The organism is Bacillus haynesii (genome assembly GCF_014042035.1).
GTDB classification, from domain to species: Bacteria; Bacillota; Bacilli; order Bacillales; family Bacillaceae; genus Bacillus; species Bacillus haynesii.
Genome location: NZ_CP059494.1, coordinates 2,154,468 through 2,615,840 on the forward strand (window position 1 = coordinate 2,154,468; position 461,373 = coordinate 2,615,840).

At 46.3% G+C, this 461,373-nt stretch carries 411 protein-coding genes, 11 tRNA genes, 3 rRNA genes, 11 pseudogenes, 3 riboswitches and 1 other annotated feature (1 of these 440 cut by a window edge); of the genes and pseudogenes, 131 read left to right on the top strand and 305 right to left on the bottom strand.

Features of this window, described 5'->3' with window-relative positions; all coding sequences use genetic code 11:
- Positions 1-5 precede the first annotated feature (5 nt).
- From H2R00_RS10780 to H2R00_RS10795, 4 genes are all read left to right on the top strand, one after another.
- Positions 6-380, top strand: a complete 375-nt coding sequence (locus H2R00_RS10780; protein WP_182068979.1) for a Na-translocating system protein MpsC family protein — start codon at positions 6-8, stop codon at positions 378-380.
- Between the two features lie 176 nt (positions 381-556).
- Complete coding sequence (locus tag H2R00_RS10785; RefSeq protein ID WP_182068980.1) at positions 557-2,089, top strand: NADH dehydrogenase subunit 5; 1,533 nt, start codon at positions 557-559, stop codon at positions 2,087-2,089.
- Complete coding sequence (locus tag H2R00_RS10790) at positions 2,086-4,707, top strand: DUF2309 domain-containing protein (protein ID WP_182068981.1); 2,622 nt, start codon at positions 2,086-2,088, stop codon at positions 4,705-4,707. Before H2R00_RS10785 ends, H2R00_RS10790 begins: the two co-directional genes overlap by 4 nt.
- An 11-nt stretch (positions 4,708-4,718) precedes the next feature.
- The gene (locus H2R00_RS10795) at positions 4,719-5,225 is read left to right on the top strand and encodes a carbonic anhydrase (protein ID WP_154996849.1); all 507 of its coding nucleotides are present in this window, start codon (positions 4,719-4,721) and stop codon (positions 5,223-5,225) included.
- 34 nt (positions 5,226-5,259) lie between these two features.
- On the opposite strand, the gene H2R00_RS10800 is transcribed toward H2R00_RS10795, so the two are convergent.
- The 6 genes from H2R00_RS10800 to H2R00_RS10825 form a co-directional block, all read right to left on the bottom strand.
- Positions 5,260-6,102, bottom strand: coding sequence for a PRD domain-containing protein (locus H2R00_RS10800; protein ID WP_154996847.1), 843 nt, complete (start codon positions 6,100-6,102; stop codon positions 5,260-5,262).
- A gap of 42 nt (positions 6,103-6,144) precedes the next feature.
- Positions 6,145-7,521 carry a sucrose-specific PTS transporter subunit IIBC gene (locus H2R00_RS10805; protein WP_154996845.1) on the bottom strand — a complete coding sequence of 459 codons (1,377 nt, stop codon included), beginning with the start codon at positions 7,519-7,521 and terminating at the stop codon, positions 6,145-6,147.
- A 313-nt stretch (positions 7,522-7,834) separates the two neighbouring features.
- Entirely contained in the window at positions 7,835-8,575 is a 741-nt protein-coding gene (locus H2R00_RS10810; protein ID WP_182068983.1) for a YfjL-like protein, read from the bottom strand.
- A complete protein-coding gene (locus H2R00_RS10815; protein ID WP_154996841.1) occupies positions 8,568-9,773 on the bottom strand; it encodes an MFS transporter in 1,206 nt (401 codons plus the stop codon). The genes H2R00_RS10810 and H2R00_RS10815 overlap by 8 nt, the downstream gene beginning before the upstream one ends.
- A 103-nt stretch (positions 9,774-9,876) precedes the next feature.
- A complete protein-coding gene (locus H2R00_RS10820) occupies positions 9,877-10,200 on the bottom strand; it encodes a YckD family protein (RefSeq protein ID WP_234112743.1) in 324 nt (107 codons plus the stop codon).
- Positions 10,201-10,295: 95 nt separating this feature from the next.
- A complete protein-coding gene (locus H2R00_RS10825) occupies positions 10,296-11,492 on the bottom strand; it encodes a macrolide family glycosyltransferase (RefSeq protein WP_182068985.1) in 1,197 nt (398 codons plus the stop codon).
- A 107-nt stretch (positions 11,493-11,599) separates the two neighbouring features.
- On the opposite strand from H2R00_RS10825, the gene H2R00_RS10830 reads away from it, so the two are divergent.
- A complete protein-coding gene (locus H2R00_RS10830; RefSeq protein ID WP_154996837.1) occupies positions 11,600-12,175 on the top strand; it encodes a TetR/AcrR family transcriptional regulator in 576 nt (191 codons plus the stop codon).
- Positions 12,176-12,204: 29 nt separating this feature from the next.
- Here the strand turns inward: H2R00_RS10830 and H2R00_RS10835 are convergent, their stop codons facing one another.
- The 6 genes from H2R00_RS10835 to H2R00_RS10860 form a co-directional block, all read right to left on the bottom strand.
- Entirely contained in the window at positions 12,205-12,930 is a 726-nt protein-coding gene (locus H2R00_RS10835; protein WP_154996835.1) for a YfjL-like protein, read from the bottom strand.
- A 1-nt stretch (position 12,931) separates the two neighbouring features.
- Positions 12,932-13,495, bottom strand: a complete 564-nt coding sequence (locus H2R00_RS10840; protein ID WP_182071060.1) for a hypothetical protein — start codon at positions 13,493-13,495, stop codon at positions 12,932-12,934.
- Positions 13,485-13,979 carry an RNA polymerase sigma factor gene (locus tag H2R00_RS10845; RefSeq protein ID WP_154996833.1) on the bottom strand — a complete coding sequence of 165 codons (495 nt, stop codon included), beginning with the start codon at positions 13,977-13,979 and terminating at the stop codon, positions 13,485-13,487. Before H2R00_RS10845 ends, H2R00_RS10840 begins: the two co-directional genes overlap by 11 nt.
- Before the next feature lie 226 nt (positions 13,980-14,205).
- The gene (locus tag H2R00_RS10850; RefSeq protein ID WP_244958330.1) at positions 14,206-14,676 is read right to left on the bottom strand and encodes a DUF6884 domain-containing protein; all 471 of its coding nucleotides are present in this window, start codon (positions 14,674-14,676) and stop codon (positions 14,206-14,208) included.
- A gap of 49 nt (positions 14,677-14,725) precedes the next feature.
- On the bottom strand, positions 14,726-16,132 hold the full coding sequence (rlmD, locus tag H2R00_RS10855) for a 23S rRNA (uracil(1939)-C(5))-methyltransferase RlmD (protein ID WP_254115798.1): 1,407 nt from the start codon (positions 16,130-16,132) through the stop codon (positions 14,726-14,728).
- 2 nt (positions 16,133-16,134) lie between these two features.
- Complete coding sequence (locus H2R00_RS10860; RefSeq protein ID WP_154996827.1) at positions 16,135-16,998, bottom strand: DNA-3-methyladenine glycosylase family protein; 864 nt, start codon at positions 16,996-16,998, stop codon at positions 16,135-16,137.
- A gap of 133 nt (positions 16,999-17,131) precedes the next feature.
- Between H2R00_RS10860 and corA the strand changes: the two genes are divergently transcribed.
- Together corA and H2R00_RS10870 are read left to right on the top strand one after the other, a co-directional pair.
- On the top strand, positions 17,132-18,091 hold the full coding sequence (gene corA / locus H2R00_RS10865; RefSeq protein ID WP_154996825.1) for a magnesium/cobalt transporter CorA: 960 nt from the start codon (positions 17,132-17,134) through the stop codon (positions 18,089-18,091).
- A gap of 57 nt (positions 18,092-18,148) precedes the next feature.
- On the top strand, positions 18,149-18,736 hold the full coding sequence (locus H2R00_RS10870; protein ID WP_182068991.1) for a hypothetical protein: 588 nt from the start codon (positions 18,149-18,151) through the stop codon (positions 18,734-18,736).
- 163 nt (positions 18,737-18,899) lie between these two features.
- Here the strand turns inward: H2R00_RS10870 and H2R00_RS10875 are convergent, their stop codons facing one another.
- The 3 genes from H2R00_RS10875 to H2R00_RS10885 all read right to left on the bottom strand — a co-directional run bounded on the left by H2R00_RS10875 (position 18,900) and on the right by H2R00_RS10885 (position 21,264).
- On the bottom strand, positions 18,900-20,003 hold the full coding sequence (locus H2R00_RS10875; protein ID WP_182068993.1) for a glycerol dehydrogenase: 1,104 nt from the start codon (positions 20,001-20,003) through the stop codon (positions 18,900-18,902).
- A 175-nt stretch (positions 20,004-20,178) separates the two neighbouring features.
- Positions 20,179-20,970 carry a delta-lactam-biosynthetic de-N-acetylase gene (pdaA, locus tag H2R00_RS10880; protein WP_154996819.1) on the bottom strand — a complete coding sequence of 264 codons (792 nt, stop codon included), beginning with the start codon at positions 20,968-20,970 and terminating at the stop codon, positions 20,179-20,181.
- A gap of 108 nt (positions 20,971-21,078) precedes the next feature.
- Positions 21,079-21,264, bottom strand: coding sequence for an SE1561 family protein (locus tag H2R00_RS10885; protein WP_003179806.1), 186 nt, complete (start codon positions 21,262-21,264; stop codon positions 21,079-21,081).
- A 143-nt stretch (positions 21,265-21,407) separates the two neighbouring features.
- Between H2R00_RS10885 and yfkAB the strand changes: the two genes are divergently transcribed.
- The gene (gene yfkAB, locus H2R00_RS10890) at positions 21,408-22,529 is read left to right on the top strand and encodes a radical SAM/CxCxxxxC motif protein YfkAB (RefSeq protein ID WP_182068995.1); all 1,122 of its coding nucleotides are present in this window, start codon (positions 21,408-21,410) and stop codon (positions 22,527-22,529) included.
- A 28-nt stretch (positions 22,530-22,557) separates the two neighbouring features.
- Here yfkAB and H2R00_RS10895 read toward each other — a convergent pair whose 3' ends face one another.
- The 3 genes from H2R00_RS10895 to H2R00_RS10905 all read right to left on the bottom strand — a co-directional run bounded on the left by H2R00_RS10895 (position 22,558) and on the right by H2R00_RS10905 (position 24,956).
- Positions 22,558-23,349 (bottom strand): YfkD famly protein, encoded by a 792-nt coding sequence (locus H2R00_RS10895; RefSeq protein WP_003179802.1) that lies wholly within the window; start codon positions 23,347-23,349, stop codon positions 22,558-22,560.
- Positions 23,350-23,415: 66 nt separating this feature from the next.
- A complete protein-coding gene (gene cax / locus H2R00_RS10900; RefSeq protein WP_182068997.1) occupies positions 23,416-24,471 on the bottom strand; it encodes a calcium/proton exchanger in 1,056 nt (351 codons plus the stop codon).
- 104 nt (positions 24,472-24,575) lie between these two features.
- Entirely contained in the window at positions 24,576-24,956 is a 381-nt protein-coding gene (locus H2R00_RS10905; protein ID WP_154998637.1) for an OsmC family protein, read from the bottom strand.
- 100 nt (positions 24,957-25,056) lie between these two features.
- On the opposite strand from H2R00_RS10905, the gene H2R00_RS10910 reads away from it, so the two are divergent.
- On the top strand, positions 25,057-26,235 hold the full coding sequence (locus H2R00_RS10910; protein ID WP_182068999.1) for an MFS transporter: 1,179 nt from the start codon (positions 25,057-25,059) through the stop codon (positions 26,233-26,235).
- Positions 26,236-26,445: 210 nt separating this feature from the next.
- Here the strand turns inward: H2R00_RS10910 and H2R00_RS10915 are convergent, their stop codons facing one another.
- From H2R00_RS10915 to H2R00_RS10925, 3 genes are read right to left on the bottom strand one after another with little or no spacing between them, the layout of a single operon-like run.
- A complete protein-coding gene (locus H2R00_RS10915) occupies positions 26,446-27,261 on the bottom strand; it encodes a YihY/virulence factor BrkB family protein (protein WP_154998633.1) in 816 nt (271 codons plus the stop codon).
- Positions 27,258-27,608 carry a hypothetical protein gene (locus H2R00_RS10920; RefSeq protein ID WP_154998631.1) on the bottom strand — a complete coding sequence of 117 codons (351 nt, stop codon included), beginning with the start codon at positions 27,606-27,608 and terminating at the stop codon, positions 27,258-27,260. Before H2R00_RS10920 ends, H2R00_RS10915 begins: the two co-directional genes overlap by 4 nt.
- 21 nt (positions 27,609-27,629) lie before the next feature.
- Complete coding sequence (locus H2R00_RS10925; protein ID WP_182069001.1) at positions 27,630-28,100, bottom strand: low molecular weight protein-tyrosine-phosphatase; 471 nt, start codon at positions 28,098-28,100, stop codon at positions 27,630-27,632.
- A gap of 183 nt (positions 28,101-28,283) precedes the next feature.
- Here H2R00_RS10925 and H2R00_RS10930 point away from each other — a divergent pair, with 183 nt between their 5' ends.
- Entirely contained in the window at positions 28,284-29,642 is a 1,359-nt protein-coding gene (locus H2R00_RS10930) for an alanine/glycine:cation symporter family protein (RefSeq protein ID WP_154998627.1), read from the top strand.
- 124 nt (positions 29,643-29,766) lie between these two features.
- Complete coding sequence (locus H2R00_RS10935; RefSeq protein ID WP_234113160.1) at positions 29,767-29,949, top strand: DUF1128 domain-containing protein; 183 nt, start codon at positions 29,767-29,769, stop codon at positions 29,947-29,949.
- Positions 29,950-30,256: 307 nt separating this feature from the next.
- On the opposite strand, the gene H2R00_RS10940 is transcribed toward H2R00_RS10935, so the two are convergent.
- Positions 30,257-30,772, bottom strand: a complete 516-nt coding sequence (locus H2R00_RS10940) for a type 1 glutamine amidotransferase domain-containing protein (protein ID WP_182069003.1) — start codon at positions 30,770-30,772, stop codon at positions 30,257-30,259.
- Between the two features lie 232 nt (positions 30,773-31,004).
- Here H2R00_RS10940 and H2R00_RS10945 point away from each other — a divergent pair, with 232 nt between their 5' ends.
- Entirely contained in the window at positions 31,005-35,306 is a 4,302-nt protein-coding gene (locus tag H2R00_RS10945; protein ID WP_483398309.1) for a multifunctional 2',3'-cyclic-nucleotide 2'-phosphodiesterase/3'-nucleotidase/5'-nucleotidase, read from the top strand.
- 43 nt (positions 35,307-35,349) lie between these two features.
- Here the strand turns inward: H2R00_RS10945 and H2R00_RS10950 are convergent, their stop codons facing one another.
- On the bottom strand, positions 35,350-36,033 hold the full coding sequence (locus H2R00_RS10950; protein WP_154998620.1) for an NAD(P)H-dependent oxidoreductase: 684 nt from the start codon (positions 36,031-36,033) through the stop codon (positions 35,350-35,352).
- Between the two features lie 130 nt (positions 36,034-36,163).
- On the opposite strand from H2R00_RS10950, the gene H2R00_RS10955 reads away from it, so the two are divergent.
- Positions 36,164-36,556, top strand: coding sequence for a winged helix-turn-helix transcriptional regulator (locus H2R00_RS10955; protein WP_154998618.1), 393 nt, complete (start codon positions 36,164-36,166; stop codon positions 36,554-36,556).
- Here H2R00_RS10955 and H2R00_RS10960 read toward each other — a convergent pair.
- The 5 genes from H2R00_RS10960 to H2R00_RS10980 form a co-directional block, all read right to left on the bottom strand.
- Positions 36,553-37,464 carry an alpha/beta hydrolase gene (locus H2R00_RS10960; protein ID WP_154998616.1) on the bottom strand — a complete coding sequence of 304 codons (912 nt, stop codon included), beginning with the start codon at positions 37,462-37,464 and terminating at the stop codon, positions 36,553-36,555. The genes H2R00_RS10955 and H2R00_RS10960 overlap by 4 nt on opposite strands.
- Before the next feature lie 81 nt (positions 37,465-37,545).
- Positions 37,546-38,841, bottom strand: coding sequence for a nucleotide sugar dehydrogenase (locus H2R00_RS10965; protein WP_154998614.1), 1,296 nt, complete (start codon positions 38,839-38,841; stop codon positions 37,546-37,548).
- 85 nt (positions 38,842-38,926) lie between these two features.
- Positions 38,927-39,991 carry a Gfo/Idh/MocA family protein gene (locus H2R00_RS10970; protein WP_154998613.1) on the bottom strand — a complete coding sequence of 355 codons (1,065 nt, stop codon included), beginning with the start codon at positions 39,989-39,991 and terminating at the stop codon, positions 38,927-38,929.
- Positions 39,988-41,097, bottom strand: a complete 1,110-nt coding sequence (locus H2R00_RS10975; protein WP_154998611.1) for a DegT/DnrJ/EryC1/StrS family aminotransferase — start codon at positions 41,095-41,097, stop codon at positions 39,988-39,990. The genes H2R00_RS10970 and H2R00_RS10975 overlap by 4 nt, the downstream gene beginning before the upstream one ends.
- A gap of 120 nt (positions 41,098-41,217) precedes the next feature.
- Positions 41,218-42,300, bottom strand: a complete 1,083-nt coding sequence (locus H2R00_RS10980; protein WP_154998609.1) for a glycosyltransferase — start codon at positions 42,298-42,300, stop codon at positions 41,218-41,220.
- A gap of 203 nt (positions 42,301-42,503) precedes the next feature.
- Between H2R00_RS10980 and H2R00_RS10985 the strand changes: the two genes are divergently transcribed.
- From H2R00_RS10985 to H2R00_RS11005, 5 genes are all read left to right on the top strand, one after another.
- Complete coding sequence (locus H2R00_RS10985; RefSeq protein WP_154998607.1) at positions 42,504-44,747, top strand: glycosyltransferase; 2,244 nt, start codon at positions 42,504-42,506, stop codon at positions 44,745-44,747.
- Positions 44,748-44,887: 140 nt separating this feature from the next.
- Positions 44,888-46,261 (top strand): glycosyltransferase, encoded by a 1,374-nt coding sequence (locus H2R00_RS10990; protein ID WP_182069007.1) that lies wholly within the window; start codon positions 44,888-44,890, stop codon positions 46,259-46,261.
- 67 nt (positions 46,262-46,328) lie between these two features.
- Positions 46,329-47,303, top strand: a complete 975-nt coding sequence (locus H2R00_RS10995) for an NAD-dependent epimerase/dehydratase family protein (RefSeq protein WP_154998603.1) — start codon at positions 46,329-46,331, stop codon at positions 47,301-47,303.
- A gap of 17 nt (positions 47,304-47,320) precedes the next feature.
- Entirely contained in the window at positions 47,321-47,863 is a 543-nt protein-coding gene (locus tag H2R00_RS11000) for an acyltransferase (RefSeq protein WP_154998601.1), read from the top strand.
- Positions 47,860-48,951, top strand: coding sequence for a DegT/DnrJ/EryC1/StrS family aminotransferase (locus tag H2R00_RS11005; RefSeq protein ID WP_154998599.1), 1,092 nt, complete (start codon positions 47,860-47,862; stop codon positions 48,949-48,951). The genes H2R00_RS11000 and H2R00_RS11005 overlap by 4 nt, the downstream gene beginning before the upstream one ends.
- A gap of 185 nt (positions 48,952-49,136) precedes the next feature.
- On the opposite strand, the gene H2R00_RS11010 is transcribed toward H2R00_RS11005, so the two are convergent.
- The 9 genes from H2R00_RS11010 to H2R00_RS11050 form a co-directional block, all read right to left on the bottom strand.
- The gene (locus tag H2R00_RS11010; protein ID WP_244958331.1) at positions 49,137-51,602 is read right to left on the bottom strand and encodes an NTTRR-F1 domain; all 2,466 of its coding nucleotides are present in this window, start codon (positions 51,600-51,602) and stop codon (positions 49,137-49,139) included.
- Positions 51,603-51,835: 233 nt separating this feature from the next.
- Positions 51,836-60,715, bottom strand: coding sequence for an NTTRR-F1 domain (locus H2R00_RS11015; protein WP_182071061.1), 8,880 nt, complete (start codon positions 60,713-60,715; stop codon positions 51,836-51,838).
- A gap of 251 nt (positions 60,716-60,966) precedes the next feature.
- A complete protein-coding gene (locus tag H2R00_RS11020; RefSeq protein ID WP_182069009.1) occupies positions 60,967-63,102 on the bottom strand; it encodes an NTTRR-F1 domain in 2,136 nt (711 codons plus the stop codon).
- Positions 63,103-63,228: 126 nt separating this feature from the next.
- Positions 63,229-63,921: an N-acetyltransferase gene (locus H2R00_RS11025; RefSeq protein WP_154998123.1), complete on the bottom strand. Its 693-nt coding sequence runs from the start codon at positions 63,919-63,921 to the stop codon at positions 63,229-63,231.
- A 106-nt stretch (positions 63,922-64,027) separates the two neighbouring features.
- Positions 64,028-64,744, bottom strand: coding sequence for a trehalose operon repressor (gene treR, locus H2R00_RS11030; protein ID WP_182069011.1), 717 nt, complete (start codon positions 64,742-64,744; stop codon positions 64,028-64,030).
- 21 nt (positions 64,745-64,765) lie between these two features.
- Entirely contained in the window at positions 64,766-66,454 is a 1,689-nt protein-coding gene (gene treC, locus H2R00_RS11035; RefSeq protein ID WP_182069013.1) for an alpha,alpha-phosphotrehalase, read from the bottom strand.
- Positions 66,455-66,528: 74 nt separating this feature from the next.
- A complete protein-coding gene (gene treP, locus H2R00_RS11040; RefSeq protein ID WP_182069015.1) occupies positions 66,529-67,941 on the bottom strand; it encodes a PTS system trehalose-specific EIIBC component in 1,413 nt (470 codons plus the stop codon).
- A 188-nt stretch (positions 67,942-68,129) separates the two neighbouring features.
- Positions 68,130-69,542 (bottom strand): alanine/glycine:cation symporter family protein, encoded by a 1,413-nt coding sequence (locus H2R00_RS11045; protein ID WP_182069017.1) that lies wholly within the window; start codon positions 69,540-69,542, stop codon positions 68,130-68,132.
- Positions 69,543-69,613: 71 nt separating this feature from the next.
- Positions 69,614-69,991: a DnaJ family domain-containing protein gene (locus H2R00_RS11050; RefSeq protein WP_182069019.1), complete on the bottom strand. Its 378-nt coding sequence runs from the start codon at positions 69,989-69,991 to the stop codon at positions 69,614-69,616.
- A 262-nt stretch (positions 69,992-70,253) separates the two neighbouring features.
- Here H2R00_RS11050 and ltaS point away from each other — a divergent pair, with 262 nt between their 5' ends.
- The 4 genes from ltaS to H2R00_RS11070 all read left to right on the top strand — a co-directional run bounded on the left by ltaS (position 70,254) and on the right by H2R00_RS11070 (position 73,593).
- Positions 70,254-72,215 carry a lipoteichoic acid synthase gene (ltaS, locus tag H2R00_RS11055; RefSeq protein ID WP_154998111.1) on the top strand — a complete coding sequence of 654 codons (1,962 nt, stop codon included), beginning with the start codon at positions 70,254-70,256 and terminating at the stop codon, positions 72,213-72,215.
- A 124-nt stretch (positions 72,216-72,339) separates the two neighbouring features.
- Positions 72,340-73,092 (top strand): type I methionyl aminopeptidase, encoded by a 753-nt coding sequence (map, locus tag H2R00_RS11060; RefSeq protein WP_182069021.1) that lies wholly within the window; start codon positions 72,340-72,342, stop codon positions 73,090-73,092.
- Between the two features lie 83 nt (positions 73,093-73,175).
- Positions 73,176-73,331: a hypothetical protein gene (locus tag H2R00_RS11065; protein ID WP_003179733.1), complete on the top strand. Its 156-nt coding sequence runs from the start codon at positions 73,176-73,178 to the stop codon at positions 73,329-73,331.
- Between the two features lie 130 nt (positions 73,332-73,461).
- Positions 73,462-73,593 (top strand): DUF2639 domain-containing protein, encoded by a 132-nt coding sequence (locus H2R00_RS11070; protein ID WP_003179731.1) that lies wholly within the window; start codon positions 73,462-73,464, stop codon positions 73,591-73,593.
- Between the two features lie 40 nt (positions 73,594-73,633).
- On the opposite strand, the gene H2R00_RS11075 is transcribed toward H2R00_RS11070, so the two are convergent.
- Entirely contained in the window at positions 73,634-74,284 is a 651-nt protein-coding gene (locus tag H2R00_RS11075) for an MOSC domain-containing protein (RefSeq protein ID WP_182069023.1), read from the bottom strand.
- Positions 74,285-74,395: 111 nt separating this feature from the next.
- Here H2R00_RS11075 and H2R00_RS11080 point away from each other — a divergent pair, with 111 nt between their 5' ends.
- The 3 genes from H2R00_RS11080 to H2R00_RS11090 all read left to right on the top strand — a co-directional run bounded on the left by H2R00_RS11080 (position 74,396) and on the right by H2R00_RS11090 (position 75,695).
- Complete coding sequence (locus H2R00_RS11080) at positions 74,396-74,668, top strand: acylphosphatase (RefSeq protein WP_154994202.1); 273 nt, start codon at positions 74,396-74,398, stop codon at positions 74,666-74,668.
- Between the two features lie 107 nt (positions 74,669-74,775).
- Complete coding sequence (locus tag H2R00_RS11085; protein WP_009329070.1) at positions 74,776-75,060, top strand: autorepressor SdpR family transcription factor; 285 nt, start codon at positions 74,776-74,778, stop codon at positions 75,058-75,060.
- On the top strand, positions 75,057-75,695 hold the full coding sequence (locus H2R00_RS11090) for an SdpI family protein (protein WP_154994200.1): 639 nt from the start codon (positions 75,057-75,059) through the stop codon (positions 75,693-75,695). Before H2R00_RS11085 ends, H2R00_RS11090 begins: the two co-directional genes overlap by 4 nt.
- A 43-nt stretch (positions 75,696-75,738) precedes the next feature.
- On the opposite strand, the gene H2R00_RS11095 is transcribed toward H2R00_RS11090, so the two are convergent.
- The 4 genes from H2R00_RS11095 to H2R00_RS11110 form a co-directional block, all read right to left on the bottom strand.
- The gene (locus H2R00_RS11095; protein WP_244958226.1) at positions 75,739-76,080 is read right to left on the bottom strand and encodes a glycosyl hydrolase family 18 protein; all 342 of its coding nucleotides are present in this window, start codon (positions 76,078-76,080) and stop codon (positions 75,739-75,741) included.
- Positions 76,081-76,150: 70 nt separating this feature from the next.
- Complete coding sequence (locus tag H2R00_RS11100) at positions 76,151-77,248, bottom strand: nitric oxide synthase oxygenase (RefSeq protein WP_182069025.1); 1,098 nt, start codon at positions 77,246-77,248, stop codon at positions 76,151-76,153.
- Between the two features lie 128 nt (positions 77,249-77,376).
- On the bottom strand, positions 77,377-79,020 hold the full coding sequence (locus tag H2R00_RS11105) for a M14 family metallopeptidase (RefSeq protein ID WP_154994196.1): 1,644 nt from the start codon (positions 79,018-79,020) through the stop codon (positions 77,377-77,379).
- A gap of 207 nt (positions 79,021-79,227) precedes the next feature.
- Positions 79,228-80,022: an MBL fold metallo-hydrolase gene (locus tag H2R00_RS11110; protein WP_182069027.1), complete on the bottom strand. Its 795-nt coding sequence runs from the start codon at positions 80,020-80,022 to the stop codon at positions 79,228-79,230.
- Between the two features lie 104 nt (positions 80,023-80,126).
- Here H2R00_RS11110 and H2R00_RS11115 point away from each other — a divergent pair, with 104 nt between their 5' ends.
- Positions 80,127-80,909 (top strand): MBL fold metallo-hydrolase, encoded by a 783-nt coding sequence (locus tag H2R00_RS11115; RefSeq protein WP_182069029.1) that lies wholly within the window; start codon positions 80,127-80,129, stop codon positions 80,907-80,909.
- Positions 80,910-80,955: 46 nt separating this feature from the next.
- On the opposite strand, the gene H2R00_RS11120 is transcribed toward H2R00_RS11115, so the two are convergent.
- The 6 genes from H2R00_RS11120 to H2R00_RS11145 all read right to left on the bottom strand — a co-directional run bounded on the left by H2R00_RS11120 (position 80,956) and on the right by H2R00_RS11145 (position 87,487).
- Positions 80,956-81,534, bottom strand: coding sequence for a VanZ family protein (locus H2R00_RS11120; RefSeq protein WP_182069031.1), 579 nt, complete (start codon positions 81,532-81,534; stop codon positions 80,956-80,958).
- An 83-nt stretch (positions 81,535-81,617) separates the two neighbouring features.
- Positions 81,618-84,176 carry an ABC transporter permease gene (locus H2R00_RS11125; protein ID WP_182069033.1) on the bottom strand — a complete coding sequence of 853 codons (2,559 nt, stop codon included), beginning with the start codon at positions 84,174-84,176 and terminating at the stop codon, positions 81,618-81,620.
- 12 nt (positions 84,177-84,188) lie between these two features.
- Positions 84,189-84,872 (bottom strand): ABC transporter ATP-binding protein, encoded by a 684-nt coding sequence (locus H2R00_RS11130; protein WP_182069035.1) that lies wholly within the window; start codon positions 84,870-84,872, stop codon positions 84,189-84,191.
- A 7-nt stretch (positions 84,873-84,879) separates the two neighbouring features.
- Complete coding sequence (locus tag H2R00_RS11135; protein WP_182069037.1) at positions 84,880-85,299, bottom strand: hypothetical protein; 420 nt, start codon at positions 85,297-85,299, stop codon at positions 84,880-84,882.
- A gap of 292 nt (positions 85,300-85,591) precedes the next feature.
- The gene (locus H2R00_RS11140; protein WP_182069039.1) at positions 85,592-87,028 is read right to left on the bottom strand and encodes an anion permease; all 1,437 of its coding nucleotides are present in this window, start codon (positions 87,026-87,028) and stop codon (positions 85,592-85,594) included.
- Between the two features lie 111 nt (positions 87,029-87,139).
- The gene (locus H2R00_RS11145) at positions 87,140-87,487 is read right to left on the bottom strand and encodes a YflT domain-containing protein (RefSeq protein ID WP_003179714.1); all 348 of its coding nucleotides are present in this window, start codon (positions 87,485-87,487) and stop codon (positions 87,140-87,142) included.
- A 197-nt stretch (positions 87,488-87,684) separates the two neighbouring features.
- On the opposite strand from H2R00_RS11145, the gene H2R00_RS11150 reads away from it, so the two are divergent.
- Positions 87,685-88,068 (top strand): YfmB family protein, encoded by a 384-nt coding sequence (locus H2R00_RS11150; RefSeq protein ID WP_182069040.1) that lies wholly within the window; start codon positions 87,685-87,687, stop codon positions 88,066-88,068.
- 56 nt (positions 88,069-88,124) lie between these two features.
- Positions 88,125-89,147: an NADP-dependent oxidoreductase gene (locus H2R00_RS11155; protein ID WP_154994181.1), complete on the top strand. Its 1,023-nt coding sequence runs from the start codon at positions 88,125-88,127 to the stop codon at positions 89,145-89,147.
- Between the two features lie 43 nt (positions 89,148-89,190).
- Here the strand turns inward: H2R00_RS11155 and H2R00_RS11160 are convergent, their stop codons facing one another.
- Positions 89,191-90,321, bottom strand: a complete 1,131-nt coding sequence (locus H2R00_RS11160; RefSeq protein WP_182069042.1) for a DEAD/DEAH box helicase — start codon at positions 90,319-90,321, stop codon at positions 89,191-89,193.
- A 135-nt stretch (positions 90,322-90,456) separates the two neighbouring features.
- Between H2R00_RS11160 and H2R00_RS11165 the strand changes: the two genes are divergently transcribed.
- On the top strand, positions 90,457-92,013 hold the full coding sequence (locus tag H2R00_RS11165) for an ABC-F family ATP-binding cassette domain-containing protein (RefSeq protein WP_020450520.1): 1,557 nt from the start codon (positions 90,457-90,459) through the stop codon (positions 92,011-92,013).
- A 42-nt stretch (positions 92,014-92,055) separates the two neighbouring features.
- Here H2R00_RS11165 and H2R00_RS11170 read toward each other — a convergent pair whose 3' ends face one another.
- Both H2R00_RS11170 and H2R00_RS11175 read right to left on the bottom strand, forming a co-directional pair.
- A complete protein-coding gene (locus H2R00_RS11170) occupies positions 92,056-93,240 on the bottom strand; it encodes an MFS transporter (protein ID WP_182069044.1) in 1,185 nt (394 codons plus the stop codon).
- Positions 93,241-93,299: 59 nt separating this feature from the next.
- Positions 93,300-93,722, bottom strand: a complete 423-nt coding sequence (locus tag H2R00_RS11175) for a MerR family transcriptional regulator (protein ID WP_003179703.1) — start codon at positions 93,720-93,722, stop codon at positions 93,300-93,302.
- Positions 93,723-93,888: 166 nt separating this feature from the next.
- Here H2R00_RS11175 and H2R00_RS11180 point away from each other — a divergent pair, with 166 nt between their 5' ends.
- A complete protein-coding gene (locus H2R00_RS11180; RefSeq protein WP_154994175.1) occupies positions 93,889-94,719 on the top strand; it encodes an ion transporter in 831 nt (276 codons plus the stop codon).
- Between the two features lie 39 nt (positions 94,720-94,758).
- On the opposite strand, the gene H2R00_RS11185 is transcribed toward H2R00_RS11180, so the two are convergent.
- The 9 genes from H2R00_RS11185 to H2R00_RS11225 form a co-directional block, all read right to left on the bottom strand.
- Complete coding sequence (locus H2R00_RS11185; RefSeq protein ID WP_182069046.1) at positions 94,759-95,955, bottom strand: cytochrome P450; 1,197 nt, start codon at positions 95,953-95,955, stop codon at positions 94,759-94,761.
- Between the two features lie 17 nt (positions 95,956-95,972).
- Positions 95,973-96,974, bottom strand: coding sequence for a biotin synthase BioB (gene bioB, locus H2R00_RS11190; protein ID WP_182069048.1), 1,002 nt, complete (start codon positions 96,972-96,974; stop codon positions 95,973-95,975).
- A complete protein-coding gene (bioD, locus tag H2R00_RS11195; RefSeq protein WP_182069050.1) occupies positions 96,971-97,678 on the bottom strand; it encodes a dethiobiotin synthase in 708 nt (235 codons plus the stop codon). Before bioD ends, bioB begins: the two co-directional genes overlap by 4 nt.
- Positions 97,675-98,814 (bottom strand): 8-amino-7-oxononanoate synthase, encoded by a 1,140-nt coding sequence (gene bioF, locus H2R00_RS11200; protein WP_182069052.1) that lies wholly within the window; start codon positions 98,812-98,814, stop codon positions 97,675-97,677. Before bioF ends, bioD begins: the two co-directional genes overlap by 4 nt.
- A complete protein-coding gene (gene bioA / locus H2R00_RS11205; RefSeq protein ID WP_154996436.1) occupies positions 98,804-100,150 on the bottom strand; it encodes an adenosylmethionine--8-amino-7-oxononanoate transaminase in 1,347 nt (448 codons plus the stop codon). Before bioA ends, bioF begins: the two co-directional genes overlap by 11 nt.
- Complete coding sequence (gene bioW, locus H2R00_RS11210; protein WP_182069054.1) at positions 100,147-100,917, bottom strand: 6-carboxyhexanoate--CoA ligase; 771 nt, start codon at positions 100,915-100,917, stop codon at positions 100,147-100,149. Before bioW ends, bioA begins: the two co-directional genes overlap by 4 nt.
- Positions 100,918-101,100: 183 nt before the next feature.
- A complete protein-coding gene (locus H2R00_RS11215) occupies positions 101,101-102,303 on the bottom strand; it encodes a GTP-binding protein (protein ID WP_182069056.1) in 1,203 nt (400 codons plus the stop codon).
- A 65-nt stretch (positions 102,304-102,368) separates the two neighbouring features.
- Positions 102,369-104,042, bottom strand: coding sequence for a nucleoside recognition domain-containing protein (locus H2R00_RS11220; protein ID WP_182069058.1), 1,674 nt, complete (start codon positions 104,040-104,042; stop codon positions 102,369-102,371).
- Positions 104,036-105,148, bottom strand: a complete 1,113-nt coding sequence (locus tag H2R00_RS11225; RefSeq protein ID WP_182069060.1) for an NAD(P)/FAD-dependent oxidoreductase — start codon at positions 105,146-105,148, stop codon at positions 104,036-104,038. The genes H2R00_RS11220 and H2R00_RS11225 overlap by 7 nt, the downstream gene beginning before the upstream one ends.
- Positions 105,149-105,280: 132 nt before the next feature.
- Here H2R00_RS11225 and folE2 point away from each other — a divergent pair, with 132 nt between their 5' ends.
- Positions 105,281-106,183 (top strand): GTP cyclohydrolase FolE2, encoded by a 903-nt coding sequence (folE2, locus tag H2R00_RS11230; protein WP_182069062.1) that lies wholly within the window; start codon positions 105,281-105,283, stop codon positions 106,181-106,183.
- A 229-nt stretch (positions 106,184-106,412) separates the two neighbouring features.
- On the opposite strand, the gene H2R00_RS11235 is transcribed toward folE2, so the two are convergent.
- A complete protein-coding gene (locus H2R00_RS11235; protein WP_154996448.1) occupies positions 106,413-107,078 on the bottom strand; it encodes a DJ-1/PfpI family protein in 666 nt (221 codons plus the stop codon).
- Positions 107,079-107,203: 125 nt separating this feature from the next.
- On the opposite strand from H2R00_RS11235, the gene H2R00_RS11240 reads away from it, so the two are divergent.
- Entirely contained in the window at positions 107,204-108,097 is an 894-nt protein-coding gene (locus H2R00_RS11240; protein ID WP_182069064.1) for a LysR family transcriptional regulator, read from the top strand.
- Positions 108,098-108,145: 48 nt separating this feature from the next.
- Here H2R00_RS11240 and H2R00_RS11245 read toward each other — a convergent pair whose 3' ends face one another.
- From H2R00_RS11245 to H2R00_RS11260, 4 genes are all read right to left on the bottom strand, one after another.
- The gene (locus H2R00_RS11245; RefSeq protein ID WP_182069066.1) at positions 108,146-110,035 is read right to left on the bottom strand and encodes an ABC-F family ATP-binding cassette domain-containing protein; all 1,890 of its coding nucleotides are present in this window, start codon (positions 110,033-110,035) and stop codon (positions 108,146-108,148) included.
- Between the two features lie 84 nt (positions 110,036-110,119).
- Positions 110,120-111,544 (bottom strand): SLC13 family permease, encoded by a 1,425-nt coding sequence (locus H2R00_RS11250; protein ID WP_182069067.1) that lies wholly within the window; start codon positions 111,542-111,544, stop codon positions 110,120-110,122.
- 376 nt (positions 111,545-111,920) lie between these two features.
- Positions 111,921-112,421: a PM0498 family protein gene (locus H2R00_RS11255; protein WP_182069068.1), complete on the bottom strand. Its 501-nt coding sequence runs from the start codon at positions 112,419-112,421 to the stop codon at positions 111,921-111,923.
- 215 nt (positions 112,422-112,636) lie between these two features.
- Positions 112,637-113,242, bottom strand: a complete 606-nt coding sequence (locus H2R00_RS11260; protein WP_182069069.1) for a TetR/AcrR family transcriptional regulator — start codon at positions 113,240-113,242, stop codon at positions 112,637-112,639.
- 146 nt (positions 113,243-113,388) lie between these two features.
- Between H2R00_RS11260 and cyoE the strand changes: the two genes are divergently transcribed.
- Positions 113,389-114,306 (top strand): heme o synthase, encoded by a 918-nt coding sequence (cyoE, locus tag H2R00_RS11265; RefSeq protein ID WP_182069070.1) that lies wholly within the window; start codon positions 113,389-113,391, stop codon positions 114,304-114,306.
- A gap of 152 nt (positions 114,307-114,458) precedes the next feature.
- Here cyoE and H2R00_RS11270 read toward each other — a convergent pair whose 3' ends face one another.
- The 15 genes and pseudogenes from H2R00_RS11270 to H2R00_RS11335 all read right to left on the bottom strand — a co-directional run bounded on the left by H2R00_RS11270 (position 114,459) and on the right by H2R00_RS11335 (position 129,638).
- Positions 114,459-115,310, bottom strand: a complete 852-nt coding sequence (locus H2R00_RS11270; protein ID WP_023855786.1) for a methyl-accepting chemotaxis protein — start codon at positions 115,308-115,310, stop codon at positions 114,459-114,461.
- A 16-nt stretch (positions 115,311-115,326) separates the two neighbouring features.
- Positions 115,327-116,784, bottom strand: a complete 1,458-nt coding sequence (gene yfmT / locus H2R00_RS11275) for a benzaldehyde dehydrogenase (protein WP_182069071.1) — start codon at positions 116,782-116,784, stop codon at positions 115,327-115,329.
- Between the two features lie 157 nt (positions 116,785-116,941).
- Complete coding sequence (locus H2R00_RS11280; protein WP_182069072.1) at positions 116,942-117,256, bottom strand: DUF2178 domain-containing protein; 315 nt, start codon at positions 117,254-117,256, stop codon at positions 116,942-116,944.
- Positions 117,249-117,458 carry a helix-turn-helix transcriptional regulator gene (locus H2R00_RS11285; RefSeq protein WP_020450493.1) on the bottom strand — a complete coding sequence of 70 codons (210 nt, stop codon included), beginning with the start codon at positions 117,456-117,458 and terminating at the stop codon, positions 117,249-117,251. Before H2R00_RS11285 ends, H2R00_RS11280 begins: the two co-directional genes overlap by 8 nt.
- A gap of 145 nt (positions 117,459-117,603) precedes the next feature.
- On the bottom strand, positions 117,604-118,323 hold the full coding sequence (locus H2R00_RS11290) for a YebC/PmpR family DNA-binding transcriptional regulator (RefSeq protein ID WP_003179658.1): 720 nt from the start codon (positions 118,321-118,323) through the stop codon (positions 117,604-117,606).
- Between the two features lie 425 nt (positions 118,324-118,748).
- On the bottom strand, positions 118,749-119,510 hold the full coding sequence (locus tag H2R00_RS11295) for a class I SAM-dependent methyltransferase (RefSeq protein WP_425321885.1): 762 nt from the start codon (positions 119,508-119,510) through the stop codon (positions 118,749-118,751).
- Between the two features lie 160 nt (positions 119,511-119,670).
- A complete protein-coding gene (locus H2R00_RS11300) occupies positions 119,671-119,793 on the bottom strand; it encodes a PhrK family phosphatase-inhibitory pheromone (protein ID WP_011197633.1) in 123 nt (40 codons plus the stop codon).
- On the bottom strand, positions 119,790-120,902 hold the full coding sequence (locus H2R00_RS11305; protein ID WP_003179651.1) for a Rap family tetratricopeptide repeat protein: 1,113 nt from the start codon (positions 120,900-120,902) through the stop codon (positions 119,790-119,792). Before H2R00_RS11305 ends, H2R00_RS11300 begins: the two co-directional genes overlap by 4 nt.
- Positions 120,903-121,150: 248 nt before the next feature.
- Positions 121,151-121,999 carry a PRD domain-containing protein gene (locus H2R00_RS11310; RefSeq protein WP_154999004.1) on the bottom strand — a complete coding sequence of 283 codons (849 nt, stop codon included), beginning with the start codon at positions 121,997-121,999 and terminating at the stop codon, positions 121,151-121,153.
- A 29-nt stretch (positions 122,000-122,028) separates the two neighbouring features.
- Complete coding sequence (locus H2R00_RS11315; RefSeq protein ID WP_276561374.1) at positions 122,029-123,495, bottom strand: glycoside hydrolase family 1 protein; 1,467 nt, start codon at positions 123,493-123,495, stop codon at positions 122,029-122,031.
- A gap of 5 nt (positions 123,496-123,500) precedes the next feature.
- Entirely contained in the window at positions 123,501-125,366 is a 1,866-nt protein-coding gene (locus H2R00_RS11320; protein ID WP_071583914.1) for a beta-glucoside-specific PTS transporter subunit IIABC, read from the bottom strand.
- 254 nt (positions 125,367-125,620) lie between these two features.
- Positions 125,621-125,722: pseudogene (locus H2R00_RS21530) on the bottom strand (hypothetical protein); the annotation flags it as partial.
- 306 nt (positions 125,723-126,028) lie between these two features.
- On the bottom strand, positions 126,029-127,147 hold the full coding sequence (locus tag H2R00_RS11325) for an MrcB family domain-containing protein (RefSeq protein ID WP_182069078.1): 1,119 nt from the start codon (positions 127,145-127,147) through the stop codon (positions 126,029-126,031).
- Between the two features lie 145 nt (positions 127,148-127,292).
- Positions 127,293-128,675 (bottom strand): 23S rRNA (uracil(1939)-C(5))-methyltransferase RlmD, encoded by a 1,383-nt coding sequence (gene rlmD / locus H2R00_RS11330; protein WP_182069080.1) that lies wholly within the window; start codon positions 128,673-128,675, stop codon positions 127,293-127,295.
- Positions 128,676-128,723: 48 nt separating this feature from the next.
- On the bottom strand, positions 128,724-129,638 hold the full coding sequence (locus tag H2R00_RS11335; protein ID WP_142782115.1) for a diacylglycerol kinase: 915 nt from the start codon (positions 129,636-129,638) through the stop codon (positions 128,724-128,726).
- A 198-nt stretch (positions 129,639-129,836) separates the two neighbouring features.
- Between H2R00_RS11335 and H2R00_RS11340 the strand changes: the two genes are divergently transcribed.
- Together H2R00_RS11340 and H2R00_RS11345 are read left to right on the top strand one after the other, a co-directional pair.
- A complete protein-coding gene (locus tag H2R00_RS11340) occupies positions 129,837-130,790 on the top strand; it encodes a nucleoside hydrolase (protein ID WP_182069082.1) in 954 nt (317 codons plus the stop codon).
- A 13-nt stretch (positions 130,791-130,803) separates the two neighbouring features.
- Positions 130,804-131,346 carry a GNAT family N-acetyltransferase gene (locus H2R00_RS11345; protein ID WP_182069084.1) on the top strand — a complete coding sequence of 181 codons (543 nt, stop codon included), beginning with the start codon at positions 130,804-130,806 and terminating at the stop codon, positions 131,344-131,346.
- Positions 131,347-131,443: 97 nt separating this feature from the next.
- On the opposite strand, the gene H2R00_RS11350 is transcribed toward H2R00_RS11345, so the two are convergent.
- Entirely contained in the window at positions 131,444-131,644 is a 201-nt protein-coding gene (locus H2R00_RS11350) for a hypothetical protein (protein ID WP_182069086.1), read from the bottom strand.
- 147 nt (positions 131,645-131,791) lie between these two features.
- The gene (locus tag H2R00_RS11355) at positions 131,792-134,950 is read right to left on the bottom strand and encodes an efflux RND transporter permease subunit (RefSeq protein ID WP_182069088.1); all 3,159 of its coding nucleotides are present in this window, start codon (positions 134,948-134,950) and stop codon (positions 131,792-131,794) included.
- A gap of 146 nt (positions 134,951-135,096) precedes the next feature.
- Here H2R00_RS11355 and H2R00_RS11360 point away from each other — a divergent pair, with 146 nt between their 5' ends.
- Positions 135,097-135,945, top strand: a complete 849-nt coding sequence (locus tag H2R00_RS11360) for a TetR/AcrR family transcriptional regulator (RefSeq protein WP_154999020.1) — start codon at positions 135,097-135,099, stop codon at positions 135,943-135,945.
- A gap of 124 nt (positions 135,946-136,069) precedes the next feature.
- Positions 136,070-137,152, top strand: a complete 1,083-nt coding sequence (locus H2R00_RS11365; RefSeq protein ID WP_182069090.1) for a mannan endo-1,4-beta-mannosidase — start codon at positions 136,070-136,072, stop codon at positions 137,150-137,152.
- Between the two features lie 72 nt (positions 137,153-137,224).
- On the opposite strand, the gene H2R00_RS11370 is transcribed toward H2R00_RS11365, so the two are convergent.
- The 5 genes from H2R00_RS11370 to gatC all read right to left on the bottom strand — a co-directional run bounded on the left by H2R00_RS11370 (position 137,225) and on the right by gatC (position 141,191).
- A complete protein-coding gene (locus tag H2R00_RS11370; protein ID WP_182069092.1) occupies positions 137,225-137,506 on the bottom strand; it encodes a hypothetical protein in 282 nt (93 codons plus the stop codon).
- Positions 137,503-137,805: a DUF2089 family protein gene (locus H2R00_RS11375; protein WP_182069094.1), complete on the bottom strand. Its 303-nt coding sequence runs from the start codon at positions 137,803-137,805 to the stop codon at positions 137,503-137,505. Before H2R00_RS11375 ends, H2R00_RS11370 begins: the two co-directional genes overlap by 4 nt.
- Before the next feature lie 171 nt (positions 137,806-137,976).
- Positions 137,977-139,407, bottom strand: coding sequence for an Asp-tRNA(Asn)/Glu-tRNA(Gln) amidotransferase subunit GatB (gene gatB / locus H2R00_RS11380; RefSeq protein WP_003179599.1), 1,431 nt, complete (start codon positions 139,405-139,407; stop codon positions 137,977-137,979).
- Positions 139,408-139,420: 13 nt separating this feature from the next.
- Positions 139,421-140,878: an Asp-tRNA(Asn)/Glu-tRNA(Gln) amidotransferase subunit GatA gene (gene gatA / locus H2R00_RS11385; RefSeq protein ID WP_023855604.1), complete on the bottom strand. Its 1,458-nt coding sequence runs from the start codon at positions 140,876-140,878 to the stop codon at positions 139,421-139,423.
- Between the two features lie 22 nt (positions 140,879-140,900).
- Positions 140,901-141,191, bottom strand: a complete 291-nt coding sequence (gene gatC / locus H2R00_RS11390; protein ID WP_003179590.1) for an Asp-tRNA(Asn)/Glu-tRNA(Gln) amidotransferase subunit GatC — start codon at positions 141,189-141,191, stop codon at positions 140,901-140,903.
- 440 nt (positions 141,192-141,631) lie between these two features.
- Between gatC and putP the strand changes: the two genes are divergently transcribed.
- Together putP and H2R00_RS11400 are read left to right on the top strand one after the other, a co-directional pair.
- Entirely contained in the window at positions 141,632-143,113 is a 1,482-nt protein-coding gene (gene putP, locus H2R00_RS11395; RefSeq protein ID WP_020450465.1) for a sodium/proline symporter PutP, read from the top strand.
- Positions 143,114-143,337: 224 nt separating this feature from the next.
- A complete protein-coding gene (locus tag H2R00_RS11400; RefSeq protein WP_003179588.1) occupies positions 143,338-144,030 on the top strand; it encodes an MgtC/SapB family protein in 693 nt (230 codons plus the stop codon).
- A gap of 321 nt (positions 144,031-144,351) precedes the next feature.
- Here H2R00_RS11400 and nagB read toward each other — a convergent pair whose 3' ends face one another.
- From nagB to H2R00_RS11480, 16 genes are all read right to left on the bottom strand, one after another.
- A complete protein-coding gene (gene nagB / locus H2R00_RS11405) occupies positions 144,352-145,080 on the bottom strand; it encodes a glucosamine-6-phosphate deaminase (protein ID WP_182071063.1) in 729 nt (242 codons plus the stop codon).
- A gap of 142 nt (positions 145,081-145,222) precedes the next feature.
- The gene (locus H2R00_RS11410; protein WP_182069096.1) at positions 145,223-146,374 is read right to left on the bottom strand and encodes a YhfX family PLP-dependent enzyme; all 1,152 of its coding nucleotides are present in this window, start codon (positions 146,372-146,374) and stop codon (positions 145,223-145,225) included.
- The gene (locus tag H2R00_RS11415) at positions 146,374-147,600 is read right to left on the bottom strand and encodes a phosphopentomutase (RefSeq protein WP_182069098.1); all 1,227 of its coding nucleotides are present in this window, start codon (positions 147,598-147,600) and stop codon (positions 146,374-146,376) included. Before H2R00_RS11415 ends, H2R00_RS11410 begins: the two co-directional genes overlap by 1 nt.
- Complete coding sequence (locus H2R00_RS11420) at positions 147,593-148,741, bottom strand: aminotransferase class V-fold PLP-dependent enzyme (RefSeq protein WP_182069100.1); 1,149 nt, start codon at positions 148,739-148,741, stop codon at positions 147,593-147,595. The genes H2R00_RS11415 and H2R00_RS11420 overlap by 8 nt, the downstream gene beginning before the upstream one ends.
- Positions 148,738-149,622 carry a phosphotriesterase family protein gene (locus tag H2R00_RS11425; RefSeq protein ID WP_182069102.1) on the bottom strand — a complete coding sequence of 295 codons (885 nt, stop codon included), beginning with the start codon at positions 149,620-149,622 and terminating at the stop codon, positions 148,738-148,740. Before H2R00_RS11425 ends, H2R00_RS11420 begins: the two co-directional genes overlap by 4 nt.
- 26 nt (positions 149,623-149,648) lie before the next feature.
- On the bottom strand, positions 149,649-150,980 hold the full coding sequence (locus tag H2R00_RS11430; RefSeq protein ID WP_244958227.1) for a YhfT family protein: 1,332 nt from the start codon (positions 150,978-150,980) through the stop codon (positions 149,649-149,651).
- Between the two features lie 115 nt (positions 150,981-151,095).
- Positions 151,096-151,455 carry a DUF2620 domain-containing protein gene (locus H2R00_RS11435; RefSeq protein ID WP_154999034.1) on the bottom strand — a complete coding sequence of 120 codons (360 nt, stop codon included), beginning with the start codon at positions 151,453-151,455 and terminating at the stop codon, positions 151,096-151,098.
- A 12-nt stretch (positions 151,456-151,467) separates the two neighbouring features.
- Positions 151,468-151,833: a PRD domain-containing protein gene (locus H2R00_RS11440; protein ID WP_154999036.1), complete on the bottom strand. Its 366-nt coding sequence runs from the start codon at positions 151,831-151,833 to the stop codon at positions 151,468-151,470.
- Between the two features lie 99 nt (positions 151,834-151,932).
- A complete protein-coding gene (yhfZ, locus tag H2R00_RS11445; protein WP_182069104.1) occupies positions 151,933-152,859 on the bottom strand; it encodes a GntR family transcriptional regulator YhfZ in 927 nt (308 codons plus the stop codon).
- A 190-nt stretch (positions 152,860-153,049) separates the two neighbouring features.
- Complete coding sequence (locus H2R00_RS11450) at positions 153,050-154,240, bottom strand: CamS family sex pheromone protein (RefSeq protein WP_182069106.1); 1,191 nt, start codon at positions 154,238-154,240, stop codon at positions 153,050-153,052.
- A gap of 15 nt (positions 154,241-154,255) precedes the next feature.
- Positions 154,256-156,259, bottom strand: a complete 2,004-nt coding sequence (ligA, locus tag H2R00_RS11455) for an NAD-dependent DNA ligase LigA (RefSeq protein WP_182069108.1) — start codon at positions 156,257-156,259, stop codon at positions 154,256-154,258.
- Positions 156,260-156,292: 33 nt separating this feature from the next.
- The gene (gene pcrA, locus H2R00_RS11460; RefSeq protein ID WP_182069110.1) at positions 156,293-158,512 is read right to left on the bottom strand and encodes a DNA helicase PcrA; all 2,220 of its coding nucleotides are present in this window, start codon (positions 158,510-158,512) and stop codon (positions 156,293-156,295) included.
- 59 nt (positions 158,513-158,571) lie between these two features.
- Entirely contained in the window at positions 158,572-159,258 is a 687-nt protein-coding gene (pcrB, locus tag H2R00_RS11465) for a heptaprenylglyceryl phosphate synthase (protein ID WP_182069112.1), read from the bottom strand.
- 150 nt (positions 159,259-159,408) lie between these two features.
- The gene (locus H2R00_RS11470) at positions 159,409-159,720 is read right to left on the bottom strand and encodes a YerC/YecD family TrpR-related protein (RefSeq protein WP_182069114.1); all 312 of its coding nucleotides are present in this window, start codon (positions 159,718-159,720) and stop codon (positions 159,409-159,411) included.
- A 2-nt stretch (positions 159,721-159,722) separates the two neighbouring features.
- On the bottom strand, positions 159,723-160,712 hold the full coding sequence (locus tag H2R00_RS11475) for a DUF3048 domain-containing protein (protein WP_182069115.1): 990 nt from the start codon (positions 160,710-160,712) through the stop codon (positions 159,723-159,725).
- A 25-nt stretch (positions 160,713-160,737) separates the two neighbouring features.
- Positions 160,738-162,477, bottom strand: coding sequence for an adenine deaminase C-terminal domain-containing protein (locus H2R00_RS11480; protein ID WP_182069117.1), 1,740 nt, complete (start codon positions 162,475-162,477; stop codon positions 160,738-160,740).
- A 125-nt stretch (positions 162,478-162,602) separates the two neighbouring features.
- On the opposite strand from H2R00_RS11480, the gene H2R00_RS11485 reads away from it, so the two are divergent.
- Positions 162,603-162,833 (top strand): YgaP family membrane protein, encoded by a 231-nt coding sequence (locus H2R00_RS11485; RefSeq protein ID WP_003179554.1) that lies wholly within the window; start codon positions 162,603-162,605, stop codon positions 162,831-162,833.
- A 22-nt stretch (positions 162,834-162,855) separates the two neighbouring features.
- Here the strand turns inward: H2R00_RS11485 and H2R00_RS21245 are convergent.
- The 4 genes and pseudogenes from H2R00_RS21245 to H2R00_RS11500 all read right to left on the bottom strand — a co-directional run.
- Positions 162,856-163,101, bottom strand: a pseudogene (locus H2R00_RS21245) (transposase); the annotation flags it as partial.
- 39 nt (positions 163,102-163,140) lie between these two features.
- Positions 163,141-163,239: pseudogene (locus H2R00_RS21535) on the bottom strand (transposase); the annotation flags it as partial.
- Positions 163,240-163,433: 194 nt separating this feature from the next.
- Positions 163,434-163,880, bottom strand: a complete 447-nt coding sequence (locus tag H2R00_RS11495) for a DUF6376 family protein (RefSeq protein WP_154999053.1) — start codon at positions 163,878-163,880, stop codon at positions 163,434-163,436.
- 930 nt (positions 163,881-164,810) lie between these two features.
- The gene (locus tag H2R00_RS11500) at positions 164,811-166,034 is read right to left on the bottom strand and encodes a cytochrome P450 (RefSeq protein WP_154999055.1); all 1,224 of its coding nucleotides are present in this window, start codon (positions 166,032-166,034) and stop codon (positions 164,811-164,813) included.
- A 139-nt stretch (positions 166,035-166,173) separates the two neighbouring features.
- On the opposite strand from H2R00_RS11500, the gene H2R00_RS11505 reads away from it, so the two are divergent.
- A complete protein-coding gene (locus H2R00_RS11505; RefSeq protein ID WP_182069119.1) occupies positions 166,174-166,752 on the top strand; it encodes a TetR/AcrR family transcriptional regulator in 579 nt (192 codons plus the stop codon).
- Positions 166,753-166,800: 48 nt separating this feature from the next.
- Here H2R00_RS11505 and purD read toward each other — a convergent pair whose 3' ends face one another.
- From purD to H2R00_RS11615, 22 genes are all read right to left on the bottom strand, one after another.
- Positions 166,801-168,069, bottom strand: a complete 1,269-nt coding sequence (purD, locus tag H2R00_RS11510) for a phosphoribosylamine--glycine ligase (protein WP_154999059.1) — start codon at positions 168,067-168,069, stop codon at positions 166,801-166,803.
- Positions 168,070-168,082: 13 nt separating this feature from the next.
- Positions 168,083-169,621 carry a bifunctional phosphoribosylaminoimidazolecarboxamide formyltransferase/IMP cyclohydrolase gene (gene purH / locus H2R00_RS11515; RefSeq protein ID WP_182069121.1) on the bottom strand — a complete coding sequence of 513 codons (1,539 nt, stop codon included), beginning with the start codon at positions 169,619-169,621 and terminating at the stop codon, positions 168,083-168,085.
- Positions 169,618-170,205 (bottom strand): phosphoribosylglycinamide formyltransferase, encoded by a 588-nt coding sequence (purN, locus tag H2R00_RS11520; RefSeq protein WP_154999063.1) that lies wholly within the window; start codon positions 170,203-170,205, stop codon positions 169,618-169,620. The genes purH and purN overlap by 4 nt, the downstream gene beginning before the upstream one ends.
- Positions 170,202-171,242, bottom strand: coding sequence for a phosphoribosylformylglycinamidine cyclo-ligase (gene purM, locus H2R00_RS11525; RefSeq protein ID WP_182069123.1), 1,041 nt, complete (start codon positions 171,240-171,242; stop codon positions 170,202-170,204). The genes purN and purM overlap by 4 nt, the downstream gene beginning before the upstream one ends.
- Before the next feature lie 123 nt (positions 171,243-171,365).
- Positions 171,366-172,796, bottom strand: coding sequence for an amidophosphoribosyltransferase (gene purF, locus H2R00_RS11530; RefSeq protein WP_154999066.1), 1,431 nt, complete (start codon positions 172,794-172,796; stop codon positions 171,366-171,368).
- Positions 172,772-175,000, bottom strand: coding sequence for a phosphoribosylformylglycinamidine synthase subunit PurL (purL, locus tag H2R00_RS11535; RefSeq protein ID WP_154999068.1), 2,229 nt, complete (start codon positions 174,998-175,000; stop codon positions 172,772-172,774). Before purL ends, purF begins: the two co-directional genes overlap by 25 nt.
- Positions 174,984-175,667 carry a phosphoribosylformylglycinamidine synthase subunit PurQ gene (purQ, locus tag H2R00_RS11540; RefSeq protein ID WP_076790002.1) on the bottom strand — a complete coding sequence of 228 codons (684 nt, stop codon included), beginning with the start codon at positions 175,665-175,667 and terminating at the stop codon, positions 174,984-174,986. Before purQ ends, purL begins: the two co-directional genes overlap by 17 nt.
- Complete coding sequence (purS, locus tag H2R00_RS11545; protein ID WP_003179532.1) at positions 175,664-175,918, bottom strand: phosphoribosylformylglycinamidine synthase subunit PurS; 255 nt, start codon at positions 175,916-175,918, stop codon at positions 175,664-175,666. The genes purQ and purS overlap by 4 nt, the downstream gene beginning before the upstream one ends.
- A 1-nt stretch (position 175,919) precedes the next feature.
- Positions 175,920-176,636: a phosphoribosylaminoimidazolesuccinocarboxamide synthase gene (gene purC, locus H2R00_RS11550; RefSeq protein WP_003179531.1), complete on the bottom strand. Its 717-nt coding sequence runs from the start codon at positions 176,634-176,636 to the stop codon at positions 175,920-175,922.
- Positions 176,637-176,710: 74 nt separating this feature from the next.
- The gene (gene purB, locus H2R00_RS11555) at positions 176,711-178,006 is read right to left on the bottom strand and encodes an adenylosuccinate lyase (RefSeq protein WP_020450435.1); all 1,296 of its coding nucleotides are present in this window, start codon (positions 178,004-178,006) and stop codon (positions 176,711-176,713) included.
- Positions 178,003-179,145 carry a 5-(carboxyamino)imidazole ribonucleotide synthase gene (gene purK / locus H2R00_RS11560; RefSeq protein WP_182069125.1) on the bottom strand — a complete coding sequence of 381 codons (1,143 nt, stop codon included), beginning with the start codon at positions 179,143-179,145 and terminating at the stop codon, positions 178,003-178,005. Before purK ends, purB begins: the two co-directional genes overlap by 4 nt.
- Positions 179,138-179,626, bottom strand: a complete 489-nt coding sequence (gene purE / locus H2R00_RS11565; protein ID WP_182069127.1) for a 5-(carboxyamino)imidazole ribonucleotide mutase — start codon at positions 179,624-179,626, stop codon at positions 179,138-179,140. The genes purK and purE overlap by 8 nt, the downstream gene beginning before the upstream one ends.
- Before the next feature lie 136 nt (positions 179,627-179,762).
- A riboswitch (purine riboswitch) is annotated at positions 179,763-179,865 on the bottom strand.
- Between the two features lie 78 nt (positions 179,866-179,943).
- The gene (locus H2R00_RS11570; protein WP_003179527.1) at positions 179,944-180,141 is read right to left on the bottom strand and encodes an NETI motif-containing protein; all 198 of its coding nucleotides are present in this window, start codon (positions 180,139-180,141) and stop codon (positions 179,944-179,946) included.
- Positions 180,141-180,662 carry a DUF2179 domain-containing protein gene (locus H2R00_RS11575; RefSeq protein ID WP_375846283.1) on the bottom strand — a complete coding sequence of 174 codons (522 nt, stop codon included), beginning with the start codon at positions 180,660-180,662 and terminating at the stop codon, positions 180,141-180,143. Before H2R00_RS11575 ends, H2R00_RS11570 begins: the two co-directional genes overlap by 1 nt.
- Positions 180,663-180,881: 219 nt before the next feature.
- The gene (locus tag H2R00_RS11580; RefSeq protein WP_182069129.1) at positions 180,882-181,070 is read right to left on the bottom strand and encodes a hypothetical protein; all 189 of its coding nucleotides are present in this window, start codon (positions 181,068-181,070) and stop codon (positions 180,882-180,884) included.
- Between the two features lie 119 nt (positions 181,071-181,189).
- Positions 181,190-181,945 (bottom strand): DUF6574 domain-containing protein, encoded by a 756-nt coding sequence (locus H2R00_RS11585; protein WP_154999074.1) that lies wholly within the window; start codon positions 181,943-181,945, stop codon positions 181,190-181,192.
- A 217-nt stretch (positions 181,946-182,162) separates the two neighbouring features.
- On the bottom strand, positions 182,163-183,485 hold the full coding sequence (locus H2R00_RS11590; protein ID WP_076790251.1) for an NCS2 family permease: 1,323 nt from the start codon (positions 183,483-183,485) through the stop codon (positions 182,163-182,165).
- A 132-nt stretch (positions 183,486-183,617) separates the two neighbouring features.
- Positions 183,618-183,719, bottom strand: a riboswitch (purine riboswitch).
- 377 nt (positions 183,720-184,096) lie between these two features.
- Positions 184,097-185,638, bottom strand: coding sequence for a glutamine-hydrolyzing GMP synthase (gene guaA, locus H2R00_RS11595; protein WP_154999076.1), 1,542 nt, complete (start codon positions 185,636-185,638; stop codon positions 184,097-184,099).
- Between the two features lie 188 nt (positions 185,639-185,826).
- Entirely contained in the window at positions 185,827-188,052 is a 2,226-nt protein-coding gene (locus H2R00_RS11600; RefSeq protein WP_182069130.1) for a DUF4129 domain-containing transglutaminase family protein, read from the bottom strand.
- Positions 188,053-188,056: 4 nt separating this feature from the next.
- Entirely contained in the window at positions 188,057-189,268 is a 1,212-nt protein-coding gene (locus tag H2R00_RS11605; RefSeq protein WP_154999080.1) for a DUF58 domain-containing protein, read from the bottom strand.
- The gene (locus tag H2R00_RS11610) at positions 189,268-190,230 is read right to left on the bottom strand and encodes an AAA family ATPase (protein WP_154999081.1); all 963 of its coding nucleotides are present in this window, start codon (positions 190,228-190,230) and stop codon (positions 189,268-189,270) included. Before H2R00_RS11610 ends, H2R00_RS11605 begins: the two co-directional genes overlap by 1 nt.
- A gap of 159 nt (positions 190,231-190,389) precedes the next feature.
- A complete protein-coding gene (locus tag H2R00_RS11615; protein WP_154999083.1) occupies positions 190,390-191,259 on the bottom strand; it encodes a cation diffusion facilitator family transporter in 870 nt (289 codons plus the stop codon).
- Positions 191,260-191,708: 449 nt separating this feature from the next.
- Between H2R00_RS11615 and H2R00_RS11620 the strand changes: the two are divergent.
- Positions 191,709-192,053, top strand: a pseudogene (locus H2R00_RS11620) (DUF4064 domain-containing protein); the annotation flags it as partial.
- On the top strand, positions 192,048-192,629 hold the full coding sequence (locus H2R00_RS11625) for a DUF4352 domain-containing protein (RefSeq protein ID WP_342355841.1): 582 nt from the start codon (positions 192,048-192,050) through the stop codon (positions 192,627-192,629). The pseudogene H2R00_RS11620 and the gene H2R00_RS11625, both read left to right, overlap by 6 nt.
- 36 nt (positions 192,630-192,665) lie before the next feature.
- On the opposite strand, the gene H2R00_RS11630 is transcribed toward H2R00_RS11625, so the two are convergent.
- A complete protein-coding gene (locus H2R00_RS11630) occupies positions 192,666-193,673 on the bottom strand; it encodes an acyltransferase family protein (RefSeq protein ID WP_182069132.1) in 1,008 nt (335 codons plus the stop codon).
- A gap of 274 nt (positions 193,674-193,947) precedes the next feature.
- Between H2R00_RS11630 and H2R00_RS11635 the strand changes: the two genes are divergently transcribed.
- Both H2R00_RS11635 and H2R00_RS11640 read left to right on the top strand, forming a co-directional pair.
- Entirely contained in the window at positions 193,948-195,489 is a 1,542-nt protein-coding gene (locus tag H2R00_RS11635) for a multicopper oxidase family protein (protein WP_182069134.1), read from the top strand.
- 108 nt (positions 195,490-195,597) lie between these two features.
- Positions 195,598-196,470, top strand: a complete 873-nt coding sequence (locus H2R00_RS11640) for an AraC family transcriptional regulator (protein ID WP_268299730.1) — start codon at positions 195,598-195,600, stop codon at positions 196,468-196,470.
- 43 nt (positions 196,471-196,513) lie between these two features.
- On the opposite strand, the gene H2R00_RS11645 is transcribed toward H2R00_RS11640, so the two are convergent.
- Together H2R00_RS11645 and lepB are read right to left on the bottom strand one after the other, a co-directional pair.
- Positions 196,514-197,158, bottom strand: a complete 645-nt coding sequence (locus H2R00_RS11645; RefSeq protein WP_154999089.1) for an SDR family oxidoreductase — start codon at positions 197,156-197,158, stop codon at positions 196,514-196,516.
- Positions 197,159-197,732: 574 nt separating this feature from the next.
- Positions 197,733-198,281: a signal peptidase I gene (gene lepB / locus H2R00_RS11650; protein ID WP_043928125.1), complete on the bottom strand. Its 549-nt coding sequence runs from the start codon at positions 198,279-198,281 to the stop codon at positions 197,733-197,735.
- A gap of 443 nt (positions 198,282-198,724) precedes the next feature.
- On the opposite strand from lepB, the gene H2R00_RS21385 reads away from it, so the two are divergent.
- From H2R00_RS21385 to H2R00_RS11660, 3 genes are all read left to right on the top strand, one after another.
- Complete coding sequence (locus H2R00_RS21385) at positions 198,725-198,853, top strand: hypothetical protein (protein WP_268314161.1); 129 nt, start codon at positions 198,725-198,727, stop codon at positions 198,851-198,853.
- A gap of 123 nt (positions 198,854-198,976) precedes the next feature.
- Positions 198,977-199,279 carry an LSm family protein gene (locus tag H2R00_RS11655; RefSeq protein WP_154999091.1) on the top strand — a complete coding sequence of 101 codons (303 nt, stop codon included), beginning with the start codon at positions 198,977-198,979 and terminating at the stop codon, positions 199,277-199,279.
- A gap of 93 nt (positions 199,280-199,372) precedes the next feature.
- Entirely contained in the window at positions 199,373-200,365 is a 993-nt protein-coding gene (locus H2R00_RS11660; protein WP_182069138.1) for a DUF4003 domain-containing protein, read from the top strand.
- 48 nt (positions 200,366-200,413) lie between these two features.
- Here the strand turns inward: H2R00_RS11660 and H2R00_RS11665 are convergent, their stop codons facing one another.
- Both H2R00_RS11665 and H2R00_RS11670 read right to left on the bottom strand, forming a co-directional pair.
- Positions 200,414-201,433 (bottom strand): TolB-like translocation protein, encoded by a 1,020-nt coding sequence (locus H2R00_RS11665; protein WP_182069140.1) that lies wholly within the window; start codon positions 201,431-201,433, stop codon positions 200,414-200,416.
- A 56-nt stretch (positions 201,434-201,489) separates the two neighbouring features.
- Entirely contained in the window at positions 201,490-201,870 is a 381-nt protein-coding gene (locus H2R00_RS11670; protein WP_182069141.1) for a cell wall metabolism protein WalM, read from the bottom strand.
- Between the two features lie 201 nt (positions 201,871-202,071).
- On the opposite strand from H2R00_RS11670, the gene H2R00_RS21255 reads away from it, so the two are divergent.
- The 5 genes from H2R00_RS21255 to tyrS all read left to right on the top strand — a co-directional run bounded on the left by H2R00_RS21255 (position 202,072) and on the right by tyrS (position 205,199).
- On the top strand, positions 202,072-202,224 hold the full coding sequence (locus H2R00_RS21255; RefSeq protein WP_244958228.1) for a hypothetical protein: 153 nt from the start codon (positions 202,072-202,074) through the stop codon (positions 202,222-202,224).
- Between the two features lie 86 nt (positions 202,225-202,310).
- Entirely contained in the window at positions 202,311-202,481 is a 171-nt protein-coding gene (locus tag H2R00_RS21260; RefSeq protein ID WP_244958229.1) for a hypothetical protein, read from the top strand.
- Positions 202,478-203,044, top strand: coding sequence for a hypothetical protein (locus tag H2R00_RS11680; RefSeq protein WP_182069142.1), 567 nt, complete (start codon positions 202,478-202,480; stop codon positions 203,042-203,044). Before H2R00_RS21260 ends, H2R00_RS11680 begins: the two co-directional genes overlap by 4 nt.
- A gap of 103 nt (positions 203,045-203,147) precedes the next feature.
- Complete coding sequence (locus H2R00_RS11685) at positions 203,148-203,687, top strand: MarR family transcriptional regulator (protein ID WP_182069143.1); 540 nt, start codon at positions 203,148-203,150, stop codon at positions 203,685-203,687.
- Positions 203,682-203,899: a binding site (T-box leader), on the top strand. Its footprint overlaps the gene before it by 6 nt.
- Positions 203,900-203,945: 46 nt before the next feature.
- Entirely contained in the window at positions 203,946-205,199 is a 1,254-nt protein-coding gene (gene tyrS / locus H2R00_RS11690) for a tyrosine--tRNA ligase (protein ID WP_182069144.1), read from the top strand.
- Between the two features lie 281 nt (positions 205,200-205,480).
- Here tyrS and pgmB read toward each other — a convergent pair whose 3' ends face one another.
- The 13 genes from pgmB to H2R00_RS11755 form a co-directional block, all read right to left on the bottom strand.
- Positions 205,481-206,161: a beta-phosphoglucomutase gene (gene pgmB, locus H2R00_RS11695; protein WP_154996290.1), complete on the bottom strand. Its 681-nt coding sequence runs from the start codon at positions 206,159-206,161 to the stop codon at positions 205,481-205,483.
- Positions 206,158-207,864, bottom strand: coding sequence for a glycoside hydrolase family 13 protein (locus tag H2R00_RS11700; protein ID WP_182069145.1), 1,707 nt, complete (start codon positions 207,862-207,864; stop codon positions 206,158-206,160). Before H2R00_RS11700 ends, pgmB begins: the two co-directional genes overlap by 4 nt.
- On the bottom strand, positions 207,806-210,142 hold the full coding sequence (locus H2R00_RS11705) for a glycoside hydrolase family 65 protein (RefSeq protein ID WP_182069146.1): 2,337 nt from the start codon (positions 210,140-210,142) through the stop codon (positions 207,806-207,808). Before H2R00_RS11705 ends, H2R00_RS11700 begins: the two co-directional genes overlap by 59 nt.
- A complete protein-coding gene (locus H2R00_RS11710; RefSeq protein WP_182069148.1) occupies positions 210,120-211,001 on the bottom strand; it encodes a DUF1189 domain-containing protein in 882 nt (293 codons plus the stop codon). Before H2R00_RS11710 ends, H2R00_RS11705 begins: the two co-directional genes overlap by 23 nt.
- A gap of 4 nt (positions 211,002-211,005) precedes the next feature.
- On the bottom strand, positions 211,006-211,857 hold the full coding sequence (locus tag H2R00_RS11715) for a sugar ABC transporter permease (protein ID WP_154996298.1): 852 nt from the start codon (positions 211,855-211,857) through the stop codon (positions 211,006-211,008).
- Positions 211,858-213,165 carry a carbohydrate ABC transporter permease gene (locus tag H2R00_RS11720; RefSeq protein ID WP_182069150.1) on the bottom strand — a complete coding sequence of 436 codons (1,308 nt, stop codon included), beginning with the start codon at positions 213,163-213,165 and terminating at the stop codon, positions 211,858-211,860.
- Between the two features lie 41 nt (positions 213,166-213,206).
- Positions 213,207-214,460, bottom strand: coding sequence for an extracellular solute-binding protein (locus H2R00_RS11725; RefSeq protein ID WP_154996302.1), 1,254 nt, complete (start codon positions 214,458-214,460; stop codon positions 213,207-213,209).
- A 94-nt stretch (positions 214,461-214,554) separates the two neighbouring features.
- Positions 214,555-216,318 carry a glycoside hydrolase family 13 protein gene (locus H2R00_RS11730; protein WP_182069152.1) on the bottom strand — a complete coding sequence of 588 codons (1,764 nt, stop codon included), beginning with the start codon at positions 216,316-216,318 and terminating at the stop codon, positions 214,555-214,557.
- Between the two features lie 116 nt (positions 216,319-216,434).
- Positions 216,435-217,385, bottom strand: coding sequence for a LacI family DNA-binding transcriptional regulator (locus tag H2R00_RS11735; protein ID WP_154996306.1), 951 nt, complete (start codon positions 217,383-217,385; stop codon positions 216,435-216,437).
- 166 nt (positions 217,386-217,551) lie between these two features.
- Positions 217,552-219,090, bottom strand: a complete 1,539-nt coding sequence (gene amyS / locus H2R00_RS11740; RefSeq protein WP_182069154.1) for an alpha-amylase — start codon at positions 219,088-219,090, stop codon at positions 217,552-217,554.
- 128 nt (positions 219,091-219,218) lie between these two features.
- Positions 219,219-220,598, bottom strand: a complete 1,380-nt coding sequence (locus H2R00_RS11745; RefSeq protein ID WP_182069156.1) for a polysaccharide deacetylase family protein — start codon at positions 220,596-220,598, stop codon at positions 219,219-219,221.
- 70 nt (positions 220,599-220,668) lie between these two features.
- Entirely contained in the window at positions 220,669-221,346 is a 678-nt protein-coding gene (locus H2R00_RS11750) for a DUF3298 and DUF4163 domain-containing protein (RefSeq protein WP_154996312.1), read from the bottom strand.
- Between the two features lie 521 nt (positions 221,347-221,867).
- On the bottom strand, positions 221,868-222,815 hold the full coding sequence (locus H2R00_RS11755; protein ID WP_182069158.1) for a helix-turn-helix transcriptional regulator: 948 nt from the start codon (positions 222,813-222,815) through the stop codon (positions 221,868-221,870).
- A 94-nt stretch (positions 222,816-222,909) separates the two neighbouring features.
- Between H2R00_RS11755 and H2R00_RS11760 the strand changes: the two genes are divergently transcribed.
- Both H2R00_RS11760 and H2R00_RS21540 read left to right on the top strand, forming a co-directional pair.
- The gene (locus H2R00_RS11760) at positions 222,910-223,335 is read left to right on the top strand and encodes a VOC family protein (RefSeq protein WP_154996316.1); all 426 of its coding nucleotides are present in this window, start codon (positions 222,910-222,912) and stop codon (positions 223,333-223,335) included.
- 354 nt (positions 223,336-223,689) lie between these two features.
- Complete coding sequence (locus H2R00_RS21540; protein WP_219192634.1) at positions 223,690-223,749, top strand: hypothetical protein; 60 nt, start codon at positions 223,690-223,692, stop codon at positions 223,747-223,749.
- Positions 223,750-224,089: 340 nt separating this feature from the next.
- On the opposite strand, the gene ftsW is transcribed toward H2R00_RS21540, so the two are convergent.
- The 4 genes from ftsW to H2R00_RS11780 all read right to left on the bottom strand — a co-directional run bounded on the left by ftsW (position 224,090) and on the right by H2R00_RS11780 (position 227,878).
- A complete protein-coding gene (gene ftsW / locus H2R00_RS11765; protein ID WP_182069160.1) occupies positions 224,090-225,238 on the bottom strand; it encodes a putative lipid II flippase FtsW in 1,149 nt (382 codons plus the stop codon).
- Complete coding sequence (rodA, locus tag H2R00_RS11770; RefSeq protein ID WP_182069162.1) at positions 225,235-226,392, bottom strand: rod shape-determining protein RodA; 1,158 nt, start codon at positions 226,390-226,392, stop codon at positions 225,235-225,237. Before rodA ends, ftsW begins: the two co-directional genes overlap by 4 nt.
- Before the next feature lie 15 nt (positions 226,393-226,407).
- Positions 226,408-227,052, bottom strand: coding sequence for a helix-turn-helix domain-containing protein (locus H2R00_RS11775; protein ID WP_182069164.1), 645 nt, complete (start codon positions 227,050-227,052; stop codon positions 226,408-226,410).
- Between the two features lie 193 nt (positions 227,053-227,245).
- A complete protein-coding gene (locus H2R00_RS11780) occupies positions 227,246-227,878 on the bottom strand; it encodes a homoserine/threonine efflux transporter (protein ID WP_154996324.1) in 633 nt (210 codons plus the stop codon).
- 147 nt (positions 227,879-228,025) lie between these two features.
- Between H2R00_RS11780 and H2R00_RS11785 the strand changes: the two genes are divergently transcribed.
- Positions 228,026-228,853, top strand: a complete 828-nt coding sequence (locus H2R00_RS11785) for a TrmB family transcriptional regulator (RefSeq protein WP_182069166.1) — start codon at positions 228,026-228,028, stop codon at positions 228,851-228,853.
- 31 nt (positions 228,854-228,884) lie between these two features.
- Here the strand turns inward: H2R00_RS11785 and H2R00_RS11790 are convergent, their stop codons facing one another.
- The 5 genes from H2R00_RS11790 to H2R00_RS11810 form a co-directional block, all read right to left on the bottom strand.
- Positions 228,885-229,940: an LLM class flavin-dependent oxidoreductase gene (locus H2R00_RS11790; RefSeq protein ID WP_182069167.1), complete on the bottom strand. Its 1,056-nt coding sequence runs from the start codon at positions 229,938-229,940 to the stop codon at positions 228,885-228,887.
- A gap of 274 nt (positions 229,941-230,214) precedes the next feature.
- Complete coding sequence (locus H2R00_RS11795) at positions 230,215-231,189, bottom strand: SPFH domain-containing protein (RefSeq protein ID WP_182069168.1); 975 nt, start codon at positions 231,187-231,189, stop codon at positions 230,215-230,217.
- A 21-nt stretch (positions 231,190-231,210) separates the two neighbouring features.
- On the bottom strand, positions 231,211-231,978 hold the full coding sequence (locus H2R00_RS11800; RefSeq protein WP_182069169.1) for a TPM domain-containing protein: 768 nt from the start codon (positions 231,976-231,978) through the stop codon (positions 231,211-231,213).
- Entirely contained in the window at positions 231,978-233,003 is a 1,026-nt protein-coding gene (locus tag H2R00_RS11805; protein WP_182069170.1) for a TFIIB-type zinc ribbon-containing protein, read from the bottom strand. The genes H2R00_RS11800 and H2R00_RS11805 overlap by 1 nt, the downstream gene beginning before the upstream one ends.
- Before the next feature lie 35 nt (positions 233,004-233,038).
- Positions 233,039-233,719, bottom strand: coding sequence for a PspA/IM30 family protein (locus H2R00_RS11810; protein ID WP_182069171.1), 681 nt, complete (start codon positions 233,717-233,719; stop codon positions 233,039-233,041).
- Between the two features lie 370 nt (positions 233,720-234,089).
- Between H2R00_RS11810 and H2R00_RS11815 the strand changes: the two genes are divergently transcribed.
- Positions 234,090-235,367 (top strand): MFS transporter, encoded by a 1,278-nt coding sequence (locus H2R00_RS11815; RefSeq protein WP_154996337.1) that lies wholly within the window; start codon positions 234,090-234,092, stop codon positions 235,365-235,367.
- 20 nt (positions 235,368-235,387) lie between these two features.
- Here H2R00_RS11815 and H2R00_RS11820 read toward each other — a convergent pair whose 3' ends face one another.
- Complete coding sequence (locus H2R00_RS11820) at positions 235,388-236,860, bottom strand: carboxylesterase/lipase family protein (protein WP_154996339.1); 1,473 nt, start codon at positions 236,858-236,860, stop codon at positions 235,388-235,390.
- Between the two features lie 152 nt (positions 236,861-237,012).
- Between H2R00_RS11820 and H2R00_RS11825 the strand changes: the two genes are divergently transcribed.
- The 3 genes and pseudogenes from H2R00_RS11825 to H2R00_RS11835 all read left to right on the top strand — a co-directional run bounded on the left by H2R00_RS11825 (position 237,013) and on the right by H2R00_RS11835 (position 238,573).
- A complete protein-coding gene (locus H2R00_RS11825) occupies positions 237,013-237,777 on the top strand; it encodes an SDR family oxidoreductase (RefSeq protein ID WP_154996341.1) in 765 nt (254 codons plus the stop codon).
- A gap of 83 nt (positions 237,778-237,860) precedes the next feature.
- Positions 237,861-238,223: a DUF488 domain-containing protein gene (locus H2R00_RS11830; RefSeq protein ID WP_154996343.1), complete on the top strand. Its 363-nt coding sequence runs from the start codon at positions 237,861-237,863 to the stop codon at positions 238,221-238,223.
- Between the two features lie 66 nt (positions 238,224-238,289).
- Positions 238,290-238,573: pseudogene (locus tag H2R00_RS11835) on the top strand (DNA-binding protein).
- A 23-nt stretch (positions 238,574-238,596) separates the two neighbouring features.
- On the opposite strand, the gene ppsA reads toward H2R00_RS11835, so the two are convergent.
- Together ppsA and H2R00_RS11845 are read right to left on the bottom strand one after the other, a co-directional pair.
- Positions 238,597-241,218 carry a phosphoenolpyruvate synthase gene (gene ppsA, locus H2R00_RS11840; RefSeq protein ID WP_182069172.1) on the bottom strand — a complete coding sequence of 874 codons (2,622 nt, stop codon included), beginning with the start codon at positions 241,216-241,218 and terminating at the stop codon, positions 238,597-238,599.
- A gap of 16 nt (positions 241,219-241,234) precedes the next feature.
- On the bottom strand, positions 241,235-241,849 hold the full coding sequence (locus tag H2R00_RS11845) for a TetR/AcrR family transcriptional regulator (RefSeq protein WP_182069173.1): 615 nt from the start codon (positions 241,847-241,849) through the stop codon (positions 241,235-241,237).
- 160 nt (positions 241,850-242,009) lie between these two features.
- Here H2R00_RS11845 and H2R00_RS11850 point away from each other — a divergent pair, with 160 nt between their 5' ends.
- The gene (locus tag H2R00_RS11850; protein ID WP_020450373.1) at positions 242,010-242,240 is read left to right on the top strand and encodes a hypothetical protein; all 231 of its coding nucleotides are present in this window, start codon (positions 242,010-242,012) and stop codon (positions 242,238-242,240) included.
- 71 nt (positions 242,241-242,311) lie between these two features.
- On the top strand, positions 242,312-242,992 hold the full coding sequence (locus H2R00_RS11855; protein WP_182069174.1) for an SOS response-associated peptidase: 681 nt from the start codon (positions 242,312-242,314) through the stop codon (positions 242,990-242,992).
- Positions 242,993-243,059: 67 nt separating this feature from the next.
- Here H2R00_RS11855 and H2R00_RS11860 read toward each other — a convergent pair whose 3' ends face one another.
- On the bottom strand, positions 243,060-243,521 hold the full coding sequence (locus tag H2R00_RS11860) for a GNAT family N-acetyltransferase (RefSeq protein WP_182069176.1): 462 nt from the start codon (positions 243,519-243,521) through the stop codon (positions 243,060-243,062).
- Positions 243,522-243,626: 105 nt separating this feature from the next.
- Between H2R00_RS11860 and H2R00_RS11865 the strand changes: the two genes are divergently transcribed.
- Positions 243,627-243,887: a hypothetical protein gene (locus H2R00_RS11865; RefSeq protein ID WP_182069178.1), complete on the top strand. Its 261-nt coding sequence runs from the start codon at positions 243,627-243,629 to the stop codon at positions 243,885-243,887.
- 26 nt (positions 243,888-243,913) lie between these two features.
- Here H2R00_RS11865 and H2R00_RS11870 read toward each other — a convergent pair whose 3' ends face one another.
- The 8 genes and pseudogenes from H2R00_RS11870 to groES all read right to left on the bottom strand — a co-directional run bounded on the left by H2R00_RS11870 (position 243,914) and on the right by groES (position 254,345).
- Positions 243,914-244,363: a YfmQ family protein gene (locus tag H2R00_RS11870; RefSeq protein ID WP_154996357.1), complete on the bottom strand. Its 450-nt coding sequence runs from the start codon at positions 244,361-244,363 to the stop codon at positions 243,914-243,916.
- A gap of 138 nt (positions 244,364-244,501) precedes the next feature.
- Positions 244,502-245,419 carry a VanW family protein gene (locus H2R00_RS11875; RefSeq protein ID WP_182069180.1) on the bottom strand — a complete coding sequence of 306 codons (918 nt, stop codon included), beginning with the start codon at positions 245,417-245,419 and terminating at the stop codon, positions 244,502-244,504.
- Between the two features lie 903 nt (positions 245,420-246,322).
- Positions 246,323-246,424 (bottom strand): annotated as a pseudogene (locus H2R00_RS21545) (hypothetical protein); the annotation flags it as partial.
- A 397-nt stretch (positions 246,425-246,821) separates the two neighbouring features.
- Complete coding sequence (locus tag H2R00_RS11880; protein ID WP_182069182.1) at positions 246,822-248,723, bottom strand: hypothetical protein; 1,902 nt, start codon at positions 248,721-248,723, stop codon at positions 246,822-246,824.
- Positions 248,724-248,981: 258 nt separating this feature from the next.
- A complete protein-coding gene (locus H2R00_RS11885) occupies positions 248,982-250,286 on the bottom strand; it encodes a hypothetical protein (protein ID WP_182069184.1) in 1,305 nt (434 codons plus the stop codon).
- Positions 250,287-251,883: 1,597 nt separating this feature from the next.
- Positions 251,884-252,243, bottom strand: coding sequence for a tyrosine-type recombinase/integrase (locus tag H2R00_RS11890; protein WP_244958230.1), 360 nt, complete (start codon positions 252,241-252,243; stop codon positions 251,884-251,886).
- Between the two features lie 138 nt (positions 252,244-252,381).
- Entirely contained in the window at positions 252,382-254,016 is a 1,635-nt protein-coding gene (gene groL / locus H2R00_RS11895; protein ID WP_020450334.1) for a chaperonin GroEL, read from the bottom strand.
- Positions 254,017-254,060: 44 nt separating this feature from the next.
- Positions 254,061-254,345: a co-chaperone GroES gene (gene groES, locus H2R00_RS11900; protein ID WP_003179248.1), complete on the bottom strand. Its 285-nt coding sequence runs from the start codon at positions 254,343-254,345 to the stop codon at positions 254,061-254,063.
- Positions 254,346-254,570: 225 nt separating this feature from the next.
- On the opposite strand from groES, the gene H2R00_RS11905 reads away from it, so the two are divergent.
- The gene (locus tag H2R00_RS11905) at positions 254,571-255,305 is read left to right on the top strand and encodes a CPBP family intramembrane glutamic endopeptidase (protein ID WP_182069186.1); all 735 of its coding nucleotides are present in this window, start codon (positions 254,571-254,573) and stop codon (positions 255,303-255,305) included.
- Complete coding sequence (locus H2R00_RS11910) at positions 255,305-255,496, top strand: YdiK family protein (RefSeq protein WP_234113148.1); 192 nt, start codon at positions 255,305-255,307, stop codon at positions 255,494-255,496. The genes H2R00_RS11905 and H2R00_RS11910 overlap by 1 nt, the downstream gene beginning before the upstream one ends.
- A gap of 45 nt (positions 255,497-255,541) precedes the next feature.
- Here the strand turns inward: H2R00_RS11910 and tatC are convergent, their stop codons facing one another.
- The 4 genes from tatC to moaC are packed head-to-tail and all read right to left on the bottom strand — an operon-like array spanning position 255,542 to position 257,694.
- On the bottom strand, positions 255,542-256,318 hold the full coding sequence (gene tatC / locus H2R00_RS11915; protein ID WP_154996367.1) for a twin-arginine translocase subunit TatC: 777 nt from the start codon (positions 256,316-256,318) through the stop codon (positions 255,542-255,544).
- Between the two features lie 6 nt (positions 256,319-256,324).
- Entirely contained in the window at positions 256,325-256,498 is a 174-nt protein-coding gene (locus tag H2R00_RS11920) for a twin-arginine translocase TatA/TatE family subunit (protein ID WP_020450330.1), read from the bottom strand.
- 38 nt (positions 256,499-256,536) lie between these two features.
- A complete protein-coding gene (locus H2R00_RS11925; RefSeq protein ID WP_003179237.1) occupies positions 256,537-257,184 on the bottom strand; it encodes a redox-sensing transcriptional repressor Rex in 648 nt (215 codons plus the stop codon).
- Between the two features lie 3 nt (positions 257,185-257,187).
- The gene (gene moaC, locus H2R00_RS11930; protein WP_182069188.1) at positions 257,188-257,694 is read right to left on the bottom strand and encodes a cyclic pyranopterin monophosphate synthase MoaC; all 507 of its coding nucleotides are present in this window, start codon (positions 257,692-257,694) and stop codon (positions 257,188-257,190) included.
- 146 nt (positions 257,695-257,840) lie between these two features.
- Between moaC and H2R00_RS11935 the strand changes: the two genes are divergently transcribed.
- On the top strand, positions 257,841-259,766 hold the full coding sequence (locus H2R00_RS11935) for an ABC-F family ATP-binding cassette domain-containing protein (protein WP_182069190.1): 1,926 nt from the start codon (positions 257,841-257,843) through the stop codon (positions 259,764-259,766).
- 240 nt (positions 259,767-260,006) lie between these two features.
- Here the strand turns inward: H2R00_RS11935 and tsaD are convergent, their stop codons facing one another.
- The 16 genes from tsaD to H2R00_RS12015 all read right to left on the bottom strand — a co-directional run bounded on the left by tsaD (position 260,007) and on the right by H2R00_RS12015 (position 279,989).
- Complete coding sequence (gene tsaD, locus H2R00_RS11940; RefSeq protein ID WP_154996375.1) at positions 260,007-261,032, bottom strand: tRNA (adenosine(37)-N6)-threonylcarbamoyltransferase complex transferase subunit TsaD; 1,026 nt, start codon at positions 261,030-261,032, stop codon at positions 260,007-260,009.
- The gene (gene rimI / locus H2R00_RS11945) at positions 261,022-261,480 is read right to left on the bottom strand and encodes a ribosomal protein S18-alanine N-acetyltransferase (RefSeq protein ID WP_003179229.1); all 459 of its coding nucleotides are present in this window, start codon (positions 261,478-261,480) and stop codon (positions 261,022-261,024) included. The genes tsaD and rimI overlap by 11 nt, the downstream gene beginning before the upstream one ends.
- Positions 261,481-261,492: 12 nt before the next feature.
- Complete coding sequence (gene tsaB, locus H2R00_RS11950; protein ID WP_154996377.1) at positions 261,493-262,182, bottom strand: tRNA (adenosine(37)-N6)-threonylcarbamoyltransferase complex dimerization subunit type 1 TsaB; 690 nt, start codon at positions 262,180-262,182, stop codon at positions 261,493-261,495.
- Entirely contained in the window at positions 262,163-262,639 is a 477-nt protein-coding gene (gene tsaE / locus H2R00_RS11955; RefSeq protein ID WP_154996379.1) for a tRNA (adenosine(37)-N6)-threonylcarbamoyltransferase complex ATPase subunit type 1 TsaE, read from the bottom strand. The genes tsaB and tsaE overlap by 20 nt, the downstream gene beginning before the upstream one ends.
- Before the next feature lie 8 nt (positions 262,640-262,647).
- Positions 262,648-263,631 carry a thiamine-phosphate kinase gene (thiL, locus tag H2R00_RS11960; RefSeq protein WP_182069192.1) on the bottom strand — a complete coding sequence of 328 codons (984 nt, stop codon included), beginning with the start codon at positions 263,629-263,631 and terminating at the stop codon, positions 262,648-262,650.
- A 237-nt stretch (positions 263,632-263,868) separates the two neighbouring features.
- Positions 263,869-263,945, bottom strand: a tRNA-Asp gene (locus H2R00_RS11965).
- Positions 263,946-263,976: 31 nt separating this feature from the next.
- Positions 263,977-264,053, bottom strand: a tRNA-Met gene (locus tag H2R00_RS11970).
- Between the two features lie 12 nt (positions 264,054-264,065).
- Positions 264,066-264,181 (bottom strand): 5S ribosomal RNA (rrf, locus tag H2R00_RS11975).
- 196 nt (positions 264,182-264,377) lie between these two features.
- Positions 264,378-267,306: ribosomal RNA gene (locus H2R00_RS11980) — 23S ribosomal RNA — on the bottom strand.
- 174 nt (positions 267,307-267,480) lie between these two features.
- Positions 267,481-269,028 (bottom strand): 16S ribosomal RNA (locus H2R00_RS11985).
- Together the 16S, 23S and 5S rRNA genes with 4 tRNA genes alongside form the textbook arrangement of a ribosomal RNA operon.
- A 156-nt stretch (positions 269,029-269,184) precedes the next feature.
- Positions 269,185-269,258 (bottom strand) — tRNA-Gly (locus H2R00_RS11990).
- A 12-nt stretch (positions 269,259-269,270) separates the two neighbouring features.
- Positions 269,271-269,347 (bottom strand) — tRNA-Arg (locus tag H2R00_RS11995).
- Between the two features lie 597 nt (positions 269,348-269,944).
- Positions 269,945-271,366: a sugar porter family MFS transporter gene (locus H2R00_RS12000; RefSeq protein WP_154995541.1), complete on the bottom strand. Its 1,422-nt coding sequence runs from the start codon at positions 271,364-271,366 to the stop codon at positions 269,945-269,947.
- A gap of 573 nt (positions 271,367-271,939) precedes the next feature.
- Entirely contained in the window at positions 271,940-272,572 is a 633-nt protein-coding gene (locus H2R00_RS12005) for a class A sortase (protein WP_182069194.1), read from the bottom strand.
- A gap of 100 nt (positions 272,573-272,672) precedes the next feature.
- On the bottom strand, positions 272,673-278,612 hold the full coding sequence (locus H2R00_RS12010) for a SpaA isopeptide-forming pilin-related protein (protein WP_182069196.1): 5,940 nt from the start codon (positions 278,610-278,612) through the stop codon (positions 272,673-272,675).
- A 300-nt stretch (positions 278,613-278,912) separates the two neighbouring features.
- Positions 278,913-279,989, bottom strand: coding sequence for a response regulator (locus H2R00_RS12015; protein ID WP_182069198.1), 1,077 nt, complete (start codon positions 279,987-279,989; stop codon positions 278,913-278,915).
- An 803-nt stretch (positions 279,990-280,792) separates the two neighbouring features.
- Between H2R00_RS12015 and H2R00_RS21265 the strand changes: the two are divergent.
- The 3 genes and pseudogenes from H2R00_RS21265 to H2R00_RS12025 all read left to right on the top strand — a co-directional run.
- Positions 280,793-282,058 (top strand): annotated as a pseudogene (locus tag H2R00_RS21265) (sensor histidine kinase); the annotation flags it as partial.
- Between the two features lie 225 nt (positions 282,059-282,283).
- Positions 282,284-283,231 carry a histidine kinase gene (locus tag H2R00_RS21270; protein ID WP_244958332.1) on the top strand — a complete coding sequence of 316 codons (948 nt, stop codon included), beginning with the start codon at positions 282,284-282,286 and terminating at the stop codon, positions 283,229-283,231.
- A gap of 206 nt (positions 283,232-283,437) precedes the next feature.
- On the top strand, positions 283,438-284,610 hold the full coding sequence (locus H2R00_RS12025; RefSeq protein WP_182069200.1) for an iron-containing alcohol dehydrogenase: 1,173 nt from the start codon (positions 283,438-283,440) through the stop codon (positions 284,608-284,610).
- Between the two features lie 40 nt (positions 284,611-284,650).
- Here H2R00_RS12025 and H2R00_RS12030 read toward each other — a convergent pair whose 3' ends face one another.
- The 6 genes from H2R00_RS12030 to H2R00_RS12055 form a co-directional block, all read right to left on the bottom strand.
- Positions 284,651-285,856, bottom strand: coding sequence for a Bcr/CflA family efflux MFS transporter (locus H2R00_RS12030; protein ID WP_182071066.1), 1,206 nt, complete (start codon positions 285,854-285,856; stop codon positions 284,651-284,653).
- A gap of 189 nt (positions 285,857-286,045) precedes the next feature.
- A complete protein-coding gene (locus H2R00_RS12035) occupies positions 286,046-287,926 on the bottom strand; it encodes an acyltransferase family protein (protein ID WP_182069202.1) in 1,881 nt (626 codons plus the stop codon).
- Positions 287,927-288,155: 229 nt separating this feature from the next.
- On the bottom strand, positions 288,156-289,016 hold the full coding sequence (rsiV, locus tag H2R00_RS12040; RefSeq protein WP_182069204.1) for an anti-sigma-V factor RsiV: 861 nt from the start codon (positions 289,014-289,016) through the stop codon (positions 288,156-288,158).
- Positions 289,016-289,513, bottom strand: coding sequence for an RNA polymerase sigma factor SigV (locus H2R00_RS12045; RefSeq protein ID WP_154995525.1), 498 nt, complete (start codon positions 289,511-289,513; stop codon positions 289,016-289,018). Before H2R00_RS12045 ends, rsiV begins: the two co-directional genes overlap by 1 nt.
- 247 nt (positions 289,514-289,760) lie before the next feature.
- Positions 289,761-290,393, bottom strand: coding sequence for a YknW family membrane protein (gene yknW, locus H2R00_RS12050; protein ID WP_182069206.1), 633 nt, complete (start codon positions 290,391-290,393; stop codon positions 289,761-289,763).
- 434 nt (positions 290,394-290,827) lie between these two features.
- The gene (locus H2R00_RS12055; RefSeq protein WP_154995521.1) at positions 290,828-291,466 is read right to left on the bottom strand and encodes a DUF2306 domain-containing protein; all 639 of its coding nucleotides are present in this window, start codon (positions 291,464-291,466) and stop codon (positions 290,828-290,830) included.
- A 403-nt stretch (positions 291,467-291,869) separates the two neighbouring features.
- Between H2R00_RS12055 and H2R00_RS12060 the strand changes: the two genes are divergently transcribed.
- Together H2R00_RS12060 and H2R00_RS12065 are read left to right on the top strand one after the other, a co-directional pair.
- Complete coding sequence (locus H2R00_RS12060; protein ID WP_182069208.1) at positions 291,870-293,252, top strand: amino acid permease; 1,383 nt, start codon at positions 291,870-291,872, stop codon at positions 293,250-293,252.
- 132 nt (positions 293,253-293,384) lie between these two features.
- The gene (locus H2R00_RS12065; protein ID WP_182069210.1) at positions 293,385-294,173 is read left to right on the top strand and encodes a cyclase family protein; all 789 of its coding nucleotides are present in this window, start codon (positions 293,385-293,387) and stop codon (positions 294,171-294,173) included.
- Positions 294,174-294,275: 102 nt separating this feature from the next.
- On the opposite strand, the gene H2R00_RS12070 is transcribed toward H2R00_RS12065, so the two are convergent.
- Positions 294,276-294,548, bottom strand: coding sequence for a hypothetical protein (locus H2R00_RS12070; RefSeq protein ID WP_244958231.1), 273 nt, complete (start codon positions 294,546-294,548; stop codon positions 294,276-294,278).
- A gap of 112 nt (positions 294,549-294,660) precedes the next feature.
- Between H2R00_RS12070 and H2R00_RS12075 the strand changes: the two genes are divergently transcribed.
- Both H2R00_RS12075 and H2R00_RS12080 read left to right on the top strand, forming a co-directional pair.
- Complete coding sequence (locus H2R00_RS12075) at positions 294,661-294,990, top strand: winged helix-turn-helix transcriptional regulator (protein WP_154995515.1); 330 nt, start codon at positions 294,661-294,663, stop codon at positions 294,988-294,990.
- Positions 294,991-295,073: 83 nt separating this feature from the next.
- Entirely contained in the window at positions 295,074-295,646 is a 573-nt protein-coding gene (locus H2R00_RS12080; RefSeq protein WP_154995513.1) for an alpha/beta hydrolase, read from the top strand.
- A 99-nt stretch (positions 295,647-295,745) separates the two neighbouring features.
- On the opposite strand, the gene H2R00_RS12085 is transcribed toward H2R00_RS12080, so the two are convergent.
- On the bottom strand, positions 295,746-296,624 hold the full coding sequence (locus H2R00_RS12085) for an alpha/beta fold hydrolase (protein ID WP_182069212.1): 879 nt from the start codon (positions 296,622-296,624) through the stop codon (positions 295,746-295,748).
- Between the two features lie 152 nt (positions 296,625-296,776).
- Between H2R00_RS12085 and H2R00_RS12090 the strand changes: the two genes are divergently transcribed.
- Entirely contained in the window at positions 296,777-297,487 is a 711-nt protein-coding gene (locus tag H2R00_RS12090) for a MerR family transcriptional regulator (protein ID WP_182069214.1), read from the top strand.
- A 155-nt stretch (positions 297,488-297,642) separates the two neighbouring features.
- Here the strand turns inward: H2R00_RS12090 and H2R00_RS12095 are convergent, their stop codons facing one another.
- Complete coding sequence (locus H2R00_RS12095) at positions 297,643-298,509, bottom strand: LysR family transcriptional regulator (protein ID WP_182069216.1); 867 nt, start codon at positions 298,507-298,509, stop codon at positions 297,643-297,645.
- A 121-nt stretch (positions 298,510-298,630) separates the two neighbouring features.
- Between H2R00_RS12095 and H2R00_RS12100 the strand changes: the two genes are divergently transcribed.
- A complete protein-coding gene (locus tag H2R00_RS12100; RefSeq protein WP_182069218.1) occupies positions 298,631-299,740 on the top strand; it encodes a Gfo/Idh/MocA family protein in 1,110 nt (369 codons plus the stop codon).
- A 259-nt stretch (positions 299,741-299,999) separates the two neighbouring features.
- Here H2R00_RS12100 and H2R00_RS12105 read toward each other — a convergent pair whose 3' ends face one another.
- The 4 genes from H2R00_RS12105 to H2R00_RS12120 all read right to left on the bottom strand — a co-directional run bounded on the left by H2R00_RS12105 (position 300,000) and on the right by H2R00_RS12120 (position 302,831).
- Positions 300,000-300,872 (bottom strand): YitT family protein, encoded by an 873-nt coding sequence (locus H2R00_RS12105; protein ID WP_182069220.1) that lies wholly within the window; start codon positions 300,870-300,872, stop codon positions 300,000-300,002.
- Between the two features lie 322 nt (positions 300,873-301,194).
- Complete coding sequence (locus H2R00_RS12110) at positions 301,195-301,812, bottom strand: FMN-binding negative transcriptional regulator (RefSeq protein ID WP_182069222.1); 618 nt, start codon at positions 301,810-301,812, stop codon at positions 301,195-301,197.
- 22 nt (positions 301,813-301,834) lie between these two features.
- A complete protein-coding gene (gene paiA / locus H2R00_RS12115; RefSeq protein ID WP_182069224.1) occupies positions 301,835-302,353 on the bottom strand; it encodes a spermidine/spermine N(1)-acetyltransferase in 519 nt (172 codons plus the stop codon).
- A gap of 25 nt (positions 302,354-302,378) precedes the next feature.
- A complete protein-coding gene (locus tag H2R00_RS12120; RefSeq protein WP_182071068.1) occupies positions 302,379-302,831 on the bottom strand; it encodes a MarR family winged helix-turn-helix transcriptional regulator in 453 nt (150 codons plus the stop codon).
- Between the two features lie 107 nt (positions 302,832-302,938).
- On the opposite strand from H2R00_RS12120, the pseudogene H2R00_RS12125 reads away from it, so the two are divergent.
- The 3 genes and pseudogenes from H2R00_RS12125 to H2R00_RS12135 all read left to right on the top strand — a co-directional run bounded on the left by H2R00_RS12125 (position 302,939) and on the right by H2R00_RS12135 (position 306,222).
- Positions 302,939-303,551 (top strand): annotated as a pseudogene (locus H2R00_RS12125) (YczE/YyaS/YitT family protein).
- 571 nt (positions 303,552-304,122) lie between these two features.
- Positions 304,123-305,133 carry a zinc-dependent alcohol dehydrogenase family protein gene (locus H2R00_RS12130; RefSeq protein ID WP_182069226.1) on the top strand — a complete coding sequence of 337 codons (1,011 nt, stop codon included), beginning with the start codon at positions 304,123-304,125 and terminating at the stop codon, positions 305,131-305,133.
- A gap of 627 nt (positions 305,134-305,760) precedes the next feature.
- Entirely contained in the window at positions 305,761-306,222 is a 462-nt protein-coding gene (locus H2R00_RS12135; protein WP_182071069.1) for a CarD family transcriptional regulator, read from the top strand.
- 944 nt (positions 306,223-307,166) lie between these two features.
- On the opposite strand, the gene cspC is transcribed toward H2R00_RS12135, so the two are convergent.
- Positions 307,167-307,370 (bottom strand): cold shock protein CspC, encoded by a 204-nt coding sequence (gene cspC / locus H2R00_RS12140; protein ID WP_003179166.1) that lies wholly within the window; start codon positions 307,368-307,370, stop codon positions 307,167-307,169.
- Between the two features lie 559 nt (positions 307,371-307,929).
- Here cspC and desA point away from each other — a divergent pair.
- A complete protein-coding gene (desA, locus tag H2R00_RS12145; RefSeq protein WP_182069228.1) occupies positions 307,930-308,958 on the top strand; it encodes a Delta(5) desaturase DesA in 1,029 nt (342 codons plus the stop codon).
- A 197-nt stretch (positions 308,959-309,155) separates the two neighbouring features.
- On the opposite strand, the gene H2R00_RS12150 is transcribed toward desA, so the two are convergent.
- From H2R00_RS12150 to H2R00_RS12185, 8 genes are all read right to left on the bottom strand, one after another.
- A tRNA-Leu gene (locus H2R00_RS12150) sits at positions 309,156-309,238 on the bottom strand.
- A 20-nt stretch (positions 309,239-309,258) separates the two neighbouring features.
- A tRNA-Leu gene (locus H2R00_RS12155) sits at positions 309,259-309,341 on the bottom strand.
- A gap of 12 nt (positions 309,342-309,353) precedes the next feature.
- A tRNA-Lys gene (locus H2R00_RS12160) sits at positions 309,354-309,429 on the bottom strand.
- Between the two features lie 8 nt (positions 309,430-309,437).
- Positions 309,438-309,512, bottom strand: a tRNA-Gln gene (locus H2R00_RS12165).
- A 12-nt stretch (positions 309,513-309,524) separates the two neighbouring features.
- Positions 309,525-309,596: transfer RNA gene (locus H2R00_RS12170), tRNA-Glu, on the bottom strand.
- A gap of 28 nt (positions 309,597-309,624) precedes the next feature.
- Positions 309,625-309,715, bottom strand: a tRNA-Ser gene (locus H2R00_RS12175).
- Positions 309,716-309,717: 2 nt separating this feature from the next.
- A tRNA-Asn gene (locus tag H2R00_RS12180) sits at positions 309,718-309,792 on the bottom strand.
- Between the two features lie 116 nt (positions 309,793-309,908).
- Complete coding sequence (locus H2R00_RS12185) at positions 309,909-310,370, bottom strand: SprT family protein (RefSeq protein WP_182069230.1); 462 nt, start codon at positions 310,368-310,370, stop codon at positions 309,909-309,911.
- 111 nt (positions 310,371-310,481) lie between these two features.
- Between H2R00_RS12185 and cmpA the strand changes: the two genes are divergently transcribed.
- The gene (gene cmpA, locus H2R00_RS12190; RefSeq protein WP_023857852.1) at positions 310,482-310,592 is read left to right on the top strand and encodes a cortex morphogenetic protein CmpA; all 111 of its coding nucleotides are present in this window, start codon (positions 310,482-310,484) and stop codon (positions 310,590-310,592) included.
- A gap of 166 nt (positions 310,593-310,758) precedes the next feature.
- Here the strand turns inward: cmpA and H2R00_RS12195 are convergent, their stop codons facing one another.
- Positions 310,759-313,878: an MMPL family transporter gene (locus H2R00_RS12195; RefSeq protein WP_182069232.1), complete on the bottom strand. Its 3,120-nt coding sequence runs from the start codon at positions 313,876-313,878 to the stop codon at positions 310,759-310,761.
- Between the two features lie 355 nt (positions 313,879-314,233).
- On the opposite strand from H2R00_RS12195, the gene H2R00_RS12200 reads away from it, so the two are divergent.
- Positions 314,234-314,797, top strand: a complete 564-nt coding sequence (locus tag H2R00_RS12200; protein WP_154999307.1) for a TetR/AcrR family transcriptional regulator — start codon at positions 314,234-314,236, stop codon at positions 314,795-314,797.
- Between the two features lie 27 nt (positions 314,798-314,824).
- On the opposite strand, the gene H2R00_RS12205 is transcribed toward H2R00_RS12200, so the two are convergent.
- From H2R00_RS12205 to H2R00_RS12265, 13 genes are all read right to left on the bottom strand, one after another.
- Complete coding sequence (locus H2R00_RS12205; RefSeq protein ID WP_182069234.1) at positions 314,825-316,987, bottom strand: Tex family protein; 2,163 nt, start codon at positions 316,985-316,987, stop codon at positions 314,825-314,827.
- A 77-nt stretch (positions 316,988-317,064) separates the two neighbouring features.
- Positions 317,065-317,664 carry a PP2C family serine/threonine-protein phosphatase gene (locus H2R00_RS12210; RefSeq protein ID WP_182069236.1) on the bottom strand — a complete coding sequence of 200 codons (600 nt, stop codon included), beginning with the start codon at positions 317,662-317,664 and terminating at the stop codon, positions 317,065-317,067.
- Positions 317,661-318,452 carry an RNA polymerase sigma factor SigB gene (gene sigB, locus H2R00_RS12215; protein ID WP_176277431.1) on the bottom strand — a complete coding sequence of 264 codons (792 nt, stop codon included), beginning with the start codon at positions 318,450-318,452 and terminating at the stop codon, positions 317,661-317,663. Before sigB ends, H2R00_RS12210 begins: the two co-directional genes overlap by 4 nt.
- Entirely contained in the window at positions 318,418-318,900 is a 483-nt protein-coding gene (rsbW, locus tag H2R00_RS12220) for an anti-sigma B factor RsbW (protein ID WP_154999310.1), read from the bottom strand. Before rsbW ends, sigB begins: the two co-directional genes overlap by 35 nt.
- The gene (locus H2R00_RS12225; protein WP_154999311.1) at positions 318,900-319,226 is read right to left on the bottom strand and encodes an anti-sigma factor antagonist; all 327 of its coding nucleotides are present in this window, start codon (positions 319,224-319,226) and stop codon (positions 318,900-318,902) included. Before H2R00_RS12225 ends, rsbW begins: the two co-directional genes overlap by 1 nt.
- A gap of 58 nt (positions 319,227-319,284) precedes the next feature.
- Positions 319,285-320,292: a PP2C family protein-serine/threonine phosphatase gene (locus H2R00_RS12230; protein WP_154999312.1), complete on the bottom strand. Its 1,008-nt coding sequence runs from the start codon at positions 320,290-320,292 to the stop codon at positions 319,285-319,287.
- Between the two features lie 10 nt (positions 320,293-320,302).
- Positions 320,303-320,704: an anti-sigma regulatory factor gene (locus H2R00_RS12235; RefSeq protein ID WP_023857861.1), complete on the bottom strand. Its 402-nt coding sequence runs from the start codon at positions 320,702-320,704 to the stop codon at positions 320,303-320,305.
- A gap of 2 nt (positions 320,705-320,706) precedes the next feature.
- Complete coding sequence (locus H2R00_RS12240; RefSeq protein ID WP_043926799.1) at positions 320,707-321,072, bottom strand: STAS domain-containing protein; 366 nt, start codon at positions 321,070-321,072, stop codon at positions 320,707-320,709.
- 3 nt (positions 321,073-321,075) lie between these two features.
- Positions 321,076-321,903: an RsbT co-antagonist protein RsbRA gene (locus tag H2R00_RS12245; protein ID WP_182069238.1), complete on the bottom strand. Its 828-nt coding sequence runs from the start codon at positions 321,901-321,903 to the stop codon at positions 321,076-321,078.
- A gap of 117 nt (positions 321,904-322,020) precedes the next feature.
- Positions 322,021-322,371 carry a type II toxin-antitoxin system endoribonuclease NdoA gene (gene ndoA, locus H2R00_RS12250; protein ID WP_003179128.1) on the bottom strand — a complete coding sequence of 117 codons (351 nt, stop codon included), beginning with the start codon at positions 322,369-322,371 and terminating at the stop codon, positions 322,021-322,023.
- 4 nt (positions 322,372-322,375) lie between these two features.
- Entirely contained in the window at positions 322,376-322,657 is a 282-nt protein-coding gene (locus H2R00_RS12255; protein WP_006638778.1) for a CopG family ribbon-helix-helix protein, read from the bottom strand.
- 111 nt (positions 322,658-322,768) lie between these two features.
- Positions 322,769-323,938 (bottom strand): alanine racemase, encoded by a 1,170-nt coding sequence (gene alr, locus H2R00_RS12260; protein WP_182071070.1) that lies wholly within the window; start codon positions 323,936-323,938, stop codon positions 322,769-322,771.
- Between the two features lie 225 nt (positions 323,939-324,163).
- On the bottom strand, positions 324,164-325,123 hold the full coding sequence (locus H2R00_RS12265) for a LolA family protein (protein ID WP_182071071.1): 960 nt from the start codon (positions 325,121-325,123) through the stop codon (positions 324,164-324,166).
- 343 nt (positions 325,124-325,466) lie between these two features.
- Between H2R00_RS12265 and H2R00_RS12270 the strand changes: the two genes are divergently transcribed.
- Complete coding sequence (locus H2R00_RS12270) at positions 325,467-326,066, top strand: rhomboid family intramembrane serine protease (RefSeq protein ID WP_043926794.1); 600 nt, start codon at positions 325,467-325,469, stop codon at positions 326,064-326,066.
- On the opposite strand, the gene H2R00_RS12275 is transcribed toward H2R00_RS12270, so the two are convergent.
- The 6 genes from H2R00_RS12275 to H2R00_RS12300 all read right to left on the bottom strand — a co-directional run bounded on the left by H2R00_RS12275 (position 326,063) and on the right by H2R00_RS12300 (position 333,317).
- Entirely contained in the window at positions 326,063-327,547 is a 1,485-nt protein-coding gene (locus H2R00_RS12275; RefSeq protein ID WP_182069240.1) for a PH domain-containing protein, read from the bottom strand. The two genes, H2R00_RS12270 and H2R00_RS12275, sit on opposite strands and share 4 nt — an antisense overlap.
- The gene (locus H2R00_RS12280; RefSeq protein ID WP_154999317.1) at positions 327,537-328,016 is read right to left on the bottom strand and encodes a PH domain-containing protein; all 480 of its coding nucleotides are present in this window, start codon (positions 328,014-328,016) and stop codon (positions 327,537-327,539) included. The genes H2R00_RS12275 and H2R00_RS12280 overlap by 11 nt, the downstream gene beginning before the upstream one ends.
- A 113-nt stretch (positions 328,017-328,129) precedes the next feature.
- A complete protein-coding gene (cshA, locus tag H2R00_RS12285) occupies positions 328,130-329,593 on the bottom strand; it encodes a degradosome RNA helicase CshA (protein WP_154999318.1) in 1,464 nt (487 codons plus the stop codon).
- A gap of 352 nt (positions 329,594-329,945) precedes the next feature.
- Positions 329,946-330,656, bottom strand: coding sequence for an alpha/beta hydrolase (locus H2R00_RS12290; RefSeq protein WP_182069242.1), 711 nt, complete (start codon positions 330,654-330,656; stop codon positions 329,946-329,948).
- Positions 330,657-330,722: 66 nt separating this feature from the next.
- On the bottom strand, positions 330,723-332,093 hold the full coding sequence (locus H2R00_RS12295) for a UDP-N-acetylmuramoyl-tripeptide--D-alanyl-D-alanine ligase (RefSeq protein ID WP_182069244.1): 1,371 nt from the start codon (positions 332,091-332,093) through the stop codon (positions 330,723-330,725).
- 138 nt (positions 332,094-332,231) lie between these two features.
- Positions 332,232-333,317, bottom strand: a complete 1,086-nt coding sequence (locus tag H2R00_RS12300; protein ID WP_154996621.1) for a D-alanine--D-alanine ligase — start codon at positions 333,315-333,317, stop codon at positions 332,232-332,234.
- 160 nt (positions 333,318-333,477) lie between these two features.
- On the opposite strand from H2R00_RS12300, the gene H2R00_RS12305 reads away from it, so the two are divergent.
- From H2R00_RS12305 to fbpB, 3 genes are all read left to right on the top strand, one after another.
- On the top strand, positions 333,478-333,798 hold the full coding sequence (locus tag H2R00_RS12305) for a thioredoxin family protein (RefSeq protein WP_003179104.1): 321 nt from the start codon (positions 333,478-333,480) through the stop codon (positions 333,796-333,798).
- Between the two features lie 415 nt (positions 333,799-334,213).
- Complete coding sequence (fbpA, locus tag H2R00_RS12310; protein WP_154996619.1) at positions 334,214-334,372, top strand: Fur-regulated basic protein FbpA; 159 nt, start codon at positions 334,214-334,216, stop codon at positions 334,370-334,372.
- A gap of 2 nt (positions 334,373-334,374) precedes the next feature.
- Positions 334,375-334,530, top strand: coding sequence for a Fur-regulated basic protein FbpB (gene fbpB / locus H2R00_RS12315; RefSeq protein WP_003179099.1), 156 nt, complete (start codon positions 334,375-334,377; stop codon positions 334,528-334,530).
- Positions 334,531-334,575: 45 nt separating this feature from the next.
- Here the strand turns inward: fbpB and H2R00_RS12320 are convergent, their stop codons facing one another.
- From H2R00_RS12320 to H2R00_RS21420, 9 genes and pseudogenes are all read right to left on the bottom strand, one after another.
- Entirely contained in the window at positions 334,576-335,724 is a 1,149-nt protein-coding gene (locus H2R00_RS12320; RefSeq protein ID WP_182069246.1) for an acyl-CoA dehydrogenase family protein, read from the bottom strand.
- A gap of 124 nt (positions 335,725-335,848) precedes the next feature.
- Positions 335,849-336,187: a hypothetical protein gene (locus tag H2R00_RS12325; protein ID WP_154995731.1), complete on the bottom strand. Its 339-nt coding sequence runs from the start codon at positions 336,185-336,187 to the stop codon at positions 335,849-335,851.
- Positions 336,188-336,308: 121 nt separating this feature from the next.
- Positions 336,309-337,076 carry an ABC transporter permease gene (locus H2R00_RS12330; RefSeq protein WP_182069248.1) on the bottom strand — a complete coding sequence of 256 codons (768 nt, stop codon included), beginning with the start codon at positions 337,074-337,076 and terminating at the stop codon, positions 336,309-336,311.
- Entirely contained in the window at positions 337,069-337,995 is a 927-nt protein-coding gene (locus tag H2R00_RS12335) for an ABC transporter ATP-binding protein (RefSeq protein WP_154995728.1), read from the bottom strand. The genes H2R00_RS12330 and H2R00_RS12335 overlap by 8 nt, the downstream gene beginning before the upstream one ends.
- 69 nt (positions 337,996-338,064) lie before the next feature.
- Positions 338,065-339,309 (bottom strand): dicarboxylate/amino acid:cation symporter, encoded by a 1,245-nt coding sequence (locus H2R00_RS12340; protein ID WP_043926727.1) that lies wholly within the window; start codon positions 339,307-339,309, stop codon positions 338,065-338,067.
- A 74-nt stretch (positions 339,310-339,383) separates the two neighbouring features.
- Positions 339,384-339,525, bottom strand: a riboswitch (cyclic di-AMP (ydaO/yuaA leader).
- 71 nt (positions 339,526-339,596) lie between these two features.
- A complete protein-coding gene (locus H2R00_RS12345; RefSeq protein WP_043926728.1) occupies positions 339,597-340,637 on the bottom strand; it encodes an AI-2E family transporter in 1,041 nt (346 codons plus the stop codon).
- Between the two features lie 222 nt (positions 340,638-340,859).
- Positions 340,860-341,300: a glucose starvation-inducible protein GsiB gene (gene gsiB / locus H2R00_RS12350; RefSeq protein ID WP_154995724.1), complete on the bottom strand. Its 441-nt coding sequence runs from the start codon at positions 341,298-341,300 to the stop codon at positions 340,860-340,862.
- Between the two features lie 74 nt (positions 341,301-341,374).
- Positions 341,375-341,755 (bottom strand): YdbC family protein, encoded by a 381-nt coding sequence (locus tag H2R00_RS21415; RefSeq protein ID WP_315941037.1) that lies wholly within the window; start codon positions 341,753-341,755, stop codon positions 341,375-341,377.
- 6 nt (positions 341,756-341,761) lie between these two features.
- A pseudogene (locus H2R00_RS21420) lies at positions 341,762-342,082 on the bottom strand (cupin domain-containing protein); the annotation flags it as partial.
- A gap of 128 nt (positions 342,083-342,210) precedes the next feature.
- Here H2R00_RS21420 and H2R00_RS12360 point away from each other — a divergent pair.
- On the top strand, positions 342,211-343,500 hold the full coding sequence (locus H2R00_RS12360; protein ID WP_154995721.1) for a Na+/H+ antiporter NhaC family protein: 1,290 nt from the start codon (positions 342,211-342,213) through the stop codon (positions 343,498-343,500).
- A gap of 43 nt (positions 343,501-343,543) precedes the next feature.
- Here H2R00_RS12360 and H2R00_RS12365 read toward each other — a convergent pair whose 3' ends face one another.
- A complete protein-coding gene (locus tag H2R00_RS12365) occupies positions 343,544-344,365 on the bottom strand; it encodes an EcsC family protein (protein ID WP_182069250.1) in 822 nt (273 codons plus the stop codon).
- Between the two features lie 117 nt (positions 344,366-344,482).
- Here H2R00_RS12365 and H2R00_RS12370 point away from each other — a divergent pair, with 117 nt between their 5' ends.
- Positions 344,483-344,929, top strand: coding sequence for a DUF2188 domain-containing protein (locus tag H2R00_RS12370; RefSeq protein ID WP_182069251.1), 447 nt, complete (start codon positions 344,483-344,485; stop codon positions 344,927-344,929).
- Between the two features lie 25 nt (positions 344,930-344,954).
- Here H2R00_RS12370 and H2R00_RS12375 read toward each other — a convergent pair whose 3' ends face one another.
- Positions 344,955-346,139 (bottom strand): macrolide family glycosyltransferase, encoded by a 1,185-nt coding sequence (locus tag H2R00_RS12375; RefSeq protein ID WP_244958232.1) that lies wholly within the window; start codon positions 346,137-346,139, stop codon positions 344,955-344,957.
- Positions 346,140-346,446: 307 nt separating this feature from the next.
- Here H2R00_RS12375 and aspA point away from each other — a divergent pair, with 307 nt between their 5' ends.
- From aspA to H2R00_RS12400, 5 genes are all read left to right on the top strand, one after another.
- Positions 346,447-347,868: an aspartate ammonia-lyase gene (gene aspA / locus H2R00_RS12380; RefSeq protein ID WP_154995716.1), complete on the top strand. Its 1,422-nt coding sequence runs from the start codon at positions 346,447-346,449 to the stop codon at positions 347,866-347,868.
- Positions 347,869-347,962: 94 nt separating this feature from the next.
- Positions 347,963-348,223, top strand: a complete 261-nt coding sequence (locus H2R00_RS12385) for a GlsB/YeaQ/YmgE family stress response membrane protein (RefSeq protein ID WP_020450235.1) — start codon at positions 347,963-347,965, stop codon at positions 348,221-348,223.
- A 181-nt stretch (positions 348,224-348,404) separates the two neighbouring features.
- The gene (locus tag H2R00_RS12390; RefSeq protein ID WP_182069254.1) at positions 348,405-349,685 is read left to right on the top strand and encodes an Nramp family divalent metal transporter; all 1,281 of its coding nucleotides are present in this window, start codon (positions 348,405-348,407) and stop codon (positions 349,683-349,685) included.
- A gap of 54 nt (positions 349,686-349,739) precedes the next feature.
- Entirely contained in the window at positions 349,740-350,291 is a 552-nt protein-coding gene (locus H2R00_RS12395; protein WP_182069256.1) for a GNAT family N-acetyltransferase, read from the top strand.
- Positions 350,292-350,362: 71 nt separating this feature from the next.
- A complete protein-coding gene (locus tag H2R00_RS12400; RefSeq protein WP_176277339.1) occupies positions 350,363-350,614 on the top strand; it encodes a hypothetical protein in 252 nt (83 codons plus the stop codon).
- A 117-nt stretch (positions 350,615-350,731) separates the two neighbouring features.
- Here H2R00_RS12400 and H2R00_RS12405 read toward each other — a convergent pair.
- The 4 genes and pseudogenes from H2R00_RS12405 to lrpC all read right to left on the bottom strand — a co-directional run.
- Positions 350,732-351,298: pseudogene (locus tag H2R00_RS12405) on the bottom strand (lytic polysaccharide monooxygenase auxiliary activity family 9 protein); the annotation flags it as partial.
- A gap of 181 nt (positions 351,299-351,479) precedes the next feature.
- Complete coding sequence (locus H2R00_RS12410; protein WP_182069260.1) at positions 351,480-353,201, bottom strand: pyruvate oxidase; 1,722 nt, start codon at positions 353,199-353,201, stop codon at positions 351,480-351,482.
- Between the two features lie 140 nt (positions 353,202-353,341).
- Positions 353,342-355,525 carry a DNA topoisomerase III gene (locus H2R00_RS12415; RefSeq protein ID WP_182071072.1) on the bottom strand — a complete coding sequence of 728 codons (2,184 nt, stop codon included), beginning with the start codon at positions 355,523-355,525 and terminating at the stop codon, positions 353,342-353,344.
- Positions 355,526-355,595: 70 nt separating this feature from the next.
- Positions 355,596-356,024: a transcriptional regulator LrpC gene (gene lrpC, locus H2R00_RS12420; RefSeq protein WP_076791758.1), complete on the bottom strand. Its 429-nt coding sequence runs from the start codon at positions 356,022-356,024 to the stop codon at positions 355,596-355,598.
- Positions 356,025-356,141: 117 nt separating this feature from the next.
- Between lrpC and H2R00_RS12425 the strand changes: the two genes are divergently transcribed.
- Together H2R00_RS12425 and H2R00_RS12430 are read left to right on the top strand one after the other, a co-directional pair.
- Positions 356,142-356,552, top strand: coding sequence for a carboxymuconolactone decarboxylase family protein (locus tag H2R00_RS12425; protein ID WP_182069262.1), 411 nt, complete (start codon positions 356,142-356,144; stop codon positions 356,550-356,552).
- 83 nt (positions 356,553-356,635) lie between these two features.
- Entirely contained in the window at positions 356,636-356,929 is a 294-nt protein-coding gene (locus H2R00_RS12430; protein ID WP_003179046.1) for a DUF3817 domain-containing protein, read from the top strand.
- A 31-nt stretch (positions 356,930-356,960) separates the two neighbouring features.
- Here H2R00_RS12430 and H2R00_RS12435 read toward each other — a convergent pair whose 3' ends face one another.
- From H2R00_RS12435 to H2R00_RS12445, 3 genes are all read right to left on the bottom strand, one after another.
- On the bottom strand, positions 356,961-357,902 hold the full coding sequence (locus H2R00_RS12435; RefSeq protein WP_154995704.1) for an LCP family protein: 942 nt from the start codon (positions 357,900-357,902) through the stop codon (positions 356,961-356,963).
- A 164-nt stretch (positions 357,903-358,066) separates the two neighbouring features.
- Positions 358,067-358,876: a lipid II flippase Amj gene (locus H2R00_RS12440; RefSeq protein ID WP_154995703.1), complete on the bottom strand. Its 810-nt coding sequence runs from the start codon at positions 358,874-358,876 to the stop codon at positions 358,067-358,069.
- 454 nt (positions 358,877-359,330) lie between these two features.
- Positions 359,331-359,753 (bottom strand): pyridoxamine 5'-phosphate oxidase family protein, encoded by a 423-nt coding sequence (locus H2R00_RS12445; protein ID WP_043926753.1) that lies wholly within the window; start codon positions 359,751-359,753, stop codon positions 359,331-359,333.
- An 84-nt stretch (positions 359,754-359,837) separates the two neighbouring features.
- Between H2R00_RS12445 and H2R00_RS12450 the strand changes: the two genes are divergently transcribed.
- On the top strand, positions 359,838-360,221 hold the full coding sequence (locus H2R00_RS12450) for a DUF2283 domain-containing protein (protein WP_182069264.1): 384 nt from the start codon (positions 359,838-359,840) through the stop codon (positions 360,219-360,221).
- A gap of 16 nt (positions 360,222-360,237) precedes the next feature.
- On the opposite strand, the gene H2R00_RS12455 is transcribed toward H2R00_RS12450, so the two are convergent.
- The 22 genes from H2R00_RS12455 to H2R00_RS12560 form a co-directional block, all read right to left on the bottom strand.
- Complete coding sequence (locus H2R00_RS12455) at positions 360,238-360,741, bottom strand: D-lyxose/D-mannose family sugar isomerase (RefSeq protein ID WP_154995697.1); 504 nt, start codon at positions 360,739-360,741, stop codon at positions 360,238-360,240.
- Between the two features lie 15 nt (positions 360,742-360,756).
- Positions 360,757-361,626 carry an SDR family oxidoreductase gene (locus H2R00_RS12460; protein WP_154995695.1) on the bottom strand — a complete coding sequence of 290 codons (870 nt, stop codon included), beginning with the start codon at positions 361,624-361,626 and terminating at the stop codon, positions 360,757-360,759.
- A gap of 113 nt (positions 361,627-361,739) precedes the next feature.
- Positions 361,740-363,818 (bottom strand): BglG family transcription antiterminator, encoded by a 2,079-nt coding sequence (locus tag H2R00_RS12465; protein ID WP_182069266.1) that lies wholly within the window; start codon positions 363,816-363,818, stop codon positions 361,740-361,742.
- A gap of 478 nt (positions 363,819-364,296) precedes the next feature.
- The gene (locus H2R00_RS12470) at positions 364,297-365,436 is read right to left on the bottom strand and encodes a mannitol-1-phosphate 5-dehydrogenase (protein ID WP_182069268.1); all 1,140 of its coding nucleotides are present in this window, start codon (positions 365,434-365,436) and stop codon (positions 364,297-364,299) included.
- Entirely contained in the window at positions 365,433-365,873 is a 441-nt protein-coding gene (locus tag H2R00_RS12475; RefSeq protein WP_154995689.1) for a PTS mannitol transporter subunit IIA, read from the bottom strand. The genes H2R00_RS12470 and H2R00_RS12475 overlap by 4 nt, the downstream gene beginning before the upstream one ends.
- A 66-nt stretch (positions 365,874-365,939) precedes the next feature.
- The gene (locus tag H2R00_RS12480; protein WP_154995687.1) at positions 365,940-367,364 is read right to left on the bottom strand and encodes a PTS mannitol transporter subunit IIBC; all 1,425 of its coding nucleotides are present in this window, start codon (positions 367,362-367,364) and stop codon (positions 365,940-365,942) included.
- A gap of 269 nt (positions 367,365-367,633) precedes the next feature.
- The gene (locus H2R00_RS12485; RefSeq protein ID WP_182069270.1) at positions 367,634-368,272 is read right to left on the bottom strand and encodes a GDSL-type esterase/lipase family protein; all 639 of its coding nucleotides are present in this window, start codon (positions 368,270-368,272) and stop codon (positions 367,634-367,636) included.
- 88 nt (positions 368,273-368,360) lie between these two features.
- Positions 368,361-369,110, bottom strand: coding sequence for an IclR family transcriptional regulator (locus H2R00_RS12490; RefSeq protein ID WP_154995683.1), 750 nt, complete (start codon positions 369,108-369,110; stop codon positions 368,361-368,363).
- A 31-nt stretch (positions 369,111-369,141) separates the two neighbouring features.
- Positions 369,142-370,155, bottom strand: a complete 1,014-nt coding sequence (locus H2R00_RS12495; RefSeq protein ID WP_154995680.1) for a 5-oxoprolinase subunit C family protein — start codon at positions 370,153-370,155, stop codon at positions 369,142-369,144.
- A complete protein-coding gene (pxpB, locus tag H2R00_RS12500; protein WP_182071073.1) occupies positions 370,152-370,862 on the bottom strand; it encodes a 5-oxoprolinase subunit PxpB in 711 nt (236 codons plus the stop codon). Before pxpB ends, H2R00_RS12495 begins: the two co-directional genes overlap by 4 nt.
- A 101-nt stretch (positions 370,863-370,963) precedes the next feature.
- Positions 370,964-371,737, bottom strand: a complete 774-nt coding sequence (locus H2R00_RS12505; RefSeq protein ID WP_182071074.1) for a putative hydro-lyase — start codon at positions 371,735-371,737, stop codon at positions 370,964-370,966.
- 23 nt (positions 371,738-371,760) lie between these two features.
- Complete coding sequence (locus tag H2R00_RS12510; protein ID WP_182069272.1) at positions 371,761-372,972, bottom strand: NRAMP family divalent metal transporter; 1,212 nt, start codon at positions 372,970-372,972, stop codon at positions 371,761-371,763.
- A 24-nt stretch (positions 372,973-372,996) separates the two neighbouring features.
- The gene (gene pxpA / locus H2R00_RS12515; RefSeq protein WP_154995674.1) at positions 372,997-373,758 is read right to left on the bottom strand and encodes a 5-oxoprolinase subunit PpxA; all 762 of its coding nucleotides are present in this window, start codon (positions 373,756-373,758) and stop codon (positions 372,997-372,999) included.
- A gap of 287 nt (positions 373,759-374,045) precedes the next feature.
- Entirely contained in the window at positions 374,046-374,801 is a 756-nt protein-coding gene (locus H2R00_RS12520; RefSeq protein WP_154995672.1) for a Cof-type HAD-IIB family hydrolase, read from the bottom strand.
- Between the two features lie 73 nt (positions 374,802-374,874).
- Complete coding sequence (locus H2R00_RS12525) at positions 374,875-375,828, bottom strand: transketolase family protein (protein WP_182069274.1); 954 nt, start codon at positions 375,826-375,828, stop codon at positions 374,875-374,877.
- Complete coding sequence (locus H2R00_RS12530) at positions 375,825-376,667, bottom strand: transketolase (RefSeq protein ID WP_182071075.1); 843 nt, start codon at positions 376,665-376,667, stop codon at positions 375,825-375,827. Before H2R00_RS12530 ends, H2R00_RS12525 begins: the two co-directional genes overlap by 4 nt.
- Positions 376,668-376,681: 14 nt before the next feature.
- Positions 376,682-378,055 (bottom strand): PTS ascorbate transporter subunit IIC, encoded by a 1,374-nt coding sequence (locus H2R00_RS12535; RefSeq protein ID WP_154995668.1) that lies wholly within the window; start codon positions 378,053-378,055, stop codon positions 376,682-376,684.
- 23 nt (positions 378,056-378,078) lie between these two features.
- Positions 378,079-378,360 (bottom strand): PTS sugar transporter subunit IIB, encoded by a 282-nt coding sequence (locus H2R00_RS12540; RefSeq protein ID WP_154995666.1) that lies wholly within the window; start codon positions 378,358-378,360, stop codon positions 378,079-378,081.
- 16 nt (positions 378,361-378,376) lie between these two features.
- Positions 378,377-380,428, bottom strand: a complete 2,052-nt coding sequence (locus tag H2R00_RS12545; protein ID WP_182069276.1) for a BglG family transcription antiterminator — start codon at positions 380,426-380,428, stop codon at positions 378,377-378,379.
- A gap of 169 nt (positions 380,429-380,597) precedes the next feature.
- Complete coding sequence (tsaA, locus tag H2R00_RS12550) at positions 380,598-381,062, bottom strand: tRNA (N6-threonylcarbamoyladenosine(37)-N6)-methyltransferase TrmO (RefSeq protein WP_154995662.1); 465 nt, start codon at positions 381,060-381,062, stop codon at positions 380,598-380,600.
- Positions 381,063-381,077: 15 nt separating this feature from the next.
- The gene (locus tag H2R00_RS12555; protein ID WP_182069278.1) at positions 381,078-381,473 is read right to left on the bottom strand and encodes a 3-hydroxyacyl-ACP dehydratase FabZ family protein; all 396 of its coding nucleotides are present in this window, start codon (positions 381,471-381,473) and stop codon (positions 381,078-381,080) included.
- A gap of 146 nt (positions 381,474-381,619) precedes the next feature.
- Positions 381,620-383,260: an SLC13 family permease gene (locus H2R00_RS12560; protein WP_154995658.1), complete on the bottom strand. Its 1,641-nt coding sequence runs from the start codon at positions 383,258-383,260 to the stop codon at positions 381,620-381,622.
- Between the two features lie 227 nt (positions 383,261-383,487).
- Between H2R00_RS12560 and H2R00_RS12565 the strand changes: the two genes are divergently transcribed.
- A complete protein-coding gene (locus H2R00_RS12565) occupies positions 383,488-384,168 on the top strand; it encodes a GntR family transcriptional regulator (protein ID WP_182069280.1) in 681 nt (226 codons plus the stop codon).
- Between the two features lie 25 nt (positions 384,169-384,193).
- Here the strand turns inward: H2R00_RS12565 and cobA are convergent, their stop codons facing one another.
- From cobA to nirB (H2R00_RS12590), 5 genes are all read right to left on the bottom strand, one after another.
- Entirely contained in the window at positions 384,194-385,654 is a 1,461-nt protein-coding gene (cobA, locus tag H2R00_RS12570; protein ID WP_182069282.1) for a uroporphyrinogen-III C-methyltransferase, read from the bottom strand.
- Between the two features lie 111 nt (positions 385,655-385,765).
- Positions 385,766-386,086: a nitrite reductase small subunit NirD gene (gene nirD / locus H2R00_RS12575; RefSeq protein WP_154995651.1), complete on the bottom strand. Its 321-nt coding sequence runs from the start codon at positions 386,084-386,086 to the stop codon at positions 385,766-385,768.
- Positions 386,087-386,116: 30 nt separating this feature from the next.
- Entirely contained in the window at positions 386,117-388,537 is a 2,421-nt protein-coding gene (gene nirB / locus H2R00_RS12580; RefSeq protein ID WP_182069284.1) for a nitrite reductase large subunit NirB, read from the bottom strand.
- 114 nt (positions 388,538-388,651) lie between these two features.
- Entirely contained in the window at positions 388,652-390,811 is a 2,160-nt protein-coding gene (nasC, locus tag H2R00_RS12585; protein ID WP_182069286.1) for an assimilatory nitrate reductase catalytic subunit NasC, read from the bottom strand.
- Position 390,812: 1 nt separating this feature from the next.
- Positions 390,813-393,107, bottom strand: coding sequence for a nitrite reductase large subunit NirB (gene nirB, locus H2R00_RS12590; RefSeq protein ID WP_182069287.1), 2,295 nt, complete (start codon positions 393,105-393,107; stop codon positions 390,813-390,815).
- Positions 393,108-393,367: 260 nt separating this feature from the next.
- On the opposite strand from nirB (H2R00_RS12590), the gene H2R00_RS12595 reads away from it, so the two are divergent.
- From H2R00_RS12595 to H2R00_RS12605, 3 genes are read left to right on the top strand one after another with little or no spacing between them, the layout of a single operon-like run.
- On the top strand, positions 393,368-393,940 hold the full coding sequence (locus tag H2R00_RS12595; RefSeq protein ID WP_145871964.1) for a DeoR family transcriptional regulator: 573 nt from the start codon (positions 393,368-393,370) through the stop codon (positions 393,938-393,940).
- A 19-nt stretch (positions 393,941-393,959) separates the two neighbouring features.
- Positions 393,960-395,606 (top strand): copper resistance protein CopC, encoded by a 1,647-nt coding sequence (locus H2R00_RS12600; protein WP_280527949.1) that lies wholly within the window; start codon positions 393,960-393,962, stop codon positions 395,604-395,606.
- A 2-nt stretch (positions 395,607-395,608) separates the two neighbouring features.
- Positions 395,609-396,253, top strand: a complete 645-nt coding sequence (locus tag H2R00_RS12605; protein ID WP_176277305.1) for a YcnI family copper-binding membrane protein — start codon at positions 395,609-395,611, stop codon at positions 396,251-396,253.
- 46 nt (positions 396,254-396,299) lie between these two features.
- Here the strand turns inward: H2R00_RS12605 and H2R00_RS12610 are convergent, their stop codons facing one another.
- A complete protein-coding gene (locus H2R00_RS12610) occupies positions 396,300-396,791 on the bottom strand; it encodes a hypothetical protein (RefSeq protein ID WP_182069289.1) in 492 nt (163 codons plus the stop codon).
- Between the two features lie 163 nt (positions 396,792-396,954).
- On the opposite strand from H2R00_RS12610, the gene H2R00_RS12615 reads away from it, so the two are divergent.
- Entirely contained in the window at positions 396,955-397,839 is an 885-nt protein-coding gene (locus H2R00_RS12615; protein WP_182069290.1) for a DMT family transporter, read from the top strand.
- Positions 397,840-397,881: 42 nt separating this feature from the next.
- Here H2R00_RS12615 and gabD read toward each other — a convergent pair whose 3' ends face one another.
- The 3 genes from gabD to gabT are packed head-to-tail and all read right to left on the bottom strand — an operon-like array spanning position 397,882 to position 401,992.
- Complete coding sequence (gene gabD / locus H2R00_RS12620) at positions 397,882-399,279, bottom strand: succinate-semialdehyde dehydrogenase (protein WP_182069291.1); 1,398 nt, start codon at positions 399,277-399,279, stop codon at positions 397,882-397,884.
- Positions 399,254-400,645 (bottom strand): APC family permease, encoded by a 1,392-nt coding sequence (locus H2R00_RS12625; protein WP_182069292.1) that lies wholly within the window; start codon positions 400,643-400,645, stop codon positions 399,254-399,256. The genes gabD and H2R00_RS12625 overlap by 26 nt, the downstream gene beginning before the upstream one ends.
- A gap of 33 nt (positions 400,646-400,678) precedes the next feature.
- Positions 400,679-401,992, bottom strand: coding sequence for a 4-aminobutyrate--2-oxoglutarate transaminase (gabT, locus tag H2R00_RS12630; protein WP_182069293.1), 1,314 nt, complete (start codon positions 401,990-401,992; stop codon positions 400,679-400,681).
- Between the two features lie 102 nt (positions 401,993-402,094).
- Between gabT and gabR the strand changes: the two genes are divergently transcribed.
- Positions 402,095-403,525 (top strand): MocR-like transcriptional regulator GabR, encoded by a 1,431-nt coding sequence (gabR, locus tag H2R00_RS12635; RefSeq protein ID WP_182069295.1) that lies wholly within the window; start codon positions 402,095-402,097, stop codon positions 403,523-403,525.
- Positions 403,526-403,589: 64 nt separating this feature from the next.
- Here the strand turns inward: gabR and H2R00_RS12640 are convergent, their stop codons facing one another.
- Positions 403,590-403,886, bottom strand: a complete 297-nt coding sequence (locus tag H2R00_RS12640; protein ID WP_154995629.1) for an ArsR/SmtB family transcription factor — start codon at positions 403,884-403,886, stop codon at positions 403,590-403,592.
- 177 nt (positions 403,887-404,063) lie between these two features.
- Here H2R00_RS12640 and H2R00_RS12645 point away from each other — a divergent pair, with 177 nt between their 5' ends.
- From H2R00_RS12645 to H2R00_RS12665, 5 genes are all read left to right on the top strand, one after another.
- Positions 404,064-404,351, top strand: coding sequence for a putative quinol monooxygenase (locus H2R00_RS12645; RefSeq protein ID WP_154995627.1), 288 nt, complete (start codon positions 404,064-404,066; stop codon positions 404,349-404,351).
- A gap of 19 nt (positions 404,352-404,370) precedes the next feature.
- Positions 404,371-405,108, top strand: coding sequence for an NADPH-dependent oxidoreductase (locus tag H2R00_RS12650; protein ID WP_154995625.1), 738 nt, complete (start codon positions 404,371-404,373; stop codon positions 405,106-405,108).
- Positions 405,109-405,218: 110 nt separating this feature from the next.
- Positions 405,219-406,061 carry an isocitrate lyase/PEP mutase family protein gene (locus tag H2R00_RS12655; protein WP_154995623.1) on the top strand — a complete coding sequence of 281 codons (843 nt, stop codon included), beginning with the start codon at positions 405,219-405,221 and terminating at the stop codon, positions 406,059-406,061.
- A 94-nt stretch (positions 406,062-406,155) separates the two neighbouring features.
- The gene (locus H2R00_RS12660) at positions 406,156-407,043 is read left to right on the top strand and encodes a TetR/AcrR family transcriptional regulator (RefSeq protein WP_234112630.1); all 888 of its coding nucleotides are present in this window, start codon (positions 406,156-406,158) and stop codon (positions 407,041-407,043) included.
- Positions 407,044-407,054: 11 nt separating this feature from the next.
- Positions 407,055-408,476, top strand: coding sequence for an MDR family MFS transporter (locus tag H2R00_RS12665; RefSeq protein WP_154995619.1), 1,422 nt, complete (start codon positions 407,055-407,057; stop codon positions 408,474-408,476).
- Between the two features lie 189 nt (positions 408,477-408,665).
- Here the strand turns inward: H2R00_RS12665 and H2R00_RS12670 are convergent, their stop codons facing one another.
- From H2R00_RS12670 to H2R00_RS12685, 4 genes are read right to left on the bottom strand one after another with little or no spacing between them, the layout of a single operon-like run.
- A complete protein-coding gene (locus tag H2R00_RS12670; RefSeq protein WP_154995617.1) occupies positions 408,666-409,613 on the bottom strand; it encodes a siderophore ABC transporter substrate-binding protein in 948 nt (315 codons plus the stop codon).
- Between the two features lie 14 nt (positions 409,614-409,627).
- Complete coding sequence (locus H2R00_RS12675) at positions 409,628-410,386, bottom strand: iron ABC transporter ATP-binding protein (RefSeq protein WP_182071076.1); 759 nt, start codon at positions 410,384-410,386, stop codon at positions 409,628-409,630.
- A complete protein-coding gene (locus H2R00_RS12680) occupies positions 410,386-411,330 on the bottom strand; it encodes an iron chelate uptake ABC transporter family permease subunit (RefSeq protein WP_154995613.1) in 945 nt (314 codons plus the stop codon). Before H2R00_RS12680 ends, H2R00_RS12675 begins: the two co-directional genes overlap by 1 nt.
- Entirely contained in the window at positions 411,320-412,273 is a 954-nt protein-coding gene (locus H2R00_RS12685) for an ABC transporter permease (RefSeq protein WP_154995611.1), read from the bottom strand. Before H2R00_RS12685 ends, H2R00_RS12680 begins: the two co-directional genes overlap by 11 nt.
- A gap of 276 nt (positions 412,274-412,549) precedes the next feature.
- Here H2R00_RS12685 and H2R00_RS12690 point away from each other — a divergent pair, with 276 nt between their 5' ends.
- Both H2R00_RS12690 and H2R00_RS12695 read left to right on the top strand, forming a co-directional pair.
- Positions 412,550-413,911 carry an aspartate kinase gene (locus H2R00_RS12690; RefSeq protein WP_182069297.1) on the top strand — a complete coding sequence of 454 codons (1,362 nt, stop codon included), beginning with the start codon at positions 412,550-412,552 and terminating at the stop codon, positions 413,909-413,911.
- A 136-nt stretch (positions 413,912-414,047) separates the two neighbouring features.
- Complete coding sequence (locus H2R00_RS12695; protein WP_154995607.1) at positions 414,048-415,766, top strand: methyl-accepting chemotaxis protein; 1,719 nt, start codon at positions 414,048-414,050, stop codon at positions 415,764-415,766.
- 32 nt (positions 415,767-415,798) lie between these two features.
- Here H2R00_RS12695 and H2R00_RS12700 read toward each other — a convergent pair whose 3' ends face one another.
- Positions 415,799-417,226, bottom strand: a complete 1,428-nt coding sequence (locus H2R00_RS12700; RefSeq protein ID WP_182069299.1) for an ATP-binding protein — start codon at positions 417,224-417,226, stop codon at positions 415,799-415,801.
- Positions 417,216-417,902 carry a response regulator transcription factor gene (locus H2R00_RS12705; RefSeq protein ID WP_182069301.1) on the bottom strand — a complete coding sequence of 229 codons (687 nt, stop codon included), beginning with the start codon at positions 417,900-417,902 and terminating at the stop codon, positions 417,216-417,218. The genes H2R00_RS12700 and H2R00_RS12705 overlap by 11 nt, the downstream gene beginning before the upstream one ends.
- A gap of 217 nt (positions 417,903-418,119) precedes the next feature.
- On the opposite strand from H2R00_RS12705, the gene H2R00_RS12710 reads away from it, so the two are divergent.
- The gene (locus H2R00_RS12710; RefSeq protein ID WP_182069303.1) at positions 418,120-419,559 is read left to right on the top strand and encodes an ABC transporter permease; all 1,440 of its coding nucleotides are present in this window, start codon (positions 418,120-418,122) and stop codon (positions 419,557-419,559) included.
- Between the two features lie 15 nt (positions 419,560-419,574).
- Positions 419,575-420,258: an ABC transporter ATP-binding protein gene (locus H2R00_RS12715; protein WP_154995735.1), complete on the top strand. Its 684-nt coding sequence runs from the start codon at positions 419,575-419,577 to the stop codon at positions 420,256-420,258.
- A 30-nt stretch (positions 420,259-420,288) separates the two neighbouring features.
- Here H2R00_RS12715 and H2R00_RS12720 read toward each other — a convergent pair whose 3' ends face one another.
- The 4 genes from H2R00_RS12720 to H2R00_RS12735 are packed head-to-tail and all read right to left on the bottom strand — an operon-like array spanning position 420,289 to position 425,054.
- Entirely contained in the window at positions 420,289-421,017 is a 729-nt protein-coding gene (locus tag H2R00_RS12720; RefSeq protein WP_154995599.1) for a MerR family transcriptional regulator, read from the bottom strand.
- Positions 421,018-421,072: 55 nt separating this feature from the next.
- Positions 421,073-422,179: a GerAB/ArcD/ProY family transporter gene (locus H2R00_RS12725; RefSeq protein ID WP_154995597.1), complete on the bottom strand. Its 1,107-nt coding sequence runs from the start codon at positions 422,177-422,179 to the stop codon at positions 421,073-421,075.
- Positions 422,180-422,203: 24 nt separating this feature from the next.
- Complete coding sequence (locus tag H2R00_RS12730) at positions 422,204-423,427, bottom strand: Ger(x)C family spore germination protein (protein WP_154995595.1); 1,224 nt, start codon at positions 423,425-423,427, stop codon at positions 422,204-422,206.
- Positions 423,411-425,054, bottom strand: coding sequence for a spore germination protein (locus tag H2R00_RS12735; protein WP_182071077.1), 1,644 nt, complete (start codon positions 425,052-425,054; stop codon positions 423,411-423,413). The genes H2R00_RS12730 and H2R00_RS12735 overlap by 17 nt, the downstream gene beginning before the upstream one ends.
- A gap of 124 nt (positions 425,055-425,178) precedes the next feature.
- Between H2R00_RS12735 and H2R00_RS12740 the strand changes: the two genes are divergently transcribed.
- Complete coding sequence (locus H2R00_RS12740; protein ID WP_154995591.1) at positions 425,179-425,397, top strand: YczF family membrane protein; 219 nt, start codon at positions 425,179-425,181, stop codon at positions 425,395-425,397.
- 31 nt (positions 425,398-425,428) lie between these two features.
- Here the strand turns inward: H2R00_RS12740 and H2R00_RS12745 are convergent, their stop codons facing one another.
- Positions 425,429-427,165 (bottom strand): right-handed parallel beta-helix repeat-containing protein, encoded by a 1,737-nt coding sequence (locus tag H2R00_RS12745; RefSeq protein WP_244958333.1) that lies wholly within the window; start codon positions 427,163-427,165, stop codon positions 425,429-425,431.
- Between the two features lie 291 nt (positions 427,166-427,456).
- On the opposite strand from H2R00_RS12745, the gene H2R00_RS12750 reads away from it, so the two are divergent.
- Complete coding sequence (locus H2R00_RS12750) at positions 427,457-428,947, top strand: peptide MFS transporter (protein WP_154995587.1); 1,491 nt, start codon at positions 427,457-427,459, stop codon at positions 428,945-428,947.
- Between the two features lie 249 nt (positions 428,948-429,196).
- Complete coding sequence (locus tag H2R00_RS12755) at positions 429,197-430,342, top strand: phytase (RefSeq protein ID WP_154995585.1); 1,146 nt, start codon at positions 429,197-429,199, stop codon at positions 430,340-430,342.
- Between the two features lie 241 nt (positions 430,343-430,583).
- Here H2R00_RS12755 and H2R00_RS12760 read toward each other — a convergent pair whose 3' ends face one another.
- Entirely contained in the window at positions 430,584-432,656 is a 2,073-nt protein-coding gene (locus H2R00_RS12760) for a beta-galactosidase (RefSeq protein ID WP_182069305.1), read from the bottom strand.
- A gap of 271 nt (positions 432,657-432,927) precedes the next feature.
- Between H2R00_RS12760 and H2R00_RS12765 the strand changes: the two genes are divergently transcribed.
- The 4 genes and pseudogenes from H2R00_RS12765 (at position 432,928) to H2R00_RS12780 (ending at position 436,105) form a co-directional block, all read left to right on the top strand.
- Complete coding sequence (locus H2R00_RS12765; protein ID WP_182069307.1) at positions 432,928-433,845, top strand: bifunctional helix-turn-helix transcriptional regulator/GNAT family N-acetyltransferase; 918 nt, start codon at positions 432,928-432,930, stop codon at positions 433,843-433,845.
- 15 nt (positions 433,846-433,860) lie between these two features.
- On the top strand, positions 433,861-435,123 hold the full coding sequence (locus tag H2R00_RS12770) for an MFS transporter (RefSeq protein ID WP_154995579.1): 1,263 nt from the start codon (positions 433,861-433,863) through the stop codon (positions 435,121-435,123).
- Positions 435,124-435,268: 145 nt separating this feature from the next.
- Positions 435,269-435,429, top strand: a pseudogene (locus H2R00_RS12775) (IS1595 family transposase); the annotation flags it as partial.
- A gap of 169 nt (positions 435,430-435,598) precedes the next feature.
- Positions 435,599-436,105 (top strand): MepB family protein, encoded by a 507-nt coding sequence (locus H2R00_RS12780; RefSeq protein ID WP_154995577.1) that lies wholly within the window; start codon positions 435,599-435,601, stop codon positions 436,103-436,105.
- Between the two features lie 141 nt (positions 436,106-436,246).
- Here H2R00_RS12780 and mmsB read toward each other — a convergent pair whose 3' ends face one another.
- The 6 genes from mmsB to H2R00_RS12810 form a co-directional block, all read right to left on the bottom strand.
- Positions 436,247-437,458 carry a multiple monosaccharide ABC transporter permease gene (gene mmsB / locus H2R00_RS12785; RefSeq protein WP_043925985.1) on the bottom strand — a complete coding sequence of 404 codons (1,212 nt, stop codon included), beginning with the start codon at positions 437,456-437,458 and terminating at the stop codon, positions 436,247-436,249.
- Positions 437,433-439,001, bottom strand: a complete 1,569-nt coding sequence (mmsA, locus tag H2R00_RS12790; RefSeq protein WP_182069309.1) for a multiple monosaccharide ABC transporter ATP-binding protein — start codon at positions 438,999-439,001, stop codon at positions 437,433-437,435. The genes mmsB and mmsA overlap by 26 nt, the downstream gene beginning before the upstream one ends.
- 4 nt (positions 439,002-439,005) lie before the next feature.
- Positions 439,006-440,085 (bottom strand): multiple monosaccharide ABC transporter substrate-binding protein, encoded by a 1,080-nt coding sequence (gene chvE / locus H2R00_RS12795; RefSeq protein ID WP_154995573.1) that lies wholly within the window; start codon positions 440,083-440,085, stop codon positions 439,006-439,008.
- Between the two features lie 126 nt (positions 440,086-440,211).
- Positions 440,212-441,414 carry a response regulator transcription factor gene (locus H2R00_RS12800; RefSeq protein WP_182069311.1) on the bottom strand — a complete coding sequence of 401 codons (1,203 nt, stop codon included), beginning with the start codon at positions 441,412-441,414 and terminating at the stop codon, positions 440,212-440,214.
- Positions 441,407-443,170, bottom strand: coding sequence for a cache domain-containing sensor histidine kinase (locus H2R00_RS12805; RefSeq protein WP_342355842.1), 1,764 nt, complete (start codon positions 443,168-443,170; stop codon positions 441,407-441,409). Before H2R00_RS12805 ends, H2R00_RS12800 begins: the two co-directional genes overlap by 8 nt.
- Positions 443,163-444,152 (bottom strand): substrate-binding domain-containing protein, encoded by a 990-nt coding sequence (locus tag H2R00_RS12810; RefSeq protein WP_182069315.1) that lies wholly within the window; start codon positions 444,150-444,152, stop codon positions 443,163-443,165. The genes H2R00_RS12805 and H2R00_RS12810 overlap by 8 nt, the downstream gene beginning before the upstream one ends.
- Positions 444,153-444,660: 508 nt before the next feature.
- On the opposite strand from H2R00_RS12810, the gene H2R00_RS12815 reads away from it, so the two are divergent.
- The 10 genes from H2R00_RS12815 (at position 444,661) to H2R00_RS12860 (ending at position 451,162) form a co-directional block, all read left to right on the top strand.
- Positions 444,661-445,044, top strand: a complete 384-nt coding sequence (locus tag H2R00_RS12815) for a YwqH-like family protein (RefSeq protein WP_003178893.1) — start codon at positions 444,661-444,663, stop codon at positions 445,042-445,044.
- Positions 445,045-445,057: 13 nt separating this feature from the next.
- Positions 445,058-445,336, top strand: a complete 279-nt coding sequence (locus H2R00_RS12820; RefSeq protein WP_020450144.1) for a YwqI/YxiC family protein — start codon at positions 445,058-445,060, stop codon at positions 445,334-445,336.
- A gap of 17 nt (positions 445,337-445,353) precedes the next feature.
- Positions 445,354-446,784 (top strand): T7SS effector LXG polymorphic toxin, encoded by a 1,431-nt coding sequence (locus H2R00_RS21275; protein ID WP_234112620.1) that lies wholly within the window; start codon positions 445,354-445,356, stop codon positions 446,782-446,784.
- Between the two features lie 23 nt (positions 446,785-446,807).
- Positions 446,808-447,482, top strand: coding sequence for a hypothetical protein (locus H2R00_RS12830; RefSeq protein ID WP_154998483.1), 675 nt, complete (start codon positions 446,808-446,810; stop codon positions 447,480-447,482).
- Between the two features lie 18 nt (positions 447,483-447,500).
- Complete coding sequence (locus H2R00_RS12835; RefSeq protein WP_035337240.1) at positions 447,501-447,773, top strand: DUF4176 domain-containing protein; 273 nt, start codon at positions 447,501-447,503, stop codon at positions 447,771-447,773.
- 363 nt (positions 447,774-448,136) lie between these two features.
- Positions 448,137-448,811 carry a hypothetical protein gene (locus tag H2R00_RS12840; RefSeq protein WP_182069317.1) on the top strand — a complete coding sequence of 225 codons (675 nt, stop codon included), beginning with the start codon at positions 448,137-448,139 and terminating at the stop codon, positions 448,809-448,811.
- 319 nt (positions 448,812-449,130) lie between these two features.
- Entirely contained in the window at positions 449,131-449,811 is a 681-nt protein-coding gene (locus tag H2R00_RS12845) for a hypothetical protein (RefSeq protein ID WP_182069319.1), read from the top strand.
- Between the two features lie 20 nt (positions 449,812-449,831).
- Positions 449,832-450,278 (top strand): hypothetical protein, encoded by a 447-nt coding sequence (locus H2R00_RS12850; RefSeq protein WP_182069321.1) that lies wholly within the window; start codon positions 449,832-449,834, stop codon positions 450,276-450,278.
- 67 nt (positions 450,279-450,345) lie between these two features.
- Positions 450,346-450,690: a hypothetical protein gene (locus H2R00_RS12855; protein WP_244958234.1), complete on the top strand. Its 345-nt coding sequence runs from the start codon at positions 450,346-450,348 to the stop codon at positions 450,688-450,690.
- 25 nt (positions 450,691-450,715) lie between these two features.
- On the top strand, positions 450,716-451,162 hold the full coding sequence (locus H2R00_RS12860; protein ID WP_154998493.1) for a hypothetical protein: 447 nt from the start codon (positions 450,716-450,718) through the stop codon (positions 451,160-451,162).
- A gap of 34 nt (positions 451,163-451,196) precedes the next feature.
- Here H2R00_RS12860 and H2R00_RS12865 read toward each other — a convergent pair whose 3' ends face one another.
- Genes H2R00_RS12865 through H2R00_RS12880 form a run of 4 tightly spaced genes read right to left on the bottom strand, consistent with a single transcriptional unit; the run spans position 451,197 to position 453,919 of the window.
- The gene (locus tag H2R00_RS12865; protein WP_182069323.1) at positions 451,197-451,652 is read right to left on the bottom strand and encodes a pyridoxamine 5'-phosphate oxidase family protein; all 456 of its coding nucleotides are present in this window, start codon (positions 451,650-451,652) and stop codon (positions 451,197-451,199) included.
- 15 nt (positions 451,653-451,667) lie between these two features.
- Complete coding sequence (locus tag H2R00_RS12870; protein WP_154998496.1) at positions 451,668-451,895, bottom strand: non-oxidative hydroxyarylic acid decarboxylases subunit D; 228 nt, start codon at positions 451,893-451,895, stop codon at positions 451,668-451,670.
- 19 nt (positions 451,896-451,914) lie between these two features.
- Positions 451,915-453,336 carry a non-oxidative hydroxyarylic acid decarboxylases subunit C gene (locus H2R00_RS12875; protein ID WP_182069325.1) on the bottom strand — a complete coding sequence of 474 codons (1,422 nt, stop codon included), beginning with the start codon at positions 453,334-453,336 and terminating at the stop codon, positions 451,915-451,917.
- A 13-nt stretch (positions 453,337-453,349) separates the two neighbouring features.
- A complete protein-coding gene (locus tag H2R00_RS12880) occupies positions 453,350-453,919 on the bottom strand; it encodes a non-oxidative hydroxyarylic acid decarboxylases subunit B (protein WP_020450128.1) in 570 nt (189 codons plus the stop codon).
- 121 nt (positions 453,920-454,040) lie between these two features.
- Between H2R00_RS12880 and H2R00_RS12885 the strand changes: the two genes are divergently transcribed.
- On the top strand, positions 454,041-454,913 hold the full coding sequence (locus H2R00_RS12885; protein ID WP_154998500.1) for a LysR family transcriptional regulator: 873 nt from the start codon (positions 454,041-454,043) through the stop codon (positions 454,911-454,913).
- A gap of 48 nt (positions 454,914-454,961) precedes the next feature.
- On the opposite strand, the gene rocF is transcribed toward H2R00_RS12885, so the two are convergent.
- From rocF to H2R00_RS12900, 3 genes are all read right to left on the bottom strand, one after another.
- Positions 454,962-455,855 (bottom strand): arginase, encoded by an 894-nt coding sequence (gene rocF, locus H2R00_RS12890; RefSeq protein WP_154998502.1) that lies wholly within the window; start codon positions 455,853-455,855, stop codon positions 454,962-454,964.
- The gene (locus H2R00_RS12895) at positions 455,848-457,251 is read right to left on the bottom strand and encodes an amino acid permease (protein WP_234113136.1); all 1,404 of its coding nucleotides are present in this window, start codon (positions 457,249-457,251) and stop codon (positions 455,848-455,850) included. Before H2R00_RS12895 ends, rocF begins: the two co-directional genes overlap by 8 nt.
- A 212-nt stretch (positions 457,252-457,463) precedes the next feature.
- Positions 457,464-458,666 (bottom strand): ornithine--oxo-acid transaminase, encoded by a 1,203-nt coding sequence (locus H2R00_RS12900; RefSeq protein WP_182069327.1) that lies wholly within the window; start codon positions 458,664-458,666, stop codon positions 457,464-457,466.
- A gap of 241 nt (positions 458,667-458,907) precedes the next feature.
- Here H2R00_RS12900 and H2R00_RS12905 point away from each other — a divergent pair, with 241 nt between their 5' ends.
- From H2R00_RS12905 to H2R00_RS12915, 3 genes are all read left to right on the top strand, one after another.
- Positions 458,908-460,320 carry a sigma-54 interaction domain-containing protein gene (locus H2R00_RS12905; protein ID WP_154998508.1) on the top strand — a complete coding sequence of 471 codons (1,413 nt, stop codon included), beginning with the start codon at positions 458,908-458,910 and terminating at the stop codon, positions 460,318-460,320.
- Positions 460,321-460,448: 128 nt separating this feature from the next.
- Positions 460,449-461,255: a cystine ABC transporter substrate-binding lipoprotein TcyA gene (gene tcyA / locus H2R00_RS12910; protein WP_154998510.1), complete on the top strand. Its 807-nt coding sequence runs from the start codon at positions 460,449-460,451 to the stop codon at positions 461,253-461,255.
- Positions 461,242-461,373, top strand: the start of a protein-coding gene (locus tag H2R00_RS12915) for an amino acid ABC transporter permease (RefSeq protein WP_043926244.1). It continues 573 nt past the right edge of the window; only the first 132 of its 705 coding nucleotides appear in the window; the start codon lies at positions 461,242-461,244; its stop codon lies off the right edge, out of view. The genes tcyA and H2R00_RS12915 overlap by 14 nt, the downstream gene beginning before the upstream one ends.

Below are 461,373 nucleotides of genomic sequence, written 5' to 3' on the forward strand. Positions count from 1 at the left end.
TAACATTGGAAAAACAGAAAGTGACGAAGGGGTCTTTGGAGGCGGAGATAAGCAAAGCCTTAACCCAGTGGGAAAAAGACTATTTAGGCCGCGGGTCCGTGTCTGTTAAAACAGATATTCTCAGAAATATGGTCATCATTTCCCTGAACGGTATTTTGACGCCCGCCGAATACGAACTTTGCAGTACAAAAGAAGGCCTGCTGTCAATTAAAAGAACCCGCTCCGGTTTGGTGGAATCGGGTATAGAACAACTGAGCCGCATAATGAAGGAGTTGACCGGTGAAGAGACGATCAGCTTTCACACCGATATTAGCACGCGTACAGGCGAGCGGATCATGGTGTTTAAATTGGCTAACGACCTGCAAAAAAAATTGTCATAGAAAAAACGGAAGATCTTTAAAGCATGAACATGAGTTAAAGATAAGCCGGTATCATTCAGAAAGATTGGCTGAAATGGGCCAATCCTGAATATACCGGCTTTTTTTACGTTTTCAGAAAGGAAGGCAAGACATGAAACAATATATTCTTTTCCATTATCCCGACGGAGTGATGTCGGGTGTTTGATCTGCTGGATTCTTTATTTTGGCTGAAAATATTTTTCGCGTCGCTTGCGCTTTGTTTGTTCAGTGCACTGCTCGTCCTGAATCGAAAGGTTCCATTGACATATGTACGGATTCACGCCAAGATCATCGCCCTGCCGCCGCTTGCCGCGCTGGCAGCATTGATAACGGCAAATCCCGGGCAGGCTGGAGCTCCTTGGCGGTTGGATTCGCTGGCTTGGCTGATCGCCTTGTTTGTCTTGACCATCGGCTTCATCGTCCAGCGCTACTCTGTCCGGTATTTGTTCGGCGACCGCTCCTACCGTAAATTTTTTGTGCTGCTGACGCTTACGACCGGAGGAGCTTCATGCGCCTGGCTGAACGATGATCTTCGCTGGCTCCTCTTATGCTGGGGTATCACGCTGTTCGGCTTGACTGCGCTAATCGGCTTAAACAGCGCGTGGCAGGCGGCGAAAAATGCCGCTTTGTATGCGGGCCGGATCTTTGCGCTCAGCTGGCTGGCGATAGCAGCAGCCGCTCTTTGGCTGTCTCTCGCGACGGGACACTGGCAATTATCATCTGCCTTAGCGGAAGAAAGCCTTGTACAGCTCAGCTCATGGGAGAAAACCGGGATCGGTCTCCTCATCATTTTAACGGTGATGATTCCTGCAGCACAGTGGCCGTTTCATCGCTGGCTGCTCGATTCTGCAATCGCCCCGACTCCCGTTTCCGCGGTCATGCACGCCGGACTCGTAAATGTAGGCGGCGTCATGCTGACCCGTTTCGCACCGATGTTCAGCGGTGATGGGCTGCAGCTTATTCTGCTTGTTCCCGCCGTCCTTTCCGTCTTGCTCGGAACAGGCATGATGATCGTCCAAACGGACTACAAGCGGCAACTCGCAGCTTCAACTGTCGCGCAGATGGGTTTTATGCTCGTCCAATGCGCATTAGGGGCCTATATTGCGGCTGTTATTCATCTCATTTTGCACGGCCTGTTCAAAGCCGCCCTTTTCCTGCAAGCCGGATCAGCGGTACGCCGTTATGAATCATCTGCATCTAAACGAGGCAAACCGGCTCTTTTTTGGGACATGATAGGCGGCGTCTTTGCTCTTACTCTCGTCATCGGAATCTGGCTCTCCGCTGCAGACGATGGCTATCAATTGATCAGCGCCCTTGTTTTAGGCTGGGCACTGTTCATTGCTTGGAGACAGCTTGTCACAGCCAATTACGGACGCGTCACACGAATTGCCGGACTTTTCATTTTAACGGGGGCTTCACTCGCGTTTGCCATCATTCATTCCGTTTTACACGGGCTCCTGAAGGAAGCTGTTGTACAGGGGGCGCAGCCGCCTGCAATGGCGGCCGTTTTAACGGCAGTCGTTTTGTTAGCCGGCAGTGCGGCCGGCGCCTTGATCGTTCGGCAGCGCTTTGCATGGTCCGGCGCACTTTATCTGCGTCTTGTAAAAGCGGGTGAGCCTCATTCCGAATCGGTCGAAGAAAGGCCGAATTATCTTGACCAATATCTTACTCAAGGAGGTCGTCAATCATGAAAGCAGCACCCACATTGTCTAAACAATTGATCTTCAAATATGAACATCAGAACGCGGACTTTAATATTGACGAATTGGTTCAATCAGCAGCACGGGTCATTGCGCCGCTATGGCCGATTGAAACCTTTGCCGCGCGCCATCCGTGGATGGGTCTTGAAGAACAAACATTTGAACAGACGGCCCGGCAGCTTAAACAGCAGCTTCATGTTGATATCTACCCAAAGTCCTCCATGTTCCGCTCCGCAAAACAACGGGGAGAAATCGATGAGTCGATTCTTGAAAAAAAGCTGATGAATTGGCTCGATTCACATCAGCCCGGCATGCAGAGGGAAACAGCGGAAGCATTTTGCAAAGCCGCGCTCAAGCTGGACGAAATACCTGAACAGCTCTTGAGCTCCCGACAAGTTAAAAAGCTTGCCAAACAAGCGGCCCGCGGGACAATCGATGACCGGAAAACACGCTTGATCAAACCGCTTAGCGTTTTTGCCGGACAACAAACCGCTCACCTCCTTGATCATCATGTGATTAAATGGTGCAAGCTGTTCCTTGATGAATCACAATCGGCATGGCGGCTTCCGCATCGTGAGAAAGGGTTTTACAGCGCATGGCGGCAGCTTGTTGAACATGATCCCGCCCTGTCGCGCGCGGAACGCCAACGAATGAATGGGTGGCCGGAAGAGCCGCGGGACGCTATGAAAAGAGCACTCCGAGCGCTTGATATTTCTGATGGAGACGTTCAGGCGTACCTTGAAGCTCATTTGCTTTCTCTGCCGGGATGGGCCGGAATGATGCTTTGGCGTTCCCAGCAATCGCAGGATGAAGAACGGCTGTTGCTTGAGTATTTGGCTGTCCGGCTTTCAATGGAATGGATGCTTATTGAACCTTATTTGCCGCTGTCTAAGCCAAAGCCTGAAAAAGAGATGCTTCTCGTTCCTTTGATTGCGGCCTGGCTGCATTGGGGCGGCCTTACGCCTGACGAATGGCTCGAACTTTCAGCAGCAGAGCAAAAAGCGAGATTAACACTCGCCCGCCGCTTTGATGATATAACGCGCAGGCGTATCTGGCTGGAAGCGTGGGAACAAACATACGCCGCTGAGGTAAGGAAGCTCATCGCGGCAAACAGACCTGCCGCTCCCGCCAAAAGTGAACCGGTGCTGGCCCAGCTCGCATTTTGTATTGATGTCCGTTCAGAGCCGTTCCGCCGGGCATTGGAAAAGTCAGGCCCTTTTGAAACGTATGGAACAGCGGGCTTTTTCAATCTGGCAATCGAAACGTGCGAACTTGGCACTAAGCACAGCCACAGCTCTCTGCCGGTCATCCTTAAACCGCAGCATCGAGTAAAAGAAACGGCCGAAGAATCAAGTTTTAAATCGTATCAAGAACATAAAAAAGCGGCAGCTTCACTGAGCTCCGCCTTTAAAACGATGAAACAGAATCTATTGGCGGGTATGCTGCTTCCCGAAGTGAGCGGGCCTTGGCTGAGCCTGCAAATGGCCGCGCGCAGCCTAGTCCCCCGCGCAGCCGGGCAAGCTTTCCGGAATGCGCGGAAAACATGGCTGAAGAAGCCTCAGGCAAAACTCTCGCTAGATCGCATGGAAACATCTGAAGCCGGCATTCCGGTCGGATTTACGGAAGAAGAAAAAGCCGCCTATGCCAGACAGGCATTAAAGATGATGGGGATCACAGACCGGTTCGCTCCGCTGGTTGTCATTTGCGGGCACGGCAGCAGAAGCACGAATAACCCTTATGCATCGGCACTGGACTGCGGCGCCTGCGGAGGCGCATCTGGCGCTTTCAACGCACGCGTCCTAGCAGCTTTATGCAACCTTCCAAGCGTCAGAGAGAGGCTCCGCTCCGACGGCATTTTCATTCCGGATGATACGGTATTCGCTGCCGCAGAGCATATTACAACATTGGATGAACTGCAGTGGCTCTATGTACCTGAGCTTCCGGCTAAAGCTCAAAAAGCGTTTGACCGCATCAACTCGGTGCTTCCCGATGTCAGCCAAACTGTCGGAGCCGAGCGCTTAGAAGAACTGCCGCAGCTCGGCTATCAAAATCCGCGGAATGAAGTTGAGCGCTTCGCCGAAGATTGGAGCGAAATCCGTCCCGAATGGGGGCTGGCCCGAAATGCTTCATTCATCATCGGCACACGCCGGCTTACACGGGGAGCCGATCTTGAGGGAAGGGCTTTTCTGCACAGCTATGACTGGCAGAATGATGAAGACGGCTCCATCCTTAGCGGCATCATTTCAGGGCCTGGGACAGTAGCCCAATGGATCAATCTTCAGTATTACGCCTCAACCGTTGCACCGCATTATTATGGAAGCGGAAATAAAGCAACTCAAACCGTCACTTCCGGCCTCGGCGTCATGCAAGGAAATGCAAGCGACCTTTTGGCCGGTCTCCCGTGGCAGTCTGTCATGCGGTCAGATGACGAAATATATCATGCGCCTCTCAGGCTGCTGATCGTGATTGAAGCGCCGGATGATGAGATCGAACGGCTCCTTGACCGCGATCACAGCTTCAGACAAAAGGCAGAGAACGGATGGATTCATCTGGCATCTATTAACCCGGAGGGAAAATGGAAGAACTGGACAAACACGATAAATGAATGAGGTGAAATGTCATGGAAGAAAACAAAAAAATACTGATGATTATCGGAATGGAGAAACAGCTTGAACAGACCATCTGCCGGGCAGCAAATATTCAGCCTGAGAACGCCCTCGTTTTAAAAAGCGTCTTCCCTGATATTTCACAGCCCTACGGTGATTTGATGAGGGATATCATCACCCTTGTCCACCGGAACAGAGCGGAAGAAATCTGGATTGTCCGCGATAAATACGAACAAATGGCAGATGAAGATATTTCTGACCTTTTAAATAGAGACAAAGATTTAAACGATAGAATGCAAACTTTAGAGTACCTTTTCCAAAACTGCAGTCCGGAATTTACGCAGAGCAGCATTGATGAATGGCTGTCACCGAGCGAAAACGTGGCCGAAGGCGTACAAAAAAGCGTCGCCGCCATCCGCCGGCACCCGTTAATCCCTTTGCACGTCAAAGTGAAAGGATTTCTAATCGAAAATTCGATTTTAACGGAAATTGAAACCTTAAACAAAAACGGAGCCCGATAACAGGGCTCCGTTTTGTCTTAAACACAGGCATTCTTTACACGACAGCAGACCGCTGATAAAATCTCTGAATATGCATGGTAATGTAGCACAGCTCTTTTTCCGGAAATTCAAAGCCATACTCCCGCTTCACAAATGCCCCGATTTCTTCTGCGCACATAAACGCTTGTCCAAACTTCTTTTTAATGAGGCTGATCATCTCACTGTCCATTTCGTAAAATGTCTCTCCCGACTCGATATGCTGAATGGCGAAACGAAGATGGTTGATAAGCCGCTCATACGAAATCGTCTCATCCTTTATTTTAATGTTGAGTTTATTTTCGATGATCTCGATAATATCCTTGATCATCGTTGTGAGATCGAGCGTTTTTGTCATATCTCCCGCGTTTGTTTTGGCTGTGTGGATATGCAGCGCAATATTGGCGACTTCATCCTCCGGAATATCGATCTTCAGCTTTTCTTTAATGAGGGCCTTTGCCCAGCGGCCGATTTGAAATTCTTTCGTGTAGAGGACTTTGACTTCTTGAAGCAGCGGATTTTTAATGACCATTCCCTTGCTTAACCGTTCTATCGCGAATGATAAATGATCTGAAAAGGCGACATGGATTCGCTCATTGATTTTGATCCCGAGTTCTTTTTCCGCATGAGAAATAATATCCTCCGCCACCTGAATATGATCTTCCGGCAACGTTTTTAAGATCTCCTCGAATTGGCGGTATTCTGATGAATCTTTCATCACGAATATTTTTTCAATTTTAGATCTGTCGACAATATCATTCTTCTTTTTTTGAAATGCGATTCCGGACCCTAATACGATCTTTTCCTCGTCGCGATCCTTTACGACGAGCGCATTGTTATTTAAGATTTTTTTTACTTTCATAGCTGCCTTCCTTTCATCCTGTTTTAATGAATGAAAACGGAATTATTCTTTTTCATCTTTAAAGCCAAGACACAAAGTCGCAATGAATGCTGAAATCACCGCAATCGCAAAAGCGATTAAATAATGAATGAGATTGGCGGTGCCAAGAGGGAGAATGATTGAAATCATCGGGATGCCGGACAATCCGTAAGAATTTGCCGCCACGTGTGTGAAGACGGCGTATGCACCTCCGAGGGCGCCTCCGATCGATGCGCCGATAAACGGCCTGACGAGTTTCAGGTTGACGCCAAACATGACAGGTTCGACGATTCCCAAAAAGGCGGTGAGAGAAGCCGGAATCGCAATCTTTCTGATGCCGGCATTCTTTGTTTTCAAAAACACGGCGAGTCCCGCTCCTCCCTGTGCGACATTGGCCATCGACCATATTGGAAGCAGAAAATTGACCCCATATTCGGGATCTGCGAGCAGCGACGCTTCAATCACATAAAAACTGTGGTGCAGGCCGCTCAAAACGAGTAAGGAGTAAAGCCCGCCAAATAAAAATCCGGCGAAAGCCCCCGCAAAATGATAAACAAACCCGAGACAGTCGCTTACGAAATGGGCGATGATCAGTGAGAGCGGCCCCATGATAAACAGCGCGGCAAATCCGGAAGCCATGACTGTAATAAACGGTGCGACAAGCAAATCTAAAGAACGGGGGACGATTCTTTTTAAGAATTTTTCGATTTTGCTCATTATGTAGACAGATAAGAGAATCGGAATGACGGTCCCCTGGTATCCGATCAAAGGGACTTCAAGACCGAATACTTCGACGGATTCCGGCTTTTGGCTGCCGAGCAATGAAGGATCGAGCAAATCGGGATGGGTCAGAATTCCGCCGATGACAGCGCCTAAAAACGGATTCGCCCCAAACTGTTTAGCCGCACTGAACCCGATTAGCACAGGCAAAATGACAAACGCTGAGCTTGAAAAAATGTCGAGCATTTTCATCAGCGGGCCGCCATAAGCGCCGAGGCTGAATTCTTTAAGCACACTGATGAGGCCCATGAGCAATCCGCTCGCAACGATTGCAGGAATGATCGGCACAAAGATGTCTGACAGCGTTTTGGCAAATCGCGTCAATACGTTCATGTTTGGCCGCGCCTCCCGGCGGGCTTCTTCAAGAGGAGCCTGATCGCTGTATTGGATCATTTCCTTATAAATCTTATTGACTACACCTGTACCGAAAATGATCTGGAACAAACCGTATCTGAAAAAAGTCCCCTGCACAGACTCCATCTTTTCAATAGCAGCTATATCGATTTTTTCTTCATCTCTGACATTGAAGCGCAGCCTTGTCGTACAATGGCTGATGCTGATGATATTCTCCACGCCTCCAATGAGGGGCAAGAGAACTCTTGCAATCTCTTTTTGCAGCACCCGGATCTACCTCCTCCAATTTTTCTATCCTATCAAATCAACAGAAGACGATCAAAATGAAAAATGTGCCATTACATCTAAAGACCCCCGGCGAAAGGAATAAAAAAAGACCTAAAACATGCGAAAGCATCAGCCGATAGGCGCAAAAAAGCACACTAAGGTCTGCGGTTCCTTTAGCACATTTTAGGTCTTGCCTGCCTTACCAGTAACAATCCCGGCGATATTTGTTCTTAATATGATTCTATTCTCTTCGGCCATGGACATCAATAGTGCAAACCGCCTATATATCCTGCATATAAAAAAAGAGAAGGCGTTACAGCGCCTTCTCTACATCTTCAATGACTATCGCGCGGTCCTTTGAAACATGCACATTGTACTTCACATAGCCGGGCCGGTCTTCCCCGTCTAAGCCCATACTGTCAATCTCAATGTTTTCATAATGGTAGCCGCTCAATATTTTTTTCACCGCTTTTGCCTGGTCATAGACCTGCCTCTGGCCGTCCCGGCCTGAATTCAAGGTAACTGTAACAGCGATCGGTTCTGTTTGCTTCAGTTTTTTCCAATCTGTATTGACATCATAGCTTCCAGATAGAGAAACTTGGACGTCGATCACGTTTTTCAGCTCTTTTTCAAGCTCTGCCTTGATCTCATCTGAGGCTTCTTTGCTTAGTCTGGTTCTCGTCTTTTCCTGTCTGGCTTCTTTGATGCCATCGTTTGTGACAGCCGGGTGCAATCCACCTTTTACGCTGAAAATGTACTCATCATTCCGCTCATCTGACATGCGAAAAAGGTATTCAGCGAACTTGAAATTATAGGAGCTTCCTTTCATATTTAAGGTTTCACCGGCGTGGGCTTCCTGCAAGTATGCCGAAAGCTTTTGTTCAGCCAGCGCGCGGCTGACCGGATTTCCGTAAAAGGCGTTATACACATAACAGCCTGTCACAAGAATCAACAATGAGAGACCTGTAATGATGGCTTTCTTTTTCAATTCAATCAACTCTTTCCAAATTCTCGCATCCCGTCTATTATGAAACAGAATTCGGACATTAGACAAGCTCTTTCTGCTTCGTCTCCGTTCCCAAAAAGAAGATGGCCGCGACGGCCGCAACAACAGCGACGCAGAAGATGAAAAAGATCATTGAAATCTCTGTTCCCCGGGCGACGAGATAGCCGACAAGAAGCGGGCCCAGGATGCCGCCGATTCGGCCAAAGCCGGCTGCCATTCCTGCGCCGGTCCCCCTGATTGATGTCGGGTATTGTTCCGGCGTATAAGCATAAAGCGCGCCCCAGGCACCAAGGTTGAAAAACGATAAAAACATGCCTGACGCAAGCAGAAGCGCCAGCGATTCAGCCGATCCGAAGAAATAAGCGCTGACAGCCGTCCCTAACAAGTAGACGGTAAGCACCATTTTCCGACCGGCTTTTTCAATCAGCCATGCCGCGGAGAAATAGCCTGGCAGCTGAGCCAGCGTCATGATCAAGACGTATTCAAAGCTCTTGATCATGCTGAATCCTTTCATCACCATGACGCTCGGCAGCCAAAGAAACATGCCGTAGTAGGAAAAGACGACGCAAAACCAAACGATCCACAGCATAGCCGTAGGCCGGGCATACTTGCGGGACCAGACGCTTTTCACATTTTCCATGATGGTCGGCTTCCTTTCCTGTGCAAGTTTCTCATATTTCGGAGAATCCGGCAGGGCAATCCGCAAATATAAGGCGTAAAAAGCCGGTATCGCAGTTATCAATAAAGCAATCTGCCAGCCGTAGGCCGGAATAATAAAATACGAAATGAGCGCCGCAGCCAGCCAGCCGAATGCCCAGAAACTTTCGAGCAGGACGACGATTCTTCCCCTCCGCTCAGGCGCAACCGTTTCGGATACAAGCGTAGATGCAACTGGAAGCTCTCCCCCGAGCCCCATTCCGACGAAAAAGCGCAAGACTAAAAATGCCCACAATGTCGTCGTCAAAGCGGACAACCCGCTGCCGATCGAGAAAAACAGCAGCGTAATAATAAAAACGTATTTTCTTCCGACACGGTCAGCCAAAAGGCCAAAGACAAATGCCCCGACAGCCATGCCGATTGAGTTGACGCTGCCGATCCAGCTCATTTCCTGCGGCGTCAACTTCCATTCCGCGTGCAAAGCGGCGATAATAAACGATAATATGCCAACGTCCATGGCATCAAAAAGCCAGCCGAGGCCAGCGATGCCAAGCAGTCTGCGCTCTGAAACAGGACGGTTCTTCTTCATACTCACAACTCCTCTTTACTCTCTTAGCAGTTTACATGAGTATTAGTTTACACCTGTCTTTACACATTTGTCACGAAGAAAATGAGACGCCGTCTTTTTCAGTTTAATGGATATGATGCTGGTGAAGTTTTTCTTTATGGTGCTTCCACTTTGGCAAAAACCCGTTTTCCCGCTCTTTTTCATAGCGCTTTTCAATATGAGACTTGATTTCTTTTCCCCTTTCCTGATCAAGTATTCCGTACTCCACATACTTATTGATCAGCTGTTTTTTCTTTTCCATAATGTCCTTTTGCAAAGAAGCCAGTTCATTTTTTTGCTTGTCCGTCAACTCTTGATAAACGCGTGTTTCTCCGTAGGCAGAAGACATGAGAGCCGTACATGACAGCGGAATGACAAGAAGCAGGCAAACGCACAGTTTGCGCATCATGCAACATCCTTTCTGATCTATGATTCATTCTATTTTTTTCTTTTTTGCGGTGTTTATGCATAAAAAAAAGCCGCTTAGTAAAAAGCGGCTTTCTGTTATGGCTGCAGCGACTTTTTCTGCACTATATATTCATCAATGCGCGCCAATGCATCTTTCATGTCTATGCAGTTGCTAAAGCTTTCATCAATTTTTTGAATACCTTCCTGATATTTTTCGTCAGTGAGTACTTGTTCTGCTGCATCTCTTAATCTTTCAGCATTGACCTCTTCTGCAAACAGCGGATATCCCGCATTCAGCTCTTTGAGGCGCTGGGCGATCATCGGCTGATCTTTATCATGCGGGAGCACGACCATCGGGACACGGTAATGGATGCCTTCATTGACGCTGTTCATGCCGCCGTGTGTGATGAACACATCGGCTTCTTTAAGCACTTCTAATTGCGGCACATACGGTGCAATGATAAAATGCTCCGGCACTTCTTTTACATCCGCGTAGTCCGATTTTTCGCCGGCAGCGATGACAACCTTGCCGTCGAAATCACGGAAAGCATTGATGCACATATTGAAAAAGTCAGCAGTTTTACCAAGGACGGTTCCCATTGAAATATAAATGACTTTCTCATTCTTCAACGATTCTACCGGAAAATCGGTCTTGTCCAGGCGCTTCGGAAAACGAGGGCCGATAAACAGCACATCATCCCCAAAACGGCCGCTGTCAGGCTGAAAATACCGGCTTGTATACACAACGGTTAACTCCGCCTGATTGCTCATAAACTGTCCTGTATGCCGCGGTGAGACGCCGTACTTTTCTTTCAGTTCCCCAAGCAGGTCTTCGCATTCTTTGTCCAAGTGCAGCTCCGAACCTGAATCCGGATGCAACGGCAGAATCTTCATATGTTCTTGTCCGAAGAGAAATGAAGCCGACGAAGCGATTCCCGGAATGTTCAAATAATCCCTGACCAATTCACCCGCACCGAATGTGTCATAATACACGACATCGAACGAAATGCTTTTGGACAGCTCTTTTACAATGTCTAGAATATACAGCGAGGTTTTGAGATGAATTTTTAAAAACTCAAGAAGGCCGGACGGTGAATTCGGATCAATATGCGCGTTTCTCACCAGATCTTTGTATAAATGGACGGTAGCCCCGACGCCCTCCAGCCTGTCTTTATACTTTTCTGTTGAAAGATAGTGCACATTGTCGCCTCTGTCAGCAAATGCTTTGGTGATCCCTAATGTAGGATTGACATGCCCTTCCGCCGGAAAATTGACGATTAAAATATTTTTCATGATCAAAACTCCTTTTTATCCTTTTTGAAACGGGTTGACATCAATTGAGCGCCTGATTAGACTGATGTTAGTTACTACTAACTATCATAAAATGGGGGTAAGCACCTTTGCAAGAGACGAACGAACGGATCATAACTGCTGCTTTAGACTTAATGCAAAAATACGGATTCAAGTCGGTTACAATAAAGGATATCGCGCTTCATTCAGGCGTCAGCGAGATGACGGTCTACCGCCACTTCAAAACAAAGCTCGGACTTTTGGAAGCGGCCGTTCAACAATTTTCTTATATACCAGCCTTTCAGCGCGTATTTGAAAACGATATCACTTGGAACCTGGAAAAAGATTTAACATTGATTGCAGAATCGTATTTGCTCCATATGGAAAATAACAAACCGCTCTACCTCATCGCTGTTCAAGACGGCGGAAGGATGACTGATCTTTTCGGTTCTCTGTTAAAGCATATGGAAGAGCTCCTCAGTTATTTAACAGACTACTTTCAGACAATGCAGGACAAAAGCCTGATGAAAAAGGGAGATCCAGGTTCACAGGCCTTCACCTTTCTGTCATCTTTATACGGATACTTCTCGTCTGGCGCATTGGCTGGCGGCCGGTTTCAAAAAACCGCTAAAGACACTTATATTAAACAGATAACCGCCGCTTTCTGCGGCGGCTTGCATGTATGATATCATCCTTCAAACTGAAGGATGGATCGTTAATCATTTAGCTCTTCAACATCCTTCAGCTTGATTTCCGTATTTTTTTCAAAGGAGGTGCTGTATTTAAGATAGCCGATCTCCTCGTCTTTAATATCTTCCCCATCAAAAATGTTCGCATTAATCGTCACGCCTTCGTAGTCATATCCTTCCTCATTCAACAGGCGCTGAATCTTTTGCGCCGTTTTGTATACGTCTTTTCTGTCGGCATTTGCGGCATCAAGTAAAATATGAATCTCCATCGGCTTGTCTAAGCGGAGGCTTTTCTCCCATTTTGCGTCATTTTTCAGCTTTCCTTTTAATACCTCCACATACACATGAACGTCTTTCAGATCGTTTATGCTTTTCGATAAAAACGTTTTGATTTCTTTTCCGGCTTCTTCTCCAAGCCGCTCCATCAGCGGTTCGTTGAGGTTCTCTTCATAGATCCCGTCCGTGTGCACTTCAGGTTGAATAAATCCTCTCAAAGAAAACAGATAAGGATCTTTGCGCTTTTGATCGCCGGTATCAGTGACTTCAAATACATATTCGGCGAACTTGAAATTATAGATAGCGCTGTCGATCCGCAAGTCTTTTTCAGGATAGCGGTCATTCAAATAATGCTCAAGCTTCGTTTGAGACAGCCTCTTGCTTACGGGATTTCCGTTGAAGGCGTTGTATGCGGCAAGCACAAAGGAAACGAGCAGCACAATCAATACGCTATACAAGATTTTCTTTTTCATCATATCAGCTACTTTCTTTCAGCTTTAAGAACAGCCATCCGATCATCATCCCGGCCGCGGCGAAAAAACAGTGAATAGCAGCAAGCATGAAAGCGCCAAAGACGGCATACAGCAGGTGCTCCACAACCCCTGTACCGTCAGCTGTGTCCCATCCGGCCAGAATATCCCCCATCCCCCAAATGAAAATCGGCGCAAAGGAGAGGAGTATCACGAGTTTCATATCCCGGTAAAACAAGTACACCGCAAGCCCAAGCACGGCGTACCACAAAATAAAGCCGAAACTCTCATTTAACAGGGATGTGTGAATCGCGAGAAAAAACGAAATGGCTGTAAACATCAATTGGTACAAGGAAAGCTTCCGATTGATTTTTTTAAACATTTGACTTTCATGAACAGACGATTCAATATGTTCCTTCGGAAGCTCGGCTTCCGTCATCTTCAAAAGCCTATGAAGCTCTTCATCGTTTTCGGCCGCTTCCTCAATCCATTCAGCCGTCTCTTTGCTTAACAGCCCCTCATGGTACAAAGGAAGCAAATCTTTGAATATACTGCGTTCCTTATCCTTCATCATACCCCTCCATTTCTTGCTGTAGCTTGAGCTTCGCTCTGTGAAACCCGACCCTGGCATAGTTTTCTGTTTTGCCTGTGAGCATGCCGATTTCTTTAAATGACAATTCTCCGTAGATGCGGAGGGTGACAATTTCCTTTGAAGTCTCATCAAGCCGGTTGATTTCCTCGAGAAGCCGCCGCTCTTTCTCGGTTTTCAGGAGGTGTTCTTCAGGAGATAAGCAAGCAGCTTCATCGTGCTGAATGATCATGTTTGCCCCGGCTTTCGACGATCCAGAACGAAAGTGTTTTTTCAACACGTTTTTAGCAATCGCAAACACCCATGTTTTGATTGTCGACTTTCCCGAAAATGTATGATGGCCTTTCACAGCCTGATAAAATACTTCCTGTGTTAAATCTTCCGCCGTTTCTTTATGGAGTGTCTTGATGTAGAAAAAGGCATAAACGGAAGGCTGAATACTCTTGTAGACTTCCTCAAGCTTCATAAAGCCCCTCCCCGGCTGGGCATGCCGCTATTTTTCCATTCACTTATTAGTACCGCTGAACTTCTTTTTGTTACAAAAAATCACATAAAAAAAGAGGCAAAAATGAATATTTCATTTTGCCTCTTGATATCCCAATCGCCAAACAAATGTCTTCCAGTCTCTCGGATGATACCCTGTCCTTATTTGGACGAGCCCGCCAGCGATTTAAAAAAAATCACTTTCTTCTTCAACTGTTTTCACGTTCACTAAGTTCCCGACCTTCATCGACAGCCCGCTTCAGTGCCTGCAGCATGTAGCCGATCCCTCGATATCCCGCCAACGGGTAAGTGATCTGCTGTCCGCTGCCAAACACGTTCCTCAGAACAGGCCTGTATTTTTTTCCGCCGAGCATGACGATTTCGTCATAATCCATCAGGTTTTTCCGTTCACCTTGGGTCTTCATCTCGACATCCGGCATAATCTCCGGGTGGCGCATCCCGAATGTGATGTCATAGTTTTCAGGAACGATATCTTCAGGTTTTAAAAAGCCGTGTTTTGCCGAAAGAATCACCCAATCCGAAAAAAACGTCTGGGCATATGCGCGGCACGCCCGGTGAAACGTGCTCAGATAGACATCCTTTGCGGCGGACGGGCCGATGCCCGGATCGACATCCCAGATTTTCTTCGCCCCGCACGGGATGATGCAGAGTCTTTTCATCATTTATCCCCCTTTTGGTTCCGCTAAAAAACGCCTTTGAAAAGGCGTTTTATTTCAGCTTCAGCGATACGACCGATTCGACGTGCGCCGTCTGCGGAAACATATCGACAGGCTGAATGTATTCGACATGGTAATCCTTGGCCAAGTATTGCAAATCTTTCGCAAGTGTTGACGGATTGCATGAGACATAAACGAACCGCTTCGGTTTAACCTGCCTGATCGTATCAAGGAAGGTGCGGTCACAGCCTGTTCTTGGCGGATCGACGATGACGACGTCCGGCCTGAAGCCTTCTTTTGTCCATTTCGGCAGCCAGTGCTCAGCCGTTCCTGTGACATAGTGCGCATTTTCGATTCCGTGCTTTTTGGCGTTTTGGTTGGCGTCATCGATCGATTCTTTGATGACGTCCATGCCGCGGATTTCTTTTGCACCATCGGCGATCCACATTCCGATCGTGCCGACGCCGCAATAGGCGTCGACGACTTTTTCGCGCCCGGTCAGTTTTGCCGCTTTTTTCACTTCGTCATACAGCTTGACCGTCTGGATCGGATTGAGCTGAAAAAAAGCGCGGGCGCTCAGCTCAAATGAAACCTCTCCGAGAAATTCCTGAATGACCATATTGCCGGCTAAGAGCCTTGTATCATCGCCAAAAACAACCGATGTCTTGGCTTTGTTGACGTTTTGAATCACGGATGTCACTTCAGGCAGACGCTTTTTGATTTCCTCAGCAATGAGCTCCTTGCGCGGCAGGTCTTCTTTTGACGTGACAATGACAACCTGCACTTCCCCCGTCTCAAAGCCGACCCTCGTCACGATCGTGCGGACGTCACCCGTGCGCTTCCGTTCGTTGTAGACGGAAATGCCGAAGTCTTCAAGAATCTGCTTGACGGTTTGCGTCGTTTTGTTCGTCGCCGGATGCTGAACGATGCATTCGCTAATCGGGACAAGCCGGTGCGAGTCAAGGCCGTACAGCCCGGCTACCATCTTTCCGTTTTTCGAAAGCCCGAGTTGAAACTGGCTTTTATTCCGGTAGTGCCACGGGTTGTCCATGCCGATCGTCGGCCTGATGTCCATTTTGCCGATGTCAAAACGGGTGTGCCGTTCGAGCGATTGAATGACGATGTCCCGTTTTCCTTTCAGCTGCTCTTCATAAGCCAGATGCTGAAGCTGGCAGCCCCCGCATTGCTCATAGATGATGCAAGGCGGCTTGACGCGGTGCTCTGAACGTTTGCGCACCTTTTTGACGCGCCCTTCGGAAAATTTCGGATGAACCTTTGTCGCCTCGACGACGACTTCTTCACCCGGCAGTGCGCCGGGGACGAAGACGACTTTTTTCTTGAAGTAGCCGACGCCTTCGCCATTGATGCCGAGGCGCTTGATCGTCAGCGGAAATTGCTGTCCGACTTTTAATTCTGCTGATGATCCTTTTTTGTCACGTTTCACTGATGTTCTCTCCATTTCTACTCAATGCTCCTCCATAAATACAAGGAAGCATAGCTTAAATAAGGGTGCCATTCTTTGCTCATTTCAAGCATTTGTTCTTTTGTCGGTTTATCGTTTAAGCCAAAATGGCGTTTGATGGCATTTTGGATGCCGATATCGGCGGCCGGAAACAGATTGGGGCGGCCGAGCCCGAACAGCAGAACGTTTTGGACGGTCCACGGGCCGATGCCTCTGATTTTCACCAGCTTTTCCATAATGTCTTCATCTGATAATTGGTCAAGCTCATCAAGATGTAAACGGCCGTCTGCGATCATCCTCGATGTATCGATGACATATTCGGCTTTCCGCATGCTGAATTGAAGTTCGCGCAGGTCGTTGTAATCGAGCTGTGCAATCGTTTCGGGAAGCGGATAAAACCAGACCCCGTCCTTTTGCTCTCCAAAAGTGTGAACGAACCGCTCCGTGAGCGTATAAGCAAAAGACAGATTGAGCTGCTGGTGGATAATGCATTTCATCAGGCAATAATACAAATGAAAATCGAGCACCAGCGGCGTTCCGGCATGCTCTTCAAAAATTGATGACAAGCTTGATTGTGAAAAGTGATCCAGTACAGGCTGAAGACTTTCCTCCCATCTGAAGATCCGTTTCACTTCTTTCATCATGGCGTCTCGATCGTCTGTACCGCTGACGGCAAACGCCGGGGCTTCGACAGTTCCCGTCGCCTGCACAGCGACAATCCGAGGCTCTTTGTTTTGATTGCGGAGCGGCAGCTTGACCTCCCTTTTGTCGAGGTTGACCGCATTGAGCGGATCAAGCGAAAGCCTGTCCAACACGCGGTCAAAATGATAAGGCGGTGATACGCTTACAGTTTCCTTCCACATCGCTTCCCATCCCTTTTTCTTCTTTGTCCACAGTATACCATGTTTCAAATTCTCTTAAAAAAGAACAACATTTTATTTTTCATCGAATGAATCACAGTACAGCGCAGCATCCTATGGAAGCGGAGGGGTGCCGATGATTAAACATTTTGCGATGACAAAGGACGGACGGCTTTTATCCGACAACAAAACGGAAAGGCTGACAGATCAAGATATTGAGTGGTTTTGGACCGATTTCGATCAGCCTTCGGATGAAGAAGTCTCATTACTCAAAAGCCATTTTCACTTTCACCCTTTATCGGTCGAAGACTGCGTACATCGCTTGCAGCGTCCCAAGCTCGATCAATATGAAGATTATCTGTTTTTCGTCATACATGCGTTGAATCATAAGACTTTGGCGTCTGAAGAAGTTGATTTATTCGTTGGAAAAAATTTCATCGTCACATTTCATTTTCATCATTCAGACGGCATTGAAAAAGTAAGAAGACAGCTTTCGGAAAACAGCGAGTTGTGGAAAAACGGACCTGGCCACATCGCCTATATGGTCATGGATACGCTTGTGGACGAATATTTCCCGATTCTTTACAAAATAGAAGACCGCCTCAATGAAATTGCCGAAAGCGACAGCAGGAAAACGTATGGAACGCTGATGAACGAGGTGTTTGATATCCGGAGCGACCTTTTAAAGCTGAGGAAAACAATCATTCCGATGCGGGATTTGCTTTACCGGATTTTAAACATTGAAATTTCAAAAGAAAACCGCGAACGAAAAGCGTATTACAGCGACATTTACGACCATCTCTTGAAGCTGGCCGAAATCGTCGAAAACAACCGTGACATGACAGCCGATTTGAGGGACAGCTACCAGACGCTCAACTCCAACCGGATGAACGCCATTATGATGACGCTGACGATCGTCTCAACAATTTTTATTCCGCTCACCTTCATTGCCGGAGTGTACGGCATGAACTTTGACAACATGCCTGAACTGCATTGGCGCTACGGCTATTTTTTCATCCTCGGAATAATGGCAGCCGTTGTCGCCGGCATGATCTTCTGGTTCCGGCATAAAGGATGGTTTGACATTTTCAAGTAAAACCGGAAACCTTTTTCCTCTCTGTTCGACTATTTCTATAACTGAGGAGGGAAAGAAATGAAGCTACATACAGGGCTTGTCGGCATCATCCTGATCGTTCTCGGTTTGTTGGTTAGCGCCGAGAATCATCAAAGCGTGTCTGTGGCAGACGCGCTTTTAAGTCAGTCTGCCAGAAGCATTGTGGTTCTGTTCTGCATGTTGATGCTCATCGCCGGCTTCATTATGGCGTGGCGCAATTATTATGGAGTACCTTGGATCCGCTTTAAGCTTTTTTTGTTTATCATCGGCATTTCAGTATTTTACCCGCTGGTCACAGAACAGCTGATGCTCTTTCAAAAATGGAATGCACAAGGCGATGATGCCGTGGAATATATGACAAGGGGAAGCACTTGCAGCTATCAGGGCAATATGGAGGAAGGGAGCATGGACTGTGAGGTCAAAGTGAACAACTACGGGAAAAATACCGAACGCGTCCAGCTCACCCCTGATATGGTAAATGAATTTGACTTTCAGCCGGAAGAGCTGGAACTGTCTCCGCATTCACAGGAAACGTACAGCGTCACCTTTAAGGCTCCGGGAAATGAGGATGCATTTGCATCCGGAATTGAAGAAGAGCCGAAGTTGCAGATTGAAGTGGTGAAATGATAACTTTCACTCGAGTCAAACAAATCGTTTTCGGGAAACAGCTTACTACTCATTTATTACACAGAAAAAACGAACTGACAACAAGCCCTATTCAAACAGCCGATTCACAAACTACAAATCTCAAAGAAAAAAGCCGCTCCTTCACGGAACGGCTTTTCGTCTATTAATCGTGATAAGATTCTGCAATCGCGTTGGCGGCGACGATCGCATTGTAGACGTCGTCAGGGGTGACTGGGAACGGCATGTTGCCCATTGTGTCGCCTTCAGCGCAAGCGCTTTGAGCGACTTGGCGCCATTCATCTTCGACAAATTCGTCGACTCCGAGGTCTTTTAATGTCAACGGAAGACCGACGCCTTTGATAAAGTCAATAACGGTCTCCAGCTCTTCGGCCGGCGCGTTTTCGAGAACAAGCTGAGCCAAAAGGCCGAACGTAACTTTTTCGCCGTGCTGAGCTCTGTGCAGAGAAGGAACGGCTGTCATTCCGTTGTGGATCGCATGTGCGGCTGCAAGACCGCCTGATTCGGCGCCGACTCCGCTTAAATAGATGGTCGCTTCGATTGTATCTTCGACGGCTCGTGTGGAAACGCCGTGCTTGACCGCCTGCATCGCTTTTACGCCGTTTTCCAATAGCGTATCATAGCAAAGCCGGGCAAGTCCCAATCCAGTTGTTGAAGGCTTCATCAGCACGAGGTTATCGCCGTTTGCTTTAAAGCAGGCGCGCGCTTCAAAATACGTCGCCAAGGCGTCTCCGATACCGGCTGCGAAAAAGCGCGGCGGCGCGGATGCTAAAATGTCAGAGTCCGCGAGAACAACATCGGGGTTCGTCGGCAAAAACAGATAGCGGTCAAACGATCCGTCGTGTTTATAAATGACGGCAAGGGCCGTACATGGAGCATCTGTGGAAGCAATTGTCGGGAAAATCACAACCGGCAGCTTCTCGTAATAAGCGGTAGCTTTTGCGGTATCAAGCGTTTTTCCGCCTCCGATCCCAACGATGATATTAGCGCCTGCATTGCGTGCAAGCTCCCGGTTGCGATCGATTTCTTCCTGTGTGCATTCGTAATTGAATTTTTCAAAAACGGCTTGATTGCCGGCTTTCTGAATCGAATTCCCCGCTTCTTTTTGAGCGCGTTCCAAAATGAATTCGTCGCAAATGATATATGCGTTATCGCCAAAATCTTCAATGTAGTCGTTCAAGTTCTCCAGCAGTCGTTTTCCTGTAATAAATTTTTTAGGTGATGTGACTGATTTTACTGATTTTGACATGGTAATTCCCCCTTCACTATCAATGATATACCTATTTTCTTTTTAAATCTAGTAATATATGTATATAAAATGGATTTTTATTCTATGGAATTGACTAGGGAAAATAAAAGAGCCTGCAGCATCAATTTTTTAGCCCAAAGCAAAAACCCCGGCACAGCGACCGGGGCATTGTCTTTCATAGGGTCTTTAGCATCATAGATTTTTCAAACATCAGGTCATCAAGGCTTTTAAATGTATATCCTTCTTTTTTCAAGTCAGTGATCGCCTGATCAAGCGCTTCTGCATTGTCTTTCGAGACGGTGTGAAGCAGATAGATGGCGCCGGGATGGGCCTGTTTCATCATATTGTCGTACGCATAGCGCCACCCTTTTTGGGCATTGATTTTCCAATCGACAAAAGCAACAGACCAGAATACCGTTTGGTAACCGAGCTTTTTCGCTTCTTCGAGCACCCGCTCGCTGAAAACGCCCCGAGGCGGCCTCAGGTAGAGATTGTCTTTTTCGCCTGTGATTTTGTAAACCTCCTCATCGACCGATTCCAATTCCTCTTGAATCACTCGGCTTGTTTTCGTCGTGAGATCCGGATGGTGATATGAATGATTCCCGATGATATGCCCCTCCTTGGCCATTCGCTTGATCAGCTCCGGCTGATCTTTGACAAAATGGCCCGTCACAAAAAAGGCCGCTTTGACGTTTTGTTTTTTCAGAACATCGAGCACGTGAGGGGTGTAGCCGTTTTCATAGCCGTTATCAAAGGTCAGATAGATCGTTTTTTCCTTTGTGTTGCCTAAATAAAAGGCGTCGTACTGCTGTAAAAGGTTGTTCAGCTCTTGTCCAGCATCTGCCGGCTGATGGTTTTTGCTTTTTGAAAAACCCCAATGGATCGCCTTGTTGGAAATCGCTTCAGCATTGCCGCTGAAGGCCAGCATTAGCAGGAATCCGCAGCATATGGCACAGATTCGTTTCATTATCTTCTCGCTCCCAGTTTTATTTTTTCTTATTGTGCAGAAGGACTGAGCATTTCATACTAAGCAACACTTGGAAAACAAAAAAACCGCGGCAGAGAATGCGCGGTTTTATTTCCAGTCTTTTTTAAAGCGCTCGTATTTGGCTTCCAAATCGTCGAGCATGCTGATCAGTCTGTCAATATCTTCAAGGTCGGTCGATTCCGGGTCTAAAGAATCGATGACTGACATAAACATATCCAATCTGTTTTTCAAATAATTGACTTGCTGTTCTTTGTCATGTACTGCGTTACCCATGATTCTCCTCCTTTTGTTCCTTTATCGTAGCCTATAAACGGCCTTTTTTCAATCATCCATGACTTGCATGCCTCAAGGATCAGGTCTAAAATGAATAGTTGGGCTATATTAGTATGTCCTATCATAAAGGAGTTAGATATGTCATGACAGAAAAAACGCAGGTTCGTCCGATCACCCCGGAATATGATCCGTGGGAAGCCTACATGGACGTTGACCAATTTGGAGATATACAGCTGACGAACGTTGAATTTACGACGACGACTCTTTGCAATATGCGCTGCGAGCACTGCGCCGTCGGGTATACGCTCCAGACGAAGGACCCGGACGCGCTGCCCGTCAGCCTTCTGTTGAAACGACTTGATGAGATTCCCCGCCTTCGTTCTTTAAGCATTACGGGCGGCGAGCCGATGCTCTCATTAAAATCTGTAAAGGAATATGTCGTTCCTTTATTAAAATACGCTCATGAACGCGGCGTGCGGACGCAGATCAACTCAAATTTGACGCTCGACATCGGCCGCTACGAACTGATCATTCCCTACCTGGATGTGCTTCATATTTCCCACAACTGGGGAACGGTCGAAGACTTTGCAGAAATCGGCTTCGCCATGATGGATAAAAAGCCGACCTTTGCCCAACGGGCGCGCTATTTCGAAAAAATGATCGAAAACAGCCGGACGCTAGTTGATGAAGGAGTCATGGTATCCGCCGAGACGATGCTCAACAAACGGACGCTCCCTCATATCGAGCATATTCACCGGCAAATTGTCGAAGACATGAAATGCCAGCGCCATGAGGTCCATCCGATGTATCCGAGCGACTTTGCAAGCGCGCTTGAATCTTTAAGCTTACAAGACATGAGGAAAGCGATCCATCGCCTTCTTGACATTCGCGACGAAAATACGTGGATGCTGTTCGGCACCCTGCCGTTTTACGCGTGCAGCCCTGATCCTGAAGATCACGCTCTTTTACAGCGGCTGCGCGAAGCGAAAAATGTCACCGTCAGAAACGATCCTGACGGCAGATCGCGCTTGAACGTCAATATTTTTGACGGCAATATCATCGTGACCGATTTCGGAGACACTCCGCCGCTTGGCAACATTCAAACAGACAGCCTGCCAAGCGCCTATGCGAAGTGGAAAAAAACAGAGCTTGCCAAGGAGCTTAATTGCCACTGCCCGCACGTCCGATGCCTCGGGCCGAATGTGCTCGTCAAAAACAGCTATTATCAAGATGTTGATTTTACTTCCAGAACAGCAAGAGTATGAAAAAAGCAAGCCGCAAAGGCTTGCTTTTTTATTTCGGCTGATGACTGAGCTGAAAGCCGAATGTGAGGTGATCCTGTACAGGAATCCAGGCGCCGATTCCTTGTGAGGTGATGTTTTTGACGACAAGCTTTCTTTTGTTGCCTTTTAATACGATGTACACTTCGCCGTAGGTGACTTTTCCTTTTTCATTGACGGCAGGTGCATAGGCGTGTAAATTTCCCAGTTTTTTCGGCTGCACTTTATAAATCTGATCGCGTTTTGTACCGGAGCCGACCACTGTTTCAAAGGCGAGCGGCAGCTTTGTTTTTTCCATGGCTTTAAGCATCATCATGTTTTTGACATCTTCCGCTTTCGGGACTTTAGCCGTTAAGCCGCCTTTGATTTTGCTCGTCTGTTCTTGGGAATACGTGAGTTCGGCAGGTGCTTTCCCGCCCCGGTTGTCAAAGCGGTTTGTGTTGATTTTGCGGTATTCCCAGTTCGCAACGGTTTCATTCGAGGTATACCCAAGCGCCCATCTGCCCAAATAAATCGTCGCCCGATAGCCGATTGCCAGCGGTGTGCCGGAAATGCTTGACTCATTCAGCATTTTGATCAGATGCGGATTTTCAATCGCAATATCGGTTGTTTTCAGCAGCTCTTCGGCTAGTTCGCTCGGCTGCAGCCTCGGCTGATCTTGAGAGGCGTTAGGGTATGTGTTCTCTTTGGAAATATTCGTGACAGAGCTTGGAATCTTGATCGGCTTGGCTGCATCAGCTTCCTGTACAGCGAAAAAACTAAAGGATAAAAACGCAGTCAGCGTAAAACACAAAAGCTTTTTCATACTATCACTCTTTCTGTTTCTTTTTCCTTATTGTTTTCCGGATGCTCTCTGTTTATCCCGATTTTTTTAAAGAAGGAAAAAACCGATTCCCATGATGATATAAGCGGCCAGCAATGTCGCGCCTTCAAACCAGTTCGTGTCCCCGTCGTTGGAAATGATGATCATCAAAAGAACGGCGGAAGCCATGGCAACCAGCTCCGGCAAGGTAAAGACGAGCGGCATGCTCGTTGGAAAAAACAAAGAGCTGATGACAAGAACAGGGGCGACAAACATCGCGATCTGAAGCGTTGATCCGATCGCAATTTCAACCGCGACATCCATTTTGTCCTTATAGGCCATAATGACGGCGGAAGCATGCTCTGCCGCGTTTCCGACGATCGCGACAATGATGACTCCGATGAAAAGCTCCGACCAGCCGAATTGTTCGGCCACCGTATCAAACGTATGGACGAGGTGCTCGGAAATGTAGGCGACGGCAACGGTTGCCAAAAATAAAACCAATGTTGCCCTCTTTCCCGACCATTCCGGCTCTTCATGCGATTCTTCCCGCTCATTTTGATTCGTCTGGTAAACCCCGCGGTGGCTGACAAGCTTGAAATAAAGCGCAGCCAGGTAAAGCAAAATCATGATGATGCTGATACCGACGCTCATCGACAGCTTCCTCGGCTCTGTCATTTCGGCTGAAAATACTTCAGGGATGACGAAAGCGACAATCACTGCGAACATGAGCAGACCTGAATTGTGTCTCGCATCATACACGTTGAATTCCTGGCGCTTATATTTCAGGCCCCCGATGAAAAATGACAGTCCGGCGACTAGGAGAAGGTTGCCGAGGACAGAGCCTGTCAGCGATGCGAGCACAATGCCGATCAGTCCTTCCCGCAACGCGAAAATCGAAATGATCAGCTCAACGGCGTTTCCGAACGTTGCATTTAAAAGGCCTCCGATCCTCGGTCCCGCAATGATCGCAAGGCTTTCGGTGGCTCTTCCCATATAGCTTGCAAGCGCGATGATGGTCAGGCAGTATATGATGAACAATAAAACCTGCGGCCAATGCAGAAGGCTCCCTGCGACAGAAAGGGGAACACCTGCAGCCATCATCCAAAAGAAAAAACGGCTCATTTTTCATTCCTCTTTTCTTTTTTGGTGTAGGTTATTTTTGTGCGAACTTTTCAGTTTATATACGGCATACTGATCTATTCCGCATTGGCGCAGGTTTTTAAACATCAGCGAATCTCAAATGTTTCGATGATGTCTATGCTGTTTTCAACAGACCTCACCATGGCGCAGTTTTTCAGCGCTATTTTCAGCGCCTTTTTGATTTGTTCTGTACCGAGGTTTTCTCCCTTCAATATGAAGTGGAGATGGATACTTTTGATGCGGCCCGCCTCTTCGGAAATACGTTCTTCTTTTGTCTCGATGGTCATATCTTTCAGCTGTATCCTTTTCTTTTCCAATATTTTATGAAGAACGGTTCCGCTGCATGCCGCAATCGAAGCGGCCAGCAATTGATAAGGCCTGAATCCCGCTTCTTCATTGCCTGATATCTTAAGCTTTCCATATTCCAGATCAGCCTCAAAGCCGTTCTGATTCCACACGATTTCCATGAATCACACCTCTTATGAAAGAAAAAGAAAAATCGCCTTGCCTAAAAACTTCTGAAAGTTGTACGATCAAAGAAGGATTACGGATAAGGAGAATCGGCCGATGACTAGATTTCACTTTTTCATTCTCGTTTTGATTGTCAGTATATCAGGTTTTTCGCAAGGGATGCTCCTTCCGGTCATCTCTGTTATTTTCGAACAGGAAGGCCATTCGGCCGCACTGAACGGGCTTCATGCGACAGGCCTCTACATCGGCGTCTTGATCGCTTCGCCGTTCATGGAAGCGCCGCTTCGCAGGCTCGGTTTTAAACCGCTGATTGTCATCGGCGGGGTGATGGTGTGCGCGAGTTTGTTCGCCTTTGTTTTTATTCAGTCGTTTATCGTTTGGTTCTTTTTGCGACTCTTGATCGGCATCGGGGATCATATGCTGCACTTTTCAACGCAAACTTGGGTGACCACATTATCGTCTAAAAAAAACCGCGGCCGCAATATCTCTTTGTACGGCCTTTCATTTGGTTTGGGATTTGCAGCGGGGCCATTTTTAACGCCGCTTGTCAACATCGCCCCGTCATTGCCGTTTATCGTCTCAGGTGCGTTCAGCCTGCTGGCGTGGCTGTTTATTTTTTGCCTTCAAAACGATTTTCCTGAGCAAAGCAGCTCTGAAAGCCACAGCGATAACAGCTTAAAGCGCTTCGTTCAAGCCTTTCTGCTTGGATGGGTCGCGTTTTTGCCGACGTTCGGCTACGGCTTTTTGGAAACCGCTCTGAACGGCAATTTTCCCGTCTATGCGCTCCGGTCGGGTATTTCCGTCGAAGGCGTATCGATCATTCTTCCGGCTTTTGCGATCGGCAGCATCGTCTTTCAGTATCCGCTCGGCGTGTTGAGCGACAAGTACGGAAGGCGAAATGTGCTTCTTGTCATATTGGCTGTCGGGGCAGGCTGCTTCTTTGCGGCGGGCTTTTCCGATTCCGTTCCCCTGCTTGCGGCATGTTTTTTCATAGCTGGAATGGCTGTGGGATCAACTTTTTCACTCGGCATCAGCTTTATGGCCGACCTTCTTCCAAAACGCCTTCTCCCGGCCGGAAACTTGATGTGCGGAATTACCTTCAGCTTCGGAAGCATTTTCGGCCCGGTTGCCGGCGGCTGGTATATGCAGACATTTCACAACAGCAACCTGTTTTATTTGATTACATGCGTGATGGTGTTGATCTGGATCGGGGTGCTCTTTGGCAAAACGAAGAAAAAAAGCGCTCTCGAACAATCTGAGGCGGCGCCAATGTAAAAAAAGCCGACTGCTTACAATAGGCAGCCGGCCTTTTAGAAACGTCAGGCAGTTTTAATGATATCCGTTTTGTCCGTTGGCGCTTCCGCTCGTTTTGTTTTTCGGACTTTGCTTTGAATTTTGTTTATTATGGCTGCCGCCTTTTTTCGTGTGTTTTGTCATGATGATCCCTCCGCTTTTGAACTCATGAATTGTTCTATTATAGATTGCTCATTTCCGCGGATTTTCTTCAGGAATGATTTTACGTTTATGTAAAAGGGCATTGATTTCCCCCCCCAGAATAATCATCATTCCGCTTAAATAAAACCAGATCATCAAGACGATGATGCCGCCGAGGCTTCCGTATGTCGCGCTGTAGTTTGCAAATTCGCTGACATAGTATGAGAACAGCACGCTGACGAGGATCCAGCCGGCGGTCGCTGCAACGGCTCCCGGAAGCACGAATTTAAATGACAGCCGCTTATTCGGGGCAAAAAAGTATAAAGCCGTAAAGACGATAAGCAGCACAATCGGGCTGATTCCCCAGCGGAGCGCTGACCATGCTGTTAGAAACATCTCCGGCGTACCGTCCAGATTGGCGATGAAATGGCCGATGGCCCTCCCGAATACGGGCAGAAGAAGTGCGACCAATATTGTGAAAACCATCGCGGCGGTCAGAAGGAGCGATGTCAGCCGAACCATAATGAAAGAGCGGTTTTCCTCGACTTCATAAGCATGGTTAAAAGCCCTGACAATCGCGTTCAATCCGTTTGATGCAGACCAGAGCGCCGCGATGATCCCGAAAGAAAGCAAGCCCCTGTTTCCTGTATTGAGCGTCTCTTCAATGACGGACATCGTGTCTTCTGGGGCATACTGTTCGATCAGTCCGATGACATCGCCCGTTTTGACAGGCAGGTAGCCGATCAAGGTCAATAGGAAAATCATAAACGGAAACAGGGACAGTAGGAAAAAGTAGGCAAGTTCCGCCGATTTGCTCGGCCCTTCATGAAGGAAAAAACGCCAAGCCAGCTCTTTCAAAAAACTCATTCTTTTTCCGGCTCCGTATGTCCTTTGGATCTGGCTGTGAAGTGATCCCTCGTTTCCTCGATCAAGCCGATCACTTTTGGCGTCGTCTCCTTCAGCTCTTTCACCTGTTGATTTAAGAAGTTCAAATCATCCGATATGGAAGCTGTCAGCTTTTTGGCTTCGTCCATTTTTTCTTTCACGCATTCGGTGAGCATGCCAGGATTTGCGCGGTAAAGGCGGACTTTGTTTTTGCACGCGGTAAGCTTTGCACCGCACGCTTCTCTAGTCGGTTTGTGCAGCAGTGACATAACCGCCCCGACCGAAGCGCCGAGGAGGATATTTCTGATGAAAACGCGGTCGTTTTTCATAAAAAATCTCTCCCTTCGTTTTTATAGATTGTGTTCTTTTCGAATGTCCTTCAGCAATTCGCTGCACCCTTTCGCGACGAGTTCGTATACCTCTTCAAAGTTCCCGGTGTAGTATGGATCAGGAACATCTGCCGTCTCACAGTCTTCAACATAGTCGAGCAGCCTCCGGATGACGGCTTTGCTCCCGTAGCCGGCAAGGCTTCGGACATGCCCTGCGTTTTCGGCATCCATTGCGATGATATAATCGAACGCTTCCGGGTCTTTGTCGGTAATTTGCCTCGCGTAAAGGCCTTCGCAGCTTATCTTTTTGTCAGACAGCAGCGACCGTGTGCCTTCATGAGGCGGTTTGCCAACATGCCAGCTTCCTGTGCCAGCCGAATCGGCTTCGATCCGGTCCTCCAGTCCGCTTTTTTTGAGCATGTCGTTAAATACGGCTTCTGCCATCGGAGATCGGCAAATATTGCCGAGGCAGACAAATAGCACTTTGATCATCAATCAGGAGCCTCCTCTATTCTTTCCCCACTTTTCAGAAAGAAAAAACACTTTTGCTTTTATACTAAAGATTTTTCTGTTTTTTTCAACTTTGGGAAGAAAAGATGACAATACTATTGACAAATCTAACAAACTTTCAGAATATTCTAGTTAGACACAAAATTAAAGGGGGATATTTCGCCTATGGATTTTATTTCACATATTGTAGATACAATGAACGGTTTTTTATGGGGACCTCCGCTTTTGATCCTCATCGTTGGAACGGGTATTTATTTGACTTTCAGGCTGGCTTTTTTGCAGATCAGACTTTTGCCTTACTCGTTAAAGCTTGCCTTTTCAAGACATCAAGATAAATCCTCCGAAGGCGATATTTCCCACTTTCAGGCGCTGATGACCGCCCTTGCCGCTACGGTCGGTACAGGGAATATCGTCGGTGTCGCCTCAGCTGTCATTGCCGGGGGGCCGGGCGCCGTGTTTTGGATGTGGCTCGCCGCCTTCTTCGGAATGGCGACGAAATATGCTGAAGCTGTGCTTGCCGTCAGATTCCGCGTGAAAGACAAAAACGGCGAAATGTCAGGCGGCCCGATGTATTATTTGGAACACGGCCTCAAGCAAAAGTGGCTTGGTGTGTTATTTGCCATATTCGGGGCGCTTGCCGCTTTCGGAATAGGTAATATGGTTCAGTCAAATTCTGTATCCGGAGTCATGAGCTCCACATTTTCCGTGCCTGCCTGGGTAACCGGCATCATTGTCACGTTTTTTACCGCCCTTGTCATTCTCGGGGGAATTAAAAGCATCGGCAGAGTCACCTCGCTGTTCGTGCCGATCATGGCTTTATTTTATGTCATCGCCGGATTGATCATTCTTGTCTCAAACTTTGAACTTGTCCCCGGCGCGGTCGGTTTAATTTTCTCTGATGCGTTTACCGGTCAAGCCGTGGCAGGAGGCGCAATCGGAACCGTGATCCGCTGGGGCGTGGCACGGGGCGTATTTTCAAATGAAGCAGGCCTCGGCTCAGCGCCGATCGCTGCAGCCGCGGCAAAAACCGATATGCCGGCCCGCCAGGCGCTTGTCTCTATGACTCAGGTTTTCATCGACACATTGATTGTCTGCTCGATTACGGGGATATCGATTGTCATGGGAAACATGTATTTGACAGAAAAAAACGATGCGCTGACATCGATGACATTCGCACATTTTCTTGGCCCTGCGGGATCGACAATCGTCGCGATTGGACTGCTGCTGTTCGCCTATTCGACGATTTTGGGCTGGTCGTACTACGGAGAAAAATGCTTTACCTACCTGTTGAATGAAAAATATGCGATCGTCTACCGTGTCATCTTTGTAATCGCCGTCTTTTTCGGAGCGGTCTTTAAAAATGACTTCGTCTGGGCGCTTGCCGATATGCTGAACGGTCTGATGGCAATTCCGAACCTGATCGGCCTGCTCGGTTTGACAGGCATTGTCATCTATGAGTCCAAACAGATCCTCGCCAAAATCAAAGCCGAAAAAGAGGAAAAGCAAAACAGCGTATCTGTTTAAGTCGGAGAAGATTTTTGACAGGCGTCCTTTTCTTCTCGCTTCATTCTGTTACAATAAAGACTACGAAATCAGTGAGAAAGGATGTGCCTTCTTGTCAGAGCAGAAAACAGCCGAGCTGAACAAAATGATCGAAGAGATCTCGCAAAAACTAAACATGCTGAACATCGGCGTCATTAAAGCTGAACACTTCAGCAATGAAAAGCTTGAAGATCTTGAATACCTGCATCAAATGGTGATGAAAAAGAAATCTTTCAGTCCGAGCGAAATGCAGGCAATCGCAGAGGAACTGGCTGCACTCCGAAAATAAACATAAAAAAGACCGGAAATCCATTCCGGTCTTTCAGATTGTTGACAAAAACCCAAAACGGCTTTTTGTTTTGGGTTTTTGTCATCCTTTAAGCTCAGCGTGATTGAAAACCCTTGCAGTCTAGGAAGGCCGAGCATCGGAAGCTGACTTTCACAGGATGTGATGACGGCGGCGTTCAGGCAGGACGCCTGGGCGGTTAGCCGCCGGTCCTTTTCCTATTCGTGAGCACCGACGCGCAGGCCTGACAACGAATGCGAGGGTTTGGCGACACGCTGAAAGACCGGAAATCTATTCCGGTCTTTTTTCATCAGCCAAGCAGCTTCAAAGATTCGCGTGTAAATGCAGGGATGTCGTCAGGCGTCCGGCTTGTGACAAGCTGGTTCTGGCAGACGACAACTTCCTCGTCTTTAAATTGAACACCGGCGTTTTCCAAATCGACTTTAATCGATGTGTAACCTGTTGCACTGCGTCCGTCCAGAGCCTTGGCGGTGATTAAAAGCTGCGGTCCGTGGCAGATCGCAAACACCGGTTTTTTGTCATCCATAAAGGATTTCGCAAACGATACGAAACGCTGGTCGGCTCTGAGGATATCCGGCGAAAATCCGCCCGGAATCAACAATGCGTCAAAATCAGCCGGGCTGACTTCATCAATGGACGCATCTGTTTCCACTTGCGCCTCGCCTTGCTTGCCTTTTAGCGTTTTGCCTTTCTCTTTTTCAATAACCGTAAGCTGGTGTCCGGCGTCTTTGAACGCTTTCGCAGGCTCGGTATACTCCGAATCCTCAAAGTAATCTGTCAGAACAACTGCAATTTTTTTACTCATATTGATCACCCTCCCAGAAGCTTCTGTCTACATAAATCCATTTACCCCTGCCACACTAAATAAAACATCCGCACGTTCCTCACAACAAATTACCTAAATCACCCGGCAGACATAGACAGACTTTGGAATCATTTTCTGAGTGTTTACAATATTCGAAACGAAAGTTCTACAAAACTTTACAAAAAGTTCTTACAATAGAAATTGTTACTCTAATCTGAAAGGTGGAGAAATGGTGGGAATACAGAAAAGTCGGTTTTCAGGGAAAAACATTCTCCGTATTCTGCTAACCTCAGTGATGATATTCAGTTTACTCATTCCAAACACCCAGACATATGCAGAAGAACAAAATGAACACCCGCTGATCAACCTCAGCATTTTGGGCACGACAGATATCCACGCCCATATCATGGATTATGACTACTATGCCGACAAAGAAACGGCTGAATTCGGACTGGCCCGCACGGCTCAGCTGATCGAAAAGTACCGGAGCCGGAATCCGAACACGATTCTTGTCGACAACGGCGACTTAATTCAAGGAAACCCTCTAGGGGAATACATCTTCAAACATGAACGTGAATCGATGATCTCCGGAACGAAAACACACCCGATCATTGATGTCATGAACAAACTGCACTATGACGCCGGCACGCTCGGAAACCATGAATTCAACTACGGCCTTGAATTCCTTGACGGTACGATAAAAGGCGCCGAATTTCCCATCGTCAATGCCAATATTAAAACACCGGACGGAAAGAACAAATATACGCCATATCATATTGAAGACCGGACGCTGACGGATGAAAGCGGCCAAAAGCACCAGCTTAAAGTCGGCTACATCGGCTTCGTTCCGCCGCAGATTTTAACATGGGATAAAAAGCACCTGGACGGCAAAATCACGGTGCAGGACATTACCGAATCAGCAAAAGAAACGATTCCGAAAATGAAGCAGGAAGGCGCCGACGTGATCATCGCGATCGCCCACTCCGGAATTGAAAATGGCGAACAGGCGGCGGGAGCAGAAAACGCCGTATATGACCTGGCTCTCAAGACGGAAGGAATAGATGCGATCATCTCCGGACACCAGCACGGTCTGTTCCCCGGCACCGACTATCCCGGAAATGGCGTGATCGACAATCAAAAAGGAACGATCAACGGCATCCCTGTCGTCATGCCGAAAAACTGGGGCAGCCATTTAGGAATCATCGATATGCAGCTTGAACAGAACGGCGGCAAATGGACAGTGAAAGATGCCAGCGCAAAAACGGAAGCGATTGCCGGAAATGTGACGTCGCGAAACGGAACCGTCGTTTCCGCGATTAAAGACACGCACGAAAAAACGCTCGAATACGTCCGCGCGCCGGTTGGCCAAACGGAAGCCGATATTAACAGCTTTTTCGCACAGGTAAAAGACGACCCTTCGATCCAGATTGTCACAGACGCACAAAAATGGTATGCGGAAGATGTCATAAAGGGAACGGAGTACGAAAACCTGCCGATTTTATCAGCGGGCGCGCCGTTTAAAGCAGGAGGACGCAACGGTGCTGATTATTATACAAACATTAAAGCAGGAAATCTTGCGATCAAAAACATCGGCGATTTGTATTTGTACGACAATACGCTCTATATCGTCAAGCTGACGGGAAGCGAAGTGAAGGACTGGATCGAAATGTCGGCCGGGCAGTTCAACCAGATCGATCCTTCAAAATCGGGCGAACAGGCGCTCCTCAACCCCGATTTCAGGTCGTATAATTTCGATGTCATTGATGGTGTGACCTACCAGATCGATGTCACACAACCGGCAAAATACAATGCGTCAGGCGGGGTGAAAAATCCGCAGGCGAACCGCGTCAAACAGTTGTCTTACAACGGAAAACCGGTCCGCGACGACCAGGAATTTCTTGTGGTCACAAATAATTACCGTGCGTCCGGGGGCGGCGGATTCCCGCATCTGACTCAGGACAAAGTCGTTTATGCGGCAGCTGATGAAAACAGGCAGGTGCTCATGAACTACATCATGGAAAAGAAAACGGTCAATCCTGCCGCCGACAACAACTGGTCGATCGCTCCGATTAAAGGAGCCGATGTAACATTCGAATCTTCCCTCCTCGCCAAACCGTTTGCTGAAAAAGCGAAGGACATCGATTTTGTCAGGGAATCCGAAAACAACGGATATGGCGTCTATAAGCTGAACTTTGACGGTTCAGAGCCTCCAGTTGATGATGGAAACTGGACGTTAACAGTCATGCACACGAACGACACTCACGCCCACCTTGATGAGGCGGCAAGGCGCGCTGCCAAAGTGAAAGAAATCCGCAGTGAAACAGAAAACAATGTGCTGCTCGATGCCGGCGATGTCTTTTCCGGTGATCTGTATTTTACGAAATGGAACGGACTCGCCGATTTGAAACTGATGAACATGATGGGCTATGACGCCATGACCTTCGGCAACCATGAATTTGATAAGGGGCCTAAGGTGCTCGCAGACTTTCTCAACGGAAACGATGCAGCCGTCGATCCGTTAAACAGACATCAGCTGGAAAAGCCCGATTTTCCGATCGTCAGCTCCAATGTCGATGTATCAAAAGAGCCTCAGCTACGAAGCTTTCAAAAAGAGCCTGCAGTCTTAACAGCGGGGAAAAAGAAAGAAAGCGGCATCTATCCTTATATTCTACTTGATGTAAACGGCGAACAAGTCGGCGTATTCGGCCTGACGACGGAAGATACGTCATATACGTCAAGCCCTGGTCCGAACATTGCGTTTCATGACGCTTATCAGTCAGCGGAGAAAACGGTCAAGGAACTGAAAGAAAAAGAAAAGGTCAACAAAATTATCGCCCTCACCCACCTCGGCTACAATCGGGATCTGGAGCTTGCCAAAAAAGTGAAGGGCATCGATTTGATTATCGGCGGGCATACGCATACACTCGTCGATCACTTGAAAGTAGTGGAGAGCGAAGAACCGACAATCGTCGCCCAGGTGAAAGACTACGGGCAGTTTTTGGGAAGGGTCGATGTTGTGTTTGATGAGAACGGCGTCGTTCAAACGGACCAATCAAAGTTCAATTTGATCGCGATCGACGACAAGGTGGACGAAGACCCTCCTGCGAAAGAAGTGCTTGACGGCTTTAAAGAAGATATTGACGAACTGAAAAAGAAAAAAGTAGGCTATGCCGATGTCCCGCTTGACGGAAAACGCGAGCATGTCCGCTCAAAAGAAACGAACCTCGGCAATTTTATCGCGGACGGCATGCTGAAGAAAGCAAAACAAGCAGGCGGCGCTGACATCGCAATCACAAACGGCGGCGGAATCAGAAGCGGTATTGCCAAAGGCGAAATCACACTTGGCGATGTGCTGACAGTCATGCCGTTCGGCAACACCCTCTATACCGCTGATTTGACGGGGGCGCAAATTAAAGAAGCGCTTGAGCACGGGGTGAGCCAAGTCGAAGAAGGCGGAGGCGCGTTTCCGCATGTCGCGGGTTTATCCTTCACCTTTACACTGAGCAAGCCAAAAGGTGAGCGCATCCTCGATGTGAACCTCGTCAATGACAAAGGAGACGCTGTTCCGCTCGATTTGGACAAAACCTACCGTGTCGCTACAAATAACTTCATGGGCGGCGGCGGAGACGGCTATTCCGTTTTTAAAGAAGCGAAAAACGGTGTCGATCTCGGCTTTACCGATTACGACATTTTTACAGAACAGCTTGCCTTATACGATTCTGTTTCACCGAACATCGAAAACAGAATCACAGAAGTTTTCCTTCCTGACCGTCAGGCAGACGGCACTTGGACGCTTGCGGAAAAGCCGTTCGAAACATACGCGAAAAACGCAAATCAGGTGATTGCCTATTTCCCTGACACAGAAAAGGAACACATCAAGCTGAATATGACAAAAGCACAGACTGACCTTGTGAAAGAAAGAACTGATGATCCAAGTATCACCTTGAAAAACGATCGCATTGCGATGCAGCTTCCAGCCGTTAATCTGGCAAGCGAAAAGACAAAAATCAGCATTAAAATCGCCAAGGATATCAAACAGGCGGTCACAAAGGTATATGATTTCAACATTCAGCAGAATGGAAAAGCGGTCAGCACATTTAAAGAGCCTGTCGGACTGTTTTTCCAAGTTGATGCTCCTGACAAACATTTGAGCGTCTATTATGTCGACCGCAAAAACAACAGCTTCACAAAAGTGACAAACGGCTATACGAAAGGCCGTACCGTTGCAGGCTATGTCGACCATTTCAGCGAGTATACCGTGATGAATGACAATGCCGGGTCTCCTTCACTTCCGCCGGGTTCCGGCGATGATGACGGTCCGGATGGCGGCAGCGGCGGTGAACCCCCTGCTTCGCCCGGCGCCGGAAGCGGCGGGTCGGATGACGGAAATGAACCATCCGATGGTTCAAACGGCGGATTTTTGCCTGACACCGCTTCAAACGCCTATCATTGGCTGATGCTCGGCCTGCTGCTGCTTATATTCGGAAGCGGCCTGTACCTTTACCAAAGGAAGCGGCGCAAACTTCAAATCTAAATATAAAAAAAGTGCGGTCTGCTCATGCAGAACCGCACTTTTCTTATTCAACCCATTTCACGATTTGATCAAGCGCCCGTCTCGTCTTAGGACGCGGCTCTTTCACGCGGTATCCGAAAGCGGCCATGACTGAGATGTCAAAGCGGCCGTCCTCCAACAATCCTTCTTTTTCAAGGATGTCGTGGACTTTGTCGTAGTTAAAGCCTTCAATCGGGCAGGAGTCAATACCGATCAAGGAAGCCGCCGTCATCATGTTGGCAAGCGCGATGTACGTTTGCTTTGATACCCAGTCAAACATCGCTCTGTCGCTTTCGTACAAATGAAAATCGCCGTCTTGGAAACTTTCCAGAACTCCGTCTTCTTTCAGCATATTTTCAATGATCTCCTCCGGCATTTTTTTCACATGCTTTAATTGATCTGCAACATAGCCGGAATCACGTCGCATTTCTTTAGCTGTGCGCCCGAGCAGCAAAACGAAATGGCTGGCTGTCGGAAGCTGTCCTTGTGCGCCCCATGAGACTTGGCGCAGTTTTTCACGCAGCTCTTTATTTTGGACGACGACAAATTTCCACGGTTCGAGGCCGACCGAGCTTGGCGACAGTCTGCCCGCTTCTAAAATGAACTGAAAATCCTCATCTGATATCTTTCTGTCCGGATCAAATTCTTTTGTCGCGTGTCTAAATTGGAATGCGTCAAGAATCTCCTGCTTCTTGGATTGCTCTGTCATGTTCTGTTCTCTCCTTTTGTCTATAGTTTATATTCCTTTCTTAATTTCATTCTAATCATTATAATAGCAATAAGAAAGTACGCACATTTTTGTGGCATAGTATCATTTTTTATACTAAGGAGAGAGGAAAATGAAAAAGTATCCGGCAGCATGCGAAGCACCGGACGGTTATTCATGCCCGGTGGAAGCAACGATCGATATCATCGGCGGTAAATGGAAAAGCGTCATTTTGTATCACTTGATCGATGATAAAAAACGCTTTAATGAGATGCGGCGCTTAATTCCCGCCGTGACACAGCGGATGCTGACCCTCCAGCTCCGCGAACTTGAGCGCGACGGCATCGTCTGCCGCACGATTTATAAGCAGGTTCCTCCGAAAGTCGAGTACAGTTTAACCGAGTTCGGCAAGACGCTGATCCCGATCATCAGTCAAATGATGAATTGGGGAACGTCCTATGCCGGCAAAATCAAGGAAGCGCGTCAAAGATCGGCTGCGGCTGAAAAGCTGGAATCGCAAGGCTAATTGGCCGGCTCGATTTTCAAAAGAAAGTCTTTGATCTTGCTTAAGTATTCTTCAGGATTGTGGCGAAATCCGCCGACATGTCCCGCGCCTTCAATCAAATACAGTTTCTTGAACCCTTTTTTCCGCTCATACAAGCTTTTAGCCATTTCCGGGGGAACAAGCTGATCATTTGTGCCGTGGATGATAAACAGCGGCGTGTCTGACTGCTCAAGATTGCTGACCGGCGATATGTCGGCAAGGCTCCAGCCGTGGCGCCGTTTGATCAGCCCGCTTGCCAACGGGATGAGAAACGGCACGGACAATTTGACGGCGGCTTTCAGCTGAAAGCGGCATAGCTCTGTTAAATCGCTGAAGCAAGAATCGGCAATACAAAACTTGATTCTCCGGTCCTGTTTCATCAGCTCGATGGCAGCCGCCGCTCCGAGCGATTCGCCAAGCACCCCGATCCAAAGATCTTTGCCGAACCTGTTCTCAAGCTCGTCAGCCCACCTCGCCAAATCGTTCTTTTCGTAAAACCCGTAGGAAACGTGTGAACCGCCGCTCAACCCGTGGCACCTGCTGTCGCAAAGCAGGACATTGTAGCCGATGGACTGAAACAGCTCGACGTATTTATACCCTCCAAACAGAGACCACTTGATGCCGTGGGAGATGATGACGGCTTTCCTGCTCTTTTGAACGGGAAAAAGCAGCGCATGCAGCCGGCATCCATCCCCCGCCGTCAAAAACAGCTCTTCTTTGTCGTGTGATTCAAACACGTCATCGATGATTTCGCCGTGTTTGAGTCCGCTGAAAAAGGTTTCTTCATATGCGCTCCGATTCGGCAAAACAAACAAATAGCTGACAATCAGACTGACGGCAAAAATACTGATCCCAATTCCAAAGACCATCAACAAAATTCCGATCCACACGGCCCTCACCCTTTACGTTCTTGTTTAAACTTATTGTATTCCGAACGTGTCTGGGCGTGAGTCGCGGCAGAAAAATTGACGTCAAGAGCGCCCGTTTCCGAGCTGGATGACTTTCGCTTTTCCGGCTGCTTCCCTCAGCACACCTCTCGTATCAAATATCACGTTTGCATAGTTTAACAACAGCTCTTTCGGGAGTGCATCATGATCGGTCAAAACGACAACACAGTCGTACTCTTTCAGCATCTTTGAATCTATCGGCATGCTTGCTAGTTTTTTGCCGCTGAGGTCGAGATCAGGAACGTGCGGATCATGGTAGGAAACATCAGCTCCCATGCCGATCAGCTTCTCTATAATGTCAAGCGATTTTGATTCGCGGACATCCGCTATATTTCGTTTATAGGTGACGCCGTAGATTAAAATGCGGGCGTCTGTCGCCTTGTCTTTACCTGCCAGTTGCAAGGAACGCTCTGCGATATAGCGGACGATTCTTTCATTTGTCGCTTCCGACAGCTCGATAAAGTCGCTCGATAAACCGCTTTGTTTCATGACAAACTGCAAATACAGCGGGTCGACAGGGATGCAATGGCCGCCGATGCCGGGGCCTGGATAAAACGCTGCAAACCCGTACGGCTTTGTGCTTGCCGCTTCGATGACTTCCCACACATTCACCCCGAGCCTATCGCACATCATCGCGAATTCATTAATAAATGAAATATTAATAAACCGGTACGTATTTTCGAGCAGCTTTGTCAGCTCCGCTGTTTCAGGCGATGTAACAGGCACAACCTCTTCATAAATGCCGCTGTATAACTGATGCACCTTTTCAAGGCATGCCTCCGTCGCTCCTCCCACTACCTTCGGCACGACTTCAATCGGGAACTGATTGCCCGGATCAACGCGTTCTGGAGAATAAGCCAAATAAAAATCCTTTCCGCATACAAGGCCGCTTTTTTCCAAGATCGGTTTGACGATGTCCCTTGTCGTACCCGGATATGTCGAGCTTTCCAACACGACGAGCTGCCCTTTTTTCAAATGCGCTCCAATCGATTGTGCCGCTCCTTTCACATAATTCAAATCAGGACCCGCATCATCATTCAGCGGCGTCGGTACGCAGATGATGACGGCATCCGCTTCACCGATTAAACCATAGTCCGAAACAGGACGAAAGAAACCGGTGCCTATTCCGTCCTGCACCGCTTGATCGTTTATATCTGAAATATAGCTGTTTCCTTTCCGTAATGCCTCGACTTTCTTTTTGTCCAAATCAACACCGATAACTCGAATTCCTTTTGATATCAACAACATGGCTAAGGGCAGACCGACAAACCCCAAGCCGATGACCGCTATCGTTTCGTTATGCATTTCCTGTTTGCTCATTTATCAAATCGCCCCTTCTCTACATTCCTTTAATAAACTATGTTTCAAATCTTTTTTTGAAAGGGACGATCTACCAAATCAAAACCTATTTATTTTTCATATCAGATGTTTGAAATGAAGAAAGAGGCAGCTGCACCGGCTGCTTCTGCAGCACAGACTGGTAGATTCCAAAAATCGTTTCAATCGCCTTTTTTCCTTCATATCCATCAACCAATAATGTGTCTTGATGCTTGACGGCGCTTATAAAGTTTTGATACATTGCGGTTTGTTCGCCGCCGAGATCAATCAGCTGCGCCGCTTCTTCAGCATCCGCCTTCTCCCCGTGGATATACCAGCGGCTGATCCGGTTTAATGCCGGGCCTTCCAATGAAATCGTTCCATTTTCTCCAAAAATCGAGAGAGAGCTTCCTATATTGTTTGGCTGTGTGACGATATTCGCTTCTACTACTCCTTTCGCCTGACTGGCAAACGTCAGAACACCGACAGCAACATCTTCCGTTTCTTTAGCTCCGGAGCCGCCCAGTATATCTCCGTAAACGCCTTTTACATCACCTAAAAACCATTGCAGCAGATCGATCAGGTGTATCCCTTGATTGACCAGCATCCCGCCGTCTTTTTCCCAGCTTCCTCGCCAGGATGCCGCTTCATAATAAGCGGGAGACCTGTTTAAGCGGAGCGATACTGTGCCTAAGTAAATCCTTCCCAGTTTTCCTTCCTCAATCGTTTCCTTCAGTTTTTTCATGATCGGCCGGTGACGCATCTGGTGGCAGACCATGAGCTTCAGCCCGTTCTGTTCCGCCAGCTCAATAAGCTCATCGGCATCCTGTAATGACAAGGTCATCGGTTTTTCGACGATGACGTGCTTGCCTGCCAGCAGCGCATGTTTGGCCATTTCGGAGTGCAGTCCCGAAACCGCCGCAATAATGACCGCTTTTATTTTAGGATCTGAAAGCAACGTTTGATACTGCGGATAACGGGTCATTCGGCTTTCATTCCCGGAGAGGGAAGCATAGTATTCTGCCGCTTCCTTCATCCGTTCTTCCTGCAAATCACTGACGGCAGACAACTTTGCATCATCGCACCCGGCCAGTGCTTGAAGATGTTTTCTTGACATATAGCCGCAGCCGATTAAACCAAAGTGAACCGTCACTTTTCCCCTCCTCCTTTTTTCAGCAGCGCGGAAATAATCTGATCTTGTTCCTCAGCGGCTAGAAAAGGATCCATCGGAATGGCCAAAAGGGTTTCGGACAAGGACTCGGCTATAGGAAAATCGCCTTTTTTGTACTGCAGTGAAGAATAGACCGCTTGCAAATGAAGACAGCAAGGATAATACACGCCTGAATGAATGTGCTGCTCTTTCAGCGATTGAATGATGTCGTCACGGTTTTTCGCGCCGATACAATAGAGATGATAGATATGTGTTCGGTCCTCTTTCTCAGCCGGCAGTATGAGATGCCGCGCCGTTTTCAAACCTTCCCTGTAGCGGCTGGCCACTCTTCTTCTTTGTTCATTCCAGCCGTCGATTTTCTCAAGAAGAATGAGCAAAGCGGCGGCATGTAATTCATCAAGACGGCTGTTGAAACCGATTTTGTCATGGAAGTATTTTTTGCTTGTGCCGTGGGTTCGGAGTGTTCTTAATTGCCGGGCCGCATCCGGATCTGAAATCGTCACCATTCCGCCGTCACCCAACGTTCCCAAGTTTTTTGTCGGGAAAAATGAAAAACAGGCGGCATCCCCGATGCTGCCGACAGGCCGCCCTTTATACGATGCGCCGAACGCTTGGCAGGCATCCTCAATCACAAGCAGTCCGTGTTTTTTGGCAATCACCATGATCTCGTCCATATCCGCCGGCTGGCCGAAGATGTGGACGGGAATGATCGCTTTAGTAGCAGGGGTGATTTTTTCTTCTATTTTTTTCGGATCAAGATTGTAGGTTTCAGGATCGACATCAGCAAACACCGGCTTAGCCCCCACTCTTGAGACAGCTTCGGCGGTGGCGAAAAAAGTGAACGGCGTCGTAATCACTTCATCCCCTTTGCCGATGCCGAAAGCTTCGAGCGTCAACACCAATGCATCCGTTCCGTTGGCGACCGCGACCGCTTCTTTTACACCAAGCTTTTCGGCTATTCTTTTCTCTAATTCTTCAACCTTTGGCCCCAATATATATTGGCCGCTGTCCAACACATGCTCAAACTCTTGTAAAATATCCTGTTTTACCGTTTGAAATTGACGTTTTAAATTGATTAACGGGATCATCTCTGTTCCTCCTCTAAAATCAAAAAGTTCCAAAATAAGTTATGATGCCTGCCGGTAATTTGGCACGGCTTGATTTTAAACATAAAAAAAGACCTACTTGATCAGTAAGTCTTTACAATGCTATTTGTTAATGCCTAATTTTCCTTCCAACAGCTGTTTGTTATGAAGGACGGATTTGTCTTCGGGCCGGTATTTTCTCGCCTCTTCATTGTGCTGATACGACTTTTCAAAGTCTCCTAAATTGTAATAGCATACACACATTTGCAAATGAGGGTACCAAGTGTAGTATGCCGGATAGGTGAAGCTCCATTTGTTTGATTCAGGCACCAGTGTTGTCGCCAGCTCATACCAGTAGATAGCGGCCTTATATTCCCGCCTCCGCTGAAAGTTATAGCCGATTCTTGAGCATGTTTCGGCGCGAGGCGTTTTGGAAAATTCAAATGACTGGAACAGCGATCTCAGCTCATTGTCCAAGTCGCCGAGAAAGCGGTGGCAGTCGGCTTTGTTAATGCAGGCGTATACTTTGTCTTCAATCCATCCTTCTTTCATTTCAATGTTTTTATTGTAGCTTTCAATCGCTTTTTCGTAGTGCCTGTTTTCCCTTAATTCATTTCCGTAGTAAAAATAGTCGCGCGGGGTAAACGTGTCGCCGCGATCGATCTTCTTTTGGTAAATATTGAGGTTTCGTCCGACAGAGTGGCGGATTTTTTTATGCGTCACAGAGATATCGGCATTGATGATGTTCCCGAATACCTCTAAATATTGATGGCAGTCGCCTTTCCATTTAAAGTTTTTCTCCCTTTTCACCAGGCGGTTGCGGCGGTACCTTAATGTCACATTTCCGAATTCGTCAGTTCCTGCATCATAGTACATAGACACGGAATCAACGGAAGGATCAAGTGTTTCCTTCAACTCTTTTAATTTTTTCTGATCTTTCTCAAGCAAAACATCATCCGCATCCAGATAGAGAATATAATCTTTCGTGGCATGCTTGAACGATTCATTGCGGGCAGCCGCAAAATCGCCGATCCATTCAAAGAAAAAGACGCGGTCTGTGTATCGCTTCGCAATCTCTACGGTTTTATCTGTCGACCCCGTATCAACAATGTTAATTTCATCTACAATGTCTTTCACTGTATCAAGGCATCTCGCTAATACTTCTTCTTCATTTTTGACAATCATACATAGACTGATTGTAACCAAAGCCTTCACTCCCTGTTTTTTCAAGACTCTATTTTTAAAATCTACCCATAAAATATGAACCAACAGCTGATCGCGTTTGTGCCACTGTCACTGTTTTATATTTTCAAGGCTGCGCCATTTCTAAAGTATTTTTCATAGAACTTTCTTTTCTCGCTTGAATATAGATACTACTAGCGAAAATGTGTTTAACCAGGAGGTTTCAGATGGATAATGAATTGGAATATCTGCTAGACTCTGTTGGGCTTAGCTGGAGAGAAACTGAAATATCCCAACTGATTTTTCAACACAAATGGCACGATGCTGCGCAAAAGCTGGAAGAGAGGCTGGAAGCCGCTCCCTTCGATCCCGGCTTGCTGATAAGCGCTGCTTTTGTCTATGAAAAAAAGCAGCAGGTTCAGAGAGCGTCTGAATTATATGATGATGCCCTCCTGTTTGTCAGGCGCGAACATCAACATCGCCTCATGAAGGAGAAAGAGGACCTTTTAAAAAAAACGGTCAGGCGTCCAAAGATCATTTTTTTTGTCAAACCGGATTTGGACCGGTTTTTGAATTCTGTCGTTGAGCACCTTTCCGGAACTTACCGGACCAAAAAAATCGTGGTTCATGATCTGAATCAAATCGACACTGGCATGCAATGGGCGGACATTTGCTGGTTTGAATGGTGCGATGATTTATTGATCCACGGGAGCAAAGTCCCTTCTGCAGCTGTCAAAACATTAATATGCAGGCTCCACAGCTATGAGGCATTTACTTTTTATATTAAAAAGGTATATTGGCAAGCGGTGGATCAAGTGATTTTTGACGGGGAACATATGCGGGAATACGTATTAGATCAAGTTAAAACGTTGAAAAAAGAGAAAACGGCCGTCGTTCCAAATGGAATCAAGTTAGATCAATACACCTTTCAGCAAAGGCAAAAAGGCTTTCATATCGCATATGTCGGCTATATCAACTATAAAAAAGGTCCGATGCTTTTGCTGCAAGCTTTCAAGGCACTGATTGACAAAGACCCAAGATACAAATTGTTTATCGCCGGGACGTTTCAGGACGCCCGCTATCAGTTGTATTTCAGGCAAATGATTGATGAGCTCCGTCTGACTGACAGCGTCCAATTTGACGGATGGCAAGATGACATGAATCAATACTTGGAGGATAAGCATTACCTGATTTGCACGAGCCTTCTTGAAAGTCAGCATATGTCGGCAATGGAAGCGATGGCTAAAGGCATAAAACCGCTGATTCACAATTTTTACGGAGCAAAGACGATATACGATGAATCAGTTGTTTGGAATACGATAGATGAATTCGTGGCCATGATGACAAGCGGTGATTATACATCTCTCCATTATCGGTCATTTATTGAAGAGCATTATTCATATGATCTCAGCATGCGGAAAATTGAAGAAATGATTTCAGGCTTTGCAAAGCAGTCCGAGTTGACGGTTATGCCAAATCCGCCGCTGATTACGGTGGGCATCATCAACTATAATTACAGCAATTTCATTGATGAATGCCTTCAATCCGTTTTAAATCAACTCTATCCCAATATCGACATTCTGATCGTTGACGACCATTCAACTGACGACTCGATGCAAAAAATCAGCAGCTATCAAAAAACGCATCCGCACATTCGAACAATATGCCACAGTGAAAATACAAAACTTCCTGATCTCGCTTTTAAGGAAATCTTCCAAGAGGCAAAAGGCGAATATGTTTTGCTTTTAAGCGCAGATGATTTCCTCCCGCACAATTTGGTGATCCATGACTTTATGCTGTGCTTTTTTGAAGAAGAGGGATTGGATTATGTTTACGGCGACCTTTTGCTCGTTGATCAACACGGGAAAAATGCGGGTCTGTGGACGTATCAAGAGTATGGCGATGAGGAGCTAGTGAGGACTATTTTTCAAAGAGGCGGCTCAGGCATTGTCCCGATGGTGGGCATGTTTAAAACATCTTATTATCAGCAAAAAGGCTTCACTTGGCTGGTTGATCCGCAAAAGCCGCTTGCAGGCGATGTGCTGAATTGTTTAGCCAACACGAAACGCGGCTGGAAGCGGCGCTATTTAAAAAAACCTGTATTATGCTACCGCCGCCACCAACACAATATTTCCTACCAATTGCATAAAAGAATTCAATCGCTTGTGTACGTCATGGACTATATTGTGAAAGAATTTGACGAAAGCGTCTACTTTCCTCATATCAAATGGAAAGAGCTTGAGGAAAATCAAAGACAGTCTTTGAAGTATTTCAGCATCGGGAAAACCTTTTGGAGAATGGCCCGGAGATACGCACAAAACGGATATACCCGGCATCTAGATCAAGACGCCAAAAAAGAATGCATCCAGCCGCTCCTGAACAAAATGGATGAATACTTCCAATTAAGCCTCGCATCTGACAATCAGTATGAACGATATATGAAAAATACAAAAAAAATACAGCTGATATAAAGCCTTCCGCTCTGTGGAAGGTTTTTCTCATATACTTTCGCACAAATACACAGTCATATAGATTCATTTATACGTATGATAGAGCGCACAAAGTGTTTTTATCTGCCAATTGAAAGCAGCATGATCGAAGGGAGGTCATCATGAAAGATTTCAAGTCAGACATCATTCATTGTCTGGAACAAAAAGATTGGAACAAAGCCATGAAACGCCTAAAAGAGTGGGAAGCTGACGGCTCGCATAACGAGCCTGATTTTTATTTTCTTCAAGCATCTCTTTCTGTTTATCTCGGCCATGACCATAACGCTTGGCTGTGGCTCTGGAGAGGGCTTGACCTTTTTCCTAATAACAGATCTTTAAATCTACTGATGGGAAAAGTGTGCCTGCGCACCGGAAGGGAAAAAGAGAGCGCGGCCTATCTTCAAAAAGGAGATGGAGCAGAAACCGAAAGCGCGCTGAATCTTGATCTTCCTGCTGATGAAAAAACCGATCCTCCGGCTGGGCAAATCCGCGTTTTGCAAGGCACAATGGAAATCGCCAATCAAATGAATACTTTGGCTAAAGGGCTCACACAGCAGGGCGCGCTTGCCCACACTTTAAATTACTATCCTTATTATTTAAAGTACGCTGCCGACTACACCTGGTCATTGCTGAAAGAACGCAATACGCCCGTCATGAATGCGAGGCTGAGAAGGCTTGCCAGTGATCTCTTGCCATCCTATGATTTGTTCCATTTTCATTTTGGCACAAGCTTTACACTGGACATGTCGGATTATCCCATTTTAAAACAGGCGGGTAAACCAATGATCATGCATCATTGGGGCAGCGATGTGAGGCTTTATTCAATATTGGCTAAAACAAATCCATACGCCGTTGTAAAAACGAAAAACGAAGCTCGGATTCGGTACCATCTCAAACGAATTTCACAATATGTCCAACACTGCATCGTTGCCGATATGGAACTATACGAGTATGTAAAAAACTATTATAAGCATGTCCACATGATTCCAACTATGATCCAGCTTGACCGCTATATCCCCGACTACCGGTCAAATGAAAAGCCGCTCATCGTTCATGCCCCCACCTCTCCCGGAATAAAAGGAACCCGCCATATCCTTAAGGCGGTTGAATCTTTAAAAGAAAAATACGATTTTCATTTTCACCTAGTACGTGGGGTTTCTCATGAACAGGCAAAGAAAATCTATCAAAAGGCGGATTTGATCATTGATCAGCTTCATATCGGCAGCTACGGATTATTTGCCGTCGAATCGATGGCAATGGGGAAACCCGTTATCTGCTGGATCAGTGATTTTATGAAGGATCACTATCCTTCCGAACTGCCTCTCATAAGAGCAAATCCCGACAACATTACAGAAGTGATTGAAAATGTGCTGAAAAACCGGGATATGCTGCCGGAAATCGGCCAGAAAGGAAGAAAATATGCAGAAGTTCATCATGATATGGTGAAAAACAGCAAAAAAACGCTGGCCGTTTATCAGTCGCTTCTTTCGGGATGATGTTGATCGACTTTCGCGTAGCGGGATTTGTATTTTTTAAAAAACAAAACAAGCAGGTGAACAATTGATGAGCGATATGACAGAGTTATCCGGCCAGCATATTTTCATTACTGGCGGAGCAGGCTTTATCGGATCCACTTTAATAGGAAAGCTGATAGAGCGCAACAGCGTCACCGTATACGACAATTTTTCAAGAGACTCCCTCCGGTATAAACCTTACCGGGACCATCCTCACTTAAAAGTGGTGCAGGGAGACATTTTGGATTTGAACGCGCTTAAAAAGGCGATCCAAGGGGCCAGTCACATTGTCCACGCCGCCGGCATCGCAGGGATTGACACAGTCATTCAAAATCCAGTTAAAACGATGCAGGTCAACATGATCGGTTCAGCCAATCTGCTTGAAGCGGCTGCCAGTTTAACCGAATGCAAAAGGGTCGTCTGTTTCAGTACAAGTGAAGTGTTCGGCCAAATCGCTTTCAGAGCACGCGAGACCAGTCATACTGTTTTAGGAGCGGTGGGAGAAGCACGCTGGACATATGCTGTCAGCAAACTCGCCGAAGAACATATGGCATATGCCTATTTTAAAGAACATGGGCTGCCGACCGTCACCGTCCGCCCTTTTAATGTTTATGGACCGGAACAAGTCGGGGAAGGCGCCATCAAAACGATGGTTCACAGAGCCCTGTTAGATGAGCCGATCTATATTCACGGCGATGGAACGCAAATCCGGGCCTGGTGTTACGTAGATGATATGATCGACGGAATACTGCGCTGTTTGACGATGAAAGAAGCTATTGGAGAGTCTTTCAACATCGGCAACGAACGCACTGTGATCACCGTATACGGATTGGCAAGCACGATTATCAGAGTTCTCGGATCAAAATCACAAATCTTCTTTGGAGAGAAAAAAGAAGCCGATATTGAACTTCGCATCCCTCAGGTCAATAAAGCGAAAGAAATGCTCGGTTTCAGCGCAAAAGTGGATCTGGAAGAAGGCATCAGAAGAACAGCTGAAAGCATTAAAAAAAATTTGGATCAATAAGAAGGGAGGCGCTTTTGTTGAAACAATGGAAAAGCGAAGGAAAAGGTGAATTCACCCTTTCCCAGCTTGGAGGATGCGGCGAAAATGTCGTTATTGAAGACGGGGTCCGCATTTTTCATCCGGAAAATATCTATATCGGAGATAATGTTTATATCGGCCATGACACGATTTTAAAAGGCTATTATAAGCATGACCTGATCATCGGCTCAAACAGCTGGATCGGACAGCAATGTTTCATACACGGTGCCGGAGGAGTTACAATCGGTGAATTTGCGGGAATTGGTCCGAATGTCCGGATACATGCCGCCTACCATACCGATCCTGATAAACCCGATAGCACCATTTTGTTTTCGCCGCTTACATTCGCTCCTATTCATATTGAAGAAAACTGCAACATCGGGATCGGTGCGTCTATCTTAGCAGGCGTTACGATAGGCGCCCACTCCAAAATCGGAGCAAATGCCGTCGTCAATCGTCATATCCCTCCGTACAGCATAGCGGTAGGCGTGCCGGCAAAGGTCATCAAAAACCGAAGGATGAAAGATGAGGATCTCTCATGATCAGGTTGATCGAGCCGTATATTACGTTTGAAGAAGTGGAAGCAGAATTAAAAGAAATATTTTCTTCCGGCATGCTGACAAAAGGCCCTTTCGTCAGAACATTTACTGATCATATTAGTCAGTATGTAAGTGCAAAGCATGCTTTTTTAACAACATCGGCTACAACGGCTTTATCGATGTGCCTTAAAATCCTGAACGTCCAACCCGGAGACGAAGTGATCGTCTCAGACTTTTCGTTTCCCGCCACTGTCAATGTAATAGAAGATTTAGGTGCCAAGCCGGTTTTTGCTGATGTTGATCTTGAAACATTTAACATGCTTCCAGAAGAGCTGGAAAGTCAAATCACGCCCCGTACAAAAGCCGTTCTTTTTGTAGATGCTCTGGGAAACCCGACAGGCATTACCAACATTAAACACATATGTGAAGAGTATAGCTTACCACTCGTGGATGATGCCGCGTGTGCGATCGGCAGCAGTGAATACGGCTGTAAATCTGGTAAAATTGCCGATCTCACCTGTTTCAGCTTTCACCCAAGAAAGCTGCTTACGACAGGCGAAGGCGGAGCAATTACAACCGACCGGGAAGAGTGGAAAGATTGGCTTTCGGTCAAGTTAAACCATGGCGCAGCTATCTCTGACGGCCAATTGGATTTTATAGATTTCGGCTACAACTACAGATTATCTGATATCCAAGCAGCTCTTGGAATCAAACAGCTCCAAAAACTTGAGGACATCATTCATCGGAGAAATCTTCAGCAGAAAGCATATAGTGAACAGCTTGAACCCCTCGGATTCCAAAGTCAAAAAATCGGTCCTGAAGTTGTACACAATATACAATCCGCCGTTTTCAAAGTTCCAAAAAACATCGTTCGCGACGAATTGATTCAATATTTGAGCGACTGCCATATAGAGTCGACTTTCGGCACCTATTGCTTAAGCGGCACTACTTATTACCGCCGCAAATACAGGCAGATTAAACCCAATTCCATTTTTCTTGAACAAAATACGATCACCCTCCCCTGCCATGACCAAGTCAATGTGGATCAGGTAGTCTCAGCCATTCAATCATTTAGCCAACGTAAAGGTTAATCAATCAAAAACATCCCTATCACAAAATAGTGACAGGGATGTTTTTTATTCTTAGAAATAAGCAAGAGCAAAAATAAAAAAAGGCAGTAAACCATAGGTTTACTGCCCCCCTGAATCATTCGCATAGCATTGCAGCGAAGTTCCGGAAAAACAAACGGAAAATATTTGCTAATAGCCAATAAATATTAAGCGCCAGTTGGACCTGTCGGGCCGGTTGGGCCGGTCGGACCAGTTGGGCCGGTTGGGCCGGTTGGGCCGGTTGCTCCTGTTGGACCTGTTGGACCTGTTGGACCTGTTGGACCTGTCGCTCCGGTTGGACCTGTCGGGCCGGTTGCTCCCGTTGGACCGGTTGGACCTGTCGGGCCGGTTGCTCCTGTCGGGCCGGTTGCTCCCGTTGGACCTGTTGCTCCTGTCGCTCCGGTTGCTCCCGTCGGACCGGTTGCTCCTGTCGCTCCCGTCGGACCGGTTGCTCCTGTCGCTCCCGTCGGACCGGTTGCTCCTGTCGCTCCGGTTGCTCCTGTTGCGCCTGTCGCTCCGGTTGCTCCTGTCGGACCTGTCGCTCCGGTTGCTCCTGTCGCTCCCGTCGGACCGGTTGCTCCTGTCGCTCCTGTCGCTCCCGTCGGACCTGTTGCTCCTGTCGCTCCGGTTGCTCCCGTCGGACCGGTTGCTCCCGTCGGACCTGTTGCTCCCGTTGGACCTGTCGCTCCCGTCGGACCTGTTGCTCCTGTCGCTCCGGTTGCTCCCGTCGGACCGGTTGCTCCTGTCGCTCCTGTCGCTCCCGTTGGACCTGTTGCTCCTGTCGCTCCGGTTGCTCCTGTTGCGCCTGTCGCTCCGGTTGCTCCTGTCGGACCTGTCGCTCCGGTTGCTCCTGTTGCTCCTGTCGCTCCGGTTGCTCCCGTCGGACCGGTTGCTCCTGTCGCTCCGGTTGCTCCCGTCGGACCTGTTGCTCCTGTCGCTCCGGTTGCTCCTGTCGCTCCGGTTGCTCCCGTCGGACCGGTTGGGCCTGTTGCTCCGGTTGCTCCCGTCGGACCTGTTGCTCCTGTCGCTCCCGTTGGACCTGTTGCTCCTGTCGCTCCGGTTGCTCCTGTCGCTCCGGTTGCTCCCGTTGGACCTGTTGCTCCTGTCGCTCCGGTTGCTCCTGTTGCGCCTGTCGCTCCCGTTGGACCTGTTGCTCCTGTCGCTCCGGTTGCTCCTGTTGCGCCTGTCGCTCCGGTTGCTCCCGTTGGACCTGTTGCTCCTGTCGCTCCGGTTGCGCCTGTTGCGCCTGTCGCTCCGGTTGCTCCCGTCGGACCTGTTGCGCCTGTCGCTCCGGTTGCTCCCGTCGGACCGGTTGCTCCCGTTGGACCTGTTGGGCCTGTCGCTCCGGTTGCTCCCGTTGGACCGGTTGCTCCTGTCGCTCCGGTTGCTCCCGTCGGACCGGTTGCTCCTGTCGCTCCGGTTGCGCCTGTTGCGCCTGTCGCTCCGGTTGCTCCCGTCGGACCGGTTGCTCCTGTCGCTCCGGTTGCTCCCGTCGGACCGGTTGCTCCTGTCGCTCCGGTTGCTCCCGTCGGACCGGTTGCTCCCGTTGGACCGGTTGCTCCTGTCGCTCCGGTTGCTCCCGTTGGACCGGTTGCTCCTGTCGCTCCGGTTGCTCCCGTCGGACCGGTTGCTCCTGTCGCTCCGGTTGCTCCCGTCGGACCGGTTGCTCCTGTCGCTCCGGTTGCTCCCGTCGGACCTGTTGCGCCTGTCGCTCCGGTTGCTCCCGTCGGACCGGTTGCTCCGGTTGCGCCTGTCGCTCCGGTTGCTCCTGTCGGACCTGTTGGGCCTGTCGCTCCGGTTGCTCCCGTTGGACCGGTTGCTCCTGTCGCTCCGGTTGCTCCCGTCGGACCGGTTGCTCCGGTTGCTCCTGTCGCTCCCGTCGGACCGGTTGCTCCCGTTGGACCTGTTGCTCCCGTTGGACCGGTTGCTCCCGTTGGACCGGTTGCTCCTGTCGCTCCGGTTGCTCCCGTCGGACCGGTTGCTCCTGTCGCTCCGGTTGCTCCCGTTGGACCTGTTGCTCCCGTTGGACCGGTTGCTCCTGTCGCTCCGGTTGCTCCCGTCGGACCTGTTGCTCCTGTCGGACCTGTTGGACCTGTCGGGCCGGTCGGGCCTGTTGGACCTGTTGGACCTGTCGGACCTGTCGGACCTGTTCCTCCACCTTCTACATCTAACAGTGCTACATCATCTACAATGACATTCGCTGTACCTGCCTGCGGCAAAGTATTAATCAAAATGAAAGCCATAGTAGAGCCAGCTGGAGCTGGGGTCGTCGTTTGATAGACTTCAAGCCATGTATTATTTTCAACAATTGGTAGTCTGTTGAACGGGATATTTAAAAAGAGACCTTGGCCTAGAAAATTAAATGAACTGTCAAAATAAGACACTTGAATTTGAACCTGAGGCGATGGAGCAGGAAAACCTTCTTTAGCAAGAGAAACTAAAAATTCTAAACCTTCTCCTGCATCTACTGGAACAAATTGTGCTATAAACGAAGTAACAGCCCCGCCCAGTAATCTTGCCGACCAAAAACCTGAATGAGAAAATTGAGTTGTGACGGTTGCATTTTGGCCTACCCAGGGTGGAAGTGCCCCGTTTTCAAAGCTGCCGTTTACAACCAAATTTTGGATCGACATCTAGGATTTTACCTCCCTTTCATTAGATTAGCTTCAATTCCCTTTTCAAGAACGAAGCTAACATATACTATGTCTCCTTGCTAAGCTCGGTCACGTTATTTTCCATATGATTAACACACATTTATAGAAGCTAAATCCGAGAGAATCAAAATATATTAATTTAACACCAATGTCCTTTTACTTAATATGAAACTTCAAAAGGGGAAAGCTCCATTTAGCTTCCCCCCCTCCCTTTAAGGGAACCGAATGAGATTTAAATCTCTATTAAATGCTGCAGCGGAAGTAACATTCGAAGCCGTTGTTACCACTACCCTAACTGAATATTCAACTGTTGCGGTAGCAGGAACTGTATCAACAATTGTGCTGGCTAATGGAAATCTTTGAGTACCAGCAGCCGCAAGACTTCTATTAAATATTCTAGTTTGAACTAAAGTTCCGCCTCTATATAGCCTTATTTCAACAATTATATTACTGTTTTCAGTATTTACGGCTTCTATCGCCAATGCATAATCCACCTTAATATTTTGGCCACTAGTGACCGATACATTAGGAACCGACACAACAGTTACTTCTGTATTTAAAGGAATCGTTGGCGGATTGTAAACAGAAGTAGAACCAAATAGGTTGCTAAAGAATATAGCAGTTTGTGGGCTGGCAGGTCCTGTTGGGCCTGTCGGGCCGGCCGTTCCCATTATTCCTGCTTCACCCGGCGGGCCAGTTGGACCAGGTGGACCGGTTGGGCCTGTCGGGCCGGTTGATCCCGTTGCACCTGTTGCTCCGGTTGGACCTGTTGCTCCCGTTGCTCCTGTCGGACCTGTTGGTCCAGTTACTCCAGTGGCTCCCGTTGCTCCGGTTGGGCCAGTTACTCCAGTGGCTCCCGTCGGACCTGTTGGGCCAGTCGCTCCCGTGGCTCCCGTCGGACCTGTTGCTCCAGTTACTCCAGTGGCTCCCGTCGGACCTGTTGCTCCAGTTACTCCAGTGGCTCCCGTTGGACCTGTCGCTCCGGTTGGACCCGTTGCTCCGGTTGCTCCTGTCGCTCCCGTCGCTCCGGTTGGTCCCGTTGCTCCGGTCGGACCTGTTGCTCCGGTTGCTCCCGTTGCTCCGGTCGGACCTGTTGGTCCAGTTACTCCAGTGGCTCCTGTTGCTCCGGTCGGACCCGTCGCTCCGGTTGGTCCCGTTGCTCCTGTTGATCCCGTTGCACCTGTTGCTCCGGTTGGACCTGTTGGGCCGGTTACTCCAGTGGCTCCCGTGGCTCCGGTTGGACCTGTCGCTCCGGTGGCTCCCGTCGGACCTGTTGGGCCAGTCGCTCCCGTGGCTCCGGTGGCTCCCGTCGGACCTGTTGGGCCAGTCGCTCCCGTGGCTCCGGTGGCTCCCGTCGGACCTGTTGGGCCGGTTACTCCAGTGGCTCCCGTTGCTCCGGTTGGACCTGTCGCTCCAGTAGCTCCCGTCGGACCTGTCGCTCCGGTTGGACCCGTCGCTCCGGTTGGTCCCGTTGCACCTGTGGCTCCTGTCGCTCCGGTGGCTCCGGTTGGTCCCGTTGCTCCGGTTACTCCAGTGGCTCCCGTTGCTCCGGTGGCTCCTGTTGCTCCGGTGGCCCCTGTCGCTCCCGTTGGACCTGTGGCTCCGGTTGGTCCTGTTGCTCCTGTTGAACCTGTTGGTCCAGTTACTCCAGTGGCTCCCGTCGGACCTGTCGCTCCGGTGGCTCCTGTTGGACCTGTTGCTCCTGTTGCGCCTGTCGCTCCGGTGGCTCCGGTCGCTCCCGTTGCTCCGGTTGCTCCAGTTGCTCCCGTCGGACCTGTGGCTCCGGTCGCTCCGGTTGCGCCCGTCGGACCTGTGGCTCCGGTCGCTCCGGTTGCGCCCGTCGGACCTGTGGCTCCGGTCGCTCCGGTTGCTCCAGTGGCTCCTGTCGGACCTGTTGGTCCAGTTACTCCAGTGGCTCCTGTTGCTCCGGTCGGACCCGTCGCTCCTGTTGGTCCCGTTGCACCTGTTGATCCCGTGGCTCCCGTCGCTCCTGTTGGTCCCGTGGCTCCTGTCGCTCCGGTTGCTCCAGTGGCTCCTGTCGGACCTGTTGGTCCAGTTACTCCAGTGGCTCCTGTTGCTCCGGTCGGACCCGTCGCTCCGGTTGCTCCTGTTGCTCCCGTGGCTCCTGTCGGACCTGTGGCTCCAGTTGCGCCTGTCGCTCCGGTGGCTCCCGTTGGACCCGTTGCTCCCGTCGGACCTGTCGCTCCGGTGGCTCCCGTTGGACCCGTCGCTCCGGTTGCTCCTGTTGCTCCCGTGGCTCCTGTCGGACCTGTTGGTCCAGTTACTCCAGTGGCTCCCATCGGACCTGTGGCTCCGGTGGCTCCGGTGGCTCCCGTTGGACCTGTCGCTCCAGTTGGTCCCGTTGCACCTGTTGGTCCTGTTGCTCCGGTGGGTCCCGTTGCACCTGTGGCTCCCGTTGGACCTGTTGCTCCTGTCGCTCCGGTGGGTCCCGTTGGTCCCGTTGGTCCCGTCGCTCCGGTTGGTCCCGTCGCTCCTGTTGCTCCGGTGGCTCCGGTGGCTCCGGTGGCTCCCGTTGGACCCGTCGCTCCGGTTGCACCTGTTGATCCCGTGGCTCCGGTCGGACCTGTTGGTCCAGTTACTCCAGTGGCTCCCGTCGGACCTGTCGCTCCGGTTGCTCCTGTTGGTCCCGTTGCCCCGGTCGGACCTGTCGCTCCGGTTGCCCCTGTTGCTCCTGTCGGTCCCGTTGCTCCGGTTGGACCCGTGGCTCCGGTTACTCCAGTGGCTCCGGTTGCTCCAGTGGCTCCGGTTGCTCCCGTTGCTCCGGTTGGGCCGGTCGCTCCGGTCGGACCTGTTGCTCCAGTTACTCCAGTTGCTCCGGTCGGACCTGTTGCTCCGGTTGCTCCGGTTGGACCTGTTGGACCTGTCGCTCCCGTTGCTCCCGTCGGACCTGTTGGGCCAGTCGCTCCCGTTGCTCCTGTCGGACCTGTCGCTCCGGTTGGTCCCGTTGCACCTGTTGCTCCGGTTGGACCTGTTGGGCCAGTCGCTCCCGTTGCTCCGGTGGCTCCCGTCGGACCTGTTGGGCCAGTCGCTCCCGTTGCTCCGGTGGCTCCCGTCGGACCTGTTGGGCCGGTTACTCCAGTGGCTCCTGTTGGTCCCGTTGCTCCTGTTGGACCTGTCGCTCCTGTTGGTCCCGTCGCTCCGGTTGATCCCGTGGCTCCTGTCGGACCTGTTGGACCTGTTGCTCCCGTGGCTCCCGTCGGACCTGTTGGTCCTGTTGGTCCAGTTGCTCCGGTTGCTCCGGTTGCGCCCGTCGGACCTGTTGCACCTGTGGCTCCGGTCGCTCCGGTTGATCCTGTTGGACCTGTGGCTCCGGTTGGTCCTGTTGAACCTGTTGGTCCAGTTACTCCAGTGGCTCCCGTCGGACCTGTCGCTCCGGTGGCTCCGGTGGCTCCCGTTGGACCCGTCGCTCCGGTTGCACCTGTTGATCCCGTTGCTCCGGTCGGACCTGTTGGTCCAGTTACTCCAGTGGCTCCCGTCGGACCTGTCGCTCCGGTTGATCCCGTTGCTCCGGTGGCTCCTGTCGGACCTGTTGGTCCAGTTGCTCCGGTGGCTCCGGTTGCGCCCGTCGGACCTGTTGCACCTGTGGCTCCTGTCGCTCCCGTCGCTCCGGTTGGTCCCGTTGCTCCTGTCGGACCTGTTGCTCCGGTTGCTCCCGTTGCTCCTGTCGGACCTGTTGCTCCGGTTGCTCCCGTTGCTCCTGTCGGACCTGTTGCTCCGGTTGGACCCGTCGCTCCGGTTACTCCCGTGGCTCCGGTGGCTCCCGTCGGACCTGTTGGGCCAGTCGCTCCTGTTGCACCTGTTGCTCCCGTTGCACCTGTTGCTCCGGTTGGACCTGTTGGGCCGGTTACTCCTGTTGCTCCCATTGGGCCGGTTGCTCCGGTTGGACCCGTCGCTCCGGTTACTCCAGTGGCTCCCGTTGCTCCGGTTGGACCTGTCGCTCCGGTGGCTCCCGTCGGACCTGTTGGGCCAGTCGCTCCCGTGGCTCCGGTGGCTCCCGTCGGACCTGTTGGGCCAGTCGCTCCCGTGGCTCCGGTGGCTCCCGTCGGACCTGTTGGGCCGGTTACTCCAGTGGCTCCCGTTGCTCCGGTTGGACCTGTCGCTCCAGTAGCTCCCGTCGGACCTGTCGCTCCGGTTGGACCCGTCGCTCCGGTTGGTCCCGTTGCACCTGTGGCTCCTGTCGCTCCGGTGGCTCCGGTTGGTCCCGTTGCTCCGGTTACTCCAGTGGCTCCCGTTGCTCCGGTGGCTCCTGTTGCTCCGGTGGCCCCTGTCGCTCCCGTTGGACCTGTGGCTCCGGTTGGTCCTGTTGCTCCTGTTGAACCTGTTGGTCCAGTTACTCCAGTGGCTCCCGTCGGACCTGTCGCTCCGGTGGCTCCTGTTGGACCTGTTGCTCCTGTTGCGCCTGTCGCTCCGGTGGCTCCGGTCGCTCCCGTTGCTCCGGTGGCTCCAGTTGCTCCCGTCGGACCTGTGGCTCCGGTCGCTCCTGTTGCTCCAGTGGCTCCGGTCGCTCCGGTTGCTCCAGTGGCTCCTGTCGGACCTGTTGGTCCAGTTACTCCAGTGGCTCCTGTTGCTCCGGTCGGACCCGTCGCTCCTGTTGGTCCCGTTGCACCTGTTGATCCCGTGGCTCCCGTCGCTCCTGTTGGTCCCGTGGCTCCTGTCGCTCCGGTTGCTCCAGTGGCTCCTGTCGGACCTGTTGGTCCAGTTACTCCAGTGGCTCCTGTTGCTCCGGTCGGACCCGTCGCTCCGGTTGGTCCCGTTGCACCTGTTGATCCCGTGGCTCCTGTCGGACCTGTGGCTCCAGTTGCGCCTGTCGCTCCGGTGGCTCCCGTTGGACCCGTTGCTCCCGTCGGACCTGTCGCTCCGGTGGCTCCCGTTGGACCCGTCGCTCCGGTTGCTCCTGTTGCTCCCGTTGCTCCTGTCGGACCTGTTGGTCCAGTTACTCCAGTGGCTCCCATCGGACCTGTGGCTCCGGTGGCTCCGGTGGCTCCCGTTGGACCTGTCGCTCCAGTTGGTCCCGTTGCTCCTGTTGGTCCTGTTGCTCCGGTGGGTCCCGTTGCACCTGTGGCTCCCGTTGGACCTGTTGCTCCTGTCGCTCCGGTGGGTCCCGTTGGTCCCGTCGCTCCGGTGGGTCCCGTCGCTCCTGTTGCTCCGGTGGCTCCTGTCGCTCCGGTGGCTCCGGTGGCTCCCGTTGGACCCGTCGCTCCGGTTGCACCTGTTGATCCCGTGGCTCCGGTCGGACCTGTTGGTCCAGTTACTCCAGTGGCTCCCGTCGGACCTGTCGCTCCGGTTGCTCCTGTTGGTCCCGTTGCCCCGGTCGGACCTGTCGCTCCGGTTGCCCCTGTTGCTCCTGTCGGTCCCGTTGCTCCGGTTGGACCCGTGGCTCCGGTTACTCCAGTGGCTCCGGTTGCTCCAGTGGCTCCGGTTGCTCCCGTTGCTCCGGTTGGGCCGGTCGCTCCGGTCGGACCTGTTGCTCCAGTTGCTCCGGTCGGACCTGTTGCTCCGGTTGCTCCGGTTGGACCTGTTGGACCTGTCGCTCCCGTGGCTCCCGTCGGACCTGTTGGGCCAGTCGCTCCCGTTGCTCCTGTCGGACCTGTCGCTCCGGTGGGTCCCGTTGCACCTGTTGCTCCGGTTGGACCTGTTGGGCCAGTCGCTCCCGTTGCTCCGGTGGCTCCGGTTGGACCTGTTGGGCCAGTCGCTCCCGTTGCTCCGGTGGCTCCCGTCGGACCTGTTGGGCCGGTTACTCCAGTGGCTCCTGTTGGTCCCGTTGCTCCTGTTGGACCTGTCGCTCCTGTTGGTCCCGTCGCTCCGGTTGATCCCGTGGCTCCTGTCGGACCTGTTGGACCTGTTGCTCCCGTGGCTCCCGTCGGACCTGTTGGTCCTGTTGGTCCAGTTGCTCCGGTTGCGCCCGTCGGACCTGTTGCACCTGTGGCTCCGGTCGCTCCTGTTGCTCCCGTGGCTCCTGTCGGACCTGTTGGTCCAGTTACTCCAGTGGCTCCTGTTGCTCCGGTCGGACCCGTCGCTCCGGTTGGTCCCGTTGCACCTGTTGATCCCGTGGCTCCTGTCGCTCCTGTGGCTCCGGTTACTCCTGTTGCACCTGTGGCTCCGGTCGCTCCTGTTGCTCCCGTGGCTCCGGTTGGACCTGTGGCTCCAGTAGCTCCTGTCGGACCTGTCGCTCCGGTCGGACCTGTTGCTCCAGTTACTCCAGTTGCTCCGGTCGGACCTGTTGCTCCGGTTGCTCCGGTTGGACCTGTTGGACCTGTCGCTCCCGTGGCTCCCGTCGGACCTGTTGGGCCAGTCGCTCCCGTTGCTCCTGTCGGACCTGTCGCTCCGGTGGGTCCCGTTGCACCTGTTGCTCCGGTTGGACCTGTTGGGCCAGTCGCTCCCGTTGCTCCGGTGGCTCCCGTCGGACCTGTTGGGCCAGTCGCTCCCGTTGCTCCGGTGGCTCCCGTCGGACCTGTTGGGCCGGTTACTCCAGTGGCTCCTGTTGGTCCCGTTGCTCCTGTTGGACCTGTCGCTCCTGTTGGTCCCGTCGCTCCGGTTGATCCCGTGGCTCCTGTCGGACCTGTTGGACCTGTTGCTCCCGTGGCTCCCGTCGGACCTGTTGGTCCTGTTGGTCCAGTTGCTCCGGTTGCTCCGGTTGCGCCCGTCGGACCTGTTGCACCTGTGGCTCCGGTCGCTCCTGTTGCTCCCGTGGCTCCTGTCGGACCTGTTGGTCCAGTTACTCCAGTGGCTCCTGTTGCTCCGGTCGGACCCGTCGCTCCGGTTGGTCCCGTTGCACCTGTTGATCCCGTGGCTCCTGTCGCTCCTGTGGCTCCGGTTACTCCTGTTGCACCTGTGGCTCCGGTCGCTCCTGTTGCTCCCGTGGCTCCGGTTGGACCTGTGGCTCCAGTAGCTCCTGTCGGACCTGTCGCTCCGGTCGGACCCGTCGCTCCGGTTGCTCCCGTTGCACCTGTTGATCCCGTGGCTCCTGTCGGACCTGTTGGTCCAGTTACTCCAGTGGCTCCTGTTGCTCCGGTCGGACCCGTCGCTCCGGTGGCTCCCGTTGCTCCTGTTGCTCCCGTGGCTCCTGTCGGACCTGTTGGTCCAGTTACTCCAGTGGCTCCTGTTGCTCCGGTCGGACCCGTCGCTCCGGTGGCTCCCGTTGCTCCTGTTGCTCCCGTGGCTCCTGTCGGACCTGTTGGTCCAGTTACTCCAGTGGCTCCTGTCGGACCTGTTGGTCCAGTTACTCCAGTGACTCCCGTCGGACCTGTCGCTCCGGTTGATCCCGTTGCTCCGGTGGCTCCTGTCGGACCTGTTGGTCCAGTTGCTCCTGTGGCTCCGGTTGCGCCCGTCGGACCTGTTGCACCTGTGGCTCCGGTCGCTCCTGTTGATCCCGTTGCTCCTGTCGGACCTGTGGCTCCAGTTACTCCAGTGGCTCCTGTTGCTCCGGTCGGACCCGTCGCTCCGGTTGGTCCCGTTGCACCTGTTGATCCCGTGGCTCCTGTCGCTCCGGTGGCTCCCGTTGCGCCTGTCGCTCCGGTGGCTCCCGTTGGACCCGTTGCTCCCGTCGGACCTGTCGCTCCGGTGGCTCCCGTTGGACCCGTCGCTCCGGTTGCTCCTGTTGATCCTGTTGATCCCGTTGCTCCGGTCGGACCTGTTGATCCCGTTGCTCCGGTCGGACCTGTCGCTCCGGTTGGTCCCGTTGCACCTGTTGCTCCGGTTGGACCTGTTGGGCCAGTCGCTCCCGTTGCTCCGGTGGCTCCCGTCGGACCTGTTGGGCCAGTCGCTCCCGTTGCTCCGGTGGCTCCCGTCGGACCTGTTGGGCCGGTTACTCCAGTGGCTCCCGTTGCTCCGGTTGGACCTGTCGCTCCTGTTGGTCCCGTTGCTCCTGTTGGACCTGTCGCTCCTGTTGGTCCCGTCGCTCCCGTGGCTCCGGTGGCTCCGGTCGCTCCGGTTGATCCCGTGGCTCCTGTCGGACCTGTTGGACCTGTTGCTCCGGTGGCTCCCGTCGGACCTGTTGGTCCAGTTGCTCCTGTTGCTCCGGTTGCGCCCGTCGGACCTGTTGCACCTGTGGCTCCGGTCGCTCCTGTTGCTCCCGCGGCTCCCGTCGGACCTGTTGGTCCAGTTACTCCAGTGGCTCCTGTTGCTCCGGTCGGACCCGTCGCTCCGGTTGGTCCCGTTGCACCTGTTGATCCCGTGGCTCCTGTCGCTCCGGTGGCTCCGGTCGCTCCCGTTGCTCCGGTGGCTCCTGTTGCTCCCGTCGGACCTGTCGCTCCGGTGGCTCCCGTTGCACCCGTCGCTCCGGTTGCACCTGTTGATCCCGTGGCTCCCGTCGGACCTGTCGCTCCCGTTGCGCCTGTCGCTCCGGTGGCTCCCGTTGCACCCGTCGCTCCGGTTGCACCTGTTGATCCCGTGGCTCCTGTCGGACCTGTTGGTCCAGTTACTCCAGTGGCTCCGGTCGGACCTGTCGCTCCGGTTGGTCCCGTTGCACCGGTGGCTCCGGTCGCTCCTGTGGCTCCTGTCGCTCCGGTTGGTCCCGTTGCACCGGTGGCTCCAGTAGCTCCCGTCGGACCTGTCGCTCCTGTTGATCCCGTTGGACCCGTGGCTCCCGTTGGGCCCGTGGCTCCTGGTTGATCAATTGTTATCATTGCAACATCATCAATTAGTATTGGTGCCCCCCCACTAAGAGGAAGTTTTTGAATAGTTAACACCCCTATAGCGGTATCAGGAGGAGCAATATTCGTTGTAGCATATATTTCATTCCAAACATTTACTGCAGATAGACGGTTTACTGGAATTGTTAAACTTAATCCCTGCGACAAAAAGTTAAAAGAGGAGTTGTAATAATCTACGGTTATTACAATCGCAGGATTAGGAGCGCTGCTAGCTTTTGAAATAGATATAACAAATTCAAAATTCTCTCCCGGGTTAACCAGAAAGCTCTGAGCTAAGATACCAATCGATGAAGTTACTAAGTTAACGCTATAAATCCCTGAATGGCTGAAATTAGAAGTAACTACGGCATTAAATCCTGTCCACGGTGGCAGAGAACCGGTTTCGAACCCTCCATTTATTATTCGATTCTCAATGGGCAATCAAGTTTCACCACCCTTTCTCAAAAATTGAGATAATAATATCCCTCAAACAAAATATGAAATATCTATGTATACCGTTTGGATAAAACTCTATTTCTTTGAATTTTTATAACGCCAATCGCTATAAAAGATAAATTTTATAATTATCTAATCGATAAAATCCATAATATCCTTAGAATCTTTTCTATCAATAAAACAAAAAACCCCCTTTAAGCTTTATGAAAACTTAAAGGGGACTCTTCATTTTACAATCAGTCAAATATTACAGCATTTAGCGCTCTCGTATTAACGTTGGCTGCCAAAAGGTTAGTCCCTGTTACATTAATTCTAACCTCATAAGTTTGTGTGCCTGCACCTGGTGTATCAATCCATGTAAGGTTAGGAACATCACCATATACACGAACTGAACCTGCCGATTTTTCATCCTGAGAATCAACAGACACTTGCGCGATAGCGCCGTTATTTCTATATAAAGTAAAAATTATACTATATTCAAAAGTAGTAGCTGGCCCTATGATAATATCTACTTCAGCCATAGAATCGAGCTTTATATTCTGTCCGGCTGAAGAGGTAACAGTTGTCGTTAGAATTGGTGTTTCTGTTCCAACTGTGAGTGATACAGTGTCAGTTGACTGCGCCGGTGTTCCCAACAGACTTCCTGGACCTGTTGCTCCAGTGACTCCCGTTGGGCCCGTTGCTCCTGTTGCTCCGGTTGGACCTGTCGCTCCGGTGACTCCTGTTGCACCTGTTGCTCCGGTTGGACCCGTCGCTCCTGTTGCTCCCGTCGGACCTGTCGCTCCGGTGACTCCCGTTGCTCCTGTTGCTCCGGTTGGACCTGTCGCTCCGGTGACACCTGTTGGGCCCGTTGCTCCTGTCGCTCCTGTCGGACCTGTCGCTCCTGTTGCTCCGGTTGCACCTGTGGCTCCGGTTGCACCTGTGGCTCCGGTTGCTCCCGTCGGACCTGTCGCTCCTGTTGCTCCTGTCGCTCCTGTCGGACCTGTCGCTCCTGTTGCTCCCGTCGCTCCTGTCGCTCCTGTTGCTCCTGTTGCTCCCGTCGCTCCGGTGACTCCTGTTGGGCCCGTTGCTCCCGTCGGACCTGTCGCTCCGGTGACTCCTGTTGCACCTGTGGCTCCGGTTGGACCCGTCGCTCCTGTTGCTCCCGTCGGACCTGTCGCTCCGGTGACTCCCGTTGCTCCTGTTGCTCCGGTTGGACCTGTCGCTCCGGTGACTCCTGTTGGGCCCGTTGCTCCTGTCGGACCGGTGGCTCCCGTCGGACCTGTCGCTCCGGTGACTCCTGTTGGGCCCGTTGCTCCCGTCGGACCGGTGGCTCCGGTTGGACCCATCGCTCCTGTTGCTCCCGTCGGACCTGTCGCTCCGGTGACTCCTGTTGCACCTGTGGCTCCGGTTGGACCCGTCGCTCCTGTTGCTCCCGTCGGACCTGTCGCTCCGGTGACTCCTGTTGGGCCCGTTGCTCCTGTTGCTCCGGTTGGACCTGTCGCTCCGGTGACTCCTGTTGGGCCCGTTGCTCCTGTCGGACCGGTGGCTCCCGTCGGACCTGTCGCTCCGGTGGCTCCTGTTGGGCCCGTTGCTCCCGTCGGACCGGTGGCTCCGGTTGGACCCGTCGCTCCTGTGGCTCCGGTTGGACCTGTCGCTCCGGTGACTCCTGTTGCTCCGGTCGCTCCCGTTGCTCCTGTTGATCCGGTCGCTCCCGTTGCTCCTGTTGATCCGGTCGGACCCGTCGCTCCGGTGACTCCTGTTGGGCCCGTTGGACCCGTCGCCCCTGTTGCTCCCGTTGGACCCGTCGCTCCTGTTGCTCCGGTCGGACCCGTCGCTCCGGTGACTCCTGTTGGGCCCGTTGGACCCGTCGCTCCCGTTGGACCCGTCGCTCCTGTCGCTCCCGTCGGACCTCCTCCACCCTCAACACTCAATAGAGCAACATCATCTACAAGCACGCTTGCAGTTCCCGCCTGCGGAATGTTGTTGATCAAAATGAATGCCTGGGCGGTGCCAGGGGGAGCAGGTGAGGTTGTTTGATAGACTTCAAGCCATGTCCCATTTTCGGCTGCCGGTATTCTGCTTGACGGCACAATGGCAAATAACCCGTATTCGAGAAAATTAAACTGGCTGTCAAAATAAGTAACCTGTATCGTTACAGAAGGCGCCGGGAGAAATCCCTCTCTTGCCAGAGAAACAAGAAATTCGCTTCCTTCCCCAGCCCTGGCCGGAACAAATTGAGCAATATATGATATGACTGTTCCGCCAAGAAATCTCGCAGAGAAAAAACCTGAATGCGAAAACTGGCTTGTAACAGATGCGTTTACGCCTACCCAAGGCGAGAAGGTACCTGTCTCAAACCCCCCGTTCATCACCGCGTTTTGAATGGACATTTTTCCACCTCCAATTCCTTTTCATCTTTTGGCTGCAAGATCTTTAATTGATATCGAAGCTCTATATCCTATGATCATTCATTTTATGCAGTCACGTTAAATAACACAGCTAAGTTTGAAAAACCGTCATTTCAGCAACCGGCCTGGATTGCCCACAGCCGTTTTGCCTGCGGGAACATCTTTTGTAATGACTGCGCCCGCTCCGATGACCGCATGCTCCCCGATGACGACCGCCGGCAGCAATGTTGCGTTGTTCCCGATTTTCGCTCCTTTTTTAATGGTTGGCCCTTGATACGGATAGTTTCCCATTCCCATATATTTATCATTTGATGTGGAACAACAGGGACCGATAAACACTTCATCTTCGATCGTCATATCGGCAGTGATATAGCAGCCTGTTTGAATCGTCACTCTCTTTCCAATTCTAGTATTGTTTTCAACCATTGCGTTGCGTCCTATAATGCTTTCTCTGCCGATCGCGACATTTTCGCGAATGCTCGCCATGTCCCCGACGAAGACGCCTTGTTCCAACAGCACGTCCCGGTAAATAACAGCGCTCGCTCCGACTACGGCATCATCTTCTATCCGCAAAGGCGCTCCTGTCTGCTTCGGCTGGCGGGCCATTTTTTTATTTGAAGAAGCCGCTTTGCCAAGGACAGCCAAATCGCCGATTTTTACCCCGCTGCCGATCTGAGTATCCTTTTTAATAATGGCATGATGACCGATTGTTACGTTGTCCCCGATGACCACATTTTCTTCAATAACAGCGTACTCTCCCAATACTACGTTCTTTCCGATCTTTACGGTTTCATGAATCATTGCTTACATCCTCCATTTCTCATTTACACCTGCTGTAGCATATTCAATGCGGACGTAATGAGAAACGGCTTCATAAAAAAACACGGCCGCCGTCAGGCGCACCGTGCTACTTTTCTCTTCTTGCAAAATCGACAAACCGGAATTTATCAAGGCGGTGTCTGCTTTCCGTATATTGAAACAAGGTCGTATCATCAAGGAAAACAAAATTTTTCACAACCACAATGTGCTCGTATCCGTTCAAATCCAAATATTCTTGATCCTCTGCCGTACATGGCTCGACAACAATTTCCTTATGGGCATAGCTGATGGCGAGCCCGCATTCATCTTCAAGGTATTGGTAGATCGAGTCCTCGCATATTTCTTTCGTTAAGAGCGGCACATGCTTGCGGATAAAATAGTCTTTATCCAGGATGATGCGCTCTCCGTTGATATTCCGCGATCTGACGACCCGCCATACCTCTTCATCTCCGGAAGTACGAAGCTGCTTTTGAATATATGCATCCGGATGCGTCAAGCCGAACTCGTGGACCGTCGTGCTTGTCTCTTTGCCAAGCGTTTCTGAAAGCTCCTTAAAGCTGACCAAACCGGAAACCGGGAACTGCATTTTCTCCCTGTGCAGCACGACTGATCCCTTTCCTTTAATCTTTTGAATATATCCATTCTGAGCAAGCACATTCAGCGCTTTCCGAACGGTTTCCCTCGAGGTGTCGTGCTGTTCGGCAAGATCGTTTTCAGACGGCAGGGTATCTCCGGCATTCAGTATGCTTTGATCGATTTGTTCTGCGATTTGTTTGTAAATCATCATATACTTGTTGATCTTCATTTTTTTACCACCACGCTTAGTTTAGCATGGTTTGGCAAGATGATAAACAATCGATTGATATGGTTTCACTTTGAAGCGTTTAAATGACTCGGGAAGATCAGTGTCATTGGAAATGAGAACCTTGGCATCATAGCCTTCAATATCAATATCATCCGGCAGCTGAAACTCGGTCTCTTTCCCGTAAAAATTATTGATCACCAGCAGTTTTTCATCCGCTCCGTTTCTCAAATACGCATAAAGCTCTTGATTGTCTTCCAGAATCAGCTGATAATCGCCGGTTGTGATGATATCGAATTCCTTGCGGAGCTCATTCAGCTTTTTATAATGGTAGAAAATCGAATCAGGATCGCTGAGCGCTTCTTCTGCGTTGATTTCTTTGTAGTTGTCAGGCACCGGAATCCACGGCGTCCCCGTCGTAAACCCGGCATTTTCCTCACCGTTCCACTGCACCGGCGTCCGCGAATTATCGCGAGACTTCGCTTTCAGGATTTCGATGATTTCAGCTTCCGGCTTTCCTGCTTCTTTCAGCAGACGGTACATATTGAGAGACTCGACATCCCGGTAAAGAGAGATGTCATCGAATTTCGGATTGGTCATTCCGAGCTCTTCTCCCTGGTAAATATATGGCGTTCCCTGAAGCATATGAATCGCGGTTGCCAGCATTTTCGCAGACTTTTTGCGGTATTTTCCGTCGTCGCCGTAGCGTGAGACAATCCGCGGCTGGTCGTGGTTGCACCAGAACAATGCGTTCCACCCGCCTCCTTTATTCATTTCAGTCTGCCATTCAGAAAGAATCTTCTTCAGCTTTAGAAAATCAAAATCCGCAAGCGCCCATTTTTCCCCGTTTGGATAGTCGGCTTTTAAATGGTGAAAGTTAAACACCATATCGAGCTCCCGGCTTTCAGGGTTTGTATACCGGATGCAATCTGCGATTGTGGTCGATGACATTTCCCCGACCGTCATGCTGTCATATTTTGAAAAGACCTCCCTGTTCATTTCATTCAAAAACTCGTGAACCCTCGGCCCGTCCGTATAAAATCTGCGCCCGTCCCCTTGATCATCATCAGGGAAACGCTGGTCTTTTGAGATGACATTGATGACATCAAGTCTGAAGCCGTCGATTCCTTTTTCAAACCAGAAATGCATCATCTCGTACACTTTTTTTCTGACTTCATCGTTCTCCCAATTCAAATCCGCCTGTGTGACATCATAGAGATGGAGATAATACTGTCCGGTCTCTTCATGAAACTCCCACGCCGAGCCGCCGAACTTCGATTCCCAGTTTGTCGGCGGAGCACCGTCCGGCTTCATGTCCTTCCAAATATAAAAGTCGCGGTACGGATTTTCTTTTCCGGACGCTGCTTCTTTAAACCATTTGTGCTCTGTTGATGTATGGTTGACGACAAGATCCATGATCACCTTTATGCCGCGCTTGTGAGCCTCTTCAAGAAGCTCTTCAAAGTCGGCCATTGTTCCATATTCTTCATGAATGTTGTAATAGTCGCTGATGTCATAGCCGTTATCGTTTTGCGGCGATTGATAAATCGGCGTCAGCCAAATGACGTCACAGGCGAGCTCCTTGATGTAGTCGAGCTTTTCGATGATGCCGCGAATGTCGCCGACACCGTTTCCTGTTGTATCTTTAAAGCTTTTCGGATAAATCTGATAGACGACTGCTTTTTTCCACCATGGATTTTCTTTTATTTCCACTTTTCAACACCACCGTTTTCTTCTTTATGAAATGGGAAAAGGGCTGACAAATATGCACGCCCCTCTCCCTTCTCTTATTTCATTTTTAATTTTGCATAGAGATATGTTCCGGCAAACGGCGCGATCAGCACGATCGCCATCCCGATCGCAAACGCTCCCCAGTATTGGCTCATGATAGAGAAAATTCCGGGTACACCGCCGACGCCGACTGAGCTTGCCAAAACCCCTTGCGAGGAAATGAACATCCCGGCAACCCCTGAGCTGATCATCGCGATCACGAACGGAAATCTGTACCTGAGATTCACCCCGAACAATGCCGGTTCGGTAATACCGAGATAAGCTGAAATTCCGGATGTCAGAGACAGACCTTTCTGCTTCTCATCTTTGACAATAAACATCATCGCAAGCGCGGCTGAACCTTGTGCAATATTAGACAGCGCGAGCATCGGCCATAAAAATGTTCCGCCGAGCTTTGAGCCGATCAGCTGAAGGTCAACGGCAAGGAATGTATGATGCATTCCGGTAATGACGAGAGCGGCGTACAGTCCGCCGTATAACAGTCCGCCAAGTAAGGCTAATTGTTCAAAGACAGCAATAAGGCCTGATGTTAAGACATTTCCGATTGCAAACGTAATCGGTCCGATGACAATAAATGAAGCAAAACCTGTGACAAGCAGCGTAATCGGTGCCACGACAAGGAGCTGAATGCTCTCAGGCGTCCGCTTTGTCAAAAAGCGCTCTATTTTTGCCAGCAAATAAGATGCGAGCAAAATGGGAAGCACCTGACCCTGGTAGCCGACCTTCTGCACTTCCAGACCGAATAAATTCCAGACAGGAATGTCTCCGCTTTGCTCCGCAGCCCCGTATCCCCAAGCGTTTAACAAATCAGGGTGCACAAGCATGACGCCCAGCACGATGCCGAGCAGCGGATTTCCGCCGAACCGCTTGACGGCCGACCAGCCGATTAATGCGGGAAGAAATGCGAAAGCCGTGCCCGCGATCAAGTTAATCATATTGGCGAGATCCGCCCATTGCGGATAGACTTCAACGATCGACTTTCCGCTGAAGAAAATGTCTTGCGCCGTCAGGATATTGTTGATTCCCATCAGCAGTCCGGCAGTGACAATCGCCGGCAATATTGGAATAAAAATATCTGCAAGCGTTTTCACGGCACGCTGTAAAGGATTCATATTTTTCTCTGAGGCTTTCTTGACATCATCTTTTGATGATTCGCCGATTCCTGTGGCCTTCACCAGCTCCGCGTATACATTGTTGACCGTTCCTTGGCCGATCACCACTTGAAATTGGCCGTTAGTTGAAAACGATCCTTTGACAACATCTATTTGCTCCAGCACCTCTTGATTGACTTTGCTTTCATCGAGCAATGCAAATCGCAGACGCGTCACACAATGGGTTACCGCTGCTATGTTGTCTGCACCGCCGACAGCATCGACAATCCGTCGCGCTGATTGATTTAAATCAGTCATTCCAATCCCTCCTTCTCCTCTTATAACTTGTATATACATGTTATACCTATATTGTATTCCTGTATATACAAGTAGTCAACATATTTTTATAGCGCTTTCAAAAATAAAAAAAGCCCGGCCGTTCCCTTCATAAAACGAAGGACAGCAAGGCTTCCTCCGATTTATTCGCCGGGAACAACCGGCTGTGATCATAAATTGTTCACTTTTTCATCACGTTCATAAGCGTCGTCCTGCTGACCGATGTCTTTCAAATAATACTTTTCTGATGTAAAAAACTCATCATATAAAGACCTTACTTTTCTGCTCAAGAGCAGCACCGCCAAAATATTCGGAAGAAGAATGAAAACGAGCGCAAGATCAAGGAATCCCCATATCGCCTTTGCTCCTCCGGCAGCCCCGATGATGACGGCGCCCAGATAGACGAATTTAATCATATGCCCCGCGAGCCGTCCGAACAGAAATTCAGCTTGTTTTACCCCGTAAAAAATGACCACTGTGATCGTTGATAAGACAAAGAAAACGAGCGAGACAGAGACGAAGTATCCGCCCACAGGGCCGAAATAGCTGCGGAATGCGGCTGCAGCCAGTGCTCCCGGATCGCTCGCCGCGTTTTCAGCGGTCCAGACGCCTGATGCGAGCACGACGAAGGCGGTTGTCGTGCATATCAGCAGCGTATCGACCACGATGCCGATCACCGCCCAGAATCCCTGTCTCACAGGGTGGTCGGTCATCGCCGCCGCGTGGGCGATCGGCGCCGTCCCCATCCCGGCTTCGTTGGAATAAAGGCCTCGGGCAAACCCCCAGCGGACGGTTTCGGCAACTGCCGCACCTGCAAAGCCGCCGAATGCCGAAGAAGATGTAAACGCATTCGAAAAGATGAGAGAGAAAAATGCGGGTACAGAAGAAAGGTTCATGACGACAATCAGGAAACCGGCCCCGATGTACGCCCCTGCCATTAGCGGAACCGCCAGCTCTGTCACTTTTCCAATCCGTTTAATCCCTCCGATCACCACTAAACCGATCAAAAAAGCAATCCCGATTCCGGTGTATAAACGATTGAACGAGAACGTCTCAGCCAATGATGCGGAAACCGAATTTCCCTGCACCATAATGCTCGGAACGAGCTCGATCATCAGCGCTACCGAAAAAAAGACGCCGAGCCATTTCATGGAGAGCCCTTTTGTAATGTAGTACATCGGTCCCCCGACATATTCGCCTTCTTCATTTTTTTCTCTGTAGTGGACGGCGAGGACGCTTTCCGAAAACTTGATCGCCATGGCAAACAGCGCGACCAGCCACATCCAAAAAACGGCTCCCGGACCGCCGAACATGATGGCCGCAGGCACACCGACGATATTGGCGGCGCCGACTGTTGAACTGAGAGCCGATGTCAAAGCCTGCAGCGGTGTAACCGTCCCTTCTCCTTTCGGCTTTTTGCCGACGCTTCCGATCGTCTGCTTAAAGATATAGAGAGGATAGCGAAATTGAAAAAATTTCAGCAGGATCGTTAAGTAGATTCCTGTCCCTGTCAGCAGTATGATGAGCGGAGGCCCCCACAGCCAATCTGATATGTATTCAACCCAATTCAATAATCGTTCCATCCTATCACCCTTTTGTTCGTTTATGGGTCAATACCACTACAGGGGAGAAATAAACCTCCTTTTAGCGCTTTTTATTTCCGCTCTAGCCTCCGGTACACTTTTTCTTTATAAAACGCTGAGGCAGGCTTGGAAAACATGCCTTTTTTGTCGGCAAGCCTGTCGAGCCTGAGCCGGTTTTCTGTTTTTCTCTCAATTAAACGCTCGCGCTCGCCTTCGTCCGCGCACTTTGCGATTAAGTCGTCAATCGTCATCAGCTCTTTCTTTAAAGCGCCTTCATCCTCTGCCATTCCGGCGTTTTTCATCACCCGGTAAGCCATGCGGAGATGCTCTGGAACATGGGCGGCTTCGTCTTTTTTCAAAGGTTTTCCCATTCCCGGAAGCCCTTCGAATTCGCCGTCCTTAATGGCCCGCTTAATCTTGTCTTCAGAAACGATGCTCGAAAAATCCATGGTCTACATCCTCCCTTTTCGTTCATATACTAACAACAGTCTGCCATAAAGATGCGTTCCCGCCAATGCAAGACAAGCGTAAAATATTCCCAAATATCTTTTTTAAAGCTGTAAAACCCTGATTTACCGGGGGTTTTGCGATTTTTTTCACAAGGCCGGTTTCCGCTTTTCTAAATCGGTATTTCATGGTATATTTTATACATTCGTTTTTTTCTTTCGTTCCGATGGTTTTATACTGATCCGGAAAAAAGGAGTGTAACAATTGAAAAGATTTATTAAGGAAAGAGGTCTTGCCTTCTTCCTGATAGCCGCCATATTGCTATGGCTTAAAACTTATGCTGCGTATGTAATTGAATTTAATTTAGGAATAACCAACACAGTACAACAGATCTTGCTTTTTGTGAATCCGATTAGCTCAAGCTTGTTCTTTCTTGGATTGGGACTCTTGTTCAAGAAAAAAATACAGCAGACAGCGATTATAGTGATTCATTTTTTAATGTCTTTTTTGCTATATGCGAACGTCGTATATTACAGATTTTTCAGCGACTTTATTACGCTGCCTACGATCATGCAGGCAAAAACAAACGGGGGGCAGCTCGGGGACAGCATCTTCTCGCTCATGCACCCGCTTGATGTTCTGTATTTCATCGACACCTTTATTTTAATCGGGCTGGCCGTTTTCTATAACAGACCTTCTGAAACAACAACGAAGCGTCCGTTTAAAATTGTGATGGGAACAAGCATCCTCGTCTTCCTCGTCAACCTGGCCGTTGCCGAGATTGATCGTCCGGAGCTTCTGACCCGTTCTTTTGACCGCAATTACCTTGTGAAATATTTGGGAACCTACAACTTCACAATCTATGATGCGGTGCAGAATATCAAGTCAAACAGCCAGCGCGCACTGGCAAGCTCCAGCGACGTGACGGAAGTAGAGAACTATATTAAAGCCAATCATGATAAGCCGAATGCCGAATACTTCGGAAAAGCGAAAGGCATGAACGTGGTTTACATTTCACTGGAATCACTTCAGACGTTCGCGATCGACTACAAGATCGACGGCAAGGAAGTCACGCCGTTCTTAAATTCACTGGCACACGACAATGAAACATTTTATTTCAATAACTTTTTCCACCAAACAGGACAAGGTAAAACGTCTGACGCGGAATTTATGATGGACAACTCGCTGTATCCTTTATCACAAGGGTCAGTGTTCATTAATAAAGCGCAAAACACGCTGCAGTCGGCTCCGGCCATTTTGAAGTCTCAAGGCTATACATCAGCGGCATTCCACGGCAACTACAAAACGTTCTGGAACCGCAATGAAATGTATAAAGCCATCGGTTATGACAAATTCTTTGACGCTACGTATTACGATATGAGCGAAGATAAAACGAAAAACTACGGATTGAAAGATAAACCGTTCTTTGAAGAATCAATGCCGCTGTTGAAAAGCCTGAAACAGCCGTTCTATACGAAGTTTATCACCCTTTCGAACCATTTTCCGTTCGAGATGGATGAAGGCGATACAGACTTCCCTGCCGGCGATACCGGCGACAGCGTCGTTGACCATTATTTCCAGTCGGCCAACTACATGGATCAGGCGATTGAACAATTCTTCAACGACCTGAAAAAAGCCGGACTGTATGATAATACGATTGTCGTCATGTACGGGGACCACTACGGAATTTCAGAAAATCACAACAAAGCGATGGCCAAAGTATTGGGCAAAGACATCACACCATATGAAAACGCCCAATTGCAAAAGGTACCGCTGTTCATCCATGCGCCTGGGGTCAAGGGAATCAAATCCAATAAATACGGCGGCGAAGTCGATGTAGCCCCTACTCTGCTTCATTTGATGGGCGTGAATACGAAAGATTACCTGATGAGCGGTTCAGACCTTCTGTCACCGGAACACCGTGAAATTATTCCGTTCCGCAACGGCGATTTCGTTTCTCCGGAATATACGAAAACGAACGGAAACTATTATGACACGAAAACAGGAGAGCTTCTGAACGAAAAAGACATCGATCCGAACATCGAAGAGTCCGTGAAAAAAGAACTCGAAATGTCGGATAAAATCGTCGACGGAGATTTGCTGCGCTTCTATAAACCGAAAGGCTTCAAAGCGATCAATCCGAGCGACTACGACTATACGAACCACAATCCGAAAACATCAGAATCTGATGCGGCGCAAACAACGAAATCAGATTCCGGACAATAAACAGACAGCACCCGCTTATTTAAAAGCGGGTGCTTTTTTGGTCTTGAAGCCGCTCTGTTCCTTTTTCGCAAGCAGATATGGTAAGCTTGAAATGGAATATAAAAAAAGAAAGCGGGAATGAATTGTGATTGTAACGAATGACCAAGAGCTGGAAGGGCTCAAGAAAATCGGCAGAATCGTCGCTTTAGCCAGGGAGGAAATGAAGGCAAAAGCAGCACCCGGCATGAGCACAAAAGAGCTGGATCTCATCGGAAAAGAAGTGCTTGAAGCCCATGGCGCCGCATCGGCTCCGGAAAAAGAATACGATTTCCCAGGAACGACGTGCATCAGTGTGAACGATGAAGTCGCTCACGGCATCCCAAGCGAATCCTCGATTTTAAAAGAAGGGGATTTGATCAACATCGACATCTCCGCTGAATTTGGCGGCTACTATTCTGATACGGGGATTTCTTTTGTACTCGGAAAAGGCGATGAAACGCTCCACAAGCTTTGCCAAACTGCGGAAAACGCTTTTCAAAAGGGGCTATTGCAGGCGCGCGCCGGCAAGAAACAAAACCAAATCGGCAGAGCCGTATACAATGAAGCAAAAGCAAACGGATTCACCGTTATTAAAAACCTGACGGGACACGGGATTGGAAAGAACCTCCATGAAGCGCCCAACCATATCTTAAATTACTATGACCCGTTTGATAATGCGCTCTTTAAAAACGGAACCGTCATCGCCTTTGAGCCGTTTGTTTCCACAAAAGCCGAGCATACCATCGAAGCCGGAGACGGCTGGACATTTAAAACGCCTGACGGCAGCTTTGTGGCGCAGATCGAGCATACGATCGTCATCACGAAAAACAAACCGATCATTTTAACACAGCTTGACTGATTACGTGAAAAAGCCCGGCTCATAGAAGCGCGGGCTTTTATGCTAAAATAAAAGACAAACTGTGCCGAAAGGAGCTTTACCGCATGCTGTTTGCCATCATCGGGCTGATCTTTTTCATCGAGAGCATCCTGTTAATCGTATATGCTCATAAAAAAAAGAACGGCTTCTTAAAATATATCGGAATCGTTCTCAGCATCGCGATCATTGTGATGATCGTCACCAGTTTGACACACGGCTGACGCCTGTCTCAAACTTCCAAACTACGACGAAAGACTCAGTTTTTAAAAATTGCCGCCTATCCCTTTTCAGCGTTTTTCTATAGATGTTAGAATGCCAATTGCATCGAAATATAGAAGGGAGTTTTCTGCCATGCATTACGGAAGCAAAGGCTGGTATGTAGAAGAACTGAAAAAGCTGGGAATGACGAAGTATGAAGGAAGAAAGCTTCAAAGCTATAAAAAACACTTTTTGGCCAACCTGCTTGAAAGCGTCAAAAAATAAACATGTTAAAGCCGTGTTCCTCTTCGGACACGGCTTGTTTTTATGCGCTCAGCTGCTTTAAAAATGAGCTTCTCCAGCTTTCCGACAGCGCTTCAACCTCAAGGATCTTCCGAATGGCGGGGTGATTGCCTCTGTCATGATACATCAAATGATTGGCGTACGATACCGTGGCTTCATGCGCATCTCTTGAAACGAGCTGCAGCCGGGAATCGGGCGCAACAATTCCTTCTTCGAGAACCCTGAAATAGAATCCGCTGTACCCAGTGTCCCTCACTTTTAGCACCATATCTTTTTGATTCAGCCGTTTGGCAAGCTTGAAACAAGGCTGGCGCGGCTGGCTGACTTGAACAAGAGCCTCCCCCAGCTTGAAGATATCGCCGATGCACACATCCTTTTCGGTCAGCCCTTTAACCGTCACGTTTTCTCCAAATGCCGCCTCTGGCAGCTTCCGCTTCAAGACGCTTTCCCAATACATATAGTGATCCGCCGGATAGACGCAAACCGCTTTATCCTCTCCCCCGTGGTGAATCAGATCTGCCTGCCCGTCCCCTTCAAAATTCGTACGGCTCAAATATACAGGTCCGCCGACAGGCTCCTTTACGATTGCCGTTTCCACCTGTTTGCCGTCGAATTCGTATGTACGCGGACGGCCTACATGAATAGATAAAATTTCATACTCCTGATTTTCCAAAACCTCACGCCCTTCCTTTATTTTCATATTTTAACGATTCATTCGAAGCATGTCTATCCCATGATCTCAAAATGGGAAATATGGTAGCATAAAAGAAAAGGGGTGTTCTCGATGCTTCAATACAGAATCATTGTAGACGGACGCGTTCAGGGCGTGGGATTTCGCTATTTTGTTCAAATGGAAGCAGATAAACACAAATTGACCGGCTGGGTCCGGAACCGCGACAACGGCACAGTTGAAATTCGCGCCGAGGGACCTGAGGAAAGCCTGAAGCAATTTTTAAAAGCAATTCAAAAAGGAAGTCCCTTCTCAAAAGTAACGGACGTGAATGTGGAAGAATCCAAAGAGATTAACGGATTCCAAAAGTTTAATATCAGCTATTGAGAAATCCGCCAGAGATGGCGGATTTTTTTAATGGATCTTGACTAAATGTCTCTTTTATTTTAGTATTTAGTTAAATAACTAAATACTGAATTCTAAGGATGCTGAATATGAATCAAACCTTTAAAGCTCTAGCTGATCCGACGAGAAGAAAGATTTTGAACCTGCTGAAGGACCGGGATATGACCGCCGGTGAAATTTCTGACCAGTTTCAAATGTCTAAACCAAGTATTTCTCAGCATTTAAAAATTTTAAAACAGGCCGAATTAATTCAAGATGAAAAAAAAGGCCAATACATCATCTACTCGCTAAACACTACAATGTTTCAAGAAATCATCGGCTGGGCTTTCAGTTTTACTGAACAAGCCGGCAAAGATAAAGGGGATGCAAAATGAGAAAACACATCTTTTCGCTCGCTATAATCGCCATGAATCTAATCATGTGGGCCATCGCTTATCCGCACATTTCCGATCAAGTTCCAATTCATTGGTCATTTTCGGGAGAAGTCGACAGTTATGCTTCAAAAATGGAAGCAATGCTTATCATGACCGGGCTGCTCGTTTTTGTGTATGTGTTGATGTTCTTAACGCCAAAAATCGATCCGCGCAGAAAAAACTATCAGCTTTTTTCGAAGACTTATTACATTCTCATCAATGCCATGCTGCTTATATTTTCTCTGATCAACGTGCTTGTTATCATGACCGGGCTCGGGTATGACCTGCCGGCGGGCAGCATCGTGCCGGTTCTTGTAGGCGCTCTATTCATCGTCATAGGCAATTACCTCCCGAGAATCCGCTCCAACTTTTTTTTCGGGATCAAAAACCCTTGGACATTGAGCAGCGATTCAATCTGGAAAAAAACCCACAGATTTGCGGCAAAAGTATTTACTTTGGCAGGACTTTTAATAGCTGCGGACGGGTTGTTAACAATCAGTCCAGAAATCATGCTTCCGGTTATTTTGGCAGCGGTTTTCGCACCCTATATTTATTCTTATGTTTTGTACCGGAAAGAAATCAATATGAAAAGCTGACATGAGAATAAATGAAAAAGAAGGCTCCGATTTGGAGCCTTTATTATATTCCCTTCCGCACCGCCTGCCAAAAAGCGGCCGATACATGTCCCATCGAGTAAACGGAAACGCCTGCGATTTTATATCGCATGGCCAGGCGACTCTTCGCTGCAATCGTTTTTTCATCTTCATACCAAACGACATGGCAGTGCTGGTGTTGATCTGTATAAGAAAATCTCATCGAACCCGACCTTTTATCGTATACAGGCTTAGCTTTCACTTTTTTCTTAAGCGCCTGAATGTCGTTCCACTGCTTCAATTTGCTGTTCTTTCGGGATGTTAAGTCCCAATCATTCCCGTATGAGGGGATGCCCATGATAACTTTATCGGCTTTGATCGTTTTCACCGCATATGCTAATGAGCTTTTTGATCCAGTTCATTCCGGCAACAGATCCCGGCTCGCTCCATTGATCCTCTCAATCGTTCAAATAAGGCTTTTCCTGATAAAAATAATTCGGTTTAAGCGTTTTATTTTCATAGTAGCTGTGGAAGATATGTGTCGCTGCTGGCGATAACGGCGGAATCAGCCACGTCCAGCTTGCTGAAAGCTCCCTTCCCGCTTCAGCCTCCTGCTCCTCGAACCGCTTGAATTGGCTTGCGGCAGTATGGTGGTCAACGATGCTGACGCCGGCTTTTTTATAGGAGTGAAGCACCGCAGTATTTAATTCAACAAGCGCCTTGTCTTTCCACAGCGAAGTATTCCGCTCCGTGTCAAGTCCCATAATGGTTGCCACTTTTCCGAGCACATTATAGCGGTCTGTATCCGCGAGGTTGCGTGCTCCGATTTCTGTTCCCATATACCAGCCGTTAAACGGGGCGGCATTATAATGAATCCCTCCGACCTCGAGCTTCATATCGGCTATAATCGGCACACCGTACCACTTCAGCCTCAAACTTTTGAAGCCCTCGATCTCCGGATGTTCAATCCGGACCTCTTTGACGATTTCACGAGGCAGCTCATACCACACAGGGGGACAGCCATCTATTTGAAAAACAAGCGGCAAAACGTCAAAAGGCGTACCTTCGCCTTTCCAGCCGAGCGCTTCACACGCTTTTGTCAGTTCCAATGACGCCGGATCGCCGATGACACCTTGCTCTGTTTCATACCCTGCATACCTGATGAGCTGATGGTTCCAAATGGACACTTTTTTTTGTCCGTTTTGTTCCGGGGGGAAAACCGTAATGAACGGCCTGATTTTCCCTTCGTTTGTCGCAAGCTGAATATGGCGAAAAAGCGCATCCCGCACCTCTGCCTCGGTTTGAACGCCTCTTTGATCGATGACAGTAAGAGAGTGCCAAAACAGCCTGCCGATGCAGCGGCTGCTGTTTCTCCACGCCATTCTGGCGCCATGTTCGATTTCTTCTAATGTATGTGTATAGCTTCCGGTTTCTCTGATTTCTTCGTCTATTTTATGTAAGCGCATCCTTGTTTCTTCTTCGGACTTCGACAGTTCCCCGTAGCAGAGCTCAATGAAGGTCTTGGCTTCCCTCCATAATTCTTCATGTGATTCCAACCGGATTCTCTCCTTCCAGATTTCAGACTGATATTTATTGTATAGGTTTCGATCTCAGTTTAAAACCATTATGTATGAAAAGACAAAAAACCGCTAAAAAGCATCCGTCAAAGACGGATGCCTGATGATTATTCCTTAATGTTAAGCGTTTTTGTGTTCAGCATAAAGCGGTAAACCGGCAGCTCTTTGCCTATTTGAGAAGGGATGTAACCCGTGCTCACATAACTGTCAACCGATTCCGGCTCAAGTGCGATCGACAGCAGATTGCTTTGCGGCTGTGCTGTAAAATAGATTTTTGTTCCTTTTGGAAACTCTTTTTTCTGTTTTTTGAGCTTCGTTTCCACCTTGATCACAGGCCGGCCCTCAGATTCTCCCGCTGTTTCTTTCGATAAAACCTCATAAGCTTCAGCGGTGAGCTTTTGCTTGAAAGGCAGTGTCACGCTTTTTAAACCTTGATCTTTCAGCTTCTGTTCGATATCTTGATGGCCCGGAAGGACAAGGTAAGCGCTCGGCCGAGTTCTTGACAGCACAGGAACGGCCTCTGAGGCGCTGTAAAACTGGACAGGAACGTCAACTGCTTGTCCAGAAGCGATATCAGCGACTTTCAGCGTGTCTTTAAACGGGCCTGCGAACTCACTGTTGATCACTACTTGATCTTTATCGCTCACTTTTGCACCGTTTTGAATCAGCTTTAATTTTTCTTTGGCAACAAGGCGCTTGATCTCGGTTGCATGCTTTACTGTCGTGTCGATGATCGTCTCATGCGTAGCAACCTGAGCCGCGACTCTTCTTGCAAAATTTTCGCGTCCGATGTCTATCCCCCTGCTTTCCACCAGGAAAGAAAGGGCAGGCTGGAGGGCGAATGCATTACGCCCGATTCTCGCTTCTGTACCGCCTTCATAGATTTCGATTTTTCCGTCCTTGCTTTTTCCTGTCGTATAATACGCATCATTAGAAAATCCTTTTTCATCAAGTTTAGCTCTGACACCGTTCACATAAAGGCTGTCAGACGCATGCCTGATCGATTCGGGAATGTTTAAATTTTTTCCTGATAAAATTAAAATATCATGGTATTTTAATGACCCTTTTTCGCCTATGCTTTGAAATTCGTTTTGGCCGACACCGTATTCATGGGCATCGATAACGACTTCAGGCGAATACTTGTTGAATTCTTGATGAATGGCGCGGACTTCTGGAGATTCGAGCTTGACATGATCCCTGTTTCCGTCGATTCCGCTCGCCAGCCGTCTGTTAAACTGATACGAGCCGTCAGGATTGACCCGCGGAACGACGATAACATTGATCTTGTCCAACACTTTGTCGCCATACGGTCCAGCCAGTTTTTCAGCAATCGCCAGGGCCGATTCTCCCGCTGCCGGCTCATTTCCGTGTATCTGTCCTTGCAGCCAGACGGTCGGTTTTTTTGATATGGAACGTATCTGCTTGTCCTTTGTGAAGTAGAGCACGGGAATATTTCTTTTTTCAATTGAAAAACCGATATTCCCGATTTTGACATTCGGGCTTTTCTTTGTCAGACTGGTTATAAACTTCATCATTTCTTCTTGTGTCGTAAAGGCTTCCCCTTCTTTCACAAAAGCAGGGGTTGAGAATGTTTCTTCCGGCTCCGGATATAATGATGACACTTGCTCTGGCTGAGTATAGTTCTTTCCATAGTAAGGGGTTTCCGCAGCGTGTACCGCATCGGACAGCATCAGTCCTGCAAACATTGCTGAAGCTGCCAGCAAAGCTTGGACCCTTTTTTGAATTTTCATCTTTTCTCAGCTCCTTTCAGGCATACCTGCATTATAAATGAAATATCAGCCTTTTTTGTCTAAAATTTCAGAAAATGATTCCTTTGGTACACATCAACATCCGGAATATAGAACGATGGATGGCCATCATCACATGTAAATAGTTAGTTTTTCCCTATAAAAAAACATTCAGCCTGGCTGAATGTTTTAAGGGCAGCATATGGCATTTTACGAATCAGAAGCGGGCAAGCGGTCTGACAGATCAAGGAGCTCTTCAGAAAAATCGCTTCCTTTCATCGGTACACCGTGTCCTGTCAACAATGCAGCCGGTTTTAATCCTGCCAGCTTCCGAACCGATTCTGCCGCTTTTGTCCAGTCCATTGTGAAATAAGCCGGCGGTCCGTTCAGCTCCTGCTTTTGAATCGCCACTTCAAATAGAGACTCCTGCTCAACAGTTGTAACGGCGTCTCCTGCGATCAAAGTTCTGTCCGACTGCCGGAAAAGCGAAACATGCCCCGGTGTATGGCCCGGCGTCTCAACCCATTTCCATCCTTCCAGAAATGGAAGCGAACCATCTTCATTTAGCTGCTTTACATGGGACGAAATGTTGATGGAGTGCCTCGGAAATAACGGAGACATCTTTGCAACCAGCCCGCTTTTTACTTGCGGTTTGGCAGGCGGATAATCGGCTTTTCCCGTTAAATAAGGCATTTCTTTCTCATGGGCGTAAACTGGAACCTGCCATGTTTCGAGAAGATCTTCCAAAGCGCCGACATGGTCGAAATGTCCATGCGTCAAAACGATTGCTTTTAGCCGAAAATCGCCGAAACGCTCCTTCGCCTCTCTTAAAATAAATGGAGCGGACTTGGGCATTCCGGCATCGATTAAAACGGCTTCCCGCGAATTAGGATCGAAAACAAAATACACATTGACGATTTGCACCGTCAAACCGAATACACCTTCGGCATACTCCTCCAAGACCCCGCTGTTGATGGACGTCAAAGGCATGTAAGGATCACTCATTATATTCACCACACTCACTTATCATATATTTTATTACTTTGCACATTTGACTGGAGGATATGCATCGATGAGCACCTTTGAAAAAATGAAGGAGGGACAAACCAATGGCAGATGATCAGTGGTTTACTGTGACAAAGCTTGATGAATGCACATATGCGATCAGCGAATACGGGCATTGGGAAAATGTACACTCTTATTTGCTTATTGGGGTGAAGGAAGCCGTTTTAATTGATACAGGTCTTGGCATCGGCAGCATGAAGACGGTAACGGACGGTCTGACCGATCTGCCGGTGAGCGTCATCACAACCCATGTCCATTGGGATCACATCGGAAGCCACGGTGAATATCAGCGCATTTACGTTCATGAAGCTGAGAAAGAATGGCTGACTGACGGAATCAAAGGGCTTTCGATTGAGCAAATTCGCCGTGATGTCTCGCGAGATATCACCAAGCCTGTTCCGGCCGGCTTTTCCCCTGAGACATACACCCCGTTCAGAGGCAAACCGTCGGGAACGTTGCAAGACGGCGATACGGTCGGCTGCGATTCAAGGCCGCTTGTTATTTATCATACGCCTGGACACTCCCCGGGGCATATTTGCATCTTTGATCCAGCGTCAGGCTACTTGTTTACCGGCGATCTGCTGTATACCGGAGCTCCCATCTATGCATTCTATCCGACGACTGATCCGGCTCAACTGGTTCAGTCGCTTGAAAAAGTTTCGGCTATCGAGCGCGTAAAAAAGGTTTTCGGCGGGCATCATCAGCTTGGCCTTGATCCCGACATTTTGCAGGAAGCCGGGCATGCGGCCCAGCATTTGAAGAAGCATGGTCTGGCAAAGCATGGCACAGGCATGCACCGATTTAAGAGCCTGAGCTTTCAGTTTTAACTAAAAAAGATGATTGCCCGGCCGGGAACCATCTTTCTCGCTTTCCTCAAAAATGCAGACCTTTCCTGCGGGAACCTGATCCTTTAGCTCCAAACATGAAAGACGTCAGACAAAAACCTATTACACCGCCGGCCGTATTTAAAATTAAATCGTCCACATTAAAGGTTCTCGCCATTATTAATCCAGTCACAGATAGCACAAGCTGGAGACTCTCAATCAAAAAGCTCGTCAAAAAAACAAAAACTGCAGCCTTTTTAAGCGAAATTTTTCTCCATAGAACGGAAAGATACACACCTAAAGGAATGAGCAATAAAACATTAAAAAATGTAAGCTTGACGGAATTCCAGAAAAACCAATCAAATCCGCTCTGCTGATACATTTGCACCCATTCAGCGACAAAATAAAACGGAATGAGCTGAATGTTCATTTGAGCGTATGCCGGCTGCGGCGGAATGTTGATTCCGCCTATCGTATAGTGATAAACAACGCTCAAATAAACAATAAAACTGGCAAACACCATTTTTCTAAACAAACTTGTCTTTTTTCGGTTTTTCACAATGTCGTACAAAAAGTAGACGATTGCATACATGAAACCGAGCAGCATGAAATCAACTGACCAAAACATTAAAATTCACACCTTTATTTTTAGTCACTATACTAACAAGTTTTGTTGATTTTCACCATAGCTCATAAACACTAATTACCAAACTATTCTTCCTTAGTTTTTAAAGCGTCAGAAATACTTATTTTTTTCAAGACAAAAAATAAGAAAGATAGTGAAACCAAAGATAAAGTACTTGTGAAAGTAACTGAATAAAAATAATATTTGAAATAATCATAAATATTATGGTTTTCAGGCATTGATAATGTAAGAAAAAGAATTATTGTTCCGCTTAAAAGAAAAGCTAATATTAAATAGATAGTCATTTCAATTATTAGGTCTTTCAAGACTGCTGTGACACTTTTTCCAAAGGCCCGATTAATTGCAATTTCAGCTTTTCTTTGAATGATTCTAGAATACATTGTTGCAGCCAATGTTAAAACAGAGTAAAATGCAGTAACCGCAAATAACACAGACCCAAGTATGGAAAGATAATTAGAAATTGACTCAAGTCTCTTATTATCTTCTGTTTCTGAATAATACAGACTTCCAGGAATTGAGGAAACCATTTGTTTCGTCTTATTAATAATCCCCTTCTTTTTTTGTTTAGAAATTGAATGGTCAGTATATATTGTCAACTCTTTATAGCCATCAAAAACCCCAATTTTTTTAGCCATTTCTTCATAAATTAAAACTGTAATTCCCTCACGTTCTTGGGAAATCTGATTTTTTTTCATCAAGTAAGGAGACAAGATAATTCGTTCTACTTTCAAATCCCAATTTTCAAATTTTGGTTTTTTTTCATCAGAATATTCAATCCTGCCGATTTTCACTTCGTCTCCATTTATAATTTTATTATTCATTTCTTTTTGATTTATTTCAGGAAAGAAAATAAAGGCTGATCTTGATTTTTTCACTTTCCTCACGGAACTTTCATCAAAACTATACATGCGTTGGAGATGTTTAAGTTCACTGTCATTCACTAATACAAAATTCACGTTAGGAATAGGTATAAGATTATTTGGTACTAAATTATCAATTGTGTCCTCAGATATTTCAACATTTATATTTTCCGGCTTATAGGTACTTATCCAAGATTTAATTTTGGGTGAAAGTTGTTGTTTGGTTAGGAGCAAGGTGCTCCCTAGTGAGTTTGGAACTTTATCAATATAAACAACTCCTGGCAAGCGTTGAAGATCTTCTACACTTTTATAATCAAAAGAAACAGATTGATTGGTTTCGATAATATAGCCATTTACATGTTCCTCAGCAGTCAGTTGCTTAGATGAAAGTATAAAATCCGGTGTTGTTTCTTCGGATTTTTCAATTGTTTCATCGGCTATTAACTGGGTAAAGAAAAAAATCATGATCGAGAAAGACAGTATAACAATAAATAATATAGAAGATTTCCATCGAAACGTAAGTTGAATCACCAAAGACTTCATTTTAAAAGGAAACTTTTCTATAAATTGATAAACACGGTATCCTTTTGCTATAAACGGATTCCCTTTTAAATTCGTATGAATTGTTTCTTTGTTTATTTTTTCCGTTACAATTAGTGCTGTTATACATAATGAAAAAAATAATAAGGTGAGCCAAATCGTGACGAAAAGAGTAGATTCCAACAGAGGTGAAGAACTGTAGTTTTCAGTACGATATGTTTGATAATTTAATATCTTTTTCAAGTACACCCCAACAGGAAAAGATATTAAGAAACTCACTAAAACAATAATGGTACTCTGAAAAAAAACAAGAAGCCTTATATGATTTTTTTTTGCTCCATGGGATCTCAGTATCGCAATTTTTTGTCGGTAATTCTGATAGAACACCTCAAATATTCGAAAACAGCAACACAACGAACCAAATATTAGAATGATCGAAAAAAATAAACATATATAGAAAATCCTATTATAGTTTTTATATCCTTCATTAAAAAGATGCTCATTTTCATATAATTGTTCAGGGCTAGACAAATGTTGCTCGAAATTTTCATTTATTTCTTGTTCGATCTTTTCTACATTTTCATTTTGAAGTGAAAAAATAAAGCTATTTTGTATATCAATGTGCTTATCTGCATTAAATTTTGTCGGACTTATAAAAATATTTGGATATGTATTCTTTCCTTTTTCTATATTTATTGGAGTAGACCAATTTGAGGAATAGTTATTCACAATACCTACTATTTGATAAACTTCCTCAACAGCACCTATTTTTAATTTAACATCCGCTCCAATAACGTCATTCGTTTTAAAAGAGTCAGTTAAAAATGATTCAATGGCAATCTCATTTTTGTGTACAGGCATCCTCCCATGTAAAATATGTATATGCCCTAATTCTAAAGCACTTTTGTCAAACCATCCAATAGATGCTCCGACTGAAGATTCATTAAAATCTTCAGTGTAACCAACTAAAAAAATTCCTCCTCCTTTTTTTACACTATGTATTCCTTTTAACTCTTTGAACTCCTTTTCATTGAGATTGTTAATTATAGCATGATGCTCACCATATTTTTCATAGGCCTTTTCTTTTGTGTATTTCAGAATTTCTTCTGTAGCGCTGTTCACCATAATAAGAAAGACCATTGATATAGAGATTATTAAAACCATTAAATAAGATATTTTTCTTCTTTGGAACAACGACTTAAAAGCTAATTTAACCCAAAACATATTTCAACACCTTTATAAAGTTTTGACTCGTCCATCTTCAATTAAAAAAAGCTGATCTGGCCTCTCTATCAAGTTCTCTTCGTGTGTAACAATCACTAATGTTTTATCAAATTCTTTGCATAAAGAAACTAAAAGTTCAATAACTTTTTTTGCGTTTTTTTGGTCTAGATTACCAGTAGGCTCGTCCGCAAAAATAATTTCTGGATCATTTGCCATTGCTCTTGCAATAGCAACTCTTTGTTGCTGACCACCTGACAGTTGGGAAGGAAAGGATTTCAACTTGTGCCCAATCCCTAAAATATTTGTCATTTTTTTAATGTTCGAAATGTCTTTTTTCTTTTTATTAATCATTAGTGGCAGGATAATATTATCAAACACTGAAATTTCAGGAATCAAATGATAATTTTGAAAAATAAAACCGAAATTATTACCTCTAATATTAGCTTGTTCAAAATCCTTTAATTTGTAAAAATTTTGCTGTTTAAACCACACATGGCCGTTGGTAGGTTCCTCCATGCCACCAAGAAGACTCAGCAAAGTTGTTTTACCTGATCCACTTTTCCCTAAGATTACATTAATTGAACCCTTGCTTATAGAAAGAGTAGTAGGGTGCAACGCATTAAATAATGAAGCACCCTCTCCATATGATTTTGTTACTTGATTTGTCGATATTATAATTCTATTATCTTGTCTCATAATATTCCTATTGTTTAATCCTTCCTCCACCTTTTATATTAATTCCGTAATCTGAATATGTGTGCTTCGTAACATTAACTCTGTAAGTTCCTTTAGCCACTTTTCCAACATTTTTGCTATAACTTTTTCCAGTGGTTAGTCTACCAGTACTGTAGCTAGTAAATACTCCTTTGCTAATTGTGACAGTATATTTATGAGTTTGTGACAGAGTTTCACCAGTTTCAGCCTTAATAGTTCTTGCATTAGCAGTTATAGTGGTAGATTTATTGCTTAGTTTATGCTTAGCTTCTCCAGTTACTGCTGATCGAATATTGAAAGAATATGGCTCATTATAAGCTAAACTCACCGTGCTAAAGCCGAAAATGAAGACCAAAGCTACAACAGAGAAAGTAACTAATATTTTCTTTCTCTTTAATAACCTTTTCATAAATAATCCCCTCTTCCTTTTTATCTTCTTTTTTGATTGTCCAATCAAAAACAGATCTGTCATATATTAGGTTAATATTAAAAATAATATAAGTCAATACATAAATTGGATTTTTATATCCATCATTTGTTTCAAAAGAAATGATTAATATAAAACGGATATATTATGATAGAGAGGCTAATTCCAGAGCTTTTAATTTAAATACGACTTTCAACCCGCAAAGTGTGGAATTTCAAATCAACAGCTTCAAAATGTACATAAAAAAAGGACAGGATCTCTCCTGCCCTTCATTTTACCATATACCCAACAATTTCCACCATAAACCTCCGACAACAAGCCATGTCACAATATGAACAATCGACAAGATGAAGCCGATTGACCACCATTTGCTTTGCGGAATATAGCCGGCCCCGAAAAAGACGGGAGCCGCTCCAGCTCCGTAGTGCGTCGTCGAAGCAAAAAGGTTGCTGAAAAACGCAAGGCTTAATGCTGCGAGGAGCGGCGGAGCGCCTGCTGCGATGATCACGGCGAGAAAGGCCGAATACATCGCGCTGATATGAGCGGTTGCACTCGCAAAGAAATAATGCGAATAATAGTAAACCCCAATTAAAATGAGAAATGCGCTGACCCAGGAGAATCCTGAAACATACGATTTCATCGCGTCGCTGAACCAGCCGACCATGCCGAGTTCATTCAAGAAGCTCGCCAGCATGACGAGCGCGGCAAACCATGTCAGCGTATCCCATGCGCCTTGCTCTTTCTTAATATCGTCCCATGTCAGGACCTGTGTCAAAAGCAGGACGGCTAAACCGATCAATGCCGTTGTTGTCGCGTCAATTTTCAGGTTTCCGCCGAAAATCCATAAAAAAAGGACGAGCAAAAAGACCGCGACCATCGAGAGTTCCGATTTTTTGAACGGGCCCATTTCTTTCAGCTTCTCTGTTGCGATTTTCGCCGCATCAGGCGTTTCTTTCACCTCAGGCGGATACAGTTTATAAATGACAAGCGGGGTGATGATCAAGCTGACAAGTCCCGGGACGATGGCCGCCACAGCCCAGCTTGTCCAGGTCAGATTCACACCTGCCACATCATGGGCAAGTTTGGCAATCAGCGGGTTTGCCGCCATAGCCGTTAAGAACATTGCTGAAGTGATCAAGTTCCCCTGAAAGCCCACCTTCAGCAAGAAAGCGCCGATGCGCCGTTCTGTGCCGTCCTTGGGCGTCGACTGAAAAGTTTCGGATAACGAACGGATAATCGGAAAGATAATTCCCCCGGCCCGAGCGGTATTACTCGGGATTGCCGGCGACAAAATCAAATCGCTGACAAGGAGTGAATACGAGAGTCCGAGTGTTTTTTTGCCGAACATCCGTACAAACAAATAAGCGATTCGCGCGCCTAAACCGGTTTTAATGAATCCCCGTGAAATAAAAAAGGCAATGACGATCAGCCAAATCGTCTTGTTTCCAAACCCGCTGAGCGTATCTTCAATCGACAGCGTTCCGGTGAGCGCCGTGACCGCCAATGCGAATACGGCGATTGCCCCCATCGGCAGCGGTTTTGATATAAAGCCGATAATCGTTGCCACAAAGATTGCAAATAAGTGCCATGCTTTCGGGTCCAATCCGGCGGGCGACGGAATAAACCAAATAACCGCTCCGACTAAAATCGTGACCGCAAGAGGAATGATGTTCAGTGCTGATTTTTGTTCTGCATCTTTTTCTTTAGCCACAACCTTTTCCTCCTATTCATATCGTTTTCGGTTATTATTCTACTCCTTTCCAGCCATCATTCAAATTTTATTTTATTAAAAAAACTGCCGACCATGTCGGCAGTCTGCAATTTATACCCAGGATTTCACTTTTTCATGATCCGTGACGAAGAGAAGGACTTTTCCTTCATCAAGCTGCTTCTCGAATTGTTCTGCTTCCTGTTTTGAAAAGCCGATCTCATGAATTTTATTGCGGAGTTCGTCCCCTTTTTTGTTGAAGATATTGCCGACGGCATTTTTAATGCCTGTCTCTTCGGCTCCGATCGTATTGGCATCCGCGTTGTCCGCAAGTCTCTCAGTACGGTCGTCATCATGTGATAGAACGTAAATATCTTCTCTAGCAACTCCGATTTCCCTAAGTTCCTCAACATCCTTCATCAGTTTTTCATCATTGGTATATTGTCTTACTACCGGTTTCATATGAATCTCCTCCCTTTTTTCATGTTGTATTTAAGACTTACCCTTTGTTCACGCACCTAAACGAATGAATGCTCTGTCATGACATTTTCATTTCAATGTTACAATTGTTATAAATTTTCAGATAAAACGTTTGAAAGGATTGACATTTCAGGTACATTAACAAATAGACAAGGCTTTTTAGATGGGGTGATTGAAGCGTGTATTATTTTTCACCGGAACAGCAATATAACGCATGGATTATTAGCGATTTGGTCAAGCAGATTTTTTCAAGAGAAGGTCATCAAGAAGCTGACACTCATCGATTTGAATCATTTGCTGCCAGACGATTCGGCATTAATATCGATTACGTCTTTTCAATCATCATGAACATCGGCGATCCGGAAGAAAGGAGAACGGCAAGCAGCACCGAAGACCTCCTCTCTTCTTATCTCCTGTCATTGCTTCCTTTTATCACAAAAGACATGTTTCAATTTTCAAGGGAAAATGCGAATCAATATCTTTTAAATGAAAGAAATGCTGATGTTTTTCATCTTTTTCTGCCCGATTCTGTGCTGAAGAAAACCTTTTGTGCAATTCGCTGATCTTTTGCTAAACCTCTTTTTTACGTGATAAGTTATAAGTAAAAGGAGGAATCATCATGACGCAAAAACAAATTGAACTCGCAAGACGTCCGCAGGGCATACCTGTTATGGACGATTTTCGCATAAAAGAAACGGAAATTCCGGAAGCAAAAAACGGAGAAGTGCTTGTAAAAACGCTCTATGTCTCAGTGGACCCTTATATGAGGGGAAGAATGCAGGATACGAAATCCTATGTCGAGCCATTTCCACTTGATGAAGTGATCACCGGGGGCGTGATCGGCGAAGTGATATCTGCAAAAGGAGACAAGCTCAAAAAAGGGGATATTGTTTTGGGCCGCTTGGGCTGGCAGGAGTATTCAGCGGTTCGCGAAGACGATCTCCAGAAAATCGATCAGTCCCTCGCGCCTGTTACCGCTTTTCTTGGGATTCTCGGCATGACCGGTTTGACGGCTTATTTCGGGCTTTTGGACATCGGACAGCCAAAAGCCGGTGAAACGGTTGTTGTCTCCGGAGCCGCCGGAGCTGTCGGCTCCGCAGTCGGACAAATTGCCAAAATCAAAGGGGCGAGAGTCGTCGGTATTGCGGGCTCTGACGAAAAAACGGCATACTTAAAAGAAAAGCTCGGTTTTGATGAAGCAATCAATTATAAAACAACGGAAAATATAGCTTCAGCGCTTGAACAGGCTTGTCCGGACGGTGTCGATGTTTACTTTGACAACGTCGGAGGCACGATTTCAGATGCCGTCTTCACCCTGATCAATAAGTTTGCACGAATTCCGGTCTGCGGGGCGATTTCTTCTTATAACGTCAAAAGCACAGAAGATGATATGGGACCGCGCGTACAAACGGCTTTGATTAAATCAAGCGCCCTGATGAAGGGATTTGTCGTCAACGATTACCGGGACCGCTTTCCTGAAGGAACCAAACAGCTTGCCGAATGGGTAAAAAGCGGGCAGCTACAATATGAGGAAACGATAACAGAAGGTTTCGAGCGGATACCTGAGGCATTTTTAGGCTTGTTTGAAGGAAAAAACCTCGGCAAACAGCTGATCAAAGTTGCCGATTCCGAAAATGCCTGAGCATTCATACAAAAATTGGCCTGCCGGCGGCAGGCCAATTTCTTTATTTTTCAATAATCCGTCCTCTTTCATACACGATCCGCTGAAGCGTGATTTCAAGCTTCTTCGCCAGCTTTTTCAGCCTTTCCTCTTCAATGCGGTTGACAAGGCTGATCACGGTTCCTTCATTCCCCGCTCTTCCCGTCCTTCCCGACCTGTGGATATAGCCTTCAACGTTTGGCAAATCGGCGTGGATGACATAAGGGAGATCTTCGATGTCGATCCCGCGCGCTGCGATATCGGTCGCAAGAAGCAGTGTGAACTCGCCTGCCTCAAATGCCTGCAATGTTTTTGCACGCTCGATTTTTTTCGCCTCGCTGTGAAGAACGCCGATGTCCACATGATGAAATTTGAGCTTTTCGGCATATACGTTTAAATTGCCGATGTCTTTGACAAAGACGAGCGCCTGCATGCCTGGAAGCCGCGAGAATTTCTGCAGGATTTTCACCTTATCCCGCTGGTCGCATACGAGAAATTGATGTTTGACTTTTGCCGATTCTTCTTTCGACCTCTTGATCCTGAGAACTTCCGCTTCTGTCGTCATGCCGCGGAGCTCGCGTTCGGCATCGTCTTTTAAAGTCGCCGAAAAACAGAGGAGCTGCCTGTCGCGGAGCGTCGATTTGATGATGCTTTGTATCGTCCCGCGGTGCTCCGGTGTAAGCAGGTGATCGGTTTCGTCAAGGACGATCATTTTCACTTCGTGCATTTTCAGCTTTTTCATTTTAATCAGCTCAAATACCCGTCCAGGTGTGCCCGCAATGATGTGCGGGTGTTTTTTCAGCTTTTCCTGCTGCTTTTTGACATTGGCGCCGCCGATCAGGGAAGCGGCCCTGATATCAGAGCCTTTTTTCCATTCGACGATCACATCAAAAATCTGCATGACAAGCTCGCGGGACGGAGCCAGAATCACAGCTTGCACGTTCTTTTGATCCGCCTTCAGCTTTTCCAGAATCGGCAGGACGTAAGCGAGCGTTTTGCCCGTTCCAGTCGGCGACTCGGCGATCACGTCACGCCCGTCCAAAATCAGTTCGACTGTGTTTTTTTGGACATTCGTCGGCTCTTGAAAGCCCGATGCCTTCCAGTTTTCTTGAATAAACGGTTTTGCTTTATTTAAAAATGGCCATCTTTCTGTCATGTTTTTCTCCTTTTATCAGGTTGATTCTGCTCCTAGTATCTCAAAACAAAAGCGGCTGCGCAATTTTTCTTTTATTGTTCCCTCTGAGTTCGATATAATCTTATAGAATACAGATTATATTTTGAGGTGCAAAACATGAGTTTACTTACAGTCACAAAGCTGAGCCACGGTTTTGGCGACCGGGCGATCTTTCATGATATATCCTTTCGCTTGCTGAAAGGCGAACATGTCGGTCTCATTGGAGCAAACGGCGAAGGAAAATCGACCTTCATGAATATCATTACAGGCAAACTTGAGCCTGACGAAGGAAAAGTGGAATGGTCCAAAAAGGTCCGGGTCGGCTATCTTGATCAGCATACATCACTTGAGCGCGGACAAACGATCCGCGACGTGCTGAGAAACGCTTTCCATTATTTATTTGCGATGGAAGAAGAAATGAATGCCATCTACACAAAAATGGGCGAGGCCGACCCCGATGAGCTTGAAAAGCTTCTCGAAGAAGTCGGAACGATCCAGGACGCCCTGACCAACAACGATTTTTACGCGATTGACGCAAAAGTTGAAGAAATCGCCCGCGGCCTCGGGCTCAACGATCTCGGCCTTGACAGGGATGTCGCGGATTTGAGCGGCGGCCAGCGGACAAAGGTGCTGCTTGCCAAACTGCTCTTGGAAAAGCCCGACATCCTGCTGCTCGATGAGCCGACAAACTATCTGGACGAACAGCATATCGAATGGCTGAAACGCTATTTGCAGGAGTACGAGAACGCCTTTATTTTGATTTCTCACGACATTCCGTTTTTAAACAGCGTCATCAATCTGATCTACCATGTGGAAAACCAGGAGCTGACTCGCTATGTCGGCGACTACAACCAATTCCGCGAAGTATACGAAGTGAAAAAACAGCAGCTTGAAGCAGCCTACAAGAAACAGCAGCAGGAGATTTCAGAGCTGAAAGACTTCGTCGCCCGCAACAAAGCGCGCGTCAGCACAAGAAATATGGCGATGTCCCGACAAAAAAAGCTCGATAAAATGGATATGATCGAGCTCCCTTCGGAAAAACCGAAGCCTGAATTTCACTTTAAACAAGCAAGAACATCCGGAAAGCTGATTTTTGAAACGAAAGAGCTCGTCATCGGCTATGATGAGCCGCTGTCCCGCCCGCTGAACTTGAGAATGGAGCGGGGACAAAAAATCGCTCTGTACGGAGCCAACGGCATCGGAAAAACGACATTGCTGAAAAGCCTCCTGGGGGAAATTTCACCTCTGTCGGGAGAAGTCGAACGCGGCGAACACCTTCATATCGGCTATTTCGAGCAGGAAGTCAAAGAAACCAACAACAACACATGCATAGAAGAAGTGTGGAACGACTTTCCGTCCTTTACACAGTACGAAATCCGCGCGGCCCTGGCGAAGTGCGGACTGACGACAAAGCATATCGAAAGCAGGGTTTCCGTATTAAGCGGCGGGGAAAAAGCAAAAGTCAGACTATGCAAGCTTATCAATTCAGAAACAAACCTGCTTGTACTCGATGAACCGACAAACCACCTTGATGTTGAAGCAAAAGAAGAATTAAAAAGAGCTTTGAAAGAATACAAAGGCTCCGTCCTGCTCATCTCTCACGAACCTGAATTCTATATGGACATCGCGACAGAAACATGGAATTGCGAGTCATGGACAACGAAAGTTTTATAAACAAAAAAGCTTGTTTCCTTTTAGGGAAACAAGCTTTTTTCATTAATGACCGGCTTTGATGCCTGCCAAATAACGGCGGCCTCCAGCCAAAACGGCGATGCCGGCAAGCACGGCGATGCATCCTGCAAAATAAGGAGTATGCGCAGTAAAATGATCGGCTAATACACCTGCGATCCAAGGTGCAATGGCCCCGCCGATGAACCGGATGGAGCTGTAGGCAGATGAAGCGACAGACCGTTCGACAGGCGCAGCTTCCATCACCGCTGTTGTCAAAATCGTATTGATCATGCCCAGAATACCACCGGCAATGATGATCGCCCCGATGACGAGCGCCATATGCTCCGTCCAAATGCCGATCGCGAGCAAATCAGCTGCAAACAGCATAAACAGAAGGATCAGGGAACGGACGGTTCCAAAGATCCGCTGTACGGCCGGAGCGATGAAAACGGAAGTGATTGCAAGAAACAGCCCCCAGCCGAAAAAGACATAGCCGAGGCCCCGTTCATTTAAGTTAAGAACAAACGGCGAATATGCAAGCAGGGTGAAGAAACCGAAATTATATAAGAATGCGGCTCCTGAAAGCGTCAATAGCCCTTTATAACGAAGCGCTTTGAGCGGTGCGCTGACGGATATTTTCTTCTGCGGTTTTTGAACAGGCGGCAAAAGAAAAAAGATGGCCAAAAGAGCAGCTGCCATTAAAACCGATACGCCGAAAAACGGCGCTCTCCACGAGATTGTGCCAAGCTCTCCGCCGGCAAGCGGTCCAACCGAAATGCCCAATCCCAAAGCCGCCTCATACAAAATGATGGCTTTTGCACTTCCGCCTGATGCCACGCTGACAATGACGGCAAGCGCAGTGGAGATAAACATGGCGTTTCCGAGTCCCCAGCCGCCGCGGAAACCGACGAGCTGAGAGATGGAATGCGAAAGCCCGCCCAGGCCTGCAAAGACGATGATCAGGATCAAACCGCTGATTAACGTCAGCTTTGCTCCAATCCGGCTCGATACGGCGCCTGATAAAAGCATCGCAAAACCTGTGACAAGCAGATAGCTTGTAAATAAAAGCGAAACCTGGCTGGGGGAAGCATGCAGCTGCCGGGCGATCGCCGGCAGAATCGGATCGACAAGCCCGATCCCCATAAACGAGATCACGCAGGCAAAGGCCACGGCCCAGACCGCTTTTGGCTGTTTAAACATACTTGAGTTCTCAGGTGGTTGTTCATTCATTATCTATCAAACCTTTCTTTCCAAATAAAGAAACGCTATAAAAATAGCGTTTGTCTTGTTTAATCAATTGATTGAAGCGCATTCTCGGCTTTTGCCTGCATACCCTCCAAGCGCTTCTTGAATGATTGAAATTTTTCAATCTTTTCATCAATCATTCTCATCTGTTCATTCAGCATCCTCTGAATGTCTTCAAGCTTTTCTTTTCGTTCCCGTTTGTCCAGTGATAAAAGGTATCCTTCTTTATTCATTTCCAGGTGCTTGCCCGTTTCCATGAACTGCTGGAGCTCCTGCAGCGAGAATCCCAGCACTTCCTTCGCGCTGATCACTCTTTCAAGCTCTTCAAGATCGTCTTCAGAGTAAAGACGGACACCGCCTTCCGTCCGCTTCGGTGAAGAAAGCAGACCGATTTCTTCGTAAAAGCGGATCGTTCTTTTCGTCAGGCCGCTTCGCTTGGCCATTTGATCAATCTTCATCCACTCCACGTCCATATCCCCCCGAGATTTTTCTTCTTTTCTATTATACTACTATTATACTTTTACGTAAACGTTAAGTTTTTCGATGCAACAATAAAAGAACTGACTTGACATCATCCTGCTGCTGTAACGTATCATAGAAATGGACATCAAAACAGGAGGACAAATAACAAGAGTGAACACTCATCAAAATCGATTCTCAGTTCAAAGCAAGGTTTCGGCATTGATTGAAAGCCGGCTGTTTCAGTCATTCATAACGACGGTCATTGTGTTGAATGCCATCTCAATCGGTTTGGAAACTTACGCTTTCTTTAAACCTTATCAAAAAGTATTTTTTATTGTGGATTGCTTGTTTTTAACGATATTTGTAATCGAACTTTCTCTTAAACTATTCGTTCAAAAACAGCACTTTTTTAAAAACAACTGGAACGTTTTTGACTTCGTGATCGTCGCCGGCAGTTTGATTCTTTACAATACGAATTTCGTCAGCGTTCTCCGTATCTTCCGGGTGCTGCGGGTGCTGCGGACGATCACTTCCGTTCCCTCATTAAGACGGATCGTCAATGCGCTGTTTATGGCGATTCCGACCATCAGCAGCGTCATTATCCTGATGAGCATCATTTTTTACGTGTACGCCGTCATCGGTACGATGTTCTTCTCTGCCATCGCGCCGGAATACTTCGGCAATCTGCAGCTCAGCCTTCTGACACTGTTTCAAACCTTTACGCTCGAATCGTGGGCAAGCGGCATATTCAGGCCGATTTTTGCCGAGAGCGGCTGGTCATGGCTCTATTTCGTTTCATTTATCGTCATTGCGACTTTCATTATGATCAACTTGATCGTCGGGGAAATCGTAAATAATGCACAAAAAATTTCTCAGGAAATAGAAGATGAGACAGGCGAGCTGAAAGAGGATACAAAAGAAATCAAAGAACTGCGGGCGGAAGTCAAAGAATTAAAGACACTTCTGGAAACCTATATCACGCAAAATGAAAAGAAAGATTAAAAGGGGCCGGCATCTGTATGCCAGCCCCCTTTTTCGTCTTTAATTGAGGATAACAGGCAGCTCGGCCAGCGATCTAAAGCCGATTAACCTGCGAAATGGAACGTCTGATGAAGCGAGCTTCAACTTAGGCAGCCGCTCCAACAGTGCGGGAATGGCAATTTGTGCTTCGAGCCGCGCCAATGCTGAGCCTAAACATACGTGTGTACCGGCTCCAAAGGCAAGGTGCGGATTCGGTTTTCTCGTGATGTCATATACATGCGGGTTTTGAAATATCTTCGGATCGCGGTTGGCGGCTCCTAAAAGGATGTATACGTGCTCTCCTTTTTTTATCACTTTCCCGTTGATTTCACAGTCCTCTGACGCGGTGCGCGCTGTCAGCTGCGTCGGACTTTCATAGCGCAAGCATTCTTCGACGGCTGACTCAATCAACAGCGGATTTTCTTTCAGTGCGCTGAGCTGGCCGGGATGGTTCATGAGCAAAAACAATCCGTTCGTCAAAAGGTTGACCGTCGTCTCATGTCCGGCAATCACAAGCAGGATGCACGTCGCAAGCACTTCATCTTCGGCGAGCTGCTCATGACCGGCGAGTGTGCTGATCAGGTCTTCAGAAGGATGAGCTTTTCGCTTTTCAATCAAATCTTTAAAATACGCCGTCAGCTTGGCAACGGTATCCCCGCCTTTTGCCAGCACTTTTCGTGTGCGGGTCAAATCAATCGTTTGAATGAGATCGGCCGTCCATTGCCTGAATTGATATCTTTCCTTTGCGGGAACGCCGAGCATCCCGGCAATGATAAGACTTGCCAAAGGAAAGGCAAATTCGGATACCATGTCAGCCGACTTCTTGTTTTCAAGCTGATCGAGCAATTCACGGACGGTTTCTTCTATAACAGGACGGAAAGTTGCCGCCTTCTGCGGCATGAATTCTTTGCCGACAATCGTCCGCATCCGCTTATGGCTGGACTCATTTTGAAACAGCATCATATTCCGCTGCAAATGCTGAAGTTGTTCATATTTTGTTGAAGCTTCAGGGAGAGGAACGCGGTTTTTAAATGCCGCGTTCCTCAAAACCGCCGCCGCTTCTTCATATCCGGTGACATACCAGCCCGGATGCTTTAAAACGGTTCCTTTATATACAGGATGAACCGACCGCAGCTTATCGTAAAACAAATATGGATTTCTCCAAAAATCCGAATCCGATTTCAGGCTCGGCCCTGCCTCGTGCAGCTCTGTCGTCATGTTATATCTCCCCCGTGTTACTGCTGTAAACTGGCTTTCATTTCTTCCACCGATTCGACTTCAAATCCTAAATCATGGAGCATTTTATGGTCCTCTGTTTCATTCTGTCCTGCCGTTGTTAAATAGTCTCCGACGAAGATCGAATTGGCGGCATACAGCCCCAACGGCTGCAAGGAGCGGAGGTTGACTTCGCGCCCCCCTGAAATGCGGATTTCCTTTGTCGGGTTGATAAAGCGGAACAAAGCCAAAACCTTTAAACAATAAAGCGGATTCAATTCATTGACCCCTTCCAGCGGAGTCCCGTCGATCGCATGCAAAAAATTAACCGGAATCGAGTCGGCATCAAGCGCCTTTAAACTTTTCGCCATATCGACGACATCCTGCTTCGTCTCTTTCATCCCGACGATGACGCCCGAGCATGGGGACATCCCGGATTTTTTGGCTGTTTCCACAGTGTTCACCCTGTCATCATACGTATGGGACGTTGTAATGTTTAAATGGTTGGTTTTTGATGTATTGATGTTGTGATTGTACCGGTCCACTCCGGCTTCCTTCAGCCGCTCAGCCTGTTCGGGCTTTAGCAGTCCGAGGCATGCACAGACTTTTAAGCCGTATGTTTCTTTAATTTCTTTAACGGCGTCGACCACTTGATTGACTTCTCTGTTGGACGGGCCTCTGCCGCTCGCCACGATGCAGTACGTTCCGATATTTAAATCGTGTGCACGCTTTGCACCTTCAAGCAAGGTCGTTTTGTCGACCATCCGGTAGCTGTCGATCGGCGCTTTTGATATCGAAGACTGCGAGCAATAGCCGCAGTTTTCCGGACAAAGGCCGGATTTTGCATTCATAATCATATTGAGCTTTACTTTTTTTCCGTAGTAGCGTTTTCTGATTTGAAAAGCGGCATGCATAAGCAGGAGAACTTCGTCATCCGGACATTCCAAGATGGAAAGCGCCTCTTTTTCAGTTACTTCTCCGCCATCCAGCACACGTTCTGCAAGTTCCATCCACTGATTCATTTTTCTGCCCCCATTTGCATTTGATTCATAATCAAGGAAACATCGACATGATCCTTGATCATGTTTTGAATTTGTGTTGGTGAAGCGTCTTCAAGCTTCGGTATAACGCCAAGGAGTGGCACACCGCATAATCTTTCAATCATGTCCGGATTCGTCTGTTCGTCAAGTCCCGGCCGGCTGCTGATGCCGTTGATCACGATGCCGATCACGCGTATCCCCATTTGTTTTGCGTATTGGACGGTTAAATACGTATGGTTGATCGTTCCGAGATTGGGACGCGCCACAATGACAGCCGGCAAATCGAGCGCTTTGATCAAGTCGCTGACGAAATAATCCTCTCCGAGCGGCACCGCAATCCCGCCTGCCCCTTCAACGATGAAGCAATCGTGCCGATCCTTTATCTTTTTCCAATGGTTCACGGCATCTTCCAGCTCGACGGTCCTCCTTTCGAGCTTCGCAGCTGTGTAAGGTGCAAGCGGCTCTTTAAATACAAAAGGCGTAACCTCTTCATCAGTGAGAGACGTTTCAGACATGGTCTTCAAAAGAGCTGTATCACTCTGCGGATCGCTAGTGAGCTCGCCGCTCAAAAACGGCTTAAACACGCCGACATCAACATGCTGCTCTTTCAACAAAGCGGCAAGGCCGCAAGCGACAAACGTCTTCCCGACTCCCGTATCTGTTCCCGTTACAAAAAAACCCTTCATTTCACCAAGTTCAACTCTCTTCCCATTAATTTAAACCCCTCTAATAGTTCTTCAATCTCTCTCAACCTGCGGTCTGCGGTGACGGTCAACCTGATCCGGCTCTCTCCTTCTGCAACAGTGGGCGGGCGGATGGCCGGGACATCAATTCCCTTCTCCTTCAGGCCGCTTGCAAATCGAACAGCTTTTTGGGGATCTCCGATCATAACCGGTATGATCGGCGTATCTTCTCCCTTGACCGTAAACCCGATATCCTCGAGACCCCGTTTGAGCGTGTTCACCGATGATTGCAAAAGCCGGCGTTTATCCCGGCTGTCTTCGATGATGTCTAAAGCTTTGCATGCCGCCGCACAGCTTGCGGGCGGGACAGCCGTTTGAAAGATAAATGTTCTCGCATGATTCAGCAAAAAATCGATCAATGTTTTAGAGCCCGCGATGAAGCCGCCTTCTGCGCCTACAGCTTTACTTAACGTGCCGATGACAACATCGGGAGAGACGCCGAAAAACTCGCTCGTTCCCCTGCCGGCTTCTCCCAAAACCCCTGTTGCGTGGGCATCATCAACGATGACAAAGGCCCGGTACTGCTTGGCGAGCAGCATGATTTCATCAAGCGGCGCAATCGTGCCGTCCATGCTGAACACGCCGTCTGTCACAATAAAGCGACGTGCACGGCTCTGTGCGGCGCGGAGCTTTTCTTCAAGGTCATTCATATCCTTGTGACGGTAAACAACTGTATCAGCTTTTGAAAGGCGGCAGCCGTCGATGATGCTGGCATGGTTCAATTGGTCGCTTAATATGACGTCTCCTATTTCAGGCAAAGACGAAAGCACGCCGACATTGGCCAAATATCCGCTTGAAAACAAGAGAGACGCTTCCGCCTGCTTAAAACCGGCGATTTTCCGCTCAAGTTTTTCATGCCATGCGGTATTGCCGGACGTCAGCCTTGATCCTGTGCTTCCGGCTCCAAAGCTGCGGAGCGCCGTTTCTGCGGCGTGAATCAGCCGTTTGTCGTTGGCCAGACCCAAATAATCGTTTGACGCCCAATTCGTACGCTCAGCTTGAGGCAGTTTAAGCGAGCGGTAAAGCCCGGCTGCCTTCGTCTTTGCGAGCCGGCTGCTGAGCCATTCGTCAATGTGCACGGCCTGTAACCTCTTGAATCGCTTCTTTCATAATGGCCACCATGGCGCGCAAGTCATCGGCGGTGCTGGCGAGCGGAGGAAGAAATGCGACAACATCCCCGAGCGGTCTTGTCAGCATGCCAAGCTCTCTCATTTTCAAAGACACCCGGTATCCGATTCGCTCTTCAGACGGATAAGGCTGCCTCGTTTCCTTCGACTGAACGAGCTCGATCCCGCTCATAAAACCGAGCTGACGGATGTCGCCGACATGAGGGAGCGCTGCCAGATCATGAAAGAGCGATTCCAGTATTTTCGATTTTTCGGCAACTTGAGCGACGATTTTTTCCGATTCGAACAGGCGCAAATTTTCCAAAGCAACAGCACAACCAAGCTGGTTCCCCGTGTACGAATGGCCGTGGAAAAACGTTTTCAGTTTGTCGTAGTCATCATAAAATGCCTGATAAATTTCCTCTGTCGCAAAAGTTACGGCGATTGGTAAATAGCCTCCGGTAATGGCCTTACCAGCCGCCATCAAGTCAGGCTGAACACGTTCATGCTCACAGGCAAACATTTTCCCGGTTCGGCCGAAGCCTGTTGCCACTTCATCGACAATCATTAAAACATCATATTTCGTACAAAGCTCCCGGACGCCTGCCAAATATCCTTCAGGCATCACGATCATCCCTGATGCCCCTTGGACCATCGATTCGACCGACAGCGCGGCGATCTCACCGTGCCGCTCGCTCAGAAGTTGTTCGAGTTCTGCGAGACATTCATCGCGGCACTCGTCCGGGTGGCCGCTTTTCGAGCGGTATACGTAAGGAACGTTTACCTTAAAGCTTTCAAACATAAGCGGCCCGTATACATGGTGGAAAAGCTCGATCGCACCGACGCTGACAGCGCCGATCGTATCGCCGTGATAGCCGTTTTTCATCGAAATGAATTTTTGTTTCTCCGGCTTGCCGATGTTTTTCCAATATTGAAAGGCCATTTTCAGCGCGATTTCCATTGCTGCAGCGCCGCTGTCCGAATAAAAAACACGCGTCAGATTTTCCGGCGTGATCTTGATTAACACCTCGGCAAGCTCTGTCGCAGGAACATTTGTCATCCCCAGCAATGTCGAATGAGCGATTTTGCCGAGCTGTTTTTTGATGGCCTCATCCAGTTCCTTCTTGCGATGGCCATGGACATTGAGCCATACTGAAGAAAATCCGTCGTAGTACTCCCTGCCGTCGATATCTTTCAGCTTGATGCCCTTCCCGCTTTCGATGATCAGCGGGTTTTCGTCATAGTCTTTCATTTGGGTAAAAGGCAGCCAAAGATATTGTTTGCTTTTTTCAACGAATGATTGATTCATGATTTACCTCCCGACCGAATGAATACAGGCTGTTTTTCCAAACTGGCTATACAGCTCTTTACATCTGCTAATCCATCAACAAAAAAAATCCGGCAGCCGCTTTCGTCTCCATGCTCTTTCATCTTTGTAATCCTCTGATAACCCAGCTTTTTGGCGGCAACATAGCCCGTTATGTAATCAGGGTCATCCGACCAGCATAATTCGGCGACGACGGCCGGGTGCTCACATACCTTTGAAGCGATGGCAAGCGCCTCTTTCAACCGCGGATTTGGCGGCATTCCGCACGAAGCCGCCCACCTTTGAAAATTGGTTTCCGGCCAATCGAGCCGTGAGACGCGCACTCCTTTTTCTTTTCTTCCATCAATCCTCCGGCCTGAATGAATGTCAAACAAAACGGCGCCCCTTACGTCCGAGTATTCGGCAATGCCTTGAAACGCTTTGTCAACCGCGTTTTCCGGTACGCCGGCGCGGCTGATCAGCTCACGGGCAAGCGCTTGTCCTTCTTCCGCTGATTCCGTTTCATTCGTTTCAATGCGCAAAGGTTGAACAAGCTTTATCGGTTCGTTTACAAGATCGAACCGAATTTGCATAAAGTCCGGCTTGCCCCGCGAATGAGACAATGCTTTTTCCAATAAATCGCTGACGGCATCCTTTAAACCGATGAAAGGCGCAAGCCGCTCTCCTCCGGATATGTGTTTTCCCCCCTCTTCATGGGGACCGTTCTCGGAGGCTCTCATTCTCACACTGTAATACGCTTCCCCCTTCATGCTTTCATCCCCCCTTCAAACACCGCGCTTATATGTTAACCCACAAATAATATTAGTTAACATTACAATAAAAATATTAGTATTCCTTTTCTGATATGTCAACATGGCGTACAAAACACCGGTTTGTTTGAAAAAAAAAAGACAAAAGAGATGTCTCTCTTTTGTCTTAATATGGGAGTTTACTTATCTCGCTCTTTCAATCTGCCAATCGAACGGGTCGGATAAAAGCGACCAGTCGTCCGCCATCTCCGAATCTGTTAAAAGGCATCGATCCGCTTCTGCGGTAATTTCTGACGGCGACAGATCCAACCCGATAAAGACGAGCTTTGTGTGGCGGTCTCCGAATTCTTCATTCCATTCTTTTAATAGCTCAGGGTTCTGACTGAGGATTTGTTCCTGTTCCGGCTTGGACAGCGCAGCCACCCAATAAGAGATCGGTTCCAGCGACACGGAAGGACCCGCCTGCGACATCAAAAGGGCAAGGCTGTTGCGCGTCGCACACCAGGCGATTCCTTTCGCCCTGACGACGTTTTCCGGCAGCGAATGAATCCAATTATAAAACCGCTCTGTATGAAAAGGACGGCGCGCTTCGTATACAAACGAAGATATTCCGTATTCTTCAGTCTCTGGCGTATGCTGGTGGTGTCCTTGGTTTAATTCCCTGATCCAGCCTGCTGAACCGCTTGCTTCGTCAAAATTGAAGAGACCGGTGTTTAAGATGACCTTCGGATCGACCTCTCCTTTGACCGCTCTGATGATGTTTGCTTTAGGCTGCAACGTTTTCAGCACTTTCTCAAGCTTTTTCAGATCTTCCTCAGAGACAAGGTCGCATTTATTCAAAATCAGCACATCGCAAAACTCGATTTGATCGATGAGCAGATCGGCGATGTCGCGTTCATCCTCTTCACCGACAGCCTCTTTCCGGTCCAGCAGGCTGTCCCCCGACTGAAAATCGCGCCAAAAACGATTGGCGTCGACAACCGTGACCATTGTGTCCAGGCGGCAGAACCGGGTCAAATCAATGCCCAATTCTTCGTCGATGTAAGAGAACGTCTGAGCGACCGGGATCGGTTCGCTGATACCGGTCGATTCGATCACGATATAATCAATATTTCCTTGCTTCGCCAGTTTTTCGACTTCAACAAGCAAATCCTCTCTGAGTGTGCAGCAAATGCAGCCGTTTGACATTTCGACCAGCTTTTCATCCGTTCTCGACAGGCCGCCGCCTTGCTTGACAAGCCCGGCGTCAATGTTGACTTCGCTCATGTCATTAACGATAACGGCGACTTTCAGCCCTTGGCGGTTTTGCAATATGTGATTCAGCAGCGTCGTTTTACCCGCCCCCAGGTATCCGCTTAATACTGTTACAGGAATCTTTTTACTCATTTTTTCATTCTCCTTCCTCGTATCAAATCGTAATAATTACGATTTATTTTTTATTTCACCACAATTTATTTAACAATGCAACGCGTCAGCTTCCAGATGATCATGATGATCAAAACCGAAACAACTGAAGTGGCCATCTGTTTTCCCGTAATGGCTGCAGCCGTTTTCATCCCCAGTTCCTTGGCAATTGTCCAAACCGTCACCATGCATGGAGTAAAGGTTGATGCCAAGTAAATGAGAAGAAAGAGCGTTGCCCCCGGCAGCACGTCAAGAAGCGCTCCATTCCCTTCATTGAACAAGAGAATGCCGTCTTTCCTGATCAGAGAAAAAACAAGGCCCGGCGCCGCCTCTTCCGGAGCACCGAACAGGCTTAAAACAGGCGAGACAAGCAATGTCACAAGACGGAAGACACCGAGTTCATTCAATACTGTCGCCGCCAGGCAAATGATGAGAAAGATCGGCATCGCCTGAAAGATAAATTGCTGAAGCACTTCTTTTACTCGAAAGACGATCCCTTTCCAGGACGGCATCTGCAAAAACGTTTGCCGGTGCTCAAAGTAAGCGGCCCATTTCTGATCGACGCGATACCATATCCGGTTATGAGCGGCCGCTGCGGCTACAAGAACAGCGAGGTAAGGAATAAACAGCCACTCCCTTCCCGCAGCATGAAAAATTGACAGTGTCGCGCCGATTTGGTAGCTGCACGCTGATCCGAAAGAAATAAATGATACACAACGCTTTCTCGTACACATGCTGCACGACCGCGTCTGCTGAACGGCAACGACATTACAGCCAAATCCGGTCAAAAGCGGAACTAAATCGCGGCCGTTCAGACCGATCTTCCGCATCAGCGGGTCCAATGAATTGACGATCCGGTCCTTTAAACCCGAATCATCTGCTGCCGCATTCGCTATAGACATAAACAGAACGACAGGAAACGCCCAAACAAACGAGTAAATGCCAAGGGATAACAGGCCATAATTCCCCGCCAATGCCGCGCTCAGCCATGACGGCAAGCCTCCGACCGTATTTTGGAGCGGTTCAACGGCCCATTTGTCCGCGTATTGCTGCATCCACTCTGATGTATGATAAGCCAATACGATCGGCGCCATAAATAACAAACATAAAAGTGCAGTGCTCACAACAGGCCCCACTACGGGACGATGAAACACAAACTGCTGAACAGTCACACTTTCAAGTTCAATCTGTTTCATCCGCCTCCGTTTGAGCGGATGAAATTCAGCCTCTTTTCTTAAAAAAGCGATGATCCGTTCTTTTTTATCGTCTGTCACGGTTCTCGTATCAACCAGCAGGACCGGGAGACTGTGCTTGGCCACTTGCTCAGAAAGCGTCCGGCGCATGGCGTCCGTCATTTTATCCTGAAACGTAACGATAAAGCAGACGCGCCGGGCATCCGGCGGAATCAGGTCCAAGACCGCGTTCAGCTCTTCTGAAAAATGGGTGCCGCGCAAGACGGCAACCACCCCATCGGCCTTTTCGATCTCTTTTTTCAGCGCTCTTTTCGACACCCTGTCATCCTCCCGAATGCCCGGTGTATCAATGGCTTGCCAGCCCGGAAGGCTTTTGATCTCCCGTTCAGCCGCAAATATCGTCGATCCTTTCACATTGGCTGCTTCGCCTGCTCTCTGATCCGTGATCGCGGAAAAAAGCGTTGTTTTCCCGGCCGATTCGAGTCCGATGAAGAGCATGCGCTGCCGCCGCGTTGGCTCTTTCAGCATTCACACTGCACCTCACAGCAGCTCAAATCCGTGAGAAACATTTGATTTTCCCTGTATTCTGTCAGCACCTTTTCATCGATCGAAAACTTTCGTTTTTCCAACAAATGCTCAGCGATGACGGCGAATCGCTGCCTGAATTTATAAATGAAACAGAAGACGGCGTTTTGGTGCTGAACGCTCGGCCCGACTAAATAAAGACCGTCCGTCACGGTCGACATATCTTTATTCGTTAAAAGCGGTTTGCCGTTCTCTCCCCATTCAAACAAATGCTCGATTTGTTTTGCCCCGGAATGAAAGCCTGTCGCGATAATCGGCCGTGTTTCCGAGCGTATTTTCCTCCCGTCTGACAAATATAAATCATAGGCTGGTCCGTTTTTCGCCAGTTTTTCTACAACGGCTTTTTCCAAAAACTGAACTTTCCCTTTTTCATACGCAACTTCAAGACGCTCCCATGTATAAGGTGAAATCGACCGACTTGGATCGGCTTCAGCGTTTTCGATGAGCGAATTCGGCATCACAACCGTCACATCGCTGCCATAGGACGCCAGTTGAACCGCCGCGTCCATTGCGCTTTCATAGCCGCCTACTACGTAATAATGGGCTTTTTCAAATTGGCTCCATCTGGCGATCTTGCTGTTGTGGATGCCAATCTCTGCACCGTGAAACGAATATTTCGGAAATTGGAATTCACCGGCTCCCCAAATAACGTCTTTGGCCATCATCATGCCTTTATTAGTTTCAACTGAAAAACCGCTGTCGGCTTTATGAACGCTGCGAACCGATGTGCCTTCTTGAATTGGAAGTTGAAAATGATCGGCCAAAAGCGCCAAATAATCTCCATACTCCCGCCCGCTCAAGTGCTCGCGGTGAAAAGTAAAGGCAGGGGATGTTCCCGGAGCAACAGCATTTAAATCCAAAGCCCCGAATCCCTGCCCGGTAAAGGACGGTGTTATCAGTTTCATTTCTTCAGGCCAGCTTCGGAATGAAGCTCCTGCACGGTCTTTTTCCAAAATCGTAAACGATTGAAAACCGAGTTTTTTCAGAATGATCCCCATTCCAATACCTGCGGGTCCCGCTCCAACAATGACGATTTCGCTATGCTGCAAAACAACCACTCCCTAAACGAAATCATTTCGATTTAAATTACATGCTTTAGACATGACCACTTGATTTTATCACAGCATTCCCTCAAAATAAATAGGAACTATTTCGATTTACAACAGAAAGGGGTCTCATCAATGGAACGTAAACTGCATTTGCCCGCAAAACCCGAACGCCACCGCCGCTTCGGATCTGTCGAAGCCGTGAAAGGAATAAAACCGACCGATAAAGAACAGATGAAGGATATTCAAAATACACCGAACGACTATTTTTTTGACATTGACCATGTCGGTGTCTCAAACGTTTCGCATCCGATACTGATTGCATCCTCGCTCAAGCCGTTTACACAAACGACGATCGGCGCTTTTTCCTTTACGACGAGCCTTGCGCGCGACTGCAAAGGAATCAATATGAGCCGCCTGACAGAACAGCTGCAGCGCTACTACGAAGCAAACTGGACGGTTGACTTCCATACACTGAAAGATTTTGCGAAGGATTTAGCTGACAATATGGAGCAGCAAAGCGCATCCGTCTCCGTCACTTTTCCATGGTATTTCGAACGCCTCAGCCCGGAAACCAAATTGTCCGGACTGATGCACGCCGATATCCATATGACAGTCTCTTATCATGAAAACAAAGGCTTTTCACAAACCGCCGGTATCACCGCCCATGTGACGACGCTCTGCCCGTGTTCAAAAGAAATCAGCGAATACAGCGCCCATAACCAGCGCGGCATCATCAAGATCACCGCGCATATCAATGAACAGGCGGAGATGCCGGAAGATTTTAAAAGCGAGCTTCTTGCCGCAGCGGAAACGAACGCAAGCGCACAGCTCCATCCCGTCTTAAAAAGGCCCGATGAAAAGAGAGTCACTGAACAGGCTTATGAGAATCCAAGATTTGTAGAAGACGTCATTCGCTTAACAGCTGCTGACTTATACGAAATGGACTGGATCTCCGCCTTTGAGATCGAATGCCGGAACGAAGAATCGATTCACTTGCACGATGCCGTGGCGCGGCTGTCGTTTTCCAAAATATAAATTAAAAAGAGCTACCGGTTTTTCCGGCAGCCTCGATCCTTATGCAGCTTTTGATTGATTCAGGGCCCGGCTGTTTTAAACAGAAGCAATGAAAAAATGTATAATACCGATGTAAACAGACAAACCGCGAAAAACCCTCCGAATTGGGAATGTTTCCCCTGTTTGCTTGAAGTCGTGCTACAGGCAGACGAACCGTTGTAAACTGCCGGGTTCTCCCCGGCAGCTTCGGCTACTTCATGTGCCGCACGTATTCAATATCATCCCGATACTGGCTGTACCCCTCTTGATACTCCATAACCCGCGCCGTTTCTTCTATGAAGTATTCATCATAGCCCGCTCTTCTCAATAAGTGAAAGCCCATTTCCATGCCTGAAGCAATTCCCCCGGCGGTGATGATCCGTCCGCTGTCGACGATTCTCGCCCGGCTGACGCGGCAGGCCGGCGCGATGTCCGCCAAGCGGTCGATCGGAACTTGCCCCATCTCTGACGCCTCAAGCCGATCCGGCTCTTTCCGGCTTGTGGCGGAAAGCCCGTCTAAGAGCCCCATGCGCCCGTAAATCCATGAACCTGTACATACGCTCACCAAAAGCGTCGACTCAGGCAGAGAGCGGATAAACTGATGCAGCCGTTTGTTGTTGGTCTCCTGTCGAGTGCCGAAACCGCCCGGAATTAAAAAGGCATCCATATCAGGCTGGTCATTGAAGCTGTAATTCGGATGAATGGTAAGCCCGGCTTGCGTCTGAACCGGTTTCATCGCATCCGCCACAAGAAAGGCGTCTAGTTCAGGATCGAGCCTCCTCGCTACTGAAAACACTCCGTATGGGGCAGCATAGTCGATGATTTCAGCATCCTTGAAAATGTACACGCCAAGTCTGAATCCTCTCGTTCTTTTCATTGTTTTCCTCCTCAATTTTTCTTTTATTCTTGCAAAACCTACGATATCATGGAGAGAACCATTTTACTTATGAATGATTACGATAGAATCCATTTTAATTTTCGATAGCAAGGGGATGACAAGCTATGATTGAGCTTTTAGAGGGGAAATTTTTTAAAACCTTCATCGCCGTCATGGAAGAAAAAAATTTCAGCCGCGCCGCTGATCGGCTGGGGTATGTACAGTCGACGGTCACCAGTCATATTCAGCTCTTGGAACAGGCTTGCGGACAGCGTTTGTTTCACCGGCTGTCAAGAGGTGTGAGTCCGACACCGGCCGGTTTGAAGCTAAGCAAATATGCCTATCAATTTATTCATTTAGGCAGCACCTTGGAAGAAGCGATGAATGAACTGGATCAGCCGCAAGGAACCATCCGCATCCGCATGCAAGAATCGTTTTTTCTGACGCGCACGGCTCCCCTGATCCGGAATTTTCTTAAAGAATATCCAAAGATCAGATTACAATTGGAAAGCGGGTTCCAGCACGATATCGTTCAGCAGGTGCTGAACCATGCCGTAGATTTCGGAATCGTACCGCAAAATCCGAACCGGCCCGACACCCTTTTTATCCCTTTGCTCGAAGAAAAGCTGGTGTTCATCGCTTCCAATGATCTCGCTGAAAAGGTTGAATCTGAGAGCCTTGGCGCTCTTAGCCGCGAAACATTCATCAGCTTCGGCACAAGCTGCGTCTACCACACAAAAGCGGGCAGATTATTGCAAGAAGCCGGGATTGAAGGAAACAGCGCCCTGGAATACCCAAGCATCGCCATGATCAAACAGGCGGTAAAATGCGGCATCGGCTTTGCCTTCATTCCGGAAATCGCCGTCAAACAAGAACTTGAAGCCAAGCAATTCAAACGGCTGCCTGTGGCTGCCCCGATTGTCTCCACGCACGGGCTCATCGTCCATCAAGACAGGGAGCTGAGTCTGGCGGCGTCTTTATTAAAGGAAAAAGTAACCGGCTATTTTTGTAACGAGTGAAAAAAGCCCGGCAAATTAAAAACTGCCGGTTTTACCCGGCAGCATCCATTACGATTGTTCCAGCTCCTCGATCATCAGCGACAGCTCAGTCCAACGCTCCATCGCCTCTTCAAGCTCCTCGGCTGTTTTGTTTTGCTCTTCCATCAGCGTCTGAATCTTGGCGAAGTCGCTGCCGGCGGCTGCGATTTCCTCTTCAAGCCGTTTATGCTTTTCTTCCAGACCGGCGATTCTGTTTTCGATGCCGTCCCATTCCAGCTGATCTTTATAAGACAGCTTCTTCCTTTTCTTTTTCTCAGGTTTGACAGGTTCAGCGGCTTCAGGCGCCGGATTTTGACGGCTCGTTTCCTTTTGCTTCTCCATATATTCGCTGTATGAACCTTGAAAACGCGAAACGTTTCCGCCGCCTTCAAATACAAGCAGCCTGTCGATTACGCGGTCAAGGAAATAGCGGTCATGGGATACGGTCACGACAACGCCGGGAAACTGCTCCAAGTAATCTTCCAGCACCCCGAGCGTCTCGGTATCAAGGTCGTTTGTCGGCTCATCGAGGAACAGGACGTTCGGCTCCTCCATCAACACTTTCAAGAGATAAAGGCGCCTCTTTTCCCCGCCTGACAGCTTGCGGATCAAGTTGCGCTGCACGCCCCGCGGAAAGAGGAACCTTTCCAGCATCTGCTCAGCTGTGACCACTTGTCCGTCGGCCGTTTTGACGACCTCAGCCGTCTCCTTGATGTATTCGACGACTTGCAGCGCATCGTTCATTTCACTGTGATCCTGTGTATAATAGCCGATTCTTACGGTCTGGCCGATCGTGATCTGCCCTCCGTCAGGCTTAATGCGCCCGGCAAGCGCGTTTAAAAGCGTTGTTTTGCCGATCCCGTTCGGTCCGATGATGCCGATCCGATCCCCCGGCACAATCAATTCATCGAATGAACGGACAAGCTGATTGCCGCCGCGGCTGATATCAACGCCTTCCGCTTCAATGACCTGCTTGCCGAGACGGTGGGAGCCGATGGCGAAATCAAGGGAAGAACCAGTTTCAGGCGCGTCCTGTTCCTTTAGTTCCTCCACTCGCTGAATTCTTGCTTTTTGTTTTGTCGAACGGGCTTTGGCTCCCCTTCTCAGCCAAGCAAGCTCCCTTCTGAGAAGGTTTTGCCGCTTCGTTTCGCTTTGTTCGGCGAGCGCTTCTCTTTCGGCCCGCTTTTCCAAAAACACTTCGTAGTTCCCTTTGTATGTGTATAGGCGCCCGCGATCCAGTTCATAGATCCTGTTGGTCACCCGGTTTAAAAAGTAGCGGTCATGGGTGACGAGGACGACGGAGCCCGGATATCCGCTCAAATAGCCTTCAAGCCATTCGATTGTTTCATTGTCAAGGTGGTTTGTCGGCTCATCCAAAATAAGGAGGTCAGCAGGCTGAATCAATGTTTTCGCGATCGCAACCCGCTTTTTTTGCCCTCCGGAAAGGGAGCTCACTTCTTTTGCCACATCCGCGACGCCAAGCTTCGTCAAAATCGTTTTTGCCGCCGTATTCGCGTCCCAGGCGCCATGTTCGTCCATTTTCCCCTGTGCCGCCAGCAGGTTTTCCTGCTTCCTCGGATCATCAGGCGACGCATTCAGCTCCTGAAGAGCCTGCTCATACGCCCTCATCGTCCGCATCATCACGGAATCTCCCGAATAAATGTGCTCAAGCACGGTTTCAGGGCCGTCCAAATCAGGATCCTGATCCAAGTACTCGATATGGAGGCTGCCGGGCTTGGTGATGTCTCCTTTTTCGGTCGATTCATGGCCGGCGATCACTTTCAGCAAACTGCTTTTTCCTGTTCCGTTCGGTCCGATCAAGCCGATCCGTTCGTTTTCTTCGATATGGAACGATATATGGTCAAATAATGTTTTATCTCCGTAAGTTTTATATAAACCTTCCGCTTTAAAAATGCTCATCTGTCTACCAATCCTAACGTAATGTCATAACCTTATTTTAATGCAGATGATGCGAGAAAACTAGTGAGAGCTTTTTCACGGACATTATAGAAAGACGGCCGGAAGCCAGAAATATACGCTGATCACGATCAAGACGACACCTGCAATATTGAGCCAAAAGCCCGCCCTGACCATATCCTTCATCGTCAGCAGATTGGAGCTGAAGACGGCGGCATTCGGCGGGGTGGAGATCGGAAGCATAAAGGCGCATGATGAAGCAAGCGCAGCTGCCGCCATCAGTCCGTACGGCTCGACTTGAAGCGCGGCGCCAAGGCCGATCGTCATCGGAATCACCATATTGGCGACAGCCGTATTCGACATGATTTCGGTCATAAATAAAATCGCAGCCGTCAAAATAATCAGCACAAATAAGTAAGGGTGGCCTTCCAACAGCTTGAGCTTGCCGCCGATCCACGCCGTCAGATTGGTCGCCGAAAAACCGGCCGCAAGCGACAAGCCGCCTCCAAACAACAGAAGCAGCCCCCACGGCAGCGACTGCATATCCTTCCATTCCAAAATCCGTTCATCTTTTGTACTTGGAAGTAAAAACAGCAGAACCGCTCCGAAAATCGCGATCGATGTATCTGAAATTTGAAACGGCAGGATGAATTTGAACATCCACAAACATGCGGTTAACAAAAAAACGGCAAAAACCGATTTTTCCTCCCTCGTCATTGCGCCAAGCGCCTTTAAATCATGATCGATAAAATCAGGTTTTTTTCCTTGAAAGGTGCTCACTTTAAATTTCATTTTCGTTAAATAAACATATAAAATGGCAAGAAACAGAACAGAAACCGGGAACCCGAATAAAAACCATTCAAAAAACATAATTTCGTGATTGAGCATCTGTTTGGACATCGCGGCAAAGACCGCATTCGGAACGGAGCCGACCAATGTAGCAAGTCCGCCGATCGACGCCGCATACGCGACAGCCAGCAAAATGCTTTTGCTGAACTTCTGCAGCGATTCGCCTTTTAAAATTTCTTTTTCCTGCACTTCTTTAATGACTGCTAGCGCTACGGGAAGCATCATTAAAGCGGTGGCAGCATTTGAAATCCACATCGATAAAAACGCCGTCGCTACCATCACACCGAGCACGATTCGATGGCTTTCAGCCCCGATCCGCTTCAAAATATGCAAAGCCATCCGTTTATGAAGGTTCCATTTTTCGATGGCGATTGCAATGATAAATCCCCCCATATACATAAACACAATCGGATCGCCGTATGCTTTAGCCGTCGTTTCCATATCTAAACCGCCCAATGTCGGCAGCAAAATGACTGGCAAGAGCGATGCAGCCGGAATCGGCACGGCTTCCGTAATCCACCAGACGGCCGTCCAAGCTGTAACCGCAAGAACGATCCGCGGCGCGTAGGCCAGCTCAGCTTCCGGTATCAAGCCGAGAATCAGCAAAAAACTGATCGGCCCCAATAACAATCCGGTCAGTTTAGTCGTTGTATATACTCTCATCTATCCCATCCCCCTTGAAAGCGGTTTCCATTCCATCACTTTCGCTTTGACCGGGGAAAATTCCTCTAAAAAATTTAAAATAAAATTTAAATTAACATTGAAACTGAGGCTAGAAAGAGCAGCCGCTGATTAATTCAGATAAACTCCTTTTATTTTGGTAATGAAAAAGCTTCATTGAGAGATCTCATACATAATATGAGAAACTATTGTACATTCAAGATTATCAAAGTAAGAAAAATGTTCAATTTCTTATAACTGCCGATCTGATTCATTTCTATGTAATGATTGATGAATCTCTATTTTGATTTTTTGGTCTAAAAAATGAATTTGTTGATATGGAACAAATTTCCCCTCTGTTTATGGAATGGTCAACGAATCACCCCAATTCGACTTTTGAAACAATATAGACTAAAATAGCTTCTCGATAACTTTCAAGATCTTCGTCCAGCCAGCATTCTTCATTTTCTCTAATCGTATGGAATCTAATGGTACAGTCCAAATCATTTTTGTCAAAAGACATCGCTAAATAAAAGCTCAATCGTGGAAACTGCTCTTTTAAAACAGACTCTATTTTTTTCATTATTTGAATTCCTTTAGAGAGAAGTTGCAAAGGCGAACATTCTTTATTTGTATATTCATCTAAATGAAAATGATTGTGTATGATCTCTAATTCGGTTCTGTTTTTGATAAACCGATTGGGCGAAAAGTAATCAGGCAAATCCGTACTTTCTATATTTTTAATAAGAACACAGCTATCCCACTCTATCACTTCAGGTACTATGCGTTCAAATATATCTGAAATATTATATTCTTTTATTAAATTGCCATTAGTGTTTATTTCATTTAAGTAACTCTTCATTAATTTGTTAAATTTCAAAATATCACCACCTTTTAATATACGATTAATTCACCTTTTGGGTTTTAAAACACATTAATGTTTTTGAAGAAACACTAAAGCATTTCTATAAGCCTTTCCCCATTAATGCTGCCAATTTATTCATAAATTGGCCTCAGGCACTCTTGTTGCTACCTTCAGCTATTTGTTGAATCAAATTGTATAAAGTTGAATCTAACATTTAATTTTTCCTACCGTCATTCATAGGCTGAAAGCAAATTTTTTAGTGCTTTTCCATATAAATTCATCGGGACGCTTTCTCCATTAATAAAATTGAATATCGCAAGACCATTTTCCAGTGAAAAAATAGTCCAAGCGATTTCTTCCGAAGATAGCGTAATCTCATGATTCTCTTTCGACATTAGTTTCGCAACAGACTTGGAGATCCGGTCCACAGACTCCCTAATCATGCAAGACCATTTGTAGCGCATTGACTCATTACGCATCACATAAAGAAGAAACTCCATATTTAAAATCATCCATTTATGATTTTCTTTCACCACTGAGACAAAATGATCATTCATTGTTTCAATAAAATGTGAAAGTGAATGCTGTTTATCTATGATTTGATCGATGTTATTCACATGTAGATTCATTTGTTGTTCCAATAAGGCCAGAAAGAGCTCTTCCTTAGATTTAAAATTTGAATAAACCGCTCCTTTGCTAAATCCGGCATGTTCAGCAATTTTTTCAACAGAAGCCCCATGAAAGCCAAGCTCTGAAAAAATCTCAACAGCCGATTCTAACAGCAATTGACGCGTTTCCTCTTTTCGCTCTTTTTGGGTTAACCTTCTTCTAAGCATTCTTCTTCCTCCTCTTCTTGACAATCATACTACTAAGAATTAATATACCATATAGTATGTATATTCTGAAAGGTATCATAATTTAATCCATTAATCACTAGTACTTCTCTAAATCAACGTGTGGCCATTAAAAAAGGAGAAGAATCATGCAAATTGAAAATAATATCAAAACGGATAAGCAGCCTGTGTCCATCATATTGTCAAAAACCATGAAAACAGGAATTATTAAATCTAACCTTATTCCGATGTTTTCTGGATTAACATTATCTTTATACACTTTTAAAATCAGCCTTTCTGAGAAATTACCAGAAATCATTTTTGCTTTAATTGGTTCTATTTTAGTAATGGGAGCGGCAGGAGCTTTTAACAACTTATATGACCGAGATATAGATGCTCTTATGGAGAGAACCAAAAACAGACCAACTGTTACAGGAGAAATAAAGCCTAAAACAGTTCTATGGCTCGGTATCTTTATGGCGATTTCCGGAGTAATAATTCTTGCGTTCACCACTTATCTGGCGGCATTCCTAGGGTTTCTAGGATTGTTTTTTTATATTGTCCCGTATACCATGTGGAGTAAAAGAAGAACAGTTTACAATACAGAGGTCGGGAGTCTCGGCGGAGCTATGCCGCCTCTCATTGGATGGTCAGCTGTCTATCCGGACATCACACATCCTGCTGTTCTCGGTCTTTTTGTGACATCTGTGATATGGCAAATGCCTCATTTTTATGCTATAGCCATTCGAAAAAATGATGAGTATAAGGCTGCGAAAGTTCCAATGCTACCTGTTGTCAAAGGAGTTAAAAGAACATATATACAAACTAATATTTATTTAATCATCCTTATCGGGACAAGTCTCCTTTTTATTTCTTTAAGCCTTGGCATTATGCTGGTTGCCCTTCTATTAGGTGTTATATGGTTGATTCTTAGTGTGTATGGTTACAAAAAAATGGATTCAGAGAATTGGGCAAAATCCATGTTTATTTACTCTCTGATTCATATGACAATTCTTTTTTCAACTGTCATTATCTATTCTCTTATCGGAGTTATTTTTAATATATAGTTATTTGATTTCGTCTCTTCTTTACACGTTTGAAGGAACTGCAGTATAACATACTCATGATCCATATTTAGCGTTAGTCATTTCGATCGCTAATGCAGTAATGTTAAATAAAAAAACTGCCGACACATTGTCAGGCAGTTTTTTTTCTATATCTAGTCTTCAAAATGATGTTCCGCCATCTTGGCGAGGTTTTGCGCGTTGCTGCTGATCTCCTGCATCGTGGCGGAAATTTGTTCAACGCCGGCGGCCTGGCCGCTCGTATGTTCATTGATGACTTCGATCGAATGCTCAAGGTCTTTCAATAACGCGTGGATTTTCTTCGTGATTTGGTCAATCTGACCGACGTTTTCTTTTGAGTGTGTCGCAAGCTTGCGGATTTCGTCGGCGACGACGGAGAATCCTTTTCCTGACTCTCCGGCTCTCGCCGCTTCAATCGCCGCGTTCAGTCCGAGCAGGTTGCTTTGATCTGAAATGCCTTTTACAGTGACTGAAATTTTCTCGATTTCTCCGGCGCTTTCACTGACTTCTTTCGCCTGTTTGGAAATGTCGGACATTTGTCCGGAAAATCCGCTGACAGATTCGGCGATATCCTGAATGGCTGAGGCCGTCTGCTCGACGATGACCGACAGGCTTTCCGCGACGCGGTGAAGCTGATCCGATTTTTCAAGACTCGTGCCGAGCCCGACTCCGCCGATAACCCTTCCGTTCTCGTCGTGGAGCGGGATCGCTCTTGCCGCAAGGGGGAAGCCGAACAGCTCCTTAGGCACCATGCTTACTTTCTTTTTGTTTTGGCGGATGGCGTCTGTAATAATATCGCCTTCCTGCAAAGGATCACCCGCTTTGACATCAAGGGAAAACGTCTTTCCCGGGATGTTGACGATCAGCTTTTCGGTATCGTAAATCCCCACTGTCACATCGTCCTGGATCAGCTGATTCAGAAACGGCGCCACTTTCACAAAAGCATCCAGCAGCGGGTGGATGTCCGTTTTTACTGCTTCATTCATGTATCAAATCCTCCTTTTAATATGGAAAAATCCTTTTCTGGTGCTGGACGGAAATCCATTTTAATGTCGTAAATTCGTCAAGGCTCCACTCGCCGTTCAGCCTTCCGATCCCCGATTGCTTTTCACCGCCGAAAGCGACATGCGGCTCGTCGTTGATCGTGGTGTCATTGACATGGATCATGCCCGTCTCGATTTGCTTTGCGATGGCAACGCCGCGCTCCACATTTCCCGTATGTACGGCTCCGCTCAGTCCGAACGAAGTGTCATTCGCGATCTCAACCGCTTCTGCTTCGGTCTCAAACGGCATGACGCATACAACCGGGCCGAACAGCTCTTCCTTGGCGACAGACATATCAGGCGTGACATCCACAAGAATCGTCGGCTCGACAAGATTGCCTTTAATATCGCCTTTGAGAAACGGTGTGGCGCCTTCTTCGATTCCTTTTTCAATCGATTTTCTTAAATGTTCAGCTTGGCGTTCATTAATGACAGGGCCGATCACAGTTTCAGGATCCAGCGGATCACCAGTTTTAAGCCCGGAGATTTTTTGACTGAACAGCTTTAAAAATTCCGGATACACTTCTTTTTGAACGAGAATCCGGTTGGCCGACATGCAAATTTGCCCTTGATGTGTGAAGCGGCTGAAAGCCGCGGCATTGACGGCGTATTCCAAATCGGCATCCTCGAGAACGATCAGTGCGCTGTTTCCGCCGAGCTCAAGCAGCGGTTTTTTGAAATGTTTGATCGCCAGCTGCCCGATATAGCTGCCGACCTTCGTTGATCCGGTAAACGAGATGATTCTCGGAATCGGATGCTCAACGAAGCTGTCGCCGATTTCCCCGATATCCGTGACGACAACATTCAGAAGTCCCCCCGGAAGACCGGCTTCTTCAAAAATCTTTGCAATCAGCGTGCCGCCGCAAATCGGTGTTTCTTCATGCGGCTTTAGGACAACGCCGTTCCCGGCGCCAAGCGCAGGCGCAACCGATTTTACAGATAAAAAGAACGGAAAGTTGAACGGACTGATGACGCCGACCACTCCTGCCGGAATGCGGTAGATCCGGTTTTCTTTCCCATCAACCGGTGAAGGGAGAATTTTGCCTTCCATTTTAAGCGGGAAGCCAGCTGCTTCTTTGATCATATTGACGACAAGATCGATTTCAAAAGCTGCTTTCAGCCGTGTTCCGCCAAGCTCCTCCATAATGAGAAACACAATTGCTTCCCTATTTTCTTCAATATAAGCTGCGGCTTTTTCTAAAATCGCCCTTTTTTCATAGGGATTGACGCCATCCCATTTCTTTTTCGCCTCAAGCGCAGCTTTGTACGCCGCATCGACATCCTCCCGCGTCGCTTTCCGAAAAGAGGTAATCGTTTTATGGGTAAAAGGATTCAGATCGGCCAATACGCTTTCACTTTGGCCGTCTCTCCATTCCCCTCCTATGTATTGACGGTTGAGGTCAGTCATTTGAATCATTCAGTCCATCTCCTATCAAACAGTTTTGGGAAAAGTTAGACTACATCATATGTATCGGCAGTCTTTCAAGAAAATTCAATCTTATGGGTCTTTTGGATATAAAAAAAGATTTCACCGACAAATCGGTAAAATCCGGATACAAGGGGAACAGCACCGCTTAATTTTTCTGCGCAAGGTAAACGGTTGTGATCAGCATTGATAAACATTGCAGGATATATAAACCTGTTATTAAGAAAAATGAAAAGGATATCCCTTGGAAAATGATCACCAACGCCCAGGCAATTAAAATGGCGGCCATTGTAATGTTCCAGGAGAGCGCCTTAGCCTGATAGCTAATCTTCTGTTGACGTTCATCGAACAGCCTCTCTTTTTTGCCAATCCGTCTGTTTACGCTGTAAACAATTACGATCCCGAGCACGCCTATTCCTAAACCCGCTAAAGCGATCAATATGTTTGCCATCGTTTCAGTCAATATTTTCATCCCCCTCAAAAATAAATAAATCTTCAATCAGACATTCAAAAATTTGAGCCAGTTTATGCGCCAGAACGAGTGAAGGTTTATACTTTCCCTTTTCAAGGGAAATCACTGTTTGCCTTGACACATCGAGCCTTTTAGCCAATTCTTCTTGTGTCATGTTCAGCGAAGTGCGCTTTTCCTTTATTAACGTTTTCATCTTTCCTCCATTGGAAATGTAAAGTTTACTATACGTAAAGTATACTTAACAAACAATCAGATGTCAAGTTCACTTTACAAATAAAAAAGATAGACAAAACAGGCACTCGTCCTGTTCATCTATCCTTTTCCTCCCCGATTTCTTTTTACGCCCCTAAATCGACATTATGGTAAACTTGCTGAACGTCTTCCAAATCTTCCAGCGCGTCAATAAGCTTTTCAAACTGGGCGCGCGCATCCTCTGGAAGGGCGACGTCATTTTGCGCGAGCATGGTCAGCTCGGCCACCGTGAACTCTGTGATGCCGGCGTTTTGCAGCGCCTCCTGTACGGCGTGGAACTGATCGGGCTCAGCATAGACGATCACCGCATCGTCTTCTTCTAAAATATCACGGACATCGATATCCGCTTCCATCAATAATTCGAGCGTTTCATCAGCCGTTTTGCCTTCAAAGCCGATGACGGCCGTCGGATCAAACATGTAAGCGACAGATCCGCTCACACCCATGTTTCCGCCGTTTTTGCCAAATGTGGAGCGCACATCAGCAGCCGTGCGGTTGACGTTGTTTGTCAACGCGTCAACGATCACCATCGCTCCGTTCGGACCGAAGCCTTCATAGCGTAGCTCGTCGTAATTTTCCTCAGAGCCGCCCTTCGCTTTTTCGATCGCCCGCTCAATAATCGCTTTCGGGACATTGTATGTTTTGGCGCGCTCAAGCACGAATTTCAGGTTCTGGTTCAGTTCGGGATCGGGCTCTCCCTGCTTTGCCGCCACATAGATTTCGCGGCCGAACTTGGCGTAGATTCGGCTCGTATTCGCATCCTTGGACGCTTTCTTCTCTTTTATATTGTTCCATTTACGGCCCATGATGTAACCACTCTCTTTCAACATTGAATCTTTCATTCACAAAATCTATTATACCGCAGGGCCCGGCGATTTCATCAAATTGATGCATCGAATTTACGACATTTTTTTGGAAATCCGCCCTAAGACGCGAGTTTTCCGCTGTTTTTCTTCTGCTTTTTTTCACAAACAGTAACAAAAATTCCTGCAATCAAAACACGATTCCGGTCAAATGAACGAATGTAATAAAAAGCAAGCACCGTAAACAATCAGCGCATAATAGTCGCAGCCACACTATCAAGAAAATAATTGGTTACAGTTTGAGATGACATCGCTTTTCCTCCTGATATATGGATAAATAACTGGCTTTACGAAAATATAGGAAAATAAAAAAGGATGTCACCATATAATATGAGACACCCTTCTTAGGGACAATCTTTGATCAAACTCTAAACTGCTTCCACTAAAATCATAAACCGGTACTGTGTGACGTCAAAATAACCTTTTTCTTCAATCGTTTTATGAATCGCGTACAATTCATCCTTGTATTGATTCACTTCAAAACCGGGCACCTGCCAGGGAATGGCTTTCAAATAATAGACCAGAGCCCCAATATCATAAAACCTTTGAGTCGGACACTCTTCTCTGCTTTTTAAAATCTTAAAATCATGCTTTTCCATCTCTTTTAACGCTGTTTCCAAGTCCCAATCCTTAAATTCTTCATTTAGCGGCACACCAAGTTTTTCATTTATTTCTTCGCAATCAAGCCCGCCGACTTGCTGAGTGAGAAACCGTCCTCCTTTTGAAAGGATTCTCCTCACCTCTTGTACTGAATATGATTCGTGTTTATTGATGATCAGGTCGAATTGGTCGGATTCAAATGGAAGATCTTCATCATCATCAATTTGAACGACCTGAACCCCTAAAGGCGTCAATCGTTCCTTGGCGACTGGCACATTAGGCAAATAACATTCAGTAGCGTATACTGACGAAGGAAACGGCCCCAATTTGGATAAAAACTCGCCGCCGCCTGTCCCCATATCAAGCATGGATTTGGAATCTTGAATAAGAGACAGAGCCATGCTTCCGTATGACCAAGAAAGCAGGTCGCTTTTCATTCGTCCTGTGTCTTCAATGAAAGAAAAATCCCAGCCGCTGAAAGGCTTATCTGCGTGTTTTAAAAATGATAAAAATGTTTTGTCATTCATGATATTTCCCTCCAATTTTTATGTCTAAAAATGTTTTAAACGATTGGAGGGCCTCTCGCGTATATGGAAGGTTTTTATATTTCATGCTCTTGCAGATTCACTTTAATCGCACCCCGTTTCATGGCTTTAAAAAAGAAGCCCTGTAAAAGGACTTCAGCGAACATTAACCCCCAACCGGCAGCTCCGCTGTTTGAACGCCGCCTGACGCCTGATTGTGGCTTTGGGATAAAGCAGCTCCGCCTAAGACCATAGCAGTTAACGACAAGCAAAGAATTAATTTTTTCATGACAATACCTCACTCCCTAATGATCTCATTTTGTTTTCGGCTTTCATGAATATTTTAACAAATTCCAGCGCTTTCTTGTCATCTCCTTTTTTCTCAAAATAGCTTGAGATGAGCAAAGAAAGGTCGCAGACACCGTCTAAATCATTCATCTCGTCCAAGGAATGGATGTCGTCTTTGATGCTTTTTACGTTTTCATGGCAATACAGCTCATAAATAATATTTATTTTCTTTTCATAATGCTTATTCCCGTTTTTCTTTAATTCCTCCTGTCCTTTTTTATGATAGAACAGGGCCGCTTCTGTTTCGCCGATTTTGAAAAACTCTCTGGTCAGCATGTAAAGCGAGTTGATATAGTAGCTTGACTTGCACCATTCGGCGTTGCTCAAAGCATGCTGGACGGCGAGAATGCATTCCTGAGACCGGCCGGAATTGGAATACAGAATGCTGATATTGTGATGAAGCATCGCTTCTAAAAACGAATCGTCGATTTTTTTGGAAATTTCAATCGATTCTTCGAAATACTTCTCCGCATCTTTAAAGCGCTGCATCTGCATGTAATTTGTCCCCATCACAACTTGGGAAATCGCCAGCTTTTTTTCGTACCCGTCATGCATTTTGTAAATATTCATCGCATCTCTCGCATAATTGAGAGAAACCGCATTTTGCCGAAGAGACATATACAGCCAGGACACTTTAAAATAAAACTCGGCCGCTTCAATCTGATCGGGCACCTTCGCCAGTTTTTTCTCGGCAACCTTGTACAGACTGATCGCCCGCTCAACATTCTTGTTGTACGCTTCATGCATCGCCTCAAAAAAGTAGAAATAGTAATCAATCATATGATCCGTCTGCTCGATGCACTCGATCTGCGAATCATTAAAATAAGACTCCCGCGGCAGCCGCTCTCCCCTCGCATCATAAAGCATCATCCGGTACCGCTCCTCAAGAAGCGAAAAATAAGCCAGCACATTCTGATCCTCTTCCATCTCGGAAAACATCGACTTCGCCTCATCAAAAAGATGCTTTGCCTGCTCAGTATCGTGCTTTTTAATGGCCAAATGGAATTCGTTCAACACCCCCGCAACCACCTCTGAAGCGACCTTGCTCATGCCGAACCCCCTCTTTCTTTTTAAGATTGTTCTCTATCTTTAACATGATCTTATCACACGTGTAAATTTTTGTAATGACCTTTTGTCAATTAGTAATCTGTTTTTGTCAACAATTGAAAAAGCCTTTTGTTGTCAATTTCAACTGTTGGTAGTGATCAACAACTCATCTTGCCTATAAACAAAAAACGCTCCTTCTTTTTCAAAAACAAGAAACCACTCGCCTTCCACAAAGGCAAGTGGTTCTTCATTTATTTTAATTGCTGATAAGAAATCAATCGATGAATATGGACTGCCAAGTATGTCAGTTCATCATTCGGAATGACGTTTCCGTGCACCTGCTTGATATAATCCTTAATTTTGAAAGCTACATCCATTGCTTGCGGATATAAATTAGCAATTTGCTCAAATAATTCATTCTCCTGATTTGCCAGCAATTTATCAGCGTAAAATCTTTCAACGAAAAATTTAACGTGTGTGATAAATCGGCTGTAGTGGATATTTTCTTGATCTAATTTCATGTTTAATGTGTAACGGACAAGGTTGACAATGCTCCCGATCATTTTTGCATATTTCATTCCATCTTTTGACTCTGTCTCTTCACCTAATGCATTGATTAAGTGGAACGCAATATTTGCCGCTTCCTCTTTCGGCAATTGGATCCCAAATGTTTCATTGATGAGCTGAAGCGCATAATTCCCTGCCTCAAACTCTTCCGTATAGTAGTTTTTAATTTCCCAGTAGACGCGATTCGTAATATTGATGTTCTTTTTATAACGCTCTACTGCAAAATTCAAGTGATCCATTAATGTGAAGTATACACCGGAATTTAGCTTTGTTTTTAATCTTTCTTCTGCATGCTGAACAATTTGCTGGGTCAATTCAATAAATTCTTGCGGAATTGAATCCAACAGTTGGAGAAATTCCTTTGCCTTCATATTGTCTACTGGCATAAAGACTTGATCAGCCTGTTTTTCTTCAATCATATTCCCAGGTTTTCGTCCGTAACCGATGCCCCTGCCGCATAAAACCATCTCCTGTCGGTTCTGGTCTACAGCCAGTACCACACTCGAGTTTAAAACTTTTTTTATTTTAAACATCGCCATCACCTTTTCATGAATGCGGTTTTTTAGTCTAATACTTCTCCGTTTGTCTCAATCACTTTCTTATACCAGTAGAATGAATCTTTACGTGAGCGCTTCAATGTCCCGTTGCCATCGTCATCTTGATCAACATGGATAAATCCATATCGTTTGGACATTTGAGATGTTCCCGCACTAATAATGTCAATGGGTCCCCAGCTGGTATATCCAAAGAGATCAACACCTTCTTCAATGGCTTCTTTCATCTGACGGAAATGCTCTCTGAAATAGCTAATACGATAGTCATCATGGATCGATCCATCGCTTTCGACAACATCTTTCGCACCCATACCGTTCTCCACAATAATGAGAGGTTTTTGATAGCGATCATACAATTCAATGAGCGAAATCTTTAAGCCGACCGGATCGATTTGCCAACCCCAATCTGTTGACGGCAAATATGGATTTTTCACACCGCGAATCGTATTGCCATCTGTTTTTTCCAGCCCCTCCTGTGCAGATTCTGTCAGGGACATATAGTAGCTAAACGAAACGAAGTCTACCGTATGTTCTTTCAAAATGGCAAGATCGTCCGCTTCCATCTTAATATTGATATTTTTTCGTTCCAGCATGCGTTTGATCAATGGCGGATATTCGCCAAACACTTGAACATCTGCATAGAAATAGTTATCAAGGTTTTGCTTCAGTGCGCGTTCTACATCATTCGGATGACAAGTGTGCGGGTATGTCGTGAGTTTTGTTAGCATACATCCCACCTGACTTCCGGGAATGATGCGATGACAATCTGCCGTCACAAGAGCGGATGCCACAAATTGATGGTGCAATGCTTGATAAACCGTTTCCTCTATTTTCCCTTCAGGACAGCGATCAGGAATAATTCCCGCTGTAATGAAGGAATGGCGATGTATACTGTCAATTTCATTAAAGGTAAGCCAGTATTTTACGACATCTTTATAGCGTTCAAAACACACATTTGCGAACTTCACAAAGAGGTCGATCACTTTTCTTTCAACCCATCCGTTGTATTTCACACTAAGTGCTAATGGCATTTCATAATGTGACAGAGTCACGATCGGTTCAATGTTATGTTTTTTCATTTCTTGAAACAGACGGTCATAAAACTGAAGACCTTTCTCGTTCGGCTCAGCTTCTTCCCCTGTCGGGAAAATTCGGCTCCATGCAATCGATATACGCAATGTTTTAAAGCCCATTTCTGCAAAGAGAGCCAAATCTTCTTTATAGTGATGATAAAAGTCAATCCCTCTGCGCTTCGGATATTTTTTTACGTCCGGGTCTTTCATTGCACGATCAATGTTTTCAGAAGAAACAGCAAGGTGTCCTTCATAATCTTCCACACTCAAATTTGAACGGTACATGGCAATATCAGCAACAGACGGTCCTTTTCCATCAACATTCCAGGCTCCTTCTGCTTGGTTTGCGGCAATCGCCCCGCCCCATAAAAAGTCTTTCGGAAATCCTTTTGTTTTTGTCATCATGATTACCCTCCTAATTGTGTAACAACCATCAACGTATCTTGACGATTGACCTCTTTTAATTGCGTGACTTTTATATCATATTGATCCGTATTCGTAATAACTGCTAGTGTAACTGGATCATAACCTGCTTCTTTAATTTTCTCCAGTTCAAATTGAATGAGCAGATCACCCGCTTTGACTTGATCCCCCACTTTTACCAATGGTTTAAAGAACTTGCCCTCTAGCTGAACGGTGTCGATTCCAATGTGGAAAAGAACCTCAACTCCGTTTGCTGTTTTCATACCGAGTGCATGGTTTGTTTCAAAGAGAAGAGAAATCTCGCCATCTATCGGTGCATATAGTTCACCCTTTGAAGGAATAATGGCAATTCCTTCTCCCATTACCTTTGAAGAGAATATGTCATCTTCTACATCAGACAGTGAAATCATTTGACCGATGACTGGACTTTTGAACGTCTCATCTGCGCCAAGTTTTTCAGCGAAAACACCTGGCTCTGCTTCTTTTTCTGTTTCTTCTGTCTTTCGATCCTTTCCTAAAATAAAGGCAGCAACAAACGCAACAACAAATGAGATGGCAAAACCAATCACTGCGAACATGAAGTTGCGCGGAAGCTCGTCAGATATGAACATCGACATACTTGCAAGACCAGGTCCAACAAGAACAAACGCTTGAAGTCCGACAAGTCCAACGAAGATGCCTCCGGTGAAAGAACCGATCATGACACTGCCAAGCACACGTTTATTTTGCAGTGTCACCCCGTATAATGCCGGTTCGGTAATGCCAAAAAATGCTGAAATCCCTGCAGAAATGGCAGTTGAACGAAGCACTTTATCTTTTGTGCGAAGGGCAACTGCGAAACACGCCCCACTTTCAGCGATATTATGTGCAAGTGATGCAGGCAAGTAAAGTGCCTCTTTTCCGAGATTGCCCATTGTCGTTACAGCGTATGGCACCATCGCTTTGTGCATCCCTGATGCGACCATAAATGGAAGGACTGCTGCCAGGAACGCAACCGCAACCCAGCCCACTTTGTCAAACATAGCAAGGATGATCGCTGTGAAGCCTTGCCCTGCTGTAAAACCGATTGGTCCCAGCAACAGGAGAGTGATCGGAACTGTAATAACCAAAGACATCATCGGTACGAAGAAGATACGAATGGGTTTTGGCGAAATACGAGTAAACCATTTTTCCACCTGTGCATACAACAGGACAGATAAAATCGCCGGAAACACCTGATAGGCATACGCAATATTTTTCACATCGAATGAAAATAATTGAGCGCCTTCTGTCAGCATCGCCGTCATGTTTGGCAGAATAAGAGCGCCGACTGCCGATAATGCAACAAGCGGATTCACTTTCAGTTTATTGGCTGTCGTCACGGCGACTAGCAATGGCAGGAAGTAAAGCGGCGCATCGCCAACCATATTTAAAATCTGATACGTTTGCCCTTTGGCATCAATTAATCCGAATAACGAGAAGAGGAGGAGAAACGATTTTAAAATCCCTCCACCCGCAATGGCTGGAACAAGCGGTTGAAAAACACCGACAATGAAGTCTAATAGTACAGTCCCCACTTTTCGCTTTTCCTTCGGCTGATGGGAAGACCCATTTTGTCCAGAAAGTGCTCCGCCGAGAAGGCCGGTCAATTCCTCATAGACTTCGATGACATCGTTTCCAATCACGACCTGGCATTGGCCCGACATACGGACAGCGATGACACCTGGTGTTTTCTCAAGCGCAGGTACATCCGCCTTGTTTTGATCAATCAATGTAAAACGGAGTCGTGTCGAACAATGCTCCAAATGGGCAATATTCTCTTTACCGCCGACATGCTGCAATACGTCTCTTGCTGTTTGTGTGTAATTCACTGTTTCTCCCCCTTTTCTGAAACATGAGACCTATATTTAGGCAATAAAAAAAGGACCCAAACCGACAAATTAAAAAATTTATCGGTTTTAGATCCTGCCTGCATGACCAGTCACATGTCTAATTTATCAATATTGGATTTGATTAAAGTATATATCGGTTTTATGAAAGCGTCAACATTTATTTTGTTTTTTTGGAAAGAAGGAATTTTCCTGGTCGAATGGCCTACAGTTGTTTCATAATAGCGATGATAAACATCTTCATGCATCCTCAAATTGCGCGCCAAGATTCCAGGGTTACAAGACACATAAACTGCACGCGTCGGCTTTATCTCAATAATCGTCCACAGCAAAGTATCAACTGACACCGTTTCTCAAGCAGCGAGAAGTAGACGAGCACATTTTAATTCTCTTCCATCTCGAAAAACATTGACTTCGCCTGTTCAATATTTATGCTTTTTAATTGCCAAATGGAATTCGTTTAACACCCCTGCAACCACTTCTGAACCGAACTTGCTCATGCCGAACTCCTCTTTCCCTTTAAGATTGTTATCTATTATTAAAATGATCTCATCACATATGTAAATTTTTGCAATAACCTTTTGTCTATTATGTTAAACATCAAAAAGCCTTGGTAGCGCTTGTCCAAGGCCCGTAATTTGAATCTAAATATTCGACATTTCATATATTCGTTTAAGTTCTGAAAAGGTAATTTCAATTCCTACCTTTTTCAAGTGATCTTTCCGCTGATCATACAATTTTTTCAACAGTTTTTCTTTCTCATCATCTTGACCATAATGAATAAGACGATGACAGTGTGGACAGAGGCTTACCAAGTTTGCCAGTTGATCTAAGTCATATTTGAACTCCTCTTGCTTAGCGATAGGGACAAGATGATGGCATTCAACATAAGGCTTGTTGGTAGATTTAGAGATAAAGGTTTGATGGGAATGGTCAATTTCACAAGTATAGTTTGAAAGCATCATAGATTTTGAGGCAAGACTTGCATTTCTTGTCCATTGCCTTTGACCACCTTGATTAATGATTGGTTGCGGACGTTCTCTCTTTTGATTGACTTCATAACCCACATTTGTATTCTCGGATATGATGAATGTTTGGGCTGCTAACTGATATTCCTCTTCGTTATTCCGGTCTTCTAAAAATTGGCCGTCTTCCTGCAACAGAATAAAATCATTAAACTGTTCTATCGATCGATTTCCGATAAGGCCTTCTATTTCTTTGTATGTAACTAATAAAGCTTGTAAATCGCTTATGATTTCTTCTGAACTCGGAAAATTGTTGCTTACATCATAAAAACGACTACATACATGTCCTAACTCATATCCTCTCGCAAGATCACCTTTACCCTTTAAATCAATATTTGAAAGGTTCATATTTTGAGGGATGGTATTTAGTTTTTCTCTAATAATTGAAGCTGTTTTTTGGATTTTGGCCCTACCTATTTTTGTTCCATACTTTTCTTTAAAGTAGGTCCATCCTTGATTCAAACTAACATAAACACCACCTCCATCTGCACTAAATAAGTAAACAATATAGTAGCCCCTTGTCGCCGAAGTCGTTAAGTTCTTTATAAAAATTGAAACCCAAGGAATCTCAGCCCAACGGCCTTTTCCAACAGAACCTGCTACATGATATATATTAGGATCTAAGTCAACAACTTTAAAAAGAGTATCCTTTATTTCATGACAAATAAGCTGTGACAAAGGGTGTCCTTTAAACTCCTCATTTTTTGCTTGTTGATATGTTGATAAAACGCATTTCATTTGTTCACTAATCGTTAGTTGATTCGAGATTTTATGGTCTATTTTGATACACCTCTTTATTAAGTAGGACTTTATGCAGGAAATGGAACATTCATATAAACATTATAAGCCTCTCCTGGGTTGGAGAGGCTTATATTTTTAAACTTTATTTATCTTTTTTGACAAGAACAGCCACACACTCTACATGGCTCGTATGCGGAAACATATCAACAGGCTGCACCTCAAGCGTCGAATACCCGCCATCCTCAAGCACCCGCAAATCGCGCGCCAAAGTCCCCGGGTTACAAGACACATACACTACACGCTTCGGCTTCATCTCGATAATCGTCCGCAGCAAAGCCTCATCGCAGCCTTTGCGCGGCGGGTCGACGACAAGCGTGTCAGCCTTGATACCTTCCTCATACCACCTAGGAATCACAGTTTCCGCTTCACCGACGGCAAATTCAGCGTTCTCAATACCGTTCAACTCAGCATTCCGTTTCGCATCCTCAATCGCTTCCGGCACAATCTCAACACCGTACACTTTTTTCGCCTGCTTCGCCAGAAACAGCGAGATCGTGCCGATGCCGCAGTAGGCGTCGATGACGGTTTCTTCGCCGTTTAGTTCGGCGTATTCAAGTGCTTTGTCGTAGAGCACTTTCGTTTGCTCGGGGTTGACTTGGTAGAACGATCTCGCGGAAATGGCGAATTTGATGCCGCCGATGGTGTCGTAAATGTATTCTTCTCCCCAGATGACGGTTGTTTCGTCGCCGAAGATGACGTTTGTTTTTTTCGGGTTGATGTTTTGGACGATCGATTTGACGTGCGGGAATGCCGCGGTGATTTCCTCAACGATTTTCGCTTTGTGCGGGAAGTCGTTTGTTCTTGTGATGAAGACGACCATCATTTCGCCTGTGACGGCGCCGTATCTGACCATGATGTGTCTGAGCCAGCCTTTGTGGCGTTCTTCGTTGTACGCTTTGATGCCGTATTTGCCGCAAATTTCTTTAATCGCTTGAACGACGCGGTCGTTTTCCGATTGCTGGATCAGGCATTCGTTCATGTCGATGATCTCATGGCTGCGCTGCTGGTAGAAGCCTGCGATCAGACCGCCTTCTCTTTCGCCGACAGGGACCTGCGCTTTGTTTCGGTAGTTCCACGGGTCTTCCATGCCGAGTGTCGGGTGGACGGTGATTCGGCTTAAATCAAGCTTGCCGATTCGCTCAAGCACGTCTTTGACTTGCTTCTGCTTGTAAAGAAGCTGGCCTTCGTAGTTGATGTGCTGAAGCTGGCAGCCGCCGCACTGTTTGTAGATCGGGCACGGCGCGTCCGTTCGGTAGCGGCTTTCTTCTTTCAAGTCGATGAGGCGGCCGAAGGCGAAGCCTTTTTTGACCCGAGTCACTTTGATCTGCGCCTTTTCGTCAGGCAGCGCGTTCGGCACGAAAATCGGGAAGCCGTCGACTTTGGCGACGCCGGCTCCTTCGTGTGTTAAATCTTCAAATACGACATTGTAATATTCATTTTTTTGAACGGGGGCTTTTTGTTTCATCTTTTTCACCTGCTATAAGAAAAACTTGGCCAGCTCTTTAGACCAAGTTCATTCATCCAATTTTCTCGCTTTTTCTTTTGACATGACGACATCGATATGACGGTAGAGGTTCTCGAATTCGCCCGGCAGTTCGCCGCCGTATTCGCCGTCAAGGTTGAGGAGCATTTTGTCTTTGACCGTCACTTTGACGCGGTTTGCTTTCGTGTAGATGACATGCTCGTCATTGATATGTTCGCCGCGGAGGGCAAGTCCGACAAGTCTGATGAATTCGGCGAGGTTTGTCCGCTTTAAAATGACGAGGTCAAACATGCCGTCATTCAAGCTTGAGTCGGGGGCGAGCTTCTCAAAGCCGCCGACGGAGTTCGTCAGCATGACGAGAAACAGCATTACTTCTCCTTCAAACAGCTTGCCGTCGTATTCGATTTCGACCTCGGTCGGCCGCAGTGAAGGAAGGAGCATTTCCATTCCTTTCAAATAATAGGCAAGATGGCCGAGCATCGTCTTCAATTTGCTTGGTACGTCATATGTCAGTTCTGTAAGGCGTCCGCCGCCGGCGATATTGATGAAATATTGGCCGTTGACGCGGCCGATGTCAATCGGACGGGCCTCTCCCTCTAGTATTGTGTCAACCGCCTTTAAAATATCCTCGCGCGGAATGCCGAGCGCTCTCGCAAAGTCATTCGTCGTTCCGACCGGAATGACTCCGAGCTTGGGGCGGTGTTCCAACGGCGCCAGTCCGTTGATGACTTCATTTAATGTGCCGTCTCCTCCGGCCGCAACAATTAAGTCAAATTCCCGCTCAGCGGCGTGTCTGGCGGCCTGTACGGCATCTCCTTCCCCTGTTGTCGCATGGCATGACGTTTCATAGCCTGCCTGCTCGAATTTCTGCAGAACTTGGGCAAGGTTTTTTTTGAAGATTTCTCGTCCGGAAGTCGGATTGTATATGATTCGTGCACGTTTCATGTTTTCATCATCCTATTAGAGTATCCGTATCATTTCTTTACCAACAACCTTTAATTATACTAGTTGTTGAAAAAATCGCAACAAAATGGGTATCATCATTTGTTTAATTTTAGATAAAATATCCTAATTAATGGTAAAAAAGACTTTAGGATCTAATTGATGTAAAATAATTAATATTAAGAAAAAGGAGATGTTGCTGTGAAAAAGCCCGTTTATTTTAACCATGACGGAGGCGTCGATGATCTCGTCTCTTTATTTCTGCTATTGCAGATGGAAGATGTCAAATTGATCGGAACATCCGTCATACCGGCGGATTGCTATTTGGAGCCTGCTCTCAGTGCCAGTCGAAAAATCATTGACCGCTTCGGTTCGTACCAGGTCGAGACTGCGGCATCCGATTCGAGAGGGGTGCACCCGTTCCCGAAGGAGTGGCGCATGCACGCCTTTTATGTCGACGCTCTGCCGATTTTAAATGAAAAAGGCGAAGTCCGGACTCCGGTGTCAGACCTGCCCGCTCACCTTCATCTAATTGAATGCGTGAGGCAGAGCCCCGAACCGGTAACACTGCTGTTCACCGGCCCGCTGACAGACTTGGCGAGGGCGCTTGAGGAAGAGCCGGCGATCATAAAACACATTGCAAAACTTGTCTGGATGGGTGGCACCTTCCTTGAGAAAGGAAATGTAGAAGAGCCTGAGCACGACGGGACGGCGGAATGGAACGCTTTTTGGGACCCTTACAGCGTGAAGACGGTATTCGAGAGCGACATTCAGATCGAAATGGTCGCGCTTGAAAGCACGAACCAGGTGCCTTTGACAAACGAAATCCGCTCCCATTGGGCGAGCCTCAGAAAACATATCGGGATCGACTTTATCGGCCAATGCTATGCGATGTGTCCGCCGCTTGTCCATAACGAAACGAATTCGACATACTACCTTTGGGATGTGCTGACGACGTTGACACTCGGCGCAGTTGATATGACACGATCGCGCACTGTCAAGGCGGTTGTCCATACGGAAAGCCCGCGCCAAGGAACGACAGAAGAGCATCCTGACGGCAGAATGGTCAAAGTCGTTGATCAAGTCGACAGGGATCAATTTTTTGCGTATTTTGAAGAGTTGATGAAAAGAGCCGACCGTATTCCATCTTTATAAAAGGAGACTTTCCATGATCAAAAAAGGGACAAACATTTATATCAGGCCGCTCACGGCTGAAGACGCCGAGGCATGCCTCGAATTGCAGAACGCAAACCGCCCGTTTTTTGAACAGTTTTCAATGGAGCGGAACGAGGAGTTTTATACAATCGAAGGACAAAAGAAGAGGCTTCAAAGATTATATGAAAATATGCAGAATGATGAAGATTATTATTTTGGCATCTTTGATCCTGCAAACGATGCGCTGATCGGAACGATCAACCTTTTCCAGGTGCTGCGCGGTTCCTTGCAAAGCGCCTTCATCGGCTATTTTTTGGATCAGAAGCACAATGGCAAAGGCTACACGACCGAAGCCGTCAAGCTGATGGTTGAGTTCGCCTTTAACGATCTCAAGCTCCATCGCATCGAAGCTGGCGTCATGCCCCATAATATTGCCTCGATCCGGGTGCTGGAGAAGGCGGGTTTTCACAAAGAAGGCATCGCCCGGAAAAACGTCAAGATTAACGGAAAATGGGAAGATCATCAGTTGCTGGCTGTGATCAATCCGAATGATTAACCACTTCTTCGCCGGGATCGGTAAAGAAATCACCAGCATTAAAAAAGCTTGTCGATGAAGATCATTTCAACCTTTATCGACAAGTTCAAAACTTGCTTCATCTGCTTTTTGTCTCTTTTATGATGCTGAAAATCACTAAGATGATGACACCTGCACATACAATATAAAATAAAACATCAGTCACAGGATTTCTCATATTTTTTAAGAGAAAAATGACTCCGATCAACACGATCGGTATGATCCAGGTGAGCCGCTTTACGATTTTGGGGCTTGGTTCGCTGTTTCCTTTCGATTCCATTCAATGCCTCCTCATCAAGTTGCCTTTTCTAACAAAGCATAACACAGGATATTTTTGTTAAACACCGACGATCGTCTCTTCAAAGAAAAAACCCCTTAGAATGGATCATTTCCTGTGTCCATTCCAAGGGGTTGATGTTATACCATCTTACTCTTCTTCCATACCCGGTTTTTTCCGGCGGAATTTCGCCAGTACTTCGTATACGATCGGTACGATAAGAAGGGTAAGGAGCGTTGAACTGATCAGACCGCCGATAACGGTGACGCCGAGCCCTTTTGAAATGACCTGGCTGCCGCCTTCAAATCCGAGCGCCAATGGAATCAGGGCGCCGATTGTGGCGATGGCCGTCATCAGGATCGGACGGAGCCTTGTAGAGCCGGCTTCAAGGAGTGCTTCTCTCGTTGAGAGCCCTTCCGCTTCCTTATGGATGACTCGGTCGATTAAGACGATCGCGTTTGTGACGACGATACCGATCAGCATCAGCATTCCGATCATTGCGTTCAAGCTGATTGTTTCTCCTGATACGTAAAGTCCCACCAAGGCGCCGATGATGGTAAACGGCAGCGAGAACAGGATCGCAAATGGCGCCAGTGCTCCGCCGAATGTAATCACAAGCACGAGGTAGACGATCGCAACCGCCGCAAGCATTGCGAGTCCGAGTTTTGTAAAGGAATCTTCGATATCAGCGGATACGCCGCCGGTATCGATTGTGACGTTGTCAGGCAGGTCGATCTTGTCGATGTTTTTCTGTACGTCGACTGATACGGCCGTGACGTTGTCTGATGTGACTTCCGCCGTGACATCGGCATAGATTTTGCCGTCGCGTTTTGAAATCGTGTCAGATGTCGTGCCTTCCTTCACTTTCGCGACATCGCCGATTTTCACTTCCTGGCCGGTCGGAGTTGTGATCTTTTTGTCTTCTAAATCTTTGACGCTTTTATATGTTTCTTCTTCTGTTTTAATCGTGACATCAAGATCTTTTCCGTCTTTTTTCACGGTTGTAAGCGGCGCCTGCGATGTTTCTTTCATGAGCGCCTGAGAAATCTGTGATGCCGTTAACCCAAGTTTACTCAGCTTCTCCTGATCAGCGACAAAAGTAAATTCGTCATATGTGCTGGACAGGCCTGAGCTTACGTTTTTCAGGTCTTTTTGGTCTTTCATAATCTTTTCGATCTCTTTTACAGTGCCTTTAATCTCTTTTTCTGAATCTCCGTACACATAATACGTTAACTCATTGTTATTGCCTGAAGAGCTGAAATCCTGAGTTTTCCATTCTCCGCGTTTGGATTGCTTCTGAATGTCTTTTAGAACATTGTCCTTTTCTTTATCAAAATCAGGCGTGTCTTCCTCATATTTGATATAGAACAACGCGCCGTTTGAGCTTCCGCCCATCAGCGGATTTCCCGCTCCTAACGTATACTGAACCGTATCGACGTGTTTGCGGTCCAATAGGATTTTTTCAGCTTTTTGCGCTTCCTTTTCCGCTTCTTTTTTCGTTTCTCCCGGTTCAGGAGTGTATGTGATCTGCACCATTTTTTCTTTTGTAGAAGGCAAGTAGCTCGCTCCGATCAGCGGCACGAGGAACAAGCTTCCGACCAGCATCAGAACCGCGATGATCGATGTGATCCATTTATGGCTGAGCGACCAATTCAACACTTTTTTGTAGAAGTTGGCCAGTACCCCAGGCTTGTGTTCTTTCGCCTTCACCGGCGCACCTGTCAACGATTTTTTGAAGAGGGTGTGCGCAAGCATCGGCACGAGCGTGATCGCGATCAAGAGGGATGCAGCAAGCGCGAATACAATCGTTAAGGCAAACGGCAGGAACAATTCGCCGATTTGACCGCCGACGAGTGCGAGCGGCAGGAATACCGCGATCGTCACGATCGTTGATGACATGATCGGCATGAACATTTCTTTCGTTGCTTCGCGCACGAGCGCTTTTCCGCGCAGCGGCTCATCTTTCAGCCTCATGCGGCGGTAAATGTTTTCGATAACGACGATCGAGTCGTCGACAACCCGTCCGATGGCGACCGTCATGGCGCCGAGCGTCATGATATTCAGCGTGATATCAAGCTGATTCAGGACGAGCAGTGCGATTAACAATGACAATGGAATCGAAATGACCGAGATTAACGTTGACTTGATATCCCTTAGGAATAAGAGAATGATCACAACCGCAAAGATCGCTCCGAAAATCGCTTTGCTCAGCATCGTCTCGACCGACTCGGTGATCGGTTCGGCTTGATCGTATGTCGAGCTGTATTTAAAGCCTTTGTGGTCTTTTTTGAATTGTTCGAGTTCAGCTTTTACGTTGTCGGCTACCTCGACGGTATTGGCGTCGTTGGCTTTAATGACGCTGATGCCGATGCTGTCTTTACCATTGGTTCGTGAAATGGATTCGGCTTTTTTGACATCTTTAATCGTTGCGATGTCAGACAGCTTAACCGTCGGGATTCCCGTGCTCTGCTGAGCCTGCGCGGCGCTCTGTGCTCCGGCTTGAGCCTGCGCCCCCTGGGCCGCTTGCGCACTTTGCGCTCCGGCTTGAGCGCTTGCGCCTCCGGCAGACGCCGCTGGAATTCTCATATTTTTCAAGTCTTTAATTGTTTCGATATCGCCACTGACGACGACCGATTTTTCTTCTTTGCCGAATGTGTACAACCCAAGCGGAGTCGTCACATCAGAACCTTGAATCACTTGCTTGACTGTATCCTCGTCAAGCCCGTATTGCTTCAATTTGTCTTTTTTAAATGAAAATTCGACTTCTTCAACCTGCTGTCCGGAAAGCTGAACGGAAGCTACGCCTTCAAGGCCTTCAAGCTTCGTCAGGAGGCTGTCTTCCACTTTTTTCGTCAAGCTTTGAAGATCGTCTTTATCACTGGACACGCTGAGCGCGAGGATCGGGAAAGAATTCATGCTGTAGCGTGAAATGCTCGGCTCTTTTGCATTGTCCGGCAGATCGAGATTCGCCAATGCTTCAGCGGCTTCCGTCTTCGCTTTGTCCATATCCTTCTCATACTCGTATTCAATCATCACCGATGATGCGTTTTCATACGAAGTGGACGTTACAATGCTGACGCCGTCCAGGTTTTGCACGGCTTGTTCAACCGGCTTTGTGACTTCATCAGCTACCTGGCTCGGAGTGGCTCCGGGGTATGTCGTGCTGATGGTCAAATAAGGCATGTTCACATCAGGAATTGATTCCTGCTTCATATTTAAACCCGCATAAATGCCGGCAACCGTAACAATAATCGTCATCAGCCACACAGCGAACTTGTTCTTTAGTACAAAATTAATGATAGAATTCATTACGACCTCCATTGTGTATATCATTTTCAGAATACAGATTGACTGACTGGTCATTCTATACAATAATAAACTTCAAAAGTAAACAGCGTCAACTTATATATGTTAAAATTTATTCAATTTTAAAGAAGTGTTAAAGGGGTACATTCATGACAGAAAAAGAAGAAAAAATCATTAAAGCAGGCCTGCACCTGTTCGCGAAAAACGGTTTTGCTTCCACAACGATTCAGGACATCGCCAATGAATGCAATATCTCAAAAGGAGCTTTCTACCTGCATTTCAAGTCGAAAGAAGCGCTTTTGCTTGCGATCATTAAGTATTATATCGATCGAACGATGGAAAATATGAAGATCATCCAGCAAAAGAATTTCCCTCCAAAGGAAACGTTCAAGGAGCAGATTGCTTATCAATTCAGCGAGAGCAAAGAGCACCGCGACTTTATTCTCGTGATGATCAGCGAACACAGCATACCGGAAAACAGCAAGATCGAAGAATATTTTAAAAATGTCAGCCAAAAATTCCACGAGACGTATCAAAATGCGCTGTCAGCCGCCTACGGTGACATTGTGAAGCCTTATCTGTCAGACTTGTCCGTGATCGTTCAAGGCATCGTGCAGTCTTATCAAAATTTGTTTATCTTTAATGAACTGGACATCGATTTTTACGAACTTGCAGATTTTATTATGAGAAGAATCGATGACATGATTGATGGCATGGTTCAAAACGGGGAGCAGCCGATCCTGGCCGGCCGGACGTACAGCTATTATCGGAACGCCGGCAATACGGCCGATAAACATACGATTTTACGGGAGCTTGAAGATGCCAAACGTCAGCCGGCCCTGGCGGAAGACATTCTCATTACACTGGATGTGATCGAGGAAGAGCTGAGAAAAGATTCGCCCCGCACACCCGTGCTTCAAGGTATGCTGACAAACTTGGAGCATCAGGACAATGTCCAGCATCTATATGGAATGATCACCCGTTTCCTTCATTCGTAAAGCAGCCCTGCGGCTGCTTTTTTCTTCCCTTACAATCCGACAATCTGATCATGTATATTTTGGAAGCAGCATGTATAATAAGATCGCTTAAGACAATCTATATGTTTCAGGAGGTTTTACCTTAGTGAAAAAAAACATCGTTTGTTCCATCTTCGCGCTGCTCCTCGCTTTTGCCGTTTCGCAGCCGAGCTACGCACACACCGTTTCTCCGGTGAATCCAAATGCCCAGCTGACGACGAAAGCGGTGATGAACTGGCTCGCCCACCTGCCCAATCGGACGGAAAGCCGGGTGATGTCCGGGGCATTCGGAGGATACAGCCTCGACACATTTTCAATGGCTGAAGCCGACCGGATCAAACAGGCAACAGGACAGCTGCCAGCCATTTACGGCTGCGATTATGCAAGAGGATGGCTGGAGCCAGAGGAGATCGCCGATACGATTGACTACAGTTGCAACCATGATTTGATCGCATATTGGAAAAGCGGAGGCATTCCGCAAATCAGCCTGCACCTCGCAAACCCCGCGTTTACTTCGGGACATTATAAAACTCAGATTTCAAACAGCCAGTATGAGAGAATTTTAGATTCTTCCACGCCCGAAGGAAAACGGCTTGAAGCGATGCTGAGCAAAATCGCGGATGGCCTCCAGGAGCTTGAAAATGAAGGTGTGCCCGTTCTATTCAGACCCCTTCACGAAATGAACGGCGAATGGTTCTGGTGGGGGCTGACGCAATATAATCAAAAAGACAGCGAGAGAATCTCCTTGTACAAACAGCTCTATGTGAAAATCTATGACTATATGACAAAGACAAGGGGCTTAGATCATCTGTTGTGGGTGTATGCGCCAGACGCCAACAGAGACTTTAAAACAGACTTTTATCCGGGCGCATCATATGTGGACATTGTCGGGCTAGACGCTTATTTTGATGACCCGTACGCCATTGATGGATACGAAGAGCTCACATCGCTGAACAAGCCGTTTGCCTTTACAGAGGTCGGACCGCAGAAGACAAACGGCGGGCTAGATTACGCGCGATTTATCCATGCAATCAAAGAAAAATACCCGAAAACGACGTTCTTCCTGGCGTGGAACGATGAGTGGAGCCCAGCTGTGAATAAGGGAGCGGACACCCTCTATCTTCATCCATGGACGCTGAATAAGGGAGAGATATGGGACGGTGATTCTTTGACGCCTGTCGTGGAATAATAAAAAACCTTGGAGAGTTATTCTCCAAGGTTTTTTTGAATCAGCTTGTTCGTCCTTTTGAGGCTGATCCTGTTATTTAATATCCATGGCTTTCATTATTCTCATTTCTCTTTCCCGCTTTTTTTTCAAAGCTTCTCTGCCTTTAATCCATTCTCCCAGCAATAAAGCTAGTCCGCCGATAAGAGGAAGAAAGAATGATGCGAAAGATTTTCCTTCATAAATGGATAATGCTACGAGAAAAACGATATAAGCTGTTGGTAGTATCCCCCCCCAAAAGTTACGATTTCTGGTCGATAAAAAATATTGAATCCCTAGTATTGTAAAGCCAATGAGTAGTATATAAATAGGATTCATTTATGAACACCCCGCTCTTTTTTGTATTTCTCAATAATGAGCTTTGCATTTTCCAGACTGATCTGATCATCGATAGCTAACTGTTTAATAAAGTTAACAAAAGTCTCATTTTCTAACTCATCAATTAGTTTAATTTTTTGAATTAATCGATCCAATCTAACCCTAACTGTTGGATAAGATACTTGATAACTCTTTGCAATTTCTTTTAAAGAACCAGATTTCAGCATAAAGTTTTTAACAAATTCTACATCCTCTTCTTCTAAAGCTAAGATCCACTCGGGTACATCTTTTCTTTCCATAGACAGCCCCTCTTATTAACAAATTTAAAAATAAAATTTAATTAAATAATAATATATTATTAAATAAAATTCAAATAAATTTTAACTTTATTGAAGAAGAAGTTTTTTATCATTTGCATATTCATACAAATAAAAAAGGTCCTCAACATGAGGACCTCCATTTAAGTAGTTTTATCGTTTATTGATTTCTTCAAGAAGAAGCTTGTTGACCATCGGCGGGTTTGCTTGTCCTTTTGAAGCTTTCATGATTTGGCCGACAAGGAAGCCGATTGCACGGTCTTTTCCGTTTTTGAAGTCTTCAATCGATTGCGGATTGTTGTCGAGCGCTTCTGTGACAAGCTTTCTGAGCGTCGCTTCGTCAGAGATTTGCACAAGGCCTTTTTCTTTGACGATTTTTTCTGCGTCTCCGCCTTTTTCAATCAATTCTTTGAAGACCTTTTTCGCGATTTTCGATGAAATCGTTCCTTTTTCGATCAGCTTGACCAATCCGGCAAGGCCTTCAGGTGTGAGTTCGACATCGGCAAGCTCTTTTTGCTGGGCGTTCAAGTAAGCCGACACTTCACCCATCAGCCAGTTCGATGCCAGCTTCGCGTCTGCGCCTTTTTCGACGGCCGCTTCGAAGAAGTCGGACATTTCTTTTGTCAAAGTCAGCACTTTCGCGTCATAGGCAGGCAGGCCAAGCTCTTCGATGTAGCGCTTGCGGCGCTCGTCCGGAAGCTCAGGAATGCTGTCTTTCACGCGCTGTTTCCACTCATCGTCAATGTAAAGCTCGACAAGATCAGGCTCAGGGAAGTAGCGGTAGTCGTCAGATCCCTCTTTGACCCTCATCAAAATCGTCGTTTTGGACGCTTCATCATAACGGCGCGTCTCCTGTTGAATGACACCGCCTGACAAAAGAACTTGCGCCTGGCGTTTTTCTTCGTGCTCAAGGCCTTTTTGAACAAAGGCGAATGAGTTCAGGTTTTTCAGCTCTGTCTTTGTACCGAACTCCTCTTGTCCGATTGGACGGAGCGAGATGTTAGCGTCGCAGCGGAGCGAGCCCTCTTCCATCTTACAGTCGGAAACGCCTGTATACTGAATGATTGATTTCAGTTTTTCAAGGTAGGCATAAGCTTCTTCAGGCGTTCTGATATCGGGCTCGGAGACGATTTCAACGAGCGGAGTTCCCTGGCGGTTATAGTCGACAAGGGAGTAGCCGTCGCCTGTATGCGTCAGTTTTCCTGCATCCTCTTCCAAATGAAGGCGGGTAATGCCGATCCGCTTCGTTTTTCCGCCGACTTCGATTTCGATCCAGCCGTTTTCACCGATCGGTTTATCAAATTGTGAAATTTGATAAGCTTTCGGGTTGTCGGGGTAGAAATAGTTTTTCCGGTCGAATTTCGTTTCTGTCGCAATTTCACAGTTGAGTGCCATTGCGGCTTTCATCGCAAAATTGACGGCTTCTTTGTTCAACACAGGCAGTACACCCGGATAGCCTAAGTCGATAACGCTTGTCTGCGTGTTGGCCGCTGCGCCGAATGGCGTTGGAGAACTGGAGAAAATTTTCGATTTTGTTTTGAGCTCCACGTGGACTTCAAGTCCGATTACCGTTTCAAAGTTCATGTTTTTTCACCCCTTACAGTTCAGGTTTTGCTTTATGATGGTCTGTCGCCTGTTCGAATGCGTGGGCGACGCGGTATACTGTGCTCTCATCAAAGTGTTTGCCAATGATTTGCAAGCCGAGCGGCAAGCCGTTCGCCAATCCGCACGGTACGCTGATTCCCGGGACGCCCGCAAGGTTGACAGGAATCGTCAGGATGTCATTGGCGTACATGGTCAGCGGATCACTCGTTTTTTCGCCGATTTTAAATGCCGGCGTCGGCGTAGTCGGTCCGATGATGACGTCATAGTTTGCAAATACGTCTTCAAAGTCCTTTTTGATCAGTGTTCTGACTTTTTGCGCTTTTTTATAGTATGCATCATAGTAGCCCGAGCTGAGCGCGAACGTACCGAGCATGATGCGGCGTTTGACTTCGTTTCCGAATCCTTCGGAACGCGTCTGTTTGTACAGGTCGATCAGGTTGTCGGCATTGTCCGTGCGGTAGCCATAGCGGATGCCGTCGAAGCGCGCCAGGTTTGCTGATGCTTCAGATGAAGAAAGCAGGTAGTAAGTCGCCAGCGCGTATTTGCTGTGCGGAAGCGATACCTCTTCCCATGTCGCGCCAAGGCTTTCGAGCACTTTCAGCGCTTCAAGCACGGAATTTCTCGCTTCTTCTCCCACTCCTTCGCCGAGATATTCTTTCGGCACGGCGATTTTAAGTCCTTTAATGTCGCCGGTTAACGCTGACAAATAGTCGGGAACGTCCACATTGGCGCTCGTCGAATCCATTTTATCGACGCCTGAAATCGCCTGCAGAAGGTAGGCGTTGTCTTCGACAGATCTTGTGATCGGGCCGATTTGATCCAAAGAAGAAGCAAATGCGACAAGGCCGTATCTGGAAACGCGTCCGTATGTAGGTTTTAAGCCGACGACGCCGCAGAAGGATGCCGGCTGGCGAATCGATCCGCCCGTGTCAGATCCAAGTGAAAACGGCACTTCTCCGGCCGCAACCGCAGCCGCTGAGCCTCCGCTTGATCCACCCGGAACGGTTTCGAGGTTCCACGGGTTTTTTGTCTTTTTAAAGCCTGAGTTCTCTGTGGAAGAGCCCATCGCGAATTCATCCATATTCAGCTTTCCGATGGTAACCGCTTCAGCTTCATGAAGACGCTCAACAACGGTTGCGTCATAAATCGGATCAAAGTTCTCGAGAATTTTGCTTGCGCACGTTGTCCGCAGATCCTTTGTTACGATATTGTCTTTAATGCCGATCGGCATCCCGAAAAGAAGGCCGTGCTCATCACGGGTATCAAGCGCTTCGTCCAATTCTTTGGCGTATGCGCGGGCTTTTTCTTCATCAAGCTGCAAAAAGGCTTGTACCTTTCCGTCAACTTCGTGAATCCGTTTGTAAGATTCATCGACTAAATCTGATATGCTGATCTCTTTATTATGTATGAGACGTTTTAATTCAGATATTTTATGGTCAAACAGTGACATGTTTTCTCGCTCCCTCCTTTATTTAGTCCAAGATTGACGGCACGCGGATGTAGCCGTCTTTATGATCAGGCGCGTTTTTGACGACATCTTCAACCGGAAGTCCTTTATCAGGGACATCTTCCCTCATGATATTCTTCATTTGCAATACGTGCGTTGTTGGTTTAACATTCTCTGTATCGACTTCGTTCAGCTCTTCTGCAAATGAAATAATGCTGTCAAGCTGTTCGGTAAACATCGCCGCTTCCTCGTCCGTAATCGCCAGTCTGGCAAGATGGGCGACATGCTTTACTTCTTCTATAGAAATACGCGACATACTAAAAACACCTCCAAGGTTATTCTCGCTTAGTCATAATACTGATCATATCAAATTTTAGCCTTCTAAATCAACAAAACCGCGATCTTCGCCCCATTTGGCGGCTTTTATTTCATCGCTCATGAAAATTCAGTAAAATAGCACGTACTAATATTCAGAATATTTTTACTTTATATAATATTTGTAAGCGCTTTCATTGTGATGCTTATCAAAACCATCACGCCCTTTTTCAATAAAATCGGATGTTTTTCACGGTTGATTGATGGGGAATAGTTTGATAGGTTAGGTAACTAAGTACGATCTAATCGGCAGCGCCTTAATTCCAATACTTGATTTTTTAAAGAGGGGGCCCTGCAATTTTCTTCGTACCGCAAGTCAGTATTGTCGAAAATTTTAAAGAGGTGATGCCACATTATTTTTAAAGAGGAGAGATATGAAACGTGAGTGTTGAAATATTTATTTCGTTAGGGATTTATTTTGCCGCGATGCTTTTAATCGGCTGGTATTCCTACAGAAAAACATCTAATTTGAATGACTACATGCTCGGCGGCAGAGGCCTTGGGCCTGCTGTTACGGCTTTATCGGCCGGCGCGTCGGACATGAGCGGCTGGATGCTGATGGGACTGCCCGGAGCCATGTATGTGACAGGACTTTCGAGCGCCTGGCTTGCCGTCGGTTTAACAATCGGAGCTTATGTGAACTACTTGGTTGTCGCTCCCCGGCTGCGCACATATACAGAAGTAGCAAACGATGCGATTACAATTCCGGATTTTTTCGAAAATCGGTTTAATGATACGACGAGAATCTTGCGCCTGGCATCAGCCATCGTCATTATGGTGTTTTTCACACTGTACACGTCGGCGGGTATGGTGTCCGGAGGAAGACTGTTTGAAACGGCGTTCGGCCTCGATTATAAAATGGGTCTTTTCTTAACGGCCGCAGTCGTGATTGCTTATACGCTGTTCGGAGGGTTTTTGGCCGTCAGTCTCACTGACTTTGTGCAAGGTTTGATTATGTTTATCGCTTTAGTGCTCGTGCCGATCGTTGCCTTTACTCAATTAGGCGGAATTACGCCGACTTTCAATGTGATCGAAGAAATCAATCCAAGCTTGCTCGATTTCTTCAAAGGAACGACCGTCATTAGCATTATTTCATTTCTCGCCTGGGGACTGGGCTATTTCGGTCAGCCGCATATTATCGTCCGCTTTATGGCGATTTCATCCGTAAAAGAGCTGAAGCCTGCGCGCCGCATCGCAATGGGTTGGATGATCATCTCCGTAATCGGCGCACTGCTTGTCGGACTGATCGGTGTGGCGTATGTCCATGAAACGGGTACAGCGCTTAAAGATCCGGAAACGATTTTTATCGTGTTCTCAAAGGTATTATTCCATCCGCTGATTACCGGATTTTTGCTTTCCGCTTTGCTCGCAGCGATTATGAGTACGGTGTCTTCCCAGCTGCTTGTCACATCAAGCGCCATGACGGAAGATTTCTACCGGACGTTTTTCCGGCGCAAAGCTTCGGATAAGGAACTCGTTCTTGTCGGACGTCTAAGCGTTCTGCTTGTCGCCGTCATCGCGATCCTTCTGTCTCTGACACCGAACAACACGATCCTTGATCTGGTTGGCTATGCGTGGGCCGGATTTGGTTCCGCATTCGGACCCGCCATCCTTCTCAGCTTGTACTGGAAGCGGATGAACCAGTGGGGCGCATTGGCCGGTATGATCACAGGAGCCGTGACCGTGCTGATTTGCATTCTGACGGGTCTGCAGGAGAAGACGGGAATCTATGAAATGATCCCTGGTTTCTTCCTGAGCTTGATTGTCGTTTACGCTGTCAGCATGATCACGAACAAGCCGGCAAAAGAAGCAAGAGATATGTTTGAAGAAATGGAACAGACGCATGAGGAAGAACATTCTTAAATGATCAGGCTATGAAAGCCGCCGGGCGATATCCGGCGGCTTTTTTGCTCAGGCGGAATTCTTTTGATGCTTCACCGGCAATATAATGGTAGGAGTATAGGGCTTCTTACAGATGAATGGTTCCAGGACATCCACCGGCACTTCAAAAACAGTTGTCCATCCATAGCGTCTGTGAGAAAATCATATCAATCATATAAGATATTGTCGGAAAGGAGATCATGGGCATGGATTGGCATATTGAAACAGAAACGCTGTTGAAGCTTGGAATCGCAACATTAATCGGAATGGTCATCGGTCTCGAAAGGGAGCTGAAAAACAAGCCGCTCGGCTTAAAAACGTGCATCGTGATTGCGATCAGTTCCTGTGTTCTGACAATGATCAGCATTGATGCGGCATACCATTTTCCAAGGTCAAACAGAATCATGATGGACCCTTTGCGGCTTCCCGCACAAATCATATCAGGGATCGGCTTCATCGGAGCGGGCGTAATTTTACGAAAAAGCAACGACGTCATTTCCGGCCTGACCACTTCAGCGATGATCTGGGGAGCAGCCGGCCTTGGCGTCGCCATCGGAGCGGGCTTTTATAAAGAAGCATTTGTCAGTCTCATTTTCATTTTAATCAGCGTCGAGTTTTTGCCGTGGATCGTCGGCAAAATCGGCCCGAACCGCTTGCAGGAAAAAGAAATCCGCGTCCGCATGTCCCTGAATGACAAGGATAAACTGACGGATATCCTCAAGGAAATGAAAGCGAAAAAAATCCGGATTCATTCCGTCCGGATCGATGATATGCGCGATAATGAATTTCCGATCATGGAAACGAAAATCATGGTTCATAAGAAACGGTATGTCACCGATGTCTATTACGATATCAAAGCGATCGACGGCGTCGTCGGCGTTAAATGTGATACGCTGTAAACGCAAGCCTGATTCAAAAGAAGCAGCCGAAAAAAAGGCTGCTTTTTCTTTTATGAATCATCAATATGAACGGTCGGTTCTTTAGTATGATGGCTTCCTCTCGCCTAGAGGATTAATTCATTATCCTCCATACTCTCCTTTTCAACTGTTCTAGTAAACAATACGAGGATAATCAAAACCTGTATATGTAAGTCCTTATCAACAGGGTGGGAATTTGCAATATTCAGTCGTTTTCTCCTGATTGATCGCTAGAAGATATCTTGAAGCAATTGCCTTGTGTAAATTTTTAAATGTAATCAACCATTTTGTCAGTCATTCAATTTATTGAATTTTATTTAAGGCTGCGTGATCTGCCATCACCATCACATCTTTATGTTCCCTTAAAATTGAAGCAGGGAACTCTTGGGAGACACGGGTGCTGTTCAGCAGCCATGCCAAGGCTTCAGATTTTTCATTTCCAGACACGAGCAGAAGGATCCGCTTACTTTCCATTATTGTTTCAATTCCCATGGTCAATGCCTTTGTCGGTACTTCGTCCAAGGAACGAAAGAACCTGGAATTTGCCTGCCGGGTTGATTGATCCAACTCAACGATATGGGTTCTGCTTTTAAAGCTTGTCCCCGGCTCATTAAAACCGATATGACCATTCAATCCCATGCCTAATATTTGTATGTCAATTGCTTTTTCAGAAACAAGTCTGTCGTAGCTGATGCATTCTTGTTCCAAATCTTTTGCCATCCCATTGGGAATATTGATATTCCTTTGACTAATATCCAGATGTTTGAATAATTTTTCATTCATATAATAATGGTAGCTGTTTTTATTTTCTTTAGGCAGTCCAACGTACTCGTCTAAATTAAAAGCAGTAACATTCTTAAATGAAATTTCCTTTTGCCGATACTTTTTTATCAAGCATTTATATAAACCAAGCGGTGTCGAACCTGTTGCAAAACCAATAACAGGATTTTTTGAATTGTTAATGAGCTCAGCCATTAGATCAGCCGATTTTTCACTCATTTCTTCATAACCTGATACATGAATAATTTTCACGTCTTTCTCCTTCCCACAAAATAAAATGTCCAAGACTGACTCCTGTATTAAACTGCACTGCAAAAAGACCAAGCATCTTCGCCACACCTCAGTAAAACAATCCATTATTCAGGCACTCTGATATTCCGCCGATAACGATCATTCACTTGATTACATTTCCTTTAGAATCATATACACCGATCAGTTCAGGATCTTCAGCAACGTTTTTTAAGATGGCTATATGTGCATTCGTTACAAAGACTTGTGTACGAAAAGCAAATATTGCCGTATCGCCGACTTTTGCTTCAACTGTATTTAATGAACCATAATAATCAATATGATCAGGTGTCATTTCAATAGCTTGAACCTTTTTAAGATGATCTTTGTTTCTTCCAACGAGCGCTGCTTTCATATGCGAACGTGGATAGAAACCGCCGCCGAAAACATAAGCATGATGATTAGATATGTGGGATACTTCAGTTACGTATACCATCGCAGGTCTTTCTGCAAGTTTTTTCGTTGCATGAATGGGTGTCGTTCCAATTAAAGCATGGCCGGGTTCGCCTTGAGTTGCACCATTTTCCTTCAATAGTTTCATTGTTGCACAAGAAGTTGCACTTGGCATATTCATCTCAAGCCTTCTATACCCTCTCTCCATTAAAAACGATTTTACGGTTTGCATGGATGTTACATTCGGAGTAACTGCCGGAAGGCCGTCTTGGATCAATATGCAAGGAAAGCTTGTTAAACCTGCAATTTCAAGTCCATCTAATTGTTCAATCGATTCGATATCCTTAACGATTTGTTCAAAAGTGAACCCCCCCTCTTGACCTTTGTATATATAATCCTCTTTGTTTGCGATACGTAAAAGCACTTTTTGTTTTTTTCTCATTTCCATAGCTACTCTACTGATGTTTCGAGCATTTTCAAGGCTGAAAACCGTAACATAATCAGGATTTAGATCCAATATAGCCGGTATCATGTGAATAGGTATTTGAACAAGGTGTCCGACATGCCCAATCTTAATTCCATTTTGACTGAGTGTGATTGCCTCCCACGGGTCTACAGCAACGGCTTTGCCGATTCCGCTTTCGGCTATAGCTTGTGCCACCAACGGATTACGGCCAAATTGCTTCGTCATAAAAAACAGTTCAATATCCTGTTTTCTGGCTTTTTCACTTAATACTTTTGCATTTTTCTTGACGGTGTCCAAGTCTAATACATAAGTGTTAGGTGAAATGATTCCCTGCTGATGAAGTTCCAATGCAGCTTCTATTAATTTTTTGTTATATTTTAATGTAGATTCCAAAAACATCAGTCTGTCTCCTCTTTTCCTTTTTGCATTAAATGAAGGAATGAACTGCCGTTTTCAGTATTGCGAAGCCCTAGATAATCAGCAGAAGTTGCAGCAATGTCGGCTAGCGTTTTTCTTTCCCCTATGTTAACGGGCGATAGTTTTTTGTGATAAGCCAGCAAATACGTTTTTTCCCGTGTGTGTTGGTTATGGCCGATCGTAGGATCATTCCCGTGATCTGCACTAATCATCAGCAGATCCTGATCTGTCATTTTCCGGAGAATTTCCGGCAAATATTGATCTACCATTTCAATCCGATTTGCATAACGCACGGGATTCTGTGCATGTCCGGCTAAATCGGTTTCTTGTACTGTGGCAGCAATCACGCCTTTTTTGACACGGTCCATCTCCTGTATAATATCCTTCATGACTTGTTCTGTATCTACACCCGGAAATCTATTTGCACCTTCACAATAAATGATGTCCTGCATTTTTCCGATAAGAGAAACTTCCATTCCCCTATTTTTCGCCAATGTCGGCAACTGATTTTCAGGAGAGATACCAAAACCTAAGTGACGAACTTGATATCCTTGCTTGTATACATTAGATTTAGGCGAATTCACCCCTACTAATCCGTCTTCTCTTCTTTCAACTGACCTCTGCAAGTGTTCAGGTGTTACATTTTCTCCTCCAAGAACAATCACACGATTTACTTTAACATGATGACGGACGCATCTTCCTATTTTCAACACTTCATCAAACGAAATATAATCCAGCGGAGCGCTTACATTATAAATTTGCCCGTAATCTGTTTCGATATTATCGGCTACGACTACTAAATCGTTTACTAATAAATACGGCAATTCTGAGTTCGGTATGTTAACTTTATAACCCTGATCTTCCAAAGCGAGTTTAACATGATTGAGATGTTCCACAAAAGGAGCTAAATATGTCTTTTTAGGCTTTGTTCCCATGATTTCATTATGACCTTCAAAACTGTCCGCTCCTTGATGCATCAGGTTTAAAACACCATGGCTGGCAATATGATCTATATTTTTCAATTTAGGATGGTGCAAAATTTTATTAATACCCAATTTTTCGAGATTCGGAATGTTTAAAGAAGGCACCGTATCAAGTATGTGATAGAAAGTATTGGCGCCAACATCTAAAGGATGATAATCGCTTGCATCTTCCATATAACCGACACCTAAGCTGTCTAATATTATGATAATGACTCTTTTATTCATTTATATCATCGCCTTTTGAAGAATTTACGCTAAGCTCTTCTGTTGCTCGATGAACGGATATGTTTAGAATTCTTAAAATGGTCTCAGGACCGCTTCTTAATGGATTAATGCGGATCATTTTTTTGGCCAGTGATGGATCTTCAGATAAAAAAGTGCCAGACACTCTGTAAAACATTGGTGCAAACTCGTATTTTGATTCAGCACCTATCGGATGGGGTGCTGCTCCCAATTCATTAGCATGATGAAGCACTTTTTCTGCAATTGGTTTAACAAACTCTACAAGTAAGACTTTTGATTGTGCATTTGCCAAATAAACCTTTTTAACACCCTTAATGGCTCCATTATTAAGCGAGTGAACCAACTGATCATTGACACTTGCTTGTATTGCCAGCATAACCGGAGCATATATCAGACCCCTTAAAGCTTCTAAAGCTTCATAACCTTGAACCTGGCTTCCACCTGAATAATTTAATTTTTCTATTTTTTCTATTAAATCACTTCTGCCTAAAATGACTCCAATACCTTCCGGACCTAACAGCTTGAACAATGAAAAGGTGGACAAATCGGCTTTGACTTGTGCTCCAATCTTTTCCGCTTTCATCGCAGCATAGTTGTCATCCGTAATAATGACTAGATCAGAATGAATGGAACGTATTTTTTTTATCGTTTCAGCCAAATCATAATGGTCCTCTATTTTTTGCCTCGTATGCTGAATCAATACACCTTTTAATTTGGGGTGTTTGAGAATGGCGTCTTTTATTTGTTCAGAATCATGAAAATCCGCGGATATTGGCAAGATCCCCATCGACTCTAACGTTGTTTTACTTGTTGGATATATCGGTGCATCATGGACAAGAATCTCGTCACCTGGCTTTAAAAAGCTCATAAAACCAAACCTCAATGCCCCTGTTCCTGCACCACGAACTAACATTGCTTTCTCTGTGCCAAAGAAATCAGCTAGTGTCTCTTCTATTTTTTTTGTGAACCGCGGTTTATTGATTCCTTTTACAACGCCTAAATCGCCAAGTGAAAGCAATTCTTCTCCTCGAAAATGTCTTGTCATGACATCAACCAACCTAAATTGTCTATGCATGGCTTCTTCAATAGATAGGCTATCTAGAGGATAAGTTTCCATACTCATTCACTCTCCCCTTTCATAAAAGCGCGAGGATTTTTAATCAACATCTTATCAATTGATTCACCAGTTATTCCATAGGTTTGCAAGAGAGGGATAAACGTGTCTATCAAATATGAATAGCCCACCCCGCCTTTATATGCCAAATGTGATTTTCTGGTGATGTCCATAGACAGCAGAACCTTGTCTATATACCCTTTAGCCTGTATTTTTTTCAATATTTCTGCTCGAACACGATCAGGCATATAATTTTCTTTACCTACTGTATCGAATTCTACATACACACCTTCTCTCAGCATTTTCAATATATAATCGGCATCTCCTGATAAATCAACATGCCCTATCACCACTCGGTTTAAATCAACTTCATGTTTTTTAAAAAATTCTACTTGTTCATGTCCTAATGTTCCTATGGAAGTATGGGTTGATATTGGTTTTTTGGTTTGCTTATGTGCCATAACAACCGCTTCAAATACTTTTTGTTCGGTTTCCGTCCATTTATTGTAACTCGTTCCAATCTCACCGATGACCTCGGCCTTGGCATCTGTTCCTCTAATTCCTTCAACAATCTCCAGTATCATTCTTTCTGCCAACTTTTCTTTCGATTCACGAAACACATGGATCGGGTAAAAAGAATCTTGGTAGAAACCAGTTGAAAAGACAATATTAATGCCTGTTTCTTCTGCAACTTTTTGGACGTATGTAATATTTCTCCCCATTCCAATATTCGTGACATCAACAATATTGCGTACGCCCTTTTCGTATAAACTTTGAAATTCTCTAACGGTTTCAGGAAATACATCCAACTTACAATCTTCATTGTTTTTTACTTCGGAAAGGTCTATCGTTGTATGTTCATGCATATAGGTCATTCCGTCTTTCAACATTCGGAAACTTCCCCTCTTTCGATGATTTAGCCAACCTGCCATAAACCGACTGCATAGAGAAGATTAGCAACAATCCCCAATAATATAACTGCAATAGGGCCAACAGCCAATTCAACAAGTGGTTTTGATGCTATTCGGTTTATTAAATAAAATCCAATCACCCAAAAGAAACCAATACCGGGAGCAATTTTTTCCCCTGCCATCGCACTGCCAATTAATATAGCCATTCCTAGAACATCTGACAGTGAAGTGCGGATATGCTCCCCCATCTCCCTTACACCAGGCAGTTTGTCCATGCTTTTTGATACTGCGGATAATGATATGACCTCTACATACATGACTAAAAAGCCCAACAGAAATGCTAAAATCGGTATATCCCTGAAAATAAGACCGATTGCAAATACCAGTGTGGTACCAGCTAAACCATAAACCCCCGTTACGATTGCAGTTGAAAAAACTAAAGGGATGAAGCCAATTCCGCGTGCAAATGTAGCGATTGCCGCCTCTGTGTAAAGCTCTTTATTAATCAATGCTTGAGGCATTGCATCCACTGCTAAAATCAACATGGATGATGTTAAAGAAACAAGTCCTCCCATAAGGGCTAATAACCAGCGGTTTTTCTTAATTCGATTTACACGCTCATTAAATATATTCACTAAATTTGCATTAGTAGATTCATCTCCGCCTCTAATTCTCGCTGCATAATAAATCATCATTAACATTCCTGCTAATAATGCCATTCCTTCAGGACTGAGCGAAATTTTATATCCTGCAGCTTGAAATGTTCCAAACTTCTCGAATAAGAGAAGAGAAGCCAAAGTTACGATTGCAGTGACGGCGGCTTTTTTTAAACCGTGCTGATATCCAACCGCTACAGCTGGAAATACTGTAAATGCAATAATAATAGGCTGACCAATAAGACTTAAAGAATCTATAAAATTCACGGGAAACATGCCAAATAAATCTACTACAAATTGCAGTCCTAAAACGATTCCAATACTATAAACGGCACCAATAACTCCTGCAGTTATCATGCCTATTTTGTTTTCCGGAGTCCAAATGCCGATAATGTCACACGCCAATAAAATACTGTGCCCAATAATGATTGTTGCTCCTATGGACAGCGGAATACCAAACCCTATGATTAAGCCAAAACTTAATGCAAAGCTTGTTGCAGCAAGCTCCCCTCTTGTCATTCTACCCTCAAGGTATTCAGGCATAATCGGACGCAAACCATCATTAAACACAGCTACCCCGCGATTAACTAGTATGGAACCTAATGCACCAACAGCCGCTATGACAAGACATTGAATTAAAGAAAGGTCCATTACATTATTCACCTCTATGATTTTTCTCATCTTCTTTACATCATGTCATCCATGCTTCTTCAATCATCTTAGAAAGCGCTTTCACTAACTAGAAAAAATTTATACAACTGAAGCCGGCATAACAAAATATAAAGATAAAGTTCATTTATTTTAATAAATAAGGAATTAAAATGTTTAATATATTTTGTGAAGATGAAGCTGTGAAACCGAAAGCGATTTTGCCGCTTTCTACTTCCTTCTCGATCTCTTCCTTGTTTTTTATGGTACTGGGAGAAGCCAAGGTGACGCATTTATCTTTACCTAATAATGCAATTGCCATTGCAAGCGCACCTCCAGATCCAGTTTCACAAGCGCCAATATAATAATCTGCCTTATTGTTTTTCACAGCCATAACGGCGTCCAAATCACCTTTGACCAAAACTTCTACATTGCTTCCCCCAATTTTTTTAACAAGTTTTTCAATCGCTTGTTTTTTCAACTGTCCGCCTATTACAATTCTCACCATAATAAAACCCTCCTATTTATTAGATTCTATGACTTTATGAAGATGAAGATAAAAATAAACGCGCTCACCTTCTGGAAGTTCTAGACTTGCCAGTGAATGTATAAAGTCTATCACTTCTTCTATAGCATTTTTATATGGTGTTTCATACACTTCATTGATGATGGCATTTGCAGGCCCTTCTTCGCTTTCTCCCCTTTCAATTCTAGTTAAAGCCATCGCCATGTGCGTCCAAAACATTTCAGAGTCTTCGATCACCTCCTTTTTCAGCTTTTTTGATAAGAAAACAAATGTGTTCAAAGTTGTATTGAAAGCATTTTTTGTCATCACTCGACTCGTTAGTAAAATAGACAACTTTTCTTCTAGCTGTATTTGATTCACGCCAGTTCCTCCAATATACTGTATTTAGTATTTTAAATTAAATTTTAAATGCTAACCCATCGCTTATTTATTGAATGATAAGTCGGATGGGCCGGCATTTTAATAGCGAGGTATTTTCTCTCCCTTTTCTACACTTTTTTGGGTATCTAATATTTGTTTCTCATTAACCAAATTCCATTTTTCTGCTATTTCTTTTTCTCTGTCTCCTTCAATAACAATAACGGCTTCTGTTGTATCCTTGGAAATTTTCTTTGCATTCGGTGAAAAAAAATCGATTGCTTTAAACGTTTGAATCATTCTTTTGTCATCAGCATTCCAAACTGCTGCATCAATTTGTTTTGAAAGAAGCATATCAAAAAGCTGCATATAATTCACATTAACAAATTCAGTATTTTCATTTCCAAATTCAGATAATGTTAATTGTTTCTGATCTAGAGATTCCAAATCAACACCTACTCTTACGGCATCCTTACCTATTTCCTCATCTGGATGAGCTAAGAAGATTTTATGGGAAGATACATAACTACTTTCCCCGAATTTCTTGAATATTTTCAAATTTGGATATTCTGCTATTATATGATCTGCCGTCATCTTAGAAACAATTGCAAAATCACTTCTTTTTGTTCGGACTGCTTCGATTCGATTCACTCCGCCACGCATGTAGATCAAGTTAACTGTTTTTCCTGCTGATTCAAACCCTTCCACTATCCCTGTTGCCAGACCCTCATATTTCCTGGAATACGGAAGTGGCATTGAGCCGATTAATGGTGCAATACCTGCAATCTCAAGTAGTAAATTGTTATCCTTACTTACCAAAAACGTTCCTAAATGGCCTCTAGCCTCCAAATGAATCGCTTTCATATCAACCAATAAATTCAGTGCACTTTGCACAGTCCCTCTGCCGATGGATAACTTATGACAGTAGTCTGAAATGCGGGGAATTTTTTCTCCTGCTTTGATATTCAACAATTCTTTAGCAATATTTTTAGCTGCCAAACCATTTTTAGAGTAAAATTTTTCCCACATAATTCATCTTCCTCAAAACAATATACTATATTCTGTATAGTCAATTATAAGAGTTGCATCCTAAATTTGCAATAGTATTTTATTCAGAATACTAAAACAAAAATTTGTTGCCTCATCATAAATGAATGATAAGTCCTCCTTGTCCCTTTTTCTGCGTGATAAAAAAAGCAGCCCTTTGGCTGCTTCTTTTTTATGAATCATAAATATGGACGGTCGGTTCCTTGTCTCCCGGCTTTTTCAGAATGACGGCTTCCTGTCCGGCTGACGAATTAATGTTGATCTCAACGTTCAGTCCACTTTTGCCGTAGTAATCCATCACTTCACCGGTCAAGAATTGGGTAAAGGCGATGACTTCGCTTTTGCCGTAAAACTGCATCGGGATATTAATTTTCATGTCCTGCATTTGGCCGTCTTTATAGAGAGCCGTGCCGACAACCCCTGTGTAGTTTGGAAAATACGTATCGACTTTGTTTTTAAAGCGTTTGAAGAGCTCCGCGTCATCCGGATGTTTCTCCGAACCTTCTGTTGAAGGGAAGAACGTGTACTCTTCATTGATTTTATCCCAACCGCCGAGCTCGCTTGTCCCTGCTTTCACATCGGTTTTGGCGATAAAGTTTCCAGGTACAATCGATGACTTAGGCGCCTGCTTGTACAGCATGATCGTCAGCGGAATATTTTTCAAATCATCCATGTTTCTGATCCGTTTCGCCACTTCCTCGGCGATTTTTTCGCCTTCCTGCCTCAGCTTTTTGTCGCTGATGGTCACTTCTTTTTGCGGGTCGCCGACATTTTCGCGGTAGTAGTAGACAGAGTTCAGCGCAAGGCCGATCACGACGCCTCCGAGCTCAATCGTATCCTTGTCTTTGCGGACGAGGTAATCGTGCTCAAGCATATGGGCGAGGTAAACTGGGCTTTCTTCGTTTTGCTTCTCTGTTGATCCGCTTCCGGAAAGGGCCGGGTTCAGCCCGAGGTTTTTGAAGTTTTTATCGTCTTTCTCCGTTTTTTTCAGGTCGTCCCCCGTTTTTTTGCGGGCGAGCCAGCTCGTGACTGTATCTTCATCCAGGTATTGTCCTTCTTGAAAAAGGTAATCGTCAGTAGAAAATGAATCTTGCGCAAGGCGCATCATGCCTGTCTCAAATTCATCGATATCCAGCCGCGTATTCAGGCGTTCGGTCGTCAAGCCGCGGGCTTTCCCCGCCTTGAAAGGAAGAACCATTTTATAATAAGAATCGGAGATGTTGTATTTCGGAATGATGGCTTTTTCTTTCGACTTATCCGTTTTCTGCACCATCTCCTGCTCTTCTTCTCCCCCAAAATTCGGCGCACAAGCTGAGAGCATGAGCATACCCGCAGCAGCCGCCAAACATAATATCTTTTTCAATAGAAAACACTCCTCTTATTTCTTTAGCTCACTGATCAGTCTTGCCTCATCCCATACTTCGATGTTCAGCTCTTCAGCTTTCGCCAGTTTGCTGCCTGCCGCTTCGCCGGCAATGACGAGATCGGTTTTTTTGCTTACACTGCCTGTGATTTTTCCGCCGAGCGCTTCAATTTCCGCTTTCGCGTCGTTACGCGACAATTCGTTTAGCTTCCCGGTCAGGACGATCGTTTTCCCCGCAAAATACGAATCGCTCGCTTCAGCGGCCGCTTTTTTCGGGCCTTTATACACGGTGTTGACCCCTAGGTCTTCGAGCTCGCCCAACAGCTTCAGAATCTCTTCTTTTTCAAAATAGGTGACGAGGGCGTCCGCCATCTTGTCGCCGATTTCATCGACTTCGATCAATTCTTCTTTTGTCGCTTTTTTGAGCTTGTCGAGCGTTTCAAAATGCATTGCCAGTGTCTTGGCCGCTTTGGCGCCGATGAAGCGGATGCCGAGTCCGAAGAGAAGCCGTTCCAATGAGTTCTCCTTCGATTTTTCAATCGACTTCAATAAGTTGTCGGTCGATTTTTCCCCCATCCGCTCGAGATTGATCAGCTGCTCGCGCGTCAGCTTATACAGATCCGCGACATTGTGGACGAGGTCTTCGCGGAACAGCTGGGTGATGACGCGCTCGCCAAGACCGTCTATATTCATCGCGTTCCGGGAAACGAAATGGATCAGGCCTTCCCTGATCTGAGCCGGGCATTCCGGATTGATGCAGCGAAGCGCGACTTCTCCTTCGATTCTGACAATCTCGCTTCCGCATTCCGGGCATTCCTTCGGCATGTTGAATTCTTTTTCTTCGCCCGTCCGCTGTTCGACGAGGACGTTGACGACCTCCGGAATGATGTCTCCCGCTTTTTTGACGACGACTTTATCCAGCAGTCTGATATCCTTTTCTTTAATTAAATCTTCGTTGTGGAGAGAAGCTCTTTGGACGGTCGTTCCCGCCACTTTTACAGGTTCGAGAATCGCAGTCGGGGTCACTGCGCCCGTCCGGCCGACGCTTAATTCAATGTCCAAAAGCGTCGTGACAACCTCTTCGGCAGGAAACTTGTAGGCGATCGCCCAGCGCGGGCTTTTCGCCGTAAAGCCGAGCTCTTCCTGCTGGTCAAGGGAGTTGACTTTAATGACGATCCCGTCAATTTCATACGGGAGGTCGGCGCGTTTTGTCTTGAGCTCTTCGACAATCTCAATGACTTCTTCGATCGTGCTGCATTTTTTTCTTTCATGATTGGTTTTAAAGCCGAGTTCGTCGAGGAAATCGAGACCCTGGCTTTGCGTTTCAACGCCCATCTCATCAAGCTCCGCTATACTGTAGACGAAGATATCGAGATTTCGTTTCGCGGCAATTTTCGGATCGAGCTGCCTTAATGAGCCGGCAGCGGCGTTCCGCGGGTTGGCAAACGGCTCTTCATCCCGTTCGAGCCGCGCTTTGTTCAGCAGTTCAAAGGAGCGCTTCGGCATAAAAGCCTCGCCGCGCACTTCAATTGAAAGGTCGCGCTTCATTCTGAGGGGAATGTTTCTGATGGTCTTCAAATTTTCCGTAATATCCTCACCCGTCGTTCCGTCGCCTCTCGTCGCACCTCTGACAAATACGCCGTTTTCATAGCGCAGTGAAACAGCAAGACCGTCTATTTTAAACTCGACGTTGTACTCAACATCTCCGACCGCCTGGCGGACGCGGCGGTCAAAGTCGCGCAGATCTTCTTCATTAAACGCGTTGCCAAGACTCAGCATCGGCGTTTTATGCTGCACTTTTTGAAAGGCGTCCAAAACGGCTCCGCCGACGCGCTGAGAAGGAGAGTCGGGCGTTTTCAGGTCGGGATGCTCTTCTTCAAGAGCAATCAATTCCTTCATCAGCTTGTCATATTCGGAATCAGGCACGCTTGGATCATCAAGGGTGTGATATTCGTAGTTGTATTTGTTAATCAATGCATGCAGTTGTTCCACACGGCGTTTAGCTGCTTCTTTTTCCATTGGTTTCGTCCTTTCATTTCAGGTCTTTTGCCATTATTGCTTTTCAATTGGCGCAAAGGCCGCGAGAAGACGCTTCACTCCAGTCGGGCTCGGGAAGGCGATGTCAAGCTCAGTCGATTCGCCGGATCCTTTGACGCTGACAACGGTTCCGACGCCCCATTTTTTATGGGAGGCTTTGTCGCCAACTGCCCAGGCGACTCCGTCGCCGCCGGTTTTGCTGTACGATGCTGCCGGCCGGGTAACGGGGCCTCTCCGCTCAGGCTTTCTTCCAAACGGCGTTTTCAGATCTTTTTTCTTCTCGTTTAGATTGTCCAATAATTCCTCTGGTATTTCCGCAATGAACCTTGATTCAGGGTTCATATTCGTTCTCCCGAACAATGTCCGCATCCGGGCGTTTGTTAAATAAAGTTCTTCCTCAGCCCTCGTGATGCCGACGTATGCGAGCCTCCGCTCTTCTTCCATCTCCGCTTCCTCCATCAGAGAGCGGCTGTGTGGGAATACCCCTTCTTCAAGCCCCATTAGGAATACAACCGGGAATTCGAGTCCTTTTGCGGCATGAAGCGTCATTAAGATGACCGCGTCTTGACTTCCGGTCTCTTCTTCCTTCTGATCAAGCTGATCGATATCGGCGATGAGCGCCAAATCGGTCAAAAAAGCGACGAGAGATTTGTCTTCGCTTTGCTGCTCAAAGTTTTTCGTTACGGAGAGAAATTCGTCGATATTCTCAAGGCGGCTCTGCGCCTCCAGGGATTTTTCCGCTTTCAGCATTTCGCGGTATTCGGTTTTTTCAAGGATTTCTTCCGTAAGCTCTGTGACGGATAAGTATTCCTGCATATTCGTCAGGTTTTCGATCGTCTGTCTGAACTCATCAAGCGCGTTGGCCGCTCTTGCACTAAGGCCGATAAAGTCAACCTGGCCGAGCGCTTCAAATAAAGACATTCCGTTCATATCGGCATAAGCCGCGATTTTATCGACTGAAGTCGCTCCAACGCCGCGCTTCGGCACGTTCACGATCCGCGCAAAGCTGATATCGTCGTCAGGGTTTGCGACGAGGCGCAAATATGCAAGGATGTCTTTGATCTCTTTTCTGTCATAGAATTTCGTGCCGCCGACGATGTTGTAGTTGATGTTCGCTTTCATCAGTGTTTCCTCGATGACCCGCGATTGGGCATTTGTCCGGTACAAAATCGCGATATCTGAGAAGGATCGTTTTCCAGAGCCGACGAGCTCCAGGATTTTGCCCGCGACAAATTGGCCTTCGCCAAATTCGTTGTCGCCTCTGAAGTAGGAGATTTTCGCCCCTTCGTCATTTTCGGTCCAGAGGTTTTTCGGCTTTCTGTTTGAGTTGTTCTGAATGACTTCATTGGCCGCGTTCAATATCCGCTTAGTCGACCTGTAGTTTTGTTCGAGCAAAATGACGCTTGCATTCGGATAGTCTTTTTCAAACGACAGAATGTTGGCAATGTCCGCTCCGCGCCATCTGTAGATCGACTGGTCGGAGTCCCCGACGACGCAGATGTTTTGGAAGCGCTGCGCCATTTTTTTGACGAGCAAATACTGCGCCCTGTTCGTATCCTGATACTCATCGACATGAATGTATTGGAATTTCCGCTGGTAGTATTCAAGCACTTCCGGCACACGGTCAAACAGGACAATCGTCGTCATGATCAAATCGTCAAAATCGAGCGACTGATTTTTCCGCAGTTTCTTCTGATAATCTTTGTAGACATCGCTGACGACTTGTTCAAAAAAACCGCCGGCCGTTTTCTCGTACTCTTCCGGGTCGATCAATTCGTTTTTCGCACTGCTAATCGATCCGAGTATGCTTCTAGGATCGAATTTTTTCGGATCGATATTTCTTTCTTTTAGGATTCCTTTAATGACGGAAAGCTGATCAGACGTATCAAGAATCGAGAAGTTCCGGTTGATGCCGATTCTGTCGATGTCTCTCCGCAAAATTCTGACACACATGCTGTGAAACGTCGAAATCCAGATGTCATCCGCTCCCGGTCCGAGAATGCGTTCCACACGCTCTTTCATTTCTCTGGCCGCTTTGTTCGTAAACGTAATCGCCAAAATGTTCCACGGGGCAACGCGCTTCTCCGCCATTAAATATGCAATGCGGTGTGTCAATACCCGCGTCTTTCCGCTTCCTGCTCCGGCCATAATCAAAAGCGGACCGTCCGTCGTTTTGACCGCTTCCTGCTGCATCTTGTTTAATCCGCTTAATAATTGGTCGCTAATGTAATTCAATTCCGTTCACCGCCTATTCAAACATATGTTCTATTATAAACCAATCCGGTTCGTTGTGCTCATCCTTTTACGGCATGTACCGTTTTCAGCGCTTCTTCGAAGTTCTCATAAATCGCGTTTCCGACTACGATCACATCGGCGTGTTCAGCCATTTTAACCGCCGTCTCTGCATCTTTGATACCGCCGCCGTAAAACAGTGTCGTTTCCTGAAGCACGGCTTTTGTCTCCTTAACGGTCTCTGAATCACCCAGCATGCCGCTGTATTCAAGATAAAAGACCGGAAGGCGGAAAAGATGTTCAGCCACGCGGGCGTATGCTTTAATATCCTCAATGTCAAGCTCGGTATCTGCGTTCGTCAAAGCGGCAGCCTTGCAGTCCTGATTCAAAATACAGTACCCTTCAACAACAATCTCTTCAGGCGACATCAGCTCGCCGTATTCTTTCATCGCCTTTTTATGTAAGCCGGCAATCCAGTCTGTATCCCTGCTGTTGAGCACAGTCGGAATAAAATACAGGTCAAACCCCGGGACGATCGCGTCAATCGTCGACACTTCAAGGACGCACGGCACTAAAAAGCGGCGCACCTTTGACATCAGCCGAAGGACGTCATCTTCTGTGACATGGTCGCTTCCGCCAATCAAAACCGCGTCTGTTCCGGATTCGCACAGCTGTTCAAGCTGATCATCCGTAATATCTTTATTCGGATCGAGTTTAAAGACGTGCTTCCACTCGGTAATATCGTACATGAAAAAAGCTCCTCCATTCGTTCTTACCATTTAAATATTATAACAAATTCAGCCCCTTTCGAAAAACGGATAACGAATAAACGATAAACGGGCAGAAAGCATAAAAAAACCGCCGGTGCTCAGTGCCCTGAGCCAGGCGGTTTCATGACATCATGATGATGTTTCAGATTGATTTGCTTTGACGCGGTCCAGCGCCATGATATAGGCGTCATTTCCGTAGTTCAGGCAGCGCTTCACCCTGGAAATGGTCGCGGTGCTCGCTCCGGTTTCCGTCTCAATTTTATGATACGTGTTGCCGTCGCGCAGCATTCTGGCTACTTCGAGCCGCTGAGCCAATGATTGAATTTCATTTATTGTGCATAAATCATCGAAAAAACGATAGCATTCTTCGAGATCTTTTAGTGATAGTATGGATTGAAAAAGCTGGTCCAGCTCTCTCCCGCGCAATTTATCGATCTGCATCTTTACACACCTTCTCCTTTGCTAATAGAAACCTTGCTGAGATCGGGAACGATATTGATCCACGTTTTTCCCGGCACGAACGGAACGGTTTTGCCGTCCGTCTTCGGTATGATCCGGCCGTTTTCGTTCTTCCAGCTGATCCGATGGACTTCCCCGTTTTGCAGAAGGAGTCCTTTTCCGCCTGAACGAAGGTCAATATCCCTTCTCCCATACGCATCTTTCATATGATGTTCGGCTTCCGCTATTAGAATGTTTTGAAGAACAACCGGTTCTTCTGTTTCAAGGTCTGTTGTCAAAACGCCGTCTGACTTTCTCACATAGCCTTCAACCTTTTTATCATAACCATATTCGACACGGTTTGTAACGGATTTTGTTCCATAATCTAACCGTATAGAATAAAGCGCATCCGAAGGTTTGTCATGGCTTGCTTTAAAAGTGAGCTGTTCTGTGCGGGTTTCGATGGCATATCCTTTGTTATCTGCTGCTTGCTTTACGTTTTTGAATGACGTGTATGAATTATGGGGCGCTTCCCGAAAATCGGCCCTCCAAAACAGGCTGCCGTCGTAATCCATTCCATTGATATGATCGGCGTCGCCGTTCAACAGGCGGCTTTTTGCAGCCGGACTCCAGCCGTGATGCACCAAGATGCTGTCAAAACCGAGAGCCAAATCAATGAAATATTCCCGGGCGCTGCGGACTGGGCCAACCGCTTCAGGCATGTCGCTTTGATAGATCGCCAGCAATCGTGTGATCGGTCCTTCACTGAGAGCTTCAATGACAATGTCAGCCTTGCTTAATCCCGATTGCGGCCTTGCTTTTGAATGATTGTTCACCACAACGGCAATGGGCCGCTGCCGAATATCTCCGTCCGCCTTCAATCCTGTCAGCGGATGAATGTTCTTTTCCTTTTCCTGCTGTTCCTGCGACTGGCACGATGCAAGCAGTAAAAGCGAAGCAAAACAAAGCAGTACTCTTACATATCGATTAACCATAAATTAGCTCCCGCTCTTTTATATTTTAACGCATTATCGATGGAAAGAGTACAGTTTTTTTCATCACATCAAAGATCCCTTTCGGCGTCACCCTGATATAAGGCAGATGAGTGCTTTGCAAAAAGAGCAGGGTGTAGATCGGGTCGTCAAACGTATAGCCCCTTTCAAACAGAAGCTCTTTTAACGCTTTTTCCCTTTCAAGCACCTTTTCATACGTCTCATTTGATGCGCCGCCGCTTAAATGAAGAGGAATTTCGTGCAGAATTTTTCCGTTTTCCGCTAATACGATACCTCCTCCGATTTCTTTCATCCGTTTGAAGGCCAAAAGCATGTCTTTCTTGTTTTTGCCGATCACGATAATATCTCCCGTTGTCGAATAGGAGCTGACAAACCCTTGGACGCGGGTTGCAAAGCCTTTCAGCATCGTATTGACACGCCACTTTCCGTATTTGTCGAACAGCGAGAGATAGCTTTCATCATGGTCAAAAGAAAGCTGGTTCACAGAGTTGTCAATTTCAATCGTATAAGGCTCCATAATGACGGAATTCCTCATTTTTAAGCCGAGCGGCATCGAAAACTGCAAATCATCCATCGTTAGATCATATGAAAGGTTCAGAGGGACAAGACCCCCTTTTTGCCAGTCCGGGACAGAAAACGCATTCATATTTGCGCCGTCTGATTTGATCAGACGCCCTTTTGCCAAAACCGTCTCTGGATTCGGCTCATCAGGGCTCTTCAAAATATTGAGCGTCGCGTATCTGCCCGGTGCAACCACACCGAGAATGTCTTCCATATGGTAATACTTAGCGATATTAAACGAAGCCATATTATAGGCGTCGATCAGCGGCACGCCCTCTTCGATGGCAATTTCAATCAGCTTGTTTGTCATGCCTTCTTTGTAAAAGTTCGGCGTTGCGCCATCCGTTGTATAAAACATATGGTCATAATGGTGAAAGCCTTCTTCGTGCAGCTCGCGCAAAATCTTTCGCAAATCAGGGCGGATGGAAGACTGCCTCAAGCCGACGTGGTATCCAAGTTCAAGCCGCTTCAGCACTTCCTTTCCAGTCATGGCTTCATGATCGGCGTCAGCGCCGAAAAGCTTCATCTTCGTCAGCGTTTTTTCCGATGCACCCGGAAAATGGCCTTCGATCCGCTTTCTTCTTCTTTTCGTGCACTGCATGCAATGAAGGAGCAGATCATCGCCGTCCAAAAGGCGCGGCCAGCCTGTCATTTCTCCTCCCTGGATGACATCCGGGTGTTCTCCCCAATGCTTTCGGTAATCGATCGATAAGATTTGATCTTCATTCAACACTTCAGTCTGCAAGTCATACCTTGACCACCAATAGTAGTGGACAGGCTGTTTTTTCAGTTCTTCCAATATAGAAAACGCTTTCTTTTTTCCGCAATGTAAAAGCAGAAACAAGTTGTCATTTACGAATGTCGTCGTTCCAAACTGTGACACATATTCAGCCAAAGTTTGGGGATTATAAATTTGAAAAGGATGTACATGCGGCTCAATATACCCGGGTACAATGTATTTTCCTTCACAATCTATTGTAGTTTTAACAGCCGTCTTCGGCAAGTCACGGCCGACGTAAACGATTCTGTCATGATGAATCCATACGTTTGCCTGAATCCATTGCTTTACATACGGGTTCAGTACAGATGCATTTCGTAAAAGGAGCGTTGGCTGCAGCCTTGAACTTACAACATCAACTTGCGATCTGATGTGTTTGTTTTTCCAAATTAAGGTGCGTTCGGACATTCACATACTCTCCTTTACATGTAATGATCCTATGTTAACACATTTACTATGGTCACGCATTACCAATCCGTTACAATTTTTCGAAAAAACACTTTATTTAATTATTTAAATAGGAGGAATGAAGTATGAAGCAAAACATCGGACTGTTTGACGCCGTTTTTCGTATCGCCTGCGGGCTGACGATCCTGTCTGCAGCAGCAGCAAAATTCACGAGAAAACCGTGGTGCAGAATGACGCTTTTCTGCATGTTTATGGGAGCGATGAAGGCCGCTTCCGGCATTTTAAGATTTTGTCCCATGACGTATGTTTGCCAAACGTATATGAAACAGCAGGGAGAGACTGGCGAACAATCATAAAAAGCACCTTTTACAGGTGCTTTCAGACCGTTGACAAAATAGGTCGGATTTCTAAGATCCTACCTATTTTTGTCCAGTTTATTTTGTTTTTTCGATGAAAAAGCCGGCGATTAGGGCCTTTCCACATCCAATTCGCAAGCTTTTTTAGATTCATGGCAGCGAAAACAAGCATCGCCTGCATGGACAATTTTTTCTTTCCCCGCAGGGTTGTCCAGCGCAGGCCATGCTTGTGTTTTAATTTCGCAAAAACCCGTTCGATGGTTTCGCGCATGGAGCGATGCCCAAACACGTATTGAATCAGAACCATTTTGATCAATGCAACGGGATTAATGCTTGGACGTCCTTTTGAAGAATAAAGAGGGGCAACTTTTTCATAAATAAATGAAAAATCCACGGCTTCCTTCATCTTCCTGACCAGATGATCTTCAGAGACAAGTTCGCTTTAAGGCAACGACTTCAAGCTGTTCACGTTGATCTGTTGAGTGCTTGGACAACATCATCTAGATTCCACTCACATTTTTTTAAAAAAAGCTTGTCGATGAAGCCACTTTTTATGACTTTGTCGACAAGCTGAAACATCCCAAACCGGGATGCTTTTTTCTATTCGGTCAATTTTTCAATCTGGCCCATCACATCGCTGATCTGCTGAGCGCTTTGCACCAATTCTGACTGCTCCAGCTTCTCGACTGTTAATTTTCCCTCCTCAACACTTTTCAACACATCCTCAGCGCTTTTTTGCAGTGTTTCATTATGCTTCTCGATCGTGTTATGAATCTCGGTTGCGGCATCGGGAGGGGTTAATTCATTAAAATCGGCTGCAGCCTGCTGGATAGACTCAAGCTGAGTTTCCAGCTTTTCTTTTGCACCCGTGTCGTTTACAGCCTGTTCAGCCAAAGAAGGCGCCTCCTCCGCAAATGTCTTCACTTTTTGGATATAGCCGGCCGCTTCATTTGTATAGTTCAATCCGTCATTCACCTGATCAAGCATTCCGCATCCGCCTGCACCTAAAAGGCCCATTCCGGCAAGAACTATAAGAATTCTTTTCATTGTTTGCCTCCTTATCGTTTCTTTTTCATTTTTTCTTTCAAAATCGGAATTCATTTTTCTTTCACTAAACTTCACCAATTCACGCTTCAGCCATTTCCCGAGCTTAGACACGTCAGTCTCCTTTCCCTTTTGATAAAAATGAAAAAACTCCACCGATTTGGTGAAGTGGATAAACAAAAAGACCTTCACCAAATCAGATTTGGCAAAGGTCTCGCTAACAATTAGATTGCCAGCAAAGCCGAGGATCTAGGACATCCCGTAATGACGACTTTACTGTGACAGCTACTCCCCTTTGGAGTATTCATTTTTATTACTTTCATTTTAAAGCACAAGGCTTATCCAGTCAAATTCCTGCTGACCGGCTTATGAAAGAAATGCCCTGTCCGTAAAAAAACACCTTCTTGGGAAAGAAGGTGGCAGATTGTTGACGAAATCCTAAAACGGTTTAAAAGTTTTAGGATTTCGTCATCCTTTATAGGGGCTTTTTTTATGTTGAATGATGTCATTTTTGCAAATGCTCTCTTATACAGTCTTCACATAAAATCAAGCCGTTGCTCTCCAAAAACCTTTTGACATGGGCGAATCCTGATAGTCCGACAGGCTTGTCTATGTAATAAAACGTCTCGTCTTTTGATATTTGTTTTTTACCCTTTTGCAGGTTACATGACTCATATACTTTCTCCTTTCCTATCACTGTCTTAATAAAATGTTACTAAAGGTTGGGCGATTTTCCCACCGACAATAAAAAAGCACCTTTTCGGGTGCTTTTTTTGTCATCCTTCAGCGTGATTGAAAACCCTTGCAGTCTAGGAAGGCCGAGCATTGGAGCGGAGCGAATGTTGGAATTCGTGAGCACCGACGCGCAGGCCTGACAACGAATGCGAGGGTTTCTCGACACGCTGAAAGCACCTTTTCGGGTGCTTTTTTTAATTAGTTAGGCGCCGTTTCCCCTGCTGTCTTCACCCGCAGACGGAAATGTTTCAAGCCGTACATGCTGCTGTCGGCCATCGGCACGATCGCAAGCTTTTCCATCGAGGAATACTGCTTTAAGAGCGCCTCAATGGCGATCGCCGCTTCCAGCCTCGCGAGCGGGGCGCCCAAACAGAAGTGGATGCCGTGCCCAAATCCGATATGCGGGTTCGGATGGCGGTGAATATCAAATTCGTGCGCCCTCTCAAATTTCGTTTCATCACGGTTGGCAGAGGCAAGGAAAGCGATCACACCTTCTCCTTTTTTCAAGCTCACTCCTCTGATCTCGGTATCCTGTTTAACAAAGCGCACGATCATCGGCGCTGGCGCCCGGAAACGGACGGCTTCCTCGACGGCCTGCGGAATCAGTTCAGGATGCCTGGCGAGCTCGTCATACACACCCGGTGTTTCGAGAATGCTGTAGACCGCATTTGAAACCAAATTCGTCGTCGTTTCATTCCCCGCCATCAAGAGCAGATTGCAAAACGGAACCAATTCATCAGGGGAAAGCTTGTCCCCTTCTTGTTCGGCTTTGATCAAAAGCGAAATCAGGTCATTGCCGAGATTTTGTCTTTTCTCTTCAATCATCTTTTCAAAAAATGCGGTCAACTCTTCTTCGCCTTGATCCCTGATGTTTTTCCACTCGTTCACATCTTCTGGCCGATCGCTCTTCGGCAGGCTGACCAACAGGTCGGACCATTCTTTGAAATGATGCTTATACACCGAAGGAACGCCGAGCAATTCCGAAATGACGATTACGGGCAACGGATATGAAAAATCCTGTACAAGGTCGATCTCTTCCCTGCCGCGGACATCAGCGAGCAGTTCATTCGTCAGTTCGCGAATGCGCGGCTCCCACTCTTTCATGACGCGCGGTGTAAAAGCCTTGTTGACGATCGATCTGATTCTCGTGTGTTTCGGCGGATCCATGCTGATCATCGTTTTCGCAAACGTATTGCCAGTTCCAAGCTGAGGGAATTGATTTGAAAAAAAGTCTTTGTCGCTGATCACTCTTTTGACATCGTCATAACGGAACACGCTCCACACTTTGCTGTCTTCATCATAGTGAATCGGTGATTCGGTGCGCATTTTTTCATACCATGGAAACGGATCATACGGGTCTTGTCTGTTCTTTCCGTTAATCAGCGCTTTCTGAATAGGGTTTTGCTCTTTTGTTTGACTCATTCGCTTTCACTCCTTCGGTTGCTTGTCAGCTGATTCATGAAGTTCAATATGTTAGTTTTAAATTAAAAGATTCCACCTGACCATTCAACCAACAAATGGCAAAGAAGTGTCGAAAAAGTGTTTTGAGGAGGCGGATGGAGTGGCTGATAGCTACCGCGGGGACAAGCGGATCACAAAATCGAAAACAAACTTAAAAAAAGCCTTGTTTGAACTGCTTGCTGAAAAAGAATGGGGAAAAATCTCTGTACAGGATATTACGCAACGGGCAAACTTGAATCGAACGACATTTTATCAGCATTATCAAGATAAAGACGATTTGCTTCATCAAAATATGAGAGACATGTTTGAAGCGATGAAAGAGGAGATTTTTTCGCCGCTTGATATAGATTGCAGCGGAGAAAAGCCTGAAGCGTACTGGTATGTGCTGCGCTTTTATCAGCATTTACAACAGAACTGCGGTGATTTTGAGATTATCATCAACAGAAGATATGAGCTGAACATTAAGGAGCTGCTCAATGATTTTTGGAATGACAGCTTTTTGACAGGAATCAAAAAAACGGCAGCCGCTGATACTGACCGTTCAGTGCCTCTCAACATCCAGCGGCGGTTTGTGATTTCCGCCTTTGCGGGCACTGCCGCATGGTGGCTTGAAAACGGCATGCCCTATCCGCCCGAATTGATGGCTGAATCGATGATCAAGATGATCCAAAAAAATTGACTGCAAAAAAAGAGACAAAACGGGTGTCCCGCTTTGTCTCTTCATCGGTTATTTCTGCGCTGCCTTGAGCGCACGCGCGCCGATATCTGTCCGGTAAAACAGCCCCGGTTTTCTTACTCGTGCCACCGCTTGATAGGCTGCTTCCCTTGCCGCTTCAAACGTCTCGGCAAACGCCGTGACATTGGCGACGCGGCCGCCGTTCGTCACAAACTGATCGCCGCTTTTTTTCGTGCCTGCGTGAAAGACGACGGTCTGTTCCATGTCAGGCTCAAGCGTGCCGATCGGCGCGCCTTTTTCATAGCTTTCCGGATAGCCGTCAGATGCAAGAACAACGGTGACTGCCGCCGTATCCTTCCACTTCAGCTCCACTTCTTTCTCCGCGAGGAGGTCAAGCAAGACTTGTACAAGGTCTGATTCAAGACGCGGCAATACGACCTGGGTTTCCGGATCTCCGAATCTCGCGTTGAATTCGATCACTTTTGTTCCTTTTTCGGTCAGCATTAAGCCGGCATACAAGACTCCCGTAAACGAACGCCCTTCTTTAACCATCGCTTCGGCCGCCGGCTCCAAAATCGTTTTAACGGCGTCTTCGACGACCGCATCCGAAATCTGCGGCACCGGAGAATATGCGCCCATTCCCCCTGTATTCGGGCCCTTGTCTCCGTCAAATGCCCGTTTGTGATCCTGTGCGATCACCATCGGATACACTTTTTCCCCTTTGACAAAAGCCATCAGCGAAAATTCTTCACCGCTCAAAAATTCCTCAATGACGACAGATGCGCTTGCTTCGCCGAACTTTTCATCTTCTAAAAAGTCATGCAGACACTGAACCGCATCTTCCTCTGTCATCGCGACTGTGACGCCTTTTCCGGCGGCAAGCCCATCGGCTTTGATAACGATCGGAGCGCCTTTTTCCTCAACATACGCCTTTGCGTTTGCAAAAGATGTAAACGTTTCGTATTCTGCCGTTGGAATCTGATATTTTTTCATCAGATCTTTGGCAAACTGCTTGCTTCCTTCAATCACCGCTGCTTTTTTCGACGGCCCGAACACCGGAAGGCCCGCTTCTTCAAACGCATCAACAAGCCCTTCGATTAAAGGGACCTCAGGGCCGACGATCGTCAGTCCGATATTGTTTTCCTTTGCGAAAGCGAGAAGCCCTTCTTGATTGCCTTCGTCAAGATCAACGAGTACGGCGGTCCCGGCCATTCCGTCATTGCCGGGCGCCGCATATACAGTGCCGACGAGAGGGCTTTGCGCCGCTTTCCAGGCGAGCGTGTGCTCCCTGCCGCCTCTGCCGATAATCAATACGTTCACGCTGGTCACTCCCTTAATGTTTGAAATGGCGGATTCCGGTGAACACCATCGTGATGCCGTATTCATCCGCTTTTTTAATCGAATCTTCATCACGAACCGAGCCGCCCGGCTGAATGATCGCAGTCACACCGGCTTTAGCCGCTTCTTCGACCGTATCAGGCATCGGGAAGAAGGCATCTGATCCGAGCGCGCTTCCTTTCGCTTTCTCGCCGGCTTGCTCAATTGCGATTTTCGCGGAGCCGACGCGGTTCATTTGCCCGGCGCCGACGCCGATCGTCATATCGTCTTTTGCCAGAACAATCGCATTCGATTTGACGTGCTTCACGACTTTCCAAGCAAGCTTAAGGTCAGCCCATTCCTGTTCGGTCGGCTCCCTTTTCGTCGGAATCGTAATGTCAGCGTCGTCAAAGCCGTGCATATCCAGATCCTGAATCAAGAGCCCGCCTTGAACAGATGTCAGCTGCTTTTCGTTTTTCACAGGCTGATTGACATCGAGGGTCAAGAGACGAAGGTTTTTCTTGGATGTTAAAATATCAAGCGCTTCTTGGCTGAATGATGGTGCGATAATGATTTCCAAAAAGATTTTGTGAAGCGTTTCAGCCGTCGCTTTGTCCACTTCACGATTCAGGGCAATGATGCCGCCGAAAATCGACGTTTCGTCAGCGGCGTATGCTTTGTTAAACGCCTCTTCGATCGTGTTGCCCGTCCCGACGCCGCAAGGGTTCATATGCTTGACGGCAACCGCAGCCGGCTCGGTGAACTCGCGGACGATTTGTAGTGCTGCATCCGCATCTTTGATGTTGTTGTAGGAGAGCTCTTTTCCGTGCAGCTGTTCAGCTGAAGCGATTGACCCTTTGACAGGGAGCGCGCTTTGATAAAAGACTGCTTCCTGATGCGGATTTTCGCCGTAGCGGAGCGATTGTTTTTTCTCAAAAGTGACGGTGAACTGTTCAGGCTCTTTTTCACCGGTTACGTTTGTTAAGTAGTCAGCGATCAACGCGTCATATGCTGCCGTGTGGCGGAACACCTTCGCTGCCAGCTCGCGTTTTTTCTCAAGAGAGACGCTGCCGTTTTCTTTCAAGTCGTTCAGCACAGGGCTGTAATCGCGGGGATCGACGATGACCGCTACGTCCTGGTGGTTTTTCGCTGCTGCGCGAAGCATGCCGGGACCGCCGATGTCGATATTCTCAATCGCTTCTTCGAATGTGACGTCTTCTTTAGAAACCGTTTCTTTAAACGGATATAAATTGACAACGACAAGATCGATCGGCTGGATACCCTGCTCATTCAGCTGCGCCATGTGTTTTTCGTTGCCGCGTACGGCAAGAAGCCCGCCGTGAATATTCGGATGAAGAGTTTTCAGACGGCCGTCCATGATTTCGGGAAAGCCCGTCACTTCAGAAATGCCGATGACGTCAACGCCGTTTTCCTGAAGAAGTTTGCTTGTGCCGCCTGTTGAAATCACTTCAACGCCAAGCTCTGTCAATTCTTTTACAAAAGGGACAATGTTCGTTTTATCAGATACGCTGATTAATGCGCGTTTGATCGTCATTCCTTTTCACCTCTGCCATTTAGTTCAAGAAGCTCTTTGATTACTTCGGGATAAAGCTCATGCTCCAATTTGTGGATTTTTTCTTCAAGAGACGCGAGTGTTTCACTTTTTTCAAGCTCAACGGCGCGCTGGGCGATAATCGGACCGGTGTCCATGCCTTCGTCAACATAGTGAACCGTGATGCCAGCCACTTTCACGCCTGCTCTGTACGCTTGTCCGATCGCATCGATGCCGGGGAACGCCGGCAGGAGCGACGGATGGATGTTGATGATTTTATTCCGGTAAGCCGAAAGAAGCGTATCGCCGATCAGCCTCATATACCCCGCCAGGACAATCCATTCCGCTCCGTGGAGGCGGAGCTGTTCAACGATCACCTGTTCAAAAGCCGCTTTATTTTCGAATGATTTCGGCTGGAATGCGAACGACGGGATTCCGGCTTTTTCCGCCCTTTCAAGCACTTTCGCATCGGGCTTGTCACAGACGACGAGGACGATTTCGGCATCCCAGTTCTCTTCTCTCATTCTTCTCTCGATCGCTTCAAAATTCGTTCCGCTTCCTGATGCAAATACCGCGAATTTTCTCATGAAAGACCGGCACCGCCAAACACAACGCCGCTTCCGGCTTTTACTCTGCCGATGAGATAGGCTTTTTCACCGTTATTTTCGAGCGTTTGGATTACATCTGTCATATCCTCTTCTTTCACCGCAAGGACAAAGCCGATTCCCATATTGAAAACATTGAACATTTCCTCGGATTTCAGGCCGCCTTTCTCCTGAATGAACGGAAAGATAGGAGGGACGGGCCAGGAGCCGATGTCGATTTCAACACCAAGGCCATCGGGCATCATACGCGGCAGGTTTTCGATAAAGCCGCCCCCGGTCACGTGCGCCATACCGGCGATTTTGCCTGATTTTACCGCTTCAAGGACAGGCTTGACATAAATTTTCGTCGGCTCTAAAAGCTCTTCCCCAAGAGGCCGTTCAAAAGGTGTATACGTCTCATCAAGGTTCAGACCGGCATCTTCAAGAAGAACTTTCCGAACGAGAGAGAAGCCGTTGCTGTGAAGTCCGCTTGAAGAAAGTCCGATTAAAAGATGTCCTTCACTGATGTTTTCGCCCGTGACGATGCCATCTTTTTCAGCGGCTCCGGCCGAGAACCCGGCAATATCGTATTCATCCTCTGTATAAAGACCCGGCATTTCCGCCGTTTCTCCGCCGACAAGCGCTGATCCAGACTGTACACAGCCTTCTGCAACGCCTTTTACAATCTCTTCAATTTTGACGGGATCGGCTTTTCCAACCGCAAGGTAATCGAGGAAGAACAACGGCTCCGCTCCTTGAGCGAGCACATCGTTGACACACATAGCGACGGCATCGATGCCGATCGTGTCATGCTTGTCCATCGCAAAAGCGAGCTTCAGCTTTGTGCCGACACCGTCCGTTCCCGAAATCAGAACCGGCTGTTTGTACGGCAGTTCTGACAGGTCAAACATGCCGCCAAACCCGCCAAGACCGCCCATTGCGCCGATTCGCTTCGTTCTTTCCACATGTTTTTTCATCCGTTTTACGGCTTCATATCCGGCTTCAATATCAACCCCGGCGTTTTTATAGCTTTCAGACAACACAATCACTCCTTATTCCGCGCTTGTCCATTCGTGATATTCAAAATCAAAAGAGCAGCCGCATTGCTTCTGCTGCCCTTTATTCATTTCAGCAGGCCAGGCGCTTCAAGCGCACCGGCCGGTTTATTTTGTCAAAACGGCTTCTTTCACGTGAGGAAGAACAGTATCCTGATAAATCTCGGTCGGGTATTTTCCTGTAAAACAGGCCATGCACTGGCCGCAGTTTTCGCCTTCATACTGTCTTCCGATCCCGGAAAGGAGTCCTTCAATGCTCAAGAATGACAATGTATCGGCGCCGATTTCCTGACGGATTTCTTCCACTGAATGAGAGGACGCGATCAGTTCTTCGTGCGTCGATGTGTCAATTCCGTAAAAGCACGGATGGGCAATAGGCGGGGAACTGATTCTGACGTGCACTTCCGTCGCTCCGGCTTCGCGCAGCATCGTCACAATCCTGCGGCTCGTCGTGCCTCTCACGATGGAATCGTCCACCATGACGACGCGTTTGCCTTCAACGACCCCGCGGACGGCTGACAGCTTCATTCTCACGCCCTGCTCCCTGAGCGACTGTGACGGCTGAATGAACGTTCTGCCGACATAACGGTTTTTGATCAATCCGAGTTCGTAAGGAATTCCCGTCGCTTCGGCATAGCCGATGGCCGCTGAAATGCTTGAGTCCGGAACGCCTGTCACCACATCTGCTTCAATGCCTGATTCTTCGGCGAGCTTTTTGCCGAGATTCTTTCTCGCGCTGTGGACGTTAATGCCGTTAATATTGCTGTCAGGCCTTGAGAAATAAATGTACTCCATGCTGCAGATCGAGCGGTTGATGTTGATGGAGAACCGCTCTGACTTCATGCCTTCATCATTGATGATCAGCATCTCGCCCGGTTCTACATCGCGCAGATATGTTGCGCCGACCACATCAAACGCACACGTTTCAGAAGCGACAACGTACGCGTCGCCGAGCATTGCGACGGATAGCGGTCTGAGTCCGTTCGGGTCAAGCGCCACGATCATTTCCTTTTCCGTCATGATCAGGAAAGCATAAGCGCCTTTCAGCATGGAAAGAGCGTTTTTGATCTGATCTTTCAGCTCGAAGTGGCCGCTTCTTTTAATTAAGTGGGCGAGCACTTCCGTATCAGAAGACGTTTGAAAAATGCTGCCCTGGTTTTCAAGCTGCTGTTTCAGCTGAGTGGCGTTCACTAAGTTTCCATTGTGCGCAAGCGCAAGGCTGCCGTTGTTTTGCGAATGGAAAAGGAACGGCTGGACGTTTTCGAAGCCGCCGCCGCCCGCCGTTGCATAGCGGACATGGCCGATCGCTCCCTTTCCTTTCACCTTTTTGAGCTCGCCGTTTTGAAAAACTTCGGTAATCAGCCCCTGGCCTTTGTGGGAGGACATTTTTTCGCCGTCTGTCGCGACGATGCCGGCGCCCTCCTGGCCTCTGTGCTGAAGGCTGTGAAGGCCGTAGTACGTAATTTGCGGTGCTTCTTCATGCCCCCAAATCCCAAATACGCCGCATTCTTCATTTAAGCCTTTGATTTCAGCAAGCATGGGATAGCTCCTTTCCATGCGCTTTCGAGCTCTTCTGTCTGCGCATGAATCCATTGTTGTCCTTCCTGGCTTTGAACAGCAAGCGCGCTGTCTGACGTTACCTCGCCGATGAGATCGGCGTCTTTGACAAGCTTTTCGAACGCTTCTTGATGCTCTTTTTTCACAGAGACGATAAACCGTGATTGTGTTTCGCTGAATAACAATGCAGGTTCGCCTGCAAGCGTCACATTAGCGCCGAGCCCTTGAGAAGATATGACGCTTTCCGCCAGCGCCACGCCGATGCCGCCTTCTGAGACGTCATGCGCCGATTGAACGAGACCGGTGCGGATCGCTTTCAGAAGCGCTTTTTGACGCGATTGTTCGACTTCCAAGTCAATGGCAGGCGCTTTGCCGTAAATCTTTCCTTCGGTCAATTTTTGCAGCTCGCTTCCGGCGAACTCAGGGAATGTTTCGCCGATGACATAAATCAAATCGCCCGCTGCTTTAAAGTGCTGTGTCGTAATATGTTCCGTATCTTCGATCAGTCCGACCATTCCGATGACAGGCGTCGGGTAGATCGCGCTTCCGTTTGATTCGTTGTAAAGAGAGACGTTTCCGCCGATGACCGGTGTGCTGAGCACGTTGCACGCTTCGCTGATCCCGTCTGCCGCTTTTTCGATCTGCCAGAAAATCTCCGGCTTTTCCGGATTTCCAAAGTTGAGGTTATCCGTAACGGCTAGCGGTTCTGCTCCGGAGCAGACGATATTGCGGGCCGCTTCTGCGACAGCGATTTTCCCGCCCTTTTCCGGATCGAGGTACAAGTAGCGGGCATTGCAGTCCGTTGTCATGGCAAGCGCCTTTTTCGTGCCGCGAATCCTGAGAACGGCTGCATCAGAGCCCGGTGCGACAACCGTGTTCGTCCTGACCATGTAGTCATATTGGTCATAAACCCATTCTTTGCTCGCAATGGTCGGCTGCTTTAGCAGCTCAAGAAGCGTTTCTTTCGCATCTTCGACTTTTGGTGCAGGGACGTCTGTTTCAAGGAACTCTTTGTAATAAGCCGGTACTTTTGACGGCTTATGGTAAACCGGCGCTTCCTCTGCGAGCGCATCGACCGGAAGCTCGGCAACCATTTCCCCGTTGTGGAAAAGGCGCAGCATCTTGTCATCTGTCACATGACCGACAGCCACAGCTTCAAGATCGTACTTGTCAAAAATATCGATGATTTCCTGTTCGCGGCCGCGTTCGATGACCAAAAGCATGCGCTCCTGGGATTCTGAAAGCATCATTTCGTACGGCGTCATCCCTGTTTCGCGCTGCGGAATCAAGTCAAGGTTCATCTCGATGCCCGAACCGGCTTTGGATGCCATTTCCGCGCTGGAACTTGTCAGCCCTGCCGCACCCATGTCCTGAATACCGACCAAGGCGTCTGATTTAATGACTTCCAGACACGCTTCAAGAAGCAGCTTCTCCATGAACGGATCGCCGACTTGCACGGCCGAGCGCTTTTCTTCTGATTGGTCAGACATTTCTTCTGAGGCGAAGGTTGCACCGTGGATACCGTCGCGCCCCGTTTTCGCGCCGACGTACATGACGGTATTGCCGACGCCTTTCGCCTGCCCTTTTTTAATATCTTCATGGTTGATCAAACCGACACACATCGCGTTGACAAGCGGATTGCCTTCATAGCAGCTGTCAAACTGAACTTCCCCGCCAACGGTCGGAATGCCGATGCAGTTGCCGTATCCGGCAATGCCCGCGACTACTTCTTCAAACAAGTACTTCACACGCGGTGAAGTGAGTTCGCCAAACCGGAGAGAGTTCAAAACAGCGATGGGACGCGCGCCCATTGAAAAGACGTCGCGGATGATGCCGCCTACACCCGTTGCAGCTCCCTGGTACGGCTCAATCGCTGACGGATGGTTATGCGATTCGATTTTGAAGACAACCGCCTGATTGTCGCCGATATCGACGATTCCTGCGCCTTCCCCTGGTCCTTGCAGGACGCGTTCGCCTTTTGTCGGGAACTTTTTCAGGATCGGCTTGGAATTTTTGTAGCTGCAGTGCTCTGACCACATGACCGAAAAAACCCCGATTTCCGTATAGTTTGGAAGCCTTCCGAGAATCGATTCAATCATGGCAAACTCGTCATCGCTGACACCCATTTGCTGATAGAGTTTCTCTTCCTTAATTTGTTCTTGACTTGGTTCAAGCAGTAGCGACATGAGTTTCCCTCCAATTTTTCACGATAGATTGAAACAGTTTAAGACCGTCGGCGCTTCCGAGCAGAGAATCGACTGCGCGTTCAGGGTGAGGCATCATGCCTAATACATTGCCTTTTTCATTGACGACGCCTGCAATATCGGCGACGCTTCCGTTAATATCCGTTCCGTATGTGAAAGCGATTTGATTGTTTTCTTTTAATCCGGCAAGCGTCTCTTCATCACAGTAGAAGTTTCCTTCGCCGTGAGCGACCGGAATCGTGATGGATTCGCCTTTGCCGTAGGAAGATGTAAAAAGCGTTTCATTGTTTTGGACGATCAGTTCAACCGGACGGCAGATAAATTTCAAATCTTTGTTGCGTCTCATTGCGCCCGGCAAAAGACCGAGCTCCTGCAAAATTTGAAATCCGTTGCAGACGCCGAGCACCGGCTTCCCTTCTTCAGCCGCTTTTTTGACGGCCGGCATAATATTTGCGAAGCGGGCGATCGCGCCGCATCTTAAATAATCACCGTATGAGAATCCTCCCGGAATGAGGACGCCGTCATATTCATCAAGACTTGTTTCTGTATGCCAGACGTATTCAGCTTCTTCGCCAAGCTCATCCTTAATCGCGTGGAACATATCGATATCGCAGTTTGAGCCAGGCAGCACAATCACCGCAAATTTCACTGTGCGACAACCTCCTCGACTTCGTATCTGTAATCTTCAATCACCGTGTTGGCTAAAAGTTTTTCGCACATTTCTTTGACGAGAACGTCAAGGTCGCGGTCCGATTTTTCAATTGTGAGCTCCATGTATTTGCCGATGCGGACGTCCTGAACTTCTTTGTAGGACATGCTGTGCAAAGCATGCTGAACGGCGCTCCCCTGAGGATCTAAAACACTCTCTTTTAAGCTGACATACACTTTCACTTTGTACATATTACATGCCTCCAAGTCTTTTGAATATTTCTTCGTATGCATCCGTCAATCCGCCCAGATTTCTTCTGAACACATCTTTATCAAGCTTTTCATTTGTTTCTTGATCCCACAGCCGGCACGTATCCGGGGAAATCTCATCGGCCAGCAGGACCTCGCCGTCTTTATCGAGTCCGAACTCAAGCTTGAAATCTATCAATCTGACATCGCAAGCCGCGAAAATCGTCTGCAGCTCTTCGTTTACCTGTCTCGTAATCGATTTGATTTTCTCCACCTGTTCAGGCTCAGCTGCTTTTAAAATCCGGATATGGTCTTCTGTGATCAACGGATCACCGAGCGCGTCATCCTTGTAGTAAAACTCGATAATCGGCTGCCCCAGCTCCGTGCCTTCCGGAATGCCGAGCCTTTTGGACATACTTCCGGCAACGACATTGCGGACAACGACTTCAAGCGGGATGATCGTCACCTTTTTAATGAGCTGCTCCGTTTCAGAAATTCGTTCAACAAAGTGGTTGTTGATTCCCTTCTCGTGAAGCCTTGTGAAAATCAGGCTGGAAATTTCGTTATTTAAACGGCCTTTTCCGTCAATCTCGGCTTTTTTTTCTCCGTTAAAAGCCGTCGCTGAGTTTTTGTATTCGACAAACAAAGTGTTGTCATCATCCGTCCGGTAAATCTTTTTCGCTTTTCCTTCGTATAAAAGTTCATTTTTCACAATATTCACAGAAGGCCTCCTAACCCGAATGTTGGAAATATTTAAGCAGTTAGACCCCCGCCTGTAAAAGCGGGCGGTCTATTCTATGCCAAGCCTAAACGTTCAAAAATGTAGTCGACATTTTTCAAGTGGTAATTGTAATCAAAGCAGTCGTTAATTTGTTCCGGAGACAGTCGGGACGTAATTTTTTCCTCAGCCTCGACAAGCTGGCGGAACGGCACTTGTTTCTCCCATGCTTCCATTGCTTTCGGCTGAACGGTGTCATACGCTTCTTCACGCGCCATGCCGGTATCAATGAGAGCGAGAAGGACGCGCTGGGAGTAGATCAATCCGAGTGTGCGGTCCATGTTGCGCTTCATGTTTTCAGGGAACACGGTCAAGTTTTTCACAATGTTGCCGAAGCGGTTCAGCATGTAATTCAGCGCGATCGTCGCATCAGGCAGAATGATGCGCTCTGCTGATGAATGCGAAATGTCGCGTTCATGCCAAAGCGGTACATTTTCATAAGCGGTCAGCATGTAGCCGCGGATGACGCGCGCCATTCCCGTCATGTTTTCCGAACCGATCGGATTGCGTTTATGCGGCATGGCAGATGAACCTTTTTGGCCTTTTGCGAAAAATTCTTCGACCTCACGGGTTTCGCTTTTTTGGAGGCCGCGGATCTCAACGGCGAATTTCTCGATGCTTGTCGCAACAAGCGCCAGCGCAGCCATGTAATCGGCGTGGCGGTCGCGCTGCAGCGTCTGCGTTGAAATCGGCGCAGGTTTTAAGCCGAGCTTCTCACATACGTACTGCTCGACGAATGGATCGATGTTCGCGTACGTTCCGACGGCGCCTGAGATTTTGCCGACTTCGATGCCTTCTTTCGCTTGCTTGAAGCGTTCCAGGTTGCGCTTCATCTCTTCATACCAAAGGGCGAGTTTCAAACCGAATGTCGTCGGTTCTGCATGTACGCCGTGTGTGCGCCCCATCATCACCGTATATTTATGTTCCTTCGCTTTTTCTTTCAAGATGTCAACAAATCTCTCAATGTCCTTGAGCAAAATATCGTTCGCCTGTTTTAATAGATAGGAAAGAGCGGTATCGACCACATCTGTTGATGTCAGCCCGTAGTGCACCCACTTTTTCTCTTCGCCAAGCGTTTCCGATACGGCGCGGGTAAATGCTACGACATCGTGGCGCGTGTCCTGCTCGATTTCGAAAATGCGGTTGATGTCAAATGACGCTTTTTCCCGCAAAACCTTCACATCTTCTTTCGGAATGACGCCGAGCTCAGCCCAAGCTTCACAAGCCAGTATTTCAACTTCAAGCCATGCTTGAAATCTGTTTTCATCCGTCCAAATCGCAGCCATTTCCGGTCTTGAATAACGTTCGATCATTGTTTTCGTCCTCCATCTCTTTCAATCCACTTTTCTGTCATCTTCCCGATCCATTCATTGTCGGGTGTTCTTAAAAATGTGATGTGCCCCATTTTGCGGCCGGGTTTGACTTCATGCTTTCCGTATATATAAAGCTTCGCTTCTTTTAAAAGTTCGGGGTCTTCTTCAGCCATGTACACTTCGTCTCCGAGAAGGTTCACCATCATTCCTTCCTTCAGAAGGTCGGCTTTGCCGAGCGGTAGCCCGCAGACAGCACGGATATGCTGTTCAAATTGGCTCGTTTCGCAAAGATCAAGGGTGTAATGGCCGGAATTATGCGGCCGCGGCGCCAGCTCATTGACGAGAAGCCCGCCATCTTCCTTCAGGAAAAGCTCAACGGCCAGCGTTCCGACAAGCTGAAGTTTTTCGGCAAGCCTGAGGGCAAGTGCTGCCGCTTGTTCCTGAATCGCCTCATCGGCTCGCGCCGGGACGATGCTCTGGAATAAAATATTTTGTTTATGAATGTTTTCTGCCGCCGGAAAGACGGTTGTCTCTCCGTGAACCGATCTTGTCACGATCACGGACAATTCCATTTTGAAAGGAACCCAGCTTTCCAAAATACATGTGCCGTGCTGTAAAAGAGCTGCGGCTTCCCCGATTTGTGCATGTTCCTTCAGGACGTACTGCCCTTTTCCGTCATACCCGCCGCGGCAAGTTTTCAGCACCGCCGGAAGACCGAGCTCCGCTACGGACGCTTCCAGTTCCGCCCGGTCGTGAATGATCCGGTACGGCGCGACTTTGCAGCCCGCTGATTCAATCGCTTTTTTCTCGGTCTCCCTGTTTTGCGTAAGGAGCAACAGCTCGCTCCCCTGCGGAAGGTATGCGTGCTCCTTCAGCCAGTTCAGCGCATCATAATCGATGTTCTCGAATTCGTAAGTGATCACGTCGCTCGCTTCGGCAAGCTTCCGTATCGCTTCCCTGTCATTATAGGCAGCCGTAATCTCAAAGTCGGCGACCTGGCCGCACGGTGATGAAGGAACAGGGTCAACCACCGCGATTTTATAGCCCATTTGTTTAGCCGCGACCGCCATCATTTTGCCAAGCTGTCCGCCTCCGATAATGCCGATTGTCGCGCCCGGAAAAATCGTTTGTTTATACAAGCTGATCACTGCTTTCCAATACGGTTTGTCTGATGCTTTCCCTTCGTTCGTCCAATCTTCCGGCAAGCTTTTCGTCAAAAGCTGACAAAATCTGCGCCGCAAGCAGTCCGGCGTTGACCGCTCCCGCTTTGCCGATGGCAACGGTCGCAACGGGTACACCGCCCGGCATTTGAACGATTGAAAGCAACGAATCGAGACCGTTCAGCGCTTTTGACTGAACCGGCACACCGATGACGGGCAGCGTCGTTTTGGCTGCGACCATTCCCGGCAGGTGGGCGGCTCCGCCCGCTCCGGCAATGATGACTTTCAAGCCTCTTTCCCGCGCCGTTTCGGCATATTCAAACATTAAATCAGGCGTCCGATGTGCGGAAACGACCTTTTTTTCGAACGGAATTCCCAGTTCATCGAGTATGCCGCAGGCATGTTTCATCGTTTCCCAGTCAGATGTGCTTCCCATGATAACACCAAGAAGAGGCTGCATATCTTTTTGTCCCACCTTTAGCTGTTATTCTTCGCAAATAAAAAACCCGGCATGTATTGCATTTGTAGGAAGCAACACAAACCGGGCATGGCGCGTGTATCGTCAGTTAGTCCGCTTCTCGCGATCTCCATGTCAGTTTATTGTCCACTTTCCTGCATAGTCCGATGATTTACGGTCATCGGGTAGAGACTTATGGGCCATATTCCCAAGATTATATGAGGATGTGTTTTCATGTCATGTTTATCTTAACAACGGACTGTGATAATGTCAACGACATTATCGAACGATAGTATATTTTGTTGTTCTAATGTTCGGGTTTAGAGCAATTTCCCTTCGAATATAATTTTTCTTCCGCACGGAACAACCTGAATCGTTCCATTTTCCTTTGTTTCTTTGAAGACCGGCTCCTCCATTCGGCGCACCGGTGTATAGCCTTCTTCCTGCATCTTCGTCAACACGGTTTCGATCGTTTCGCCTTCCGTTACTTCAAAGCGCTTTTTTTTCGGCTTTGTCATTATTCTTTAATTCTCCTTTTCTTTACGGCTTTAACCCAGAATCCGCCGTGTATCGTCTTCGGTTCGTAGGAAATGATAAATGCTTTTGAATCGATTGATTTAATCGTTTCGTACAGTTGCAGTTCGTATTTTCTCGGCGTCAAAACCTGCATCGCCGTTCTGTCTCCCTCAAGTCCGCTGACGACCCAATGGGTGACCCCGTAGCCTTTTTCCCTGAGCTGTTTCGGTAGATCCAAATCGAGCTCTTTCGTAATGGCGTTAACGGTAATATAGCCCAAAGCGAGCTTTTCTTCAATTTTCGTGCCGACGATGATGCCGATTCCAAATCCAACCGCATAAGCGATCACGTTTTGGATTTGATTTAAATTATCTAGAACGAGCCCCAGCCCGATGACGTAAACAAGCATTTCGATTGTCCCGATAAAAGCGGCGAGATACCGCTGGCCTTTAAGAGTCAGTATCATTCGAAGGGTTAAAAACGTTACATATATAATATTGATAACCAGAATAATTCCAACCATGATCACACTGTTCAATAGTGCTGAGTGAAGCAATTGAAATCCCTCCTTTAGATGCAAAGCAATCATATTCTACTAGAGAAATTCTCCATACACAATCCTGTAATGGCCCTGCTTCACCAAAAAATTTTTCGACATTGCTCACTCCCATCAGTTTACCCTTTTTCTGCCGGTTTCAAAGCATTGAAACTCCATTAAAAAAGACGTTCAAATGAACGTCTTTCAGAGCTGGTGTTTATGATCCCGCTGACGATCTGCATCAGATTCGTGCAGCTTCCGGTGTTCCTTTTCCAAATCGCTCAGCGTGTATGACAAGAGGTCTTTCAAATTGTCCAGCCGCCCTGATTTTGCGAGCTGCCTGATTAAATACTCCTTTTTTTGCTTTACGGCTTTTCGAAGCAAGTTAGCCATCGATCACTCCCCCATCCGTTCGTATGATTGGTTACAATATATACATATTATTCTTATGAGTCAACTCGGAATTAATGCAAAAAAAAACCGGTTCTTCAAGAAGAACCGGCAATATCTCCTTAAACCGGGATAAGCGACGACAACAAGTATCCGCCTACCAGCTTCCATGTTGCCGCAACGAATACCAATTCAAGCAAAAAGACGGTAAACACGCAGTACATCAGGTCAAACCGCGCTTTTTCGCTTTTTTCATAAATCGATTGAATCAGCGTAAAAGTGCCGAATGTCAATCCCATAAAGATGACGATCGATAGAATCACCGTCGCGGCCGTGAAGTTGATAATCGCGAATATCATCCACAAAGCGGCGGGGACGATAAACGGAACCAATAGAGAGCCGTACTTTGCCGTGATATCGAAAAATGAAGCTTTATACCTGAGCATAAAATTCGATACAACCCAGCTCGCTGCCGCCATCCAAAACATGAAAGCCATACAGTAGATAAATACAATCAAAAACACTTCCATGAACGGCACTGACACGCCGAACCCGAGAATTCTCCCCCGTCCCGCAAGCAGCTGATAAAAGTTGCCGAGCGAAAAGAAAACGGCTAAAAGCGTCATTGAAATAACGGAATACTTAAAATAAGACCGGTCATAATCAAGTGCGCTGCGCACCGGGGATTTTAAAATATCGAGCACAAAGCTGAAATAGCGGAACAAAGCGGCAATCACGCTCTCCATCACCGATTTGACTTTCGCTGCAGACGGATTCGTCTCCTTGCTCTTCCTCGCTTTTTTCCGGGAATTCCTCGACATCCTCGAAGCAGGTTCTTCTATATCATCTTCATTTCGTTTGTGATGTTCTTCAATCATATAAGCAACTCCTATTCTATTCAAAAGCTTTACATAAATGAAAAGCACTTTTATAAATTACATAAGCTGTGTGAAACAGTCAAGACAAACCTCTTTTTATCATAGATGTGGCAGCCCTTATATATGACGAAAAACGAAGGCGGAAGGTTCCGTTTTTAATGATTTGAAAATAAAAAAGGCTTGTTCAAATGAACAAGCCTTTTTCGCATAGCACACCTTATTTCAAGAAAATGAAATAAAGAATAAATACGACAGCCAATCCGTACATAATCGGATGGATTTCTTTTGCTTTGCCTTTAAAGATCATCGTGATCGGGTAGAAAATAAATCCGATTGCGATTCCGGTGGCGATGCTGTATGTCAGCGGCATCGCGATCATCGTTAAGAATGCGGGCACCGCAATCTCAAACTTGGTCCAGTCGATTTTGTTGAGATTCGCCACCATCAGCACGCCGACGATGATTAAAGCAGGCGCCGTCACTTGCGAAGTGATAACGCTGAGAACAGGCGAGAAGAACAGCGACAGCAAGAACAAAACGCCTGTTACGATTGCCGCAAAACCGCTTCTCGCTCCAGCCGCTACCCCGGCACTTGACTCAACATAAGCAGTCGTTGTCGATGTACCAAGGATCGCTCCGGCAACAGTTGCGGAAGAATCGGCAAGCAAAGCCCTTCCCGCGCGCGGCAGTTTGTTATCCTTCATTAAACCGGCTTGTGATGCAACACCCACCAATGTACCGGCCGTATCAAAAAAGTCGACGAATAAAAACGTTAAAATGACGACAAGCATCTGCACCGTAAAGATATCATGAAGGTGGATAAAGGATTGTCCAAATGTTGGCGCAAGACTAGGAACGGCACCGACGATCTTGTCAGGAACGTCAATCTGTCCGAAGATCATGCCGACAATCGCCGTGATCAGCATGCCGAAGAAAATGCCGCCGTTCACACGCAATACCATTAAAATGACAGTGATGATCAGTCCAAAAACAGTCAAAAGAACGGGACCTGAATGTATATTCCCAAACGACACAATGGTATCAGGGTTGGATACGACGATTTTGGAGCCCTGCAAACCGACGAAAGCGATAAACAGGCCAATCCCCGCACCGACAGCCATTTTCAGCTCATAAGGAATCGAATTGATAATTTTTTCCCTTAAACCGGATAGCGAAAGAACAATAAAAATAAGTCCGGAAACCATAACGCCGGAGAGAGCCGTTTGCCATGGAATCTGCATGTTCAGGATGACGGAGAATGCAAAGAATGCGTTAAGCCCCATTCCGGGTGCAAGGGCGATCGGATACTTCGCGAGCAGCCCCATGATAAAACAACCGACAGCTGCTGAAACTGCTGTTGCCGTAAAGACCGCGCTTTGATCCATTCTCAATGCATCCGGGAAATTTTCCACCGACGCCAGAGAAAGGGTAAGCGGGTTGACGATCAAAATGTATGCCATGGACAAAAATGTGGTGAGTCCGCCGATCATTTCTCTCCGATAATTTGTGCCCAATTCTTCAAACTGAAAGTAACGCTTCAAAATGGTATACTCCTCTCGTTTGTCTGTCGCTTTTATTGTTTCATAAACCTTTGCTTTTAAACAAAAAACGCCCCAAATGGCGGGACGCTTGACTACGGCATATTTCATACTGAAAAAATGTTTTTTCACGGACAAAATATTGTATACAAGCGTAGTCAAGCTATTTACGGTAGCTTGGTAGAAACTTATGGGCCATATCCCCATGATTATACGACAAGTCTTTTTTAAATTACTATACTATTGTAGCAATATCTAACGCTGAACACAATATAAAAAAACGAACATTCATGATTTTAATGTTCGTTTCGTTCGTTGTTTTTTCCAAATTCTGATCGTGGTCTGAAGCGGGGTAATCCCCTGTTTTCTTCAATTCAAATCAAACACGGGCTGCACGCTCTTTTTTATGGTGATATTGTATTCTCGTTTCTTATCCTGCGACAAACCGGCGCTTAGAACACTGTTTGAAATGTATCGTAGCTTTTGATGCCTTATTCGGTTGTCACGCCACATGGCACAGCGGTTGCGACGATGAAAGCGGTGAATATAAGCGGTATCAGCTTTGCTCCACCAATAAAAAACGCCCCAGCCTTTATACGGCTGAGGCATTTGTCTTATTCCCACTCGATTGTTGCAGGCGGCTTGCTCGTAATGTCGTAAACCACACGGTTAATGTGCTTCACTTCATTGACGATCCGTGTCGAGATTTTCTCAAGGACATCCCAAGGAATTCTCGCCCAGTCGGATGTCATGCCGTCAATCGATGTCACGGCGCGAATGCCGATCGTATAATCATAAGTTCTTGCGTCTCCCATGACGCCGACGCTGCGGATATCAGGAAGAACGGTGAAGTATTGCCAAATATCTTTTTCAAGATCAGCTTTGGCGATTTCTTCGCGGAGGATTGCGTCTGATTCGCGGACGATTTCAAGCTTCTCCTCCGTCACTTCTCCGAGAACGCGGATGCCAAGGCCCGGACCCGGGAACGGCTGGCGCCAAACGATTTCGTCAGGGATGCCTAGCTCGGTTCCGAGCGCACGCACCTCGTCTTTAAAAAGCGTATTCAGCGGTTCGATCAGTTCAAACTGCATGTCTTCAGGAAGGCCGCCGACATTGTGATGCGATTTGATCGTCTGAGCCGTCGCTGTTCCGCTCTCGATAATATCTGTGTAAAGCGTTCCCTGTGCAAGGAAGTCAATTCCTTTCAGTCTTTCCGCTTCATCGTCAAACACGTAGATAAACTCATTACCGATGATTTTGCGTTTTTGCTCAGGGTCTGAGACGCCTTTAAGCTTGTTCAGGAAGCGGTCTTTCGCATCAACTTTGATCACGTTCATGTTGAAGCCTTCGCTGAACGTCTTCATCACGCCTTCCGCTTCACCTTTTCGAAGAAGTCCGTGGTCTACGAAAATACAAGTGAGCTGGTCACCGATCGCTTTATGGATCAAGACCGCAACGACAGAGGAGTCAACCCCGCCGCTCAAGGCGCACAGCACTTGCTTGTCGCCGACTGTTTCGCGGATTTTCTGCATTTCAATCTCAATAAAGTTTTCCATTGACCATTCACCGGCGCATTCACAAACACCGAAAACGAAGTTTTTCAAAAGGTCGTTTCCGTATTCTGAGTGGCGGACTTCCGGATGGAATTGAACGCCGTACCATTTCTTATCCTTCTTGCTCATTGCTGAATTCGGGCAATGATGGCTTGTCGCATCAACGGTAAAGCCTTCTGGAACTTCAACAACTAGATCACCATGACTCATCCAGACGACTTGTTCGTTTGGAAGATCTTTAAACAGATCCGGTTCACCCTCGATATGAATGTTTGCCTTTCCGTATTCGCGCTGGCTCGCCGCTTCTACTTTTCCGCCAAGGTAATGCGTCATCAGCTGCATGCCGTAGCAAATTCCAAGAACAGGGATGTCCAATTCGAAAATCTTTTCGTCGCAGCGGAAAGATCCTTCGTCGTAAACGCTGTTCGGACCGCCGGACAAAATAATTCCTTTCGGATTCATTTCTTTGATTTCCTCTGCCGTCAACGTATGAGGATGCAATTCACTATATACACCAAACTCACGAATGCGGCGGGTAATCAGCTGGTTGTACTGACTTCCAAAATCCAACACAAGAATCATTTCATTTACTAACTTCGTCATGGTGTCACCTCTTTATCAAATTGTCTTTTTGCACAGAAAAAATGGCGGCAGACACACGGCCGTCCTGCCCCCATTCACGGGACAAGGCCCGGCTTGTCCGATAGATAAGCCGCCGAGCCTGCCAGCAAGAATATATAAGGGTTTTTAATATTCACTTATTCTAACAATACGACTGAAAGCGGTCAAGACTATCTCTTTTTAATTAAATTTTCCCATAACTCCGCCGAATCATTCCAAAGCTTTGCGGCATCTTCTTTTCGATACAGAGCCCGTTCATATTGACGGGTCAAAGCCGTCATTTCCCCGCTTTGAAAGCGTTCATCAACCGTCTTCGCAAACTCGCGCAGCGTCTGGCCTTCTTCTTTTTGTATGCCTTGGCGCTTCAGCTGGCGGAGCAGCTCATCGTAAGCTTTGAAGAAAACCGCTTCATCACGCCGTTTTTTCAGCCTGTTGATGATCATGTGCGGCATCCATTTTGCCCTTGTATAGTAAAGCACTGCTGCAAACGCCAGCAACAGGCCGAGTACAGCCACACCAGTCAAAAGGATGCGGTCTGTAACCCCGCGGCCGGCATTTGAATCGGCTTTAGCATCATGCTTTGCCTGAGACTCGGGCTTTTCTTTGTTGTCTTGTTCTTTTACATCCTGCGGACGCCGGCCTTCATCGTTTTTCTTAGCATCTTCTTTTTTATCAGAAGCCGCATCGGCTTGCTGACCGCTGGACTCTTCAACGAGCTGCTCCGGATTTAAAAAGCCTTTCGTCGGTTCAAACGTAACCCAGCCTTGTCCTTCAAAGTACACTTCAACCCAGGAGTGGGCATTGTTGTTTGTCACCTCGTAAATCGTGCGTTTCCGGTCTGCCGTCGTTCCTGCATATTCACCGGATGTATAGCCTTTCACCCAGCGGGCCGGTATTCCGGCCGACCGCAGCAGCACGATCATAGCTGTGGAGAAATTGTCGCAGTAGCCGATTTTCGTCTCAAATAAAAACTGATCGACGTAATCCTGGTCTCCTTTAGGAAGAGCCACATCTTCCGTCTCATAAGAAAACTCGGAAGAACCGAGATACTTCTCAATCGCTTTCGCTTTGTCATATATATTATTTTCGTTTTTCGTTAAATCGTGCGCCAATGTTTTCACGCGGTCTGGAAGGGAAGTGGGAAGCTGCAGATACTTCTCATGGCTCCTGCTCCATTTCCCCTCCGACTCCAAGCTGACCTTCCTCAGCTGATGGACATCGAAGACAGGTGATTTATAGGTGACCGAATAGCTTTCCAGATTCCGAATGTCCGCGCCTGTCTTGCCGGCCGGTTTTATTTTCTCCGTGTTTAAGTTCATGCGGAGCGGCACAAAGAAATTGTTGAGTTTGATTTCAGTCGTCCCGATCGGATATAGGACATGATCGTACTGGTAAGCCGGATCGATATCGACGATCGCTTTGCGCGTTTCTGTCTTCACGCTTTCGTCGTACCACTGGTAATCCAGCTTATCCTCGTCAAGCTGGATGGATGCGCCCGCTTTTTCGTCTTCAATCCAGCCTTTACCTGTATAGCGGCTTTTCGTTTCCACCCTGAAATAGCTTCGTTCATTTCCCTGCCATGTAAATACCCATGTATCGTCTTTTGAAAATGGACCGCCCAATGCCTCATCATTCGTTCCATAGCCGACTTTGCTTTTGCCTGAGGAAGCAAAATCGCCGGTCGCAGCCGTCTGCAGAAACGGCACTGGATCAGGCCAGACGGGATCGGCTTTTGGCGAGACAGCGCCGATGCACACGGCTGCAGCAGTCATCAATAAGAGCGGTGCAAACCATTTGGCAAAACGCGATCTTGAGGATTTTAGCGCTTCTGATTCCCTGATCCGTTCCAAATACAGCAGGCCGAGAAGCAAAAATCCGATCAGCACGATCCTGACGATCGCATATGACGCGTCAAACGGCGTAAATGTATCGATCACCGCGATATAAACAACGGTCATAATAAAAAAGAATAAAATTCTGCGCTGATAGATCACCCAGTAATGCAGCAAGTATACAAGCAGCCAAAGAAGGACGTAAAAGAGCAGCGTCCGAAACAACGGCGACATATCCCGCCACATGCCGGAGAAAATATAGGAGAAATTTTGATTTAAATCCTGAAAAAACAGGGCAATCCATGAAGGTGAAAACACCGATCCTTCGTAAAAAATCGTGTGGAGTGCAAACAGAACGAAGCCAAGGCTGACCGGAAATCTGATAAACCAAGGGACCTTAAAAAATGTAAGCAAAAATACAAGGGCAATAAACAAAATAAAAAAGACGGTGTGTCCCGTATCGGTAAAATACTGCAAAGGACGCAGCCACTCCCACAGCAGCAAAAAGGTTAGCACATAAAAAAGCAGTAAACCGAACTTGTTTCTTTTTCCCCCGGACAACATTTTCTCACCTCGCTTCAGCAAAACCCCGGGAAAAATGTTCCCCGTAAATGACGTTCACTTCAATCCCCCGCGCTTTTAAATGTTGGACAGCAGCGCTTTCCTCACTTGAGAGAGCTCCGCCTTTTTTCTTCACCAAACAAATAACGGGCAGTCCGCCGGAGAGCGGTTTCTTCAAAACCTGCACCAGTTCGATGGTGATGCGGCTTGTCACAATATATTTGACGGCTTTTCTCATATCGGGATGGCCGAATTCACCCTCCAGCAGACTGTGAAACGGCTGGACTGCATTGCAGTCGGCAAGCGCCAAGTAGTAAAACAGCTTTCTCAGATGCTCTTCCCCTTGCCGAACCGGGAAGACATTCCGCGCCTTTCCAATGGAAACAAGCCCGGCATTCGTCCCGCTCCGCATTGCTGAACGAATGATGGAAGCGGTAAACGCGACGATCTCTTCAAAAACATCAGAGGGGGACTGATCCATAAAGACGAGCATGTCATTCCCTTTCGTCTGCTCAAATTCCTTCGTCATCAGCTGGCTGCGCCGTGCTGACGTCTTCCAGTCGATCCATGCAAAACGGTCGCCAGGCTGGTATTCTCTGATGCCCGATGCCAGTGTGCTGTCCTTCCGGCGAAGCTCTGAAACGCGGCCTGCATGTTCGTCATAAGAGCCTCCGCCAGCGCGGTAGGATATCTCCTGATAGGAAGGCAAAACGAGAAAGGAATCTTCCAATTGAATCTCGCATTCTCTTTCCAGCAGTCCGAGCGGATCACCTGTACGGACTCTGATGTTGGTTAATCGGTGGTCTCCTCTCGGAACTGAATCGATCGTGTACGCCATCTTAATTTCTTTTTTAAACCAAGGAAAGAGAAACTGTTTAGCCTCTGCCGAACCCCCGTTTCTCCCCAACGAATCAGGCAGGCAGTCTTCCACGATCATAAACATGATCGGAAAGGGCCATTTTCTCTTTAGCACGACGAAAGCCTCCAATTGATCACCGGCTTTATACTGTCCGCGGCTCAGCCTCCGCTCCGCTGTCATGTTCTTCAGCGGATAAAAGGCAAACAGGAAAGCATAAAGCACAAAGGGAAGAAATGAGTAAAACAGAAACCAGCTGACAAATCCCCCTTGGAACATCGCATAGCAAAACGTTGAAGCAAACAGAAGAAACAGGATAAACAGCTTCCATCCGTACTTCACAAGACCAATGCGCGCTCTCATCAGTTGCTCATCGGCCTTCCGACGGGAACTTCCGTTTTTGACATAATGTCCTGAAGGACAGCTTCAGGCCGCTTTCCTTCAAATTTCGCCTCTGACCGCAGGATCATTCTGTGCGCAAGGGTAAAAGGCGCCAAGTACTGAATATCATCAGGAATGACATAATCGCGGTTATATAAAAATGCAAACGCCTGAGCAGCCTTCATCAAGGCGATTGAGCCGCGCGGACTCACGCCGAGATAAACAGCGGAATGACTCCTCGTTTTTTGGGTGATCTCAACAATGTATTCTTTAATCGCAGCGTCTACATACACCTTTTCAGCCTCTTTTTGAAATGCAGCAAGCTCTTCTTTCTCTATGACAGGCTCAATTTCCTCAATCGGGCTGCGGTTTTCCTGAAGATCGAGCACTTGAAGCTCTTCGCGCACTGTCGGATACCCCATTCTCAGCTTGAATAAAAAGCGGTCAAGCTGAGCTTCCGGCAGCGGGTATGTCCCTTCATACTCAACAGGGTTTTGCGTTGCCATCACAAAAAAAGGTTTTGAAAGCGGCATTGTCACACCGTCTACTGTCACACTTCCTTCTTCCATCGCTTCCAGAAGCGCCGACTGGGTTTTCGGCGATGTTCTGTTGATTTCATCGGCGAGGATGATGTCCCCCATAATCGGGCCTGAACGGTATTCAAATTCCAGTGTTTTCGGATTATATATGGAAACGCCTGTTACATCTGAAGGCAGTAAATCTGGCGTAAACTGGATTCTCTTAAATTCAGCGCCGGTTGACTTTGCTAGGGTGCGAACCATCATTGTCTTTCCGACGCCGGGAACGTCTTCCAGCAGGACGTGTCCGTTTGCAAGAATGGCAGTCAGGCTTAAAACGGCAATATCTTTCTTTCCTACCATTACTTTGTCAATATTATCAGCTACTTTTCCCAAAACGGGATGCAGCGTTTCTTCGTATGCCATCCTCTTCCTCCTCATTGCTGACGAATCGAATTTATTTAACTTTACCATAAACGATGTGCTCTCAGAAAACAACTGACTGGCGGAAAATAGCGTTTTGTCTTTTTTTATTTCGAATTTCAGAGTAAAAAAACAAAAAAAGCGGTCAGTGACCGCTTCTTATTATTCCTCAGAAGGCTCTATGTGAACATGGGAATGAACGATAGAGTGCTCCTCCTGCATTCTTCTCTCAATTTCATCGGCGATATCATGGCTTTCTGCAATGTTGAGATCGGACCTCACTTCCACGATGATTTCCACGTGGATGGCGCTGCCCAAATAACGCGCTTTTACATCTTTGATTTTGCCGACGCCGGGAACTTTCCGGATCGTTTCTTTATACGTTGAAATATGTTTAATATCGAATCCGTCCGTCAAAGAATGGGCTGCCTCTTTAAAAATCCCCCAAGCCGTTTTGCAGATGATTAATCCGATGATAAACGCGGCTGCCGTATCGACCCAAGCAAGGTTAAATTGCGAAGCAAAGATGCCTGCGAACGTTCCGATGCTGACATAGGCATCTGATTTATTATCGGCGGCTGCTGCATAGAGAGCATGGCTGTTCACCTTTTTTGCCAGCCTTTTATTGTAGAGGAAAACCATAAACATCACGATGGCACTGCCTGCAGCCGTCCAGCCCGCAATCATGTCGGGTGTCGTTTCTTTCGGATTAAACAGCATTTCGCCTGAGCTGTACAGCACTTCAAGCCCGACCACCATCATAATAAATGAAGCGATCATCGAGGCGATCGTCTCAGCGCGGAAATGTCCGTACGGATGGTCTTCATCAGGCGGCTTCTGAGAAATCCTGAGGCCGATCAGCACCGCTAATGAGGCGATAATATCGGTTGTATTGTTCAGTCCGTCGGCTCTGAGGGCTTCGGAGTGAAATGCAAGCCCGACGGCCAATTTCACGGCCGACAGCACAAGGTAAGCGATGATGCTGACCCAAGCCCCGGTTTCACCTTTTTTTAATTCATCATACCGTTCCATAAAAAGCTTCCTTTCCCATCCGTGTTTTCGCTTTTAATCATACAAAGCAAAACTTGAGTGAGTCTATAGAAACATGATTCACTTCTTGCAGAAATATAGTCAGAGTAGAACTTTTTTTATTTAAGGAAACAAATTTCAGTTGGGTCAAAACCGGTAAAACCCGCTTTATATAAGGATTTTGCGAAAACCTTAATTTATTCACGCTGGATAGAATTAAAGGACGGTATCTTCTTTCTGAATATTTTTTCTTTAGAGTCCCTGCACTATTCTTCTAAAAAACATTAAACAAACCTGAAATTTAAACGATATTAAAAAAGTCGAAAATAGTCCTTTAAGCTCTTATGATATAAGTTAATAGTAAAATAGTCACAAAAATATATGGACTTTTTTCCTTTTTTTGGATTATTATGTTTTAGACATTATTACATAGATTATGAGGGGGACATTACATGTCAGAACAAACAAATCTTCAAGCCCCAGTCAAACGTACAGCAGAATTTGTACTGGGATTACTAGGCGGTATTTTCGGGATTTTTGCAGGATTTTCAGGTTTATTATTCGGAGGGTTAGGCGCCGCTTTAGAAGCGGATGGCGCCGGAGAAGTTATCGGATCATCCTGGGCGGTTATTTTGCTGTCTGCACTGGCCATCGTCGGTGCATGTATCGTAAAAAAACATACTAAATTAGCGGGTACTTTTTATATCGCGGCTGCAATAGGAGGAACTGTCGGCGTCAGCCTGGCATATATCGTTCCGCTTATCCTGCTTTTAATCGGCGGATGTAAAGCATTGTTCAGCGGCGAGAATAAAGGCCTTGTCTTTAAAAAATGGTGGTTCTATGTCACGATTATTGGATCCATCGTATTCGTCATGATGTTCGCTTCAAGCGGCTCTTCTTCTCAAGAAAGCAAATCGTCCGGAAGCAGTGCAAAGACGACAGCCGCAAAAACTAGCGAAGAAAAAAGCAATGACGATGCCAAAGAAGATAAAACTGAATTTGCTTTAAATGAAACAGCTGATCTTGATGGCACCCACATCACAGTTACTAACGTTAAAAAATCGATGGGCAATGAATATTTCAAGCCAAAAAACGGTAATGAATATGTAGTTGTAACACTTAACATAGAAAATAAAAGCGATAAAGATATTTCCTATAACCCGCTTGATTTTCAAATTCAAAATGAAGATGGACAAATTACACACAATACGTTTGGACCATCAGATGATAACGACCTATCATCTGGAAATCTGACACCGAACGGTAAGGTTTCTGGAACAATCACTTTCGAGACTAAAAAGAGCAAAACATATAAGGTCATCTATACTCCTGAATTTTGGAATGACAAAAAGATTACTTTCAACCTTAAATAATTCAAAAAAACTTGCAAAGAAAACTTTGCAAGTTTTTTAATTGCATTTCTTCCGCCCAAGCACGATCGGATACCGGTTCAACAAAAAGATGCAAGGCACCATAACAAGCAATGTCATGCCGGTGTAAAGCACGCTCCACAACAGGGAGCCGTATGTCTCATCAAGGGAAACTTGCGTGAAGTAGTACACGACGGCTTTCAGCATCCTGATAACCGGATAGTGCAGTACGAGAATGATCAGCGAGTTTTTGCCGAGGAATTGGAGAAGCTTCGCTTTTTCAAGTTTAAAGCTGCTGAAAATGACGCCTGCCGTCCCGAGAAATGAGGTTATATAAAAGATCGCCATGTTTCCGTACTCATTGGCCCTCATATCCACTCTGACGTTCAGGGTCTGCAAGCAGCCGACCGCGATGAATAAAAGAAGCGTGAGCAGCAGCGTTCTTCGGTCTCTCATCTCTTTCAGATTATTTTTCAACAGAAAACCAGCCGAATAAAATACGATGGCGGTCAGGGCCACTTCAATATTCCACGGCAGCTTGATGCCCACATATTGATCATTCAAATAGCCCAAAACGGCTGTGACCATTACGGCTATGACGATAAACAGCCTGCCTCTCCCCCATCTCTTCATGATGAAAAAAAGCATTTCAACGACGAATAAGCATGTTAAAAACCAGAGCGCCGGGTTGTGTGTCAGCATGTAGTCATCAGGCATCGAATAAAAAATGCCTTTAAACGGTACAACCGGATCGACATCCGAACTGCCGGTGAACGTAAAATGCCTCTCGACGAGAACCCAGAATAAATAGGCAAGAACGGAGAAGATGAAGTATGGCAAAAGGAGCGTCTTTATTTTTTTAAAGAGAAAAGATGTAAAAGTCATATTCCCATCATAGTAAACGAGGCCGGACAGAAAGAAAAACAGCGGCATATGAAATGCGAAAATGAACGTTTTCAGCCAATCCGGCGTCGGTGTATGGCCCAACACGACCAATATAATTCCCACGCCTTTCGAAACATCAATCCAATCTATTCTTTTCTGCAATACGGGTATCTCCTTTCAGACCGCTTCGCCCTATAAGAAAGGGTTTACACATAATGTACCATCTTCCCCGCCTTTCTTCCTCCGCGAACCACGCCTCAAGGCGATTTTTAATCGTTAGGAAATATTCTGTTCATCTTCTTGTCATGATCGATTCTTTTTTTTAACATTCTCAGCACAAATCACATTTCTTATTCTCATCATGAGGAACCAGACCATGCAACCCGTCTTATAATGTAATGATCTTTTCATCAGAACAAAAGAGGACAGGTGAAACATGAAACTTGAAAAATTCGTTGACCGGCTCCCCATTCCAAAAGTGCTTAAACCCCACAGCAAAAGCAAGGAAATGACCTATTATGAAGTCACCATGAAAGAATTTCACCAGCAGCTCCACCGTGATCTGCCGCCGACCCGGCTGTTTGGATATAACGGAGTTTATCCCGGCCCTACCTTCGAAGTACAGAAACACGAAAAAGTCGCGGTCAAATGGTTGAATAAGCTTCCGGATCGTCATTTTCTCCCCGTCGACCATACGCTTCATGATGACGGCCATCATGAACATGAAGTGAAGACGGTCGTTCATTTGCACGGAGGCTGTACGCCTGCTGACAGCGACGGATATCCTGAGGCTTGGTACACAAAAGACTTCCATGCAAAAGGCCCTTTTTTTGAACGGGAGGTGTATGAATATCCGAATGAGCAGGATGCTACGGCTCTTTGGTATCATGACCATGCAATGGCCATTACAAGGCTGAATGTATATGCGGGGCTTGTCGGTTTATATTTTATTCGCGACAGGGAAGAGCGGTCATTGAACTTACCGAAGGGAGAATACGAAATCCCGCTCTTGATTCAGGATAAGTCATTTCATGAAGATGGTTCATTGTTTTATCCGCGGCAGCCTGACAACCCTTCGCCGGATCTTCCGGACCCGTCGATTGTTCCAGCTTTTTGCGGTGATACCATTTTAGTCAACGGCAAGGTATGGCCTTTTGCTGAACTGGAACCCCGAAAATACCGGTTTCGGATACTGAACGCCTCCAATACGAGAATCTTTGAACTGTATTTCGATCATGACATCACATGTCATCAAATCGGCACGGACGGCGGTCTTCTGCAGCATCCGGTCAAAGTCAATGAACTGGTGATCGCGCCGGCTGAAAGGTGCGATATCATCGTCGATTTTTCACGAGCAGAAGGAAAAACCTTAACATTGAAAAACCGGATCGGCTGCGGCGGACAAGACGCAGATCCCGATACAGATGCCGACATTATGCAATTCCGCATCTCAAAGCCATTGAAGCAAAAAGATACAAGTTCATTGCCGAGAATATTAAGAAAACGCCCATTTTACCGAAGACACAAGATCAATGCCCTCAGAAATCTGTCATTGGGCGCGGCCGTTGACCAATATGGAAGACCTGTTCTGCTTTTAAACAACACAAAGTGGCATGAACCGGTAACTGAAACTCCCGCACTCGGCAGCACTGAGATTTGGTCGATCATCAATGCCGGAAGGGCGATCCATCCGATTCATTTACATCTTGTTCAATTTTTGATTCTCGACCACCGGCCGTTTGATATCGAGCGATATCAGGAAAACGGAGAACTTGTCTTTACGGGTCCGGCAGTTCCTCCGGCACCGAATGAAAAAGGGCTGAAAGACACCGTCAAAGTACCCCCGGGCTCTGTGACGCGCATTATCGCCACCTTTGCGCCGTACAGCGGCAGATATGTTTGGCACTGCCACATCCTTGAGCACGAAGATTACGATATGATGCGCCCTCTTGAAGTGACAGATGTTCGTCATCAATAAGAAAAAGCCTCCGCATTTGGAGGCTTTTAAAAAAGCACAAATCATCAAAAAAACCATCGCTTGATCCTGTACAATAGGATCATCAAATCGTAAAGGCTGTGGATGAATATGAATGATTACGAAAGAATTCAAAACGCGGTTCATTTTATCGAAGAACACCTTCAAAACGATTTAAACATAACAGATATTGCGGCAAAGTCGTGTTTCTCCCCGTTTCATTTTCAAAGGCTTTTTCAGGCGATCTCCGGTTTTTCCGTTTATCAATACATTCGCAACCGGCGTCTGTCTGAAGCTGCGCTTCTGCTTGAGAAAACAGACCGCTCCATACTCGACATTGCAATCAATTTCGGCTATGGCTCACAGGAAGCTTTCAGCAGGGCTTTCTCACAGTACTTCGGCATCACTCCGGCCAAGTACCGCAAAGCGAAGGTCAAGCTTGATTTTCAATCCAAAATTAATTTCCTCGAATATAAAGAAAGGATGACTGGAGATCTGAACATCCCAAAGCCGCACATCACTCATTTAAACGACATACATATGATCGGATATGAGTACCGGACAAATTTAAACGATGAAAAGTATTTCGAAGATATCCCGATATTCTACAACGATTTCGGCAGAAATGGATACTTTATGCAAATTCCTCAAAAAACGGCTCCGAGTATGTGTTACGGGCTGTCATGCCGCTTCCGGGATGACGGAGGTTTCTCATTTATCATCGGGGAATCCGTTCGCGAAACCGCAGCCGGAGAAGTACCGGAGCCGCTTATGTATACGAAAATTCCCGGCGGCAAATACGCCGTATTTCATGTGAACGGCTCGACCGAATCAGTGCAGAACACAAGAAGATACATCTATGGATCATGGCTGATGAATACCAATTACGAGAGAACTGAAGGACCGGACTTTGAAGTGACTGATGTGTGCCGTTCCGTACCGCCGAACGGGATGAAGATGACCATCTATATCCCGCTTCTGTAAAAACGCCGGGGAACCTTCTGACCACAGGTTCCCCAAATCACTTTTATATCGATTTAAGCGCCTCGGCGGGCGTTTGATCTCCCGAAACCAAATCGAACGAACGCCGGAATGTGTGCTCCTCGGTGAGCGCCGCCAAGATAGTATCAGCCACATCTTCACGCGGAATCGTTCCGCGCTCAAGATTTTCCGCGGCTTTCACACGGCCTGTGCCCGGTTCGTTTAACAGGCCTCCCGGACGAATAATCGTGTAATTTAATTCGCTGCCTTCAAGCATCCGGTCCGCATAATGTTTGGCGACATAATACGGCTTTAACGCTTCATTCCAATTTTCACGGCGGTGTGCCTGCAATGTGCTGACCATAATAAAACGGCGAATGCCCGCTTTTTCGGCGGCTTCGATCGTTTTAACCGCACCATCCAAGTCCACCAAAAGCGTTTTGTCGGCCCCCGTTTTGCCGCCTGAGCCGGCGGTAAAGACAATCGCGTCGCAGCCCTTCGCCGCTTCTGCGATGCTTTCCACGGTGCCTTCTAAATTAGCGAGCGCGGTTTCTGTTCCCGATTGTTTCAAAGCTTGCGCCTGCTCTTCGTTTCTCACCATTGCTCTGACTTGATGTTCGCCGCTCTCATTCAAGCTTTTCGTCAAGCGGCGCCCGATTTGTCCGTTCGCCCCAACTACAAACACTTTCATCTGCTTATCCTCCTTGTTGTCCAGTTTCTTTTTTCATTATTTCACTGTACAGGCAATTGTTCAAACCGCCCGCTCACCAAAATGTGCGAATGCTAAAAAGGCTTCCCATTCTCACTGTAGGCAGCCTCTCAGATTGTTGACAGACTTTTATAATCTGCCCCATTTTTATCCAATTCATTCTGTTTTCTGGCGATGAGGACCTTTTCAAGTCAAGTTCGCCGGATTTTTGAGATTTTGGCAGCAAAAACGTTAAACGTAAATTCGCCTTTTCTCCGCAGTTCAAAAATATCCAACCTCTCCCCCTATTCGAAAAAAACTTGCGCTGAAGCCACTTTTTGTGTTTTTGTCTAACAAGCTGACAGTCCGGATTTTTATATCCGGACTGTTTATGGTTGAAGCCAAAAGTATGTTGCCAGTGCCAATAAAAGCAAATAAAGGCCGGCAATGAAACGAAACACCCCTTTTTTTTCGAAAAAAGGAGGTTGATTAATATGACAATAATAGTGGGCGCTTGGTGACTTTGCCGACAAACAAAAAGACTTCCCATTCGTATCATGGGAAGCCTTTTTGTTTTCTATTCTATTCCGCCGATCTCATTGAAAGGAAAATAACGAAATTCAACTTTTCCGACAACAGAGTCCATTGTGATAAATCCGAAAAAACGGCTGTCTTTGCTGTTTTGACGGTTATCCCCCATCACGAACAAGTGATCTTCCGGCACCTTTTGTTCACCGGTTAATTTCTCCAGTGTGAAATTATCGGTCAAATGTTCATGAAGCGTCAGCTTTTGTTTGTTTTTCTTTAAATAAGGTTCATCGTATGCTTTTCCGTTTATATAAAGGACATCATCCTTCATTTTGATCGTATCTCCCGGGAGCCCGATCACCCTTTTCACATAGTTTTCATCCGAATCAGGCGCGTGAAAAATAATTTTATCAAAGCGCTGAATATCGCTGATTTTACTAACCATGACCATGTTGCCGTCCTCTAAAGTCGGATACATTGAATCTCCCAAAACGGTTGACGGCGTAAACAGAAAATAGCGGCAAATCATCACAAGCGCTGCGGCTATGACAAGTGTTTTCACCCACGATAAGATCTCTTTTTTTCTACTATTTTTCATAAGTACTCTCCTTCACTTCTGGATCGTTTCATCGGCATTCCGCTCCTTCTATCATATCAGGCCGTCCGTCTGAATGCTTTCCGCAAGCACCGGCAGGCGCAGCCGTAAAAAAATGGTTTGATACATATAATATTAGCGGTTGAAACGAAAAATCCTTTATTCAATGTTGAATTTTGTCAGTTGATCTGCTTGATGTACAGCACAGCAAACCATTATAAATGCCCAGGCAAATCGCCTCTCTTTATAATACATTATCATATCATGAGTCAAAGGCGGTGATTGCCTCAAAATGAGCAGCTACGAAGAGTACTATGACAATTACGATCCATACAGCCCTGAGCGGGAAAAAGAAAGACAGTCAAGGAAAGCGCGGCGTTCGGCGGATACTAATAAAACAGATAAAACGAATAAAACTGAGAAAACGGACAAAACGGAGAAAACGAATGAAACTGAGAAAACGGACAAAACCCGCAGCTCTGACGATGACCGGTTCAAATGCAGAAAAAGAAAGTGTTTTTCTGATGACGATGACGACCGTTTCAAGTGCCGCAGAAAAAAATGCTAACCATTGATTTTTAAAGCCGATTCATATATGATAATCGGCTTTTTTACATATATCACGGCTTCACCGCTCTAAACTGGAACATTCATCCATCGGGTGAATACCATGAATCTAAAAGGAGATGGAAAGGAATATGAATGTTCCGAAAGATGCCGTTTGCTCGATGCCGCATGACCATCAAAGGTCTTTGCACGATTTATGCCGCAAATACATGCACTATCACGTCGTGCTGAAAATGAAGGACGGCCGTTCCGTTCACGGCATCCTTGAAGGGATGAACCGTCAGGAAGCATCTGTCCTCGTTCCCGAAGACGTGACAGATGAAAGGCAGTTTTACGGTGGATACGGATATCCGCGGCGACGATTCCGGCGGTTCAGGAGAAGGATCTTCCCGTTTATTATTATTGCTGCGCTGTATCCTTTTCCATATTATTAGGCAAAAGCCCGGTATGATGCCAAAACCATGAAACTTATTTCCCTTTGCTTCGTATATACAAAAACGACGCAAACCGAGGAAGGAGACAGATAAATGGCATCTGCTAAACTGCAGCAGCGGTTGGATCAATATAAAGCAATTTACTCTGAGTTAAAAAGCGAATTAAAATGGAAAGTCACAGATCAGCGGACATTAATGATGATTGCTTCCATGTATGTCGTCAACAAGCGGCCTTTTGATAAAGAACGGTTTATAACGCTGAGTGAGGCTGTCAAACAGGCCGCCGGTACATTTTCGCCGTTAAGGTCGTCCCATCGCTATACATTCGCCGCTATGTTTGACGTGCGCTTCGAAGAACCTGAAACGCATATCAGACCTTTTTTCATCCTTTATGAAAAAATGACCGGCAACGGATTTAAAAAAAGTATTTTCACCTATTTGTCCGCTCTTATCCTTTTGACAAAATATCCTGATGAGCATGATCATGAAGGGAAAATCAATCGGGCTTTGTCTATTTACAAAGGAATGAAGGACAAGCACAGCTTTTTAACATCTGCCGGCGACTACCCGCTCGCCGTGCTCTTGGCTGGTTCAAGCATGGAGACAGGTGAACTGATTGACTATATCGAAGCGTTTTACCAAAAGCTTAACCAAGCGGGTTTTCGCAAAGGGAACGATTTGCAGTTTCTCAGCCACATCCTCTCGCTTATGCCTGAGCGGGATTCCGATCAGCTTGTCGCCCGCTCCCTCCGGATATACGATGAATTGACAAAAAAGCATAAAAGACCGAAGCCTGTCCATTACCCGGAAATCGGACTGCTTGCGTTGCTTGAGAACAGTGAAAAAGACATAGATGCCATCACAATCATGGCAGGCGCATTGAACAGCGATAAACTGTTCAGGTGGCAGAAAGACATGAATCTGAAAACGGCCGTCAACTTATACATGAGCGAAAAAACGGAAGATCCGGCGCTTCTGGAAACAGGACTTTATCAAACGCTTGAAGCCGTTATCCAAGCACAGCAGACGGCAGCAATCGCCATTATGACGAGCTCGGCTGCAGCGTCTCAGGCAAATGGCTCATGATAAAAAGAAATCAGCCGGCACAGTTTGTTTGTGCCGGCTGATGGTCGTTTATTCATCAATGACGGTAAAGGTGTTGATGATCCCGTTTGTTTTTTCCCAGGCTTTGCTCACTTTTTTCGTATCCATATCATACGAATAAATCGTTCTCACCCTTGCTTCGCTCCCCGTTTCATCTTCAAGCAGCTTCGCATCTTTTGCTTCAGCGAGAAAGTAAAGTTTTTTCCCGTCTTTCGAGAATTGCGGCTGTGCTGAGTCGACTAATGAAAATGCCCGCTGATCTGAAATGATCGCTTTATATTTCTTCGTTTCGGCATCCATCGCATAAATCGCCTTCTGATCATCAGCCGATTCTGTATAGACGATCGTTTTTCCATCCGGCGAGATGGCCGTGTCATTGATAAATTTTGCGATCGTTCTCACCTTTTCCTGACCTTTCACATCCGCCAGGGAAATGTTCATATTTGTCGGTTCGGGCGGTACTCCTTTGCTGTTCGCCTCATCGGTTTTTTGATAGTCTTCTTTCAATGAATAATGCAGTATAACGAATCGATTGTTAGCTTTGTTGTACTGATAGTAGCTGACGCTTTCGTCCTTGTTCTTTAACGATGGATAGATGACGTGAAACGCCTTTTGTTTTAAATCAAATGAAGCGAGGTGAAAATTCCTCTCCTCCGCAAGGTTATATCTCATGAACAGCTTCGAACCGTCCGCCGATAGACTGAGCCCGTCGACATATTCATCTCCTGAATATAGGGTTGTTTTTTTGCCCGACTGTAAATCCAGCCTGATCAAATGCTTCACATTGCTATTATCGGTGTTCGTATAATAAAGAATGCGTTTTTTCCGGTCTAATGCCATAGCCGGGTAATCCGTCATCTTTTCTTCATACAGCTTATTTTGATTTTCGTAGTAAGCGGTCATCAGCTTCTGATCGGTTATTGATACGAGCAGATCTGAACCGCCGCTTTTTGCCGGCTCCGCTTTTTCCGGGACGAAATAGCGGACGGCCGCAAATGCGCCTGCGGCTAAAACGACTGCCGCCAACAAAAACACCAAAACTTTTTTCATATTCGACCCCGCCAATTGAAAGAAGCAAGAAAACGATTTTTCTTGCTTCATTTCTCCTATTTATTATATGTATAATGTCCGGCGACCTTTCCTTTGCTTGTCGGAAATCCCAAAGCTCTAAAAGCTTTCGGGCTTACATCCAAAACAGCGCCCGGCATTCTGCCGACATCATATTTATAGACTGTAATGACTTTGTTTGGTTTTGCTTTAGAATAGGCTCTTATTTTTGTGCCTTTTCTCGGAACATCGAAGCCCATCTTTGTGGCGCAGTCCCAATGGCCGAGCCTTTTGCCGTCAGCGCCGACTTTGCCTACGCCGTTGTACCAAGTGATGTAGCCGCTGACTTTTTTCGTTTTAGCACTCGCTTCACCGGCAAAATTGAATGCCAATAGCAAGCTGCCTGCCAAAACAAAAACAGAAAAAAGTATCTTCTTCATATAAAAGTATCCTCCGTGAATGGGATTTTTTTCTGACATTCAAATTATACCTTTTTTCATAGAAATGGTATTTTACAGTTTGTTTACGTTTAAAATGCAATTATTACGCCCAGTTTTCTACCAAACTATTATGAATAGATGACACCTTTGCCCGGATCGTTCGTATATAAAAGAGAAACCAAAATGAATAGGATGATCACAGTGAAAAAATCGAAACTGATCTCGTTATCCGCGGCTGCGATGCTTTTCGCCGTCCCTTCTCAGGATGTTTATCATCCGCTTCAGACCGTTCACAGGAGGTCGCAGAAGACCAATCCATTCAAAAATACGATCTCGTATGGTTTGATTACGTGAATGACAGCGAATCCGACAAAGCACCTTTACTGAAAGCATCATACGTGAAAAATGGGAAAGAAAAGACGGAGACTTTCAAAAAATATGTGGAAAATGTGGAAAATGTGGAAAATGTGGAAAATGTCGAACAGCCTTATATTAAAATCCGCGATCATGAAGCCTTCATCTACCGTCCCCCATACATCAAATATGACCAGGAGCCGCTTGAGGGCGTCGTCAAAGATAAAGTGGAACAAAAAAGCAGTGATGAACAATGAAGAAAAAAAGCGCTCCTCTTATTTTAATCATGGCGCTGTCTCTCTTGCTGCCTTTTGCTCAAGCAGAGGCAGCAGGCAGCAATGGAACATCCGGAGCCAATGCTTCGAGTTCCTCGGCTAATAACAGCTCTCTAAAAACACGTCCGGGTTCAGTCAACCAGAGAATGCGCAGTTATATGAATCAGTCTGCGAGCCGACAATATTTAAACAAGAGCAGTCAGTTCAACGCTATCCAGCGGACTTTGCCGTCGAATGCCCTGTACAAAGGAAGCATCAAGCGGACACTCAATCAAAATCCTGCTGGATCAACCTTTTTGAATTACTACTTTCCATACTGGATGATCTTCCACGGAGGCGGATATACAGCAGAACAAAAAAACATCCTCCGCACCGCAGGAATCAAAAAAAAAGCGCTCTCTGAACGAAAAGAAAAAAGATATTGGCTGTTGATTGAAGATCAAAAAGGAAAAGAACATGCCGTCCTCGTCTCGAAAAAACAGTATGACAGCATTCAAAAAGGGGACCGGATTGAAGTGCGCCGCAAACAGATCACCAAAAAATAGCTGAAACAAGTGCCGGTCATCATCATGATGCCGGCTTTTCTCATCATGTCAAACAAGGGCTTGCATTAACGAAAACCATCTGTTAAAATTCATTTCATAGCTAATGATTCTGAAAATAAAAAGGCAGGCGTCACGATTGGATAGATCCCCCCATCTTCGACAGGAAGAATACGACACACTCAGCAAGCTGAAGCGCATGCCGATCGAATCCTTGAATCTTGAAGCCATTTCGGTCGCCACCAACCTTTACCGGTCAGCGCAAAAGCTTCGCGTCAAAATGGAGACCGAGGTCCTTTCCTCATATCAATTGTCTTGGACGGCTTTTTCGATTCTTTACGATCTATGGGTATGGGGCAGGCTTGAAACGAAAAAGCTCGCCGAATTGTCAGGCATTTCAACAGCCACTGCGAGCAATGTCATGAAAACGCTTGAAAAAAAGAACTTATGCGTAAAAAGCGCGGATCCGAGAGACCGCAGACACGTATTCGCCGAGATCACATCCGAAGGAAAAGCCGCTATTGAAGAGCTATATCCGGCGTTCCACAAAGGGGAAACAATGCTGATCAAAGGCATGACAAAAGAGGAGCAGAATACATTGATCGAGCTCCTTCGAAAAGTGAACGACAATCTTCATAAACCATAAGCAACGACGGGAATAAGTAGCGGACTGTCTCCATGTTCCAGAGAGCCGGCGGCTGGTGCGAGCCGGTACAAAGACAGACGTGAATTACCTCCCTGAGCTTTCTTTGTGAACTTTCAAGTAGCAAAGAACGGGAAACCGTTACCTGAAATTGAGCGGAAGATGAAGGTCTTCAATCAGGGTGGTACCGCGTGCATTTGAGCCACGTCCCTTATCGGGATGAGGCTCTTTTTTTTTATACAAAAAAAAGGAGGAGTTATTATGCAGCAACAACAATTTGATCAACTGACAACTGCCGAGAAGCGGGAAGTCGAAAGGCAGCTTCACTTATATATGGACGGAGCGGAGGAGGTCATTCCCCCGGAAGAACTGCGGGCAAAGCTGGCCAAATCGATTTTGGGCGGCGAACCGCTGAAAATTAAGCTTGGCCTCGATCCGTCGGCGCCTGATGTTCATTTGGGCCACACCGTCGTCTTGAATAAACTGCGCCAATTTCAGGAAAACGGACATATCGTCCAGCTCCTCATCGGGGATTTCACAGGAAAAATCGGCGATCCGACAGGAAAATCCGCCGCCAGAAAACAGCTGACGGACGAAGAAGTCCGCCGCAATGCCGAAACATACTTTCAACAGTTCGGAAAAGTGCTTGATCAGAACAAGGTCGAGCTTCACTACAACTCAAAATGGCTCAAACGATTAACCTTGGAAGACGTCATTGAACTCGCCGGCAAAATTACCGTCGCCCGTTTAATGGAACGCGATGATTTTGAAGAAAGAATCGCCATGCAAAAGCCGATTTCGCTTCATGAGTTCTTTTACCCGTTGATGCAGGGATATGATTCAGTCGTTCTGGACAGCGATATCGAACTGGGCGGAACGGATCAGCATTTTAATGTGCTCATGGGCAGACACTTTCAGGAAAAGTACGGAAAAGAAAAACAGGTCGTCATTCTCATGCCGCTGCTTGAAGGGCTTGACGGCGTTGAAAAAATGTCTAAATCAAAGAACAATTACATCGGCATCGATGAAGACCCTCATGAAATGTTCGGGAAAACGATGTCGCTCCCGGACAGTTTGATGAAAAAATATATCCACCTTGCGACCGACTTGGAGGCGGAAGATAAAAAACGTCTTGTCAAGGATTTGGAAACCGGGGCCGTTCATCCGAGAGACGTGAAAATGCTGCTCGGGAAAACCATCGTCAACATGTATCATGGAAGCAAGGCGGCCGAGGCGGCAGAACAGCAGTTTAAACAAGTTTTTCAGCAAAACAGCGCGCCTGACAATATAACGGCCGTACACTGGCAAGGTGACGAAACGGTGCCGGTCACCGATTTATTGGTGACGCTCGAACTCCTTCCTTCCAAAAGTGAAGCCCGCCGAATGATCCAAAACGGCGGCGTTAAAATCAACGGCGTCAAAGCAGAATCGATTCATGCGGACATTGTACTCGAACACGGCATGATCATCCAAGTCGGCAAACGCAAGTTTGTCAAATTGCAAATGCATCAATAAGCAAACAGCCTAATCATCCTTTTAAAGGGATCGATTAGGCTGTTTTTCATGAAAAGCGTAGGCGATAGAATCGGCAACAGGCCGGTATCCAATCGCCTGATAGATTCGATTTGACGTCGCGTTGCTAAGATCGGTGTATAAACAGCAAAACGCATTTCCGAACGGTCTTCCTCTCCGGCCAGCCAAACCCCTTGATCTTGTTCTTGATTTTGCCTTCCCCTCTCTGATTGCAAATAAGCCGCCAGCGGCGGCCTGTCATTTTATGATTCTGGGGTTGCTTTTTAATTCCCTTCTTTTATGCAACAACAGCGCTGCCATCCTTCCTTCAGCAGCTCAAATGTCAGCTCGTTTGTGTTGTGCACGATCAAATCGGCCCCGCGCATCGATGAATCATCACCGACTCCCACCGCGAACATCCCTGCGGATTTGATCGCGGCGATCCCGGCTTCAGCGTCTTCGATTGCCGCACATTCAGACGGAGGCACACCGAGCAGCGCTGCGGCCGTCAAAAAGATTTCGGGGTCGGGCTTTCCGTGAGCAAGTCCTGCCGGATCAACGACAGCCTGAAATTCGTCCTTGACCCCGAGCCGTTCCAAAATAGCGGGAGCATTTCGGCTTGACGAAGCTAACGCAATGCTTACATTTTCCCTTTTCAATTCGGCAAAAAGCCCGGCGATTCCCGGCAGCAGGTCATGCGGGGTCAAGTTTTGGATCAGCTGTTTGTAGTATTGATTTTTCCGGCGCATGATCTCTTGTTTCTCCGCCTCCTGATACTTTCCGGCCGCACCGCCGTGAATCAAAATCGTGTCTAGCGATCGCTCTCTGTCGATGCCTTTCAGCCGTTCATTAAAGCTCCGGTCAATCTCAATGCCGATTTGTTCGGCAGTATGTTTCCAAGCGAGGTAATGATGCTCGGCCGTATCCGTGATCACGCCGTCCAAGTCAAAAATGACCGCTTTCATGATGTTGGATCCTTTGCCCGGCTGATCATCATGAAAGCTTCATAAGGCTCCATGTCAATGCTGCCGCTCATATCAAGCCGTTCGCGGGCGTAATTGGACAACAGCATATCCCACTTGTCTTCAAGCATTTCCGGCGGGGCATGAAACAGCGCCTTTTCTTCTGACAAATTCACGGCAACTAACAGCTTTTCGCCCTGATATTCGCGGGTATACGCAAAGATTCGCGGATCATCCTCGAGCAGCAGCCGGTAGTCTCCGTATACGATAACTTTATTTTGTTTGCGCAACCCGATGAGCTTCTGATAATAATAGAAAATCGAATCTTCATCGGCGAGCGACTCTTTCACATTGATTTCTTGATAGCGGGGATTTACCGCCAGCCAAGGCTCTCCATCTGTGAAGCCCGCGTGTTTTCCGTCATCCCATTGCATCGGCGTTCTCGCGTGATCCCGCCCTTTTTTCGCCACGGCTTTTCGAAAGTCTTCCTCTGTCATCGTTTTGTTTTCGATGACAAGTTCGCGGTATGCGTTTTTAATTTCGAGATCATCATACATCTCGAGCGGCATTTCGCTGTTTGTCATGCCGATCTCTTCTCCCTGATAAATGAAAGGGGTTCCCTTCATGCCGTGCAAGACCGTTGCAAATGCTTTGGCGCATTGTTTGCGCAGTTCGCGGTCATTGCCCCATCGGGATATGACCCTCGGCTGATCATGATTTTCGAAATAAAGCGTATTCCAGCCGACATTCATTAAAGCGGTCTGCCACCTCGTCATCGTCTTTTTTAAAGCGATCGGGTCAAACGGCTTCATCTCCCATTTCCCATTCGGCGAATGCTGTTTTGTATCAATATCCATATGTTCAAATGTAAAAATCATGTTCAGCTCATGTCTGCTTGGACCCGTGTATTTTTTCGCTTCTTCAACATCTGAGCCGTTGGCTTCGCCGACCGTCATGCAGTCGTAACGGGACAGCACTTCCCGGTTCATCTCTTGTATAAATTCGTGCAGACGGGGGCCGTTCGAATGATAGCGGCCGACGACATAAGGACGGCTGTCATCTGTTTCATAATCGGGAAAGTCGACGTATTTGGAAATGGAACCGATCACATCCATCCGCCAGCCGTCCACGCCTCTGTCCATCCAAAATGTCATCAAATCGTATACTTCCCGGCGAACCGCTTCATTCTCCCAGTTTAAGTCAGGCTGCTTTTTCGAAAAGTAGTGAAGATAATACTGCCCTGTCCGCTCATCGAACGTCCATGCCGGTCCTGAAAAGATCGATCCCCAATTGTTCGGTTCTGAACCGTCCGCCTTTGGATCTTTCCAAAAATAATAATCACGGTAAGGATTGTCCTTTGACTTGCGGCTTTCGGCAAACCAGGCATGTTCATCAGACGTGTGGTTCACGACAAGATCCATGATGATTTTCATTCCGCGTTTATGCACTTCATCGATCAATTGAAACATATCGTCGTTCGTCCCGAACTTTTCGTATATGCTTCTATAGTCGCTGATGTCGTAGCCGTTGTCATCTTGCGGGGAATCAAACACAGGACACAGCCAGATCACATCGGCTCCGAGGCTTTTGATGTAATCGAGCTTTTGAATCACGCCCTGCAAATCACCGAATCCGTCTCCGTTGGAATCATAAAAACTCCGCGGGTAAATTTGATACACGACTGCCTCTTTCCACCATTGGCTCATCGGGCATCCTCCTTTCATACCGTCCGTTCAGTGCGATCTGCTCTCCATAAACTGTCATGGAAAGCGGTTCTCCTTTTAGAAGGTTGAAGACGACGCTGTTTTCCTCTACCTGGACATTGATTAGCCGGTTCCGATAATTGATGTTGAACGAATAACCGTCCCATTCCTTCGGCAAAAACGGAGCAAACGACAGCGTCTCATCCTGGGTCCGCATGCCGGCAAATCCTTGCACGATCGCGAGCCAGCTTCCGGTCATCGATGTGATATGAAGCCCTTCCTCTGTATCATGATTGTAATTATCGAGGTCAAGCCTCGCTGTACGCTTATACAGTTCGAGCGCTTTCTTTTCCATTTTGAGCTCGGCCGCCAGCACCGCATGGACAGACGGCGAAAGGCTCGATTCATGAACCGTCATCGGTTCATAAAATTCAAAGTTGCGCCGTTTTTCTTCCATCGTAAATCGGTGATTAAAGAAATAAATGCCTTGGAGAACATCCGCCTGCTTAATAAAACTGGAGCGGAGAATTTTGTCCCATGACCAATTCTGATAGAGCGGGCGGTCATCCGGTTCAAGCTCATCCGCTGCCTGAAGCTCTTTATCCAGGAATGTATCATGCTGAATAAAAATATTTAATTCCTCACTGTATGGATAGTACATTCTCGCGATGATATCCTTCCACCTCTCGATTTCGGCTTCCCGTACATCAAGCCGGCGGCATTTTTCCTCCGGGAGGATAGCGAGGTTTTCGAGCGTATACTCAAGCGTCCACGACGCAATCAAATTCGTATACCAGTTGTTGTTGACATTGTTTTCATATTCATTCGGCCCTGTGACGCCGTGGATCATATATTTATTGTTTCGTTTTGAGAAGTGGACGCGGTCCGCCCAAAATCTGCTGATCTCGACGAGAACGTCTATCCCGTATTCTTTCATATAGTCCCGGTCGCCTGTATAATTAACATAATTGTAGATCGCATAACAGATCGCGCCGTTGCGGTGTATTTCTTCAAAGGTGATCTCCCATTCATTGTGGCATTCATCGCCTGTGAAGGTCACCATCGGATAAAGGGCCCCTTTCAGCCCCAGTTTAGCGGCATTCCGTTTAGCTGCCTCCAAATGATGATAGCGGTACAAAAGCAGGTTCTTCGTCACCTCCGGCTCGGCCGTCGCTAAATACATCGGAACGGCGTACGCCTCAGTATCCCAATAGGCGGCTCCGCCGTATTTCTCGCCGGTGAATCCTTTCGGCCCGATGTTTAAGCGCGAATCGGCTCCGTAGTATGTCGAGAAGAGCTGAAAAAGGTTGTACCGGATGCCCTGCTGAAGCTCATCATCCCCTTTAATTTCAATGTCCGCTTTTGTCCACCTTTCCATCCAATGTTCGGTATGCCTTCGCTTCGCCTCTTCATATCCCTGCCGAAAAACATCAGCCAAAAGCTCCCTGCCCTTTACTAAAAGCTCTGCTTCTTCAAAGTCTCGGGACGTTGTGACAATAATCAATTTCTTTAAAGAAGCCTTTGTTCCCGGCTTCACTTCATAACAGTAGCGGTTTTCCGCGTACATTGCATCCGTTTGAAATTGCTCGCTGACATATCCTTCTGTCACGTTGCACATAGAAGCAGCCACCGTAAAACGCGGGGTTCCAAACGGATTCTCAATCGTTTTCGTCACAAGATGGCCGCGATGAGATTCGGCGCCTTTCGCTTCTTCCTGCCAAAACCGCTCTTCGAAATTGGCATCCTCATTTGCGACATTTCCATCAAGATAAGGAACAAGCGTGATGACCGCCTCATCGCTCAGGCACTCCGCTTCATAATGGATCGCGCACAGCTGCGGGACATCAAGGCTAAGAAAGCGCTCCGACGAAATTTTGACAGACTTTTGATTCACACGAACGACAGCGCTTCTCCGCAGGGTGCCTTCCTTCATATTGAGCTCCAATTCAAACGATTCGATATCGTTTTGATTGAGGTCGACTTTTTCGTCGTCTACATATACATCAATTCCGATGAAATTCATCGCATTGATCACTTTCCCGAAATATTCAGGATAGCCGTTTTTCCACCAGCCGACACGCGTTTTGTCTGGGAACCAAACCCCTGCGATATATGTGCCTTTAAGACTTTCGCCTGAATAGCTTTCTTCAAAATTCCCCCTGATTCCCATATAGCCGTTCGCCAAGGATGTCAGACTTTCCTGAAGCCGTTTATGTTCCTTTTCAAATTTGTTTGTTTTGATTTTCCACTGGTCGATCTCAAATAGCCGCTGATTTGCCATGATTTCCTCCTGACTGTAGATTTTCGTTGTGATGGCGGGTTTTGAATATATGCCTGAAGATGAAAGAGACCATCAAAGCACTACCGCATGAATGGATGAGCAGCATCATGATGAAGTCAAAGCGGATCATACCGAAAGCCATTGCGGCTGCTGCCGGAAGCGCTGATCCGCACACCGCCGCTGCGGCAGCTTCCTTAAACGACCTTATCCCGGTCATGTTGGATTTTTTGGAGATCCAGATGCCTCCCGCCAGAACGGCCGTCAAAAAAAGCGAGATGATGAAAACCGCCGAACAGGCCAGCATGATGATCAGCGGCTTATATTGGGCAAACCACATGGCACCGATAAAATCCCCCACATGGCCGGCGTCCAGATCATTCAGCCCGGCCTTTGCCGGATAGCGAACGGAAAACCCCGTTCCGTTTTGATCGCTGATGATCAGATGATCTGACTGAAAGATGAGCGCGTTTTGATAGCCTTCCGCCTTTATCCGCCCGTTTTCACCGCTTGTTTTCAATTCATGCTTCAAATCGACCGCTAGCAAGGTTCTCCCTTTCTCCACAAGGTACAGGCCCCCTGCACCTGTCAATCTCCCGTTTGTCAATTGGTAGCCTTTTAATTGCTTGATGAATGCCGCGTCAGCCTCTTGAACAACATTTGGCATCAGATACCCGGCGTTGAAGCGGTCCATTTTCATAAACGCAATCGTCATGGGCGCCATTAAACAAGCCGTCAAAAACATAAACAGAAAAGAAATTTCGAGCCAGCTGAATGCATGTTTGCAGCGCATGACGCCCGCCGGTGATGCCGCTGCTTTAAGAAAGCGGACGATCAGCTTTTCGTTTCGCATATCGTTCATCGGTTTATCCCTTCGTTCCGCCGGATGTCAAACCGGACACAAAGTTCTTTTGGAGAAAGAAGAACAAGATGCAAATCGGCAGAGCTGCAAGAATCGCTCCGGCTGCAAACAGCGCGACTTTTTGCTGCTGCGGATTGGAGATGAATGTCTGCAAACCGACGGCGATGGTCAGGCTTTCCGGCGACCGAAGCAGAAATTTTGCAAGCAAATAGTCGCCGAACGGCCCCATAAACGCCCACAGCGCCTGAACTGCAAGCATCGGCTTAACAAGCGGCAGAACGACCGAAGCAAAGATCCGCAGGTGCCCCGCTCCGTCAATCCGCGCCGCTTCATCGATTTCTCTCGGCACTGTATCAAAGTAGCCCTTCATCAGCCATGTGTTCATCGGAATTCCGCCGCCGATATAGATTGCAGTTAAAAACCAATATTGGTCCAAAGCTCCGATCAGCATGGCCAGGACGTAAAAAGCGGTCAGCGCCGCCATCGTCGGCACCATTTGAATGATCAAAAAGAAAATGAGGCTCTTTTTTCGGCCCGCAAACCGGTAGCGGCTGTACGTATAGCCGGCAAGCGTCACAATCGTCACCTGGAACACCATGACAGACAGCGCGATCACAAGCGTATTCCCGTACCAATTGAGGTAAAGCGTCTCTTCAAACAGCCGCTTAAAGTGGTCCAATGTCCATGCGCCCGAAAAATCGAGTGTAAAAGCCGCTACATTCCCGACCCGAAATGCGGATGATGCTGTGATCAAAAGCGGATAAATAATCACGATGCTTAAAAACGTCAAAAATATATAGGTCAAAACCTTGTTCAGCATCCCGGTGAACCGCGTATTTTTGAAAATCCCTCTCATCTACATGACCTCCTCATTGCCAAAGGCATTCGACTTCTTAAAAGCAATCAGGGAAACCCCGATGACAATGAAAGAAATGAGCAGTGTGACAGCAGCCGCCACGGAATACTGCGGCGACGTCCCTGTCGTCAGCTTATAGATCCAGGATATTAAGATGTCGGTTGACCCGGCTCCAGCCCCCGCACTCCCCGGACCGCCCTCATTAAATAAATAGATGATCGAGAAGTTATTGAAATTAAACGTATACTGGGTAATCATCACCGGTGCGGTCGCAAATAAAATCATCGGTAGCGTAATGTGTTTAAAGCGCTGAATAAATGTCGCACCGTCAATCTTTGCCGCTTCATAAAGCTCTCCGGGAATCGCCTGAAGCACCCCCGTCACCATGACATAAATGTAGGGAAAACCGAGCCACGTCTGGATCATAATCAAAGCCGTCTTCGTCCAGAACGGATCGGTCTTCCATGCGACAGCCGGGATGTCGACGAACGGAAGCTGGTTCAAAAGCGGGATCACCTGGACGTTCATCGCGCCCGCCGAGTCGTTGAAAATGTTGGCGAAACTCATAATCGTAATAAATGCCGGAACGGCCCAAGGAAGCAGGAAGATGATCCGGAACATCCGCTTGCCTTTAATAAAGTTCTGATTGACGATCAGCGCCGTCACGATGCCGAGAACAATTTGCAGCGTCGTCGCACAGATCGTCCAGATGATCGTCCAGCCCAATACATCGGCGAATGTTTGCCGATACGAGCCAAGGAAAAAGATATTCATGAAATTTTTAAAGCCGACCCAGTCGATAAGACTGTTAGGCGGAATATGATAAAAATCGTAGTTTGTAAACGCGATAAACAGAGTCACCAGCACCGGAAAAATAATCACAAACACCATCATGAGGTATGCCGGCAGCGTAAATAAATACGGAAACCCTTTGTCACCTGCATTTCTGATCATGTCCCCAGCCGTCTCGCTGATTTTCAAACCCGCCGCTTTCATCGCGGCGGTCTTCCGGGCATCATACAGATTAAAGATGTAAAACATCAGAAAAACGAGCGTCAAAATCAATTGCAGCGTGCCCTCTATCAAGAGAAACAGCGAGTGGTCTTCCCCCGGGACAGTCCCCAGCGTCACGAGACCGATCAGCGCCTGATAACCGAAAAGCGCTAACTCACAAATAAACAAGCCTGTGATGACTAGAAAAAGGATCCCCTTTGAAAACTGCCGGTTTGCAATCTGGCCAGCACCGGGAATAATCGATAACAGCGCTGCCTTCCGGCTCAGTTTTGCAAGCGTTTGGTCTTTGTTCATTTTTTTCGCCCTCTATTCTTCCGGACGCTAAAACCGCCGTTTTATTTCACATACTTTTCTTTAATGTTTTCTTTGATCACACGGACGGCATCATCCGCTGATTGCTGAGCCGATTTTTTTCCTGCTGCCGCGTCAAATATCAAGCTTTCTGCACCTGTCCACACTTCAGCCATTTCCGGAATATTCGGAGTCGGAGTCGCCGTTTCGTATTGCGTGATGACCGCCGATGTCAGCTCGCTTTTTTGTTCCCCTGCTTTCTTTCGTGCAGCGAGGTTGGCCGGAACTTCGTTCGTATCTTCATAGAAACGATAAGCGTTTTCGTCATTTGCGGCATATTGAAGCCATTTTTCAGCAAGCTCCGGCTCTTTCGTATATTTTGAGGCGACCCAGCCTTTTCCGCCTGCAAACGGGGCATACTCTTTTCCGTTCGGCAATGTCGGGATTTTCGTTGCGCCGTAGTTCAAACCGGCTTCTTTATAATTGGAAGCCGACCAAGGACCTCCGATAACAGCCGCTGCTTTTCCATCCATAAAGGTCTGCTGGATGAAATCGTCAGCGCTCGTATTGTCCTGCATGCCTTTCGGCCAATATTCGCTGAACCATTTCTCGGCGTATTCCACCGCCTCCACGGCTCCCTTGTTGTTCAGACCGATGTCTCCGGAATCCGTGCCGTCAGCTCCGAATACATATCCGCCGTATCCGGCCATTAAACCGTATGACATGTAAAAGTCCGTCCATTTTGCGAGAAAAGCGGTCGATTTTCCTTTTTCCGAAGAAAAAGCGAATCTTTTGTCTTTTGTTAAATCCTCGAGTTCGTTAAAGGTTTTTGGCGGCGCTTTTAACAGGTCTTTGTTGTAATAGAGTACGAGAGTTTCAATAACAAGCGGGGTTCCGTAGACTTTTCCGTCAACCGTCACCTGCTGCATTTCTTTGTCGCCGAAGCTTTTTGTATCAGACGGCTTGACTTCCAGCAAATGCCCTTGCTGACCTAAGCCGCCGATACGGTCGTATGCCGCAAGCATGACATCGGGCGCATTGCCTGCCGGGCCGTCAAGAGGAAGCGCTTCAAGCTGATCGAACATCGGCTTTTCAACGATTTTGACTGTCACATCATTCTCTTTTTCAAAACCTTCCTTTATGCTTTCGACGTAAGGTTTATAGACCTCTTCCACAGACACGGTGAGCACTTTTTTCCCGCCGCTGCCTCCTGTTTCCTTTGAACTTGAACAGGCGGCAAGACCGAACAGCAGAACTGACGCCAGCAGGACTACAAATCCTTTTTTTAAATGTTGCATCTTTTTTCCCCCTTCTATCTTAGAATCTGAGACAATTGTAATCCTCGATAGAAAGCGGTTACAATAGTTTTAAACCTGTTACCGGTAACAGAATTTAAACCGCCCCCAAAATGAAAAATCCGCCTGGCTGAATGTTGATCACATCATCATGATGAAGCGCTTCTTCCTTCCACGCATCGTATATTCTTTTGTCGCTTGCAATCTTCAAATCCCGCAATCTGACACGGCGCATTTCGCTGCCCTGGTGGAAGAAGTAGATCAGCTCTTTTCCTTCATGCGTTCGGGAAAAACTGACAAAATTGTTTTGATCGTCAACCAGCCTCCACTCAAGCGCTCCATAAGTCAATACATCATTCTCTTGTTTGCGCAAAGCGATCAGCCGTTTCATAAATGTGAGCATCTCTTGATTCTGTTTCTCTTCTTCCCAAACCATGCACTTCCGGCACAATGGATCATCCCCGCCGTCAAGCCCGATTTCAGTTCCGTAATAAATGCACGGCGAGCCTGTCTGAGCAAACATAAATGCCAAAAGAGAGCGCACCTTTTTCTCATCTCCTCCGCATCTTGTCAAAATCCGTTTCGTATCATGGCTGTCTAGCAAATTAAACATCACCTCATTGACCTGCTTCATCCCGCTCATTAAATGCGAATTGATGCGGCTGACCATTTGCGAAGCTGAAATTGATCCGTCTGCAAAATAGTCAATCATCGGTTCTGTGAACGGGTAGTTCATGACGGAATGAAATTCGTCTCCTCTAAGCCACGGATCAGACTGATGCCAGATTTCGCCCAATATAAAAATGTCGGGCTTTTCTGTTGTGACGGCTTGCCGGAACTTCTTCCAAAACGCATGATCGACTTCATTCGCTACATCCAAACGCCAGCCGTCAATATCAAATTCGCGGATCCAGTACAGCGCGATATCAAGCAAATAAGCCTGAACTTCCGGGTTGGCCGTATTAAGCTTCGGCATCTCGGGAGTAAACGCAAATGTATCATAGCCGCCTTCTTTAACAGGGAAAGAATGAATATGGAACCAGTCTTTATAGCGGGACTTTTCACCGTTTTTGACGACATCCTGCCACTCTCGCGAAGCGCTGCCAATGTGGTTAAAAACAGCGTCAAGCATGATCTTCATTCCCCGCTCGTGAAGCCGGCTGATCAGCGTGCGAAAGAGTTCCTCATCGCCAAAATGCGGATCGATCGAGCAATAGTCCAATGTATCGTATTTATGGTTGGAAGGCGCGGCAAAGATCGGTGTCAAATAGATGCCGCCTATCCCTAAGTCTTCCAAATAGTCCAGCTTGTCCATGATCCCCTGCAAATCCCCACCGAAAAAATCGTGCACCTCGGGATCCTTGCTTCCCCATGGCAAAGCGTTTTCCGGAGACAAATCTTCTCGCCCGCTGGCAAAGCGCTCCGGAAAAATTTGATACCAGACGGTTGATTTGACCCAGTCAGGTGCATCAAACGTATCAGCCTCATGAACAAACGGAAATTTAAAGCAGTGCTTGCCCGTATCCGCCATTTTCCCTGCAAACGGACATGCACCATTGCTTCCGTAAAAAGTGTCTTGACCATCAGCGTCTGTAAGGATAAACCCATATTGCAGACGCCTGAACGGAGGCACCACTTCGGCAAACCAGTAATCATGCGTGCTTGTTGCGGCAATTTTCGCCATCGCAAGCTCGTTCGCTTTCCATGTGCCGCCGGTGTATTCGTAAGGATCACCCCAAATTAAGCGGACGTGATCGGAATCATCCTTTTTTGTACGGATTTTGATGTGCAATGTCCGTCCATCGTAAGAATAGGCATCAGAGCTGAAAGGCTGATGATGTATCGCTGCATATTCCATCATGTTTCCCCCTTTTTGGTTGTCCGGCTGTGATGAACCGGCTTTTATTCTGAAATTATCATGACGGCATAGCAGGAACAATCATTTTCAGCTTGTTAACGGTAACAGAATGAGACGCCTTACAAAGTCGATTCCCGGACAATAAGCTCCGGCTCAAAAAATTGATTGCCTTGCGGCGCTCCGTCTTCATTGATTTTTTTCAGCAGGATTCTCGCGCAAGCCTCTCCCATTTCAACAACAGGCTGTCTGATCGTTGTCAGGCGAGGCGAAGCGATCCGGTCGAGAAACACCCCGTCATAGCCGGTGACCGCGACATCTTCCGGAATTCTTTTGCCGAGCGATTGCACCGCGCGGATGACACCGAGCGCGATGCGGTCGGAAGCGCAAACCACCGCTGCCGGTGCATCAAGGGATGCCAGCACTTCCCGCGCGCGTGTTTCACTTTTTTTTGAACTGTTTTCCATCCGGAAAATCGCCGCTTTTTTCAGACTGCCTTCCATCGCCTGAAGGTAGCCTTTTTCCCTTGACCGTTCAAAAGGCTCATCCAAATCGATTCCAAAAAAGACGACATTGCGGACACCCAGCCCAATGACGTGACGCGTTGCCATATAGGTTCCTTTTTCATTGTTAACATCAATAAAATCGTAGCCCATTTCATTTTGGCCGAATACAACGACAGGCTTTTCAAATACTTTAATCAGCCCTTCAAAATCGGCTTTTCTCAACCCCGTCGCAATAATGCCGTCGCACTGGCCGATATTGAGAGATTTCCTTGTGACAAGCTGCAAAGCATAATGATGACGGTCCAGCTCGCGGCTGATCCCCGTTAACAGGTTCATATAATAAGGTTCTGTCGTATCCATTTCTTCCAATATGAGCAGCTTGACGACCTGTGTTCTGTTTTGAACGAGCGCTCTAGCTGCATAGTTCGGTATATAATTGAGCTCCTTCATTGCGGAATGAACAAGCTTTTTCAATTCATCCGTCACAGTCTCAGGATGATTGATCACCCGCGATACCGTCATTTTCGACACATTTGCTTTCTTTGCTACATCAGATAACGTTGCCATTTCATCCCCGCCTTACCTTTTGCGATTCAAACTGTCAGCAAGTCCTTTTTAGGTCTGATGACACCTTGTTAAAATTTATTATAAGATGTAATCAAAGAAATTTTATAAGAAGGAGAAAATAAAAGAACGGATTTCCTTTAGGAAATCCGTCTATCACTCTATTCTTCTATCTTTGAACATAAATCGAAACCGACCCGCCGTTTACGTGAAACTCTCCCCAGCCTTCCGAATTGATGACAACCGGCTCCGAACGGTTTCCGGTGATGTCATGCCATGTCTCACCGGCGTTTTGCCGGCCGACATACATTCGCTTTGCCCCGCCGGGTCCGTCTGTTATTAAAGCCGCCAAACCGGAATTTGCAACCGAGCTGTCGCCTTCCCTCGTCCACCCGACAATGTCGTGATGGTCGAAATAATCATGCTGTGCTCCGTACGCATATTGTTTTCGCGCTTTTAAAATCGGTTCGATTTTGTGTTTCAGGGCAGGAATTTCGCGCTGCGAGGCTCCTTTCGTCCCGTACATATCCCCGTAGAAAACCTGGGGGTAGCCTGATTCTCTTGTCAAAATAAAAGCGTAAGCGAGCGGCTTAAACCATGTTTGGACAGTCGACTCAAGCGATTGCCCCGGCTGTGTATCATGGTTATCGACAAACGTAACCGCTTTCAAAGGATGCTTGGAAACGACCGTTCCGTTCAGCAATTTCCTCATATCATAGCCGCCTCCCTGTGTCGATGCAGCATGGAACTGATAATGAAGCGGCACATCAAACACTGAATGATTAAAGTTTGTTTTGTTCAAATAGTTTTCCAGCGCGCCCAAGTCATTCTGCCAATATTCGGCTACCGTAAACATTTCCTTCCCCGTTTTTTCCCTGACATGATTGACCCAATCCCGCAAAAAAGAAAATTTAATGTGTTTGACGGCATCAAGGCGGAATCCGTCCAACTGCAGCTCATTGGCATACCACGTTCCCCATCTCTTTATTTCTGCCGCGACATCAGGATGATCATAATCGATGTCGGCATACATCAAGTAATCATAGTTGCCGTTTTCATTGGAAACTTCCCAATCCCATGCCTTTCCTTGAAACTTATAGATGCGGTTCAGCTTTCGGGACTCGTCCCAATCGGTTCCGTCAAAATGGTACCAATGCCATTTGAAATCGCTGTATGTGCTGCCGCGCCCCGGGAAATGAAAATGTGTCCACGCTTTGATTCGCTGTTCTCCTGAAATTACGCGGTTGCGATCGGCGGGATCGACTTCAACAGCGGTTACATCTTCGGTCGCATCAGCGCCGCCTTTGTGGTTGATGACCACATCGCCGTAAACGTTGATGTCCCGGGAATGAAGACTGTTGATCGCAGATTGCAGCTCTCCTTTTGTGCCGTATTTTGTCCGAACCGTCCCTTTTTGATGAAACTCCCCTAAATCATACAGATCATAAGCACCGTAGCCCACATCGTCTTGGCTCGTTCCCTTATATGCCGGGGGAATCCAGACGGCAGTAATACCGTGTTCAGCCAAATATGACGAGTCGTTTTGTAAGCGTTTCCAATGTTGGCCGTCATTCGGCGTGTACCACTCAAAATACTGCATCAGCGTCCCATTAAGATTTGCCGCCGCTGCTGCAGAGTGAGGCAGCAAGAAGATGAGCGCAAATAACAGCGGCAGCAATCGGGTATAAAGCCGTTTGTGTTGTTTCATGATTCTCCTCCCCTTTCAATGTGAAACACATGCTATTGTATAAATATTTGGAATTTTTAACAAATACCATTTTCCCTATATTTTCTTGCAAAAGAAAAGCGCCGATATGGCGCTTTCCTCTCATTTATTCAATATCCTCTCTGTTTCTTCACTTCTTCAAGCTGAGATACAGTTACCAATTGATAGCCTTTTGCTTTCAGCTTTTTGATAATCTCTTCAGCCGCTTCTGCGGACGTTGCATAAATATCGTGCATTAAGACAATTTTTCCGTCCCCCACATGGCTCATGACATGATTGACAATCTTTTGTTTATTTCTGTACTTCCAATCTTCCGGATCAACATCCCACAACGAGACCTTCAGATTGGAAAGCGAGCGGACGGAGTCATTGATCCCGCCGTATGGAGGGCGCAAGTGTACAGGCAGGTGTCCGCTGATTTTTTCGATCATTTCTTGCGTGTCGTTAATCTCCTGATACGCTTTTTCGTTTGACAGCCTTGTCAATAACGGATGGTCCCAGGAATGGTTGCCGACTTCGTTTCCTTCCTTCAGCATCCGTTTTATCGTTTCGGGATAATATTGAGCTCTGCTTCCAAGCACGAAGAAGGTTGCATGCCCTTCATGCTTCTGTAAAGCGTTTAATATTTTATTGGTTGTAGCGGGGTTCGGGCCGTCATCAAATGTGAGAGCAATCACTTTTTCATCAGGATTCATTTTCGCTTGTTTCGGAAGCGGAACAGGCTCCTGCTCAGGTTTTGACTGAAGACGATTCTTTTTCATATCCTGATATCGGTCTTTTAAAATATCTTTTACCCAATCTTTTTTTATTTTTACAGACTGCTCAAGACCGGTTTGTTTTTTCTCAAAATAAAATTCCACTTCGTTTTCAAGGAGCGCGAAGCGGCTGAAATGTTCTTCCTGAGGGCTTGTCCCTTCTTTTAATAAAGCCATGTCAGCAGATGGATTCCGATTTTTCAATTCCTGATAGGCAATGCTTGAAATCCTGTTCAGAAAATCTGAATTCTCTTCAAACAGGTCTTGAAGGGACAGCATCTTTTTCTGTTTTAAATCAGCGTTAAACGTCTTGACAGACGTTGTACCCGAAACGCCGCCGGCCTCTATGTATTGATTCAGCACCACACTGGCCGTATCTTTTGTGTAATAGACAACCTTATATTTGATGTTCAGTTCAAAAGGCCCGTCTTCATCCTGAGCCTGGGCCTTTGCGTTATCCTCTTTAAAAGTGGCCAATTCTTGATTCACATAATCTTTTATTTGTTCATCGATTTCTTTTATGTGAAACACCGGATAGTGGATGGCATACCTCTCTTGTTTGCTGTCGCTGACCATGGATTCGACGCCGAGACCGGATTGTCCGCCGTCTTTTTTTGATTGAGGCGGCTCTTGACTGTTGCTTGACACCTTATTGTAAGAGTACCCCGCTAAACCTATTAATATCGTTAAAAAAATCAACATTTTAACCCAGCGAAATGATGGTTTGCCAGACATTGCTGCTCACTCTCCTGTTTCATGACTTGCTCTCTCTGTTTCTATTACGAATATTGGATCTAATACCGGGCTAATATAAAAGCGTCGACGGAAGCTTTATTTCCTGGTTTCCGGCCGCATACGGGGCGATATCATACTGCTGAAATACGATTGAAATTCCGCTGCTTGTATAATAGAAAGCCGTATGTTCATCCAAGCGGATATCGCTCTTTTTAAGATCAGAATAAAATTGTTCCGGATGTTCGTTGATATAGCTGAAAATATAGTTTTTTGCCTTTTCGATTTTCGCCTGATTGTTTAATACGTCAGTCAGCACGACTTGTTTATGCTTGTCAAAGTCAAAGTTGTAGGATGTAACGGCATACATGCCGTGCGCACCACCGGAGAACTGATAGTCATAGATTAAAAAGCTCAGTTTGCCTTCCTCGTTGTATTTGACTTTGTAGGACGTTTCATAAACGTTTTCCTCATCCTTATCCTTCTTTTCGGCATCTTTAACGATTTTTTGAAATTCTTTATAGGAGTTTTTTAAATGAAGTTTTACCGCATCGTTGGCCAGCTGGACATCTTCTTCCTTCAAATCGCTGAATACCGGAAAAGAAAGCGAACTGATGTCTTTGTAATATTCCGTGTGAACCGCGGCTTTTCTATTTTGTGAAGCGTTTATTTGAGATGTTCCTTTATTGATGATAAATAGCAGCGATGCTGTGAGTACAAGGAATCCTAAAATAGCCATCGCTTTTTTCATAAGCATGCTCCTTTGTCAATCTTCTTTTAAACTCGTAACATATCATTTTCTTTTGTAACACAAATGTAATATTTATTTCATATTTGTAATGATACTCACTTTTAAATCTGCCGTCAACTTTTTTGGGTAAAAATTTCTTCTGACGGCAAAAATAAGACACTCTCAATTCCTGAGAGTGTCGCAGATTTTGTCATCCTTTCAGCGTGATTGAAAATCCTTGCAGTCTAGGAAGGCCGAGCATCGGAGCGGACTTTCACAGGATGTGATGACGGCGGCGTTCGGGCAAGACGCCTGGGCGGTTAGCCGCCGATCCTTCCTCTCCTCTATTCGTGTGCACCGACGCGCAGACCTGACAACGAATGCGAGGGTTTGTCGACACGCTGAGACACTCTCGACTCCTGAGAGTGTCTTTAACGGGATGATGAAGAAGACGTGCGTCTTCACGCGTTTTTTTACCGGGGCTTTATATGCAGAAGATCCAGGCTGCGTTCTTCATCATCAATCTGGCCGAAGTCTTCATTTTAGCCGTATTGTTTCAGCATATCGGATAATGTCCGCCTCATCCTTTCGATTAATTCAGAAGGTTTCTGAATAACCGCTTCCCGGCCGAATGAAATGAAATAATCCGCAAAAAAATCAATATCCTTCGGCGCAATTTCGCCTTTCAGCACACCGGACCCGTCTTCTCTTACATGCAGTTCAATGTGCGGCCATTTGAGTGAACCGTGCCGTTCTACTCCCTTTTTTGTCAGCTTCGCGGATAATTCCAATGTCTCCCTTGGCCTGGACAAAGCCGAAAAACGGTTCTTTAAATTAAGACCGGACAAATCAATTGGAGCCACATGTTCATCAAGCTCAGCCCGCTTGATCCGGTCGCACCTGAAGATGCGGTAATCCTTTCTTAAAAAACAGTAAGCCGGGCAATACCACTTCCCTTGATTGGCATAGATTCCGATTGGTTGAATGTTCCTCTTGCTTGCTGCGCCATTTGCTTCATATTCGATGATCAATACCTTTTGTTGAACTGCCGCCTCAAGCAGCGCCTTTAAAACCGGAATGTCGTCTTTTTGCTCATAAGGCGTATAAAAAGCAACGCGGTCCTTCATACTGTCAATCGCATCCCGGATGTCTCCTGAAAGATTTAAATAAAATTTCTTTTTGATGGACTCGTACTGGGCGTCAAACGGCAGGGATATATAATGCTTCAGTGCATCGATCGCAAAGAAGATGGCGATCGCTTCGTTCTCGCTGAAGGCGATGGGAGGAAGTATCCTTTCATTTAACACCTGATATCCTCCGTGGGGGCCGGTTTCAGAATAGAGGGGCACCCCCATTTCGCTGAGCTCTTGCAAATCCCTTAAAACCGTTCTCTTGGATACTCCGAATTCCTGCGCCAGCTCCCCGACCGTAAATCGTTTTTTCCGGTTTACCATCATGATCATTTCATTCAATCGTTTCGCTTTAGACATGAAAACCTCCAATCATTTTTTAACCATGACATAAGCTGTCACCATTATAATATACAATCTCCTTAGATCAACAAAAAAAGGAGATGTTCCCCCTATGAAAACGCAATTCACACCTTATATCCTGATGAATGGAAGAGCAAAGGAAGCGATTGATTATTACCGTGATGTACTCGATGCTGAAGTAAAGTTCAGTCAGACGATTGGTGAAGGCCCCGCAGATGAGGCGGCGAATTTTAAAGAAGACGAATTAGATTTCATCGCACACGCCGTTTTGACAATCGGCGACGCCGTCCTGATGATCGCCGACATCATTCCTGAACTGCCTTTCCAAAGCGGAAACCAATTGTCCATTTGCGTAACGGCAGCAGATGTTTCTTCGGCAAAGCGGCTGTTCGGCAAGCTGAGCGAGCGGGGCGAGGTCAAACTTGAGCTGAAGGAAACTTATTTCAGTCCCGCATACGGCATTGTCACCGATCCGTTCGGCGTTACCTTTCAAATTTTTGCCGCGCGTCCCGCATAAATGAATAAGACATTTTAAAAAAGGCCGGGTTTAACGAACCGGCCTTTTTTGCACTAGATCAGCTGAAGAATTAGCAGGGTTCCGGCTAAATGATTGAATCAAAATCCAAGCTGCAGTCAGTTTGTTCAGTTGTTAAAGAAAAAATAGCATTTACTCCGTTTGACCGCAGAAAGTTTTTAAAAAACTGCGGTTTTTCAAATTCACTCGTCAAAGGGCATTTGTGGAAACGCCTCTGCTTTTTGGTATAATAAGGTTTAGCAACAGTTCGGTTCTATATAAGGGCGGTCGGCTCACCCTCCATCTCTTGGAGAGAAAGGGGGTGAGCATGTGACAGTATCAGAGGCCTTGCAACTCATGGTGTCTTTCGGCATTCTTGTAGTGGCAATTCTGTCATCTAACGACAAAAAAAAGTAAGATCGCCCTTGATTCCCACACCAAGACGATCTTACTTTTTAATTGGGATCTAAAAATAGAGCCGACTCCTTTTTATGGAGCCCCTCTGTTGCTTCCGGGAGATGTTGCCGCATCTTCCGGTCTTTTTTCAGTTTACGCATTCATTTAAAGATTATTCTGTTTCACACCTTGAATATATCACGATTTCCTTTATTTATCAATATGATTGCGTTTATATGGATAAAAACGCGTCACGGTCAAATACGATATGAGAAGATAAATTCCTGATGACAGGATCGTCTGGTCAATCGAAACTTTGAGCCAAAGTTTCGATTTCTCCACTTTTTTGGAAAAGGCCTTTCTATAACAGAAAGGCCTCATCTTTTTTAACTCCCCGCTTAACATGTGAGGAGAGGTTGACCAATATCCCGGCTGACATCAGCATGAACATTAATGAAGAACCTCCGTAGCTGACAAACGGAAGAGGAATTCCGGTAATGGGAAGAAGGCCGAAAACAGCGCCCAGGTTAAATAACGCTTGAATCATGATCTGGAAAGTAAGACCGACCGCCAGCAGCTTTCCAAACGGATCATCGATTTGCACAGCGATCCGAACCCCTCTGAACATGATCAACAGGTAGGCCCCGATGATCATCGCCAGCCCGATACCGCCGAGTTCTTCGCTGATAACCGCCATGATAAAGTCCGTATGGGCTTCAGGAAGAAATCCCAGCTTTTGAACGCTGTTCCCCAATCCATTCCCCCATAACCCGCCCGAATCAATGGCAAGGTACGAATTGATCAACTGGTAGCCGTCTCCGTTTTCATTTTGAAAAGGATCGCTGAACGATGTCAGCCTTTTTAACCGGTACGGCGCCGTCATAGCAAAATATGCGATGCCCGTCCCTGCCATTGTTCCGAGAAGCAGCAAGTGCCGTATTCTGAGGCCTGCGCACAACAGAACCGCTCCGCAGCTTAACAGGATCGAAACAGCAGTGCCCAAGTCGGGCTGTTTTAAAATCAAAAAAAACACAGCGGCCAAAATGAGCAGCGGCGGCATGACGCCCTTTCTGAAATCGGCGATGTATCTCTGCTTTTTTGCATACACATAGGCGAAATAAATAACCATCACAAGCTTCACAGCTTCAGACGGCTGAATAATGAGCGAACCGAGTTGAATCCACCTTTGGGAATTGTTTTTCTCCATCCCGATTCCCGGCAGCAAAACAAGAATCAGCAGCAAAAAAGAAAGCTTTACCAAAAACCGGATGAGTTTGCTGTAAGCTTTGTAAGGGAAAAAGACGGCAGCCGAAAAAAAGGTCAAACCGATGAGCAGCCACTGCAGCTGCTTCATAAAAAAATAGCTGCCATCATGATACTTCATATATCCGAGGGGGTAGCCGGCGCTGTATACCATCAGCAAGCCAAAAGTAGATAAAAACAGAACCGAGGCAATCAAAACATAATCCAGTTTTTTTAGATGGGAAAGAATCATGTTGAACACCTTCATCCCCAATCATTCCCAAACATATAATGTTTAGATCTGATATTCACACTGAAAACGAGACCTAAAGCGATCATGTTGGTCAGCAGCGCGCTGCCGCCATAGCTGATAAACGGAAGAGCGAGCCCCGTGATCGGCATTAACCCGATCGTCATCCCGATATTTTGGAACACTTGGAATACAATCAACCCCGCAACCCCCGCACATATATAAAGACCGAACAGACTGTTGGACGAGATCGCAATCCTAATGATTCTGTAGATCATCAGAAAATACAGACAGACTAATGTTACGGCACCCAAAAAACCGAATTCTTCACCAATCACGGCGAAAATAAAATCGGTATGAGCCTCCGGAATTTTCCCTCCTTGAACCTGGATTCCGTGCGTAAAGCCGCTTCCTGACATCTGGCCCGATCCGATCCCCAATAACGCCTGCGTCAGCTGGTATCCATATGTAGAGGCATGTTCATGAGGACTGAGCCAGCCGTATATCCGGTCAAGCTGGTGAGGCTTAATAATCTTTGAAAAAATCTCAAAGTAATGATTGTGCAAATACGTCAAAAAGGCGACCAATGCCATGAATCCAAGTGACAGGGACATGATCATTCTGCCCGAAATCCCCGAGACCAGCATCAACGTGAATGCGATCGACAGAATCACCAATGCGGACCCTAAGTCAGGCTGAACCAATATGAAGAAAAACGGAATCACCGTGTACATCATGATTTTCCCCGTCGGAATGATGCTCTCGGTGAAGGAGAACCTTTTATGCTGATATTGATTGAGTATCGAAGCCAACAGAAGAATCAAAATGATCTTCATAAATTCTGAAGGCTGGATTTCGATGACCCCGAAGCTTATCCATCTTTGCGAACCGTTTTTATAAGTTCCAAAAAAATGAACGAGAATCAGAAGAAAAACGGCTCCCGCAAATAAACGAAGCGCCAATCGTTCAAGCAGCTCGTAGTCGATGTAGGCCGTTCCCGCCATGACGCCAAACCCGACAAGATACCAAAAGACCTGCCGTTTAGCAAAATAAAAAGGGTCCTGTGTTTCATACTGGCCCGACCCGCTGTAAACGGCCAGCAGACTGATAATAAACAAACAAAATAGAATAAGCAGCAGACTGATGTCAATGTTGATATGCTTTCTTTTCATCTTTAACATGCTCCATTATGATTTATGTGACAGCTGGTTGAAAACGAAATGAACCGCTGCGGCATCATCAATATAGCCGATCGGAAAAATATAATCCGGTATGACATCAACAGAAACGATGAAATACAGCAAAGCGCCGCCCATCAGCAGCAATTCACGCGGCGTCCCCCGCCCCGAAGTAAATCTGCTGTACATGTCGTGCAAACGGGTCAGAAAAGGACCAATGCCGGCGACTTTCTCGACTTTAGATTCAAACTCAGCCAGAATGGTATGCTTTCCTTCCTCCGTCTGAGAATATTGTTCGTACTCATTCAATTTGTTTTTCAGTTCTTCCATGGTAAAGGACCGATCATAGACATTTGAGGTTTGCAAAACATCTTCAATTTCGGCAACTGACGAGTGAATATCCGGACGTTCGCTTTCCCGCGCCTTCTCCATCGCATAGCCGGCCGCTTTCATCAGCTCATCAAAAGAAACGTCGAGACTTTCTGAAAATCTTTGCAAATGGTTCAAGTTTGCTTTTCTTTTGCCATTAATGATTCTTGAGATGGTTGCTTTATCGATTTGAGTGCGTTCGCTCAATTCTCTTAAAGAGAATGATCTTTTTCGCAAATGCTCTTTCAGCAGCGCTCCCAGCTGATTTTTCTTTTGTTCATCCACGAGCTTTTCTCCTCTCACACTAAAAATGTATCAATCTATCAGCCAAAAGACCAAATCGGTATAAATATATAGAATCGTTGTCAAAATGTCAACGAATAACCATAGACCTCTGTTGCATCTGGCATTTTCCATCCCATAATCGTTGACAAATAAACAAAAAAAGTGAGCCGAAACGCTCACTCCTTCTCCGATATCAATCCAAACCCGTTTTAACACCAAACCCGACAAGCACCAGACCCGCAGCTTTTTGAAAGATCTTCTGGAATTTCACGCTTCTCAGCCATTTTTTTGCGAAATCGATCAAATATACAAGGATGAGGAACCAAAACACAGCAAGAAAGGTAAGGATTAAAGCGAGGATGATCAACTGCTGGTTAACACTTTCTCTTAAGTTGATAAATTGAGGCATAATCGTGATATAGACCAAAACAGTTTTCGGATTCAGAACGTTGCTGAACAATCCTTGCATAAACGAATCCTTATAATGCCGGCTTGATGAGTTTTCGGTTTTGTTCTTCTCGGCTTGTATGTCCTCCAAAGAAAACATTTTTTTCGCGAAAAAGCTTTTAATGCCTAAATATATTAAATAGGCCGCCCCCAAGTATTTGATCGTATTGAACAGAATCACCGATTTCGCAATCACCACCGCTAAGCCGAGAACGGCAATCAGCGTCCAGAAAGAAAGCCCCGTCGCCAAGCCGAGAACATTGCAGCGCCCGGCGTTTGGACCGTATCGAAGCGTGTTTTTCACCACAAGCATCGTATCAGCTCCGGGTATCACCACCATCATGGCGGCAATCGATATGTATGACAGCAGGCTATCCATCAGGTGTCTCCCCCCATACTGGTTTTTATATAGTGACTACTTGAGTAACCACTTATAAAAAGTGTATCAGCGGACTTGAAATAAATCAATACATCCAGCAAAATATGAGTGACAAAGGTAGCGACTCTTGTTGAAGCTGGAGGGCTTATGAAGGAAACCATATTAGACGTACTGAAAAACCTGAATTTCACCGAGTATGAATCGAAAGCATACTTGGCGCTCTTGGAAGAATCACCGCTGACAGGCTATGCGGTAGCAAAAAAATCGGGTGTTCCCCGGTCGAAAATATACGAAGTGCTGGAGAGCCTCGTGATCCGCGGCGATATTTTTATCAGCTACGGCAACACACCGCAGTACATTCCCGTCCCCGCCAAGGACCTGATTAAAAACCGGCGGATGAAAGCGGAAGAGACTTTTGAACAGGCAGAAAAATATTTCGAGAAGTTTGAGCGCACTGCAAATGACCGGGAAAATATTTGGAACATCACCGGGCGAAGCGAGATTCTCGATAAAGTAAAAGCGTGTATATCATCGGCCGGAAAAAGGATTCTCCTCGAAATTTGGAAAGAGGATTTTCCTGAATTGGAGCCTGAGCTCAAGCGGGCCGCAAAAAAAGGCGTCATCGTGACCATTATTGCGTACGGCGACATTGAAGCGGATTTCGCCAATGTCTATCTACATGACAGCAGCAGGCAAATTACAGAAGAGTATGACGGACGCTGGCTCGTATTCAGCGTCGACGATACAGAAGTTGTGGCCGGCATTGTCTCGCATGGGAAAGACAGCCGCGCGGCCTGGACGATGCATGTAGGCTTGGTGATGCCGATTACCGAAGTGATGATTCATGATTTGTACCTGATGGAAATCATGGAGAAGCACAGAGAGGTATTGGAGGAAAGTTTCGGCGAAAACCTGATCCATTTGCGCCGCAAATTCTCGATTCATCCGGATTTCAAAAAGCATTATATGAAATAAAAGGCTCGCGCTAAAGCGCGGGCCTTTCATGTTAGGACCTTTCGGATGCCTCCCAGCGGGATACTTCTTCCCTGACGAGCGGCGCCGTTTTAGTTCCAAAAAGTTCAATCGCCTTCATGACATCTTCGTGCGGCATCGAACCGACCGGAACGTGAAGCATAAATCGGGTGATCCCGACATTCTTGCGCAGATGAATAATTTTTTCCGCCACCGTCTCAGGATCGCCTACATAGAGCGCCCCTTCAAAGCTTCTGGCTGCATCGAAGCTCGACCGGCTGTACGGCCCCCAGCCCCGCTCCCTTGCGAGCGTATTCATGGCCTGCTGGGTGGAAGGGAAAAACCGATCCGCGGCCGTCTCGGTATCCTCCGCGATAAAGCCGTGGGAATGGGAAGCGACAGTCAGCTTTGAGGCATCATGCCCTGCATGTTCCGCTGCTTTATAATAAAGCTCAACAAGCGGGGCAAAGTGCTGCGGACTCCCGCCGATGATAGCGAGAACCAGCGGCAGGCCGAGCAGGCCGGCGCGAACGACGGATTCCTGGTTTCCGCCGCTTCCAATCCATACAGGCAGCGGATTCTGCACAGGGCGCGGGTATACGCCTGTATTTTGAATAGCCGGACGATGCTTGCCGCTCCATGTGACCCTTTCCGACTTTTGCAGCTCGAGCAGCAAATCAAGCTTTTCTTCAAAGAGCTCATCATAATCGTCTAAATCATATCCAAACAGCGGAAAGGATTCGATGAAAGACCCCCGGCCCGCCATGATTTCCGCCCTGCCGTTTGAAATCCCGTCGAGCGTCGCAAAATCCTGAAAAACACGGACGGGATCAGCCGACGACAGCACGGTGACCGCGCTCGTTAATCTGATGCGCTTCGTCTGTAAAGCTGCTGCGGCCAGGACGACGGCAGGAGAAGAAGCTGCGTAATCTTCACGATGATGCTCTCCAACTCCGAATACATCCAAGCCCACCTGATCGGCAAGGACGATCTCCTCCACTACTTCGCGCAGCCGCTCTGCATGGCTGATGACTTTTCCGGTTTTGATATCAGGGGTCGTTTCTACAAAGGTGCTGATGCCTAATTCCATGTCGCTTTTTCCTCCACATTGTTTCCTTTAATTATTCTGTACATCCTTAATTGATGTATGCCGTATTCTTTTCATCCGACATTCACATTGTTATATATAGAATACGGCGGGCGCTCTGATCATGCAATTGATCCGACTTGCGCATCAGGGTCAGCTCTTGCTCCATCTGTTTTCCAGCTTGGTCTGCCGACGATCGTGCCGGTCTGTTATTTATGTATTCACAAAGAAGATACCAACTTTGCTGGTATCTTCTTTCTTATATCGATCCCCCGGCTTACACAAGTTTCTGCCCGCAGTTCGGACAGAAGTTGGCTTCGCCTGTTTTCGTTCCGCAGTTTGGACAGAAGTTCGGCTTTGCCGCTGCCTGCGGCGTGCTTGGGGGCGTCTGTGTTTGCGCCTGCTGATTTTGGTTCATCTGATTCATCATTTGGTTCGCTACGTTCATCCCCATCATCATGCCGGCCATATCGGATGCGGCACCGCCGCCTGTCATCTTCCCTGACGCCATGCCGTCTGTCATGGAGATCTGCTGATATCTGTTCAGATCACCGACCATGCCGTGGGAAGCGTTTTTCGTGATCATGTCCTGGATTTCTTTCGGATAATTGAAACTCATGATGTTAAAGCCTGTTATCGTTATGCCGTCGCTGATAATCTCCATATCAAGGTCTTCCTTGATCCCTTTTGCGATATCAAAGGCGTTGGCTTGAAGGTTAAACATATCTTTTCCTTCTTTTGTGATCCATTTCATCAGAAGCTGATCAAGAATGGATGTGATCCGTATTTTGATATCTTCCACAACATAATGATCTTTCACACCGGCAATTTTATCGATTAATGCGACATAATCATTCACCTTAAAGTTAAATGTGCCGTTCGCCCTGATCGGCATGCCGCCCGGAAGTCCTGCAGCCGGGATATTGATGGCAGTCTTCGTCCCCCACTTGACGGTAAACTCCTTCGTATTGACAAACAGGACTTCGGCGCGCATCCCGCTGTTAAAGCCAAATTTAAAACCTTTTAAAGTAGATAAAAAAGGAATGATTTCGGATTCGATGTCATAGTCGCCTTCATCTTGGAAAATGCCTTCAATTTTTCCGTTGTTTAAAAAGACGGCATCCTGACCGGGGCGAATGATCAGCCGGCTCCCTTTTTTGATTTCGCGGTTGTTCCATTTATAGAAAATCATATCATCGCGAAATTCATCCCACTCTACTACATTTGCAAATTGATTTTTAAAAAACACCATTTGAGCTCTTCCTTTCCCTTTCTAAAAGCTTCCCCGGCTGCCGCTGTGCGAATGTCCTCCGCTCGTCGTTCCGCCGCCTGAGCTTTTATTATTGGACGGTTTTCTCTGTTTTGTGACGGTCGTTCTGATGTACTCGTCATTCTTTCTGATCACTCCGGATGTATCACCGTTCATATAAGTGCTTGAACTTACGGTCACTTTGCCGCCTGAATTGTATTTCATAATGGCGACGGCAATTCCTGCGATGACTGCTGACACAAGCAATTGAAACCACGTCTTAAAAAAGATGCTATCCGCCCACGGTTTCTTCTCCATATCATCATACGCCGCCTTCATAAACATTTCGAATGCAGCCTCATAATGGTTGTCAGATATATCCGGCGTGATTTTTTCTCTAATTTTGTCCAGCCTGGCGTCATTCAAATATTCTTCAGCCTTTTTAAAGCCGGCAAGATAGACTTCTCTATGCTCCATATCAACCGTCAATACGGCTGCATTTCCGTGCTTCTTCTGATAGCCGGGCGCTTTTTCGTCATAGAAGTCCTGTGTGAATTTCTTCACATCGCGGCCGTTTGTATCATTGGCCGTCACAATGATAAAGTCGGTTTCCCGTTCGGCGCCCAATTTGGCTGCCAGCGTCTCCAGCTTGTCGATTTCCTGTTTGGTCAGAAGCCCGGCTTCATCATAAATATACCGCTTCTGTTCGGAGGCTGCCGCACCGGAGGCTATAGGGATGAAGACAAGGAAAATCATACATAAGATCATTGCACTTCTCAATAAACTTCTCATCACGCCCCGCCTCCCATCACAGCAGCAATAATTTTCCATACCGCAAATATGGAAACAGCCAGTCCGCTGAACCACATCTTTTCTTTAAATGAACTGATCGGCGGCTTGCCGACGACTTTTCCCGTTTGTCCGTTCATGGCAAAAATGTAATCCTTCTGTTTGTAATTGTAATTGACCATCCAGACGGGCAAAAGCACATAAAAGCTTTTCATTTTTTGCGTATCGACGTGTTTCGTTTTCACATCGACTGAGCTGTAGCCGGATAGGGTGGAATCGATATATGACTCGATGTAACCGCTGATTTTGCTTTTCGCCCGCGGAAAAAGCTCTTCATCATCGTAATTATATTTTTCAGCGATGTAGCCTGCCAAATAGGCCGTTTTAAAATCTTTCAGCTGATCATACGGATAAGGCTCCAATTTGTCCATCAATTCATCGTTCATCTTTTCTGATGCATCCACCGGGACTTTGATGTAGTCGAGATTGATATCGCGAAACGCATCATAATGTTCGGTCTTCGTGTAGATGTAGTCGCCCTGTGTATACCTATGTACCTTTGTGCAGCGGGCGCTGACCTGCACTTTGCTGTTTAAATCGTACATCCAGAAAGGGACGTACATGCCTGTGATGCTTTTAATCCGGTCAGCCGACATGAAGCCTTTTGGTGTTAACAGCCCTTTTCTGCACCACTTGCGAAACGCGTCTGCCGCTTCCTCTTTGCTGATTGTAAAAGGAATAACTTTTGCCGGGGCAAGGTTTCCGGACAGGCGGTCGGCGATCACTGCCGCTCCCCCGCAAAAGCTGCAGGATGTAGCCGTCGTTTCTTTTTCAGTGATCAAAATGGCGCCGCAATTTTGGCAATGATATTCTGTTGCTTCATCTTCCGTAAATCTCGCTGTTTTCAATTCTTCCGGAATGTTTTCAATCTTGTCCTGTCTCCCGCAGCTCCGGCAGGCCAGCGTGCCCGATTCAGCGTCAAAGGCCATGTCATCTCCGCAGCCCAGACATTTATAAGAAATTACCATGTCTCTTAACCTCTCACTTTATTCGTTTCAAATTGTTATGACTTTTGACCCGCCATTTTTGCTTTCAATGCGGCAAGCGCATCATCCACATCAGAGGGGCTGTCATATTTAGCCTTCAGGTCTTCTATGCCATCTTGAGGAGCGGCGTTCAGTTCAGCCATCGCATTCGCTTCATCAAGCGCCCGGTTAGCCTTTTCTTCCATTCTGCCGAAAGCGGACATTGAATGGTTGGCATTCGCTGCAGATGCACCGATTTTATTCATTCTTTCCTGTGTTTTCGCCGCTGTCCATTTCGCTTTGATCGCGGCGCGGCGCGCTTCAAGCTCCCCGATATCGGAAACGAGCTTATCGTGCATTTTTTTCATTTGAAGCGCATTGGATGACGCCGTTTGAAATGCAGTTTCTAATTCGGACGCCTTCGTTTCCAGAACCGCTTTCTTTTCTAAAAATGATCGGGCATCCGCCTCACTGCCGGCTTCCAAAGCCTTCATTGCATAGCGCTCGAGCTTCTCGATTTCCTCCCGGCAATCCGCCAGTTCTCTTTTTGCCCTTTGCTCGGCCGCCATGACGGACGCCGTTTCCGCCTTTACTTTGTTTAAGTCGCTGTTTAAGTTCCTGACGTACTGATCCACCATTTTTTCCGGGTTCTCCGCTTTATCCAGCAAAGCGTTAATATTGCTGGCCATAATGTCTTTGAACCTGCTTAATATACTCATCTAAAAAATTCCTCCTCATAGTAAAATATACTTAGTTTAAATATACTATTTTCCTGAGGAAAAGTTTCGGTTTTTTAATAAAAAATTGATATAATGGCAGTTTTTCGAGAAAAAACTTTCAAACAAAAACAAAAATATACAGACGAAATATTCTGATTTATATGTTGATTTATTTTTGTTTTACGAATAAAGTAATACTATAAGCAAAACATTCGGAACAGCGTGCAGGCTGAAACGGATGCAGGGTCGGTACCACTATAAAATGATAACGCTTACAATTTTGCATGACTCACTAAGGAAAAATCGAGCATTCGATGCATCAATCCGGCTTCTGTCAGAAAAGAATTCTGATTTGAAAGGGGAACGAATCATGCCAGGGAGAAAAAAAGGGAGTTTGAAGTCGACGATCACGGTTGCCATGTCCAACTATTTGGAGGCGGGATCAATCGTCGCGGGGGCCGGCGGACTTTCGTTATGGGTTGAATATTTAGGGTTGGACGACGCCCGGGTCGGACTTCTCGGCGCTTTAAGCGCAAATGGTTTCGGCGCGGCGATCGGCGCTTTTCTCGGCGGTTTTTTAGTCGACCGTTACGGGAGAAAATTCATATACAAATACGATCTATTAGTCTATATGCTTGGCGTTTTACTGATCGCCGTGTCATTCAATTTTCCCATGCTTTTAACCGGATACATCGTGACGGGAATTGCGGTGGGCGCAGCGATTCCGGCTGCATGGACTTACATTGCCGAGGAGGCGCCTGATCATGAGCGGGCCGGACGCGTCGGCTGGGGGCAGTTGGCATGGTCGGTCGGACCCGCGCTTACGCTGCTGTTATCGGTTGCCTTGGCGCCGCTCGGTTTAATGGGAAGCCGGTTGATCTTTGCCCAATTATTCGTCGTCGCGGTCATCACCTGGATTTTGCAGCAGCAGATTCACGAATCGTCCATCTGGGAGGAGCAAAAGCGAAAAGAAGCCGAAGACAAAGCAAAAGGAGTTGAAGAAAAGGCGTCGATCAAAGAGCTGTTGACCAACAAAGCGAACCTCCACGCTATGATTCTCCTCATCGGAATTTACGCGTTTTGGAACCTTGTTGCCGGAACGATGGGATATTTCATGCCGTATATCTATGAGACGGTCGGCGGCTTGACAGCGGCGCAAGCCAACCTGCTGCAGGCATTTTTATGGATTTTGACAGTCGCGTCCACATACTTCGTCTTTATCCGTCTCGGCGATAAAGTCAATCGGAAAACGCTTTTTGGCATAGGAGCAGCCATGGCAACCGCCGCATGGGTCATCCTCACCTTCGGCACGATGAATATCACAGAGCTTTTATTATTCGTATGCCTGTGGGGCATTTCTGCGGGTTTTGGAGCGCAGGCGTTTTACGGGCTGTGGGCGGCAGAGCTTTTTCATACGAAATACAGGGCGCTCGCCCAAGGCTTCATGTTCTTCATCGTCCGCATCGGCGTCGGACTCATCTCATTGGTCGTTCCTGCGATGATTACGGGATTGGGCTTTAAAACAGCCGGCGCCGTCATGATTGCATTTCTCGTCATTCATATGATCATCGGGCTCCGTATGGCGCCGGAAACGCGCGGCAAATCGCTTGAAGCTATTCAAAGCGAACGCTATCACCAAAGCGGCTGACCACAGGTCAGCCGCTTGTTCTAAACCTGCTGGTTCGAGGCTGTCAACATCTTTCTCTTCTCTGAATACGGGTCGCTTTCAATCGCAATTTCTTGATCAAAAATGAGCGTTTTCCGTGAATCTTCATCATAATCAGGCCAGCTGACATGATCAGTGCTTGGATTTCCGGAACGGGCAAAAGACACCCAGGCAGCTTGGATCTGTTTAGCAAGCAGCTGCGCTTCCTCACTAGCCTTAGTGCCTGTCAGCTGTTCCAAACTGTCCATATTTCCAAAAACAAACGGAATCTCTAAGCCGTGCGCCGCTTTGTTGAACGGCGGATACTCTGAATCGGTATGCCAGTCAAACCGGTACATAAAGACAGATGCATGTCGCGATTGAGCCGAAGCGAACACAACAGACGGATGCCAAAAGATCAGATCTGTCATCATATCAACATGGCCTTCCAATGATCTCGGATACAGAGACGCCGCGGTTTCAGCGGCCTCTTTTCCCACGTATTCTTCTAAAATCTCATTGATCTTGCTCTGCGGCAAAAGATCCGAATCAGACGTAAAAAACAAGGCGCCTTCATCGCGGTTTGTTCCGATTAATAGATTGATCTCTTTTGCCGCGCCTTTTGCGACGGCGGCCTCCGGCTTCATCGGCAAGGTTTTTTCGTCAAGTGCAGGCTGAAATATCAATTCAAAAATATTTTCTCCCATTAAAGTACGCAACTGATCGGCGGCTTGAAGAAGCTCTTGATCAGATACATCGCGAAGGCGCTCCAGGTGATGATGATCAATATCGAGAAGCCTTAAGAATCTTTCTGCTGCAGCTTTCGCAAGCTTTTCGGACATTGTTGCGGAAGCCCCGCTTTCCATAATGGCCTGTTGAAAAAGCCCCTTTGCTTTCGGCATCGCCAAAAGTGAAGCGATGCTCATCGATCCCGCCGATTCTCCAAATACGGTAATATGATGACGGTCTCCGCCAAAGAAAGCGATATTTTCTTTCACCCACTCGAGAGCCGCGATTTGATCCAGCAGGCCAAGGTTGCTGCTGTAGGAATCATCAATTGAAGAAAGATGCAAAAAACCGAACGGACCGAGGCGATAATTGATGGTGACCACGATCACCTTTCCCTGTCTTGCAAGCTGAGTCCCGTCATAGAACGGTTCACTGCCGGCGCCGAGATAAAAAGCGCCCCCATGAATCCACACCATAACAGGCAGATCCCCATCCGCCTCTTCAGGTGCGTACACATTTAAATAAAGGCAATCCTCAGATTTTTGAACCCCCTCTGATTGGGGCAATACCCCGTCAGGCTGCGGACAAACCGGCCCAAATTGAAAAGCCTCCCGCTCACCTTCCCAGGCCTCCATTCGCTGCGGTTCCCGAAACCTTAACTCACCGACGGGAGGTTTTGCGAAAGGAACGCCTTTAAAGATACGGACTCCGTTTTCCGTTCTGCCTTTCAGCTTTCCGAAGCATGTTTCGACAGTCGTTTCATACATTTTATTCCACCCCTTTCACTTTTCAATGATAATGGAATCGGAACATACCGTCTAATCAGAATACTTGCGCTTTGGAAAATAAAGGGTCATTATAGAATCAGAAGAGATGTACAACCTATTGTTTAAAAACTTGACGGAAAAGAGGGATTTCAATGAAACTGTCGGGACACACAGTGCTGATCACAGGCGGCGCATCAGGAATCGGCTTTGCTTTCGCCGAACGATTTATGAAATCGGGAAATACGGTCATCGTCTGCGGGAGAAGGGAAAGCAAGCTTAAAGAAGCAAAGGAAAAATATCCGGAGCTGATCACGCGTGTATGCGATGTAACCGATGAAACGGAACGACTGGCATTATTTGAATGGGTCAAAGAACGTCACCCCGGCGTAAACGTACTTGTGAATAATGCGGGCATACAGCAGCGCTACCATATTTTAAAAGCCGATGTGATAGACAATTGGGCTGACTACAATAAAGAAATCACCGTCAACATGGAGGCGCCGATCCACCTGGCCATGCTCTTTAGCCAATACTTTGCCGAAAAACCCGAGAAAACAGCGATCATCAATGTGACATCAGGTCTGGCGTTTACACCGATGGCGATCGCACCGATCTACTCATCGACAAAAGCCGCTCTCCATTCTTTTACGATGAGTTTAAGACACCAGCTTTCCGAGACCGGCGTTGAGGTAATAGAGGTCGCTCCTCCTGCGGTCAATACGGATCTGGGCGGTGTCGGACTGCATGATTTCGGAGCTCCTTTGGATGAATTTGCCGACGCGATCTTTAAAGGGCTGGAAGAAGGCCGATTAGAAATCGGCTATGCCAGATCGGAAAAAGCCTTGCGGATGTCAAGAGATGAAATTGATGAAAGCGTCAGCCAAATGTACAGTTCTTTAAAACATTCCATCGAATAAAAGGAATGTTGGCATTGTCTTTTCAATAGAGGTTGTTCCTTCCAGCCGGCCGGTTTATCATAAAATGAGGAGGAGTGATCCAAATGCCGTTTATTCTCCAGCGCGTTTATCAAGAAAACCAGCAAGCAGAAGGGCGCCGCATTTTAATCGATCGTGTGTGGCCGCGCGGCATATCAAAAGAAAAAGCGAACCTTGACTGCTGGATGAAAGAAATCGCTCCAAGTCCTGATTTAAGAAAATGGTTCGGTCATGATCCAAAAAAATTTGAATCGTTTAAAGAAGCCTATCAAAACGAAATCAAACAACACCCTGAAAAACAGAGAAGCTTCAAGGAATTAAAAGAAATGGCGGCAGACGAAACCGTTATTCTGCTTTACGGAGCAAAGGATGAGCGCCATAACCATGCCGTCGTTCTTTATGAGATGCTGAACCGGCAAAGCCTATGACCTTGAAACTTTTTTCAACGCTTTTCGTATGACAGATAAAAGCATCATGCGAAAAGGATGGTAAACATGGAGATGAACCTGTTTTGGATTGGACTTGGTTTAGCGGCTTTAGGCTATTTTATCGGAGACGGTTTGAAAACTTTAAAAACCCAAAAGGGAGTTATTCAGGCTATCCTTATTTAATTAAAGAAAGCGATTTACATTATTATTTAGGCTTAAGTAAAGAAGAAACGAAAGAAATGCTGCGCAATTATCCTGAAATCCCTAAAATTGAATTAAAAGGCACGACCTATTATCCGTATCAGCACTTGATGGATTGGATGTTGTCCGCCGACCTTTATAAAAATTAAAGCGCAGCTAGCTGCGCTTTTTATCATTCGAGTATTTCAACATATCCTTCCGATCCGTTAATCCTGATCTTCTGTCCGTCTTTAATTTCTTTCGTCGCATGCTCAACCCCCACCACCGCCGGAAGCCCGTATTCCCGCGCAATGACGGCGCCATGTGTCATGAGGCCGCCCACTTCCGTCACCAAACCTTTGATCGAGACAAACAGCGGTGTCCAGCTTGGATCTGTAAAAGGTGTGACAAGGATATCCCCCTCTTCAATATCAGCTTCCTCCAATTTCAGAATCACTCTTGCCCTTCCTTCGATGACTCCCGATGAAACAGGAACGCCCGCCAACGCTCCTGCCGGAATGTGATCACCCAGGGTTTCTCCGGTGATGACCTCGCCTTCTGAAGTCATCATTCGCGGAGGCGTCAATTTTTCATAATGCTGATATTCTGCTTTTCTTTCTTCGATCTTCTTCACATTGAGACGATTTGTGCAAACAGCCTCTCTCAATTCATCAAAAGACAGATAATAAATATCCTCCTTCGCTTGAATCAGCTTCTTTCGCTGCAAAACAGCGGCTTCCTTCATCAATGCTTCCTTATATATAAAATATCGTTTGATCAGAGCATATTTGGGATATTCCCGATAGCCGATAAAATTCCGCAGCACGCTGACCATCTTCTTTGTCTTTTTTGCCTTTTGTCTGCCTCCCTTTAATTGTTGCAGACGACTTAACAAATCCTTCTCCTTTTGCTCCGCTTCCAATCGTCCCTGTTCAAACTTGACCATCCGCGCACCGGGCTCAAAATTCTTGATGTTGCTCAAAATGATTGGAGCAAGAATGGAAGGACGTTCACTCCAGCGGATCTTGGTCATATCGATCTCACCGGTACAACGCATGCCGTATTTCTCAAGGAATGCCCGCAGTGCGCTGATAAAGGCGGGACCGCCGTCAAGCTGTTTGAGATCTTCAAAAAAAGTCTCATCATTGGCTTGTGCTAAATACTTCTGAACCTCGGGGTATCCTCTGGCAGCATCGGAAACATCCAATAGCGCCAATCCCATTTCAGATGTGACGTTGTGCAATACTGACTGGGAAAGAATATCGGCCGCACTCTTTTCCCCTAGCCATTTTTTCATTTTGCTGTTGAGCCAGTATGATGCGTATAAACCAACCATGATAACGGCCATGCTCTGCGTGTCATAAAGAACCCTTTTCAGCATTTTTTGATCTTCCGCAATTGCTTCAAACAACGCTTCGCCGGAGACTTTTTGCAGCCGCTGTTCAGCTTCTTTTACAGACGCTTCAGCTTTAGACATCAGCTGTCTGACGATCCCGATGTCGTTTTTCCGGTATATCTTGAGCACTTCTGCCGGAAGAGACCATGACAGCCCTTCTGATCCTAATGCAAACATCCTTTTTCCTTTAGGTAGTCTTTTGATGACCTCTTTTCTTTTTAGAAATTTAGATATCGCGCTGTACATCAACGGATCATTTTTGCCCATCGTCCCAAGGACGATTTTCCGTCCAATGGCAGATGCCAAATCATGTGTTAAATCAATAAAGAGCCTGCCTCCGGCGATGGTCAGCTCATAATCCGAAATCAACCCGAAAAACGATATCCCAAGCGGATTGATCGGCTCTGTCATCATTTGCTGATGCCCGACAGACATATAGACGCGCAGCTTGCCATCGCTCTGTTTCGGAAGAGGAAACAATGTCGTTACAGGCCGGCTCTGGACAAAGAAAAATTCGCCATCAGCCAGACACCATTCAATATCTTGCGGAAAACCGAAATGGGCTTCGATTCTCCTTCCCAGTTTTTCGAGCTGTATGATTTGCTCATCGGATAATGTTTGTTTTTTCCGGCAGCCTGCTTCGACTTCGCGCGCCTCAGTGCCGCCGCTTTCCAAAGAATAAACTGCCGTCTTTTTGTCGGAAATCGTTTTTTGAACGATCGCACCTTCACGAACCTTGTAGTTGTCTGCCGAAACCGTACCAGATACGAGGGCCTCCCCCAAAGCAAAGCTCGCATCAATCGAGGTGACCTTCCGGTTCGATGTAATGGGATCTGCCGTAAACAAAATGCCGGACGCTTCCGAAAACACCATTTGCTGGATGACAACCGATAATTGAACTTTGCGGTGGTCAAAACCGTTTTGAATCCGGTAGATCACAGCCCGCTCTGTAAACAGTGAAGCCCAGCATTTGCTGATATGCTTTAAGATCGCCTCTATTCCTTTTATATTTAAATACGTGTCTTGCTGCCCGGCGAAAGAGGCATGAGGCAAATCTTCCGCCGTAGCGCTTGATCGGACCGCATATGCACCGCCGCCAGCATTTGAGTGGGCGCTTTTAACCGCTTCTTTGATCTCTTCGGCGATTTCGGCCCTTTCAATACCATTGCGGATCTGGAGGGCGAGTTCGTTAATCTGCTCTCTATCCTTCACTTTTAAAAGAGACAGCTGATCAATCAGTTCACTGACTCTGCCGTTTTCGCCGATCATCCTTTCATATGCCTTTGTAGTTACACAAAAGCCGGGAGGCACTTGGATGCCGTCCATTTTCGACAATTCGCCCAAGTTCATCCCTTTCCCGCCGACAAGCGGCAAATCGGTTCGATCGACCTCATGAAAACCCAATACATAGTGTCCCATCAGGAACCCCCCCTTTTTATTCGCCTTCAATACCGAAACGAATCATATCCAAAAACCGTTTTCGTTCTTCAAGAAGACGTCTGCTGCAGGCTGGATCAAAATCGTCCTCAGCCGTTACTTCCGCTAGAAACTTTTGTTCAAAATGCCCCATCATGACCATGATGAGTTCGAACGCCTCTTCACGATCGACTCCTTCCCTCAACGGAACTTTCGCAAAAAGCTGTTTTAGAATACGATTTCTAACGGCAAATTGCTCCCCATACTTTGCAGCGATTTCTTTTTTTAATTCGGAAGGCGGTGAATAAAAGGCATCTTTCGTGAGCTTGTATACATTTGGATAATCCGCGAAAAACTCAAGCTTAGCCATGCTTATTTTTTCTTTCGCTTCAAAGAAATCATCATAAGACGCCAGGTCATCAAGGGAAAGGCGCGACTTTACCTTCTCAATACAATAATCGAGCACAGTTAAGTACAGATCTTTTTTGCTTTTAAAATGATGAAAAATCAGCGCCTTTGAAATGCCGGCCGCTTCCGCCAGCATTCCGGTCGAAGTCTTTGCATAGCCGTGCCGGGCAAAAACCTCCAAACAGGCATCGAGTATTTGCTCTTTTTCATAAAGCTGTAAAGGCATTGACCATCATTCCTTTTCGTTATTGACCAGTCGGTTAGTATAAATCGTAGCGCTTGCTGACCATTTGGTCAATATAATAAAACCAGAATAATGTTTTAACATATGAATTTATTGGTAAAATAAAGGTGGAGCTTACAAAATATTCCGGGGTGAAAAGCCAATGCTGATGTTGGTGGTAAAGTTTATTTTGCTCTTTATTTTATGTTCCATTTCGTTTTCTTTATTTAAAGCATGTGTTTACACAGCGGGTAAAAAACTGATTGACCGGACCGCGGAAGGATCGGCGCTCAACTGGACCTGCAGCGTATTCATCAAAAACGGCGTGGCCATGACGGGCGATGACTGCTTTGTCATGGCTGTTTCAGCGGCCTTGTTGGCCATTTATATATAAAAAGTCTATTTGCCTCAAACTTTCATTTTACTTTCTGCAAATGAGAGAATAAACAAAAAAGGTGATCTAAGATGTGCGGCAGGTTTACGCTTTTTTCTGAATTTGATGAGATTATTGACCGTTTCGAGATTGATCAAATGACGATTGAAGATTACAGCCCCAGTTATAACATCGCGCCTTCCCAGTCCATTCTCGCCGTCATCAACGACGGTTCGCATAACCGGCTGGGGCGGCTGCGGTGGGGATTGATTCCGCCGTGGTCAAAGGATGAGAAAATCGGTTATAAAATGATCAATGCGCGAGCTGAGACTTTGGCTGAGAAGCCGAGCTTTCGAAAGCCGCTGATCAGACAAAGGTGCCTCATTCCGGCAGACAGTTTTTATGAGTGGAAGCGCACCGATGCAAAGACAAAGCGGCCGATGAGGATCAAGCTCAAAACAAATGGACTGTTTTCGTTTGCGGGGCTTTGGGAGAAGTGGCAGCCTGCAGGCGGCAAGCCCGTCTATACATGCACAATTATTACGACAATGCCCAACGATTTAATGAAAGACATTCATGACCGCATGCCCGTCATTCTTGATCGCCAGAATGAAAAAGAATGGCTGAATCCGAAAAATCAAGACCGAGCGTATTTAGAAAGCCTTTTAAAACCATATGCGTCAAAAGAGATGGAAGCTTATGAAGTCCCGCCTCTCGTCAATTCACCGCATCATAATTCTCCTGAGCTCATCAAAAAAGCCCCTTTGCAATGAAAAAGGGGCTTTTTAGCGAGGCAGCCGAATCATGACGGCGAGGGCCGCGCCAACTTGATTCAAAAAACTAATGTGTCAGAAGGTAAAATTCACTGCTGAAGCCGATGCCTTCCCAAAAATGCAGCGCCGATTGATTATCGATATCAACCGATACTTGAACGTGAGACACTTGATGCCGTTCAAACCAATCCATCATACGATCTGCAACAAGCTTCCCCAGCTTATTTCTTCGATAGCCCGGGGCTATGTACACTTCATCGATTTGCCCGCACAGACAACCGCTGACCAAATCTTTCTTAATAGAGGCCAGCCCGTATCCGACCGCTTCTTGCTTCTCATTCACGACGGCAAAAACCGCTCCGTATGCCGACTGAACATATTGTTTCAACTGCTGATGTATCATTTCTCTATCTTGATCATCTAACGTGCAATCAGCCGTTTCCAATGTATTATCATTCCACAAATTGATCAGTTCATCAACAAACTCACGATTCAGAGGGGCTTCAAGCTGTTGAATATGTATGGTCATGGCGTTTCTCCTTGTGCAAGACTTTTCATCAACCTCATTTTAATTTAGAATAATATGCAATACAAGGATTTTATTGCTAAAATAAAGAAGAAAGGCGATGGTGAAATGGACAGCCGTACAACATGGGAAAAAGAACCGCCGCTTGTAAAAGCGTTCCATTATATCACGCTTGCCGGAATATTTCTCCTCATCATTCCATCCGGTTTCAATCCCGTTTATTTGAATGTGGGCTTCATCCTGTTTGGACTGAACATCGGTGTGCGTTCATTCTTCGTTCTTTTGAAGGAGAATAAAAAAGGAGAATTTATCTTTACGATCGCTGTTTGTTTATTTTTGATCGGTTACGGCGCTGTCAGGCTCTCATAATAAAAAAAGCAGGTTTTTCCTGCTTTTTAAATCAAATCCGCCGTTTTTAGCCCCCCGCATGTTTGCAAACTGTCGGAACGCAGACAATAGGCGGCCGTCTTTTTCTTATATTGTTTAACGACGTCTATATGATCATCGTATCGGTAAACCAACAGCTTCACAGCGTTTTTTCCTCTTTTTGTTTCGATCACAAATGGTGTCCCGGCGTTTTTCGGATTTACATACAGCGGCTCATCTCCCGGGTATATGTAGTACCGCTCCATAAATACGGCTTCATTAAAGTTTTGAATAAATTGACTCTTGTCAGATCCCTCTAAATGTTCTCCGCCGAACGTCACTTTAACATTCGCTTCCTCAAGCTTCACATGAACTTGAAATTTGCCGGTCAGCCACTCTACGACACCGCTCGGAAGGCAAGTGACCAATATTTTAAAAAGACTGAAGATCACCAAAAAGGTTACAAAAAGCCATGTCACTCGATCATCTCCTCTTGTCTGCATTTTAAATGATGTCCTTGATTCATCCTATCATACAGGCAAAAGGATTTTATTGTACATTATGTGAACAAGTGCAGCGCTAGATGAACTGAATGGAGAAGGCGGAACATTCCGCCTTTAATGATCCCCGCTCTGATGCTCTTCTTTCGGAATTTCAGACGGAGCCTTTGGAACTTTTCGCAGCTGGTGATTGACCACATCAGAAGAATAAAGCGTAACAACCATCGTTCCTCCATGCCGTTTTGCCCGGATCAAGACCGGCTGGTTATATTTGTTTTGAAAGCGCAAATCAGGTCCGCCCCAGCTGACCGTTGCGTCGCGCCCCGGCGGAACATAAGGGACACGCCGGCTGTGGGAATAGCGCTGGACGATTTCGAGTCCTGCCCGATCAACCGCATTAAACAATGTCGATGAAACCTGGCAAATGCCTCCGCCAACCCCTTCAGACAATTCGCCTCTCACGATCACGGGAGCCTTCATATACCCCTTGTCCGGCGTCCTCATTCCGACAACTTTGTTAAATGAAAACGTCTCATTAGGAAACACTACATGATTGTCGATCGCTTTTGCCGCGAGTGAAATGTTGTGCGTCCTGCTTTTATTCCCGGAATTAAAATACGTCACATACTGGCCGATCCGCTGTGTCCGGATATGGGAAAGCAGTTCGCTGTCAACTTTCGGGTAAACGTTCAATTCAGGCACTTCTATTGTGGACGGGCCATCCCCATAAAAATACGCGTAAAACTGCTCCCTAAACCCCTTCCGGGAAAGGCTGTAGCCAACCTTGCCGGGAACGATCCTTCCCTGGTCATTGATCACGGCGTTGATGGGATCCTTGTGTACTTTGCGCTCAAGCCTGTCAACGAACTTGCCGTATTTTTTGTCATCAATCATCGGTGTCCCGGGAAGCGGCATTGTAAAATCTTCGCGGTTCACAACGGCCACTTTCTTCCCTTGCTGGGTGATCGTTAAGCTGTCAGAATGCCCCGCGGGCTGTGCTAATAGTAAAAGTCCAGTCATCCAAATTTTCAACATAAGTCGGTGTACCTCCCGTTATTAGTATGAACAGGAGATGACATTTGATGTACTGGACGTGTCATGCTTTAATGATCATCTATATTATGGATTGGAAAGGTTACACTAATGGAGAGAAGCTAAAATAAGTATAAAGCATGGATTAAGCCTGTTTATTTTCATTGGCTCCTTTTCTTTTTAGCCTGACTAACATTATGGTGGTGGCTATCAGGATTATCAAAAAAGTGATGCCTGAGTACAGGAACCCAACTAGCTCTATGCCATTAAATTTATACGTCAAATAACTGCCGATAAAAAAGATTGTCCCCAGTAGGGAAAATGAATTGAATCGATTTACAATTTTTTTGACCATTTTATAAAACCCCCATTTTTCATAAAGAATGAAATATAGGTCTTGCGGTTTTAATGCCATTTGCTGACGCACTGGCCGTTGAAAAAGATGACAGGCAATAGCCAGATGCAGCTTTAGAGCGACGTTAATTAGGGAAATTACCACCAGATATCATTCTTCTAGTAAAATGCCCTTCTCTTTGAGAAGGGCATTCCGTTACTTATTCTGTTGATTTTCTTTCTTTTCCTTTAAAGTGAGATTAAAAAATAGAAGTGCCAATAACATTAATGCGATGTTCGCCAGCCAGGACTTCCAGCTAGCCGCAGGGTCAACAATTGTACCGAGCAGGTGAATAATAGATGAAAATGATAAAAGCAAAAACATTAGTTTGTTGTGCGGCATAATTGTTTAAACTTTCTATAAAAAGTTCAGATTCTAATTATACCATAATCCCCCAAAAGGAAATTATTCCATGGATAAAAGGGTATTTATATGTCATCGCAAGTTAAAATAAAAAGAGGCTCTAAAAAGAGCCTCTTTTCCTTGATATATCAGCGTTTTTGACGCTGGGCTTACATCATGCCGCCCATGTCAGGCATTCCTGTGCCGCCGTTATTTTCTTCAGGCTTGTCGGCAATAACTGCTTCAGTTGTCAGGAACATAGCCGCTACAGATACACAAAGCCCTTATATAATCATGTTTTACTTATATTCAATTAGCACTAACCACTTCTCATGATAAAGCTACAATTTTAATTGTAAAGTAGTGATGGAAAACTGTAAAGTGGTTTAGATTCATCAAACATTCTTTATCAAGAAAAAATCCCCATGCCTATTGAAAGTTCCATAAACATAGAGATAATAGCTACGCACTCAAAATAAATCAACCGACAATCTATTAATTGAAATCCACTTACTATCCGTTGCACTATCGATTCTCGCTAGGAGTTTGCTTGTTTGAGTTCCTTTAATTTCGTATTATACCTAAAAATAATGATGCTGTGACATGCTCATAATTGCGAATAACAAAATAAGATCTATCTCTTTATGATTTAGGTCTTTGCCACTTCATCTATTGGCACTTATCCTCTTTAATACATAAGTCATCATTTATCTTAATTACTATTATGACAAACAGTTTAAGAATTAAGTAGTAATCTAACTCGTATTGTTTCTCATCATTAGTATTTGTTCCATGTAAGTACTTATTTCGAATATCATGTCCATTGGTAAATTTTGATTTATTGAGATAATAATCAAGATAATCTTGTTCATTTCTTGAAAACAGGCTGGTTTCAAAATCAACTAGATTACGACTACTTAATTCTTCTATCAATACTTGTATATCCTCAGGATAATGCCAATAACTTATTACTTCTCTATAATAAAGTTCCTTAAGAACATATATGACTCTCTGGTCAACAAACTGTATGTGTCCTGTGTTACTTTCACAGATTAAATCATTATCAAATAACCATTGCATACTATTCAATTGGTACGCTTGAAAAACGCTTCTGGTTAACTTTTCAGTATTTATCAATCGGAAAAAATTTTCATATTTCTCATCTTTATTTGGTAAATAGAATATGCTACTCTGGTCAGAAAACAATAAGAATGAAGCTGTTTTATACCAGTCACTAGAAGAGTAAACATACTTCATTTTATTAAACGACTTAATATCTTTAGTTTTAAAACTTGAAGATGACATTTGAATTAATTCTTGGTCAATCACTCCATCTTCAATCAAAGTATTATACTGTTTAAAAACTCTATCTATCTCAGGGAGAATAGTTCTGCACTTTTCGAAATATGAAGCTTCACTCGACGGCATTTTAACTATAAAATCATTAATTTGAAATTCTTCTTTCAAATAATCATCAAAAAACCATTCAATCATTTCTTCCAATCTTACACCAAGAATATTTAACACACTAAAATAACTTACTATTTCAGCATTAGACAACATTTCTTTGAAGTAAAAAGTGAATGATTGGTAATATAAATGTTCTGCTTGTGGTCTAATTACTGACTCTAGAACAGAGCTTTCACTTTTTTTTGAATCGAATTCTAATCTCATATTATCATCAACAAATCTAAATAAATAAATAAAATTATTCCAAAGTGTAGGATAATCAGTATTTTCTTCTATCCACTTTCGACTTACCTTGATATCTGCAGTACTACCATCCATAGTAAATAATATTGCTTCATCTTGGTCGTTCGGATAAGAAATCATTACTCCCGATTTAATACCTGTATCGTTATTAAAGATTTTTTCTTCCTCTTTTTCTGCTTTCCTCTTGGCATTCAACTTGATTTTATCGGGTATACTTAACCCCTTATTTGGTGGGAAATTTATGATTTTTCTCAATACATTTATATGAACTAGCGGTGAGTCTATATATTCACCAATCAAACTTAAAATCTCTGTTTCATTTAAAGATGGTGGTAAATATAAATCATTCTCTTTTAAATACTTTGACAAAATTGTTTCTGTATTCCTAGAGTCAGATAATAACACGCTTTTAACTGCCTCATTAAAGTACTCAGTCAGTCTCTTAAACTTGAGTACTGCATAAATATTCACATTTTCCTTTTCAAGAAATCGTCTATAGTTATTAATTTCAATTCTTTGATATAACTTGTAACTTTCAAGAACTTCAAAGAAGTCTTTTATATTATCAAAGTCTATTTCATCATAAAGATTGATGAAGTTATCCTTGTGACAGCCCAAGAAGATGCCGATTTTTTGCTTTATTTTCTTCTCATAAGTTTTTATATCAATACTTGTCTCTCGTACAATATGGTCACTAAACCTTTTAATGTTAATGTATTTTAAAACATTATGAAATTCTAATAAATCGGTGATTCCCCATTCAGAATCAATAGCGTCATTATTAACCTTTTCTACTATTTTTTCTAGTTCCCAACCACAAGCCATATCATACTCAGAATAGAATTTAATCCCTGACATATGTTCTCCTTTCGTAAACCATCCTCTTTATTTCGAACAGGCTATCCAAAATGCGTACAATTTATTGTTGTTCAGATAGAGAAGGAAGGTGAAATAAATTAGTTTATGTAAGTCTTAAATAGTAGGAACAGAAAAAGTATCTGGAATTAAGGGTCGAAAAAATCCAGCAGTTTAAGAGAGAAGATAATGTCTGAAAATACCCATTGATTAGGAATAACTTTAAAAATCAGTAAAAAATAATAGGATAAAGACAATCTTTTATTCCTCTATACTTTCTTTGTTAAGAAAATACTCCTTATAAAATGCCCTTAGGATATAACTTGTGTACTCCCTAAGATTTATTAGTGATACTCGCACAGGAAAATTACAGCCATTTTCGTCGTCATTATCAAGTAAAGGAATTAAACTACTTGTCGGAGCATCATTAGTTAACATATAACCTCTATGCAAATACCTTGACCTTTTGTCGTAATAATCATTAAGCTGTTTAGCTATATGTGAGTTTAAATGCTTATTTACTAAATTCCTCACCCTACTAGCAATACCATACTTGTCCTGATTACACACCTTACATTTCTCACTCTGAAAACCAATCAGTGTAACTACTTCTAATGCTGACATGTAAAGTGTTGTTGCTATCTCGGTCTGAGAACCTCCTGTAACAAGTGCTGTTTTTAAATTTTGGTTTTTGGTGTAAATTTCAATCTCTACACCTGAACCATCTTCTGATGGATGGTCAATATAACCCTGATAGTCATGGATTTGTGCATCATACTTTCTTGCAGTATGGAAATGATAACAGGCATTTAGAAATGTTTGTAAATCCTCATTTTCTCCATTACTTTCAATTAAATAACTTAAAAAGTCTTTTGCTTCCTCAGAAATCGTTAAATAACCATCCTTAACGGATAAGCCATCTATAAAATCGGGTTCTTGATATACATCTTCAGTTAATACTGTTTTCTCTTTAATTTCTTTAGAAGTGGTTGAGGTATTCCAAAAAGGGGCATTAGTTTCTACTGATAAGAAGTCTATAACTTGGTTTGTCTTCTGAGTGATTTTACCCTCAACTTGATTTTCATCATAAGCAGAGACAGGGAAATAGATTCTTGTTTTATTCTCCCCAACATATTCTGTTTTGAAATTATTCTCCTCATAATTAGACAGTGGAAGTAAAGACTTAATGGTTGGAAGGGCATAGTAATCATTATACTTTCCCATACCTCTTCGTGCCTTCCTCACAACTCTTATTAACCTTTGTCCTAGTTCGGATTCCTTTATCAACTTATCTTCTTGTCCCTCTATATATCCATAACCGTAGCTAGCGTCACTGTATTCAAAAAACAATTTAATAATTGAACCATTATTTTTATAAGTAACCCCAGCTATTAAAACTGACACACCTATGTCCATAAAACCAAATGTTATTGTTTTAGTCTGTTTGTTTTTGTAGGGCGTGTACTGCCAACCACATTTTCCAAATTCCTTAGCCATCTCTGCCCATAGACTTCTCAAAAATTCATTAGATTTTTTCACATCTGTAATACCAATATCCAATATCAATTATTTCCTCCCCCTTACAATTCATCCGTCTATCCCCTAATTGTACTTAACAAAAGCTTCTGTTGTCTCTATTTTTCCTCTAAAGAGATATATCTAACAATATTTTATACTTTAATTCTGTAAATAACTCTCCCCATTAAGATTCAATTCAATTCAATCCAATTCAAATCATATTCCATTGATTGCAGAACAATATAAAACACGAGTTTTATTAAGATGATATGTAACTGATGTGGTGAATTCCTACTCAGTTTAAATCATCCGCTCCATGACGCAAAAAAGGAGCACCTCAATTTAAAGACCCTCCCTTCAAAATGTTGTTACCTACTCCAATCCTTCAACTGTCATGTATTTCTCCTTTGATTATATTTGTCTTTGTATAGCATAGCACAGAAGTCAAGAGTGATTATGATAGTTGCCCTTCTGAAACATAAGTAAAGAAGGATGGGCTTATCAGCCCGTCATTCGTTCGTTCCTCACTCATTCCTCTCCGATGTGTTAACTTTGCATAGACTAATCTCCGCTTCGCTGCGATTAGTCTAGTGCCAAAGTCAACACTCATAAATCATTCTGTGTTTTTTCAAACCCAATCTCTTCTCGTCAATTTATTTCTTATATAGGGCGATTGACGAGATGCTAATCTAGTGTGAAATCAGTCTTTTTCACAACAACTTTATTTCTTATTTCAATATGTCCCTGTTCAACACGGTTAGATATAAGCTTATGTTTTAAGTATCTTGAAAGGTTACTACTCTCTATATCCAACACTTCCGAAATATTCTTCTTTGATACCACCTCACCTAGTCCACACTTATCCCGAATATATTCCAAAAATTCGTATGACTTTTTCATCCTTTGTAGATAATGTTGCATTCACTAGATTATCGTTGTTTAGAGCAAATACCTCAGAATTGGTTAAACTTTTTAACAAATGTATGAACAACATCTTTATCAAATGTATACAATAGATAAGATGCCTTCGGTTCTTGGTTACGTTGTACCCTTCTGGCAGCTTGATAGAAATCAGCAGCTAAAAAAGCCTTTCTAAATGCCTCCAACCTTTCACCTTAAAATTTCCCAGATTTCAATTCCATTTTTTGAGGAAATCCACTTACATCTAAATTCCGACTGTATTGCACGAACTGTAGCAAATAGACAGGTAATGGCATATTATGAGTTCCTATTAACTAGTATTTATCATATGTAAGTATTTTTACCGACAATATTACCATACCAATCTACTGCGGCATATGATTGCGTAGCCTCAATATCCTCATCTCCGTTGTGGGAGTGTAAACATTGTCCCCAAGGACTTTCTTAATGCCCGCATGTATTTCTGTAGAATTTTCTTTATGACATACAAGTACTGCTTTTTTCTTGTCTTTGATATTTTTCAATCTATTCTGTACGTCCCTAATGATATAGTCGAGATTCTTCTTTAAACTACTCTTACTAGTATTAATCTTAAGATAACCTACATTTGATTTAGAATGATTGATACATAGCCTATTTTCTACAACTGTAAACTGGTCTTCTAATTTATATAAGAGAGTAATTTCAGCACTTGCGTCAAGAATAATATTGTTTTCTAACTTACTCAACATCCGCCTATTTGCTCATCACTGAAAACATCAATATTAAGATCGTCTTTTTGCTTTTTAATTTTTTTAGCAGGGTTGTTTTTGATGACTTCACATTCCACCATATAATTCAAAAATGCTCGGATTCTTAATAGTTTAGTGTTGATTGTACCCGCTTTATCGCCTTTCTCTTGGCACTTTAAGAGATATTGCCGAATATGACTATACGTAATGTCCTCAACGTTTACCACTTGGTTCTCTATGCAATAATCAACAAACTTCCCTAAAAGCATTTCATAATTTTTGATATTCGTCTTGGTTGTGTTCTTGAAACGTCTGTCATCCAAAAAGTCTTGATACGCAAATTTTAACAACACAAAAAACCACTTCCTAAATTTTTTATAGGAAGTGGTTATTGCTAATTGATATAAATTGTTTACATGACTACTTCTCAAAAAGGAAGAATAAAACGGGGGAGAAACAGCCTAAACTGCTTCTCCAGATGGAGGCTTAAATTACATCATACCACCCATGCCACCCATTCCGCCCATGTCAGGCATTCCTGCGCCGCCTTTGTTTTCTTCCGGTTTGTCGGCAACAACTGCTTCAGTTGTCAGGAACATAGCCGCTACAGATGCTGCGTTTTGCAGAGCTGAGCGTGTTACTTTTGTAGGGTCAACGATACCTTTGTCGATCATGTTCACCCATTCGCCTGTTGCAGCGTTGTAGCCTACACCAATGGCTTCGCCTTTCAAGCGCTCAACAATGACAGATCCTTCAAGACCCGCGTTGTGCGCGATTTGACGGATTGGTTCTTCAAGAGCGCGAAGAACGATGTTGATACCAGTCAGTTCGTCGCCTTCAGCTTCAAGGGCAGCTACTTTATTGTAAACATTGACAAGAGCTGTACCACCGCCGGATACGATTCCTTCTTCTACCGCAGCGCGAGTAGAGTTCAGGGCGTCTTCGATGCGAAGCTTGCGTTCTTTCAATTCTGTTTCAGTCGCAGCGCCGACTTTGATGACAGCTACACCGCCTGCAAGCTTAGCAAGGCGCTCTTGTAATTTTTCTTTATCGAACTCAGAAGTTGTTTCTTCAACTTGAGCGCGGATTTGGTTGACGCGTGCCGCGATTTGCTCTGTATCTCCCGCACCTTCAACGATTGTTGTGTTTTCTTTTGTAACAACAACTTTAGAAGCGCGTCCCAATTGGTTGATTTGAGTTGATTTAAGGTCAAGACCTAAATCTTCTGTGATCACTTCGGCACCTGTCAGGATAGAGATGTCTTCGAGCATCGCTTTGCGGCGGTCGCCGAATCCAGGCGCTTTAACAGCCACTGCGTTGAATGTTCCGCGAAGCTTGTTGACAACCAATGTTGCAAGAGCTTCACCTTCAACGTCTTCAGCAATCAGAAGCAATGGCTTGCCTTGCTGAACGACTTGCTCAAGCACCGGCAGGATTTCTTGAATGTTTGTGATTTTTTTGTCTGTTACTAAGATGTACGGGTTCTCAAGAACCGCTTCCATCTTATCGGAATCTGTCACCATGTAAGGAGACGCATATCCGCGGTCGAACTGCATACCTTCAACCACTTCAAGCTCTGTTGTGAATCCCTTGGATTCTTCAATTGTGATGACGCCGTCGTTGCCGACGCGCTCCATTGCTTCAGCGATCAGGCTTCCGACTTCTTCGTCAGCAGCGGAGATTGAAGCAACTTGTGCGATTGATTCTTTGCCTTCGATTGGTTTAGAGATTTCTTTCAGGCTTTCAACAGCTACAGCCACAGCCTGCTCGATACCTTTGCGCACGCCTACAGGGTTAGCGCCGGCAGTTACGTTTTTAAGACCTTCGCGAATCATCGCTTGAGCTAGAACTGTCGCTGTTGTTGTACCGTCACCGGCAACATCGTTTGTTTTGCTCGCAACTTCAGCAACAAGCTTTGCGCCCATGTTTTCGAACGCGTCTTCAAGCTCGATTTCTTTCGCGATGGTTACACCGTCGTTTGTGATTAATGGAGAACCGAATTTTTTCTCAAGAACGACGTTGCGTCCTTTAGGTCCCAAAGTTACCTTTACAGCATCCGCCAATGCATCTACACCGCGCAGCATTGAACGGCGGGCTTCTTCGCTAAACTTAATATCTTTTGCCATGTTATTCGAACCTCCTATATAATTGTCTCGTTTTTATTTATGACTTAGCCGATAACAGCTAAAATGTCGCTTTCACGCAAGATTAAGTAGTCAGTACCTTCATATTTCACTTCGGTACCTGCATATTTTGAGAAGATGATGCGGTCGCCTGTTTTAACTTCTAATGCAACGCGCTCTCCGCTCTCTAACACACGGCCTGAACCGGCTGCAACCACTTTACCCTCTTGTGGTTTTTCTTTTGCGGAGTCAGGAAGTACGATTCCGCTAGCAGTTTTTTCTTCAGACTCAACGAGCTCAATGACAACGCGATCACCTAATGGCTTTAACAATGAAACAACCTCCTCAATATTTTCATATGTAATTTTAGCACTCGCACTCGGTGAGTGCTAACACAATTCTTATAATAAAGAATCTCCCAGGCAATTTCAAGTGAAAAGGTCAAATTTTTTTGCGCTTACATTTCTCCGCATATCCTTATCATCCTATAATTTAAAAAGAGTGTGTTACAATAAACATAGTCTGATTTAGATTTTTAGAAAAGGAGTACATAAAGCTTGAGAAAACAATACTGGTTTATTATATTGGCATACGTTCTCATGCAATTGTCGGCCTATGTCGGCTTGCCTCTTCTCTACTTTTTGGGTGTGGGCAGAGGACAGCCCAAAGCTGAAGCCCAGCTTACATTGGCGGGCGTCTGGTCTGTCATCGCGTTTACTCTCTGTCTCGTCATCGTGCTGCTGATTTTGCGGACGGTCCCGAAGACGACGCTTCGCAACCGTCCAAAAGCATCGGTTGGCGCGTCAATCGGATGGGCGGTAGCCGGCGTTTTTCTCGCTTTGTTTTCGCAGTCAATTGCCGCTTCGATCGAAATGTACTTGTTCGGGGTCAACCCGGAATCCGAAAATACGCAGCGAATCATGGAAATCATCACCGCATTGCCGCTGATGGTGTTTGTCTCTTCTGTATTCGGTCCGATTCTTGAAGAAATCATTTTCAGAAAGATCATTTTCGGTGCAATCTATGAGAAAACGAATTTTTTCATTGCCGCTTTGTTCAGTTCGGTTCTCTTCTCGGTCGTCCATTTGGATTTCAGCCATTTGCTCATTTATACAGCAATGGGATTCACATTCGCTTTTTTATATGTCAGAACCAACCGGATTATCGTGCCCATTTTCGCCCATGTCGCCATGAATACTTTCGTCGTCTTGCTGCAGACATTCCGGGAGCCTATTGAAAAATATTTGGAACACGTCGAGAAAATGCAAATGATTATTGGAGGATTTCTATGATGAGAAGCCCTAAATTCTGGGGAGTGATTTATTTTTTAACGGGTGTGCTGTTTACGTATCTGGCGGCAACCTCGCCCGGAAACATGTGGTCTTTTTATACGATCCTGCTGATGCTTTTCGCAGCCTATAATATCAGCATTTCCTTTAAAATGTTCGCCATGGCCGGCAGGATGAAGCGAAAAGATCAATAGCCTTTTATGTGAAGGAAAAGAGCCATTCTGAAAAAAGAATGGCTCTTATTTTGTATGGTCGTTCAAAAACGCTTGATTTTCCTCTTGAATCATTGTTTTTTGCGCTTGCCTGTAGGATATTCTTGAAATCACGATACTGATTTCATAAAGAATGAGCAATGGCACTGAGACCATTAAATGCGACAAAAGCTCAGGCGGTGTAATGAGCGCCGCGATGACGAACAACACAAAATATGCGTATTTTCTGATTTTCGCCAAAAACATCGGCGTCACGAGCCCGAGCCTTGTAATAAACATGATGACCACAGGCATCTGAAACAATAAGCCAAAAGGAAGCGTCAACTGAAGCAGAAACTGAAAATATTCGTGAATTCCGATGACCTGGTTAACATTCAGATCATCTGAGACTCTCGTCATAAAGTCCACGACAAACGGAAATAAAATAAAGTAAGAAAAGGCAATGCCGCCTAAAAAAAGAATGATCGATACCGGAATATAGCTAAGCGTCACTTTTCGTTCTTTTTCATACAGCCCCGGGCTAATGAAAGCCCACAGCTGGTATAAAACAAGCGGCGAAGTCAAGACGGCACCGATGATGAACGCAAACTGCACGTACACAAATAAAGGATCGGTCAGCTTAAACGCGTTAAGCGTCAGCAGCTTCGCTTCATCCGTCTGCTGCAGATAGATAATCAGCGGCTTTGCCAAAAAAAAGCCTGCCGCAACAAATAAAACAAAAAAGAAAAAAGTGATCACAAGCCGTCTGCGTAGTTCTGTGATATGTTCTATCAGCGACATTTCTTTTCCCTTCATAAATGTCATCCTATCCTACTGATCTTCTTTCTTTTTATCGGAATCGTCGTCAGCCAAACCTTTTGTCGCATTTTTAAACTCCCGCAGCGTGTTTCCAGCCGCTCTTCCCAGCTCGGGAAGTTTCTTCGGGCCGAATATCAATAGCGCCACCACGACGATTAAAATAAAGCTTCCAGGACCGATTGGCATAAAGCCTGCCCCCTTTCCTTTATTTTTCGTTTTCCGTTTTACTTTTCCTGCATTGAATAATGTTTCAGAAAATACACCAGCGACTGAAGTTCAACCGCCAAATCTATATGATGAATGCGAATGTGTTCCGGCACATTCAAGCGGGCCGGCGTAAAATTAAGAATGCCTTTAATGCCAAGCGCCACCAGCCTGTCTGTAATCGACTGTGCAGCTTGAGCTGGAACCGTCAAAATGGCGACCGGGATATCATCATCCGTCATATGCTCTTCAAGCTTATTCAGATCATAGACGGGAACGCCGCCGACCTCGGTTCCGATTTTTTCTTCATTGATGTCAAACGCCATGGCGATCTTTGTATTATTGTTTTTGATAAAATTGTAATGGAGAAAGGCTGTCCCCAAATTCCCCACGCCAATGAGCGTTACGTTCGTCGTTTCATCCTGATCAAGCGTCTTTCTGAAAAAGGACAGCAAATAATTGACATTGTAGCCGTATCCTTTTTTTCCGAGCGCGCCGAAGTACGAGAAATCCCTGCGGATGGTCGCGGAATCGACTTTGACGGCATCGCTCAACTCAGCGGAAGATACACGCTGTTTTCCGGATGCATGAAGGTTTTTTAAAAAACGATAGTATAATGGCAGCCGTTTCGCTGTCGCTTGCGGAATTTTTGAATGATCCATGTTCATAAACTAATCCTCCATGTCTACATCAGCTTTTTCCCTTTTATAGTCACCGTTTTTCCCGCCTGTCTTTTCGAGAAGAAAGGTCGGTCCTATCACCATTCCCTTATCCGCCGCTTTGCACATGTCATATACGGTCAGCGCACATACGGAGGCGGAAGTTAACGCTTCCATTTCCACACCTGTGCTCCCTTTGGTCTTGACTTTAGATTGAATATGCAGGATGCTCTTCTGTTCTTTCTCCTCCCAACGAAAGGTGATGTCGACTCCTTTCAGAGCGATTGGGTGGCACATCGGGATGATGGCGGATGTCTGTTTTGCGGCCATGATTCCGGCCACTTGCGCCACCGCCAATACATCGCCTTTTCCGATTTCCCGGTTTTTGATTTTTTCATGTACTTTTCGATTCATTGACACGCTTGAAACAGCCGCAGCTGTGCGCACTGAAGCTTCCTTTTCGCTTATATCAACCATCTTGGCTCTGCCTTGTTCATTAAAATGTGTAAACTCATTCATGTTCTTAACTCTCCTTATAACGATCATACACTATTTTTTTCGTTCTGTCTTTTTCTTCGGCTAAAATCTTCCAGACTTCACTTAATTGTTTGCTGACTGCGCGGTGATAAGCTACACTTAAAATAGCAGACAAGAGGTGAAAGATCATGATGATTTTACAAGTGAACCAGCTTTCAAAATCGTTTGGAGCCGATACGATTTTAACGAATATAAAACTCGAAGTCAGATCTCGGGACCGGATTGCGATCGTCGGACGCAACGGCGCCGGAAAATCGACTCTCCTAAAGATTATCGCAGGAAAGCTTTCATATGAAAAGGGGGACATTATCAAACCGAAGGATTTGACGATGGGCTACCTTGACCAGCATTCCGGCCTCGATTCCAAGCTGACGCTTAAAGAGGAATTGCTGTCGGTATTTGATTTTCTAAAAAAAATGGAAAAAGAAATGCGCGCGATCGAGGAAAAGATGGCGCAAGCCGGACCGGACAAGCTTGAATCATTGATGAAGACGTATGACAGGCTTCAGCAGGAGTTCAAGGACAAAGGCGGCTACCAATATGAAGCAGAAGTCAGATCCGTTATGCACGGGCTCGGCTTTGCGGGATTTGATGACTCCGTCCGCGTTCAGGACTTAAGCGGAGGTCAAAAAACAAGGCTTGCCCTCGGAAAAATGCTTTTGACAAAACCGGACCTCCTCATCTTGGACGAACCGACAAACCACTTGGATATCGATACCCTGACATGGCTTGAACAATATTTACAAAACTACAGCGGAGCGATTTTAATCGTTTCCCATGACAGGTACTTTCTTGACAAAGTGGTTACCCAAGTTTACGAGATTACCCGGGCACAAAGCAAAAAATATATCGGGAACTACAGCTCTTATCTCCAATTAAAAGCCGAGCAGCTGGAAAGGGAAACAAAGCTTTACGAAAAGCAGCAGGACGAAATCGCCAAACTGCAGGAGTTCGTCGACCGGAACCTGGCAAGAGCTTCGACGACGAAACGGGCGCAGAGCAGACGAAAGCAGCTTGAACGGATGGAGATCATGGACAAACCGCTTGGAGATGAAAAATCGGCGTCATTCCGCTTTGAAATTACTAGGCAAAGCGGAAACGATGTACTGCGAGTGGAAGACCTGACGGTAAGCTATCAGGAGCAGCCCCCGCTTCTCCGTTCATTGGATTTTCGCATTACCCGCGGGGAAAGCGTTGCGCTAGTCGGGCCGAACGGAATCGGCAAGTCAACCCTTTTGAAAGCATTGATTCAAAAGCTAAAGCCGGTGTCGGGAACAATCGCGACGGGCTCCCATGTCTCAATCGGATACTATGATCAGGAGCAGGCTGAATTGACGTCGTCAAAACGCGTGCTTGACGAGCTTTGGGACGAATATCCGGAGATGAATGAAAAGGATATCCGGACCTGCCTCGGCAACTTCTTGTTCTCGGGAGAAGATGTATTAAAACCTGTACACGCGTTAAGCGGAGGCGAAAAAGCCAGGCTTGCCCTCGCAAAGCTGATGCTGCAAAAAGCGAACTTCCTTATCCTTGATGAGCCGACAAACCATCTCGACCTGGACAGTAAGGAAGTCTTGGAGAACGCTTTAATCGATTACCCGGGAACGATATTATTTGTGTCCCATGACCGCTATTTTATCAACCGGATCGCGACAAAAGTACTGGAGCTTTCCCGCGATAAAGCAGAAGAATATTTAGGCGACTACGATTATTACACAGAAAAAAAAGCGGAGCAGCTTGAACTGAAAGAACTAGAAAAACAGACGGAAGAGCGCCAGAAAAACGCTTCCGAAAAACCGGGCACAAAAAAGAGCTATGAAGAAGAAAAAGAGCTGAAAAGAAAAGAACGCCAGCGACAGCGCAGGATTGAAGAAATCGAAACTAGAATTACGGCCATTGAAGAACAGATCGAAAAGAATGAAGAGCTCCTGTGTGAACCCGACGTCTTCCAAGACCACGAGAAGGTCCAGGAAATCCATTCTGAAAATGAACGGCTGAATGAGGAGCTCGAACAACTGTTATCCGAATGGGAAACACTTTCTACAAATGAATAAAGGATGAACCGCTCCAAGCCGGAGCGGTTTTTTTGTCCACAAATAAAATCCTTTATTTAAAAGAAAGAAAGCGATTTACCCACAATATCCACAAAAAACATAATATTTATGCACATTATTAACAGGTAAAAAGGCTCTGTAAATTAAGGTTTTTGACATTATGCACAAGGCTGTGGATATATGTTAATAACCTGTTAATAACTTTTCCGGGGGCAAAAAAACCTCACAAAACGTGAGGTTTCAATAAGACGTCAAATCTAAGCCAGGCTGACCGTTCATATCGTATTTTCCCCTGATTCCTTTTTCAAAAGCAACTGTACCTGCGGCGGCAATCATGGCGGCATTGTCCGTACATAGCGAGAGCGGCGGGATCAAAAGCTCGATTTCCGGATGGCTGCTGAACGTTTTTTCGAGCGCCGCTCTCAGCCCTTTATTTGCAGCAACTCCTCCGGCGAGCAGCACCTGTTTGACGCCATAAGCTTTCGCAGCGCGTTCCGTTTTTGTCACGAGGACATCAATGACGCTTTCCTGAAAGCTGGCTGACAAATCCTCCGGAGCTATCGTTTCCCCTTTTTGTGAAGCGTTGTGAAGCGTGTTGATGACTGCTGACTTCAATCCGCTGAAGCTGAAATGATAAGAGCCTTCCTCAAGCCATGCGCGCGGCAGCGGCACATTTGCTTCGCCTTTTTGCGCAAGTTTGTCAATGTGAGGTCCTCCCGGATAAGGGAGTCCCATCGTTCTCGCCACTTTGTCATAGGCTTCGCCTGCAGCATCGTCGAGCGTCTCTCCGATTACTTCAAATGAGCCGTGCTCTTTCATATACACGAGTTCGGTGTGACCGCCTGAGACGACAAGGGCAATCGCCGGAAATTGAATGTCCTGAACAAGCCTGTTGGCATAGATATGACCGGCAATGTGATGCACGCCTACGAGCGGTATGCCCCGGGCAAAACTGAGCGCTTTCGCAGCATTCACGCCGATCAATAAAGCGCCGACAAGCCCCGGTCCTTCCGTTACTGCAATGGCATCAATGTCATCAAACGTCATGTCCGCTTGTGCAAAGGCTTCCTCAAGCACGATCGTGATCTGTTCCACGTGATGCCTTGATGCGATCTCGGGAACGACGCCCCCAAACCGTTTATGACTCTCGATTTGCGACGCTACGACATTTGAGACGATGTCCGTCCCGTTTTTGACAATCGCGGCGGCAGTCTCATCACAGCTTGTTTCGATTCCTAATATATACAGATCTTTTTTATGATTCATTTAGTCTCACCCACATTAATAATGCATCTTCCCCATTATCGGTATAGTAATTTTTGCGAATTCCTCCCGGCTCAAAACCAAGCTTTTTGTATAAGCTCTGTGCAATATGATTCGATACCCTCACCTCTAAAGAAAGCTGAACCGCTCTTTTCATCCTGCAAAGCTTCATGGCGGCTTTCAAAAGAGCTTCTCCGAAACGGCGGCCCCGGTATGCAGGTGAAACGGCAATGTTGGTGATCTGGGCGTCATCCATCACGATCCAAATCCCGCAGTAGCCGACGACTTGCTCCTCAACTTCGAGAACGAGGTAATGTGCATACATATTGTGAAAAAGCTCATGATGAAAAGATTCTTTTTTCCACGGAGAAGAAAAAGAACTTTTTTCAATTTCAAAAACCTGGTCCAAATCCTTTGGATTCATATCGCGTATGACCATTTGCGTGTTCATGGCTTCACCCGTTCACTTTTGTTTTTCAAGCCAGACGGCCTCGGCTTCGGCCAGACGAATATAGTTTGGAACAATGCTGTGCACTGGCTCGTCCTCTTTAAGTTCTCCGATTAAAGCCAATTCTGAAGGTCTTGGAAGCTGCAGGGCAGGGCCTGCAATAACCGCTTGTTCACCGAGAATCTGTTCGATCATTTCCTGGTGAATCTCTGTGTCGCTTCCTATGAAAAGGACTTGCTGATCCATGGCTTTCAGCTTTTTAAGCCAATCTTCAAGCAAAATGTTTTGGTCCTCTTCCAATTCATGCAGTTTGCCGTCCCTATACTGGTACAGTCCCGTATAAACCTGACCGCGCCTGGCATCAAACAGCGGACAAATCAAGCCTTGGAAAAAACGACCGTTTGCCGCCAGCACTTCAAGGCTTGAAACGGTTTTAATCGGAATATTTAATGACCATGCAAGCGTTTTGGCAATCGTCACGCCGATCCGCACGCCTGTATATGAACCCGGGCCTTTGGCAACTGCAATTTGGGTCAGATCATTAGGCTCTAAACCGCACTCTTTAAGGAGTTCGTCGATTGCCGGCATGGCTCTGACCGAATGGTTTTTCTTTAAGTGGGATATATGCTCGGCTATCATTTTTCCGTCTTTGATTAATGCCACTCCGAGCGTTAAATTGGATGTATCAATCGCAAGTATCGTCATGTTTGCTGATCTCCTCGCAAAGATTTTCGTAGCGGCTTCCTTTAGGGGTAAATGTCAGCTTTCGCTCGTCATCACCAAGCCGCTTAATGACCACCTCAAGGCGTTCTTGCGGAAGCTGCTCTTCAATCAAATGCGCCCATTCCACAAGGCAGACCCCGTCTCCCTCAAAATATTCATCTAATCCGAGATCTTCCGTCTCATCTTCCATCCTGTACACATCCATATGAAACAGCGGAAGAGAGCCGTCACGGTATTCTTTGATGATGGTAAAAGTCGGGCTGCTGACAACCCGCTTGATGCCGAGCCCTTCGGCAAACCCTTTCGTAAAAGTCGTTTTGCCTGCTCCTAGATCGCCCTCCAATGTGATGACATCACCGGGCTGAACATACTTTGCTGCCAGTCTGGCAATGTTTTTCGTCTCTTCAGGCTCTGTCGTTTTCCACTCTAACGTTTTCACTTTACTTGTCACCTGTCTTGTTTAAAATGGTTATATCCTTTTTTCTCGAGAAGAACGCGGTCCTGTCCGTCATGATAAAACACTTCCGCCTGTCCTTGTTTTGTGACGCGGCCGATTTGATAAACCGGCACATCATGCTCGGAGCATTCCTGACTAAAACGTTCCCATTGATCATTAGAAATCGTACCGACGAGTTCAAAATCCTCGCCGCCGAAAAGGACCCACTCTTCCCATTTTGTGTTCAATGTATGTAAATCCGAATGGACCGGAATCATCTCTTTATATATGTCAATGGAAACACGACTCGCTTCGGCAATTTCATTTAATTCGCTGGCAAGCCCGTCGCTGATATCATTAAGTGCCACATGATGATAGCGGGAACAGATCAAACCTGCTTCCACCCTCGGCTCAGGCCTCTTGTGCCGCTCAATATAATATTGAGACTGCATATCGTCTTTCACCTGTGCTTGGCCCAATATAAAAGACAGACCAGCAGCAGATGAGCCAAGTTCTCCCGTCACAAAAACGACATCCCCGGGCTCGGCATGGCTCCTTAAACAAGATCTGTCCTTTTCAATCTCACCGATTGCTGTTACGGTCAAAACGAGCGGTCCGTTGGCAGATACAGTGTCACCGCCGATTAAATCCATTTGATATAGTGTCGCCAGTTTATTCATTTCTTCATACATGGCTTCAATATCCGTCGCGCGCCAGCCGGAAGGAACGGCGATTGACACAAGATAATACTTGGGTCGGCCTCCCATTGCGGCAATATCGCTAATATTCACAGCTAATGCTTTATATCCGATATCGGCAGGCGATGAATGGGATGATAAAAAATGAATACCGTCGACCATCGTATCGACTGCCACGATTTCCTGATAACCGTTCTTCGTATGATAAACAGCGGCATCGTCTCCAATACCGATTTCTATTTCCTGGTGAGAAAGCGAACGGGGCGTAATCCTTTGAATCAATTCAAATTCGTCCATAAGATCATTTGCTCCTTTGCTGTTGCAACCAATCAAAACACTATCATTAGTTTATCGAATTCTCACCAATTATCCAAGGAATAAAGAAACTCGGCCTCACATCCTGTCAGGAGGAAAGCCGAGTGCTTTCTCTTCCTGTAAGCAACGAAAGCTCGGCTGAAGCCAAGCTTTCAGCATTGACCTGAAAAAAGACATAAAAAAAAACGAAAACCTCGAAGATTTCGTTTGTGTGCAACATGGCGGTCCGGACGGGACTCGAACCCGCGACCTCCTGCGTGACAGGCAGGCATTCTAACCAACTGAACTACCGGACCATTTTTTATTGGATTGTATGCAAATTATATTTGGTTGCGGGGGCAGGATTTGAACCTGCGACCTTCGGGTTATGAGCCCGACGAGCTACCGAACTGCTCCACCCCGCGATAATATAAACAGCTTGGCGGCGTCCTACTCTCACAGGGGGAAGCCCCCAACTACCATCGGCGCTGAAGAGCTTAACTTCCGTGTTCGGCATGGGAACGGGTGTGACCTCTTCGCTATCGCCACCAAACTATGTGCCTTCAGGACGAAGGTACTGGGCGTTCCTCACAGGATGTGAGGGCCTTTAGCCGAGTTTCCTTGCCTTTGGCTTTATGAGAGGTGTTCTCTCAAAACTAGATAACGGGTAGACAAGGGCCCACAGGATGTGGGTCATGCAGGCGTTGCCACACGATGTGGCGTATTTAGCCAGCGTTCACTTATTTTATTAGGTTAAGTCCTCGATCGATTAGTATCTGTCAGCTCCATGTGTCGCCACACTTCCACCTCAGACCTATCAACCTGATCATCTTTCAGGGATCTTACTTCCTTGCGGAATGGGAAATCTCATCTTGAGGGGGGCTTCATGCTTAGATGCTTTCAGCACTTATCCCGTCCGCACATAGCTACCCAGCGATGCCCTTGGCAGAACAACTGGTACACCAGCGGTGCGTCCATCCCGGTCCTCTCGTACTAAGGACAGCTCCTCTCAAATTTCCTGCGCCCGCGACGGATAGGGACCGAACTGTCTCACGACGTTCTGAACCCAGCTCGCGTACCGCTTTAATGGGCGAACAGCCCAACCCTTGGGACCGACTACAGCCCCAGGATGCGATGAGCCGACATCGAGGTGCCAAACCTCCCCGTCGATGTGGACTCTTGGGGGAGATAAGCCTGTTATCCCCGGGGTAGCTTTTATCCGTTGAGCGATGGCCCTTCCATGCGGAACCACCGGATCACTAAGCCCGACTTTCGTCCCTGCTCGACTTGTAGGTCTCGCAGTCAAGCTCCCTTGTGCCTTTACACTCTGCGAATGATTTCCAACCATTCTGAGGGAACCTTTGGGCGCCTCCGTTACCTTTTAGGAGGCGACCGCCCCAGTCAAACTGCCCACCTGACACTGTCTCCTGCCCGATAAGGGCAGCGGGTTAGAAGGTCAATACAGCCAGGGTAGTATCCCACCGATGCCTCCACCGAAGCTGGCGCTCCGGTTTCCAAGGCTCCTACCTATCCTGTACAAGCTGTACCAACATTCAATATCAGGCTGCAGTAAAGCTCCACGGGGTCTTTCCGTCCTGTCGCGGGTAACCTGCATCTTCACAGGTACTATAATTTCACCGAGTCTCTCGTTGAGACAGTGCCCAGATCGTTGCGCCTTTCGTGCGGGTCGGAACTTACCCGACAAGGAATTTCGCTACCTTAGGACCGTTATAGTTACGGCCGCCGTTTACTGGGGCTTCAATTCGCACCTTCGCATACGCTAAGCGCTCCTCTTAACCTTCCAGCACCGGGCAGGCGTCAGCCCCTATACTTCGCCTTACGGCTTCGCAGAGACCTGTGTTTTTGCTAAACAGTCGCCTGGGCCTATTCACTGCGGCTCTCTCGGGCTTGCACCCTAACAGAGCACCCCTTCTCCCGAAGTTACGGGGTCATTTTGCCGAGTTCCTTAACGAGAGTTCTCTCGATCACCTTAGGATTCTCTCCTCGCCTACCTGTGTCGGTTTGCGGTACGGGCACCTCTCACCTCGCTAGAGGCTTTTCTTGGCAGTGTGGAATCAGGAACTTCGCTACTATATTTCGCTCGCCATCACAGCTCAGCCTTACGGGAAACGGATTTGCCTATTTCCCAGCCTAACTGCTTGGACGCGGATATCCAATACCGCGCTTACCCTATCCTCCTGCGTCCCCCCATTGCTCAAATGGTGAGGAGGTGGTACAGGAATATCAACCTGTTATCCATCGCCTACGCCTTTCGGCCTCGGCTTAGGTCCCGACTAACCCTGAGCGGACGAGCCTTCCTCAGGAAACCTTAGGCATTCGGTGGAGGGGATTCTCACCCCTCTTTCGCTACTCATACCGGCATTCTCACTTCTAAGCGCTCCACGAGTCCTTCCGGTCTCGCTTCACAGCCCTTAGAACGCTCTCCTACCACTGTTCGTAAGAACAGTCCGCAGCTTCGGTGATACGTTTAGCCCCGGTACATTTTCGGCGCAGAGTCACTCGACCAGTGAGCTATTACGCACTCTTTAAATGGTGGCTGCTTCTAAGCCAACATCCTGGTTGTCTAAGCAACTCCACATCCTTTTCCACTTAACGTATACTTTGGGACCTTAGCTGGCGGTCTGGGCTGTTTCCCTTTCGACTACGGATCTTATCACTCGCAGTCTGACTCCCAAGGATAAGTCTTTGGCATTCGGAGTTTGACTGAATTCGGTAACCCGGTAGGGGCCCCTAGTCCAATCAGTGCTCTACCTCCAAGACTCTTACCTTGAGGCTAGCCCTAAAGCTATTTCGGAGAGAACCAGCTATCTCCAGGTTCGATTGGCATTTCACCCCTACCCACACCTCATCCCCGCACTTTTCAACGTGCGTGGGTTCGGGCCTCCATTCAGTGTTACCTGAACTTCACCCTGGACATGGGTAGATCACCTGGTTTCGGGTCTACGACCACGTACTCATGCGCCCTATTCAGACTCGCTTTCGCTGCGGCTCCGTCTTTTCAAACTTAACCTTGCACGGGATCGTAACTCGCCGGTTCATTCTACAAAAGGCACGCCATCACCCGTTAACGGGCTCTGACTACTTGTAGGCACACGGTTTCAGGATCTCTTTCACTCCCCTTCCGGGGTGCTTTTCACCTTTCCCTCACGGTACTGGTTCACTATCGGTCACTAGGGAGTATTTAGCCTTGGGAGATGGTCCTCCCGGATTCCGACGGAATTTCACGTGTTCCGCCGTACTCAGGATCCACTCAGGAGAGAACGAAGTTTTGACTACAGGGCTGTTACCTCCTATGGCGGGCCTTTCCAGACCTCTTCATCTACCTCGTTCTTTTGTAACTCCGTACAGAGTGTCCTACAACCCCAAGAGGCAAGCCTCTTGGTTTGGGCTAATCCCGTTTCGCTCGCCGCTACTCAGGGAATCGCATTTGCTTTCTCTTCCTCCGGGTACTTAGATGTTTCAGTTCCCCGGGTCTGCCTTCTCATATCCTATGAATTCAGATATGGATACTGCTCCATTACGAGCAGTGGGTTTCCCCATTCGGAAATCTCCGGATCAAAGCTTGCTTACAGCTCCCCGAAGCATATCGGTGTTCGTCCCGTCCTTCATCGGCTCCTAGTGCCAAGGCATCCACCGTGCGCCCTTTCTAACTTAACCGTTAAAAAGAATCACTACGTGATATCTTGCATTACAATTGAATGTGAATGTCTACTTTCGTTATCTAGTTTTCAAAGAACACGCTTTGAAGGAATGATCCTTCAAAACTAAACAAGATCTAAACGCACCTGTCTATAAGACCGCAAGGTCTTATATTCCGTATAATATCCTTAGAAAGGAGGTGATCCAGCCGCACCTTCCGATACGGCTACCTTGTTACGACTTCACCCCAATCATCTGTCCCACCTTCGGCGGCTGGCTCCAAAAGGTTACCTCACCGACTTCGGGTGTTACAAACTCTCGTGGTGTGACGGGCGGTGTGTACAAGGCCCGGGAACGTATTCACCGCGGCATGCTGATCCGCGATTACTAGCGATTCCAGCTTCACGCAGTCGAGTTGCAGACTGCGATCCGAACTGAGAACAGATTTGTGGGATTGGCTTAGCCTCGCGGCTTCGCTGCCCTTTGTTCTGCCCATTGTAGCACGTGTGTAGCCCAGGTCATAAGGGGCATGATGATTTGACGTCATCCCCACCTTCCTCCGGTTTGTCACCGGCAGTCACCTTAGAGTGCCCAACTGAATGCTGGCAACTAAGATCAAGGGTTGCGCTCGTTGCGGGACTTAACCCAACATCTCACGACACGAGCTGACGACAACCATGCACCACCTGTCACTCTGCCCCCGAAGGGGAAGCCCTATCTCTAGGGTTGTCAGAGGATGTCAAGACCTGGTAAGGTTCTTCGCGTTGCTTCGAATTAAACCACATGCTCCACCGCTTGTGCGGGCCCCCGTCAATTCCTTTGAGTTTCAGTCTTGCGACCGTACTCCCCAGGCGGAGTGCTTAATGCGTTTGCTGCAGCACTAAAGGGCGGAAACCCTCTAACACTTAGCACTCATCGTTTACGGCGTGGACTACCAGGGTATCTAATCCTGTTCGCTCCCCACGCTTTCGCGCCTCAGCGTCAGTTACAGACCAGAGAGTCGCCTTCGCCACTGGTGTTCCTCCACATCTCTACGCATTTCACCGCTACACGTGGAATTCCACTCTCCTCTTCTGCACTCAAGTTCCCCAGTTTCCAATGACCCTCCCGGTTGAGCCGGGGCTTTCACATCAGACTTAAGAAACCGCCTGCGCGCGCTTTACGCCCAATAATTCCGGACAACGCTTGCCACCTACGTATTACCGCGGCTGCTGGCACGTAGTTAGCCGTGGCTTTCTGGTTAGGTACCGTCAAGGTACCGCCCTATTCGAACGGTACTTGTTCTTCCCTAACAACAGAGTTTTACGATCCGAAAACCTTCATCACTCACGCGGCGTTGCTCCGTCAGACTTTCGTCCATTGCGGAAGATTCCCTACTGCTGCCTCCCGTAGGAGTCTGGGCCGTGTCTCAGTCCCAGTGTGGCCGATCACCCTCTCAGGTCGGCTACGCATCGTTGCCTTGGTGAGCCGTTACCTCACCAACTAGCTAATGCGCCGCGGGTCCATCTGTAAGTGGTAGCTAAAAGCCACCTTTTATAATTGAACCATGCGGTTCAATCAAGCATCCGGTATTAGCCCCGGTTTCCCGGAGTTATCCCAGTCTTACAGGCAGGTTACCCACGTGTTACTCACCCGTCCGCCGCTAACCTAAGGGAGCAAGCTCCCGTCGGTCCGCTCGACTTGCATGTATTAGGCACGCCGCCAGCGTTCGTCCTGAGCCAGGATCAAACTCTCCATGAAATAATGGAGCGCAGATTAAGTTCGTCACATCCTGTGACAACATCTGCATGACCTGCATCGTGCAGGCCCCTGACTACGCACATTCGCATGTGCGATTTATTTAATGAATTAACAGGTACGTTTGTCTTGTTTAGTTTTCAAAGATCATTCTAAAATTGGAGCGGGTGATGAGAATCGAACTCACGACATCAGCTTGGAAGGCTGAGGTTTTACCACTAAACTACACCCGCATTGCGAATATATGGCGCGCCCGAGAGGAGTCGAACCCCTAACCTTTTGATCCGTAGTCAAACGCTCTATCCAATTGAGCTACGGGCGCTTCATCAGGCGACTTAACTATAATACTATGAATATCAGTTGAAGTCAAGAAGTTTTTTGAAGTTTTTCTGCCGAAAGAATGAAGTCTTTTTTATTTCGACTTTATCTATTATACACATTTTAAGGCTTTTGTACACCCTTTAAATGATGTATATCATATCTGTGTTTTGAAGCTGTAACTTCGTTGTCTCAGCGACGAATAATAATATATCATGTCTCCAACACATCCGTCAACACCTTTTTTCATTTTTTATACCTCTAAAAAAATAATGCTTCCAGCCATTTATAATAGATGACGTTTCACTGGACCTTTTCATCTTATGTGATGTTTTATTGAATGTTCCCCACTTCATCAAGATATATACGGAACCGAAGCTATAAATCATTAACCTCGACATCACTCTTCCACGGTCATTTAATGAAGGTTTTATTTTCAGAACTGCTTTTAGGAGATCCTCAAGACGCCTCCGGATACATTACTTTTGCGCAGTGTATACAAAAATGCAGGCAGAAATCTTTGTTACGTAAAGATTTCTGCCTGTAAACTTAAAATACCTTATCTATAACTTCACCTGCATGTCCCTTAAAATTCAAATTGTCATCCGCTGATTTTAGCGCCTGCATCGCTTGTTGCTTTTTCCGATTTGTAGTTGCGGAAATTATGCTCAAGCTGTTCAAGCGTGAGACCTTTTGTTTCAGGAAGGAATTTTCTCACGAATGCAATGGAAAGAAGTCCAAGTCCGACAAAAATGTAGAATGTCGATGACAGCCCGATCGCATCAAGCAGTATCGGGAACGAAAATCCGACAAAGAAATTAACGATCCACAAACAAAATACAGTGACGCCCATCCCGAGGCCGCGCACACGAAGCGGGAATATTTCAGAAAGCATGAGCCATGTTACAGGAGAAATGGCGCCTTGTTGGAATGCAAGGAAGGTTACAGTCAGTGCAAGTACGACATACGGAAGAGCAGCTGAACCTTGAAGGACGTTTGAGAAGATGCCGATAAGCAGCAAAGCTGATGTTGTCCCTATTAAACCAGTCAACAGCATCGGTCTGCGTCCGACCTTCCCTAAAAGCCAAATCCCCACGAATGTCGCCAAAACTGAAATGACACCGTTTGCAATATTTCCGATCAGTGCAGCTTTTGTTTCAAATCCGGCGTTTTTGAGAATTTCTGTTCCGTAGTACATGATAGAGTTTACACCGGTAATCTGCTGAACGATGGCGATCCCGATTCCGAGAAATACGATACGGCGCACCCACGGAACAGCCAAGTCTTTATAATTCGCCTTTTTCATTTCCGATTCTTTCATGACCGCAGCTTCGATTTCAGCAACTTCCGAATGCGCCCTTTTTTCCTCGCGGATTCTTTTCAGAACGCCCAGCGCCGCTTCATTTTTCCCTTTAGAGACGAGCCAGCGCGGACTTTCAGGCATTCTCAGCATACCAAAGAACAAGAATACAGCCGGGACGGCGGCAATGGCCAGCATGTAACGCCAAACATGTGAAGAATCGCCCATTGTGGTTCCAAGGATGGCATTGAAAGTAAATGCCAAGAGCTGTCCGGAGACAATCATTAATTCATTTTGGGTAACCATTCGTCCCCTTTTTTCTGAAGGAGACATTTCAGCCAAGTAAGTCGGTACCGTAACAGATGCTCCCCCTACGGCAACTCCAAGCAGGAACCGAGAGATGACCATAATCGTCACATCAGGCGCAAGCGTACATCCAAGCGTCGAGAAAAAGAAAAGTACAGCTAGAAAAATGATGTTCTTGCGGCGTCCGATATAATCGGAGAGCCTTCCGCCGAACACTGCTCCCAATGCAGCTCCCAAGAGAAGCGAACTTGCGACCAGCCCTTCTGTAAATGCAGTCAGGTTCAGCTGATCTCCTTCAGACATATAAGGCAAGGCTCCGTTGATCACTCCGGTATCATATCCGAATAGAAGCCCGCCGAACGTCGAGACTAAAATAATAGTACGCAAAAATGATTTCTGATTTCCCTGTTCATTCATATTTATTTCCCCCGCCTTTGTTTATATGAAAATTGATTTATTCCAAAGGTTTTCGAAACATCCTTAAAAGGAGCTCACTTCTTTTCCTAAAAGCCTCATATCTAACTTTTGAAAGTCTCGCCCCGGCAACCCCCCTTAACAGAAAATTAAAAATTTTATTTTGATGGAAGCCGGAGCTTCCGTACAACCAATTACCCACTACGGAATATTTTGGAATCGCTTTCATTTTTATTCCGCTTAAATACATATTGTTAGGTTATAGTGATGTTTTTGGCACATCTTTGTTAGGTCTGATATTATCATAATTTTAAAAGCGCTTTCAGTCAACATAAATTTCAGAAAATTTATCTTTTTTCATTTAGAAAAAACGCTAATAATTGCGTAATGATAGGAATTTAAGCCGATTCGCATAGCTTCATTTTCTTTTTTTATTATTTATCAGCATTTTTTCACTTTTGTCACTTTATAGTGATCTTTTTGTCACTTTTTTGTGATGTGTAGAATTTCAGTCAATAAAAAAATACCAAGAGGCTTCCCCCTCAGTATTTTTGTCTGCCTGCAGCGGACATTCAATTATCTGTGAACAGCAACATGAATCAGCTTTCCTTTAACCGCAAGGCGTCCTTCGGTTCTCACGGCTTTGTCACATGTAATCAGCGTCATTTCGTTTTCTTTCGTCTCTTGAATCACATCTGTGTCGATTTCAGAAATGAATTGTTTGGACGTTACAGCGTATATATAGTCTTTTTTAAAATCTGTGATTTTAACGGTATCCCCTTTTTCAATGTTGATAAGGGGGCCGAATAAGAGGCTCTCCCGCTTCATATGATGTCCGGCCAGCGGGTAGTTTCCTTCTCCCATTTTCTGATCAGGACGCATTGTTGTCGCTCCGTAAAGAAGATTTTGATTGGTTGTGCCTTTCAATATCGGCAGCTTGATATTGACGCTGCTTATGGTGATCCGGCCGATGACCGCTCTCGACTCACGATCGAGACCGGCTTTTACTGTTTCCATAAAAGAAGGCGGCTGAATCGCGTCAAAATCAAATGACGCCTTTTGCGCATTGTTTTGTTCCGCCTGTTCAGCAGTCAATTCAAAACTTTTATTCTTGCTGAGATTGATGATGATGCTTTCTTTAATGAAAGGAGATAAGACGAAGAGTATACCTGATATGCCAAGCACGGCAACGATCATTTTTTTATACATGCCTCACAGTCCTTTCTAGCCTTAATGTCAAATGAACGAATGCCGGTTTTTTCAAAAAAGCACCTGACCGGTTCAATGATCAGGTGCTTCAATGATTCGTTTACGCCTTTCTTTGTTTCTTTCTTGTGAAGAAAGCGAAGGCTCCTCCAGACAGAATCAGCAGGATTCCGATCATGATCGGAATGATGCTATCTGTGTCACCTGTTTTCGGAAGCATATCTTTCAAATGACCGTTGTCATTTGTTTTAGGATCTTCTTTCGAATTGCGGTCCGGCGTGCCTTTGTTATCTGTTTTAGGGCCCCCTGGGTTGCGATCCGGTGTGCCTTTGTCAGCAGCCGGCGTTTTCAGTTTTTCATTGGACGCGATCACCTCAATCGGTTTTGTCTGTCCTTTTTTAATTTCAAAAGGAATCGGTGTTTCATCCAGCTTGTAACCATCAGGAGCCTTCGTTTCGACAAATTGATAGCGTCCAGGTGCCAATCCCTCCGCTGTGAACTGCCCGTTTTGATCTGTAGTCCAGACTGCCGGCAGCTTTTTCCTGTTGCCTCCGGCTTTAACAAGCTTTCCATCGGCATCGAGCAGTTTGAATTCGGCTCCTTTCAAAACGGCTTTTTTATCGTTGCGGTCCACTTTCGTCAGTTTCACATCGCCCGGTGTCAAGTGGTTCTCTGCAGTCATTTGGATTGGCTTTGTATCAGTATTTTTGACTGTGAACGATATTGGCGTTTCATCCAATTGATAATGCTTAGGCGCTTTTGTTTCGACAAACTGGTAGTTACCAGGCTTGAGGCCGTACACTGTGAGCCGACCGTCGGCGTCTGTTGCCAAACCGGTTTTCAGCACCTTGCCATTTTCATCTGTCAAATTGAACTCCGCCCCCTGAAGTCCGGCGCCCTTGTCATCCTGGCCGACTTTTGTGAGCACAACGCTGTTTTTCTTGTTGATAGCTGTCAGTTCAACCTGTTTCGGCTCACCTTCGTGCACCCCGGTAATGGAGAACGGGATCGGATCTGTTGACAGCAGGTAGCCGTCAGGAGCATATTTTTCAATAAATTGATAGCTTCCCGGCGCCAAACCGGCAACCTCGATTTTGCCGCCTTCTTTAGAGATCAAATCGTCTCTGACTGTTTTGCCATCGCTGTCAATGATTTTAAACACGGCTCCTTCTAATCCATTGCCGTCTTCATCTTTTTTCTCCAAATAAACAGAACCTTTATAGTTAACCGCTGTGCCCGCATCTACATGTGCAGGTTTTCCTTTAGCGGAATCCGGGATGACAAACTTGATTTTCCCGCTGTTCAATACAAAACCATCGGGCGCTTTCGTTTCTACGAAAGCATATTGCCCAGGTGCCAGACCTGAAGCTGTAACGGTTCCATTTTGATCTGAGACCAGTTCTTCCTGCACGGTATTTCCGTTTTGATCTACGATCTTAAAGAAGGCTCCTTCAAGCTTGCGGCCTTCCGCATCTTCTTTTGTCAAATGAACCGAGCCTTTATGATTAACGGCTGCGCCTGCATCAATCGGCTCCGGTTTCCCTTCAGCTGAGCCCGGGATGGTGAATTCTATTTGATCGGTGTTTAACATATAGCCCTCAGGCGCCTTCGTTTCCACGAAAGCATAGCGGCCCGGCGCAAGGCCTGAAGCTGCGATTTTCCCGTCTTCATCGGAAGTGAGCTTTTCATGAACGGTATTCCCTTCATGATCAACGATCTTAAATTTAGCACCCTTGAGCGTATGGCCTTCGGCATCTTCTTTTGTCAAATAAACCGAACCTTTATAGTTGACGGCTGTGCCTGCGTCCACGGATTCAGGTTTTTCTTCTGCGGATTCAGATATTGTAAACTCAATTTCCTTTCTGTTTAACACAAAGCCATCGGGCGCTTTTGTTTCGACAAATGCGTAGCGGCCAGGCGCAAGATCAGATACCGCGATTTTCCCGTCTTCATCGGAAGTGAGCTTTTCATGAACGGTTTTGCCTTCATGATCGATGAGCTTGAATTCAGCCCCCTCTAATTGACGGCCTTCTGCATCTTCTTTTGTTAAATGTGCTCTGCCTTTATAGTTGATCAATGTTCCTAAATCAACGTCAGGCACTTGATTCTTATCATTCGTTTTGACGGAGAAGCTGATTTCTTTTGTATTTAAGAGATATCCTTCAGGAGCTTTCGTTTCCAGCAAACGATAATCGCCGGGCGGCAAACCGTTGATCTCAACTTTTCCGTTTTCATCGCTCTTAATATTCGTACGTATTGTCGTAAAGGCGCCATCGCCGGATTTTTTCTCCAGCTTGAACACGGCTCCTTCCAAAGGATTCTTTTGTTCGTCTTGTTTGATAAGCGTCACCTTATTCTTCTCATTCACGACTTTGTAATACGCTCCGGCACTGGAAGAGCTGCTGTTAATCTCAACGGAGACCCCGTCTGCATAAGCGTCGCTGATCGTATATCCGTCAGGCGCTTTGATCTCTTTTAAAATGTAAGTGCCGTAGCGGATATTGCCGAATGTCAGCTTGCCGTCGTCGTCAGTCGTTCCTGTCCGCAGGAGCTGCTCATTATCTTTTGTCCGCAATTGAAAATCTGCTCCGGAAAGCGGCGTTCCGTCTTTTCCCGTTTTAAGGATTGTCAGGCTTCCTCTTTCACCTGAGCCTGAACCGCCGCCGCTTGAAACGGCAACAAAGACCGAGCTGTTGTTTTCCTGGGTCTGTTCCTGAACATTCGTTCCCGAAATCGACACTTTGTTGTGAACATGGCCGCTCGTGCCGGCAATATTGATTAATGATTGGTATTGAATAACATAGGCGCGATCGATTTTTTTGTAATCGCCTATAAATTTCAGGACAAATGATTGTTCTCCTGTTGCATTGTCGGTCTTGATATCCAGTGTATAGTCTTCGCCTTTCTGAAGCTGAACATCATCTGGGACAAGATTTCCGCTGCTGTCTTTGACTGCACCTTTTTCATCATATTTAGCCTGATAAACTTTAAAAGAATCTTCAGCTAAAATTTGGTTGGTATCCGGAGTATCGGTGACTTTTACGTCCTCCAATACCGACTGGCTCGCGTTGACATTGATGCTCCAATCGACATAACCTCCGTTTTGTTTGCCTCCTTTGAAAACGAGGCTCCCTCCGTCTGCGACCGAAACGGATGCCGTCAACTCACGCTCTGAATATCCGGCATTATGGTATGTCGCCTTGTTGGTGTAAGGTTCATGCTTAATGACCTGTCCTTTAAGCGATGTTTTAAATTCAATAAGATACGGGACAGAATCGTCCGTTTTTAAATGGACAGTCAAAGTATGTTTATTGTCAGCCGACGGTTCTTCCATATCATATTGGGAAGCGGGCAGGATGTCTCCTTCTGTGATGGAACCGTCTTTATTGACTTTATAGCTCTTCACGACAACCGATCCTTTAACAAATTGCTGGTCATCTGCTAAAGAATCTTTAATATATGGATTCTTTGACGGCTCTCCATTATAGTTGATGCCGATTTTCCATGTGATTTCTTTTGAAACAGCGTTATATGAGCCGTTTTTGAAGCCGTTGTGGGATGTCTGGCGATTCGGCGTAAAACTGCTCGCTTCCTTATTTCTGCGTTCAGTGTTGCTGTGATCAGTCCAGGTTGATTCAGCCGTGTTTTTGACATTTTCGTTGGAAAAGTCAGCATTCATATTCGTCGTATAAGTGATCTTAAACTGGCTGTTTGTTGTCGCATAATCTCCGATGAGTTCCAGGAGAAAACCTTCATGATCCGGTTTTATTGTCAATGTATAGTCTTTGCCTTCTTCAAGCGTTTTGTTATTCGTCACATCCTGAAGACGGAATGATCCGTCGAGGAGTGTGAGCCCGCCGCTTTCGAAATTGTCATCCAACTTCCAGTTATTCATGGTGTAGTTGTTTTTGTTGATTGTGATCGTCCAATCGACCGTTTTCTTCTGGTAATCAATGTTTGAATAGCCTTTTATCAAATTTTGCTGAATGGCTGTACCTGAAGCTTTCTTTGATTCCCCTGTTCCGGTCACTGCGGTGTTCGTATATGTTGTTGATTTATCGATGATCACTCCGCTGTTGACCTCGGTTTGATACGTGATTTTGTAAGCTCCGGTAACATTTTGGTTAAATTTGATTTCAAACCCGCTTCCTTTATCGGAGAGCGTATAGTCTTTGCCTTCCGTTAGAGGCGTTCCCGCCTGCTCACTTCCGTTCTGATTGAAAGTAATCGGAATCACCTTTAAGGAATCTGAAACAAGATGCAAATCATCGGAACCGAACGAGTCCGTTATACTCGCCTTGGATTCGTCAATCTTTTTCTCCCCATAGTTATATAAAATCGTCCAGCTGAAAGTCTGTGAATCGCTTTTATAGCCTGTCGACGATTTTTCAATCATTTTCCCGTATTTGGCTGTGACAGAGGCCTCTGCAGAAGCCGGTTCCAGATTGTCTCCGCCGAATGTCGCCTTATTTGTGAATGCAGCGTTTCCGCCTTCGTCCGGCTTTGCGGAGTCATCGATGTCCGTCACATAGATCAGGCGATAAGCCGAATCAATGTCACCGTCAAATGTGACATTCCCATCTGAGTCCACGGTGTAGCCTGAAAGAACTTCATCTCCCTGGCTGACTGAACCATCTATGTTGACATCTAATTGATAAACTTTGACAGAACGATAGATCAATCCTTCCGGAAAGTTCTCGGTCAGCTTGGCATTTTTGACTTGATCCAATTTTTTGTTGAGGTCGACTGTCCAGGTGACTTGCCCCGGGTTGATGCCTTTATCAAAAGTTCCGGATTTATCAATGGTTTTGCTTACGTTTGGTTTAAAATAAACCGTTACCTCCGGAGTGTCTGATTTCACCGGGAAAGGAATCTTTTGAGTCGTCGAGCCTTTTATTTTTTGCGCGTTAAACTGCGTATTGACAAACAACGTCCCTTTGACATTCGAATCTTTTTTCACTTCGCCGTTAAACGTCATCACAACATGGCCTTTTGTATCAATTGAAAAATAGCCGTACGTGATGCCGTCTGAGCTTAATGGCTGATTCATAATATCGTTGTACATGATAAAAGCTTCAGGCAGATCAAATTCATAGCGATCACCGTCGTTTATCGTCTTTCCGAGCTCATTCGGGATGTCCCAAGCAATTGAAATTTTCGCCGGAGAATTCGTGTCGGCTCGGTTGCTTTTGTCATAAGGCTTTCCGTGCTCATCCGTCAGCGTCACGCCGGTTAAAATATTTTGGGTGATTTGATTGCCACCGGACGCAAGGCTTCCGGCTGCCGCTGCTCTTGAAGATGCTGCCGGTTTTGAATCGCTGCTCTCAGCGTCGGCAGCTGCTTTAGTCTTCGCTTCCTCTTTGTCCTGTCCTCCTGAAGATTTTGATTGATCGTCTGCTGCTGCCTGATCGTCCTCAGATGACGGAGCATCGTTTTTCGCCGTTTCAGATTCGGAACCTGTATTCACGGGTATGATCACTTGCTGCGTCTTGCCTGCTCCGAGTTGAAAGAGAGCTGTGACCGTTTTTGTATCGCTTTTCACATCTGCGGCAAACTTTGCTGACAGAGCGATGGACCCTTTTGCCCCGGCAGAAACCTCGGCTGAGCTGTTCAAGGTTACGGTTAAAATATTGCTGTCCGCTTTCACTTGATAGCTGCCGATGATCTGCTGATCTGCGGATTTTACATCTCCCTCGGCATCCTGAGCGAATTCGAAGCTTTTAGGTACCTCTACAGTGAAACTGTTTTCGGCGCCGGCTTCTTCATCGTTTTTTAACGACCACTCGTATGTGAGTGTCACTCTGTCACCCGGCTTTAATGCTGGTTCGTCTCCCTTTGAGCCGTCAACCGTTTGATCTTCGCTGTTTTTGATTGTCACTGAATCAAAAAACACGCTGCCGTCTGTTGATGTGCCGGCAGCCACTGCCGTCAGCGTAAAGCCGACAACTTGACTGAAGATCAAATACAATGCCAGGCAAGTGATCAAAAATGATTTCAGCCCTCTTTTTTTGCTGAGGCTGAACGAATATTTTTTCGATCTCAAATTGTGATTCCTCCCCTTTTATGATGTTTTTGTGTACGGATCGATTGAGCCTGGAAAAGGACGGCCTCCCTCCTGAAAATTCTTTTCTATTTGCAGAATGACAGGCTTTTAAAATCGTTGCTGTATGTTTAGCGGCGGTAATCAAGATGTCGCGGGTATGAATTTTGCTTAATTTCAGCTGACATCATCCGAACCAAACTACATTGTATGGGATGGAACTATACAATTTCTGAACATCGGCATGTAAGCTCAAAATGGCATAAAAAAAAGACCGGCTGATCCGGTCCTCATGTTTACCTTTTAATTCATTTTGTCCTTCATTTGTTTGTAGCGTTCATACTCCTTGATCGCTGCTTCAACATTCCCGGTTTTATTAAACAGCTGCATCTTGTATTGGATGATTTTATGATCGAACGGTTCGATTTTCTCGATCAGCAGACATATATCAAGCGCCCGGCGATAGTCTTTTTCATGAATAAGGAAATCGACCAGTTCATAAGCTTTTCCAAGCCATATCCGGGCAAGCCGCGTCTTTTCCGGTTCTGCCCACAAATAGCCGTGTTCCATAAAGTAATGGTTTTCGTATGCAAGCAGCAATTCCATGTGCCGGTTGATCGTCGCCATATGGATTGGAGGAGCCTCTTTCAGCGACTTCTCCCATTCGTCAGCATCCACTTTTACACCGGAAATCCGGAGGACATATCCTGTGTCAGTCTTCTCGATGGATTGGCCGAAAGGAAGCCTTTTGATTAATTTTCTGATTTGATAAATCGCCGTATATAGCTGGGTGCTTGCTTTAGAGACATCGTGATCAGGCCAGAACAGGTCGATCAACACGTCTTTGCTGATCACATGGCCGTGATGATGAAGCAAATACGTGTAAATTTCGCGGGCTTTGGACGTTCTCCACTTAACGGGTATATATGTTTTGACACCCTTCTCCGTTTTGTAAAATTGCAAGTTCCCAAAACATTGGATGAAATAGTCCCCTCCGGCATTTTCCGCTGAAGTCTTTAGCAAGCTGTTTTCCCTGATCCGTTTAACCGTCTTCACGAGCCGGACGTAATCGACGGGTTTGAGCAAATAATCCATCGCATTTAATTCAAACGCTTTTATGGCAAAATCGTTATAGGCCGTGATAAAAACAACCTGAATGTTTTCATTCAGCGATTGAATCGCTTCAGCGAGCTCAATCCCGTTGATCCCCGGCATTTCGATATCAAGAAACACCGTGTCTATATCCTGAAAATCCGGTAACTCCAGAACATCAGCCGGATCTTGAAACATTTCAATGGATCGAAAGCAATTTGTTCGTTCAAGCATATTTTTAAAATGAAGCAATGCCAGTTCCTCGTCATCCACAATTAACGCTTTCACGACACACCCACCCCATTTTCATCGAATCATCTGGAAATTATTATAATGATTATATCATGTCTATGGCCCTATTTAGTTGGATTCATTTTCTTAATCTTGTAGTTTGTTAACATTTAAGAGTACAATATTCATAAGATTCGACAAGACTGCAGCAGGTTGAATGAGGAGTGCTCATGTTGAAAAAGCTATTTGTTTTCATTTCGATTATTCTCGGCTATGCCGGCTTCTTTTTTATTTTCTTGTTCATTAACAATCAATTATCCGATCAAAACTATCCTGAAGCGAAGCAAGGAAACATCAATCTGGAAACATGGGATTTTCAGAAAGATGGGAACATCGCGCTCACCGGAGAATGGACACTATACCGAAACCAGCTTCTCTCGCCAAAGGCCATCCATTCAGGCAAAGGAAAAGCCCCCATTTATTCCGATGTGCCTAACAATGTCAAACTTACCGATTCAGGAAAAAACGTGGATTACGGTACATACAGACTGACGATCCGGTCAAAGCAAGATAATGAGATGTTCGGAATCAGCACCTCTTTTATTAACAGCGCAAACCGAATTTATTTCAACGGCAAATTGATCGGGCAGAGCGGAACCCCTTCAAGCAAAGCGAATTTTACAGCGCAAAACAGGCCATATACGAGTTTTTTCGAAATTCAGCGCGGGGACAACGAGTTGATTGTACAATTTTCGAACTTCAAAAAATCACCTTCATGGGGGATAGAAAAACCGATTACCTTCGGAACGCAGCAGCACATTTTACACCAAAGCAAAATTTCTTTTTTTAATGAAACCAGCATGATCACGGCATTCTTCATTACCGGTTTATACTTTCTCGGCTTTTTCCTGCATCGAAAAAGAGATAAGCACTTATTCTTTTTTTCCACGATGTGTCTTCTTTTTTCAGTCATTGTGCTTTTAATCGGAAGAGAACGAATGATCTTTCTTTTCTTTCCGTCTATTTCATTCTCAGCTTTAAGCGTAATGAGGGCGACCACAATGGTGCTTGTCAGTATGGCGGTTTTTCTCTATCTCTATTTCGCTTACAGAGAAATCGTTTCAAAAAAATGGATGATCGCCGCGACTTCATTTTCTGTACTAGTTTTGATGATTGATTTTATATCGTGGGGTTTTACAGACCGGCTCGCATATATATTGCATTCCGTTCTTGCCGTCACGACTTTGATTTATATTACGTATGTGTTTGCGATTTCTGCCCTTCGGAAAATGAAAGGCAGCCTTTATCTTACGATTGCAGCGATCTCGATGAGCGCATTCGTCATTTTAACGACCGTTTCTGCTTACAGCGGCAAAAGAGGCTTTTCATTCAATTCGCTCTATGCCGTGCCGTCGATCATCGCTTTGCTGGCGGCTGTTCTGATGATGGCGCAGCAATTCGCAGGCGCGTTTCGCGAGAATGAAGTCCTATCCTTGAAATTGCTCAGAATGAATCGATTAAAAGACGAATTTATCGCCAAAACATCGCATGAATTTAAAACGCCGCTGAACAGCATGATTAATATATGCCAAACCCTTTTGGCACGGAAAAGAAAAAGGACGCTAGAGGAAGAAAAAGAAAATCTGCAGCTGGTCATTCGCATGGGATACAGGCTCTCCAGCCTCGTGAACGACATTCTCGATTTGGAAAAAATGAAGCAGGGTATGCTGCAGATTCAGGCCGTTCCTGTCGATACCCATTCGGCGATCAGTACAGAAATGGACTTCTATCGGCTGTTGTCAAAAAATAAAAATGTCCGGATTGTAAACCGGGTTCCATCCGGACTGCCGCTTGTCTTGGCTGACGAAAACCGCTTCCGGCAAATCATGACCAACCTGGTTGATAACGCAATCAAGTATACGCCGGAGGGACAGATTACGCTCACTGCCGAGAGGCTTAATCAAGAGATGGTCAAAATTACGGTAGCGGATACCGGAGTCGGCATACCAAAGGCTGTCCGTCAATCGATATTCGAATCTTTTCAACAAGCAAAAAACCATAAAGACGACGGAGCCGGACTCGGTTTAAGCATCGTCAGACAGCTTGTTCAGCTTCAAAATGGAGAGATCTGGGTAGAATCGGAAGAAGGGAAAGGATCGGCATTTCATTTCACACTGCCTGTTGCAAAGGATGATTCGCTTCCTGACGCGAAGGAGAACATGCCTCAACAGCACGCCGTCATGGACCTGCCCGATGTTTCAATAAGCACGCCGTATTACTCAAAGAAAATGGATGCTCCAACTGTTCTGATCGTCGATGATAACATCGAAAGCTTAAAAATTTTGGCCGATATGCTTGAATGCGTTCCTTATCAAGTCATCGCAGCAAAAAGCGGCAAAGAGGCTCTTGAAGTCGTCTCCCGTTCAAAGCTGGACTTGGTGATTTTGGACTTGATGATGCCGGATATGACAGGGTTTGAAGTGTGCATGAAAATCCGCGAAAGGTTCACGATGGTGGAACTTCCTGTTCTAATCATTACGGCAGCCATCATTGACCATGATAAATACAAGGCTTTTCACGCCGGGGCAAATGACATTTTGCAAAAACCGTACAACTATACTGAATTTGCAGCCCGCATTAAAAACCTGATCATGATGAAAGATACGGCAGCCCAGGCGACCAATATGGAGATGGCATTCCTTCAGTCGCAGATCAAGCCGCACTTTCTTTTCAACGTATTAAATACAATTATCGCGCTCAGTCATTTGGATATTGAAAAAGCTCGCGAAGTAACGGCTGATTTTACAAATTACTTAAGAATGAGTTTTGATTTTCAAAATACATCAGGCATGAGTTCTTTCAAACATGAACTGTCGATTGTGAATTCGTATCTTTCTATCGAAAAAACACGCTTTGGCGATCGGCTAAACGTCATTTACGATATTGACGAAGATATTGACTTTACCCTTCCGCCATTAATGATTCAGCCTCTTGTCGAGAATGCCGTCCATCACGGCATCAGCAAGAAAAGAGGCGGAGGCTGGATCAAGCTGACGGCAAAAAAAGAAAGCGAAAACCGCTTTTATATCAAGATAGAAGACAACGGAATCGGCATGCCGCCGGAAAAACGACATGATGTCTTTTCTTCTCATTTCACTCACAGCGTCGGTATGAAAAATATCAACCGCAGGCTGAAACATTTTTGCGGGAGCGAACTGAATATCGAAAGTGCGCCTGATGGCGGGACCGCTGTCTCAATGGTCATTTCCATCAATGAATCGGCGGACGTTTCAGTATAGACGTTACCCGAAGATAATCGGAACGGCCTCATTAGCTTGCCGGCAAAGTCGGCAAGCTCTTTTGTGCAGTAAATCAGGTGTATGCATCCTCACTTTTGTACAATTTGACCCTGTCCTTCGTAAGAACACGGCCTCTTTTTCTATAAGATCCAATATATTATAGTAGAAAACTGTTTTTACATATACAATAGGAGGTTTGTTCATCAATGAAAAATTTCAGCTATTACAATCCAACGAAATTGATCTTCGGAAAAGGGCAGCTTGAACAGTTGAGAAAAGAATTAAAGGTATACGGAAAAAATGTATTGCTTGTTTATGGAGGCGGCAGTATTAAGAAGAACGGCCTTTATGACGAAGTTACGCGCATATTGAAAGAAGAAGGCGCTGACACGCACGAGCTTTCGGGAGTAGAACCAAATCCGCGTCTTGCTACGGTTAAAAAAGGGATCGAATTGTGCGCCCGCCATGATATCGATTTTCTCCTCGCTGTCGGCGGAGGAAGCGTCATCGACTGCACGAAAGCGATTGCTGCCGGAGCAAAATACGACGGCGACCCTTGGGATATTTTCAGCAAAAAAACGACGGCAAAAGACGCGCTGCCGTTCGGTACAATTTTAACCTTAGCTGCAACCGGATCAGAAATGAACCCCGATTCCGTCATTACAAACTTGGAAACGAATGAAAAATACGTATGGGGAAGCGATGTCACGCATCCAAAGTTCTCCATTTTAGACCCTGAAAATACGTTCAGCGTCCCGGAAAACCAAACGGTTTACGGCATCGTTGACATGATGAGTCATGTGTTTGAACAATATTTTCACAATGTCGAAAACACGCCGCTTCAGGACAGAATGTGCTTTGCCGTTTTGCAGACGGTCATTGAAACGGCGCCGAAGCTGTTGGAAGACCTGCAAAACTATGAGCACCGGGAGACCATTTTATACGCAGGCACAATCGCTTTGAACGGAACGCTGCAAATGGGCTATTTCGGCGATTGGGCTTCCCATACGATGGAGCATGCGGTTTCGGCCGTTTACGACATTCCGCACGCGGGCGGCCTTGCGATCTTGTTCCCGAACTGGATGAGATATACGCTTGACACGAATGTCAGCCGCTTCAAAGCACTTATGCTGAACATGTTTGACATTGACACAGAAGGCAAAACCGATAAAGACATTGCGCTTGAAGGAATCGATAAACTGTCCGCGTTCTGGAAAAGCCTTGGCGCTCCTTCCCGCCTTGCCGACTACGGCATCGGCGAAGAAAAGCTAGAGCTGATCGCAGACATCGCCGCCAAAGAAATCGAGCACGGCGGCTTCGCCAATTTCCAAAAATTAAACAAAGATGACGTACTCGCCATTCTTCGGGCCTCTCTATAACAACAAAAGGACGGAATCACTTGATTCCGTCCTTTTATGTTTACAGCTCCCGCTGACTTTCCCGTGTTAAGGCAAAAAAGGCGAGAGATCCGATCACAGCTGTAATAAACATGATAGCGCCCATTGGAACGGCCGTTGTTTCATTCATTCCAACGAGAGGCGAAACGATCGAACCGAGCAGCAGCGGAAGCATGCCGAGCATTGCGCTTGCACTGCCCGCACGGTGCCCCTGGTTTTCCATCGCCAGCGTAAATGTGCTTGTCAATGTCATTCCGATGGTTATCATGTAGATAAAGATGGAAATGACAATCGTTGCAAGCGGCCCTTTCATAATCGTCATCGTCAGGAGAACGGATGTCGCGATGACAGCGGTAATGACCGCGATCCGCAAGAGCTTCCTCTCATGAATGATTCCCCCGAAACGCCCGATGATAAAGCTTCCCGAAATAATGGCGAGGCCGTTAATGCCGAACAGCACGCTGAACACTTGAGGAGATACCCCATAGATATCCTGGTATACAAAAGGCGTTCCGGATACGTAGGCAAAGCTGCCTCCGTGAATGAAACCGACAGTCAGCGCATAGCCGATGAAAGACCGATCCTTCAACAAGCTCCCCATTGTTTTGAGAGACGAACCGATTGAGCTTGGAATCCGTTTTTCGGGCGGCAATGTTTCAGTCAATTTCATCGAGATAACGAGCACCAGGAGCAATCCGATCAATGCCAAAGTATAAAAAATCGTATGCCAAGTAGCGAACGGCAAGAGCAGGATGGCTCCCCCCGTCATCGGCGCGACCATTGGCGCAACCGCGGTGATCACCATTAAAAGCGAGAAAAATTTAGAAAGCTCTCTCCCTGTAAACACGTCCCGTACAATAGCGCGTGACAGCACAATTCCCGCCGAAGCGGTAAACCCCTGTAAAAAACGGGCAAGCACTAATGTCGCGATATTCGGTGACAGCGCGCAAAACAGTGAAGACAGCGCAAACAGTGAAATTGAAATTAATAACGGTTTTCGCCTCCCCTTCGCATCGCTCACAGGCCCTATCACGAGCTGGCCGATGGTCAGGCCGATCAAGCAAGCCGTTAAGCTGAGCTGCACAAGCGATGCACCGGCCCCCAAGTCCTCCGCTATTTCAGGGAAACTCGGCAAATACATATCGATATTAAGCGGTCCAAGTATGGCAAGCATTCCGAGCAGAAAAGCCAATGCCAACCGCTCTTTTCCAACAGGATTATGAAGCATAAACATATCAAAACCTTTCTATCAACCTAGTTAACATCTCTATTTCTATTGTTACAGGCTGCAAAACATTTGTATATTGTACCATATTTTTTGAACAGTGAAAGGCGGTTGGCATGAAAAATAAATGCTTTCCCAATTGAATTTATTGCCATACAAAAAAGGCCTCCTTAAGGAGCGCCTCTTTTTAGATTATTTCATCGCTTTGACGATAAGCGATGCCAAAGCTTCAGACCCTTTCGGCATCAGGTGTACGCCGTCAGCGGTGAAATATTCGGGATGTTGCAGGGCTTCAGCGTGCCAATCGACCAATGTCACATTTTGACGGCTGTCCGCATGCTTCCGAAGCGATTCATTCACCTTGCTCTCCCATTGGCGTGGGACGCGCGTATTCACGAGATAGACATCAGCTTTTGAGAAAGCATCAAGCAAAGCGTCCATCTGACTGTCTGTAAAATAGCCGTTTGTTCCCAATTCAATTACGACGGCTTTGTCCGGATGATTAAAGGATGCGTAGGTTGATGTCAATTGAAGCGCTTCCCTCACTTGCCTTCCAACCTGTCCGTCGATTGTGATTCCCGGAATTTTCCGGCGCAGGCTGGAAGCGATGTCTAGCATGACCGAATCCCCGACAGCCAATACTTCTTTCTCGATACGATCCGGCTCCTTTTCTGCAGACTGCTCATCTTTCGTATCTGACGATTCATCCCCGTCTCCGGTTTTACTCTCATTTCCGCTTTCAACTTCTGCTTTCTTTTCATCCTGCTGTTCTTCACTTTTGTCAGCCGGCTGATCCGCTGAGGCGCTTGTTTCCTCATAGGATTTGGAATAGGTCTGCTGCGGCTGTTTCTTTTCGTCGGCCAATCCCGACAGGCCTCCTGCAAAAATGAGAAGCGCGGCAAACATCAGTCCGATTGATATTTTGCTGGGAACCGAAGCCGTTTTCCATTCGGTGATCTTATCCAGAAAAATCCGGCTGACAAACGGTTTAAAACCGTCTTTTCGGATTGGCTTCTCGATAAAGCGATACGAAAGTTCCGCCAGAATAAACGTAACGGCGACCTTAATCGCAACATGCCAGTACACCGGGTTTCCAATCTCTTGAACAGGCGTGCTCAGCACGATGACGGGATAGTGCCAAAGATAAATGCCGTACGACCTTTTCCCTATCCAGCGCAGCGGCTTCACGGAAAGGGCAAAGCCCAAGAAGCTGCTCGGATGACTGACGCATGCAATCAAAATTGCTGCGATTATGCTGATCAGAAGCATTCCGCCGTGATAGAGAAACGGGCTGAATTCATCGACAAAACAAATGCACACCATAAGCAGCGCGAAAGCGGCAAGCTCAGTTCCGTGCAATGCATGCTTAAGGCTGTTTGGGAGCCTGTTCCCAGACAGCCTTTTCATCGGCCACACAAGGGCTAATGCGCATCCGATCAACAGCTCGAAGGCGCGAGTATCCGTCCCGTAATATACACGGCTCGGATCTCCGCCAGGGACGTACAGGATGCTCATCCATATGGCTGAACAAAGCGCACACAGTACAACCGCCGCTGCCAACCTCTCCCGCTTTTTAAATATGTAGATGCCCAACAGCAAAATGATCGGCCAGATGAAATAAAACTGTTCTTCAATCGCCAGTGACCACAAGTTTTTTAAAGGAGACGGCGATCCGAAACTATCAAAATATGACAGGTCGTGAAAGATAAACCACCAATTGCTGACATACAAAAGAGAGGAGATCGCATCTCCCCGTACGGTATGCATCAGCTCTCTGTTAAACAAAGCGACCCATATGACGGTTGCGAAAATCATCAGCGTCGCCGCTGGAAGCAGGCGACGTATCCGGCGTACCCAAAAATCGCGGAATGTGAGGGAAATGTCATTTCCATACGCCGGCAGGATAATCGATGTAATTAAATATCCTGATAAAACAAAAAAGATATCAACCCCAATGAAGCCTCCGTCGGCCCAGCTCATGTTGAGGTGGTAAGCGATAACCGCCAAAACGGCAAAAGCCCGAAGCCCGTCTAACCCCGGTATGTAACGGTGTTGTTGTGTCTGATCTCGCATGGTATTCCTCCAATGATATGTACGTACGGTTCTTCTGTTATGTTTCGCGCCTTTTAAGGCTCCGATATTATAGACGAAGTCAGGACGGTTTTTTGTTTCAAAAAATCGTCATTTTATCTTCCCTGAATGATGCCGTCTCTCTAGTATAAGAGTTTCCAGCTGAATATGGTGTTACAAAGTTGTAAAAAGTAAGAAATCCATGATTTCTGGGAATCATGGATTTCTTTGACTAGCGGATGTAGCGGTCGCCGATAAGCAGGTTCGAAATCGCCTTAGTCGGAATTTCAAACTCTACCGCGCCCATATAGCCGGGAGCGACTTCATAATCGTCAAACGAAATCACCAGTTTATGATTCTCTGTAATGTAAAAATTTTGATCGGCCTTGATTCTTTTGAATGGCTCGACTTCCTCGTCATGAATCCAATATATTTTATCAGGATCATCTTTCATTTGCTGCTTCATTTGTTTTTTAATGTTTTCGCTGATGGCTGTTATATACCGGTCGTCTTTAAACAAACTCTTCAAGGTAAGCAGGATTTCATTCTTTTTATCAATGGTGATATAGCGCCGTTCTGTATAGCTGGACGCTTCCGTTCTTTCGACGCTTCGCCGAATCGAAATCAAATCCTTCGTATCTGTGACTGTCTCATAATCGCTGTAGATGCTGAGATGCCCTTTTTTATTCCGGGACGTCTCCTTCATGAATTCCCGGTAAAGCTGATGGCTTTCCTTTACATATTTCTCGTTGATGCCATTCTCAAGCTCCCGGTTATTCAGGCCGGACAGCGCCGGTGTTTTCACGTCAATGCTCGATTCTCCATCTTTCTGTTTGATCTCGGTGAATGTAATGGCTTTAACGACCTTGCCGATGACGGGTATGCGCGACATGGCCTGCGCTGCGCCTGGATTGATATTCACGACGGCAGCCAATAGTACAGCCGCCGCGACCAGCGTTGATGCGGGCCATACCACCATCCTTCTTTTCTTCTTCGGTTTATGCTGAAGCGCAGTTTCGACAACCTGATCCAGCTCCTTCGGAATGGGGACATTTTGATATGCTTTTTTCAGCTGTTCCAATTTCTTATCCATTAAGAAAGATCCTCCTTCGTCAATTGGATGCGCATAAGCTTCAATCCTCTGTAAAGGCGCGTTTTGACCGTACTCAAGTTTTCGCCTGTGATTTCCGCTATCTCTTCCAGTTTGAGATCCTCGAAAAATCGCAGAACAATAATGGTATGGTAGGGATGCGGCAATTGTTCAAGCGCCTCATGAAGATCTGTATCCCGGTAGGTATCTTCCTTGCCCCGGCTTAAAAACTCGATCGTTTGATCATCCATAACCTTTAGTTTTTTCTGTTTGCGCAAAAAATCGATCGCCGTCCGCACCAAAATTTTGTAAAACCAGCTTTTGATCGTATCCGGATTGCGAACGGAATCGACGGAATCGAGCGCTTTTTTGATTGATTCCTGGACAATATCTAAGGCGTCTTCTTGATTTTTCACATAGCTGTATGCCAGCCGGTAAAAGTCTTCTTTCCGGTCTGTTATGCAAGCGACAAGAGACGCTCTGGCTGCTTGTTTCTTCATTGCAATAAAGAACTCCTTTTTAAAATATACGTATATACGGCTGTTACATTAGGATAGACGTGAGAGTGTGAAAAATAGTTTGCGGAAAGGCGTGTTTTTTTAAAGAAAACATCCCTTCATTTATTCTTTAATGAAAAACACCGGAAAGGGAGGTCAAGAAAATGGAAGCAAAAAAAGCAAACCGCCATATTGAAGGTTTGCTCTAAAATCTAAAATCAGGTGTTAATTGATGCGGTTTTTACAAATTCTAAAAAATACCCTCAAATAATGCCGCAAACAAACCAAAAAACCAAGCGAACAAAAACTTGAGAATAAATAAAACTGTAACGGCGATCCATGAAGCCCGTTTTGAAGCGCCACCCGCTTTTTGCAGACCTACAGCTGCTAACACAAGCGCCCAGAGGGTAAAAATATCAAAGACGCCCCATATGCTTTTATAAGGCTCGCCGACCGAAAAAACATCGTGCAAGGATGTAAACGAAGTCCCTTCTTTCACATTTGCAAAGCGAAAAACTGCATTGTTTATCAGATCGCCAATGATCTTGACAAAGCCTACAAAAGACGCCAGCGAAAACATCGTCACAAAGTTTGTTTTTCCGCCACCTATTGTTGCAATCAGCCATAATATTAAAGCAGCTACAAACAAAAAAATCCCCGTCTTTAAAAACTCCCATAAAAAAATGATCATGCCAAAATACGAATCAGGGTAAATCTTTGAGATATAAAGGATAGCAGAAACAACCGATAAAAAGAATACAGCAAACATCGGCAGAGCAACCGCCGGCTGTTTTTTCATTCTTTCAAACTGCAATGCCGGGCTTGAAATTAAACCGATTAAAGAAGGCATTGGCTCTTGTTTTGTTTCCATACTCTCTTCCATGCTTTCATTCCTCCAGATGTTTTATCCTTCAAAGTTTACATGACTTACCTTAAATTCAGCTTAAACTCACCTAAAAAATAACGTCAGGGCAATCAAACAATTGAATTGTCTAAATGGGTTGTCAAAGAGGATTTAGCACAGGGGGCTTAAAGTATGCTGAGGTTTGATCACTTAAAAGTATATCTTTTTGTTCTTAGGCTGCCGTTGAGGAAGGAAGAGAATTCGATGTCAAAGAAGCAATCCTTTTTTCATTGAAAAATTGTAACGTTAAGATGTAAACAAGCACCAGCCTCTCATCTCCATAGGGCAAAAAAAGCAGATATACGCCGTAATATAACGGAAACGTCTTTAAAGCCTGTTCTTTGTTTAGATAGGTCAAGGAGTTTTAAACGCAAGAACGCCAAGGGCTTAGATACCCTTGGCATTTATGCACATTATCTAGACCGGCTAGTGTCAGCTGTATGCAAAATGTCCTTTGCTTTTCTGCGTGTAAAATGAATGACACATTCAGCTGCTGCCACATTCAGTGCAATCGCACCGTAAACGCCTATCGTGTAGCTGATATCGTATGGCAAACCGAACCCGCTTCGGCTCACAAACGTGATGAAATGAATAAACAGATTGGTAAAACAGAATAGATAGCTGCGAATCATCCAATTCCGGTGCTTGCTAAACTGATTTCGCCGGGCTTTGATGACGGAAATAACAGTGGCCGCTGGCCAATACATGTTCACCATGTTAAAGGCTATGCTGACGGCTTTCCCTCCCGTAGAATTCGGGGCCATATAGCCTGACGACAGCGTCACAATCATCACGCAAACGACGTAGACCCAGCCGTTAAGCCGATGGATTTTGCGGCTTTTGGTCAACAAGGCGCTGGAGAAGTTGACAGCACCCGAAACCATCGCCAAACAAGCGGCAATGACATGAACATACATCACCTTCAGCCAGATCGGGAGGTGAAAGGAGTCCCGCAGGTGAGATTTATGGCTCAGAAAGGATGTTGATTGCGGATCAAGAATTAAATTTTCAAACAAGGTATACAGAACATACACCGCGATTAGGATCATCATTGCCGAAAAAACCGATTGACTGCGTTGAAATTTGTTTTTGTTCAGCTTTTGTTCCTCCTAAAACATCATGCTCTCTCAGGTGCCTATATTGTATCACGAAAGCGAACGAGCGCAGCAGCTTGGCGTTTTAAGCCCTCAATGACAAAACCTTTCCCATTATAAACTGGCCGAGTACTGTTTCTTGCTTTGTTCAGACCTGCGTTTTCCTGGAAAACCGGTATAACTCTGTCATCTTTTGCGGCATACTTTTGAATGATGTCTCTGCTTGAAGCGTTATCGACGATAACAGATGAATTCTATCCCACATGCCGATATGATCAATTACTTCAAATTTTAATGTTATAATAGATTTTAAAACATGCGGGGATCGGGCTTAAAAAATAAAAATGGAGGCATACATAAAGTGAAAGAAGATGTAACTGACAACGATATACACGAACAAAAATTATCGAGAGGCCTAAAAAACAGGCATATTCAGCTCATCGCCATCGGCGGGGCGATCGGAACGGGGCTGTTTCTTGGTTCGGGGAAATCAATTCATTTTGCAGGACCGTCGATTTTATTTGCTTATCTGATGACGGGAATCATTTGTTTTTTCATTATGCGTTCTCTTGGAGAACTGCTCTTATCCAATTTGGAATACCATTCATTTGTCGACTTTGTAAGGGACTACTTAGGCGACATGGCGGCATTTATAACAGGGTGGACATACTGGTTCTGCTGGATTTCGCTCGCAATGGCCGATTTAACCGCGGTCGGGCTTTATACCCAATACTGGCTCCCCGATGTACCGCAATGGCTGCCCGGATTGATCGCCCTGATCATTTTGCTGATCATGAACCTGGCAACCGTCAAGCTTTTTGGAGAATTGGAGTTCTGGTTCGCATTAATTAAAGTCATTGCGATATTGGCGCTGATCGTGATCGGCCTTTTCATGATCTTCAAAGGATTTTCCACCCATTCGGGCACTGCCGCTTTTCAAAACCTTTGGAGCCACGGCGGCATGTTTCCAAATGGACTGCACGGATTTCTCCTTTCATTCCAGATGGTTGTCTTTGCGTTTGTAGGCATCGAACTTGTGGGACTGACAGCGGGAGAAACGAAGGATCCAGAAAAGGTCATTCCTAAAGCGATCAACAATATCCCCGTCCGGGTTTTGCTTTTTTATATCGGTGCGCTCCTTGTGATCATGAGCATCTATCCGTGGGATGTCATCAATCCTAATGAAAGTCCGTTCGTCCAAGTCTTTGCAGCGGTCGGCATCATTGCGGCTGCAAGCATCATTAATTTTGTGGTGCTGACATCGGCGGCTTCGGCAAGCAACAGCGCAGTCTTCAGCACGAGCCGGATGATATACTCGCTCGCGAAAGAACATAATGCGCCCGGCGCTATGACCAAACTGACCTCCCGCAAAGTGCCGAGCAATGCATTGTTCTTCTCAGCGGTCGTGATTTTGATTGGCATAACGCTGAACTATATCATGCCTGAACAAGTGTTTACGCTCATTACAAGCATTTCGACGATATGCTTCATCTTTATTTGGGGAATCACCGTCATCTGCCATTTGAAATACCGCAGAACAAGACCGGATTTAGCGAAAACAAACAAATTCAAGATGCCGCTTTACCCGTTTTCAAATTATGTGGTTCTCGGTTTTCTTGCGTTTATCCTCATTGTGCTCGCACTGGCGAAGGACACCCGTGTTTCCTTATTTGTCACGCCGGTTTGGTTTATCATGCTGATCGCAATTTACAAGCTGAGGAAACCTAAGTCACGGCAAGTGTAGAAAAAATGCGAATCGCCTGCAGAAAGTTCTGCAGGCTTTTTGTATGGCTCTTGATGTAAAATCAAAAAGACAACAGCCGCAGGTCGCACATCATTTCAATAGTCAGCCGCTTAGGCAGAAAGGGGAAAACAGATGAAAATCAATCAAATTGTAGATTTGTCAGTATCGTTAAGAGGTGATATTCCGTCTGACCCGCCGGGGTTTATTCCTGAAATCGAATATGCGGATCATAAACAAGGAGCCAATCAGATGGTCCAGAGCTTTCCCGGGCTTTCTTCGGAAGATCTTCCCGGCGGAGAAGGCTGGTCGCTGGAAAAAGTGAAGATGTCAACGCATGCCGGAACGCATATAGATGCTCCATACCATTACCGTTCGGTTACAGATGACGGCAAGCGGATGATCACGATTGATGAAGTTCCGCTTGACTGGTTTCATGGCCCCGGCGTTAAGCTGGATTTCAGACATTTGAAAGACGGGCATATCGTTACCCCTGAAGAAATCGAACAAGAACTTCACAGAATCAACCATGAACTAGCTCCTGGCGACATTGTTCTTGTGAATACGTCGGCCGGCGCCAAATACGGTCAAAACGATTACCTGGACAGCGGCTGCGGGATGGGGCGCGAAGCAACGCTCTATTTAACGGGACGCGGCGTGCGTCTAGTCGGAACTGACGCTTGGAGCTGGGACGCTCCATTCAGCATGACCGCCAAGCGCTTTGAACAGGAACAAGACCCGTCGATTATTTGGGAAGGTCATTATTCAGGAAGCACCATTCCTTACTGCCAAATTGAAAAGCTCGCCAACCTCGATCAATTGCCTTCCACCGGATTTTATGTCATGGCTTTTCCGGTAAAAGTTGAAAAGGCGTCTGCCGGATGGGCGCGTCCGGTTGCGATCCTTAGCGGTGAAAACGCATAAGGGGAAACGTCAGCAGCCTTTGGTTTGTGGGGATTCCGGATAGACAGATATAAAAAATAAAAGCAGACATCAGCCTGCTTTTTATTTTTGTTCGATATTCAGTCATAATACTTGCGTAAACAAACAATGAAATGAATACAAGAAACATGCGACTCCAGCCATCACGTTGAAGGTTCCCGATTTTTCATTGTTTGATTTCAACATCATGAAGAACAAACCGGAAAAGAAAAATCCGATAAACCAGCCGATTGGGATTTGGACAAAAGCTAAAATAAAACCAACAATCCCTATCGTTTGAAAAACTTGAGGTGCAAATTCGCGCAAAAGTATTCCCGCCCTTTGTTCAGAAGAAATCCGCTCCTTTTTTTGTATCATATCACATCTCATCAACAAAATAAGGAAAACAAGTGAATCTTTTGCTATTCAAGTTTAAGCCAGGCTCAATATTTATTTTTGATATGATCTTAAAAAAGGAGGTTTGATTACAATGAATACCTTATGCCGAAGCAAACAGGCTCCATTCGAATACACCTTATCTCTGATAGGTGGTAAATGGAAAATGCGAATCCTCTATGAGCTGGCGTGTGAAAAAACGATGAGATACGGGGAACTTAAACGGGCGATGCCGTTAATCACCCATAAAATGTTAAGTTCTCAGCTGAAGGAGTTGCAAACTGACGGTCTGATTAATCGGGCGGAGATTTCTCAAAATCCCCTCAGAGTGGAGTATTCGTTATCAGACAGAGGACTGTCTTTGTACCCTCTCATAGATGAAATGTGCAGATGGGGACAAAGAGAAGGCTTTCCTTATGAGTAAAAAATACTTACAAAAAAGTGCGTACTTGTTTCCCGACGGGAGGAATTTTATACTGATTAAAAATCATTTGTAAGGAGAACAGGATGACAAAACAAATCTATATCATTCATGGTTACAGAGCCTCCTCAACCAACCACTGGTTTCCTTGGCTGAAAAAACGTCTGCTTGCAGACGGACTACACGCAGAAGTTTTAGACATGCCTAATCCTCACCAGCCAAGGCTTAAAGATTGGCTTGATACGCTCTCTTTAAATAAACACACATTAAATGAACATACTTATCTGGTTGCCCACAGCCTGGGGTGCCCCGCCATTTTGAGGTTTTTGGAACAAACGCAATTGCATCAACCACTTGGCGGAATCCTACTCGTTTCCGGCTTTGCCAAGTCACTGCCCGATTTAAAGATGTTAGATGAATTTACAGAGGAATCGTTTGATTTTCAAAAAATCATTGAGTCAGCTAAGCATCGTGCTGTCATTGCCTCTAAAGACGATCAAATTGTGCCATTTGCATGGAGCAAAGATCTGGCACAACAAATTGACGCTAAGCTTTACGAAGTCCAACACGGGGGTCATTTTTTAGAAACCGACGGATTTACTTCTTTGCCTATTGTTTATGATGTTTTAAACTCCTATTTCTCAAAAGAAACTTGCTAAAAACAATAAAGGATATTCGGTTTTTATGGCGGAGAAGGGCTTAGAAGCCGCCCTTCTCAAATTTTTTAATAATTTCCCTGTCTTGAAGGGGTCTGTTATTTAACGGGTTATATTCAAATTTTTAACCAACCAAGGCTTTATCAATGACAGAACCGTTACAGGCTGCATAGCTTTGGTGTGATCCATATCATTTCCGTTTAAGATCTTTATATCCCATCCAAGGTGTTCTAATTCTTGTTTATTTTTTTGAAGTATACCGATAATATCAACTGTTACATTACCGAAGTTTTCTCCATAAACAATTGTGTCTTTTTCCCCAGCAAACGCCAATCTCGGAATCATTAATTTATGTTGAATGCCCCGATCATCAAATTCCATCAAATTTTCGTACATTGTAACAAACTGTTTTGTTTGATTCGCGTCCATCCTTACCTGTATGTTATCCCAATCAACCTTTTCTGGACTGATAAGGTTTTGTTCATCAATAACAGAAGAATGTTGTTTACTTAAAGTTTGTTCGTATGTTTGATTTGTCACTACCATCATTTCTTTATATGGACCATCTATTGGCGGAAACCCACCCATGATCAAGCTTTCTAACCTGTCTGTCCGAATCGCTAATTGTAACCCTACTAAAGCCAACCAAGAATATCCATAATAGCTAAACTTCTTAACATTCATTTCATTAGCAATTGTTAGTAGATCTTTCACTATGCTTTCAGGTGTGAGACTCTTTGGATTCGGCTGTTGTAGACGATGTCCTTCGTAGTCGAAATATAAAATCTGAAACGTGTCCATGAGTCCCTCAACAAAATGTTTTCCTGATTCAGGGTCTACTCCCCATAACTTTAAGTTTTCAGCTTCTTGTCCATATACAGATTCTTTAGCAACAGGAAGCATGATTGTTGGAGAGTCGGGGTTCCCAACTAAGCCAACTTTTATCTCTGATTCATCGGTTAGTTTTATGTTTTTTTCCATTTCCACCACTCCTAAAGTGTTCATACAATCATCATATAACATTCATGCAATCTTTCGGATTTCTGCTTCCCGCCCTTTATATATTGGGGATTAGTTTGAAATATGTTATTGTAGCACTTGAAGGTTTTACTTTAAAAAGGAGTTAACAGTAAATGAAGACATACACCCCTAAACACATTGCAAATATCTTAAATGTTAGTACCACAACTTTGAGAAGATATGAAGAACAAGGTCTTATTCCTGTTGTCCCAAGAACAAAAAGTAATCACCGTTTCTATACGCCGATACACTTCCAAGCTTTTACCACCATTAGAGCTTTATTAAAAGGATATGACATACCCATTGTTTACGAAATCATGAGAATGAGTAAAAATGCAAAATTTGAAGAAGCCCTTTGGCTGGTTAATGAACAGCAATATCATATTCAAGCGGAGAAACAGAGGGTCGAAGAAATACTAACGATGATACAAAATGCCGATTTTACTAAATATAAAAATGTAAAATTAAAAGAATATATGAATATTGGAGAGGCTGCAAAAATAGCGGGCGTGAATACTTCAGCGATCCGTCATTGGGAACATGAAGGTTTAGTCCATTCAGAAAGAAATAAAGAAAACGGCTATAGAATGTTTTCAATATCTGAACTGCGTAAAATACTGGTTATAAGCAGCTTGAGAAAAACCGTTTATTATATAGAAAATATGAAGAGTTTATTACATGAATTGGACACACAAGACTATGGCAAAATCGAACATTCCTTTCAGTTGGCTTTACAAAATTTGAATAACCAACTATTAAATCAATTGAAAGGCATCGCAGAACTGATAAAATATATACAATTTCACCAAGAAATCAACACCTAAAATTGTGATAAGCACATCTTTACTTTGATCGATATCTCCTGATCAAAAGGCAATCCCACTATATGTTCAAAAATCTCTGCCCATCAAGTTTTCGGTTGAAATAAATAAGCCGATTCCTTAGTGCAAGGAAAATCGGCGTAACTTTTCTATCAACCTTACATTCCCTCAATGATGTCGCTAAGTGAGTTATTTAATTCAATAAGCTGTTTTTCTATAGGTGTAAATTTATGATTTAGTCGTGTAATTAAATACAAATCGACGTATCTATAAGATGATGGAACTTCTAAATAATTATTGATATTGTAACGATCTACTATGCGCTTTGAGACTAAGGAAATTCCCATACCCATCAATGCAAATTGCACTAAGGATTCTGGATCGCCCACTTCAATGATTTCCCCCTGTTGAATGTTCAAATCTTCAAAAATATTACGTAATAATGAGAGATACAAGCACTTATCTGATAATACAAGTACGTTCTTTCCGTTTATATAATCGTTAAATCTCGTATATTGATCTATACCTTGGCCTATGATGACCAATTCTTCATATCCTACTTTTTTATAACTTATCTTTTTATTGTTTAGCGATCCAATCGTATAAGCAACATCAACTTTTCCAAGAAGAACTTGATTCTCAATATATTCAGTTGAACCTGTTTTTAGTGTTACCGATAAATCAGGATATGTGTTATAAAGTTTATTTAAAGCACTTGAGAATTGAGTTCCACCGACTGATATCATCGTACCGATACGAAGTTTTTCATCGTGTTTTTTCATGATATTTTCGGTTTCTTCCCAAACGAACAGTATTTTCTTATATTGATGATATAATTTTTCTCCCTCTTTCGTTAGTTTTACTCCTTTTGAATTTCTGATAAACAGTTGTTGATTATAATGAGCTTCGATTTTTTTTATTTTTGCAGTCATATTGGATTGAAGGTGATTCAATTTAATTGCAGCAGCAGATATGCTTTTTAATTCCGCAACTGAAACAAAAGCTTTCATGTTTTCAATATCCATTCACATTTTACCACCCATCAAAAATAGTGATAAAACCATCATAACTTAACATTTAAAATGATGCCTAATTTTAATTATACTCGATCTAAAGATAATGGCTTCTATATTGGAGGGATAGCTAATGAAGAACAACGTGATAAAAACAGGGATTATCGGCGGATCTTTGAATAATCAATGGGCTAGCCAAACCCATATTCCGGTATTGAAGGAAAATCCTTTTTATGAAATAACGGCGATTGGAACATCAAAAATGGAAACCGCAAAAAAAAGTGCTATGATGCTTAAGGCTTCCTATGCTTTTACAGATTATAAGGAATTGGCACAATCAAAAGATGTTGATTTGGTAGTCGTCAGTATAAAGGTTCCTTTCCATTATGAAGCTTCGCTTGCAGCCATAGAAGAAAATAAACATATTTATTGTGAATGGCCTTTAGGTATAGATACGATGCAGGCTGAAAAACTGGCAAAATTGGCAGATGACGCGAACATTCATCATGCGATTGGATTACAGGGAAGGCAATCTCCAGAAGTTAATTATTTAAAGCAGGCAATCAAACAGGGGGAAATCGGCAAAGTCATCTCCTGCACGATGCAGGTAGCAACACAAGGAAAGGGAGGAATAACAGATGAAAGAAGCAGTTACCTTTTAAAAAGAGAAAATGGGGCGAACCTTCTTACAATCAACGGTGGTCATTCGCTTGATGTGCTTTGTTATATCCTGGGTGATTTTAAAGAATTATCAGCTGCAACCAACATCCATTATACAGAAGCCGTCATACAAGAAACTGGTATAAAGATACCAAAAAACACAGCTGACCAAATTTTAATACAGGGGACGCTCGTTAATGGTGCTTCGGCCTCTGTACATATTCAGGGCGGAGTTTATCCAGCTTTTCAATTAGAGATTAGAGGGGAAAAAGGTGTTTTGCTTTTAACACAGAACAATTCCTCGGGGCATGTACAATTTGGGAATCTCAAAGTCAAAAAGATTACACATCCTAATGGTTTGCTAAATGCTGAAGATGTTTATTCTGAAGAAGTAAAAATATCCTCAGTAAAGGATCATGGTGCAAGAGGCTATGTTGAAACTGCTTATACTATTTTGGCGGAAGATATATTTGAACATAAAAGCCAAATTCCAAACTTTCATGACGCTGTCAAACTTCACCGGTTGTTAGACGCCGTTCGGAAGTCGGCAAAGACCGGTAAAAAAAATACTCTTATTAAATGAGTAGGAACCGTATATCTTTTATTTATATGGCCCTTGCACATGCTTATCAAGCTTGAGCAAATGGTTATCCTAAAACGCTATTATTTCTTTTATATTATGGTTTTTTTTTGTGAATCGAGGTTGTAAACAAACTTATAAACAGTTTTCTTGTAAAAAAGGCCAAACTCCAAATGTTGTGGGTGTTAGCTTGATGGGCATGTCCGGAGATAAAAAAACATACCAAAAGGATTTGGTATGTTTTTTCTTAGGAAACCCCTAATTAATGAATATTAGGTTTTCTAAAATTACTGCCCTTGACTTCAGCTACGTCATATACAGTAACAAAAGCATTTTTATCAACTTCATTAATGATTTCCTTTAATTTGGTGTCTTCTAAACGGTTGATGACACATGTAATTTCTTTAAATTTCTCGTGGGAAAAACCCCCGTAAGCTTCTTTATATGTAGCACTTCGGCCCAATTGATCTCGTATTGTCTCAACCATTAATTCAGGTTCGCTTGTAATGATTTGAAAAGTTTTAGATCCGCTTAACCCTTCCTCGACAACATGAATGACTTTGGACGCAATGTAGTAAGCAATGACTGACAGCAACGCTCCCTGCAAGCCAAATACAGCGGAAACAAAAATAAACACAAAAAGGTTAAAGAATAGAATAAGATCGCTCGTTCCAAATGGCAACTTTCGCGATAACAAAACAGCAAGCATATCAATTCCGTCCAATGCCCCGCCATTACGGAGCGCCAACCCCATTCCAAATCCAAGGATGATCCCCCCGACAACAGTGACTAACAAGGTATCCCCTTCGATGATAGCTGGAGTGTGGTGCATAAAGCTTGTCCCTGCTGCAAGTGATGCGATTCCGATAATGGATAATACCGCAAAGCTTTTCCCGATTTGCTTATATCCCAGCCAGACAAATGGGATGTTTAAAGCCGCGATAAGTATCCCAAGCGGCAAATCAAACAGTTGTGAACCAACAATGCTAAGTCCTGTCACTCCGCCATCAGATACACTGTTTGGAATCAGCACTGTTTCCAATCCATATGCCGCTATGATTCCTCCGATCATAACCATGATGACTTTGAAAATCATCTTCGCTCTAAATTTCCTATGTTTTTCGATTTTATTCATGTCATTCCTCATTTCAAATTTTACGTTATATTTTAATATACCATAACAGATTTTTTCTGTTAAAAAGTTTAATCATGTATTTTGGTAAGCGGGCTGCTGCTCAACTCTCCAAACGGGTCTTAAAAATAAGGTAACCCTTTATGGCTTGGAACATTCTCGGCAGTTTGCTGACCGTTTAGATGACTTGTTTTATGTAACTACAGTAAAACAAAAAAACCAAGGCAGTAAATTCCTTGGTTTTCCTATAATTTCCGTCGAAACAACTTGAACCTTCACAGAAGTTCTCTGCTATCAGCTGGATACGTGACTGCTTTTGAATATTTCAGCGCGAGCTTATATTTTTCATCACTGCCGCCAATTGCTCCGAATTGGGATCTCCTTCATTTTGCAATTGATCAATGATGTTCATGTAATCTGTATCTTTTCGGTTCTGACTTAATTTATATGCAGCCTGAATGTTTTCCACCCGAATCTTAAACCCGACAATCGCTTTCAGTTGATTTTCTAATAGTTTAGGAGAAAGGTTATCCCATAAAATTGGATTTTCTCGATGCTTTTCGTATTTTTCCATCATGACTGTTAGTTCTTCTATTAATTCATCTCTCTCTAAAATGCTTGCTTGACCGTATATATGGACGGCTTGATAATTCCATGTTGGAACTTCTTCATGCCCATACCAGGAAGAAGAAATGTATGCGTGCGGTCCCTGAAACATAACAAGCACATCTTGACAGGTTTCAAAAGTTCTCCATTGCGGATTTCCATAAGCGACATGGCCAGTGATATAGCAATCATCATCTTTTTTATTGAACCCCAAGGGCAAATGAGTGGCAATTGGCTTCCCTTGTTCTGTCGTAACGATCGTGCCAAAAGAGTTTTTTTGGACAAAACCCAAAATTTCATCAACATTTTCGACTTTAAAATATTTTGGAATATACATCGTCATCCTCCTTTTAGAAAAGTTATAGGAGTGTTTTGGTCATGATAAAGTCCGTTTGCTCTTCATCACCCATATAAAAAGAGTGGGCATCGGTTTGCACAAACCCCATTTTCTTATAAAAAGCAATCGCATTTTCGTTTTTTTCCCATACACCAAGCCAGATTTTCTTTTTATTCAGTTCCTTCGCAATTTCCAAAGCTTTATTGAACAGATATTTACCAAGCCCATGTTTTTGAAATTTGTTCTTGATATAAATTCTCTCGATTTCAAGTGATTCATCACCCATTTTTTCAGACTGGGCTTCATTGATATTGACCTTTAAATATCCAGCGGCTTCATTGTTACAATAAACAAAAAAGAATTGCGAAGAGCTATTGGATAATTCTTTTTCTAATTGTTTTAAGTTAAATGCCTTTTCCAAGTAGGCTTTCATATTTTCTGGCGAGTTCTGATGCTTAAATGTCTCATTAAATGTTTCATAACAAATGTCCTGAAGCTTGTGTAAGTCTTCAAGGGTACACCTTTTTATATTTACTGTCATTTCAATCTGCCACTCCTTTACGCTGTCAATAATTTCTCTTGTTCCCCTTTTTCACGAATTCCCAGTCTTTTTCTACATTTTTTCTTACTCTTTGAAGAAGATTGAAGATGGTCTCCGCTTCCCCCTCGGAAAACCCCTCTAATGCGACACGATTCGAATAATCATTTTCTCTTTTTATAAAAGGAAATACCTCATTCCCCTTTTCCGTCGGAAAGAGCTTTTTTATTTTTTTGTTATGTTCATCATCTCTCCGTTCAATAAAGCCCTTCATTTCAAGTTTTTTTATGGCACGGGCTGCGGTGGTCCGGTCTACTTTAATCATCTCAGCCAGCTTCTCCTGAATGATTCCCGGGTTTTCGCATATTCGGACAAGGTACAAATATTGCCCTTTTGTCAGGTCATGTTCTTTAAATTCGATATTGCTTATAGAATCCAATGCTCGGGCAATCATTCCAATTTCGCGCAGAATAGCCTTCATCATAAACTCCTTTCGAATTTTTTGTTGCAAATGCAATATAAATGCCGTACATTAAATATATCGGATTTTTGTTGTATTTGCAATAAAAATAAAGAGGTCGAGTCAAAGTGAAATATGTTTTTTATGTAATAGGAATTTTAATCTTAACCCTTGGGATTGCTTTCACGATTCAATCAGATCTTGGCGTTTCACCTTTTGACGCATTTTTGGTGGGACTGGCCGTACATGCGGGGCTTACTGTGGGAAGTTTGGGAAGTCATCATTGCTTTGCTATTAATAGGCTGCAATTCGTTTTTAAAAAGACAAAGACGGGAAGTTTCGGGGATGCTAACGGCGTTTATAACCGGTATCGGCATTGACATGTGGCTTTTTTTGTTGCATTTTTTTGTGACACCAGAACAATGGTACAGCAAAGTGATTTGTTTTGGAATCGGCTTGGTTGTTACAGGATTGGGAACCGCGACATACTTATACACAAATTTTGCCCCGATGCCAATTGACGGTTTAACATTCATCATAAAAGAATTAACGGGAACCAGTATATTTGTTTCGAGAACCATCATTTACCTCGTCTTCTTGACAGCGGGCGTCATGTTAAAAGGACCGATTGGCATCGGAACTTTATTAACCGTTTGTTTAGGGGGGCTGGTCCTTCATTTCTTTACGCCGTTTGCTGGAAAAGTATTGGGGCGCTTTACAGACACTCGTACATTACGATAAAGAATGTTTTTAATGCCACTCCCTACTTTTTCACAGAACTTTTATTGAAAATCATTAATATGATTCCGGATGCTATTAAGCTTATAACTAAGGTAGAGGTATCTAATCTAAATATATTTTTTATTCCATTAATGAAAAGTGACCATAACATATATATGGTGATAGCACTTAGCGTAAACACTCTGAACCATCTGGGGATTGCAAGCCAAGCCTTTAAAAGTTTAGTTGAGAATTTCCCCATTTTGTTCCTCCTTTTTCGTAATCCGGCCTTTTATCAAAATATCACAGTTCAAATATCAATGCTGCTTGCCATAAAAACACGCAAACCATTCATCTCTTTTTCAATCTTTTGGACTTTTTTTAGATTTATTAATAGTAAAGCACTCTGATTTCTACTTTAAGTACATGTTTGTAGAGTTGTCTATAACAATCCATTCAAATTTATTTCATCATTTTAAACCTCAATTCATAATCCCCTTAAATATTATAAAACAAAGACAATATTGACATAATCTCAAAAGAGTGCAAGTTTATTTATAGAAGTATTAACCTAAGGAGCCAATAACAAATCATGAATAATGTTTCATTAATATATAAAGAATTTGGTGATCCACTACAAAAATTACAGCTTTATACCGTAGAAAAGAAGCTTCCTCTTCAGCCAAATGAAATTCTTGTCAAAATGATTGCCAGTCCAATTAATCCATCAGATTTGCTTCCAATTAGAGGGGCCTATTCTCATAGAATTAAGCTGCCGGCGGTTGCAGGATATGATGGTGTGGGAATTGTGATAGATCAAGGCAAAGATGTATCACAATCACTGATTGGAAAAAGGGTCCTCCCTGTAAGAGGAGAGGGAACTTGGCAACAATATGTAACCACAAAAGCTGATTATGCAATAGAGGTACCTCCATCAATAAATGATAATGATGCCAGTCAACTGTATATTAATCCATTAACAGCCTGGCTAATTTGTAAGGAATCATTGCGTGTTCAGCCAAATGAAATTGTGTTAATGAATGGCGGAGGTACATCTATTGCAGGTTTGTTTGCGCAAATTTCTACAATACTGGGATTCCGTTTAATTGTCATTACAAGAAACAGCCGCAAGATAGAGAAACTTCAAAAACTTGGAGCATGGAAAGTCATCGACGCTTCCAACGGTTCTATATATGAACAGATTTCTGATGTTTGCGACATTGGTGTTGACCATGCAATTGACTCTGTGGGAGGAGAAAGCGGCGAACTGCTGGCGAGGGCGCTAAAACCTGAAGGGACATTTGTCAGTTATGGCCTGTTGTCAGGTATACCAAACGATTGGCGAAAGTTACACGACACATACCATGTGTCACCACAATTATTCGCCTTAAGACTTTGGAACGAGAGACATTCCGTTTCTGAATATCGCAATCGCTTCTCGGAGGTAATTAAGCTTGTTGAAAGCGGAAGAATGGTCATCAATGCTCCAGAAAAAATATATGATTTTGAAGATTTTTATGATGCCTTGAAGCATAATGAACAGCCAGGCTTGAATGGAAAAATACTGCTGAACTTTGCAGTGAAGAAGAAGAAGAAGATGTAACACTTGATTGATTTTCATTAAAAAATTCGAGATGTGGAAGGACAAAATGCAATTGCCCCATTCCTTTTGTCGATCGAGCTCAACAAAATACAGTTCCATAAATACAAATCCGAGGTCAATTCCGAACCAAGTAAATATAAAACAGAAAACATTGCATAGCTTAATATGGAAGTACCGAAAGTGAAAGGTGGCAACTATTCTTTCATAAGGAACAAAAAGCCAATTAAAGTTGGTTATTAACAGACTTGCCACCAGTCACGTTATGTAAAAAAGCTGACAAAAATTTCACCAACTTTATCTCAGGTAGAGGTTTCTGCTGATAAATTTAAACTTCGTAATGGGGTTAAAAAAGAAACTGTAGAAGATATACAGGCAAAAAATATAAAAATAGACAAGGAAATAGAGAAAATAACGAAAGAAGAACGAGGTTCCAGGATATATACGGATCAATTGACCTTTCCTTTTTGCGATACGACACGTTCACTATTGCTTTGTTGTTTTTGCTTAATCTGATTTTTTAAGAAATTTATTGACATCAAAAATATGATCATGTTATTATTGAATATTTGATAAAAAACCGAATATATGGTAATCTTAAGAAGGATACCATATATGGAGGTGGATGATATGTTTCAAATTGGCGATAACATTATTTATCCAATGCACGGAGCAGGTATAATTGAAGCCATAGAAGAAAAAGAATTCTTAGGGGAAAAACAACAGTATTATGTCATAAAAATGTCAATCAGTAATATGCAAGTTATGATTCCAACGGGTAAAATATTGAGTTCAGGTATACGACCTGTTACTGATATACTTGCATTAAAACACATTATACACATTTTTCAGCATGGGGAATCAGATAGGTTACTGCCGTGGAAACAAAGGTTTAAAGTAAACACGAACAAAATAAAAACGGGTAAAATACAAGAAGGTGCTGAAGTTGTACGTGATTTAATGCGTATGAATAAAGAAAAAGCACTTAATGCAAGCGAAAAAAAAATGTTGGATAATGCATATGAATTTTTGATTAGTGAACTGGAAGTAATTAAAGGAATCACTGAAAATCAAATAAAAAGTTTCAGTTAAAGTTCATTATAGATAATATATTGCATCCCAAAAAACATCCTGTAATTTCCGGTAACATGATGATAATTAAAAGTAAATCATTTCAAAGACGTTTAACTTCTTCAACTTATTTTCAGAACATTAACCTCTTTTGTTATTCCTACAATTAATCCATTTTTATTATTTAAATTTCTTCTACGAACATTTGCAGTTTATCAAAAAACTCGATTAAATCGTCACTTGATTTTTGTAATCCTGATTCACACTGGCACGGACAAGGAGCCGTAAGGATGGAAGAGAGGCAGGGCTTCCATTGTTTGAGGTATATCTAAGTGATGATTTCTAGAAGAAAAAACAATCAATCTCACCTTTATCTTTAAGAATTTCTTATATCCACTGCGGCAGTGAATCGTTTATCTTCCTTTCATAAAAGAGATACGCGTGTTGGTAACATCTAAATATGGACAACAATAAAAAATGATGGAATTTCTATAACTAGATAACTTCTATTAAGGTTGAGTCTGATGGAAAAATTGAAGTTGGCTGAATTCTTGTAGATGGACCAGCTGTTACTTTAATTAATCCAGAATATCTAAAAATTGTTGAATGAACGAAGAAAAGGATGATTCTTTACGAAAAGGGATGATCCTTTTTGTTTGATGTTTGATGCCAGTGATTTGTAGGACTTAGATTGAGAAGTCTTGTACTTAAATTAACGAGCAAGTTAGTGAAAAAAAATAAAAAGTAATTGCATTCGAAAAAAAATAAATAATTTATATACATTCCGCATATTGTCAATCCAGTATGTTATACTGTAAACAACCTTTGAAGCGTTAAATCTTTTTCTATTACCTTTTACCACCTCCCTACTCGAACATTGAGTAGGGTTTTTTATTAAGCATTATACAGAGAACATAAAAAAACAGGCCCTATATAAAGAGCCTGTTTGTATAAACGATTGAAGATTAAGCAGTTTTTTGAACGTTAGCAGCTTGAGCTCCGCGAGGACCTTGCTCAACGTCAAATGTTACTTTTTGACCTTCGTCTAATGATTTGAATCCGTCACTTTGGATTGCAGAAAAGTGTACGAATACATCGTCTCCATTTTCACGTTCGATAAATCCAAAACCTTTTTCTGCATTAAACCATTTAACTGTACCTTGTTCCATTTTTGTTGCCTCCTAGTGCGTTACCGCACATTGTATTACTATCCTTGCCCAAAGTATCATCAAGACGAAAAGTCAATATTCATACTATCCTTTACACCGAACAAAAATAATTCTTCTTTATCTTAGCATGAAACGGAAAGAATTGCAAATTAAGATTATCGTTTTAATCATGTTGTTATTTGTTAAACGTATACCAGGGCAGAAGCGGTAAGCAAAAAGTCAATAATTCTGCATCGAATCTATAGCATGTCTAAGGGGTCTAATAACTTTGGTTTAAAAACGCCGTGAAAATGAATCAAGAGTGTCTTCAAAATCAATGTTCACCGTCTATGCGTTTAGCCCGAGAACAAGCCGGGTATAATTTTCATACGCCTTTTGTATCCCGGCTGGCTGCTAATAAAGGTTTAATTGAGCAGGAAATCAGTTCGCATTTCCAAAAATTTCACAGAGGGATAAGAAAGAAACTTATCATATATGGTATTTGACGCTGGGGCTTCAAAGGCAATAAAACGTTTTTTCTATACTTAGAAGATCATCTTAGGAGGGGAAACTTTAAAAAATGAAGCAGCAAAACCTAAGGACTTTGAGAAAACTGGTTACACCTTATGAAAAGTCCGATTTACAGAAAAGTATTTGCCAAATCATTAATACATTGGTGCCATTTCTCATGTTATGGTATTTGGCATATAAGAGCTTGTCGATTTCTTATTTCCTTACATTAGCGATTTCTATCGTCGCGGCAGGTTTTTTAGTGAGAACCTTCATCATCTTTCATGATTGTTGCCACTATTCCTTTTTTAAGAACAGAAAGGCGAATCGAATCCTTGGAACAATCACAGGAATTCTGACCCTGCATCCTTTTGATCATTGGGCACACGACCATTCTGTCCATCATGCGACTAGCAGCAACCTGGACAAACGCGGTACAGGCGATATTTGGGTGCTGACCGTTGAGGAATATAAGGAAGCCTCAACTAAGACAAAAATAATGTACCGTTTGTATAGAAATCCGTTTATTATGTTTATTTTAGGGCCGATTTACGTCTTCGGGATTACCAATCGTTTTAATCGTAAAGGAGCAAAACGCAAAGAACGGATGAATACGTATGTAACGAACCTGGGGATCGTCGCTTTGGCAGCACTTTTATGCTGGACTATTGGCTGGCAAAACTTCCTGCTGGTTCAGACGCCCATTTTTATGATATCGGGATCTCTCGGAATTTGGATGTTTTATATTCAGCATACGTTTGAGGATTCTTATTTTGAAGAAGATGAGCATTGGGAATATGTCAAAGCAGCAGTTGAAGGAAGCTCTTTTTATAAGCTTCCAAAAGTCATGCAATGGCTAACAGGCAATATCGGTTTCCATCATGTTCATCATTTAAGCCCCAGAGTCCCAAACTATAAGCTTGAAAACGTGCATAACAACATTGAACCATTGCAAAACGTTCCGACTATTACACTTGCAACCAGTCTCAAGTCATTAAAGTTCCGCCTGTGGGATGAAGAAAGCAAAAAATTTGTTGGTTTTAGCCACTTAAAAAAATCTTCTAAAAGCCAAGTATCAGCGCGGCTAAGAACGGATTAAATAACTCCCCATAATCGATGATAACAGGCAGTGTATATTGCAGAATAAAAGTGCAGACTCGCACAACGGTTTTGTGCAGAGGTCAGCACTTTTTTAGTGCCAAATATACTTGCAGACTTCACAATGCGGTACATTTATTGCCGATTTTCCGCAAAAAAATAATACCAAAGGTGATTAAACCCTTGGTATTATTGGTATGCGGCCGAGAGGACTTGAACCTCCACGGGGTTGCCCCCACTAGGCCCTCAACCTAGCGCGTCTGCCATTCCGCCACGACCGCATGATATGTTGTTTTTAAAGTGCGGGTGAAGGGACTCGAACCCCCACGCCGTAAAGACACTAGATCCTAAGTCTAGCGCGTCTGCCAATTCCGCCACACCCGCGTGAAAAAACAATGGTGAGCCATGAAGGACTCGAACCTTCGACCCTCTGATTAAAAGTCAGATGCTCTACCAACTGAGCTAATGGCTCAAATATAATGGCTGGGCTAGCTGGATTCGAACCAACGCATGACGGAGTCAAAGTCCGTTGCCTTACCGCTTGGCTATAGCCCAACATATGAGAAATGACCCGTACGGGATTCGAACCCGTGTTACCGCCGTGAAAGGGCGGTGTCTTAACCACTTGACCAACGGGCCATATGAAGTCAGCATCATATTTTCCTAATGGCGGAGAAGGAGGGATTTGAACCCTCGCGCCGCTTACGCGACCTACACCCTTAGCAGGGGCGCCTCTTCAGCCACTTGAGTACTTCTCCATTGGCTCCACAGGCAGGATTCGAACCTGCGACCGATCGGTTAACAGCCGATAGCTCTACCACTGAGCTACTGTGGAATGATCAGACTCATTTCATTATAAATATGTCGACAAATTGTGTCAAGAAGAACAATTCATCTTTGTGGCTCGTCTTGCGACGGCTTTTATAATTTATCATAGACAAGCCTGATCAGTCAACCCTTTTTTATGATTTCTTTTATTTTCCCTCCGCATTTGCCGCAAACGTAACGGCTTGTATCCATTTTCCGCTTTCGGAGAAACGTTTGTCCGCATGCTTCACACTTGTAAGTGCGTACCTTTCTTTGCGGCTTTTTCTCTCCTGCGAGCGGCGTGCAGAATCGCGGCGCACCCACTTCCTTTAATAGCGTTCTAAAATCCTTGTCGCGGTGCTTGTAGCCTTTTCCTTCAAGATGGAGGTGGTAATGGCACAATTCATGCTTAATGATGCCTTCAAGCTCTTTTTGCCCGTGTTCTGTCAGGTATTTTTTATTCAGCTCAATATTGTGGGAATTCAGCAAATACCTGCCTCCGGTTGTTTTCAGGCGGCTGTTGAAGTAAGCGCGGTGCCGGAACGGTTTTTTAAAGTATGTGAGCGAAAGCTGTTCTGTCAGCTGCTGCAGTTGTTGTTCGTCCATTGCTTGGGTCCACCTCATTTTTAAAAACATTGAACAGGACAAATTCCGGGCGGCATAAACTAATACACGACACCCATACTCTTATGATAAGAGTCTGAGGAGGGATGAGCAATGCCGAATTGGCTCAAAAGCCAAATGCAGAGAGCTTTTTATGAAAAAGATCATTATCAGATTAAATTGCTGAATCAGTGCTGGTATTTTTACAGAAAAAAACACTGCTGATGAGCAGTGTTCATCGGAGCCCTAATGGAATTCCTTCTGTTTCCTCATCATCTTCACCGGTCCTTTTATCATCTCACACAATGGCGCCCGTTACTCCCCAAATGGAGCTGACCGCCCGATTTCGGGGAGCATGGGCGAATAATTCTTCTGCGGATGGACGAGCCGTTTATTCTTTTCTTTTAAACGGAAACCAGTTGGCTGAGCCGAAGATCCGAACCATCACAGGGACGAACAGCGGCAGCATGACGAATGCATACAGCAAAAGACCCGTCAGCACAAGGGTGGCGATTTGCAGAAGCGATAAAACGCCGGACGGCAGCATCGCCGCGAAGGTTCCCGCCAAAATAATTGCGGCTGAAATAATGACGGACCCCATATTTTTCATCGATTCTGTCATCGCCGTTTTAATATCCGTTCCGCGGTATTCGTTAAAGCGTTCCATCAGGAAGATCGAATAGTCCACACCAAGCGCCATTAAAATCACAAATCCAAAGAAAGGCACTGCCCAGTTGAGACCGGGATAGCCGAAAAACGCCGTGAAAATAAACTCAGTTACACCGATGGATGCAAAGTACGTCAAGATCAACGATCCGACCAAATACACCGGCATGACGATTGAACGGAACAGCAGGATGAGGATCAGGAAGATTCCGATCATCATATAGATCACCGTGTTGCTGAAATCCTGGTCTGACAGCTGCTTCAGATCGGCGTTGATGCTGGAAACGCCGCCGACGCCAAACGATGCATCGTTCAAATGCGTGTCGGGAAGAGCCCGTTTTACGGATGCTTCAATGTCTTTGACATTGGCAATCGCTCCGTTTCCGTACGGATTGTCTTCCAATATCACATCGATCGTCGTGATATGGCGGTCGTCTGACATATAGGAATTAAACACCTGCTGAAATTGTTTATTTTCAAGCACTTCTTTAGGGACAAACCAGCCGGACATTTCTTGATCTGATGCGTTTTTCAGCTGATCCAGGTAGTCGCCTGCTCCCATCAGACCGCTTGAAATTTTTTCGAGGCCTTCCACGCTTGAATTCAGCCCTTTTGTTAATTGATCAAGCTGGCCGGCGAATTCTCCGACTTTTTCCTTCATCTGCTTTTGGCCTTCAGCGACATCCCCTGCGCCTGATTCGAGCTTAGGCAGCGAATCGGCGAGCTGCCCCTGCCCCTTCGATGTCTCTTCAAGCCCTTTTTCGATTTGGCCGAGACCGTTGATCAGAGCATCGATTTTGCTTGTGTATACTTTTTGCTCTTCCTGCGCTTTTGCGATAAATGCATCTGCTGCTTCAAGCTGCTTTTTCGCGTTTGCCGCCTGCTTCGTGTAAACGGCCGCTTTCTGTGATCCCTGCTTGATTGCCGATGCAAGCTCTGTATAAGAGCCTTTAATCGCTAAATAAGAAGGATTCTCCTTCACTTCGGGAATTTCGCTTTCAAGATTTTTGAAATTTTGATTTGTCTGCTCGATCATCTTTTGCACGTCAGCCGTTATGCCTTGGGCATTTTCGGCTTGAGACAATGCCGCTTTCAAAATTTTCGATATTTCTTTGTAGCTTTCAATCTGTCCATTTAATTGATCGACTTGCGCCGTCAGCTGTTTTTTCGCAGCTTGAATTTCTTTTTTTGCCTGAGCGACGCCTTCTTTGCTTTGATCTGTACCATCCTTCAGCTTTCTCATATTGGCTTCAACGTCGCTGATTCCGGCTTGGATCGATTCGGTTCCTTTGATCAGCTGGTTGATTCCTTTTCCAGACGCTTTGATTTGCGGCTTTTGATCCGCGATCGACTTGCTCGCCTCGGCGAGCCCGTCTTTGATCTTTTTCAGACCTTTATTGCCGCTCTCAAGCCCTTTATTCAGCTCGCTCGCCTGTGTTTTGACGTACAGGTCGCTCAGCCCTTTTCCGACCGGACGGGTCGCACTGCGAACTTTGCTGACGCCGTTTGTCTGTTCAATGGCGCGGCTGATTTTTTCAATCGCGATCAGCCCGTCATTGGTATCGAGCGCATCCGATGTTTTGAGCACGACCGTGACCGGCAATGATTCCCCCGGTCCGAACTTGTCGGAAATGGTGTTAAAAGCGCTGACGGATTCGTATTGATCTCCGATTTCGTCAAGGCTGTTATAGGAAAGTGTTCCTTTATACATCAAGATTGGCGGCACGGCCACGGCCGCTACGATCAACAGGCTGATCAGCGGCTTATTGAAGGCGAAACGGCCGGCGGTTTCCCATAGCTTTGACTGCGGATGCCCGATATTTCCTCTGACAGGCCAAAACAGCACTTTCCCCAAAACAGCCATGAAAAACGGCACAATCGTCAGAAGCGCCAAAATCAAGACCGCGACACCAACAGCTACTGCGACCGCAGACTTGTAAAGCTGGAATTCGGCAAAGCCGATGCATGTAAAACCGATCAAAACGGCAATTCCGCTGAACAGAACGGTTTTCCCCGCCGTTTTATACGTTGTCAAGATCGCTTCAATCTCGTCTTTCCCGTTGGCGATCTCTTCCTTAAAACGGCTTAAAAGAAGAATGCAGTAATCCGTCCCGATTCCGAACATAATCGCCACCATGAAGATTTGCGTAAACGTAGACAGCGGAAAATCAGCGTATTCGACTAGATAGGCGACGACGGACTGGCTCACAAGGTAGGAAAGTGCGACCGCCAAAAGCGGAACAAAAGGTGCAACCGCAGAACGGAATACGAGAATCAGCACAATTAAAATAAAACCGACCGTAATATATTCGGTCTTCTTCAAGCCTTCCTGCGAGCTTGTTATGACATCATCATCGATGAGCGGCTGCCCGGTCATCTCGTAGTCAAGCTTTAAAGTTTTGAGCTTTTCATTGACCTTTGCTTTAAAATCGGCCGCACTGATCTTGTTCGCATCAAATGTGACAGGTACGAGCAGTGTCGTTCGATCCTTTGACAACAGTTGCTTTTGAATATCCTCATCTGCGTCAAAGTACGATGTAATATCTGAGACGTGAAGAGAGGAATCCTTTTCTAAAGTGGTGATCGCTTTTTTTAAAGCCGCCTCCCGATTCGGCAGGAGCTGTTTGTCCTGAAATACGACGACAACCGATTTGTTCGTATCCCCGTCTTTTGACATTTGTTCGAGAAGCTTGTTCGCATAAGAAGACGGATAGCCTTCAGGGACCGCTATCTGGCCCTTCTCCTTTGTTAATTGCCCCATATCGGGCGCCGTGATGAATAGGACGGCGGCCATTGCAATCCAGAGCGCCGCAATGATCCATCTCGCCTTTATAATCGTTCTCATTGACGTTTTATTCCTCCTCTATGAACTGTGCAGGTAGATTGATTTCTTTGTATTTTAAGAAAGACGGCAGAAAAAACCGCCTGCAGGTCTTGTCCTCGCTGTTCTGCATTACTTCACCACTTTATTCGCGAAAGTGAAAGATCATTCATTTTACAGGAAAACAGCTAAACTGTTTGATTAACTTATCGGCTGATGGCCGTTGATATTTGAAGGGTTGAAAAAAATAAACACCTATTGATTAATAAACACATGTTCATTATAATTTGAGGCAAATGCGGTGTTCAATCGGCAATTGGGATTGAGATGTTCAATAATGAACAACATACGTAAATTTGTCTATAAACGGAGGTCACCGATGGAGGACAGAAGGTCTATGAAAACAAAAAGAGCGATTAAAGAGGCTTTTTTAAAGCTGCTCCATGAGAAAGAAATTAATAAAATTACCGTTTCCGATTTATCGAGACGCGCTGATTTAGGACGCGGAACTTTTTATCTTCATTATCGGGATGTCTTTGATTTGTATGAACAAATCGAGAATGAGTTGTTTGATCAGCTGGGGAAATTTTACGATGATTATTTTCCGAGCGAAGATCCGCACAATTTGCTCACCTTCATCGAAAAAACGACCGAATATATTTATCAAAACGCTGCGATCTTCACTTTGTTGACGAAACCGAAAAGAAATATATTGACCATCAATAAATTTAAAGAGTTTTTCAAGCAGAAGATTTTCGAAGAATTGAGCATGATGCAGCAATCAGGGAATGAGATAACATGCGATGAAATGGAAATAACGTTTCTAGTTTCCGGAGCGGTCGGCATTCTGGAAGAGTGGATCAACGACGGAATGGTTCAGACGCCGGCACATATAGCCAGCGTCATCTACCGCATCCAGTTAAAACTTGACCCCCCGGGATAAAAAGCTTCCGGCAGGCTGACTGCAGTCCTAACGATCTTTCACCATCGATAAGGATACCCTTCCTTTTGCAGCGTCGACACCTTCTACCCATACGGTCACGATGTCCCCGACCGACACAACGTCGAGCGGATGCTTGACGAAGGAATGGCTGAGCTTGGAAATGTGGACGAGCCCGTCCTGTTTCACGCCGATGTCGACAAATGCCCCGAAGTCGACGACGTTCCGTACTGTCCCCTGTAGCTCCATCCCCTCTTTTAAGTCCTCTAATTGAAGCACATCGGTTTTTAAGAGCGGTTTAGGGACTTCATCCCTCGGATCGCGCTCAGGCCTCGTCAGCTGGGCGCAAATGTCTTTCAGGGTGATTTCCCCAATCCCCAGCTGTTCAGCTGCTTCGGAAATATTCAGTTCGTTGATTTTGTCCTGAAGCTCTCTTGTGCCGATTTGGGCTGTTGACAGGCCGAACTTTTTCAGGAGCTCTCTCGTCTCTTTATAGCTCTCAGGGTGTATGCCTGTGCGGTCGAGCGGTTCATCGCCGTCAGGCACCCTTAAAAAGCCGATGCATTGCTCATACGTTTTCGCGCCCAGGCGCGGAATGTCTTTCAGCTCTTTCCGGCTCGTGAATTTTCCGATTTCATCCCGTTTTTTGACGATGTTGGCCGCGACTGTTTTCGATAGTCCGGCTACATATTGCAAGAGCGCGGCTGACGCCGTATTCACGTTGACGCCGACTTGGTTGACGACCGTTTCCACGACGAAGCGGAGCGAATCGTTTAGTTTTTTCTGGCTGACATCGTGCTGGTACTGGCCGACGCCGACCGACTTGGGATCGATTTTGACGAGTTCGGCGAGCGGGTCTTGGAGTCTGCGTGCGATCGACACGGCGCTTCTTTCTTCAACCTGCAGATCGGGAAATTCTTCCCTCGCAAGCTCTGATGCCGAATAGACACTGGCTCCCGCTTCATTGACGATCAGATAGTACACCCTTCTGTCGATGTCCTTCAAAAGATCGGCGATAAACTGTTCCGTCTCTCTTGATGCCGTTCCGTTCCCGATTGCGATGACCTCGATTTGAAAATCTTCGATGATGCGTTTCACTTTTTCGATGGCTGTGCTTTTCTTATTGATGGGAGGATGCGGGTATATGACGTCGATCTTGAGCATCTTTCCTGTCTCATCCACAACTGCAAGCTTGCAGCCCGTGCGGAATGCCGGGTCGACGCCGAGAACGAGCTTTCCTTTCATCGGCGGCTGCAGCAGCAGCTTGCGCAGGTTTTCGGCAAAAATGTGAATCGCTTGATCTTCCGCCTTTTCCGTCAATTCTTTTCTGATTTCTCTTTCGATGGACGGCTGAATCAGGCGCTTATAGCCGTCTTCGATCGCGCTTTTCAGCACATCTTGAGCACTTGTTTGCTTGTGTTGAAAAATCCGTTTTTCCAAGTACGCTTGAATACGGTCTGCCGGCGGCTCGACCGACACTCTCAAAATCTCCTCTTTTTCGCCGCGGTTAACCGCAAGCACGCGATGAGGAACGATTTTTTGAATCGGCTCTTCGTATTCATAATACATTTCATAGATTTTCTTCTCATCCGCTTCGGCATCTTTCGCCGCGGACTTCAGCGTTCCTCTTTTAAACGTCTCCTGCCGGATCCACTTCCTGTATTCCGGTTCGTCTGAGATCCGTTCCGCCAGTATGTTCTTTGCCCCTTCAAGCGCTTCTTCGGCGCTCATGACTTCCTTTTCTTCATTTATGTACTTGCGGGCTTCGGCTGCTACGTCTTCGTTACGCGGGAGCGAGATGATGAAATCAGCCAAAGGTTCAAGGCCTTTGCTTTTGGCGATCGTCGCCTTTGTTTTTCGTTTTTGTTTAAAAGGTCTGTATAAGTCTTCAACTTCCTGAAGCTTGTCCGCTTTTTCTATATCAAGCTTCAGCTGTCCGGTCAGCTTACCTTGTTCGTCGATCAGCCGGATGACTTCGTCTTTCCGTTGATTTAAATGCTGGATGTATCCCCAGCGTTCGGAGATTGTTTGAATTTGGACTTCATCCATGGAGCCCGTTTGTTCTTTGCGGTATCTCGCAATAAAGGGAACGGTGTTGCCGTCCTCTAATAATTGAATGACACTTTCGACATGCTTTGGCTCAAGCCCCGTTTCTTTTGCGATTTGTTTGACGATTAACGCTAAAGTATCCATTGTAGCCTCCAAGAGAATGTTGTCTTCTTAGTGTACCAAAAGAAACAGAAAAACACCTATATCAAAGGGCAGCTTTCTTAAAAAAGCTGTCCGATGATATAGGTGAGATCGTCTTTTCCCATTAATGTGTATGATTCAAGCTGATTCGATATATCTCCCGGTGTATGGTGCTGTTTTAAATAAGTCCGGAGGGCGGGTACTTCCAATCCGTCTGAATAAATGATGAATCTTGATCCTTTTTCATACGTATAGGTGAATGTTTTGTATGTTTGCGGCTTTCCCGACATGTATCCCGTCACAGGGAGAGGGTGGATATATTTGTCCGAAGGAGCGTACAAGATAAAGCGGATATTGCCTAAAGAGCTGTAAGCGATCGTTCTTGTTCGAAAATCGGCTTTTAAAATCGCCACAGTCGCACCGCGCTTATTTTTCAGCGCTTGATTGCACCGTTCCATCAAGCTTGCGACTTCTTCATGACCGTGCTCTTCGACAACTTCACTGATGACCGAAGAAGATTCTAGTGCCATCGCACCGCTGCCAAGCCCGTCAGCCAGTGCGCACACCATGGTCTCGTCTGTCGCATGGAAATAAAAACTGTCTCCGCAGACGGCTTTTCCTTCTTTAGGAAGCTGATAAACAAGCGCTTGCATATGCTCATTCGACTCAGTCCAAATCATGGTTTAAGCTCCATAAACGGATCTTCAGCCAAAGCTTCCCTCAGCCTTTTGACAGCTTTGCGCTGCAGCCGTGAGACGTGCATTTGCGATATGCCCAGCATGTCACCGGTTTCTTTTTGGCTTTTGTTTTGAATATATGTCAGTTCAATGATTTGCTTTTCGCGGTCGGACAGTACGTGTAATACGCTTTCAAGCATCAGCTTTTGGTTCACCTTTTCATAGCCTTCCTCTTGCGAGCCGACGATGTCGAGAATCGTCACCGTGCTGCCGTCTGCATCTGCTTCAATACTGTGGTCGACGGAAAGCGCCTGATAGCTTTTGCCCATCTCCATCGTTTCCAGCACTTCTTCTTCTGTAACGTCAAGAAACTCGGCAATCTCATCGACCCTTGGGGACCTTTGCGTTTCAGTCGTTAAATGATCCACCGCCATTTTGATTCTCGGCCCGAGCTCCTTGATTCTTCTCGGGACGTGGACGCTCCATGTTTTATCTCGGAGAAACCGTTTGATTTCTCCGATAATAGTCGGAATGGCAAACGCTTCAAACGATTTTCCTACATCGGGATCATAGCGTTTGATGGCTCCAAGCAATCCAAGCATCCCAACCTGGCATAAATCTTCATGAAAGCTTTTTCCTTTTGAATATTTTTTGGCGAGTGTTTCGACCAGATTTTTATAAGTCTGAACAAGGGTCAGCTGAGCGTCTTCATCCTGGCTCTCCTGATATTTTTTGATCAGCGTGTCGACTTCGGTTTTAGTTAGTTTCGTAGTTTTGGACGGTTGTGCCATCATCAACTCGCTCCCTGTTTAAGAACTTTGTCATCGAGACGGTTACGCCTGAGTCAATCTGGACATGCACTTCATCCATGAGCGTCTCCATTAAATATAAACCGAGCCCTCCTTCTGACAATTGATCTACCGTATGCTCAGGGGAATATGGGCCGAGCCCCTTCTGCTTATCCTGAATATCAAAACTGTCACCCTGATCTGCGACGACGATTTCGAGGCGGTCTTCAAACACGCCGAATCTGACGGAGACCTCTCCTGTTTTGTCTGCTTTATAAGCATGCTGCACAGCGTTTGTGCACGCTTCACTGACTGCAATTTTCAAGTCTTCAATGTCATCATAAGAATACCCCATCTTGCTCGCAATCCCCGACAGGGTTAAACGAATGATTCCTACGTATTCAGGTTTGGCAGGTGACTTCATTTCAATGTAATCAGCTGCTCTCTTCATTATAATCCACCCTCTGACTTTCCAGAAATATCAATGATGTCCTTTAAGCCTGTAATATCAAACAAACGGATCAAACGCTCTGACAGATTTTCAAGCACTAAAGAACCCCCAGTTCTGTTTACCGCTTTGTAAATGCCGACAAATACACCCAGTCCTGTACTGTCCATATATGCAACGTCTTTCAGACAAACTTTGAGATCTTTCCCTTCTTCCGCGAGCGGCATCAGCTCATCCCGCAATGCCGGAGCCGTATGCACATCAATTTCGCCCGCCACTTTTACTTCTATCACATGATCATTTTTTTTCGTATCGACTGCCAAATTCACAATATCACCTCTGGTTCTCTTAATGAGCTACTGGTTTATTACCCAGCGAAGAGAAGCATTAAACCTTTCTTTTTAAAACAATGAGAGTAAAATCGTCATGAAGCTGAAAATCCTGAAGCTTGAGCAGATGTTCGTATATACTGTCAACCATTTGCTGAGCCGGTTTCTCCATATGTACATTGATCAGGTTCTGCAAGTCAGACCGCTCCAAAAACCCGCTGTCTGTCCGGCATTCGGTTACACCATCTGAAAATAGAACGATCATATCGCCAATATCCAGTTTTTGCTCGTACTGCTCATAGTCGTATTGTGATGAAATGCCAAGAACGAGGCCTTTTGCGTTTAAATCGTAAAATTTATTTTCCCTGCAAGAATAATAAAAGCCAGGTTCATGACCGGCAGATGAAAACGTAAATAGGTGTTTTTGAAGATGATAGTTGCCATAAAACATTGTAATAAACATGCTTGGATCTACATTTTGTTCGACGACTCTATTCAGGTTTTTCAGCACCTGTGAAGGAGACGTGCCCGAATCCGGCAGAGAGTCCATCGCATATTTGATCATCGACATGCATAACGCAGCCGGTATTCCTTTCCCGATCACATCCGCAATGGCGATATTAATCGATTCCTTGTCCCGTACAAAATGATAATAGTCACCGCTCATTTGCTTAGCTGGAACACTGACCGCTCCGATTTCGAGCGCTTCAACTTTCGGGATCTTTGTCTCGAGCAGCGTTTGCTGGACATTCGCGGCAATTTCGATTTCCGATTTAATTTCCTGCTGAATTCCTCTTAATGTCTGATGTTCTTGATAGGCCAAACCGTATCCAATCATCACTTCAATTAAAAAATCGAGAGAATGGAACACATGGTCTGGAAGATCCGGATATAATTCAGACAGAACTTTTCGGTGTATGCTAATAATCTCTTCCGGCGGCACTTGATGTTCAATCGTTTTTCTGCTGAATTTCTGCCCCTGATAAAGGGATGTCTCTGTTAATTCAGATATATAACGGCTAAGCAGCTGTCGATAGCGCTGCTCAATCACTTCCCTGAAATCCATTCCTTCCCTCCTACCGCAGCCACTTTATGGCTTGTATATCCGTTCCATTTTCCGCGTCCGAATGCAATTCAAATTGGTCCATCAGACGCTTTACTCCAGGCAGGCCCGCTCCGAGGCCGCCTGAGGTTGAAAAACCGTCTTCCATCACTTTTTTGATGTCAGCGATTCCCGGCCCCTCATCCTCCGCTATGACTTTCAACCCCTTTTTTCCTTCTTCCTGAACCTGTTCGATGCAGATTCGGCCTTTTCCGGCATACAAATAAATATTACGTGCCAGTTCTGAGATGGCTGTCGTGATTCTGGCCTGGTCCACTGTGCCGAACCCCAGTTCTTTTGCGACATTTCGCCCGAGCTGTCTGGCGGCCACTATGTCCCATTCTGTCAAAATCTTTACACAGGATTGGTCTGCCATATTTATTCCCCCAATTCCCGCTGCAATGTCTCGAGCCCCTTTTCGAGATCGAGCGCCGTCTCGATCTCGTCCAAAGAAATGCCGAGTTCAATCAATGTCACCGCAACAGCCGGCTGGATGCCAGTCAGAACGACTTTGGCGCCCATCAGTTTTGACATTGAAATGACATCGCCAAGTACTTTGGCGATGAATGAATCGATGATGTCCACTGAAGTCAGATCGATCACCACTCCGTTCGAACCGGTCTCATATATTTTGTTCAGCAGGTCCTCTTGGAATTTCAGAGCGGTTTGGTCATCAAGCTCCACTTGAATGGATACCAATAAACAGTTATACAGCTTCAAAATTGGAATGTTAGGTATCCTCAAAACTTATTCCTCCAATGAAACAATTTTTCTGTCTGTCATTTCTAATGCGGTTTGAATTCCTTTTTGCAGGGTATTTTTTGTAATAACCTGAGTTAAATCGATTCCCAAATTCACAATCGTCTGCGCGATTTCCGGGCGGATTCCAACGAGCAAGCATTTAGCGCCGACCAGTCTGACGGCTTCGGAAGCCTGCATAATGTGGTGTGCGACCATCGTATCGACGACAGGCACGCCGGTAATGTCAATGAGGACGACTTCAGACCGGTGTTTGACGACGCCGCTCAACAGGTTTTCCATAATCTTTTTGGCCCGCTCCGTATCGATCGTGCCGACGAGCGGCATCACCGTAATATTCTCAAAAACCGGGATCAGCGGGGCCGAAAGCTCCTGTAATGCGACCCTTTGCAGAGCAACTGTTTTCTCCCAGGAGATCGCATACTGATTCAAGATTTCGCTGTTGATCGGTTCAATAAACCTATCGATTTCCCAAATCAGATCATAGCACTGCTGATCTTCCGGGACATCCTTGTTCATTTCATAGTACAGGTGCTTCCAAAAAGCTGATAACCCAGACGACAGAAGTTTCAGCGGAACACCAAGCTGTACGGCTTTTGAAGAAAACTGGTAGATGGTGTCGATCGATTTTTCATTCCCGTCCCCGGACTCATTCATGAGGATATGAATGTATTCATTGCTGATCGTCTCATACATGTGTTCAGTCAGCTTCACGTTTGTCATGTTGCCGTTTAAGTCTTTCAGAATATCCGCCAAATTCCCGGCGAGTACGTTTTGGTGTTCTGAGATAAATTTTAACACCTCTTGATTCGACATGTTCATCCCCCTAACTACATCTGAAAACATTTTTTGACCTAACAGTTCCATTATATCGTTTGTTATTTTTTAAAACAAAAAAAGTTGCTCTTTCGCCTCGAGCAACTTTCATCCATATTAAAAATCAATGAGTGCCAAACTGATTTGTAAGGCTTCGTTGACCTTTTCCATCATTTCATCATCGAGATGGGTGATTTTGTCCGTTAATCTTTGCTTATCAATCGTCCGAATTTGTTCGAGCAATATAACGGAATCTCTTTCAAAACCGTAGCGTTTCGCATCAATTTCGACGTGGGTAGGTAATTTTGCTTTCTGTATTTGGGCTGTTATGGCTGCAACAATAGCAGTTGGGCTGAAGCGATTGCCGATGTTGTTTTGAATCACTAAAACCGGGCGCACCCCGCCTTGTTCTGAGCCAACAACAGGAGATAGGTCAGCAAAATAAACATCGCCGCGTTTAACAATCAAATGATTATCCTCCGCTTACTAAGCGCTCTACTGTGTTTTCAGCCTCATACTCTGCAAATTGAGCCTCAGAAGAGATGTTCAAATTGATCTTGGCCATCTCCATATAACCGCGTCTCATCGATTCCCGAATTTGTCGATTTTTGCGCTCGCGCAAATACATTTTTGTGGCTTGGTAAATCAGTTCATTTCTGCTCCCGTTATCTTGCATGACGACACCATCCAGTTCTGATACTAAAGCTTCTGGCAAGCGAATCAATATTTCAGTTGTTGCGCTGGATTCAGACAAAAACATACACCTCCACCAAACTTACGGATACAACACTCTATCCATTCCATCCATAATGATATCATTATTCTTTTCGCAAGCAAAGTTGTTTTTCCGCTAATTCATCAATTTTCAGGATTGATCAGGCAAGATCGGATTCCTTATTTCCATTATACTCCCATTTTCCAAAAACATACGGGGCACCCTTGAACTTATCATACAGGTAATTTCATAATTGATCGTCTGCAAATTTTGGGCGATTTCGTCGACTGAAATCCATTCGTCTTTTTGCTTCCCGATCAAGGTAACCTTTGTGCCGACAGGGTATTCTTCCGCAAGGGAAATCATGAACTGGTCCATACAGATTCTCCCTGCTATTTTTTGGCGTTTTCCGTCGATCAGCACTTCAGTTCCGGCCAGGCGCCTCAGCCATCCGTCAGCATACCCGACGGGGACTGTCCCGATCCATTCGTCGCGCTTAGCCGTATATGTCGCCCCGTAACTGACGCTCTCGCCCTTTTTGATTTTTTTCACATGGGTGAGTTCAGTATGAAGCGAAAACACTTCCCGCAGACGAAACGGCAGCTCGTCTTTTATTTCGGTTGACGGCGCCAAACCGTACATGCCGATGCCGAAGCGGACGGCATTAAAGAGCTGTTCCCTGAAGCGCAGACCCGCGGCGCTGTTTGACGAATGTACCATTAAACGGTCAAGCGGGAGGGGGCTGATCAGCTCTTTAAAGCGGTCCAGCTGCATGTCGAAATAATCGGTGTCCTTTTCGTCCGCCGTCGCGAAATGAGTGAACACGCCTGTACAATTGAGTTTATCGCTCGATTCGGTCATCTCCATCATTTCTTTGATCTCTTCTTCCGTTTTGCAGCCAAGGCGGCCCATGCCCGTGTCGATCTTCAAATGATATTCAAGAGGAGCTTCGGTCTCACCCAGAAAACCGAGCACGTCTTTCAGCCAGCCGACGGAGTAGCCCGTCACGATAATGCGCTTTTCCGCGGCAATGCTTGCATATTCGGGCGGCACTGCACCGAGGACAAGAATCGGTTCTTCAATCCCCTGTGCTCTCAACGAAAGCGCTTCATCCAGTAAAGCCACAGCAAGAATGGACGCCCCTTCTGCAAGAGCCGCCTTCGCTACCTGTGCATCCCCGTGACCGTAGGCATTCGCTTTAACGACGGCCATCAAGTGGACATGCTCGCCGATGTAACGCTTCATATTGCGCACGTTTTCTTTTAAAGCCGTTAAATCGATTTCGGCCCAAGTCTTTCTATAGAATGGTTTTAAGCTCATCATGACACTTCCTGTTCCTTGTTTCAATCGTCCTTCCCATCATACTAAAAAGTTCGGAGAAAGGGAAATTATGTACGGGACCATCAGCCCCGAACAAAAGAAAAATTGCTGGCACGCTATACATTTTACGGAAAAGTTGTCGAAAACATACGCTTGTGTCACAAATATAAAAACAGCCTGCTTTCCGCTTCCGGGCGGAAAACAGGCTGCCTGATACGGCACAGTCTATTTTGAAGACTGGCCCTGCATGCTTTTTGCAACCATCAGAAGTTCATCTTGAGTTAGATCTTCTGATGAGATGAAATAATCGACTCCGTCATATGTCCATGACAACGATTTATCTGTCAGTGCGCCGACCGTGAAGCCGAGGTCAACCGGCTCTCCGTTCATGGATACGGAAGTGGACGTTTTGGCGACGCGGGCTTTTTCCTGAATCAATGTAAAGGATTTTTCACCGCCGTATGTGATGACAATTCGTTTGCCGTCTTCGGTCGCCATTTCTTTCTCCTCAAGCTTTTTTACGCCCTGAGGCACATCAAGCGGCGTTTTGACGGCAAAAGAGTCTGACACGTCAGCGCTTGTCGCTACGTCAATTTGAGAAAGCGTCATATTTTTCTTTTCATCAAATGAGTCTTTATCGAGCGGCTTATCGAATTCAAAGCTTGTAAACTCAACCTTTACCATCGGTTTGCGGTCCGTATCCATCACTTTAACCGATGAAGGAGCCATAGTCTTTTTATGGAAAACGATTTCCTGGGTCGGCAGCATCTGATTATGCTGATAATTCGTTTTCGTTTCAAAAATGTATTTTGAATCCTTTGCGGAAAAAGAAGCTTCCCCATCATTTTTGACATCCTTTACGAGCGATTCGAATAAGTATACTTGGCTGCTGTTGTTGGGCCAGTCGCTGTGAAAGCGGAAGCTTTTATTCAGCGACGGAGTCAAAACAAACACGCCGTTTTCATTGCGCAAGATCACCTGGCTCTGGTCTTTTTTCGGGTTTTCCAAATAGACCCGGTAAAGAGAAGGTTTTTTATGCCAGATTTCCACGTTGTACTCCTGCGGTTCATTTCCCGTTTCAATCGTCATTTTCGCTTTTGCCTTATAGGACGTGTATTCTTTTGCCTTCTTGTCGAGCCCCGTCACAACATCTTCTTGCGATTTTTGGCCGCAGGCAGAAAGCATAAGGATTACAAGCAGCCCCGTTAAAAGCAAAACAAAGCTTTTTCTCACCTTTTTTCAACCCCTTTTTAATCATTGATGTAAAAAGGAAGAAACCGCTTGTTCGACTTTAACGGTACGCCATAAGAACAGGGCCGGCTGTATCGGCGTGCGTACCATAAAAGCCTGCAACGACTCGTCTCCCTTATTGCACTACCCAATATATGAGCGTGTCTCAGACAATATGCAGACTAGCATGACAACCTTTCAAAATCATTTTTCTCCTCCGTACTAATCGCCGCTGCCTGGTCATAAACGTGTTACTATATATGTACGAGATCATTGTAAAGGGGCTTAAATCATAAGCATGTTTATCAGAACAGAAAATTTTCAGACGTTTATCAGGCTCTACCCGGTCACATCCGCCATACTGGCCCTGCAGCTTGCCATCTGGATTCTTTTTTTAATTCCGTTTACGGCCGTACAGATGTGGTCTGATTTATTGATTGGCTTTAACTGGGGGATAGCGAATGGAGAATGGTGGAGGTTTGTGACGCCGATTTTTATTCACGCCGGATTCGGCCACTTGCTCTTTAATTCGATGTCGATCTTCTTATTTGCCCCCGGGCTGGAACGAATGCTCGGAAAGCTCAAGTTTCTCATCGTTTATATCGGATCAGGAGTGATCGGCAATATCGGCACGTATTTCATCGAACCGCTGGAGTATATGCATGTCGGCGCTTCGGGGGCGATTTTCGGCTTGTTCGGCGTGTACCTGTACATCGTGCTGTTTCGAAAAGAGCTGATGGGGAGCGCCAATTCCCAAATCATCGTCACCATCCTCGCCATTTCGGTTTTGATGACGTTTGTCAACCAAAATATCAATATCATGGCGCATATCTTCGGACTGCTGGGCGGACTCGCCTTGGCTCCTCCGTTGTTAAACAAAAGAGTGAACGGCTTTTAACCGTTCACTCTTTTTTCATAAGAATACCATGCAAAAATATCATCCGCATCCTTCTTCTCGACATCTGCCACCGAAAACTTCTCCATTAAAACAGACGATTTTGTTGATGTATGAATCGAAACAAGCTGTTTTCTGCGCTGGAAATACGAACGGCTGACTTCGAAAACCTGCATACGCCTGCGCTGAATGACAGCGGTTGTTCTGCCGATGAAGCGCGATGACATGATGATTTTACTGCCGCTGATCTTCCATCCGGCATCGCGGTATGATAAATAGCCGATAATCCAGTAAAAAGGAATCAATACAGCGGACAAATAGCCCCAGGGCGGAAACAGAATGGAAAGCGGAACGACGACGAGAACCGGCCAGGATGCGCGCAGGATATAGCGGCGCAGTGCGCGTTTCGGCAAGCGGTTCAAATCGTCTTCCGGCGCATAATCCGAAATGAAATCGCCGAGGCGCTGATGAATCATTTTTTTGCTGATAATCGGAAATAAGATGGCTGATTTATCTTCTTCCAAAACGTTTCCGCCTGCGCTGACGATCGTGACGGCTGCAAGTCCAAAAGGCTGCCTGATCAGACTCTCCTTGATTTTAATCGCTTGAATCCGCTGCAGGGGAATCGTGATTTGATGCTTTTCAATCAGCCCTCTGGAAATGACGATTTCCTTCTCTTTACGCACGACTGTAAAATTCGCGTATTTCAAAAGCATCCCGACGATGCTGAGAAGCCATGCGATGAAAAGGGCAACAAAGGCGGCCAATGCGATGACAGTGGCTCCCGCGCTGTTCAAAAACGCAAAGCGGTCATACAGCCAATCCAAATCAAAGAAATCATCAACTTGAGTGAAAAAAGCGAATACCCCTGAAATAATAACACCGATGCCGCTCGATGTTGAAGCCGCGGTTAAGAGCTCCTGTCCGGTCATTTTGTACATCATAACCGGTTCTTCCGCTGTTTCCTCCGCCTCTTCGGCAGTCTCTTCCAGCGGATCCGTGACATCGGCTCCCGTGTCTTCCGCCGCTTTTTTCCTTTCGAAAAGCGCTTGCTGAATACGTTCGGCTTCAGCCTGGGTAATGGCGACCAAGGAAACTTCCGCTTCCGTTCCTCCGCTTGCCGTTTCAACTTGAAGCTTCACAAGCTTGAACATTTGCTGAATGAGGCCTGCGCTCGTGTTGATCGTTTGAATCCGTTCGATCGGAATATACCTTTTTTTCTTATTGATCAGGCCTTCCTCTATTCGCAATTCATCCTCTTCGATACGGTATGTAAATTTTCTCCACTTGATAATGCTTGTCACGACCAAAGAAATGAAAAACAGCACAGCCGCGGCGATCGCTATCATTTTGACTGTGTGCGACTGATTTAAAAAAATCACCACACCAAATGGAATGATAAAATTTTTAACGGTCTCAACAAGTCCTTTGATAAAGTTGAGAATGACGGCGGCGGGGTGCATGCGTCTCGGTTCAGACATCATCTTCAGTCACCCTTGCCAGCCTGGAAATGGAGTCCCTGAGTTGATCGGCCTCTTCAACATCCAAAGCGGGAATGGAATGGGTCGTCGCGGCTGTTGAAATTTGTACAGAGGCGAGATTATATTTTCTGAGGATGGGGCCCTGCGATGTATCAACATGCTGGACTCTGACCATCGGAACGATCACACGGGTCACCACAAAGATGCCGTGCTGAATATCGATTTCGTTCTCATGGACTTCGTAGCGCCAAATTCTGTGGCGGATATTCGGAATAATGATGATGATAACAAATGAAATCGCCAGCCAAACGGCTCCTGACAAAATGCCGATCCATACCGGCCACTTAAATAATACTCCGGCGGCAATCAGGCCTGCTGCAACCAGCATGAGTACGAATGATGTGATACAAGCTGTGATTCTCCAGACTTTTACGCCATCACGGCTGATTTGATTTTTCGGCTCACTTCTCAAAACTCGATTCCCCCAATCTAGTTCTATTTACGGTCTTCAGGCTGAAAATGTTTCATTTAAAGGCTTTAGTTTTTTAAAAAAGGCGAATCCGTAAAAAAGGATCCGCCTTTTGCTTATGAATTATATGATTTTTTTTGGCGTCTGTCATTCGAAGAACGCTTTTTATCATAGGATGAACGATTGTTCTTTCCTCTGTAGCCGCCGCCGTCTCTGCGTTTTGATGAACGTTGGTGATGGCTCTTGTTTCGCTTTGATCTGAGAGGAGCCTCTTCTGTCAGGCGTACAGGCGTGTCATCCGGCTCTTTTGTCATCATTTTAATGGCAGCAGCAACAACCGTCACAGAGTCATGATCTTCCAATAATTCAGCTGCAGCCGTCATATAGAAGTTCAGGTTATTTTCCTCAATGATCGTCCGGAGACGGTCAACCGTCACCTGCTGCTGTCCTTCAATGGCTTCATCGAGAGTCGGTGCTTTCATGCGGTCCATTTTGCGTTTTGTCGTCTGCTCAATGGCGCGCAACATATCCTTTTCACGCGGTGTAATGAAGGTCATCGCCATTCCTGTTTTGCCCGCGCGTCCCGTTCTTCCGATGCGGTGAACATAGCTCTCAGGATCTTGCGGCACATCGAAGTTGTAAACGTGTGTTACACCTGAAATATCAAGGCCGCGTGCCGCAACGTCTGTCGCAACGAGCACTTCAATTGCGCCTTGCTTAAATTTCCGGAGTGCAACCATCCGCTTCGCCTGAGTCAAATCTCCGTGGATTCCTTCAGCTGTATAACCGCGCAGATTAAGCGCTTCAGTCAGCTCATCGACGCGGCGCTTTGTCCGGCCGAATACAATCGCCAGTTCCGGAGACTGGATGTCAAGAAGACGTGTCAGCGTATCAAACTTTTTGCGTTCATGAACTTCAAGGTAGAACTGCTGGATGTTTGATACTGTCATTTCTTTCGCTTTCACTTTCACGTGCTCCGGGTTGGTCATGAAACGTTCTGCAATCCGCTTAATCGGAGCAGGCATTGTTGCAGAAAACAGCAATGTCTGATGCTCAGCAGGCACATTGGAAAGGATGGATTCGATATCTTCGATGAAACCCATGTTCAGCATTTCATCCGCTTCATCAAGCACAACGGTGTTCACGGTTTGAAGACGCATCGTGCGGCGGTTGATATGGTCAAGCAGGCGGCCAGGTGTTCCGACGATAATATGAGGGTTTTTCTTGAGCGCGCGAATCTGGCGTCCGATATCCTGTCCTCCGTAAATCGGCAGCACGCGAGCGCGTTTATCCTGTCCAATTTTGTATAGCTCTTCAGAAACTTGAATGGCTAGTTCACGAGTAGGTGCGATAACAATGGCTTGAATGTTAGGAGACTCGGGGTTGATTTTCTCAACAAGGGGGATGCCAAATGCAGCCGTTTTTCCTGTTCCCGTTTGCGCTTGTCCGATCACATCTTTATTTGCAAGGCCGAGTGGAATCGTTTGTGCCTGAATTGGTGTTGCTTCTTCAAATCCCATACGCTTGATTGCTTTTGTGAGATCAGAACTTAATTGAAAATCTTGAAACGTTATTGTCAATGTATTCAAACTCCTTCTGCTTACTGTTTCAGTAATCGTGTTTTATCAATAAAAACTGCCCTTTGTGCAAAGGACAGGTCCATACTTATGCAAAGCCCGAATTACTTTACATGTTATATTACCATTCCGTTATACGTTTTTCAACAAGATGAGAGTGAGCGGTGTGCTCTCTTGCCGGTTCGGCAGTCTCCTATGGACCTCGGGCGTAGCCGTCCGGCATCGAAATATAAAGCCCGCCCGGAGGCGTCTTTTACACATTGTAACACAGGCTTGTGCAGCTTTCGACAGCATACGCTCATTTTTTTCCCTCCCAGCATCCCAGATTATTTTTTGCAGATTGCCGTTCAATTATTTATTTTTTTATGGATTCAATCGGCGTTTTTTTGAGAAACGCCTCAACGGTTTGAAATAGGGTAGCGGAGTTTTCTTCAAGGCAGACATGGTGCTTGGATTCCGGCAAGAGGCACAGCTCTTTCTCATCGGAAGGTATGGTTTCATACAAGTAATACGCGCTTGACAGCGGCACGATTGAATCACACTCCCCCTGAACAATGAGCACAGGGATCCGGAGATTTTTTAAAGCAGGCTTTGTCATCTTGACGAGCTTGCGAAACTGAAATGCTGATGACACCGGAGTGCTTGTCAGCTTTTGTTTGTACCTTTTGTAAAGCAAATTATCCTCAATCTTGCCTTGCAGAGAATCTTTGATCACATTCTTCAAGTCCTGGATCAGCTGTCCCGGGCTGATGTACTGGGCGGCCGCACTCAACAGGACAAGGCGGCTGACCGGATATTTTCCGGCTAAATAGGCGGCAATCATCCCGCCCATTGAAAATCCGATTAAAAACACCGTCTCACACGTTTTCAACAAGAGGACGAGCTCCACTTCAGCACAAGCGATCCATTCCTGAAAACAGACGCCTTTTAAAACCGGCCTCTCCCCGTGCCCGGGCAGCGTGATCATTTCGACTTGCCAATCTGCCGTCTGTTTTAAATGAGAAGCCAGCGGTTCCAATTCATACGGTGCTCCGGTAAATCCGTGAATGCATAAACATCCTATCATGACCATTCACCCGTTTTCTTTTACTGATTATCACATAAAAAAACGACTTTATGATTCAATGTTCCCTTACAAATCTTTTATAACATCCTCAAGGCGCATGCCTCTGGACGCTTTGATGAGGATCAAATCCCCTGTATTCGCTTTGTCTTTCAATGTCTTTTTCAAACTGTCTTTGTCTTCCGGGTTAAAATGAAGGACGCGGTGTTCCGGGAAATGTTTAAGCGCCCCTTTTGCAATATATGCACCGAGTTCTCCGTACGTAAATAAAAAGTCGATCGAGTCCGGATTGACTGCCTGCCCGATTTCTTCATGAAACACTTTTTCTCCTTCGCCGAGCTCCAGCATATCGCCGAGAACAAGAATTTTCTTGCCGTATCCCTTCATCTGTTCGACAAGCTCGATCGCTGCTTTCATCGATGTCGGACTTGCATTATAGGCGTCATTAATGATCGCAACGCCGTCCGCAGTCTTCACAAGCTCAAGCCGCATTCCGGTCACTTTCAGTTTAGTCAGCCCTTCAGCAATGTGAGCCCGGCTGACATTCAGAAGGTCTCCGGCCGCAATCGCAGCTAAAGCGTTTTTCACATTATGCTTTCCGAGCACCGGGATGAAAAACCGGTTCTCGATTCCTCTGACACAGAATGCTGTGCCCTCTTCCGTCTGTGACATATCCTCAAGCTGATAATCGAAAGCCGGATCCTCTCCAAACGTCTTTGTATCGTAAGGCGGCTGGTTAAGCCTTTCGGTGAGCAGCGGTTCATCTCCGACATAAATGAGTGTGCCTTCTTTTGAAAGCCCATTGACAATTTCGAGCTTTGCCTCTGCAATTCCTTCTCTTGATCCGAGTTCAAGGAGGTGTGATTCGCCGATGTTTGTAATGACTGCGATATCAGGGCGCGCCAAACGAGTAAGAAAATCGATTTCTCCTTTGGCGCTCATCCCCATCTCCAAAATGGCGATTTCTGTGTCTTCGGGCATCGCCAGAATTGTCAGGGGCAGGCCGATATGGTTATTGTAGTTTCCTTCTGTCTTATGCACTTTATACTCGGTGCCCAACACAGCATGAATCATGTCTTTTGTCGTCGTTTTCCCGTTTGAACCGGTCACGCCGACAACTTTTACGTCCAGCTGATGCCTGTATGCTTTCGCAAGCTTCTGCAGCGCTTCCAGCGTATCATCAACTAAAATGACCGGCTTCCCTTCCGGAGGATTCGGTTCGCTCCGGTTCCACAGCACGGCCGCGACACCTTCCTGAAAAGCCTGCTCTGCAAAAACGTGTCCGTTGAACCGCTCGCCTGCAAGCGGAATAAACAGTTGGTCTTTCGCCAGTTTTCTCGAATCGGTTGAGACACCTTTGACAAGACGCTCTTCAAAAGCTTCATTCGTCAAAACGCCTTCCGACATTTCAGCAATTTCTTTTACCGTTCTCGTTATCATGTATGTCCCTCTCTTTCTCCAGCAAGGAAAAGAGACACTACCACAAATAAGGATAGTGTCTGCAGCTGTATCTAAGGGCGAACCGCCTGCCGCGCCTTTCTCCATGAAAGCTCCCCGGATTCGGTCCGCTCCGTCCCGTTAAAATGTATGTTTGATCTGCTGTTTTTCTTCGTGGCGCTCGATTGCCAAAGCAACAAGCTTCTCAATCAGTTCAGCATACTCAACCCCTGATTGCTTCCAGAGAAGCGGAAACATGCTGAACGGGGTGAATCCCGGCATCGTATTGACTTCATTGATCAGGACCCTGCCTTCATTTGTAAGGAAAAAGTCCGCTCTCACAAGGCCTGAGCCGTCAATCGCCTGAAACGCTTTGACCGCCATGCTGCGCATTGTTTCGTATTCGTCTTCTGTCAGGGAAGCCGGAATAATCAAATCGGTATCGCCGTCTTCGTATTTTGCTTTATAGTCATAAAAATCTTTCTTCGGAGCGATTTCCCCCGCGACTGAGCAGACAGGTTCATCATTCCCAAGAACGCCGAGTTCTATTTCCCGGCCGATGACGCCTTCTTCAACGACAATTTTGCGGTCATATTGGAATGCAAGTTCAAAGGCTTGGTCAAGCTCTTCACGGTTTCTGCATTTGCTGATACCGACGCTTGATCCAAGGTTAGCCGGTTTTACGAAGCACGGATAACCAAGTTCCGCTTCCACTTGATCATAGCTTTCTTCTTTAGACTGACTCCAGGTTTTTTTCACGAATGAAACGTATTTCGCCTGGTCAAGACCTGCCTGTGCAAACAGATGCTTCATGACCACTTTATCCATGCCCGCAGAGGAAGCTAAGACTCCGTTGCCCACATACGGCACATTCAGTAGTTCAAGCATGCCTTGAATTGTGCCGTCTTCCCCATTCGGTCCGTGCAAAAGCGGGAAAACAACATCAATCGAGTCTTCTTTTACATCAGCTTCGCCCGGAAACATATCCCGGTTTAACACAGCCGGAGAAAATGTCTGGCCCGTCTGTTCAAATTGAAGCATTTTCACATTTGAAACAGGTTCTGTCAGTTGCGGCCCTCTCACCCACTCGCCTTTTTCTGTTATATAAATCGGGTGTATATCAAATTTTTCAGTATCTAATGCTTTCGTGACGGCCAGCGCGGTTTGCAGAGAAACGTTATGCTCCGCTGATTTTCCGCCGTATACCAATCCTAATCTTGTCTTCAATTCGTACTCCCCCCACTGGATTCATCTTTACTATCTTATCACTTTCCCAGGAAAATGATCTAATTATTTTATTGCGGTCTAAAAACAGCATATAAAAAGCATTTGTATGTAAATCCTTTTCATTTTATATTAAAATGGCATTGAAAAGGAGAGGTTGCAATTGAAAAAAATCACAACAGAAGCGCAATTTAATGAACTGATCCAATCCGATAAAGAAATCATCGTCAAATTTTACGCTGACTGGTGCCCGGACTGCACACGCATGAACATGTTCATCGGAGACATTCTTGAGGCTTATCAGGAAAATGACTGGTATGAGCTGAATAAAGACGACCTTCCTGAACTTGCCGACAAGTATCAGGTCATGGGCATTCCAAGCCTGTTGATTTTCAAGAACGGCGAAAAAACGGGTCACCTTCACAGCGCAAATGCCAAAACGCCTGAAGAAGTGAATGAATTCCTGGCTGAACATATTAGCTAATTCGTTTAAAGTCCAGATTTTTTGTCTGAACGGCAGGACATGGGAACATCCCATGTCCTTTTATATAAGACGGGACAGCAGCAATATTTGTTTCATAATAGAATGAGCTTTCATTAAAAATTCGACACGAGTATTTCCCGGGAAACGTAAAATGTCGAATTTTCATAAAAAGTTCTTGATTCGTTTTTTATATTCAGGTAGAATGTTTTTTGTTCCTATTTTGCAATTATTTTTTCTAGTTGTGAAGCCCTTGTCGGCTTCTTTTTTATATATTTTTTTGGATAATAATTCATATTTTTCAATTTTGTTCAATATTCTTTTAGCGATGTCTCTTTACATCCAGTGATACTGTTTAGTATAATACATATAATTGATAATGATTATCAGTATCAATAATGGTTGACGAGGTGATCACATGGCCCCTCACTTAAAGAAAGCGGTGGAAATGAGAAAGAAACAACTCATTCAGCGGCTTATCCAGCTTGGCATATATAAAAAAGAAGAGCGCCACCTTTACGAATTATCTTTAAGCGAACTTGAAAGCGAATACCAATCCATCAAGAAAGGCGGATAATCATGTCAAAACGGAAGATTAAAACCTTTCATCAGCTTGTCGAAGAATATAAAAAAGAAATCGCCAAGAATCCGAAAGAAATGGAAGTCATTTATGACAAGATCGACCGCAGACACGAGAACCGCCTTTTGGCCATTTCTAAAGCAAAACAAACATAAAAGAAGCCGCTCATTTTGAACGGCTTCTTTTTTATTTCGCTGAAACTATTCGCTGAATGCAATTCCTGCAAGCTTGCCGATTGTCGCATCATCCATCGGGGGGTTGTGGAGGCCCGCCCGGACATCGCGATAGAATCTTTGGAGCGGGTTCGTTCTCGCCAGGCTCTTCGCTCCGACGACTCTCATCGCCTTGTCTACGACAGCAATGGCCGTATTCGTTACCGTATGCTTAACCGCTCCGAGCTCACCTGTCAAAAGGGCGCGGCGCTCCGGGTCATCATAAAGCTCTGCGACATGATACATAAAGTGGCGGGCTTTCATGAGTTCCAGATCGATTTCGCCGATATGGCGCTGAACGGCAGGCACTTCTTTGATCGGACCTTTCAAGCTGTTCGGCTGATAGTCTTTTGCAAATTGAACGGCATAATCTCTCGCTGCTTGTGCGATCCCTAAATATACAGCCGGTATATGAAGCAGCCAGCCGTTGATTTTATCCGTTCTTTTACCTGCTAACAGCTCAACAAGCATGGATTCGTCGAGACGGACATCGGTCAGCACCAAATCGTGGCTTCCCGTGCCCCTCATCGCCGCCATATCCCACGTTTCTTCTATTGCCAAGCCTTCCGCATCTTTATGGATCAAGAAAACGCCGATCGTTTGCTTCTCTTCAATCCAAGCGGTGACAAGAAAGTAGTCGAGAACCGGAGACATCGTTGTGAATGTTTTACGGCCGTTTACAATCCAGCCGCCGTTCTTTTTGACTGCATGGGTTCCGGGGCGTCCTCCTCTTGTCGGGCTGCCCGTCTGCGCTTCACTTGCAGCTCTGTTGATCAGCGCGCCCTTTAATGCTTCATGTGAAATCGATGAAAACACATGCCGATCCCAGCTGTTTCCTTCTGCCAGTTCTCCCATCACGCTTAAGTGCCAGCCGATGCTGAGAGCCGTCGGTCCGTCTCCTTTGGCAAGCCGTTCCTGAAATAAAAGCATGTCGTAGAGCGAAATACCCTCTCCCCCGTAATCTTTTCCGACCGTCAGCGCCGTGTAGCCTGAATCCCGCAGCTTTTGAATATGTTCTGCGGGAAATTGGGCATGCTCGTCATAGTACGCTGCAGTTTTCTCAAATTCATCCGCCAGTTTTCCGATTTTACCGAACCATTCCTGCTGCCTTTCCGTTTTCACAAATATTGAACACACACCGGCATCCTCCTGACCAAATTCCGATAGATTTAATAAGTATTATAGTTCGTTCACGGCTCGTTGTGCAAATGATAGCCTTGGCAAAACAAAAAAGCGCACCTTCAGCAAGGTGCGCTTTTAACTAAACGGCTTGACCGCCGCGGCGGTCAACCTTCATACCGAGATAAATCAGCATGTACGTTAAGTAGCCCATCGTGATCGTAAGGCCGCCGAAGAAGAAATCGGAAAAAAGCGGTTCTTCATATGCGGCGATTCCGGCCAGCACGACCCAGCTTCCATAAAGATACACCATAAAGAAGCGGACACCGTTTTTCAATTTATATAACAGAAACAAACCTGCAAGCGAAAATAGTCCGAGCGCAAGTCTAAAATAGACGAGATGATCGAAGTTAAAGGCAAAAGAAACAAATGAAAATGACAACAGCAATACAATCGGCAATGCCGCAATAAATTTTTTCATGGATGTCTCATCCCCCATTCCCTTATCCTAAAATTATAATTAAGAATAGGAGATTCACACGGTAATTACGACATATTTCACAAAAATGTCATTCCTTTTGTCACACATTAGACAAATTATTTTATACTTTCATATCTCGTTTACAAAAGCCCCACCATGCCGCTCCGAGAAAAAACACGAGATGGAGAAAGACGATAAAGAGTGAGAACAAAGGCGTCATCCCGGCAAAAAGCGGTTTGGCCTCTCCGGCGTATTGCGTTAAATCGGTATTGGCGAACAACAAAAATTTACCGAGCGGTTTTTCCAAATACGCCATAATCGTTACAAGCATTTTGGCGCCGTACAGCACGACAATCGACACCATGATGCTGAGCGCGCTGCTTTTGAACAAAGCCGAACATAAAAACGCAAATGAAACCATCATCCATACTTCAAACCACTGCGTCCCGATCATTTTCACCGTATTGGTAAAGAGCGGCTCCGCTTTTTCGTCGAGCTTCACGCCGAAAAAGAGCAGACCAAATAATAAAGAAAATCCGTAGTAAATGATAAAAAGCCAAATGCTTGCGAGCACGCTCGTCACGTATTTGGAAACGAGAATTTTTTCTCTTCTGACAGGGCGGATCAGCAAAAATTTGATCGTCTTTTTATCATATTCAAAGGATATAATTGAAGCCGCCACCACAATTGAAAGCCCCTGCAAGAGGATATTCAGGTTTGGGGTGAATGAAAAATAGCCGATAAAATGATCATCTGCCCCGGCGCCCATCAGGATTCTTTTCGTTATGAGCGCGAGAAGAAATTGAAAGATTACGATCAGCGCCAACGATACAAATGTTACTTTTCGCTTCAGCAATTTAACATGCTCGTTTTGAATCAGTCTAAACATCAGCATTCCTCTCTTCCGTTCCATTCGTCCGCGCCATATATTCATCCTCAAGAGACTGCTTAAACGGAGCAATCGAATAGACGTCAATATTATTGGCGACAAGCTGTTGATTTAAAGCGGGAATTTCCGCTTTCGCCACCTTTACGGCAAGCAGGCCTTTTTCGGCGTGAGCTTCGTATCCTTGGTCTTTCAGCCACTGAAGCGCTTTGTCATGAGGCTGTACCTCCAGCATCGCCTTTTCCTGCTTTTCATCTGCATCATTGAGGACGACGGTTGATCTGATTTTCCCTTGTTGAAGGATGACGACCCGATCGCACAAATCTTCCACTTCCTTCAGCAAGTGGGTCGCAAACAGGATCGCTGTTCCTTCTTCTTCGGCAAGTTCACGCAAGTGTTCGCGGAAATCTTTCATTCCCGCCGGGTCCAATCCGTTTGTCGGCTCGTCCAAAATCAGCAGCTTCGGCCGGTGAAGAATCGCCTGGGCGATACCGAGGCGCTGTTTCATTCCGAGCGAGTACGTTTTGACCTTGTCTTCTGCGGCATCTTCAAGGCCGACCCTGCTGATGACTTCCGCCAGTCTTTCCCGCCCGATTCCAGCGTGCATATTTGCATAGTGTTTCAGATTTTCATAGCCAGTCAGATACGGGTAAAATTCAGGATTTTCAACGATGGCTCCGACGGACTGGATCGCTTTTTCAAATTGGCGGTCAATCGGAAAACCGTTTATGACAATTGATCCGCTCTTCATTTTGATTAAGCCGGTGATCAATTTAATGAGGGTCGTTTTTCCTGACCCGTTCGGACCTAGCAGGCCGATAATCTCCCCTTCATCCGCCGTTAAGCAGATATCTTTCAAAATCGTCTTGCCGTCTATGATTTTATCAACATTTTCTATATGTAAAACAGGCTGCTTTGTCATAGCCCCCTCCTCTTTCCTAAAAAAATAAACAGTGCCGAAAAGGCACTGTTTGATTATATCATTTTTGAGTTACACGGACACTTCACTATGAGGGGCTTCGATTTTGCCGTGTTTCTTTTCCGTCTCGGTGACGATGACTGCACATGCTGCATCGCCTGTTGTATTGACAGCCGTACGAATCATGTCCAGAAGTCGGTCAATTCCCAATATTAGCGCAATTCCTTCAACTGGAAGGCCAACTGTTTGAAGAACCATGGCGAGCAGAATCAGTCCGACACCCGGTACACCCGCTGTTCCGATGCTGGCAAGCACTGCCGTGAGAACGACCGTCAGCAGCTGTGTGAATGTCAGGTCATAACCGTACACCTGAGCGATAAAGACTGTTGCTACCCCTTGCATAATCGCCGTTCCGTCCATGTTGATCGTAGCTCCAAGCGGCTGGACAAAACTTGAGATCGGCTCTGGAACTTTCAGCTTTCTTTGAGCGACATCCATCGAAACCGGAAGTGTCGCGTTGCTGCTGGACGTACTGAAAGCAACAAGCATAACCTCTGAAAAATCTTTAAAGAATGTGAGCGGGTTCCGCTTTGCCAGAAACGCAATCGCTGCGCCGTATGTTGCAATGGCATGGATGAACAGCGCCAGTATGACGACGATCATATAAAGCCCCATTGCTTTAATGGCGTCCCAGCCCTGGCTTCCGATTGCCCCGGCAATCAAGCCGAACGTACCGTACGGCGCGAACTTCATGACGAGATTGACCAGGTACATCATCAGATCGTTACCCTGTTCCACCACTTTGAGAAGAGCATCCGCCTTTTTGCCGAGCATCGTAATTCCGAGACCGACCAAAATGGAGAAAGCAATGATTTGCAGCATATTACCTTCAGCCATTGCCTGAACCGGGTTTGTCGGAATGATGTTCAAAAGCGTTTCGGCAATGCTTGGCGCCTTCTGTGCTGAATATTCCGCAGCGCTTGTATCATACGTTCCGATGGTTCCCGGTTTGATGACCAACGCTAAAACAAGTCCGATAATAATGGCAATTGCAGTTGTTACTAAAAAGAAAGAAATCGTTTTGGCACCGATTCTGCCCAGTTTCTTTGGATCTCCAAGTCCTGCTACCCCTAAAGTCAGAGAAAAGAAAACAATCGGTACAACGAGCATTTTAATTAAGTTAAGGAAGATCGTGCCGAGCGGCCCGAATAAAAATGTATTAAGCTTGCTAAATAAATCCGGTGAAGTGACGTTCAGTATAATACCGACGGCTGCACCGAGTAATAGAGCGATAATAATTTTTGTTGCTAACTTCATATAACATATCTCCCCTTTCCAAAAAAAGCCCATGAGAGATCTCCCATGGGCTTTTACCATTAAAATTGGTTCCACATGACTCTCTTCACGTTGATGAGGTTAGCTGACGGGTTCGGACGAAGAGATGTCCGTCTTTCGGTTCGCACGGGAACAGAAAAATTCACCCCAAATGATCGGGTCCCCCACTCCTACTAAAGGATTAAACGTGTGGCGCTATTTCGTTATATAACAGTTATACCTGAAAATTCGAAATATGTAAACCAAATTTTCTGATTTACAAATATATGCTATTTTCGTGTGTCTGCTGTTCGGTTTTTCTCCTGACTTGTAACATCAAGTATATCAAGCAGGAAAACAAATATCGGAATACCGATAATTAAACCCCAAATCCCTATAAAATGTTCAGAAAAAATCAGCACGATAAACGTGAAGAAAATCGGCAGCTCCGTCTTGGCGGACATCAATTTCGGATTGAGGAAATAGGCCTCTATCGCATGGACGATCATAATGACCAACACCAGTGATACGATATAAGCGATTCCGCCGATGCTGTAGGCGATAATGCTTAACGGAATAAGGGAGAGCACAACGCCTGCGACCGGAACCAGCCCGAGGAAAAACACCATGACGGCAAGGCCGAAAAGCTGAGGAAAACCCATAATCGCGAGGGCAATGGTCGTCAGTGCGCAATTGATGGAGGCGATAATAAACTGAGCCTCAAGCACCTTGCCGAACGTTCTCGTGAATTTTTTCCCAAAGTAAGCAATTTCCTCATAGAAAATAGCTATTTTGCTCGTCTTAAATTTATCCATTAAGCTCATGACTTTGTCTTTTTCGATCAATAAGAACATGCTGAGAACCAATGACATAACCACCTGCAGGCCAAACGCGCTGATATCCGTGATATATGTATAGATAAAGTTAAGACCTTTTTCCAAATAGGATGTCAAGTTGATATCGCCGAACATACCGGTAATCATATCGAGAAAAGGAATGCTGTCAGGGTGAGAAGCGATATACTTTCCTTGTTTGATCAGCTGCTGAATCTGGGTGACGATCACGGGATAATAGACCACACCGCCGATCGAAAGCGCGATGGCAAGAGCCGCATACAAACAAGAAATAATCAGTCTCTGGCTGACTTTAATAAAGCGGTTTAAAAAACCGCGGATCACATTTTCCAGACGGTTCATCAAAAACGTAAAGATAAATGTGAGCAATATGAGATTCATCATGCTGCGGAACAAATATAAAACTCCCGCCAATACAACAAAAACTGAAAAACGCCTGACCCCAGGGTGCTGAAAAAATTTAATCAACGCTGCCATTCGGTACACTCCCACCAGTACTTTAGTCCTTAACTTTTAGCATTCAAACTTTTATAATTACAATTTGATGCATCATCTGTAAATTATATAACAAAACAGACCGGAAATCTCTTCAGAAGATCAATAATTTATAATAATTTAATATGGGTGCTCGGGCGGCAGCGGCAGGCATCTTGCATAAAAAGAGAGGGGCTGATGTTCAGCCCCTCTCTTCACCGCTCATTAACCGCTTCTTCTTTGGCGTCCGCCTTTTTCGCCGTTTTCTTGATAGAACTCCTTGTCATGGTTACGGCTTGTAGCTTCTCCGCCTTTTTGACCGATCTCCTGGTAGAATTCTTTGTCATGGTTACGGCTTGTGGCTTCTCCGCCCTTTTCACCGATTTCCTGGTAGAACTCTTTGTCATGGTTACGGCTTGTGGCTTCTCCGCCTTTTTCACCGATTTCCTGGTAGAATTCTTTGTCATGGTTACGGCTTGTGGCTTCCCCGCCTTTTTCGCCGATTTCCTGGTAGAATTCTTTGTCATGGTTTTGGCTTGTAGCTTCTCCGCCTTTTTGACCGATCTCTTGGTAGAATTCTTTATCATGGTTTTGGCTCGTTTTTTCTCCGCCTTTTCTGCCTGCTTCTTCCCTGCTCATTTTGTTGTTGTCATTATTATTTGCCATTTTCGATTCCTCCTTTTGAAGTGTTATGGTTTTTACATTCCACATTTCAAAAAGAGTAAACACAAATAGCACATTCACGAAAGCGTCCGAGAATCGCGCGATCGTCCGCTGCCCTTTACCGTCCATTCCGGTACCGGAGCCGGTGTATTGTTCTGCAGCGTCTCACATATCTCGGCAGGATCTTCAAACAGCGTAATGTTGATTGATTCGAACGTGCCTTTCTGATTCGTTCTTTCATATATTGCATCATGATGATCGGCCATAAAGTTCAAATAGTCTTGCTTCGATTTCCAAAGCACCAGGACGACGGCTTCCTGCCCGTTTTCTGTTTCCACCCATCCGCCCCACTGTCTGATGAATCCGCTGACGTTTTGTAGCGGAGCCCATTTGGCCTGCGCCTCGCTGAACGCTCGAAGCTTTTGTCCGGCTGATTTGCACCGTATCAGCTTCAGCACATTCCCTTCCGCGAACGGGACGATTTCCGCATTAGTTTTTTCTATACAAAGGTTAACCGACCTTACCTCAGCGCGCGTCCGGTGAATGACGCCTTTCGGAATCAGCAGGGAATCGTTCGCTTTCAGGACTTCTGTGGGACGATCCTGAAAATCGATCAACAGCTCTCCTTCCAAAACAACAAACAGCTCATCTGAGCCGGGATGGAAATGCCATACGTAATCACCCTCCAAAACGGCGATCCTCATGCAATGGTCATTCACTTCCGAAACGGACAAATTAGCTGTGTCTCCCTTTATCAAATCGAGAACATTCATTTTGCGATTCATCAGCTCTTTCCTCTTTTCATTTGATTTTCTCCCGAACTTATTTTACCATTTGACTTTTGAGCGTTCGCCTTTTAAAGTGTTGGATATTGGTGAAAAAACGGTTTGAACCTATAGAAGAGGTGTACATCATGCAAAATCAAAACGGAAAAGCTTCAGGGCTTTTGCCGCTGTTTTTATTTGTTTGTTTATTCGTTGGATCAGGCTTGATCACAGGCGACTTTTACAGCCTGCCAATCGTGGCCGCGGCGCTTGCGGCATCGGTTGTCTCACTGGCGATGAACCGGAAGGAGAAGCTCAGCCAAAAGACGGAGTGGTTTGCGAAAGGTGCCGGACACCCCGACATTATGATCATGGTGATGATCTTTATTTTGGCCGGAGCGTTTTCATCAGCCGCAAAGGCGATGGGGGCCGTCGAATCAACCGTTAATCTCGCGCTTTCGTTTGTACCGGGGCAGTTTATGGTTGCCGGTTTATTTATCATTGCTGCCTTTATCTCTGTGTCGATGGGCACGTCAACCGGAACGATTGCAGCGCTCGCTCCGATCGCTGCGGGGATCAGCGCGGAAATCGGCGTTCCAGCGGCCTATTCGGTTGCAGCGGTTGTAGGGGGCGCGATGTTCGGTGATAACTTATCATTTATTTCCGATACGACCATTGCCGCTGTCCGCACACAAAAGACGAAAATGTCGGACAAGTTTAAAACGAATTTCCTGATCGTTCTGCCTGCCGCGGTTGCCACGGTCATCCTGCTGATGGTGTTCTCAGCCGGAGGGCATCCCGGAGCACAAGCTGGGACTTACAGCTGGGTGAAGGTGCTTCCGTATCTCGGGGTTCTGATATTTGCCCTTCTCGGATTTAATGTTATGGCCGTTATTTTCGGCGGCATCGTATTAGCCGGGGTGATCGGAATTTTCGACGGAAGCCTGACGCTTCATACGTATTTGACGGCGATAACCGAAGGCATCGGCGGGATGTCTGAACTGATCATTTTATCGCTTCTGATTGGCGGAATGGCGGAAATGATGAAGCGAAACGGCGGGATCACATTTCTCCTTCAATTTGTATCGCGGAGAATCCGTTCAAAAAAAGGAGCGGAAGCGGGCATTGCCGGCCTTGTCAGCGCGGCAAACCTGGCAACGGCCAACAATACGATTGCCATTATTACAGCGGGGCCGCTGGCAAAAGATTTATCTGACAGGTACGGAATCGACAACAGGAAATCGGCGAGCATCCTTGATATCTTTTCCTGTGTGGTTCAAGGATTGATTCCTTACGGTGCGCAAATGCTATCAGCTGCACAAATCGCGAAAATATCGCCTGTCAGCATCCTTCCTTATTCTTTTTATCCGATTTTGATCGGCGTCTGCGGCATTTGCGCGATTCTCTTCAGACTGCCTCGCTTTACAGAAAAAGCGTAACTCCATAAGAAAGGCTGCCGTTTAATAACGGCAGCTTTTTTTTTCACTCTGTTTCTGTCGCGTCCAGCTCCGCAAGCCTTTCCATGATCCGCCGCTTTTTATACATCATCATTCCTGTTTCGGCAACACCGTTCACCATCGAACGATTTGAGATTGCGCCAAAGAGGATGCCTGCTACGGGTACCATTCGAAACAGCTTTTTCCATCCGAAAGAATCGCGATATGTATAAACAACTTCCCGCCAGCCTTGAATTTGCGAAATCATATTTTCACGGGAGCCTGACGGTTGATGGTACCGGCTGAGTTCCTGAATGATCGCCCTTTTCCCGACAATATCAGCCGCGCTGAGCTGCAGGCATTTAATAATAAACATCCGCTCCGTTTTTTCTTTAGGATCGTAGCCGTAAGATACTGCGATGTCCTGCAATGTCTTCAAAGAAAGGCCGAGGATAGCGGGAATATCGACGGCAAGCGTGAACAAGCCGCCCACACCGGTTGTAGCTCCTTGGACAGCCGCGGTATTCGCTCTGTTTTTCCCGAGGTTTTCACATATTTGATCCATCACTTCCAAAGGTGCCTTTTGAATATCTTCAATCGTTTCGATTGTTTCATCCGGGAGCTTTTTTTGAAACTGGCGGATGAGGTGTTTTTCGGACGTCAAATATTGGCCCCCGTTTTGAATAAAGCCGCCGATTTCGTCGAGCAGGAGACCAAGTTTATCTTGAATGAATGCCGGCGTAAGCTTGTCCAGTACCTTGAACGGCAGCCGGCCGACCCTTTCCCAAAACCACGCTTTCTGCTGTTCTTTTTCCCATTTTTCAATTTTTTTCAGTTCGTTTTCCAAATCTGTTTTGTCGTAGCGCACGGAAGGTTCGTCCTCTCATTCGTGTTTTTTTATAGTATACAATGATTCATCATATGAATCCGTGTTTTTTGATCGGCTTTCAGCGGGTAAAACTTATGACAAAGGAGGAATGATCAAATGCCGTGGTCAATGGAAGACTATCCCGCTTCATTGAAACATTTGGACAAACCGGTGAAAAAGAAAGCCATTGAAATTGCGAATGCGATGGTTGACGAAGGATACGACGAAAGCCGGGCAATTCCGATTGCTACGAGTCAGGCGAAGGAATGGGCGGATAACAGGAGCAAAAGGGAACTTAAATCCTATGCAGAAGAAGCCGATGAAACGGAACGCGGTGACAGCGGTTCGAGCAGCAGGCCGGAGCTTGCGAAAAAGTGCGAGCATGTCATCAAACACGAAAAAGGCTGGGCAGTCAAAGCCGAAGACGCTAAGCGGGCCAGCGAAGTAAAGGATACAAAAGCAGAAGCCGTCGAACGTGCGAAAGAAATCGCCGAAAATAAAGGCACTGCCGTCATCGTTCATAAAAAAGACGGCAGTGTTGAGCGGAAGATCAGAATGAATTAGCAGGGCGCTCTGTTTTTGGAGCGTCTTACTTCTTGCCCGCCAACTCCAATACAGCATCAGCTGCTTTTTGATAGCCGCCGGCATTGCGGAGCGAGCGGCCGATTTTGGCGGCGCCTTCTTTATAAGAACGGTTTTCAAGCATATCTTCAATTTTTTTTTGTAAAACAGCCGCGGAAAGTTCATTTTTGTCCAGCTTGATACCGGCGCCTGTCCGTTCCACCTGATCTGCGACGAAAAACTGGTCTGCACCCATCGGGATGACGATGAGCGGCGTATCAAAGTAAAGGCCTTCATTTGTACTGTTCATGCCGCCGTGTGTGACAAATACATCAGCTTGTTTCAAAACCTCCAATTGCGGGATATACGGCCTCACGATAAAATGATCCGGTATGCTGCCGAGATCCGCGGGATCCGTTGATTTCCCGATAGACATGACCACCTTGCCGTCAAAGTCTTTCAGCGCTTCGATACACATATGATACAGCTCTTTTTGCTGATTAAAAATTGTGCCCATCGAGATCACGATGACGGTTTCTCCCTCCAGCTCAGCGAACGGGAAGCTGCCTGGATCCTGCCTGCTCGTAATCGACGGCCCGACAAACAAATAGTCATGCCCAAATCGTTCGGCATGTGGCTGAAACTCCCTGGAGGTAAAGACAATCGTGATATCCCCCGGACAGGAGAATACGTCAAACGGCTTGTCGAGACTGACGGGATACCGCTCACTTAATTCGCCGAGGGATCGTTTCAATTTTTCAAAATACGGCGAGCTTTCAAGGTCGCCTTGCAAGGTAAACGTTTTTGCAAACGACTCGTCCATTGCAAATGTGGTACATAACGAAACGCTCGGCAGCTCAAGCATTTCAGCAATGATTTTCCCCGCCAAAAAGTGATGGTCATATATCACATAATCATAAGATTCGCTCTTGACTTCCCGGTAGATGAGCTGAACGATCTCATCGACTTTACCCGACATATTGTAAACCATTTCGGCAAAGTCCATCTTTTCTTTTTCCTTCCCGGGTGATAGAGCCTCTCTGAAATCCGGGTATAAACGGACTTCTGCGCCTGTTTTTTTAATTTTTTCAGCGTATTCCTCAACTGCATAATATACGATGCTTTCTCCTCGCCTTTGCAGCTCCTTTGTGACGCCAAGAGAAGGATTGATGTGCCCCTCCCCCGGAAAATTGATCATCAGTACATGTCCCATCACAGATCTTCCTTTCTCATACGAAAATTTATATAAGGAAATTTACTACAAAAAGACAAATGAAGTAAAGGAATTTAATTAGGTTAATAATACATAAACATAACTATATGACCATTTGTCTGTTTCTGCATATCTTTCCTTTAAATTTTTTCGCCATGCAAATGAGCGTATATCATTAGAGAAAACAGGCTCTTTATTACTTGACAGCCCCATATCGGAAGACGATTTTCCTTTTTTTAAAAGCAAATTAAAACACGGTAGATCGAGGCACAATACATCATAAGAAACAACCTACGGAGGTTTTGCCATGGATACGAAAGCAACCAGGATCGAGAAGGATTTTCTAGGTGAAAAAGAAGTTCCGGCTGACGCCTATTACGGCGTACAAACCATGAGGGCCGTGGAGAACTTTCCGATTACAGGCTATCGGATTGATGAAGAGCTCATTAAAGCTTTGGCAATGGTCAAAAAAGCGGCGGCTCTCGCCAATATGGATATTAAACGTTTATATAAAGAGCTTGGCGACGTCATTGTAAAAGCGGCCGCTGAAATAACGGAAGGGCTCTGGCACGATCATTTTATTGTCGACCCCATTCAGGGCGGCGCCGGCACTTCAATGAATATGAATACGAATGAAGTTATCGCAAACAGAGGTTTGGAGCTTTTAGGAAAAGAAAAAGGGGATTACTTCCATTTAAGCCCAAACACGCATGTCAATATGGCCCAATCAACGAATGATGTGTTTCCGACAGCCATTCATCTGGCTACATTGAATCACTTAAGACAGCTCATATCGACGATGGAGCATATGTTGGATGCCTTCCGCAAAAAAGCGGCGGAATTCGATTCCGTCATTAAAATGGGCCGCACCCATCTTCAGGATGCCGTTCCGATCAGGCTCGGCCAGGAATTCGAAGCCTACTCCCGGGTGATCGAACGCGATATTCAGCGGATCAGGCAGTCGCAGCATCATCTCTATGAAGTCAATATGGGAGCCACGGCAGTCGGCACAGGTTTGAACGCTGATCCGAGATATATTCAAAATGTTGTCGCACACCTGTCAGATATCAGCGGCTATCAGCTGACCGGCGCAGACCATCTTGTCGATGCCACACAAAACACGGATGCCTACACAGAAGTATCAGCTGCATTGAAAGTCGGCATGATGAACATGTCCAAGATCGCCAACGATTTGCGTTTAATGGCGTCAGGCCCAAGGGCAGGGCTTGCTGAGATCCGGCTGCCGCCCCGCCAGCCCGGCTCCTCCATCATGCCCGGCAAAGTAAATCCGGTGATGCCTGAACTGATGAACCAGATCGCATTTCAGGTGATCGGCAACGATCATACCATCTGCCTTGCATCAGAGGCGGGGCAGCTTGAGTTAAACGTGATGGAGCCCGTGCTCGTCTTTAATTTGCTGCAGTCGATTAAAATCATGAACAACGGATTTCGGGTATTTACCGATTACTGCATCACAGGGATTGAAGCGAATGAGATCAGGCTGAAAGAATTCGTCGAAAAAAGCGTAGGAACGATTACGGCCGTCAATCCGCACCTCGGCTACGAAGCTGCCGCACGAATTGCGAAAGAAGCGATTGCCACAGGACGATCAGTGCGCGAGCTGTGTTTGCTCCATGATGTTTTGACAGAGGAAGAATTGGATCTCATTCTTGATCCGTACGAAATGACACACCCGGGCATTGCTGGCGCTTCGCTTCTAGAGGAATAGCCATCCGTCTTTCTCAATATGCTTTCAAGCGTTTATAGACGCCCGAGACGGGCTAAACATGTAATATAAATTAATTGAAAGAGGTGGAAAGACAATGTTAGGATTTCTCGTTTCTTTAATCGTAGCGATTGTCATCGGTTTAATCGGAGGCGCAATCGGAGGCCACGGTGCACCAGGAGGAATTATCGGCTCAATGGTCGTCGGCTTTATCGGAGCTTGGATCGGCCACGGGCTGCTCGGAACGTGGGGGCCTGATATTGCGGGATTCGCCATCTTTCCGGCGATTATCGGAGCCGCAATTCTTGTCTTCATTTTAAACCTGATCTTCCGCGGAAGAATGGGTTCTCAAGCATAATATCTCGCCAGCATCGCCAGAAAGCGGTGCTGGTTTTTTGTTTACACGAAACCTTTCTCGCATATACTATAGCATCTTATGGTTGACAATTGATCATCGCGGGCATATGATGTTGATATAAATTTGCACTAAGGAAACTTTTATGTATAAGGAAAAACAACTGAGAATCTAGGTGAATCAAATGGTCAGTCACGATTTGTCCAAACACTCGCAAATATCAAAAGAAGCTCAAGATGCACTGGATGGAAAAAGCAAAGGCTTCAAAAGGCTGCTCCCTTTTTTAGGTCCGGCGTTTATCGCGGCTATAGCCTATATTGATCCCGGCAATTTCGCCACAAATATAGCGGCTGGTTCGAAATACGGCTACTTGCTGTTATGGGTGATCCTTTTTTCAAACATCATGGCTTTGCTGATTCAGTCATTGTCAGCCAAGCTCGGCATTGCAACGGGTAAAAACCTGCCCGAAGTTGCCCGGGAAGAATTCCCCAAGCCGGTCTCCGTCGGCTTGTGGATTCAGGGAGAGCTTGTCGTGATCGCGACGGACTTGGCCGAATTTATCGGAGCTGCTCTCGGGCTCTACCTGCTGTTCGGCATACCGATGCTTGAAGCATCAATTATTGCAGCAGCCGGATCTTTCGCCATTTTGGAACTGCAAAGGCGCGGCGTCAGGCCGCTTGAAGCAGCGATAACTGGAATGCTGTTCATCGTCGTAATTGCTTTTGCCTTTCAAACCTTCTTTGCAAAACCTGATATCGGATCGGTTTTGGAGGGCATGTTTGTTCCCCGTTTCGATGGTGCAGACAGCATCCTGCTGGCGGCGGGAATCTTGGGAGCGACCGTGATGCCGCATGCCATCTATCTTCATTCCGCTCTCACACAGCGGAGAGTGGTCGGAAAAACGGAAGCGGAAAAGAAAAAGATATTCCGGTTTGAGTTCATCGACATTTTGATCGCCATGCTGATTGCCGGAGCAATCAATGCGAGCATGCTGATCGTCGCCGCCGCACTGTTTTATAAGAACGGCGTTTTTGTCGAAGACCTCGATGTGGCCTTCAGCCACTTCAGCAGCATGGTCAGCCCGCTTTCCGCCGTGCTGTTCGGCGTCGGCCTGTTAATAGCCGGTTTATCGAGTTCGTCTGTCGGAACGCTTTCGGGAGATATTATCATGCAGGGCTTCATTAATTTCCGGATTCCGCTTTATTTAAGACGGTTCATTACGATTTTGCCGCCTATCGCTATTATTGCTTCCGGAGTGAATCCGACTACCGCTCTTGTCTTGAGCCAGGTCGTCCTGTCATTCGGCATCGCCTTTGCCCTTATTCCGCTCATCTTATTTACGAGCAATAAACGCATTATGGGGAGCCTGAAAAATGCGAAGTGGATAACAGCCGTTTCATGGCTGATTGCTGCCTTAATCGTCGCCCTTAATATTTTCTTGATTTACGATACATTTTCTGGTTAAAAGCCGGCCTCGGTCGGCTTTTTTATATTATACTGAAGAAAAGGAGGATACTGGATGTTCAAATTAATGGTACGTGATGATCTGTTTTTAAAAATGGTAGAACCAAAAGATGCCAGGGCGGTTTATATGCAGATCCAGCAGTCTAAAGATGTGTTGCGGAAATGGCTATTTTGGGTAGACAGCACAAAGCAGCTGGAGGATACAGAAGCTTTTATTGAAGAAAGCATGAAACAGGCCGCTGCGAACAACGGGTTTCAAGCGGGAATATGGCATCAAGGCCATTTTGCCGGAATCATCGGACTCCACTATATCAATTGGATTAACCGTACGACTTCGATCGGCTATTGGCTCGGCGAGCCTTTTCACGGAAAAGGGATCATGACTGATGCCTGCCGAGCGCTGATCGACACGTTGTTCAACGAATACGATTTAAACCGGATTGAAATCAGAGCCGCTGTTCAAAACGTGAAAAGCCAGGCGATTCCGGAAAGGCTCGGCTTCACAAAAGAAGGTTGCCTCAGGCAATGCGAGTGGCTCCACGATCACTTCGCCGATCACTTCGTATACGGGCTTTTGCGGGAGGAATATAAGGCCCGCAACAAATAAGTTCGGGATTTGTCACACGCATTTTACACGGCAATCTGGTATGATAGATAAAAAAATATGGAGTTTTGATCATGAAAGTATTTATACTGTTTTACCTATGGATTGTCCCGCTCGTCATCGGGCTGATATTTTTCCGAATGACCCAGCGGACAAGCTTTAAAAAAAGGTTTTATCCAGGCTATATCATGATCGGTCTTGCTGCGGTTGTATTTGCCGTCTGCTACCTGATCGGACAGCCTTACCTCGGGAATTTCTTCGGCGGTACAATGCTGTTCGGCACCCTGCTTCCTTTCATGGCTGCCGCAATGAAGAAAAAGAAATGACGAATATCAAAAACCCCGGCATCTTTTGGAGAGCCGGGGTTTTTAATCACTTATTTTCTCTGTTTGCACCAAAACCCGCTGATTCAAAAATCGTTTTCAGACGACTTGGCTTTATTTATTCACTAGATCAACGTCGATCACCTGATAGAAAGCGTTTTCAGTATCAGCCACATCCCAAACGGCCAATATGACATGATACCCGGAGCGGTCTTCTGGAATGTAAATTTGGTGAGATAAATGGTGGGATGCAGGGGAACCATCATGCTTAACGGTTCCAATCCGTTCGAAATCTGCACGCTTAAGCGGTTTGTCAGGATCCCAGCCTTTTTTGGTGATATAGTAGTGCCATTGGCTGGTGTTGTGGGGGGCGGTATATGTCCAGGTAAAGGTGTGCTCCCCGCCGGTCATGGTATGTTTAAACCAGCGATTTTCCGACTGTTGATCAAGAATCCCGCCGAACAGTCCGCCCGCGGATGCTATTTGTCCATCTGCCGGGCCGTCATGCGGAAACCCTTTTTTCGCTTCCAGGCTTTGCGGCTCATACATCACGCTTCCACAATTCAGATTGAGAAGTCCGTAAGCCTCACTGCACAGAGCCGCTCTGCTCCCCGGTTTTTCGACAAAACCATGAGCGAAGGCCTGCTGGGGAACGATTGACATCAACAGCAATCCGGCTGCTAGTATGAAAGCAGTACCGAAGGTATTTTTCGTAAAATGCTCCACGTTACGATCCTCCCCTCTCTTTTCATAGTGTTAAGACGGGTTTTGATGCAAAAAGAAAGCATACGCAAGCATTCCAATATTACCCATTCAATTTTAACATCTGAACATGATGAAGCCAAGGGGCGTATCCCTTGGCTTCATACTAAAAAATCCTTTTTAAACTTTTTTTCAGCGGCGGCAAGTCGAGCTCTTTTTTCTCAACCAGTTTTTTGATCATATATTTGCTGTAGTTTACTGCCTGTGTATAGGATATTTTTCCCGGAAGCGGCGGTTCGTCTTCGATTGCCACATCGATAATTGACGGTTTTTGTGATTGAAAGGCATTTTTCAAAGCTGGAATGAGCTCTTCGTGCTTTGTCACACTGAAGCCCTTCCCGCCGCAGGCCTCGGCAAACTTGGCATAATCGACGTTTTCGAGCGCCGTTGCATAATTAACATGCCCTTTTTCCTGCTGTTCATATTGAATCATTCCCAAGTTCTGATTATTTAAAATCACGACAACAATGGGCAGATCGTATTTGACAGCAGTCGGAAAATCGTGCATAGACATGCTGAAACCGCCGTCTCCGCACACGGCTACAGCTTGGCGTTTCGGATTGGAAAGCTTTGCGGAAATCGCGCCCGGAAGACCGCATCCCATCGTGCCAAGCCAGCTTGATATCAGAAAATCCTGATTGGTCATATTAAAATGGCGCGCCGTCCAAACCGTCACATTTCCGACGTCAACGGACAGGACTGCATCATCGGCGACTGCGTCCTCAAGCCTTGCAATCACCTGCTGAGGCTTAAGCGGTGCTGTCGCCACCTGTTCGTCTTTTTCAATTTCATAGCGCCACTTCCTCATATGTTGTATACAGCTTTCCAAAAATGCGCGGTTCGATTTCCGTTCAATGGTTTTCGTCAGTTCCAAAAGTCCTTTTTTCGCATCGCAGACAAGGCCGGCGGTGATAGGATACCGTTTGCCAATTTTCGCCGGGTTGTTATCAAGCTGAATAGCCGGCGCATCTTCCGGCAGATAATCGCGGTACGGAAATGAAGTCCCCAGCATGATCAACAGATCGCTTTCCTCCATCGCTTCATATGCGGGTTTTGTGCCGATGTGTCCAAGGTTCCCGAGCATGTGCGGGTGCCGATCGGGTACGACTCCTTTCGCGGGGAGCGTAACGATGATCGGGGCGGCCGCTTTATCTGCAAACTCCAGCAACTCGTCTCTTGCCGATTTCATTCCCCTTCCCGCTAAAATCACCGGCTTTTTCGCATGATTAATCAATTGTGCGCATTGCATCAGCTGGCTTTGCTTCGGTTGAAGATCGCCTTCGACATAAAGCGCAGACGTATAAACCGGCTTCCGCTTAATCTTTTCCGCAAACAGATCATCAGAAACGCTCAGTACGGCGACCCCTTTTTGGCTGTATGCGGTACGGATCGCCTGATTTAAAAGATCAGGCAGCGCTTCAGCCGAATGAACCTGCTGATTAAAGACTGCCACATCCTCAAACATTCGTTCAAGACCGATCTCCTGAAAATAATCCCTTCCGATTTCATTCGAAGACACCTGTCCTGTAATCGCCAGCACAGGCGCCCCGTCAGCTTTCGCATCATACAATCCGTTCAGCAGATGAACGGCGCCCGGTCCCGCTATCGAAAGGCAGACGCCGATTTTGCCTGTCAGCTTTGCATCGGCTGCGGCAGCGAGAGCAGCGGTTTCTTCATGGCGCACTTGAATGAAGCGGAGGCTGTTTTCTTCATGCCGCAATTCATCGATAAATTCGTTGACGCTGTCGCCCGGCATGCCGTAAACATGATCAATATTCCATTCCTTCAGCAGTTCTGCAGCTATTTTTCCTGCGGTTTTGTTTGCCATATCACGTCCTCCTTTGTTTTTTCCATACCACTTTTGGAAGTAAGGAAAACGCGATCCGGCAAGTCAATGCAGTCTGACCTCCCTTGAACATAAAGCCGCATCCACAAAAAACCTGCCGAATAAAACGGCAGGTTTTGCGATTATTGATCAAGCTTCAACTTCTTCAGCTGTTCGGCGAGCGCGTTGTTGATCGGCTCATCCTTGTTTTGCTTTTTCAAGTAGGAGTGTACATCGCGCTTTGATGCTTTTGAATTTTTGTCTTTTGCTCTGCGCTTTTCGAAAACGGAGAGCTTTTCTCTGTGGCCGCAGACGCAGGCGAAGGTCTGGCCTTCCCCGTGGCCGCGCAGCTCCATGCGCTTATGGCAAACCGGGCAGCGGGCGTTCGTCTGTTTGGCGACTGTTTTGCGGTGGCCGCACTCCCTGTCCTGGCAGACCAGCATTGTGCCGCGTTTGCCGTTTACTTTCAGCATCAGTTTTCCGCAGTCAGGGCAATGCGTCCCTGTGATATTGTCGTGCTTAAACGTTTGATTGCTGCTTTTAATTTCTCTGATCGTCTGCTTTGCGTACTCCTTCATTTCTTTAATGAAGGCGGAGGATTTCAGTTTTCCTTTCGCAATGCCTGACAGCTTCTGCTCCCATTCGGCGGTGAGCGCCGGAGATTTCAAATCTGACGGAACAAGCTCAAGGAGCTGTTTTCCTTTTGAAGTGATGTAAATATCTTTTCCTTTTTTCTCGATCAGGAACGTGTTGAACAGCTTTTCGATAATGTCGGCGCGTGTTGCGACCGTCCCGAGTCCACCCGTCTCTCCGAGGGTTTTCACAAGGTTTTTTTCTTCTCCCTGCATAAATGCAGCCGGATTCTCCATCGCAGACAGCAATGTTCCTTCATTAAAACGCGCCGGCGGTTTTGTCTCACCCTTCGTCTCTGTTAAAGACCGGACGGAAAGCGTGTCGCCTTTTGCGAGTTTTGGAAGGGTTTGATCCTTTTCTTCCTCGTCATCATCTTCGTCTGCGAAATCGTACACCGCTTTCCAGCCTTGCGCCTGAACCGTTTTCCCTTTTGCCGTAAAGGTTTCTCCGCCGATTTCGGCAAACACTTTTGTTTCTTCATATTCAAACGGCGGCATTAAAACGGCGAGGAAGCGCTTCGCGATCAAATCGTAAAGCTTTCTTTCCTTTTCGCTTAACGCGCCGAGCGCAAGCGGCTCTTCCGTCGGAATGATCGCGTGGTGATCGGATACTTTCGCATCGTTGACAAAGCTTTTATTGGCTTTAACGCCCCGCTTCAAGATCCGGGTCACATGCTGGGCATAAGGCTTCACCTGCATGCCTTCCAAACGGTCTTTCAGCGTAGGGACGATGTCATTGGAAAGAAATCTTGAGTCCGTCCGCGGATAAGTGACAAGCTTGTGCTGCTCATAGAGCTTCTGCAAAACGGACAGCGTTTCTTTTGCGGAAAATCCGAAGCGTTTATGGGCGTCCCTCTGCAGCTCAGTCAGATCATAAAGTCCGGGAGCAAAGCTTTTTTTCGCTGTTTTTTTCAAGTCGACGATGGCGGCCGGTTTGCCTTGCAGCGCTCCTGCAAGCTGTGACGTCACAGACGCATTGAATGTGCGGGTCTGCTTCGTCTTCTTGTCCTGCCATGTCAGCGTCATGCCGTCAACCGCCGCACGCAAGCCGAAAAAAGGGACGGGTTTAAAGTTCTTAATATCTTCCTCCCTTTTCGCGATCATCGCCAATGTCGGTGTCTGTACGCGTCCGCAGGAAAGCTGGGCGTTGAATTTCGTTGTCAGCGCCCTCGTCGCATTGATGCCGACGATCCAATCGGCTTCAGCTCGGGCCACGGCTGAATGGTAAAGGTTTTCATAGTCTTTGCCGTTCTTTAAGTTTTTAAATCCGTCTTTGATCGCTTTGTCTGTGACCGATGAAATCCACAGGCGCTTCAATGGCTTCGTGACCTTTGCTTTTTCGATGATCCAGCGGGCGACAAGCTCGCCTTCCCGGCCGGCATCGGTTGCAATGACGATGTCTTTGACATCTTTTCTGATCAGCTGCGATTTAACTGCTTGAAACTGTTTTCCGGTCTTTTTGATGACGACGAGCTTTAAAGGCTCGGGGATGATCGGCAGGTCTTCAAGCCGCCAAGACTGGTATTCCTTTCCGTATCCTTCAGGGTCCGCCAATGTGACCAGATGGCCGAGCGCCCATGTCACGATATAGCGGTCGCCTTCAAGATATCCGTTTCCTTTTTTATGACACTTCAGCACGCGGGCCAAGTCACGGCCGACTGAAGGTTTTTCTGCTAAAACGACTGTTTTAGACAAGTCCATCACATCACTTTCTTGTTCATGCATCCTTTTATTATAACAGATGATACAGATGCATCTCTAATGTTCACGATTCCTTTATTTCAATTTCAGAAAAAATCACGTGTGTCACGGTTTTGGCATATGGAGACGTTTCATTGATAAACGCTTCGATCTTTGCCAGGCTCTCTGCATTGATTTTCAGCATATAGCAGGCGGCTCCCGCGATCCGGTAGCAGAATTCAATGTTGGGGAGACGTTCGATATACGCTTTAAACCTTTCGTATTCCCCGTTTTTCACCGTTGCTTCAATAATGCAGGAAACGGGAAGACCGACCTTTTGGTAATCGATGTCCAGCGTATATTTTTTAATGACGCCGAACGATTCGAGCCGCCTCACTCTTTCGGTCACAGACGGCGCGGAAAGGCTGATCTTCCTGCCCAGCTCCCGCATCGATAAACGGCTGTCTTTCTTTAATTCGGCTATGATTTTAAAATCGAGATCATCAATTTTCATATGTAACTTAATTCCCTTCATTCTATTTCATTATTTCAATCTTTTTGCGAAAATTCTTTCGTTCGAAATTCATATTTTACTTCTGCTTATATATGATTATGAAGAGGTGATCATCATATGACAAGAATCAATTTTTCAGACAGAGGAGAGACGCCGTTTCAGCGGCTGCTCGGACACTCTGAAAGCCTGATGTCAAACTGGACGGCTTTAGCTGAAGGGCTGTCAGGAGACGGCTTTTTATCAAAGGAACTGAAGGAGCAGGTGCGCCGCGTGCTGGCTCAGGGAAACGGGTGTGAATATTGCAAGGCCAAGGGGAAGCCCGAGATTCCGAATCAGCAGAAAACGAGCTTTGCGATGGGGTTTGCAGAGGTCTTTTTGGCGCAGAGAGAGCGCGTGTCAGACAGACAGTTTGATGTTTTAAAAGAAGTGTTTTCAGAAGAAGAAATAACGGAATTGACCGCATTTATTTGTTTTACGACTGCCCAACAATATTTCGGCGCTTTAATGAAGCTTCCGGCAGACGCATAAATCAAACGGAGAAAAACCTGTCATATTTGTCCCCTTTTGGTTTATAGTATAAAAGTAGACTATCACGCCACAGGAGGTATACTATGCTGCAAACGCCGATTGGCCGCCTTCGGTTGATGGGTTTTATTGAAGGCATGTCGCTTTTAATCCTGCTGTTTATCGCCATGCCGCTTAAATATTGGGCGGATTATCCGATGGCCGTTACGATTGTCGGATCGGTTCACGGCGGATTGTTTATTTTGTATCTGTTTGTTCTGTTGTATGCAACTTTTGTGCTGAGGTGGTCTGTGAAATGGCCGGCTGCCGGTCTTGTGGCCGCATTTGTTCCGTTCGGCAATTTCCTTTATGACCGGGGACTAAAAAAATATGATCAGTAAAATCCGCCGGGAAACCCGGCGGATTTTTTGATCACTCATTTAAAAAGCGTTTCAGCTCTTCCTTGTTTTGTTCAAGGTCTAAATCGAGGACTGCCCCGTATGTTGGATCGTCTTTGTTCGTAAATGATCCGTCAATCGGCAGCCTGAAGCTTTTCGTTTCTTTTACGCTTCCGAGCAAAAAGTCTTTGCCGAGGGAGAATATGACGCCGTTCGGAATGTTTGTTTCAATATACGGATCGACGAGCCCCCACAGCTTCGGAAGCTGAGCGATATTTCCGATGCTCACCGCTTCTTTTTGAAGCTTTGAAAAGACTTCCTGCTGCCTTCTGACCCGTCCAAAATCGCTTTCTCTGTCATGCCTGAACCGTACATAGCCCAGCAGCCTATCACCGTGAAGAACTTGTTTTCCCGGCTGCAGTGTCATGCCGATTCCGTACGACATTTTTTTCGGAACGTCGACTTCGATGCCGTCAGGCGCCACCGCATCAACGATTTTGGCAAAACCTTTAAAATCGATGATGGCGTAATAGTTAATGTCCAAATCAAAGGAATCTTTTAATGTTTTTCTGACGAGTTCCGGGCCTCCGTATGCATAAGCCGCATTGACTTTTTGCTTGTCATATCCCGGGATGTCGACATAGCTGTCCCTCATAATCGAAATCAATTTAGGCTGTTTCTGCTTTTTATTATAATGGACGACCATCATAGAGTCAGACCTTGAATGGTCTTCCCCTCTTGAATCGATCCCCAGTACGAGGATGTTCACTTCATCAAGATCAGAGCCTTCCCCGTTAAATTCAAACTGGCCGTCTTCTTTAAAATCTCCGTCAGATTCAGATAAGCCTTTTTTGTATTCAAAGTAGGTATAACCCGCTGCTGCTATGATAACCAGCAAAGTTAATGTAAACAGGCGCTTTATAATTTTCCGCCTTTTTCTTTTCGGTTTTCTTACTCTTACTCTAACCCTCTCCACTTTTATCACCGCCACACATAAGACTATCACAGGATGAAACAGCGGGCAATTAATAAAAGAAAGATCAGGCTGTCTAATCCTGTTGAAAAAGATAATCTTTTGTTTTTATTTGTTTCATAATGTAACAAAAATGATCGAATTTTGATCTTTTCGTCAAAAATCGACTACATCCACTTCGTCATCCATGCGATATAGTAAGAAGCGGGGATAAATAGAACTTGGGCAAAAATCGTCCCGGCCACCCTCGATGTTGCCATCGTGATCGAAGCCCATTTCAAATAGGTATAGCTCCGCTTCCCTTTTGCTACATCATCTGCAAGTACCGATACCTTCGGATCGACAAACAGCGCCAGCAGCATCGTTGCAACCCCGTTGACAAGGCCGGAGGCCATCACCGCGGTCGTATGCCTTTCGGGCACGAGGACGCCCGCATAAAGAGCGGCAAGAACGCCGATTGTATAAATCGCCGTGATGACCATGTTCAAGACAAACAGCCGTTTCGGTATATAGCGGAATCGAAAGTCTTTCACATATTCCAGGCTCGGTCTTTTTGCATAATGCTTTGCATGCTTGAAGATATTTTTTGAAAACGCCTTGCGAAACACTTGCAAAACGGAGCCGTTTTCCCCTGCTAAATGAACAATTGCTCTCGAAAATACGGCGACGAATGTCGGCAGAAGCAGCATTCCGAAAATTGTGCCGACGGTTGAACCAAAGATCAAAAACCGAAATTGGCTGCCGACGAGGGAAAGCGCGTCAGCCCCTGCGACATCGACGAGCTTTCCCGTCACAGGCTGCTGAACCATATTAGACATTCTCGAGACGATGACCATCACATTAAATAATGACAGAGCCGATGCGATAAATCCGACTCTCGCGCCTGACAGCCGGGTAGCGTATGCGAGCGTTTCAATGGAATGAATCAACAACAGAAAACAAAAAATCAATAGTACCTTGGATGTTAAAAAGTCCATTTTCCTTCCTCCAGTCTATAGGTAAGACTGTTTTCAAAACGGAAACGTTTCGGTAAATCAAAAACCGCTCCGGCAAAAGCCGAAGCGGTCTCAATTATCATATTTATTCGAGCAAATAAATCATCATCCGCTGCCAAAGGCGGTCATTTGAATTTCGTAAAAGATCAGCATCTATCGTTCCGAGCGAAAGTAAACACCATGGAATTTCTGATACAAGACAACGAAAGCCCTACCTCTCATTCGTCCTTGCGGCTCCGAAGCCGCGCCAGTGTGAATTGTGAAACAAAAAGTCTTTTTTCCCTCTATCCTGTTAGGGGCGGGTCAGAGGAAGAAATTAGCATCTTCTCAGAAAGAAAAAAGAAGTTTACTTTCCATTTATTTGCTCTTTTGTGTGTTCCTGTTTTTTATTATACTACAGTTTGTCCTTCATGACAAACTTCCTGAGCACAGCGTGCTACAGATCAAGCGTGACCGGGGTGCTTTCACCTTCATTCATCAGTCTGATTTCCGAAGGCTCAATCTCAAGCACGGTCAAGTTCGGATCGTCCTTTCCGTCAAACCAGCGCTCAAGCCTTTCATCCCAGATTTTGTCCTTTAAATCTTTTGAATGGTTGAGCTTTGCCGTACCTGTGATTTCAAGGTATGCATCGCCTAATCCTTCGCCGTTATAACCCAACAGCACGTGAACGTTCGGATTGTTATCAATTTCTTCCGCCTTGTGCGTCTCATCGCTTGTCGGAGTATAAAGCGTCAGCCCGTCGTGGAAAAAAGTCATGTAGCGGGAATGAGGCTTGCCGCTTTCGACTGTTGCAAGCGAACCGATTTTATGATGATCGAGAATGTCGAGCACCTTGTTCTTCAATTGCTGCTGATCCATTTTGAGTTCCCTCCTTTGTATCATCTCCACTGTTACTTTTCCACAATGTCTTGTATATTAAACAATTGAATGGAGGTTTTTGACGTGAATATTTTCATATCGTTTGATGTGGAGGCTGATATGGGCTATATTGCTTTGACGGAAAGCCGTGCCGGATCTGCCGCAGCAACCGATGGAATCGGCAACACGGCTTTAGCTGCAGACTTTGACCGCCATCAGCGGATCATCGGTGTCGAATTTCCGGGGGAGGCGGCTCCGGAAATGGCGCGGCTTGGAACGCTGACCGGCAGAAAACACAAACTTGAACCTGCTTTCCTAAACGGCGCCCGCGTTCAGCGGTTTCGACCGACTTCACAGGAAGCGGTTAAAACGATTCTTGTGAACGGTGTTCAATTTTATTTTGCCGATCATGACGGACGGCACTTCATCGGCTTTGATGTGATGGATCAGGCGGAAAAAAGCGAATGAGATCGGCTCCCATTCGCTAAATTCTCGGATCTGTGAACACATCGTGATCATCGGTGCTTGTTGAAGAAAACTCCGTGACTACCGCACCTTCACTCCCCGCTTTGAACCAATGTTTCGTGTCCGGCGGAATTGTGTACTGTTCGCCTGGCGTGAGCTGAATTTCGTGCCAGACGGTGAAATGCTCGATATCCTCGTGCGGCGGCATAACAGCCGGGACTTCCGTTTTTTCTCCTTCTACATACAAATACACTTTTCCGTATCTGCACCTGAAAGTCTCTTCCTTCCCTTTCTGCCCGTCTACAGGCGGATGCCGGTGTTCTGGGCATGTTTGTTCAGGGAATAATACAAGCTCTTTGGCGCAGTAGCGGTCTGTGTTGATATAGACGAACAGCTGAAGTCCCAGCTTATTCAGCTTATTTAAACCGTAGTCCATGATTTGGATGTTTTCTTTATCATCGTCGCTCAACGCGATGCCCGCTTTTTCGTAGTATTCGATTACGTCTTCCTTTGTCACCTTCACACGAGCTTCCCCCTTTTATGTCGTGATAAAGTCTCCGCCGTTGACGTGGAGGGTCTGCCCTGTCATATACGAAGAATCGTCAGATGCTAAAAGCACATAGCAGCCCACATGGTCCACGGGCTGACCTGGACGGCCCATCGGTGTATTTGTACCGAACTTCGCCACTTCCTCCCCTGAAAATGTGGACGGGATCAGCGGCGTCCAAATCGGTCCCGGTGCAACGGCATTGACACGGATGCCGTCTTTAACGAGCGCCTGTGACATCGACCGTGTAAATGCATTGATCGCACCTTTTGTTGCCGTGTAGTCAATCAGCTGCGGATTGCCCCGGTAAGGGTTGATCGATGTTGTATTGATGATCGCGCTGCCCGGCTCCAAATAATCAATCGCTTTTTTTGTAAAGTAGAAATAAGAGAAGAAATTTGTTTTAAATGTTTTCTCGAGCTGTTCACTGGAAATCTCTTTAATGCTGTCTTTAGGATGCTGTTCGGCCGCATTATTGACAAGAATATCAAGACGGCCCAGCTCCTTCACAGTCTGTTCAACCGCGTCATTGCAAAATGCTTCGTCTCTGACGTCTCCGGGAAGCAGCAGGCATTTGACGCCCTCTTTTTCAACCCGCGCTTTCGTCTCCTGAGCGTCTTCGTGCTCATTTAAGTAGACGATCGAGATGTCCGCGCCTTCTTTAGCATAGGCAACGGCAACGGCCCTGCCGATTCCGCTGTCGCCTCCTGTGATCAGCGCGACCTTTCCTTTCAATTTATCCGTCCCTTTGTAATTTTCATCCTCATAGATCGGACGCGGGTTCATGACGCTTTCGATGCCGGGCTGGCGGTCTTGCGTCTGCGCCGGCTGTCCGTTTGTCTGCTGATTGCGCAAATCCATTTGTGATTCCTCCCTTTAGCTGATGTTACTAAACTTTTAACCGGAGAAATTTTTGTTTAAACATGACCGTGTGCGATAAAAATGAAGAAAGCCCCGGGTTAACCCGGGGCTTTTCACCACTCTTTATCCTGTATAAACCGGTGAAACAACACGTTCAGCCTGCCGTACAGCTGCTCGCGGTCTCCTGTCTGGTACGCTTTTATACTCTCATCACTTTCAATCATCGAAGAGCTGATGAAGCTCAGAATTTCGGAACCTTCCGGAGACAGATCGGCCGGCGCCAGCATGATGAGCATCCGTGTCATCTTCATGGCGCTTCCGTCCATCCCTTTGATCTCGAACGGTTTGGACAGATCATAAGCTTTAAAGAGGGGAATCGCGGCCGCTTCGCTTTTTAAATGGAACAGTGCGAAGGTCGTTCCGGGAATTCCGAGGCCCCCCTGCGCTTCTCTTTTCATCAGCCCGTCGGCCATCTGCTCTGCATCCGTAACCAGGCCTTGATCTTTAAGGGTACTGCAAATGCGGTTGACCGTATGTTCCAGGCTTGATTCAGCTTCCAGCGTTTCAACCGTAAAATGGCTCAGTATATGTTGAATGCCGGCCGCGTAATAGCCGATTTTCCGTGCAATCTGAAGCATATTTGGAAACGGCTCCGGTTTTTTGGGAGCCATCCGCTTTTTCCGAAGGATGAGCGGGATTTTTCGGGTGAGCTGGTGTTTGATCTGTTTCACATCTTCCGTATCAAGGAGCGGACTGACTGTGACGCAGTCAATGTTCTCATACGGGATCGGTACGGTTGAAACGATGATGTCGTAGGCATCAGTATTTTTCGTCTTCAGCTCCATCAGCGAGGATATCTCAAAGGAAGCGATTTCAGGAAGCTCTTTTTTCAGCCGCGAGGCCAGCATCTTTGATGATCCGATTCCGCTCGAACAAATCACGAGAGCGCTAATGTCTACTTTTTGTTTGCTCATTTCAAGCGCCGATCCAAAGTGAAGGACGATAAAAGCAATTTCTTCATCTGGAAACCGGATTTCCGGAAAAAATATTTCGACGCCTTCCTCTATGGCCATATATAAGAGGAAATAATCTTTTTTGACCTGTTCTGTTAACGGATTATGCACCGACATCTTTTCTTTGATCCGGATGATCGCCGGTTCAAGGTGGGCGATTAAGCCTTCATAAAGCGAATGATTGCCGGTTAAATTCATGCCCGTTTTTTGCGAGATGAAATCGATCAGCTTTTTCGTTCTGAGCGCAGTATCCAGCTCGATATCTTCCGCTCTATATTCGATTTTGAAGCTTTTGTTGGCGCTTCTTAAATGCATCGTAATATACCCCGCCTCAGCTTCGGGGATCTTCACGTGAAACGCATCTTCAAGTGCCTTTGCAAGCGCAAGCGCCAGTTCAAACTCTTTCGTACGCTTCAGGTCAGACAATTCTTCTTCATTCATATTGATCATTTCACCGAGCTGTATCCGCTCAATCGCAAACGTCAAGTGGACGACGAGAGCGATGTATGCACTGTCAGAAAGGGAAAGTCCATACTTTTCTTTCATTTGAAACAGCACTTTTTCCGCTTTCAGCAATTTCCCCCTGCTAACGACACCGAATATTTTCTCCGGCGCTTCGTTCTTACCTTTAATATTCATTTCGATTGTTTCCAAAAACTGCTGAACATCGAGCTTGTCGGCCATCAAGTTTCCAACGATTTTTCGCTTGGCGTCCTCCGGCCCCCTCAGTTCTATGCCATAGCCTCTTTTTCTGATCAGCGAAAGCCCGAACGGAGCGATCCACTTCTCCAGCTCGTCAAGATCATTGCTGATCGTAGCCGTTGTCACCTGCAAGTCATTGGCGATTGTATAAAGCTTGATCGGCTCTCCCGCTTCAAGCATCGCACATAAAATTAACAGCTTTCGTTCATCGGCACTGTATTCGACATGGCTGTCCCGGGAAAGATCTTCAAGAAGCCGCTGTTTGTCTCCGTAGGCTCCAACCAGTTTCAAGCCTTTTCCCGGCTGCTTATCAAGCTGAAGACTGTACTTATCCAGAACGGCTTTAACCGCTTTAAGCTCGCGGTGGACCGTTCTTGTGCTGACTTCAATATAGTCGGCAATTTCATTGACCTTGAGATAACGGTTTTGATGCAAAAGATATTTCATCAATTTTTGTTCCCTTGCTGTCATATACATAAAACGCCGCCTCCGGTGTTGTCGTTTTTGCGGGGGATGAAAGGGGGTCCGGCGGTTGAAACGGTATCCCTATCATAAAACGCTGTTAAGAAATCTTCAATTCAAACTAATTCATTTTTTATTAAAATCTGTGCAAATACTTTTCAAGAAGTGAAGAAACATCAGCTCACAGCTGATGTTTCTAGATTGTTGACAAAATCCCAAAACGACTTTTAGTTTTGGGATTTTGTCATCCTTTCAGCGTGATTGAAAACCCTTGCAGTCTAGGAAGGCCGAGCATCGGAGCGGAGCGAATGTTGGAATTCGTGAGCACCGACGCGCAGGCCTGACAACGAATGCGAGGGTTTCTCGACACGCTGGAAACATCAGCTCACAACTGATGTTTCTAGGTTAGGTTGCATCTGCGCCGCCCTGTTCATACATTCTGTTTGCGGCAGCCCCCGCTCGGCTGCCGAACTTCTCCCGATTCTATCTAAAGCTATGCTTTCAAATGGCTGATCACCAGTTTGAATAAAGAATGATCCTCTTCGAGTCCGCACACGTCCCGAAGCACGCCTTCATAGCCTTTTTCAGAGATCATGCTCTGAAGCTGAACGGCTTCCGGATCATCTGCACAATCAAACTGCAGCGCCAAGGCAATACCTTCTGCAAGGCGGACAGGGTCAAAGCCTAGGTCGCAAAGCTTCCGGGCCGGGCCGACAAGACGGTCATCTCTGCCAAGCTTGCGAAGCGGCGACCTGGCTACACGGGTGACATCGTCTGACAGGCATTCATTTTCAAAGCGGCCGATAATTTTTGTCATATATGCACGGTGTTCTTCCTGTGTAAAATCGTATGTTTCAACAAGGTACCGGCCTGTTTCTTCAAGCGCGCCTGCGACCGTTTGGCGGACCTCCGGGTGATGAATGGCGTCTTTTATCGTCTTCAAACCTTTCTTATAGCCGGCATAAGCCGCCATGGCATGTCCGGTATTGACCGTAAACAGCTTTCTTTCAATGAATGGCGCGAGATCCGGTACGTATGTCACACCTTTAATATCCGGCACTTTTCCGGCGAATTCCGTTTGATCGACTGCCCATTCGAAAAAAGGCTCAACCGTTACTTTCAACGGATCATCATGATGCTGGATCGGCACGATTCTGTCGACTGCCGAGTTCGGAAAGCCGACTGAATCGCTGATTGCGGAGCGCTCTGTTTCAGTTAAGCGGGAAAAAATTTCCTCGCGAAGATGAGCGCTGCCTCCGATCATATTCTCGCAAGCTATGATATTTAAAGGCTTTGTGTTTATTTTCATCCGGCGCTTCAAACCTTCTGCAATCGGCTCTGCGATCAATTTAAGCACCGTAGGACCCACCGCTGTCGTGACAAGGTCGGCTTTCGCTATCAAATCATACAATTCGTCAAGCTGAGTGGCACTGTTAATCGCCCGCACCGGGCCAATCGTTTCCTGCTTTCTTCCGGCGTCGGCCAATTCGACGGTATAGCGGCCCTTGTCGTTCAGTTCATTGATCACGGCATCGTTTACATCGGCGAACACGACATCATATCCCGATTTGCAGAGCAAGGCTCCGATAAATCCGCGGCCGATGTTCCCCGCACCGAAATGCAGTGCAATCATATCTGGTCACCTTCTTCAAAAACCGCCATTAACTCGTCTTCATTTTTCGCATTGATGATCCGTTCGACATTGTCCGCTTCTGAGCAGACGATCGCAATCTTTGACAAAATCTCCAAATGCTCATCATTTTTCCCGGCAATGCCAAAGATCACTTTAGCCATATTGCCATCGCCGTATTCGACACCTTCCGGAAGCTGGATAACGGATATTCCGGAATGAAGAACATCCTGCTTGCTGTCTTCCGTACCATGCGGAATGGCGATTGCGTTCCCCATGTAAGTGGAAGTGAGGCCTTCCCTCTCCAACATTTTCTCGATATAATCCGCGGTCACATAGCCGGCGTCAACCAGCGCCTTTCCGGCCAGCCTGATCGCTTCTTCCTGCGTTGCGGCAGATTGATTGAGATGAATGTTTTCTTTTGCAAGTACTGGTTTCATTGGGAAATCACTCTCTTTCATACATGTTGTGTGAGCCTGATTGACAGGCTCACGGGTTCTCAAACTTTATTTTTTAAGCTGATTGATCAGTTCGTCGTATTTTGGACTGTTAAGGAAATTTTCCACCGATATGTGTCTGGCGTTTGGAAGCTTCGCTTTTGCGCGTTCCGTTAAGTCTTTATGGGTGATGACGATGTCGGCATCTTCCGGCAGATTATTGATCGATGTATTGGATACGTCGATATCGAGTTCTGCTTTTTTGACTTTGTTTTTCAAAATGGATGCCCCCATCGCACTGGAGCCCATTCCGGCATCACACGCGAAAATGATCTTGCCGACATTTTCGTACTGAGCCGCCGATTCTTCCGCTTGATCAGCCGAAGTCAATGCAGAAACGGCCTGGCTCTTCTTCCCTTTCATTTGCTGCATTTTTTCCGCTGCGGCCGTTAAATCTTCTTCGCCGGCTTTAGACGTTTTCAAAATCAAAGAAGCTACGATGAATGAAACGGCTGCTGCAACGAGAACACCAAGGATCACGCCGATATGGTTGCCTTTCGGCGTCATCGCCAGCACCGCAATAATACTTCCAGGTGAAGGAACAGCCGCAAGCCCCGCATTAAAGATGGAGAACGTCAGTACACCGCTCGCTCCGCCCGCTATTGCAGCCAGGATTAACAGCGGTTTCATCAGAATGTAAGGGAAATAAATTTCGTGAATCCCGCCAAGGAAATGGATCACTGCAGCGCCCGGAGCGGTCTGCTTTGATGTACCTTTTCCGAAAATCATATAAGCTAAAAGAATCCCGAGACCCGGGCCTGGGTTCGCCTCCAATAGGAATAAAATTGACTTTCCTGTCTGGGCGGCCTGCTCAATACCAATCGGGCTCAAAATCCCGTGGTTAATCGCGTTGTTAAGGAAAAGAACTTTCGCAGGCTCTACAAAAATACTTGCCAATGGAAGCAAATTCGCATTGACGATCACTTCCACGCCGGCGGCCAATGTTTTGTTCAAGCCGAGCACCACCGGACCGATTGCTAGAAAGCCGAGCACTGCCAGAATGAAGCCGAGAATTCCGGCTGTAAAGTTGTTGATTAGCATTTCAAATCCGGATCGGACCTTATCTTTGAAAAGCCTGTCCGTCAGTTTCATCAGGTAACCGCCCAGCGGCCCCATGATCATTGCGCCGAGGAACATCGGAATGTCCGCGCCGACGATAACGCCGATCGCTGCAGTCGCACCAACGACGCCTCCGCGGTGGTCGTACACCATCTTACCGCCCGTGTATCCGATCAAGAGCGGCAGCAAAAATTTGATCATCGGATCAACCAATGAAGCAAGCGCTTCATTCGGCTTCCATCCCGTCGGAATAAACAGGGCGGTAATGATCCCCCATGCGATAAATGCGCCGATATTCGGCATGATCATTCCGCTCAAATAGCTTCCGAAACGTTGAATCTTTACTTTGAAATCTGAATTTTGTCTTTCTTCCATTTCATAACCCTCCTTTGTTGTCCTTTCAAGCGTGATAAAAAAATGATGTCGAATAATGTCGGCTCCTTATCTCTATATTAAAACGCTTACAGATGACTGCTCAATTGAAAGAAAACGGTACTTTGGCAGGAGCCGTGTGACAAAATTTAATAGTTTCATTTTTCAGTCTGGTTCCGGTTGCTGCGGCCGACTCGAGGAAAATAAAGGCTCGCTGACGATTAGCACAAAAAAAGACCATTCCTGATTGGAATGGTCTTTCTTCATCATATTCAGCTTTTCAGCGGCCCGTAGCCTGCCGCTCTCAGCTTTTCCGCCATCGCTTCATACCCTCTGCTGTTTGGATGCACACGGTCAATTGACAAATATTCTTTTTCGCGTCCTTTAAAGACAGCATAAGTATCGATCACCTTGATTTGCGGAGCGGACTCGAGCTGCTTTAAATGCCTGTTAAAGCCGGAAATCCATTTGTCCGCTAATTCAATTGATGGAAAAGGGTTGTATAAATTGAGAAGACGGACGAGGTAACGCGTATCTTTCTCTCCCTTTATGTCTCTGATTTTCTCAAGCATGCCTGAGTAGTTTTTCTGACAGTGGGAGGAAGCTTCCAAAAAGACTTGTTCATCCTTTTCTTTTTCATATATCTCCAGCGATTGCAGAAGGTCATTGCCACAGCCCGTTATCGTGATGACGTCCGCTTTTTTGACCTGTTCCATGATAAACGGCTCGTTCAGCATCGCTAGAATTTCCGACGTCTCAAGACCCGATTTTGCAAATACAAGCAAAGAAACTTCTTCGTTCAAATCCACTTCCATTTTCCTTTTATAGCGCTGGACAAATCCCGGCTCAAACAAACCTGCACCGACCCCGACGGTTAGAGAATCGCCGAGAGCCGTATATTGAAGCATCATTTCCTTTCCCCCTCCGGTATGCCGTTTTTTCGCGGCAGCTACCATATATGTACTCGGCAAAGGGTTGAAAGGATACTTTTCTTTTTTCCTAAAAACCTAATTTTCTCGAGATATCAAGCGCCGCCTTTTTCACTCTTTCGGTCAAGTAAGGAAGGCGGTCTTTCTGAAAGCGGGCTTCAAACCCGGCGATGCTGATCCCGGCCACGACTTCGCGCTTATGATTGAAAATCGGCGCGGCAATCGCGGAGGTGTAGTCTTCGAGCTCCGAATGACTGACCGTGCAGCCGCTCCGGTACGACTCGTCCAAAGTGCGGATCAGCTCGGTCTTATCCCGAATCGTGCCGGAAGCGATCGGCACCAGCTCTGTTTTCTTGATATAGGCATCCCGCTCCTCTTCTGGCAAAAACGTCAGAATGCTTCTCGCACAGGCTCCGGCATATAAAGGGGACCGCCTCCCGATCGCTGTATAGAGACGAACGGTCTGCGTGCCCTCAATTTTTTCTATATACATTGCTTCATTTCCCTGCCTTACGATTAAATGGACGGCTTCATCCACGTCATCGCGGAGTTCTTCCATGATAGGCAGAGCGATTTTTCGAATATCAAGCCTTTCTGAAACAAGGTGGCCGTATTGTAAAAACAGCAGTCCTAAAGCATACATCCCGTTCTCGTCACGGTCGAGAAAACCCATTTCTTCGAGAGAACAAACCATGCGGTAGACAGATGTTTTCGGCATGCCTGTCAGCTCAATCATGTCGCCCAGTGAGAGCCTTTCTCTCGTCAGGAACAGATTGAGCAGGGTCATGGCTTTGACAACTGTTTTGTTTTTATGTTCCATGCCTTCCCCCTCCTGATACACATCACACCTATCATAACATGTATTCAAGCTTCAATCGGGCAGAAAGTTCGCTGATTTTTGTCTCCCGTTCGATGTAAATGCGCTCTGCTTCCTCAAGGCTGACAAGCTGAAACTGCACCTGCTCGCCCGGCATCATCTGCGTGACCTGCGAAAAATCGGCGGATACGATATGGGCGATTCTCGGATATCCGCCAGCTGTCTGCCTGTCTGCGAGAAGAACGATCGGATTGCCGTCGGGCGGCACCTGAATCGTTCCAAACGATACCGCTTCAGAGATCATTTCCAGAGGCTGAGTGAGTTCGAGCGCTTCTCCTTGAAGACGGTACCCCATCCGGTCGGATTTGGCCGTCACCCGGAATGTATCCGCGAAAAAGCGCTCTTGCGATGATGAGGTGAAGCAAGCGAACTGATCGCCTTTGATGACACGAATGACCGGGTTCTTTTTTAATGGGAGAAAATATTTGCGGTCGACAGCCCACTTCGGAGCCGCAAAGCCCCGGCTATTGCCATGGTCTGCGAGCTTTTTGTGCATCGCTTCCGACAATGGCGTCGGGCTGCCTAGCGATAACACGTCTCCCTTTTGAAGCGCCCTTCCTTGAAAGCCGCCGAGCCCTGCTCTGACATATGTGCTTTTGCTTTCCATAATAGGCGGCACATCAATCCCCCCGGCCACCGCCATGTATACACGGCTTCCGCGCTTGCACATGCCGAATGTCAACACGCTGCCTTCTTTGATGAAAACCGGACGCCAAAGCGGGACTTCTTCGTCATTTACCATCAGTGAAAAGTCAGCGCCCGTCACCGCTATAAGAGCCGGTTTTTGAAAGCGGAGAGACGGCCCCGGTCCCATCAGCGTCACTTCAAGTGCAGCTTCGTTCTGGCTGTTCCCCGCGAGCAGATTGGCAATCCGCAAAGAATCGGCATCCATGGCCCCGCTGACAAGCACCCCGTATTTTTGAAAACCTGCGCGGCCCAAGTCTTGAACCGTCGTCATCAGACCCGGCTTTAACACTTCTATGCTCAAGATTTTCCCTCCTTCAGCGCGTGATACTCCTCTTCTGTCACGCTGACAAATTTCACGATATCCCCTGCTCTCAGAAGGCTCGGAGGCTGTTCATAAGGCTTGAATAATTCAAGCGGTGTATTGCCGATCAGCTGCCAGCCGCCCGGCGTTGAAAGGGGATAGACGCCTGTTTGCATGCCGGCGATTCCCACAGAACCGGCGGGAATCGAAGTCCGCGGAGATGACCGCCGCGGCGCGGCTATCTTTTCAGACATTCCGCCTAGGTAAGGGAATCCCGGCGCAAAGCCGATCATATAAACGAGGTACTCACCCGAGGTGTGAATATCGATGACTTCCTGTGCAGTCAGTCCGTTGATGTCGGCCACTTCCTCCAAATCAGGGCCGAAACGGCCGCCGTAACAAACCGGAATTTCCACCGTACGCTGATTTGTTTCTTCTTCCATTGTGAGCTCTTGGAGATGATGTTCGATGAGGGCTTTTACCTTTTCATACGGAGAATCAACAGCCTTGCAGCTCTCCATCTTGCGGTATACTTCAAATGGCTGATAGAAAACGGTCACACTCGTGAAAGCCGGCACACACTCAATAAAACCGGGAAACGGCTCGTTTTCAATCCGCTTTGTCAGCGCGCTGACGACACGGTGCGTCTGTTCGCTTATCCCCTCTCCGAGCTGAATGATAACCGCTGAGTCGCCGAGCGGAGACATTGTCACATTCGATAGATTTTTCAATTCTGTTTCACCTTGCCTTTCATCCCCTTAAATCAAAAATCAATACAGATAAACCGCTCTGTATTGATCTTGAGATCCTATAACACACCAAATTGTTCGTCCCGAACATCGGTAACCAGCATATGGCCGGGCGAATGCGTGATCATCAGCTCCGGCTTTACATGCATTGCGACGGCCTGAGGGGTGACGCCGCAAGCCCAAAATACCGGAACTTCCCCTTTTTTTATCGTGACCGCATCACCGAAATCGGGTTTTGCGATATCTGTTATACCGATGGCTTCAGGACTGCCGATATGGACAGGCCCTCCGTGAACGGCGGGAAACCTTGATGTAACCTGAACGGCACGCACCGCCTGCTCTTGCGGAACCGGCCTCATGCTGACGACCATCGGCCCTTGAAAACGGCCTGCCGGGACACAAGGAATATTCGTTTGATACATCGGAACATTACGCTTTTCTTCAATGTGTCTGACAGGGATTCCGTTATTGATTAACGCTTGTTCAAACGTAAAGCTGCAGCCGATTAAAAACCCGACCATGTCGTCTTCCCATAAAAAAGAGATATCTGTCACTTCATCCGCCAATTCGCCACGCTTGTATACGCGGTATTTTGGAAAATCGGTGCGGATATCGGCGTCCGGCGCCGTGATGGACGCAACCGGAGATCCGGGATCTGTGACATCGAGAATCGGACACGGCTTTTGATTGCGCTGGCAAAACAGCAAAAACTCAAAAGCGAGCTCTTTTTTCAAAATCACCAGGTTTGCCTGGGTAAAACCCCCGGCCATGCCGGCTGTCGGACCCGTTATTTCCCCTTTTCGAATCAGGGCCCTGACTTCGTCAGGACGCATTTCATTTACATGACGCAACGATATCATCCCCATAACTTAGGAATTTCATTGATTAACGTATAGCCTCCCATGATAGCCATGACAATAACGACCAGAATACCCGGAATTGTAAGCCAGATCGGATGCCTGTAGTCGCCGACGATATTCTTCTTATACGCGCCGATCAAAAGGGAGCCGAGTGCGATCGGCAAGATTAAGCCGTTTAATGCGCCGGCAAGAACGAGAAGGTTGACCGGCTTTCCAATTGTTACAAAGCAAATCGTTGATACGATAATAAAGACAATAATAATGCCGCGCGAATTCTTTTCGATTTTCGGAGAAAATGTTTTAAAGAACGATACGGACGTATAAGCAGCGCCGATTACAGATGTAACGGCAGCTCCCCACATGACGAGGCCGAAGATTTTGTAGCCAATATTTCCCGCAGCAAGCTGGAAGACAGAAGCCGGCGGGTTATCCGGATTAATCTGCAGGCCTTTTGAGACGACTCCAAGTACGGCAAGGAAAAGCGCAATCCTCATGACAGATGTAATCAAAATGCCGGAAACAGAGCTTTTCGTTACTTCGGGAATCGCATCCTTCCCTTTAACACCCGCATCAAGCAAACGGTGTCCGCCGGCAAATGTAATGTATCCGCCGACCGTACCGCCGACAAGCGTCACAATCGCAAGAATGTCGATCTTATCAGGCATGATCGTCTTTGTTACCGCTTCTCCAACCGGAGGCCCGGTAGTAATCGCAACGTACACCACCAACAAAATCATGACAAAGCCCGCGATCAGCGTAAACCGGTCCATCGCTTTTCCCGCTTCTTTAATGACAAAGATCAAAACCGCGATCACGGCACTGATAATGGCACCTGTCTGCGGTGTAATGCCGAATAAAACCTGCAGGCCGAGACCGGCACCTCCGATATTGCCGATGTTGAAAGCAAGCCCGCCCAGAACGACGAGAAAGGCGATGACATAGCCGAGTCCCGGAAAGACGAGGTTGGCGATTTCCTGCCCTCTTTTTTCAGAAACCGCAATGATTCTCCACACATTGGTTTGGACGAAAATATCTAAAATGATGGAAACGAGGATGACAAAGCCGAAGCTTGCAGCCAAGCTCTGTGTAAATACTGTGGTTTGCGTTAAAAATCCCGGCCCGATTGAGGATGTGGCCATTAAAAAAGCGGCGCCCAAAAGCAACGTCCAGTTGCTTGATGACGCTTTTGTTTTTTTATTTTGTTTCAAATGGTATTCCTCCTTTTGTCAACATCATGTGGAAAAGGCTTGTATTTTAATATCTGCTGCTGCGAGTTCACGGCGGATTTTTTTCGCAAACTGAAGCGCGTGTGCACCATCTCCGTGAATGCACACCGTATCTGCTTTAAGGCTGACATCCGTTCCTTGCAGGCTGCGGACTTTACCTTCTTTCACCATGCGGATCACCTGACCGACGGCTTCATCATCATCATGAATCAGCGCATCATTCTGCCGGCGGGAAGTCAGCGTTCCGTCTTCCTGATATGTACGGTCGGCGAACACTTCGTGAGCCGTTTTCAAACCGGCTCTTTCACCGGCAAGCACAAGTTCGCTTCCCGCCAAACCGAATAAAATCAGTTCCGGGTCTGTTTGATAAACTGCACGCGCTATCGCATCCGACAGTTCCCGGCTTTGCGCTGCCATATTATACAGTGCGCCATGGGGTTTCACATGCTGCATGGTCACGCCTTCGGCCTTTAGAAATCCTGAAAGCGCACCGATTTGATACACGACAAGATCGTATGCTTCTTCAGGCGTAATCGCCATATTGCGGCGCCCGAATCCCGCTAAATCGGGAAGTCCCGGATGCGCGCCGATTTTCACGCCTTTTTCCGCCGCCATTTTGACGGTTTTGCGCATGACGCCAGGGTCTCCGGCGTGAAATCCGCAAGCGATGTTGGCTGATGTAACAAATTCGAGAATCTCCTCATCCAGCCCGATTTTATAAGCGCCGAAGCTTTCTCCAAGATCGCAGTTTAAATCAACTTGATTCATCAAATCCCCCCTATATATTGATGCACATTCGGTCAAATTTTAGTATATCCCTCGTTTTGTTCCGTTTTTCGGAACCTTAATTCCGAATAATCAAACTTGAATTGATTATATCAAGGATTTGCCCGCTTGGCATCATATTGTTAGAAAACCTCACATAAAATAAATCATTTTTCCTAAAAACTTTTAACTGAAAAACCTGGTTTCACAAGGTTTTTTCAGCTTGCTTCAGTCCATGAATATTTTTTATTTTGTACAAAAAAAGAGCCGCAAATCGGCTCTTTTTTCGGCTAGGACAAAACCCAATGCCTGATCGCTTTTGCGACTCCGTGTTCGATATTGGAATCCGTAATCCAGTCCGCGGTTTCTTTGACGATTTCCTGGGCGTTTCCCATTGCAACGCCTAAACCCGCTTCTTTGATCATGGCGATATCATTTAAACTGTCTCCGACCGCCATCACATGTTCCATCGTAAAACCGAGGCGCTCGCATACTTTTGCCAAAGCGGCCGCTTTATTGATCCCGATGGCATTGACTTCAATATTGGTCGGGCTTGAATTGGTGACTTCCAATTCTTTGTTCTTTTTCAGCTCTTCCAGGACCCGGCTTCTGACGTCGTCATCCGGAATATCAAAGCCGAATTTCAACCATTCATACGCCTGAATATCCTCAGGAAACTCGCCTCTCCACACTTTATCGACGCTGGCGGCCCAGAAATCGGTGTTGTGCAGATTGCGCAAATCCCACATCATTTGGACATGATCGGGATGAAGCAGCTGGCGTTCAACGAGGTTGAAAGACGAATCCCAGATTTCACTGCCGTTTGCCGTGATCAAAAAAGAAGACAGTTCGAGCGACTCCGCCAACTCCCGGCACGTCATCAGCGTCCGCCCGGTGCTGAGCACGACATAAATCCCTTTTTCCTCTGCTTCTTTAATCGCATTTCTGTTTTCATCAGAAATGGTCTGTTCATCATTTAATAGTGTTCCATCCATATCCAGAGCTACTAGCTTCACATCGATTCGATCTCTTTGACTGACTGACACGATATTTAAGATACCTCACTTTTTTTAGGCTTTTATCTATTCTAATATAAAAATCGGCCAGGACAAAGAAATCTTAAACGAGCTGTTCCGCCGCCCGTGCGATATGTTCTGCGGTCAAACGGTAATATTTTTTCAAATAATCGATCGTCCCGACCTGTCCGAAGGCTTCATGAACCCCGATTCTCTTGAGCGGAGCGGGATAATGTTCACTCAGCACTTCCGCGACTGCGCTTCCCAATCCGCCTATGACATTATGGTTTTCTGCCGTGACAATCGCATTCGTTTTTTGTGCGTAATGAATCACGGTTTCTTGATCGATCGGCTTGATGCAATACATATCGATGACCGCTGCATCGATCCCTTTTTCTTTTAGCTGTTCCGCCGCCTGCAAAGCTTCCGCGACCATGATACCGCTGGCAAACAACGCCGCATCGCTGCCGTCTTTGAGAACTTTTGCTTTTCCGTCTGCAAATGTTTCGTGTTCATCATAAAGTCTGACGGCTTTTTTTCTGATCGTCCTAATATAGTGAATGCCATACTCTCCCGCAGCCCTTTTGATCAAAAATTTGAGCATTGTCGCATCGCTTGCTTCATAAACAAAGGCATTTGGGATTAGCCGGGCGAGTCCCAAATCTTCAAAAGCCATATGGGTACCGCCGTTATGTTCAGCCGTAATACCCGAATCTGAACCGAGAATCTTGATGTTTGTTTTGGCATATGCACCTGAAACAAACAGCTGATCAAAGCAGCGTCTTGTCGCAAACTGAGCGAACGTGTGAACAAACGGGATTCTTCCGGTTAACGAAAGCCCGGCCGCAAGCCCTATCATATTGGCTTCCATGACACCGCAATTGATCACTTGCTCGGGGATGCGCCGTTTGATTTTGTCCATGGAGATCGAGCTCATCAAATCCGCTTCCAAGGCCACGATGTCCGCGTTTTCTTGAGCCAGTTCATATACGGCTGAGCTGTATGCCTGCCTCATTTCGACAGCATCCAGCTTTACATTTGCTGCCGCCTCATTCATGCCCTCACTTCCTTTTCTTCAAGCGTCAAAATGATCTTTTCGATCATGCGGTTTTGCTCATCATTCGCTCTAATGTGGTGGCTGTTCTCCATATTTTCAAAATAAGGGATGCCCTTTCCCTTCACCGTATCAAGGATGACGGCAACCGGCCTTTCCCGCTGGGCTTCTCCTCTTTTGACCGCTTGATAAATGGCATCCGGTTCATGTCCGTTTACCCTTTCGGAATAAAACCCGAAGGCTGAAAATTTGCTGACAAAATCCAGCGGATCAATAATATCTTTAGTCGGACCGTCCAGCTGTTGTTTATTATCATCCACAAACACATAAAGATTGTGGAGCTTATGGTGTGCCGCGAATTGAATCGCTTCCCAGCATTGACCTTCATTCAGCTCCCCGTCGCCGACAATGACAAAGGTGCGGTTTGTGCGTCCTGAAAGCTTATGCGACAGCGCGACTCCTGCTGCAGCCGAGATCCCCTGGCCAAGCGACCCGGTCGTCATATCGACTCCCGGTGTTAAATTCCGGTCAGGATGCGACGGAAGAGCCGTGCCGTTTTGGTTTAGCGTATAGAGCACATCTTCTTCAAAATAGCCGGTAAGATGAAGCGCTGCATACAAGGCGGGGCCGCCGTGCCCTTTTGAAAGGATAAAGAAGTCCCGATCTTCCCACGACGGATTGGCGGGATCTATTTTCATCACCTTTCCATATAAAACGGCCAACACATCGGCGATTGACAAGCTGCCTCCATAATGCCCAAAACCGAGGTGATGAAGCTGTTTCAGTGTCAGCAGCCTGATTTGATCACGAAAACGCTCCATATCGATTTCTCTCACTGACATCATTGCCCACTCCTTTATGCTTCAGCTTTATGATCGGACTTCTCCGCCTTTCCGCGTTTAAAGCCCAGCAAGACCGCGCCAGCCAAGACCGCTGCGATTCCAATTACAACTCCTCCAGACCCCAGCAGTTTCAACGCATGCCCAAGCACGATTCCTGTCGCAGCAAAATCTGTATCGGAAAATGTCGTATTGGCAAAACCTAAATCACCCATGACCGGCAGCAGAAACACAGGGAAAAACGTAATGATCAGACCGTTGACAAAAGACCCCAAGACCGCTCCCCGTATCCCCCCTGCAGCGTTCCCGAAGACGCCGGCCGAGGCTCCTGTGAAAAAGTGCGGAACCACTCCGGGAAGAACGATGACGGCTCCGGCTGCTCCGAGAATCAACATGCCGGTGATGCCGCCAATGAAGCTGCAAAAAAAGCCAATTAATACGGCGTTTGGCGCGTACGGAAAAATGATCGGACAATCCAGTGCAGGCTTGGAATCCGGCACAAGCTTGTCAGATATGCCTTTAAATGCCGGAACGATCTCTGCGAGCACAAGTCTGACTCCTGAAAGAATAATAAACACCCCTGCCGCAAATGTGACCGCTTGAATAACGGAGAAGACAAGGTAATGCGTACCGCCGCTCAACTCGCGCTCCACATAGCCCGCTCCTGCAAATAAGGCAATCAAAACGTACAAGATGGTCATGGTGAGTGCAATGCTGACAGAACTATCCCTTAAAAATCCGAGGCCCTTCGGGAACCGGATTTTTTCAGTTGAGCGCGAGCCCTTGCCTGCTGCTTTGCCGATTAACCCGGACACAGCGTAACCGATTGAAGAAAAATGGCCGAACGCGACCTTATCATTGCCGGTTATCTTTTTCATAAAAGGCTGAACCATCGCCGGAAACACACTCATTGTCAAGCCGAGTGAAACCGCTCCGACGCCGATCAAAAACGGGCCCTTCAACCCCGCCACCGCCAGTATGACGGCGATTAAACAAGCCATATACAATGTGTGATGGCCCGTCAAAAAAATGTATTTTAATCTGGTAAAACGGGCAATTAAGATGTTGGACAGCATCCCGAAAAACATAATCAGCGCTGTCGCCGTTCCGTATTCGTTGAGCGCCATCGCGACAATCGCTTCATTGTTCGGAACGACGCCGTTCACATGAAAGGCTGCCTGAAACATCTTTCCGAACGGCTCAAGCGAACCAACAAGAATACCAGCCCCGGCTGAAATCACGATAAAACCTAAAAACGATTTCGTCGTCCCTTTCACAATTTCATTGGCCGGCTTTTTTTGAAGCAGAAGACCGATAAGAGAAATGGCTGCAATTAATACAGCTGGCTGGCTCAACACATCCATCATCAACTTTAGTGCTCTTTCACCCATTTGCAGTTCCTCCTTTTCTGTGATTAAAGCACTCCTTTTTTCTGCAATGTTTTAACCAGTTTTGTTTTCAGTTCATCCATGTCTATAATGCTTTCAAGTACGACGATATCCCGCAGGTGGGATGCTCCTTCCGCGATATCTTTGGCAACGACAAACAAATCCGCTTGATCAGGAGACGCTGAGCTCAAATCCGAATGATCCACCTCGATCTCCACCAATCCCATTTCCTGCAAAATGTCCTTAATATTCATTTCAAGCATAAAACTGCTTCCGAGTCCTGATCCGCAAACGGCCAATATCTTCATGTTATCCCTCCTGTTTTTAATTGGATGAATAGGCTTCGATTAAACGTTTGATATGCTCCAACGACTCGGTTTCCTTTAAGGAGTCCTGATTTTCCTTATTGCTGAGAAGCCGGGTCAGTTGGGAAAGTGCTTTCAAATGTGTCGTATGGTCAACCGCCGCAATGCAAAACAATAGCCTTACCGGATACTGTTCATCATCCAAAAAATAGACCGGCTCCTTCAGTTTCAGGAGACTCATTCCCACCTTTCGGACGCCCTTTTCAGGTCTTGCATGAGGGACGGCAATCTCGGGGCCGATGATCATATAAGGTCCCATCGTTTTGACATTGTCGATCATCGCATCTGTGTATTCCTTCAAGATCACCTCCTTATCAAGCAAAGGCTTTGCCGCTGTTTGAATCGCTTCTTCCCAGCTATTGATTTGGTCAGCCATTTGAATGGTTTCGTCTGTCAGCAGATCTTTCAGCACTGGTCGTTTCCCCCTTGTTTCCGTCACTTTTTGAACAAATATAATATTTTTCAATGATTCTCTTAGTCCTTTTTCGTCTATGATACTGGCGTGCTTCTTGAGAATGTGAAGAAATTCGTCTGTCAAAAGCTCCCTTTGCTTCACACCGAACATTTCCTGATACACTTCATTGACAAGCCTGCTTTTTTCAGCGGGCGTCATCAGCGGCCTGACCATGTAGTATCGTTTTTTGGTTTTAAGCTCAACAGTGGAAAACACAGCATCATAATGCTCAAAGACGTCAGGTGTGAATTCCTGCAAAGGCATCGCCTTCTCAACGACAATCTCTGAAAATAGCGATTCGAGCTGGCGCCTGACCATCAAGGATGAGCTGACACCGCTCGGGCAGACGACGACAGCCGTCTTTTTGGATGACCCGGACTGCACCGGCTCCTCAAGCAATGCACCAAAATGTATCGTGATAAAGCCGATTTCTTCCTCTGGAACCGGTTTGTTCAGCAGCGCTTCAAGGTGCCGCATCAGCTTTTGAACGATGGTAAACAGTTCTTTGTGCTCTTTCTTAATTTTGCTGAGCAGGGGATTGTGAATCGGGATGCGGTATTTCATTCTGAAATATGCCGGCTTCAAGTGCCGATAAAGAGATTCCGCCACCTCGCGCCTCCTTGGAAATGTGATGCATGCTCTTGATTCAAATTCAAACACAAGCTTTTCACATAGCTGATAAAGCGGATCATGCGCCGGCTGTTGTCCGAATGAAAGCCCGAGCAGCTGAATCAAAATGTAGCAAAGTTCGGTTTCATGGACGGGAATCCGAAGTTCATTCACAAGCCTTACGGCTGCGTTTTTCAGCGGACTTTGCTTTAAAAGCTCCCCCTCCTCCTGGTGAAAACGGACAATTTTTCCTTCGGCCACTCTGATCGAATACATCATCAGAAAGTGGATAAATTCATTAAGCCTTTCTTCAACGAGTTGAAGCCCGTATTCTTTTGAGACAAGTTCAACCGCTCTTTTGATTTCTTGTTGTGTGTGATCGTGCGAGCCGGAAATTTTTAAAATATAATGAAGGATTTCTTTGCCGTAAGGCTTTTGCAGGAAAGATGAAAGGTGGTGCATGACCGGAACTCTTTTATCAAACTCGCTTCCTATTAAATGATAGCCGCGCTGTCTTGTATATTTGATTGTCACCAAAAACGGAGCCAGCGCCTCATTCGCTTTTTTCACATCATTCATGACCGTATTTTTGCTGACCTGCAATAACTGTGTCAGATGAGCGGATGAAATCGGCTCTCTGCGGACAAACAGAAACATGTACAAGGCTTTGATCCGCTCTTCCTGCGTGAAAATAAATGAGCGGCCGATGTCTGAACAGGCTTCGGAGAACCGCAATTCAAGCAATTTTTCCGGAACGGCCAGCCTGTTCTTTCTTTTATACTCGATTTCAGGCAGCTGCTTTTCGTTCAGCCAATAATTGATTTTCTCAAGGTCATAGCAGATTTGCCGTTTCGATAATTGAAAATGATCAAGCAGCTGATGCATTGTCGCTTCTCTGACACGCAGCAAATATTGGAGCAATTGAGCCGGACGTTTCTCGTTGATCATTTTTGCGCCCCCCCTTATTGTCATCATATAATAAAGCGCTTTCACTTTGTTTGCCGATTGGGCACAATTCATGGGACTTCCGATCTTCAAGATTGGTCTGATATCCTTCTTTTTTATCGTAAAAGCATAAAAACCTCTCAAAAAATGTTGAGAGGTTTTTTTCTATCAATCAGCTGTCATGCCAATATGCTTTCATCAAATCTTCCGACCACTTCGGCTGTATGATTTGCCCTTTCGGGAGAAATTCTTTCATCACCGGTTTGATATCGATCACAGGTGTTCCGTCAATCGCATCCAACCCTTTCACTACAAGCTTGCTCTCCGATTTTTCAAGGAGGGTGACAACAGTCGCGCCGAGCCTGTTCGGCCTGTTTTTTCCGCGCTGAGCGAAAATGCCTGTCTCAGGATAGTTTTTATTGTTTCTCGGGCGCCTCGCCTGATATTGTATTTGATCCTCTTTTACTTGATGAAAGTAAAAGATAATGTCCAAATGGGAAAATGCTTCGATCCCTTTTAAAGCGTCTGGATGGATATCTTCAGCTAATTTAATTTCAGAAATCACATCGCCCCAATGATCATCCTTCGGCAAAATCCGCAAGTTTTTCACAAACGCGACAGGCTTTATTTCTATCAATTTTATCCCCCGCTTTCACTTCGCTTCCATAAAAATCCCGATCTCTGCTTTCGCTGCAGGTTTTCCGTTTACTGATGCGGTTCCTTTACCGAATAAAAACCCCCGTTTATAGCGGGAAACTTCAAAGTATAGATCAAGTTTGTCTCCCACAACAGCCTTGCCGGTGCATTCGGCATTTTTCACCGAAGACAGAAAACCGATCTCAGCCGGGTCTTTGAGCGCAGTAAATGCAGCGGTCTGTGCCAGCGCTTCAATGATGATGGAAAATGGCATTTCCTTTTGGTTTTCCGTAATAAACCAGTCGTTTTCCGTTATGAATTTATATCCTTTCACCCATTTTCCCGGCTCGCTTTCTACAACACGGTCAATGAATAGAAACGGGTATCGATGCGGCAGTACAGAGTTGTTCACGCTGATCATCCTTTTTTACATGATTATACCGCAGTTTCATTTTTTTCTCTTTTGTTTAGCGCGATGACACAGAATGAAATAGCTGCTGAACGCTCACAAATTCCACCATGACAAAAAGCCGGGGCCTAAGCTCCGGCTTTGCTTCATTAATTCGATTTCAGATTGTCCGGGAAGACGGTCAGATCCACTCCCCATAAATGTGGAAGAATGTAGAACACAGCTCCGACGATTAAAATCAGTGTGAAAATATTAATGATAAAGCCGGTTCGAACCATCTCACTGATCTTCAATTTGCCCGATGCGAAAATAATCGCATTCGGCGGCGTGCCGACCGGCAGCATGAAGGCGCAGTTTGCCGCCATTGCAGCAGGCACCATTAATGCGTACGGATGAACATTCAGCGCTAACGCGAGCGAGGCCAGTACAGGCAGAATCATAGTCGCCGTAGCCGTATTCGACGTAATCTCCGTCAAAAACAGCACCAATGCCGCTGAGATAACGACAATGATCACAAAGTTAAATCCATCCAATACCGTGAGCCTTCCGCCGATCCATTCCGCCAGACCCGTTTCTTTAAAGCCAGTCGCGAGCGCCAAGCCTCCTCCGAATAAAAGGAGAATCCCCCACGGCAAGTCCTTCGATACTGACCAGTCTAATACCCTGCCCCCTTTATTGAGCGAAGGGATCAAGAAGAGCATTGAAGCCGCGAATATCGCAATCATTGTATCGTCAATACCCGGTATTTTGTCATCCCATAAAAACGTTCTCGTCACCCACATAAACGCGGCAAACCCGAAGACGAGCAGAACCATCGATTCTTCAAAGCTCATTTTTCCGAGCTTTCTTTTTTCTTCGAGAATCAATTCTTTTCCGCCCGGAAGCTCCTTCATCTTGATAGGATGCGCCACTTTCGTCAAGTACAGCCATACCGCTACAAGCAAAATGACGACGACCGGAACGGCAAAAGCCATCCATCCACCGAAAGACACTTCAACTCCGTACAGCTTTTTAATATTGGCGGCCAAAATAATGTTCGGCGGCGTGCCGATCAGTGTACCAAGTCCGCCGATTGTCCCCGCATACCCGATGCTGAAGATCAGCGCTTTTGAAAATTTTGCTTCTTCTCCGGCTAAATCTTTTCTTTCAGATTTCATGACGGCTGATACCTGGTGAATGATAGCGGTTCCAATCGGAAGCATCATCATGACCGCGGCCGTATTTGAGACCCACATCGACAAAAACCCTGTGGCCGCCATAAAACCGAGGACGATCCTTGAAGTGCTCGTACCCACTACAGAAATGATATTGAGCGCGATCCTTTTATGGAGATTCCAACGCTCCATCGCAAGTGCAATCAAGAAGCCTCCTAAGAATAAAAAGACGATCGGATCGCCGTAGCTTGACGTGACAGCTGCCCCTTCCAGCGCCCCGGTCAGCGGAAGCAGCACGATCGGCAGCAATGATGCAGCCGGAATCGGAACAGCCTCCGTAATCCACCAAACCGCAACCCACAAAGTGGTCGCCAATACCATTCTTCCTTCATAGCTCAGACCTTCGGGAAAAAAGAACAAAAGGACGGCGAAAAACAATGCAGGACCAAGCAGCAGCCCGATTTTTTGAGGCGTTTTATAGCTCGGCGGCTTCTCTTCCTTCATGGTTTGCGCCGACTTGATCTTTAAACCGGCATCTTTTCCCGCTCTGACAGGCATGGCAAACAAAAGCAGCCTCTTTGCTTCCCGGTGTGATCTCCAAAGCATATCCCATGCTGACACAACGCTTGATTTCATAAAAAATCCCCCTTCCCCTCTATCGATAAAGCGCTTACAATAGTAATCAAAAAGTAAGCTGCCGACTGTCGACAGTTATAACTTAATTATAACGGACAGCTAATGGCAGTCAACACTTTTTTGTCACAAAATACTCAATATTATGGTAATTATAGGTTGATAGTATTTCTCTCTTTTTGCTAGACTATTAGTGATTTCCGCAGTGAAAAATAAACGAGGTGAACAGCGTGAAGTTTTCGATCCAACGTGCAGTCTCTTATCATGATCAAGTCCATCATTATTTAAAAGATATGATTATTAAAGGAGGATATCAGCCAGGCGAACGGATCTATGAATCCAAAATCGCCAAGGAGCTGCAAGTGAGCCGCAGCCCCGTCAGGGAGGCAATTCGGACACTTGAACAAGAAGGCCTGTTATTGATAGATGATAAATCAAAAATTACAGTTTATGAACCGACAATCAAAGACCTTGAAGAAATATACCAATGCCGCCAGGCGCTCGAATCACTGGCCGTTTCATTAGCGACCCGCCTTGCTTCAAATGAAACACTGGCGCTCATTTCCGAAACGCTCTCTGAAGCGCATAAGCATCAAGAAAGCCAAAGTCCGGAGTCGGCCAATGCTCTGCTTCGTCTAAATACGCGATTTCATGATGTCATTATCGAAGCGAGCGAAAACGAACGCCTGCAAAAACAGCTGCTTGATTTGCGGTCGCTGACCTTTTTCTACCGGAGCAAGAACCTTGAAAAACCGGAACGCACCCTTGACATCATCAATCAGCACGAGGAGATTCTTAGTCACATGCAGGACGGAAATGATGCAAAAGCGGCAGAATCAATGAGGAAGCATATAGAGGCAGACCTTTGCTACTTAAAAGAGGTGTTGTTCGGAAGCAGTGCCGCACGCTAAAAAAGCAGGGTTTCCCCTGCTTTTTTCAGATCTGACAGACAAATTCGGCTGTTCGGTTGATCCCTTTGATGACATCCGGAAGACGATCGCGTTCATTCACGACATGAACATGCTTAAACCCGACTGCTGCAGCCCGATTCCCCGCTTCTTCGGTGAGGCAGACCGCCTGAAGACGGGCAGCCGCTTTTTCCGGACGGAGGCCGATTGTCTCCGCCTCGTTGACGAACAGATCGACGCATGTTCGATTCCCAAACATCACTACATCAACAGGAAATTCATCGAATTCCCGTTTAATGATCGATGTAAAGCGATTGTCGATCATCCTGTCATGTGTAATCAATACCTCACACCCGGAGCGCGGTTGATGTTGCACGGCTTCCCTGCTGCCGATCAGCAAACAGCTGCCCGAGATCGGCATTTCCGTTTGTAGAAAAGCGGCAAATCCCCGTTCTTCAAGAGCTGCTTTTACATGCTGATCTGAAGCGTAGAGCCGTCCGCGCATTTCCCTGACATCGATCTTCAAAGCGGCAAGCCGGCTGAAAAATCTTCGCAGTGACGCACTTGAGGTGAACAGCAGGCTGTCAAAAGAGGCAATTCGATCTAAAACTGCATTGTCAGGCACCGCTTCGGCTAAGTTCCATTTCGGCCATTCAACAACTTCGGCGCCTTGTTCACGAAGCGCCTCCACTGGAATTCGTTCTTCTTCACAGCTTTTGACTGCCATGATGTTCAGCCCGATCAAAGGCTTTTCTTCAAACCAGCTGTTCTGCCTGAATGATACGATGTCGCCGATGACGATGATCGCGGGATTTTTGATTTGATGCTCGGTTATTTTTTCCCTGATATTCTGCAATGTCCCTTTAACGCTCCGCTGCCGGCCCCATGTGCCCCATTGGATGACCATCGCGGGAACAAGAGGGGACTTGCCGTGTTTCATCAGCTGCTCGCATATATAACCAAGGTTTTTGATCCCCATGTAAAAGACGAGGGTTTGAACGCCTTTGGCCAACCCTTCCCAATTCATTTCCGGTTTGCCCGATTTATCATGAGCGGTGACAACGGCAAAGGATGAAGCGAAATCGCGGTGGGTCACAGGCAGTCCGGCATAAAGAGGCGCGGCGATTCCCGATGTAATGCCGGGCACCATTTCGTACGGGATGCCGTGTTCGCTGACGGCAGCCGCTTCTTCTCCGACTCTGCCGAACACGCTCGGGTCTCCTCCTTTCAGCCGGACCACTTTGAGGCCTTTCAGGCCCTTTTCAATGAGCAGTGCATTGATTTCACTTTGTTTCATATAATGGCGGTCCGGGAGCTTGCCGCAGTAGACAAATTCGCATGATGCTTTTGCATGCTCAAGCAGCCGGGAATTGACGAGCCTGTCATACAATATGACATCCGCCGCCTCGATCAGTGTTCTTCCTTTTAATGTGATCAATCCTGAATCGCCTGGTCCGGCCCCGACAAAATATACTTTCCCATTCCCCATCAACTGTCATCCTTCCATCTGCCGATTCTGTAAGCGCGTTTGTTTTTTTAATAAAGAGGGATCACGTTCAGCGACCCTTAAGGCTTTTGACAATACATGTCTTTGAGCCGTTTAATAAACGATATACAAATCTTCGCCTTCAACGACCGTTTCGTATGTCTGAACACACCCTGTATCAGGCTCTTGGACTTTACCGTCTTCAAGGCTGATTTTCCAGTCGTGCATCGGGCAGAAGACGAATTCGCCGCTCACCATTCCTTCGGCAAGCACGCCCCCTTTGTGGGGGCAGCGGTTTTCAATCGCACGGACGCTGCCGTTTGAAAGCTTGAATACCGCGATTTCCTTGTCCTCGATAAGCACTGTCTTCCCAAGCTGATTCGGCAAATCCCCGATCTTCGAAACAAATACCTTTGTTAAGTTCTTGTTCACCATGTGAATTCCTCCTCAAGTTGGTTTCTCATTTTAAGAAGTGACAACATTTTCGAATAGCTGTTTTGTTGTCTTTTCGTCTTCCAAAAAGTCTTTCCATGGGTCTTTATGGACAGACAGCGCTTGATTGATGCGGTCATTCAGCTCTTTGCGTTTTTCTTTATCATTTAATACGGATTGGACGTGGGACAAGCCGACACGTTCGACCCATGCAGATGTCCGCTCTAAATAGTTGGCTGTTTCACGATAGTATTGGAGATATGCGCCTGTGATTTCGATAACTTCTTCCGCCGTTTTGACTTTCATTAACAGATCGCCTGCGCGCAAATGCGTGCCTCCGTTTCCACCGACGTAAATTTCCCAGCCACCGTCGATGCCGACGACGCCGATATCTTTAATGCCGGACTCAGCACAGTTTCTCGGACAAGCGGAAACCGCCATTTTAATTTTGTGAGGTGTGTAGAGCCCTTCAAATTTTTTCTCAAGGTCAATTCCGAGGGCCATTGAGTCTTGCGTACCGAAGCGGCAGAACTGTTCGCCTACACACGTTTTTACAGTTCTGAGCGTTTTTCCGTAAGCAAATCCTGAAGGCATGTCAAGATCAGCCCATACTTTCGGAAGATCTTCTTTTTTGACGCCGATCAGATCGATCCGCTGGCCGCCGGTCATTTTCACTAGAGGAATTTCATATTTGTCGACGACATCAGCGATGCGCCGCAAATCATTCGAATTGGTAACCCCGCCGTACATCCGCGGTACGACTGAATATGTGCCGTCTTTTTGAATGTTGGCGTGCATCCGTTCATTGACGAAGCGGGATTCCCTTTCATCTTCATATTCCTTCGGATTGATCATGCCGAGGTAATAGTTAAGCGCAGGGCGGCATTTGGAACAGCCTTCCGCCGTTTTCCAGCCGAGCACGTTCATGACTTCTTTCGTATGGGTCAGCCCTTTTTCTTTGATTTCAGCCACGAGTTCGTCTCTTGAAAGGTCTGTACATCCGCAAATCGCTTCTTTTTGTGCTGAAGCATCAAATTCTGAGCCGAGCGTATGCTGGAGAATCTCTGCAACAAGCGGCTTACAACCTCCGCAAGAGCGTGATGCGCCTGTGCAGGCTTTAATTTCATCCGTAGACGTGCATCCCTGCTCTTTAATCGCCTGGATGATCATTCCTTTCGAAACACCGTTGCAGCCGCACACGATCTCATCGTCGCTCATCGCAGCAGTCAAGCTCATGCCTTCTTCCTGATTTAAAGGCTGCAAGATTGAAATTTTAGAAGTATCAGAAATATCCGCTCCTTTTTGAATCATGGAAAACAGCCTGTTTCCTTCGCTGCTGTCTCCGAACAGTACGGCGCCGATCACCTGATTGCCGTGCAGAACGATTTTTTTGTAGATACCGTCCTGTTCGTCAAACACTTTGAGCGCTTTTTTGTCTTCTCCGTCATCCTCATTAAAGTCGCCGGCGGAAAAGACCTCAACACCGGAAACCTTCAGCTGGGTTGACAAAACAGATCCTTCATACGGATTCGTTTCAACGCCGCAGATTTTTTTGGCGAGCACTTTTGCCTGTTCATAAAGAGGCGCGACAAGTCCGTAGGCAATGCCTCTATGTTCCGCACATTCTCCGACAGCGTAAATGTTGGGAACTTCGGTTTCCATGTAATCATTGACGACGATTCCTCTGTTTACCGGAAGGCCGCAATCTTTGCCGAGCTGAACGTTCGGCTTGATTCCGACCGCCATGACGACCAAATCGGCTTCAAGTGTTGAGCCGTCTTTGAATTTTAAGCCTTCGACACGTGTTTCTCCGTAAATTTCTTCAGTCTGCTTTTCCAGTAAAAATTTCATGCCCTGCTTTTCCAGCTCTTTTTGCAAAAGCCGTCCTGCGGTTGCATCTAGCTGACGCTCCATCAAATATGGCGCGAGGTGGATAACGGTAACATCCATGCCAAGGTTGAGAAGTCCGCGCGCTGCTTCCAGTCCCAGCAGCCCGCCGCCGATAACGGCTGCTTTTTTGTACGTTTTGGAAGCTTCGAGCATGATATCCGTATCCTTGATATCACGGAAAGCTGTTACACCTTCTTTATCCGCTCCGGGCAATGGCAGAATAAAAGGGAGAGAACCTGTCGCCAAAATCAGTTCATCATACGGCTGGACTCTTCCCGTATCCGTGATGACGGTTTTGGACTCCGGATCAACTTTAACGACTTCTTCACCTGTATACAGCCGAATCCCGTTTTCTTCATACCAATCCCAATCATTCAGTGTAATGTCCTTAACATCCGTATCTCCTTGAAGCACTTTGGAAAGAAGAATCCGGTTATAGTTTGGGTGCGGTTCGTTTCCGAAAATCGTGATCTGAAACTCTTCGTTTGAAATTTTAAGAATTTCTTCAATGGCCCTGACCCCGGCCATACCGTTCCCTACAAGGACAAGCTGCTTTTTTTTCACTATGATCCTCCCCTTTTTTCAAAACAATTCACTATACGCCCTAAACAAGTATTCTATTTACATCTTTAAAACTATCACAAATTATAGTTAATTTTGTAAACTTTTTATGACTTTTTATGACAATTTATTCACAAAATTGTCAACTGACGGACGAATTTTTACGGAGCAAACCTTAAATCCCGGCATTCTGCAAGACGGATCTAGCGTTTCCGCTATCAAGTCGTTCACATTTTGCGAATCCGCCCAATGCATGGGTACAAATACGGTATCCGGCCTGATGGCTTCCGACCATTTGCTCCTGACAATGATGCTGCCTCTTTTTGATTCCACCCTGACCAGCACCCGGTCGCCAATGTTATACTTTTCGGCCGTTTTCGGATGGATTTCCATAAATGATTCAAAGTGTCTTGCCTTGAGCGCAGCGCTCCTTCTCGTCTGTACGCCGGTTAAATAGTGAGACATCACCCTTCCGGTCGTCAGAAAAAGGGGGTAATCCTCAGTCGGTTCATCTTTTTTGATCTTTGGTTCGTTCGGGACGACGCACATTTTCGCTTTTTTGTCCGGGTGGGCAAAGGATGATTCAAACAGGCGCTGTGTCCCAGGGTGCCCCTGTTCTGGACAAGGCCATAAAATGCCGCCTTCCTTTCTCAGGCGCTCATAAGTGATGCCCGAATAGTCGGCAATTCCGCCGCGGCTCGCTTTTCTCAATTCATTAAAAACATCCTCTGCCGATCGATATGAGAAATAACGGCCTTTTCCAAGCGCTGCAGCGATATCGCAAATAATTTGCCAGTCATGCCTCGCTTCACCGGGGCACGGCTTTGAAGCTTCCCTTAATGTTACTCTGCCTTCCAGATTGGTCATCGTTCCTTCGTCCTCGAGATAGGATGATGCGGGGAGAATGACGTCTGCGAGCCTTGCCGTTTCAGAAAGAAACAAATCAACGACGGCAAAAAACTTTAATTTTTCCAAAGCGGATTTGACAAAGCCGGCGTTCGGGCTGGATACAACAGGGTTTGAACACATTAAAAACATGCCGGTAATGTCGCCTTCATGAACTTTCTCCATCATTTCATAAGCGGATACACCTTTTCCCGGAAGGTCTTCAGCTCTTATGCCCCAAACATCCGCAATATAGGCGCGGTCGTCTTCATTTTCAATCGAACGGTACCCGGGCAGCTGATCTGCTTTTTGCCCGTGCTCCCGCGCGCCCTGCCCGTTTCCTTGCCCGGTGATAGCGCCGTATCCGCACGCAAATTTGCCGATTTTCCCCGTTGATATTAGAATATTCAGTAAATTTCTGACAGCAGCGGTTCCGTCCGTCTGCTGTTCAACCCCTCTTGCCGTGAACAGCATTCCCGTCTCCTCGCGGGCGAATTTTACCGCAGCTTTTTTGATCTGCTCGATGTGTATCCCGGTTTTGGCCGAAATTTCTTCAAGTGATAAAGACGTCACATGGCGCTTGACCTCTTCAAAACCTTCCGCTCTATCTCTGAGAAAAGCTTCGTCTGTCAGCTGTTCTTCAATGATGATTTTCAGCATTCCGTTTGTGAGCGCGGCGTCAGTCCCAGGCTTGATTTTTAAATGCAGGTCGGCAATCTTGGCCGTTGCCGTTTCGCGGGGATCGATGACAATGATGTAAGCCCCATTTTGCTTCGCTTCTTCAAAATACGGCATGATCGTCGGCTGGCACTCTGCGATATTCGTACCAGCAAGGATGATGACCCTTGCATGGGGGATCTCGGAAAGGGCATTTGTCAGCCCCCGGTCCATTCCGAAGGTTTGATTTGCAGCTGTGGCGGCTGCCGACATGCAAAGCCTGCCGTTGTAGTCAATATGCTTCGTCTTCAAGGCGACGCGGGCGAACTTCCCGAGCAAATACGCTTCTTCGTTTGTAATGGACGCGCTGCCGTATACACTCAAAGCATCGAGGCCATCTTCATGCTGGATCGCTGTTACTTGTTCTTTGATGTACTGAAGCGCTTCTTCCCATGACACACGGACAAATTCGCCGTTTTTTTTGATCAGCGGATGGGTGATTCTCTCTGAATGAAACGCGTGCTGATGGGCGTTCATCCCTTTCATGCACAGCCGCCCTTTTGTCGTCGGATTGTCTTTTCCGACCGCCGTGTATTTTTTTCTTGTCACAATCGTCTGTTCAATGAGCTGCATTTTGCACTGCATGCTGCAAAATGGACATTGGGTGTCATACGTTTTTTCGGATTGCACCTCTTTTTGCTTTGTGCGAAAGTACTTTAGCAATCGTTCTGTCAATTCACATCAGCCCTTTTATCGTTTCTTGCTGAGCCAGCCGCTTCTCTTTTTCAAGCCGTTCGATCAGCTGGCCGCGAAGTCCGTTGTCAAATAAAACTTCCCGAATATGAATGATGCCGGCGCGTTCAATCCAATGCCCGATATTCTCGAGATAATTTGCTGTTTCGCGGTAATATTGAAGCAGGCCTTTCATGAATTCCCCCGCTTCCTCCGCCGAGTCGGCTACTGAAAGCAGCTCTCCCGGGGAAGCATGCTGTCCTCCCTGGCCGCCCGCATAAATCTCCCATCCTCCGTTTACTTTGAGAAGTCCAATGTCATGAACTGAAGCGTACACGCAATCGTCCAAACAGCCCGACACCCCGATCGAGACCTTTGCCGGAATGAGGAGGGATTCTGCTGCTTTTTCCAAGTCTGCTGCCAATGTTTGAATCTGCGGTGATCCGCATGGGCACGTTTTAACCGCGGCGATCCGCTGCTGTTGCGGCAGGCAATACGGCATGCCGAGTTCTTCTTTCACGCGCTCTATATGCTCCGGCTTGATGCCGGCAAGCTTTAATCTCTGATGGTGTGTCATGTACACCTCTTGAATTTGATATTTTTCAATCACTCCGGCAATGCGCTTCAGCTCTTCGGCATTCGTTCGGCCTCCGTACATTTGCGGAATCAGTGTATCCGTCTCCTCTTCGTGCTCCTCATCGGTGTTGTCCGGACGGATCATTTTTAAATAGTAGTGAATCGCGGGCACGCAAATCTGGCATCCGCTGCTATTTTTCCAGCCGAGCACTGAGATGACTTCGTGAACGGAAGAAAGATTTCTTATCTGTATTTCGTTCACGACTTCATCTTCCATGAATGAAGTACAGGCGCACATCGGTTGTTCCGCCGCAGATACGTGACCATCCTGTTCGGCGGTATGGAGCAGCAGTTCCTCGACCATCGGCCTGCAGCCGCCGCATGACCCGGAAGCATTTGTACAGTGTTTGACCTCCTCGGCCGTCTTTAAATCGTGCCTCTGTATGGCCTCCATGATCGCACCTTTTGAAACCGCATTGCATTGGCAGATCGTTTCACCAAGCGCCATAGAAGCGACTGAACTGTCTTCTTCCGATTGAAACAGCTCTTTTTTGACAACAGTAATATCCCTTTGTTTGATAATGCTTTCCAACAGCCTTTGGCTGCCGCTGGTGTCTCCGTATAAAATGACGCCGGCCATTTTATCCTCTTGAAAGACCGCTTTTTTATAGACTCCTGCCGCTTCGTCTAAGAGTTTAATAGCTGTCGTCGAGTCGTCCTCTGTGATTTTCCCTGCCGAAAAGACGTCGATGCCGGACATTTTTAAAGTTGCAGACTGGACAGAGCCCTGATAACCGGCACATTCGAGGCCGCAAATATGTTTGGCCAGCACTTTCCCCTGTTCATACAATGGCTTGACTAAGCCATAGACCGTTCCGTTATGCTCCGCGCATTCACCGACGGCGTAGACATTTGGCACATTTGTCTCCATATAGTCGCTGACAATGATCGCCCTGTTGGTTGAAATACCGCTTGCCTTGGCCAGTTCGATATTCGGTCTGACACCGGCAGCCATGACGATGAGATCGGCACTGATCTTCGTCCCGTCTTTAAACCGCACACCCTCGGCGCGGGATGTCCCTAAAATCGCCTCTGTATCTTTCTCCAAAAGTAAATGGATCCCTTGACGCTCCAGCTCTTTCTGGAGCATGGCAGATGCCGGCGGATCGAGCTGATTCTGCATGATGCAGGAAGAGTGGTGAATCACATCAACCTTCATCCCGAGGTTTGCCAATCCTCGCGCCGCCTCAAGGCCCAAAATTCCCCCGCCGATGACGGCCGCTTTTTCAAACCGCTTTGATGCCTTTATAAATGCCCGGCAATCGTCTATTGTTCTAAAACCATATACCCCTTCTTTGTCTGCACCATGAACCGGGAGGATAAACGGGGAAGAGCCCGTCGCAATGATCAGTTTGTCATAAGCGATTTCACGGTTTTGATCTGTCGCCACCGTCTGTTTAACCGTATGGATTGCGACAGCCGTTTCCCCTGTATAAAGTGTAATCCCGTTTTCTTCATACCAGCTCCGGCTTTTTGTCATCACGTCGTTCCAATCCGTTTCCCCCTGCAGGACAGAAGACAGCAGAATCCGATTATAGCTGAGGTGTGGTTCGCTGCCGATGATGACGATCTCAAACCGGTTCCCGCCGTGTTGTAAAATTTCTTCGGCCATGCGAACTCCGGCCATGCCGTTTCCTATTAAAACTAACCTTTGTTTCCCCATTTTCTCCCCTCCCCTCTGCAGCTTTGCTCTGGATTATTATTTCACATTGCATCGCTAAAGCGTTCTAACCTGTTACATTTCCTGACAAAAAAATTTAGAAACAGGACGGTTTGACCAGCACCCATTGATGACGATTCAACGGCTTTGGCCGCGATGTTAAAGTTCAACATTTTATCACATTTTTTATCACGTTCTGCTTGTTTCTTTTCCTGCAATCTACTAGGCTTATAAGTAAAGAACATAAGGAATGGAGGAGGAGAATGCTACCGATTAAAAGAAGACAGCAGATTTTGGCGTGGATCAAAGAAGAAGAATCTCTGCGCATTTCGGAAATTTCGAAAAGGCTGAACGTCTCTGAAATGACCGTTTACCGCGACATTAAACCGCTCGTTGAAAACGGACAGGTCATCAAGACGGCAGGCGGAATTACGCTAAACAAGCCGAAGCAGCAGCTTGGGCAGCTTTGCGTCGTTTGCGGAAAAGGGACAGGTTCGAGGCTTTCCGTACAAATTGTAAAAAACGACAGCCAGATTGAACAATTTTGCTGCGCCCATTGCGCAATGCTCCGCTATGAGAAAGTGAAAGATGATGTATCACAGATGATCTGCAGAGATTTTTTGCTGGATACGACGATCAGCGCCAAAGCTGCCGTCTTTTTGCTGGATACAGATCTTCATTTGAACTGCTGCGAGCCGCAGGCGATCCCTTTCGCTTCAGAAGCAGATGCGCGGAAATTCAAAAAAGGCTTTGGCGGACAGCTGTTATCGTTTGACGATGCCGCGCTTCTGGTCCAGAAAACGATGAAGAACAGCTGCTGCAGCCTGAAGACGTGAAATTTTGTTAAAAGATTGGATGAATGTGATGAAAAGAGCAACACTCTGGGCAGTTCTGGCTGTTCTTTGTACCATTTTGCTGCCAAAAGCCGCTTTTGCTCACGCTTATATCGTAAATTCAGATCCCGCTGAAAATCAGGAGCTGAAAAAAGCGCCTGCAGAAATTAAGATTGAATTCAATGAAGCGATTCAGAAAGGGTTTCATTCTATAACGGTCAGAAATTCGTCGGGTGAGCGCGTCGATTCCGACAAAACGGAAATCGACCCGCAAAACGCCAAGATCATGACCGTCAAGCTGAAACCGAAGTTAAAGGATGATATCTACTCGGCCGAATGGAGAGCCGTATCCGCAGACGGTCATCCCGTATCAGGCACGATCCCTTTCAGTATCGGAAACATTCAAGGCGGGCTGCCGAAAGATCAACAAAATCAAGCATCAGGCCTGCCGGCAGCCGATACCGTCATGGAACGCGTCCTTTTGTATACCGGTTTCTCCCTGTTCATGGGAGCCGCTCTTTTGCAGCTCGTATGGCACCGACCTGAAAACGGCTGGCCGGGTGACAAACGGCGCCGTCTGAAGCGGATCAAGAATGCTGCGCTCTTATTGACAGGGGCCGCCATCATCATTCAACTGCCACTGCAAACAAAAGCAAACGCAGGTGTTTCCTGGCTCGGGGCTTTACAGCCTTCGCTTTTACAGGAAACGCTTCTGAATACGACGGGTGGAATGCTGTGGCTGATCAACATCGCCATCATCGCCTTGCTCGTTTTTTGTTCGAACAGAAAAGGCCTGAAGAGCGCGATCTTGAGCCTGTTCCTTTTTGCCGGACTTTTGTTCGTCAAATCGCTCGACGGCCATGCCGCTTCGACGAGCGCCGGCTATATGACGATTGCGATGAACTTCATCCATCTGAATGCCGCTTCCATTTGGACGGGCGGACTCGCGATGTTTGTGCTGTTTTTCGGAAAAGACTGGCTGAAGCCTGACAAAAGTTTGATATGGGAAACCATTCGGCGTTTCTCGCCATGGGCGCTGGCTTCAGCAGGGCTTCTCATATTCTCGGGCCTTTTCAACAGCTTTTTCATCATTCATACACTGGATAACCTGTTCGGGACGGCTTACGGGAAAGCGCTCCTTGTGAAATCGGCGCTCGTTCTTCTCATGATCGGACTCGGAGCATTTCACTATTTCCGTTTTAGAAAAGCGCCGAAACGGCCGGGCGGCCGTTCGATGAAAGCTGAATGGGCGGTCGGGCTTCTCATTCTGCTGACCACGGCGGTTTTCACCAATATTCCAAGTCCGCCTGCGCCGCTGCCGCAGCCTTTCAGTGAGACGAAGCAGCTGACGGAAGGAAATACGCTGTCGCTCCGAATCAGCCCGAACATGCCGGGCTCAAATACGTTTGAAGTCACAGTCAGAAACAGAAAAGGAGACGTCGTCAAAGATATTCAAAAAATCGAATTAACTGTTGAGAAAACCGGGCTTTTCGGGGATGACAAGGAGAGCACGTTCAGCCTCAGCAAAAATAAAGACGGTGTTTTCCAAACGAAAAATTTAAATCTAAACGAAGACGGCATCTGGAAGATCCGCGTTCACGGATTAACGGCGTCATTTGAGGAAATCAGAACGGTTTTCAATGCAAAAATTAATAAAAAGGAGTTTTGATTATGTTTAAAAAAACATTATGGCTGGGTGCAATCCTAGCATCATTTTTGCTTTTCTCCGTGCCGGTCAGCGCACATGTTACGGTAAAACCGACTGAATCAGCAGCAGGCTCATGGGAAACATACACGGTTAAAGTACCGGTTGAAAAAGACAACGCCACAACCAAGGTCGTTCTCAGCATGCCGGACGGTGTTGAATTTCAGCAGTATGAACCGGTGCCGGGCTGGAAAACGAGCACTGAAACCGGCAAAAACGAAAAAGTGACAAGGGTGACGTGGGAAGCCGAAAACGGCGGCATTCAGCCCGGCGAATTCCAGCAGTTTACCTTCACCGCCAAAAACCCTGACAAAGAACAAAAGGCCGCCTGGAACGCTTACCAATATTATAAAGACGGCTCTATTGTCGAGTGGACCGGTGATGAAGACGCCGATACCCCGCATGCGATCACAAGCATTGTCGACGCTGCAAAGCTCGGACACGAAACGGTTGATGCACACGGCGCTTCAACGAAAGAAAACACTGCCGCAGAAAATGAGGACGGTCAAGGAGGACAAGGGATTCAAACCGCTTCCCTGATCCTGTCGATCCTTGCCGTGCTTCTTGGAGGTGCTGCGCTGCTCTTGACAGTGCGGAAAAAGAAATCATAAAAAATAAAAGGCTGTCGGGAATATCCCGGCAGCTTTTTTGTCCATTTCAGTCCGAATCCTGCACAATCTGATAATACATGCCCGTTTTTTGATCGACCACCGGCTCCAAATGAAGCCCGTCATCAGTCTCAAATGTTCCATTCAGGCGAGCGGCATCCCCTGTATATAACGTGTACTTTCTTCCATTGGGGGTTGTGAACAGTGAAGAAGCTTCCGCACTTTCCGTTTCCGGGTGATCAGATTTCACAATTACATAGCTTAAATCGCGGTACCATTGATATTTGCCGTTTTCCCGTTTGATGTGAGCGAGGCAAATTCCCTCCCCCTCCGAATCCCCGAATCGAAAAACGACGACTTTTTCACCGTTTAAATCGATTTTGTCTAAAATATCGTCTTTTGTGATGTTTTCGTAACGAATGCCGTCCTCAATCGCTCCCTGTTCACTGTTCACCCATTTGGTTTGTTGGTCAGCTTCTTGAGCGCTCGCACATCCGGCGAGCCAGATCAACAAGAAGAATAAAACTGTTCGTTTTTTCATCCGCTTCCTCCGACTTTAATTGTTTTTAGGCCATTATATGAATTCGGCCAGCGTTGAATATTTCCTCTTTACAGGGAAATTTCTGAAGCAGCGATTCAAAAATCAGCCAACTTATCTTACAATAGAAAAAGTTCTGAATGATCGATTGGGGAGAGATCGGAGTATGAAAATATCGATTCTGTTTGTCTTGCTTGCGGCCATTTTATGGGGAACGACGGGAACAACCCAGGCATTCGCGCCGAAAGAGGCGGCGCCTCTTGTATTCGGCGCTGTCAGAATGGCGGTCGGCGGCATCACCCTGCTGTTGTTCGCGGCTTTGCGCGGACAATTGAAACGCAGCGGTTGGCCCGTTAAAACGCTGATCATCGCAGCATTGAGCATGGCATTTTACCAGCCTTTCTTTTTTTCAGCCGTCAACCTGTCAGGGATCGCCGTCGGAACGGTCGTCGCCATCGGCAGCGCTCCGATTATCGCCGGCTGCCTCGAATGGCTCGTGTTCAAAAAAGTTCCGCAGACGAAATGGTGGATCGCAACGGCTGCAGCGATAGCAGGCGTATCCTTGTTATTCATCCCGTCCGCCTCATCGGGAGGGAGCTTTCTCGGCATACTGCTCGCACTCGGCGCCGGGCTTTCCTTTGCCGTCTACACGCTGACAAGCAAGAAGCTCCTGCAAAAGCAAAAGCCGGAGGCTGTCACAGGCACCGTGTTCTTTTTTAGCGCTGTATTGCTTGCCCCGTTATTGTTTCTGTACGATCTGAGCTGGATCTTATCGGTTCAGGGAATGACTGTCAGCCTCTATATCGGCGTCATTGCAACCGGGGCCGCGTACCTGTTATTTACGACAGGATTGGCCAAAGTGCCCGCCTCAACGGCGGTGACCCTGTCGCTGGCTGAACCGCTCACAGCGTCGCTTTTGGGAACCGTGCTTGTCAGAGAATCGCTGCCTCTTGTTTCCTGGGCCGGAATCGCACTGCTCCTTTTAGGCATATTTTATATTTCCTATCAGCCCAAAAAGGATAAAATAAACGCTGAACAGGTGAAAGCGTAAAAAATCCCGCCCGGGGATATGAGGGCGGGTTTTCATGTTGACTTATGATTCATCCAAACCGATGGACAAATATTTTGTTTCCAAATACGGCTCGATGCCTTCCTGTCCGCCTTCGCGTCCGATTCCGCTTTCCTTCATGCCGCCGAAAGGCGCCTGAACGGTTGACGGTCCGCCATCATTCCAGCCGAGAATGCCGTAATCAAGATTTTCGGATAAATAGATGCCGCGGCGGTAGTTTTCCGTAAAGAAATATGCCGCTAAACCGTAAGGCGTATCATTGGCGAGCTTGACCGCTTCGTCCAGCGTTTTAAAAGTCGTAATCGGCGCAACGGGACCGAATGTTTCCTCATGCATGATCGTCATTGAAGGGTCAACATCCGTCAGCACTGTCGGGTGGACAAAGTAGCATGATTTCTCATCATCGCTTTCGTATTCGGCGCCGATAAGAACTTTCGCCCCTTTATTCACCGCGTCATTGATTTGGTCGACGATTTTCTGAAAGCCGTTTTTATTGATGATCGGACCGATTGATACACCTTCATCAAGTCCGTTCCCGACTTTCAGCTTGGCAACTTCCGCGCGGAGTTTTTCTGCAAATTCATCCTTAACCGATTCATGAACGATCAGACGGTTTGCACAGACGCACGTTTGTCCGGCATTCCTGTATTTCGACAGCATCGTCTGTTTAACGGCGAGGTCGATGTTGGCATCTTCATCAACGATCAGCGGAGCATGGCCGCCGAGCTCCATTGACACATGCTTAACCGTCTCGGCGCTGTTTTTCATTAAATGTTTGCCGACAGGCGTTGACCCGGTGAACGTAATCTTGCGGATCAGCGGATGGCTTGTAAAAATAGAGCCGATCTCTTGTCCGTCGCCGATCACACACTGAAGGACGTCTTTTGGAATGCCCGCTTCGTGCCCTAGCCGGACGAGCTCAAACGCCGTTAAAGGCGTGTCAGGCGCAGGCTTGATGATAAAGGTACAGCCTGCCGCCAAAGCCGGCGCCGCTTTTCGCGTGATCATCGCCGCCGGAAAGTTCCACGGAGTAATCGCCGCAACAGGACCGACTCCCTGGCGCGTAACGATGATGCGCTTGTTCGTCACAGATGCGGGAACCGTTCTTCCGTAGATGCGTTTCGCTTCCTCCGCATACCATTCGATATAGCCTGCGCTGTATATGACTTCGCCCTGTGCTTCAGCGTACGGCTTGCCGTTTTCAAGCGTAATTAATTTTGCCAGCTCGTCCTTCTGCTCCACAATCAAATCAAACCATTTTTTCAGCAAGCCCGCTCGTTCTGAAGCCGATGTTTTCGACCATTTTTGAAATGCTTCATGCGAGCGTACGACAGCCTCTTCGACTTCCTTTGCAGATTGCTGGGGAACCGATTTGATTTTTTCTCCAGTCGCAGGATTATATACTTCTAGCATGCTGGTCATGTTGAATCTCCTCCCCTTTACGTTTTGAACTGCTGTTGTATAAAAGAAAACCGATCAATGTCCATCCTGCCAAGATCAGCCACTCATACGGCCATGTAAGCGCGGCCGGCATGCCTGGTAAATAAAAGGCAAGAAAGATAACACTTAAGAGGATAGCAGATATACCCGTCGTTTTCCACTTATTGATTTTATACGGTCTGTTTAAATCCGGCTCTGTCTTTCTCAGCTTCATGAATGCAATCGACACGATCAAATATCCGACTATAATACCTGTTCCCCCTGCATTAACGATCCAAACAAGGGCCGGGCGCCCGAGCAGCGGCGCAAAAAACGCCAGCGCCCCCAGAAATAAAATCGCGTTAGTCGGCGTTTTATACTTCGGATGGATGAAGCCGAACCATTTCGGCACCATGCCTTTTTCCGACATCGCAAACAGAATGCGGCTCGCGCCGATGATAAATGCGTTCCAGCTCGTAATGATGCCCGCGACTCCGCCAAGGACAAGCACCGTGCCGAACAGCTGGTTCCCGAGCAGATTGACCATTGCATCTGCGGTCGCCAAAGAAGTCGTTGCAAGCTCGCTTTCTGACAGCCCCATCGTCACGCCGAAAACAATCAGCAAATAAAACACGACCGCACTGACAATCGAAATAATCAAAATTTTGCCGATGATTTTTTTCGGGGCATTAATTTCAGCCGCAACCTGTGGGATGACGTCAAATCCGACAAACAGAAACGGTATCATGACGAGGACGGACATCATACCGGAGAACCCGTCTTTAAAAAGGGGCTGTACATGTTCGACGTCACCGTTTACCAAGGCCCCGCCCAAAAGGAGAAAGCCCGTGGCGATAATCGCGATCGTGAAAACCGACTGAAATATCGCGGCCGGCTTGACGCCGAAGTAATTGAGCGCGGTCAGGACGACCGCACCTCCTGAACCGATCAACACCCAAGTGGCATACACGTCCCAGCCGCTTAGCGACCAGAGAAAGCCCTGATGTTCGACAGGCAGGACGTAATCAATGACGGTCGGCAATGCGACCGCCTCAAATGTAATCACCGAAACATAGCCGAAAAGCACACCCCAAGCGGCGACAAAAGCCGTTTTTCGGCCGAACGCCCTGTAGACGAAAATCAAGCCGCCCCCCGTTTCAGGGATGGCAGAAGACAGCTCTGCGTACGTTAACCCGATTAGGATGACGAGTATGCCGCCGATGATAAATGCGATGGTGCTGCCCAAAAAGCCGGCTGTCGAAATCCAGTCGCCGGAAAGGACGACCCAGCCCCAGCCGAGCATAGCCCCGATCGCTAAAAATAGCACATCCGTTTGCGACATCGTTTTTTTCATTTGCTGTTTACCCATCAAAATCCGCCCCTTCTTTTAGAAGATGTCAAACTAGAGCTGTTCCAGCGCTTCTTCGATGATGTCGAGTCCTTCCTCAAGCAATTGATCAGAAATGACGAGCGGAGACAGAAAACGGATAATGTTGCCGTTGATTCCTGCCGTCAACAAGAGCAGGCCGTGTTCATTGGCGTACTTGGCAATCTTGGCCGCAGCTGCTTTGTCCGGCTCCCGCGTCTTTTCGTCCCGGACAATTTCAATCGCCGCCATCGCGCCAAGTCTGCGGACTTCCCCAATCTGCGGATATTTCATCTTCCATTCAAGCGCCCGCTCTTCGATGGCTTTACCGATTTCTTCAGAGCGCTTGTTGAGCTGTTCCGATTCAATAATATCGAGCACTGCTAAAGCAGCTACGCAACCAAGCGGACTTCCGGCATATGTGCCCCCGAGTTCCCCAGGATCTGCCGCATCAAGCATTTCCGCCCGGCCGATGACACCGCTGAGCGGAACGCCGGCAGCCAGCGATTTTGACACCGTCACAAGATCAGGAACGGCATCAAAATGCTCAATCGCAAAATATTTGCCCGTTCTGGCAAAGCCTGTTTGGATCTCATCAGCGACAAAAACGATGCCGTGTTTTTGACAGAAAGCTGCGACATGCTGCACAAACCGTTTTGAAGGAATAATGAATCCCCCTTCTCCCTGTACCGGCTCCATGACAACGCAAGCAACTGTCTCTGGAGCAACAGACGAGACGAAGAAATCGTCAAACGCCTGAATAACCATGTCATCGTAACTTTCATCAGTCATCCCTTCAGGCTTTCTATAGTAGTAAGGAAACGGTGCCTGATATACCTCAGGTGCAAATGGACCGAATCCGAATTTGTATGGTTTCACCTTGCTCGTCATGCTCATCGTCATGTTTGTGCGCCCGTGGAATCCGCGGGTAAAAGAAACGACGGCTTGACGCTTCGTATATTTTCTGGCGATTTTCACGGCGTTTTCTACGGCTTCCGCACCAGAGTTCAGGAAAATCGCTTTTTTCTCATGGGCGCCCGGTGCAAGCCGGCAAAGCTTTTCCGCCAATTCAACATAGGCCGGATACATCATGACGTTAAAACCGGGATGGATGAGCTGTTCGGCCTGCTGCTTGACAGCTTCCACAACTTTCGGATGTGAATGCCCGACATTTAATGTGCCAATCGCCCCGGCAAAATCGATAAAACGGCGTCCGTCAATATCATATAAAACGGCACCTTCCCCTTTAGCAGCCAGATGACGGTTTCCGTTGGAGACACCCCTTGCCACGAATTGATCCCTTTTGGCCTGCCAATCTTCCGTTGTAAATGCTTTTGTGTTCAAACTCATAAAAAATCTCTCCCCCACTTTTGTTTCTTATAATTCTGAATATTTTTTGGTATGATGAAAAGTACCAATCATTAATTTTTGATGGTACCAGAGGGAGGCGCTATGATTACGTTACCGATTGACCGCTCCAAGGACGCGGATTATATTTATCATCAAATCTATCAACGGATTAAAGAAGAAATTTTCAGCCGCAACCTTTTACCGGGGAAAAAACTCCCATCCAAGCGCGAACTCGCCGAAGCATTGAACGTCAGCATCAATTCGGTAAACTCTGCCTACCAGCAGCTACTGGCAGAAGGTTATCTATATTCGCGTGAAAGAAAAGGCTTTTTTGTAGAGCAGATCGAAACGTTCCACGCCAGCCGCCAGCCGGGTCCCCTTCAATTGGAAAAAGAACTGGTTGAAGAGCACGAAAATAAAGACGGCTGGATATCGTTTTCCCATATGAGCGTCGATACGGCGCATTTTCCGTTTAAAACATGGCTTCGCTGCGAACAGAAAGCGGTTTCTTCCCATGTAAACGAACTCGGAGAAATGACGCATCCGCAAGGCGTCTACGAAGTGCGCCAGACGATCGCACGCTTTATTGCTTTAACGAGAGGCGTCAAGTGTCACCCAGAACAAATCGTGATCAGCGCAGGCACGCAGTCCTTAATTCACACGCTTCAGGATCTTCTCCCCGCCTCAGCCGTCTATGCGATGGAGGAGCCGGGATACAGCCGCATTTACCGACTGCTGAAAAATGAAGGTAAAGAGGTGGCCACGATTCAGCTCGAACATAAAGGAATGCGGATCAGCGAGATTCACCGTCTGAATCCGGACGTTTTATTTGTCACGCCTTCACACCAGTTTCCAACAGGAATCATTATGCCGGTATCGAGGAGGATTCAGCTTTTAAACTGGGTTTCCGACGGGGAAAACCGCTATATTGTGGAAGACGATTATGATAGTGAATTTAAATACGGGAGCGATACGATTCCCGCCCTGCAAAGCCTTGACCGCTCTGAAAAAGTCATCTACATCGGCACTTTTTCAAAATCGCTTCTTCCGGGCTTGAGAATCAGCTATATGGTACTGCCGCAAAAACTGCTGAGGCGATACAGAAGAAGGCACCATTTCTCGATTCAATCGAGCAGCGTTTTAACGCAACTCGCCCTGCAGGAATTGATCGAATCGGGGGAGTACCAAAAGCACATCAAGAAAATGAACCAGATTTACGAAGAAAAGCGGACAAGGCTGATCGGAAGCCTTGTCAAAACCTTTAACGGCCGGGTCAAAATTAAAGGCGAGAGCGCAGGCCTTCACTTTTTGGCCGATTTTGAAACGGATAGAAGTGAAGAAGAGGTTTTATCAAGAGCAAAGGAAAGACGGGTCGAAGTTTACGGCATGAACCGGTTTACGTTAAAGAAAGAGCAGTCAAAACATGAAGGAACAGTTTCGCTCGTGCTTGGATTTGCCAAAATCGCTGCCGATCAGATCGACGAAGGGACTGCCAAGCTTTATGAAGCGGTATGCGGTGATGAGAAGCTTTAAAAAATACCGGCAGGTTCGCTCCTGCCGGTATCAGCTTGGCTTTAGAAAGCCGACGTCTGCCCGTTTACCACCGTTCTTTTTCTACCTGGAGAACCGCCTCGATCAGTCCCGGAAACTGCTCCTCCAATTCCCGTTTGCAGAGAGAGTAGTAATGATGCTTCCCTTCGATGCGGACTTTGAGCAGTCCCGCTTCTCTCAGCACCTTGAAATGGTGGGACAGCGTAGACTTTGCGATATTGAGATTTGTGCATGTACCGCACGTTTTTTCGGCTGTGTCAGCCAGTGCTTTGACAATCTCAAGCCTGTATGGATCACTCAAAGCCTGGAGAACAGATGTTAACTTCATTTCATTTGTTTTCATGGGTTAAATGTATCATAATCCTAACTTCAAGACAATTCGTCAAGTAGGCAAATGGGTTGCCGGCAAGGCAAAGACATGTTACGATGCAATTGTTCGATGATTTTCGAACAATCGATTCACTGTGTATACAACGTACACGATAAGGAATTCTAAATGAGATGACGGAGGTTTGATCCGATGATCGTATTGCAAGCCTATATGAAAGTAAAACCAGAAAAACGCGACGCCTTTCTCGAAAGCGTACAACCGCTGCTTAAACATTCAAGAGCTGAAGACGGCAATGCCCAGTACCAGCTGTTTGAAGATACCGAGCATGCCAATACATTTGTCATGCTTGAGCAATGGAAAGATCAAGACGCGCTTGACGCCCATAATCAGACAGAGCATTTTCAAGCTTTCGTTCAAGCCGCGGGCGACCTTTTATCAGAACCTCTGAATGTGGTTAAAACGCACACAACGGATTAAAGAAAGGATGACGTTTGAAATGAATGAAGTATTGAAAACATTGACAGACCATAGATCGATTCGCAGCTATACAGATGAGCCCGTGAGCCCTGAACAGCTGGACAAGATCATTCAAGCCGTTCAAGCAGCGCCGAATTCAATCAACGGCCAGCAGGTCACCGTGATTACGGTTCAGGATGAGGAACGGAAAAAGAAAATTGCCGAACTGGCCGGCGGACAGGTCTGGATTGAGCAGGCCCCCGTTTTCCTTTTGTTCTGCGCGGACTTCAACCGTGCGAAAATCGCCCTTGAGAAAAGCGGCGAAACGCTTGCGATTACAGACGGAATGGAATCCGTGCTTGTCGGAGCTGTCGACGCAGGCATCGCCCTCGGTACGGCCACAGCAGCCGCTGAATCGATGGGACTTGGCACTGTGCCGATCGGCGCGGTCCGCGGCCGTGCAGAAGAGCTGATCGAACTGCTCAATATTCCTGAATACGTCTTCCCTGTCGCAGGACTTGTCGTCGGCCATCCGGCAGACCGCTCCGCGAAAAAGCCGCGCCTCCCGGAACAAGCGGTAAGGCACAGCGAAACGTATCAACCGGATTTAAAACCGCTGATCGACGCGTACGATGAAGAAATATCCGAATACATGACAAAACGGACAAACGGACAAGAAACAAGAAACTGGTCTCAGGGCATATCCGCTTATTACAATAAAGTGTACTATCCTCACATCCGTGAAATGCTTGAGAAACAAGGATTTAAACTCGAATAGATACTTTAGGCTATCGGTGATCGATAGCCTTTTTTCATGCGTTCCATTCCACATTTCGATGAGCATCGAAGGTCTTTACATTTACACTATGTAAAAAAGGAGTGGAATACATGAAATCATTTGCAAAGTATAAAGCATTTCTGGATCTCCATCATCAGTCAGGCCCATTCGTTCTGCCGAATGCCTGGGATGCGGCCAGCGCCAAAGCATTTCAAAACTGCGGTTTTAAAGCAGTCGGCACAACCAGCGCCGGAATTGCCATGTCCCTCGGCTATCCCGACGGCGAACATCTCCCCTTTGAAGCATTGCTTTCCGTACTGAAAACCATCACGGATGCCGTGGATATTCCCGTCAGCGCAGATCTTGAAGCGGGTTACGGCCAATCACCGGAAACAGTCGCTGAAAACGTGAAAAAGGCAGCAGCGGCCGGCGTTGTCGGTATTAATATTGAAGACGGAACGAAAGACCCCTTCCAGCCGCTGTGTGATGCAACATTAATGGAAGAAAAAATTGCGGCTGTTAAAAAACTGAACCTTCCTGTTTTGATCAATGCCCGTACGGATGTGTACTGGCTCAATGCAGATGATCCCGGCTCCCGGCTTCAAACAGCCGTCCGGCGGGCAAATCGGTACAGACAAGCAGGCGCGGACTGCATTTTTATCCCCGGAGCCGGTGATACAGACACCATTGCCGGGCTGAGAAAAGGTATATCCGGGCCGCTCAATGTGCTGGCCGGCTCACACACCCCCTCTTTACAGATTCTTTCCGAACTGGGGATCGAACGAATCAGCTGCGGATCCGCCCCTTTCAGAGCCGCACTGTCGCTGGTGAAAAAGATCGGTGAAGACATCATCCTCCGCGGCTCCTTCAGTCATATGACGGACGGCGTGCTTTCATATGGCGAAGCTGCTGATTGGATTAGCCTTCATCGTGACCCAAAACAAAATCGTTGACCGAAACAGTTCGGTCTGTTAATATTTCATTTATGAAAACTCATGGGTTTTTTCGTAACCCATGAGTTTTATCATTGCGAAAGAAGGAGCCGGAATGAACGAAAAAAGAGCAGCAGTCTTAAGGGCCGCCAAAAAGCTGTTTGCCCAAAAAGGCTATCATAACGTTGCAATGCAAGCGATCGCTGAAGAATGCAAAATGTCAAAAGCATCTATTTATAAACTGTTTCAATCTAAAGAAGATCTTTTGCTGGCATTGATCAAGTTCAGAAAGCATGAAATGCTGAACAAAAGCGCCATCATCAATACGGAAACCTCGCTGACGCCAAAAGAAAGATTCGCTAAAAAAATCGCTTTGGAGATTACGGAATTCAGAGAAAACCGCCAATTTATCAATTTCATCTCCAATGAAGGATCATCCCCGGATACCGCGGTATTTAAAAAGCATCTAAAAGAAACAAAATCGATGATCATCAGCTGGCATAAAGATTCTATCATTCAAGCGTACGGCGAAGAGGTGGAGCCGTTTATATGGGATATCGTCATCATTTTCCACGGGCTGATGAGGGAATTCCTGTTTTTAGTCGGCACTGGAAAAGCGCAGCCTGACGTTACAACGATTCCACCATTCATTATGTCAGTTCTGGATCTCTTCATAGAGAAAAAGCTGAACGAAGATCAGAAAAGTTCATTAAATGAAGACATTATTGCCTCCTATACGAATTTCTCAAGATGCTGGGCACCGCCCAAAAAAGAGGAATTGCTTGAAGACCTTTTGCAAAAACTGAAAACCAAGATTTCCTCCCTGTCACAAGACGACTTTTCCGTGACAGAACTGCTGTCAGCAGCAGATTTGCTGAGCGAGGAGCTTTTCAGCAAAGAGCCCCGCACGTATTTAATCAAGGCTCTCCTTGATTACCTTGGAAAAATCGAGGCTCTCCAATACGATGTTTCACAAATACAAACGATTAGTATAAAAGAATAAGAGGGATTGATATGAATACAGGAACCGAACAACAGACATACAACAGAAATATCATCGTAGGTTTGCTTATTGCCGGGGCGTTTATCGCGATCTTGAACCAAACGCTCCTGGTTACGGCACTGCCGCATATTATGGCAGACTTGAACATAGACGCTACAAAAGCTCAGTGGCTGACAACGGCGTTCATGCTGACAAACGGGATTCTCATTCCGATTACCGCCTTTTTGATCGAAAAATTTTCGAGCCGCGCGCTCGTCATCGCCGCGATGAGCATCTTTGCCGCGGGCACAGTCGTCGGTGCGGTTGCGCCTAACTTCCCGGTTCTCTTGACGGCGCGGATCATTCAGGCCGCGGGCGCCGGAATTATGATGCCGCTCATGCAGACGATCTTTTTAACGATTTTCCCGGTTGAAAAACGCGGAGCTGCAATGGGGATGGTCGGTTTGGTGATCGCCTTTGCACCGGCCATCGGACCGACATTGTCAGGCTGGATCGTCGACAGCTTTACATGGAGATACTTATTTTATATTATTCTACCAATTGCACTGATCGATCTTGTGCTTGTCATCTTGCTGATGAAAAACGTCACGAAATTAAGAGAAACTTCAGTGGACATCATATCTATTATCCTGTCCAGCCTGGGTTTCGGCGGTTTATTGTACGGCTTCAGCAACGCCGGATCAGAAGGCTGGGGAAGCAACACTGTTTTGATTTCCTTTGCAGTCGGTGCGGTCGCCCTGTTCTTCTTTATCTCTAGACAATTAAGAATCAAAAGACCGATACTCGAGTTTCGCGTTTTCCAATCGTGGACTTTTACGATAACAACGCTCCTCGGTATGATCGTTTTTGCATTAATGATCGGTACTGAAACCATTTTGCCCCTGTATACGCAAAACGTCAGAGACGTGACAGCTTTCGATTCCGGTTTGATGCTGCTGCCGGGCGCGATAGCCATGGGCATCATGTCACCGATCATCGGCCGGATTTTTGACAAGATCGGCGGAAAAGGCCTTGCCATTATCGGATTTGCCGTCTTGCTGCTGACGTCGATCCCGTTTGCGGATCTGCAAATGGATACTTCGCTGACATTTATTATCGTCATTTATACGCTGCGGATGATGGGAACTTCCATGATTATGATGCCTCTCACAACTGCTGGTATCAATGCACTTCCGGCGCACCTCATTCCGCACGGAACAGCGATGAACAATACGATGCGCCAGATCGGCGGTTCGATCGGCACGGCCGTTTTGATTTCCGTCATGAGTAATTCAGCCAAAAACGCTGCGGCATCTCATCCGTTAAATGCACTCATTCACGGCATGAATTCCGCCTTTATCGTGGCCGCTGTCTTGGCGCTGATCGGATTTATCCTTTCGTTTACATTGAAAAAGAAGCCGCAGGCCGACAAACAAGGCCAGCCAGCGCGCTGATCATGTCACGCCAGTTCAATCGAACTGGCGTGTTTTTTTTATGGTTTGATATTCAACTGAGTCTGGGTTCCTTGCGACGTTATGAACATTGAAAACCCGCTCTGCATCTCCTTTTGAATTTCAATTGGCCTTTTCTCCTTGAACAAGCCAAAAAAAGGCCGCCGGATATGAACCGGCAGCCTCGCTCTTTTATTTCAATCCATTTTCGACTTCTTTCACCATTTCAGATACGGACTCAAGACCTCCGCCTGACAGGTACCAGTAGCCTGGATCAAGGTATGTGATATGGCCGTTTTTATAGGCTTTTGTTGATTTTACAATTTCATTTTCGATGACTTCTTTTGCTGTTCCTTTTTCGCCGATGGCAGCGCTTCGGTCGATGACAAACAGGTAATCAGGATTCTTTTCAGAGATATATTCGGAAGAGACGCTTTGACCGTGAAGGGAAACCTCAATTTTTTTGTCCACAGGTTCAACGCCGAGTACATCGTGGATCAAGCCGAATCTTGAGCCGCTTCCATACGCGCTGATTTGTTTATCGCTCGTTAAGACGACCAATCCTTTGCCGCCTTTTTCTTTCGCCAGCTTGTTGGCTTTCTCTACTTTGTCATCGATTTTCGCAAGGGCTTCTTTGACAGCATCTTCTTTACCGAAGATTTTTCCAATGTTTTCGGTATTTTCTTTAAAACTGTTCATGTAGTTCTTCTGGTCAAGCTCAATGTCGATCGTCGGAGCGATCTTTTTAAACTCGTCATACTGTTCAGACTGTCTGCCTTCGATGATGATCAAATCAGGCTCAAGCTCTGCAATTTTTTCAAAATCTGGCTCTTTTAGTCCGCCGACGCTTTCATATTTGCTGTCTTTATATTTTTTCAAGTAAGACGGAAGGGTTTGTTTCGGAAGGCCGACAACGCGGTCGCTTAAACCAAGCTCATCAAGCGTATCAAGCATTCCAAAGTTGAAGACAACGACTTTTTTCGGGTTTTTCGGTACATCTGTTGTGTCGCTGTTGTGTTTAATTGTGACGGTTTCTTTTTTAGAGGAAGATTTTGCATCTGTATCAGCAGCTTTGTTTCCGCAAGCGGCTACGACAAGAACGGTTATCAATGCCATAATCAATAAAGATAGTTTTTTCACTTCAGGTCACCTCATCATTTAAAATATACACAGATTTTTTGATCTCCGATTTGTTGGATCGGAATGTCCATATCATAGATGTCTTTCAGCACCGGCGTTTGGATAATGTCTTCTGCCGGCCCCTCTTTTACAATCCGCCCGTTTTTCAGGGCTGCGATTCTGTCGGAATAAACCGAGGCAAAATTAATGTCGTGAATGACAATGACGATCGTTTTACCGCGACTTTCGACAAGGTCTCTCAAGAGCTTCATAATCTCTACTGAGTGTTTCATATCGAGGTTATTCAATGGTTCATCAAGCAATATATAGTCGGTATCCTGAGCGATGACCATCGCGATAAAAGCGCGCTGGCACTGGCCGCCGCTCAACTGATCGAGGTGTTTATGCTCAATGTCTCTCAGCTTCATATAATCAATCGCTTCGTCGACATATGCCCAGTCCTCTTTCGAGAGCCTGCCCTGTGAATAAGGAAACCTGCCGAAACTGACGAGCTCCCTGACAGTCAGCCTGATGTTGATCTGGTTGGACTGCTTTAAAATGCTGATTTTTTTTGCTAAATCATTGCTTTTGTAAGCGCTGATTTCCTTGCCGTCAATCAGCACTTTTCCGGCGTCCATGCCGATCAGCCTGCTGATGATGGACAAAAGCGTGCTTTTCCCCGCTCCGTTCGGTCCGATGAAGGACGTGATCATTCCTTTTTGTATCGTTAAAGTCGTGGGATGAACAACGGTCTGCTCTCCGAATTGTTTCATGATATCTCGTACTTCTATCATCATTTACGCTCCTTCAGCAACAGGTAAATAAAATAAATCCCGCCGATAAAATCAATGATCACAACAAGCGTCACCGTTAAACCAAACAGCTTTTCAACAATGAACTGGCCCCCGACAAGCGCAATGATGCTGAACAAAACCGCTCCGGGAATCAGGACGCTGTGCTTATACGTTTTAAATACTTCCCGCGCCACATTGACGACGAGCAGCCCTAAAAATGTGATCGGCCCCACGAGGGCAGTAGACACGGAAACGAGAACGGCGACGACGATCAGCATTTTCTTTACCGTCCGGTCGTAATCGATTCCGAGGTTGACGGCTTGATCCCTGCCAAGCGAAATGACGTCAAAGTACGGATTATACCGCCAAGCGTAAACGAGTATCGCCAGAATGATGAGCGAAGCAAGCACTAAAATGTCCGTATTCAAATTGTTGAAGCTGGCAAACATCTTGTTTTGAACGACTTGGAACTCGTTCGGATCGATCAGCATCTGCATAAAGGATGACAGGCTTCTGAACAATGTGCCGAACACGATTCCAACGAGCAGCAGCAGGAAGATGTGCCTTCCCCCGCGGCGGAACATCAGGAAAAACAGCACAAATGAAAAGCAGACCATCAAACCGGTTGACAATAGAAAATTGCCGTTTTTGCCGAGGTCAGCGAGTTTGGCTGCACCGAAAAAGTAAATAATCCCGGTTTGCAGCAGAACATAGAGAGAATCGAGTCCGAGAATGCTCGGCGTCAAAATTCTGTTGTTTGTGATCGTTTGGAAAATCATCGACGAATACGCAATCGCTGTACCGACAACGATGATCGCAAAAACTTTGGCAAACCTCCGCGGAAGCGCATATTCCCATACAGACGGCAAGCCGTAGAACAGAAACAAACCGATGCAGGCTGCTGCTATCACAATGAGTACAAGCATTTTCTGTTTATGACGCATAGGCTTTTCTCCTTAAAAGCAAGTAAAGAAAAACGCCGCTCCCGATGATGCCGACCATCAAGCCAACCGAAATTTCGTACGGGTAAATGACGAGACGTCCCGCTATATCGCAAAACAAGACGAAAACGGCTCCGAGAATCGCCGTGTGAGGCAGGCTGTTTTTCAAATGATCTCCCCTGTAGATGGACACGATGTTCGGGATGATCAATCCCAAAAAGGGAAGCGTGCCGACCGTCAGGATGACGACGGACGAAATAATAGATACGATGATCAGCCCGATATTGACCACCCGCTTATAATTCAATCCAAGATTGATGGAAAAAGACTCCCCCATCCCGGCCAACGTGAATTTATTGGCGAACAGATAGGCAATGATAACGAGCGGTATACTCAGAAATAAGAGCTCATACCTCCCCTTCATGACCAGCGAAAAATTCCCTTCAAACCATGCATTGACGTTTTGAATAATATTGTACTGATAAGCCATGAAAGTAGAAATGGCGCTGACAACACTTCCGAGCATCATACCGACGAGAGGGATGAAAATCGCATCTTTGAACTTGATTCTGTCCAAAATTTTGACGAACAAAAAGCTGCCAAACAGTGCAAAAACAAAGGCAAACAGTATTTTGACCACAATTCCTGCAGACGAAAAAAGCACGATCGCAATGATCACGCCGAGCCTCGCCCAATCCATCGTTCCAGCGGTGGTCGGTGAAACAAATTTATTGCGCGTCAGCTGCTGCATGATCAGCCCGCAGATGCTCAAGCTCATTCCCGCCAGCACGATGCTGAGCAAGCGCGGGATTCTGCTTATGTAAAGCGTTTGAATTTCGTCCTCATTCAAGCGGAAAAGATCAAGAGGCGAAAGCTCCTTAACGCCGATGAATATCGAGCTGAATGAAAGAATGATGAGCATTAGCAATAAGTATCGTAGTTTCATGCTGCAGTAGCCTCCTTGCACAACAAAGCAACCCCTCCGCCGACGTTAATGATTATCATTATCAATAAGGGCCTTTATATATCTTACCATTTTTTCTAACATAGTCAATAAGATTAATAGATACAAAGGTTGAAGTCATGCGATTCCCCTATGATTAGTCCTCCCTAAAAACACATTTGTTCTTTCCTGAAAGAAAAACCTTGATTCTTCTTGTGAAAAGCGCAATAATTAAAATTAAATTTATTTCGAAAATTTAAACTTTAGGAGATGTAACAAATGAAAGTCGTTAAATTTGGGGGCAGCTCACTCGCATCAGGAGCCCAGCTAGAGAAAGTATTTCAAATCGTCACTTCCGATCCGGAAAGGAGGGCCGTCGTCGTATCGGCACCCGGAAAACGGCATCCCGAGGATACGAAAGTAACTGACCTGTTAATCGAATGCGCCGAACAGTACTTATTATCGAAAGAAGCGCCCGGCCTGGTTGAGGCGATTGTCGGACGGTATGCCGATATCGCGCTTGAGCTCGGGCTTGCCGATGACGTGATCAACCGGATCAGGGCAGACCTGCTTCAGCTGCTCGAAGGTGATAAAACAAATCCGGAACGGTTTATTGATGCGATCAAAGCAAGCGGCGAAGATAACAACGCCAAACTGGTAGCGGCTTACTTCAGGCACCGGGGAGTTGAAGCACATTATGTCAGTCCAAAAGACGCCGGGCTGTTCGTGACGAGCGAACCCGGCAACGCACAAGTGCTGCCCGAGTCGTATGACAATCTGTTTCAGCTGAGACAGCAAAAGGGCATCATCATCTTTCCCGGCTTCTTCGGATTCAGCCAGGAAGGCGAAGTGATGACATTTTCGCGAAGCGGCTCTGACATTACGGGCTCCATTTTAGCGAATGGATTGAAAGCCGAGTTGTATGAAAACTTTACTGACGTTGACGCCGTATATTCTGTCAACCCGGCGATTGTATCCAACCCAAAAGAAATCCGCGAGCTGACATACCGGGAAATGAGGGAGCTGTCGTATGCCGGCTTTTCCGTCTTTCATGATGAAGCATTGATCCCTGCTTTCCGGGCGCGCATACCGGTTCAGATCAAAAATACAAACAACCCGGACGCGGAGGGGACAAGAGTTGTCGCCACACGCGACAACACGAACGGACCTGTCGTCGGGATCGCCAGCGACAGCGGATTTTGCAGTATTTATATCAGCAAATATTTGATGAACCGCGAAATCGGCTTCGGCCGCCGCGTCCTGCAAATTCTTGAAGATGACGGGCTGACGTATGAACACATTCCGTCCGGCATTGACGATATTACGATCATTTTAAGGCAGGATCAAATGGATCAAGCAGCAGAAAAGCGGATGATCAAACGGATCAAGGAAGAACTGGATGCTGATGAAGTGACGATTGAACACAATATTGCCCTGATCATGGTCGTCGGCGAAGCCATGCGCCATAACGTCGGAACGACGGCAAGAGCGTCAAAAGCATTGTCTGAAGCCCGCGTCAATATCGAAATGATCAACCAGGGCTCCTCGGAAGTCAGCATGATGTTCGGCGTTAAGGAAGCTCAGGAAAAACAAGCGGTCCGCGCATTATACCAAGAATTTTTCGCAAAAGTTCTCGTTTAAAAAAACCCCTTTTTTTATGGGGTTTTTTTGTTGTCAGAAAATATCCCCTTCCCTTAAATTGCCTGCCTTAAATGGATTCACAAAACCGTTTTGAAAGCCGATATGTAAAGTAAATAAATTGATAGGAGAACACCATATGAATCTGTTGAGAAATATAAAAATCAGAAGCAAACTGTTTGTCATCATTATCATATCAGCGCTGTCTTTGTCGATTGTCGGCATCCAGGGGGTAGGCGGGCTGAGCAAGCTTTCAAAAGGTTCCGAGATGATTTATCAAGATCAATTGATTCCCAACCAGTTGTTTGCAAAATTAAAAGCGAACAACCTTGATCTTGATACGTACAAATTCGAGTTGATGGTGACGAAAGACGATGATCGAAATGAAACATTGCAAAAAAACATTAAGGAAAAAAACGAAGAAAACAGCACCTTAATGGAAAAGATCGATCAGCTGAAATTAATGGACAACGTATCTGAAAAATACGAGAGCTTTAAAAATGAATACAAGAAATTGCAAGATATCAGCAGCGAGATGCTCAGCTTGGCGGTGAAGAACGAAAATGATAAAGCATATGATGTCTATCTAAAAGAGATGGAGCCTCAAAGGGAAACGGTCAACCAGCTGATTGAAGACATTCAAACATTAAATGCTGACAATGCCAAAACAATCTATCAACAGGATTCTAAAGAAGCCGGTTCCATTATCACGCTTCTCATCGTTGTCATTGCTGCATCGCTTGTTTTATCCATCTCGATCGGACTCTTAATGACAAGGCTGATCACAAAGCCGATCAAAGACATTCAGGCGCTGTTCGCAGAAACAGAGCAAGGCGATTTTACTGTCAAAGGAACATATCAATCGAAAGATGAATTGGGATTGCTGACAGCATCGTTTAACAAAATGGTAGCAGGCGTCCGTTCGATCATTGAAACGGTCGGCGAAACGTCGCACCAAGTTGCTTCATCATCACAAGAATTGAGCGCCAGCGCGGATGAAAGCACAAAGGCGAGCGAGTACATCTCAACAACGATCCAGGAGCTTGCAGTAGGCTCAGATCAGCAGGTGGAAAGCGTTGAAAACAGCAGAACCGTTATTAAGGGAATGACCGAGTTTGCCGGAAGAATTTCTTCCAACGCCGAAAAAGCTGCCGCCACCGCTGACCAAACGGCGCTGATGTCGCTTGAAGGCACGAAAGCCATTGATAAAGTGAGCGCACAAATGAAGTCTATTAATGAAACGGTCGTCTCTCTCTCAGAAGCATTTAAACATTTAACAGAGCGTTCCAATGAGATCGGGAATATTACCGAAGTGATTACGAGCATCGCTGAACAAACGAACCTGCTTGCTTTAAACGCGGCCATTGAAGCGGCCCGGGCTGGAGAACAAGGAAAAGGCTTTGCCGTCGTCGCGGATGAAGTCAGGAAATTAGCCGAGCAATCGGCCCAGTCAGCAGAACAGATTACAAGATTGATTACGATCATTCAAAACGATACAAAGCAGACGATGAACTCGGTCATTTCGGCAACCGGAGAAGTCAAAGAAGGACTTGTCGTCGTTCATGAAGCCGGAGGCGCTTTCCAAAAAATCGAAAACTCGATAACGGAGGTCGTCACACAGATCAATGACGTGACAAACTTGGTGAAAAACTTGACAGCCGGCACAAGCGAAATCGAAACCGCCATTTCCGGCGTCAAAGAAGTAGCCGAGACAGCAGCGGGAAGCACGCAAACGGTTAGTGCGGCAACCCAGGAGCAGCTTGCTTCAATGGAAGAAATCGCCGCCGCATCACAGATCCTCGCGCAAAACGCCGAAGAGCTGCAGCACCTGATCCAGAAATTCAAAATTAAAGGTTAACAAAAACCCGCCAGACGATGTCTGGCGGGTTTCTATTCATCATCATCTCTCGCCGTCAGCGGCAGACGTATGATAAATTTTGTTCCTTTGTTTTTCTCGCTTTCAATCTCAACCGTGCCATTGTGTAGGGAGACGAGCTGTCTGACGATCGACAGTCCCAGCCCGTATTCTCCGTAAGGGGTGTTCGTCCGTGATAAATCTGCTTTATAAAAACGATCCCAAATGTTTTCGATATCCTTTTCATCAATGCCGATTCCGGTATCCTCTACTTCGATCACCGTCTCCTTGTAGTCTTCCCGGCCTCTCAGCCAAACGGTTCCGTTCGTTGTGAATTGAATGCTGTTCTTCGTGATATTGACGAGAATCTGGATGAGCCGGTCGTAATCGGCATTGACCATTACATGATCCTCCACATCGAGGATCAGCTGATTCTGTTTCTCCTCCGCCTGAAGCGCCAGCTGCTCTTTAATGATTTCAAACACTTCGATCAGCGGATAATGCAGCTTTTGCAGTGTAATCTGGTTGGAGCGGATTTTTTCATAATCAAGATTTTCGTTGACAAGTCGAATCAGCCTTTTTGTCTCCTCCGTAATCAGCTTCATACATTTATCCTGCTGATCTTCGGGTATCGTCTGGCTGTTCATCCCTTCTACTAAGCCGCTGATCGTCGTCAGCGGCGTCTTCAGTTCATGTGAGACGTCAGTGATAAACTGCCTTCTCCGCTTTTCGAGCCGGTCGATTTCTTCGCTTGAGCTTTTTAACTTGCGGGCCATAATGTTAAAGTCGTCGCCTAAATCACCGATTTCATCCTTATTGCGGTTTTCGATATGGATGTCATAATCTCCGGCGGCGACTTTTTTCGTTGCATCGCGGAGCTTCTGAATGCGGGCGACATGGAATTTCGACGTCAGCCAGCTTAAGAGAATAGCGACTAAGATGACACCCGCTGCCGTAAAGAGCATAAAGCGGTTCATGTCGCTGATCATTTCCTCGGTCCCGCTGATCGGAGCGGTCAGCAGAATGCCTCCCTGAAATTCATTGTTGACGATGTTGGGCAGCGCGACGACCGATACTTCCTCATTAAAACGGTTAAAGTCGGTTTTGACGACAACGGCCTTTCCATCTTTAAGCTCTTTCCATTCTTCATCACTGAGCAGCAGTTTTCGCGGCCGCAAATCGGCCGGCGTCATCAAGACCTCTTTCTTTTCATTAAATAAAAAGAAGCTGATTTTCCTGCTTCGCAAAATTTCCTCAAACGGCTTCATAATGGCCGGCGCGCCTTTTGGCCGCATCTCCATTTCGCCCATGATGCGGTAGCCGTAGGAAGACAGCTCATCGACTTTGCTCTCATATGCAAAGTCTTTGGCAAAGTGGGAAAACAGCGCCCCCGAGATGAGAAAAGCCAAGAGTAATATACTGATGTGACTGGCCAGCAGCTGATAGAGATACTTAATCTTCATCGAACTTGTACCCTACTCCCCATACGGTGTAAAGAAACGGCCGCGAATCGCTGCTAAGCTTTTTTCTCAGCCGTTTAATATGAACGTCAACGGTCCGCTCGTCTCCGTAGAATTGGTATCCCCAAACCTGCTCAAGCAACTGCTCCCTTGAAAAAACCTGTTTCGGGCTTTGCACCAGGTAATACAATAAATCGAACTCCTTAGGCGTCAAATTTAGAATTTGAACGCCGTCCAAAAACACTTCTCTTGTTTTTTTATTGATTTTAAAATGTTCCGTTTCAAGCGTGTCGCTGTCAGCGGAATCCTGCCGGCCGGCGCTTTGATATCTCCGGCTCACCGCTTTGATTCTCGCCACAAGCGCCAAAGGGCTGAACGGCTTTGTCACATAGTCATCAGCCCCGAGCTCAAAACCGAGCACCTGGTCTGATTCCGTATCCTTTGCCGTCAGCATAATAATCGGAACCGTGCTCTCTTCCCTGACCTTTTTGCAGATCGTGACCCCGTCCATGGACGGCAGCATAATATCGATGATCAGCAAATCCCAATTACCCGATTTAAAACGGTTATATCCCTCAAGTCCGTCATGGACGAACTCTGTTTCAAATCCTTCTTTTGCAAAAAACATTTCTGTCATTGTACATACGCTTAAATTATCTTCGATCATTAATATTTTCATCGTTAATGTGCCTCCGCTAGACAAACGTTAGATTCATTTTACATAGGGCTCAGCCATTTCTCAATTCAATTCTGAACATTTAAAGGTCTGGCAACAGTTTGGTCATAATTTATTCATAAGTAGCAGCTAAGATGAAATCAAGCATAAGGCAAAAGTCCTGCTGCCGTTTGACTTCGCAGCCATAATAAATGAAATAGATACGGAGGAATCACGCGTTATGAATTTTTTCAAACGAGCCTTTTGGAGCATGAAAGCGAAAAAAGGAAAAACACTTTTACAATTGTTTGTTTTCACGATGATTTGCTTGCTGGTGCTGACAGGAATTACGATCCAGTCGGCAGCCGTGAAATCGAGCGAACTGGCAAGGGAACAGCTCGGAGGCAGCGTCACGCTCAAAGTTGACAGGGAAAAAATGATGAAAGAACAGCAGGAATCAGGAGACCGGAAAAGGTTTGAATCGACCCCCGTTTCTGTCAAATCAGCCGAGAAACTTGCGAGCCTTGACCATGTCAAAAGCTATAACTTCATCTCCTCAACGTCTGCTTTAGCGGACAATTTCGATCCGATCGAAAGCGGTGACGAGGATTCATCGGACTCAAACAGCGACGAGCCGGCCGGACCGGGCGGCAATGAACAGGGCGGCCGGCAAATGATGCAGGCTGACGTATCAATTGAAGGTGTAACAAGTACAGCCCACGTCAGCGAATTTTCCGAAGGGACGTCCAAGATCACGGAAGGCCGTGCTTTAACAAAGGATGATGTGAATAAAAAAGTCGCCGTGATTGAAGAAACGCTTGCTGAAGAAAACAAGCTGAAGGTCGGCGATACGATCAAAGTCAAGACGAGCAGCGATGAAGCTACAACAATCAATTTGAAAATCGTCGGAATCTATAAAACGACTTCATCTGGAGACAATCAAGCGCAAAACTTCTCCTTTTTAAATCCTTATAACAAAATCTACACACCGTATACGGCGGCATCGGCCTTAAAAGGCGACGATTATAAAAACGCGATTGATGAAGCGGTCTACAATATGGACGACGCCTCAAACATCGACGCTTTCATTGCGTCTGCCAAGAAAACAGGCATTGATTTGGATACATTCACATTGGACGCCAATGATCAATTGTACCAGCAGATGGTCGGCCCGATTGAAAATGTCGCATCCTTCTCGAAAAATGTCGTCTATCTTGTCACGATCGCCGGAGCGGTGATTCTCTCCCTGATCGTCATGATGTCAATCAGGGAGAGAAAATACGAAATGGGCGTTCTGATGGCGATCGGCGAAAAACGCTGGAAACTCATCGGACAGTTTTTGACCGAAATCTTAATGATCGCAGTGCTTGCCATCGGCATCTCAGCATTAACCGGCAGCCTGATTGCGGGGCAAATCGGGAACCAGCTCTTGAGCCAGCAAATCGAACAAACGTCAGCCAGCCAGTCTGCAGGCGGAATGATGGGCCCAGGCGGCGGAGGCTTCTTCGGACAAAGTACCGCTCAAGTCTCAGCCATTGATCAGTTCGACATTCAATTATCCTTCGAGGACTTAATGGCACTCAGCGGAATCGGCCTTTTAATTACGATGTTCGCGACACTCCTTCCGTCCATATCTGTTTTAAGGCTCCATCCGAAAACGATTTTAACAAAACAAGAATAGAAAGAAGTGAAGATGATGGGCAGTATTTTAGAATTTCAGAATGTCGGCTATTGGTATAAAAATCAGGATCAGCCTCTCTTCGAAGATATCAGCATTCAATTCAGCCAAGGACTCTTATATACGATTGTCGGGACTTCCGGTTCCGGCAAAACCACCTTTTTATCGTTGGCGGGCGGACTTGACGTGCCAAAAGAGGGGGACATCCTGTATAAAGGAGAAAATATTTCAAAAATCGGGCTGATCGGCTTCCGCAATCAATATGTATCGATCATTTTTCAGTCCTATAACCTGCTGCCATATATGACGGCTCTCCAAAATATCACGTCGGCCATGGAAATTACCGGATCTCAGGTCAAAAACAAAGAACAATACGCTTTGGAGATGCTCGAAAAAGTCGGCATCCGCGAAAAGCAGGCCAGACAGAAAGTATTGACATTAAGCGGCGGCCAGCAGCAGCGTGTCTCCATCATCAGAGCGTTCTGCTGTGACACGGATTTAATCGTCGCCGATGAACCGACAGGCAACTTGGATGAAGATACATCAAAGGACATCGTCCGGCTCTTCCAAAACCTTGCCCACCAAGAAAACAAATGTGTCATCATGGTCACCCATGATGAACAGATCGCGAAAGTATCCGATGTCAACATCAGGCTTTCTAGGGGCGGCTTTACCGTCAAAAACCGCAGATCAGCAGGATAAGGGGAACGGCATGAGCCGTTCCTCTTCTTTTTATGAAGCAAAAGCTTCTGCAGCCGCCGCCAAATAATACGAGAGGCCTGTTTGCTGATTTTCAAGCATTCCGCGATGAAAATCGTCTTCGATAAAGAAGCGTGTCTGGGTCTGAAAATCGTCGGGCGTGATCCCCAAAAACTCGAGGTGCCGTTTAATTGCGGTCTTCACTTGTTCATGGTTGTGTTTGACTCCATCTCTGAGCGCTTCTGCCATTCCATTCATAAAACGGGCTGCCTCTTCAGCTTTTTCATTCATTTCTTCCGCTATGATCGGTTCTCCTTTCAGCAAATCGACATCATATGCTTCCTTCAAATAGCGGTTCTGTTCAGCGAGTGCATCCTCCCATTCCCTGCTGCTTGAAAACCCTTTAAACATGCTTGATTGATCCATTGCTTCTCCTTTCCCGGCCTGCTGAATCGAGAGATCGATCGTAGAAATAAGCTGTTTGATCCTGTCCAAACGGGCAGTAAAAAGACGTTTCTGCTCAGACAAAATCGTCAGTCGATCAGCTTCACCGTCCAGTATTTGTTTAATTTCCTTGAGCGGAAATTCGAGCTCCCGATAAAACAAGATGTGCTGCAGCCGTTCCAGCTCTTTTCCCCCGTAAAGGCGATAGCCGGCATCCGTCACCTCCGCGGGGCATAAAAGGCCGATTTTATGGTAGTGGTACAGCGTTTTGATCGTGATATTCGCCAACCCGGCCACTTCTTTTACCGTATAGAGCATCAAACCTCACCTCGTCTGTCATGTTAAAGGGTGCCCTAAGGGCGGGGTCAATCCATTACATGGCCTTTTTTTTATTTTTTTTCATTTTCACATACGCGACTATGCAAATAAAAGCGGGAAGGATCACCTGCATCGGCAAATGGACATATAATGGAACAAACTCGATTCCTTCTTTGACATGCTCTGAAATGTTGCTGGCAATGGAGACGGATAAAATCAAAATGACAATGCCGATGACATGAACAATTTTGGAGGGGTTTTTAAGCTTGAATAAAACGGTCACGCCTTCTGTTACGGCATACATGAAAATGCTCATCTTAAAAAAACCGCCAATCACCAATACGAGCATGAAAAATACATCAAGCCTGTCCAGAAATTCGGCTACTTGAATCGTCTGGATCGTACTCAGCAATGGGAAGCGCGACCGCATATTAAGGTCAACGCCGAGCACACTGATGTTCAATGCCACATTAAAAGCCAGGATAATGCCGCTGATGGCGATTCCCAACAGCCCCGCTTTTTTCGCTTGTTTCTTTTCCTTTAAATACGGCAGGATCAATGTAAAGACGATAATTTCTCCAAACGGAAAATACAGCGTTTGTGTGAACACGGCATGGAGCATCGGACCGGGGCCGTTTCCGAGAATGGGCAAAAGCTCTTTCGGTGTAATCAAGCCTGAAGAAACAATCAGGATGAGGCCCGTGACAGCAAGCCAAAACATGATGCCAAACAGCAGCTCGCCTGAACGGGCCAGGACCTCGATTCCTTTCCTCACGGTAAAAATACAAACTGCAATCAACAATCCATTCGCGAAGATAATCGGCGTGTTCGGATAAGCCGATGTCAGCAGCATTTCGCCAAAATCGCGCAGAACCCTTGCCGCAATATAACAATAATAAACTATGTAGATAAAAGTCAGGCCCCAGCCAACCGGTTTTCCAAAAATATTCATCAGCGTTTCGTAGGGAGAGGCATCAGGATTCACTTGGTAGAAAAAGTGGTGCATCATAAACAAAGCCAGTCCTCCGACTGTTCCGAACAAGATCGCGATCCAGGCGTCCTGTTCAGCAGATTGTCCTGGAAAAATCAGCAGAGAGCTGCTGAGTTCAAACAGAACAATCAGCACGAACAGCTGTGCAGCACTGATTTTCGCTTTCTCCATTTAAAGCCCTCCTCTCTCATTCATTCAAGAACGCCCTTCGTGATGATTCAAAATGTTCGGGTTGTTCCTTAAACCCGTTCTCCTTACATATGCGTTAACCGTAATGTCGACATCTGTGTCAGGAAAGTACCGGTTGCTCCACTCACCCTCCATCTTTTTCCACACTTGCGGATGGGCGCGATAGACAACATCGCCGAATTGCAGAACATCCGTCTTGTTTCGCTTAACAACGTCAATCGTATTCTGCAATTCATTTTTCAGTTCCTTTGCCACCTTCCTTTCGATGTCGCTCAGCACTTTTGGATCATCCAAGTGAATTGGCACAGTTGTTTCGCCGATGTCCCCTTCCATGTCAACGTCAACCGAAATCGCCGGCTTGCCGTTTTTCAGGTGAGATCTGATTTTTGTTTTTTGGCGGATGACGTCAAATGTGACGGCATCTTTCTCGTGATTCAATGTAATGGTCAAATACGTTCTGCTGATTTTATTGCGCAGCCATAAAACGCCTCGCGCGGTTTTGCCTTCAAGCCAATTGACGAGTTTGCCCTCTTTAATGACTGCCAGCCCGTCCGCTTCGACTATTGCCTCAGGAGATGTAGACTGCACGTTTTCCATTTTTTCACCCTTTTCCTTATTTCCGGTTACTTTAAAAGAAGAAATAATCGGGTGCTTCGCCTTCGATGTCAAGCACTTTACGACATCTTGTACGCTCGTTTTCATTTGTTCTCCCAAATGCTCTTCAGTAAATTGTAGCGTTTTGTTTACTTTATTTGACGGGATCTTATCGATCGGCGTCAGCGTCCTGATGAATGTTTTTGCTTTTTGGCCCCGGGAAATAATAATCGTCGCTGTTGAACGAAAATCGGTGTCCCGGTCAAGAACATCAAGAATTTTGATCAAGCCTTCTTCCTTGGCGAGTTTTTCATCGACAACCACAAGGTTGGTGTGGGAGTAATAAATTTCCCGCGACATTTTCGCTGATGCGTGCCTGCTCATTTCTGTCAGATTGTTGCCCGTCACAGAATAGCTCGAAATCGGCGGCCTGTCTCCTCCTTGTCCGCCTTGAAGGCCGCCTGTCACATTGATCGGATTGACGATTTGATAGCTTAATTCGTATTCTGTATCTTTCCCTTTATCAATACCGACGGCAGTGATCAGCAGCAGATCTGTCAGCTCTCTTTTATCCCAGCACCCTTGAAGAAGGACAATCGCGGCCAATAAGAGCACAATCTTAACGCTTTGTTTCATTTGGATCACCATCTTCTTGTTTTGTCTTCATGTCGCCAGACTCCGGCGGCTCTGGTTTCTGGTGCTGTCCTTGGCGCACCTTATTGTCATTGCCGATCAGTTCAGGCCGCTTCTCATGTGTCCACCAAGGCAAACGAACGATGGCGTCGCCCCAGTTTTTCAAAATAAATGGTGCAAAAGGAGTCATATATGGAACACCGAACGAACGCAGGCTGCATAAATGGACAAACATGATGATCAGTCCAAGAATAATGCCGTAAAAACCCGTCGTCGCCGCGGCTAATATGAAGAAAAACCGAACGAGCCGGGCGGATATCGCCATGGCGAAAGAAGGTGTTGCAAAACTTGAAATCGCTGTGATCGCTACGACGATGACCATCGCCGGCGACACAATCCCCGCCTGAACGGCCGCCTGTCCAATGACGATGGCTCCCACAATTGAAACGGCTGAACCTATCGCTTTCGGAAGCCGGATGCCCGCCTCCCGCAAAATTTCAAACGAAATTTCCATGATCAGGGCTTCCACCACAGCCGGGAACGGAACGATTTCACGCTGCGCGGCAATTACGATCAAAAGCTCCGTCGGGATCATTTCCTGGTGAAACGTCGTCGCACCGACGTAGACGGCAGGCGCAATAAGCGAAATGAAAAAGATCAACACGCGCAAAAAGCGGATGAACGTCGCAATGTCAAAGCGTGAATAGTAATCCTCAACAGATTGAAAAAATTGAATAAAAACGGCAGGGACTAGCAGGACAAACGGTGTACCGTCAACAAAAATGGCGATTCTTCCTTCAAGCAGATTCCCTGCGACCATATCCGGCCTTTCAGTATGATATACCGTCGGAAAGGTGGTAAATACGGCGTCTTCGATAAACTGTTCAATATAACCCGATTCAAGGATGCTGTCGATCTCAATGCTATCCATCCTTTTTTTTACTTCTTTCACCGTCTTCGGGTCGCACACCCCGTTGATATACATGATCGCCACATCGGTTTTTGTAACGCTTCCCATCGTCATTTTTTCAACCCAAAGATTCGGGTTTTTAATGATTCTGCGCACCAAAGAGATATTCGTGTCGAGAGCTTCGATAAATCCTTCACGTGAACCGCGGAATGCCTGCTGATTTTCAGGCTCCTTGATCGAACGCTTTTCCCCGCCTTTCGTGGTCGTAATAATCGCTGTTTCCGTCCCCTCGGCCAAAATGATCGTATCCCCTGCCATCAAAGATTGAAGCAGTTTGTCCAATCGCTTTTCTTTTTCGACACCGCCCAGTGCAACAGCATCACTTGCAATCGTCTCGAGAACCTCCCTGCCGTACTCCTTTTTCGCCAATTCTTCGGAGTTCATGATCGATTCCAGCAAAAAGTCATGGATCGCTTTCTCATCTGTAATGCCGCCGACATAAACGACGGCTACTTCGATTTTTTCGTCAGCGCCCGTTTTTAATTTGCGGATGACGATATCCGCGCTGTTTCCGGTCATTTCTTTGATCATGCTCAGGTTTTCGGCAAGCAAGGGACGCACAAACCCAGACACTTTTACAGTTTCCGGGTTTTTATCTCCGCTCATAAGAGATTCTTGTTTGTTATCCTGTTGGTGACGACCTTTAAAAAAGAATGGCATGGCTGTCAGAATCCCCTTTTCGTTTTTCATATTTTTCCTTGCAAAAGCACATTTATACTATTCCCGGGCGAATAGTGCTTTATGAAAGGAGAAAAAATAACGGGGAACGGAGAGTGGTGCAAAGTTGAAATTGATCGGAATCGGGCTTTTATTATTTGCTTCCTTAGAGGCTTTTGCCGTCATCCTCGATGTATTTCAAGGCATGACCTTGCAAAGAGCCGTCATAAACTCCCTGACGTTTGCCATCTTAGAAGTGGGCGAGTGGATCATGATCCTTTTATTTTTGTTTATCATTTTTCTCGAAGCCTCGGCAAACTTTCGCAAGAAGAAAAAAAGGACATAAAAGGCTAAAAGGCTCCCTATCAAAAGGGAGCTTAAACTTCGATATTTCCATTGACCGTATCTGTCTGGTGGGAATGGATCATTCCTTTTACAATCGTATTGCCGATGATCAGGGTTTGCCTGGACGTATTGGTTTGAATTGCCGTCACTCTTGCAGCCGTATTGCTGCGGAGTGTGTTGTTGAGGATCGCCGAGTCCGACGATTGGTCAAGATAAATGAGGATAGCCGGCAAGGACGGCCTGCTGAGCGTTATCGTATTGCCGATAACCTCGTGTGTTCCGCGGGTGAGATACATCGTGACGATCAGCGGTGAATCTTCGATGTAGTTTCCGATTATTTTTGTATGCTGATTTGTCGAGCAGTATATTGGAAAGTTTCTGAAGCGGGTGATGGTGTTTTGCTGAATGACTGCGGAAGCCGTATTTGTGACGGATACAGCATATGACTCCGGCACCGTTTGAAAGCCGGAAGGCGAAATAAAGTTTCCTTCTATCACAGCATTTCCTTGCGATATCCATATGCCCCTGGAGAATTGCTTGATGACGTTATGCTTCATTAGGACGTCGTCCCCTGTGCTCCTGACCGCAAGAACGACATTTGCGATATGGTTGCCGGAAAACGTTACATTGTCTGATTGCGTGATGCTGAGAGCGGTGCCGGACCTTTGTTCAGGGACGTCGTTCTCAATATGATTTCCTTCAATAAAGATTTGCGACGCTTGATAAGCAAGAATTCCGGCATTTACAAAATCACGGATTTTATTCCCCGTAGCAAAAACGCTTTTTCCGCGGATATCGATGCCTGTCGTAAAACCGGAAATCAAATTTCCCTTTATGACGGCATCGCTTCTTTCTTCCAAAGCCCCTACACCGAGGCCGTTAATTCCGGTGCTCTGTCCGGTGAATTCGGGGTTTTTCTTGATGATATTGTTTGCAATTGTCGTCCCCGTTCCATAACCGTATGAAATGGTACCGTCTGCGACATTGCCTTCGATGATGACAGAAGTGCCGTTGAAATTGGAAATGGCATTGTTGACATTGCCTTTTAACACGTTGTTTCGGATGATGACATTGACGGGTTCTTCATAGACGATACTTCCTTCACTATAGCCTTCTATATCAATGCCAAAGCGAGGAGCGGTTCCGTTGCCTGTCCCCGCATCTGTAATTTCGCATCCTTCAACAAGAACATTGTCACAACCTGTGATCGACAAGTTATTTCTTCTGGAGCGCCTGATTTCACAATTGGTTACCTTAATACGCTCTGACGGCTTATAGCCTTCTCCTCCGTTGCTGATAATGATTCCGTCTCCTGTAAAATCGGCTATTCTCACGTGTTCAATGACGACATTTGACGCCCCTTCAATACAAATTCCGAATCCCCATTCATGAGTCGGCCTCGGGGCCGGTGTATATGTGTGTTCATCTCTTTCCCCAATGATGCTGCCTCCGGATATTTTCACATTGGATGTTCCGCCTATATAAAAAGCAGTGTATCCCCATGAGCTGTTCGGCTTTACCTTGATGACGGCCTCCGCGTCCATCAAAATTTGAATATTGCCCGGAACATTGATGCCGGCGCCGCGAAACGGAACCCGCGGGTCGCCGTTTTTCGTCCCGTCAATCAGGTATGTGCCGTTCGGTATCCATACCGTGTTGTATCCCATCGACTTTGTCCATGCCAAACATTCGTTGATCGCATTTGTGGAGTCTGTTTTGCCGTCGCCGACAGCACCGAACTTTGTCGCGTCAACCACTGTCATTCTCATTTCATCAGGTTGCTGCTGCACGCTGTTTTCAGCCTCCTTTTGTAAAACGGTTCGCGTTATATATATATGCCAATCTAGTAAACTCCGCTTGTACATTAATAGATAAAATTTTATTAAAAAATCTTTTAATCCAAATTTTCTTCCAAAACTTTTTTCTATCCGCTTGTAAAGCGCTTCACAACTTGTTGCATCATCGATCAATAATTCAAATCGATTGAAGGTGTATTGACACGAACATTATATAAGAATATGATTTTTATAATAGACATAGAAAGAGAAGGAGTATTGCGAATGTCAAACCATCAAAAAGAAACTTTTCAAAACATTCCGCAAAAGGGGTTTTTTGGACATCCCCGCGGACTCTTCACGTTATTCTTCACTGAATTTTGGGAGCGCTTTTCATACTACGGCATGAGAGCCATCCTTATCTATTATTTGTATACAGAGGTGACAAAAGGCGGACTCGGGTTTGATCAAACCACAGCGAACTCGATTATGGCCGTATACGGTTCCCTCGTCTACATGTCCGGCATTATCGGAGGCTGGATAGCGGACAGGCTCCTCGGAACTGCAAACACCGTGTTTTACGGCGGCGTGCTCATTATGTTCGGACACATTCTTTTGTCATTCCCGGGAAGCGTCCCCGCGTTCTTCATCAGCATGTTCTTGATCATCATTGGGACAGGCCTTTTAAAACCAAACGTATCAAGCGTTGTCGGCGATTTATACAGCCCTGAAGACACCCGCCGCGATTCAGGTTTCAGCATCTTCTATATGGGGATCAACCTTGGCGGATTTCTTGCGCCGATTATCGTCGGCACAGTCGGTCAGACATACAACTACCATCTCGGCTTCAGCCTTGCTGCCATCGGGATGCTGTTCGGGCTGCTGACCTATTTAGCGACACGGAAGAAAAGCCTCGGATCTGCCGGAAGAACGGTACCGAATCCGCTGACACCCGCTGAAAGAAAAATGGTGTTCGGACGAATTGGAATCGGTATTTTGGTGATCGCTGCCATCTTTGGCTATTCCATCTATATGGGCTGGATGACAATCGAGCTGTTTACGATGATCGTCAGCTGTCTCGGTATTTTGATCCCGTTGATTTATTTCATCGTCATGTTTAAAAGCTCGAAAACGACGAGTGATGAACGTTCCCGTCTCACTGCTTACATTCCGCTGTTTGTCGCATCGATGATGTTTTGGGCGATTCAGGAACAAGGCGCCAATATTTTAGCCACCTATGCAGATAAACGCACTCATTTAGAATTTTTAGGTGTCCAATTGCACTCATCTTGGTTCCAGTCGCTGAATCCTTTGTTCATCGTTGTGCTTGCACCGGTTTTCGCATGGATTTGGATGAGGCTCGGAAATCGCCAGCCGTCAACGCCGACGAAGTTTTCACTCGGGTTGATTTTAGCCGGCCTGTCATTTGTCGTCATGATTTTCCCTGCTTACATCAACGGCACTGAATCACTTGCCAATCCAATGTGGCTTGTGCTCAGCTTCCTGATCGTCGTTCTCGGGGAATTGTGCTTGTCTCCAGTCGGGTTATCCGCAACGTCAAAGCTGGCTCCTGCGGCTTTCTCAGCGCAGACGATGAGTCTATGGTTCCTGTCAAACGCTTCTGCACAGGCCATCAACGCACAGATCGTCAGATTTTACAGCGCTGATACCGAGATCGCCTACTTTGGAGTCATCGGCGGTGTATCCATCCTGCTCGGAATCATTTTGATGTTGCTGTCACCGAAAATTCAGAAATTTATGAAGGGTGTCAATTAAAAAGCAACAGGCTGATACTCCTTTTCTCCTGTTTTTTTGCAGGATATATACATTCCGATTCAATGAGAGATAGGGAATACCTGTTAAAGGCAACCCCCGGAAAAAATTCCGGGGGTTTTCTTTGCGGGTTCGTATTCTAAATCTCGGTAGCTTCTTTAAACCACCGCTTTTTAACAAAAGTTTACATTTCCTCAAATGATAATTTTCATTGATTTGCTAGTATAAGTGTTATCAAGAGGAGGTTAGGATATGAACTTTTACAAAACGCTCGCTTTATCAACACTTGCAGCATCATTACTGTCTCCCTCATGGAGCAGTCTCTCCCATAACGAGGCTGCAGCTCATAAAAACTTCACGGTGACTGCAGATGCAGAAACAGAGCCGGTAGATACCCCTGACGATGCGGCAGATGACCCGGCGATTTGGGTTCATCCGAAGCATCCTGAAAAAAGCCGGCTGATCACAACAAATAAAAAATCGGGCTTAATTGTTTACGATTTAAACGGAAAACAGCTTGCGGCCTATCCGTTTGGCAAATTAAACAATGTCGATCTGCGCTACAATTTTCCACTCGATGGCAAAAAAATTGATATTGCCGGAGCCTCAAACCGGTCAGACGGCAAAAACACGGTTGAAATTTACGCCTTTGACGGCGAAAAAAACAAGCTGAAGAACATCGTCAATCCTCAAAAACCTATTCAAACCGATATTCAGGAGGTCTATGGTTTCAGCCTTTATCACAGCCAGAAAACCGGCAAGTTCTACGCCATGGTGACCGGAAAGAACGGAGAAATCGAGCAATATGAACTGTTTGACAACGGAAAAGGACAAGTCGAGGGCAAAAAGGTGCGCTCATTCAAAATGAGCTCTCAAACAGAAGGGCTTGCAGCAGATGATGAATACGGCAAAATGTACATCGCCGAAGAAGACGTTGCGATTTGGTCTTTCAGCGCCGAGCCAAACGGTGGAGATAAAGGAAAAATCGTCGATCGGGCAGACGGACCGCATTTAACCGCTGATATTGAAGGGCTGACGATTTACTACGGAGAGGACGGAGAAGGGTATTTGATCGCATCCAGTCAGGGCGATAACCGTTATGCCATCTATGACCGGCGCGGGAAAAACGACTATGTCACCGCTTTTTCAACTGAGGACGGTAAAGAAATCGACGGGACAAGCGATACCGACGGAATCGACGTCATCGGCTTCGGCCTCGGCAAAAAATACCCATACGGCATCTTTGTCGCCCAAGACGGCGAAAATACGGAAAACGGACAACCGGTCAATCAGAACTTCAAAATTGTCTCCTGGGAAAAAATCGCCGACGCGCTGGACGACAAGCCTGATATCGATGATCAAGTCAATCCCCGAAAACTGAAAAACCGAGCCAAATAACGACGGATCCGCGGGTATTTCCCGCGGATTTTTCACCTCTCTTTATGTTAAGATAACAATTAATGGAGGGATGGTATTGCGTCTAAATCTTTATGCTATAGTGTTTATCATGTTGGCGGTTTTATCAAATGTGGTGCTTCTTTACGTTTTTGATCAAGGTGTGTTGGCGTACACTTCGGCTGTCATCTTCCTGTTCGCTGCTGCATTTTGCACGAAGCGTCGGACTCAAGAATGAGGCTCCCTAAACCTTGTGGCTTCTTTTTAAAATACTCGTTCCGTAAGGAGGCAGTTTGAGCGCGCCTTTTTTCCGTGTTCCTTTTAACACGTCCGTATAGGCTTCTTCCGGAAGCGAGACACTTCTGTTTTCCGCTGTAAAATTCATCACGAAAATATAATCGTGGCGGCCGTCTGTGCGGAGCTGGGCGGTGACGCCTTTCGGGAGCTCTGTATCGAGCACTTTGGCAATCCCGCACTCTTCAATAAGCCTGGATATAAACGCCTCTTGGAACGCCGCCTCATTCCTTGAAGCGATATAGTAGGCCTTCCCGTCTCCGAACAAATTGACCGTCAGCGCGGGCCGGCCTGCGTAAAAATCTTCCTCGTACACAGCGAGTGCTTCGGCCCCTTCTAAATGAATCAGATCGCAAAGCTCGCTGGCTTCATAGCTTCCACTTAACCCGAGCCGGTTATCTGCATCCATCACAATCGTGTTTTTCTGTCCGTCATGAAGGGCATCGATCTCCTCAGACCAAATGCCGAGCGTTTTTCTTAAGCCTCCAGGAAACCCTCCCAGGAACACAAGATCATTCTCATTAACAATGCCCGACCAATAAGTGGCGACAAATGTACCTCCATTTTGTACAAACTGTTCAATCCTTTCAGCGGTGCCTTCTTTCAGCATGTAGAGCATCGGGGCGACCAAAAGCTTATAGCGGGAAAAATCGGCCTCCATGTGAATCACATCAACCGGTACGCCTTCCCGCCAAAACGGTTCATAAAACGATTTGGCGGTCCGTTCATAATGCATCCCGATATTGCGCGGACCTTGGGCATCTTCCAAAGCCCAGCGATTCTCCCAGTCAAATATAATCGCGGTCTCGGGTTCGACTGTCGTTCCTGCGACATCCTCCAGTTTTTCGAGCTTTTCCCCGAGTTTTTTCACTTCCTGAAAAACGCGCGTATGCTCTGATCCCTCATGATCCACGACTGCCCCGTGAAATTTTTCGCTTGAGCCGCGGCTTTTCCGCCATTGAAAATACTGAACAGTGTCCGAACCGTGAGCGACTGCCTGTAATGATGACAATTCATGCATACCAGGGCGTTTCAGCTTGCTGACATCCTGCCAGTTCGTCATGCTCGGCGTGCTTTCCATCAGCATGAACGGCCGGCCTCCTTTAAGAGAACGATTGATGTCATGAACAAAAGCAATATCGGCTCCAAGCCGGCTGTCTTCCTGGCGGCTGTTGTGCCATGCCGGATAAGAATCCCACGAGATGACATCAAGCAAGTCGACAAACTTCCAATAATTCAATCCGGCATACGTTCCCATAAAATTCGTCGTCACAGGCAGTTCGGGGTTAAAAGAACGGACATGGGCGATTTCATGCCGGCAAAAATCAACCGTCTGATCCGTGACAAAACGCTTCCAGTCCAAATTCAGACCGTGAACGGCATCCTCGCCGTGCGGAGCGGGAGACTCGATCTCGTCCCAATCCGTATAGGTATGGCTCCAAAACGATGTCCACCATGCATGATTAAGGCGGTCCAGCGTTTTGTATTTCGCGAGCAGCCACTCTCTGAACTTGTTTTGGCAAAGTTCACAATGGCATTCTCCGCCGTATTCATTGGAGATATGCCAGCCGATGACAGCCGGGTGATGCGCATAGCGCTCCGCAAGCTTTCCGTTTATAATCGCCGTTTTCCTGCGGTAGACAGGTGACGTATAGCAATGATTGTGCCGCTTTCCATGAAGGTTTCTAACCCTGTTGCGCTCCGTTCTCAGCACCTCCGGATACTTTTTGGACATCCAGGCCGGTCTGGCACCGCTCGGTGTAGCCAAGAACGCATAAATTCCGTTTTCCTTGAAAGTATCAAGAACCTGATCAAGCCAATCAAATGTAAACCTTCCTTCTTCAGGCTCGAGCGAAACCCAGGAAAAAATGCCGACAGACATCACATTGCAGCGGGACAGCTTCATCAGGCGGATGTCTTCTTTTAAAACGTCCGGATATTTAAGCCATTGATCCGGGTTGTAATCGGCTCCATGCAACAGTCGGGGAACTTTCCGGCTGATCGGGGGATACGGTTTGACCATCCTAAAGTTTCATCCTTTCTTCCTCGTTTTCATATGACGCGGAGACGGACATTAAACGCTTTCAAAAACAGGTTGTAGATTATATACTCTGTTTTCTTCCCTCTTTCCTGCCTGGTGGATGAATTTTCCTGTATGATTGAATTTATCTTTCTTTATTTGTAAAATATACTCTATCATTAACATTTTTAACTTTATTTCCATACACTTGACTAAATCAACTATTTTATTATAATTGATTAAAGCAACGATTTACAGGGAGAGAGGTTCTGAGATGACGGAAATCAATCATTCTATCACATTAAAATTCAGAAAGTTCAATCGATTCTACACAAATGTGCTCGGTTTTTTGAACGAACATATTTATGACAGCCCCTTTTCATTGACGGAAACCCGGATATTATTCGAAATTCACAATACGGCCGATTGCACAGCCAAACTGCTTCAAAATACGCTCGGCCTGGACCGGGGCTATGTCAGCCGGATCCTGAAGCGGTTCGAAAAGGAAAACATGGTCTATAAAAAGAGAAGCGAGGAGGACAGCCGCAACCACTATATCTATTTAACAAGCTTCGGCGAATCCATTTATAAGAAGCTGGAGGCAAAAGCCAATCAGCAAATCGAATACATGCTGAATCATATCGACGGCCGCCATCAGGAAAAGCTGACGGAGGCGATGAATACAATTCAATGCATATTGTCGGAACACCTGCCTCCCGAAAAATCGGCCGTTTCCATAAGAGATTACTATATATCGGACGATATCAAACTGATGATCGAAAAACAGCGTGCCTTTTACGCCGAGACACACGGCTGGGACGATTCATTTTTGGATTACCTTCACGAAACATTTGATGCCGATATCGAAAAAATTTGGATCGCGGAGAGCGCCGGAAGGTTTGCGGGATGCGTCGGGCTCGTTAAACATCCCGGCAAAACCGTGCAGCTCAGATGGTATCTGGTCGACGCCGCTTTTCGGCATCAGGGAGTCGGCACGCGCCTTTTGAAGCATCTCATCGATTATTGCAAAGAAAATCAGTTTGAGCGAATTTTTCTATGGACGGTAAGTACGATGGCTGAAGCGCGGCCTTTGTATGAAAAATTCGGATTCAGACTGACGGAAGTGAAAGACGAGGCTTTATTATGGGGGCAGCGGCTCCGGGAAGAACGCTGGGATGCCGAGTTAGGCTGACGAAATGGAGGATCTATGAAACGGAAAATACACTACGCCTGGATTATCGTTTTTGTGACGTTTTTGACGCTTTTGGCCGTTCAAGGAGTGCGCCTTTCCTTCGGGGCCTTTATTCAGCCTTGGGAAGAGGAATTTTCAATGGACAGAGGCACGATTTCGCTTATTTCCATGCTGAGCTTTATTGTCTACGGCGTATCCCAGCCGGTGATCGGCAGGCTTGTCGATCGGTTCGGACCGCGGATCATTTTATCTCTTAGCACGCTTCTGGTCGGCTTGAGCATCTTTTTTACATATCTCGTGACTTCTCCGTGGCAGCTGTTTATTTTGTACGGCATCATCGTTTCTCTCGGTGTCGGCGGTGCGTCGAATGTCGCATCGACCGTGATCGTGACCAACTGGTTCAATGAGAAGCGGGGGCTTGCATTCGGCATTATGGAAGCGGGATTCGGCGCGGGGCAGATGCTGCTTGTCCCTGGATCGCTCATGATGATCCACTGGTTTAACTGGAAAGTGACTGTCATCGTTCTCGGATTGTTTTTAGCTGTTATCGTATTTCCGATCGTCATCCTGTTATTGCGGAATCATCCTGCGGAAAAGAATGCAGAGCCGATCGGCGGCACTCAGGGCGGCGAGACAAAAGAAGAGCCGGACGCCCAGCCCAAAAAGATTCCATACAAAGCCGTTTTTCTCAAAAGGACGTTTTGGTTCCTCGTCTTGCCGTTTTTCATTTGCGGATTTACAACGACTGGGTTAATGGATACCCACCTTATCCCTTTTTCGCATGACCACGGGTTTTCGACCGAAGTAACAAGCGCCGCTGTCAGCCTGCTGGCCGGGTTTAACATCATCGGCATTTTGATTTCCGGCGTCGTCGCAGACCGCTGGAGCAGCCGAAAAATTTTGTGCTTTTTATATGCCGTAAGGGCGCTGTCGCTTGTCATTCTGTTGTCGAGCCACAACTCGATGCTCCTGCTTTGCTTCGCGGTTTTGTTCGGTTTGGTCGACTTCGCGACCGTCGCCCCGACGCAAATGCTCGCAACCCAGTATTTTAGGCAGTATTCCGTCGGGTTCATTCTCGGCTGGCTGTTCCTCAGCCACCAGCTCGGTTCGGCGCTCGGCGCTTATTTGCCCGGCGTCTGGTACAGCCAAACAGGCAGCTATAACCTGTCTTTCTACCTTTCAATCGTTATTTTGGCGGGAGCAAGCATTTTGAACATCCTTCTGCCGGAACCTAAAAAAATAAATCCAACACTGGATCAGAAAGGCCATTCAGTCTAGCAAAGCTAGTGAAAAAAACCTGTTTTTGATGTTCAAAAACAGGTTTTTCTTTAAGAATTAGGCTCTTAAAAAATAATGTTGATATTTGATACGTTTCCAAAATGCTGTCATAATGAGAACAAACATTCGTATAGGAGAGTTCGAAATGAGCAAAGCGTTTAGCAATTTGCTAAAACATATCGATGAATTATCACATACAGATAAAGAACGTGTGTTTCAATGGGTAAAACGCTATGTTGAACCTTCCTCACTGTTCGTGTTCGTCTAATAGACGAAATGAGAGAAGCACGTTTCAAAGAAACATATCACAGTTTACGCTTATCAAAATTCGCTATTTAGTTCTTTTTTAACTAACGGAGCAGGAAAGGAAAAGAAACGTGATAAAATAAGAAAATTTTGACGGTATTTTATGATTAGCTATTCTATTCAAGAAAGCATTGGATTACGTAGTATAAAAAATAAGGGGTACAAAACAGTGAATGAATTTTATAAGGCGTTAACATTTGTAAATAAAATTTTTTATGAACCAAATCACTTAACTATAAATGCAATTCGAGAAGAAGCTCAAAATTCAGATTATGGTGCTGGTATGTTTCAACTAAATTCAAAATCGGTTAGATTTAGAGTCGCAAAAATAACACCTAACAAGATAGGACAGTTTGTTTCTTTGTGGGAAAAAGATGGGGATAATAAAAACCAAGCCTTTTCATATGAAAAGGCTACTGATTTATTGGTTATCAATACTTTTACTAGTAATAATTTTGGACAATTCGTTTTTCCAAAGGAAGTTCTTGTAAAACAAAATATCCTTAAAACAGCCACTTCAAAAGGAAAAATGGCAATTAGAGTTTACCCTAGATGGGAAAATCCCACTAGCAAACAAGCTATCGAAACACAAAAATGGCAGTTAGCATATTTTGTTGAGGTGAACAATACAAATCGTTTTCCGGTGCAAGAACTATTAAAGCTATATTCTAACTAAAATTGGATAGCTCAGAGTCGGCTAATAGTTTGTGAAGTTTAACATTTCAACTAACAGGTACGTTAGTTGAAGTAGAACGGGGAACTGAGGTTCCCCTAATGATTATATAGAAATCAACATTTAAATTTACAGAGGCAAGAATTAAGAAGTTTTATTCTTATTGTAAATATCAAATGCAACGGCAATCAGAAGGACGAGGCCTTTAATTGCTTGCTGCCAGTCGATGCCGAGACCGAGCAGTGACATGCCGTTGTTCATGACCCCCATGACAAGGCCGCCGATGATGGCCCCGCCGATCGTGCCGATTCCGCCGTAAGCCGAAGCACCGCCGATGAAGCAGGCCGCAATGGCGTCAAGTTCAAACAGGTTTCCTGCTTTCGGAGTGGCCGCGTTTAAACGGGCGGCAAAAATCAAGCCTGAAAGGGCGGCTAAGACGCCCATATTGACGAAGACCATAAAGGTGAGCCGTTTTGTTTTAATTCCTGAAAGCTCGGCCGCTTTTTCATTGCCGCCGATTGCGTAGATTCTCCGCCCGATGACGGTTTTTTTCATGACAAATGTGTACCCGGCGATTAAGACGAACAATGTGATCAAAATGAGAGGTATACCTTCGTACGTCGCGAGAATGTAGGTAAAAAGGTTGATAATGGCGATAATAAAAAACACCTTAACTGCAAACAGACCTTTTCCCTGCAAGTCAAATTGGAATTTCTTCTGCATGTTTCTCTGCTGAAGCTGATACACGAGATAAAGAATCGACACACCCGCTCCGGCGACAATTGTCGTCATATGGAGCGTGCCTCCGTTCAGCCAGTCCGGAATAAAGCCGGACGCCATTTTTTGAAAGGACACAGGAAATGGAGCGATCGATTTCCCTTCAAGCACGATCATCGTGAGTCCTCTGAACAAAAGCATTCCCGCCAGCGTCACGATGAAGGCCGGAATCTTGACATAAGCGATCCAAAATCCCTGCCATGCGCCGATTGCCGCTCCCAGAAGCAACGACAGGACGACCGCCGCAAACAGCGGCATATCGTTTTCGATGATCATCATCGCGGAGACGGCGCCGACAAAAGCGGCGACTGAACCGACTGATAGATCAATGTGTCCCGTGATGATGACGAGCATCATCCCAATCGCTAAAATGAGAATGTAGCTGTTTTGCAAAATCAGGTTCGTAATGTTCAGCGGTCTCAGCAAAATCCCGTCTGTCAGTATTTGAAACAGCAGCATAATAAACACGAGCGCAATGACCATGCTGTATTTCCGGATATTCTGCTTATACATGTCGCGAAACAGCTGAAAGTAACCGGGCTGAGCGCGGTCTTTATCCGTTTGCACCGGTGTCTGCATACGCCTCTCCCCCTCTCTTCATGCGGATGGTCATATATTTCATCAGCTTCTCCTGATCAGCTTCTTCTTTGGAAAATTCGGCGGTGATTTCCCCTTCACACATCGTATAGATTCTGTCGCACATCCCCAGCAGCTCGGGAAGCTCCGAAGAAATCATAATAACCGCTTTACCTGCTTCGGCAAGCTGATTGATGACGCCGTAGATTTCGTATTTGGCGCCCACATCGATGCCGCGCGTCGGTTCATCCAGGATTAAAACGTCAGGCTCCGCAAAAATCCACTTGCTCAGCATGACCTTCTGCTGGTTGCCTCCGCTTAAATTTCCGGTCCGCTGGCTGATATCGGGCGTCTTGATGTTTAATTTCCGGCGAAAATCCTCCGCTTCATGTTTTTCGCGCCGTTCGTCCATCACCAATCGGCTCGACACCTTATCCAGTTTGGACAGCGTAATGTTTTCTTTAATGCTGTCCTCCAGAATCAGACCGTTTCCTTTCCTGTCCTCCGTCACATAGACGATGCCGTTTTTAATGGCTTCTTCAGGGTGGCGGATGTAAAGCTCCCGCCCGTCTTTTTCGATTGTGCCGGAGATGTTTTTTCCATATGATCTTCCAAAAATGCTCATCGCCAGCTCCGTCCTACCGGAGCCCATCAGTCCGGCAATTCCTGCGATCTCTCCTCTTTTAACGGAAAGGGCCGCCATGTTAACTACTTTGCGATCCTGTTGAAGCGGATGGTGAACTGTCCAATCCTTCACTTCAAAGATGACGTCCCCGATCTTGGCGCTTCTGTCAGGATAGCGGTTTTGCAGCTCCCTGCCGACCATGCCTCTGATGATCCGGTTTTCGGTCAATTGCCCGCTTTGAACATCAAGCGTTTCAATCGTTTGTCCGTCCCGGAGCACGGTAATCGAATCTGCGACTTTCGTGACCTCATTTAATTTATGGGAAATCATAATTGAAGAGATCCCCTGTTTTTTCAGTTCGAGTAAGAGCTGCAGCAGATTCTGGCTGTCAGCTTCATTTAAAGCCGCCGTCGGTTCATCCAAAATCAAGAGTTGCACCTTTTTTGCCAAAGCTTTGGCGATTTCAACAAGCTGCTGCTTTCCGACGCCGATTTGGGAAACGAGCGTATCCGGAGATTCTTGAAGCCCGACTTTTTTCATTAATTCGAGCGTTTCCAGCTTTGTCTTTCGCCAATTGATGACACCGCGGCTCGCCTGTTCATTGCCCAAAAAAAGATTTTCCGCAATGGAAAGCTGGGGGACGAGCGCCAGCTCTTGGTGGATGATGACGATCCCCGCTTCCTCGCTTTGCTTAATATTTCTGAATTGGCATACTTCCCCTTTATATAAAATGTCGCCCGTATACGTACCGTACGGATATACACCGCTTAGCACCTTCATCAAAGTCGACTTGCCCGCCCCGTTTTCCCCGCAGAGGGCATGGATTTCGCCCGCTTTAACGCGAAGGTGGACATTGTCGAGCGCTTTGACGCCGGGAAACTCCTTCGTGATGCCTCTCATCTCCAAAATGCAATCGGACATCGGATCACTTCCCTAATTCCGATTCTTTATAATAACCGCCGTCAACGAGCACTTTTTTATAGTTCTCTTTGTCGACGACGACCGGCTCAAGCAAGTATGACGGAACGACCTTCTCTCCGTTGTCATACGTCTTTGAGTCATTGACTTCCGCTTTTTCGCCTTTTAAGACGGATGTCGCCATCTCAACGGCTTTTTTCGCCAGCTCTCTCGTATCTTTGAAAATGGTTGATGTCTGCTCCCCTTTAATGATCGAATTCACGGAAGCAAGCTCTGCATCCTGTCCAGTAATAACCGGCAGCGGTTTCTTGTCCGATCCGTAGCCCGCACCTTTTAAGGATGAAATGATTCCGATGCTGATCCCGTCATACGGTGAAAGCACCGCATCAAGCTTCGCCTTTGTATAATGCGCACTCAGCAGATTGTCCATCCGGGATTGTGCGGTTGCGCCGTCCCACCTGAGCGTCGCACCTTGCTCAAATGAAGTCTGGCCGCTCAATACCTTTAATTTGCCAGAATCGATATAAGGCTTCAAAACAGACATGGCGCCGTCAAAAAAGAAATGCGCGTTGTTGTCGTCGGGCGATCCCGCGAACAATTCGATGTTGAACGGCCCTTTTTTGTCTTTTAAGCCAAGCTTTTCTTCAATATATTTCCCTTGAAGTTCTCCGACTTTATGATTGTCAAATGTCGCATAATAGTCGACATGTTTGCTGTTCATGAGCAGCCGGTCATAGGAAATGACTTTAATTTCCTGCTTGTTTGCTTTCTCAAGGACGTCGGTCAGCGCTTCTCCGTCAATCGAAGCAATGACGAGGACATTGACGCCTTTTGTAATCATGTTTTCGATTTGTGAGACTTGGTTTTCAACGACATCTTCCGCATACTGCAGATCCGTTTTATAACCGAGCTTTTCAAACTCTTTCACCATGTATTTCCCGTCATACACCCAGCGTTCCGATGACTTTGTCGGCATTGAGATTCCGACGTAGCCTTTGTCTCCCCCTCCGCTTGCCTGATTCCCCGAACAGGCGGAAACGATGAGACAGAAAAGCATTGCAGTGATCAACAGCCAGCTTTTTTTCATGCTTGGTATCCCCCTTTTGATTTCTCCCATCATGAATCATGCCAACTGTACCATGTCTTTCGAATGTCCGTCTTTTGAATTAATTAACTATTTTTATAAAAATCAGACTTTTTTAAAGCGCTTACATTACAATTTTCCTCCTGTTCGTTCAATTCCCGACATGCGCCGGTACTGATTGGGGGATACACCCATCGTCTTTTTAAATACAGTGCTGAAATAGTGCTGTGTATCATAGCCTGTTTGTTCGGCAATATCGTGAATCGAAAGAGCGGTTGTTTCCAACAGGTGAACCGCTTGGTCTATGCGCATCTCCGTCAAAAGCTGAACAAATGTCATGCCGAGCTCCTTCTTCATGATCCTGCTTAAATAGACGGGAGAAACTTGAAGCGCATCCGCCGTCTGTTTTAAAGAAAACTCCCTTTCAGTGAAATGCTTTTGCATATATTCTTTAGCCCTCGTGACAACCGGCGAGATATTGAATGTTTTCGAGACTTGCTGTCTGCAGTGCTGGTAGCATTGCGCGGCCGAGCGGCCGTTTTCAGCGAGCTTCGTGAAGCAGACGGCGGCGCTTGTCTGCATTTCGGCTTCGATCATCTCTGCAAGCGCCCGCTGTTCAGCTTCTGTAACAGAACGCCACAGGCAGGCGGCAATCAGGCGGTCTCCGTCGAAAAAAACAGCCTTATCCCGCTCATCGATAAAGAAGCGCTCTACTTTTTCTTTCAGACTGTCGGCTTCAGACGGCTTGTTCCATACATGTCCGGCCGCGATGACGCCGAGCGTCTCAGGATAGCGGGCCGGCAGACGGAGGCATTCGAGCTGCCGGTAAACATCTTCTTCCTCTGCCCGGCCTTCGATCCAGCTTCTGAAAACATGCTCTTTCAGAAGGCTGAGGTTTTGTTGAATATGCTGCTCAGCAAGCTTTTGCTCGCTCAGCTTCTTTTTTTCAGCTGCCAGCGACACGCTGATCTTTTCGAGCACTTGTTCCAGATGAGCGGGATCAACTGGCTTTAACAAATAATCATCGACATTCAGCCGGATCGCTTCTTGTGCGTATGCAAACTGATCGTAGCCCGTCACGATGACAAAGCGGCACTGTGGCAGTGCGCCGCGGAGCTTTTTCATCAGCGTGATTCCGTTTACAATCGGCATATTCAAGTCGACAATCAATAAGTCGATACCGTGTTTGAGAGCGAGCTCGAATGCCTCCTCGCCATTCTCCGCTTCAGCTGACACCGACATTTGATAGCGCTCCCAAGAGACGGCATCCCGTATTCCTTCCCGAATCCACGGTTCATCATCGGCAATCAGTACGCGCCAACATTCACGCAAGGCTTGTTCCCCCTTTTGCTAAGATTGGAAGCCGTATCGTGACGGCGGTTCCAGCTCCTTTCCGACTTTCAACCGTTAAACCGTACGGCTCACCAAAGGTAAGGGCAATCCGTTCATGGACGTTGATCATGCCGTAGCCCGCTGTATCGTCCCTGTGTTTGAATTGATCGGTTATTTGCTTTAGCTTCTCTTCATCCATTCCGGCTCCGTCATCCTCGATTTTGATAATCAGCGAGCCGTCTTCCTCCATGCCTTTGATCGTAATATGACCCGGCCCCTTTTTTTCTTTAATTCCGTGATAAATCGCATTTTCGACAATCGGCTGAAGCACGAGCTTTAATATCAGGCGATCGTCACAAAGCCCGGTCATTTCGATTGAGTAGTTTAATTTATCACGGTATCTCGCTTTTTGGATTTTCAAATAGTTTTCTACATGTTCAAATTCATCAGACAGCGGAATGATATCTTTCCCTTTACTCAAGGAGATGCGGAACAGCTTGGATAAAGCCTGCACGAGACCGCTGACCTCTTCCGCTCCTTTCTTCCTCGCCATCCAATTGATTGTATCCAGCGTGTTGTAGAGAAAGTGAGGGTTGATCTGCGCCTGCAGCGCCCTTAATTCGGCTTCTCTTTTTTGGCGCTCTTGTCTTTCTGTGACCGACATCAGCTCCCTGATTCTCATCATCAGGCGATTGAAGCTTTTTCCCAAAAGCCCGATTTCATCTTCCCTTTCCTCCTGATAAAATGTTGAAAAATTCCCGCTTTCCGCCGTTTTCATGACAGCATTCAGCTTCAAAATCGGCCGCGACATGGAATGGGACAAATAATAGGAAGCAGACATTCCGAGAAACGCCGCCGTCAATAAAAACAAAAGCACATACAAGTGGATTTCCTTCACTTCGAATACCGGTTCACCCGCTTTAAAAACGCCGACCGTTGTCCAGTTCGTAAAGGAAGACGTCTCATAAATGAACTGATATTCCTCTCCCTTGATCCGCTTCGAAAAATATCCGGAACGGTCTTGATGGAACCACTTTTTCGGCAGAAACAGATTTGAGGTCTCAGGCGAATAAATATTGCCGCCATTCTCATCCATGATCATCAAATAACCCGTTTTCCCCAGGCGGATATTTTTTGTCGCTTCTGCGAGGACGCGCAGTTTCAAATCGATAAGTACAACGCCTTTCACATGCTGTGTCTCAGGATCGATAACAGCTCTGACGGCAGAAACGACCTCGTCTTCCTTGTAGTGCACATGACTTCTGATATTCCGGTTGACAGGCTTCCCGATCATCTTGAAAATCCCTTCATTATCGACAGCCGCCTGATACCATGGTTCTTTAGTCAAATCTGTCGGCGTGCGTTCATACATCTCATTGCTGATCATCTCACCCTTATCATTGACGACGAGAATGCCCGCCGCTTCAGAATATAAAGAAGTCAGGCCCTGCAAAAACGTCCTTCGCTTATAATCCGCCTCTCCGTCCTCCTTTTCGTGATTAAAAAACGCTTCCATTTCTTCATTTATTGATATCAAATATGTCAGGTTCTGCAAGTGGCTGACATACACTTCAGCCGTCTTGTTCACTTCGCCGATCAGCTGGAGTGTTTGGTCGATCACCTGTTTTTCAATAATATTTTCAACGGCCCATCCCGATAAAATGCCCAGGCCGATCGTCGGCAGCATGCTGATTAACAAGAGAAGACTGATCAGCTTATAACGGATCGGCGCATTATTGATCAAACGTTTAATCATTCGCATAATAAGCTTCCACATTTTCTTTCGTTATGATGGTAACGCCTGTATCGATCGCGGCCGGGAGCGGGCGTTCATGCCTCAGATGGTGATTTGAGAAAAACAGCATGTGCAGCGACCAATAGCCCATTTGCCACGTGTCCTGGCCCATTGTCGCGGAAATCGATCCGTTTTTGATGCCGTCCAGCGTTTTCTTGTCTTTATCAAAGCCGATGATACATACTTCCCCTTCTAGTCCCGCCGCCTTCACAGCACGGGCCACACCGCTCGCTCCATTGGCTTCGGTCGTGAAAATTCCTTTGATGGACGGATTTTTTTCCAGAATCTTCGCCGCTTCTTTTTTCGACGTCAGTTCATCGCCTTTTCCGTCTAAAACAGCGGCGACCTTCATGTTTGGGTATTTTTGCTTGATCGTTTGTTCAAAGCCTTTCGTCCTTTCCTGATGATTGTACTGCCGCGGCTGGGTAATGACTGCGGTTTCTCCCTTTCCATTTAAAAACTCGGCCATTCGCCTTGCGGCCTCAGCACCCGCTTCCATATTATTTGTGCCGATATATGTAGAGGCTTTGCTGAGCGGGGCGTCTGAATCGAATAAAACGATCGGAATGCCCTGCTCGTGCGCTTTGTCGATGACAGTGTTTAAAGCTTTGGGATCTATTGCAGAAAGAGCGATTCCCGCCGGCTTTTTTGCAATCACCTGCTCGAGAACGGTCGTTTGCTCATGGACATCATAATGGGCCGCCCCCCGATACTCGACAGAGACGTTGAAAAGTTGCGCGGCATCCTCAAAGCCTTTCAGGCCGCTCTTCCAATATTCGATTCCCGATTGAAACGTAACCATCACGTATTTTTCTGACAGACTTCCGGCCGCAGGCCTTCTGCTTGCTTCTGTAGAGCCGGTTTTATCGCCACGGGAGTAGTCGTAGACATACAGAAAAAACAAACAGAGCATTACGGCATAAACAACTAACAGCTTTTTCATCTTCATCCCCCTGTTGGTCAGAGGACTAGACAGCGTTTACAATCTATCATGAAGTATATATTTGGCCGCATATTTTTCTAAGAATCCAGCTGAGGTATCCTGACAGAAATTCCGTCCGTCCCCTTTTTTCATCACAAACAGACAATTTCCCCCCCTTGTTCATACGAAATATCTAATCTATTTGACATTTTGTTCGAAAAACCCTGTTTAGTGTTCGACAAGATGCCTCTTTCTTAAAATTACCTTAAAGTTTGTGAAACAAAAAATAAATATCATAAAAAAATCAACCCTAAGAACTATGTCTTTTGACCCTGAAGGAAAATGGAGAAAAGTGCAAAATCGCAGTCATAATAAGGAATTCCCTACTTCACCGCCCGAATCGATTCTTTGATCACGGTACATTTTTCCTATTCAACTCATTTATACCATGTTGTAACATTAATAAGGTCCTTTAATGAACAGATCCCAACAGGTCATTTGAATCAAATTTCCGGGAGGTGGCAGTAACATGATCTGGGAAAAAACAGTTTTATACGGGCTGCAAGGTACACTTCTCATCAAAAAACAACAGCTCGAACAACTGAAAAATTGCCAAACCGAATTAGAAGCAGATAAAAAGGAATTTGACGATTCAAAAGACAGCATCAAAAAGCCCGAACTGTCGCCGACAACATGGCAGGGCAGCCTTGCTGACTCTTTTAAAAACGTCAGAAGCGATATGAAAACGGCCTACAATGATATTTGCGGAAAACAGTTAAATGAAGTGTTTAAACAATTAAAGGAGAAAATCTCTTCTTTAAATGATGATATTGATTCGCTAGGTAAGGATATCAGCTCATTAAAAACGAAAATTGAAAAGCTGGAAAAAGAAGAAAGAGAAGCCCGCCGCTAAAGGAGTGATTACGATGGGTCAAGAAATCAAAGTCAAAACGGGCGAAGTCAAACAGGCGCTCTCAAAACTGAAGCATTCAGCCCAAGCTGTGAAGCCGAACGTGCCGACAGATATCAGCGGCAAAAACAACCTTGACGTCGTCAAAAAAATCGAAAGCATGAACAAAGATTTGAAAAGCCTGACAAAAGCATACGCATCGGCTCTTGCTAAACAAATTGCGCAAACCGAGCAGGCAGTCAACGCCATAAAAGACGCCGACAAAAAGCTGTCGTCATCGATCAAAGCCAAGTAGAAGGAAGGGACTACGCATTGAAAACTCTAGATGTTCAGGCTTTTCAAACCGGCCTAGACAAAACGCTGACCGAATTAAAAAACCAGACTGACGAGATTTCAAAAGTCAAACAAAGCGTCAAAGGCCTCACCTCCCTTGACGACGCCTTAAAAGGCGCGGGCGGTGAAGCGATCCGCTCGTTCTACGAAGAGTGCCACACCACTTTTCTTCTTTTTTATGAATCTTTTATTTCCGACTACAAAGGACTTTTAGAAAAGACGAAAAGTGCACTTCATTCCCTTGAACCGAACCAAAACGGCTTTATCTCGCAAAGCTTTCTTGAAAACGAACTCCATGACGGCGTCAGCCAAGCCGAATCGCTGACAGGCAGATTGACGGCAAAAGCCAATCAGACGATGGCCACTGTCAGCCACATCGTCGACCTGCCCGATCTCGACGATTCAGCCGTCAACGAGAACGCCAAAAAAGCCCAAAGGCAAATCAGCGAGACGCTTGAAAAGCTTCATACTTTTGACCGCGAACAGACAAATGCACTGAAAGCGGCGAAGGAAGACCTTGACACGATGAAGCAGTACATCCAGCAGCTGGAGAAAATGTATACGGGACCGAAGATTGAAATATCGGAGTATAAAAGCGGTTCAATTTTAAAACCGCAAAATGACTCAACAATCAGTCAAGCTCCCGGCAGCCTGCAAAACGACCTGCAAAACCCCGGAGAAACACCGATGGAGAAGATGCTTGGTCGGTTTAGCGAAAAAGACGAAAAAGGCAAAATCGATGACACAACAAAAGAAGAACTTCCATTTGAGATCGATTGGACGTATCCTGTAGCTAGTGCAGGAAGTTTGTATGGGACGACTACTGCTGCGATGGATTTTAGGAAGAGTGTGAAGTATGTTGTTAAAGATGGGCTTAAAATTGAAAAAGGTATAGAAACCAATAGTGGCAAGAAGATAAACGGATACAAGGTACAAAACGGCAAAGCAATAGGAATCAAAGGCAAAAATTATCCAGAAACATGGACTAAATCACAGTTAAAAGTGGGGAACAACCCAAAAATCGCTGAGTATACAAGGGCTTCTTCTGCAGTTAAAGGCGCAATGAAAAGCAAGTTGGGTTGGGCAGGTGTAGCCATCACCACTGGAGAAGATTTAGTGAATAATGTAAACGACCCTAATGTCTCCACTGAAAAAGTAATTGGGGATGCTGCAGTAGACGTGGGATTAGGTGCTGCAACAATTGGAGTTGGCGCAGTTGCAAGCGCGTTTGTAATTGGAACGGTCGGAGCCCCTGTGATAGTCGGTGCAGCTGCAGCTCTGGTTGTGACAATTGGTGTATCAGAACTTCTAGGCGGCGTAAAATGGGGAAAAGACAAAAAAAGCATTACGGATATGGCAAAAGACTCTGTAGAATCGGGATTAAAAACAGTTGCAGGGTGGTTTAAGTAATTTCACATGGGAGGTGAACCGTCTTGTTAAGATTGGATACAGATACGACATTTAAAAAATTGCCTAGAGATATCAAACGCCATTTAATTGCAGATGAAGCATCGTCCCAAGATAAATGGTCAATGTTATTTTGTATTGTTGTGCTTTTAGATTTAATTTGCGGTATTCCGCTCTTTGTAAATGGGGAAAAAACGTTCACAATAATAGCATTACCTTTTATGATATTTATCAACTTATGGACAATCATTTTAATGTTTACAAAACTCGATAAGATTAGTCCTACTTACTTTGGTTTATACAAAGGAGGAACTGGAGCTGTTTCTTCGATTTGTTATTTTATACTTTCTCTAAAATATGTTTATTCTGTGTTAGGTTATAATCCTATTTTTATGATTGCTTCATTACTAACTTATTTCATTGTTACGCTTGGGTTTATCCGATATTACGTAATTGTTTTACCAAAACGCAGCAAAAAAGAGAAAAGAAGTGCTTCATGGGGAACCTATTTATTAACAATAGGACCGGGATTAGGCTACATCATTGCACAGTTCATGTTTCACTTTGCAGATTCAATTGTTCATTTGTTTATGAGTTATATTTATTTATTTTTAGCTTGCTTTTTTTCTTATATGGGGGTCAAATTCATTCACCAATACCTTTTCATTAAAGCCAATCAACATATATTTAATGGGAAATAAGAAAGGAGAACTTTTTCGATGCTTGAAAATAAGCTTCTGCCTTCCGGTTCAATCGTCTTACTAGAAGGCGGAACAAAAAAATTAATGATTTACGGAAGAAAACAGATCGTCGTGAGCGAAGATCCGAAAATGTTTGACTATATCGGCGTTTTTTACCCCGAGGGCTACATTAATCAAGAATACACTTTTGCTTTTAACCATTCTGATATTGAGAAAGTGATTTTCGAAGGTTACGAGGATGAAGAGGAACGAGAATTTCAACATGTTTTAAAAGAAGCAGCCATCGATTAGAAACGGAAGCGTCTCATACATGGGACGCTTTCTTTTTGGACAAAAGATCGCTATATAAGTAAAAAGCAGTCTAAGTACAGGAACTGAAATTGGAGCAGCAATAGAGCATTTAAAAAAGGGCAAATACGAAATTCAAACAAAGCCAACCAGAACATCATCGACAGGCATTTATATAAAGGGATAAACTGACAGGCCGAAAATAGCCGGCTTGGAAACGGTGCATTCGAAACCATAAAACAATGGAAGAAAGCAATCCAATTAACATTCTCTTCAACATTGTATCCCTTGAAAAGATGCTTTTTAGTGCTTTAAAGAAATAGCCATGGATGCCTGAAGTCTTTTCAGATATTGGGGGTCATAAGATTGCTGAAATTAAATGAAAAGGCTAAATTCAGAAGATTGCCTGAAGATACTAGACATCACTTAATTATTTTGGTTGATCGAGATGAAAGAAAGAATATGTGTATATTAAATATTTTCATGTTGGATGTATTGCTCTTATTTCTGCTGCTTGCAAACGGCATCAAGCTGTTTACTTTAGTCGCTTTACCACCTCTTATATTCGTTAATCTATGGATGTTTATTTTATTCTTCAAAGACATGGAAATACATAGAAACAATCTAGAATTTGTCCTTTATAAAGGTTTTTCATTTAGTACTATGTCGTATTGCTGGTTTATTTTATCCCAGAAAATGTACTATTCATTTTTGGGATTCAATTGGCTGTTTTTCATTTTTTCTGCTCTCATACTTGCCGTAGCAGCTCTAAGTTCATTTCGCTACTTTTTGATAAAGTTTTCCATTCATCAACAACAAAAAAGAGCTGTTCTTCCTTGGACAGCCTGGTTATTAACAGCTGGCCCGGCTGCTGGCTATATGATTTCACATATCGTTCTTCATTTTTCTGAATCTGTTATTAACCTATTCATGAGCATTTTCTCTTTGGCTGCAGGATGCCTTTTTTCTTTTATCAGCGCTAAGTTTATACATCAGTTCTTTTTTATTAATGCTAATCGACAGATTGTTAAAAAAGGCTAAAACGCAGTAGAGCAAAAAATAAAGTGTTGCTAAAGGAGCTTTTTATGAAAAACGAAAAAAATTTTCTATATAAAAAAATAAACGAGGCAATGATCATCTTCACGATTTTATTCCCTGTGGTGGGTATCTTTTTTGTCATCATGACGATATGCGGTTTATTGGAACAAGCCCCTTCAGAAATTCCCTTGGTTGTTTCGGTTATCAGCTTGTTTTTTTTCGTTCTTCCGCTCCTATTGCATATCTTCAGAAAAAAGGTCTGGCTGAAAAAACACATGGGGAATTATAAAAATTCAGAGGGATAAGCGGAGGAATACAAGCTTTGCTGAGATTAAAAGAAACGGTTGCATACAAAGATTTACCTTACAATATTCAATCACATTTGACAGCTCTCGTCAGCCGGGAAACGAAATGGGGAATGACGTGTTTTATCGTGTTGATGCTGGATATTCTATGCATATTACCTGTGCTGGCGAGCAAAGTCGAATTTTTCACTTTTGCCGCCGTCCCTGTCGCTATCCTGATCAATATATGGATGATCATCATGAATACTAGAAACATGACCGAATATCATCACCACCTTCAATATGTTCGTTTTATGGGCGTATCATTCAGCGGGATGTCATATTGCCAGTTGATCACAGCGCAAAAAATGATGGTTTCTGCTATCGGTTTTCATGTACCGCTGATCAGTCTGTCACTATTCATTTTTGCCGCCTTTATCTTCCTCGTCATTCGGTATTACCTGGTTGTTTTCCCTGATTCTAAAAAAGGCAAAAGGGAAACAGCAGCTCCGACAAGGATGCTCCTGGCAGCTGTTCCGGCAGGCGGTTTTGTAATAAGTCATGCCGTTTTGCGAGTTTCCGAGTCTGCCGTTTATTTGTTGATGAGTACCGTCTATCTGCTTATGGCTTGTTTATTTTCTATGATGGGGGTCAAATTCATCCACAAATACTTCTTCATCAAAGCGAATCAAGATATCATCAGTCAGCATAGGATTTAATGCACAAGGAGAGGTCATGTTTGAAAGGCAGAAATAAAATCATTCTCTTAGTTTATTCCCTACTTGCAGCAATCATTATTTTGACCGGCCTTGTCAAACCTTCAATGAACTGGAAGGAAAAGCTTGCCGTCATCGGCTTTATGTTCGTTTCAATTTCTTTATTCGCAGTCATCATTTATGTGTTCATAAATAAGCCAAAGAAAGATAAAGGCGCGCCCCGATGCAACATCGTCGCGAAAATCTTTTGGAAGAAATACAGAAAACCGTTCACGCTCTCTTTCTACTTCGTCGGCATCCTGATTGTGGGAACAACCGTGTTTTCCATGACCGGACTCACTTTCTTATGGAAATCCGCTGTGTTCACGGTTTTGTGTGCTGCGATATCGTGCGGCTTTTTTGCGGTTTATCAAGCGGCGAATCAAATGCTGAACCGATCTTGTTTGGAAAGAATGCCTGACGAAGAATAAGAAGCTTTTTATATCAGAAAAAAAGTCTTGTTAAAAAACACTGGAGTTCGGAATTCATAAAGGAGTAATGATGTCACCAGAAACTTTTGTTGAATATACCGAATATTTCATCGCCGGTATGTTGGCCGCTCATTTCGCTTACAGTTTGGGTTTTTTAATCATATCGCGTCACATGATCATTGAATATGAAAAAATGGTCTTTTTAAAACCTGAAAAATGGTCCCATAAAATTACGAATACATTCGTTTTTCTTCTTGTCGGCACCGGTTACTTCGTTTACAAACGGCTATTAAAATACAACTGGTTCCTGAGAAAACTGTATTTCGCCCTTTATCTTGTGGGCAGAGGCATTTTAAGCATCATCATCTTTTATATTTTTTCTTTTCTGATCCATCTCATTTTCAGCGTTTAAATCATTTACGATTGGAGTAATCTGCATGTCTAAATTTCTACAAAAACCAAGAAACAAAGCCATCTTATCCGTCTACCTGTTTTTCGTTTGCGGCTCCGTTCTCAGCTCTGTTCTGAATCCGGTGATGAGTCTGGGAGAAAAGCTGTTTATCCTCTGTTTTAATATTTTCTCGGCAACTTTATTCGCATTTCTCATTTATGTGCTGCTAAATAAACTAATGAAAGATGAAGACAGCAAGCACCCGGCAGACCCCGAAAAAAACGGGATTAATCAAGTGATTTGGAAAAAATACAAAAAGCCGCTGATCCTGTTTGTTTATTTTGGCGGCGTGTTTTCCGTCTGCGCTGTTATTATTCCCATGTCGATATATACCGTTGCTGAAAAGGTCGTGATCCTTTCGATCGCGATTATTATCATTACAATTGGCTGTATTTTGGCTTATAAAGTGACGAATAAAATGTTGCAGAAATGAAGAAAAGGACTATGATTCGCCATAGTCCTTTTCTTCATTTCCTTAATTCCCCCAGCGTCTCCTCCCACCGCCGCAAAACCGCCGCTTCATCCTTCAGCTCAATCCGAACGCCGGAGATGATATCCGCGTATTTTGCGATATCTTCCCGGGCCGCTTCGACGGTGCCGGCGAAGCGCGCTCTCGGGTGTTTGGCGTCTTTTAATTCGGGCAGTTTCTTTAAAGACAGCCGCACATAATGTGCTTTGCCTTTCCAGCAAGTGACGAAGAGCGCCCGGCCTGTTCTCGCGATGTTCGCGGTTGTCGTTGTGCCTTGCCAGAGAGCCAGGCGGATGTCGGTTTTGTTCAGGGCGAGGATTTCGCCGGCGCTGATCATCGCCGTGTGCGGCCAGCCGTCTTCTGTGACGGTCTGGAGCATCATCGCTTCGCGCCGCTTTCCGGCGAGTTTCTCTCCGTTTAACAGCTGAAATATCTCGTTTGATAGCTGAGCCATGCCGGATGCCTCCCTTTAGATTTTCCGATCTGGAACCGCCGGCACTTGTACGGCTGTTTCGACTTCAGAAGGGTCGATTTTAAAGGCCGGATTGTATTTTTCAGGATTTGTGATCGTCTCCGGCTCCGATGATCTCCAAGTGAAAAAGCAGTGCTGACATTGATAAACTTCCCAGGCTCCTTCAATGGGTGACTTGCTGACGGTTTCCGCTTTTTTTAATTCGCAGCGCGGACATGTATGCATGATGAAACACTCTCCTCTTTTATTGATTTAGCAGATTCATTAGTTTCGCTTCCCACTCTTTCGTTCCTATAGGGGAATCGAGCGGCTGTGAATAGTGTCCTCTTGTTTCCGGGGCCGCAGGCGTTGTCGCGTCCAAGATCATTTTGTGGGTGATTCCCGCCGGTTCAGAACCTGGATCAAGCGCCAGAACGGATAAATCCGGGATGATGACTGCATCATGTTTTGGATGCATTTTCGTTGAAATTGCCCACATCACTTGCGGGAGGTTAAACGGATCGACGTCTTCGTCAACGAGGATCACCATTTTGCAGTAGCCGAGGCCGTGCGGGGTCGTCAGCGCGCGCATGCCGACGGCTTTGGCGAATCCGCCGTAGCGGCTTTTCGTTGATACAATGGCGATCAAGCCGTGCGTATACATCGCGTTTACCGCGACAATTTCATTCGGATATGCCTCTTTTAGCTGCTGGTAAAGCGGCACACATGTATTAATGCCGACCATGTAGTCAACCTCAGTCCAAGGCATGCCTAAATAGAGGTGTTCAAAGATCGGGTTGTTGCGGTGGCAGACGCGCTTGATTTTAATGATCGGCATGCTTCTTCCGCCTGAATAGTGGCCGGTAAACTCGCCGAACGGCCCTTCATATTCGCGTTCGCCCGCCAGAATTTCACCTTCAAGAACCACTTCCGCGCCCCATGGGATATCTAAGTTAGACAGTTTTGATTTGACGATTTTATAAGGCTCGCCTTGCAAGGCCCCTGCCATCTCGTATTCTGATTGATCGTATAAGAGCGGTGTGGATGCCGCCGTTGCAATGACCGGTTCGCAGCCGAGCGCAATCGTGACAGGCAGGTTTTCGCCGCGCTCTTCAGCCTGGCGCAGGTGGATCGCAATGTCATGCTGCGGGACGGGCTGAATGCCGAGGCGGTCTTTTCCTTTTACTTGCAGTCTGTACATGCCGACATTTTGTTTGCCGAAGTGTTCAGGATCCTCGACATCTCTGGAAATGACGCATGCCTTGTCTAAATAAAAGCCGCCGTCGCCCTGATTGATGCGGAAGAGCGGCAGAATGTCAAACAGGTTGATGTCTTCTGTGATGTCGTTTTCGTGAAACGGCGCTGTCTCCTCTCTTTGCACCTTTACAGGAAACTGATCATAACGGCGCGCGAATTCAAAGAATTGTTCTTTGACCGGCGTGTCCTTTGGAAGGCCGAGCATTAACGCGTGGTTCGGCCAGGAGCCGATGACATTCAGCGCGATTTGGGCATTGTTATAGCCGTAAATGTTGTTGAATAAAAGAGCGGGTGATTTGTCTCCGAGGTTGTTGGCGGCGCGTGCAGCGGCTCCCAAATCGGGTTCCGGCTTCACCTCTTCCTGAACTTCAAGAAGCTGTCCTTCTTTTTTCAACATATTTAAAAAATCTCTAAAATCTTGATAAGCCATTCTGTTATCCTCCTTATTTCTTCTGTTTCATTCCTTCCCAGCGCTTCGCTTCAGACAGATGGATTCCAAATTGGTCCAGCGTCCGGAATACGATATGGTCGACCATTTCGGTCAGATTTTGGGGATGATTATAAAAAGCCGGCATCGGCGGCAGGATCACCGCGCCCATTTTTGTCAGCTCAAGCATGTTTTCAAGATGAATCTGGTTCAACGGCGTCTCCCTTGTTAACAGAACAAGCTTTTTCCGTTCCTTCAGCATGACGTCCGCCGAACGGGTCAACAAGTTATCCGCCATACCGGTACGGATGCCCGCCAACGTCTTCATACTGCACGGTGCGACAATCATTCCGTCCGTTTGAAAGGAACCGCTTGAAATGCGGGCCGCCTGGTCTTTGTGGGAATACGTAAAAGATGCGAGCTTTTCTACGTCTTTCATGGTATATCCCGTTTCGTGCAGGATGGTTGCCGCTGCCCACGGAGAGATGACTAGGTGTGTCTCTGCGTCGGTTTTCTTCAGCCACTCCAGCATCCGCACGCCAAATATCGCGCCGGTAGCGCCCGTAATCCCGACAATGATGTTCATATGCGCCCCCCTTTCCCTCTTGGTGCTTCACTTAAAATGATACGCCTCTATTTACCATATTGAAAATATCTGTTAAATCTATATATAATACTTTAAAGGTATAAAAAGGAGGGCCGAGAAAATGGATATTCGCCAGTTAAAGTACTTCGTTACGATCGCACAGGAAGGAAAGATTACAACGGCGGCGAAGCGGCTTCATATCGCACAGCCGCCGCTCTCCAGACAGTTGAAGCAGATGGAAGAGGAGCTCGGAGTCGTTTTATTTGACCGGAACAAAAAGAAAAACCTGACGCTGACCTATGAAGGAGAAGTGTTTTTGAAAAGAGCAAAAGAAATCCTGCACAAGCTTGAGGATTCCATCTTGGAGGTTCGGGAGCTGCGTGAAGAAGTCAACGGAACCCTTGCCGTCGGCTCAACGATTTACTGCGCGGCCTTGCTGCTTTCGAAAGTCTCGAAGATCAGAGACATGTATCCGAATTTAATGTTTAACATTTGGGAAGGTGAGCCTTCACGGCTGAGCGAGCTCCTGGAAAGCCGGCAGATCGATGCGGCGGTCACGACAACGCCTTTCCACGGCAAAAATATCGAATCAAAAAGCCTGCCGGAGGTTCCATGCAAGCTCGTTCTTCCGGGGAATCAGTCGTATGGCTTAAAAGGGGAAGCCGGAATGAAAGAAATTGCCGGCCTGCCGCTGATTCTGCTCAGGCCGTCGCACGGAAAAGGGATTTACGATGAGGTCGTCCATCAATTTCAATCATTGGACCTTGAGCCGAGGGTCGTCTGTGAGTGCCATGATTCTACAACGCTGCTCAGCCTCGTCACTTCGGGATTCGGAGCGACGATTCTGCCGCTATCCATGCTGCCGGCGCATTTTGCACGGCATGTTCAGACGTTGGAGATTCAAGACAATCCGTTCATTCTGCAGCCGTCTGTCGTTTGGCGGTCCGGCAGTTTTCTGCCGAAGCCCGTAAGAGAATTTTTGGCTTTATTTTGATAATAAAAAAGAAAAGGCATCATGCCGATGCCCTCTCCTTTGTATTGGTTACAGCAGCTTCTTCCCTAACAGCGATTCGATCAGTTCGACGGCCGCCTCACCGGTTTTATTTTTGTGATCCAGTATCGGGTTGACTTCAACAAACTCGGCAGATGTAATGATATCTGCGTCATAGAGCATTTCCATCGCCAAATGGCTTTCCCTGTAGCTGATGCCTCCGACGACAGGGGTGCCGACTCCCGGAGCGTCGCTCGGATCAAGACCGTCCAGATCGAGGCTCAGATGAATGCCGTCGCAATTTGCTGACAGATACTCGATCGTTTCCTCTATCACCTTTGTCATGCCGAGCCTGTCGATTTCATGCATGGTGTAGACTTTCATGCCGGTTTCACGGATATATTTGCGCTCTCCTTCATCAAGCGAGCGCGCACCGATGATGACGACGTGCTCCGGTTTGATTTTCGGCGCATAGCCGTGGAGGTTGACCAGCTTTTCGTGGCCGACACCGAGACTTACCGCCAGCGGCATGCCGTGGATGTTGCCTGACGGCGATGTCTCAAGCGTATTTAGGTCTCCGTGTGCGTCATACCAAATCACGCCGAGCTGTTGATAGTGCTTGGCTACACCCGCCAATGTCCCGATGGCAATGCTGTGGTCTCCGCCCAGCACGAGCGGGAAGCGGCGCTGCTCGATGACATTGTCGACGATATCGGCCAGTTTGCGGTTTCCTTCCAGTACGGAAACTAAATTTTTCAGCCCTTCGTCTCCTTTTGGCTGATCGCGGTTGATCGGCACATCGCCCAGATCATCGATATCATAGCCCAGCTCTGTTAAGCGCTCCACGATATGAGCGTAGCGAATCGCGCTCGGTCCCATATCCACACCGCGCCGCGCCTGTCCTAAGTCCATCGGCATTCCAATCAGAGAAACTTGTTTATTCATCAATAACCACCTCATCGTTCGTTTTGTTTTGATAGATCATTGCTTCTTGTCGCTCTAGAGCCTGGCGTTTTTTCACAAACACGTGATAAACAAAGTAGCAGGCCGACATGAACAAAATCCCGCAGTACAATGCCATCCTCTGCTCCGAATCAAAGGCAAGGCTCACAAGGACGACGCTGTTTAAAATAAAACCCGCCAGCGGCAAATAAGGATAAAGAGGCGTTTTAAATTTCAAGTCTTCAACCTTACCGCCTTCTTTGACATATCGTCTGCGAAATAGCAGCTGTGATACCGTAATCGTGATCCAGCCGACTTGTGCGCTTAAACCGGCAAGAGACAAAAGCCAGATGTAAAGCGTTTCTGCGGCGACTACGCTTGAGACGAGGGACAACCCCGCAAAACCGAGCGTAATCCACAGCGCATTCATCGGAATCCCTCTTTTATTGACCCGGCTTAAAGCCTGAGCGGCCATTCCTTCTTTCGCAAGAGAATAAAGCATCCTCGTCGATGCGTACAAACCCGAATTCGCCACCGATAACAAAGCAATTAAAATGACAAAGTTCATCAGATCGGCGGCATACGGAATGCCAATTTGTTCAAATACGACAACGAACGGGCTTTCAACAACCCCCGCTTTTTCCCATGGAATCAACCCCGCCAGGACAAATACGGACAGGCCGAAAAACACGAGTGTCCGCCAGACCGTCTGTTTGATGGAGCGGGGCACCGTTTTTTCCGGATTTTCGCTTTCCCCCGCCGCGATCCCAATCAGCTCTGTCCCCTGAAAGGCAAAGTTGACGGTGATCATCGTGATAAAGATCGCGCCGAATCCGTTTGGAAAAATTCCGTCTCCAATCAGATTGGAAAAGAACGGTGCAGTCTGTCCGTCTTTCATATCGATGAGTCCGAACATCGCACCTCCGCCAAGAATAATAAACAGAAGGATGACGATAATTTTGATGCCGGACAGCCAAAATTCCGATTCCCCAAAGGCCTTTGCCGATAAAGCATTGAGTGAAAAAAGCAGCAGCCCGAAAATCAAACACCATATCCAGACGCCGACATCGGGAAACCATCTTTTCATCAGCTGCCCCGCCGACAAAAATTCCAAAGCGACCGTAACCGACCAACCGAGCCAGTAGATCCAGCCGACGGCAAACCCCGTAGCAGGCCCGATAAATTTTGTCGCGTACGTCTGAAAAGAGCCTGAAACCGGCATTGCCACTGCGAGCTCTCCAAGGCAAAGCATCGTAAAATACATGATCATTCCGCCCGCTAAATAAGAAAGAATCGCGCCGATCGGCCCGGCTTCATTGATCGTATATCCTGTTCCGAGAAAAAAGCCGGTTCCGATGACGCCGCCAAGCGAGATCATAAACAAATGGCGGGATTTCATCGTTCGTTTCAGTGTATATTGTTCACGGTTTTCATGATTCAAACCGCCTTCACCCCTTCCGTTTCCATTCTCCCTAATGTCAGCTCCCCTATGACATATAGACTATTTTTTAAATCTTCTGAACATTTTCCTTATATTTCAATTTTTGACAAACTTCGCACAAACATCGAAAAAACGGGCTGAACAATCCCCTTATTGTTCAGCCGTCCGCTTTACTTCGACAAAACACGGGTAATCTTTTCAATCGCCCAATCCAGATCCTCATTTGAAATGACAAGAGGAGGTGCAAAGCGAATCACCGTCTCATGCGTTTCTTTGCAGAGCAGCCCTTCTTCTTTCAGGCGCTCGCAATACGGACGCGCCGCCTCGGTCAGTTCTACCCCGATGAACAGCCCTCTGCCGCGCACTTCTTTGATTATAGGATTATCGATTTGCGAGAGCTTTTCTTTAAAGTATTCCCCAAGCTCCAGCGACCGTTCAGCGAGCCGCTCGTCTTCCAGCACTTCAAGGGCGGCAATCGATACGGCGCATGCAAGCGGGTTCCCTCCGAATGTCGATCCGTGCGAGCCGGGATTAAACACGCCAAGCACATCCCGGTTTGCAGCAATGCACGATATCGGGAATACGCCGCCTCCGAGCGCTTTTCCTAAAATGTACATGTCCGGTGTGACATCCTCCCAATCAGAGGCGAACATTTTACCTGTTCGTGCAAGCCCTGACTGTATTTCGTCAGCGATAAACAAGACATTGCGTTCTTTGCAGACTTCTGCTGCCTGTTTCAAAAAGCCTTCCGGCGGAATGACAATACCTGCTTCACCCTGAATCGGCTCAATTAAGAAAGCGGCTGTATTCGATGTGATCGCCTGTTTCAGCGCCTCCAGATCCCCGTATGGAATCAGCTTGATGCCGGGAAGCATCGGTCCGAAACCGCGTTTATACTCTTCTTCTGAAGAAAGCGACACAGCCAGCATCGTCCGGCCGTGAAAATTGCCTTCACATGCGATAATTTCCGCCTTATTGTCCGGAACGCCTTTTACATCATAAGCCCAGCGCCGGGCTGCTTTAATCGCAGACTCAACCGCTTCTGCCCCGGTGTTCATCGGGAGAACCATATCTTTCCCCGTTAATGAAGCGACCTTTTCATAGAAAGGACCAAGCTGGTCATTGTGAAAAGCTCTCGAAGTCAGGGTGATTTTGTCGGCCTGATCTTTTAACGCCTGAATGATTTTCGGGTGCCTGTGCCCTTGATTCACTGCGGAATAAGCGCTCAGCATATCCATGTATCGGTTGCCTTCCGGATCTTTCACCCAAGCGCCTTCCGCTTCAGAAATCACGATCGGCAGAGGATGATAGTTATTTGCCCCAAAATGTGCGGTTTGCTTCATAATTTTCTCGGACTTTGATAGAACCGTCATTCTGATTCCTCCTTCTTATTTTTGGACATACATGCCAGATGTCGTATTTTGTTTCACACTATCTTATATGCAAGTATCGTGCCAATCCTTAAAACCGCAAATTTTCAGAACATTGCATGTATAATTCGCAAAAAATTTTGCGGTTTTTATTCAAAGGTGCAAAAATAAATGCATATTTTTTTGCACCTTTATCAAGTCTTCACTTAAAATGGAGACAGAGACGAACAAAGGGGGATGTCACTTGCTGAAGGATTACGATTTACTGAAGCTTATTTTTCAAAGAATTATAGATGAAATCGATATCGGCTTGCATGTCGTCGATGGAAACGGCACATCTGTTGTCTATAACAAAAAAATGAGCCAGATTGAAGGGATGGATGTCGGCGATGTGCTCGGCAAAAACGTGCTGGACGTGTTTACGTTTGCCAGCCAGCATGACAGCACTCTCCTGCAGGCGCTGCATCACGGGAAAACGAACAAAAACGTCAAGCAGACTTACTTCAATAACAAAGGCCAGGAAATTACGACCGTCAATCATACGTTTCCCATTATAGAAAACGGGAATACGAAAGGAGCGGTCGAGATTGCTAAAGATGTCACAAAGCTTGAGCGGCTGATCAGAGAAAATATGAACAAAACAGAAAACACAAAGTATACGTTTGACAGCCTGATCGGCGTCAGTCCGGCAATCAAGGAGGTCATTGAACATGCAAAGCGGGCGACCCGGACCTCTTCATCCATTCTGATCGTTGGCGACACCGGAACCGGAAAAGAACTGTTCGCCCAAAGTATACATAACGGAAGCCAGCGGTCGACGGGCCCATTCATCTCGCAAAACTGCGCAGCCCTCCCGGAAAGCCTCGTTGAAGGCCTATTATTCGGTACGGTTAAAGGCGCATTCACGGGAGCCGTCGATCGCCCAGGTCTTTTCGAACAAGCAGACGGCGGCACACTGCTCCTTGACGAAATCAATTCTTTGGACTTCAGTTTGCAGGCAAAGCTTTTGCGCGCGATTCAAGAAAAAACGATCAGGCGGATCGGCGCTTCGAAGGATACTCCGATCGACGTCAGGATCATCGCGACGATGAACGAAGATCCAGTCGACGCTGTCAGCGGCCAAAGGCTGCGAAAAGATTTGTATTACAGGCTGAGTGTCGTCACCTTGTTCATTCCTCCATTAAAAGACCGAAAGGAAGATATCATGCCGCTCACGCAGCATTTTATCGACAAATACAACGCATTGTTCCAAATGGAGGTCAAGGGTTTAGAAGAAGAGGTGCGGCGGTTTCTGCTTTCATACGATTGGCCGGGAAACGTCAGGGAGCTTGAACATTTAATTGAAGGTGCCATGAACTTGATGTCCTACGAAGACAAAATGGAGCTGATGCACCTTCCATTGCAATACAGGACGAAACCAGCGGCAAAAGAGCAGCTGCCGCAGCAGGGCTATGATCTGTTCGCCCCGCTTCCTTCCGCCTCAGCCGCTCCATTAAAGGAACAAATCGAAAATGCCGAAAAGTATTATATTCAAAAAACCGTTAAAAAATGCAATTACAATGTGTCACAAGCGGCGCGGGTTCTAGGGATCAGCAGGCAAAGCCTGCAATACAGGCTTAAAAAATGGAAGATCCGCTTTGATCAGGAATCAGAATGATCTTCTCTCCCTTTCATCACTAAAAACGTATTTCTTGACTCATACTAAAAAAGGTTTATGCTTTACTTTTGTAAGAGCCTTAAGTAAAATCATATCAACTAAATCCAATCAGAAAAGTGGGGAATAAAATGAAGAAAGCCATTTTCGCTGTATTATTGACGCTGTTGATCACCGTGATGGCCGCATGCGGCGCGTCAGGAGACAATTCTAAGGATAAAAACGCAGACGGCGACAGCCTCTGGTCTTCAATTAAAGATAAAGGCGTTTTGACTGTCGGTACTGAAGGAACGTACGAACCATTTACATTCCACGATAAGAAAACAGATCAATTAACAGGTTATGATGTCGAAGTGATGCAGGAAGTCGCCAAGCGCCTCAACCTGAAAGCTGAATTTAAAGAAACACAGTGGGACAGCATGTTTGCCGGACTCAACTCCAAGCGTTTTGACGTCGTTGCCAATCAAGTCGGGAAAAAAGAACGTGAAGATCAGTACGATTTTTCTGATTCATATACAACTTCCCAAGCCGTCGTTGTCACAAAAGCGGACAACAACGATATAAAGTCTGAAGGGGATGTCAAAGGGAAAAAAGCTGCACAGTCTTTGACAAGCAACTATAATGACCTTGCGAAAAACGCCGGAGCTGAAATCGAAGGCGTGGAAGGAATGGCTCAAGCGTTTCAGCTGATTCAGCAGGGCCGTGTCGACCTCACCTTTAACGATAAACTGGCGGTGCTGAACTATTTGAAGACATCAGGAAACAAAAACCTGAAAGTCGCTTTTGAAACAGGCGAGCCGCAAACTACGCATTTTGCTTTCCGCAAAGGAAGCGGCGAGCTGGTTGACAAGGTCAACTCCGCGCTGAAAGACATGAAAGAGGATGGCACACTCGCGAAAATAGCGAAGAAATGGTTTGGCGAAGATGTTTCTAAGTAATATACAAGCGGCGGCCATCGGCGCGGCGATCCCGTGGGATCTTGTGCGTGAGTCATTTTGGCCGATCTTTTTAAGGGGAATCTATTACTCGATTCCCCTTGCCATTCTCTCTTTTATA

Bases quoted from the DNA above. Each gene is read 5' to 3' on its own strand.
- H2R00_RS10790 (WP_182068981.1), top strand. From the start codon at position 2,086: ATGAAAGCAGCACCCACATTGTCTAAACAATTGATCTTCAAATATGAA.
- H2R00_RS10795 (WP_154996849.1), top strand. From the start codon at position 4,719: ATGGAAGAAAACAAAAAAATACTGATGATTATCGGAATGGAGAAACAG.
- H2R00_RS10800 (WP_154996847.1), bottom strand. From the start codon at position 6,102: ATGAAAGTAAAAAAAATCTTAAATAACAATGCGCTCGTCGTAAAGGAT.
- H2R00_RS10815 (WP_154996841.1), bottom strand. From the start codon at position 9,773: ATGAAGAAGAACCGTCCTGTTTCAGAGCGCAGACTGCTTGGCATCGCT.
- H2R00_RS10820 (WP_234112743.1), bottom strand. From the start codon at position 10,200: ATGATGCGCAAACTGTGCGTTTGCCTGCTTCTTGTCATTCCGCTGTCA.
- H2R00_RS10825 (WP_182068985.1), bottom strand. From the start codon at position 11,492: ATGAAAAATATTTTAATCGTCAATTTTCCGGCGGAAGGGCATGTCAAT.
- H2R00_RS10835 (WP_154996835.1), bottom strand. From the start codon at position 12,930: ATGATGAAAAAGAAAATCTTGTATAGCGTATTGATTGTGCTGCTCGTT.
- H2R00_RS10840 (WP_182071060.1), bottom strand. From the start codon at position 13,495: ATGAAGGATAAGGAACGCAGTATATTCAAAGATTTGCTTCCTTTGTAC.
- H2R00_RS10845 (WP_154996833.1), bottom strand. From the start codon at position 13,979: ATGAAGCTTGAGGAAGTCTACAAGAGTATTCAGCCTTCCGTTTATGCC.
- H2R00_RS10850 (WP_244958330.1), bottom strand. From the start codon at position 14,676: ATGAAAAGACTCTGCATCATCCCGTGCGGGGCGAAGAAAATCTGGGAT.
- rlmD (WP_254115798.1), bottom strand. From the start codon at position 16,132: ATGGAGAGAACATCAGTGAAACGTGACAAAAAAGGATCATCAGCAGAA.
- H2R00_RS10860 (WP_154996827.1), bottom strand. From the start codon at position 16,998: ATGTGGAAGGAAACTGTAAGCGTATCACCGCCTTATCATTTTGACCGC.
- corA (WP_154996825.1), top strand. From the start codon at position 17,132: ATGATTAAACATTTTGCGATGACAAAGGACGGACGGCTTTTATCCGAC.
- H2R00_RS10870 (WP_182068991.1), top strand. From the start codon at position 18,149: ATGAAGCTACATACAGGGCTTGTCGGCATCATCCTGATCGTTCTCGGT.
- H2R00_RS10875 (WP_182068993.1), bottom strand. From the start codon at position 20,003: ATGTCAAAATCAGTAAAATCAGTCACATCACCTAAAAAATTTATTACA.
- pdaA (WP_154996819.1), bottom strand. From the start codon at position 20,970: ATGAAACGAATCTGTGCCATATGCTGCGGATTCCTGCTAATGCTGGCC.
- H2R00_RS10885 (WP_003179806.1), bottom strand. From the start codon at position 21,264: ATGGGTAACGCAGTACATGACAAAGAACAGCAAGTCAATTATTTGAAA.
- yfkAB (WP_182068995.1), top strand. From the start codon at position 21,408: ATGACAGAAAAAACGCAGGTTCGTCCGATCACCCCGGAATATGATCCG.
- H2R00_RS10895 (WP_003179802.1), bottom strand. From the start codon at position 23,349: ATGAAAAAGCTTTTGTGTTTTACGCTGACTGCGTTTTTATCCTTTAGT.
- cax (WP_182068997.1), bottom strand. From the start codon at position 24,471: ATGAGCCGTTTTTTCTTTTGGATGATGGCTGCAGGTGTTCCCCTTTCT.
- H2R00_RS10905 (WP_154998637.1), bottom strand. From the start codon at position 24,956: ATGGAAATCGTGTGGAATCAGAACGGCTTTGAGGCTGATCTGGAATAT.
- H2R00_RS10910 (WP_182068999.1), top strand. From the start codon at position 25,057: ATGACTAGATTTCACTTTTTCATTCTCGTTTTGATTGTCAGTATATCA.
- H2R00_RS10915 (WP_154998633.1), bottom strand. From the start codon at position 27,261: ATGAGTTTTTTGAAAGAGCTGGCTTGGCGTTTTTTCCTTCATGAAGGG.
- H2R00_RS10920 (WP_154998631.1), bottom strand. From the start codon at position 27,608: ATGAAAAACGACCGCGTTTTCATCAGAAATATCCTCCTCGGCGCTTCG.
- H2R00_RS10925 (WP_182069001.1), bottom strand. From the start codon at position 28,100: ATGATCAAAGTGCTATTTGTCTGCCTCGGCAATATTTGCCGATCTCCG.
- H2R00_RS10930 (WP_154998627.1), top strand. From the start codon at position 28,284: ATGGATTTTATTTCACATATTGTAGATACAATGAACGGTTTTTTATGG.
- H2R00_RS10935 (WP_234113160.1), top strand. From the start codon at position 29,767: ATGATCGAAGAGATCTCGCAAAAACTAAACATGCTGAACATCGGCGTC.
- H2R00_RS10940 (WP_182069003.1), bottom strand. From the start codon at position 30,772: ATGAGTAAAAAAATTGCAGTTGTTCTGACAGATTACTTTGAGGATTCG.
- H2R00_RS10950 (WP_154998620.1), bottom strand. From the start codon at position 36,033: ATGACAGAGCAATCCAAGAAGCAGGAGATTCTTGACGCATTCCAATTT.
- H2R00_RS10955 (WP_154998618.1), top strand. From the start codon at position 36,164: ATGAAAAAGTATCCGGCAGCATGCGAAGCACCGGACGGTTATTCATGC.
- H2R00_RS10965 (WP_154998614.1), bottom strand. From the start codon at position 38,841: ATGAGCAAACAGGAAATGCATAACGAAACGATAGCGGTCATCGGCTTG.
- H2R00_RS10975 (WP_154998611.1), bottom strand. From the start codon at position 41,097: ATGATCCCGTTAATCAATTTAAAACGTCAATTTCAAACGGTAAAACAG.
- H2R00_RS10985 (WP_154998607.1), top strand. From the start codon at position 42,504: ATGGATAATGAATTGGAATATCTGCTAGACTCTGTTGGGCTTAGCTGG.
- H2R00_RS10990 (WP_182069007.1), top strand. From the start codon at position 44,888: ATGAAAGATTTCAAGTCAGACATCATTCATTGTCTGGAACAAAAAGAT.
- H2R00_RS10995 (WP_154998603.1), top strand. From the start codon at position 46,329: ATGAGCGATATGACAGAGTTATCCGGCCAGCATATTTTCATTACTGGC.
- H2R00_RS11005 (WP_154998599.1), top strand. From the start codon at position 47,860: ATGATCAGGTTGATCGAGCCGTATATTACGTTTGAAGAAGTGGAAGCA.
- H2R00_RS11010 (WP_244958331.1), bottom strand. From the start codon at position 51,602: ATGTCGATCCAAAATTTGGTTGTAAACGGCAGCTTTGAAAACGGGGCA.
- H2R00_RS11020 (WP_182069009.1), bottom strand. From the start codon at position 63,102: ATGTCCATTCAAAACGCGGTGATGAACGGGGGGTTTGAGACAGGTACC.
- H2R00_RS11025 (WP_154998123.1), bottom strand. From the start codon at position 63,921: ATGATTCATGAAACCGTAAAGATCGGAAAGAACGTAGTATTGGGAGAG.
- treR (WP_182069011.1), bottom strand. From the start codon at position 64,744: ATGAAGATCAACAAGTATATGATGATTTACAAACAAATCGCAGAACAA.
- treP (WP_182069015.1), bottom strand. From the start codon at position 67,941: ATGACTGATTTAAATCAATCAGCGCGACGGATTGTCGATGCTGTCGGC.
- H2R00_RS11045 (WP_182069017.1), bottom strand. From the start codon at position 69,542: ATGGAACGATTATTGAATTGGGTTGAATACATATCAGATTGGCTGTGG.
- H2R00_RS11050 (WP_182069019.1), bottom strand. From the start codon at position 69,991: ATGGATTTTTCGAGCATCGTTTCTGAAGACAAGATTAAGCGGGCCATT.
- H2R00_RS11065 (WP_003179733.1), top strand. From the start codon at position 73,176: ATGCTGTTTGCCATCATCGGGCTGATCTTTTTCATCGAGAGCATCCTG.
- H2R00_RS11070 (WP_003179731.1), top strand. From the start codon at position 73,462: ATGCATTACGGAAGCAAAGGCTGGTATGTAGAAGAACTGAAAAAGCTG.
- H2R00_RS11080 (WP_154994202.1), top strand. From the start codon at position 74,396: ATGCTTCAATACAGAATCATTGTAGACGGACGCGTTCAGGGCGTGGGA.
- H2R00_RS11085 (WP_009329070.1), top strand. From the start codon at position 74,776: ATGAATCAAACCTTTAAAGCTCTAGCTGATCCGACGAGAAGAAAGATT.
- H2R00_RS11090 (WP_154994200.1), top strand. From the start codon at position 75,057: ATGAGAAAACACATCTTTTCGCTCGCTATAATCGCCATGAATCTAATC.
- H2R00_RS11105 (WP_154994196.1), bottom strand. From the start codon at position 79,020: ATGAAAATTCAAAAAAGGGTCCAAGCTTTGCTGGCAGCTTCAGCAATG.
- H2R00_RS11110 (WP_182069027.1), bottom strand. From the start codon at position 80,022: ATGAGTGATCCTTACATGCCTTTGACGTCCATCAACAGCGGGGTCTTG.
- H2R00_RS11115 (WP_182069029.1), top strand. From the start codon at position 80,127: ATGGCAGATGATCAGTGGTTTACTGTGACAAAGCTTGATGAATGCACA.
- H2R00_RS11120 (WP_182069031.1), bottom strand. From the start codon at position 81,534: ATGTTTTGGTCAGTTGATTTCATGCTGCTCGGTTTCATGTATGCAATC.
- H2R00_RS11125 (WP_182069033.1), bottom strand. From the start codon at position 84,176: ATGTTTTGGGTTAAATTAGCTTTTAAGTCGTTGTTCCAAAGAAGAAAA.
- H2R00_RS11130 (WP_182069035.1), bottom strand. From the start codon at position 84,872: ATGAGACAAGATAATAGAATTATAATATCGACAAATCAAGTAACAAAA.
- H2R00_RS11135 (WP_182069037.1), bottom strand. From the start codon at position 85,299: ATGAAAAGGTTATTAAAGAGAAAGAAAATATTAGTTACTTTCTCTGTT.
- H2R00_RS11145 (WP_003179714.1), bottom strand. From the start codon at position 87,487: ATGAAACCGGTAGTAAGACAATATACCAATGATGAAAAACTGATGAAG.
- H2R00_RS11155 (WP_154994181.1), top strand. From the start codon at position 88,125: ATGACGCAAAAACAAATTGAACTCGCAAGACGTCCGCAGGGCATACCT.
- H2R00_RS11160 (WP_182069042.1), bottom strand. From the start codon at position 90,321: ATGACAGAAAGATGGCCATTTTTAAATAAAGCAAAACCGTTTATTCAA.
- H2R00_RS11165 (WP_020450520.1), top strand. From the start codon at position 90,457: ATGAGTTTACTTACAGTCACAAAGCTGAGCCACGGTTTTGGCGACCGG.
- H2R00_RS11170 (WP_182069044.1), bottom strand. From the start codon at position 93,240: ATGAATGAACAACCACCTGAGAACTCAAGTATGTTTAAACAGCCAAAA.
- H2R00_RS11185 (WP_182069046.1), bottom strand. From the start codon at position 95,955: ATGACGACAGAGCTGCACGAGGCAGGGCCGAGCCTGAAATCGGATTCG.
- bioB (WP_182069048.1), bottom strand. From the start codon at position 96,974: ATGAATCAGTGGATGGAACTTGCAGAACGTGTGCTGGATGGCGGAGAA.
- bioD (WP_182069050.1), bottom strand. From the start codon at position 97,678: ATGAAGGGTTTTTTTGTAACGGGAACAGATACGGGAGTCGGGAAGACG.
- bioA (WP_154996436.1), bottom strand. From the start codon at position 100,150: ATGAATCAATCATTCGTTGAAAAAAGCAAACAATATCTTTGGCTGCCT.
- bioW (WP_182069054.1), bottom strand. From the start codon at position 100,917: ATGAAGGGGGAAGCGTATTACAGTGTGAGAATGAGAGCCTCCGAGAAC.
- H2R00_RS11215 (WP_182069056.1), bottom strand. From the start codon at position 102,303: ATGAGTAAAAAGATTCCTGTAACAGTATTAAGCGGATACCTGGGGGCG.
- H2R00_RS11220 (WP_182069058.1), bottom strand. From the start codon at position 104,042: ATGCTGAAAGAGCCAACGCGGCGGCAGCGCATGCTCTTCATCGGACTC.
- folE2 (WP_182069062.1), top strand. From the start codon at position 105,281: ATGGAACGTAAACTGCATTTGCCCGCAAAACCCGAACGCCACCGCCGC.
- H2R00_RS11235 (WP_154996448.1), bottom strand. From the start codon at position 107,078: ATGAAAAGAACGAGAGGATTCAGACTTGGCGTGTACATTTTCAAGGAT.
- H2R00_RS11240 (WP_182069064.1), top strand. From the start codon at position 107,204: ATGATTGAGCTTTTAGAGGGGAAATTTTTTAAAACCTTCATCGCCGTC.
- H2R00_RS11245 (WP_182069066.1), bottom strand. From the start codon at position 110,035: ATGAGCATTTTTAAAGCGGAAGGTTTATATAAAACTTACGGAGATAAA.
- H2R00_RS11250 (WP_182069067.1), bottom strand. From the start codon at position 111,544: ATGAGAGTATATACAACGACTAAACTGACCGGATTGTTATTGGGGCCG.
- H2R00_RS11260 (WP_182069069.1), bottom strand. From the start codon at position 113,242: ATGCTTAGAAGAAGGTTAACCCAAAAAGAGCGAAAAGAGGAAACGCGT.
- cyoE (WP_182069070.1), top strand. From the start codon at position 113,389: ATGCAAATTGAAAATAATATCAAAACGGATAAGCAGCCTGTGTCCATC.
- H2R00_RS11270 (WP_023855786.1), bottom strand. From the start codon at position 115,310: ATGAATGAAGCAGTAAAAACGGACATCCACCCGCTGCTGGATGCTTTT.
- yfmT (WP_182069071.1), bottom strand. From the start codon at position 116,784: ATGATTCAAATGACTGACCTCAACCGTCAATACATAGGAGGGGAATGG.
- H2R00_RS11285 (WP_020450493.1), bottom strand. From the start codon at position 117,458: ATGAAAACGTTAATAAAGGAAAAGCGCACTTCGCTGAACATGACACAA.
- H2R00_RS11290 (WP_003179658.1), bottom strand. From the start codon at position 118,323: ATGGGCCGTAAATGGAACAATATAAAAGAGAAGAAAGCGTCCAAGGAT.
- H2R00_RS11300 (WP_011197633.1), bottom strand. From the start codon at position 119,793: ATGAAAAAATTAATTCTTTGCTTGTCGTTAACTGCTATGGTCTTAGGC.
- H2R00_RS11305 (WP_003179651.1), bottom strand. From the start codon at position 120,902: ATGAGCAAGGTCGCTTCAGAGGTGGTTGCGGGGGTGTTGAACGAATTC.
- H2R00_RS11310 (WP_154999004.1), bottom strand. From the start codon at position 121,999: ATGTTTAAAATAAAAAAAGTTTTAAACTCGAGTGTGGTACTGGCTGTA.
- H2R00_RS11315 (WP_276561374.1), bottom strand. From the start codon at position 123,495: ATGACAAAAACAAAAGGATTTCCGAAAGACTTTTTATGGGGCGGGGCG.
- H2R00_RS11325 (WP_182069078.1), bottom strand. From the start codon at position 127,147: ATGAAATGCGTTTTATCAACATATCAACAAGCAAAAAATGAGGAGTTT.
- rlmD (WP_182069080.1), bottom strand. From the start codon at position 128,675: ATGAAACAAAAAGCCCCCGTTCAAAAAAATGAATATTACAATGTCGTA.
- H2R00_RS11335 (WP_142782115.1), bottom strand. From the start codon at position 129,638: ATGAAACGTGCACGAATCATATACAATCCGACTTCCGGACGAGAAATC.
- H2R00_RS11345 (WP_182069084.1), top strand. From the start codon at position 130,804: ATGATCAAAAAAGGGACAAACATTTATATCAGGCCGCTCACGGCTGAA.
- H2R00_RS11350 (WP_182069086.1), bottom strand. From the start codon at position 131,644: ATGGAATCGAAAGGAAACAGCGAACCAAGCCCCAAAATCGTAAAGCGG.
- H2R00_RS11355 (WP_182069088.1), bottom strand. From the start codon at position 134,950: ATGAATTCTATCATTAATTTTGTACTAAAGAACAAGTTCGCTGTGTGG.
- H2R00_RS11360 (WP_154999020.1), top strand. From the start codon at position 135,097: ATGACAGAAAAAGAAGAAAAAATCATTAAAGCAGGCCTGCACCTGTTC.
- H2R00_RS11370 (WP_182069092.1), bottom strand. From the start codon at position 137,506: ATGAATCCTATTTATATACTACTCATTGGCTTTACAATACTAGGGATT.
- H2R00_RS11375 (WP_182069094.1), bottom strand. From the start codon at position 137,805: ATGGAAAGAAAAGATGTACCCGAGTGGATCTTAGCTTTAGAAGAAGAG.
- gatB (WP_003179599.1), bottom strand. From the start codon at position 139,407: ATGAACTTTGAAACGGTAATCGGACTTGAAGTCCACGTGGAGCTCAAA.
- gatA (WP_023855604.1), bottom strand. From the start codon at position 140,878: ATGTCACTGTTTGACCATAAAATATCTGAATTAAAACGTCTCATACAT.
- gatC (WP_003179590.1), bottom strand. From the start codon at position 141,191: ATGTCGCGTATTTCTATAGAAGAAGTAAAGCATGTCGCCCATCTTGCC.
- H2R00_RS11400 (WP_003179588.1), top strand. From the start codon at position 143,338: ATGGATTGGCATATTGAAACAGAAACGCTGTTGAAGCTTGGAATCGCA.
- H2R00_RS11410 (WP_182069096.1), bottom strand. From the start codon at position 146,374: ATGTTTTTGGAATCTACATTAAAATATAACAAAAAATTAATAGAAGCT.
- H2R00_RS11415 (WP_182069098.1), bottom strand. From the start codon at position 147,600: ATGAATAAAAGAGTCATTATCATAATATTAGACAGCTTAGGTGTCGGT.
- H2R00_RS11420 (WP_182069100.1), bottom strand. From the start codon at position 148,741: ATGAGTATGGAAACTTATCCTCTAGATAGCCTATCTATTGAAGAAGCC.
- H2R00_RS11425 (WP_182069102.1), bottom strand. From the start codon at position 149,622: ATGTTGAAAGACGGAATGACCTATATGCATGAACATACAACGATAGAC.
- H2R00_RS11430 (WP_244958227.1), bottom strand. From the start codon at position 150,980: ATGAGAAAAATCATAGAGGTGAATAATGTAATGGACCTTTCTTTAATT.
- H2R00_RS11435 (WP_154999034.1), bottom strand. From the start codon at position 151,455: ATGGTGAGAATTGTAATAGGCGGACAGTTGAAAAAACAAGCGATTGAA.
- yhfZ (WP_182069104.1), bottom strand. From the start codon at position 152,859: ATGTGGGAAAAATTTTACTCTAAAAATGGTTTGGCAGCTAAAAATATT.
- ligA (WP_182069108.1), bottom strand. From the start codon at position 156,259: ATGGAAAAAGAAGCAGCTAAACGCCGTGTGGAACAACTGCATGCATTG.
- pcrB (WP_182069112.1), bottom strand. From the start codon at position 159,258: ATGTACGATATTACCGAGTGGAAGCACGTCTTTAAACTCGATCCGAAT.
- H2R00_RS11470 (WP_182069114.1), bottom strand. From the start codon at position 159,720: ATGCAGATCGATAAATTGCGCGGGAGAGAGCTGGACCAGCTTTTTCAA.
- H2R00_RS11475 (WP_182069115.1), bottom strand. From the start codon at position 160,712: ATGGTTAATCGATATGTAAGAGTACTGCTTTGTTTTGCTTCGCTTTTA.
- H2R00_RS11480 (WP_182069117.1), bottom strand. From the start codon at position 162,477: ATGTCCGAACGCACCTTAATTTGGAAAAACAAACACATCAGATCGCAA.
- H2R00_RS11485 (WP_003179554.1), top strand. From the start codon at position 162,603: ATGAAGCAAAACATCGGACTGTTTGACGCCGTTTTTCGTATCGCCTGC.
- H2R00_RS11495 (WP_154999053.1), bottom strand. From the start codon at position 163,880: ATGAAAAGAATTCTTATAGTTCTTGCCGGAATGGGCCTTTTAGGTGCA.
- H2R00_RS11500 (WP_154999055.1), bottom strand. From the start codon at position 166,034: ATGAGTCAAACAAAAGAGCAAAACCCTATTCAGAAAGCGCTGATTAAC.
- purH (WP_182069121.1), bottom strand. From the start codon at position 169,621: ATGACGATCAAACGCGCATTAATCAGCGTATCTGATAAAACGAACATT.
- purN (WP_154999063.1), bottom strand. From the start codon at position 170,205: ATGAGAAAATTCGCGGTATTTGCATCAGGAAGCGGAACGAATTTTGAA.
- purF (WP_154999066.1), bottom strand. From the start codon at position 172,796: ATGCTTGCTGAAATCAAAGGCTTAAATGAAGAATGCGGCGTATTTGGG.
- purL (WP_154999068.1), bottom strand. From the start codon at position 175,000: ATGTCGCTACTGCTTGAACCAAGTCAAGAACAAATTAAGGAAGAGAAA.
- purS (WP_003179532.1), bottom strand. From the start codon at position 175,918: ATGTACAAAGTGAAAGTGTATGTCAGCTTAAAAGAGAGTGTTTTAGAT.
- purB (WP_020450435.1), bottom strand. From the start codon at position 178,006: ATGATCGAACGTTATTCAAGACCGGAAATGGCTGCGATTTGGACGGAT.
- purE (WP_182069127.1), bottom strand. From the start codon at position 179,626: ATGCAGCCTCTTCTTGGTGTTATCATGGGAAGCACATCTGACTGGGAA.
- H2R00_RS11570 (WP_003179527.1), bottom strand. From the start codon at position 180,141: ATGACAAAGCCGAAAAAAAAGCGCTTTGAAGTAACGGAAGGCGAAACG.
- H2R00_RS11575 (WP_375846283.1), bottom strand. From the start codon at position 180,662: ATGGTTGGAATTATTCTGGTTATCAATATTATATATGTAACGTTTTTA.
- H2R00_RS11580 (WP_182069129.1), bottom strand. From the start codon at position 181,070: ATGGCTAACTTGCTTCGAAAAGCCGTAAAGCAAAAAAAGGAGTATTTA.
- H2R00_RS11585 (WP_154999074.1), bottom strand. From the start codon at position 181,945: ATGATTGAAGAACATCACAAACGAAATGAAGATGATATAGAAGAACCT.
- guaA (WP_154999076.1), bottom strand. From the start codon at position 185,638: ATGACGAAGTTAGTAAATGAAATGATTCTTGTGTTGGATTTTGGAAGT.
- H2R00_RS11600 (WP_182069130.1), bottom strand. From the start codon at position 188,052: ATGTTGTCCGGGGGAAAAAGAAACAAGTTCGGTTTACTGCTTTTTTAT.
- H2R00_RS11605 (WP_154999080.1), bottom strand. From the start codon at position 189,268: ATGAGAGCGCGCATTGGTCTTGTGAAGTACGGATGGAAGCTGTTTATC.
- H2R00_RS11610 (WP_154999081.1), bottom strand. From the start codon at position 190,230: ATGGCATACGAAGAAACGCTGCATCCCGTTTTGGGAAAAGTAGCTGAT.
- H2R00_RS11615 (WP_154999083.1), bottom strand. From the start codon at position 191,259: ATGGAACGGTATGATGAATTAAAAAAAGGTGAAACCGGGGCTTGGGTC.
- H2R00_RS11635 (WP_182069134.1), top strand. From the start codon at position 193,948: ATGAAACTTGAAAAATTCGTTGACCGGCTCCCCATTCCAAAAGTGCTT.
- H2R00_RS11640 (WP_268299730.1), top strand. From the start codon at position 195,598: ATGAATGATTACGAAAGAATTCAAAACGCGGTTCATTTTATCGAAGAA.
- H2R00_RS11645 (WP_154999089.1), bottom strand. From the start codon at position 197,158: ATGAAAGTGTTTGTAGTTGGGGCGAACGGACAAATCGGGCGCCGCTTG.
- lepB (WP_043928125.1), bottom strand. From the start codon at position 198,281: ATGAAAAATAGTAGAAAAAAAGAGATCTTATCGTGGGTGAAAACACTT.
- H2R00_RS21385 (WP_268314161.1), top strand. From the start codon at position 198,725: ATGAAACTGAGAAAACGGACAAAACCCGCAGCTCTGACGATGACCGGT.
- H2R00_RS11655 (WP_154999091.1), top strand. From the start codon at position 198,977: ATGAATGTTCCGAAAGATGCCGTTTGCTCGATGCCGCATGACCATCAA.
- H2R00_RS11660 (WP_182069138.1), top strand. From the start codon at position 199,373: ATGGCATCTGCTAAACTGCAGCAGCGGTTGGATCAATATAAAGCAATT.
- H2R00_RS11665 (WP_182069140.1), bottom strand. From the start codon at position 201,433: ATGAAAAAAGTTTTGGTGTTTTTGTTGGCGGCAGTCGTTTTAGCCGCA.
- H2R00_RS11670 (WP_182069141.1), bottom strand. From the start codon at position 201,870: ATGAAGAAGATACTTTTTTCTGTTTTTGTTTTGGCAGGCAGCTTGCTA.
- H2R00_RS11680 (WP_182069142.1), top strand. From the start codon at position 202,478: ATGAAGAAAAAAAGCGCTCCTCTTATTTTAATCATGGCGCTGTCTCTC.
- H2R00_RS11685 (WP_182069143.1), top strand. From the start codon at position 203,148: ATGATTCTGAAAATAAAAAGGCAGGCGTCACGATTGGATAGATCCCCC.
- tyrS (WP_182069144.1), top strand. From the start codon at position 203,946: ATGCAGCAACAACAATTTGATCAACTGACAACTGCCGAGAAGCGGGAA.
- pgmB (WP_154996290.1), bottom strand. From the start codon at position 206,161: ATGAAAGCGGTCATTTTTGACTTGGACGGCGTGATCACGGATACGGCC.
- H2R00_RS11700 (WP_182069145.1), bottom strand. From the start codon at position 207,864: ATGAGCCAATGGTGGAAAGAGGCAGTCGTGTATCAAATTTACCCGCGG.
- H2R00_RS11705 (WP_182069146.1), bottom strand. From the start codon at position 210,142: ATGGCAAATCAGCGGCTATTTGAGATCGACCAGTGGAAAATCAAAACA.
- H2R00_RS11710 (WP_182069148.1), bottom strand. From the start codon at position 211,001: ATGAACGATATGCGAAACGAAAAGCTGATCGTCCGCTTTCTTAAAGCA.
- H2R00_RS11715 (WP_154996298.1), bottom strand. From the start codon at position 211,857: ATGAGAGGGATTTTCAAAAATACGCGGTTCACCGGGATGCTGAACAAG.
- H2R00_RS11720 (WP_182069150.1), bottom strand. From the start codon at position 213,165: ATGAACAAAGACCAAACGCTTGCAAAACTGAGCCGGAAGGCAGCGCTG.
- H2R00_RS11725 (WP_154996302.1), bottom strand. From the start codon at position 214,460: ATGCAACATTTAAAAAAAGGATTTGTAGTCCTGCTGGCGTCAGTTCTG.
- H2R00_RS11730 (WP_182069152.1), bottom strand. From the start codon at position 216,318: ATGATGGAATATGCAGCGATACATCATCAGCCTTTCAGCTCTGATGCC.
- H2R00_RS11735 (WP_154996306.1), bottom strand. From the start codon at position 217,385: ATGGCAACGTTATCTGATGTAGCAAAGAAAGCAAATGTGTCGAAAATG.
- amyS (WP_182069154.1), bottom strand. From the start codon at position 219,090: ATGAAACAACACAAACGGCTTTATACCCGATTGCTGCCGCTGTTATTT.
- H2R00_RS11745 (WP_182069156.1), bottom strand. From the start codon at position 220,598: ATGTCTGGCAAACCATCATTTCGCTGGGTTAAAATGTTGATTTTTTTA.
- H2R00_RS11750 (WP_154996312.1), bottom strand. From the start codon at position 221,346: ATGAAAAAAGCGATGGCTATTTTAGGATTCCTTGTACTCACAGCATCG.
- H2R00_RS11755 (WP_182069158.1), bottom strand. From the start codon at position 222,815: ATGTCTAAAGCGAAACGATTGAATGAAATGATCATGATGGTAAACCGG.
- H2R00_RS11760 (WP_154996316.1), top strand. From the start codon at position 222,910: ATGAAAACGCAATTCACACCTTATATCCTGATGAATGGAAGAGCAAAG.
- ftsW (WP_182069160.1), bottom strand. From the start codon at position 225,238: ATGAAGGTGTTCAACATGATTCTTTCCCATCTAAAAAAACTGGATTAT.
- rodA (WP_182069162.1), bottom strand. From the start codon at position 226,392: ATGAAAAGAAAGCATATCAACATTGACATCAGTCTGCTGCTTATTCTA.
- H2R00_RS11780 (WP_154996324.1), bottom strand. From the start codon at position 227,878: ATGGATAGCCTGCTGTCATACATATCGATTGCCGCCATGATGGTGGTG.
- H2R00_RS11785 (WP_182069166.1), top strand. From the start codon at position 228,026: ATGAAGGAAACCATATTAGACGTACTGAAAAACCTGAATTTCACCGAG.
- H2R00_RS11790 (WP_182069167.1), bottom strand. From the start codon at position 229,940: ATGGAATTAGGCATCAGCACCTTTGTAGAAACGACCCCTGATATCAAA.
- H2R00_RS11795 (WP_182069168.1), bottom strand. From the start codon at position 231,189: ATGGTGTTTTTTAAAAATCAATTTGCAAATGTAGTAGAGTGGGATGAA.
- H2R00_RS11800 (WP_182069169.1), bottom strand. From the start codon at position 231,978: ATGAGAAGTTTATTGAGAAGTGCAATGATCTTATGTATGATTTTCCTT.
- H2R00_RS11805 (WP_182069170.1), bottom strand. From the start codon at position 233,003: ATGGTAATTTCTTATAAATGTCTGGGCTGCGGAGATGACATGGCCTTT.
- H2R00_RS11810 (WP_182069171.1), bottom strand. From the start codon at position 233,719: ATGAGTATATTAAGCAGGTTCAAAGACATTATGGCCAGCAATATTAAC.
- H2R00_RS11815 (WP_154996337.1), top strand. From the start codon at position 234,090: ATGCCAGGGAGAAAAAAAGGGAGTTTGAAGTCGACGATCACGGTTGCC.
- H2R00_RS11820 (WP_154996339.1), bottom strand. From the start codon at position 236,860: ATGTATGAAACGACTGTCGAAACATGCTTCGGAAAGCTGAAAGGCAGA.
- H2R00_RS11825 (WP_154996341.1), top strand. From the start codon at position 237,013: ATGAAACTGTCGGGACACACAGTGCTGATCACAGGCGGCGCATCAGGA.
- H2R00_RS11830 (WP_154996343.1), top strand. From the start codon at position 237,861: ATGCCGTTTATTCTCCAGCGCGTTTATCAAGAAAACCAGCAAGCAGAA.
- ppsA (WP_182069172.1), bottom strand. From the start codon at position 241,218: ATGGGACACTATGTATTGGGTTTTCATGAGGTCGATCGAACCGATTTG.
- H2R00_RS11845 (WP_182069173.1), bottom strand. From the start codon at position 241,849: ATGCCTTTACAGCTTTATGAAAAAGAGCAAATACTCGATGCCTGTTTG.
- H2R00_RS11850 (WP_020450373.1), top strand. From the start codon at position 242,010: ATGCTGATGTTGGTGGTAAAGTTTATTTTGCTCTTTATTTTATGTTCC.
- H2R00_RS11855 (WP_182069174.1), top strand. From the start codon at position 242,312: ATGTGCGGCAGGTTTACGCTTTTTTCTGAATTTGATGAGATTATTGAC.
- H2R00_RS11860 (WP_182069176.1), bottom strand. From the start codon at position 243,521: ATGACCATACATATTCAACAGCTTGAAGCCCCTCTGAATCGTGAGTTT.
- H2R00_RS11865 (WP_182069178.1), top strand. From the start codon at position 243,627: ATGGACAGCCGTACAACATGGGAAAAAGAACCGCCGCTTGTAAAAGCG.
- H2R00_RS11875 (WP_182069180.1), bottom strand. From the start codon at position 245,419: ATGTTGAAAATTTGGATGACTGGACTTTTACTATTAGCACAGCCCGCG.
- H2R00_RS11880 (WP_182069182.1), bottom strand. From the start codon at position 248,723: ATGTCAGGGATTAAATTCTATTCTGAGTATGATATGGCTTGTGGTTGG.
- groL (WP_020450334.1), bottom strand. From the start codon at position 254,016: ATGGCAAAAGATATTAAGTTTAGCGAAGAAGCCCGCCGTTCAATGCTG.
- H2R00_RS11910 (WP_234113148.1), top strand. From the start codon at position 255,305: ATGAGAAGCCCTAAATTCTGGGGAGTGATTTATTTTTTAACGGGTGTG.
- tatC (WP_154996367.1), bottom strand. From the start codon at position 256,318: ATGACATTTATGAAGGGAAAAGAAATGTCGCTGATAGAACATATCACA.
- H2R00_RS11920 (WP_020450330.1), bottom strand. From the start codon at position 256,498: ATGCCAATCGGTCCTGGAAGCTTTATTTTAATCGTCGTGGTGGCGCTA.
- H2R00_RS11925 (WP_003179237.1), bottom strand. From the start codon at position 257,184: ATGAACATGGATCATTCAAAAATTCCGCAAGCGACAGCGAAACGGCTG.
- moaC (WP_182069188.1), bottom strand. From the start codon at position 257,694: ATGAATGAGTTTACACATTTTAATGAACAAGGCAGAGCCAAGATGGTT.
- H2R00_RS11935 (WP_182069190.1), top strand. From the start codon at position 257,841: ATGATGATTTTACAAGTGAACCAGCTTTCAAAATCGTTTGGAGCCGAT.
- tsaD (WP_154996375.1), bottom strand. From the start codon at position 261,032: ATGAATCATAAAAAAGATCTGTATATATTAGGAATCGAAACAAGCTGT.
- rimI (WP_003179229.1), bottom strand. From the start codon at position 261,480: ATGAACACGCAAATGGTCATACGCGATATGAATCCAAAGGATTTGGAC.
- tsaB (WP_154996377.1), bottom strand. From the start codon at position 262,182: ATGACGATACTTGCGATTGATACATCCAATTTAACGCTCGGAGTGGCA.
- thiL (WP_182069192.1), bottom strand. From the start codon at position 263,631: ATGGACGAATTTGAATTGATTCAAAGGATTACGCCCCGTTCGCTTTCT.
- H2R00_RS12000 (WP_154995541.1), bottom strand. From the start codon at position 271,366: ATGAATGAACAGGGAAATCAGAAATCATTTTTGCGTACTATTATTTTA.
- H2R00_RS12005 (WP_182069194.1), bottom strand. From the start codon at position 272,572: ATGTATAAAAAAATGATCGTTGCCGTGCTTGGCATATCAGGTATACTC.
- H2R00_RS21270 (WP_244958332.1), top strand. From the start codon at position 282,284: ATGCTTGAATGCGTTCCTTATCAAGTCATCGCAGCAAAAAGCGGCAAA.
- H2R00_RS12025 (WP_182069200.1), top strand. From the start codon at position 283,438: ATGAAAAATTTCAGCTATTACAATCCAACGAAATTGATCTTCGGAAAA.
- H2R00_RS12030 (WP_182071066.1), bottom strand. From the start codon at position 285,856: ATGCTTCATAATCCTGTTGGAAAAGAGCGGTTGGCATTGGCTTTTCTG.
- H2R00_RS12035 (WP_182069202.1), bottom strand. From the start codon at position 287,926: ATGCGAGATCAGACACAACAACACCGTTACATACCGGGGTTAGACGGG.
- rsiV (WP_182069204.1), bottom strand. From the start codon at position 289,016: ATGGATAAGAAATTGGAACAGCTGAAAAAAGCATATCAAAATGTCCCC.
- H2R00_RS12045 (WP_154995525.1), bottom strand. From the start codon at position 289,513: ATGAAGAAACAAGCAGCCAGAGCGTCTCTTGTCGCTTGCATAACAGAC.
- yknW (WP_182069206.1), bottom strand. From the start codon at position 290,393: ATGGAAGAGAGTATGGAAACAAAACAAGAGCCAATGCCTTCTTTAATC.
- H2R00_RS12055 (WP_154995521.1), bottom strand. From the start codon at position 291,466: ATGATGATCCTAATCGCGGTGTATGTTCTGTATACCTTGTTTGAAAAT.
- H2R00_RS12065 (WP_182069210.1), top strand. From the start codon at position 293,385: ATGAAAATCAATCAAATTGTAGATTTGTCAGTATCGTTAAGAGGTGAT.
- H2R00_RS12070 (WP_244958231.1), bottom strand. From the start codon at position 294,548: ATGATACAAAAAAAGGAGCGGATTTCTTCTGAACAAAGGGCGGGAATA.
- H2R00_RS12075 (WP_154995515.1), top strand. From the start codon at position 294,661: ATGAATACCTTATGCCGAAGCAAACAGGCTCCATTCGAATACACCTTA.
- H2R00_RS12080 (WP_154995513.1), top strand. From the start codon at position 295,074: ATGACAAAACAAATCTATATCATTCATGGTTACAGAGCCTCCTCAACC.
- H2R00_RS12085 (WP_182069212.1), bottom strand. From the start codon at position 296,624: ATGGAAAAAAACATAAAACTAACCGATGAATCAGAGATAAAAGTTGGC.
- H2R00_RS12090 (WP_182069214.1), top strand. From the start codon at position 296,777: ATGAAGACATACACCCCTAAACACATTGCAAATATCTTAAATGTTAGT.
- H2R00_RS12095 (WP_182069216.1), bottom strand. From the start codon at position 298,509: ATGGATATTGAAAACATGAAAGCTTTTGTTTCAGTTGCGGAATTAAAA.
- H2R00_RS12100 (WP_182069218.1), top strand. From the start codon at position 298,631: ATGAAGAACAACGTGATAAAAACAGGGATTATCGGCGGATCTTTGAAT.
- H2R00_RS12105 (WP_182069220.1), bottom strand. From the start codon at position 300,872: ATGAATAAAATCGAAAAACATAGGAAATTTAGAGCGAAGATGATTTTC.
- H2R00_RS12110 (WP_182069222.1), bottom strand. From the start codon at position 301,812: ATGTATATTCCAAAATATTTTAAAGTCGAAAATGTTGATGAAATTTTG.
- paiA (WP_182069224.1), bottom strand. From the start codon at position 302,353: ATGACAGTAAATATAAAAAGGTGTACCCTTGAAGACTTACACAAGCTT.
- H2R00_RS12120 (WP_182071068.1), bottom strand. From the start codon at position 302,831: ATGAAGGCTATTCTGCGCGAAATTGGAATGATTGCCCGAGCATTGGAT.
- H2R00_RS12130 (WP_182069226.1), top strand. From the start codon at position 304,123: ATGAATAATGTTTCATTAATATATAAAGAATTTGGTGATCCACTACAA.
- H2R00_RS12135 (WP_182071069.1), top strand. From the start codon at position 305,761: ATGTTTCAAATTGGCGATAACATTATTTATCCAATGCACGGAGCAGGT.
- cspC (WP_003179166.1), bottom strand. From the start codon at position 307,370: ATGGAACAAGGTACAGTTAAATGGTTTAATGCAGAAAAAGGTTTTGGA.
- desA (WP_182069228.1), top strand. From the start codon at position 307,930: ATGAAGCAGCAAAACCTAAGGACTTTGAGAAAACTGGTTACACCTTAT.
- H2R00_RS12185 (WP_182069230.1), bottom strand. From the start codon at position 310,370: ATGGACGAACAACAACTGCAGCAGCTGACAGAACAGCTTTCGCTCACA.
- cmpA (WP_023857852.1), top strand. From the start codon at position 310,482: ATGCCGAATTGGCTCAAAAGCCAAATGCAGAGAGCTTTTTATGAAAAA.
- H2R00_RS12195 (WP_182069232.1), bottom strand. From the start codon at position 313,878: ATGAGAACGATTATAAAGGCGAGATGGATCATTGCGGCGCTCTGGATT.
- H2R00_RS12200 (WP_154999307.1), top strand. From the start codon at position 314,234: ATGGAGGACAGAAGGTCTATGAAAACAAAAAGAGCGATTAAAGAGGCT.
- H2R00_RS12205 (WP_182069234.1), bottom strand. From the start codon at position 316,987: ATGGATACTTTAGCGTTAATCGTCAAACAAATCGCAAAAGAAACGGGG.
- H2R00_RS12210 (WP_182069236.1), bottom strand. From the start codon at position 317,664: ATGATTTGGACTGAGTCGAATGAGCATATGCAAGCGCTTGTTTATCAG.
- sigB (WP_176277431.1), bottom strand. From the start codon at position 318,452: ATGGCACAACCGTCCAAAACTACGAAACTAACTAAAACCGAAGTCGAC.
- rsbW (WP_154999310.1), bottom strand. From the start codon at position 318,900: ATGAAGAGAGCAGCTGATTACATTGAAATGAAGTCACCTGCCAAACCT.
- H2R00_RS12230 (WP_154999312.1), bottom strand. From the start codon at position 320,292: ATGGATTTCAGGGAAGTGATTGAGCAGCGCTATCGACAGCTGCTTAGC.
- H2R00_RS12235 (WP_023857861.1), bottom strand. From the start codon at position 320,704: ATGGCAGACCAATCCTGTGTAAAGATTTTGACAGAATGGGACATAGTG.
- H2R00_RS12245 (WP_182069238.1), bottom strand. From the start codon at position 321,903: ATGTCGAATCAAGAGGTGTTAAAATTTATCTCAGAACACCAAAACGTA.
- alr (WP_182071070.1), bottom strand. From the start codon at position 323,938: ATGAGCTTAAAACCATTCTATAGAAAGACTTGGGCCGAAATCGATTTA.
- H2R00_RS12265 (WP_182071071.1), bottom strand. From the start codon at position 325,123: ATGCTTTCTGCCTGCGGCCAAAAATCGCAAGAAGATGTTGTGACGGGG.
- H2R00_RS12270 (WP_043926794.1), top strand. From the start codon at position 325,467: ATGTTTATCAGAACAGAAAATTTTCAGACGTTTATCAGGCTCTACCCG.
- H2R00_RS12275 (WP_182069240.1), bottom strand. From the start codon at position 327,547: ATGATGTCTGAACCGAGACGCATGCACCCCGCCGCCGTCATTCTCAAC.
- H2R00_RS12290 (WP_182069242.1), bottom strand. From the start codon at position 330,656: ATGATAGGATGTTTATGCATTCACGGATTTACCGGAGCACCGTATGAA.
- H2R00_RS12295 (WP_182069244.1), bottom strand. From the start codon at position 332,093: ATGATAACGAGAACGGTAAAAGAAATTGCTGAAATGTCGGAAGGCGTT.
- fbpA (WP_154996619.1), top strand. From the start codon at position 334,214: ATGGCCCCTCACTTAAAGAAAGCGGTGGAAATGAGAAAGAAACAACTC.
- fbpB (WP_003179099.1), top strand. From the start codon at position 334,375: ATGTCAAAACGGAAGATTAAAACCTTTCATCAGCTTGTCGAAGAATAT.
- H2R00_RS12325 (WP_154995731.1), bottom strand. From the start codon at position 336,187: ATGAAAAAATTTATTGCGGCATTGCCGATTGTATTGCTGTTGTCATTT.
- H2R00_RS12330 (WP_182069248.1), bottom strand. From the start codon at position 337,076: ATGTTTAGACTGATTCAAAACGAGCATGTTAAATTGCTGAAGCGAAAA.
- H2R00_RS12335 (WP_154995728.1), bottom strand. From the start codon at position 337,995: ATGACAAAGCAGCCTGTTTTACATATAGAAAATGTTGATAAAATCATA.
- H2R00_RS12340 (WP_043926727.1), bottom strand. From the start codon at position 339,309: ATGAAGTTAGCAACAAAAATTATTATCGCTCTATTACTCGGTGCAGCC.
- H2R00_RS12345 (WP_043926728.1), bottom strand. From the start codon at position 340,637: ATGGCAGCGTTGATTAAATTTTTTCAGCACCCTGGGGTCAGGCGTTTT.
- gsiB (WP_154995724.1), bottom strand. From the start codon at position 341,300: ATGGCAAATAATAATGACAACAACAAAATGAGCAGGGAAGAAGCAGGC.
- H2R00_RS12360 (WP_154995721.1), top strand. From the start codon at position 342,211: ATGCAAAATCAAAACGGAAAAGCTTCAGGGCTTTTGCCGCTGTTTTTA.
- H2R00_RS12370 (WP_182069251.1), top strand. From the start codon at position 344,483: ATGCCGTGGTCAATGGAAGACTATCCCGCTTCATTGAAACATTTGGAC.
- H2R00_RS12375 (WP_244958232.1), bottom strand. From the start codon at position 346,139: ATGGGACATGTACTGATGATCAATTTTCCGGGGGAGGGGCACATCAAT.
- aspA (WP_154995716.1), top strand. From the start codon at position 346,447: ATGGATACGAAAGCAACCAGGATCGAGAAGGATTTTCTAGGTGAAAAA.
- H2R00_RS12385 (WP_020450235.1), top strand. From the start codon at position 347,963: ATGTTAGGATTTCTCGTTTCTTTAATCGTAGCGATTGTCATCGGTTTA.
- H2R00_RS12390 (WP_182069254.1), top strand. From the start codon at position 348,405: ATGGTCAGTCACGATTTGTCCAAACACTCGCAAATATCAAAAGAAGCT.
- H2R00_RS12395 (WP_182069256.1), top strand. From the start codon at position 349,740: ATGTTCAAATTAATGGTACGTGATGATCTGTTTTTAAAAATGGTAGAA.
- H2R00_RS12400 (WP_176277339.1), top strand. From the start codon at position 350,363: ATGAAAGTATTTATACTGTTTTACCTATGGATTGTCCCGCTCGTCATC.
- H2R00_RS12410 (WP_182069260.1), bottom strand. From the start codon at position 353,201: ATGGCAAACAAAACCGCAGGAAAAATAGCTGCAGAACTGCTGAAGGAA.
- lrpC (WP_076791758.1), bottom strand. From the start codon at position 356,024: ATGAAAATTGATGATCTCGATTTTAAAATCATAGCCGAATTAAAGAAA.
- H2R00_RS12425 (WP_182069262.1), top strand. From the start codon at position 356,142: ATGACAAGAATCAATTTTTCAGACAGAGGAGAGACGCCGTTTCAGCGG.
- H2R00_RS12430 (WP_003179046.1), top strand. From the start codon at position 356,636: ATGCTGCAAACGCCGATTGGCCGCCTTCGGTTGATGGGTTTTATTGAA.
- H2R00_RS12440 (WP_154995703.1), bottom strand. From the start codon at position 358,876: ATGGACTTTTTAACATCCAAGGTACTATTGATTTTTTGTTTTCTGTTG.
- H2R00_RS12445 (WP_043926753.1), bottom strand. From the start codon at position 359,753: ATGGATCAGCAGCAATTGAAGAACAAGGTGCTCGACATTCTCGATCAT.
- H2R00_RS12460 (WP_154995695.1), bottom strand. From the start codon at position 361,626: ATGGATTTGCGCAATCAGCAGACAAACGGACAGCCGGCGCAGACGCAA.
- H2R00_RS12465 (WP_182069266.1), bottom strand. From the start codon at position 363,818: ATGTATATGACAGCAAGGGAACAAAAATTGATGAAATATCTTTTGCAT.
- H2R00_RS12470 (WP_182069268.1), bottom strand. From the start codon at position 365,436: ATGATTGCACTGCATTTCGGTGCGGGGAACATCGGCCGCGGATTTATC.
- H2R00_RS12475 (WP_154995689.1), bottom strand. From the start codon at position 365,873: ATGAAACCAGTACTTGCAAAAGAAAACATTCATCTCAATCAATCTGCC.
- H2R00_RS12480 (WP_154995687.1), bottom strand. From the start codon at position 367,364: ATGGAAGAAAGACAAAATTCAGATTTCAAAGTAAAGATTCAACGTTTC.
- H2R00_RS12485 (WP_182069270.1), bottom strand. From the start codon at position 368,272: ATGATGCTTCAATATACGGCTCTCGGCGATTCTCTAACCGTCGGGGTC.
- H2R00_RS12490 (WP_154995683.1), bottom strand. From the start codon at position 369,110: ATGGAACATAAAAACAAAACAGTTGTCAAAGCCATGACCCTGCTCAAT.
- pxpB (WP_182071073.1), bottom strand. From the start codon at position 370,862: ATGTCTCCGCTCGGCGACTCAGCGGTTATCATTCAGCTCGGAGAGGGG.
- H2R00_RS12505 (WP_182071074.1), bottom strand. From the start codon at position 371,737: ATGCGTCCTGACGAAGTCAGGGCCCTGATTCGAAAAGGGGAAATAACG.
- pxpA (WP_154995674.1), bottom strand. From the start codon at position 373,758: ATGAATCAAGTTGATTTAAACTGCGATCTTGGAGAAAGCTTCGGCGCT.
- H2R00_RS12525 (WP_182069274.1), bottom strand. From the start codon at position 375,828: ATGAATGAGGCGGCAGCAAATGTAAAGCTGGATGCTGTCGAAATGAGG.
- H2R00_RS12530 (WP_182071075.1), bottom strand. From the start codon at position 376,667: ATGTCAGTGAGAGAAATCGATATGGAGCGTTTTCGTGATCAAATCAGG.
- H2R00_RS12535 (WP_154995668.1), bottom strand. From the start codon at position 378,055: ATGGGTGAAAGAGCACTAAAGTTGATGATGGATGTGTTGAGCCAGCCA.
- H2R00_RS12540 (WP_154995666.1), bottom strand. From the start codon at position 378,360: ATGAAGATATTGGCCGTTTGCGGATCAGGACTCGGAAGCAGTTTTATG.
- H2R00_RS12545 (WP_182069276.1), bottom strand. From the start codon at position 380,428: ATGATCAACGAGAAACGTCCGGCTCAATTGCTCCAATATTTGCTGCGT.
- H2R00_RS12560 (WP_154995658.1), bottom strand. From the start codon at position 383,260: ATGAAATCAAGCGTTGTGTCAGCATGGGATATGCTTTGGAGATCACAC.
- cobA (WP_182069282.1), bottom strand. From the start codon at position 385,654: ATGGGGAATGGGAAAGTATATTTTGTCGGGGCCGGACCAGGCGATTCA.
- nirD (WP_154995651.1), bottom strand. From the start codon at position 386,086: ATGGTGAACAAGAACTTAACAAAGGTATTTGTTTCGAAGATCGGGGAT.
- nirB (WP_182069287.1), bottom strand. From the start codon at position 393,107: ATGGGGAAACAAAGGTTAGTTTTAATAGGAAACGGCATGGCCGGAGTT.
- H2R00_RS12595 (WP_145871964.1), top strand. From the start codon at position 393,368: ATGCTACCGATTAAAAGAAGACAGCAGATTTTGGCGTGGATCAAAGAA.
- H2R00_RS12600 (WP_280527949.1), top strand. From the start codon at position 393,960: ATGAATGTGATGAAAAGAGCAACACTCTGGGCAGTTCTGGCTGTTCTT.
- H2R00_RS12605 (WP_176277305.1), top strand. From the start codon at position 395,609: ATGTTTAAAAAAACATTATGGCTGGGTGCAATCCTAGCATCATTTTTG.
- H2R00_RS12610 (WP_182069289.1), bottom strand. From the start codon at position 396,791: ATGAAAAAACGAACAGTTTTATTCTTCTTGTTGATCTGGCTCGCCGGA.
- H2R00_RS12615 (WP_182069290.1), top strand. From the start codon at position 396,955: ATGAAAATATCGATTCTGTTTGTCTTGCTTGCGGCCATTTTATGGGGA.
- gabD (WP_182069291.1), bottom strand. From the start codon at position 399,279: ATGACCAGCATGCTAGAAGTATATAATCCTGCGACTGGAGAAAAAATC.
- H2R00_RS12625 (WP_182069292.1), bottom strand. From the start codon at position 400,645: ATGGGTAAACAGCAAATGAAAAAAACGATGTCGCAAACGGATGTGCTA.
- gabT (WP_182069293.1), bottom strand. From the start codon at position 401,992: ATGAGTTTGAACACAAAAGCATTTACAACGGAAGATTGGCAGGCCAAA.
- gabR (WP_182069295.1), top strand. From the start codon at position 402,095: ATGATTACGTTACCGATTGACCGCTCCAAGGACGCGGATTATATTTAT.
- H2R00_RS12640 (WP_154995629.1), bottom strand. From the start codon at position 403,886: ATGAAAACAAATGAAATGAAGTTAACATCTGTTCTCCAGGCTTTGAGT.
- H2R00_RS12645 (WP_154995627.1), top strand. From the start codon at position 404,064: ATGATCGTATTGCAAGCCTATATGAAAGTAAAACCAGAAAAACGCGAC.
- H2R00_RS12650 (WP_154995625.1), top strand. From the start codon at position 404,371: ATGAATGAAGTATTGAAAACATTGACAGACCATAGATCGATTCGCAGC.
- H2R00_RS12655 (WP_154995623.1), top strand. From the start codon at position 405,219: ATGAAATCATTTGCAAAGTATAAAGCATTTCTGGATCTCCATCATCAG.
- H2R00_RS12660 (WP_234112630.1), top strand. From the start codon at position 406,156: ATGAACGAAAAAAGAGCAGCAGTCTTAAGGGCCGCCAAAAAGCTGTTT.
- H2R00_RS12665 (WP_154995619.1), top strand. From the start codon at position 407,055: ATGAATACAGGAACCGAACAACAGACATACAACAGAAATATCATCGTA.
- H2R00_RS12675 (WP_182071076.1), bottom strand. From the start codon at position 410,386: ATGATAGAAGTACGAGATATCATGAAACAATTCGGAGAGCAGACCGTT.
- H2R00_RS12680 (WP_154995613.1), bottom strand. From the start codon at position 411,330: ATGCGTCATAAACAGAAAATGCTTGTACTCATTGTGATAGCAGCAGCC.
- H2R00_RS12685 (WP_154995611.1), bottom strand. From the start codon at position 412,273: ATGAAACTACGATACTTATTGCTAATGCTCATCATTCTTTCATTCAGC.
- H2R00_RS12690 (WP_182069297.1), top strand. From the start codon at position 412,550: ATGAAAGTCGTTAAATTTGGGGGCAGCTCACTCGCATCAGGAGCCCAG.
- H2R00_RS12695 (WP_154995607.1), top strand. From the start codon at position 414,048: ATGAATCTGTTGAGAAATATAAAAATCAGAAGCAAACTGTTTGTCATC.
- H2R00_RS12700 (WP_182069299.1), bottom strand. From the start codon at position 417,226: ATGAAGATTAAGTATCTCTATCAGCTGCTGGCCAGTCACATCAGTATA.
- H2R00_RS12705 (WP_182069301.1), bottom strand. From the start codon at position 417,902: ATGAAAATATTAATGATCGAAGATAATTTAAGCGTATGTACAATGACA.
- H2R00_RS12710 (WP_182069303.1), top strand. From the start codon at position 418,120: ATGAATTTTTTCAAACGAGCCTTTTGGAGCATGAAAGCGAAAAAAGGA.
- H2R00_RS12715 (WP_154995735.1), top strand. From the start codon at position 419,575: ATGGGCAGTATTTTAGAATTTCAGAATGTCGGCTATTGGTATAAAAAT.
- H2R00_RS12720 (WP_154995599.1), bottom strand. From the start codon at position 421,017: ATGCTCTATACGGTAAAAGAAGTGGCCGGGTTGGCGAATATCACGATC.
- H2R00_RS12725 (WP_154995597.1), bottom strand. From the start codon at position 422,179: ATGGAGAAAGCGAAAATCAGTGCTGCACAGCTGTTCGTGCTGATTGTT.
- H2R00_RS12730 (WP_154995595.1), bottom strand. From the start codon at position 423,427: ATGAAACAAAGCGTTAAGATTGTGCTCTTATTGGCCGCGATTGTCCTT.
- H2R00_RS12735 (WP_182071077.1), bottom strand. From the start codon at position 425,054: ATGCCATTCTTTTTTAAAGGTCGTCACCAACAGGATAACAAACAAGAA.
- H2R00_RS12745 (WP_244958333.1), bottom strand. From the start codon at position 427,165: ATGAGAATGACAGTGGTTGACGCGACAAAGTTCGGTGCTGTCGGCGAC.
- H2R00_RS12750 (WP_154995587.1), top strand. From the start codon at position 427,457: ATGTCAAACCATCAAAAAGAAACTTTTCAAAACATTCCGCAAAAGGGG.
- H2R00_RS12755 (WP_154995585.1), top strand. From the start codon at position 429,197: ATGAACTTTTACAAAACGCTCGCTTTATCAACACTTGCAGCATCATTA.
- H2R00_RS12760 (WP_182069305.1), bottom strand. From the start codon at position 432,656: ATGGTCAAACCGTATCCCCCGATCAGCCGGAAAGTTCCCCGACTGTTG.
- H2R00_RS12765 (WP_182069307.1), top strand. From the start codon at position 432,928: ATGACGGAAATCAATCATTCTATCACATTAAAATTCAGAAAGTTCAAT.
- H2R00_RS12770 (WP_154995579.1), top strand. From the start codon at position 433,861: ATGAAACGGAAAATACACTACGCCTGGATTATCGTTTTTGTGACGTTT.
- mmsB (WP_043925985.1), bottom strand. From the start codon at position 437,458: ATGCAGACACCGGTGCAAACGGATAAAGACCGCGCTCAGCCCGGTTAC.
- mmsA (WP_182069309.1), bottom strand. From the start codon at position 439,001: ATGTCCGATTGCATTTTGGAGATGAGAGGCATCACGAAGGAGTTTCCC.
- chvE (WP_154995573.1), bottom strand. From the start codon at position 440,085: ATGAAAAAAAGCTGGCTGTTGATCACTGCAATGCTTTTCTGTCTCATC.
- H2R00_RS12805 (WP_342355842.1), bottom strand. From the start codon at position 443,170: ATGATTAAACGTTTGATCAATAATGCGCCGATCCGTTATAAGCTGATC.
- H2R00_RS12810 (WP_182069315.1), bottom strand. From the start codon at position 444,152: ATGAAAAAGCTGTTAGTTGTTTATGCCGTAATGCTCTGTTTGTTTTTT.
- H2R00_RS12815 (WP_003178893.1), top strand. From the start codon at position 444,661: ATGATCTGGGAAAAAACAGTTTTATACGGGCTGCAAGGTACACTTCTC.
- H2R00_RS12820 (WP_020450144.1), top strand. From the start codon at position 445,058: ATGGGTCAAGAAATCAAAGTCAAAACGGGCGAAGTCAAACAGGCGCTC.
- H2R00_RS12835 (WP_035337240.1), top strand. From the start codon at position 447,501: ATGCTTGAAAATAAGCTTCTGCCTTCCGGTTCAATCGTCTTACTAGAA.
- H2R00_RS12855 (WP_244958234.1), top strand. From the start codon at position 450,346: ATGATGTCACCAGAAACTTTTGTTGAATATACCGAATATTTCATCGCC.
- H2R00_RS12860 (WP_154998493.1), top strand. From the start codon at position 450,716: ATGTCTAAATTTCTACAAAAACCAAGAAACAAAGCCATCTTATCCGTC.
- H2R00_RS12865 (WP_182069323.1), bottom strand. From the start codon at position 451,652: ATGGCTCAGCTATCAAACGAGATATTTCAGCTGTTAAACGGAGAGAAA.
- H2R00_RS12870 (WP_154998496.1), bottom strand. From the start codon at position 451,895: ATGCATACATGTCCGCGCTGCGAATTAAAAAAAGCGGAAACCGTCAGC.
- H2R00_RS12875 (WP_182069325.1), bottom strand. From the start codon at position 453,336: ATGGCTTATCAAGATTTTAGAGATTTTTTAAATATGTTGAAAAAAGAA.
- H2R00_RS12880 (WP_020450128.1), bottom strand. From the start codon at position 453,919: ATGAACATCATTGTCGGGATTACGGGCGCTACCGGCGCGATATTTGGC.
- H2R00_RS12885 (WP_154998500.1), top strand. From the start codon at position 454,041: ATGGATATTCGCCAGTTAAAGTACTTCGTTACGATCGCACAGGAAGGA.
- rocF (WP_154998502.1), bottom strand. From the start codon at position 455,855: ATGAATAAACAAGTTTCTCTGATTGGAATGCCGATGGACTTAGGACAG.
- H2R00_RS12895 (WP_234113136.1), bottom strand. From the start codon at position 457,251: ATGAAATCCCGCCATTTGTTTATGATCTCGCTTGGCGGCGTCATCGGA.
- H2R00_RS12900 (WP_182069327.1), bottom strand. From the start codon at position 458,666: ATGACGGTTCTATCAAAGTCCGAGAAAATTATGAAGCAAACCGCACAT.
- tcyA (WP_154998510.1), top strand. From the start codon at position 460,449: ATGAAGAAAGCCATTTTCGCTGTATTATTGACGCTGTTGATCACCGTG.